This window comes from Geobacter sp. DSM 9736 (genome assembly GCF_900187405.1).
Classification (GTDB): domain Bacteria; phylum Desulfobacterota; class Desulfuromonadia; order Geobacterales; family Geobacteraceae; genus DSM-9736.
In genome coordinates, this window is record NZ_LT896716.1 from 3194453 (window position 1) to 3655825 (window position 461373).

416 protein-coding genes, 4 tRNA genes, 1 other RNA gene and 3 pseudogenes (2 of these 424 only partly in view) are annotated in these 461373 nt (G+C 55.5%); 277 read left to right on the forward strand and 147 right to left on the reverse strand.

The window, feature by feature from the left end; translation table 11 throughout:
- From CFB04_RS14405 to CFB04_RS14460, 12 genes are all read left to right on the forward strand, one after another.
- Positions 1-283, forward strand: partial view of a right-handed parallel beta-helix repeat-containing protein gene (locus CFB04_RS14405; protein WP_088535978.1) — the 3' end only. 2183 nt of this gene lie to the left of the window's left edge; the window shows 283 of its 2466 coding nt (coding positions 2184-2466); its start codon lies off the left edge, out of view; its stop codon occupies positions 281-283.
- Positions 280-1005: a carboxypeptidase-like regulatory domain-containing protein gene (locus tag CFB04_RS14410; protein WP_088535980.1), complete on the forward strand. Its 726-nt coding sequence runs from the start codon at positions 280-282 to the stop codon at positions 1003-1005. The genes CFB04_RS14405 and CFB04_RS14410 overlap by 4 nt, the downstream gene beginning before the upstream one ends.
- 46 nt (positions 1006-1051) lie before the next feature.
- A complete protein-coding gene (locus CFB04_RS14415) occupies positions 1052-1609 on the forward strand; it encodes a glycine betaine ABC transporter substrate-binding protein (RefSeq protein ID WP_088535982.1) in 558 nt (185 codons plus the stop codon).
- A 19-nt stretch (positions 1610-1628) separates the two neighbouring features.
- Positions 1629-2552, forward strand: a complete 924-nt coding sequence (locus tag CFB04_RS14420; RefSeq protein ID WP_088535984.1) for a ResB-like family cytochrome C biogenesis protein — start codon at positions 1629-1631, stop codon at positions 2550-2552.
- A complete protein-coding gene (locus CFB04_RS14425) occupies positions 2543-3346 on the forward strand; it encodes a sulfite exporter TauE/SafE family protein (RefSeq protein ID WP_157698806.1) in 804 nt (267 codons plus the stop codon). Before CFB04_RS14420 ends, CFB04_RS14425 begins: the two co-directional genes overlap by 10 nt.
- A 1-nt stretch (position 3347) precedes the next feature.
- The gene (locus CFB04_RS14430) at positions 3348-3917 is read left to right on the forward strand and encodes a tetratricopeptide repeat protein (RefSeq protein ID WP_088535988.1); all 570 of its coding nucleotides are present in this window, start codon (positions 3348-3350) and stop codon (positions 3915-3917) included.
- Positions 3918-3923: 6 nt separating this feature from the next.
- Positions 3924-4943, forward strand: coding sequence for a right-handed parallel beta-helix repeat-containing protein (locus tag CFB04_RS14435; protein ID WP_088535990.1), 1020 nt, complete (start codon positions 3924-3926; stop codon positions 4941-4943).
- Positions 4940-6208, forward strand: a complete 1269-nt coding sequence (locus CFB04_RS14440) for an MFS transporter (RefSeq protein ID WP_088535992.1) — start codon at positions 4940-4942, stop codon at positions 6206-6208. The genes CFB04_RS14435 and CFB04_RS14440 overlap by 4 nt, the downstream gene beginning before the upstream one ends.
- A gap of 14 nt (positions 6209-6222) precedes the next feature.
- Positions 6223-6537, forward strand: coding sequence for a GeoRSP system PqqD family peptide chaperone (locus tag CFB04_RS14445; protein ID WP_088535993.1), 315 nt, complete (start codon positions 6223-6225; stop codon positions 6535-6537).
- Positions 6527-7525, forward strand: coding sequence for a GeoRSP system radical SAM/SPASM protein (locus tag CFB04_RS14450; RefSeq protein ID WP_088535995.1), 999 nt, complete (start codon positions 6527-6529; stop codon positions 7523-7525). The genes CFB04_RS14445 and CFB04_RS14450 overlap by 11 nt, the downstream gene beginning before the upstream one ends.
- A 1-nt stretch (position 7526) precedes the next feature.
- Positions 7527-8405: an SPASM domain-containing protein gene (locus CFB04_RS14455; protein ID WP_088535997.1), complete on the forward strand. Its 879-nt coding sequence runs from the start codon at positions 7527-7529 to the stop codon at positions 8403-8405.
- Between the two features lie 96 nt (positions 8406-8501).
- Positions 8502-8807, forward strand: coding sequence for a hypothetical protein (locus CFB04_RS14460; protein ID WP_088535999.1), 306 nt, complete (start codon positions 8502-8504; stop codon positions 8805-8807).
- A gap of 17 nt (positions 8808-8824) precedes the next feature.
- On the opposite strand, the gene CFB04_RS14465 is transcribed toward CFB04_RS14460, so the two are convergent.
- Positions 8825-9985, reverse strand: coding sequence for a GGDEF domain-containing protein (locus CFB04_RS14465; RefSeq protein WP_088536001.1), 1161 nt, complete (start codon positions 9983-9985; stop codon positions 8825-8827).
- Between the two features lie 445 nt (positions 9986-10430).
- A complete protein-coding gene (locus tag CFB04_RS14470) occupies positions 10431-11750 on the reverse strand; it encodes a hypothetical protein (protein ID WP_088536003.1) in 1320 nt (439 codons plus the stop codon).
- Between the two features lie 159 nt (positions 11751-11909).
- Between CFB04_RS14470 and CFB04_RS14475 the strand changes: the two genes are divergently transcribed.
- The 7 genes from CFB04_RS14475 to CFB04_RS14505 all read left to right on the forward strand — a co-directional run bounded on the left by CFB04_RS14475 (position 11910) and on the right by CFB04_RS14505 (position 27747).
- Positions 11910-12689, forward strand: coding sequence for a type IV toxin-antitoxin system AbiEi family antitoxin (locus CFB04_RS14475; protein ID WP_088536005.1), 780 nt, complete (start codon positions 11910-11912; stop codon positions 12687-12689).
- Between the two features lie 122 nt (positions 12690-12811).
- Entirely contained in the window at positions 12812-16087 is a 3276-nt protein-coding gene (locus tag CFB04_RS14480; protein ID WP_088536007.1) for a helicase-related protein, read from the forward strand.
- Positions 16084-20205, forward strand: coding sequence for a DUF6577 family protein (locus tag CFB04_RS14485; protein WP_088536010.1), 4122 nt, complete (start codon positions 16084-16086; stop codon positions 20203-20205). Before CFB04_RS14480 ends, CFB04_RS14485 begins: the two co-directional genes overlap by 4 nt.
- 41 nt (positions 20206-20246) lie before the next feature.
- Positions 20247-21323: a nucleotidyl transferase AbiEii/AbiGii toxin family protein gene (locus CFB04_RS14490; RefSeq protein WP_088536012.1), complete on the forward strand. Its 1077-nt coding sequence runs from the start codon at positions 20247-20249 to the stop codon at positions 21321-21323.
- Positions 21324-21439: 116 nt separating this feature from the next.
- Entirely contained in the window at positions 21440-22429 is a 990-nt protein-coding gene (locus CFB04_RS14495) for an AAA family ATPase (RefSeq protein ID WP_088536014.1), read from the forward strand.
- Entirely contained in the window at positions 22419-25166 is a 2748-nt protein-coding gene (locus tag CFB04_RS14500) for a S8 family peptidase (protein ID WP_157698807.1), read from the forward strand. Before CFB04_RS14495 ends, CFB04_RS14500 begins: the two co-directional genes overlap by 11 nt.
- Positions 25167-25173: 7 nt before the next feature.
- Positions 25174-27747 (forward strand): ATP-binding protein, encoded by a 2574-nt coding sequence (locus tag CFB04_RS14505; protein WP_088536019.1) that lies wholly within the window; start codon positions 25174-25176, stop codon positions 27745-27747.
- Between the two features lie 493 nt (positions 27748-28240).
- Here CFB04_RS14505 and CFB04_RS14510 read toward each other — a convergent pair whose 3' ends face one another.
- The 9 genes from CFB04_RS14510 to CFB04_RS14550 all read right to left on the reverse strand — a co-directional run bounded on the left by CFB04_RS14510 (position 28241) and on the right by CFB04_RS14550 (position 35775).
- The gene (locus tag CFB04_RS14510) at positions 28241-28858 is read right to left on the reverse strand and encodes a hypothetical protein (RefSeq protein ID WP_088536020.1); all 618 of its coding nucleotides are present in this window, start codon (positions 28856-28858) and stop codon (positions 28241-28243) included.
- Positions 28855-29745 carry a site-specific integrase gene (locus tag CFB04_RS14515; protein WP_088536021.1) on the reverse strand — a complete coding sequence of 297 codons (891 nt, stop codon included), beginning with the start codon at positions 29743-29745 and terminating at the stop codon, positions 28855-28857. Before CFB04_RS14515 ends, CFB04_RS14510 begins: the two co-directional genes overlap by 4 nt.
- Positions 29745-30026, reverse strand: a complete 282-nt coding sequence (locus CFB04_RS14520) for a hypothetical protein (protein WP_088536023.1) — start codon at positions 30024-30026, stop codon at positions 29745-29747. Before CFB04_RS14520 ends, CFB04_RS14515 begins: the two co-directional genes overlap by 1 nt.
- A gap of 169 nt (positions 30027-30195) precedes the next feature.
- Positions 30196-30630, reverse strand: a complete 435-nt coding sequence (locus CFB04_RS14525) for a hypothetical protein (protein WP_088536025.1) — start codon at positions 30628-30630, stop codon at positions 30196-30198.
- Complete coding sequence (locus CFB04_RS14530; protein ID WP_088536027.1) at positions 30627-32990, reverse strand: DUF3631 domain-containing protein; 2364 nt, start codon at positions 32988-32990, stop codon at positions 30627-30629. The genes CFB04_RS14525 and CFB04_RS14530 overlap by 4 nt, the downstream gene beginning before the upstream one ends.
- 12 nt (positions 32991-33002) lie before the next feature.
- Positions 33003-33296 (reverse strand): AlpA family transcriptional regulator, encoded by a 294-nt coding sequence (locus CFB04_RS14535; RefSeq protein ID WP_231934201.1) that lies wholly within the window; start codon positions 33294-33296, stop codon positions 33003-33005.
- Between the two features lie 340 nt (positions 33297-33636).
- On the reverse strand, positions 33637-34884 hold the full coding sequence (locus CFB04_RS14540) for an integrase arm-type DNA-binding domain-containing protein (RefSeq protein ID WP_088536031.1): 1248 nt from the start codon (positions 34882-34884) through the stop codon (positions 33637-33639).
- Positions 34885-35063: 179 nt separating this feature from the next.
- A tRNA-Phe gene (locus CFB04_RS14545) sits at positions 35064-35139 on the reverse strand.
- A gap of 72 nt (positions 35140-35211) precedes the next feature.
- Entirely contained in the window at positions 35212-35775 is a 564-nt protein-coding gene (locus tag CFB04_RS14550) for an elongation factor P (protein WP_088536033.1), read from the reverse strand.
- Between the two features lie 87 nt (positions 35776-35862).
- Between CFB04_RS14550 and CFB04_RS14555 the strand changes: the two genes are divergently transcribed.
- Together CFB04_RS14555 and CFB04_RS14560 are read left to right on the forward strand one after the other, a co-directional pair.
- The gene (locus CFB04_RS14555; RefSeq protein ID WP_088536035.1) at positions 35863-36090 is read left to right on the forward strand and encodes an RNA-binding S4 domain-containing protein; all 228 of its coding nucleotides are present in this window, start codon (positions 35863-35865) and stop codon (positions 36088-36090) included.
- Positions 36068-36790 (forward strand): uracil-DNA glycosylase family protein, encoded by a 723-nt coding sequence (locus CFB04_RS14560; protein ID WP_231934202.1) that lies wholly within the window; start codon positions 36068-36070, stop codon positions 36788-36790. Before CFB04_RS14555 ends, CFB04_RS14560 begins: the two co-directional genes overlap by 23 nt.
- 78 nt (positions 36791-36868) lie before the next feature.
- Here the strand turns inward: CFB04_RS14560 and CFB04_RS14565 are convergent, their stop codons facing one another.
- The 14 genes from CFB04_RS14565 to galE form a co-directional block, all read right to left on the reverse strand.
- Positions 36869-37705 (reverse strand): TIGR04290 family methyltransferase, encoded by an 837-nt coding sequence (locus CFB04_RS14565; protein ID WP_088536039.1) that lies wholly within the window; start codon positions 37703-37705, stop codon positions 36869-36871.
- A gap of 1 nt (position 37706) precedes the next feature.
- Entirely contained in the window at positions 37707-38774 is a 1068-nt protein-coding gene (locus CFB04_RS14570; protein WP_088536041.1) for a glycosyltransferase, read from the reverse strand.
- Positions 38771-39871: a glycosyltransferase gene (locus CFB04_RS14575; RefSeq protein ID WP_088536043.1), complete on the reverse strand. Its 1101-nt coding sequence runs from the start codon at positions 39869-39871 to the stop codon at positions 38771-38773. Before CFB04_RS14575 ends, CFB04_RS14570 begins: the two co-directional genes overlap by 4 nt.
- Before the next feature lie 3 nt (positions 39872-39874).
- Positions 39875-41005, reverse strand: a complete 1131-nt coding sequence (locus CFB04_RS14580) for a glycosyltransferase (RefSeq protein WP_088536045.1) — start codon at positions 41003-41005, stop codon at positions 39875-39877.
- 66 nt (positions 41006-41071) lie between these two features.
- Positions 41072-42241 (reverse strand): glycosyltransferase family 4 protein, encoded by a 1170-nt coding sequence (locus CFB04_RS14585; protein WP_197692521.1) that lies wholly within the window; start codon positions 42239-42241, stop codon positions 41072-41074.
- Positions 42242-42363: 122 nt separating this feature from the next.
- A complete protein-coding gene (locus CFB04_RS14590) occupies positions 42364-43449 on the reverse strand; it encodes a Gfo/Idh/MocA family protein (RefSeq protein WP_369833308.1) in 1086 nt (361 codons plus the stop codon).
- Between the two features lie 50 nt (positions 43450-43499).
- Positions 43500-44459: a zinc-binding dehydrogenase gene (locus CFB04_RS14595; RefSeq protein ID WP_088536047.1), complete on the reverse strand. Its 960-nt coding sequence runs from the start codon at positions 44457-44459 to the stop codon at positions 43500-43502.
- An 8-nt stretch (positions 44460-44467) separates the two neighbouring features.
- Positions 44468-46546, reverse strand: a complete 2079-nt coding sequence (locus CFB04_RS14600; protein ID WP_088536050.1) for a GDP-mannose 4,6-dehydratase — start codon at positions 46544-46546, stop codon at positions 44468-44470.
- A complete protein-coding gene (locus CFB04_RS14605) occupies positions 46543-47661 on the reverse strand; it encodes an NAD(P)-dependent oxidoreductase (RefSeq protein ID WP_088536053.1) in 1119 nt (372 codons plus the stop codon). The genes CFB04_RS14600 and CFB04_RS14605 overlap by 4 nt, the downstream gene beginning before the upstream one ends.
- A 385-nt stretch (positions 47662-48046) precedes the next feature.
- Positions 48047-48541, reverse strand: a complete 495-nt coding sequence (locus tag CFB04_RS14610; protein ID WP_088536055.1) for a hemerythrin domain-containing protein — start codon at positions 48539-48541, stop codon at positions 48047-48049.
- A 47-nt stretch (positions 48542-48588) separates the two neighbouring features.
- Positions 48589-49803 carry a zinc-dependent alcohol dehydrogenase gene (locus CFB04_RS14615; RefSeq protein WP_088536056.1) on the reverse strand — a complete coding sequence of 405 codons (1215 nt, stop codon included), beginning with the start codon at positions 49801-49803 and terminating at the stop codon, positions 48589-48591.
- An 83-nt stretch (positions 49804-49886) separates the two neighbouring features.
- Positions 49887-50678 carry an SRPBCC family protein gene (locus CFB04_RS14620; protein WP_088536058.1) on the reverse strand — a complete coding sequence of 264 codons (792 nt, stop codon included), beginning with the start codon at positions 50676-50678 and terminating at the stop codon, positions 49887-49889.
- A 192-nt stretch (positions 50679-50870) separates the two neighbouring features.
- Positions 50871-51275 carry a hypothetical protein gene (locus CFB04_RS14625; RefSeq protein ID WP_088536061.1) on the reverse strand — a complete coding sequence of 135 codons (405 nt, stop codon included), beginning with the start codon at positions 51273-51275 and terminating at the stop codon, positions 50871-50873.
- Between the two features lie 307 nt (positions 51276-51582).
- Entirely contained in the window at positions 51583-52563 is a 981-nt protein-coding gene (gene galE / locus CFB04_RS14630) for a UDP-glucose 4-epimerase GalE (RefSeq protein WP_088536063.1), read from the reverse strand.
- Between the two features lie 392 nt (positions 52564-52955).
- On the opposite strand from galE, the gene CFB04_RS14635 reads away from it, so the two are divergent.
- Positions 52956-55532 carry an NAD(P)-binding protein gene (locus CFB04_RS14635; RefSeq protein WP_088536065.1) on the forward strand — a complete coding sequence of 859 codons (2577 nt, stop codon included), beginning with the start codon at positions 52956-52958 and terminating at the stop codon, positions 55530-55532.
- Between the two features lie 187 nt (positions 55533-55719).
- Here CFB04_RS14635 and CFB04_RS14640 read toward each other — a convergent pair whose 3' ends face one another.
- The 5 genes from CFB04_RS14640 to CFB04_RS14660 all read right to left on the reverse strand — a co-directional run bounded on the left by CFB04_RS14640 (position 55720) and on the right by CFB04_RS14660 (position 63116).
- On the reverse strand, positions 55720-57924 hold the full coding sequence (locus CFB04_RS14640) for a family 1 glycosylhydrolase (RefSeq protein WP_231934204.1): 2205 nt from the start codon (positions 57922-57924) through the stop codon (positions 55720-55722).
- Between the two features lie 123 nt (positions 57925-58047).
- Positions 58048-59115 carry a galactokinase gene (gene galK / locus CFB04_RS14645; RefSeq protein WP_088536066.1) on the reverse strand — a complete coding sequence of 356 codons (1068 nt, stop codon included), beginning with the start codon at positions 59113-59115 and terminating at the stop codon, positions 58048-58050.
- Between the two features lie 12 nt (positions 59116-59127).
- Complete coding sequence (locus CFB04_RS14650) at positions 59128-60219, reverse strand: Xaa-Pro peptidase family protein (protein ID WP_088536069.1); 1092 nt, start codon at positions 60217-60219, stop codon at positions 59128-59130.
- Positions 60216-61301, reverse strand: a complete 1086-nt coding sequence (gene galT, locus CFB04_RS14655; RefSeq protein ID WP_088536072.1) for a galactose-1-phosphate uridylyltransferase — start codon at positions 61299-61301, stop codon at positions 60216-60218. The genes CFB04_RS14650 and galT (CFB04_RS14655) overlap by 4 nt, the downstream gene beginning before the upstream one ends.
- A 27-nt stretch (positions 61302-61328) precedes the next feature.
- On the reverse strand, positions 61329-63116 hold the full coding sequence (locus CFB04_RS14660; RefSeq protein WP_088536075.1) for a glycoside hydrolase family 2 protein: 1788 nt from the start codon (positions 63114-63116) through the stop codon (positions 61329-61331).
- Positions 63117-63345: 229 nt separating this feature from the next.
- Between CFB04_RS14660 and CFB04_RS14665 the strand changes: the two genes are divergently transcribed.
- A complete protein-coding gene (locus CFB04_RS14665; protein WP_231934205.1) occupies positions 63346-63615 on the forward strand; it encodes a YtxH domain-containing protein in 270 nt (89 codons plus the stop codon).
- Positions 63616-63751: 136 nt separating this feature from the next.
- Here the strand turns inward: CFB04_RS14665 and aroF (CFB04_RS14670) are convergent, their stop codons facing one another.
- Positions 63752-64762: a 3-deoxy-7-phosphoheptulonate synthase gene (aroF, locus tag CFB04_RS14670; protein ID WP_088536078.1), complete on the reverse strand. Its 1011-nt coding sequence runs from the start codon at positions 64760-64762 to the stop codon at positions 63752-63754.
- A 178-nt stretch (positions 64763-64940) separates the two neighbouring features.
- Here aroF (CFB04_RS14670) and CFB04_RS18350 point away from each other — a divergent pair.
- From CFB04_RS18350 to CFB04_RS14705, 6 genes and pseudogenes are all read left to right on the forward strand, one after another.
- Positions 64941-65507, forward strand: a pseudogene (locus tag CFB04_RS18350) (DUF507 family protein).
- Positions 65501-66058 (forward strand): hypothetical protein, encoded by a 558-nt coding sequence (locus tag CFB04_RS14685; protein WP_088536082.1) that lies wholly within the window; start codon positions 65501-65503, stop codon positions 66056-66058. Before CFB04_RS18350 ends, CFB04_RS14685 begins: the two are co-directional and overlap by 7 nt.
- 170 nt (positions 66059-66228) lie before the next feature.
- Entirely contained in the window at positions 66229-66519 is a 291-nt protein-coding gene (groES, locus tag CFB04_RS14690; protein WP_088536083.1) for a co-chaperone GroES, read from the forward strand.
- Between the two features lie 53 nt (positions 66520-66572).
- Complete coding sequence (gene groL, locus CFB04_RS14695) at positions 66573-68216, forward strand: chaperonin GroEL (protein ID WP_088536084.1); 1644 nt, start codon at positions 66573-66575, stop codon at positions 68214-68216.
- Positions 68217-68564: 348 nt separating this feature from the next.
- Complete coding sequence (locus CFB04_RS14700; RefSeq protein ID WP_088536085.1) at positions 68565-70553, forward strand: DUF4118 domain-containing protein; 1989 nt, start codon at positions 68565-68567, stop codon at positions 70551-70553.
- 14 nt (positions 70554-70567) lie between these two features.
- Positions 70568-71260, forward strand: coding sequence for a response regulator (locus tag CFB04_RS14705; RefSeq protein WP_088536086.1), 693 nt, complete (start codon positions 70568-70570; stop codon positions 71258-71260).
- A gap of 2 nt (positions 71261-71262) precedes the next feature.
- Here the strand turns inward: CFB04_RS14705 and CFB04_RS14710 are convergent, their stop codons facing one another.
- A complete protein-coding gene (locus CFB04_RS14710) occupies positions 71263-71508 on the reverse strand; it encodes a hypothetical protein (RefSeq protein WP_088536087.1) in 246 nt (81 codons plus the stop codon).
- A gap of 272 nt (positions 71509-71780) precedes the next feature.
- Between CFB04_RS14710 and CFB04_RS14715 the strand changes: the two genes are divergently transcribed.
- On the forward strand, positions 71781-73604 hold the full coding sequence (locus tag CFB04_RS14715; RefSeq protein ID WP_088536088.1) for a KUP/HAK/KT family potassium transporter: 1824 nt from the start codon (positions 71781-71783) through the stop codon (positions 73602-73604).
- Positions 73605-73815: 211 nt separating this feature from the next.
- Here the strand turns inward: CFB04_RS14715 and CFB04_RS14720 are convergent, their stop codons facing one another.
- Positions 73816-75633, reverse strand: coding sequence for a KUP/HAK/KT family potassium transporter (locus CFB04_RS14720; RefSeq protein WP_088536089.1), 1818 nt, complete (start codon positions 75631-75633; stop codon positions 73816-73818).
- A gap of 212 nt (positions 75634-75845) precedes the next feature.
- On the opposite strand from CFB04_RS14720, the gene ileS reads away from it, so the two are divergent.
- Positions 75846-78617, forward strand: coding sequence for an isoleucine--tRNA ligase (ileS, locus tag CFB04_RS14725; RefSeq protein ID WP_088536090.1), 2772 nt, complete (start codon positions 75846-75848; stop codon positions 78615-78617).
- Positions 78618-78652: 35 nt separating this feature from the next.
- Positions 78653-79141 carry a signal peptidase II gene (lspA, locus tag CFB04_RS14730; RefSeq protein ID WP_088536091.1) on the forward strand — a complete coding sequence of 163 codons (489 nt, stop codon included), beginning with the start codon at positions 78653-78655 and terminating at the stop codon, positions 79139-79141.
- Positions 79142-79151: 10 nt separating this feature from the next.
- On the opposite strand, the gene CFB04_RS14735 is transcribed toward lspA, so the two are convergent.
- From CFB04_RS14735 to CFB04_RS14765, 6 genes and pseudogenes are all read right to left on the reverse strand, one after another.
- Positions 79152-79982, reverse strand: a complete 831-nt coding sequence (locus tag CFB04_RS14735; protein WP_157698808.1) for a metallophosphoesterase — start codon at positions 79980-79982, stop codon at positions 79152-79154.
- A gap of 97 nt (positions 79983-80079) precedes the next feature.
- The gene (locus CFB04_RS14740) at positions 80080-81084 is read right to left on the reverse strand and encodes a glycosyltransferase (protein WP_088536093.1); all 1005 of its coding nucleotides are present in this window, start codon (positions 81082-81084) and stop codon (positions 80080-80082) included.
- Positions 81085-81101: 17 nt separating this feature from the next.
- Positions 81102-81266 (reverse strand): annotated as a pseudogene (locus CFB04_RS18465) (thioesterase family protein); the annotation flags it as partial.
- 39 nt (positions 81267-81305) lie between these two features.
- Complete coding sequence (locus CFB04_RS14750) at positions 81306-84785, reverse strand: hypothetical protein (protein ID WP_157698809.1); 3480 nt, start codon at positions 84783-84785, stop codon at positions 81306-81308.
- A gap of 230 nt (positions 84786-85015) precedes the next feature.
- Positions 85016-85297: an HU family DNA-binding protein gene (locus CFB04_RS14760; protein ID WP_088536096.1), complete on the reverse strand. Its 282-nt coding sequence runs from the start codon at positions 85295-85297 to the stop codon at positions 85016-85018.
- A gap of 229 nt (positions 85298-85526) precedes the next feature.
- Positions 85527-87983, reverse strand: a complete 2457-nt coding sequence (locus CFB04_RS14765) for a penicillin-binding protein 1A (RefSeq protein ID WP_088536097.1) — start codon at positions 87981-87983, stop codon at positions 85527-85529.
- Between the two features lie 175 nt (positions 87984-88158).
- On the opposite strand from CFB04_RS14765, the gene traF reads away from it, so the two are divergent.
- Positions 88159-89631 (forward strand): conjugal transfer protein TraF, encoded by a 1473-nt coding sequence (gene traF / locus CFB04_RS14770; RefSeq protein WP_088536098.1) that lies wholly within the window; start codon positions 88159-88161, stop codon positions 89629-89631.
- A 15-nt stretch (positions 89632-89646) separates the two neighbouring features.
- On the forward strand, positions 89647-90672 hold the full coding sequence (locus CFB04_RS14775) for a DUF3187 family protein (RefSeq protein WP_088536099.1): 1026 nt from the start codon (positions 89647-89649) through the stop codon (positions 90670-90672).
- Between the two features lie 3 nt (positions 90673-90675).
- Here the strand turns inward: CFB04_RS14775 and CFB04_RS14780 are convergent, their stop codons facing one another.
- Entirely contained in the window at positions 90676-91602 is a 927-nt protein-coding gene (locus CFB04_RS14780; protein WP_088536100.1) for a DMT family transporter, read from the reverse strand.
- Positions 91603-92010: 408 nt separating this feature from the next.
- Between CFB04_RS14780 and CFB04_RS14785 the strand changes: the two genes are divergently transcribed.
- The gene (locus CFB04_RS14785; RefSeq protein ID WP_172825510.1) at positions 92011-96327 is read left to right on the forward strand and encodes a putative Ig domain-containing protein; all 4317 of its coding nucleotides are present in this window, start codon (positions 92011-92013) and stop codon (positions 96325-96327) included.
- A gap of 21 nt (positions 96328-96348) precedes the next feature.
- Here CFB04_RS14785 and uvrA read toward each other — a convergent pair whose 3' ends face one another.
- A complete protein-coding gene (gene uvrA / locus CFB04_RS14790; protein ID WP_088536102.1) occupies positions 96349-99162 on the reverse strand; it encodes an excinuclease ABC subunit UvrA in 2814 nt (937 codons plus the stop codon).
- Positions 99163-99419: 257 nt separating this feature from the next.
- Here uvrA and CFB04_RS14795 point away from each other — a divergent pair, with 257 nt between their 5' ends.
- From CFB04_RS14795 to CFB04_RS14810, 4 genes are all read left to right on the forward strand, one after another.
- On the forward strand, positions 99420-100883 hold the full coding sequence (locus CFB04_RS14795; protein WP_157698810.1) for a COG3014 family protein: 1464 nt from the start codon (positions 99420-99422) through the stop codon (positions 100881-100883).
- 279 nt (positions 100884-101162) lie between these two features.
- Positions 101163-101597, forward strand: coding sequence for a YcfL family protein (locus CFB04_RS14800; protein ID WP_157698811.1), 435 nt, complete (start codon positions 101163-101165; stop codon positions 101595-101597).
- Positions 101598-101637: 40 nt separating this feature from the next.
- Positions 101638-102240, forward strand: a complete 603-nt coding sequence (lpoB, locus tag CFB04_RS14805) for a penicillin-binding protein activator LpoB (RefSeq protein WP_088536105.1) — start codon at positions 101638-101640, stop codon at positions 102238-102240.
- A 2-nt stretch (positions 102241-102242) separates the two neighbouring features.
- Positions 102243-102731 (forward strand): DUF1566 domain-containing protein, encoded by a 489-nt coding sequence (locus CFB04_RS14810; RefSeq protein ID WP_088536106.1) that lies wholly within the window; start codon positions 102243-102245, stop codon positions 102729-102731.
- 94 nt (positions 102732-102825) lie between these two features.
- Here the strand turns inward: CFB04_RS14810 and CFB04_RS14815 are convergent, their stop codons facing one another.
- On the reverse strand, positions 102826-104235 hold the full coding sequence (locus CFB04_RS14815; RefSeq protein ID WP_088536107.1) for a phosphoglucomutase/phosphomannomutase family protein: 1410 nt from the start codon (positions 104233-104235) through the stop codon (positions 102826-102828).
- 145 nt (positions 104236-104380) lie between these two features.
- On the opposite strand from CFB04_RS14815, the gene CFB04_RS14820 reads away from it, so the two are divergent.
- Together CFB04_RS14820 and CFB04_RS14825 are read left to right on the forward strand one after the other, a co-directional pair.
- Positions 104381-104977, forward strand: a complete 597-nt coding sequence (locus tag CFB04_RS14820; protein ID WP_088536108.1) for a 50S ribosomal protein L11 methyltransferase — start codon at positions 104381-104383, stop codon at positions 104975-104977.
- Between the two features lie 154 nt (positions 104978-105131).
- Positions 105132-105620 (forward strand): peptidylprolyl isomerase, encoded by a 489-nt coding sequence (locus CFB04_RS14825; RefSeq protein ID WP_172825555.1) that lies wholly within the window; start codon positions 105132-105134, stop codon positions 105618-105620.
- Between the two features lie 44 nt (positions 105621-105664).
- On the opposite strand, the gene CFB04_RS14830 is transcribed toward CFB04_RS14825, so the two are convergent.
- Positions 105665-106372, reverse strand: coding sequence for a cytochrome C biogenesis protein ResB (locus tag CFB04_RS14830; RefSeq protein ID WP_088536110.1), 708 nt, complete (start codon positions 106370-106372; stop codon positions 105665-105667).
- Between the two features lie 21 nt (positions 106373-106393).
- Positions 106394-107113, reverse strand: coding sequence for a cytochrome c biogenesis protein (locus CFB04_RS14835; RefSeq protein ID WP_088536111.1), 720 nt, complete (start codon positions 107111-107113; stop codon positions 106394-106396).
- Between the two features lie 354 nt (positions 107114-107467).
- On the opposite strand from CFB04_RS14835, the gene CFB04_RS14840 reads away from it, so the two are divergent.
- Complete coding sequence (locus CFB04_RS14840) at positions 107468-107683, forward strand: hypothetical protein (RefSeq protein WP_088536112.1); 216 nt, start codon at positions 107468-107470, stop codon at positions 107681-107683.
- A gap of 55 nt (positions 107684-107738) precedes the next feature.
- Here CFB04_RS14840 and uvrC read toward each other — a convergent pair whose 3' ends face one another.
- Together uvrC and CFB04_RS18555 are read right to left on the reverse strand one after the other, a co-directional pair.
- Positions 107739-109610: an excinuclease ABC subunit UvrC gene (uvrC, locus tag CFB04_RS14845; protein ID WP_088536113.1), complete on the reverse strand. Its 1872-nt coding sequence runs from the start codon at positions 109608-109610 to the stop codon at positions 107739-107741.
- A 628-nt stretch (positions 109611-110238) separates the two neighbouring features.
- The gene (locus CFB04_RS18555) at positions 110239-110481 is read right to left on the reverse strand and encodes a pentapeptide repeat-containing protein (RefSeq protein WP_369833310.1); all 243 of its coding nucleotides are present in this window, start codon (positions 110479-110481) and stop codon (positions 110239-110241) included.
- On the opposite strand from CFB04_RS18555, the gene CFB04_RS14850 reads away from it, so the two are divergent.
- Both CFB04_RS14850 and CFB04_RS14855 read left to right on the forward strand, forming a co-directional pair.
- Positions 110455-112728 (forward strand): histone H1-like repetitive region-containing protein, encoded by a 2274-nt coding sequence (locus tag CFB04_RS14850; protein ID WP_369833311.1) that lies wholly within the window; start codon positions 110455-110457, stop codon positions 112726-112728. The genes CFB04_RS18555 and CFB04_RS14850 overlap by 27 nt on opposite strands.
- The gene (locus CFB04_RS14855) at positions 112729-113334 is read left to right on the forward strand and encodes a LysM peptidoglycan-binding domain-containing protein (RefSeq protein WP_088536114.1); all 606 of its coding nucleotides are present in this window, start codon (positions 112729-112731) and stop codon (positions 113332-113334) included.
- A gap of 4 nt (positions 113335-113338) precedes the next feature.
- Here the strand turns inward: CFB04_RS14855 and CFB04_RS14860 are convergent, their stop codons facing one another.
- The 4 genes from CFB04_RS14860 to CFB04_RS14875 all read right to left on the reverse strand — a co-directional run bounded on the left by CFB04_RS14860 (position 113339) and on the right by CFB04_RS14875 (position 117819).
- Positions 113339-114361 carry a LysM peptidoglycan-binding domain-containing protein gene (locus tag CFB04_RS14860; protein ID WP_088536115.1) on the reverse strand — a complete coding sequence of 341 codons (1023 nt, stop codon included), beginning with the start codon at positions 114359-114361 and terminating at the stop codon, positions 113339-113341.
- Between the two features lie 7 nt (positions 114362-114368).
- Complete coding sequence (locus tag CFB04_RS14865) at positions 114369-115727, reverse strand: hypothetical protein (protein WP_088536116.1); 1359 nt, start codon at positions 115725-115727, stop codon at positions 114369-114371.
- 151 nt (positions 115728-115878) lie between these two features.
- A complete protein-coding gene (locus CFB04_RS14870) occupies positions 115879-116547 on the reverse strand; it encodes an NAD(P)/FAD-dependent oxidoreductase (RefSeq protein ID WP_088536117.1) in 669 nt (222 codons plus the stop codon).
- Positions 116548-116595: 48 nt separating this feature from the next.
- Positions 116596-117819 (reverse strand): DUF3365 domain-containing protein, encoded by a 1224-nt coding sequence (locus CFB04_RS14875; protein ID WP_088536118.1) that lies wholly within the window; start codon positions 117817-117819, stop codon positions 116596-116598.
- 200 nt (positions 117820-118019) lie between these two features.
- Between CFB04_RS14875 and CFB04_RS14880 the strand changes: the two genes are divergently transcribed.
- The 12 genes from CFB04_RS14880 to CFB04_RS14935 all read left to right on the forward strand — a co-directional run bounded on the left by CFB04_RS14880 (position 118020) and on the right by CFB04_RS14935 (position 128936).
- Positions 118020-118793, forward strand: a complete 774-nt coding sequence (locus CFB04_RS14880) for a ParA family protein (RefSeq protein WP_088536119.1) — start codon at positions 118020-118022, stop codon at positions 118791-118793.
- Positions 118786-119622, forward strand: a complete 837-nt coding sequence (locus CFB04_RS14885; RefSeq protein WP_088536120.1) for a ParB/RepB/Spo0J family partition protein — start codon at positions 118786-118788, stop codon at positions 119620-119622. The genes CFB04_RS14880 and CFB04_RS14885 overlap by 8 nt, the downstream gene beginning before the upstream one ends.
- A 127-nt stretch (positions 119623-119749) precedes the next feature.
- Positions 119750-120175, forward strand: a complete 426-nt coding sequence (locus tag CFB04_RS14890) for an ATP synthase F0 subunit B (RefSeq protein ID WP_088536121.1) — start codon at positions 119750-119752, stop codon at positions 120173-120175.
- 1 nt (position 120176) lies between these two features.
- Entirely contained in the window at positions 120177-120794 is a 618-nt protein-coding gene (locus CFB04_RS14895) for an ATP synthase F0 subunit B (protein WP_088536122.1), read from the forward strand.
- A complete protein-coding gene (gene atpH, locus CFB04_RS14900; RefSeq protein ID WP_088536123.1) occupies positions 120791-121333 on the forward strand; it encodes an ATP synthase F1 subunit delta in 543 nt (180 codons plus the stop codon). The genes CFB04_RS14895 and atpH overlap by 4 nt, the downstream gene beginning before the upstream one ends.
- A 9-nt stretch (positions 121334-121342) precedes the next feature.
- Positions 121343-122851 (forward strand): F0F1 ATP synthase subunit alpha, encoded by a 1509-nt coding sequence (gene atpA, locus CFB04_RS14905; protein ID WP_088536124.1) that lies wholly within the window; start codon positions 121343-121345, stop codon positions 122849-122851.
- 21 nt (positions 122852-122872) lie between these two features.
- The gene (gene atpG, locus CFB04_RS14910; protein WP_088536125.1) at positions 122873-123736 is read left to right on the forward strand and encodes an ATP synthase F1 subunit gamma; all 864 of its coding nucleotides are present in this window, start codon (positions 122873-122875) and stop codon (positions 123734-123736) included.
- Between the two features lie 64 nt (positions 123737-123800).
- Complete coding sequence (gene atpD / locus CFB04_RS14915; RefSeq protein WP_088536126.1) at positions 123801-125213, forward strand: F0F1 ATP synthase subunit beta; 1413 nt, start codon at positions 123801-123803, stop codon at positions 125211-125213.
- Between the two features lie 79 nt (positions 125214-125292).
- Positions 125293-125706, forward strand: a complete 414-nt coding sequence (locus tag CFB04_RS14920; protein ID WP_088536127.1) for a F0F1 ATP synthase subunit epsilon — start codon at positions 125293-125295, stop codon at positions 125704-125706.
- 73 nt (positions 125707-125779) lie between these two features.
- Positions 125780-126793, forward strand: a complete 1014-nt coding sequence (gene pdxA, locus CFB04_RS14925; RefSeq protein ID WP_088536128.1) for a 4-hydroxythreonine-4-phosphate dehydrogenase PdxA — start codon at positions 125780-125782, stop codon at positions 126791-126793.
- A 2-nt stretch (positions 126794-126795) separates the two neighbouring features.
- The gene (locus CFB04_RS14930; RefSeq protein WP_304441143.1) at positions 126796-127761 is read left to right on the forward strand and encodes a transglycosylase domain-containing protein; all 966 of its coding nucleotides are present in this window, start codon (positions 126796-126798) and stop codon (positions 127759-127761) included.
- A 110-nt stretch (positions 127762-127871) separates the two neighbouring features.
- On the forward strand, positions 127872-128936 hold the full coding sequence (locus tag CFB04_RS14935; RefSeq protein ID WP_088536129.1) for an HD domain-containing phosphohydrolase: 1065 nt from the start codon (positions 127872-127874) through the stop codon (positions 128934-128936).
- A 1-nt stretch (position 128937) separates the two neighbouring features.
- Here CFB04_RS14935 and CFB04_RS14940 read toward each other — a convergent pair whose 3' ends face one another.
- Entirely contained in the window at positions 128938-129942 is a 1005-nt protein-coding gene (locus tag CFB04_RS14940) for a hypothetical protein (protein ID WP_088536130.1), read from the reverse strand.
- 197 nt (positions 129943-130139) lie between these two features.
- On the opposite strand from CFB04_RS14940, the gene CFB04_RS14945 reads away from it, so the two are divergent.
- Positions 130140-131222, forward strand: coding sequence for a type IV pilus twitching motility protein PilT (locus tag CFB04_RS14945; protein ID WP_088536131.1), 1083 nt, complete (start codon positions 130140-130142; stop codon positions 131220-131222).
- Between the two features lie 73 nt (positions 131223-131295).
- Here CFB04_RS14945 and CFB04_RS14950 read toward each other — a convergent pair.
- Positions 131296-131372: transfer RNA gene (locus CFB04_RS14950), tRNA-Pro, on the reverse strand.
- A gap of 138 nt (positions 131373-131510) precedes the next feature.
- Between CFB04_RS14950 and CFB04_RS14955 the strand changes: the two genes are divergently transcribed.
- Genes CFB04_RS14955 through CFB04_RS14980 form a run of 6 tightly spaced genes read left to right on the forward strand, consistent with a single transcriptional unit; the run spans position 131511 to position 137768 of the window.
- Positions 131511-132917 (forward strand): UbiD family decarboxylase, encoded by a 1407-nt coding sequence (locus CFB04_RS14955; RefSeq protein ID WP_088536132.1) that lies wholly within the window; start codon positions 131511-131513, stop codon positions 132915-132917.
- A gap of 29 nt (positions 132918-132946) precedes the next feature.
- Positions 132947-133843, forward strand: a complete 897-nt coding sequence (locus tag CFB04_RS14960) for a 4-hydroxybenzoate octaprenyltransferase (protein WP_088536133.1) — start codon at positions 132947-132949, stop codon at positions 133841-133843.
- The gene (locus tag CFB04_RS14965) at positions 133840-134457 is read left to right on the forward strand and encodes a UbiX family flavin prenyltransferase (protein ID WP_088536134.1); all 618 of its coding nucleotides are present in this window, start codon (positions 133840-133842) and stop codon (positions 134455-134457) included. The genes CFB04_RS14960 and CFB04_RS14965 overlap by 4 nt, the downstream gene beginning before the upstream one ends.
- Positions 134447-135556, forward strand: coding sequence for an aminofutalosine synthase MqnE (gene mqnE, locus CFB04_RS14970; protein WP_088536135.1), 1110 nt, complete (start codon positions 134447-134449; stop codon positions 135554-135556). The genes CFB04_RS14965 and mqnE overlap by 11 nt, the downstream gene beginning before the upstream one ends.
- A complete protein-coding gene (mqnC, locus tag CFB04_RS14975) occupies positions 135553-136617 on the forward strand; it encodes a cyclic dehypoxanthinyl futalosine synthase (RefSeq protein ID WP_088536136.1) in 1065 nt (354 codons plus the stop codon). Before mqnE ends, mqnC begins: the two co-directional genes overlap by 4 nt.
- Positions 136618-136628: 11 nt before the next feature.
- Complete coding sequence (locus tag CFB04_RS14980; RefSeq protein ID WP_255396948.1) at positions 136629-137768, forward strand: ribonuclease D; 1140 nt, start codon at positions 136629-136631, stop codon at positions 137766-137768.
- A gap of 1 nt (position 137769) precedes the next feature.
- Here the strand turns inward: CFB04_RS14980 and CFB04_RS14985 are convergent, their stop codons facing one another.
- The 3 genes from CFB04_RS14985 to prmA form a co-directional block, all read right to left on the reverse strand.
- Positions 137770-138390 carry a hypothetical protein gene (locus CFB04_RS14985; protein WP_172825511.1) on the reverse strand — a complete coding sequence of 207 codons (621 nt, stop codon included), beginning with the start codon at positions 138388-138390 and terminating at the stop codon, positions 137770-137772.
- 280 nt (positions 138391-138670) lie between these two features.
- Positions 138671-139411, reverse strand: coding sequence for a 16S rRNA (uracil(1498)-N(3))-methyltransferase (locus CFB04_RS14990; RefSeq protein WP_088536138.1), 741 nt, complete (start codon positions 139409-139411; stop codon positions 138671-138673).
- Position 139412: 1 nt separating this feature from the next.
- The gene (gene prmA / locus CFB04_RS14995; protein ID WP_088536139.1) at positions 139413-140330 is read right to left on the reverse strand and encodes a 50S ribosomal protein L11 methyltransferase; all 918 of its coding nucleotides are present in this window, start codon (positions 140328-140330) and stop codon (positions 139413-139415) included.
- 134 nt (positions 140331-140464) lie between these two features.
- Between prmA and CFB04_RS15000 the strand changes: the two genes are divergently transcribed.
- From CFB04_RS15000 to CFB04_RS15025, 6 genes are all read left to right on the forward strand, one after another.
- On the forward strand, positions 140465-141631 hold the full coding sequence (locus CFB04_RS15000; protein ID WP_088536140.1) for a M20 family metallopeptidase: 1167 nt from the start codon (positions 140465-140467) through the stop codon (positions 141629-141631).
- 72 nt (positions 141632-141703) lie between these two features.
- Complete coding sequence (locus tag CFB04_RS15005) at positions 141704-142516, forward strand: pyruvate, water dikinase regulatory protein (RefSeq protein ID WP_088536141.1); 813 nt, start codon at positions 141704-141706, stop codon at positions 142514-142516.
- 59 nt (positions 142517-142575) lie between these two features.
- The gene (locus CFB04_RS15010; protein ID WP_088536142.1) at positions 142576-143250 is read left to right on the forward strand and encodes a response regulator transcription factor; all 675 of its coding nucleotides are present in this window, start codon (positions 142576-142578) and stop codon (positions 143248-143250) included.
- A 3-nt stretch (positions 143251-143253) separates the two neighbouring features.
- Positions 143254-144669, forward strand: a complete 1416-nt coding sequence (locus tag CFB04_RS15015; protein ID WP_088536143.1) for a cell wall metabolism sensor histidine kinase WalK — start codon at positions 143254-143256, stop codon at positions 144667-144669.
- Positions 144670-144745: 76 nt separating this feature from the next.
- On the forward strand, positions 144746-146146 hold the full coding sequence (locus CFB04_RS15020; RefSeq protein ID WP_088536144.1) for a DegQ family serine endoprotease: 1401 nt from the start codon (positions 144746-144748) through the stop codon (positions 146144-146146).
- Positions 146147-146259: 113 nt separating this feature from the next.
- Positions 146260-147741, forward strand: a complete 1482-nt coding sequence (locus tag CFB04_RS15025) for a leucyl aminopeptidase (protein WP_088536145.1) — start codon at positions 146260-146262, stop codon at positions 147739-147741.
- Positions 147742-147825: 84 nt separating this feature from the next.
- Here CFB04_RS15025 and atpE read toward each other — a convergent pair whose 3' ends face one another.
- From atpE to hemL, 5 genes are all read right to left on the reverse strand, one after another.
- On the reverse strand, positions 147826-148101 hold the full coding sequence (gene atpE / locus CFB04_RS15030; protein WP_088536146.1) for an ATP synthase F0 subunit C: 276 nt from the start codon (positions 148099-148101) through the stop codon (positions 147826-147828).
- A 53-nt stretch (positions 148102-148154) separates the two neighbouring features.
- Positions 148155-148844 (reverse strand): F0F1 ATP synthase subunit A, encoded by a 690-nt coding sequence (gene atpB / locus CFB04_RS15035; RefSeq protein WP_088536147.1) that lies wholly within the window; start codon positions 148842-148844, stop codon positions 148155-148157.
- 4 nt (positions 148845-148848) lie between these two features.
- A complete protein-coding gene (locus CFB04_RS15040; RefSeq protein WP_197692525.1) occupies positions 148849-149238 on the reverse strand; it encodes an ATP synthase subunit I in 390 nt (129 codons plus the stop codon).
- A complete protein-coding gene (locus CFB04_RS15045) occupies positions 149207-149452 on the reverse strand; it encodes an AtpZ/AtpI family protein (protein WP_088536149.1) in 246 nt (81 codons plus the stop codon). Before CFB04_RS15045 ends, CFB04_RS15040 begins: the two co-directional genes overlap by 32 nt.
- 86 nt (positions 149453-149538) lie before the next feature.
- Positions 149539-150822: a glutamate-1-semialdehyde 2,1-aminomutase gene (hemL, locus tag CFB04_RS15050; protein ID WP_088536150.1), complete on the reverse strand. Its 1284-nt coding sequence runs from the start codon at positions 150820-150822 to the stop codon at positions 149539-149541.
- 344 nt (positions 150823-151166) lie between these two features.
- Here hemL and CFB04_RS15055 point away from each other — a divergent pair, with 344 nt between their 5' ends.
- From CFB04_RS15055 to CFB04_RS15130, 16 genes are all read left to right on the forward strand, one after another.
- Positions 151167-151538 carry an NADH-quinone oxidoreductase subunit A gene (locus CFB04_RS15055; RefSeq protein ID WP_088536151.1) on the forward strand — a complete coding sequence of 124 codons (372 nt, stop codon included), beginning with the start codon at positions 151167-151169 and terminating at the stop codon, positions 151536-151538.
- The gene (locus CFB04_RS15060) at positions 151529-152041 is read left to right on the forward strand and encodes an NADH-quinone oxidoreductase subunit B (RefSeq protein ID WP_088536152.1); all 513 of its coding nucleotides are present in this window, start codon (positions 151529-151531) and stop codon (positions 152039-152041) included. The genes CFB04_RS15055 and CFB04_RS15060 overlap by 10 nt, the downstream gene beginning before the upstream one ends.
- A 31-nt stretch (positions 152042-152072) precedes the next feature.
- Entirely contained in the window at positions 152073-152558 is a 486-nt protein-coding gene (locus CFB04_RS15065) for an NADH-quinone oxidoreductase subunit C (RefSeq protein ID WP_088536153.1), read from the forward strand.
- 51 nt (positions 152559-152609) lie between these two features.
- Positions 152610-153779 carry an NADH dehydrogenase (quinone) subunit D gene (gene nuoD, locus CFB04_RS15070; RefSeq protein WP_088536154.1) on the forward strand — a complete coding sequence of 390 codons (1170 nt, stop codon included), beginning with the start codon at positions 152610-152612 and terminating at the stop codon, positions 153777-153779.
- 27 nt (positions 153780-153806) lie between these two features.
- Positions 153807-154337 carry an NAD(P)H-dependent oxidoreductase subunit E gene (locus CFB04_RS15075; RefSeq protein WP_088536155.1) on the forward strand — a complete coding sequence of 177 codons (531 nt, stop codon included), beginning with the start codon at positions 153807-153809 and terminating at the stop codon, positions 154335-154337.
- Positions 154338-154367: 30 nt separating this feature from the next.
- Positions 154368-156143, forward strand: coding sequence for an NADH-quinone oxidoreductase subunit NuoF (gene nuoF / locus CFB04_RS15080; protein WP_088536156.1), 1776 nt, complete (start codon positions 154368-154370; stop codon positions 156141-156143).
- Between the two features lie 42 nt (positions 156144-156185).
- Positions 156186-158678 (forward strand): molybdopterin-dependent oxidoreductase, encoded by a 2493-nt coding sequence (locus CFB04_RS15085; RefSeq protein ID WP_088536157.1) that lies wholly within the window; start codon positions 156186-156188, stop codon positions 158676-158678.
- A gap of 39 nt (positions 158679-158717) precedes the next feature.
- Positions 158718-159785 (forward strand): NADH-quinone oxidoreductase subunit NuoH, encoded by a 1068-nt coding sequence (gene nuoH, locus CFB04_RS15090; protein WP_088536158.1) that lies wholly within the window; start codon positions 158718-158720, stop codon positions 159783-159785.
- Between the two features lie 60 nt (positions 159786-159845).
- Positions 159846-160244 (forward strand): NADH-quinone oxidoreductase subunit NuoI, encoded by a 399-nt coding sequence (gene nuoI / locus CFB04_RS15095; RefSeq protein ID WP_088536159.1) that lies wholly within the window; start codon positions 159846-159848, stop codon positions 160242-160244.
- Between the two features lie 10 nt (positions 160245-160254).
- Complete coding sequence (locus tag CFB04_RS15100) at positions 160255-160758, forward strand: NADH-quinone oxidoreductase subunit J (RefSeq protein ID WP_088536160.1); 504 nt, start codon at positions 160255-160257, stop codon at positions 160756-160758.
- Positions 160759-160780: 22 nt separating this feature from the next.
- On the forward strand, positions 160781-161083 hold the full coding sequence (gene nuoK, locus CFB04_RS15105) for an NADH-quinone oxidoreductase subunit NuoK (RefSeq protein WP_088536161.1): 303 nt from the start codon (positions 160781-160783) through the stop codon (positions 161081-161083).
- 45 nt (positions 161084-161128) lie between these two features.
- Positions 161129-163132 (forward strand): NADH-quinone oxidoreductase subunit L, encoded by a 2004-nt coding sequence (gene nuoL, locus CFB04_RS15110; protein WP_088536162.1) that lies wholly within the window; start codon positions 161129-161131, stop codon positions 163130-163132.
- Positions 163133-163177: 45 nt separating this feature from the next.
- Positions 163178-164740 carry an NADH-quinone oxidoreductase subunit M gene (locus tag CFB04_RS15115; protein ID WP_088536163.1) on the forward strand — a complete coding sequence of 521 codons (1563 nt, stop codon included), beginning with the start codon at positions 163178-163180 and terminating at the stop codon, positions 164738-164740.
- 31 nt (positions 164741-164771) lie between these two features.
- On the forward strand, positions 164772-166226 hold the full coding sequence (locus CFB04_RS15120) for an NADH-quinone oxidoreductase subunit N (RefSeq protein WP_088536164.1): 1455 nt from the start codon (positions 164772-164774) through the stop codon (positions 166224-166226).
- A 138-nt stretch (positions 166227-166364) separates the two neighbouring features.
- The gene (locus CFB04_RS15125) at positions 166365-166784 is read left to right on the forward strand and encodes a hypothetical protein (RefSeq protein WP_088536165.1); all 420 of its coding nucleotides are present in this window, start codon (positions 166365-166367) and stop codon (positions 166782-166784) included.
- A gap of 138 nt (positions 166785-166922) precedes the next feature.
- On the forward strand, positions 166923-167195 hold the full coding sequence (locus CFB04_RS15130; protein WP_088536166.1) for a hypothetical protein: 273 nt from the start codon (positions 166923-166925) through the stop codon (positions 167193-167195).
- 10 nt (positions 167196-167205) lie between these two features.
- On the opposite strand, the gene CFB04_RS15135 is transcribed toward CFB04_RS15130, so the two are convergent.
- The 8 genes and pseudogenes from CFB04_RS15135 to CFB04_RS15165 form a co-directional block, all read right to left on the reverse strand.
- A complete protein-coding gene (locus CFB04_RS15135) occupies positions 167206-168453 on the reverse strand; it encodes an EAL and HDOD domain-containing protein (RefSeq protein ID WP_088536167.1) in 1248 nt (415 codons plus the stop codon).
- A 162-nt stretch (positions 168454-168615) separates the two neighbouring features.
- A complete protein-coding gene (locus CFB04_RS15140; RefSeq protein WP_088536168.1) occupies positions 168616-169314 on the reverse strand; it encodes a cytochrome b/b6 domain-containing protein in 699 nt (232 codons plus the stop codon).
- Between the two features lies 1 nt (position 169315).
- Positions 169316-169948, reverse strand: a complete 633-nt coding sequence (locus tag CFB04_RS18360; protein ID WP_231934215.1) for a hypothetical protein — start codon at positions 169946-169948, stop codon at positions 169316-169318.
- A 15-nt stretch (positions 169949-169963) separates the two neighbouring features.
- A pseudogene (locus CFB04_RS18560) lies at positions 169964-170356 on the reverse strand (cytochrome C); the annotation flags it as partial.
- Positions 170357-170415: 59 nt separating this feature from the next.
- Positions 170416-170637, reverse strand: coding sequence for a hypothetical protein (locus tag CFB04_RS17950; protein ID WP_157698812.1), 222 nt, complete (start codon positions 170635-170637; stop codon positions 170416-170418).
- 29 nt (positions 170638-170666) lie between these two features.
- On the reverse strand, positions 170667-171092 hold the full coding sequence (locus tag CFB04_RS15155) for a response regulator (protein WP_088536169.1): 426 nt from the start codon (positions 171090-171092) through the stop codon (positions 170667-170669).
- On the reverse strand, positions 171089-171349 hold the full coding sequence (locus CFB04_RS15160; protein WP_088536170.1) for a hypothetical protein: 261 nt from the start codon (positions 171347-171349) through the stop codon (positions 171089-171091). The genes CFB04_RS15155 and CFB04_RS15160 overlap by 4 nt, the downstream gene beginning before the upstream one ends.
- A 19-nt stretch (positions 171350-171368) precedes the next feature.
- The gene (locus tag CFB04_RS15165; protein WP_088536171.1) at positions 171369-171941 is read right to left on the reverse strand and encodes a hypothetical protein; all 573 of its coding nucleotides are present in this window, start codon (positions 171939-171941) and stop codon (positions 171369-171371) included.
- A gap of 493 nt (positions 171942-172434) precedes the next feature.
- Here CFB04_RS15165 and CFB04_RS15170 point away from each other — a divergent pair, with 493 nt between their 5' ends.
- Positions 172435-172923: a HyaD/HybD family hydrogenase maturation endopeptidase gene (locus CFB04_RS15170; protein ID WP_088536172.1), complete on the forward strand. Its 489-nt coding sequence runs from the start codon at positions 172435-172437 to the stop codon at positions 172921-172923.
- 2 nt (positions 172924-172925) lie between these two features.
- Here CFB04_RS15170 and CFB04_RS15175 read toward each other — a convergent pair whose 3' ends face one another.
- Entirely contained in the window at positions 172926-174368 is a 1443-nt protein-coding gene (locus CFB04_RS15175; RefSeq protein ID WP_088536173.1) for a M48 family metallopeptidase, read from the reverse strand.
- 199 nt (positions 174369-174567) lie between these two features.
- On the opposite strand from CFB04_RS15175, the gene CFB04_RS15180 reads away from it, so the two are divergent.
- From CFB04_RS15180 to CFB04_RS15200, 5 genes are all read left to right on the forward strand, one after another.
- On the forward strand, positions 174568-174930 hold the full coding sequence (locus CFB04_RS15180; RefSeq protein ID WP_088536174.1) for a PilZ domain-containing protein: 363 nt from the start codon (positions 174568-174570) through the stop codon (positions 174928-174930).
- Between the two features lie 25 nt (positions 174931-174955).
- Positions 174956-175786: a patatin-like phospholipase family protein gene (locus CFB04_RS15185; RefSeq protein WP_088536869.1), complete on the forward strand. Its 831-nt coding sequence runs from the start codon at positions 174956-174958 to the stop codon at positions 175784-175786.
- Positions 175787-175895: 109 nt separating this feature from the next.
- Positions 175896-176228: a cytochrome C gene (locus tag CFB04_RS15190; protein WP_088536175.1), complete on the forward strand. Its 333-nt coding sequence runs from the start codon at positions 175896-175898 to the stop codon at positions 176226-176228.
- Complete coding sequence (pyk, locus tag CFB04_RS15195; RefSeq protein WP_088536176.1) at positions 176225-177670, forward strand: pyruvate kinase; 1446 nt, start codon at positions 176225-176227, stop codon at positions 177668-177670. Before CFB04_RS15190 ends, pyk begins: the two co-directional genes overlap by 4 nt.
- A gap of 27 nt (positions 177671-177697) precedes the next feature.
- Positions 177698-178822, forward strand: coding sequence for an NADH:flavin oxidoreductase (locus CFB04_RS15200; RefSeq protein WP_088536177.1), 1125 nt, complete (start codon positions 177698-177700; stop codon positions 178820-178822).
- A 33-nt stretch (positions 178823-178855) separates the two neighbouring features.
- On the opposite strand, the gene CFB04_RS15205 is transcribed toward CFB04_RS15200, so the two are convergent.
- Positions 178856-180439, reverse strand: coding sequence for a peptide chain release factor 3 (locus tag CFB04_RS15205; protein WP_172825512.1), 1584 nt, complete (start codon positions 180437-180439; stop codon positions 178856-178858).
- Between the two features lie 131 nt (positions 180440-180570).
- On the opposite strand from CFB04_RS15205, the gene CFB04_RS15210 reads away from it, so the two are divergent.
- The 4 genes from CFB04_RS15210 to CFB04_RS15225 all read left to right on the forward strand — a co-directional run bounded on the left by CFB04_RS15210 (position 180571) and on the right by CFB04_RS15225 (position 183516).
- Positions 180571-181263: a PilZ domain-containing protein gene (locus CFB04_RS15210; protein WP_088536178.1), complete on the forward strand. Its 693-nt coding sequence runs from the start codon at positions 180571-180573 to the stop codon at positions 181261-181263.
- A 93-nt stretch (positions 181264-181356) separates the two neighbouring features.
- Positions 181357-182160: a TatD family hydrolase gene (locus CFB04_RS15215; RefSeq protein ID WP_088536179.1), complete on the forward strand. Its 804-nt coding sequence runs from the start codon at positions 181357-181359 to the stop codon at positions 182158-182160.
- Positions 182161-182172: 12 nt separating this feature from the next.
- Complete coding sequence (locus CFB04_RS15220) at positions 182173-182952, forward strand: ThiF family adenylyltransferase (protein WP_088536180.1); 780 nt, start codon at positions 182173-182175, stop codon at positions 182950-182952.
- 66 nt (positions 182953-183018) lie between these two features.
- Entirely contained in the window at positions 183019-183516 is a 498-nt protein-coding gene (locus tag CFB04_RS15225) for a ferritin family protein (RefSeq protein WP_088536181.1), read from the forward strand.
- A gap of 344 nt (positions 183517-183860) precedes the next feature.
- Here the strand turns inward: CFB04_RS15225 and CFB04_RS18470 are convergent, their stop codons facing one another.
- Positions 183861-184538 (reverse strand): lytic transglycosylase domain-containing protein, encoded by a 678-nt coding sequence (locus CFB04_RS18470; RefSeq protein ID WP_231934217.1) that lies wholly within the window; start codon positions 184536-184538, stop codon positions 183861-183863.
- A 148-nt stretch (positions 184539-184686) separates the two neighbouring features.
- Complete coding sequence (locus tag CFB04_RS15235) at positions 184687-186087, reverse strand: sigma-54 dependent transcriptional regulator (RefSeq protein ID WP_088536183.1); 1401 nt, start codon at positions 186085-186087, stop codon at positions 184687-184689.
- Positions 186088-186407: 320 nt separating this feature from the next.
- On the opposite strand from CFB04_RS15235, the gene CFB04_RS15240 reads away from it, so the two are divergent.
- From CFB04_RS15240 to CFB04_RS15265, 6 genes are all read left to right on the forward strand, one after another.
- Positions 186408-186899: a chemotaxis protein CheW gene (locus tag CFB04_RS15240; protein WP_088536184.1), complete on the forward strand. Its 492-nt coding sequence runs from the start codon at positions 186408-186410 to the stop codon at positions 186897-186899.
- A 25-nt stretch (positions 186900-186924) separates the two neighbouring features.
- Complete coding sequence (locus CFB04_RS15245; protein ID WP_088536185.1) at positions 186925-188742, forward strand: chemotaxis protein CheA; 1818 nt, start codon at positions 186925-186927, stop codon at positions 188740-188742.
- Between the two features lie 12 nt (positions 188743-188754).
- The gene (locus tag CFB04_RS15250; RefSeq protein WP_231934219.1) at positions 188755-189630 is read left to right on the forward strand and encodes a protein-glutamate O-methyltransferase CheR; all 876 of its coding nucleotides are present in this window, start codon (positions 188755-188757) and stop codon (positions 189628-189630) included.
- A gap of 9 nt (positions 189631-189639) precedes the next feature.
- Complete coding sequence (locus tag CFB04_RS15255; RefSeq protein ID WP_088536186.1) at positions 189640-190539, forward strand: HDOD domain-containing protein; 900 nt, start codon at positions 189640-189642, stop codon at positions 190537-190539.
- Positions 190540-190546: 7 nt separating this feature from the next.
- Positions 190547-191623 (forward strand): chemotaxis response regulator protein-glutamate methylesterase, encoded by a 1077-nt coding sequence (locus tag CFB04_RS15260; protein WP_088536187.1) that lies wholly within the window; start codon positions 190547-190549, stop codon positions 191621-191623.
- A gap of 398 nt (positions 191624-192021) precedes the next feature.
- Positions 192022-193119 (forward strand): CheR family methyltransferase, encoded by a 1098-nt coding sequence (locus CFB04_RS15265; RefSeq protein ID WP_088536188.1) that lies wholly within the window; start codon positions 192022-192024, stop codon positions 193117-193119.
- Here CFB04_RS15265 and CFB04_RS15270 read toward each other — a convergent pair whose 3' ends face one another.
- Both CFB04_RS15270 and CFB04_RS15275 read right to left on the reverse strand, forming a co-directional pair.
- Positions 193120-194100 carry a beta-ketoacyl-ACP synthase III gene (locus tag CFB04_RS15270; protein WP_088536189.1) on the reverse strand — a complete coding sequence of 327 codons (981 nt, stop codon included), beginning with the start codon at positions 194098-194100 and terminating at the stop codon, positions 193120-193122.
- Positions 194101-194266: 166 nt separating this feature from the next.
- Positions 194267-194587: a hypothetical protein gene (locus CFB04_RS15275; RefSeq protein ID WP_088536190.1), complete on the reverse strand. Its 321-nt coding sequence runs from the start codon at positions 194585-194587 to the stop codon at positions 194267-194269.
- A 164-nt stretch (positions 194588-194751) separates the two neighbouring features.
- Between CFB04_RS15275 and radA the strand changes: the two genes are divergently transcribed.
- From radA to CFB04_RS15370, 19 genes are all read left to right on the forward strand, one after another.
- Entirely contained in the window at positions 194752-196095 is a 1344-nt protein-coding gene (gene radA, locus CFB04_RS15280; protein WP_088536191.1) for a DNA repair protein RadA, read from the forward strand.
- Between the two features lie 95 nt (positions 196096-196190).
- The gene (gene dksA / locus CFB04_RS15285; RefSeq protein WP_088536192.1) at positions 196191-196547 is read left to right on the forward strand and encodes an RNA polymerase-binding protein DksA; all 357 of its coding nucleotides are present in this window, start codon (positions 196191-196193) and stop codon (positions 196545-196547) included.
- 47 nt (positions 196548-196594) lie between these two features.
- The gene (locus tag CFB04_RS15290) at positions 196595-198934 is read left to right on the forward strand and encodes a GAF domain-containing protein (protein WP_088536193.1); all 2340 of its coding nucleotides are present in this window, start codon (positions 196595-196597) and stop codon (positions 198932-198934) included.
- Positions 198935-199015: 81 nt separating this feature from the next.
- Positions 199016-199091, forward strand: a tRNA-Ala gene (locus CFB04_RS15295).
- A gap of 66 nt (positions 199092-199157) precedes the next feature.
- Positions 199158-199988: a polysaccharide deacetylase family protein gene (locus CFB04_RS15300; RefSeq protein WP_088536194.1), complete on the forward strand. Its 831-nt coding sequence runs from the start codon at positions 199158-199160 to the stop codon at positions 199986-199988.
- A 38-nt stretch (positions 199989-200026) separates the two neighbouring features.
- A complete protein-coding gene (locus CFB04_RS15305; protein ID WP_231934221.1) occupies positions 200027-200635 on the forward strand; it encodes a glycosyltransferase family 2 protein in 609 nt (202 codons plus the stop codon).
- 103 nt (positions 200636-200738) lie between these two features.
- Positions 200739-202112 carry a radical SAM protein gene (locus tag CFB04_RS15310; protein ID WP_088536196.1) on the forward strand — a complete coding sequence of 458 codons (1374 nt, stop codon included), beginning with the start codon at positions 200739-200741 and terminating at the stop codon, positions 202110-202112.
- A gap of 41 nt (positions 202113-202153) precedes the next feature.
- On the forward strand, positions 202154-203050 hold the full coding sequence (locus tag CFB04_RS15315) for a lysophospholipid acyltransferase family protein (protein ID WP_231934223.1): 897 nt from the start codon (positions 202154-202156) through the stop codon (positions 203048-203050).
- Positions 203023-203280, forward strand: coding sequence for a phosphopantetheine-binding protein (locus CFB04_RS15320; protein WP_088536198.1), 258 nt, complete (start codon positions 203023-203025; stop codon positions 203278-203280). The genes CFB04_RS15315 and CFB04_RS15320 overlap by 28 nt, the downstream gene beginning before the upstream one ends.
- Positions 203277-204584 (forward strand): radical SAM protein, encoded by a 1308-nt coding sequence (locus tag CFB04_RS15325; RefSeq protein WP_088536199.1) that lies wholly within the window; start codon positions 203277-203279, stop codon positions 204582-204584. The genes CFB04_RS15320 and CFB04_RS15325 overlap by 4 nt, the downstream gene beginning before the upstream one ends.
- Positions 204581-205429 carry an ACP S-malonyltransferase gene (locus CFB04_RS15330; RefSeq protein ID WP_088536200.1) on the forward strand — a complete coding sequence of 283 codons (849 nt, stop codon included), beginning with the start codon at positions 204581-204583 and terminating at the stop codon, positions 205427-205429. The genes CFB04_RS15325 and CFB04_RS15330 overlap by 4 nt, the downstream gene beginning before the upstream one ends.
- On the forward strand, positions 205422-205844 hold the full coding sequence (locus CFB04_RS15335) for a thioesterase family protein (protein ID WP_088536201.1): 423 nt from the start codon (positions 205422-205424) through the stop codon (positions 205842-205844). The genes CFB04_RS15330 and CFB04_RS15335 overlap by 8 nt, the downstream gene beginning before the upstream one ends.
- Positions 205841-207226 (forward strand): lipid biosynthesis B12-binding/radical SAM protein, encoded by a 1386-nt coding sequence (locus tag CFB04_RS15340; RefSeq protein ID WP_088536202.1) that lies wholly within the window; start codon positions 205841-205843, stop codon positions 207224-207226. The genes CFB04_RS15335 and CFB04_RS15340 overlap by 4 nt, the downstream gene beginning before the upstream one ends.
- A 52-nt stretch (positions 207227-207278) precedes the next feature.
- Positions 207279-208019, forward strand: a complete 741-nt coding sequence (locus CFB04_RS15345; RefSeq protein WP_088536203.1) for an SDR family NAD(P)-dependent oxidoreductase — start codon at positions 207279-207281, stop codon at positions 208017-208019.
- A gap of 49 nt (positions 208020-208068) precedes the next feature.
- Positions 208069-209277 carry a beta-ketoacyl-[acyl-carrier-protein] synthase family protein gene (locus tag CFB04_RS15350; protein ID WP_088536204.1) on the forward strand — a complete coding sequence of 403 codons (1209 nt, stop codon included), beginning with the start codon at positions 208069-208071 and terminating at the stop codon, positions 209275-209277.
- Positions 209274-210317, forward strand: coding sequence for a beta-ketoacyl synthase N-terminal-like domain-containing protein (locus tag CFB04_RS15355; protein ID WP_088536205.1), 1044 nt, complete (start codon positions 209274-209276; stop codon positions 210315-210317). The genes CFB04_RS15350 and CFB04_RS15355 overlap by 4 nt, the downstream gene beginning before the upstream one ends.
- A complete protein-coding gene (locus tag CFB04_RS15360) occupies positions 210283-210690 on the forward strand; it encodes a hydroxymyristoyl-ACP dehydratase (protein ID WP_231934225.1) in 408 nt (135 codons plus the stop codon). Before CFB04_RS15355 ends, CFB04_RS15360 begins: the two co-directional genes overlap by 35 nt.
- Entirely contained in the window at positions 210687-211313 is a 627-nt protein-coding gene (locus CFB04_RS15365; protein WP_231934227.1) for an outer membrane lipoprotein carrier protein LolA, read from the forward strand. Before CFB04_RS15360 ends, CFB04_RS15365 begins: the two co-directional genes overlap by 4 nt.
- A gap of 25 nt (positions 211314-211338) precedes the next feature.
- Positions 211339-212043 (forward strand): outer membrane lipoprotein LolB, encoded by a 705-nt coding sequence (locus CFB04_RS15370; protein WP_231934229.1) that lies wholly within the window; start codon positions 211339-211341, stop codon positions 212041-212043.
- Positions 212044-212193: 150 nt separating this feature from the next.
- Here CFB04_RS15370 and CFB04_RS15375 read toward each other — a convergent pair whose 3' ends face one another.
- The 6 genes from CFB04_RS15375 to CFB04_RS15400 form a co-directional block, all read right to left on the reverse strand.
- Positions 212194-213768 carry a carotenoid oxygenase family protein gene (locus tag CFB04_RS15375; RefSeq protein ID WP_231934231.1) on the reverse strand — a complete coding sequence of 525 codons (1575 nt, stop codon included), beginning with the start codon at positions 213766-213768 and terminating at the stop codon, positions 212194-212196.
- 55 nt (positions 213769-213823) lie between these two features.
- Entirely contained in the window at positions 213824-214411 is a 588-nt protein-coding gene (locus CFB04_RS15380) for an acyloxyacyl hydrolase (protein WP_088536207.1), read from the reverse strand.
- A complete protein-coding gene (locus tag CFB04_RS15385; RefSeq protein ID WP_304441172.1) occupies positions 214405-215814 on the reverse strand; it encodes a radical SAM protein in 1410 nt (469 codons plus the stop codon). The genes CFB04_RS15380 and CFB04_RS15385 overlap by 7 nt, the downstream gene beginning before the upstream one ends.
- A 214-nt stretch (positions 215815-216028) precedes the next feature.
- Entirely contained in the window at positions 216029-217885 is a 1857-nt protein-coding gene (locus CFB04_RS15390; RefSeq protein ID WP_088536209.1) for a cytochrome c3 family protein, read from the reverse strand.
- Between the two features lie 298 nt (positions 217886-218183).
- Complete coding sequence (locus CFB04_RS15395; RefSeq protein ID WP_088536210.1) at positions 218184-220046, reverse strand: radical SAM protein; 1863 nt, start codon at positions 220044-220046, stop codon at positions 218184-218186.
- Positions 220047-220091: 45 nt separating this feature from the next.
- Positions 220092-220649: an MXAN_5187 C-terminal domain-containing protein gene (locus tag CFB04_RS15400; protein ID WP_088536211.1), complete on the reverse strand. Its 558-nt coding sequence runs from the start codon at positions 220647-220649 to the stop codon at positions 220092-220094.
- Between the two features lie 180 nt (positions 220650-220829).
- On the opposite strand from CFB04_RS15400, the gene glmU reads away from it, so the two are divergent.
- Positions 220830-222203, forward strand: a complete 1374-nt coding sequence (gene glmU / locus CFB04_RS15405; protein WP_088536212.1) for a bifunctional UDP-N-acetylglucosamine diphosphorylase/glucosamine-1-phosphate N-acetyltransferase GlmU — start codon at positions 220830-220832, stop codon at positions 222201-222203.
- Positions 222204-222252: 49 nt separating this feature from the next.
- Positions 222253-224082: a glutamine--fructose-6-phosphate transaminase (isomerizing) gene (glmS, locus tag CFB04_RS15410; protein WP_088536213.1), complete on the forward strand. Its 1830-nt coding sequence runs from the start codon at positions 222253-222255 to the stop codon at positions 224080-224082.
- Between the two features lie 163 nt (positions 224083-224245).
- Here the strand turns inward: glmS and CFB04_RS15415 are convergent, their stop codons facing one another.
- Complete coding sequence (locus CFB04_RS15415; RefSeq protein ID WP_088536214.1) at positions 224246-225148, reverse strand: hypothetical protein; 903 nt, start codon at positions 225146-225148, stop codon at positions 224246-224248.
- A 296-nt stretch (positions 225149-225444) separates the two neighbouring features.
- On the opposite strand from CFB04_RS15415, the gene CFB04_RS15420 reads away from it, so the two are divergent.
- The 7 genes from CFB04_RS15420 (at position 225445) to glnE (ending at position 236481) form a co-directional block, all read left to right on the forward strand.
- Positions 225445-226548, forward strand: a complete 1104-nt coding sequence (locus CFB04_RS15420; protein ID WP_088536215.1) for an AI-2E family transporter — start codon at positions 225445-225447, stop codon at positions 226546-226548.
- Between the two features lie 74 nt (positions 226549-226622).
- A complete protein-coding gene (locus CFB04_RS15425) occupies positions 226623-228827 on the forward strand; it encodes an ATP-dependent helicase (protein WP_088536216.1) in 2205 nt (734 codons plus the stop codon).
- Between the two features lie 66 nt (positions 228828-228893).
- Positions 228894-229181: an Asp-tRNA(Asn)/Glu-tRNA(Gln) amidotransferase subunit GatC gene (gene gatC, locus CFB04_RS15430; protein ID WP_088536217.1), complete on the forward strand. Its 288-nt coding sequence runs from the start codon at positions 228894-228896 to the stop codon at positions 229179-229181.
- A gap of 49 nt (positions 229182-229230) precedes the next feature.
- On the forward strand, positions 229231-230688 hold the full coding sequence (gene gatA, locus CFB04_RS15435) for an Asp-tRNA(Asn)/Glu-tRNA(Gln) amidotransferase subunit GatA (RefSeq protein ID WP_088536218.1): 1458 nt from the start codon (positions 229231-229233) through the stop codon (positions 230686-230688).
- Position 230689: 1 nt separating this feature from the next.
- Positions 230690-232144, forward strand: coding sequence for an Asp-tRNA(Asn)/Glu-tRNA(Gln) amidotransferase subunit GatB (gene gatB, locus CFB04_RS15440; protein WP_255396968.1), 1455 nt, complete (start codon positions 230690-230692; stop codon positions 232142-232144).
- A gap of 111 nt (positions 232145-232255) precedes the next feature.
- Entirely contained in the window at positions 232256-233296 is a 1041-nt protein-coding gene (gene mtnA / locus CFB04_RS15445) for an S-methyl-5-thioribose-1-phosphate isomerase (protein ID WP_088536220.1), read from the forward strand.
- Positions 233293-236481, forward strand: a complete 3189-nt coding sequence (gene glnE / locus CFB04_RS15450) for a bifunctional [glutamate--ammonia ligase]-adenylyl-L-tyrosine phosphorylase/[glutamate--ammonia-ligase] adenylyltransferase (RefSeq protein ID WP_088536221.1) — start codon at positions 233293-233295, stop codon at positions 236479-236481. Before mtnA ends, glnE begins: the two co-directional genes overlap by 4 nt.
- 18 nt (positions 236482-236499) lie before the next feature.
- Here glnE and CFB04_RS15455 read toward each other — a convergent pair whose 3' ends face one another.
- The 5 genes from CFB04_RS15455 to htpX all read right to left on the reverse strand — a co-directional run bounded on the left by CFB04_RS15455 (position 236500) and on the right by htpX (position 241078).
- Complete coding sequence (locus CFB04_RS15455; protein WP_088536222.1) at positions 236500-237420, reverse strand: diguanylate cyclase; 921 nt, start codon at positions 237418-237420, stop codon at positions 236500-236502.
- Entirely contained in the window at positions 237402-238034 is a 633-nt protein-coding gene (locus CFB04_RS15460) for a CoA pyrophosphatase (RefSeq protein ID WP_088536223.1), read from the reverse strand. The genes CFB04_RS15455 and CFB04_RS15460 overlap by 19 nt, the downstream gene beginning before the upstream one ends.
- 31 nt (positions 238035-238065) lie before the next feature.
- Positions 238066-238731, reverse strand: a complete 666-nt coding sequence (gene rpe, locus CFB04_RS15465) for a ribulose-phosphate 3-epimerase (RefSeq protein WP_088536224.1) — start codon at positions 238729-238731, stop codon at positions 238066-238068.
- Positions 238732-238803: 72 nt separating this feature from the next.
- Positions 238804-240168, reverse strand: a complete 1365-nt coding sequence (gene rsmB, locus CFB04_RS15470; protein WP_088536225.1) for a 16S rRNA (cytosine(967)-C(5))-methyltransferase RsmB — start codon at positions 240166-240168, stop codon at positions 238804-238806.
- Positions 240169-240223: 55 nt separating this feature from the next.
- Positions 240224-241078 (reverse strand): zinc metalloprotease HtpX, encoded by an 855-nt coding sequence (gene htpX / locus CFB04_RS15475; RefSeq protein ID WP_088536226.1) that lies wholly within the window; start codon positions 241076-241078, stop codon positions 240224-240226.
- Between the two features lie 279 nt (positions 241079-241357).
- On the opposite strand from htpX, the gene CFB04_RS15480 reads away from it, so the two are divergent.
- Together CFB04_RS15480 and cls are read left to right on the forward strand one after the other, a co-directional pair.
- On the forward strand, positions 241358-241810 hold the full coding sequence (locus CFB04_RS15480) for a hypothetical protein (RefSeq protein ID WP_172825513.1): 453 nt from the start codon (positions 241358-241360) through the stop codon (positions 241808-241810).
- Positions 241811-241907: 97 nt separating this feature from the next.
- Complete coding sequence (cls, locus tag CFB04_RS15485; protein WP_231934492.1) at positions 241908-243341, forward strand: cardiolipin synthase; 1434 nt, start codon at positions 241908-241910, stop codon at positions 243339-243341.
- Positions 243342-243440: 99 nt separating this feature from the next.
- Here the strand turns inward: cls and CFB04_RS15490 are convergent, their stop codons facing one another.
- The gene (locus tag CFB04_RS15490; protein ID WP_088536229.1) at positions 243441-244223 is read right to left on the reverse strand and encodes a sugar phosphate isomerase/epimerase; all 783 of its coding nucleotides are present in this window, start codon (positions 244221-244223) and stop codon (positions 243441-243443) included.
- A gap of 220 nt (positions 244224-244443) precedes the next feature.
- On the opposite strand from CFB04_RS15490, the gene CFB04_RS15495 reads away from it, so the two are divergent.
- From CFB04_RS15495 to cysS, 12 genes are all read left to right on the forward strand, one after another.
- A complete protein-coding gene (locus tag CFB04_RS15495) occupies positions 244444-245151 on the forward strand; it encodes a GntR family transcriptional regulator (protein WP_088536230.1) in 708 nt (235 codons plus the stop codon).
- Between the two features lie 5 nt (positions 245152-245156).
- Positions 245157-246566 carry an L-seryl-tRNA(Sec) selenium transferase gene (selA, locus tag CFB04_RS15500; RefSeq protein ID WP_088536231.1) on the forward strand — a complete coding sequence of 470 codons (1410 nt, stop codon included), beginning with the start codon at positions 245157-245159 and terminating at the stop codon, positions 246564-246566.
- Between the two features lie 169 nt (positions 246567-246735).
- Positions 246736-247467, forward strand: coding sequence for a 2-C-methyl-D-erythritol 4-phosphate cytidylyltransferase (ispD, locus tag CFB04_RS15505; protein WP_088536232.1), 732 nt, complete (start codon positions 246736-246738; stop codon positions 247465-247467).
- Complete coding sequence (ispF, locus tag CFB04_RS15510) at positions 247458-247961, forward strand: 2-C-methyl-D-erythritol 2,4-cyclodiphosphate synthase (protein ID WP_088536233.1); 504 nt, start codon at positions 247458-247460, stop codon at positions 247959-247961. The genes ispD and ispF overlap by 10 nt, the downstream gene beginning before the upstream one ends.
- 55 nt (positions 247962-248016) lie before the next feature.
- Positions 248017-249699 carry a glutamine--tRNA ligase/YqeY domain fusion protein gene (locus CFB04_RS15515; protein WP_088536875.1) on the forward strand — a complete coding sequence of 561 codons (1683 nt, stop codon included), beginning with the start codon at positions 248017-248019 and terminating at the stop codon, positions 249697-249699.
- A gap of 12 nt (positions 249700-249711) precedes the next feature.
- Positions 249712-251562, forward strand: a complete 1851-nt coding sequence (locus CFB04_RS15520) for a CheR family methyltransferase (RefSeq protein ID WP_088536234.1) — start codon at positions 249712-249714, stop codon at positions 251560-251562.
- Positions 251563-251612: 50 nt separating this feature from the next.
- Positions 251613-252158, forward strand: a complete 546-nt coding sequence (locus CFB04_RS15525) for a chemotaxis protein CheW (RefSeq protein ID WP_088536235.1) — start codon at positions 251613-251615, stop codon at positions 252156-252158.
- Between the two features lie 28 nt (positions 252159-252186).
- Complete coding sequence (locus CFB04_RS15530) at positions 252187-253923, forward strand: methyl-accepting chemotaxis protein (protein WP_088536236.1); 1737 nt, start codon at positions 252187-252189, stop codon at positions 253921-253923.
- 5 nt (positions 253924-253928) lie between these two features.
- Positions 253929-255974 (forward strand): hybrid sensor histidine kinase/response regulator, encoded by a 2046-nt coding sequence (locus CFB04_RS15535; protein WP_088536237.1) that lies wholly within the window; start codon positions 253929-253931, stop codon positions 255972-255974.
- 95 nt (positions 255975-256069) lie between these two features.
- Positions 256070-257116, forward strand: a complete 1047-nt coding sequence (gene cheB, locus CFB04_RS15540) for a chemotaxis-specific protein-glutamate methyltransferase CheB (protein ID WP_088536238.1) — start codon at positions 256070-256072, stop codon at positions 257114-257116.
- 37 nt (positions 257117-257153) lie between these two features.
- Positions 257154-257534: a PleD family two-component system response regulator gene (locus CFB04_RS15545; RefSeq protein WP_088536239.1), complete on the forward strand. Its 381-nt coding sequence runs from the start codon at positions 257154-257156 to the stop codon at positions 257532-257534.
- A 37-nt stretch (positions 257535-257571) separates the two neighbouring features.
- Complete coding sequence (cysS, locus tag CFB04_RS15550) at positions 257572-259047, forward strand: cysteine--tRNA ligase (protein ID WP_088536240.1); 1476 nt, start codon at positions 257572-257574, stop codon at positions 259045-259047.
- 57 nt (positions 259048-259104) lie between these two features.
- On the opposite strand, the gene CFB04_RS15555 is transcribed toward cysS, so the two are convergent.
- Both CFB04_RS15555 and CFB04_RS15560 read right to left on the reverse strand, forming a co-directional pair.
- Complete coding sequence (locus tag CFB04_RS15555; protein WP_088536241.1) at positions 259105-259284, reverse strand: ribbon-helix-helix protein, CopG family; 180 nt, start codon at positions 259282-259284, stop codon at positions 259105-259107.
- Positions 259285-259598: 314 nt separating this feature from the next.
- Positions 259599-261884, reverse strand: coding sequence for a sigma 54-interacting transcriptional regulator (locus CFB04_RS15560; protein WP_088536242.1), 2286 nt, complete (start codon positions 261882-261884; stop codon positions 259599-259601).
- 355 nt (positions 261885-262239) lie between these two features.
- Here CFB04_RS15560 and CFB04_RS15565 point away from each other — a divergent pair, with 355 nt between their 5' ends.
- Entirely contained in the window at positions 262240-262449 is a 210-nt protein-coding gene (locus CFB04_RS15565) for a hypothetical protein (RefSeq protein WP_088536243.1), read from the forward strand.
- A 2-nt stretch (positions 262450-262451) separates the two neighbouring features.
- A complete protein-coding gene (locus tag CFB04_RS15570; protein WP_157698813.1) occupies positions 262452-263969 on the forward strand; it encodes a transglutaminase-like domain-containing protein in 1518 nt (505 codons plus the stop codon).
- Positions 263970-263997: 28 nt separating this feature from the next.
- Here the strand turns inward: CFB04_RS15570 and CFB04_RS15575 are convergent, their stop codons facing one another.
- Positions 263998-265296 carry a pitrilysin family protein gene (locus tag CFB04_RS15575; RefSeq protein WP_088536245.1) on the reverse strand — a complete coding sequence of 433 codons (1299 nt, stop codon included), beginning with the start codon at positions 265294-265296 and terminating at the stop codon, positions 263998-264000.
- Positions 265297-265387: 91 nt separating this feature from the next.
- A complete protein-coding gene (locus CFB04_RS15580; protein ID WP_172825514.1) occupies positions 265388-265843 on the reverse strand; it encodes a VTT domain-containing protein in 456 nt (151 codons plus the stop codon).
- 307 nt (positions 265844-266150) lie between these two features.
- On the opposite strand from CFB04_RS15580, the gene aroF (CFB04_RS15585) reads away from it, so the two are divergent.
- The 12 genes from aroF (CFB04_RS15585) (at position 266151) to CFB04_RS15640 (ending at position 280489) form a co-directional block, all read left to right on the forward strand.
- Complete coding sequence (aroF, locus tag CFB04_RS15585) at positions 266151-267170, forward strand: 3-deoxy-7-phosphoheptulonate synthase (protein ID WP_088536247.1); 1020 nt, start codon at positions 266151-266153, stop codon at positions 267168-267170.
- Between the two features lie 254 nt (positions 267171-267424).
- A complete protein-coding gene (locus CFB04_RS15590) occupies positions 267425-267895 on the forward strand; it encodes a hypothetical protein (protein WP_088536248.1) in 471 nt (156 codons plus the stop codon).
- Between the two features lie 47 nt (positions 267896-267942).
- Entirely contained in the window at positions 267943-270006 is a 2064-nt protein-coding gene (locus tag CFB04_RS15595; RefSeq protein WP_088536249.1) for a M1 family metallopeptidase, read from the forward strand.
- On the forward strand, positions 269999-270844 hold the full coding sequence (locus tag CFB04_RS15600) for a ChaN family lipoprotein (RefSeq protein ID WP_088536250.1): 846 nt from the start codon (positions 269999-270001) through the stop codon (positions 270842-270844). Before CFB04_RS15595 ends, CFB04_RS15600 begins: the two co-directional genes overlap by 8 nt.
- 53 nt (positions 270845-270897) lie before the next feature.
- Entirely contained in the window at positions 270898-273276 is a 2379-nt protein-coding gene (locus CFB04_RS15605; RefSeq protein ID WP_088536251.1) for a U32 family peptidase, read from the forward strand.
- A 4-nt stretch (positions 273277-273280) separates the two neighbouring features.
- Positions 273281-273820 (forward strand): hypothetical protein, encoded by a 540-nt coding sequence (locus CFB04_RS15610; protein WP_088536252.1) that lies wholly within the window; start codon positions 273281-273283, stop codon positions 273818-273820.
- The gene (gene hslO / locus CFB04_RS15615; RefSeq protein WP_088536253.1) at positions 273820-274716 is read left to right on the forward strand and encodes an Hsp33 family molecular chaperone HslO; all 897 of its coding nucleotides are present in this window, start codon (positions 273820-273822) and stop codon (positions 274714-274716) included. The genes CFB04_RS15610 and hslO overlap by 1 nt, the downstream gene beginning before the upstream one ends.
- 69 nt (positions 274717-274785) lie before the next feature.
- On the forward strand, positions 274786-275967 hold the full coding sequence (locus CFB04_RS15620; RefSeq protein ID WP_088536254.1) for an FprA family A-type flavoprotein: 1182 nt from the start codon (positions 274786-274788) through the stop codon (positions 275965-275967).
- A 102-nt stretch (positions 275968-276069) separates the two neighbouring features.
- Complete coding sequence (priA, locus tag CFB04_RS15625; RefSeq protein WP_088536255.1) at positions 276070-278328, forward strand: primosomal protein N'; 2259 nt, start codon at positions 276070-276072, stop codon at positions 278326-278328.
- Between the two features lie 65 nt (positions 278329-278393).
- The gene (locus CFB04_RS15630; RefSeq protein ID WP_088536256.1) at positions 278394-279302 is read left to right on the forward strand and encodes a hypothetical protein; all 909 of its coding nucleotides are present in this window, start codon (positions 278394-278396) and stop codon (positions 279300-279302) included.
- Between the two features lie 33 nt (positions 279303-279335).
- Positions 279336-280241: an ATP-binding protein gene (locus CFB04_RS15635; RefSeq protein ID WP_088536257.1), complete on the forward strand. Its 906-nt coding sequence runs from the start codon at positions 279336-279338 to the stop codon at positions 280239-280241.
- On the forward strand, positions 280238-280489 hold the full coding sequence (locus CFB04_RS15640; protein WP_088536258.1) for a hypothetical protein: 252 nt from the start codon (positions 280238-280240) through the stop codon (positions 280487-280489). The genes CFB04_RS15635 and CFB04_RS15640 overlap by 4 nt, the downstream gene beginning before the upstream one ends.
- 27 nt (positions 280490-280516) lie before the next feature.
- Here CFB04_RS15640 and nrfD read toward each other — a convergent pair whose 3' ends face one another.
- From nrfD to CFB04_RS15655, 3 genes are read right to left on the reverse strand one after another with little or no spacing between them, the layout of a single operon-like run.
- Entirely contained in the window at positions 280517-281764 is a 1248-nt protein-coding gene (gene nrfD, locus CFB04_RS15645; RefSeq protein WP_172825515.1) for an NrfD/PsrC family molybdoenzyme membrane anchor subunit, read from the reverse strand.
- Positions 281764-282546 carry a 4Fe-4S dicluster domain-containing protein gene (locus tag CFB04_RS15650; protein WP_088536260.1) on the reverse strand — a complete coding sequence of 261 codons (783 nt, stop codon included), beginning with the start codon at positions 282544-282546 and terminating at the stop codon, positions 281764-281766. Before CFB04_RS15650 ends, nrfD begins: the two co-directional genes overlap by 1 nt.
- Positions 282543-283022, reverse strand: a complete 480-nt coding sequence (locus CFB04_RS15655) for a cytochrome c3 family protein (protein ID WP_088536261.1) — start codon at positions 283020-283022, stop codon at positions 282543-282545. Before CFB04_RS15655 ends, CFB04_RS15650 begins: the two co-directional genes overlap by 4 nt.
- Before the next feature lie 231 nt (positions 283023-283253).
- Here CFB04_RS15655 and CFB04_RS15660 point away from each other — a divergent pair, with 231 nt between their 5' ends.
- Positions 283254-284774 carry a NapC/NirT family cytochrome c gene (locus CFB04_RS15660; protein WP_088536262.1) on the forward strand — a complete coding sequence of 507 codons (1521 nt, stop codon included), beginning with the start codon at positions 283254-283256 and terminating at the stop codon, positions 284772-284774.
- A gap of 62 nt (positions 284775-284836) precedes the next feature.
- Here the strand turns inward: CFB04_RS15660 and CFB04_RS18135 are convergent, their stop codons facing one another.
- From CFB04_RS18135 to CFB04_RS15695, 7 genes are all read right to left on the reverse strand, one after another.
- On the reverse strand, positions 284837-284986 hold the full coding sequence (locus CFB04_RS18135; protein ID WP_088536263.1) for a hypothetical protein: 150 nt from the start codon (positions 284984-284986) through the stop codon (positions 284837-284839).
- Complete coding sequence (gene glgA, locus CFB04_RS15670; RefSeq protein ID WP_088536264.1) at positions 284983-286440, reverse strand: glycogen synthase GlgA; 1458 nt, start codon at positions 286438-286440, stop codon at positions 284983-284985. The genes CFB04_RS18135 and glgA overlap by 4 nt, the downstream gene beginning before the upstream one ends.
- Before the next feature lie 60 nt (positions 286441-286500).
- Positions 286501-287526 (reverse strand): galactose-1-phosphate uridylyltransferase, encoded by a 1026-nt coding sequence (gene galT, locus CFB04_RS15675; RefSeq protein WP_088536265.1) that lies wholly within the window; start codon positions 287524-287526, stop codon positions 286501-286503.
- 80 nt (positions 287527-287606) lie between these two features.
- Positions 287607-289793, reverse strand: a complete 2187-nt coding sequence (locus tag CFB04_RS15680) for a glycoside hydrolase family 57 protein (RefSeq protein WP_088536266.1) — start codon at positions 289791-289793, stop codon at positions 287607-287609.
- Between the two features lie 82 nt (positions 289794-289875).
- On the reverse strand, positions 289876-292383 hold the full coding sequence (locus CFB04_RS15685) for a mannose-1-phosphate guanyltransferase (protein WP_088536267.1): 2508 nt from the start codon (positions 292381-292383) through the stop codon (positions 289876-289878).
- Between the two features lie 85 nt (positions 292384-292468).
- Positions 292469-292837, reverse strand: coding sequence for a response regulator (locus tag CFB04_RS15690; RefSeq protein ID WP_088536268.1), 369 nt, complete (start codon positions 292835-292837; stop codon positions 292469-292471).
- Positions 292815-294461, reverse strand: coding sequence for a sensor histidine kinase (locus CFB04_RS15695; RefSeq protein WP_088536269.1), 1647 nt, complete (start codon positions 294459-294461; stop codon positions 292815-292817). Before CFB04_RS15695 ends, CFB04_RS15690 begins: the two co-directional genes overlap by 23 nt.
- Before the next feature lie 347 nt (positions 294462-294808).
- Here CFB04_RS15695 and CFB04_RS15700 point away from each other — a divergent pair, with 347 nt between their 5' ends.
- The 4 genes from CFB04_RS15700 (at position 294809) to CFB04_RS15715 (ending at position 309800) form a co-directional block, all read left to right on the forward strand.
- Entirely contained in the window at positions 294809-296929 is a 2121-nt protein-coding gene (locus CFB04_RS15700) for an EAL domain-containing protein (RefSeq protein ID WP_088536270.1), read from the forward strand.
- A 390-nt stretch (positions 296930-297319) separates the two neighbouring features.
- Positions 297320-301909, forward strand: coding sequence for a CxxxxCH/CxxCH domain-containing protein (locus CFB04_RS15705; protein ID WP_088536271.1), 4590 nt, complete (start codon positions 297320-297322; stop codon positions 301907-301909).
- An 11-nt stretch (positions 301910-301920) separates the two neighbouring features.
- Positions 301921-308196: a fibronectin type III domain-containing protein gene (locus CFB04_RS15710; RefSeq protein ID WP_231934497.1), complete on the forward strand. Its 6276-nt coding sequence runs from the start codon at positions 301921-301923 to the stop codon at positions 308194-308196.
- Positions 308197-308447: 251 nt separating this feature from the next.
- A complete protein-coding gene (locus CFB04_RS15715; protein WP_088536272.1) occupies positions 308448-309800 on the forward strand; it encodes a coproporphyrinogen-III oxidase family protein in 1353 nt (450 codons plus the stop codon).
- Between the two features lie 5 nt (positions 309801-309805).
- On the opposite strand, the gene CFB04_RS15720 is transcribed toward CFB04_RS15715, so the two are convergent.
- Together CFB04_RS15720 and CFB04_RS15725 are read right to left on the reverse strand one after the other, a co-directional pair.
- Entirely contained in the window at positions 309806-310687 is an 882-nt protein-coding gene (locus CFB04_RS15720) for a DMT family transporter (protein WP_157698814.1), read from the reverse strand.
- Positions 310688-310703: 16 nt separating this feature from the next.
- A complete protein-coding gene (locus tag CFB04_RS15725; RefSeq protein WP_088536274.1) occupies positions 310704-311534 on the reverse strand; it encodes a bifunctional 2-polyprenyl-6-hydroxyphenol methylase/3-demethylubiquinol 3-O-methyltransferase UbiG in 831 nt (276 codons plus the stop codon).
- Between the two features lie 258 nt (positions 311535-311792).
- Between CFB04_RS15725 and CFB04_RS15730 the strand changes: the two genes are divergently transcribed.
- Positions 311793-313775 carry a PAS domain-containing protein gene (locus CFB04_RS15730; RefSeq protein WP_157698815.1) on the forward strand — a complete coding sequence of 661 codons (1983 nt, stop codon included), beginning with the start codon at positions 311793-311795 and terminating at the stop codon, positions 313773-313775.
- Between the two features lies 1 nt (position 313776).
- Entirely contained in the window at positions 313777-314922 is a 1146-nt protein-coding gene (locus CFB04_RS15735; RefSeq protein ID WP_088536276.1) for a response regulator, read from the forward strand.
- A gap of 70 nt (positions 314923-314992) precedes the next feature.
- Here CFB04_RS15735 and CFB04_RS15740 read toward each other — a convergent pair whose 3' ends face one another.
- Positions 314993-315178, reverse strand: coding sequence for a twin-arginine translocase TatA/TatE family subunit (locus CFB04_RS15740; protein ID WP_088536277.1), 186 nt, complete (start codon positions 315176-315178; stop codon positions 314993-314995).
- A gap of 140 nt (positions 315179-315318) precedes the next feature.
- On the opposite strand from CFB04_RS15740, the gene uvrB reads away from it, so the two are divergent.
- The gene (gene uvrB, locus CFB04_RS15745) at positions 315319-317313 is read left to right on the forward strand and encodes an excinuclease ABC subunit UvrB (RefSeq protein WP_088536278.1); all 1995 of its coding nucleotides are present in this window, start codon (positions 315319-315321) and stop codon (positions 317311-317313) included.
- A 169-nt stretch (positions 317314-317482) separates the two neighbouring features.
- Complete coding sequence (locus CFB04_RS15750) at positions 317483-318136, forward strand: lactate utilization protein (RefSeq protein ID WP_088536279.1); 654 nt, start codon at positions 317483-317485, stop codon at positions 318134-318136.
- A 673-nt stretch (positions 318137-318809) separates the two neighbouring features.
- Here the strand turns inward: CFB04_RS15750 and CFB04_RS15755 are convergent.
- Both CFB04_RS15755 and CFB04_RS15760 read right to left on the reverse strand, forming a co-directional pair.
- Entirely contained in the window at positions 318810-319217 is a 408-nt protein-coding gene (locus tag CFB04_RS15755) for a hypothetical protein (RefSeq protein ID WP_157698816.1), read from the reverse strand.
- Complete coding sequence (locus CFB04_RS15760; protein ID WP_088536281.1) at positions 319214-321043, reverse strand: bifunctional homocysteine S-methyltransferase/methylenetetrahydrofolate reductase; 1830 nt, start codon at positions 321041-321043, stop codon at positions 319214-319216. Before CFB04_RS15760 ends, CFB04_RS15755 begins: the two co-directional genes overlap by 4 nt.
- Before the next feature lie 92 nt (positions 321044-321135).
- Between CFB04_RS15760 and CFB04_RS15765 the strand changes: the two genes are divergently transcribed.
- Complete coding sequence (locus CFB04_RS15765; RefSeq protein WP_088536282.1) at positions 321136-321738, forward strand: DedA family protein; 603 nt, start codon at positions 321136-321138, stop codon at positions 321736-321738.
- Positions 321739-321827: 89 nt separating this feature from the next.
- On the opposite strand, the gene fsa is transcribed toward CFB04_RS15765, so the two are convergent.
- The 6 genes from fsa to CFB04_RS15795 all read right to left on the reverse strand — a co-directional run bounded on the left by fsa (position 321828) and on the right by CFB04_RS15795 (position 324632).
- Entirely contained in the window at positions 321828-322472 is a 645-nt protein-coding gene (gene fsa, locus CFB04_RS15770; protein WP_088536283.1) for a fructose-6-phosphate aldolase, read from the reverse strand.
- 12 nt (positions 322473-322484) lie between these two features.
- On the reverse strand, positions 322485-322745 hold the full coding sequence (locus CFB04_RS15775; RefSeq protein WP_088536284.1) for a YHS domain-containing protein: 261 nt from the start codon (positions 322743-322745) through the stop codon (positions 322485-322487).
- A 13-nt stretch (positions 322746-322758) separates the two neighbouring features.
- On the reverse strand, positions 322759-323247 hold the full coding sequence (gene folK, locus CFB04_RS15780; RefSeq protein ID WP_088536285.1) for a 2-amino-4-hydroxy-6-hydroxymethyldihydropteridine diphosphokinase: 489 nt from the start codon (positions 323245-323247) through the stop codon (positions 322759-322761).
- Positions 323248-323271: 24 nt separating this feature from the next.
- Entirely contained in the window at positions 323272-323496 is a 225-nt protein-coding gene (locus CFB04_RS15785) for a hypothetical protein (RefSeq protein ID WP_088536286.1), read from the reverse strand.
- Positions 323497-323591: 95 nt separating this feature from the next.
- Complete coding sequence (locus tag CFB04_RS15790) at positions 323592-324212, reverse strand: class I SAM-dependent methyltransferase (protein ID WP_088536287.1); 621 nt, start codon at positions 324210-324212, stop codon at positions 323592-323594.
- A 108-nt stretch (positions 324213-324320) separates the two neighbouring features.
- The gene (locus CFB04_RS15795) at positions 324321-324632 is read right to left on the reverse strand and encodes a hypothetical protein (RefSeq protein WP_088536288.1); all 312 of its coding nucleotides are present in this window, start codon (positions 324630-324632) and stop codon (positions 324321-324323) included.
- Between the two features lie 175 nt (positions 324633-324807).
- On the opposite strand from CFB04_RS15795, the gene CFB04_RS15800 reads away from it, so the two are divergent.
- The gene (locus tag CFB04_RS15800) at positions 324808-327747 is read left to right on the forward strand and encodes a proline dehydrogenase family protein (protein WP_088536289.1); all 2940 of its coding nucleotides are present in this window, start codon (positions 324808-324810) and stop codon (positions 327745-327747) included.
- 31 nt (positions 327748-327778) lie between these two features.
- Here CFB04_RS15800 and CFB04_RS15805 read toward each other — a convergent pair whose 3' ends face one another.
- Together CFB04_RS15805 and CFB04_RS15810 are read right to left on the reverse strand one after the other, a co-directional pair.
- Positions 327779-328204: an archease gene (locus CFB04_RS15805; protein ID WP_088536290.1), complete on the reverse strand. Its 426-nt coding sequence runs from the start codon at positions 328202-328204 to the stop codon at positions 327779-327781.
- A 3-nt stretch (positions 328205-328207) separates the two neighbouring features.
- Positions 328208-329665 carry an RtcB family protein gene (locus CFB04_RS15810; RefSeq protein ID WP_088536291.1) on the reverse strand — a complete coding sequence of 486 codons (1458 nt, stop codon included), beginning with the start codon at positions 329663-329665 and terminating at the stop codon, positions 328208-328210.
- Positions 329666-329835: 170 nt separating this feature from the next.
- Here CFB04_RS15810 and CFB04_RS15815 point away from each other — a divergent pair, with 170 nt between their 5' ends.
- Positions 329836-330237, forward strand: coding sequence for a secondary thiamine-phosphate synthase enzyme YjbQ (locus tag CFB04_RS15815; RefSeq protein ID WP_088536292.1), 402 nt, complete (start codon positions 329836-329838; stop codon positions 330235-330237).
- 9 nt (positions 330238-330246) lie between these two features.
- Here the strand turns inward: CFB04_RS15815 and CFB04_RS15820 are convergent, their stop codons facing one another.
- Positions 330247-331503, reverse strand: a complete 1257-nt coding sequence (locus tag CFB04_RS15820) for an OmpP1/FadL family transporter (protein WP_088536293.1) — start codon at positions 331501-331503, stop codon at positions 330247-330249.
- A gap of 124 nt (positions 331504-331627) precedes the next feature.
- Here CFB04_RS15820 and CFB04_RS15825 point away from each other — a divergent pair, with 124 nt between their 5' ends.
- On the forward strand, positions 331628-332428 hold the full coding sequence (locus CFB04_RS15825; protein WP_088536294.1) for a class I SAM-dependent methyltransferase: 801 nt from the start codon (positions 331628-331630) through the stop codon (positions 332426-332428).
- 1 nt (position 332429) lies between these two features.
- Here CFB04_RS15825 and CFB04_RS15830 read toward each other — a convergent pair whose 3' ends face one another.
- The 6 genes from CFB04_RS15830 to CFB04_RS15855 all read right to left on the reverse strand — a co-directional run bounded on the left by CFB04_RS15830 (position 332430) and on the right by CFB04_RS15855 (position 339613).
- The gene (locus tag CFB04_RS15830) at positions 332430-334379 is read right to left on the reverse strand and encodes an HD domain-containing phosphohydrolase (RefSeq protein ID WP_231934233.1); all 1950 of its coding nucleotides are present in this window, start codon (positions 334377-334379) and stop codon (positions 332430-332432) included.
- Positions 334366-336429: a PilZ domain-containing protein gene (locus tag CFB04_RS17955; protein ID WP_157698817.1), complete on the reverse strand. Its 2064-nt coding sequence runs from the start codon at positions 336427-336429 to the stop codon at positions 334366-334368. The genes CFB04_RS15830 and CFB04_RS17955 overlap by 14 nt, the downstream gene beginning before the upstream one ends.
- A 172-nt stretch (positions 336430-336601) precedes the next feature.
- Positions 336602-337906 carry a pyridoxal phosphate-dependent aminotransferase gene (locus tag CFB04_RS15840; RefSeq protein WP_088536296.1) on the reverse strand — a complete coding sequence of 435 codons (1305 nt, stop codon included), beginning with the start codon at positions 337904-337906 and terminating at the stop codon, positions 336602-336604.
- Between the two features lie 220 nt (positions 337907-338126).
- Positions 338127-338750 (reverse strand): hypothetical protein, encoded by a 624-nt coding sequence (locus CFB04_RS15845; protein ID WP_157698818.1) that lies wholly within the window; start codon positions 338748-338750, stop codon positions 338127-338129.
- 31 nt (positions 338751-338781) lie between these two features.
- Positions 338782-339258 (reverse strand): WbuC family cupin fold metalloprotein, encoded by a 477-nt coding sequence (locus CFB04_RS15850; protein ID WP_088536298.1) that lies wholly within the window; start codon positions 339256-339258, stop codon positions 338782-338784.
- A 4-nt stretch (positions 339259-339262) separates the two neighbouring features.
- Entirely contained in the window at positions 339263-339613 is a 351-nt protein-coding gene (locus CFB04_RS15855; protein WP_088536299.1) for a VOC family protein, read from the reverse strand.
- A gap of 179 nt (positions 339614-339792) precedes the next feature.
- Here CFB04_RS15855 and CFB04_RS15860 point away from each other — a divergent pair, with 179 nt between their 5' ends.
- The 7 genes from CFB04_RS15860 to lipA all read left to right on the forward strand — a co-directional run bounded on the left by CFB04_RS15860 (position 339793) and on the right by lipA (position 347533).
- Positions 339793-341484, forward strand: a complete 1692-nt coding sequence (locus CFB04_RS15860; RefSeq protein ID WP_088536300.1) for a thiolase family protein — start codon at positions 339793-339795, stop codon at positions 341482-341484.
- 79 nt (positions 341485-341563) lie between these two features.
- Entirely contained in the window at positions 341564-342655 is a 1092-nt protein-coding gene (gcvT, locus tag CFB04_RS15865) for a glycine cleavage system aminomethyltransferase GcvT (protein WP_172825557.1), read from the forward strand.
- A 54-nt stretch (positions 342656-342709) separates the two neighbouring features.
- The gene (gene gcvH, locus CFB04_RS15870; RefSeq protein WP_088536302.1) at positions 342710-343084 is read left to right on the forward strand and encodes a glycine cleavage system protein GcvH; all 375 of its coding nucleotides are present in this window, start codon (positions 342710-342712) and stop codon (positions 343082-343084) included.
- Entirely contained in the window at positions 343081-344412 is a 1332-nt protein-coding gene (gcvPA, locus tag CFB04_RS15875) for an aminomethyl-transferring glycine dehydrogenase subunit GcvPA (protein WP_088536303.1), read from the forward strand. The genes gcvH and gcvPA overlap by 4 nt, the downstream gene beginning before the upstream one ends.
- Positions 344409-345851, forward strand: a complete 1443-nt coding sequence (gene gcvPB / locus CFB04_RS15880) for an aminomethyl-transferring glycine dehydrogenase subunit GcvPB (RefSeq protein WP_088536304.1) — start codon at positions 344409-344411, stop codon at positions 345849-345851. Before gcvPA ends, gcvPB begins: the two co-directional genes overlap by 4 nt.
- Positions 345852-345926: 75 nt before the next feature.
- On the forward strand, positions 345927-346694 hold the full coding sequence (locus CFB04_RS15885) for a lipoate--protein ligase family protein (RefSeq protein ID WP_172825558.1): 768 nt from the start codon (positions 345927-345929) through the stop codon (positions 346692-346694).
- Positions 346691-347533, forward strand: a complete 843-nt coding sequence (lipA, locus tag CFB04_RS15890) for a lipoyl synthase (protein ID WP_088536306.1) — start codon at positions 346691-346693, stop codon at positions 347531-347533. Before CFB04_RS15885 ends, lipA begins: the two co-directional genes overlap by 4 nt.
- 80 nt (positions 347534-347613) lie before the next feature.
- On the opposite strand, the gene CFB04_RS15895 is transcribed toward lipA, so the two are convergent.
- The 6 genes from CFB04_RS15895 to CFB04_RS15920 all read right to left on the reverse strand — a co-directional run bounded on the left by CFB04_RS15895 (position 347614) and on the right by CFB04_RS15920 (position 353742).
- Positions 347614-348483, reverse strand: coding sequence for a hypothetical protein (locus CFB04_RS15895; RefSeq protein WP_088536307.1), 870 nt, complete (start codon positions 348481-348483; stop codon positions 347614-347616).
- Positions 348484-348603: 120 nt separating this feature from the next.
- A complete protein-coding gene (locus CFB04_RS15900; RefSeq protein ID WP_231934235.1) occupies positions 348604-349872 on the reverse strand; it encodes an MFS transporter in 1269 nt (422 codons plus the stop codon).
- Positions 349873-350031: 159 nt separating this feature from the next.
- Positions 350032-350832 carry a peptidoglycan editing factor PgeF gene (gene pgeF, locus CFB04_RS15905; protein ID WP_088536308.1) on the reverse strand — a complete coding sequence of 267 codons (801 nt, stop codon included), beginning with the start codon at positions 350830-350832 and terminating at the stop codon, positions 350032-350034.
- 13 nt (positions 350833-350845) lie between these two features.
- Positions 350846-351832, reverse strand: a complete 987-nt coding sequence (locus CFB04_RS15910; protein ID WP_088536309.1) for an RluA family pseudouridine synthase — start codon at positions 351830-351832, stop codon at positions 350846-350848.
- Positions 351833-351906: 74 nt separating this feature from the next.
- Positions 351907-352170, reverse strand: coding sequence for a hypothetical protein (locus tag CFB04_RS15915; RefSeq protein ID WP_088536310.1), 264 nt, complete (start codon positions 352168-352170; stop codon positions 351907-351909).
- 135 nt (positions 352171-352305) lie between these two features.
- A complete protein-coding gene (locus CFB04_RS15920; RefSeq protein ID WP_088536311.1) occupies positions 352306-353742 on the reverse strand; it encodes a DegQ family serine endoprotease in 1437 nt (478 codons plus the stop codon).
- A 204-nt stretch (positions 353743-353946) separates the two neighbouring features.
- Between CFB04_RS15920 and CFB04_RS15925 the strand changes: the two genes are divergently transcribed.
- Entirely contained in the window at positions 353947-354537 is a 591-nt protein-coding gene (locus tag CFB04_RS15925; protein ID WP_088536879.1) for a helix-turn-helix domain-containing protein, read from the forward strand.
- Here the strand turns inward: CFB04_RS15925 and CFB04_RS15930 are convergent.
- The 3 genes from CFB04_RS15930 to CFB04_RS15940 form a co-directional block, all read right to left on the reverse strand.
- Positions 354522-354875, reverse strand: a complete 354-nt coding sequence (locus tag CFB04_RS15930; protein ID WP_088536312.1) for a PilZ domain-containing protein — start codon at positions 354873-354875, stop codon at positions 354522-354524. The two genes, CFB04_RS15925 and CFB04_RS15930, sit on opposite strands and share 16 nt — an antisense overlap.
- Positions 354876-354980: 105 nt before the next feature.
- Positions 354981-355175, reverse strand: coding sequence for a hypothetical protein (locus tag CFB04_RS15935; protein WP_088536313.1), 195 nt, complete (start codon positions 355173-355175; stop codon positions 354981-354983).
- A 72-nt stretch (positions 355176-355247) separates the two neighbouring features.
- Complete coding sequence (locus tag CFB04_RS15940; protein WP_088536314.1) at positions 355248-355820, reverse strand: hypothetical protein; 573 nt, start codon at positions 355818-355820, stop codon at positions 355248-355250.
- A gap of 82 nt (positions 355821-355902) precedes the next feature.
- Between CFB04_RS15940 and CFB04_RS15945 the strand changes: the two genes are divergently transcribed.
- The 10 genes from CFB04_RS15945 to folK (CFB04_RS15990) all read left to right on the forward strand — a co-directional run bounded on the left by CFB04_RS15945 (position 355903) and on the right by folK (CFB04_RS15990) (position 363054).
- Positions 355903-356820, forward strand: a complete 918-nt coding sequence (locus CFB04_RS15945) for an NAD(P)H-binding protein (RefSeq protein ID WP_088536315.1) — start codon at positions 355903-355905, stop codon at positions 356818-356820.
- Between the two features lie 98 nt (positions 356821-356918).
- Complete coding sequence (gene elbB, locus CFB04_RS15950) at positions 356919-357575, forward strand: isoprenoid biosynthesis glyoxalase ElbB (protein WP_088536316.1); 657 nt, start codon at positions 356919-356921, stop codon at positions 357573-357575.
- A gap of 49 nt (positions 357576-357624) precedes the next feature.
- Positions 357625-358206, forward strand: a complete 582-nt coding sequence (locus tag CFB04_RS15955; RefSeq protein ID WP_088536317.1) for an outer membrane beta-barrel protein — start codon at positions 357625-357627, stop codon at positions 358204-358206.
- 387 nt (positions 358207-358593) lie between these two features.
- A complete protein-coding gene (locus CFB04_RS15960) occupies positions 358594-359031 on the forward strand; it encodes a GSU0071 family protein (protein WP_369833137.1) in 438 nt (145 codons plus the stop codon).
- 148 nt (positions 359032-359179) lie between these two features.
- Entirely contained in the window at positions 359180-359518 is a 339-nt protein-coding gene (locus CFB04_RS15965; protein WP_088536318.1) for a 4a-hydroxytetrahydrobiopterin dehydratase, read from the forward strand.
- Positions 359519-359534: 16 nt separating this feature from the next.
- Positions 359535-360710 (forward strand): NAD(P)/FAD-dependent oxidoreductase, encoded by a 1176-nt coding sequence (locus CFB04_RS15970; protein ID WP_088536319.1) that lies wholly within the window; start codon positions 359535-359537, stop codon positions 360708-360710.
- A 42-nt stretch (positions 360711-360752) separates the two neighbouring features.
- The gene (folE, locus tag CFB04_RS15975; RefSeq protein ID WP_088536320.1) at positions 360753-361403 is read left to right on the forward strand and encodes a GTP cyclohydrolase I; all 651 of its coding nucleotides are present in this window, start codon (positions 360753-360755) and stop codon (positions 361401-361403) included.
- Positions 361385-362140: an SDR family oxidoreductase gene (locus CFB04_RS15980; RefSeq protein ID WP_157698819.1), complete on the forward strand. Its 756-nt coding sequence runs from the start codon at positions 361385-361387 to the stop codon at positions 362138-362140. The genes folE and CFB04_RS15980 overlap by 19 nt, the downstream gene beginning before the upstream one ends.
- 18 nt (positions 362141-362158) lie before the next feature.
- A complete protein-coding gene (gene folB, locus CFB04_RS15985) occupies positions 362159-362524 on the forward strand; it encodes a dihydroneopterin aldolase (RefSeq protein WP_088536322.1) in 366 nt (121 codons plus the stop codon).
- On the forward strand, positions 362521-363054 hold the full coding sequence (gene folK / locus CFB04_RS15990; RefSeq protein ID WP_088536323.1) for a 2-amino-4-hydroxy-6-hydroxymethyldihydropteridine diphosphokinase: 534 nt from the start codon (positions 362521-362523) through the stop codon (positions 363052-363054). Before folB ends, folK (CFB04_RS15990) begins: the two co-directional genes overlap by 4 nt.
- Here the strand turns inward: folK (CFB04_RS15990) and CFB04_RS15995 are convergent.
- The 3 genes from CFB04_RS15995 to CFB04_RS16005 all read right to left on the reverse strand — a co-directional run bounded on the left by CFB04_RS15995 (position 363038) and on the right by CFB04_RS16005 (position 365108).
- The gene (locus CFB04_RS15995; RefSeq protein ID WP_088536324.1) at positions 363038-363742 is read right to left on the reverse strand and encodes a hemerythrin domain-containing protein; all 705 of its coding nucleotides are present in this window, start codon (positions 363740-363742) and stop codon (positions 363038-363040) included. The genes folK (CFB04_RS15990) and CFB04_RS15995 overlap by 17 nt on opposite strands.
- Before the next feature lie 106 nt (positions 363743-363848).
- A complete protein-coding gene (locus CFB04_RS16000; RefSeq protein ID WP_088536325.1) occupies positions 363849-364619 on the reverse strand; it encodes an NRDE family protein in 771 nt (256 codons plus the stop codon).
- Between the two features lie 15 nt (positions 364620-364634).
- Positions 364635-365108: a tetratricopeptide repeat protein gene (locus CFB04_RS16005; protein WP_172825518.1), complete on the reverse strand. Its 474-nt coding sequence runs from the start codon at positions 365106-365108 to the stop codon at positions 364635-364637.
- 382 nt (positions 365109-365490) lie between these two features.
- Here CFB04_RS16005 and rho point away from each other — a divergent pair, with 382 nt between their 5' ends.
- From rho to CFB04_RS16295, 57 genes are all read left to right on the forward strand, one after another.
- A complete protein-coding gene (gene rho, locus CFB04_RS16010; RefSeq protein WP_088536327.1) occupies positions 365491-366738 on the forward strand; it encodes a transcription termination factor Rho in 1248 nt (415 codons plus the stop codon).
- Positions 366739-366996: 258 nt separating this feature from the next.
- On the forward strand, positions 366997-367194 hold the full coding sequence (gene rpmE, locus CFB04_RS16015) for a 50S ribosomal protein L31 (RefSeq protein ID WP_088536328.1): 198 nt from the start codon (positions 366997-366999) through the stop codon (positions 367192-367194).
- A gap of 159 nt (positions 367195-367353) precedes the next feature.
- On the forward strand, positions 367354-368049 hold the full coding sequence (gene thyX / locus CFB04_RS16020) for an FAD-dependent thymidylate synthase (protein WP_088536329.1): 696 nt from the start codon (positions 367354-367356) through the stop codon (positions 368047-368049).
- Positions 368046-368993, forward strand: coding sequence for a DUF1385 domain-containing protein (locus CFB04_RS16025; protein ID WP_088536330.1), 948 nt, complete (start codon positions 368046-368048; stop codon positions 368991-368993). Before thyX ends, CFB04_RS16025 begins: the two co-directional genes overlap by 4 nt.
- 19 nt (positions 368994-369012) lie before the next feature.
- The gene (gene prfA, locus CFB04_RS16030) at positions 369013-370080 is read left to right on the forward strand and encodes a peptide chain release factor 1 (protein WP_088536331.1); all 1068 of its coding nucleotides are present in this window, start codon (positions 369013-369015) and stop codon (positions 370078-370080) included.
- A gap of 188 nt (positions 370081-370268) precedes the next feature.
- Positions 370269-371123 (forward strand): peptide chain release factor N(5)-glutamine methyltransferase, encoded by an 855-nt coding sequence (gene prmC, locus CFB04_RS16035; protein WP_088536332.1) that lies wholly within the window; start codon positions 370269-370271, stop codon positions 371121-371123.
- 38 nt (positions 371124-371161) lie between these two features.
- Positions 371162-372415: a UDP-N-acetylglucosamine 1-carboxyvinyltransferase gene (gene murA / locus CFB04_RS16040; RefSeq protein ID WP_088536333.1), complete on the forward strand. Its 1254-nt coding sequence runs from the start codon at positions 371162-371164 to the stop codon at positions 372413-372415.
- 14 nt (positions 372416-372429) lie between these two features.
- Positions 372430-373068 carry an ATP phosphoribosyltransferase gene (gene hisG / locus CFB04_RS16045; protein ID WP_088536334.1) on the forward strand — a complete coding sequence of 213 codons (639 nt, stop codon included), beginning with the start codon at positions 372430-372432 and terminating at the stop codon, positions 373066-373068.
- A 35-nt stretch (positions 373069-373103) separates the two neighbouring features.
- The gene (hisD, locus tag CFB04_RS16050) at positions 373104-374420 is read left to right on the forward strand and encodes a histidinol dehydrogenase (RefSeq protein WP_088536335.1); all 1317 of its coding nucleotides are present in this window, start codon (positions 373104-373106) and stop codon (positions 374418-374420) included.
- Positions 374417-375469 carry a histidinol-phosphate transaminase gene (gene hisC / locus CFB04_RS16055; RefSeq protein ID WP_088536336.1) on the forward strand — a complete coding sequence of 351 codons (1053 nt, stop codon included), beginning with the start codon at positions 374417-374419 and terminating at the stop codon, positions 375467-375469. Before hisD ends, hisC begins: the two co-directional genes overlap by 4 nt.
- Before the next feature lie 149 nt (positions 375470-375618).
- The gene (gene hisB / locus CFB04_RS16060) at positions 375619-376206 is read left to right on the forward strand and encodes an imidazoleglycerol-phosphate dehydratase HisB (RefSeq protein WP_088536337.1); all 588 of its coding nucleotides are present in this window, start codon (positions 375619-375621) and stop codon (positions 376204-376206) included.
- A 32-nt stretch (positions 376207-376238) separates the two neighbouring features.
- On the forward strand, positions 376239-376871 hold the full coding sequence (hisH, locus tag CFB04_RS16065) for an imidazole glycerol phosphate synthase subunit HisH (RefSeq protein WP_088536338.1): 633 nt from the start codon (positions 376239-376241) through the stop codon (positions 376869-376871).
- Positions 376872-376996: 125 nt separating this feature from the next.
- Entirely contained in the window at positions 376997-377728 is a 732-nt protein-coding gene (gene hisA / locus CFB04_RS16070) for a 1-(5-phosphoribosyl)-5-[(5-phosphoribosylamino)methylideneamino]imidazole-4-carboxamide isomerase (protein ID WP_088536339.1), read from the forward strand.
- Between the two features lie 77 nt (positions 377729-377805).
- The gene (gene hisF, locus CFB04_RS16075; RefSeq protein ID WP_088536340.1) at positions 377806-378567 is read left to right on the forward strand and encodes an imidazole glycerol phosphate synthase subunit HisF; all 762 of its coding nucleotides are present in this window, start codon (positions 377806-377808) and stop codon (positions 378565-378567) included.
- Positions 378564-378902: a phosphoribosyl-ATP diphosphatase gene (locus CFB04_RS16080; RefSeq protein ID WP_088536341.1), complete on the forward strand. Its 339-nt coding sequence runs from the start codon at positions 378564-378566 to the stop codon at positions 378900-378902. The genes hisF and CFB04_RS16080 overlap by 4 nt, the downstream gene beginning before the upstream one ends.
- A 125-nt stretch (positions 378903-379027) precedes the next feature.
- Positions 379028-379225, forward strand: a complete 198-nt coding sequence (gene rpsU, locus CFB04_RS16085; protein WP_088536342.1) for a 30S ribosomal protein S21 — start codon at positions 379028-379030, stop codon at positions 379223-379225.
- A gap of 6 nt (positions 379226-379231) precedes the next feature.
- Complete coding sequence (locus CFB04_RS16090; protein ID WP_088536343.1) at positions 379232-379675, forward strand: GatB/YqeY domain-containing protein; 444 nt, start codon at positions 379232-379234, stop codon at positions 379673-379675.
- A gap of 107 nt (positions 379676-379782) precedes the next feature.
- Positions 379783-380283, forward strand: a complete 501-nt coding sequence (locus tag CFB04_RS16095) for a CvpA family protein (protein WP_088536344.1) — start codon at positions 379783-379785, stop codon at positions 380281-380283.
- Positions 380284-380316: 33 nt separating this feature from the next.
- A complete protein-coding gene (gene dnaG / locus CFB04_RS16100; RefSeq protein ID WP_088536345.1) occupies positions 380317-382068 on the forward strand; it encodes a DNA primase in 1752 nt (583 codons plus the stop codon).
- A gap of 28 nt (positions 382069-382096) precedes the next feature.
- Complete coding sequence (gene rpoD, locus CFB04_RS16105; protein ID WP_088536346.1) at positions 382097-383854, forward strand: RNA polymerase sigma factor RpoD; 1758 nt, start codon at positions 382097-382099, stop codon at positions 383852-383854.
- Positions 383855-383947: 93 nt separating this feature from the next.
- Complete coding sequence (gene ybaK / locus CFB04_RS16110; RefSeq protein ID WP_088536347.1) at positions 383948-384433, forward strand: Cys-tRNA(Pro) deacylase; 486 nt, start codon at positions 383948-383950, stop codon at positions 384431-384433.
- Positions 384434-384448: 15 nt separating this feature from the next.
- Positions 384449-385285 carry a Sir2 family NAD-dependent protein deacetylase gene (locus CFB04_RS16115; RefSeq protein WP_088536348.1) on the forward strand — a complete coding sequence of 279 codons (837 nt, stop codon included), beginning with the start codon at positions 384449-384451 and terminating at the stop codon, positions 385283-385285.
- A gap of 16 nt (positions 385286-385301) precedes the next feature.
- A complete protein-coding gene (locus CFB04_RS16120; RefSeq protein WP_088536349.1) occupies positions 385302-386429 on the forward strand; it encodes a class I SAM-dependent RNA methyltransferase in 1128 nt (375 codons plus the stop codon).
- 90 nt (positions 386430-386519) lie between these two features.
- Positions 386520-386596: transfer RNA gene (locus tag CFB04_RS16125), tRNA-Ile, on the forward strand.
- Between the two features lie 144 nt (positions 386597-386740).
- Complete coding sequence (locus CFB04_RS16130; RefSeq protein ID WP_088536350.1) at positions 386741-387859, forward strand: Nif3-like dinuclear metal center hexameric protein; 1119 nt, start codon at positions 386741-386743, stop codon at positions 387857-387859.
- A 74-nt stretch (positions 387860-387933) separates the two neighbouring features.
- A complete protein-coding gene (locus CFB04_RS16135; RefSeq protein WP_088536881.1) occupies positions 387934-388650 on the forward strand; it encodes a zinc ribbon domain-containing protein in 717 nt (238 codons plus the stop codon).
- A 21-nt stretch (positions 388651-388671) separates the two neighbouring features.
- Positions 388672-389057, forward strand: an RNA gene (gene rnpB / locus CFB04_RS16140) — RNase P RNA component class A.
- 13 nt (positions 389058-389070) lie between these two features.
- On the forward strand, positions 389071-389643 hold the full coding sequence (locus CFB04_RS16145; protein ID WP_088536351.1) for a hypothetical protein: 573 nt from the start codon (positions 389071-389073) through the stop codon (positions 389641-389643).
- Between the two features lie 11 nt (positions 389644-389654).
- The gene (locus tag CFB04_RS16150) at positions 389655-389996 is read left to right on the forward strand and encodes a hypothetical protein (RefSeq protein WP_088536352.1); all 342 of its coding nucleotides are present in this window, start codon (positions 389655-389657) and stop codon (positions 389994-389996) included.
- A gap of 224 nt (positions 389997-390220) precedes the next feature.
- Positions 390221-390697, forward strand: coding sequence for a division/cell wall cluster transcriptional repressor MraZ (gene mraZ / locus CFB04_RS16155; protein ID WP_088536353.1), 477 nt, complete (start codon positions 390221-390223; stop codon positions 390695-390697).
- Positions 390698-391633 (forward strand): 16S rRNA (cytosine(1402)-N(4))-methyltransferase RsmH, encoded by a 936-nt coding sequence (rsmH, locus tag CFB04_RS16160; RefSeq protein ID WP_255396951.1) that lies wholly within the window; start codon positions 390698-390700, stop codon positions 391631-391633.
- Positions 391634-391674: 41 nt separating this feature from the next.
- The gene (ftsL, locus tag CFB04_RS16165) at positions 391675-392010 is read left to right on the forward strand and encodes a cell division protein FtsL (RefSeq protein WP_088536354.1); all 336 of its coding nucleotides are present in this window, start codon (positions 391675-391677) and stop codon (positions 392008-392010) included.
- Positions 392007-393974 carry a penicillin-binding protein gene (locus CFB04_RS16170; RefSeq protein ID WP_088536355.1) on the forward strand — a complete coding sequence of 656 codons (1968 nt, stop codon included), beginning with the start codon at positions 392007-392009 and terminating at the stop codon, positions 393972-393974. Before ftsL ends, CFB04_RS16170 begins: the two co-directional genes overlap by 4 nt.
- Before the next feature lie 42 nt (positions 393975-394016).
- Positions 394017-395537, forward strand: a complete 1521-nt coding sequence (locus CFB04_RS16175) for a UDP-N-acetylmuramoyl-L-alanyl-D-glutamate--2,6-diaminopimelate ligase (RefSeq protein ID WP_088536356.1) — start codon at positions 394017-394019, stop codon at positions 395535-395537.
- Between the two features lie 74 nt (positions 395538-395611).
- On the forward strand, positions 395612-396997 hold the full coding sequence (murF, locus tag CFB04_RS16180; RefSeq protein WP_088536357.1) for a UDP-N-acetylmuramoyl-tripeptide--D-alanyl-D-alanine ligase: 1386 nt from the start codon (positions 395612-395614) through the stop codon (positions 396995-396997).
- Positions 396997-398073 (forward strand): phospho-N-acetylmuramoyl-pentapeptide-transferase, encoded by a 1077-nt coding sequence (mraY, locus tag CFB04_RS16185; RefSeq protein ID WP_088536358.1) that lies wholly within the window; start codon positions 396997-396999, stop codon positions 398071-398073. Before murF ends, mraY begins: the two co-directional genes overlap by 1 nt.
- Before the next feature lie 148 nt (positions 398074-398221).
- Positions 398222-399574 (forward strand): UDP-N-acetylmuramoyl-L-alanine--D-glutamate ligase, encoded by a 1353-nt coding sequence (murD, locus tag CFB04_RS16190; protein WP_088536883.1) that lies wholly within the window; start codon positions 398222-398224, stop codon positions 399572-399574.
- A complete protein-coding gene (ftsW, locus tag CFB04_RS16195; protein WP_172825519.1) occupies positions 399571-400677 on the forward strand; it encodes a putative lipid II flippase FtsW in 1107 nt (368 codons plus the stop codon). Before murD ends, ftsW begins: the two co-directional genes overlap by 4 nt.
- On the forward strand, positions 400674-401768 hold the full coding sequence (murG, locus tag CFB04_RS16200) for an undecaprenyldiphospho-muramoylpentapeptide beta-N-acetylglucosaminyltransferase (protein WP_088536359.1): 1095 nt from the start codon (positions 400674-400676) through the stop codon (positions 401766-401768). The genes ftsW and murG overlap by 4 nt, the downstream gene beginning before the upstream one ends.
- An 88-nt stretch (positions 401769-401856) precedes the next feature.
- Positions 401857-403239 (forward strand): UDP-N-acetylmuramate--L-alanine ligase, encoded by a 1383-nt coding sequence (gene murC / locus CFB04_RS16205; RefSeq protein ID WP_088536360.1) that lies wholly within the window; start codon positions 401857-401859, stop codon positions 403237-403239.
- Positions 403236-404138 carry a UDP-N-acetylmuramate dehydrogenase gene (gene murB / locus CFB04_RS16210; protein WP_369833313.1) on the forward strand — a complete coding sequence of 301 codons (903 nt, stop codon included), beginning with the start codon at positions 403236-403238 and terminating at the stop codon, positions 404136-404138. The genes murC and murB overlap by 4 nt, the downstream gene beginning before the upstream one ends.
- 28 nt (positions 404139-404166) lie before the next feature.
- Complete coding sequence (locus tag CFB04_RS16215; protein WP_088536362.1) at positions 404167-405099, forward strand: D-alanine--D-alanine ligase; 933 nt, start codon at positions 404167-404169, stop codon at positions 405097-405099.
- A gap of 27 nt (positions 405100-405126) precedes the next feature.
- Positions 405127-405945 (forward strand): cell division protein FtsQ/DivIB, encoded by an 819-nt coding sequence (locus CFB04_RS16220; RefSeq protein ID WP_088536363.1) that lies wholly within the window; start codon positions 405127-405129, stop codon positions 405943-405945.
- 15 nt (positions 405946-405960) lie between these two features.
- Positions 405961-406182 carry a hypothetical protein gene (locus CFB04_RS16225; protein ID WP_088536364.1) on the forward strand — a complete coding sequence of 74 codons (222 nt, stop codon included), beginning with the start codon at positions 405961-405963 and terminating at the stop codon, positions 406180-406182.
- A complete protein-coding gene (gene ftsA, locus CFB04_RS16230) occupies positions 406163-407398 on the forward strand; it encodes a cell division protein FtsA (protein ID WP_088536365.1) in 1236 nt (411 codons plus the stop codon). Before CFB04_RS16225 ends, ftsA begins: the two co-directional genes overlap by 20 nt.
- Positions 407399-407604: 206 nt before the next feature.
- On the forward strand, positions 407605-408756 hold the full coding sequence (gene ftsZ, locus CFB04_RS16235) for a cell division protein FtsZ (RefSeq protein WP_088536366.1): 1152 nt from the start codon (positions 407605-407607) through the stop codon (positions 408754-408756).
- Positions 408757-409539: 783 nt separating this feature from the next.
- Positions 409540-410028, forward strand: a complete 489-nt coding sequence (locus CFB04_RS16245) for a hypothetical protein (protein ID WP_088536368.1) — start codon at positions 409540-409542, stop codon at positions 410026-410028.
- Between the two features lie 94 nt (positions 410029-410122).
- Positions 410123-410566 carry a hypothetical protein gene (locus CFB04_RS16250; RefSeq protein ID WP_157698820.1) on the forward strand — a complete coding sequence of 148 codons (444 nt, stop codon included), beginning with the start codon at positions 410123-410125 and terminating at the stop codon, positions 410564-410566.
- Between the two features lie 100 nt (positions 410567-410666).
- Positions 410667-411311 carry an HNH endonuclease gene (locus tag CFB04_RS16255; protein ID WP_088536370.1) on the forward strand — a complete coding sequence of 215 codons (645 nt, stop codon included), beginning with the start codon at positions 410667-410669 and terminating at the stop codon, positions 411309-411311.
- A gap of 10 nt (positions 411312-411321) precedes the next feature.
- Positions 411322-411780, forward strand: a complete 459-nt coding sequence (locus tag CFB04_RS16260; RefSeq protein ID WP_088536371.1) for a hypothetical protein — start codon at positions 411322-411324, stop codon at positions 411778-411780.
- Positions 411781-411903: 123 nt separating this feature from the next.
- On the forward strand, positions 411904-412851 hold the full coding sequence (locus CFB04_RS16265; RefSeq protein ID WP_088536372.1) for a tetratricopeptide repeat protein: 948 nt from the start codon (positions 411904-411906) through the stop codon (positions 412849-412851).
- A 144-nt stretch (positions 412852-412995) separates the two neighbouring features.
- A complete protein-coding gene (locus CFB04_RS16270; RefSeq protein WP_172825520.1) occupies positions 412996-416652 on the forward strand; it encodes a metallophosphoesterase in 3657 nt (1218 codons plus the stop codon).
- A 102-nt stretch (positions 416653-416754) separates the two neighbouring features.
- Entirely contained in the window at positions 416755-417234 is a 480-nt protein-coding gene (locus CFB04_RS16275) for an SHOCT domain-containing protein (RefSeq protein WP_088536374.1), read from the forward strand.
- Positions 417235-417399: 165 nt separating this feature from the next.
- On the forward strand, positions 417400-417687 hold the full coding sequence (locus CFB04_RS16280; RefSeq protein WP_088536375.1) for a DUF2277 domain-containing protein: 288 nt from the start codon (positions 417400-417402) through the stop codon (positions 417685-417687).
- Positions 417688-418065: 378 nt separating this feature from the next.
- The gene (locus CFB04_RS16285; RefSeq protein ID WP_088536376.1) at positions 418066-418314 is read left to right on the forward strand and encodes a type II toxin-antitoxin system CcdA family antitoxin; all 249 of its coding nucleotides are present in this window, start codon (positions 418066-418068) and stop codon (positions 418312-418314) included.
- A complete protein-coding gene (locus CFB04_RS16290; RefSeq protein ID WP_088536377.1) occupies positions 418314-418628 on the forward strand; it encodes a CcdB family protein in 315 nt (104 codons plus the stop codon). The genes CFB04_RS16285 and CFB04_RS16290 overlap by 1 nt, the downstream gene beginning before the upstream one ends.
- 71 nt (positions 418629-418699) lie before the next feature.
- Positions 418700-420367 carry a radical SAM protein gene (locus tag CFB04_RS16295; RefSeq protein ID WP_088536378.1) on the forward strand — a complete coding sequence of 556 codons (1668 nt, stop codon included), beginning with the start codon at positions 418700-418702 and terminating at the stop codon, positions 420365-420367.
- A 149-nt stretch (positions 420368-420516) separates the two neighbouring features.
- Here CFB04_RS16295 and CFB04_RS16300 read toward each other — a convergent pair whose 3' ends face one another.
- Complete coding sequence (locus CFB04_RS16300; RefSeq protein ID WP_088536885.1) at positions 420517-421797, reverse strand: diguanylate cyclase; 1281 nt, start codon at positions 421795-421797, stop codon at positions 420517-420519.
- Between the two features lie 50 nt (positions 421798-421847).
- The gene (gene pcnB / locus CFB04_RS16305) at positions 421848-423206 is read right to left on the reverse strand and encodes a polynucleotide adenylyltransferase PcnB (protein WP_088536379.1); all 1359 of its coding nucleotides are present in this window, start codon (positions 423204-423206) and stop codon (positions 421848-421850) included.
- A gap of 93 nt (positions 423207-423299) precedes the next feature.
- On the opposite strand from pcnB, the gene CFB04_RS16310 reads away from it, so the two are divergent.
- The 7 genes from CFB04_RS16310 to CFB04_RS16340 all read left to right on the forward strand — a co-directional run bounded on the left by CFB04_RS16310 (position 423300) and on the right by CFB04_RS16340 (position 428879).
- Positions 423300-423716, forward strand: coding sequence for a hypothetical protein (locus CFB04_RS16310; protein WP_088536380.1), 417 nt, complete (start codon positions 423300-423302; stop codon positions 423714-423716).
- Positions 423717-423799: 83 nt separating this feature from the next.
- Positions 423800-424156: a nitrous oxide-stimulated promoter family protein gene (locus CFB04_RS16315; RefSeq protein ID WP_088536381.1), complete on the forward strand. Its 357-nt coding sequence runs from the start codon at positions 423800-423802 to the stop codon at positions 424154-424156.
- Positions 424157-424168: 12 nt separating this feature from the next.
- Positions 424169-424885, forward strand: a complete 717-nt coding sequence (locus CFB04_RS16320; protein WP_088536382.1) for an ATP-binding protein — start codon at positions 424169-424171, stop codon at positions 424883-424885.
- A gap of 173 nt (positions 424886-425058) precedes the next feature.
- On the forward strand, positions 425059-425655 hold the full coding sequence (locus CFB04_RS16325) for a peroxiredoxin (RefSeq protein WP_088536383.1): 597 nt from the start codon (positions 425059-425061) through the stop codon (positions 425653-425655).
- Between the two features lie 74 nt (positions 425656-425729).
- On the forward strand, positions 425730-427970 hold the full coding sequence (locus tag CFB04_RS16330) for a DNA polymerase domain-containing protein (protein WP_088536384.1): 2241 nt from the start codon (positions 425730-425732) through the stop codon (positions 427968-427970).
- Positions 427971-428082: 112 nt separating this feature from the next.
- Complete coding sequence (locus CFB04_RS16335; RefSeq protein WP_088536385.1) at positions 428083-428502, forward strand: exosortase system-associated protein, TIGR04073 family; 420 nt, start codon at positions 428083-428085, stop codon at positions 428500-428502.
- Positions 428502-428879, forward strand: coding sequence for an exosortase system-associated protein, TIGR04073 family (locus CFB04_RS16340; protein ID WP_369833138.1), 378 nt, complete (start codon positions 428502-428504; stop codon positions 428877-428879). The genes CFB04_RS16335 and CFB04_RS16340 overlap by 1 nt, the downstream gene beginning before the upstream one ends.
- An 82-nt stretch (positions 428880-428961) precedes the next feature.
- On the opposite strand, the gene CFB04_RS16345 is transcribed toward CFB04_RS16340, so the two are convergent.
- The gene (locus CFB04_RS16345; protein WP_088536386.1) at positions 428962-429210 is read right to left on the reverse strand and encodes a hypothetical protein; all 249 of its coding nucleotides are present in this window, start codon (positions 429208-429210) and stop codon (positions 428962-428964) included.
- 334 nt (positions 429211-429544) lie between these two features.
- Between CFB04_RS16345 and CFB04_RS16350 the strand changes: the two genes are divergently transcribed.
- The 7 genes from CFB04_RS16350 to rpmA all read left to right on the forward strand — a co-directional run bounded on the left by CFB04_RS16350 (position 429545) and on the right by rpmA (position 435900).
- On the forward strand, positions 429545-432076 hold the full coding sequence (locus CFB04_RS16350; protein WP_088536387.1) for a TIGR03960 family B12-binding radical SAM protein: 2532 nt from the start codon (positions 429545-429547) through the stop codon (positions 432074-432076).
- A gap of 45 nt (positions 432077-432121) precedes the next feature.
- Positions 432122-433633 carry an Rne/Rng family ribonuclease gene (locus CFB04_RS16355; RefSeq protein ID WP_088536388.1) on the forward strand — a complete coding sequence of 504 codons (1512 nt, stop codon included), beginning with the start codon at positions 432122-432124 and terminating at the stop codon, positions 433631-433633.
- A 15-nt stretch (positions 433634-433648) separates the two neighbouring features.
- Entirely contained in the window at positions 433649-433951 is a 303-nt protein-coding gene (locus CFB04_RS16360) for a Rieske (2Fe-2S) protein (protein ID WP_088536389.1), read from the forward strand.
- Positions 433952-434178: 227 nt separating this feature from the next.
- Positions 434179-434430 carry a ribbon-helix-helix protein, CopG family gene (locus CFB04_RS16365; protein WP_088536390.1) on the forward strand — a complete coding sequence of 84 codons (252 nt, stop codon included), beginning with the start codon at positions 434179-434181 and terminating at the stop codon, positions 434428-434430.
- A gap of 27 nt (positions 434431-434457) precedes the next feature.
- On the forward strand, positions 434458-435201 hold the full coding sequence (locus CFB04_RS16370; RefSeq protein WP_088536391.1) for a TerC family protein: 744 nt from the start codon (positions 434458-434460) through the stop codon (positions 435199-435201).
- A 98-nt stretch (positions 435202-435299) separates the two neighbouring features.
- Positions 435300-435608, forward strand: a complete 309-nt coding sequence (gene rplU, locus CFB04_RS16375; RefSeq protein ID WP_088536392.1) for a 50S ribosomal protein L21 — start codon at positions 435300-435302, stop codon at positions 435606-435608.
- A 34-nt stretch (positions 435609-435642) separates the two neighbouring features.
- Positions 435643-435900 carry a 50S ribosomal protein L27 gene (gene rpmA, locus CFB04_RS16380; RefSeq protein WP_088536393.1) on the forward strand — a complete coding sequence of 86 codons (258 nt, stop codon included), beginning with the start codon at positions 435643-435645 and terminating at the stop codon, positions 435898-435900.
- A gap of 135 nt (positions 435901-436035) precedes the next feature.
- On the opposite strand, the gene CFB04_RS16385 is transcribed toward rpmA, so the two are convergent.
- Entirely contained in the window at positions 436036-436344 is a 309-nt protein-coding gene (locus tag CFB04_RS16385) for a hypothetical protein (RefSeq protein ID WP_088536394.1), read from the reverse strand.
- A 1-nt stretch (position 436345) separates the two neighbouring features.
- Here CFB04_RS16385 and obgE point away from each other — a divergent pair, with 1 nt between their 5' ends.
- From obgE to CFB04_RS16425, 8 genes are all read left to right on the forward strand, one after another.
- Positions 436346-437356, forward strand: coding sequence for a GTPase ObgE (gene obgE / locus CFB04_RS16390; protein ID WP_088536395.1), 1011 nt, complete (start codon positions 436346-436348; stop codon positions 437354-437356).
- A gap of 92 nt (positions 437357-437448) precedes the next feature.
- Positions 437449-438570: a glutamate 5-kinase gene (gene proB / locus CFB04_RS16395; protein WP_088536396.1), complete on the forward strand. Its 1122-nt coding sequence runs from the start codon at positions 437449-437451 to the stop codon at positions 438568-438570.
- A gap of 187 nt (positions 438571-438757) precedes the next feature.
- Complete coding sequence (locus tag CFB04_RS16400; RefSeq protein WP_088536397.1) at positions 438758-440014, forward strand: glutamate-5-semialdehyde dehydrogenase; 1257 nt, start codon at positions 438758-438760, stop codon at positions 440012-440014.
- 1 nt (position 440015) lies between these two features.
- The gene (gene nadD, locus CFB04_RS16405; RefSeq protein ID WP_088536398.1) at positions 440016-440663 is read left to right on the forward strand and encodes a nicotinate-nucleotide adenylyltransferase; all 648 of its coding nucleotides are present in this window, start codon (positions 440016-440018) and stop codon (positions 440661-440663) included.
- Complete coding sequence (gene rsfS / locus CFB04_RS16410; RefSeq protein ID WP_088536399.1) at positions 440656-441042, forward strand: ribosome silencing factor; 387 nt, start codon at positions 440656-440658, stop codon at positions 441040-441042. Before nadD ends, rsfS begins: the two co-directional genes overlap by 8 nt.
- On the forward strand, positions 441039-441500 hold the full coding sequence (locus CFB04_RS16415; RefSeq protein ID WP_088536887.1) for a 23S rRNA (pseudouridine(1915)-N(3))-methyltransferase RlmH: 462 nt from the start codon (positions 441039-441041) through the stop codon (positions 441498-441500). Before rsfS ends, CFB04_RS16415 begins: the two co-directional genes overlap by 4 nt.
- 370 nt (positions 441501-441870) lie before the next feature.
- Entirely contained in the window at positions 441871-443412 is a 1542-nt protein-coding gene (gene gpmI, locus CFB04_RS16420) for a 2,3-bisphosphoglycerate-independent phosphoglycerate mutase (RefSeq protein WP_088536400.1), read from the forward strand.
- Between the two features lie 95 nt (positions 443413-443507).
- Entirely contained in the window at positions 443508-444074 is a 567-nt protein-coding gene (locus CFB04_RS16425) for a M23 family metallopeptidase (RefSeq protein WP_088536401.1), read from the forward strand.
- 20 nt (positions 444075-444094) lie between these two features.
- Here the strand turns inward: CFB04_RS16425 and CFB04_RS16430 are convergent, their stop codons facing one another.
- From CFB04_RS16430 to CFB04_RS17960, 4 genes are all read right to left on the reverse strand, one after another.
- Positions 444095-444520: a DUF309 domain-containing protein gene (locus CFB04_RS16430; RefSeq protein WP_231934240.1), complete on the reverse strand. Its 426-nt coding sequence runs from the start codon at positions 444518-444520 to the stop codon at positions 444095-444097.
- The gene (gene polX, locus CFB04_RS16435; RefSeq protein ID WP_088536402.1) at positions 444508-446238 is read right to left on the reverse strand and encodes a DNA polymerase/3'-5' exonuclease PolX; all 1731 of its coding nucleotides are present in this window, start codon (positions 446236-446238) and stop codon (positions 444508-444510) included. The genes CFB04_RS16430 and polX overlap by 13 nt, the downstream gene beginning before the upstream one ends.
- A gap of 7 nt (positions 446239-446245) precedes the next feature.
- The gene (locus CFB04_RS16440; RefSeq protein WP_088536403.1) at positions 446246-446482 is read right to left on the reverse strand and encodes a hypothetical protein; all 237 of its coding nucleotides are present in this window, start codon (positions 446480-446482) and stop codon (positions 446246-446248) included.
- Between the two features lie 122 nt (positions 446483-446604).
- Positions 446605-446793, reverse strand: a complete 189-nt coding sequence (locus CFB04_RS17960; RefSeq protein WP_157698821.1) for a hypothetical protein — start codon at positions 446791-446793, stop codon at positions 446605-446607.
- Between the two features lie 162 nt (positions 446794-446955).
- Here CFB04_RS17960 and CFB04_RS16445 point away from each other — a divergent pair, with 162 nt between their 5' ends.
- From CFB04_RS16445 to CFB04_RS16465, 5 genes are all read left to right on the forward strand, one after another.
- On the forward strand, positions 446956-448014 hold the full coding sequence (locus CFB04_RS16445; RefSeq protein ID WP_088536404.1) for an AAA family ATPase: 1059 nt from the start codon (positions 446956-446958) through the stop codon (positions 448012-448014).
- A gap of 19 nt (positions 448015-448033) precedes the next feature.
- Positions 448034-449206, forward strand: coding sequence for a VWA-like domain-containing protein (locus tag CFB04_RS16450; protein WP_088536405.1), 1173 nt, complete (start codon positions 448034-448036; stop codon positions 449204-449206).
- A gap of 192 nt (positions 449207-449398) precedes the next feature.
- Positions 449399-449809 (forward strand): hypothetical protein, encoded by a 411-nt coding sequence (locus CFB04_RS16455; protein WP_088536406.1) that lies wholly within the window; start codon positions 449399-449401, stop codon positions 449807-449809.
- Positions 449810-449878: 69 nt separating this feature from the next.
- Positions 449879-450076: a hypothetical protein gene (locus CFB04_RS16460; protein ID WP_088536407.1), complete on the forward strand. Its 198-nt coding sequence runs from the start codon at positions 449879-449881 to the stop codon at positions 450074-450076.
- Positions 450073-450663 (forward strand): hypothetical protein, encoded by a 591-nt coding sequence (locus CFB04_RS16465; protein WP_088536408.1) that lies wholly within the window; start codon positions 450073-450075, stop codon positions 450661-450663. The genes CFB04_RS16460 and CFB04_RS16465 overlap by 4 nt, the downstream gene beginning before the upstream one ends.
- A 31-nt stretch (positions 450664-450694) precedes the next feature.
- Here CFB04_RS16465 and CFB04_RS16470 read toward each other — a convergent pair whose 3' ends face one another.
- Positions 450695-452533, reverse strand: coding sequence for a PAS domain S-box protein (locus CFB04_RS16470; RefSeq protein WP_088536409.1), 1839 nt, complete (start codon positions 452531-452533; stop codon positions 450695-450697).
- 399 nt (positions 452534-452932) lie between these two features.
- Here CFB04_RS16470 and CFB04_RS16475 point away from each other — a divergent pair, with 399 nt between their 5' ends.
- Both CFB04_RS16475 and tkt read left to right on the forward strand, forming a co-directional pair.
- Positions 452933-453919 (forward strand): ROK family protein, encoded by a 987-nt coding sequence (locus CFB04_RS16475; protein WP_088536410.1) that lies wholly within the window; start codon positions 452933-452935, stop codon positions 453917-453919.
- Positions 453920-453924: 5 nt separating this feature from the next.
- Positions 453925-455997 carry a transketolase gene (gene tkt, locus CFB04_RS16480; protein WP_231934242.1) on the forward strand — a complete coding sequence of 691 codons (2073 nt, stop codon included), beginning with the start codon at positions 453925-453927 and terminating at the stop codon, positions 455995-455997.
- Between the two features lie 42 nt (positions 455998-456039).
- On the opposite strand, the gene CFB04_RS16485 is transcribed toward tkt, so the two are convergent.
- Together CFB04_RS16485 and CFB04_RS16490 are read right to left on the reverse strand one after the other, a co-directional pair.
- A complete protein-coding gene (locus CFB04_RS16485) occupies positions 456040-456522 on the reverse strand; it encodes a YchJ family protein (RefSeq protein ID WP_088536412.1) in 483 nt (160 codons plus the stop codon).
- A 65-nt stretch (positions 456523-456587) separates the two neighbouring features.
- A complete protein-coding gene (locus CFB04_RS16490) occupies positions 456588-457670 on the reverse strand; it encodes a methyltransferase domain-containing protein (RefSeq protein ID WP_088536413.1) in 1083 nt (360 codons plus the stop codon).
- A gap of 91 nt (positions 457671-457761) precedes the next feature.
- Between CFB04_RS16490 and CFB04_RS18150 the strand changes: the two genes are divergently transcribed.
- Positions 457762-457911 carry a hypothetical protein gene (locus tag CFB04_RS18150; RefSeq protein ID WP_088536414.1) on the forward strand — a complete coding sequence of 50 codons (150 nt, stop codon included), beginning with the start codon at positions 457762-457764 and terminating at the stop codon, positions 457909-457911.
- A gap of 168 nt (positions 457912-458079) precedes the next feature.
- On the opposite strand, the gene CFB04_RS16500 is transcribed toward CFB04_RS18150, so the two are convergent.
- Together CFB04_RS16500 and CFB04_RS16505 are read right to left on the reverse strand one after the other, a co-directional pair.
- Positions 458080-458346 carry an Imm27 family immunity protein gene (locus tag CFB04_RS16500; protein ID WP_088536415.1) on the reverse strand — a complete coding sequence of 89 codons (267 nt, stop codon included), beginning with the start codon at positions 458344-458346 and terminating at the stop codon, positions 458080-458082.
- Between the two features lie 14 nt (positions 458347-458360).
- Positions 458361-459347: an NAD(P)H-quinone oxidoreductase gene (locus CFB04_RS16505; protein ID WP_088536416.1), complete on the reverse strand. Its 987-nt coding sequence runs from the start codon at positions 459345-459347 to the stop codon at positions 458361-458363.
- A gap of 134 nt (positions 459348-459481) precedes the next feature.
- Here CFB04_RS16505 and CFB04_RS16510 point away from each other — a divergent pair, with 134 nt between their 5' ends.
- Positions 459482-460639, forward strand: a complete 1158-nt coding sequence (locus CFB04_RS16510; protein WP_231934244.1) for an SMP-30/gluconolactonase/LRE family protein — start codon at positions 459482-459484, stop codon at positions 460637-460639.
- Positions 460640-460706: 67 nt separating this feature from the next.
- The gene (locus tag CFB04_RS16515; RefSeq protein WP_088536417.1) at positions 460707-460898 is read left to right on the forward strand and encodes a ferredoxin; all 192 of its coding nucleotides are present in this window, start codon (positions 460707-460709) and stop codon (positions 460896-460898) included.
- 74 nt (positions 460899-460972) lie between these two features.
- Here CFB04_RS16515 and CFB04_RS16520 read toward each other — a convergent pair whose 3' ends face one another.
- Positions 460973-461373, reverse strand: the 3' portion of a protein-coding gene (locus CFB04_RS16520) for a putative metallopeptidase (protein ID WP_088536418.1). 181 nt of this gene lie beyond the right edge of the window; 401 of the gene's 582 nt are visible here — the last part of the coding sequence; its start codon lies beyond the right edge, outside the window — the gene reads right to left on this strand; the stop codon is at positions 460973-460975.

Here is a 461373-nt window from a genome sequence, read left to right on the forward strand (position 1 = left end):
CATAAGCCGGAACGAGATCACGGGAAATGAGACGGGAATATTCGTCCGGGAAAAAGGTAGCGGACTCTCGATATGCGATAACAACATCTTTTCAAACGCCGGCTACAACATCCGCGTGGGAGACTTCAACGACGAGGACGTAAGCGCGCCAAACAACTGGTGGGGGGTTGCGGACCCCGTAACGACTATCTTTGATGGGAGGCAGGAACCGGGTATCGGGATGGTTCAGTTCGAACCCCCATTAACCAAGCCGCTCGAATTCCGGGGGGGAGTGAGGCAGTGAGTGCGCGGGTCTTCGGGAGCATGGTCATATTCCTGCTTTGGCTTGCAGTTACAGGTGCTTCCCATGCATTTGTCCTGAGCGGCACGATAAAGGACGGTGACGGAAAGCCTCAGGAAGGGGCAGAGGTTTTTGCCTACGATTCCCTTCTAACCCGACGACCTGCCGATTTTATCTCTTCAAAGACCGCCAAGGACGGCCGATTTTCCATTAAACTTCCGGAGCGGCAATACTGGGTAGTTGCACGGGTCAGAGGAGGCGATAGATTCGGCCCACTTATGCCCGGAGACAAGCATTCCGGCGAACCGGTGGAGGTGGAGCCACCTCGTGAAGGTGAGGCACGGATGGACTTTACGGTTGCGGACATCCGGGAAGCAGCCCAGTCGCGACGAAAGACAAGGGACGATTATGTGCGGGTGAGCGGGCGCATCCTTACAATGAAAGGAACCGCCGCAACCGATGCCTATGTCTACGCCCTGCCTCACGACCAGCAAGCTGGGATTCCTCCGTTCATTTCATCGTGGAGCAACGAAAATGGAGAGTATGTTCTTTTTCTTCCGCCCGGAAGCTACAGAATCGGAGCTGCAATGGAATTCCCACCCGATTCAAGACAGCTTTCGGATGTGGTCCTTTCAACAGGAAAAGAGGCCCATGCGGATGTGCGGTTGCCACATGATCCTCGTTCCGATGCTCAGGGTCATCCCGACGAAGAATCTGACGAATAAATGCGCCGCTGTCTGCACGCGGGATAAGTAGTGCCGGAGGTTGACGATGAAACGCACGATGGTTGTTGTACTGCTGTTGCTTCTGCTTTCAGCGGGCGAGTCGGTTGCCTGTGTCGGCAGAACCCTCTATGTAGGGGTCACGCCGACGCATAGCGAAGTTCTCCTCGCGGAGATGATCTCCGTGCTGGTAAACGAACGGACCGGGACGACGGTGAAGATTCTTCAGTTCAAGGATGCCCGGGAGCTGTATGGGGCAGTGAAAAAGGGGGAGGTAGGCCTGATCATAGAGAGCCCTAACCGCGCTTCAGGCCTTACCGGGAAAGGGAAGGATCTCTCCGGGAAAGCAGCGTACGACCTGCTGAAGAACGAGTACCGCAGGAGCATGAATCTCGTGTGGCTCGACCCGATCGGAGGAAGTGCCTATGCGGCTCCGGTCATTTCCATGGAAACACTCAGCAACCTTCCTGCACTACCTAAGCTGATCAACAAGCTGTCGAATATCTTCAGCGATGAGACATACAGCAAGGTCGTAAAGGCAGCCGGATCAGACGAGAAACCTCGAAAAATCGCTCGTGATTTTCTGAAAGCGAAGAAATTGATATGATCCGAGGCGCCTGGTTTCAATGACCGGCGGAGCGGTCAAAAAGTCATATAAGTTTTTGGCCTCGACGGAACTTGCCGTTGTTCTGTTCCTCATCGTCAGCCTTGTCGCCATCCCCGGCACATTCCTGGAGAACAGGGAAGTAGTTTACAAAAACCCGTTCTTCCTGGTGCTGCTTGCGCTGCTCGGGTTAAACCTCGTCCTGTGCACCGTTCGCAGAATCAGAACGATTTCGAGGCCGGTTCTTATACTGCATGGCGGAGTGCTGTTGACGCTCGTGGGTTGCATTCTCACTTCCTTCGGATTTGTGGGTACTGTTAACATCTACGAGGATACTTCCATCGATCAGGTGTACCGGTGGGATTTGCAGCGCGATGTGCCTCTCGGCATGGAGCTGAATGTTCGAAGAGTGAACCGGGAATATTATCCGGTGCCGGTCAAGGTAGGCGTATTGCGCGGTCAGGAAAAGGTTTCCCTTCACACCCTGAGAACCGGAGAAAGTTTCACTCTCGGCGAGTTTGAAGTTCTCGCGGACGATTTCGATGTAGCCGCCCAAGTTCTCCGTCTTACGGTGATGCAAGCCGGTCGAGTCGTCGGGACCTGTGATACGGCAGGTGCCGCTCATCTCCCACCGGAGTTTCCGTACCGGTTCAAGCTCGTCGCTTTCAGGGACCCCGTTCTCAAACGTCTCTGGGTAGACATTCTCCTTTCTGCTGAGGGCGCTGAGGCTAAGGGGGTTGCAGAGGTGAACCATCCCTTTACTTGGCGTGGTCTTCATTTCTACAATACGCAGGTAGCAAGAGATGAACAGGGCAGGACGTATGCCGGTATACAGGTCGTAAAGGATCCGGGCAGGCCGCTGGTATTCGCCGGGTTCGCGGTTATGTGCATTGGTGTGGTTTTATGTTTTATAAGGAGGTTTTCCAGGAAAAATCTATGGAACTGAGCACTTTTGGCATCTTCGGCATATACGCGGCGGCTTTTCTTCTCGGCGCTGCGCACTCTCTGGAGCCGGGGCACGGGAAGACGGTCGTCGCCGCCTATCTCGTCGGCTCCCGCGGAAGGCCCATCGATGCGGTCATCCTTGGGCTGGTCGTCACGTTCACGCACTCGTTCAGCATTATCCTTCTTGGGGTAGTGGCTAAAATGTCCTCCAGGTACTTCACCGACGACCAGTTGCATGGATACCTCGGGATCGTCGCCAGTCTCATCATCCTCGGTATCGGTATCTGGATGCTAGTAACACGGTGGCCCCGCAGGGGCGGGCATGGGCATCATCACCATTTTCACCTGTTTCATCGTCACGGCCATCATCACGGCCACGACCACCACCATCATGATCACGACCACAGCCATGACCATAGTCATCACCATAGCCACCACCCGGTGATTGATGATCCTGCCATAACGGCAGATCGCAAGCTCGGCCCCCTCGGCCTGATTCTGCTGGGAATTTCAGGTGGGATTGTGCCGTGCCCGGCAGCCTTGGCGATTCTGCTTGCTTCGGCATCGGTAGGCGATATAGGAAAGGGGCTCGCTCTGGTCCTTGTTTTCAGCCTCGGGCTGGCAGCGTCATTGGTGGCCATCGGGCTTGTCGTAGTGAGCGGAGTGAAGGCAGCGCAAAAGTTTGTCGATACCGAGCGGCTGGCACCGCGGATAGCTTTCGTCAGCGCAGTCATTGTAACGTTGATCGGAGCAGTGACCCTCTATTCCTCCATCAGTCACTTCAGGATGCTCTAGCATGGGTACGGGACGTTCATTTTTCCTTCCGGCGTCGCTTCTTGTTGCGCTCTTCATGCCTGCTCTTCTCCCTTTGCCCGCTTCGGCTCATCCAGAATCGGGATTTCTTCCCGATGCCATTGCCGAAACCGAATACAAGATCGTCCTCGATCTTAATCCAAGGGACAATGTGACACGCAACAAGCTGGGAGTGGTTCTCTACCGCAAGAACAAGTTGAAGGAAGCGGAGAGGTGCTTCGGAGACGTCCTTCGGGCGGAGCCGCGCAACTTTGACGCACATGACGGCATGGGGCTCGTGAGGATAAAGGAGCGCAAATACGAAGAGGCTGTTTCCTGGTTCCGGAAGGCAATTGGAATTGCACCCGACGATACCATGGTGCACTACAACATGGGGTTCGCTTTCGAGCAGATGGGTAAGCTGAAGGAGGCCGAGGCAGCTTACCGGCGTAGCCTTGAGGTGAACGCCGGTCTGATACGCAAGGGAATGAACCGGGAGGTTGAAGCCGGCAAACGCGCCATTCTCGTCTCCGCGCTTACGTCCCTTAACAACAGGATGAAACAGACAAGGTGATCTCTTTTGCTTAAGCTTATGAACGAAGCGTTATTCAAGAAGCTACTGGCCGGCGTCGGGAAAAAGGTGGTAGTCATCTCCACGGCGCTCTTTTCCGCCTGCATCTCGGGTTGCAGCGACAACGCCACCGAGATCGGGATGACCACCATCACCAAGGACACCACATGGTCCGGTGTGGTCAGAGTGACCGGTGATGTTTATGTCCCCCCGGGGGTGACTCTCACCATCGCTCCGGGAACCACCATAAAGTTCAAGCGTATCGACCAGTCGAGCGGCAGAAACCTGTTCGGCTACGATTCCCCCTATTACCCTGAGGCGGAGCTGATAATCCGCGGACGTTTCGTCGCTCGGGGCACACCCAAGGATATCATTGTTTTCACCTCCGCCGAGCGCGATGCCCGCCCGGCTGACTGGGGGGCCATAAACCTCCTTGGCAGCAGCGGCAATGCTGTCGAGTACTGCAAAATCCTTTTCGCCTACAATGGGCTTCACGCCCACGGCGCGGCCGTGCAGGTGCATCATAACGAATTTTCTAAAAACGCTGTCGCCATAAGCATAAAAAAGGAAGAGGAGATTCCCGGGGTCCCCTGGTTCGGCATCGCTTCCGACCTGAACGCCACCCACAATCGCATTTACAACAACAAGGGGGGGATTACCTTCCGGAATTCAAAGGCGGTCATAAGCCACAACACGATCAAAGACAACAAGTTCTTCGGGATTTGGCCAAAGGAGCAGAGCGAAGCGACGATCAGCAACAACGATATCAGCGGTAACCTTAAGGGCATCTACCTCTACAAGTCTTCCGGCACGAAGATCAACAGCAACAACATCTACGACAACAAGGAATACAACATAGCCATCGCCGACGAACAGGAGACGGATGTGGATGCCCGGAACAACTGGTTCGGGACGATCAACATGCAGAAGATAGGAGAACTTGTCTTCGATAAGAAATTTGATCCCGATGTTGCCGCCGTCGTCGTCGAGCCGATACTGAAGGAAAAGGTTCGGGAGGCAGGGGAATGACCGTAAACGAGCGGAAGGCGGCGTGGATTGCAAGCCTGTCCCACTGCTTCACCCACGGTTACATGACTCTTCTTCCGGCAGTGATGGTAGTTCTGGCAGGTGAGCAGTCCCTCGGTTTCTTCGCACTTGGCACCGTCGTCAATCTAGGCTACTTCCTCTTTGGCGCCGGATCGATTCCAGCCGGGATTCTTGCCGACCGTATCGGAGCAAAAAAAATCCTGACACTCGGACTTTTCGGTATGGCCCTTTCTGCCCTGCTCGTCGGCGTCTCTCCCACCAGTTGGGCGTTTGCAGCCTCTTATGCCCTACTGGGGCTGGCTGCAAGCATTTACCACCCTGCGGGACTCTCCCTCATCGCGCGGCACATCGAGAAAAAAGGCAAGGCTCTCAGCCTGCACGGCATTCTTGGCAACATCGGGCTTTCGCTGGCCCCGCTTTTCGCAGGGCTGATGGTGACGCTCTTCGACACATGGCGCGCGGCATACCTCTCTTTCGGCCTGATGGGGTTGCTGTTTGCCCTTGCCGTCCAGCGGATCAGCATTGAGAATGAGGAGAATCTGTCGTTCAGGACCCTCCTTTCTCCGGAACTCCTTCGGCTGCGTTCGCCCGTCATGTCTGCCATAGACACCATTCCGGCTGACCGGGATGCGGTAAAGGTTCTTCCTGTGCCGCTTCTTCTTCTTTATGCCGGCTCTATTGCCTTCGGTTTCATATACCGCGGCTCGCTCACCTTTTTCCCCTCTCTGTTCCAGCAAGATATCTATTTCATTTCGAGTTCCGAGCAGCCGGTGGTGCTTGCTGGATTGGTGACCTCTATGGTGCTCTCCGTCGGCGTATTCGGGCAGTGGCTCGGCGGTTATGTTTCCGATCGTCTCAGACGGCCGGAAATGGCTCATATCATGATTTACCTGGTCGTCATACCGGCGCTCTACTACGTGAGCAGGCTTTCCGATACGCCACTCATAGCGGCAAGCATCCTGTTCAGTCTCGTTTTCTACGGCTGGCAGCCGCTGCAGAACTCGCTTATCGCTCGCTGTACACCCCGCAGCGCCTATGGGAAAGGATTCGGCTGGAACTTCTTCTTCATAATGGGAATGGGCTCAATCGCCACAGCCGTTGGCGGGTACGTGGCTGACGACCAGGGGGTCGACAAGGTTTATCTGCTGCTGGCAGCGGTTTCGCTGGCGGCGCTCATCATCTCCGCGGCGGTGATCCGGCTGGCTCCTTACTCCCTCAGATTCAGCTTCAGGATCGAAAGGGAGTAACTTTCGGAGGCTTTATGGCAACAATTTATCGGAATCCGGACGTAATGTGGCGGGAGGAAGACGACGCCCGCGACCGGGCAGCGGACGGGCTGGAGCGTGGTGAGGATATCGAGGACATAGGTACATCGCTGCTCTTTGCCAATGGCGTGATGGTGACCCTCAACATGCTCGGGACGGAAATCTGGAAAACATGCGAGGGGAAGACTTCGGAGGAAATTGTCTTGGAGCTGCTTCGGGAGTTCGATGTGGAGGAGGACGTGTTGCGGGAAGACGTGCGCCAGTTCCTGGAGGGACTTGCGGCGCAGGGGTTTATCACCTATGGGAAATGAGATTGTTCTTTCTGCCCCCCTTACCATAAACTGGGCCATCAACAATACATGTAATTTCAAGTGCCGGCACTGTTACAGCAGAGGGGATTCTTCCGAGGAGCTGGGAAGAGAAACACTCCTTCATTGTCTTGAGAAAGTCGCAGGGGCAGGTGTCCTTTCGGTAAATTTCGGAGGGGGAGAGCCTTTGTTGCGGCGCGACCTGCTGGACATCGCCAGCTACGCCAACGGCCTGGGAATGACTGTGTCCATGAACAGCAACGGCTACCTCATCGATGCGAAGTGTGCAGCAGCGCTCAAGGAAGCCGGATTTTCCAAGGTAGGGATCAGCATCGACAGCCATATCCCCGAGGTTCACGACCGGTTCCGCGGCGTGCCCGGCAGCTATGAGCAGGCCGTCGCGGCGCTCCTACATCTGCGGAAAGCAGGTATCAGGACATCAATCTCCACCGTCATATGCACATTCAACCACGAACACATCGACCAGTTGGTGGATTTTGCACTGCGTCATCAGGTAGCCCAGCTCAATTTTCACAACTTCAAGTGCTCGGGTCTCGGGCTCGCGAACAGGGATGAACTTGACCTCTCCCCGGAGAAGTGGCAGGAATTTTACCGGCAGGCCCTCCAGGTGAAGCAGCAGGTTAAGGAGCTGGATATATCCCTGGACGACCCCATCATAGCTTCCCTTGGTCTAACCGGCGACAGCAAGCCCGTTAAGGGGAGCGTCTGCGGCAAGTTGTCACTGAATATAAAAGCGAATGGTGATATTACTCCCTGCGGATTCATTCCTCTCGTGATCGGGAATATAGTGAGCGACGAGCTCAAAGAGGTCTGGCGGACTTCATCCGTTCTGGAAAAGATGCGGAACAAGCAGCCGAAGGGGAAATGCACTACCTGCGGGAGTTACGCCGATTGCATCGGCGGATGCAGCGCAAGGGCTTTCGCGTTGACGGGGGATATGAACAGTCCCGATCCGCACTGCTGGATCTGACATGTTCGAGTTGAAGGTGCCGATCAGGCTTTACTGGGATTTACCCAGGGCAGAAGAGGGTATGGATCCGGCGGCGGTATGTTTCGACATCCTCAGGCTGAAAATACTGAGTCTCAACATCGATGCCGGATCTGCCTTATCTTCCTGCAAGAACCTACTTCAATGCCTTGGCGACACAGGCCTCTCCGTTACGATCGCGCTGGATATCCTTGAGGCTGCATCGCGCACAGAAGAAATCAAAACGCTGAAAGTAAAGTCGGTCCTGGTGAAGGTCGATTCGTTTGAGCAATTGCAGGTATTCCGCGCTTGGCCCCATCCTTTGGGGATTCAGTATGAAGTGACCATGAGCAACTGGCGTGAGCTGCCGATGGTTCTCGCCTTCTGCGCCGGGAACGGAATACGCCAACTTGTTCTCCCCATGCAGCGACTCCTTCCCGACCTGTCGGTATCGTGTTTCCACCTCACGCACGAAGAGAAAATCGAGCTGGCCGCATCCCTGGGCCAAATTTCTTCCCCCACTTTGAACATCACGATCCACGACCCGTTTCTCTGGAAGATTTTCTTTCCCTCACGTCCCTTTCCTGATGGAGGCTGCCAGGCGGCCAACACCATGCTCTACATCGCCCCAGGCGGGGAGGTCTTTCCCTGTCCCACCCTTCCGATCTCGCTCGGGAACCTGCGAAACTCCTCTCTGTATGACATTGTTTTTTCGGAGGCGAAGATACATACCAGAGGCCGGATCATGTCGTCCCCCGGCGGTTGCATAGGGTGTGGCGAGCTTTCTTCTTGCAAAGGAGGCTGTCGCGGAAGGGCCCTGGTATTGACCGAATCTCTTGATGGTGCAGATCCCGGTTGTGATTGCTTGCCGGTTTTCTCATGAGAGCTAAAGGAAGACATTCCGGTGCCGATTAGTACACTCAAGCAGGACGTTGGCTGGTGAAGTAAAGCTAGCCGGCAATCCACCTTGGGACTGTCCATGACAAGCGAGCATTCAATTCAGGAAAGCGTCATCAGTTTTTTTGAGTCAGAGTTCACCGACCTGAAGAAAAGGCTGAGGGAAGGGGAGTTGAGTGATTTTAAAGAGAGGGTCGTGGTCAGCCAGAAGCTAAGCGAGGCTGTCAAACTTCTGTCACCCTACGTGCGCACTGAGTGGCGGGCACGCCGTGTGGTTCGGGAGGGGGAACGACTCAGGGCAGAGCTTCTATCGGTAGGTAATATGATCAGGCAGAAACCGCTTCCCCTCCTTATGGTGTGTCTTGCGTCGCAGTTTGCGACCCCGTAATGTTCTTGCAGTTCCTTTTACTCCCTTACTTGAAACTCAGGCTGTAGCTGGGCATACCGTAGCTTCGTCGGAGCCGGCTTCTTGACCAGTTCCACCGATTTCGCTGCGTAGACGCACGTCCGGTTCTTACCGCTTTTTTTCGCACGGTAAAGCGCCTGGTCGGCACGGCGGACGAGGTCGCTGGACGGCTTCGCTGCATCTGCAGCGTACGCTATGCCTATACTTGCAGTCAGACGCACAAGTCTGTCGTTGAAGACGAAGGTGGTTTCAGAAAGTTTTGTCCGCAGCCGTTTCGCGATCATGAAAGCTATGGAAGAGGTGGTCGTAGGCAACATAACCGCAAATTCCTCTCCCCCATACCGTGCTACGAGATCCGAGCCGCGGCAGTTGTCCCGGAGGATCTTGCCGAAGCGTGCAAGCACCTGATCACCGGCCTGGTGGCCGTAGGTGTCGTTTATCTGTTTGAAATCGTCCAGATCGATCATAAGAAGCGAAACGGGCATCAACTCTCCTCGTCTTGCTTCGATATCCAGCATCTCGTCGAAAGCTCTGCGATTGAAAAGACCTGTCAGCCCGTCGCGCATTGCAAGTTCCTTGAGTTTGCTATGTTCAAGGGCGTTTTTCAATGCGTGGGAAAAGTTTTCACGCAGGTTCGTGAGGAAACTGGCAGAGAAGCTTGCGCTGCTTCCTTCGTCGAAATAGATTATTAGTGAGCCTAGTTCTTCCGGCAGCTGTAGCGCGTGGCGGCGACACCGGATTTCCCCGTCCGCGGAACAGATCATGCTGAGGCTCGCGAGGCCTTTGAAGTACTCCGCGACCCATTGATCTTCAGATGCAGGGAGAGTTGGGTCGATGGATTTATCTTTGCCTACTCCGGGAGAATATATCAGCGGCTGGGAGAGCAGTTTCGGAGAGAGGGCGAAGACGATCCGCAGGTATGGAACGTAATCGTAGAGCCACCTTGATGCTATTGCGCATATATCACCGGGATCCAGGGTGGCACTGATCGCTCCCATGAATCGGCCGAGAAATACGGCTTCGTTCAGTTGCTGCTTAAGGTCGGCGATATCGGCAACTTCCCATTCATCCTGATCCTGCTGTTGAAAAGCTGGTCTGGCGGCCGATTCTGCGTAAGGTTCGGCTCCCATCTGTATCCCCTCCCTTAAGTTGCGTTTCATGAATTATTCGGCAACGAGCTCAATGCAACTTCTTTGCCATCCATGGTTATTAGTGGGGGGGAATCCTGAGGGTGCTTGATTTGGAGCCGGAACGAGTATGTAACGAAGAGGTGGGGTCAAAAAACTGACGAAAGCTTTTAAAGAGAAATTGACGAAGCCTTATGGCTTGAGCAGAGGCGTTAGTAACAAAAAGCCCCCGCGTCGGTATGCGGAGGCTTGATTTTACTGGTGCCAGGGACGATATCGAACCGATTGTGTAACAATATGATATGTAACATAAAGAAATTGCGTATGTGTCGTCGATACCTCCAAAAATACCTCAAAAAGATATTTTGACCGTGTCTTTAATGGGGTCTGAGTTGAACCCATCAACTCCACATTATTGAAAAAGTGCGGAGTTAATGGGTCGACTCACTGCATCCCAAGACCCTTTATTTATCCCGATTCACCAAAAATTGCTACTATTTCCCGCAGTTCTTTCCTCCGGTGTCTTCCAAGCTGCAAGCCATTGCAATGCGTCGGTACTGTCGATCATCGTTCGCGCCAGCGCCAGGCGTTCCAGGACAGCGGCTTTCTGCTCCTCCTCCAGATTGACAGCTCGGCGCTCAACATCGGCAAAAAACTCCTCGACCCTCTTTGCCTTGGCCCAAGCCTTGATGATGTCGGACAATTCATCCCGACTGTCCTTGCTAGCTTCGACCCGCCGGCGTTCGGCGTCTTCCAGTGCCTGTTTCGCTTTCTCCTCCTCCCATCGTTTTCGCTCGATCTCGCGTTGCTGCTCAAGCTGTTGTCTCTGAATTTCTGCCTTGCGTTCAGCTTCTTCAACCTGTTTGGCAATCGAAGCGGATGTAACTTCTAGTTCTTTTATGATCGCGTGAAGTTTACTTGGGAAATCCCCCGCCTTTGCTTCCTGCCATTGCCTCGCCCATTGCGTCCCTGGATATGGCGAATACGCCTGAATGCATAGCCTGCCGCTCGGCATGTCACGTGTGGACGTCCACGAGTACGATCGTGCAGCTCTTTTCAACTGCTGCGGGGTAAGGTCAGTAACCTTTATGTACTCTCCATCAATGTGCCGCACCTCCACATACTCGGTCATCTCGTAGACGGTAAGCCCTATGGCTACGCTGCCGATGAACACCAGGGTAGGCCGTGACGGAGACCATAGATCAGAATTGTGGTTATCACCTCTCTTCTTTTCACGCTCGTCGATCATGCGACGCCATAGGCGCTGCCCGTGCGGAGAAAATTTTACCTGATGCCCGTGTGCCTCAAGATCCAGATAGAGTTCGTTTGCCACATCAATGGTGCGACTTGCCATTTCCTTGGATGTGATTATATCCGGAAGGAGCCTTTTGATGGGCCTGATGAACGGGTTGAAGTAAGATTCTCGTCCTTCATTCAGACGTTCCTGAAAGCCCACAAGCAGCGAATGGAGTGCCGGAAGCTCACTGCGCTTCCGGCGTTTGATTTTTGGTGGCTTATATTCAAACTTTAACGGCGCCCGTCTCGCTTCGCCATCTCGCGCCCATTCCAGTTCGTCCCCCGGACTGGCAGCTGGCAACGGTGGTTTCTTGGGGCGTTTGCCGGTCGCATACATCGCCCAGTAGCCCCTTTGTGGCCGAGGGACCTTCAGTCGAGTGCAGATTCGGGCAAGAAAACTCGATGAAACCTTGTACTTCAGTGCGACAGTAGTCATCGGCTCCGCCCATACCTCTTCATACAACTGGTCCCGGCTGACTCGGGTGTCTTTTGTTTTGTCCATAGCAGTCCCTATCGATACAGAATATAACCTGCTTGAAATATAGGATTCTCTTCGTAGTCAGTCAAATGCTCGATGAACATCATTTCATATTGATTGTTTGCAAATAAAAGCAACACATGCTATTTTATGCGCGAAATTCAAAGAGGTTAGAGATGGCGTATGTATCTTGGTCTGGTCGATAGTTTAGCAGCGGAGGGCCGCTCTTGTTTCACCTATCAGGAGTTCCTCAAGCTGTCCGGTTCTTCTGAGGTTGCGGTCAAATCTGCCCTGCATCGCCTGCTGAAAAAGGGCGAAATAGCAATGCCGTACCGCGGCTTCTACGTAATTCTTCTCCCGATGCACCGAAGCGTAGGTTGTGTGCCACCAGCCCAGTTTATCCCAGATCTCATGGAGCATTTGGGAGAGGTCTATTATGCCGGTCTCTTGAGTGCAGCAGAATATCATGGGGCGGCACATCAGCGGCCGCAGATCTTTCAAGTTATGGTGGCAAAGGTCCGCAGGCCGATAACCTGTGGCAATATCAGGGTTCAGTTTGTTTATCGGAAAAATGCAGCAGCAATCCCCACTGAGTTTCGTAACACCACTGCCGGTACGATAAAAGTATCAACGCCCGAGGCAACCGCTCTCGACGTGGTCGGTTATGTTAGCCATTGCGCCGGCCTGGATAATGTTGCAACCATTTTGATCGAGCTGGCTGAATGCATCGATCCCAAGCGCCTTGTCGAAGTTGCCGAACTATCCCCAGTGTCATATGCACAGAGGCTTGGCTACCTGCTGGAGCTGCTTGGCGAAAAGGACAAGGTCGTTCAGCTTGCTGAATATGTTCGGAAGAAGTGCCCGGTGCCAACTGCGCTACTACCAAGACTAAGCATCAAGGGGGCGGCAAAAGATAGGCAATGGCAGGTTTACATAAATACAACGATCGAACCAGATATTTGAGCCCTTGTGCAATCTGCTGAGACATTATCTGACACATACCCATGTTATTATAGATCGCATTTATCTCGCGGGATAATACTCGCTTCGTCTAACATTTTAATCAGAGTTCAGAAGGAAAGCGCATGTCTACACGCTTTTTTACAAACGCCGGCGACAATACCCTGCTCAATAAATTCAAGGGCATTTTCGAACATAACCGGGACATACAATTTTTTGATGCGCTGGTAGGCTTTCTGCGTGCGTCCGGGTATTTTTCAATCCGCCCGTTTCTGCAACATGTTCCCAATATCCGCATTCTTGTCGGAATCAACGTTGATACAATCATTTCTGACTACCAAAAGCAGGGGCTGCTGTTTCATCCCGACTTGGATCGGGCTGTGGAGGAGTTTCGCAAAACACTGCGCAGTGACATCCAGGAGTCTCGCTATTCCAGCGAGGTGGAAGACGGCATCGTTCAATTTGTGGATGATGTGGTTTCCAAGAAACTGGAGATCCGTGCTCACCCTTCCAAGCGGCTGCACGCCAAGATTTACATTTTCCGGCCGCAAGGTTTCAATGAACACAAGGCCGGAGCGGTCATAACCGGCTCATCAAACTTGACTGATGCCGGTCTCGGCACGAAAGAAGCTTCCAGGAACTATGAATTCAATGTACTGCTGAACACATTTGATGATGTTCAGTTTGCCACCCAGGAGTTTGAAACGCTCTGGCAGGAGGGGGTGTCGATCCTGCCGAGAGATGTTTCCAAGGTCAAAGAGGAGTCTTATCTTCGTTCCGATCTGACTCCATTCGAGCTGTACATCAAATTTCTGACAGAGTATTTCGGGTCGGCCATTGAGTTCGACCCCAACGCAATTGAAGATCTTCCGGACGGATTCAAACGGCTTTCCTACCAGGGAGATGCCGTTAAACAGGGCTTTGACCTGCTGCAGAAGCACAACGGCTTTTTTCTTGCCGATGTTGTCGGTCTAGGCAAAACAATTATCGCCGTCCTGATCGCCAGGAAATTCTACTTTCACAACGGTTTCCCCGAGCACCGCTCCCACACGCTTATCATTGTTCCGCCTGCACTGAAGGACTCTTGGGAGAAAACCCTGGAGAAGTTCCGTCTGGATAACTATAAGCTGGTCTCCAACGGTAGTCTGCACAAGCTGACCCATCCGGAAAAATACGACCTCGTCATCATCGATGAGGCCCACAAGTTCCGTAACGACACTGCCGATGCCTATGACCTGCTTCAGCGGATATGCAAGACACCGACGAAGCGCCGCTTGAAGGATGATACTTTGGCGAAGAAGAAGGTAATCCTTGTTTCGGCAACACCGCTCAACAACCGTCCTGCAGATATCCGCAACCTCATCCTGCTTTTCCAGGACGGCAAAGACTCTTCTCTGGAAATCGGCAACCTGCAGCGCTTCTTCAACCAGCGAATCAAGGAATACGAAAACGCACTGCGGAACCTTGACGCCAGCGCTGCCCGGCATGAGGTAAAGCGCATTTACGATCTCATCCGGGAAAAGGTGGTGACGCATCTGACCGTCCGCCGCACCAGGACCGATCTCGTCGATGCCGCGGATTACAAGAAGGACCTGGACGAACAGGGGATCATCTTTCCTAAGGTGGAGAAGCCGCACAAGATTCTATACAAGCTGGAGCCGGAGCTGGAAAGGCTTTACGACCAGACTGCAAAGATCCTGGTGACTGATCTTGCCTATAACCGCTACCGCGCCATCGGGTTCCTGAAACCTGACAAGAAGCTGAAGTACCAGAATGCTGACCGGATTTCCGCCCAGTTGGCCAACATCATGAAGACCCTGCTGATCAAGAGACTGGACAGCAGCTTTCATGCCTTCAGGGAATCGCTCCGGCGCTTTAAGGAAGCGACATGGGCGATGGTCAGTATGTTCGAGAGCGGGACCATCTACATCGCCCCCAATCTTGACGTTTCAACCTATATTCTCGAAGGACGCGAAGACGAGCTTGTTGCCAAGATTGCCGAGAAGCGGGACACTGACCCGACTATTGAAATATGCACTCCCGATGATTTCCGTGATGACTTTCTGCCAAATCTGCAGCGGGATTACGAGATACTTGATGCCCTTACCAAACAGTGGCTCAGGGTACAGACCGACCCCAAGCTGGACGAGTTCCTGGTCTATCTTCGCGGTGAGCTGTTTGAGCGGCGTATCAACCACGGCGGCAAGCTGGTGGTATTTTCAGAAGCGAAAGAGACCACCGACTATCTGAAGAAAGAGCTGGCGAAGCATGGCTTTGACAAGGTCCTCACCATTGATTCCCATAACCGGAAGGAGCGGATGCCGGCAGTCCGGGCAAACTTCGACGCCAACCTCCCCCTTGATCAGCAGGTCAATGAATTCAATATTCTCCTGTCCACCGAGGTTCTGGCTGAGGGGGTGAACCTCCACCAGGCCAATGTTATAATCAACTACGATACCCCCTGGAACTCAACCCGGCTCATGCAACGGATTGGCAGGGTGAACCGCATCGGTACGACTGCCCCGAAAATCCATATCTACAACTTCTATCCCACGGCCAAAGTGGACAACGATCTCGAATTGCAGAAAAAGGCGATCATGAAGCTCCAGGCCTTTCATTCGGCCCTCGGTGAGGACAGCCAGATATATTCAGAGGACGAGGAGTTTGAAACCTTCGGTCTGTTTGACAAGGATATTCAGGAAGAAAAGGATGAGCGGCTTACCCTGCTGATGGAGTTGAGACGTTTCAAAAGGGATAACCCGGAAAAGTTCCGCCGTATCCGCAATCTTCCCCTGCGAGCCAGGACAGGCAGGTCCGTGGCGGTTCTGGACAGTAAGACGGTCACCTTTATTCGTAACCAGAAGCGTGACGCGTTTTACGCTATTGGCCCAATTGACGAGATTGAGGAGTTGAGCTTTCTGGAAACTGCACGAATATATCGCGCAACAGTTGATGAGCCGCTCCAGCCGCTTCACGAGCGCCACCACGACCATGTGAACCTAGCCATGCTGGATTTCGCTGACAAACTGCAGGCGGAAGCGGTGCAGCACAAAGTGGTGGACACCACCCAAGGACCAAACGAACGCAAGGCGCTAGCGTACCTCGATGCTTTTCTCAAATTGCCCTTCATCAGCGATGTTGAGAAGAAACGCATTCATGCTGCCAAGCATGCCGTCAAACTAGCTAAATTCGCCAAACTACAGCGGGGGGTGAATGACCTTTTCAAGAGTCAGAGCAAGACCAAGTTGACGCCGGTTACGCTGCTCGACAAGCTGATGGAGATTCTCGACCGTTATCCGCTGGATGACGAATTTGAAAACGCAGCCTTGCCGCTGTTTGATGTCCAGACCATCGGGGAGCTCAAACCTGAAATCATCATATCGGAGTCATTCTCTTCATGAATCATATCGAGCTGAAACAACTGCTGCAGCAACCTTACGATCGCGCTGCCTGGCAGGCGATACTGCGGGAAACGTTTCCCAATGTCTCCATCCTGGCCCAGCCCCATGCTGTCCTCTGTGAGAACAAGGATGTGGCATCGTTTCTGGAACTGGGGAGCGTCCGGCTGCACGACGATAAAAAACTGGCGATCTTTGAAGTTGCCTTGACCCCCAAGAAGAAAATCCAGCGTAACCGGGTGGAGCTGCGCAACCTGGTTGCCAGGTACATTGATCAGGAGAACAACCACGGTGTGCTGGTCATCTTCACCGGCCAGAACGAAGATTATCGCTTCACCTTCACTGCCAAAGAGTCGGAGTTCAATGACGACGGCGAGTTTGTCGAACGGCAGACCGCCACCAAGCGCTTCACCTACTTGCTCGGCCCCCACGAGACCTGCACCACCGCGGCACGACGACTGAGTCAACTTGCCGAAAAGCAGGATAGGGCAACTCTAACCGATGTCGTTGATGCGTTCTCGGTGGAAAAGCTCAACAAGGAGTTCTTCAATCTCTACAAGGAGCATTACACCACCTTTGTTAATCACCTATTGGCTGGCACGGCTCCGCAACAGGTCTTTGGAATTCCCCGCATGGCGGATGACAAAGAACAGGACAAGGCGAACAAGCCGGTACGTGACTTTGCCAAGCGCCTGCTGGGCCGCCTTGTTTTTCTCCACTTCATACAGAAGAAAGGGTGGCTCGGTTGTCCTGCCGACCGCACCGATTGGATCAACGGCGAACGGGACTTTGTGCGCAACCTTTTCCTGTCCTGTCCAGACAAGGAAAAATTCTACTCCATCAGGCTTGTGCCGCTCTTCTTCGAAGCCCTCAATCGTCCCGACCGCCCCAATGCCATTTTTGCAGTTACCGGCACACGCGTACCGTACCTGAACGGTGGTCTGTTCGAGCATGAAAAGTTGCCGAACGACCATAAGCCGCTGCCAGTGGAAAAGCTTGATTTCCCTGCCACGCTTTTTGAACAACTACTGGAATTCTTCGGTCAGTACAACTTCACCATCGATGAAAATGATCCGGATGATCACGAGGTCGGCATTGATCCAGAGATGCTGGGCCACATCTTTGAAAACCTGTTGGAGGATAATAAGGACAAAGGGGCTTTCTACACTCCTAAGGCCATTGTCCAGTATATGTGTCAGCAGAGCCTGATCCACTACCTGCAGCAGCACCTGGGAGAGCGGGATGAGTTGGTACAGCTAGTCCGCTTCAAAGATGCTGGTTCTGCGACGGATAAGAACAATTGGGTACGTCAGAATGCAAAGCGCATAGAAGAACTGCTCGACCGCCTGAAGATTTGTGATCCGGCCATTGGCTCCGGCGCCTTTCCAATCGGCCTGCTACAGGAAATCTACTGGATCAAACTGACCCTCGACTGGACACTGGACCCGGCAGAAACCAAGCTGAAAATCATTCAGAACTCCATCTATGGGGTGGATATCGATGCCGGCGCGGTGGAGATCGCCCGCCTTCGTTTCTGGCTGTCGCTGATCGTGGATGAGGACGAGCCCCGCCCGCTCCCTAACCTGGATTACAAGATCATGCAGGGGGACTCACTGCTGGAGTCGTTTGAGGGGATTCCGCTGGATAACCTGCAACAATCAAAAGGTTTCAAGGTGGAAGTGTTTTCAAAACAGGGCCAGGGACAGATGTTTCCCGGGGATCTGCTGGAATTTACGCAATCGCATGAGAGCAACGCCAGGGCTAAAGAAATCTCCTCTTTAATAAACAAGTATTTTGACGTGACCAATCCGACCGAGAAGCAGGAACTACACAAACAAATTGATCGCTTCGTGTTGGATCACATTGATTACAACCTGCAGATACAGGAAGAGAAGTTCAGTGATGAGCTTCAGTTGCGCAAAGCAGAGATCAAGCGCAAGGCCGGACTTGTTAAGGGGTGGAAGCCTGCCAAGAAGGATGAACAGAGGCTTGCAGCGCTTGAGGATGGCCTGAAATCAATTACCCTGAAAAAGGAAAAATTGCAGGAATTGGAAGAAAAGCCGGAACGTCCCTATTTCCTCTGGCATCTGTTCTTTCAGGATGTGTTTGAGCAGGGTGGGTTTGACATATTCATTGCAAATCCCCCTTATGTAAGACATGAAACCATTAGCCATTATCGTGGAAACCTTGACCATTATGAAACAGCTGCCAGCAGGGCCGATCTTTTCGTCTTTTTTTACGAACGTGCAGTAAAGTTGCTTAAAGAAAATGGCATACTAACTTTCATAAGTTCCAATAAATATTATCGATCAGCCTATGGAGAGAAGCTGCGAGGCTTTCTAGGACAACAACTCACAATTAATGAACTCATTGATTTTGGGGATGCTCCGGTTTTTGATGCCATTGCTTATGCCTCAATAATTATCGGCTCTCGCCAATCTCCCGCAGAAAACCACACTCTTCGTGCCTATGCCTGGGACAAGGGTGATCAGTTAAATCGCATAGCAGAAATTGTAGCAAATAGAGGATTTGAAATATCTCAGCAATCAATGCGTTCGGACGGCTGGCATTTGGAGTCTCAAGAATCGTTGAAGCTATTAGAAACTCTAACAAAGAGGGGTACCCCTCTCTCAAGTTACGTTAAGGGTAGTTTGTATCGAGGCATTATCACTGGATATAATGAGGCCTTTGTTTTAGACAGCATCACGAGAGATACTCTGATTGCTGAAGACCCAAAATCTGCGGAGCTTATCAAACCATGGTTGCGCGGGCGAGATGTAAAGCGATGGAATGTTTCATGGGCACAACTCTATGTAATTGCCTTTCCATTCGGCTTTCACGAAAACCTCAATAATTATCCGGCAATTCTTAAGCATCTGAAGAAACACGAAAAGAAGCTTAAAGAACGTGGTCAATGTACTTCTTCAAGAGGAGGCAAAGGTGAAGGCCAACATCACTGGCTGGAGTTGGATAACAATCCGAAGCCTTCCTACCTTCAAGAATTTACCAAACCCAAAGTGATCATTCCTGCAATCGAGCGTCAGTGCGCTTTTGCTTACGATGATGAAGGGTACTATAGCAACGACAAGACAAGTATTTGCGCCTCTGAGGAAGCTCTTTTCCTTTGCTCAGTGCTGAATTCTTCAGTCATCTGGTGGATTATTCAGCAAACTGCTGCAAGCAAACAAAATGGCTATTTTGAGTTTAAACCCATGTATGTCGCGCCACTGCCCATTCCTGATGCTTCAAAGGCAGACAAAGATCGCCTTGAAGTTCTTGCACAACAAGCAAGGAAAACAACTGGTCCTCAGCTCGATTTAATAGAAAGGGAGATTAACTCCATTGTTTACCGACTGTTCAAGCTGCTTCCAGATGAAATTGCCATAATTGAACAGAAACCAACTTCATTCAGCATTGACCACAAGTCTGCTTTGATTACCCGGATTCTTCCTGCTCTCAAAGAAAAACACTCCTATTTCTCTCTCTCGGCAGTCAAACAAACCCTGGCTGATGCCGAAATCGAACTGGCTGACGATACCCTCCGTGAATACATGAGCGACGCCATGTCCTCCGGTATTGTTTCTGATGCCGGACGTGGCTGGTACAGCCACCATACAAAACCGGTCAATCTTGATCCTAAGCCGGTCGCGAAGATAATCCGGGCAGTGAAGAAAGCATTTCCGCTCCTTGATTTCTGCTGCTGGTCCACGGTCCAGTTCAATCCCTTTGCCCTCCACCTTATCGCCCAACCGACTATTTTCCTTTACGCCGAGGGTGACACCCTGAACAGCGTGGCCGAAACCCTGAAAGAGAATGGTTGGGATGCATGGGCCGATCCCGGCAAGAGTGAAGTTGAGCGCTACATCAAACCGGGAGACAGGACGGTGATCTTGCGTCCCTCAATACAAAAGCAACCGGAAAGTAAAGACCAGGTAGCTCCAATCGAAAAGGCTCTAATTGACCTTAAGATCGAAGCCTCAAAGCTTCACCTGATGGATTCTACCGAAGTCCAACGAATTGTCGATGCTGTGCTCAGATCTGGATTGCTGCAAGTTACTGCTTTTCTTGGTTATTCAGAGGCGAAGAGAGAAAAAGTAGAAAGCGTGGAATTGGCCCACTAATTCCCCACTATTAAATTTTTGAGGCGTTAATGGGTTAAAAAATGATCCACGATATTTGTTTTACTGCCGGCTGGCTAGACCAGAAAAAGAAAGAGCTTAAGGGTGTTGATCCGGGATTGCTGGAGAAGGCGCTCCACGCCTTTGCCCTTTTGGGGCATCTGGCAGAAAGCGAGCTGAAGTTCGTCTTCAAAGGAGGAACCAGCCTCCTGCTCCATGTCCCTATTGTCCGTCGACTCTCCATAGATATTGACATTCTCTGCTCGGCCCCAGGTGCAGAACTTGATCGAGTTCTTGCACAGGTAGCTCAGGTCCCGCCGTTTGTCCGCTACGAAGAGCATGAGCGTGGCTTTCGTGGATTGCCGGAGCGCCGCCACTTCAAATTCTTCTACACTTCCCTCGATGGCAACAATGACGCTCCATTCGTCTTGCTGGATGTTGTGGAAGAACGGGAAGTTCCTCATGACGCCATTGTCAAACCGATTACGCCGAGCATTCTTGAGATTCGTCGTGAAATCCCGGTCACGATCCCCACGGTGGAGAGTCTGCTGGCAGACAAGCTGACGGCCTTTGCGCCGAGAACAACGGGTGTGCCGTTTGTGCCGAACAATGGTAAGCCTGCCGACACGATGCAGATCGTCAAGCAACTTTTCGATGTCGGGGAGTTGTTCAACCTTGCAGAAGACCTGCCGGCTGTGCGCCGAGTTTATCAGAAAGTCTTTGCGCAGGAAAATGTATACCGGGGTGGAGGATTTGTTCCGGCAGACGCCTTGGAAGATACAATCCAGGCATCACTCAGCCTGAGCATGCATCTGCTAAAGGGGGTTAAAGACTCGCCGGAAGCGCTCCTGTTGGTAGATGGAGCACGAAAATTAACCTCTCATCTTGTCGACCACCGGTTCAACCTGGACATGGCCAAGCTGGCGGCGGCCAAGGCTGCGCTGATGGCCAAACTTATTAGGAACGAAGAGTCAGGTTCTTCGCTGGCAGCATTCAAGGCGATCCCTCCTCCTGCAGAGCTTCGAGAGTTAAAGATTGTGGGAGAATGGGAACGTCTCAACCGGCTGATGTCGGTCAATCCCGAGGCTTTCTGGTACTGGTATCAGGCGAGCAGGCTTTGATAACGTTCCCCATAACCCTTGAGTTGACTAAATAAGCCGCTGCCTAGAAACTGCTTCCAACGCAGTGGCTAAGCATGCTATACTTATGCAATTTTTCTCATTTATTGGAGCCGCATATGGCTAGAGCCGATATATTATTGAGCATAGTAAAATCAGCTATCGGCAACGACGGCCTTACATTGCGGAAATCCGTCGAAGCGCTGGCTGCGGATGAACGCGCAAAAAATCATCACATCCTTTCGGATCGTCTGATTGAGTTGCTTGCCAGTCACACAAATCAGGCCAACAAAACTACCCCTTTCATACAAAATGGTACCAGGGATTTGGTATATGAAGTTATCCCTGAAAAACGTTTTAGCGATCTGGTTCTCAATCAGGACATCTTTGATATCTGTCAGGAATTGGTGGAAGAGCATTATCGGGCTGATCTGCTCAGTTCATACGGAATAGAACCACGCCATCGAATTCTTCTTGCCGGACCGCCAGGTAATGGTAAGACAACCTTGGCTGAAGCAATCGCATCCGAACTGATGTATCCATTGATCGTGGTCCGTTACGAGAACATTATTGGTAGTTATCTGGGCGAAACAGCTTCCCGGCTGCAAAAGGTGTTTGAAGTCGCTCGGTCTCGAAAATGCGTCATCTTCTTGGACGAATTTGAGACATTGGGTAAAGAGCGTGGAGATACTCGTGAAACTGGAGAGATCAAGCGGGTGGTCAGCTCCCTGCTATTGCAGATAGACCGTCTCCCCTCTCACACTGTTGTCATCACCGCCAGCAATCATCCCGAACTGCTTGACCGTGCTGTCTGGCGACGGTTTCAGGTCAAGGTTCAACTGCCCCCCCCTACCAAGGAACAGCGCATTCGGTTTATCAAGAATTTCGAGGAACGGGCCGGTTTCAATTTCAAGACCGCCTACAACACATTGGCCGACAAGCTCGTCGGGATCAGCTTTTCCGAGATCGAGGAGTTTTGCCTGGATGTCCTACGCCGGTGCATTTTGAATCATACGCAGGACAACCCGAAGGAGATCATCAAGAGCCGGTTGCAGAATCTGGAACGCAGATTTGTGCCGGCAAAGCGGGGGGCGAGCGATGCCGGATAAACCGCTGCTGCTTTTGCCGCGTTCTGCTCCAATGCCCCGTGAAGTGACTCGCAGAATGATCAGAAACAACTTAAGGCTTCCGGGAAGACAGGATCAAGGGCAACGGCTTGGACCACAGTTCACAAATATGCTGGAGGCCTTTGTTACCGATGCTCCGGCAGGGACCAGCACAGAAAACATTTTGGTACTGGAAACAATCGGCCGTCCGGAAAATTTCCGCACAGCAGTCGCATCGGTGCCTGGGCTCAGGTGGCTGGCCGAAATAGATCAGGAAGTCGAGGCTGATGCCCGATTCTTTGAACGCCCCAAAATCGGGTCGCGTTTTTTCAAGGATCGGGTTTTTGCTTTGGATGCCAGAGATTCCAGGGAAATTACCGCCTCTCTTAAGGCAAACGGTGTCATTGACGAGGATGGTATTCTGCAAGAGGGTGTTTCCGATGATCAGATACATGCCGTAATTCCAGAAGATTATCGTGAGCAGGCCGAACAGATACTGGCGGCCATCAATGAGGAAAAAGCCTCTCCTCTACCGGGCAGGATGTACCTGAGTCTCAGCAATCGTCAAGCGTTGCAAGAGATTAAAAGAATGTTCGATACCTGGGAGCAAGGTGGACGGTTACGCTTTGGCGCCGGGGCTTGGGGGGAGATTTTTTCCCATTTGCGCACTATGCGTTTTTGGAATGCCAAGGACAGGGTAACAGAGACCGGCATACTCGATTATTGGCAAAAAGAGGTCGCGTACAAGCGGGGCACTGCTTCAATGGTCGCCTTTGAAATTGAGCTTTCATACGAAGATGATGAACCTAGCAGACGGGAGCGTCAGCGACACGTTGAGGCGCTAGTTGTCCGTGAAGGGGGAACAGTTATCGCCTCGTGCGATATGAAAGAAATTCATTTCCACGCCATCAAGGTTGAACTCCCTGTTGCAAACATTGAGCGGGTATTAGGTGAGGATTACAGCGCCCTTTTCCAGGATGGGGGGATTTTGTTCTTCCGTCCGTCTCCCCAGTGTGCGGTTGATGCCTTTGCGGATGGAGTGGCGGATGATATACCGCCCTTGCCGGAGCCCGAAGAGCCCCCGGTTGTGGCGGTTCTGGATGGCCTGCCATTTTCTCGGCACAACCTCCTCAATGGTTTTGTCATCATCGATGATCCTGATAATTTCGCAGATGATTATCCGCCACGGGAGATGAATCACGGCACTGCAATGGTTTCACTTATCTGCCACGGTGAACTGGATGCGGGCGAAAATCCTATCACTCGAAAGGTATATGTGCGGCCGATATTGAGACCTGACACGGAGTCGCCGCAGGAGAGACGACCGGAGCGGATTCCGAAGAATGTCTTTTTTGAAGATTTGGTCGAACGTGCCGTGCGCAAGATGTTTGCCGAAGTTGCCGGTGAACCAGCTTCCGCCCCATCAGTCAGGATTATTAACCTCTCAGTTGCCGATCCGGATCGGATGTTCCATCAATTCCCTGGCCCCACGGCAAGATTGCTAGACTGGCTTTCTTTCAAGTACAAGGTGCTGTTTTGTGTTAGCGCCGGCAACATCAAGGAACCGGTTTTGCTCGGTGTCGAACCTGATGAATTTTCCGCCCTGACTGGTGAAGAGAAGGTTTCCGTTGCCTTAAGAACATGGTATGGCGAACGGCGAAATCGAAGACTGTTGGCTCCTTCTGAATCGATCAACTCCTTAACGGTTGGGGCTCTGCACGATGACGCCTCGACTCCGGTAATCCTTGACGGTTGCCTTGACATCCTTCCGTCAACAGACCTTCCTTCTCCATTGTCGCCGCTCGGGCACGGTTTCCGCTCTTCTGTAAAGCCGGATATCGTTGTCCCCGGTGGCCGCCAATTCTTTACCCATATTGGCGACGGCGAATATAATCTTCCTCGATTGACGCCACGTTCCGGACAAAAAGTCGCAGCTGTGCCGGTAATGGCGGGGGATAGAACCCGCACAACTTACACTTGCGGGACTAGTAATGCGAACGCGCTTGCCGTGCGAGGCGCTTCATTCATCCATGACGCAGTACTGGACGTTTTAGAAGAGCATGGTATCGAGAATTATGAGGACTCCATGGCGGCATTGATAAAAACATTGCTCGTGCATGGCGCTTCGTGGGGCGAAGCGGCAGATATTATCGAGAGCGCTGTCCTGAATGGCGAGCACACAACGGAAGTGAAAAAGGGGATTGCTCGTTGTCTTGGCTATGGTCGCCCGGATTTTGCTAAAGTTATAAATTGTACCGCCTCAAGGGCGACAGCCATAGGTTTCGGCGTTATTGCCAAGGATCAACGGCACGAATACCAATTGCCGTTACCACCGAGCCTGAGTGGTTTGGACTGCTGGCGGCGTTTGACTATTACCCTGGCGTGGCTGTCGCCCATCAGCGTGGATAGCCGTAAGTACAGGAAAGCGGCGCTTACGTTTGAGGCAACCGAACCGGCAAACGATATTGGTGGCAGCAGAGCTGAGGCGCAATGGCAGCAAGTCAGGAATGGAACGTTGCAGCATGAAATCATCGAGGGGGCAGAGGTACGGGCGTTTCAGGAAGGGCAATACTTGGTGATTCCCGTCCAATGCCGCGAGGATGCAGGGCCGTTGAATGTGGAAGTGCCTTATGGTTTGGTGGTTTCATTGGAAGTAAAGGAAGATGTTGATTTGCCGCTGTATGAGGAGATTCGGAGTCTGATCGAAGTGTCAGTACGAGAAACGGTCAGGGTGGTGTGACAGTATTATGGCGCATTACGAGCAGACATCACTCTGGAAAATTGCTTTTGATCAAAAAGACGATGGATTGGAGGAGCCACGTTCCAGATTAAAAACAGCCTACCAAGATTTCCGCAGCCGCGTTGAAGTCCTGCTCCAGCAAATCCATAAAGAACTCCCCTCGCTCACTCTTCACGACATCACCCATGTTGATTCGCTATGGCGTATTGCCTCAGAAATAGCTGGGCCGGATTTTGACCTCAACCCGGCGGAAGCATTTGTGCTGGGTGGTGCATTTCTCCTTCACGATGCAGCACATTGTCGGGCCGCTTTCCCCGGTGGCCTTCAGGATTTGCAACAAACAACGGAATGGAAAGATTCTGCTGCGCATCATGGTTTTACTCCTGATATGCTTACTGAAGGAACGGAGCCCTTCCAAACAGTCCTATTCGATACCTTGAGGTTGCTTCACCCTCAGCGAGCCAAGAGCCTTCCATTCGCCAAATGGCCATCCAGTGACGGTGCAATGATACATCTGTTGCCAAATGATGATTTGCGCGATGCATTTGGTCATATAATAGGTGAGATAGCTGAAAGCCACTGGTGGCACCCGCATACACTGGAAAAATTAGCAGGCAAGAAGCCGACAGCTCCTACCTGTCTTGCACCTGCGAGCTGGATCATAGACATGCTAAAGATCGCAGTGTTGCTCCGGACAGCCGATGCGGCACATATCGATGCAAATAGAGCACCTCGGTTCTTGATGTCCATTACACAACCGCAAGGTATTTCCAAGGAACATTGGCAGTTTCAGACACGATTGAATCAACCCACATGTGTTTCTGACAGAAACGAATTGATTATTTCTGGCAACCCTTTTCCTGAAAATGAACTATCCGCATGGTGGCTCGCCTACGATGCCGCTTGTCTTGCGAATAAGGAGCTGACTGCTGCTGACCGGTTATTAGTGGATAATCACCGCCTACAGCGTCTTGCTGCTCGTTCCATAGCCGACAGTCACTCACCGGAAGCATTTTCCAAACACGTTCCGACCGATGGTTGGAGCCCTGTAAACACAAATATTAAAATCACCGATGTCAAGAAGCTTGTCGAACACTTTGGCGGCGCAAAACTCTACGGGAACGATCCTTCGGCAGCTCTTAGAGAGTTGTTACAAAATGCAGTGGATGCCGTGCATGCCTGCCGGTCATTAGGTGGACTCAACCCCAATGAGGGGGAAATTGAAGTTGCTCTTGAGGAAGCTTCGGGAGGATATTGGCTACATGTAACCGATACTGGCATAGGAATGAGCCGCTACGTTCTGACGGAAGTTCTCCTCGATTTTGGTCACTCTTTTTGGCGTAGCGCCGACGTGCATGGTGAATGGAGTGGCTTGCCGTCATCAGGTTTTGAATCCATTGGGCAGTTTGGGATCGGCTTCTTTTCAGTGTTTATGCTGGGTGAGCAGGTTCGTGTTGTTACCAAACGTTATGAACATAAAAACGGTGAGGCTGCCCAATGGCTTTTGAGCTTTGCTGAAGGCGTTAACAAACGACCGACTCTGCGTGAGCCTATTGGAAAGGAGAGGTTAAAAAAACACGGTACTCGGGTATCCGTGTTGATCAGCCCGGAGAAGCTAAAGGCACTATGTCTGAATCAGCATATTTGGCGGAATACTTCGTCAGAAATCACATTCGCTCAAGTCTGCGCGCGGCTTGCGCCAGCGATTGATCTGAATCTTTATGTTAAAACTGGTAGCGAAGAACGACAACTGTCAGTTCAAGCCATGGACTGGAAGTCACTCCCTGCGATAGATTTGCTTAGGAGAATCATGCCTGGTTACTTTGAAAGCACTGCAGGAAACCAATTTGGGCTTTGGACACATCTATCAGAAATCTATGATGAAGCGGGGAGTATTGTTGGTCGGTGCGCTGTCCAACCGTCATTATATTTAGGCCCTAATCATGGCGTTGGTGTTGTCAAAGGCCTTTTGGCCGGGAATGTTAATGGAATAGCAGGGATTATTATGTCTAGACCTCAAAACGATCTGGCACGTAAAGAGGCTATTCCTGCTGTTTTATTGCCGTCGTTACAACTTTGGGCAGAGAATCAAAAAGGATTGTTGCTTGAACATGAAAAACTTAGTTCTAAACAAAGTGCATTACTTGCAATATTTGGGGCGGCTCATACTGGATTAAGGATGGGTACCTTTAAAAGGCAAAGTGTCTCGTTTGAAGAGTTAATTAGCATTGCCGCTGAATTAGGCGAAATTATTGTTCATAGTGGTGAAATTGAGTTTGATGAGGATGATGAAGTTTCGCGAAGAGACTTTGAAGAATATTTCGATGTTTGCGAGAATGTGCTTGAGTTGCCGCGAGTGATGAACAATCCCAAATGGCTTGAACTGCTAAATGAAAATCAAATACCTTGTGAAACCTGGTCACTTGATTCTGCACTTGAGACAGCGTTAGCGACAGCCTGGGGGCAGGGGGAATGGGATGCAGATACCGTAACCGTGGGGTACGTAAACGGGACCGAGATTAGTCGTAATTGTAAGATCGCGAGTCGGTTAGCAGCATCGGCAAATATCGAAGAAATATAGGCCCCCGGAGGGCTCAGAGAGCAGTGTCTCTTACCCCGTCTCTTACCCCGCCATCCTGACTACATCGAAAGATGCTCTTCCCAATGCCCAGCTTCGCCCGCGCTTTTGCCACCTCGAATGGCACCATTCGGTCCACACATCTTTCTGCGCCGGAAACGAAAAGGCCCCCCATTAAGGAGGCCAGAGAATCAGAATATATAGTGTGCTGGTTTCGCGCCGCTTTAGATTGCCAAACGGTCAGCTATTGCTGCCGTGGCCGATGGTCATTAGCCACCGCGAGAAGTCACCTTCCCGATTCGCCCCCTGAATTTACAGCGTGGGACTGTTCGCCGCTGCTACCCTTTGCAACGTGTGCCGGTCTGAGTAGGACCTGAACAGATTTACCATCTAGGTCGGCTCTGTGGGCCAGTCCGTGTGTCGATATGACAAAGCGTCACGGTACGCTGCAATTGCACCGAATTTTACCTTTCGAGACCTTCAGCGTCAATCATTTTCATTCATCATCTCCATTCTTTAGACGCTTGATTTGTCGCTGTAATTTCACGATTGCTTTTTTGGCCTTGTCCAGCTCTTGCTCGGTATTTTCTCCTTTACGGAGTTTTTCTTCACAGATTCGTATCTGTTCATCAGCGGTTGCTCGAGCGGCTCGGTATTGATCAATCTCCTTCCGCAGGGTATTTTGCATATACAACGTATCCTTCTCCAGACTCGCAGCCCGTAACAGCTTACCCTCGGCCTCCCCGTCCCGTATAACGGCCTTGGTCATTATCTTGTCAGCTCTATCGATGGCTTCCTGAGAAGCCACGTCGATCGCGAATTTCCGCCGTGAAAGTTCACCGACGACATACCCGATTCCAAATCCCAAGACAGTGCCGAACACCACATAGGGCCAGGCAGCTGGAACTCCAGGCCAATAAATCTTTATGTCCCTTACGACGCGGTGCCCGATTGTCTTGTTATTTTCCTCCCCCAGGAGAAGATAGCCGTTTTGCGGAATGGGAGCTCCTTTCTCCTTGAACCGAACAATGGCCAGATCAGGCAGTACCCACCAGTTCAGCCAGCAAAATAGGATAAAAAGCACCATTGCGACCAAAATACGGACTATTTTCATCGTAGATATGCCTCCGTGGTTTCCTTGTCGAAATGCCCAACCTCCTGGGCGACCGTTCCCTTGGCGTCATCGTAGTTCATGCCGCCGCGCTGCAACTCCTCCATCCGCTCCTGAGCGTAGCTGTGGCGAAGGCCGTGCGCCCCGTTGGAAAAGCCAAGCTCCCGCTGGCTGGCAGCGGAAAAACTTTGACTCCAGGCCCGGCCTCCGCCAATAGCATAGTGCTGTGTGTAGTTCACCCCTCGATCAGTCACCTGCCGCGGCTCCGCCAGCCGGGTCATTTCCAATTGCCTGGCCAGTTCCCTGGACAGCAGGACCTCACGCACGAGACCGCCTTTCCCTTCCACGGAGTAACGCTCACCGTCCCGGCCGGCAAAGCGATCTGAACTCCACTCACGGTGCGTGGAGGCCTGCCGCTCAATAGCCGGCCTGATCGTCAGCAGCTCATGTGCCCGCAGCCCGGCGTTATGGGCAATGCGGGTGGCCAGGCTGTTCCTGTCCGACTGGGCCGATGCAATCCGCTCCACCTGGGCCGTGGAATAGCTCCGGGTGGAATAGTGCGTCTCCTTCTCGCTCTTCACCACTTCGAGCTTCACCCCCAGATGCATCTGCATGGCCTGGCGGTCAAGGTCCAGGGTCTTCTGGGAAACCATGGCAGCCCGGTCGTGGAGATACTGATGGGCGATCTCGGCAGTGAGAGACCGTAGATCCCCCAGCTTGTGTTCATGCTGGTATGCGGCCACCCCCTTGAGTGCCTGCTCATACCCCCGGGCCGTGCCGACACTGTGGATCTTGCCGTCTTGTCGGTGATCATGCCGGCCTTTGCCCAAGGCAACCTTCTGGGAGATGGCATGCTCGGATTGCGTTTTTGCGGACCGAAAGCTCGGCATTACCGGTCTTCCTCCGACAGAGTCGTCACTGCTCTCTGCAGCTCCGGCAGCTTCTTCAGATACCGGTCGATGGAACTGCGGTTCACTTTGCAGCGATGGCTCACCCGCAACCATTCCGCAAGATCGGCACAGGATGCGCCGGCCTGTTTCATGGCGACCAGCTCTGCCCGGTATTTGTCGAGGCGGCTCTTGCGGTACAGCTTGCGCCGTGCCTCGGCGCGGCGGGTACGGATGAGTGCAACCTCCGCCACCGGATCAAATGTCTCGTCTCTGCTGCTCATACTGCTGTCCTCCCTGTTTTGTCGCATGAAATGCGACAAAACCACGCTGTTGCTGTTCCCGCGCTGTGTCCGGCTATGCTGACACAGCGCGGGAACTGAGGGGGCGGTTCATCCACCGGCGGATTTCGTTCCTGCCGGACAGTTTCCGTCACAGATGACGGACCATTGTTCAGCCCCCTCGGTTGCCGCTCCGTGCGGCAGCACGGTCCTCCAGGAACGCCAGCAAGTGCAGACGTTCCGCGGCCCGGTACTCCGCCTCATGCCGGGACAGGCCGCCATCACATTCCATGATGGCGGCCCGCTCGGCCCATTGCGCCCAGAGGTGCTCGATATGGTGACGGTCGTATGCCTCGCAATGCCGGGTGAGCAGCTCCCGCTGCAACGGCAGATTGTCGAAGGTCAGTCCGACAATCGAAGCCACCAGATCGGGAACCACTCCCCGTGTGTGTAATTCTCCGGTTTTGGTCAGCCAGGCTTCCGGTTGGGAAAGTGGTGTCACCTTACCCTGGAGTTTCTCCAGAAGTGCCGGGGGGATCTCGATGATCCGCCCGGCGGGGATGATTCCTCTGGCCGTAGGGAATGGTTCGATTACCAGCGCTCTCAAGACGGCATCTCCAGATCATCTTCGGTTAAAAATAGTACCCCCTCTCCGGGGATTTTATCCGTAACACCGTCACATACCACACTGGTGGCGGGTTCAGGTGTGACGGATGGCGTGACGGTTTCCGTTACGGGAACAATCGGTAACGATTTATCCGTCACAGCTGAAGCCGCATGAATACTGACTTGTGACGGTGTTACGGATAATTCAGGGGGGGTAGATAGATATCTGGAAAAGGCTTCTCTGAATTGCTCCAGGGTGTACCCCTTGGCAGTCTCAATGCCGAGACGGATGGTGTGGGAGAGAATGCCGTACTCGCGAAGCCGCTTTGCCACCTGCCGGGGCGAGATGGCCTGGCCCCGATTGAAGGTGGCCCAAGGCTTCTCATCGTCGGCGCACAGGAGCCGGATCAGCTCTGCCGTGGTGATCCGGTCCCGGTCATCTCCGAAAATCTCCTGAATGTCGGCAAGGAGTTCCGTTCCGACAGTCTGCGTTGCACTCTCGCTGCCGGACATCTTCAGCGCTGCCGTTGTGCCAAGTTGAAGCCATTCATTGCCGGCTGACAGGGCAATAGCCAGGAGCGGTTCCCAGTTGTCCTGCGCCCGGTCGTTGAGGCTCTGGGGAAGCGGTGGCCGGGCCTGGCGGACCTGATCGCGGCAATCTTCGGCAAAGCGGGCCAGCTTGGACCGCAAGTCGGCAAACAGATTCGGCTCGGCATGGCGGATGCGGTCAACCTCTTCGTGGGGCATTTTGCGCCGCAGTTCCAGAATCACCGACCGGTCCATCAGGGTATCGGCCACATGGCCGATACCGGCCAGGGCCTTGGCCCCCCAGGTGTTGAACTTGGTCGGGGTGAAATTGTCACCAACGGTGCGGATGACATAGGCGCTCTCGCGAGTATGGCCGCTGTTCAGAAGTCCCCGCAGCTCTTCATTGTCCTTCATGAAGGCGTCGGCCTCGTCGATCAGGAGCGTGGGACACCAGGCATCAATTGTTCTATAGAGTGCTGCCGGGGAGATGCTACTCGTGGTGATGGCCCGGGCGGACAGACGACCCAGAAGAAACAGGAGCTGCGACTTGCCGCAGCGCTTCTCCGGGGCGGTGATGATTGCCAGGGGCGCCACGGGCACGACATCGATGAACCAGGTCATGGCTGCCCACAACGCAACGGCATGGGCGGTCTCTTTTTCGCAGACGATGAAACGCCGGACCGTGGCGGCAATGTCGGTTAACAACTGCGTCGGGTCAACTTCGTCCGGCCATGGTTCCACTTCGACAAAGGGGAGATCGTCGGCAATGGTCCCCTTGCGGGCATCCTTTACCGCGGCATCCAGGGTTGCAGGACGAACCCCGAGTGCTTTTGCTTCCTGACGGCGCACTTGGTCGTATTGTAACGGAGTAAGTTTCGACAACCGCTCGATGACGGCTTCGAGCGGGAAATCTGAGGCTTCGCTTTCAGGGGATGAGGTTGGTGAGGCCGCAGCCTCGATACAGCGCTTGACCGACTCCGCCCCTGCCAATCGGGCCAGGTCGTTGAAGTCGGTATCTGCCACATTCCTGGTCGCAGGAAAACAGGGGACTACCAGAAGCCCGGACACCGCCTCTGCCGTTTCGATGGCTTTGGTCAAGCCGGGATTGCCTTCGGTGAGATGATCATCATCGGCGCAGATGACCAACATCTTATCCGGATATTGTTGGCGTAATGCCTCTGCCACTGGCTTCAGGTTGCCGGCAGTGAAGGCACAGGCCACGGCATGACCAGTGATTTCGTGGAGCGTGGCGCCGGTGGCGTAGCCTTCGGCAATCAGAATCCTGCCGGTGGGTTTGCCGATGAGATGGTAACAGCCGGAAAGCGCCGTGCCGCTTTTGAATCTCTTTGTCCCATCAGGCAGGATGAATTGCAGGCCGTGCAGCTCCCAGGCATGATCCTGGACCGGGACCATGAGCGAGTTCCGCAGTTGCTTGATGCCGTGGGCCTTGACCCTCTTTGCCAGAAGATATGGGTGCTTTGCGGCAACATCCCGGCCTTTCTCCCAGAGGGTAGCCGATTTCTCCCGGCATTCCTGCCGGATCGCCTGCTCGGACGTGGCGGCCTCTTCCTGTGCCTGTTTCACCCGGACGAGAAAAGATGCCTGTTCTACAAGGTTCCGGTCCGACCTGGCCTGCCAGGTTCCGGAAACGCCTGAACGCCAACAACCGAAAACGCCCCCTTCGCCATCCTCGAACAGTTTGCACCAGCCGGCCTTATCTCCTTTCCGGTCATTGGTAGCAAATCTGATCAGTTTGCCGGGTGTGATCTCAGCATATGAAGGAGTGCCTCCGGTTGATTGCAGGATTGCGTCGCGAAAACTTTCAATATCCACCGATGCCTCACCTTATTCCGGCTGACCTTCGATCAGTGCCCTTATATCGGAAACTTTCCACACGGTAATTTTGGGTCCTAATTTTTTGACGGGCTGCGGGTAACGGCCGGATTTGACCCCGGCCCACCAGGTGCTCTTGGATACCGGAATGATAGGGGGGATGGGGGGATCGGCCTTGGGGTTGCCGATAATGGTGGACAGCCGGACAAAGCCGGTTTCCGGCAAGGTGGTGCGCATACAATTTTCCTCCATAGGTTTTGGGGTGATGATTGACGACAGTTCGACAAGGGGAAACAATCCTGTCACTGGCAGGTTCCAAAGGAATGAGTGACGCAAAATGGTTGCGAGGTCTACTGTGAGAGTGACTGGATAGTATGAAACGAGGGAATTATCTCCACAGCCGATGGTATGGCGGCTTGGCAGATAAACACGACTCGGTGGGGGCAAAAAAGGGGCGGGATGCATAGTATTGCGAAGTCTCATACGCTGGTCTCTTATCCCGCCATAACGGGCGAACTGATCCTGTATGAGACTTCATAATACTATTTCAGAGGAGGTGTCAAGATAAAAACTGTAATAATTTCAACATGATACAGCCAGAAACATTTGGAAACACTTTGAGCTTTTCACGGGGGGGATGCGTAATTCATTTGGCGGCTGTCCGGTCGGAAATTCTGATGACTTTTGCTCCCGTCTTCAGTCCGTCAAGGTAATCGGCCCACTGCTGCATCATCTTTTTACGCTCTGTAAGGTGGGAGGTTCGGTTGTAGGCCCTTCCAAGTGGGTCACGAACGGAGTGACTGAGTTGGTGCTCGATCAGAACAACCGGCATGTGCAGCACTTCGTCAAGAATTGTTCGAGCTGATGCCCTGAACCCATGGGCAGTCGCTTCATCTTTTGTAAACCCCATACGGCGCAGTGCAGCATTGTAAGCATTATCGCTCATGCATCTGAGTGTTGAACGTTGGCAGGGGAAGAGATACTTGCCAAAGCCGGTGAGAGATTGCAGAGATTCCAGAATGGCTATAGCCTGTTTGGACAGTGGGACAATATGGGGCTGTTTCATTTTCATCCGAGTTGCCGGTATCTCCCAGATTGCTTTATCAAAATCAAACTCCGTCCATTCGGCGGCCCTTAGTTCTCCAGGCCTGCAAAAAAACAAGGGAAGGAGTTGGAGAGCGCACTTGACGATATAGCTGCCCTCATAAGCATCTATTGCCCTGAGAAGAGGTTGAAGGCTTTGCGGTGTTGTCGGGGCGGCGTGATGTCCATTCTTTACCGCCGGCAAAGCTCCTCTTAAATCGGCTGCGATATCACGTTCAGCACGTTCAGTTACAACGGCATAGCGAAAGATCATTCCGCAATGGTGCCGCAGGCGATGAGCCGTGTCTAGTGCGCCGCGGCTGGCTATTCGCTCCAGGACCTTGAGAAGATCCATCGGTTTTATTTCTGATATTGGGCGGGAGCCGAGCGGGGGAAAGATATCCTTTTCAAGCCGATGTAGAATATCGGCGGCATGGGTTGGTGACCACTTGCCGGCAGAAGAAAATTTCAGGTGCCATTGCCGGGCGATTACTTCAAACGTATTGGCGGCAATATCTTTATCGGTTGATTTAAGAGCTTTTTTCATCTCCCCCGGGTCAACGCCATTTGCCAGCAGTTTCTTTGCATCCTCTCGACGCTGCCTGGCTTCGGCGAGGGTTATGGAAGGATAAGCGCCAAAAGCCAGAACCTTGCGTTTGTCACCGTATCGGTAATCAAAGCGCCACAGTTTCCCGTTGGTAGGAGTTACGAGCAGAAAAAGCCCGAAGCCGTCCATGAGCTTGTAATCTTTTTCCTGCGGTTTTGCGTTCTTGACTTGAATATCAGAAAGTGGCGTGATCCTTTTGGGCATGGCTTTTCTCCGTTTTTGGAGGTATCCGTCTTGTTTTGGAGGTAAAACTACCCTATACATACCTCCAAAACTCTTGGATTCTGCCATACCACAAAGGACGAAATAAGACAATAGATAAAGAAAAAGCCCCTATTTCTAGAGGCTTTTCGTACCACGTCGGATGTGGTTGGACTTTCTAATGGTGCCCAGGGACGGAATCGAACCGCCGACACGAGGATTTTCAGTCCTCTGCTCTACCGACTGAGCTACCTGGGCAAAAACGAACTCATTTTATAGTCCGATTCGCAGTTGGTGTCAACTGATATTTTCCCCCACTATGGCTCCTCGTCAAGCACGTGAGATGAAGCGGCTGTCGCGCGTATCGACTTTGATTTTTTCACCGGCCTCCAGATACGGGGGAACCTGCAGCTTGAGGCCTGTTTCCAGAAGCGCTTCCTTTGTTTGGGCGGTGGCGGTGGCGTTCTTTATGACAGGCGGAGTTTCTGTGATGGTGAGCTCAACTGTCATCGGAAGATCCACGTTTACCATCCGCCCCTGGAAGAGACCAAGTTGAACCTCAGTTCCATCAAGCAGATAGGGAGAAATCAGCGCGAAGCTCTCCTCTTCCATCTCGAACTGCTCGTACGTTTCCATATCCATGAAGACGCCGCGTCCACCGTCGGCATAGAGGTATTGGCCTTTGTGGCGCTCGAAATCCGCTTCTTCCATCTTGTCTCCGGAGCGGAAGGTTTTCTCCAGGACTTGGGACGTAATTAGGTTCCTGTATTTCGTCTTTACCATTGTGTTCGCCCCGCGGGCGGACGGGGACTGAAAGTTTACATCAAGGATTATGCAAGGCGCGCCGTCGATCTGTATTACCAGGCCCCGCTTGAAATCGGATGTGCTTATCATTGGCAATCTCCTTGGGAAAAATCATTCTACCTTTAGCAGAAAAGCATGCTAAATTCAACCCGACCCCCACCAGTATTCAGGAGAACCATGAAGATCGATACCGACTACATCAAGCTCGACAGTTTTCTTAAAATGGTCGATGTTGCGTCCTCGGGAGGGGAGGCAAAGGTCCTGATCGCCACGGGTGCTGTTCGCGTCAACGGTGCCGAAGAGAAAAGGCGCGGCCGCAAGCTCTATCCAGGGGACAGGGTGGATGCTGCCGGAGAAACTTTTCTCGTCGAAGGCCCATCGCATGGAGAAGCTGATGTGCCTTGAAGATATCAGCATCGAGCTTGCCCACCGGCTGGATGAGTTGCGGTTCTCTTCTCCGGTGGCTTACGTCTACAACCCTCTGCTATATGCATGGCAGCCGCACCGGGAGTATCTGGTGCGGTTCGGCAGAGGGATAAAAGAAGCGGTATTCCTCGGGATGAATCCCGGTCCCTGGGGGATGACCCAGACGGGGGTGCCCTTCGGGGAAATTGCGGCTGTACGTGATTGGCTGAAGGTAGAGGGGGAGATCGGAAAGCCTTCTTCCGAACACCCGAAAAAGCGCGTGGTTGGGTTGAGTTGCCGCAGAAGCGAAGTGAGCGGGAGACGGCTCTGGGGGCTGATTCGCCAGCGATTCGGCTCTCCTGAGCCCTTCTTTGAGAGGTTTTTCGTCCTCAACTATTGCCCACTCCTCTTCCTCGATGAAGGGGGGCGTAACATCACCCCGGACAAGCTGCGCCCAGGGGAGCGGGACCTGCTTCTTGAGGCATGTGACCAGGCTCTTTTCCAAATGATCGAGTGCCTGCGCCCGGCTCAGGTAATAGGTGTTGGAAATTTTGCCGCCGAACAGGCACGGAATGCTCTGCATGCGCTTCCTGTCAAGGTGGGAAAGATACTTCACCCGAGTCCTTCAAATCCGCTGGCCAACCGTTGCTGGCCGGAAACCGTGCTGCGGCAGCTTCATGAACAGGAAGTAGACTTTTAAACAGGCGGAGGAACGATCTCTGTCGCCGACTTCACCTCCTTCCATTGATCCCTTCTCCCCTTTCCTGACAATCCTGCATCAGCTTGTCAATCCATCAGGAGGTTGGATAGCGTCAGTCACGCATCCTTCTGACGCCGCCGCTGTTCCTGTCGCCGAAAGGTACTCTTCTTTGTTCCACGTGGTGACGCACGATGGCAACTGTGGGTTCGGCTCGCACAGATATATTTCATCTCCTGGATAGCCGATTATTCGCATGCCGGCAGATCGAAGGAGAGCTTCCACACCGGCGTGATTTAATATCCACCAGTTGGTGGGGTCCCCGGCAAAGCGGTCCTCGATGAACGCTGCTTTGGGCCAGCCAGGGTCGAGGAGGGTATCCCGCTCGTTTATCCAGTGGTCGGGCTGGAAGTAGATCTCTTTTCCCGGCATTGTGAGAGTCTGGAATACCATTAGCCGCTTTACCTTCCTGGCAACAATATCGAGCCCGAGGAGAGGGTAGCGCAAGTGGTAGAGCACTCCTAGAAAGAGGACCAGGTCGAATTCTACGGGATCCCGTGCCAGGTCGTATATCTGCATCTGCCGAAACCGGACGCGCTCTTCCACACCATACTGTCGTGCTGCCCACGTCGCCTGGCGCAGATAGTGCGGGTCCACGTCTATCCCTGTTACCCGTGCTCCGCGGCGTGCGAGTTCGAAGGTGTAGAACCCGGCGTTGCAACCGATGTCTAGGGCATTCCACCCTGTCAGGTCCTCGGGAATAAATGGTGCGAGTTCCTTCCACTTGAACAGGGGGAAGTCTCCGAGGAAATGGTCCGGCGCGGTCTGCGTCCCATCGGGAAAATGAAGGTTGTGGAACCAGGGAGAAAGCGATGCGATCTCCTCGGGTCGTATTGTGCTTCCTTCAGCGTCACCCATGCTACGCAGCCCCCATCGCTTCCGTTATGTATGTTTCCAGTTCTTCTGCGCGCTTTGCTGCGGTGTGCGATAGGAGTACGCGGCGTCTTGCCCGCTCCCCGATTTCCCGCCGCTCGTTCTCAGGCAGCCCCTGCAGGATTCGTAGGACCTCCCCGGAGTCTGAAGCGAGAAGGATTTCTTCGCCGGGATTGAAAAACGTATCGATGCCTTCCCAGCGGTCGCTGATGACAGGGACTGCGCACGCCGCGGCTTCGAAAAGACGGACGCTGGGAGAGAACCCTGCTTTCACCATTTGCTTCCGGGTCACGTTGAGAGTGTACCTCTGACCGGTATAGAACTCTCCATGGTGGACCGGCGCGAGATGTTCCACTCGTTTGACGTTGTCAGGCCATCGGATCGTACCGGGATATTGCGGGCCGGCTACGATGAAACGTCCTTCCTTCCAGGTGGCTGCCGGTTCATTGAGAAGACGATCCAGGGTCGGCTGCCTATCGGAGCTGTAAGTGCCGAGATATCCCAGATCCCAGGAATGGGTTTCTCCCGATGGACGATGAACGCTGGGATCGACCGAGCAGTAGAGGGGGCGGGCGCCAGGGGAGCCGTAATGCTCTTCTATGAAACGCAGGGTCGGGCCTCCGGTAAATGAGAGGTAGAGCCTGTAACGTGGGATAAGCTCCAGGTCCAGATAGTCGCAATCATCCCGTTCCAGTTTGGCGAGTGTCACTGGAGTGTCGATGTCGTAGAAGGCAGTGAGTCCTTTTGCATGCCTGGTTATCCAGTGTCCCGCTTCGATTCCTTCGGGGACGTAGGAACCGACAATCACGCAATCCGCCTCCCTGATTTCCTTCCCATGTTCAGCAAAAAGATGGTCGAGTGAGGTGTACAGGATCGTCCGGCAGTAAGGTGGTTCCGGGAGGTCGCGGTTGGCTGAATACCACGGGGCGTCGCGTTCGAAGAAGACCACGTCGTGCCCCCGTTGTGCCATTTCCCGCAACAGCCCCCGATAGGTGGTGGCATGACCGTTGCCCCAAGACGATGTGATAGAAAGTCCCAAGACTGCAAGTTTCATCCTGCCACCCCCCTGCGGCATGTCGATGTGTCGGAGCAGAATATCTCCCCGAACTGCCGTGCCCGGTGACGATATGTATGTTCCCTCCTCACCCTCGCGAATGCCCTCATGCCGACAGCAGCCGCCTCCTTCTCGGTCAGTTTCTCAAGTATTGCGGCGACTTCATCACCGTTTCCGGCGACAAGAATTTCTTTTCCCGGCTCGAAGAAGTTATCGACGCCGTCCCATGCATCCGTGATAATGCAGGCTCCCGCTCCTGCCGCCTCGAATACGCGTGTGGCAGGTGAGAACCCGTAGCTCGCCATGCTTGCACGGCTTATGTTGAGGATGGCCAGTGCACTGCAATTGAAGGCGTTGTGATCCCCTGTTCCCAGGTGCCCGAGCCACGTTGTGTTGGCGGGGCGGGGCTTGTCTCCCCAGCCGCTTCCCGCGAAGAGAAACGAGCGATGCGGGAGACGGTGCGCAACGGAAAGAAAGAACTCATCCACACGGGTTTCGCGGTCGGGCAGGCGGTTTCCGAGAAAGGCAAGGTCGGTCCGGAAGCGCTGCTGCGGCGGGACCGGGAAGTGGGTGTCCGGATCGAGGGCGTTGTATATAGGGATGCATTCCCGGGCTCCGAATGACAGGTATCGCTCGACCACCGGCCAACCGCCTCCATACGTCAGAATCAGGTCGTAGGCGGGAATGAGGCGGTGAAAAGGATCAGACGGATCGGCAGCGACCCTTTCAAGGGTTGCCGGTGCGTCCACGTCCCAGAAAACCACCTGCGTGGTTTCCTTCTTGAGCATGAGGACTTCCCGCTCCAGGAATTCGTCGAATACCCCCACGCCGCTAGCCTTGACAACCAGATCGGCATCGGCGGCACGTTCCAGGCATTGAGCCGCCGCCTCCTCTGTAGCGGGGTAAACGACCACCGTTGCCCATTCGGGATTTTCCATGTCGCGGTTCGCCTGCCGGTCGTAAGCATCCGGCTCGAAGAAGGTGACGTGGTGCCCCAGTTCGTGGAGAGCCTTGATGATTCCGCGATAGTAGGTGGCTGCGCCGTTCCAGTAGGAGGAGACAAGGCTCGACCCGAAAAATGCTATTGTCAGTCCCATCTCCTATCCCTTTCCGCGCAGTTGCTGCGGTCTTTCGGTGGTATCCATCCCGAGCTCGCGGCATATCTGCAGTAGTTCGTTCACCCGGTGCCCGCAGGTGTGGCGCTCGATGATGGTTCTCCTGCCGTGGCTCGCAAGTTCCTCAGCGCGTGTCGGATGATGAAGCAGCATGTCCAGCAGTTCTGTTGCCTCGTTTCCGTTGCGGGCTACGAGAAAGTCCTCACCCGGGGCGAACAGCCCCTCGACGTCATGCCACGGGGCCGACACGAGAGGAATCCCGCAGGATAATGCCTCGAAGGGGCGAATGGTCGGAATCCCCGGGAGCAGAGTCGCATAGGGGCGACGCGGTATATGAACCGTGACGCGGTGGCGGCTGAAGACCTTCGGTACGTCGAAATTCGGAAGCCACCCTCCGTAGCGGATGCCGGCCTCCTCCAGCAGCCGGAGCGCCTGCTGCGGATAGCGCACACCATATACCGTCGCCTTAAGTCTAAGGCGCCGCACAGGTTCTATCAGGAACTCCCGGATCTCCTCGCTCCGTTCCTCGTCACCCCAGTTGCCGACCCAGACGACATCCCCTTCCGGTTCTACAGAAGATTGCGGCGAGAATACGCGAACATCCGCCGCTTCATGCCATACCCATACATTTTTTGCCCAGCGGGATTTCAGGTAGATATCCCGGATTTTTTTTCCGTAGGCCAGAACGCCGTCGTAGTGGCTGAGATCATAGGCTGACATCGATTTCGCTTCGGTGACCGACCGGTGGTGGGTGTCGTGGAAAAAAAGGAGGTAACCCCCCTTTTTTCGGTGATGCTCCCCAAGCCTCCGGACAAGTTCGTGGTCGTTCCATTCATGGACGATCACTACGTCGGCGCCAGCCAGTAAGCGGTCCGGATCGATCCTGTCCATCCGGTATGTCTTGCCTTCGAGGAGCGGGTATGTCCTGCGGAACTGGCGGATGGCAATTTCCCCCTGCTCCCGCAACAGATTGGTAAGGCTCCACCCAGCCTCTGGTTCATAGACGTCCACATGATGGCCCCTGGAGATCAACTCGCTCGCGATGCCTCTCAAAAAGTGGGCATTGCCGTGATTCCAGTCGGAGACGATGGAGTGATAGAAGAGCACGAATTTCATCGATTACCTTTCCGCCGGGTACTTCATCCCGGCATGCCGCCTCTGCGGAGTCTGCAGGAGCTCCCTTCAGGCTCTGGCTACCGCGGGTGCGGGCGCAGCTTTTAGCATAGGTGCCGGATGAAGCGACAGGTAGGCGTCCATGTACTGTGCCGCCATTCGGTCGAGGCTGAAGGACATGCTCCGTTCATATGCTTCGCCTGCCAGCCGCTCCCGATAAAAGTGATCGGTGCAGAGTTCCTGTAGAGCGTTCTTAAGGGCCTCTGTGTCGTCGGGGGGAACGAAGACCGCCGCACCTTCCCACAGCTCCCGAAGGGAGGGGATGTCCCCCAGCACCAGAGCACAACGGGACATGGCCGCTTCAAGTATCGAAAGCCCGAAGGGTTCGTACTTTGCGGGGTGAGCATAGATACCCGCCCGCTCCAACCAAGCGGCCAGCTCCCATGGAGCGATTTTGCCGAGCCGGCTGACATTGCCGACGATAAGCGTTCCCCCTTCCGGATGCTTCTCCTCTCCGGCGATGTATACCGGCCAGGCCAGATTTGCCGCGGCCCTGGCAACGCTTCCCACATTCTTCGCCTCGTCCCAGATCCGTCCGACGCAGAGGATGAACTCTTCCTTTCTTCCCGGCTTGAAGAGCTTGCGGTTGCGGGCGTTGTGGATCACCCGTCCCTTGGGAAGCGGGAGATAGTGCTTTTCGAGGGCACCCAGCATGGCCCGGGTAGGTGTCACCACAAGCGAAGCGGCGGAAAGGCCCTTGCGCACCCTCTCCCGATAAACGTGATAGGAGGCGGGAAGTTGCTTTTTGCGCACCGATTCCCACCAGGACAGGACACAGGAGTGCCCTGCGACCAGACAGGGCGCCCGCCAGGGAAGAGCCGCATGCACGTACCCGTTGAGGTGTACGACATCGGGGCTGAAAGTATCCTCCAGCGACAGGAGCCATTCCCCGGCTCGCTCGATGTCTTCCCATGGGTCGTCCATCCATTCGAGACGGTGGGCGCTGTCGTGCAGCACCAGATTGCGCACCCGCCGCGCTTCACGCCGCTGCTCCGAGTTGGGTGCTCCACCCATGGTGGCCAGCAGCACCTCTATGCCGTACCGTGCAAGTCCCTGAGCCACTTCGAGGGCATAGGTCCAGACGCCTCCGACGGTATCGGCGGTCATGAGAACTCTGCGCGGGACTGAAGGGACGCTTATCGAATAAAGATCCGAAAGGGCCTGCTGCGAATGTTCCATATGTGCTCCTGAAAGTGGGACTGCACGAGGCCGGTCACCGATGCATGCTGCCCTCGTCCGGCCGATGTGCCGGCGGAAAACGGAAAGGTCGTTTCGCAATTTCTGACGATGGAGCCGGCTGTTCAACCCAGCGCGGCGATGCTTCGTTCCCCCTGATCACCTGCCCGGCTTATCTCCCTGCACTCACTCTCGGCCGGAAAGCTGGTATCCCTGCCGTACGCGGCGTCGAGGGCAAGCGCGGTGTCGAGGAGGCGTTCCGCATCAGGGTCGAATCTGCACCCGGTACGGAGTCTTACTGCCCAGGCGACGGCTGCCCTTCCACCCCAGTCGTCCGGCGGCGCCGCCAGTTGCTGGCAGCTGGTGCCCTGGAAGCGTTCGGCGGTGAAGTCGTAGAATGAGCCATTCACGTTGCGGAAGCAGGCTCCTCCTTCGGTGCCGTAAAAGGTGGAACTGATGACGGCATCCCGGCCGGCGGGCAGGTTCCAGGAGCATGCGAGGCGGATTATCGCGCCATTTTCCAGTACGAAAGAGACATCGGCGAAATCCTCCACTGCTCCCGTTACATTCTCCAGAAGCTTCCCCTTGGCGTATATGGAGCGCGAAACGGTTCGTATGTTGGGGAAGTCGAAGACCCAGAGCCCAAGATCGACCAGATGGCTTCCCAGGTCCATGAGGCAGCCCCCGCCCGATAGTTCCGGATCGTAAAACCAAGACTTGTCGGGGCCGTAGGCGTTATGGAAGACCAGGTCTGCGCTGTAAAGCTCTCCCAGTTCGCCTCTTCTGACAAGATCGTGGATTTTACGGATGCCTTCGGTGAAACGGTAGGAGTAATCAACGGCCAGGAGCCGGTCTGCACGACGCGCAGCCGTCACCACCGCTGCCGTTTCCGCTGCATTTCGAGCGAGGGGTTTCTGGCAGAAAACCGCCATTCCCCGCTCCAGCGCACGTATCGACTGCTCGGCGTGACCCGCGCTCGGAGTGGCAATCACAATGCCGTCGAGATCCATATCGAGGAGCTCATCATAGGAACCGGCAATGATAGCGCCCGGAGCGGCGGCTGCGGCCGCTTCGGCGTTCCCGGCGCTGATATCCGCAATCGCTGCTACTTCCGCTTCTCCCGACGCTGCTATGGCTTCCATCCTGTGCCGGCCGATCCACCCCGTCCCGAGAAACCCCAATCTTGGGAGGCTCCTGTTTCTTGCGGCTATTTTCACGTCGTCTCCTTGGTTACAGTAGGATGTTGTGTGCAATAGGGGGCCTACGGGTGGATGCTGACAATGCCTTTTATGAACCCTTCCGGTCGTTCGGTCAGCATTGCATACGCTTCATTGAGGCTGTCCAGCCCGAAACTGTGTGTGACGAGACCTTCCAGGTCGAACGCTCTTCCGGCAGCCGCTTCGACGCCCGCGGCGATGCCTTCCACATAAATTCTAGCTTCGCGCTCGTGAGCGTTTATGACGTCCAGCCCCTTCCAGTTCCACTGCTGCATGTTCACTTGCCGGGGCCCGTCCTGATGGTAGCCCGCAATCACCATGCGCCCCCTCTCTTTCACCAGTTCACCCGAGAGGTCCAAAGGCCACTGGTGCCCCGTCGCTTCCACAACCACATCGCAACCCGCGGGGCCCGCAAGCTCTTTCATCTTTTCGATCACTCGCCAATGGTCGTCCATTGAAACTGCTTCGGCTGCACCATACGAAAGGGCAAGGTCGAGGGGGTGCTGCCGGCGGGACAGGGCGATGACACGTGCGCCTGCACGTGAGGCAAGGGCAGTGAATATGATGCCCAGAAAACCCGCTCCTACGACGGCGACTGTGTCCCCGGCACGAATGGCGCTGCGGCGAAAGACGTTGACGGCGCACCCGACTGCTTCGCCGGGAAAGGGAAGACCTTCGAGTTCCGCCGGCAGCTTGACGGCTGCTTCGGCGGTAATAGTGTCGTACTCTGCGTAAGCATGGTCCGACAGGAAAGTAACCCTGTCTCCTTCGGCAAAGCCGGCCACACCCTTGCCTACAGCGCAAACGCGTCCCCATCCCTCATGCCCCGGGGTGCCGGGAGGAATCGGATAATTGAACCACGGCCTTCCTTCCCATAGTGGGAGGTTGGAAGGGCACACTCCGCACCCTTCCACCCGTATCAGGAGTTCACCCGCTTTAGGATCCTGCAGTGGGGATTCCCGCACTTCGACCTTTCCGGGTGACGTAATGACTGCCGCCTGCATCGTTCGCTTCACCTTATCGCCTCCATGACCGAAGATAGGTATTTTTCCTCCTGATACCAGGCAGCAGGACTCGATTGCCGGGGCAGATTGAGCATGGAAGCGAGCCACTGGTATAGCTTGGCTACCCCCTCTTCGACCGAGAAGCGGGGTGTCCATCCGGCAGCCTCCCTGAACTTGCGTGTATCGGAGACATAGTAGCGCTGGTCGCCGGTCCGCCATTCCCCGTACCTGATCTGGGGCAGGGTTCCGTTCAACTTCTGGAGCAGCTGCAACAGCTCCACGAGGCTTACCGATCGCTCGGGGCCGCCGCCGATGTTGAATGCCTGCCCCGAGATTCTCGGCATGATCTGCCGGGCACGTTCAAGCGCATCGACCAAGTCCTCCACGAAGAGGATGTCACGGACCTGGCACCCGTCGCCATAGAGGGTTATAGGACAACTGCAGAGGGTGCGGATGGCAAAATGCGCCACCCAGCCCTGATCCTCCGTGCCGAACTGATGTGGTCCATAGATGCAGCTCATCCTGAAAACCGCCGTACTGAGTCCGTAGCTACGGGAATAGTCCAGGACATACTGATCCACCGATCCCTTCGAGCAGCCGTAGGGGCTGAGGAAGTCGAGGGGAAGCTGTTCGTGGAGGCCGTTTTTGCGCAGGGATGTTTCAACCGGCTCGTACCGGTAGCTGTTACGTTCTACCGCTACGTCGGCTATGCCGCCGTACACTTTGTTAGTTGATGTGTAGAGTAAGGATGGAGGTTCTGCTGCCTTCCTGATTGTTTCCAAAAGGCCGAATGTGCCGGACGCATTTATCTCGAAATCCATTGAAGGATTGTCGACACTGGTAGTAACGGCGACTTGGGCAGCGAAGTGGTAGACATGCTTCGATTCAGCGACGGCCTGTTCGAGAAGCTGAGTATTCCTGATATCCGCGATCCTGATATCGAGCTGGTCGCCGTACTTGTCGTGCAGCCAGAGGAGGTTTTTCTCCACTCCCGGACGTGACAGGTTGTCATACACGATCACCCGCTCCCCTTCCGCGAGAAGCCTGTCTACTACATTGGTTCCGATAAATCCTGCGCCGCCGGTAACCAGGACGGCCTTTTCCGGAGAGGGCCTGCGCTTCCCGCTGCCCGCTATCGCATCGAGTGCCCGTACCCCCTCGACTCCTCCATGTTCCAGAAGGCGGAAGAGGAGTTTCGGCACTCCGTCGGCTTTCCGGAGACCGAAGTAATATTCCCTTTCGTCAAGGTGAAACCGGTCTACGGCGGCCAGGGCAGGGTCAAGATCGTCGATCCCGTACCAGTAAATCCTGGTCGCGGGAGCTTCCAGAAATTCCAGGAACACCCGCATCTGCTTCCGCTCATCGTGCTGCCAGGTGGAAAATCCTGCTTCTGTCACCCAAATCTCGCAGGAACTGTTGCGCTCCCGCAGGACTTCGTGCGTCAGGGCGATCGTTCGCTCCCATCCCTTCCAGGTGTAGTCGAAAATGTCGGGGAAACCGTGAATCCCTACGACGTCGATGTGGTCCATCACACCGAGTTCGAACATCCGCGAGAGCCACTGCCCATCCACGGGGCTCATCCCCCCAAGCACCGTCTTTTTACCTCGTTGACGTGCCCAGTAAGCCGCGCCTCCGATCATCTCTCCGAATTTCGTCCAATGAACATCCAGCGTCCAGTCCCATTCGCTCAGGTTGTTCGGCTCGTTCCAGAGCTCGATGTAGTCGAAGTGTTCGCCGAACCGGCTGATAAGGATGTCCACGAAGTCTGCGTAGTCCTGAAGCCGACGTGGAGGAGCGGAAGTTTTGTTTTCCTCCCCGATCGATGGAGGTGTGTATAGAACGCATGGCAGAAACTCCACCTGGGCCGCTATTCGCGGAATCAGCCACTCGTACCATTTTTCGCCGCTTCTGCCGTGCCAGTCGGCCCAGGATATTCCGGTTCTCAGCCGACGCACGCCGATCTTCTTGAGGTCGGCCAGCACCCGGTCCACACGTGCATATTCTCCCGGGCGGAACCATTCAACGATCCCGCAATGGTCGGGAAGTTTCTGTACCGCAGGACGTATCTTCAGCTGTTCGGCGCTCATAGTGTCAACCCCCGGGCGGAAAGTTCGGCATGTGCTTTCGTGACATAATCGACCGCTATCTGTTCTGTCAGCCAACCCGCCAGATCCACCAGCCCTTCCTCCAGGGAAATCTTGGGTTGATACCCGAGGAGCTCGCGAGCTGCTGCAATATCTGCGAAGCAGTGCCGTATGTCCCCCGTCCGGTAGCTCCCGGTGATGCAGGGTTCGATATCTTCACGGTTCAGCAGCCTGGCGAGCCTCCGGGAGACCTCATTCACCGTGTGGCTCGTCCCGCTGCCGATATTGAGGACCCGTCCGTCGGCCCGGTCATTTTCAAGTGCAAGCCGGCAGGCCTTCGCGACATCGTGGACGCTCACGAAGTCCCGCTGCTGAAGGCCGTCTTCGAAAATACGCGGGCTGTTCCCGTTCAGAAGCCTCGACGCGAAGATAGCCAGGACACCTGTGTAAGGGTTCGATAGCGCCTGGCGCGTTCCGTAGACGTTGAAGAAACGGAGAGCAACGACGGGAATGCGATAGGCGCTCCCCACGATGAGACTCATGACCTCCTGGTCATACTTGGAAAGCGCATATACCGAAGCGAGGGAAGGGACCTTGCTTTCCGGGGTCGGCAAGGGAGCGAGCGGTTGCCGTTTGTCATCGTAAAGCTCCCATACGCCGTCACGCAGTTGGGACAGGGGCCGTTGGAGTCCCTGCCTGATCTCTCCCCGGCTGTCCCGGTAGAGACCTTCCCCGTATATGCTCATGCTGGAGGCGACCACAAGCTTCGCGCATCCTGCTGCCGCCACCGCTTCCAGGAGGACCGCGGTTCCATGATTATTGACCGAGGTATACTTTTCGATCTCGTACATGCTCTGGCCTACCCCTACCAGGGCTGCAAAATGGTAGACGGCGTCGATTCCCCGGAGCGCCTTCTTCACTGTTTCAGGATCCCGCACGTCCCCCTTGACCAGCTCGACTTCCGGGTCCAGGTAGGCGGGGCGCTTCCCGTTCGGGCCGTGCACCTGCGGCACGAGTGAGTCCAGAGCCCGGACGCGGTAGCCGTGCCGGAGCAGTTCGTCCGCAAGGTGCGATCCTATGAAGCCCGCTCCACCCGTGATCAGCACGCTACAAGCCATACGAATCCTCCTCCAGACACCGGGCCGGATCTGTTGTCAGACGCTTTTCACAGGATTGCGTTCCCGGGGAGCCCCGGAGCGTGTGGAAGAGCGAAGAGAGATGGGCACAGGCGTCGGCTCTTATAAGGTAACTTTAATAAGATTATTATCATTTTAGCAGGGGGTATAGGGCTGTCAAATTTTTTCCTGAAAAGGGGGTCGTGAGGATGCATGGATATGCACGCAGGGAGATTCGGCAACAATACGGCTGGGAGTGGAGGGGTTGCTGCGGGATCAGGAGTCTGTAGTGGTGCTGTTTATCTGTGTTCTTGGGGAATCGAGGCGGCGGATAAAGAATTGGGGCCTATTCTCGGCGAATAAGCCCCGTTTTTTCAAAGGAGACTCCCTACGGACGCGCTTCTTTCCGCGGCTGCTTGGTGGTGCTCTTCTGCTTCTTTTCGGGCGCTGCAGCCAGCTGCTCCTTCTCTTCCTTCACCTGCTGGAATATCTGCTTTAACTGGGCGTCACTGAGGACTTCCTTGCATTGAGGGAAAATCTGCTCCTCCTCGTCTTCTACATGGTGAAGCACGCCCTCCTGCATCTGCTCGAGAGTCTCCATCCACTGGTCGGAGTTCATGCTGGTTTTGTTCAGTTTCTGCAGGAGTTTTTTCGTTTCCTGGTGTTCGTGAAGGGCGTCTTCCACGAGCTCCTGCATTGATTCCTCATCCTTGATAAGGGGGTAGAAGTATTTTTCCTCGAGCTGCATGTGCTGCGTAAGAGACGAGTTCAACCGCTCGAAAACCTCCTGCCGCTGCTCCTCATCCCCCTCCACAAGTTTGTCCATCAGCTGCTCAACGAGACGGTGGTCCTTCTTCAGGAGTTCGAATAGCTGCTGTGCCATACAATTCCTCCTTCCAGTGATAGTGTTCTGAAACCGCCGATGCGGCCCTATGCCGTACCGAACGGGGTGGCCGACAGGGTGCGATAGGCATTCCCCGGGTTCATCACGATCTTGATGCAGTCTTCCTGTTTGTTCGCGAATATCTCATAACCCCTTGGCGCATCTTCAAGGGCCATCCGGTGGGAGATGATGAAGGTCGTGTCGATCTGGCCGCTCTCGATCAGGTGGATGAGGTGCCGAAGATGCTTTTGGACATGGGTCTGGCCGGTCCGGATGGTCAATCCCTTGGCAAAGACGGCCCCCATCGGCATTTTGTCGACGAAACCGCTGTAGACGCCGGGGATCGAAAGCGTCCCCCCCTTACGGCATGACTTGATGGCCTGGCGAAGCGCCATCGGTCGATCCTGCTCGATACGCAAGGTCTGCTTGATGTTATCGTAGGCGGCTTCCAGTCCCGTCCCCTGGGCTTCCATGCCGACCGAATCAATGCAGGAGTCGGGGCCCCGCCCACCAGTCATCTGATGGAGTTCTTCCGAAACATCACACTCCTCATAGTTGAGAACTTCTGCTCCGCACTTGCTGCGTGCGATTTCGAGCCGATCGGGGAACCGGTCTATGGCCACTACCTTCTCGGCACCGAGATGATAGGCGCACTTTATTGCGAGAAGTCCGACGGGGCCGCACCCCCAGATGGCAACGGTGTCCCCCTTGTTGATGTTGCAATTTTCTGCAGCCTGGTACGCCGTCGGGAAGATATCGGTCAGGAAGAGAACCTGCTCGTCGCTCAGGCTCTCCGGCACCTTGTGAGGCCCTACGTCAGCGTACGGGACTCTTACGTATTCCGCCTGACCGCCTGCATATCCACCATAGAGGTGGGAATACCCAAAAATACCTGCGCCGGTGTCACCGAACGTCTTCTCCATGATGAAGGAATTCGGGTTGGAGTTGTCGCACAGGGACCAGAGGTCGTGCTGGCAGTACCAGCAGTTGCCGCAGGAGATGGGAAACGGTACCACCACACGGTCACCACGCTTCAGGTTGGTGACGGCGGGACCGACCTCGGCAACCTCTCCCATGAATTCGTGACCCAGGATGTCTCCTTCTTTCATTCCGGGTATATAGCCATTGTAAAGATGAAGATCGGAACCGCAGATGGCCGTGAGGTTGACTTTAATAACGGCGTCGCGAGGGTTTATGATTCCGGGGTCGGGAACGGTGTCAACCTGGATATTCCGTTTCCCATGCCAGCAAACAGCTTTCATGATTTCCTCCCTTGAGGGTTATGGGTGCTAGGTGAGACCGCCCGGTCCAGGAAAAGGGGGACCGATGGCCTGGTCTGTCGCACTTATCGGGGCACTGCCCCTCCGCCGGGCATGAACGAGCGAACCGCTTGTTTTTGGGCATGCGTCGCGGATGTGGCGGTTTCTCCAGTTTCCAGTATTTGCTTGAACCTTTTCAGGTCCTCCTCGATCTGCTGGGCCGTAATCTGGTTCAGGATCTTCCCTGCAACCTTTCCCACCGCGCCAGCCGGCGGGGTATAAGCGATGCGCACTTTCATCTCGGTGCCGCGCCCTCCGGATGCCTCGCGGAATTCGACAGTGCCCTGATTGGGGACCTGGGCTCCCTCAAGGGAGCGCCAGCTGATCCGGCCGGGATGATCTTCCGTCGTCTCGGCGTCCCATTCGACCGTGGTTCCCCGAGGTCCAGAGGCTTTCCAGTGGGAGGTCCGCTCTCCAGTTCTCTGCACCGAATCGACATGCCGCATGAATCGGGGAATGTTTTCCAGGTGACGCCAGAATTCGTACACCTCCTGTGGCGACCTGTTGATAGTCACGCTCTTCTCGAACTCCAGGCCTGTATCGGAAGTTCCGGCCGTGTTGACTCCAAGTGTTTCGTACATGTCGCAGTGGCCAGTCTTGCCACGGTAGAAAACCATGCCCCCAGCAGCGAGCATCGCGAGCCCGGGGAGAAAGCGACCTTTTGAAATCCGCGAGATTCCGGCCAGAGCCAGCGTGGCGCCACCTACCATTGAAGCCTTCCGTTCGGTACGACCTACATTTATTTTTCTGCCGGTCGTTTCCTGTTGCTCTTCACCGCCGAACTGACGGGAATGAGCCGCAGCTTGCGAAGTTGCCATGTCTGTGCCTCCTTGTGTGCCAGCGTGAGGTTGATTATTAGCAGATGCCAAGCTTCTCAGGTAATTTTTACATAGAGGGCTGGGAATGCAACAGGGAGGGGGATGTCTTAATACGTGACACCTGTAGCGAAGAACATGCTCGCAAAGCAGTGGAAGGCGTTGTTATACCACGGAAGTTCAAAGAGGAGCAGGTCAGGAGGCAGGGGAGGGACGAAGTGCGTCGATGATCGCCATCATTTCTTTGTTGTTTAGGGACTTCACCGGGTGTTCCGCTTCCTTTTTCGTCAAGGCCGAGCTGAGCTGTGAGAAGCGGATGCCGCGGATTTCCGAGGTTGTCTGGATGCCGTGGCAATCGGAACAATGCTGCCGGTACAGGTTCGATCCATCTACGAGAGGCATCATTTCTATTTTCGCGACCTCCGGATACCGGAGTGTCTGAAGGGGAGGGAACTGCATCATTCTGATAGGCACTTCATGCGGAATATTCCCCTGTATGAGCGGGGAGACGCCGTTGAGGCGCGGATGGTTTTCCCCTGCAACTCCAGCGGGAATAAGCAGAAAGAGAGATAGCGGTAGAAGCCAGGTCGATGGTTTCATGGCCGTGTTCCTCCACGATACATGATGCCTCGGAATGAAAAATGGGAGCTTGTCGGGAAGCCTGCGGAAAATGGGGCAGGGGCGAGGGCATCGGATTATTCTCCGTAGCTCGGCAGAGCGGGTTTGCCTGCCTTTTCTCCGGAGGTCGTTTTGACGTTGTTCTAATCCTGCCCTAGATGGTGGATGGAAAGCAAACTTTTTAGCGTTATTTTGTCTTCATGGATGCCAAATAATTATTCAAATTCAGCTATTTACGCTAGGGGGCTGGATGGGCTAGAAGGGAACCACGCCGGAAAAGGCAATTCTACTACCTGCGGGTCAGCTTTTGTTCCCAGCGCCACGCATCGGCTACGATAGTTCGCAGGTCGTCGAACTTCGGCTGCCAATGCAGCACACTCCGGGCCCTGTCGGCTTTGGCCACCAGGATAGCCGGATCTCCTTCACGCCGAGCTGATTCCTTTACGGTAAAATCTACGCCGCTAACTTCCTTTACAATCCCGATAACTTCACGCACGCTCGCGCCACGTCCGTAACCGACGTTGATGACCGATGTCTCTCCACCTTTATTCAGGTAGTCGAGGGCGGCAAGGTGGGCGGAGGCGAGATCCTCCACATGAATGTAATCTCGGATGCAGGTGCCGTCGGGGGTCGGGTAGTCGGTGCCGAAGATGTCCATGTGGGGGCGCATTCCGAGGGCTGCCTGACACGCTACCTTGATCAGATGTGTTGCCTCTGGGGTACGCTGCCCCATACGCGCCTCCCGATCTGCCCCTGCCACATTGAAGTAGCGAAGCGCCACGTAGGGGAGTGAGTGCGCACGGGAGGTCTCACGAAGCATATACTCGCTCATCAACTTGGACAGCCCGTATGGGTTGATGGGAAGTGTCGGACTGTCTTCCGAGGCGATTCCCCCCTCGGGCAAACCGTACACAGCCGCCGTGCTGGAAAAGATGAACCGCTCCACCCGGTGTTTTACGGCAGCCCTCAGCAGGTTGAGGGTCTTGCAGGTATTGTTGCCGAAGTACTTGAGTGGATCGGAAACCGATTCAGGAGCAACGATGGAGGCGGCAAAGTGAAGAACCGTCCTGCAGCCGTACTCGCCGAAAACCTTGTCCAGCTTCTCCGCATCTCCCACATCTCCAGTCACGAGGCGCTCCCCGTGTACGAGGGCATCGGCGAATCCTGTGGAAAGATTGTCGTAGACGATGACTTCGTGTCCTGCTTCAGACAATTGTCGCACCACATGGCTTCCAATGTAGCCGCAACCTCCGGTTACGAGTATCGGCATGGCGTCTCTCCTGTCAACATGGGCTTTTGCAGCATATCCAGCCTTCGGCGGGATTTTCTCCGGTAAGAGTAGCATGCTCCCCGGTATTCCTCAATATCTGACTCGTCCAGCTTGATGGCTTGGGCTGCCCGGGGAGCACGACCGGCAGCAGTGCAGCGCTCTTCACCTGCCGCGTTTTTCGCTTCGGCCCCCGAGCTTTCTTTTAACCATTCGTGTGTTAAAATTTTTTGGAAGTCTTCTCCAGTGCAGTTCCAGTTGGCGATCTCATTTACGGAGAAACGCCCGTCCATTTAGTCGCAAAAGAACATCGGGTTTTCAAATCCCAGCTGAAATTTGCATATGGAACAGCATCCGAAGCGACACGAAACCGAGCCGCCGAAGGAGACAACTCTATGACCCAGACCCTCATCGTGTTTTCGCATCTCCGCTGGAACTTCGTGTACCAACGCCCGCAGCACCTGCTGACCCGGATGGCGCGTTCCAGGCAGGTGATTTTTTTTGAGGAGCCTGTCTTCAGTGAGAAGGTTGAGCCGTTTCTGGAGGAAAGCGTCCCGGAGCCGAACGTAACGGTATGCAGGCCCCATACTCCTTCATCGAAGTCCGGCTATCACGACGAGCAGCTGACGTACCTTGCGCCTTTGCTTAAGAAGCTGATCCGCGACAAGGGGTTGACCGACTATAGCGTCTGGTTCTATACCCCCATGGCGCTCCCTCTCGCCCAGAACCTCTCGCCGCAGGCCATCGTTTACGACTGCATGGATGAACTCTCCGCATTCAAGGGGGCACCCCGGCAGGTGGTGCAGCGGGAGTCGGCTCTCCTGAAGGTTGCCGATGTTGTCTTTACCGGCGGACCGAGCCTCTACCGGGCCAAGCGGGATCATCACCCGGAGGTCCACTGCTTTCCGAGCAGCGTCGACGCCGGCCACTTTTCGCGCGCAAAAGACATGACGCTGGAGCATGAAGCACAAAAGGGACTCCCTCGCCCTCGCCTCGGCTATTTCGGCGTCATCGACGAGCGGCTCGATCTGAACCTGATCGATGCCATGGCCGCTGCCCATCCGGAATGGCAGATCGTCATGGTGGGCCCGGTGGTGAAGATAGACCCGGCCACTCTCCCGCGCCATCCAAATATTCACTACTTCGGGCAGCGGGAGTACGCCGATCTCCCGTCATTTCTCTCGGGATGGGATGTATGTCTGATCCCCTTCGCGATTAACGAATCGACGCGCTTCATCAGCCCCACCAAAACCCTGGAATACATGGCGGCCGAAAAGCCGGTAGTAAGCACTCCAATCACCGACGTTGCCGAGCCTTACGGGGACATCGTTTTCATCGGCCACAGCCACGATGCGTTCATCTCTTTCTGCAGGGACGCTCTGGCGCTGAGTCAGGCCCAATATGACCAGCGGATTGCCGGGATGCGGAAGGTTCTCGCGAGCACTTCCTGGGATGCCACGGCACGGGGGATGAACGAGTTGCTTGATCGCGTGCTGGAAGAAGGGGGAAAGGTATCCGAAAAGCGGGTTCGAGCGGAGGTGTCGCAGAGGGTCCCGGGAAAGTTGCCGCACCTGGTGGTGGGGGCCGGACCGACGGGACTAAGCGCCGCCTACCACCTGGGAGAGAACGCACTGCTCATCGAACAGCATGGGAAGGTCGGCGGCTGGTGCCGCTCCATCGAGGAGAAGGGGTTCACCTTCGACTATGCAGGCCACATCATGTTCTCCAATGACCCCTACGTCCACCGGATGTACGAAATGCTTCTCGGTGAGAACGTCCACTGGCAGGAGCGGGAGGCCTGGATCCACAGCAAGGGTGTCTACACCCGCTATCCCTTCCAGGGTGCACTCTACGGGTTACCCCCCGAGGTAATCAAGGAGTGCATCGTCGGCGCCATCGAGTCACGGTACGGAAAGATCGGGAAGGAGGCTCCTCCCGGAGGTGAAGCCGGCGATCACCACATCCTGCCGCTGACCCATCGCAGGGAAGAGCCGAAGAACTTCGAGGAGTTCATCTACCGCGTGTGGGGTGCGGGGATTGCAAAGCATTTTGCCATCCCCTACAACAGGAAGCTTTGGGGGCTTCCCCTTACCGAGATGGAGACGTCCTGGCTCGGCGGACGAGTGCCGCTCCCCGATTTGGATGAGATGATCGAAGGGGCGCTCCACCCGGTGCCGAAGCCGATGGGTCCCAACGCCCGCTTCGGCTATCCCCTCCACGGCGGCTTTCAATCCCTCATGGATGGGTTCCTTCCCCACCTCCAGGGGAGGGTCAAAACCGGCTCGCCAGTCATCAAGGTCTCTCCCCGTTTGAAGACCGTCACCGTCAGAGGGGGCACCGAGTACTGCTACGAAACCCTCATCAGCACGATGCCCCTTCCCGAGCTCATCAGGATGATAGGCGACGAAGCGCCGCCGAAGGTCCACCTGGCGGCGGCGAAACTCCGCTACCTCTCCATCCGCAACGTGAACCTCGGCATAGCACGCCCCGACGTGACGGAAAAACACTGGATTTACCTTCCCGAGACGCCGGTGTCGCACCGCATCTTCGTCCAGGGGAATGCCAGCCCCCATTGCAACCCGCCTGGCGGATTCGGGCTCACCCTTGAGATCAGTTACTCCGACCTGAAACCGCTTCCGTGCGAAGGGGAGGAACTCATCAAGCGCTGCATCGGCGACATGCGGAAGATAGGGATGCTTCGCCCGCGGGACAAGGTGATTACTGCAAACGAGCTCGACATGCCCTACGCCTACGTCATCTACGATCACACGAGATCGGAGAACGTGGCGGTGATCCGCAGCTGGCTCGAAGAGCATGGTATATTCCCCTCCGGGCGTTATGGCGAATGGGAGTACTACAACTCGGACCACGCGCTCCTCGCCGGAAGGAAGGCGGCGGAGAAGGCGCTCCAGTATGCGGCGGATACAGCTTCAGAGAAGCCGGAGCGGCGCAGGGTGCAACGGCGCACATAACCTGGAGCAACGGCGCACACTGAGAACGATTTTCGTGAGGCTCCAAACTGAGAAAGAGGAAAAGACTTCCCGGCATGTCGCGGGAGGTCTTTTCTTTGCCCTTGTTTTTGGCGCGATTCCTCTTCATGGAAAGAGGGGCGGATGGGTCTGGGAAGAGGAGGGAATGAAACAGAAGCTTTTCCGGAGATCAAACCAACGGCACTGAGCACTCCGCAAAGTAGCGCTGCAGGGCGTCATCAAGGGGAGGAAGTACGATCCCGCGCTCGCTCTTTAGCACGCTGTGCACGGGGCGCTTCGCCTGAAAGCCCAGCTCCGCCGCCGTGCAGCGGATTACCCCCTTTTCGTCAATGTTGGCCATCCGGGCGCAGGAGGCGGCCAGTTCAGCCCAATTAACGTTTCCGTCGTTGCTCACGTGCCAGATGCCCGATTCCTGATCCATCAGCAGGTCGAGGCAGGTGTGGATCAGGTCCGGCACGTAGGTGGGGGAGACGACCATGTCGGCGGCCGCGCGGACATGGTCCCCCCTTGCCAGCCGGGCCAGCGACATGGTGACGAAATTATACTTGTCCCATGGCCCGAAGAAGGCGCTCGTCCGGATCATGAGCGCTTCGGGAAAGAGACTGAGGACGTGGCGCTCGGCGTCTGCCTTGCTCTTCCCGTAAACGTTCAGCGGTGCTATCGGGTCGCTCTCCAGATAGGCACTTCCTTTTCCTCCATCGAAGACGAGGTCCGAGGAGAAGGAGAGGAGAGCCACCCCCTGTTCGCGACATGCTGCGGCGAGGGTCATCGGGCCCAGGGTGTTCTCCCTGAAACATGCCTGGAAATCTTCTTCCGCCTCGTCCACCCGGACATATCCGGCTGCGTTGACGACCGCCCAAGGCCGGTACGTCTCAAGAGCATAGTTTACTGCTGCCGACGAAGCGATGTCGATGTCCTGCCGGGAGAGGAGGATGTGGTGGAGCCCCCGCAATTCGCAGATGCGGGCGAAGCCCTGGCCGAGGGTGCCGGTACGACCCACGACGAGGAGGGGCCTTTCCCTGGACGACTCCTTTTTTGCCGCAAAGGGAGAGATGACCGAGGAGCGGCAGTCCTCGTGAAAAAAACGATCATCCCTGCGCCACCAGCCGGGGGCGGTGAGGACCGGGTGGTCGAAGGTCCCGGATTTCGACAGGCTGCGGAGCATCCTCCCCAGTGCCGTACATCTTGGTGCCTGCCCACGCACGTCGTATACCCCCGGCTCGTAGAAGCCCTTTTCTTCCCGGAGGAGCCGGTTCCAGTCGAAGGCTCCCAGGAGCGACCAAGCGGTCACAGCGCGAACCTCCACCCCTGAATTCTTGAGCTTCACTGCTGCTTGCCACGCCTCCAAGAACCACCGAAGTTGCCCTTCCCTATTACCTCCCAAGTGCACCTCGGTAAGCGCTACAGCGGTTCGGTATCGCTCCCACGCACTGCGAAGGACTTCTGCGTGCCCCAGAATCCCTTCCGGCCAGGCGCGCACAGCTTCTACATCCGCATAACAGTGCCGTCCGTTCCCGCCGTGCCGGTCCTCCGGGTAAAGATGCATCCGTTCATCGAGAACTCTGTCGCTCGTCAGGTAGTAGTTGAGTCCGACGACATCCGGTCGAACCGGTGACTCCAGGTATTGCTCAAGCTCCTTTTCCAAAGCGCCGTAACGCAGAAGCCAGGATCGGAGCGGGTGGTCTCTGTCGATCCTGCCGAAGAGCAGATCGAGGCTCAACCAGCGCCGCATGTTTTCGAAGTCCGCCTGGTACTGGAGGAGCGGGATGGCGAAGGTGCGCCCCATATCTTCGGTGATGACGAGTCTTGCGTTCGGAATCACCTCGCGGATAGCTTCCATTGCAGTAATGGTTCCCCGGCATTGCTGCAGCAGGCAGCGCACGAAAGTCAGGTTGTCACGACCATGTGGGAACCATATTCCATAGAGGCCGCTGAACCGCCCTGTGGTAAGCGGCTCATTCACCGGAGTGAACCACTCGAGCCATGGGTAACGCTCGGCCACCATGCCTGCATACCGCGCCAGCTTCTCCGGGAACTGCGGGTCGGTGAGGCTCGTGTAGCGTGGGCCGCTACCATGGTGTAGGAGGGTCAGGACGGGGGTGATGCCCAGGTCCCGCAGCATGTGGAGCCGCTCGTCAGGCCAGCTCCAGTCAGGATGGTCGAGCCCGTCCGGCGCGACCTGTTCCCAGAGAACCGGATAACGCAGGGTCTTTAACCCGAGCTCTGCGAACATCATCAGATCTTCTGGACGGGTGAGGTGTCCGTTCCGCTCCAACTGGCGGAAGTACTTGTCGCCAACGCGGTTGATGGTGCATTCGATCCCTCCCCAGATTTCAGGGAGGGACCTGGCCTTCGACATGTCAGTAATCTCCATTGATCTCTCCATAGGTGAACGACCCGGCGTTGGAGGGGGCTGCGGAATCCTCCAGGTCTTAAAGGCCCCGGCACCGCCTGTCACCGCCAATGTTTACGAATCAGTAACTGTGCCATTTCCCAGCTATGGCACGAGCAGGCGCCCCTCGCCCCCCCGCTGATGGTAACCGGCGAGGGCCTCTTCGGCTACTGTCTGTGCACACCCATTTTTGACCAATGCGACGCAGGCGCCACCGAACCCGGCACCGGTAAGCCGCGCGCCGAAGGTTGCCGGGTGTTTCTGGAGGAGCCGGACGAGGAGGTCGAGGGGCGGAATCGATACCTCGAAATCATCTCTCAGGCTTGCGTGCGATTCATTCATCATCTCCCCGAAACGGCGTGTGTCGACTCCACGTGCAGCCTCCAGGACCCGGGCGTTCTCGGTCACTACGTGCCGCGCGCGCCGCTGGAGGAGGGGTGGCAGGATGGAGAGGGTCCCCGGATCGCTCACATCCCGCAGAGCCGGCACCTTGAGGAACCGGGCTGCCTCCTCGCATTCAGTCCTGCGTTCGTTGTATTTGCTGCCGGCAAGGGTCCGGGGGACTCCGCTGTCCGCTACAAGCAGTTCTGCTCCTTGCGGAATGGGCAAGAGCCGCCGTTCGAGGCTCCGCGTGTCCAGGAAGAGCATATGCTCGGCATCTGCAAGGCTCGATGCCATCTGATCCATGATCCCGCAGTTGACGCCAGCAAATCGAATCTCCGCTCGCTGGGCGAGGCGGGCTACTCTGACGTCGTCCAGATCCAGGTGAAAGAGCAGGCGCAGAGCGCGCAGCATTGCGACTTCCAGGGCTGCACTGCTGGAAAGTCCGGCTCCCATGGGTACATCCGACATCACCATTGCGGAGACCGGAGCAACCCGAAAGTTCTCTTCCTTGAGCACCCGCAGGCATCCGACCAGGTACCTTGCAAATCCCTCAGGGACCATGCCTTCGATTCCGCATGACACCGTTTCCCCGAGCTCTGCAGCATGGAAGTGGTTGAGGTGGTCCAAGCTGTGGGCCAGCTCTATGCGGGTGAAGCGTGGGATGGCGGTTGGGAGCACGAACCCGTCGTTGTAGTCGGTATGTTCGCCGAGGAGGTTCACCCTTCCGGGGGCCGCTGCCGATGTCTCGGGAGGAAAGCCGAATATTTCTGAGAAGTTCGCTGAAGTCATAAGGGCACCCGGTTATGAACGCTCCAGGGCGACAGGGCGTTCTATGCCGTTGACCTCGATGGTCGGCCACCTTTCGTCCCTTGTAAGGTTGTCGATCCCCCCTGCCGTAACAAGGAAGGTGTCCTCAATTTTTGCTCCGACAAGGCTTGGGTTCCATGCCACTACTGACCCTTCGCTGAGGATGTCGGTGCACCCAGGTGTGGCAACGCTCTCCCGAGAGAGGTATCCGGTTGTTCCGCCTTGGTGGTGCTCCCGTATCGCCTCCGGATGTCCCAGCTCCTGATAGGCGCGGGCAAGGGTTTCGAAGGCGGTGCTTAGCCTGGTGCCGGGGCGGCTGATAGCCAGAACCCGTGCCTCGACTTCCCGTACCTGCAGGTGGAGCTCGGCAAGATAGTGCGGGAGCTTTCCGAAGCTCACGAATCGGGTGAGGTTTGCATAGAGGCCGTATCCGCGGGCGCAGAAAACCAGCATTGCCAAGCTGCCGATTTTCTCCTGCTTCGGCATGGGGTGGCGGTAGAGCTGAAGACGCCGGTCTCCTGCCGCCATAACAAGGGCCGGATCGAGACCACGTGCCAGAAGTGCCGCAGCACCGGCTCCTGCCAGTTCAAGCTCAGTCCACCCCGGCTCCGCTTTCAGCAGGGTTTCCGTCATTGCTTTGGCGGCCTCCGCTCCCACCTCACGATATCTGGCCACTTCGGGTGATGTCATCTGCCGTTTCGCAGCCACGAGAAGCGTGGGTAGTTCCTCTTCCCCGGGGGCCGGCCGATCCGACATCACTGCACTTCTTCCAGTGACTTCGCTGACGAAATGTTCCCTGGACTGCGGATCGCTCCATCCAGCAGCATGAAGTGAGAATTGATCCGGTAGCTCCTCGTCCTGGAGGCGCTTAGCTTCTATTTCGTCGGTGATGACAAGGGCAGCGGTGGGGGTGATGATGATTTCTGCAATGCCGGTCTCCGCTGCAAGCAGCACGTTACTGGACCCGCCTCCCGTGGCCCAGGCGAACCAGTCGATGCCACGCAGGCGGACAGTACGCCCCTTCGCCAGCCTGCGCACAAGGTCGAGTTTGCGGATGACTTCATCCCGGCGTGCCTCGGATTTCACAACGATACCGCCACGTCCTGAAGCTCGCGGGCCTTCTGTTCGGGCAGGGCATCGTTTGCAAACATCCCGGCTGCCAGTTCGGTTCCTGCCAGAAACTTCAGCCGGTCGCTGCTTCGGTAGGGTGGATAGAACTCGGCATGAAGATGCGATTCAGGGTGCGGCTCCCCATCCGATGGCGCTTGATACCATGCCATCAGGTAAGGGAAGGAACGCTGCCACAGTCCGTCGTACTTCAGGAGGGTAGTCTTCAGCGCTCTTGCGAGATCTGCCCGGACCTCCGGGCGCAGCTTTGCGAATTCGGGCACTGCCTGAATCGGGGCCACCCATACCTCATAAGGATATCGCGCCCATGCCGGGACGAAGGAGACAGCATGCTCCCCTCTGTAGAGGAGTCGGGCTCCATCCTTCAGCTCCGCCAGAATCAGCTCCTGCAGGAGAGGCTGCCCTGTGCTGCGGTAATGGGCGGCTTCATGGGAGTTCATCCGCTGCGGTACCGGCGGCACGAACGGGTATGCGTATATCTGCCCATGGGGGTGATGTAGCGTCACCCCCACCTCGACCCCTTTGTTTTCGAAGGGCAGAACGTACTTGATGCCTCTGTTGGCCGCCAGGGCTCTGGTGCGTTCGCCCCATACCTCAAACAGCAGCTCCATGTGATCTAGCGTCAGTGTCGCCAGCGTCACTTTGGGGTTCTGTGTAAAGACGACGACTTCACATTTGCCGGCAGCTGGAAGCGTGTCCACGATTGACGGAGGAGGATCGTGAGCCGACAGGCTCAAAGAAGGGAAACGGTTGTCGAAAACGGCTATGTCGTAATCTCCTTCAGGCAATTCAGTCGGGTTTTTCGGATCGGTTGTGGGAGCAAGCGGATTGTATTCGGGAGGAGGCATGAAAGTGCGCCCCTGCCGATAGGCGGCGTAGGCTACCCACTCCCCCCGCAGCGGATGCCAGCGCAGATGCGGGTTTGCCGTCAGCGGCTCCCGATCCGGACTCGGGGCTTCCAGCCCGCGAGGAATCGGCCTCCGGCTATAGAGGGTCAGGCTGCGTCCGTCGGTCTTGGTCAGGTCCTGTATGTAAAGCATGGCGACCTCGCTCAGATCAGGTGAGATTCAGACCGATTCCCAGTACAGAGCTCCCGGCTCAATTTTCCCACGAACAGCGGTATAGATCCGTTCGATCGGAATCTTGGGCGTCCGGTCTGCATAGAGAAGCCCGTTTGCTTCCTGAAAAGTATCTGCGAACTGCGTATAGCAGAAGCCGCTGAACATGCCGGTGGTGCGGGCGACTTCGATGAGAGAGAGTGTCTGGGCTTCGAACTCTTCAATTGAATCCCGTCGCACGTAACCCCATGCTTTCTTGTGGAACTCGTCTTCTTCCCGTGCGTAGGCAACTCCACCGAATTCCGTGAGGATGATCGGCTGACCCCGGTGCGGGAAGCCGTCGAGGGTCAATATCCTGCCTCCAGGGCGGCGCCGGTCGAAGAGTTCTTCCGGCTTTACCTGCGGGCCGTAGCGCTCCCGCAGCGTAACGTGGTTGCTATCGTAGTCATGAATGCCGATGATGTCGGTGGCCGAACTCTCCCATCCGTCATTGCCGATTACGGGCCTCGTGGGGTCGAGGGTCTTAGTCAGGTAGTAGAGTGCATGAACAGCGTCCCGATGGGCCTGTGTAGCAGTAAGATCCGGAACCCCCCATGACTCGTTGAAAGGGACCCATACGATTATGCATGGGTGGCTGAAGTCCCGCTCGATGGCCTCTATCCATTCCCGCATGAGGCGTTTCATGGAGCGGGTGGTGAACCGGTAGGCGCTCGGCATTTCATCCCAAACCACCAGGCCGAGGGTGTCCGCCCAGAAGAGGTACCGTGGGTCTTCCAGCTTCTGGTGTTTGCGGACGCCGTTGAACCCCATTGCTTTCGCCAGTTCGACATCCCGCCGAAGAGCCTCGTCCGACGGGGCCGTCATGAGCGTGTCTGGCCAGTACCCCTGATCGAGAACGAGGCGAAGCTGGTAGGGACGGCCGTTGAGGAGGAACCTGTCCCGATGCACCCTTACGGAGCGTAGCGCCGAGTAGGACGTTACCTCGTCGATTACGGTACAATCACGCATCAGCTTTATCTCTGCATTGATGATGGTTGGATGTTCGGGAGACCAGAGGAGGTCGTTGCGGAAGTCTTCTATTCCTGGGTCGGATAGAGCAATGCGGCGGTGAACCTCTCCGCTGATAACCTTATAGCTGTCCTGGACGAGGACCTGCTCCCCTCTCGTGAGCTTTACGAATACCTCCATTTCATCAGCGATGGGGCCGTAGATGAATGCCTCAAAACCTATTTCCCACCGCTCCAGGTGCGGAGTCCAGCGCAGCCGCCTGATGTAGGTTTCCGGCACGTTTTCGAGCCAAACCGTCTGCCAGATGCCGGTTGTCCGGTAGTACCAGATGGAATGCGGATCAAGTTTCCAGTCCTGCTTGCCCCGCGGTTTTTCAAGATCCTCCGGATCGTCCTCCACGCGCACGGTGATCTGCTGCTTTCCGTTTCTGTCAAGGGCATGCGTGATGTCGGCGGTGAAGGGGGTGTGTCCTCCCCTGTGGCGTCCTACCAGCATGTCATTTACCCACACGTGGGCAAGATAATCGACGGCGCCGAAATGAAGGAGGGTTCTTCCCTGAGTGGGGAGCTCGAAAGCAAGGTCGCGCTGATACCAGCAGACTCGGTGAAATCCTGTATCGCCAATGCCGCTACGGCTGCACTCCGGGGCGAACGGGACCTCGATCTTCTGCGGCCATTCCTTGATGTCGGCCGGCAATCCATAATGCGCTTCGTCGTCGAACTTGAATCTCCATATGCCGTTCAGAGAGATCCAGTCGGAACGCTGCAACTGGGGTCTGGGGTAGTCCATATGCGCTCATTTGTTCGGACTTGGAATGTGATTATTGTGTAAGCGTAGCAAAAGGAGGCGCCGTTACAAGTCCGCCCTGTGGCTGAAAGGCGGAGGCTCGGCACCCGGGATAGGGATCGGTTGGACGAAACGCCATGGATTCCATGACCTTCTGTAGAGACATGGTATACTTTCTCGCAGAGCCCAAATGGAGAGGTTTCTCTCCTTATATCAATGAAAGGAGCGGACTATGATGACGGAGACCGAAAAAACGATGGGGTCCATGACATTCCTGTCCTTCTTTGCCGGAGCACTGGTCGGCGCCGGGCTTGCCCTGCTTTACGCGCCGAAAACGGGAAGGGAAATAAGGGAGAGAATGGGCGGGTATACCGATGAGGCCATGAGCAAGCTTAAGGAGTATGGCAACATGGCTCAGGAGAAGATGAAAACCTTCCGGAGCAAGGCAGAAGAAGCAGCTGAGGGTTCTGCTTCCCGCGGGGACGAGGCTACGTTCCACTGACCCGGTCGGTAGTACTGATTGATCAATTGCAATGCAGCCGCCGCACCCTTTGGTACGGCGGCTTTAGTTTTTGCGCCCCGCCGACCGGGCGCAAGTTGCCAATAACGCAGGGAATTCGTCAATACGTATTCTCGCTTCAGTACCCGAGAAAGCTGCTGAGTCCGCCGATTTCCTTCATCAGTTTTTCAAAACCTTGAAATGTCAGTGACTGCGGGCCATCGGAGAGGGCTTTCTCTGGTTCAGGGTGAACTTCCACCAGAATTCCGTGAGCCCCCGCCACCAGGGCGGCTTTCGCCATGGGTGGTACGAGGCTGCGCTTTCCTGTGGCATGGGATGGATCCACCATCACCGGGAGGTGCGACAGTTCAGCTATGAGCGGAACTACAGCCAGATCCAGGGTGTTGCGGGTTGCCGTCTCAAAGGTGCGGATTCCCCTCTCGCAAAGGATCACCTGGGAGTTTCCTTCGGTAAGTATATATTCTGCGGCGGCCAGAAATTCCTCGATGGTCGCGCTCATGCCTCTTTTGAGGAGTACCGGTTTCCTGATCCTGCCGAGTTCCCGCAACAGGTCGAAGTTCTGCATGTTTCTTGCGCCCACCTGAAGAAGGTCTGCATGCTCGGCTACTAGTCCAACATTGTCCGGACTCATCACTTCCGTCACTATCGGCAGGCCCACGGCTTTGCCGGCTGCAGCAAGGTATTTCAACCCTTCCTCCTTCAGCCCCTGGAATGTGTGCGGACCGGTGCGTGGCTTGAAAGCACCACCGCGAAGAAGATCTGCCCCCGCAGCCTTGACTCCTTTCGCAGTCCGCAGGATATGCTCCTCCCCCTCGACCGCGCAAGGTCCGGCGGCAACTACCGGCCGCCTTCCCGCACCTATTTCGATATTGCCGACCTTCACTATGCTGTTGCGTGGATGGAAATCCCGCGACACCAGCTTGTAAGGCTTCGATACGTGGATCACTTCCTGGACTCCCGGCAGGTCCCTGATGGTGGAGTCGTCCACGTATCCCTTGTTGCCCAGGACTCCGATTGCAGTACGTTCGCTCCCCGGTATCGGAGCGGCCTGAAGTCCCATAGCCTCCACTGCCCGCACGACTGCGTCGACCTGCTTCTGTCCGGCCTTGTGATGCATGACGATAAGCATGAATTCCTCCGCCGATGAGAATCTGTTTAAAGAGGTGCCTACCATAGCAGGGGAGACCGGTCCGGTCAATACGGCTGTGAGGTTGGCAGTGACTGGGGGAATCGGTTGCAATTTTACAAGGATGCAGTACAATGGCCGTCCACCGAGCTTTATAGAATCTCGTTCCACGGGAGAGGCCATGCGGCTGAAGGAAGATCAGATCAACCGTCTTGCGGAGAAGGTCCTTGCGGATCTCACGTCGGCAAAACTCATCAGCCTGAAGAAGGAACGTGGTGCCGTTCTCGCAGGGATCCGCGAGGCGATCGCCGCCGACATCAAAGGAGAGGAGGCCCTTGAAAAAGATGCGGAACTCCTTCTCGAACAGACGCTCCGGTCGATGGGGGGCGCTGCCGGTATAGACCGGCACAAGATGCTGAAGATGATCAAGGAGAAACTTGCGAAAGACAGAAAGATAGTACTTTAGGAGTATCCTATGCGCGTTTCTGAAGATCGAATCTCACACATAGCCCATAAGATAATCGACCGGCTCTGGCGGGACGACCTGGCTGACTTCTCCGATGAACCTCGGGCATTGCAATCGGTAAAAAATTCCGTCTCCGGCTACTTCACCGTTGCCGAGGAGGTGGACGATGCGGTGAGAAAGAAGCTTTCCTCCTATTCCCAGGCGAAGGTCCCCGGGAGCAGAGAGTGGGAGATTCTCTACCAGAAGTTTTACCAGGAAGAGATGGCAAAGAGGAAATGGTGAAATTCGGCGTCCTTGTTACATCAATGCGCCGAATGCTGGTGGCGTTTCCGATTCTGCTGCTGATTGCCGGTTGTGCACCCTCCGCCCGTGTCTCGTCCCCCCCGGGGTTCGTGCTGCCCGAGCAGGAGGTGATGTTCGTTGCTCCCTTCATCTCCACACTTGTTCCCGAAGCGGTTTCGGGGCCGGTCTTCGATGATTTCGTCGACATCCTCAACGCACGACAGAGCGTCCCGGGCGTGAAGTTCTTCTCTATAATCAAGGACGACCTTTCGGAATTAGATTCCGAGTGGCTTGCCAAGAATGCATACATAACAGGGGAGCTCTGGAGCTACATAGAAAACTCCGGCTGCTGTTCGACAGAGCTCCGCATCAAGGCCCGCATCAGTGTTCACAGGCCGGGAGAGAATGAAACGCTCGACATTTTCGTGCCCCTCGAAGGCTTCTTCGAGCACGACCGTTCCACCATCGAGGTGGAGCGAGCGCGCTTGGCCCGACGGCTTGCAAGCGAGCTTGCCAACCGGCTGATTTCCTCCCTTGCTTCTCCCATCTGACACTCCTTTTTTCTTCCCCTTCAAGAATCCTGAAATTTTTTTCCATAACATGACTTGATTTTTGACGGTCATGTGCTTATATTAACCCCATGATTAGCACTCAGCAGAAGTGAGTGCTATTATTTTTTTGAATTGAAAACCGTTATTACTCAACGAAAGGAGAAGCAGGTATGAAGCTGAGACCGATGCAGGACCGGATCATCGTGAAGAGGGTTGAGGAAGAAGCCAAGACCGCAGGCGGAATTTTCATCCCGGAGACCGCGAAGGAGAAGCCCCAGCAGGGCGAAGTAGTGGCGGTCGGCAAGGGTAAGGTCACCGAAGACGGAAAAGTCCTCCCTCTCGATGTCAAGGTCGGCGACAAGGTGCTCTTCGGCAAGTATGCCGGCACTGAGATCAAGCTCGAAGGGGAAGAGTTCCTTATCATGCGCGAAGACGACATCCTCGGCGTCGTGGAGAAGTAAGAGCCGCCCGTTTCAGCCAATCCCAACCCAATAATCCAAGGAGGATATAGATCATGGCAGCAAAGCTTATCAAGTTCGACCAGGAAGGGCGCAACGCCATCCTTAAAGGGGTAAACACCCTGGCCGACGCCGTAAAGGTAACCCTCGGACCGAAGGGGCGCAACGTCGTCATCGAGAAGTCGTTCGGCGCACCCCTCATCACCAAGGACGGCGTCACCGTCGCAAAGGAAATCGAGCTCGACGACAAGTTCGAGAACATGGGCGCACAACTCGTGAAGGAAGTAGCTTCCAAGACCTCCGACGTTGCCGGTGACGGCACCACGACCGCCACCGTTCTCGCCCAGGCCATCTACCGCCAGGGCTCCAAGCTCGTCGCCGCCGGTCACAACCCGATGGAAATCAAGCGCGGTATCGACCAGGCCGTCGAAACCCTCGTAGGCGAGCTGAAAAATATCTCCAAGCCGATCAAGGATCACAAGGAGATCGCACAGGTCGGCACCATCTCCGCCAACAACGACAAGACCATCGGCGACATCATCGCCGAGGCGATGGAGAAGGTCGGCAAGGAAGGGGTCATCACCGTCGAGGAAGCAAAGTCGATGGATACGTCCCTCGAAACCGTGGAGGGGATGCAGTTCGACCGCGGCTACCTTTCCCCCTACTTCGTCACCGATCCGGAGCGGATGGAGGCCAACCTCGAGAACGTCAACATCCTCATCCACGACAAGAAGATCAGCAACATGAAGGACCTCCTCCCGGTCCTGGAGCAGACCGCCAAGAGTGGCCGTCCGCTCCTCATCATTGCCGAGGACATCGAGGGTGAGGCCCTTGCCACTCTCGTCGTCAACAAGCTCCGCGGCGTCCTCAACGTTGCCGCAGTGAAGGCTCCGGGCTTCGGTGACCGCCGCAAGGCAATGCTTGAAGACATCGCCATCCTTACCGGCGGGACCGTCATCTCCGAGGAGCTCGGCTTCAAACTCGAGCAGACCACCTTCGACCAGCTCGGCAATGCCAAGCGGGTAACCATCGACAAGGACAACACCACCATCATCGACGGCGCCGGCAAGGAAGCCGACATTCAGGGCCGCGTAAAGCAGATCCGCGCCCAGATCGAGGAAACCTCCAGCGACTACGACCGTGAGAAGCTCCAGGAGCGGCTCGCCAAGCTTGTCGGCGGTGTGGCCGTGATCAAGGTCGGTGCTGCCACCGAGACCGAGATGAAGGAGAAGAAGGCCCGGGTCGAGGACGCTCTCCACGCAACCCGCGCTGCAGTCGACGAGGGGATCGTCCCCGGCGGCGGCGTAGCATACCTGCGTGCCCTGAAGGTTCTCGACGGGCTCAAGCTTTCCGAGGAGCAGCAGTTCGGCGTCGACCTCATCAAGCGCTCCATCGAGGAGCCGATCCGCCAGATCGCCCAGAATGCCGGGGTTGACGGCTCCATCGTCGTCGACAAGGTAAAGAACGGCACCGACGCCTTCGGCTACAACGCAGCCGAGGACCAGTACGAGGACATGATCGCTGCCGGTATCATCGACCCGACCAAGGTATCCCGTTACGCACTCCAGAACGCCGCATCCATCGCCGGTCTCATGCTGACTACCGAGGCGATGATCGCTGACAAGCCGAAAGACGAGTCTGCGATGCCGGCGATGCCTGGCGGAATGGGTGGGATGGGCGGCATGGGCGGCATGATGTAGTCCAGCCGGCCGAGCCTTTTCCGCCCTGCGTTCGTCAGCCTTCGCGAGTGCTTGTGCGACGTGGCGCTGCCACGCCTCCGCGCACCTCGCTCGGCTTCCTGCCCAGGACGAAAAAATCTCGACCGGAGCCGCAGCAACAAAAAAAGGGAGTGGACATCGAGTCCACTCCCTTTTTCTTTTACAGTGGTCATTTCTTGATACCTTCTTGAGCAGATTCTCCTGAATCTTGAGCCCGTTTTTATGCGAGGTACGCTAAACTGAGGGTTCGCACGACCCGTGTGTTGCAAGGCGTCGGAACACACATGACAATGTGCTTGAATTGAGCCGTTAACTGGATAAACTGGCGAAATGAACTGCACCGAAGGAAACAGTCCCTGTCTTGAAGCTTTACCCCAGAAGGAGTCGCGGTCGATCCCCGGCCTCTGCCCGGAGGTGGAGCGGCTCATGGTCTGCATCAGCGGCAGCCCGTTCAGCGAGAGGCTGATCAGGATAACGCACCGCCTCGCGGTCGAAATGAAGGTGCCGTGGACGACGATGTATGTGGAAACGCCGAGTGGAGGAAGGCACCAGCAGGAAAACCGGGAGCGCGTCTGGAAAGAGCTTCGGCTCGCCGAGAGTCTCGGAGCCGACGTTGCCACGGTCACAGCCAGTTCAGTGGCTGACGCCGCGATCGGCTATGCAAAAAGACACAGCGTTACGAAGATCGTCGTCGGCAAGCCGAGAAAGCCCCGGTGGCGGGAGTTCCTGCGCCAGCCACTGGTGGATCAGCTGATACGCTTGAGCGGAGTCATCGATGTGTATGTCGTCAGCATCGAGCCCGTGGAGAAACGCCTGGCCGCCCGGGCCGCCGCCGCGCGCCGGCAACCTGTTGTCAACGGGATCGGGTACCTCAAAAGCCTCCTTCTCGTGGCAGCGTCGACGGCAGCCGGTGAAGTTTTCCACCGCTTCATCGAACCCACAAATCTTGTGATGCTGTACCTCCTCGCCGTCGTTCTAGCGGCAGTGCGGCTAGGGCTGAAACCCGCAATGGCGACAGCATTCCTGAGCATTCTCGCCTTCGACTTTTTCTTCGTCCCACCGCGATTCACCTTTGCAGTCTCCGACAAGGACTACCTCATCACATTCGCTTCACTGCTGTCGGTAGGAGTCGTAATAAGCAGGCTCGTCACCAAGGTGAAGGAGCAGGCCGTGGCGGTCAGGGAGAGGGAAGTTCAGACAGCCAGCCTCTACCACCTCAGCCGCGATCTTGCCGCCGCCGCCAACGTGGAGGCGGTTGTGGCGGCGGTCATCAGAAACATTGCTGAATCCCTGGAGGCAAAAACGGCTATCCTGCTTCCGGACGGAGAGCGCTTGAGGGTAGTGGGAGGGAGCCCGGGATTCGAACTCGACGACAGAGAGATCGCCGTGGCGGACCGGGCATTCAGGAACGGCGAGCCGACGGGGTGCGGCACGGAGACGCTCAATTTGTCGGAGGCACTTTACCTCGTACTCCAGACTCCGGGGAGGAGGCTCGGAGTGATGGGGGTAAAGCTTGCTGCTGCTACCGACTACGCGGCTCCTCAGATCCGGCGTCTTCTCGAAGCATTTGCGACCCAGACGGCAATGGCTCTCGAACGGGTGGAGCTGTCTCACCAGGCGGAGCAGGCGCAGGTGCTCGAAGCAAGGGAAAAACTTGAACGCGCGCTGCTCAACTCCGTATCCCACGACCTGAGAACCCCTCTCGTATCGATAACCGGTGCGTTGACCACCCTTAAGGAGGAGGTGTCCCTGCCAAACCAAGCAGCGCGGGGAGATCTGCTCGATGCAGCACTGGAAGAGGCGGAAAGGCTCAACCGCTTCGTCGGGAACCTCCTCGACATGACACGACTGGAGGCGGGAGAGCTCAAATTGAAGGAAGAACTGGTCGATGTAGAGGACCTCGTCGGCTGCGCCCTTGCGCCTCTCGGCAGCAGACTCGAAGGGAGAAAGGTTGAGATCATGCTCTCTTCGGGGCTCCCCCTGGTGAAGATGGATATGGCGTTCATGACCCAGGTCCTCGTCAACCTGCTCGATAATGCGGTAAAGTACTCTCCTATGGGTACACCTCTCCAGATATCCGCCGGCGTTGAGGCGCAGGCTCTCGTCCTTGCCGTTGCCGACCGCGGTCCAGGAGTCCCGGAGGCTGATCTGGACCGGATATTCGGAAAGTTCTACAGAGTCCCGGTTCCCGAAGGAAAGGGGGGAACAGGCCTCGGGCTTTCCATCTGCAAGGGGATCGTTGAAGCTCACGGTGGGACGATCAAGGCAGAGAATCGCGATGGAGGAGGATTGCTGGTCGTGGTGAAATTGCCGCTCTAGTTGAGGAGAAACAAATGTCGAGTGAATCTGTCGCACGAATCCTGGTGGTCGATGACGAGGTAGCTATCCAACGCTTCCTGCGTGCCGCTCTGGATACCGGCGAGTACCTGTTGCATCAGGCGCAGGACGGGCACACTGCCCTTGCTGCAGCAACTGCAACGCGACCGGATGTAATTCTGCTCGATCTGGGTCTGCCCGACATGGATGGGGTCGAGGTGATAAGGAGAATACGGGAATGGTCGCAGGTGCCGATCATCGTGTTGTCGGTGAGGGAGCGGGAGGATGACAAGGTGAAGGCGCTCGATGCCGGGGCGGATGACTATCTCACCAAACCTTTCGGCATTGCGGAGCTGACAGCAAGGATACGAGTGGCATTGCGGCGATCACAGCAGCAGGCGCCGGAGCCCGTTCACCGGATCGATGAGCTGGAGGTGGATCTCTCCCGCCGGATCGTCCGGGTGCGGGGGGAGGAAATTCAGGTGACCCCCACCGAGTGGGACATCCTGCGGCTTCTCGTTGTTCATGCCGGAAAGGTCCTTACCCACGGCCAGATTCTCAGGCAGATATGGGGCGTGGCGTATCTGGAGCAGCCGCACGTACTGCGCGTCAACATCAGCAACCTGCGCCACAAGATCGAGAAGGACCCTTCCCGCCCCCGTTACATCGTAACGGAGCCGGGGGTGGGATACCGGCTGAAGGCCGAGTAGCGTCATTCCCTACCTTCAGGAATGATCTCGTCAACGGACATCAAGGCTGGCAAAGCCCCCTGTGGAATTACCCTCCAGCGCTCCTCACCCTCGTCGTAGACCGCTATCTCGCCCCTTCGAAGAGAGGGTGGCGCAACCGTCGTCGCGTCGGGAGGCACTAAATCCGCTCCTCGGTACGTCGCTGCCTCGTCCGCAAAATCTTCTCCGAGATATACCCCGCTTTCCGGGTTGAACAGGTAGATTTTCATACAGCTCGCATCCTCTCTTGAACTCAAATCAACTGTACGCGGATTTGCATAAAGGGAGGGTCAATATCCAGGAGAAAAGCATCAAAAAAGCATAAATAGATCTATTTTCAGCAAAGGTCTCATTTTTTGATAACTTCTTGATACAGAGCCCGCGATCTTGACTCTTTCTTGATGTGCATGAGGGTATCATGCATGAAGATGGTAACAGCGAAAGCCGCCGGTCAAACTTCGGCGGCTTTTCGGCATCTTGGCTGGGGAGGAAAAGTAGCGGCATGAAACCGGCATCAACTGAGCCGTTCTGGAAGGGGATAGTGAAGTCTCTCGGGCTGGTGTTCGGCGATATCGGCACCAGCCCGATTTATACGCTCACCGTCATTTTTGCGCTGACGAAACCTACACCGGACAACGTGATGGGGATTCTCTCTCTCGTTTTCTGGACGATGACCATCCTCGTCACCGCCGAGTACGCATGGCTCGCCATGAGCCTCGGGAGAAAGGGGGAGGGGGGCACTATAGTCCTGAGGGAGATCCTCGTCCGGCTCCTGAAGCCGGGAAGGAAGATGGCGTTCGTCACCTTCCTCTCCTACGTCGGGGTCTCGTTGCTTCTGGGGGACGGAGTGATAACCCCTGCCATAAGCATACTTTCTGCCGTGGAAGGGATGATCCTCATTCCCGGACTGGAGTCGCTCCACCAGGGCGCCCTCATCCTGATCGCGGCAGTCATTGCGGTGCTCCTTTTCATATTCCAGCATCGGGGAACTGACCGGATGGCGGGTGCATTCGGACCGATTATGGTCCTCTGGTTCCTCTCGCTGGCCGTATCGGGGGTGGTTTCCGTCGTAACTCACGATCCGGGAGTCGTCAAGGCGGTCAGTCCCCTGTACGCGCTGAGGTTCATGATGGAGAACGGCTTCTCTTCCTTTTTCGTTCTCTCCGAAGTGATCCTCTGTGCTACCGGCGGGGAGGCTCTGTATGCCGATATGGGGCACCTCGGGCGAAAACCAATTATTCGGGCATGGTCGTTCGTTTTCTTTGCGCTCGTCATCAATTACCTCGGCCAGGGTGCTTACGTTGTCAGCCACGGCGGAGGGAAGAACCTCCTGTTCGGGATGGTCCAGGAGATGGCGCCGTCCCTCTACATCCCCTTTCTCATCCTTACGATAGTCGCCACCGTCATAGCCTCCCAAGCCATGATCAGCGGCGTGTTCTCCGTTGTTTATCAGGGGATAACGACGAGAATGATGCCTCTCCTGAAGGTGGACTACACCTCGAGCCACCTCAAATCGCAGATCTACATCGGATCGGTGAACTGGATGCTTCTCGTGGCGGTCATCTGCATCATGCTCATCTTCAGGAGGTCGGAGAACCTGGCGGCAGCCTACGGGCTGGCGGTAACGGGAACCATGACGCTTACCGGGATCATGATCACGATGATTTACCGCCGCACCACCCGGAAGTGGAAGGTCCCGTTTGCGGTGCTCGTGACGGCGGTGGACATCGTGTTTCTCGCGGCATGCCTTAACAAGATCCCCCATGGCGGCTACTGGTCGATCATCCTCGCCGCGATCCCTTTCGCCGTGATCCTGATATGGACCCGAGGGCAGCGGGCGCTTTACCGGGCACTGCGGCCGCTCGATCTCGACACCTTCCTCGTCTCGTACGGCCAGATTTACCACAAGAGCAGCAACATTCCCGGCACCGCCCTCTTCTTCACGAGGGAGAAGGAGGTAGTCCCCCCATACGTCGTTCACAACATCATATCGAGCAACATTATCTACCAGCGCAATATTTTCGTTTCCATCGTGCGCACCGACGAGCCGTTCGGCGTGAAGTACAAGCTTACGGAACAGCTCGGGCCGGGGCTTGACGCCCTGGAGGTCCTGGCGGGGTACAAGGAAATCATCGACCTGGAGAAGCTGCTGAAGAAGAGCGGCATTCAGGAAAAGGTGATTTTCTACGGGATCGAGGACATCGTGACCAACAACGTCGTCTGGCGGCTTTTCAGCTTCATCAAGAGGCAGACGCCGAATTTCGTCAAGTTCTACAAGCTCCCTCCGAGCAAGCTCCACGGGGTGGTGACGAGGGTCGAGATGTAAATCTCGTGGCGGAATTGATGAAGGCGAAGCATAAGAGAGAAGACTGTTCGAGTCCGCTCCCATTTTTTTTTACGATTCGAGCAACTCGGCTGAGAGATTTACGTCAGATCGTCGCACCCGCAGGAGGCGCCGCGGAGGCGTGGCAGCGCCACGCCGCACCAGGCTGCTGACGAGGACGGCGTCGAGATGGCGTGAAGATCGCAGCCGCCCCTCACATTTCTACGCGGGTGACTACTCCCTGAATCTTACTGGCCGGCAGCTTGTTGAACTGGACGAAATTGGGGGTGAGCTTCTTGATGAGGGAAAAGACCCTCCACACCGGGTTCACCGTCGAGATGTCCTCGATGCCGTAGAAGATGACCTTTTCGTGGATCCCGTTATTCTTCAGCAGCTTCTCGATATCCACCACTTCCATGTACCCCGCCCTGATCTCGAACGCATCGAGCCCCGGACCGATACCGGACCTGAGGTGGGTCTTGACGCCGAAGGGATCGTCGGTGCGGATGAGGGAGATGAAGACGTTCCGCTCATAGATGATGTTGCTTCTGATAATGCAGTGGATGACGTAGGGGGGGACAATGTTCCACTCTCTCGTGAAGAAGAGACCCGTTCCAGGGATGTTCTTATCTTTGGCGAAAATCTGTTCGTAGCTCACGAGGAACGTATCGATATCTAGAGGGCGAAGAGCCCGGTAGAGTGCGCGTTGCCCTTTGGTCCAGATCATGATGGTTATGAACGGGATCGCCGCGAGGATGATCGACCAGTAGGCGCCGTGGGGAATCTTGGAGAAGGTGGAGAGGAGGTAGAGAAGATCGATCACGGCGATGACTGCAACGATCGGGACCTTCCACTTCTTGGTCGTGTGGGAGAAGACGATGATCATCATGATCGCCGTAATGGTCATCGACCCGGTAACCGCCATACCGTACGCTGCCGCGAGGTTCCCGGACTTGCGGAAGATGAGCATGACGAGGATCACCGCACACATGAGGAACCAGTTGACGGCGCCGATGTAGATCTGGGACTGGAGATGTGCAGATGTATAATCGACCCGCATGAGGGGCATCAGGCGTGTGGTGATTCCCTGATAGACGATGGAGAAGACGCCGCTGATGATGGCCTGCGACGCGATAATCGTCGCGCATATCGTCAGGAAGAGGAAGGGGACGTAGAATAGTGGCGCCTGCCCCTGGATCATCCCGAAAAGAAGGTTTTTTGTTTCCGGGTGCTGGAGCAGGTACGCCCCCTGCCCGAGGTAGTTGATGATGAGCGCCGTAAATACGAAGTACCATGCGCGGATTATTGGGCGCTTACCCAGGTGTCCCATGTCGGCGTATAGTGCTTCACCGCCGGTGGAGCAGAGGATGACCTCCGATAGTACGAAAAATCCGGAAAGCCCGTTGGCCTCGAAGAAGCGGACAGCGTAGAGCGGGTTTATGGCGGTGACTATGGAGGGCATTTCGGAAATCGAAGCCAGGCCCGAGACAAGAAGGGCTCCGAAATAGATCACCATAACCGGGCCGAAGATCCCGGCTACCTTGTCGGTCCCGTGGGACTGGAAGAAGAAGAGAGTGATGGCAATGAGGGCTGCTATCAGTACCAGGATGTGGTGAGAGATGTGCTCAAGCCCGGGAACCAGCAGCAGACCTTCCACAGCGGAAAGAATACTGATGGCGGGAGTAATGACGCCGTCTCCCAGCAGGAGCGACACCCCGAGAAACGAGAGGAATCCGGCGAAGGCGAGAAGACGCCCCTGCTTGAGGAGCTTGATGAGGATCTCCCGCAGGACGATCTCCCCCCCCTGTCCCTTCCTGCCTAAGCTCATGGCGAGCCAGGCATATTCTCCGGTGACGAGGATGGTCATGGTCCAGAAGACCAGGGAGAGGATGCCGTAGACATTCTCGGGAGTGGGTTTCGTAAGGGTGAATATAACGGTGAGGGTATAGATGGGACTCGTGCCGATGTCACCGAATACCAGCCCCAGCGCCTTTACGATCCCTCCCCAGAAACTGTCCGTTTGTTTTTTCATTCTGCTCCTGTCCAAACGCGCATTACAACAGGCACTGTCCGGCTGGTTGTCCCACCTGCGTCGCTTTCTGAAGGCCAGCGAGACCTTATATCATCAAGCCCCTGTAATTACAATTCAATTTCCCCTTTAGCCTTGACTTTTCAATGGGTTCCCTGTAGCTTTAAGCGCTTCTCGGTCAGAGAAACGGTAAAGATTCCCCGGAGGCTTCCTAGATGGATTACAAAGATACGCTCAATCTGCCGGTGACCGGCTTTCCAATGAAGGCGAACCTGACGCAGAAGGAGCTGGAAATACTGGACGAGTGGGAGAAGTCCGGGCTCTACGCTAAAATAGCCGAGTCGGGCAAAGAAAAGCCGCTGTACGTCCTTCACGACGGTCCGCCATACGCCAATGGCCATATTCACATCGGCCACGCTCTAAACAAGATTTTGAAGGACATTATCCTCAAAAGCAAACGGATGGCCGGTTTCCGTGCTCCCTACACGCCAGGTTGGGACTGTCACGGGCTCCCGATAGAGCTGCAGGTGGAGAAGAACCTGGGGTCGAAGAAACATGAAGTGACCAAGCTGCAGATGCGCAAGCAGTGCCGGGAGTATGCCGCCAAGTTCGTCGAGATCCAGAAGAAGGAATTCGAGCGGCTGGGTGTCCTCGGGGATTGGAAAGAACCATATCTCACCATGAATTATGTATATGAGGGCATTACCGCCCGCGAGCTTGCGCGATTCGCGGAAAACGGTTCCCTCTACCGGGGAAAGAAGCCGGTCCACTGGTGTTCCTCCTGTGTTACAGCCCTTGCCGAGGCGGAAGTAGAGTACGCCGATCATAAATCTCCGTCGGTTTATGTGAAGTTCCCGCTCCAGGAAGATATTTCCGCCACCGTTCCGGCGCTGGCAGGGAAAAATGTTTCCCTCGTCATATGGACCACCACCCCCTGGACCCTTCCGGCTAACCTGGCTATCTCCCTGCACCCGGAATTCACCTATGTTGCGCTGGAGACGGGGGATGATGTCCTTGTAGTCGCAGAGGGGCTCAAGGAGCCGTTCGAGAAGGCTACGGGGGTGCAGGGCAAGGTCATAGCATCATTCACTGCAGATATCCTCGATCACAGGAAGTGCCGCCATCCCTTCTACGACCGCGACTCGGTGATCCTCCTTGGTGAGCACGTGACGCTTGAAGCCGGCACCGGCTGCGTCCACACTGCGCCAGGCCACGGCCAGGACGACTACGAGATCGGCCTTCGGGAAGGCCTGGATATTTACAATCCCGTCGATAACCGGGGGCGCTTCCTTCAGAACGTGGAGTTCTTCGGCGGCCAGTACGTTTTCGAGGCAAACGCACAGGTGATCGAGAAGCTGAAAGAGGTGGGGGCGCTGGTCGGAAGCGGCGAGATCAGCCATTCCTACCCCCACTGCTGGCGCTGCAAGAAGCCGATCATCTTCCGCGCCACCGAGCAGTGGTTTATCGGGATGGAGCAGAACGACCTTCGAAAGCGTGCGCTGGACGAGATCAACAAGGTCAGCTGGATTCCCCGCTGGGGGAAGGAGCGGATCTATGGGATGGTGGAAAACCGCCCTGACTGGTGCATCTCCCGCCAGCGGAGCTGGGGTGTCCCCATCACCGCCTTTTACTGCACCTCGTGCGGAGAGGTCCTTGCTGAAGGAAAGCTGATGCACCACGTGGCGGACCTGTTTGTTGAGCACGGCTCCGACATCTGGTACGACTGGGATGCATCCCGCCTGCTTCCGGAGGGTACGACCTGCGGGTGCGGCGCGACGTCTTTCGAGAAGGAGATGGATATCCTCGATGTCTGGTTCGACTCGGGGGTCTCCCACGCGGCTGTTCTTGAGCAGAATCCGGCGCTTTCGTCACCGGCCGACATGTATCTGGAGGGTAGCGACCAGCACCGCGGCTGGTTCCACTCCTCTCTCCTTGCCAGCGTGGGCACCCGTGGCAGAGCTCCCTACCGGGAGGTCCTCACTCACGGCTTCGTGGTCGACGGGCAGGGAAGGAAGATGAGCAAATCTGTGGGCAATGTCGTAGCCCCCGAGGAGGTGATCAAGAAGTATGGCGCCGAGATACTGCGCCTCTGGGTTGCGGCCCAGGATTACCGCGACGACATCCGGATCTCCCAGGAGATCCTCACCCGGCTTTCCGAGGCGTACCGCCGCATCCGCAACACCTGCCGCTACATCCTCGGCAATATCAGCGATTTCGACCCGGCAAACGACTCCGTTCCCGTGGAGAAGATGCCCGAGATCGACCGCTGGGCCCTCCACCAGTTGGAGCTCCTCAAGGAGAAGGTGTTCCGGGCCTACGACGAATACGAGTTCCACATCCTCTACCACGCGGTGAACGGCTTCTGCACCGTGGAGATGAGCGCTTTTTACCTCGACATCCTCAAGGACCGGGTCTACACGAGCCGTAAGGACTCCGTAGAGCGGAGAAGTGCGCAGACAGCCATGTACCTCATTCTCGAAACCATCGTGAAGGTAATGGCGCCGGTTCTGTCATTCACCGCCGATGAGGTCTGGAAGTACATGCCTAAGCGGAGAGAAGAGAGCGTGCACCTGAGCGAGTTCCCGCCGCTTCGGCCGGAGCACCGTGACGACTCCCTCGTTGAGCGCTGGGACCGCATCATGAAGGTCCGGGGAGAGGTTTCCAAGGCGCTGGAGCAAGCCCGGGTACAGAAGGTGATCGGCCATTCTCTGGACGCCGCGGTGTCCATCTCCGCACCTGCCGATCTGCTGGAGTTCCTTCAGGGATATGCAAAGGAGTTGAAGAGCATCTTCATCGTCTCGCGTGTGGATCTGGTGGAGACGTTGGGAGAGGCGGCGTACGAGGCGGAAGGGCTACCCGGATTAAGGATCCGTGTAACCGCCGCGCCCGGTGCAAAGTGCGAGCGCTGCTGGGGGTACGACGAGGAGATCGGCAGGGACAGCGAGCACGCTACCATCTGCCCCAAATGTCTGGCTGCGGTAAAATAAACTGAAGGGGGCGCAAGTCCCCGTCCCTGGTCGCTATGAAATCGAAATACATTATTCTATCTGCTATTTCCCTGCCGGTACTGATTCTTGATCAGATCACCAAGGTCTACATCGACCGGACCATGGACCTGCACACGTCGATCACGGTCATCGAAAACTTCTTCAACATCACCTACATGCGGAACAAGGGGGCTGCCTTCAGCTTTCTTGCAAACTTCAGCTACCGGCTCCCCTTCTTCATCCTCATCTCGCTGATCGCGGCAATCGTAATCATCGTCGTGATACGGCGGCTGCGTCCGGACCAGAAATTCGCTGCAGCTTCGCTCTCCCTCATATTCTCGGGAGCCATCGGAAACCTCATCGACCGGGTCAGGCTGGGGGAGGTGATAGATTTCCTCGACGTTCACTGGTACGGCCATCACTGGCCGGCCTTCAACGTTGCTGACTCCGCTATCTGCGTCGGCGTTTTTCTTCTTGCCATAGACATGTTCATCGAGGAACGCAGGCAAAAATCCCTCAAGTAAGACCCAGGCACTACAGCTGCTTCACCAGGTTCTTCAGCCCCTTCTTGAGCGGTTGGACCATTTCCGCCATGTGGTCCGTCCGGGCTTCGTCTCCCTCTGCTTGATTCAGAGTGACAAGAACCACTTCCGGTTTTGCATTGTACCTTACAGGGATCGAAGTCTCGCCCAGGCCGCTTGTAACGACCATATTGGTCGAGGAGCTTCTGTAGAGGCCGTAACTCCAACGGGGGAAAAATCCTTGACGGGGAACGTACGGTGCCCCGAGGAAAGGGAGCCGGATCTGACCTCCGTGGGTATGCCCGGCAAGGACAAGATCGACTTGATTACGCGCCGCATCCGGAAAAATGTATGGTACATGTGAAAGAAGTATGCGCACGTCATTTTCAGGAATTCCGGCGAGGGCATCCTCCAGCCGGCATTCTCCGCCTACCGGATCTTCTATGCCGGCCAGCCAGAGCTGCTCTCTTCCCCGCTGGATCCGGTTACCTTCGTTCCTCAGAACCATTGCCCCTGCCTTTTCAAATGAGCGGGTTATCTGTTCCTGCTTCCCCGAACCCCATTCATGGTTGCCGCTGACGAAGTAGATGGGGCGGTTTCTGAGCGCTTCTATGATTTCGAGCGTGGGTCGCAGCTGAACGTTGCCTGCAGTGACCATGTCACCTGTCAGCGCCACGACATCGAATGACAGGCCGGCGATGAGGTCCAGTAGCATGGCCTGCCCGTCGCCGAACTGCTTGCAGTGGAGGTCGCTCAGGTGGAGTATGGTGAAGCCGCGAAATTGAGGGCTCAGCCTGGGAACATGCACCCGATGACGGGTCAAGGTGAGGGTCGAACGGTCCAAAGGGAGACAGGCTGCGGTTGCGAGGCCCCCCAGCAGGAAGGCGCGGCGAGTAAGGGGGGCGATGACTGATTACCTCCTCGTATCGTTTATGAGGGCGCTACGTGACACAGACAAAATCATACCCTTCCCGCAGCCCTGCCGCAACCGCCCATGCCCTTATCCCGTCCCGCGCCCCACGGGTGCCTATCGTGACGAGCATTTTACCCGAATCAGCACGAATTTGGTCTGGCGGAATAACGGGAGAGCCATGGAGCACCCGGCCGATCTTGCGCGGGTCCACATCGACCCAGCACCGTACACCTATTCCCGCTGCAGCGAGGGCGGCTCTCCAGCGCCGGCCTTCCATTCCGGCGCCGGCCAGCACCACTTCATCCACCCCGGAGAGAAAACCTTTTTGCAGGTGATGGAGTTTGCACGCACGGAATGCCTCTGCCGAGTATTCAATCATTGTGCGGGTGGCGCGTTCATGCCGATCCCTCCAGAAAAAGAGAGTTTGGGGCAGGCGTTCGAAACGGGCACCCGCAGCGGCCAATCGCTGCCACAGATCGTAATCCTCCGCCCATCCCATATCACGGTATCCTCCAACCTGCAGTACCGCCTCTTTCCGGAACATCACGCTGGGGTGAACGAAGGGGGATTCTACGAACAGGTCGCGCAGCGCCTCTTCATGGTCCGACAGGGAGTTCTGCCACTTCTCGTAGGCAAGCATGCCTATCCGCAGGTTCTGCCGGGGGAAGTGGCGGAAATTGCATGCAACGAGAGCGACCTCCGGGTGCTGTTCCATGAATGCATGCTGCAGTTCGAGGCGGCGGGGGTGGGAGATGTCATCCCCATCCATGCGCGCTACTAGAGGGGCGGTGCAGAAGGCAAGACCGGCATTGAGTGCAGGAACAAGCCCACGCTCCGGTGCTGCCACGAGGCGCACCCGTGTGTCTTCTCGCGCAGCTGCATGGAGTATTTCCGCCGTCTCGTCGGTTGAGCCGTCGTCAACCGCGACGAGTTCCCAATCTCTGAATGTCTGACGAAAGATGGAGGACAGCGCCGGGGGCAGAAAGCGTGCTTCATTGCGGACCGGGAGAAGTATCGATATGCGGGCGTTCATGGTGCAGTGAGAGCCCCAACCCTCACCACCGGGAATATGTATCCCTCCTCGTGAAGGTCCTTCACCGATAGTTCCAGGTCGCGCAGAAACTCGGTCCTTCCCCGCTCGAAGTAGCCGAGGTAATTGGCGTGGTAGACTACCCCGCCGGCGTCGGTATCCTCGTAGTAAACCCGAAAATCCATATGCTCCTCCATCATTTCATCCCAGCTAAACTACCGGCATCACTCTTCCCACTTGAATTCGGTCTCCGCCGGTGCAGGTTCTGCTCCCCCCTTGACAGCCCGGCCGCGAGTGGCGGCTTCTCCGATGGCGTTAATCAGGTGATCGAGGGATATCCTGTTCTGAATGGGAGCCACCGACACGCTCAGGTCGCGAACACCGAAGATGTTAGTGTGGGAAATGTCGAGCAGGTCGAATGTCAGATACCCTTTGTCGAGGGACGCCCTTATGGCTCCTGTATCATAAGGGCGGTCATTCCTGAAAAAGATGCCGCGCAGCTTCTGGCCTGCCAGCTTCTGAAGAAACTCCTTGCTCACAAGCCTTTTCTCCTGCCGGGATTCCCTCGTCCACAGATCGACGAAGCCATGCATCTTTTCCATTCCCTTTCCCGAAGAGAAGAGCTGCATCATACCATCTACGCGTCCCGACAGGTACCCTCTGATGTTCGGGTAGGCGTTGCACAACTCCCGAAGGCTTACGTCATTGACCAGGAGGTCCAGGGAATAGGATGTGCCGGAGCCCGGGCTGATCCCAGCTCTGCCGAGTAGCTCTCCACCGGCAAAGGGGGCATGGAGAGATGCAACGCTTATAGTCCCGTCCCGCGCATCGAGGAGCATCGTCATGGGGCCGAAGTCCAGCGGTCCGAAACGAAGAGTTCCGATGTTCAACGTATTGAGCCTGGGTGGAGGGTGGCGCAGCCCTTCCAGGAGCAGGGTGTAGCTCTGTTTTCCATAGGTCAGAGGAGTTCGTCTTACCGTCGGGGATGACGGCGCGATCGAAAAGGGGACTGTCCCGTCGATGGCAGCAACGGCAAGTTTCTGTGAGGGCATCTCTATCCTGCCATCGGCGAAGGCCAGAGTGCCATCAAGGTTGACCTTCTTACCCTGAAGGCGGATAAAGGCATTGGCTGCGACCGTTCCTTTCACTGTCGCATCCTGAACCTTGCGGGGGAGCATATTGATAGCTGCATCGAAGATGGCATCAATGGGTGTGACGGGTACTGAGAAGGCGAAATTACCAGAAGGCGATGCTGATGAAATGCCGTCGACTGCGCCGGAGATGGTTGCAGCTACTCCATTCCCGGTGGCCACACTCCCCTTGGTTATGGTCACCTTCGACCCATCGAGTAAGGCTTCTGCCGTCAGGCCTATTCCGGAGGCCAGGGTGCGATTACCCATTCCGGTGATGGTGATGTCGGAACCGGCGATGGAGAGAAGGCAGGAAGGTCCGTGCCTTTTGTTGTAGCGACCATCGCATGAAAGATCCAACCTGCCCCCGGAGGGGTATGCACTGCCTGCGCGAGAGAAGAGAAGGGAAAGTCGTTGCAGCTCGACTCCTTTCATGTCAACTGCGTATGTGGCGTCCGCTGTGGCGTCGAAAGGATCGAATGTGAGACTGGCAGAGCTTTTGCCGCCGAGCAGGTCGCCGGTCAGGTCGGCTTTGCTCCTTTGCGGCGTGAAGGTGAATCGGCCGGCAAGGGAGGCTATTTCCGATTTGCGCATGAAGAGGTCGAGCCGGGTCAGTTCTGCGCTCCCCGTCAGCATGGGTTTCTCTGTAGCGAGCATTGCCGATATGCTTCCCGCTCCCTCCCGGAAGGAGTAACTGCCCTGCTCTCCCCTGACTCCGGAAAACATCAGCTGAAGTGGGAAATATCCCTCCTTGTTCCGCAGTGGCAGGGCACCGCCTGCTTCCAGGAACCGGAGGTTCAGGTCGTCATGCCTGAGCATCCCGTCCCTGAGGTGAAAGGTCCGGCCACTCACAGCGTAGCCGAAGGAAGCAGCAATCTTTTTACCGGCCAGAGCGGCTTCATCGAGCTTCAAATCACCGGAGGCCCGCACTCCTTCTTTGTCTGCTTCTATGAGGGCGTCTCCGGTTAGTGTGTGGACCTGGAATTTGTGCGTACCGGCGTAACCCTCAGCTTCACGCAGACTCAGGCGGATCTTTCCTGCGAAACTCCGGGAATCCCTTCCCGCTCCGTCTATTTCCGCCGTGACGGTTCCCGACGAGAATGAGGCGCCCTTATTTATGTAGCGATTGGCGAGCGTCAGGGGTGCGCCGGCGATATGGAGATTAGCTGCGAAGGGTGCAGGGTCAGCATGGTCATAAGTTAGCGATCCGGTTACGGATGCCGTGGAAACCTGAGCGGAAACCTCCGGCACCATGAGCCGAAGCAGGCGCAGCCGGTAGGAAATAAGCCCGGAAAATGCGGCACTTCTGATCCTGAGCAGGTCGTTGCCTTCCGGTTGATTGAGCCGTCCGCGAACCTCTATTCCGGCCAACGTTTTGGATGCTGTAACGTCTGCTGAGACTCCTGATATTATGGATGTTCCACTCCGGCTCGCGCCTGCTTCCCGCAGCGATACATTGCCGAGAGCGGCGGTTATTCTGTTTCCACTTCCGGCTAGATGAAGCGATGCGGGCAGTATCATCCCGGCAGGAGCAATGTCATTACGAAGAGTACCGGGGAGGTATTGCCGTATGGCTGTAATCGAGACTGGGGCCGTGGAGAGGTCGACCGTGAAGTCCCGTGATGTCCTGAGCCGCAGCACGTGGCCATTTCCGGTCATTTTGAACAGGTTGTTGATGCCGACCTGGAAACGCTCAATATCCAGCCTGTCGGAGCGGCTGTCGTAGCGGACAGTTGTGCCAAGCGCTCCACGGAGGGGCACAGTACTCTTGCCGATTTGCATCTTGATATGATCTGCTCGCAGCTCGGTTTCGGCCTGCAGCACCCCTCCTCGGAGCCTTCCTCTTACAAGGATATTGCCGATGCCGTGACTTAGGTTGAGAGTAGATGCAGGTATCCTTATCTCCCGCAGCGAGAGCGATCCTGCATCGAGTACCAGGTCTCCATGGGAATCCCGGCCCGGTCTATAGCTCCCTTCCAGGCGAAATTTACCTCCTGCGGCTTTTCCTGCGACTTTGAAAGTGGCGACGGTCGATCCGGCAGTGGATATGTCCCGTATTTGAGCTGAAACCTCCCGGACCCCATGCCCTTGGATCAGCAACGACATTTCCTTCACGTCTATGTACCGGATCGTCACGTCGGCACCGGCGGGGGCTGCCGTATCCCTTGCAGGGGGGAGGGATACATTCCATTCTCCCCGCGCGTTTCGCATTGGAATCACGTTCAGGCCCCTTACATCAATCTTCCTGATAGAACGCTTTCCGAGAAGCAGTGCTCCCCATTCAGGCCTGACTGACAGGACGCGCACCGACGCGGCACGGCCTTTGGGAAAGCCTGCAGGATTCCCTATGACGAGTCCGGCGATGCGTATGGTTGCACCCGAAAGCTGAATGCTTTGCACCCGCACCGGCTTCATGAGTAGGCGGGAGAGAAGACGTTCTGTAAAGTCTGCGGCCTGCGGAGATGCGAAGATGATGTCGATAAGGGCGTAGATGCCCGCGACGAACAGAAGCAGAATTCCGATGATCACGTACCGGCGCTGCAAGCGAGGTTTGTGGGGCGGGGTTGCTTCCATGGGACCTTGCCGATCGGAGAGAGTGCTGGAAGTATAGCATCCTTCCAGGACAGCTTACAATTATATCGCTGTGAGGCAGGAGGAGGGTCGGGAAGAGACTCCGGGGGGAGAACGAAAGAAAGGAGAAGACCGTACATGCGGCTTCTCCTTCTATTCCTGCAACACCTGGCGATCAGGCTTCGTGCAGGGGGGGCAGAATATAACTTAAATAATAAACAATGACAGCAGCATTACTTCTTCTTGGCGACGGCATCCTTGAGTGCTTTGCCCGGACGGAACTTGGGTACTTTGGCAGCGGAAATCTTGATCTCCTTGCCGGTCTGGGGGTTCCTGCCGGTGCGGGCTTTCCGGTTGGCGACTTCGAAGCTGCCGAAGCCGACCAGGGTTACCCGATCACCTTTCTTCAGGGCGCCGCTTACCGTTGAAATGAAAGCGCCTACGGCTTTCTCTGCTGCAGCTTTGGACAGGCTGGCAGACTTTGCAACGGCTTCAACAAGTTCTGCTTTCGTCATGGTTTACCCTCCTTTGGATTATGATAGCGCCATAATATAATCGGAAAATCAGAGTTTGCAAGGGATTATTTAACATCGAGCAATTTTTTTTAAGCTGGTAGCAGGTTGACGCTCCTTTTACTCCGCATTCTCGCTGCTGATAACCCGTTTCCAGGAGTGGCAGCCATCCCACCGCTGCATCTGTGGTACCAGAACCATACACCTATGTATACGCAAGTCAGCGGCTAGTTCAGGGGGAAGTGCTCACCGGTACCAGCCCCTTTGGCGGCTCCACGCCGTAACTTGTTGGCTCCGTTCCGGAAATGAAACATTCCGTTACGGCGCCGTCACTTCCCTCCTTCGCCAGAAAACCGGTCCTGCTGTCGATAAGGGCAAAGGTTACATTGGGCGGAACCGTGAAATCCTGAAGCGGGATACCCGACACCGCGCGCTGCATGAATTCCGTCCATATCGGTGCCGCGGCCTGGCCCCCGGAGCCACTGTAGCCGAGAGAGCGTTCCTGGTCATATCCGACCCATACACCTGCCACCAGTTGAGGGATATATCCTACGAACCATGCGTCTTTCATGTCGTTGGTGGTTCCGGTCTTTCCGGCAACGGGCCGGCCCAGCGCCCTCGCTCTTTGACCCGTCCCGCTTGTAACGACACTCTCCATCAGGTTCGTTATGATATAGGATGTTTCGGGCGAGATTGCCTGCAAGGGGGCCAGTCCCGTTGGAGAGGGGTTATCCGCGCTATCGCCGGTCTCACCCGCAGCAGATGTTGCAGCGGTAAACACCGGGACCTGGGGCGGGGACGTTTCTTCGAGCACGCGCCCTTCCTGATCGACTACTTTCGTGATGAGGTAAGGTGTGACACGGTAACCTCCGGAAGCAAAGGTAGCGTAGGCAGTGGTAAGCTCGATGGGTGTTATGCTGGAAGAGCCCAGAGCCAGGGTCAGATTGTTTGAGAGGGGTGAGGTGATTCCGACCTTCTTGGCAAAATCTATGGCATAGTTGACCCCGATGGTTTCGAGTATTTTGACGCTCACTACATTGATTGAGTTGGTGAGGGCTTCCCGCATGGTGACCGCCCCCCGGTAGATGTTGTCATAGTTTTTGGGTTTCCAGGCCTTTTCCTTGCCACTTTCGTACTCGACTGGTGCATCATCGAAAAGCGTTGCGGTGGTTATCCCTTTTTCAATGGCGGCTGCATAGATCAGCGGCTTGAATGCGGACCCGGGATTTCTGCGCGCCTGTACGGCACGGTTGAACTGGCTCTTCCTGAAGTCGTAGCCTCCAACCATCGCCTTCACGCTGCCGTTGCGGGGGTCGACGGCCACCAGGGCGGCCTGGGCCTCAGGCATCTGTTCCAGCGCGAAGCGGGCTCCAGTCTTGTTAGTGTCGGCGGTCAGCACCGAGACTTCCACCACGGAGCCGAGGGTAATCGGCTTTGTCTTACCTTCGGGGCGGGTAAAGGATTCGACCAACTGGACCTTCCCTGCCCATGTCATGTCCCTGCGGCTCAGGGTGCCGGTCCGCTCTCCGACTCTTACAGTGATGTCGCCGCGGGTGGGGTTAATGGCTGTAACAACTCCCTGGTAGGTGGCTCCCGTTTTCAGAGAAGCGCCTTCGATTCCGTCTTCCACCTGTTTGCAGAACGCCTCCACCTCGCTTTCCGCCAGGTACTTCAGCGGTCCCCGGTATCCCTGCCGTTTGTCGAGGGCCTTGAGGCCGTTGACGACTCCGTCGTAGGCCGCTTTCTGCATTTCGGCGTTCATGGTGGTGTAGATCTTCAGGCCTTCCTTGTAGAGGCGGTCTTCCCCGTACTTCTCTTCCAGCTGGATCCGTATCTGCTCGAGGAAATATGCCGATTGCTCGCCGTTCACCTTCTTCTTCGCATGAATTACGATAGGGGTGTTCCTGGCATGGAGGGCTTCTGCCGGGGTTATGTATCCCTGCTTCACCATCCGTTCCAGAACGTAAGCCTGCCGCTCCCGCGCTTTGTCCATGCGTTTGATGGGTGAATATGTGTTGGGCGCCTTGGGAAGCCCCGCCAGCATGGCCATTTCCGCAAGGGTCAGGTTCTCCACGTCCTTTCCGAAATAGGTTTCAGCGGCCAGTTGCACTCCGTAGGCGCCGGCCCCCATGTAGATCTGATTGAGGTATATGTAGAGGATTTCGTCCTTGCTGAGCTGCTTTTCCATCCTGGTTGCAAGGATGGCCTCCTTGATCTTGCGCGAGAAGCTTTTTTCGGGAGTCAGGAGCATCGACTTCGCCACCTGTTGTGTAATGGTGGAAGCTCCCTCCTTTTTGCGCATGGAGAGAACATTTTTGATTGCTGCCCGAACTATCCCGAAGTAATCGATACCCTTGTGCTGGAAGAAATTGGCGTCCTCTGCCGCGACGAATGCCTGGATCAGCTTCCGGGGGAGCTTGTCTACCGGAACCACAGTTCGACGCTCAAGATAAAACTCACCGACCAGGCTTCCATCGTCGCCAAACACCTGGGACACGATGGGGGGCTTGTAGTCGGCTAGCCGGTCAACCTTCGGAAGTGTCGCCAGGAGATAAGAGAAATAGCCGGCAAAGGCGAGAATGCCGACTGCCGCAAGTGAGGCTATGATGATGACGATTTTCTTCGCCCAGCCCCCTTTTTGTCTTCGCTGCGTTCGCTGGTTATGCTGTTTGCCCTGGTAGAGTTGCATCTTTATGAAATCTCCGTTGTCTTGGCACGTTGCGAGGGCCTCATTATCTTCTCAACGCCGGTCCAATTCAAGCAGATAATCCTTTGCCTGAAGGAGCTGCATTTTCTCTCAAGAGGGGTTTTGAAAGTCCGATGGGTTAAAAGAATACTTTCAGCAGCAAAGAAAAGGAGTCAATATGCGCAATAGGATCATACTCAATTCACTTCTGTTGCTCCTCACGGCAGCTCCCTGCTCAGCCCTCGAGTTTCAGCCGGTCGGTTCGCTCGGCATCGGGGGAGCCGGCGTCGCCAGGACAACCAACGCCTATGCAGGGTACTGGAACCCTGCGGGACTCGCCTTCTCCGAGACTGCCTTCTCTTCGAGGCTCAACATTGGAGCCGGGGTTAGGATCAACTCCACCATGGCGGAAAATGTAGACAAGATCGGAAAGCTGGACATCGAGGAGTTGGACGACATCAACATCAACGCGAGCGGCCTCACTCCCGCACTGATCACCCAGAACAGGGAGTTTGCCGGCAAGGCGGTGCAGTTTGTCGGCATTCTCGACAACCTGAGCAAAGAAGACGGGAACCTTACAGTAAATGCCGACGCGATCCTTGCGTTCCAGTACCGGCGCTTCGCCATCGGCGGCTTTTCCACGGCTGAACTGGCTGCCGTGCCGAGGACGGAGACGACGGCGATCCGCTTCGGCGGTACGACGACCATGAATGACTTCGCACTCGGGATCGGGTCTTTGAATGCGGTCCGGGGGGGGACACAGTTACTCGGAGACTACTACGGTCAAGTTGTTACTGCTTTTGGGGGAGGGCAGCAGGCAGAGGAGATCGTAAGCACCCTCGAAGCTGAGCTGGTAAGGTCGAACCCTACAAGTATGACTTCGGAGCAGGCGAGGGATGCCCTGATTCTGATGGGCAACGCACTTCGGAACCAGGCGCCGAGCCTGGAAGACAACCAGTCGAAACTTGAGTACACCGGAATCATCCTCATCGATTTCCCTATCTCCTATGGCCATCAGATCGATCTCGGCAGTTTCGGCAAGCTTGGTGTCGGCGGCTCCTTAAAAGTGATCCAGGCCCGGACATTCATCGGGGAAAGCCAGATAGTGAAACTTGAGGACTCGGGAGACATCGTCGAAGAAATCACCGACCACTATAAGGATTCTACCGGTTTCGGCGTGGACCTGGGAGCTCTCTGGCGGTACGGCGACTGGCTGAGCGTCGGTATCGTGGGCAAGAACCTGAACTCCCCCTCGTTCGATACCCCGGTAATAGCTGGAATCGCCACACGGAGCATAAAGGTGAAACCGCAGGTCCGGACGGGTGTGGCGGTTGAACCTTTTTCATGGCTTACCCTGGCTGCCGACCTTGACTTGACGGAAAACGACACTATCCTCGTGGGGAGGAAAAGCAGGAACTTCGGTGGCGGCCTTGAACTTCACCCCTTCACGTGGCTGAAATTCCGTGCCGGCGCATATGAAAACCTCGCCGATGGTGATGTCGGGATTGTCGGGACTGCCGGACTTACCATCGGTACCAAGTGGCTCAGTCTCGACATTGACGGTGCGGCTTCTCCGGAGACCGGAAAATTCGAGGATTCCAAGTACCCGAAGGAAGCAAGAATTCAGACGAGCCTCAATATTCAGTTCTAGTGGCGGAGGGTGGTGATGATTCAGAGGAATCGGATCGGGGCGCACGCAAGTGCGCCCTTTCTTTGCATGTTCATGGTGCTGACCGCCGCATGTAGCTGCCTTGGTGCCGAGATCACTCCCTTCTACACCTCGAATCAGAGTCCGATCGTGCAGATATTCGGGCTTCCGGCGGCAGAGAGCGCAATACTTTCCCCGGTGGGGAAAGGTAAGGGGACGCTCATCCTCGACATAGCCAATAACTTCTCTGTCAACCGCCAGGGAGCCGAGGAGATCCTGCTCGATGGCGAAAGTTACCGCACGACCCTTGCGCTGCGGTACGGTATAGCCGACAGGCTGGAAGCGGGGCTCGACGTTCCGGTTGTAGGACATGCGGGGGGCATATTCGATAGCTTCATCGAGGGGTGGCACGAGTTCTTTTCACTGCCGGAAGGAGGCCGAAAGGATGAGCCGCGCGACCGGGTTCTTTACCGGTACCAACGCGGGGGAGAGAACCGTCTGCTCAACGCTGATTCAAGTTTTGGAATCGGAGATATCCGCATATCCGGCGCGTGGCAGTTGTATAATGATCGACAGCAGAACCCGCGGGCAGTAGCACTGCGGGGAAGCCTCAAACTGCCGACAGGTGAGAGCGGCCGGCTCCACGGCAGCGGCAGTACCGATTTCTCGCTCTGGCTTACCGGCAGCGATGACTATGCGCTGGCTTTCGGCCATGCCACGCTTTTCGGTGCAGCCGGCGGAATGGTTATGACGGGAGGAGACATTCTCCCCGGCCAGCAGAGGAAGATAGCCGGTTTCGGCTCCCTTGGCGCAGGCTGGTCCCCGCTCGACTGGATAGCCTTCAAGGCCCAGCTCTCGGGCCACACCCCATTCTTCCGGGGAAGCGGGCTTAGAGAGTTGAGCAGCGCGGCACTCCAGTTGCTGATTGGCGGAACCCTCGCCTTTTCTGAAAGAATATCACTCGACATCGGCGTTTCCGAAGATGTCGCTGTCGGCACGTCTCCCGATATTGCCCTTCACCTTGCGCTGCGGCGCCAGTTCTGACTCTCAATCCGCAGCAATCTCTCCGGTGGGGTAGGCAGCTGTTGAACGCTCTTCCCGCATGCGGCGGACGAGAAGCGGAACCACCACCGCTGCGAATATCAGCCCGCAGCCGATCCATTCCCTGCTAGTCAGCCTTTCTCCCAGCAGTGCCATTCCTCCCAACATGCTCCATACCGGGTCCAGCGTGTAGATGAGGCCGGCGCGCGTCGGCGTGGTATACCTCTGATAGGTGTTTTGAAGTGTAAAACAGATCACCGTCGGGAAGATCGCGCAGTAGCCGAGAGCTCCTGCGGATGCTGCTGTAAACCGGAAGGGCTGTCCGGGAAGGATCATGAACAGAATACCCCCCACCGTTGCGACCGTCGCGAACTGGACGAGGCTTACAAGGTAGATGTCCTCGTTGCGAAGCACCCGTGATACGACGATGATGTGGAGGGCGATGAAAAAAGCGCATATGGTGGAAAGAAGGTCGCCGCGGTTGAAGCCTTCCAGGCCTCCCTGGGCCAGCTGCCAGAGACCTGCGAATGCGAGAAAAAGCCCCGCCAGAGTCCAGCGGTCGAACCGCTCCCGCCAGAACAGGTAGCAGAGCAGGGGGATGAGGAGCACGAAGAGGTTGTTGAGAAACCCGGCGCGGGATGCGCTCGTCCCGCTCACACCGAGGACGAAGGTCAAATTTGTGGCTGCGAGCGCGACACCGACGATGAGGCCGTTTTTCAGGATCTCCCTGTCAAACCTCCGGAACCGCGGCAGGCAGACGATTCCCATGATTAGCGTAGCAAGGGAAAACCGTAGAAACAGGAAAGTAACGGGCGGAATGTCGCGGAAGCCGATCTTGTTGAAAACGAAACTGCCTCCCCAGAAGAGGGTGGTGAGGACCAGCATGAATGTGACGCGGCTGTCGGAGACCGAACTGTTGCGGGAATTGTGCATACAGCATTTAAGACCGGCCTGAGCGGGGAAGTCAAGGGGAGTTTCCGTGAGCAGCCGGAATCAACCGCTCTGGGAGCGAAAAGACGGGAGGGGATATTTTTTTCAAGCGGTATTGCTTCCGTACTGGTGAGGAGAGGAGGGTCACGGTAAACTAACGCTTGATTGGAACGGACAAAGGTATTACTGTGCGGCCAAGTGCTGAAGTACCTGTTTTCTCGTTTTTATCTGATGTTTTAGCAGGGGGGGCTTATGGAATTGGTGTCGATACGTCGTTTCCTCGTTTGCCTTGTATGTTTTGCGTTGCCCGTGCACACAGGTTACGCGGCATTAAGCGAACCTCCGGTTAAGGCTGAAGTGACAGCGGGAACTGCAGGCGGGCTTACAGTTGCAGGAAAATCTGGAAAGCCGGTGAAACAGGATGAGATCCTCGTCAAATTCAGGGAAAATGTTTCAGAAGTAACCCGGCAGAAAGTTCACCTCAAGCACGGTTCGAAAAAGATCAGGGAATTTCTTTCGAAGCGCCTCCATCACGTCAAGATCAAGGCGGGAATAAGCATTGAGGATGCAATACGGCACTACGAAAGCGATCCTGAAGTCGAATACGCCGAGCCCGATTTTCTCTACTCACACCATCTGGTCCCCAATGATTCGGGGTACAGCCAGCAGTGGGGGTTGATGAAGATAGACGCCCCGACGGCGTGGGATACTGCTACGGGGAGCAATGCGACGGTCGTTGCCGTGATAGACAGCGGGGTCGACTACACGCATCCCGACCTGGCGCCGAACATGTGGACCAATTCAGGGGAGATAGCCGGGAACGGATTGGATGACGACGGCAATGGATATGTGGATGACATTTACGGCATCAATCCTTTTTCGGGTACCAGCGACCCAATGGACGAGAATGGGCACGGGACGCATGTAGCCGGAATAATCGGGGCTGCAGGGAATAACGGGGAAGGGGTAGCGGGAGTTACCTGGAACACGAAAATATTGGCATGCAAGGCGGGTGATGCAGCGGAGAGTATAAGCACGAGCAGCGTCATTGCATGTCTTAACTACCTCAAGACGATGAAGAGCAGGGGAGTTAACATCGTTGCAAGCAACAACAGCTGGGGAGGATGGGGCTACTCCAAATCACTATACGAAGCGATAAAAGCGCAGACAGATATCCTTTTCATTGCTTCGGCAGGTAATGATACCGGAGACAACGACAAGATACCGGTCTACCCTTCCGGATTCAACCTTCCTAACGTAATTTCCGTCACTGCAACCGACGGCGGTGACGGCAAAGCCAGGTTCTCCAATTACGGAAAAAAGAGTGTCCATATAGCGGCTCCCGGGGAGTCCATCTACAGCACGAGGCCGGGAGATAGCTATGGGAGCGGGTCGGGAACGTCATTGGCGGCTCCATTCGTAACCGGTCTGGCCGGTCTGATAAAATCTCACTACCCCGATTCAACCGGGGCGAGGATCAAGAACCTCATCCTTGCGGGTGGTGACCCCGTCGCCGAAATGACCGAGGTGTCCATAACCGGAAGACGGATCAACGCAGCCCGCTCCCTTGCCTGCGTTGACCGCCCTGTTTTCTCGGTCATCGATTACCCTTCTCCACCCGTCACCGGAGTAGCTGCTACCCTTTCGGTGCTGAGCATCAACTGCGATTCCCCGGCAGGGCCGGTTGTGGTAACTACAGCCTCCGGTCAGAGCATCACCCTCCTCGATGATGGAGCAGCCCCTGATTCTGCTGCTTCAGACGGCATCTTTACGGGGACGTGGGTCCCTCAGCGGGAAGGGGAGTACCTGACATTCACTTCTCCGGCCGGCGCAGAGGGGGTGGAAACTCCGGCCCTTACCATCGCATCCACCTACATTGCAGAAGGCAATACCAGGACCACCTACAGCTTTTTACTCCGGGCACAGGGAGGAATGCCGCCATACAGGTGGGACGTTCTAAGCGGAAATCTTCCCCCCGGCCTTTCACTGAACAGCACCAGCGGAGAGATATCCGGCATTCCAGCTACCCCAGGCACATACAGCTTCAACCTCCAGGTCACGGATGGTCTGAACAGAGCGGTTTCGATCGATACCCTCATAAAGGTGGTGGATGCTCCTGTGGTAGAGCGGTGGGCAAACACATTCGATAACGGCTATGCCGAAACGGGGCGTGGCGTCGTGTCTGACGGAAACGGTAATGTGCACGTGGGCGTGGATTCCTCCAGTGCAGGCGACTTGACCGGCAACTACGTCACATTCAAGTACGATGCATCGGGTAACGTAGTATGGAGGGAGGACTACTCGCCGAGCCAGTACATCACGGCGCACGGTATCGCCATCGACGGTTTCCGCAATACCTATGTCACCGGGTATCTCTTCAGCGGCAAGTGTCTGACCTTGAAACGGGACTCGCTCGGGAACCTTCTCTGGTCTAAGACGATCGAGGACATGAACTGCTATGGGGTCGCTACCGATCAGTCGGATGGCATCTATCTGGCCGGATATTCCAATGGGACCACGAGCGATGCAGCTCTGGTCAAACTGGATGCCGCCGGCAACGTAATATGGACCAAGAAGTTCGATAGCGGCTCCAGCGACCAGTTCAATGCCGTTACTGTCGACAGGGAAGGCAACATACTGGCAACCGGATCGAAGGGGGGGCTGAATACCGACTGCATCACCAACAAATACGACGGGAGCGGCAACCTTCTCTGGTCCACAACCTATGACAGCTCATCATACAACGAGTCCGGAACCGGGATTACTACCGATGCGGACAAGAACATCATCGTTGCCAGTTCTACCTCCTCCAATAACTATCTCACCATTAAGTACGACGCTGACGGTGGGCTGCTTTGGGCACGGACATACAGTGCAGGAGCCTCATCTGTCAGCACTGCAAGGGGGATCGTTGCAGATCGGCTCGGCAATCTCTACGTTACCGGCTCTTCCCGCGCGACAACGAGTTCGACCTATGACTTCCTCACCCTCAAGTACAACCCCGAAGGCGTTGTACTCTGGAGCAAGACCTTCGACATGGGGGGGGGTGAAAACGCCTACGGCATTGCTCTCGATGGCGCAGGCAGCATATACGTGACCGGTAATTCGCAGAGTGGCGTCAACACGGACGCAGTCACTGTAAAGTATTCCGAGTTCCCGCTCATAGTAACCTCCTCGCTGCCGGAAGCTTACTCCGGCGTCTACTATGGCAGGTCCTTAGCAGTGACAGGCGGGAAGTCCCCCTACACCTGGTCCGTTGCCTCCGGCGCCCTGCCTGAGGGGCTTACGCTTGATGGCTCTTCCGGCACTATTTCCGGTGTTCCGACAGCGGCGGGTTCTTATTCCTTTGCCGTTGAGGTGGCGGATTCCGAGGGCGCCACGGCTTCAAAAGATTTCAGTGTCAGCGTTCATCCCCCTCTTGCGATAACTGTAGCATCCATGCCCGGTGCAAAAACGGGCTTGCCATACCTGGAAGGGATAAGCGGAGGCGGCGGCAAATCTCCATATTCCTGGTCGATAACATCCGGAAGCCTGCCAGATGGATTGACCTTGGACGGTGAAGCAGGGGTGATTGCAGGGACCCCGTTACTGACCGGTTCGTTTACCTTTACCGTCTTGCTTGCGGACTCCAATGGGTCCACTGTTGAAAAGCCGCTCAGCATTGTCGTCTTCCCTTACCCGCCTGTTGTTACCACATTGTCACTGGCGGTGGCCACGACAGGGGAACATTACGGCCAGACCCTGACCGCAGCCGGCGGCGACGCACCCTATACCTGGTCCGTTATCTCCGGCAGTCTCCCGTCAGGTATGACTCTCCATGGCCTGGGAACTCTCTCCGGCACTCCGTCAGCCACCGGATCTTATACCTTTGTGGTCATGGTGACCGACGCACAGGCTTCCACATCCACACAAGAGCTGACGATAAATGTTTATGAGCCGTTGCGTATCCTTACCACTGCACTTTCTTCCGGGGAGGTGGGAGTTCCCTATTTTGACGCTGTTGATGGGGCCGGGGGGAAAACCCGGTATTCATGGTCAGTCTCGTCCGGCTCACTTCCCGACGGGCTGTTCCTGGGCAGCGCGATGGGTGTCATCTCGGGGACTCCGATTGCTGCAGGTACATTTGCCTTCACTATCCAGTTGACCGACGGTAACGGCTTCACGGTATTCAAACCACTTACCGTCACGATCGATAGCCGCCAGTTAACCGTGACTACCAGCTCGTTGCCGGGTGGTGCTACCGGGGCACCATATGAACAAGCCCTTGCAGCCACAGGAGGAACATCTCCATATTCCTGGTCCATTATTTCAGGAAGCCTGCCGGACGGTCTTGTATTAAACCAAACAACAGGGGCGATTACGGGTATACCTGGGCAGGAGGGGGATTATTCCTTCACGGTAAGGGTAACTGACGCTGCCTCTGCGAGGGTGGACAGGCAGCTGGCATTGGCAGTTTCATGCTCTACACTGCCGGCAAGGGTAAACGGCTTGCTCCAATCCTATTTCGGCACGCTGCAAGCCGCTTATGCTGCAGCCGGAGATGGGAATGTGATCGAGCTGCGAAATGTCGCGTTCGCCGATAGCATCACCTTCAACAGGGGCATTCATGTGGTGATTAAAGGCGGGTACGATTGTTCATATTCGGGAAATGAAGGGCTTACTGCCATAAATGGCCCGCTGGTGATCAATGCGGGATCCATCGATGTGGAGCACCTGGTAATACGATAGGTGCGGAGAGTTTTCGCACAGCTACAGCAGTTTCCGTAGAAACTGGCCGGTATAGGACCTGGAGACTTTGGCTACATCCTCCGGAGTTCCAGTCGCGACGATTTCCCCTCCCCGGTCCCCCCCTTCGGGCCCCAGGTCTATGATGTAGTCGGCTCTTTTGATCACGTCGAGATTGTGCTCTATGATCACGATGGTGTTGCCTGCTTCCACCAGCCGTTCAAGCACTTCAAGCAGCTTCTGGATGTCGGCGAAGTGAAGGCCGGTGGTCGGTTCGTCCAGGATGTAGATGGTCCGGCCTGTGGCACGCTTCGAGAGCTCCTTGGCGAGCTTCACCCTCTGGGCTTCTCCTCCCGAGAGGGTCGTCGCCGACTGACCGAGTTTGATGTATCCGAGCCCGACCTCTTCCAGGGTCTGCAGTTTGCTCCTGATACGGGGGATGTTTTCCATGAACTGTACCGCCTGGCTCACCGTCATGTCGAGCACTTCGGCGATGGATTTTCCCTTGTAGCGCACTTCCAGCGTTTCACGGTTATATCGTGCCCCTTTACATACCTCGCAGGTGACAAAAACGTCGGGGAGGAAGTGCATCTCGATCTTGATGATGCCGTCTCCCGAACATGCCTCGCACCGCCCCCCCTTTACGTTGAAGGAGTAGCGTCCCGGCTTGTATCCCCGCATCTTCGACTCTGGGAGTTGGGCGAAGATATCCCGTACCTCTGCGAAAATCCCCGTGTAGGTAGCGGGATTGGATCGGGGGGTGCGGCCTATGGGGGACTGGTCGATATTGATAACCTTGTCCAGAGCTTCCAGTCCCATGATGTCCCTGACGGCGCCGGCTTTTTCTCTGCTGCGGAAGAGGCGCTGGCAGAGCACACGATGGAGGGTGTCGATGATGAGGGTCGATTTTCCCGAGCCGGAAACACCGGTGACGCAGGTCATGAGGCCGACAGGGATCTCTACGTCCACTTCCTTCAGGTTGTTCTCCGAAGCTCCTAGCACGCTGATGAACTTTTTGGGCATGCGGCGGGTGGAGGGCACGGCGATGCTCAACTCTCCCGAGAGATACCTGCCGGTGAGAGATGCTGCGTTGGCCATTATCTCCGTCGGAGTTCCCTGGGCCACGACCTCTCCTCCGTGGACACCCGCCCCCGGACCCATGTCAATCACATGATCGGCTTCGAGGATCGTCTCTTCGTCATGCTCCACCACGAGGACGGTGTTGCCGATATCGCGCAGATGCTTCAGGGTCTGGAGGAGCCGGGCGTTGTCGCGCTGGTGCAGCCCGATCGACGGCTCATCCAGGATGTACAGCACCCCGACGAGACTGGAGCCGATCTGGGTCGCGAGGCGGATGCGCTGTCCTTCGCCTCCCGAAAGCGTTCCCGATGACCGGTCCAGCGAAAGGTAATCCAGGCCGACGTTCACGAGGAAGTGGAGCCGGCTGTTGATCTCCTTTAGAATGCGCCGGGCGATTTCCTCCTCCTTTTCCGTCAGCCTGAGGTTGCCGAAGAAGGCGAGGGCATCCTTGATGGAGAGGCCGGTTAGCTCACGTATGTTCCGCCCTCCTACCCGAATGAAGAGCGCCTCTTTCTTCAGACGGGCGCCTTCACAGGTGGGGCAGGGCATCACATTCATGTACTTTTCCAACTCCTCCCGGACCTGCTCCGAATCGGTCTCCCGGAAGCGCCGTTCGAGATTGTTGAGCACGCCTTCGAATTCTTTCGTGTAGGTGTGGCGCCGTCCACTTTCTTCTTCCCACCAGAATTCGATTTTCTCTTTTCCCGAGCCGCGAAGAATTACCTGCCGCGCCTTTTCCGGCAGTTTCCTGAAAGGGGTGCGGATGTCGAAGCCGTATGCCTTCGCGAGCGCTTCGAGTGTGAGGTGGAACCAGCCCGAGAGCCGCTTCTCCCAAGGGGCTATGGCCCCTTCCCTGAGCGAAAGGTCGGGATTGGGAACCACTAATTCCTCGTCGAAATACATCCTCGTGCCGAGGCCGGTGCAGTCAGGGCAGGCGCCGTAGGGATTGTTAAAGGAGAACATCCGCGGTGTCATCTCCGGGTATGAGATTCCGCAGTCGATGCAGGCGAGGGCTTCGGAGAAGAGGAGCGTTTCTCCCCCCAGGATTTCGACCTTGACGATTCCCTCCGCATGGCTGAGGGCAGTTTCCAGCGAATCGGAAAGGCGGCGTCCGATCCCTTCTTTGACGATGAGCCGGTCCACCACGATGTCGATGTCATGCTTCTTGTTCTTGTCGAGGGTTATTTCATCGTTCAGGTCGAAAGGAGTGCCGTCGATGACGACTCGGACGAAGCCATCCTTGCGCAGCTGATTCAGCTCTTTCCTGTATTCTCCCTTCCGTCCACGGATCATCGGAGAAAGGAGGCTCAGTTTCGTTCCATCCGGAAGGCCCAGTATCTGGTCCACCATCTGGCTCACCGTTTGCGACGTAATTTCCTTGCCGCAGTTGTAGCAGTAGGGGCGTCCGACCCGGGCAAAGAGGAGCCGAAGATAATCATAGATTTCGGTAACTGTGCCTACCGTGGAGCGGGGGTTTCTGCTGGTCGTTTTCTGTTCAATGGATATAGCGGGGGAGAGTCCTTCTATCGACTCGACATCCGGTTTTTCCATCTGCTCAAGAAATTGACGTGCGTAGGCGGAGAGGGATTCCACATAGCGCCTTTGCCCCTCGGCGTAGATGGTGTCGAAGGCGAGGGTCGATTTACCCGATCCGGAGATGCCGGTTATCACTACCAGCTTGTCTCTTGGTATTTCCACGTCGATGCACTTGAGGTTGTGCTCGCACGCCCCTTTTACGATGATTCGATTGTTTGCCATAGTCTCCGCTGCCGTAGATAACTGGTTAGAAACGACCGTGTACTATAACATATAACGCGATAGATGCCCATCATCACGGAAAAATCCCCACCCACCGTGTTGCGTTGTGCCCATCTGCAACCACATAAGTCGCGTTGGCGGGATACAACCGGATTGAAAACAGGTTAAAGCTTGCGCTATATTCGCCTATACAGACACGCAGCCGGCGCTTCTCACGAGGCAAGGAAGTGCCTGCCGCCGCCGTCACTACAGGAGGAATGATGCTCCATCCCTCTCACGTTCCTTCCATATCCAGCACTGCTCGCATCAGATTGGCCGGTACACTGGCTGCTCTGATATTCGTTACAGGGTGTGCAGCATCGACTACATTTGCACCATACCCGAACAAGATAACCCCATACATTCAGAACCTGCAGACGAAGAAGCAGATCGATTTTTCCAGGTCGCTGCTCAACGAGTGCCGGAGCAGCGACAGGATACTCTATTCTATGGAACGGGGGAGGATCGCGCAGATTCTCGGTAATTTCGACATGAGCCTGCAGGACTTTATGCTCAGCATCGAAGCTATTAAGGAGAAGGAGGACAGGGCTTTAGTCAGCGCATCCGGCATCGGCGCCCAATTAGCGGCAGTTTCCCTGAATGACAACGCCATCCCTTACGAGGGTGAGGGGTACGAGCGAGTGATGCTTCACCATTTCCAGGCGATGAACTACCTCGGTAAACGAGATCTGGAGGGGGCAGGGGTGGAAATCCGCCGCGCCAATGCGGAGCAGGAAGACGCACTGAGACGGTTTGAGAGGGATCTTGAGAAGGCACGCCGGGAGGCCGAAGAAAAGCAGATCGACGCGAATCCCGATAACCCGGTGCTGCTGCAACAGTATGCTCAACTCGATGAGGTAGCAGGGAGCGTAAAGAACTCCTTTCAGAACGCATACACCTTTTACCTTTCCGGGATTGTGTATGAGCTCATCCATCAGCCCGGAGATGCCTACATCGACTATAAAAAGGCACTTGAGATATTCCCGGAGAACATGACTCTTCAGCGGGATGTGTTCAGGCTGGCGCGGCAATTGGGCATGACTCAGGATCTGGAGGATCTGAAGGGCCGTTTCCCATTGGTTGCGCAGGGAGTGAAGGATGACCTGAGTGTTCCAGCCGGAGAGCTTGTCGTCCTGTTCGAGGATGGATTCGTCCCCCAGAAGCAGGAGATGAAAATCCCTTTTCCGGTACCAAGAGTGGGTGTGGTGGCAATGGCGTTCCCGATGTATCAGGGCAGGTGGGTTCCTCCGATGCCTCTGTATGTGGCCGATGGCGGCAGGCAGATCGGTCGCACCGAGCCCGTTTGCGACATCAGGGCTCTTGCGGTGAAATCCCTTAAGGAGAAGGTCCCGGCTCTAGCCATTCGCCAGACCATCCGGGCGGTATCCAAGGGAGCCACGGTGAAAATGGCAGAGGAGAAGCTTGGTCCCCTGGGCTCTTTTGGCGCCGGTCTGTGGAACCTGCTCAGCGAGAATGCCGATCTTCGCAGCTGGATAACTCTGCCGGATAATGCGCAGATCATGCGGGTACGTCTACCCCCCGGTTCCTACTGGCTTTCCCTTCAGCATGACGGAACTGCTGCCGCTTCGGAAGTTGGCGTTGAGATCAGGGAGGGGGGCAAGACCATATTGCGGGTTGTAAGGGCGGGATCTGAGATATACAGTGCCGTCATGTCTTTCTAGTCCGGGAAATTTTCAAGATCGAGACGTGAAATCACCTTCTACATCGTAACCTACACGTGCCCCCCGGTATTCAGGCGGCGACCGGGGCTGCAAAGGGTGCTTGAATGACCGGTGATGCAATTTTCAATACCTTAACTTCACCTATCCTTATTCCCCCTGCAGGATTCTTTCTGTGACTGTAGTGCAGATTATGATAAACAGGGACAGGGACAGCAGGGGAAGCCGGTTAGGTCCCCGCGTTCGAGCGAAAATGTCGGTGAAATGATGAAAGGATGGGATATGATACACATGACGCGCGGCTGGATGGGTCTATTGGTGCTCCTCCTCGGGATGGCGGTGCTGAACGGATGCGGTACGACATCCGGTATAGAGGCCTCCGGAAAAACGGATTGGAACCAGGAGGGGGAGAGGGTACTCGGAAAAAACATAATCATCAACAATGGCAGTCTCGGACGTGACGTAGAGGTTGTGGACATGCGGAGTGCCATGGTGGGCGACATGATGACGGCGCAGGTTTCTCTACGTTCGAAGGATCGGGATACCATCAACCTGGAGTATCGGTACGAGTGGTTCGATTTGCAGGGGATGGAAACGGGCAGTTCCAGTGCCTGGAAGCCGCTCCTCCTCTACAGCCGTGAGACAAGGACCGTGCAGGGAATCGCCCCTGATCCCCGTGCGCGGGAATTCAAGCTGAAGCTCCGGGAAGCCGAATGAACTCTCTGTTCGTGTCGATCTTAATTCAAGTGAGGATACTATGAAGATAGGGAAAGCTTGTGTGGCAATTGTGTCTATAGCGATGGCTCTTGCTTCCGGGGGGTGTGCAACTTCCGTTCAGTATGGCGACGCCGGATCGGCTAAGCCGCTCAGCACTGAATTCGGATCTTCCGACCTGCAGCAGATCGCGGAGAAGATGGTTGATTCGCTGGTCGCTTTCCCCCCTGTTGTCGAGGTGACGAGCCAGCGCCGTCCGGTGATTACGGTAGATAAGGTCAAGAACAAGACCATGCAGCACATAGATACCGAATCCGTAACCGATTCAATTCGTACAAGGCTCATCAGGACTGGCAAGTTCCGGTTCATCGACCGGACAACCGACGCCGCTGCCGTTGAGGAGATCAAGATACAGCAGGAGAGCGGGCTCGTGGACAAGAATACGGCGGTGGATTTCGGAAACCAGATCGGAGCCGAGTACCTGCTTACCTCGAACTTTTCGGAGATAAAGCAGAAGGCAAGCGGCGTCACCGACGTCTATTACAAGTTCACGATGAACTTGAAGAACCTGAAGACGGGTATTCTCGAATGGTCGGATGAAATGGAGATCCGCAAGGTAGCCAAGCGGTCCATGTTCGGGAGCTGACGATGAGAAATTTACTTCTTGCGGTGCTTTGCCTGTTGATTTCCGCGTGCGCTGCTCCCCACAGCTTCGTCCTTCTCGACCAGACGGCGGTGGACCAGACGACGGGGCTTGTATGGGCGAAGCATGCGAATCTTCCGGGGAAGCAGCTCTTCTGGAAGGGGGATGGGAACGTCTATGAATTCATCCAGAAACTAAACAAAGATAACTACGCCGGCTATGCCGACTGGCGGGTTCCCACAAAAGATGAACTTGCCGATCTGATCGGTCATGCCAAGAGCTTCGGATACGATCCCGCCAACCGGGAGACGTGGCCCTTCCAGAAGCTGCGTCTGCAGGGCTTCCAGGATGTCCGCGACTACGGATACTGGAGCTCGACGCGAAAGTCTCCGACAGAGCTTTGGATCGCGGACCTGGCATACGGATCAGTTAAACCGGCCCTCGACACTAAACCGTACTATCTCTGGCCGGTTCGCGGAGGCCGCAACCGATGATCCATCAATAATCCCTGGTAGGCTGTTTCTTGTAATAAGACGCCCCCTGTGAAATCGCAGGGGGCGTTGTTTGTGTCGGCTGGCCTGTAAAAGGTCAGATTCCGGCAATCTCCCGACCTGCCTTCAGCAGTTCCTGCACCACATGCTGCTCTCCTGCTTCACTGTAGAGGCGCAGCACGGGCTCCGTTCCCGAGGGACGAATGAGGAGCCAGGAGCCGTTTTCAAAGATGTATTTGAAGCCGTCGCGGAAGTTTTCACCGGCAACCTTCCGCCCCGCAATAGTCTCGAGCCCACCTGCCTGCAACCGGGTTATCAGTTTTTCCTTCGCCTCGTTTGCGATCTGCAGGTCAATCCGGTTGTAGAAAAAGTTTCCGATTTCTTCCATGGTTTCATCGAGGAGTCTGCGAAGCCCTTTGCCGCTCATAGCCATCGCTTCCAGGAGAAGTAATCCCATCAGTATTCCGTCACGCTCCGGTATGTGTCCTTTGACACCGAGACCTCCCGACTCCTCGCCTCCCATCAGAATGTCGTTTTCCAGCATCAGCTCGCATATATGCTTGAACCCGATGGGAGTTTCAAAAAGTTGCAGCCCGTATTTCTCGCACAAAAGATCGATCATCCTCGTGGTAGAGACGGTTTTCACGACGCCCCCCCGCAGACCCTTTCGTTCGTAAAGGTGGCGAAGCAGCACTGTAAAAATTCGATGGGAGGAGAAAAACTCCCCCGTTTCATCCACGGCGCCGATACGGTCCGCGTCACCATCGAGGGCCAGGCCGACAGTGTATCTGCCGCTTCTGACCAGGTCGGCGAGTTCCGTGAGATGCATATCTATCGGCTCGGGTGGCTGGCCACCGAAGCCCGGGTTCTCACCGTTATGAATTTCGAGTGCATGGGGAAGCAGTTCCTGAATGAAGCCGCTACCTGCGCCGTACATCGGGTCTGCTACGACCGGTATCTCTGCCCGCCTTATCAGATCCAGATCTACATAATTTGCGAGCTGGCGAAAGTAAGGGGTTTTGGCATCGAGGACCTGGATGTTTCCACTGCTCAGTCCACTTGAGAAGGATATGGAGCGGGGTCTTTTTCCAGCTGCCAGGTTTGAAGCGACAACATCTTCCAGGGCCTTGGTCGTGGAGGGACGTGCAGAGCCCCCGAATGATTCCTTGACTTTGAACCCGTTGTACTTTGGGGGGTTGTGGCTGGCGGTTATCATAACTCCCGCTCCTGCCTTCAGCTCACGCACTGCCCAGGATACTGCGGGAGTGGGGGCATACCCGTCCGTCATCCATACATTTATGCCGTTGCCGGCGGCTATTTCAGCTGTCAACTCCGCGAAGTCCCGTGACAGGAAACGCCGGTCGTATCCGACAACAAGTCCTCTGCCGGCAAGCCCTTGCTCGTGCAGGTAATCCATCGTCGCCTGGGCGACAACGGCTACGTTGTCAAAAGTAAATTCCCGTGCTATAACTCCGCGCCAGCCGTCAGTGCCGAATTTTATCTGCACGCTTCCTCCCAAATCAAAATATTGGTTTCTGTTAAGATTCAAAGGCGCTACATTTTCCCTTCGAAAGGGAGAATTGTCAACCCCGTCCTCTTGCCTATCGTGATGCAGGACAGGAGGCGGCTTTTTTTCAATTCCAGGAGGTCTCATGACAGGACGGATATTCAGGCCCTTCAGCATAGGTGGCTTTACCATAACCCCCGAAGATGAACCTCTTACGCCGATGGGTGGAATTCCACTCGTGATGGGGAAGAAAGGGGCCTTCGGGTCGGGAGAGCACGAAACCACCCGTTCCTGCCTTGAACTTCTCGAACAGCTCCCACAGGTACGTGGCGCGAGGGTTCTAGATTTCGGAAGCGGTACCGGCATCCTGGCTATTGCAGCCGTGAAGCTTGGTGCATCCTCTGTGGTTGCGCTCGACATAGATCCAAGGGCCGCCGTTTCATGTTCACGCAACATCGGCCTGAACAATGTGCATGGGCTGGTGAATGCCGTTTGCGGGGAGCTGGCATGTCTGCGAGGCGGCAGCTATGATCTTGTACTTGCGAACATTTATGCTGATGTTCTCGGCAATGTTGCTGAGGAGCTTGTTGCCATGACCCGTCCGGGTGGGCTGGTCCTTCTTTCGGGGATACCGGTGCAGGATGACAGCGGGGTCCACGGCCTCTTTCTGCGGTACGGGTGCCGGACATTAAGGACCATCTTCCTGGACGAGTATCTGACCTTTCTCCTGGAGAAGGATTGACCAGGGGGGAAATTTCGCTTATACCTTTACCATCGCATACCATTAAAAGGAGGAGCTGACCGTGAAAAAACTGTTTCTTGTGATCGGGATTTGTTTTGCCCTCTGCTGTGCCGTTCCTGTTTTGGCCGCGCAAGGGAAGAATCCGGTGGTCCAGATGGAAACTACACTCGGCACCATCAAGCTGGAGCTGTTTGAGAAGGAGGCCCCGATCAGCGTCAAGAACTTTCTCGATTACGCCAAATATGGCTATTACAAGGGAACTATTTTCCATCGCGTGATTCCGGGATTCATGATTCAGGGAGGTGGCTTTACTCCCGACATGGTACCTAAAGAGGGCACCAAGGCACCCATCAAGAATGAAGCGGGAAACGGCCTGAAGAATGATCGGGGGACACTTGCCATGGCCCGCACGATGGTTGTCGATTCAGCCACGGCCCAATTCTTCATCAACGTAGTTAACAACGACTTCCTCAATCATCGCGATGAGTCGCCGCAAGGGTTCGGGTACGCGGTTTTCGGAAAGGTTGTGGAGGGTATGGATGTGGTTGACGCCATCGCAGCCAGCAAAACAGGAGTCAACAAGGGATTTCGGGATGTCCCGGAGGCACCCGTGATTATCAAATCCATCAAGATTTTGAGGTAGGAATCTAAATAAAGGTTTGACCAGGGCGCCGAAGGGCGCCCTTTTTATCTGCCTCTGCGTACGGCCAGAAGGACAACATTCCCAAGAGTAAAGAGCAGTGCTCCAGCGAGAGCAATCCCCGCACCTGGTTCCCGATGTACCTCGATCAGCGCGGCCCGCCGCGGCATAATCGCCACATCTTTCACGTATAACCCCACACCCTGATAGAAAACCGGCTCATTGGGTCTGGCAGTTTTGTACAGCTGGCGGCCCTCCACCGTCAGGGCCAGATCCGCAGAAAAGTCCGTAAGCATTCCCATTTGGCCGACGCTTCCTCTAATGGCAGTTACTCCGACGAGACTTCCATCCGGAAAACCGATTACGGACCCTTCCTCGACCTGCATAATCTGCTTATAGCTTCCGCCCGCACTAAGCAAATGGGCAAGGATGATGAGGAGAAAGCCGATGTGCATCACCTGTGGGGCGATGAGGATCAGAAAACCGGTCTTGCCCCATTTGCTTCGCAACGATTCGATACTGCAGAGGATAGTGTTCAGTGCGAGCAGTGCAAGCAGCGCCAGGGAGCCCCACAGCCACCAGGAAGCGGCCAAGGGAGCTTCCCTGAGCCAGACGAAAAGGGGCAGATCGTTAATGCTTCCCGATTCCGCCGCGCCGCTGCTGAAAGATCCCGCTCCCAACAGAAGCATTACACCTGCAATGAGCCATATTCCAAAAGTAAGAGATGCCAGTTTCTGGTAGATGTTTCGCAGCATGACTTCCTTTCTTCCGTTGCATCAGAAGCTGTGTGAGCTCTTCATAAGGAGACTGACGCCGAGGTAGGTGAAAAGCGCCACCCCGAGCCCTATTATCCCCCCCCATGCCACTGCGCGCTCCCATTGCGGGCCTTTGAGGCGCACGTGAAGGTAAAGTGTGTAAAAAAGCCAGAGTATGGATGTCCACAGTTCTTTAGGTGTCCAGAGCCAGTATGTCCCCCACGCGAAATACCCCCAGATCCCTCCTGACACCATGGATGCTGAAAAGAAGGTGTAGCCGACGAGTGCCGCCCGGTACTGGAGGTCGAGCAAGCTTCTTTGTCTGTCTCGAAGGAAGAGAATGCCGAGGACTGCACCGATGCCGAAGAGAGCATATGCGAAGAAAGCGAGAGCAACGTGAAGCTCGAACCAGAAGGTCTTCAAGATCGGCGGGAGGGGCATCGAGAATGAGGGAAAAAGGAGTGCCGTCAGGGCGAAGAATCCTGCCAAGGCTCCTGCCGACCAGGAGAAGCGGTTTCGGTCACGTACAGCCGGAGCGTACAGGAAAGGCACGGCCATGACAGCAATCGAGCAGGAAAAGAAGACAAGGGTGTCATGAGGGCCTATGAGTGGCAGACGTCCCAGAGCTACCCCTCGCTGTGCGAGGTAGCAAAGTTCCACGCATGCTCCTGCCAGAAAAAAAAATCTTCGGTGGGAGCCGAACATAAAAAGGGCCGCAGATGCCAGAATAAGCCATTTCATGGGATTCCTCGAGTTCAGAAGGAAGTTGCAGAAGGCAGCCTACATCGGGTGGGAAAGGAGGGTCAAGAATAAAAATGTTTTTGAGAATACAGGCGGGGCAATGATTGGCTTTCTTGGGCGCCGAGGGTGGTAAGTTCCAGATACTGTCGTTGGCTGCCTTCCAAAAGCGGAGAACCTAATAATATCCTATGTCGGCGATGACTTATAGTATGAATAAAAAACTACCGACTGCCTCGAAATGTAGTTCAAAAACTAACATCTCGTTTTATTTTAACTTTTTATTTTTAGTGCTTGTAAAGATAAGGTGGAGGGCCTATAGTGATCCTAAATTTGTGTGAGTGAAAGGAGCAGTATATGAAATGTCCGGTTTGCAGGAATCATGAGCAGTATGCGACGCTCGAAGTTCAGACGGAGGGATTTTCCGAGGAAATTAACACCTGCAGTATCTGTGGGACGGTTTGGGCCGTGAATCATGGGGCGATCGAAGTAGTGCGTGACCCTCAGGAGAAATCTTTTCTTGAGGCTGTTACAGAGTGTGTGGAGGGAGATGATTACCACCTTGCGGCCTGATACATTCCGTTAATAATAGCCTCTGAGAGAGGGGCGCTGACGTTTGAAACCGCGACTACAGCAAGTCAGCGGTTTCTTTGTTTTTACTGTCGGTAGGCTCTTCTTTTTCTTTGTGAAAATGGACCCATAGCGCTTCTGCTGCGCGTCGTGTCATTCCGCTTACCGCTGCCAGTTCTTCAAGGCTAGCCTGCTCCAATCTGGAGAGACTGCCGAAGTGGTTGAGCAGTGCCTTCCTCCGCACCGGTCCCACTCCCGGGATTTCATCGATTTTAGATGCCAGCGCAGCTTTCCCGCGCAGCTTCTTGTGGTATGTGATTGCAAACCTGTGAGCCTCGTCCCTGATTCTGGCGAGAAGGAGAAGAGGAGCAGAGTTCTGGCGCAGTATGAGCGGATTCTTTCTACCCGGAAGGAAGATTCGCTCGTCGCTGCGTGACACTTTATGTGCGGCGATGCCGCGTTCCACCCGGCTCTTTGCCAGAGATGCTGCGTGTACCCCCTGTATTCCCAGGTCTTCAAGCACCTTCAGGAGGATGTTCAACTGGCCGATTCCTCCATCGACAATAATCAGATCGGGAAGACCCTCCTCTTCCGTTCTGTTGAAGCGCCGCGCCAAGACCTCTCGCATCATGCCGAAATCATCAGGCTGGTCAAGTGACCGAATCCTGTAGTGTCGGTATGCGGTTTTGTCAGCCTTGCCATCAAAAAAAGAAACCCGGCTTCCGACCGCCAGCCGCCCTTGGGTATTTGATATGTCGTAACATTCAATCCTTCTGGGAATTCCTTCGAGACGAAGCCGCTCTTTGAGCTCCTGAAGCACCGCTTCAGAGCCGGCCGCAGCAGCTGCTTTCTCCTGGGCAGCGTTGCGGGCATTTTTTGTCGCCAGCTGTACGATTTCCAGCTTTGATCCCTTTCGGGGGGTGTGCACTGTAACCTTCTTGCCCCGTTTTTCGGACAGGTAATCGGCGAGGGCTTCCGGTTCATCCAGAGGGATAGGTACAAGCACTTCCTCCGGGATGTAGACCTCTTTGCTGTAGTACTCCGCGAGAAAGGAGGCGATTCCTTCCCCATCATCAAGTTCCCATGCAAGTGAGTAGTTTCTGCTTCCAATGACGGTGCCGCCACGGATGAAGAGGAGCGCTATCTCAAGCCTGTTTGCTTCGTGGCAGAAGCCGAGAACATCCATGTCTCCACCCTGGGTCACCATCTTCTGTTTTTCCAGGGTAACCTCCACCGACTTGACCAAGTCGCGAAAACGCGCTGCTTCCTCATATTCTTCATTTGCCGCAGCCTGCGCCATCCGCTGTTTGTAGATCGCAACGAGATTCTTCTTCTTCCCCTCCAGGAATAGCATAGCCCCTTCGGCAAGCGAGGCATACTGCTCAGGAGAAATCATTCCGTGGCATGGTGCGGAGCATTGCCGGATCTGGTAGAAAAGGCAGGGGCGCTTTCGAAGCCTGCATGTCTCAAGAGGGTAATGGCGGAGAGGGAATATCCTGTAGAGTTGCTTCAAGACTTCACGGGCTGCAGCAGCAGAGGAATAGGGGCCGAAATAACGGGCTCCGTCTCTGGGAATTTTACGCACTATAGTCAGGCGGGGGAATTGATCCCTCATGTCCATGCGAAGCGAGAAGTAAGTCTTGTCGTCCCGCAGGTTGAGGTTGTAACGAGGGTGGTGCTTCTTGATGAGAGTGTTTTCGAGAATCAGTGCTTCTTTTTCCGTGTCGGTCACAATGAATCGGATAGAGGCAACACGCTCCATTAGAAAACGGATATGCCACCGGGAGTCCTTGGAGGTGCTGAAATAGGAGCGTACCCGCTTTTTGAGGTCACGCGCCTTGCCGACATAGAGAACAGTGCCGTCGCTTCCCTCCATCAGATAAACGCCGGGGGCCGCTGGGAAAGAGTCGGTTTTTTCAATAGTAATCATCGCTTCGAGTATAGCAGGGGAATTAGGTAAGGGACAATTCGTTTTGATGGTTCAAAGGGATGTCGAAGGCGTTGATACATTTCGTGGGTAATCGTCCCAAAAACCAGAGGAGGAGCATACTTACAGGGGCTTCATCGTTGACAATGCGGGTGTTAGGTGATATTTTGCGGCGAACTTTTTTGCCTATTCTCATGTAAACATTGAAAGGTCGATCGTGGATTATAAGAGAATCTTCCGCGCAGCAGCCAGCAGGTTCCTTCTGGGGCTTATGTTCCTTTCTTTGCTATCAGCAGGACCTGCTTTTCCTCTTGATTCCGAAGACGCTCAACTCTTCATCGGCGGATTCAATGCCTATCAGAAAAAGGACTACAAGGTTGCTGCAGACCAGATGAATCTCGTCCTGCAAAAGTACCCTGACACGCCGTTAAGGGATATGGCGCTGTTCTGGCTTGCCAGAGCTCAATACAAATTAGAAAATCGGGAAGAGGCAGCCAAGAACATGGCGACCTTCTTCCGTGACTATCCGGAAAATCCCCTAAAGGCTACGGTGGAAGAGGACTTAGTGCAGCTGGCTTCCGCATACCAGCGCGGCGAGAAACTGCCGCCTGCACCGGCCGTGGAGCGGCAGTCAAAAGAGGCCGCAGCCGCCGCGGAGAAGGCCGCCGCGGAGAAAGCTGCCGCGGAGAAAGCTGCCGCGGAGAAAGCTGCCGCGGAGAAAGCTGCCGCGGAGAAAGCTGCCGCGGAGAAAGCTGCCGCGGAAAGAGCTGCCGCGGAAAGAGCTGCCGCGGAAAGAGCTGCTGCGGAAAGAGCTGCTGCGGAAAGAGCTGCTGAAAAGGCAGAAGCAATGCGCGCGGCTGTTGCTGCGGCACAGGCTGCAGAGAAAGCTGCTGCAGAGAAGGCTGCCGCCGAGAAGGCCGCTGCAGAGAAGGCCGCCGCCGAGAAGGCCGCCGCCGAAAAGGCCGCCGCCGAAAAGGCCGCTGCCGAAAAGGCCGCTGCCGAAAAGGCCGCTGCCGAAAAGGCCGCTGCCGAAAAGGCCGCTGCCGAAAAGGCCGCTGCCGAAAAGGCTGCTGCCGAAAAGGCTGCTGCCGAAAAGGCTGCTGCCGAAAAGGCTGCTGCCGAAAAGGCTGCTGCCGAAAAGGCTGCTGCCGAAAAGGCTGCTGCCGAAAAGGCTGCTGCCGAAAAGGCTGCTGCCGAAAAGGCTGCTGCCGAAAAGGCCGCTGCCGAAAAGGCCGCTGCCGAAAAGGCCGCTGCCGAAAAGGCCGCTGCCGAAAAGGCCGCTGCCGAAAAGGCCGCTGCGGAGAAGGCCGCTGCGGAGAAGGCCGCTGCGGAGAAGGCCGCTGCGGAGAAGGCCGCTGCGGAGAAGGCCGCTGCGGAGAAGGCCGCTGCGGAGAAGGTTCGCGTGGAGGCCCTGCGTAAGAAAGCAGAGGCAGAAAGGGAAGCCCGCGATAAGGCCCAGAAGGCAAAACGTCAGCCATCGGGAAGCGGAAAGCAAGAATCTGGAGAGAAAGCAGCACTAAGAGAGAAGGCCGTTGCTGAATACAAAGATCTAGTTACTCGTTTTCCAGGAACGGCAGCAGCGGCCGGTGCCGCTGCACGGCTTCGTGAAATGGGAGTCTCCTTTGATAGTCCTGTACCGCCGCAGGTGGCCGCCGCAACCGGCAACGCCCAAGTGCTTACACTTGAGGTGGGGCAGGCTGCAGATATAGGTTTTGACGTCCGAAATCCCCAGCAGGCGGGTGAGGTCAGCCGCAAGGTGTACATCCCCTTTTCAGTCACGAATCGGGGGAATGGCCCCGACAGCTACTACCTGGAGTCCGGTTTTCCCTCGGCCTATTCTGCGCAGTTTGCGGCAGCGAGCCGTCCGGACAGGGCTGTTAATCTAACGCCCGTCCTTGCTCCGGGAGAGAGCTTTGAAGGTGTCCTTTCGCTGACAGTCCCGCCCACTGCGGTCGATGGGACAAAAATAATCTATCCAGTAAAGGCCGCATCACAATTCGCTCGGGAAGTCTCGCAGTCGCGGGACGTGATACTTGTCGCTTCCGCGCCACTGCTCCGCATGGTGCTCAAGCCGGACAAGCCTCAGCTGTTGCCGGGAGAGAGGGTGACGTATCGAGCCGCTCTTCTCAATATCGGTAGCGCTACGGCAACCGGGATTTCCATCCGCTTTAACTATCCGCCCCAGTACGAGCCGGTCGATTTCGTTCCTGCCGGGTTCAAGCAGGAGATGAAGGCGGCGTTGGTGATGGACGGGCTGCAGATCAAGTCGGGGGAGAAGAGGGAGTACACCGTGCAGTTCCAACTCAAGGATGAGGCCCTCGCACAGCAGGAGCTGTTTCTGCGTGGAGAGGCGGTAAACCAGGATCTGGGGACGCGGGATTCTTTTGTATCGACTGTTTCGGTGGTGCGGCCGGTGAGCGATGTGCTGGTTCGCAGTAGCATTGGAAAGACTATGGTTATTCCAGGCCAGGTAGTAGCCATACCGCTGATTGTGACGAATGCGGGCAATGTGCGTGAAGATTTCGCCATCCGGGCAAAGCTCCCTGAGCGATATTCGCATTCATTCTTTCAGGACATGAACCGGGATGGCATCCGTCAGCCAAACGAGCCTGTGATAAATCACGTTGGCCCCCTGTCCCCCCGGGAGGATATGTATGTTGTGATGGAGGTTTCTACCTCTGCTACAGAGAAAGACGGTACAGAAGCGCAGTTGTCAGTGGATCTTGAATCGGAAAACGCCCAGGGAGGAAGGGCTTCCGCTTCGGTAAGATTGCGGTTTTCGCGACCGGTGCTTGAACTTGCCATGGCCGGCAGGGGTGGGAGGCTCAGACCCGGTGACGTGAATGGACTCGAACTTTCCTGCATGAACACAGGTTCAAACATGGCGAAGAATGTCGAGCTTGAGAGCACGCTGCCCGATCCGGTCGAACTGGTGGCTTCGGACCCGCCATTCACTGCGGGCAAGGGGGGAGCCTATCTCTGGCGCTTCGAAGAACTCGGCTCTGGGGAGAAGAGAAGCATCAAGCTCACTTATCGGCTGAAGCCGACGGCTCCGGTCGGGGCACACCTTCAGTTGAAAAACGTGCTCACGTATCAGGATCAACTGGGGAACAGGTACTAGATGAAGCGGGTAATCTCATCCTTTGCCGCTGGATTTGCGATTTCACTTGTTTCGGCTTCCTACGCCGCCGAGGGAGACTACTACCTGTACGCTCCCCGCAAGGCTGACCCTGCTGAGGTTTCCGCAGGGGAAACGGCCGTTCTGGTGCGGGAGATTGTTATTCGAAAAGGGGACACCCTTCGGGCCATTTCCCTTGAACAAATAGGTAGGGCGGCTTACTTCCCTCAGATCCTCCTCTTCAATGACATAAGAAACCCGGATCTGATTTACGAGGGGAAGGCGTTGCGAGTACCGGTGCGGAAGGTTGCAGAAAAGAATGAGCTGAAGCGGGGCGGTAATGGAAAGAAGCGCGGCAGGCAACCCGCGAGGAAAGGTAAGGCAGGACCTGCAATAAAAGAGAGAAGAGCGGCGGGTGCTGAGGATATCCTGCGCCGGGATCAGGAACAGGCCCTGTTCGACCGTGCAGCCGCAGCGTATCGAAACGGCTCGTGTCGCGAGGTACTTCCGCTGCTTGAACAATTCCTGTCGAAGTTTCCGCGATCAAAGCATGTTCCGGATGCCATGTTCTACCGGGCGGACTGCTACCTCAAGTTGTCCCAGGAATAGTTTATTATTTGGAGGCGTCGGTCAGGAACACCTGGCCGGCACCATTCTCCACCAGGAAGCCAGCCGCTTCGGCACTCTCTCCGTCAGCTTCCCCCTCAACAGATCGGTATGTGCGCCCCAGTTGCGAGAGTAATTTTTCCGTCACCTTGTTGAATCCGCTACCCTCAACATCGATGAGCGTATACCCGTCCCTTTCAAGCAGGCGGAGCAGGGTGTAGTTGAACTGATCCTTCGGGGTGCAGTTCACGATGAATCGCCTTCCCCTTTCGATGAAGAAGCGATCCACCTTGACGCTCAGCGGATTTCCCCCTATGTTCGCCTCCAGCACCTCGTTTTCCCTTGTTTCAATGGCGAGAGCTGCCAATATGCCGTCGATCAACTCCTCCCGTGTTGTAGAAGGGATTTTCTCGGTTTTGACTGGAACGGGATCCGCTTCCGCTGCAGGAGGAACCGCAGTTTCCGCCGCGTAAGCAGCCGGCTCGGGATCAGGTTCTAACTCCGGAGGAGCAGTTGCTGCTCGGGCTGTAACCGTGGAGCCTGCTGCAGTTTGCGGGGAATCCCCCCTTTGCCGCAACTTCCGCTGCTCGTGCGGATGTTTTGTGCCTGTACGTGACGGCAGGAGCAGCACTTGACCGACCGACAACTGCCTGATGTCCGAGATTCCATTCAACCTGGCGACTTCGGGAATCAGCCTTTCGGCGCTGTCGTTGGAAAGGCCGAACTGTTTCATCAATATCCGGAACAGATGATCCCCAGGTTTTACTGTGTACTTGACGTGCCCAGAGGAACTCCGTGTCACTATGTCGTGACGCTTGGGTGCCGGTTTGGGAGGCAGTTTCCGAACTTTCTGCGGTGAGGGTGCAGGCTTGACACGGTCAAGGTCTTGGAGGTCGAGTTCGAATGAGGTTGTGGCTGCAGCGCACAAGGGCGATGCAAGCAGAAGCAAGATAATAATGCCGGCATGGGCAGGGAGGGTCGGAAGGAGCGCAAGGAATGCGCCGCTCCCTGACTTCCGTATTCGTTGCATGATTTCCTCAGTCATTGAAAGTTATGACGAAAGCCTGAATAATCGTGTCGCCGTCTCTCTTGTATACTATTACGCGCGCCCTGTCCGACAAGGTTCCCCGCTTTACGAGGTAACGCCCTTTTTTCTCCTTTGCTTCCAGCTGATAGTCCCTTACGCCTGTCATCTGGTGGATAACATTTGTGAAGAAGGAGCGAGGCAGCCCGTTTCCGCTTCTGTCTATGACCTGTAGAGCCTTTATCCTGGAAGCTTCACGGTATACCTTGTATTCGGCGGCAGCTGAAAGATATTTTTCCCACCCGGGATTGCTGCGGCCGTAATCCGTGACTACTCCTTCTCGTGGGATAAACCCTGGGAGTGATTGAGGAGTCGGCGGATTTGCCACTTGTGCGGAAGTGGGAAAAGGAGTTTTGGGTTGTACCTCGGCAGGGACAGGAGTCACTGGTAATTTATCGGGTTGCTTGGTTTGTCCATTTGTAATCTGCGGAGGAGTCGCCAGAGATGTGGGTTTAGCAACACCGGGCTCGGTCCTGTTGAAAATAAAGAAAAGCAATGCTGCTGCGGTGAGCGACAGCGTCGAGACAGCGAGGATTGCATGATTATTTTTTTTTGCCGGAATTCGACTGAAAACTTCGTCGACGGTCGGCGCTGAGAATGGGGTTTCCTGTTCTTTCGGCCCGGAAGGAGGATAAGCCGATAAAAGACTGTCCAATTCTTCCTTGAAAGCCATGGAAGGTGCTATCGCAGCGGGTGCTGCTGGTTCCCCTTTTACCGATACGCTATCCGATACGCTGGAAATTGCCTCAAGGGGGGTGCAGTCCGCATCGCCCCCAGCCGTCTTCAGGTTCGCTACCTCTAGAGGTTTAAAGCCGGCCTCATCTTCTCCTGTTTTGGCATCAGTCCCGGAGCCTGCACGAGGATCGACTTCTGCATTCTGTGCAGTGACTCCGTCTTTGTTTCCTGCTTTCAGATTAACGCGTGAGGAAAAGGCGCCGGTCGCGTCGCCTGCCATAGTCTCAGAGATAATTCCCCTTATGGCCACTGAAATCTGAGCATCTTCTGCTGTGGTGTCGAGAATGGAATCAACCGTTAATTCTCCCCCTGGTGCAGACGAATCACCTTTCTCCGCAAAGAGAACCAACTTTGCACCAAGGGGCGCATGGCTCCTGACATGTCTGGCGATGATTTCAGCTGATAACCCTGACAGGCGGCTCTGAAGGAAGATGATGGAGGGGGAGACATTACCTATTTCAGCGACGCCGTCAGCCAGATTCGTAGCGATACGCAGAATGGCACCCGAAGGTGTTGCTGCTTCCGAAACAATCTGGTGCAGGCGTGGCTGGCTGGCAATAAGGAAAATGTTCAACATCTTGTCCAGGAGGGGGGATCTACCCCGTGTGGTATGGCGGGTAGTGCCGGTAACTAGCAGGCACTATAATGTAGCAAGCAGGTTTTCAGCGCAACAGGTTTTTGCACCCGCAGTTTAAGCATTCACAGCTGGCATGGCAGGTCTGTCTGCTTCAGATGGGGCCGAGCATTTCTTGCCGGAACCGCTCGATGCCGACCGAGTCTATTATCCGTCCCAACCTGTTATGGTTGGTGCTCATCCGGCAAAAGGTCATAATCTTGTCTACTAATGCCAGGACCTCATCCTGCGACGAAACATTATCGATGAGCATGTCGGCGAGACGTGGGCGCGGTCCTGCGCTTCCGCCTACCAAGATCCGCCAGCCTTTGAGCGTACCCAGGATGCCGATATCCTTGACGGCAGCTTCAGCACAGGAGACCAGGCACCCCGAAACGCCGATCTTCAGTTTGTTGGGCAGTTCCATGCCATGGTATCTGCGGTCGAGCTCAAGGCCGAGCGAAACGGAATCCTGCACGCCGCGCTTGCAGCACGTGCTCCCCGGACAGATCTTTACGCTGCGCACACGATGCCCGAGCACTGCGCCGGGCGTCATGCCTAGATCGATCCATACCTTGTCGAGGTCCTCTTCCCGGATGCCGATAAGGGCGATTCTTTGCGCGGATGTAAGCTTCAGAGCCCGGACCCCGTATTTTTCCGCCACATCGCATATGCTACGAAGCTGGGATGTAGTGACGAACCCGCCGGGCAGGTGGGGGGCTATAGCGTATGTCTCTTTATCGCTTTGGACGATGGCATGTTTTGAAGGTAGATCTTTTTTCATCCGATCCTCTTGAGGTAGTCTGTGCTCGGTCAGCGCCCAAAAAAAGTGTCAGTGGGTATCCCGCCCCAGGTCACGGATGATCGCAGTGAACATCGGCTTATGATCCGTCATTGAAGCCGAGAGAGCTATTTCAACTTCGATCTGCTTTCCCTGCCGATCCCTGATCTTTTGCCGTGAGGTTTTGTCTACCACCCCGCCGGCTCCTTCTCGGAGGTACTGGGAAATGCTTTCACGTATGAGCTCTCCATCTTCAAGAAAATGAAAAATTGATTCGCCCAGAAGATCCCTCTTCGGCATGTCGAAAAGCTTTTCTGCACGTTCATTGGAAATTACTATTTTCCCGTCTGCCAAAAAGGTTACAACTGCTGACCTTGCCATCTCAATGAATTTACGGTACCGCTCCTCTGACTCAGTGTGCTGCAGCGTCTTGTGTCCAAGCTCCTCCATCATTTCGTTGAATGCGTTGATCAGCTGACCGATTTCATCTCTGGTATAGCGCGGAATTCTTTCGGTGAAGTCGCCAGTCTGCGTGACATGTGAAATGGTTTTCGACACCGTTTCTATAGGGTTGATGATGGTCTTGCGGACCAGGTAGCCGAGAACCAGAATCACGGACAAGAATATGAATGCGCGACCTGTAATGTCAAGAGCCAGGTTCACACCGATCTGGTGATAGAGGTCTGCCATGGGTATGCTGACCGACACTGCGCCGATGACTTCGCCCTGATGGTAGTTATAGGAAAAATGTCCTTTTGGAAACCGCTGCTGCACGAAACGGGGTGCCGTTTCGTAGGAGCCGTGGCACTGGAGGCAGGACTTGTCCGCCACCATTGTCTGCATGTAGCGGAACACTTTTTTCCCATCGTAGGGCACGATGCCGTATGTTTCATTGCCGGTTCTCCGTGCGAAGGCGTTCAGCTGAACCGATTCGAAGGAGTCTGGACGGTTTTCCGGGTTGCGGTAACGAAGCGAGACCTGACGCACGTAAAATTTGCTATCACGAGTAATCCGCCGGGCAACCTGTGTGGCAACCACCTGTGGCACCAGGGAGTAGTTTTGCTCAGGTTCGCCGCGAACAACGCTGGACATGTACTCCCGTGTCTCGATAATCTGCTTTGCAAGCACCCTGGCATTGTCAACCGCTACATTGAGGATCAGCTTCTGTTGACGGGAGTATGTGAGATATGCAGCCACGAAGAAGAGGAGGACCAGGAGAATAGACATGATCAGGTTGAATTTGGTATTGATTTTCAGGTTGCTGAACCACTCCATGTGTCCGCACCTCCCGGAAATTTACAGCAAAAGTATACCGGTACGCCCACGGGAAGCAAGTGAAAGTTGCCGAACAACGGTCTCTCAATGAGGGACGAATTTGCTTTCCATCGAAGGACTTTTGTGATAATTTCCTCCCCTCTTCAGCCTGCAAATACCGCCCTGCCGCATGGGAAACTCGTCGAGAACCCCTTATATCTATGGCAAGAATAATTTGTATTGCAAATCAGAAAGGCGGCGTCGGAAAAACGACTACGGCCGTCAATCTCGCTGCTTCGCTTGCTGCGGCTGAGAAGAAGACTCTGCTTGTCGACATGGATCCACAGGGGAACGCCAGCAGCGGCGTGGGTGTGGACAAAAGCTTGCTTCGGGAATCGATTTACGATGCGCTGATAAACGATACCGATGCAACCGGAATTATCGTTGGAACTGATCTTCCGTGTCTCGACCTTCTCCCTGCCACTCCGGATCTGGCGGGCGCCGAGCTTGAGCTGATAACGATAGCCGACCGTGAGCACAAGCTGAAGCAGGTTCTGGCAGGTATCCAGCATTCGTACGACTACATTCTCATCGACTGCCCCCCTTCTTTGAGCCTGCTCACTGTCAACGCCATGACTGCTGCACACTGCGTGCTCATCCCGTTGCAGTGCGAGTTCTACGCGATGGAGGGGCTGTCGCAGATCCTCAACACCATCAAGCTTGTCCAGAAAGGACTAAACAGATCACTGAGGGTCGAAGGGATCGTGCTGACAATGTATGATGGGAGAAATAACTTGGCCCGTCAGGTCAGTGACGAAATCAGAACACATTTCGGATCTCAGACCTTCGGAACGGTTATTCCCCGGAACGTACGGCTGTCCGAGGCCCCCAGTCACGGAAAGCCGGTGCTGCTCTATGATATAGCTTCCCGTGGAGCCGCAAGCTATCTTGAATTGGCCCGGGAGATAATGGAGAGAGAGGGGCGGGATGGTTAAGAAAACCGGACTCGGAAAGGGAATGGCTGCGCTTCTCCCCGCTGTGGAGGAAGAAGGCAAGAGCTACTTCACCTGCCCGATCGAGGAGATAAGGCCGAACAGGGCGCAGCCGCGTAAAACCTTCACCGGTGACAAGCTGGAGGAACTCGCAGCTTCTATCAGGGAAAAAGGTATCATTCAGCCGCTGGTTGTCAGGAAGAAGTCGGATCACTACGAGGTCATTGCCGGAGAGCGGCGTTGGCGGGCGGCCCAGAAGGCAGGCCTGCGCGAGGTGCCGGTTGTCATTCTGGATGTTTCGGATGATACCGCACTCGAAATGGCTCTTATAGAGAATATTCAGCGAGAGGATCTGAACGCCGTCGAGGAAGCGGAGGCGTATCATGCGTTGATGGACAACTTCGGCCTGTCGCAGGAGGAGCTGGCAAAGCGGGTAGGGAAGGAGCGTTCCACGGTTGCGAATTCTCTGCGCCTGTTGAAACTTCCTGCAGAGATCAAGCGTGACATTGTCGAGCAGCGCCTTTCGATGGGGCATGCCAGAGCACTTCTTGCACTTGATTCTGCAGAGCAGGTGAAAGAGGCGCGGGACGAGATCCTGGCCAAGAACCTTACGGTGCGCCATGCCGAGAATCTCGTCAAGCGGCTGAAGAGTGGAAAGCTCCGGACCCGGAAAGCCCAGCCGGAATTGCATATGACCGACCTTGTTGACCGTATGAAGCGCCACTTCAAGGCGAAGGTTGCCATACGTTCCACCGGGAAGGGGGGGAAGATCGAGATCAGCTTCTCCAGTAACGACGACCTTTCTCGTCTGATCGAGCAGTTGGGTCTGTAGATTAGGAGTTTATAAGTTTCGGTTTTTCTGGACAAAAAGCTTGACATGGGTCAGGCCGTGTGATAGCTATCGCGTGTTTTGCCGCAGGCAGTCCGGCATACTGTATACAATCTGATGAGGTGGCAGGGTGATCAATTTAGATCTGACGTTCGTAATACAGCTTATCAACTTCCTGGTTCTCATGCTGGTACTCAACATCTTCCTGTACAAGCCTCTCAGGAAGGTACTGTCGGAGCGGGAGAAAGAGATCAGTGGTGCAAGGCAGCGCGCTGCTGGCGTCGACTCCGATGTGCAGGAGAAGGTAGCCCTCTACGAGGCGCGTCTACGCGAAGTGAAGCTGCAGGCTCACGAGCGTCGGGGTGCCATGCTGAAGGAGGCTCAGGCAGAAGAGGCGGCGACTCTTGAAAAAGCGCGTAAGGAAGCGAGTGACACAATTGGGGCAATCAAGGGCAAGGTAGCTCAAGAGGCAGCCGACGCCAAAAATCTCCTGAGGGAGCAGGCCCGGTCGTTGTCATTGGAAATATGTGAAAAGGTCCTTGGGAGGAGCTTGTAAGATGATTCAGTTTGTACGCCGCAGCCCGTATAGATCTCTGGTGCCGGCAAGTGCCGTGTGTCTGCTGCTCCTAGGGCTTGCCGCTGTTGGCTTTGCTTCTGAAGGTGGCGAAGGTGCCCATCATGTGGACACTGCAGCTCAATTGAAAGACTTCGGATGGCGTGTTCTTGATTTTGCAGTTCTTGCCGCCATCGCCGTGTGGGCGCTCAAGAAGGCCAATGTTAAAGGCTCCCTTTCGGAACGCAGGATGAAGATCGAAAAGGCGCTCCAAGAGGCTACTCTTGCCCGCGAAGCCGCCGAGCGGAAATCCGCCGAGTACAGTGAAAAGCTGGCCAAGGCGAGCCGGGAGATCGACGAGATTCAGACTGCCATCATCAAGGAGGGCGAGGCTGAAAAAGCTCGTATTATTGCCGAGGCGAAGGCGGCAGCTGAAAAAATCCGTGAGCAGGCCCAGCAGGCTGCGCAGAACGAGGTGCTGAAGGCGCGTGCCGAGCTGCGCGAAGAGGCTGCCAGGCTGGCCGTGCAGCTGGCCGAGCAGACCCTTCGGGAGAAGATAAAGAAGGAAGACCAGGACCGTCTGGTCGGTGAATATCTTACCAAGGTGGTGGAGTTACATTGATCACGAACGCTATATCACGACGCTATGCCAAGGCTCTCGTTCAGCTTGGGGCAGAAGAAGGGGCTGTTGACAAGTTCAACGACGAACTTGCAGGCTTCTCCGCATTGCTGGGCGCTAATGCAGAAGCAACTGCCATACTGACCAGTCCGGCCTACGGAATCGAGGCGAAGAAAGAAATACTGAATGCCCTTATTGAAAAGGCTGCCGTCTCAGGTACCGTGGGGAACTTTCTCCGGCTGCTGCTGGATCGGAACAGACTGAGCATTCTGCCACAGGTTTCCGCAAGCTTTGGAATTTTTGCCGACGAGCTTTCGGGAGTCATTCGTCCCACACTTACTTCAGGAATGCCTCTGGAGGAGAGCCAGATAGCCGAGATAAAGGCCGTTCTGGAGAAGAGCACCGGCAAAAGGGTCGTTCTGAATGTAGAGGTCGATCCCGCTCTCATCGGTGGTGTGGTCACGAAGATCGGAGACAAGGTTTTCGACGGCAGCGTGCGTACGCAACTCAACAAGATCGAAGATATATTACAGAAGGGGTGATACGGTTCTATGGAAATCAGAGCGGAAGAAATCAGCGAGATTATCAGGAAGCAGATCAAGGAGTATGGGAAGGAGGTCGAGGTAGCCGAGACCGGAACCATTATCTCCGTAGGTGACGGTATCGCCCGTATCCACGGTCTTGACAAAGCTATGGCGGGCGAGCTCCTGGAGTTCCCCGGCGGCATCTCCGGCATGGTTCTCAACCTAGAGGAAGACAACGTCGGAGCCGCGATTCTCGGCGAGTTCAGCGAGATCAAGGAAGGTGACTCCGTCAAGCGCACCGGCCGCATCGTCGAAGTTCCGGTTGGCGAGGCCATGATCGGCCGCGTTGTGAACGCCATCGGGCAGCCCATCGACGGCAAGGGCCCGATCAATACCGACAAGTACGGCAAGGTCGAAGTGAAGGCCCCCGGCATCGTCAAGCGCAAGTCGGTCCATCAGCCGATGCAGACCGGCCTCAAGGCTATCGACTCGATGGTTCCGATCGGACGCGGCCAGCGCGAGCTGATCATCGGCGACCGCCAGACCGGCAAGACCGCCGTTGCCATCGACACCATCATCAACCAGAAGGGCGGCGACCTCATCTGTATCTACGTCGCCATCGGACAGAAGCGTTCGACGGTTGCCCAAGTCGTCTCCAAGCTCCAGGAGCACGGCGCGATGGACTACACCATCGTCGTTGCCGCCACGGCTTCCGAGCCCGCACCGCTCCAGTTCATCGCCCCCTACGCGGGCGTCACGATGGGCGAGTACTTCCGCGACAACGGCAAGCACGCCCTCATCATCTATGACGATCTTTCCAAGCAGGCAGTTGCATACCGCCAGCTTTCCCTGCTCCTCCGCCGGCCCCCCGGACGCGAGGCGTATCCCGGTGACGTCTTCTACCTCCACAGCCGCCTCCTCGAGCGTGCCGCGAAGGTTTCCGACGCCGAAGGCGCCGGTTCCCTCACCGCGCTCCCGGTCATCGAGACCCAGGCCGGTGACGTTTCCGCCTACATCCCGACGAACGTCATCTCCATCACCGACGGCCAGATCTACCTCGAGAGCGACCTCTTCTACTCGGGCGTGCGCCCCGCCATCAACGTCGGTCTCTCGGTTTCCCGCGTCGGCGGATCCGCCCAGGTGAAGGCGATGAAGCAGGTTGCCGGCACCCTGCGTCTCAACCTGGCCCAGTACCGCGAGATGGCGGCATTCGCCCAGTTCGGTTCGGACCTCGACAAGGCCACCCAGATGCAGCTTGCCCGCGGTGAGCGTCTCGTCGAAATACTCAAGCAGCCCCAGTACCGCCCGATTCCCAACGAGAAACAGGTCCTCGTCATCTTCGCAGCCAACAACGGCTACGTCGATGAGTACCCCGTCTCCGTTCTCGGCCGCTACGAGTCCGAGCTCTACACATTCTTTGACACGAGGAAAGCGGACGTACTCGCCGAGCTTCGAGACAAGAAGGCTATTGACGACGACCTCAAAGCGAAGATCGTTGCCGGCCTTGAGGAATTCAAGAAGGAATTTACTGCGTAATCTAAGGACGGACCTTCATTTATGGCAAGTCTGAAAAGTATAAAAAAGAGGATCGTCTCGGTCAAGAACACGAGGCAGATCACCAAGGCCATGAAAATGGTCTCGGCAGCCAAGCTGCGCCGCGCCCAGGAGAACGTGGTTGCCGCCCGCCCCTACGCAAAGAAGCTTGCAGAGGTGCTGGAGAGGCTTGCACGTCAGCAGGACGCTGATGTTCATCCCCTCATGGAGAAGCGGGAGGCCCGCAAGGCTCTCCTCATCCTGGTAACTTCCGATCGCGGTCTGTGCGGCGGTTTCAATGCCAACATCAGCAAGGCCGCCGAGCGGTTCGTCAAGGAGCGGAAAGGCTCCTACGAAGAACTCTCGATCCTCACCATCGGGCGCAAGGGGTACGAGTTCCTCAAGAACCGCCAGAAGATCTACAAGAACTACACGAGCGTCTTTTCGAACCTCAATTACCAGACTGCGGCGCTCCTCGCCCAGGAGGTGGTCGAGGGGTACCTCAACGAGGAGTACGACGAGGTATTCCTGCTCTACAACGCCTTCAAGAGTGTGATGTCCCAGGACATCACCCTTCAGCCGCTTCTTCCCATCACACCCCCGGCTGCGCAGGAAGAGGAATACGCTCCCGAGTATATATACGAGCCGTCGAAGGCCGAACTGCTCGGCGAGCTGCTGCCGAAGCACATCGAGGTTCAGCTCTTCAAGGCGCTCCTCGAATCGGTTGCTTCGGAGCACGGGGCTCGGATGACGGCCATGGACAGCGCCTCCAAGAACGCCAGCGAGATGATCGGCAAGCTCACTCTGCAGTACAACCGAGCCCGTCAGGCCGCGATCACAACGGAGCTCATGGAGATCATTTCCGGCGCCGAATCGATTAAGGGATAGACCTTAGCCTATAAAGAATTTCAAAAATAGAGGCCTCAACCGGGCCGCAGGAGGAAGGGTAGCAATGAGTCAGAACAAAGGGAAAATTTCGCAGGTCATCGGCGCCGTCATTGACGTCGAATTCGAGCCGGGCAAGCTCCCCGCTATCTACAACGCACTTCGCGTGACGAATCCGGCCATCGACGACAGGGAGTACAACCTTGTTCTCGAAGTCGCCCAGCACCTGGGGGAAAACTCGGTACGTACCATCGCTATGGACTCCACCGACGGTCTCGTGCGCGGGCAGGAGGTTCTCGACACCGGGAAGCAGATATCGGTGCCGGTCGGCCGCAAGACCCTCGGCAGGATCCTCAATGTCATCGGCGAGCCGGTTGACGAGATGGGTCCCGTAAACGCCGAGAAGGAGTACGGTATCCACCGCGAAGCCCCCGCTTTCAGTGACCAGTCCACCAAGGTCGAGGCATTCACCACAGGCATCAAGGTTGTCGACCTTCTCGCTCCATACGCAAGGGGCGGAAAGATCGGTCTCTTCGGCGGCGCTGGCGTCGGCAAGACCGTTCTCATCATGGAGCTCATCAACAATATCGCCAAGCAGCACGGTGGCTTTTCCGTCTTCGCCGGGGTTGGCGAGCGTACTCGCGAAGGAAACGACCTCTGGATGGAAATGAAGGAGTCGGGTGTTCTCGACAAGGCCGCGCTTGTTTACGGCCAGATGAACGAGCCGCCGGGTGCCCGCGCACGCGTCGCGCTCTCCGCGCTCTCCATCGCCGAGTACTTCCGTGATGAGGAAGGCCAGAACGTTCTCCTCTTCGTAGACAACATTTTCCGTTTTACCCAAGCAGGTTCCGAGGTTTCAGCGCTTCTCGGCCGTATCCCCTCTGCCGTCGGTTACCAGCCGACGCTGGCCACCGAGATGGGTGAGCTTCAGGAGCGGATCACCTCCACTACCAAGGGGTCCATTACCTCCGTTCAGGCCATCTACGTTCCGGCCGACGACCTTACCGACCCTGCACCGGCTACCGCCTTCGCCCACCTCGACGCGACGACGGTTCTTTCCCGTCAGATCGCCGAGCTCGGGATCTACCCGGCCGTTGACCCCTTGGACTCCACCTCCAGAATTCTCGATCCCCAGGTCATTGGTGAAGAACATTACGCAATTGCACGTCAGGTGCAGTACGTTCTTCAGAAGTACAAGGACCTTCAGGACATCATCGCGATTCTTGGCATGGATGAACTTTCCGAGGAAGACAAGCTTGTTGTCGCCCGTGCAAGAAAGATCCAGCGCTTCCTCTCGCAGCCGTTCCATGTGGCCGAGGCATTCACAGGCTCCCCTGGCAAGTACGTCGAGCTCAAGGACACGATCAAGGGCTTCAAGGAGATTGTCGAAGGCAAGCATGACGAGATTCCGGAGCAGGCGTTTTACATGGTAGGCACCATTGAAGAGGCTCTGGAAAAGGCGAAGAAGCTCGCTGCATAGAAACTCGAACATGTAGGGGCGCGCCTGAAGGCGCGCCCGCACGAAGCGGACTCTGTCCGCCCCTACAGGAACCGGATATATGGCAGAAAAACTTAAACTGGAGCTAGTTACTCCATACAAGAAGGTACTTTCGGAAGAGGTGGACGAAATCACCGCCTCCGGCTCGCTCGGCGAATTTGGCGTGCTGCCGGGGCACGCTCCGTTTCTCACCTCCCTCAAGATCGGGGAACTTTCCTACAAAATAGGCGGAACGGTACATCATTTGGCCGTGAACTGGGGCTACTTCGAAGTCGAGGACGATAAGGTGACTGTACTTGTCGAGACAGCTGAACGCGCAGACGAAATAGATCTGCAGCGTGCCAGAGCAGCGCTTGGTAGAGCCGAAGAAGCGTTGAAACGCCTTACTCCAGAGGACAAAGACTTCAGGAAGTACGAAGCCGCTCTGGAACGTGCACTCATAAGGGTTCAGGTTGCTGGGAAAACCGGAAGGTAGATCTAATATTCATCGCATTGAAGAGCGGCTTTGCCGCTCTTTTTTTTTAGGCAAAGTTTTGCGTGAGGAATATATGAAAAAACCTCTCATATCCGTTACGATGGGCGATCCGACGGGAATCGGACCGGAGATAATTGCTTCTGCTCTCAGCGATCCAGATGTGCGAAGAATGTGCTGCCCATTTGTTGTAGGTGACAGCGAGGCAATGGCCCGTGCTGTCCGGATAACCGGGGTTAATCTTAACATTCGAACTGTCTCCTCGATTAAGGAGGTGTCAGACCATGAAAACCAGGTATGTTTGCTTCCTATGACCAAGTTGTCGCAACGAGACCTGGAATTTGGAAAGCCGACAGATGCTGTAGGGGAGGCAGTGTACAGATACATCGTCGAGGCTACACGCCTGTGCATGGCTGGTGCTGCCGATGCCATGGTCACAGCACCGATAAACAAGGAGGTCATGAACCGAGCAGGACACAATTATCCAGGGCACACCGAACTATTGGCAAAACTTACCTCCTGCGATAATTATGTGATGATGCTTGCGGGAACCCGCCTGCGTGTATCCCTTGTAACTATCCATGAACCACTTCGGGCAGTACCGTCTTTGCTCTCGACCGAGCGGGTACTGAAAACCATCAGGACGACCTGGAAGGATGTTTCCACATATTTTTGTACAAATCCCAGACTAGCCATCCTGGCGCTGAACCCTCATTGCAGCGAGGGGGGAATGTTCGGTGATGAGGAGGAGTCGATAATAAAACCTGCGGTAGATGCTGCGTGCGCCGAAGGAATAAACGCAGTAGGACCCCTTTCTGCTGATACACTTTTTCATTTCGCTGTCGGAGGGGAGTATGATGCCGTGATTTGTATGTACCACGATCAGGGGCTTATTCCTCTTAAGCTCCTTCATTTCGACGACGGTGTGAATGTCACACTGGGACTTCCCATCATTCGGACCTCAGTGGATCATGGTACGGCCTACGGGCTGGCGGGTACAGGAAAGGCATCCCCTGCAAGCATGATTGCCGCTACAAAAATGGCCACGGAGATGGCAATCAGGAAATTGCGTCTGGAGATAGAGAAATAATAATGAGTATGGTTAAGAAGGCCTTCATAGTGTTCCTCCTCCTCGTGCTAGGGTACGGCGCATACATCATTTTTTCGCTGTTGTCCCTTCCATCGGTGGAGGAACTGAAAAACCGGAAGATGAGTATCAGTATCAAGGTCAAGGATTGGAAAGGAAAGTATCGGCCTTACGTGCTGGGTCCCAGGAATCGTTATTGGACACCTTCTGCCAGCATACCTCCGGAGATGAAATGGGCGGTCATTCTCGCCGAGGATGCGAACTTCTACAAACATGAAGGCATCGATATCAAAGCCATCAAAAATGCAATAATGTATGACCTGGAGAAGAAAAGCCTCGCCAGAGGTGCTTCTACTATTACACAGCAGGTAGCGAAGAATATATTTCTGACACGGGAAAAGACAATCACCCGAAAGATCAAGGAAGTAATTCTTGCAAAACGGATGGAGCAGGAGCTGACGAAAGGAAGAATAGTCGAGCTCTATCTGAATGTTGTTGAGCTCGGTCCCATGGTATACGGGATAGGACACGGAGCTCGCTACTACTTCGGCAAGTCTGCCGTAGAACTTACCCCCCGTGAGTGCGCCTTTCTTGCCGCAATGCTTCCCGGGCCGCGGGTAGCCTACAACCCATATAAAAACCTCGCAAAAGTGACGAAACGTTCTGAGATGATCCTCCGACTGCTGCGCAAGAATGGTGTCCTGTCGGACATTGAGTATCAGGCAGCGTTGGCGGAGGTGCCGAATGTGGGACGGCTCCAGAAAAAAGTTGATGAGACTATAAAGAAGGCAGAGATCTTCACTACTGTTACAAGCGCGGGTGCTGTACCCACAGGGGGCCCCGGAGATCAGCAGGATTCGACTCTTCAAGGGCCACCGGAGCCTGTCAAAGATGGTTTAGTCGAGTCAACTGAAAGACCGGCAACACCCACACCTGAAGAGCCGCCACCTACAGGCGACCTCGAACAATAGTACATTTCAGCTGGATCCCGCACTCCTTTTGCCGCCTGCTTCCTCAAGTCAAGACTGAAGATGACGATAATCCATAGAGGACTTTGGCTGCCCGGAGGCAGGGGGGAACCATGGAAATGAAAGGTATTGTGCAGGTTGTAGATGATGACACGTTCGTGCTTGAAAGCGTTTCCACGCTGCTGGAGGCGTATGGCTACATGGTGTATCCCTGCAACAGCGCTTCGGTAGCCTTGGAGAGATTTACGCGGGATACGTATGATGTAGTTCTGACCGATGTAAACATGCCTCACATCACAGGGATTGATCTTCTTGGAAAAATAAGGGAGCGGGACAAGGAAACGCCGGTGATCCTCATGACGGCATTTGCCGAGCTGGATATGGCTGTATCGGCTATCAAAATGGGGGCATTCGATTTCATTGTAAAACCGTTTAACCCACCATACCTCGTTCACGCCATCGAGAAAGGTGTAGAGTACAAGCGACTCATCCAGATCGAGAAGCACTATAAGGCAGAGCTCGAAAATGTAGTCAGGAAGAGGACAGCGGAACTGGGCAAGGCTCTCGACCTTTTACAGAGCATGAGCCGGGAAACCATCGAACGCCTTACTTCCGCTGCAGAGCTGAGAGACGAAGACACTGGCAGGCACATCTCCCGTATCGGTCTTTATGCTAAATTGGTGGCGACTACCCTTGGAATGCCGCATGACTTCGCGGAAAATATTTCGGTGGCCAGTGCCATGCATGATGTAGGTAAAATAGGGATACCAGACGCAATTCTTCTGAAACCAGGAAGGCTGGAGAGGGAGGAATTCGAAACTATAAAGAGTCACACTCTGATAGGCGAAAAGATTCTGCACGGCTCTTCTCACCCAATGCTGCAGATGGCGGCTTCAATCGCACTAAATCATCACGAAAGGTGGGACGGTACCGGTTACCCGAACGGGCTGAAAGGGAAGGATATCCCGATTGAGGGACGCATTATCATGCTTGTCGACCAATACGATGCGCTGCGCAGCAGACGTGTCTATAAGCAGCCCCTGACGCACGCAGCCGCGTATAGGATAATAACAGAGGGAGACACTCGTACCATGCCCGAACATTTCGATCCTGAAGTTCTCGAAGTCTTCAAAGCGCATGAAAAAGCTTTCGCAGAAATATACGATTCCATCGACTGAACTATATCCTGAAGCCCTCAATTTCCCTGTCACCGAAGGTGTTGCAGATCATAAAAGAAGATCGTTCTTCCCCCCTGGCGGTCAGTATCTTACATTCTTGTCCGGGCTCAGCCTTGGTGTACCTGAGGATAACGCGCCCGGCTGTCTGAAGTAGACTCTCTGAAACCTCACCCATGACAACTCCGAGTGGGCTGCTCCCGTCGAGCCACCGAAGGGTGGCTTCCCCATTCTGCACAGATCTATCGAGAAGCTCATTCTCAGCCTCATTACGTCCAACTAGCAGCTTCGTATTGCTGCCGATACGGAAATGACGTCCGACCTTGAGAAGGCGGAAGTCGCGCAGGTTAAGATTATCAGTATGATCAAAGATGTCTCTTATTTTTGAGACAAAAGAGAGCTCGGTGAGAAGGCATCCTCCTGCAGGACAGGGGTAATTCGTAACGTCCAGTTCTTCGGCCAGCTGCATCTGCTCTTTTCGAGAACGTCCCTGAATGGCAAGCAGCTTTTCCCGGTCAACCCACCCTTCCAACTCGGGAAGGGTCGGCTCGAAATGTTTGGCAGATAGAGGCCGGAGCAAGAGGCCTTCGAGTCCGCTCTCCCTTTCGATAATCCGCAAAGTCTCCCGCCGCTGGCTCATGGGGCGCTGGCCCAGTACTTCACCTGTAATGACGAAGTCAGCACCACTCTCAGCCATATACTCGCGAGCTTTCCTGAGGAGAAAGATGCGGCAGTCTACGCAGGGATTCATTCCTTTCCCGTAACCGTGACGTGGATTCCGAACGACCTCAAGATAGTCGATACCCTTGTTCATAACCTTTATTGGAATGCCGAACTCCTCGGCAACCCGGACGGCTTCTGATTTACATCCGGCATTTTTTCCTGTGCAGGTGCAGAAGGGGGAGGTGAAGTTGAGGGCTTCGACCGAGATCCCTTGTTCGAGCATGACCTTCACTGCAAGAGTCGAATCGAGGCCACCGGAGAGGAGGGCGAGGGCTTTGCGCTTCATAATTGGCTCCTGTGGGACCATGGCGGATTGAGTAGAACGCTTTGCCACGGGACCGATATTGTCGCAGAAACATATCATAGCCGGTTGTCTAAGAGAACCAGATTCTGTTTCAGTAAGGGAGGAAAGGAGCCGAAGCGAAGGGAAGAAGAATATGGAAATAGCTGAGGTATTTGACGGTGGTAAAGGAGAGAGCTTATATGGCACGTATAGACGCATTGTTTCGGATGATGAAGGAGCAGGGAGCTTCCGACCTGCACCTTTCCACCGGTTCTCCCCCTATTTTCCGGCTTCATGGGGAGATGGAGCGGCTGAACTTCAAAGCGCTGTCTCATGACGAGCTAAAATCGATTCTTTACGAAATCTTGACCGAGAAGCAGAAGGAAGAGTTCGAAAAAAAAAATGATTTGGATTTTGCCTACTCCGTGGAGGGCTTGGCCCGGTTCCGCGGTAACCTTTTAATGCAGCACAGAGGAGTAGCAGCAGTATTCCGGATCATTCCGAGCAAGATACTGTCAGCGGACGACCTGGGGCTTCCGGAGGGGGTCCGGAAGTTGACAATGCTGAAGAAAGGGCTCGTTCTGGTTACGGGGCCTACAGGATCAGGAAAATCGACTACGCTGGCCGCGATGATCGACCTGATCAACTCAACTCGCAAGGAGCATATATTGACGCTGGAGGACCCGCTGGAGTTTGTGCATGAAAACAAGATGTCGTTGTTCAACCAGCGGCAGATCGGAGAACATTCCGAGAGCTTTGCTTCGGCACTCCGTGCGGCGTTGCGTGAAGACCCGGATGTGATTCTGGTCGGTGAAATGCGGGATCTTGAGACTATCAGCTTGGCGATGAGTGCTGCGGAGACGGGGCATCTCGTATTCGGTACCCTCCATACCAATTCGGCAGCAAAAACCATCGATCGGATAATCGATGTATTTCCCAAGGATGCACAGGAGCAGGTGAGGGCGATGCTTTCAGAATCGCTGAAGGGGGTTATCTGTCAGCAGCTGCTACGAACGGCAGATGGCAAGGGGAGAGTTGCTGCTCTGGAGATAATGATTGGGACTCCTGCAATAGGAAATCTGATACGAGAGGGTAAAACGTTCCAGATCCCCTCCATCATGCAGACAGCCAGAAAGGACGGAATGCAACTCGTGGATCAGCATCTCCTCGACCTTGTGAAGGCAAACAAGGTTGCGCCGGAGGAGGCATATCGCTGTGCCATGGATAAAAAACAGTTCGAGCAGTACCTTTCACCTGCAGCACCCTCAGGCGAAGTGCGATAAGCTGGTGAGGCCAGGGCGGCGAATATCCAAAAAAGAAAGGGTTACAGCTAAAGCCGTAACCCTCTCGAAATTCTGGTCGGGATGAGACGATTCGAACGTCCGACCCCCTGCTCCCGAAGCAGGTGCGCTACCAGGCTGCGCTACATCCCGACATCGACTTATATAGCTTTTCCCCCTCTCTTTGTCAAACACTTTCCCAGTCATTTCCCCCATAAAACAATTGTCATGCAGCCGGTGAAGTGTTAAAAAATAAAGTTTCCGTTCCGAGGAGCCAAGAGGTGATAAGGCGTGCCAATTCATGACTTGCATGAATTTTTGGGTATCCTTGAGGAGCTGGAGGAGCTCCACAGGGTGCGGGTTGAGGTGGATCCCGTTCTGGAAATATCATCTATCACTGCGAGGGTGAGCGGGCAGGAGGGCGGGGGGAAGGCCCTCCTATTCGAACGGGTAGCAGGTTCGCCGTTTCAGCTCGTGACCAACATATTCGGGTCGCCGCGAAGGATGGCTCTTTCCCTGTCGGTTAAGAATATCGTTGATGTCCAACGACGCATGGAGGTTCTCCTGGCGGGTGGTGACCCCTGGCGAAAAGGCCTTGTGTCCTTTCATCCGGTAGAGAAGGCGGGTTGTATATGTCAGGAAGTCTGGGAGGGCCCCTCTGCGCTGAACAGCTACCCTTTCCTAAAGAACTGGCCGGCGGATGGGGCCGGAGGCGGGGGCGGTCGTTTTATCACACTACCACTCGTCATTACCCGTGATCCCGATGATGGCACCATCAACTGCGGCATGTATCGGACCGAGCTGTTCGACGATCGTACCTGCGGCATTCACTGGCGACCGGGAAGCGGAGGAGCCGCTCATTACCGGAAGTACGCATCTCGTGGGCTCCGGACTCCGGTAGCCGTAGTTGTCGGGGGAGACCCGGCTGCTGTTGTTGCAGCATCACTGCCTCTTCCCGAAGAAGTAGATGAGCTTGCCTTTGCAGGCTTTCTGCGCGGAGAGCCGCTCGATGTTGCACGCTGTAGGACTTCCGATCTTGTTGTGCCCGCTGCAGCCGAGATGGTGATCGAAGGCTACCTAGAGCCGGGGGAGGCGCGGCAGGGGGGACTTTTCGGGAATCATACGGGGTTCTACGCTTCAGCCGGCGAAGTTCCAGTTTTGAGAGTTCTTTCCATTTCCAGAAGAGATGCACCGATCTTTCCTGCGACGGTTGTAGGAAGACCACCCATGGAAGATTGCCACATGGCGAAGGTCATGGAGAGGATCATGCTGCCCCTGACCCGATGGCACCTCCCCGAAATTGAGGAGATAAATCTTTTGACGGAGGGAATATTTCATGGCTGTGCCGTCATATCCATCAAGAAAACTGATCCCGGGCAGGGGTTGCGGGTAATTGAGAAACTTAAGACGGATGGGTGGCTGAAGGGCTCACGACTTCTCGTGGTTGTGGACGCTGATGTCGATCCTCACAATCTGTCGATTTCTTCATGGCGCGTGTTCAATAACGTTAACTGGAGCCGCGATACCATTACATATAGCACCCCGGTCTACGGGTCATTACCGCATGGTGGTTGTTTCGGCATCGATGCCACCCGAAAATTTGTCGAGGAGATCGGCTCGCGGTGGCCAGAGGAGATCGGAATGCCGGTAGCGGTAGAGGAAATGGTCACCCGTAGATGGCGTGAATACGGATTGTAGCTGTGAAAATTGGTGTGTGAGGTGCAGTGATGGACATTCAGGAGAACATAGAAATGGGCGCACTGGCCAGAATCAGAATTTTCCTGGAGATGATCAAGTTTAGCCACACCGTCTTCGCTCTTCCCTTTGCATTTACTGCAGCGCTGCTCGCTGCCAACGGACTACCCACTGGTTATCAGACCTTCTGGATTATTATGGCGATGGTCGGAGCACGCACCGCCGCCATGGGACTGAACCGGATAATCGATGCGGAGATAGATGCAGAGAATCCTCGTACCTGCGGGCGAGCCATACCTGCTGGACTCCTTGGGAAGGGGACGGTTTTGTTATTCATCGCTCTATCGACAATGCTCCTTCTCTACGCCGCCTACCGGCTCAACCCGCTCTGTCTGTATCTTTCACCAGTCGCTCTCGGTTTTCTCCTGCTCTATTCTTATTGCAAGCGCTTCACTTCCCTTGCCCACGTGGTGCTCGGCATATGTCTCGCCGGAGCTCCACTCGGGGCATGGATCGCAATTAAGGGAGACATCGGACTGCCAGCGCTGCTCCTTGGAGTTGCAGTTCTTTTCTGGGTAGCGGGCTTCGACATCTTGTACGCCCTTCAGGATGTGGAATTCGACAGGGGCAAAGGGCTTCATTCTATTCCAGTCAAGTTCGGAGTGCACGGCTCTCTCTGGCTTGCGCGACTCTTTCACCTGTCGATGCTGGGGGCACTCGCAGCTTTGCTGATAACTTCCGGGCTCGGGTGGATATTCGGCTTCGGCTTGGCTGTTACAGCCGGGATGCTCGGGTATGAGCACTGGCTTCTACGAAGAGGGGACCTTGCAAAACTCGATGCTGCCTTTTTCAACATGAACGGTTACATAAGTATCACGATCTTCCTCTTTACCCTGGCTGAAGTGGTAGTGGGTAGAGGCGGGGCATGATGCTCAGGTTAGTTCTAGGCATAACTGGGGCGTCTGGCGGTATTTACGGGATAAGGCTTGCCCAGGAGGTTTTGCGGGCAGGCATACATCTGAGCCTGCTTATCAGCCGGGCTGGGCTTCTCGTGCTCAACGAGGAATGTGGAATGGATCTGGACATCGATTCTTCGGCAGGGGTGCGTCAACGGCTGTACGAATATTTAGATGTGGATGCCGAACGCCTTGTGCTCTACGAAGAGAGCGATCTCCTTGCGCCCATTGCCAGTGGTTCGTCAGCTCCTGATGCAATGGTGGTCTGTCCTGCCAGTATGGGTACTGTTGCCAGGATTGCGTGCGGCGTATCTTCGAATCTACTCGAACGCTGTGCCGACGTGATGCTGAAGGAACGCCGCCCGCTAGTGCTCGTTCCGCGCGAGACTCCTTTCAGCCCGATTCATCTGGAAAACCTGCTTAGGGTGGCACGTGCCGGTGGTATCATCCTCCCAGCGATGCCCGCTTTTTATCATCACCCTGCAACAGTGGATGACATCACTGACTTTGTAGTCGGTAAGATACTCGATTCGCTAGGAATTGATCACTCTCTTTTCCGCAGGTGGAGGGGAGAGGATGGTGACTGACATGCTCGATAGTATATGCCGGAAGGTCGACGATGGGGAACGGATTACGGAGGAAGAGGCCCTTTTCCTCTACCGTACTAAGGATCTGCTGGCCATCGGTGAACTCGCCGCCAAAATTAATGAGCGAAAGAATGGCAAGTGTGTTTCTTTTAACGTTAACAGGCATATCAACTACACCAACGTCTGTGTCAATCGCTGCAAGTTCTGTGCGTTTTTCCGGGCCCCCGGTGAACCCGGCGCGTATACCTACAGCCTTGAGGAGATCAGGAGCCGCGCACAGGAAGCCATGCACCAGGGGGCGACGGAAATTCACATTGTAGGTGGATTGCACCCCGACCTCCCCTTTGAGTTTTATCTGGAGATGTTGGCAAGCGTGAAGAGCCTGTCTCCTGATCTGCATGTCAAGGCGTTCACCGCGGTCGAAATAGAGTACCTTTCCAGGCTTGCGCGGTTGTCGGTGCCTGATACACTGCGTTGTCTCAAAGAAGCTGGACTAGGCTCCCTTCCTGGGGGAGGTGCTGAAATTCTCGGGGACCGGGTTCGCCAGCAAATATGCCCTGAGAAGATTTCTGGAGAGCATTGGCTGATGATCATGGAAGAGGTTCATCGTGCCGGTCTGAAATCGAATGCTACGATGCTCTATGGACACGTCGAATCTTTTGAGGACAGGGTGGAGCATATGCGTCTTCTCCGTGACCTCCAGGACAGGACAGGAGGCTTCCAGGTGTTCATCCCGCTGGCGTTTCAGCCCGAAAATTCAGCACTCACCATTTCGGGGGTAAGGAAAACCTCCGGGGTTGATGACTTGAAGACGCTTGCCATTGCTCGCATCTATCTCGATAATTTCACGCATATTAAAGCGTACTGGATAATGCTCGGTGAAAAAATTGCCCAGGTTTCCCTTTCTTTCGGAGTCAATGATCTGGATGGTACGGTAGTTGAGGAAAAAATAGGCCACGATGCAGGAGCGGCATCGCCCCAATGCATGAGCAGGGAAGATATCATCGTCATGATCAGCAAGGCAGGTAAGATACCTGTTGAGCGGGACACGCTATATAACGCATTGCGAGTATACGGGACGGAAGAGCAGATACAATGACGGTGGATCTTATTACAAAAATCAGTGAAGGGGCTCGCATCGAAAGAGCAGAGGCCCTTGCTCTGCTTGAGAGTGCCGATCTTTTGCCTCTGGGGCGTCTTGCTGCGGATATTCGCTGGCGACTGCACCCGGAACCCGTCGTCACGTTCGTAGTCGATCGTAATGTCAATTATACCAACATCTGCGAATCGAAGTGCTCCTTCTGCGCTTTTTACCGGGAGCCCGGGGCAGCTGACGGCTTCCTGCTTGACGAGGAGGAGATCTTTTCCAAGATAGCGGAGCTGGTAGCGCAGGGTGGAACCCAGCTTCTTATGCAGGGAGGCTTGCATCCATCTCTCAAAATCGAGTTTTTTGAGACTCTCTTTCGTGAAATAAAACAAAGATTTCCCTCGGTCCAGAACCACTCTCTTTCACCCGCTGAAATAACGCATATCGCAGGTAATTCAGGTCTGACAGTGGCGGAAGCAATTACACGCCTCAAGTCTGCCGGTCTGGATTCACTCCCCGGAGGAGGGGCTGAAATTCTCGTTGACAGTATCCGTCAGGAGATTTCACCAAAGAAGATCGGATGGGGAGGCTGGGCGGCGGTTATGCGGGAAGCTGCTCGGCTTGGTATGCCGACAACTGCAACCATGATGTTCGGGAGCCGGGAGAAGGCCGTCGATATCGTAGAGCATCTTTTCCGTATTCGTGAGCTTCAAGACGAGGGGGGGTCGTTTACGGCGTTCATCCCCTGGACCTACCAGCCAGGAAATACCGAGCTTGGCGGAAAGACTGCCAGCGGGATCGAATACCTGAAAGTCCTGGCGCTGTCGCGGATTGTTCTCGACAATATTCCCAATATCCAGGCGAGTTGGGTAACTCAAGGGGCTAAAATGGCCCAGGTTGCCCTGTTTTTTGGAGCAAATGACCTGGGTGGAACGATGTTGGAAGAAAACGTTGTCGCAGCAGCGGGATGCCGTTTCCGTATGAGTATGGAGGAAATGGTTGCACTTATACAGGGAGCCGGACTCAAGGCGGCTCAGCGGTCCACCCTGTATACCATCTTGCGGTACAGTTGAAAGAGGCGCATGTGACGAGGCAAAAACCGGAATTCATTACTACCTCTCATTCCTTGGAGCAGCTGGTGGCTAGATTATGCCAGGAGCGAGTGCTGGCGTGCGATCTTGAAGGAGATTCGCTCCATCATTACCAGGAACGTGTATGCCTCATCCAGCTTTCGACGGGTGAGGGTTCTTTTCTTGTAGATCCTCTTGCTATTGACGATATGTCTCCCCTTGCGCCCCTTATGGCCGATCCGTCCATCAAGAAGGTTTTTCACGGGGCAGATTACGACATACGTTCTCTTCACCGCGATTTCGGCATCGAAGTATGCAATCTTTTCGATAGTATGATCGCATGCCAGCTGCTTGGAGAAAAAGAGGTGGGGCTGGCTGCGGTACTCAAAAAGAGGTTTGGCGTTGAACTCGACAAGAAGTTCCAAAAAGCCGACTGGAGCAGAAGGCCTCTTTCCGAAGGGATGATTGATTACGCAATCAGGGACACCATCCTTCTCATAGAGCTTTACCGCCAACTGGAGCGGGAGCTGGCAGCCCGAGGGAGGCTTGCCTGGTTGGAAGAAGAGTGTGAGCTCCTTTCGCGAGTCAGGGCGACCGGGCGGAACGAGGAGCCCCTTTTCTCCAGGTTCAAAGGAGCCGCAAGAATGGATGGCCGGACGCTTGCTGTGCTTGAGGAGCTGTTGCGATTTCGGGACGAGAAAGCGCGCATCAGGGATGTTCCACCTTTCAAAGTGCTAGGGAATGAACAGGTGCGGGCCCTTGCCGAGAAGAAACCGCACAAGCCAGCCGATTTGCAGTCTGTTCCTGGTATGCCCGCAGCTGTTGCCGAACGTTACTGCAAAGAAATTCTAGCGGCGGTCGCCCGGGGAATAGCAACGCCTGCGGAACAGCTTCCGCGGTTTCCACGGCTCGAACGTGTAGCACGTGATCCCAAGCAGGAAGGGCGGTTAAAAATACTGAAGCGTTGGCGAGAAAAAAAGGCGGAAGTCCTAGGGATGGAAGCGGGGATACTTGCCAATAACAACCTTCTTGAGGGACTTGCTGAAGCTGTTCCATTTTCCCTTGAACAGCTCGATCTGGTATGCCACATGAAGAAATGGCAAAAGCGGGAATTCGGAGCCGAAATTATTTCAATCCTGGCACGAGGCGATTAGATCAGTTTACCTTCCTTCGCGGAGGTAGTTCTCCGAAGAGGGATTCGTATTCCTCTACCGAAAGACCCATGGTATCTATTTCCTCTTGCCCCTCTGCTTGTCCTTCCGAGATGTCTTCCAGCAAAACCTCACCAAAACCAATAGGGTCGACTGTTTCAATTGTTTCATTCTTATTTACTGACGGTTCTTCAGATACGAATTCAAAGTCATTAAATAAAAATTCCATAGGTTCAAGCTTGGTTGAATCGTTCTTTCCCGCGTCTGCCGTAGCAGGGGTAGCTGACGCCGGGCCGATTTGAAGATATTCTTGTTCCTCATACTTCTCTTCATCGAAGGAAAATTCCGCGAAAGAGATCCCTTCAGCCTCGGGTGCTGGCGAATCCTCCGGTAATGAAGCAATTTCTTCAGCTGCATCGGTTTGAAAATCAGAAACTAGCGGCCCTTTTGCGTCTTGGAGTATGTCGGGGAAGGAATCGGTGAATGGTGATTCTGTCCGGAGTTCCCCTTCGTTCCCCGCTAATTCGATGCCGAAGCTGAACGGATCAGGCTCTTGAGAAAACTGTTCCGGAGAAAAATGGTGGCCCCCATCTCCAGCTGGTTCCGGTTCGCTAACTTCGCCCATGCCTGTCCCTGAAGTGCATATGTCAGGCTGTAATTCGGCAAGCGCATCCAGTGTAGGTTCGGGTGGTAGGAACGGAAGAATCGTTGCGCGTAGCCCATGGGATACCTTATAACCACCTAGATCGATTCCGCATTTTTTGCAGCTATCGAGATATTCGAAGCTGTTGTACCCGCATTTGGGGCATCTCATCGTAGCCTCCGTTCAAAAGGTCTGCTTCCCATTATCGGTCGTCTTCACTCAAACTTTATGCTGCTCCTGTGAATGCAAGAGCGGCTTCGGGTCACCCTATATCTCCCCATACGAACTGAAGGATCGAAAGGATTACGATTCCGGCGGTCTCAGTCCTCACTATGCGTTTTCCCATGGATACGGGTACAAATCCATGTTCTCTTGCGATAGCTGCTTCTTTGGGGGCTATTCCGCCTTCAGGACCGATAATGATTGAAATAGTTGTGGGTAAGGTCACTGTGTCCAGGACATCTTTTAGCCCGGCTAGTCCCTGCTCTTCCCAAAGGAGCAGCTTGACAGAGGATCTGTCAGCTTTAATTGCCTCGCCCAGACCCAGTGAAAAAGCGACTTCGGGGACATCATTGCGCCCGCATTGGCGTGAAGATTCCCGCACGATTCGTTGCCATCGGGCGAGGATACCCGACTCTCTTCCCTGATCGATCCGCCTCACCGACCGTTCTGCCTGGAACGGTATAATGGCGGCGGCACCTATTTCAGTGGCTTTCTGAAGGATGTGATCGATCTTGTCGCCTTTTGGCAGCCCTTGGTAAAGGGTTATAGCAGGGGCAGGCGAGGGACCGGCTGAAGGCGCGTGCTTCAGGAGGTCCAGCACAAGGCTGTCGGCATGTATATCGCGAAGCACGGCGCCCCTCACGTTTCCCTCTCCGTCAAAAAGAAGTACCTCCGTGTTCTTTTTAAGGCGAAGGACTTTTGCCATGTGGTGAAATGTTTCGCCGCCGATTATTACTTCCGAACCGGTTAAATACTCTGCAGGAACAAAAAAACGTCGCACCTCAAGACTTCCTGCGGTATGTCAGACAGCACCACTCCGCCTGTTCCGTCCGGCTCTGGAAATCTAGTTCAGGGAGATCAAAGCCTTGGCGGACGAAGCTCTCGCGCTCTTTCAGGATGCCCGACAGAATAAGGAATCCATTTAAGGCGAGCTTTTCCACCAATTCTGGAGCGAGCTTTACGAGCTCTTCTGCAATTATGTTTGCCAGAACAACATCAAACTCCCCAGGTATCTCATCAAGCGGCTCCGTGCCCAGGCGTATTTCGGAAGTGACGCTGTTTAACAGAAGATTTTCCGAAGCAACACGAATCGCTTCCGGATCAATGTCTAATGCGTGAACGAGCCAAGCTCCCATTTTTGCTGCAGCTATGGTGAGGACACCAGACCCCGTTCCCACATCGAGGACTGCTAAGGAGCGGGGTGATGGGGACATGATTTTTTCAAGGGCCTCCAGGCAAAGCCGCGTGGTCGGATGTGTTCCTGTGCCGAAGGCTTGCCCTGGATCGAGTTCAAGAACTATATCGCCCGGGGAAGCTGAATACTCTTCCCATGTGGGTTTGATAACCAGATTACAGCCGATTCGCGATGGTTTGAAAAATGCCTTCCAGTTGTTTGCCCAATCTTCATCTCCAAGAGCCTGGATAGACGGGGGTCTGTAGGTATATCCGGGGAAAATGCGAGTCTGTTGCATCAGAAAGGCTGAGATATCGTTGACGACCCCCTCCAGGGATGCGTCCGCCGAGAAGTACGCGCAAATGTTTTTTTCCGGGGAAGATGCAATTGAGTCGGTAGTAAAAGTATCCACGCAGATATTTTCTATGCTGACACCGCAACCGGAGAGCTCAATAAGATACTCCGCCAAGACGTCTACCATTTCATCAGGGACAGTACAGGAAACTTCGATCCAGCCGCTTTTCATTAGTTGCTCCGGATTGTGCTTGTTGAAATTGCAGGGAGCTAACGTAGCAAAATGATGATGTATTGACAATAAAAACCTTGACAAAGCACCAGGGCGCATGTAGCTTTAATTAAAATATGGTAGTGGCAGGTGCCGTGGATATATCGACAGTAAAAGCTGCTATTGTGGAGAAGGTTGAAGATCGGTGCGATGAGTGGTTCTCCATTGCCAAGTGTTTTTATGACTCTCCTGAGGTAGGGCTCCAGGAGGTTCGCGCTGCGGCCGTCCTGACAGCTAAGCTGGAGACGGAAGGTTTTGAGGTTCGGAGGGGGCTTGCTGGCCTTACTACCGCATTCCGTGCTGAGTGGGGGAGTGCAGGTCCTACTATTGCTCTGTTGGCCGAAATGGATGCGCTTCCTGGGCTGGGGCATGCCTGTGGGCACAACATCATAGCCGCAGCAACCTTGGGGGCTGCGGTCACCCTTCGACATGTTCTCCCAACGAATGCTGCCCGTATTGTGGTAATCGGAACTCCAGCTGAAGAACAGGGGATAGGGAAAATAGAGCTGATTCGAGCCGGATGTTTCGCAGACGTCGACTTTGCAATGATGGTCCACCCTGCGTCTAAACGTCAGGTCATCAAAATGTTTCTGGGCCTTGCCCGTATCCGTTTCGAGTTTATCGGAAAAGCAGCCCATGCAGCTGCTCATCCCGAGGAGGGGATCAATGCCCTCGATGCAGTCATTCAAACCTTCAATGCCATCAATGGACTGCGTCAACATCTGCGTCAGGATGTGAAGGTGCACGGTATTATTACTGAAGGTGGAAGTGCACCGAACATTATTCCTGAACGGGCTTCATGCTTCTTCTACGTTAGGGCGGAGGACCTGTCTCAAGTCGAAGAGGTCCGACGGCGAATAAAAGCTTGCGCAGAAGGGGCGGCCATGGCCTGCGGATGTCGGCTCTCGGTCCAGGAGGATCCTCGTGTGCTTGCACCTATGGTCATAAATCGCGCGTTTTACCGTCTCTACTCGAAGCAGCTTGAGTATCTTGAGCTACCAGAGGCAAATGCACCCATTGATCGTAATATGGGGTCTTCAGATATCGGTAACGTTTCGCGGCTTGTACCGACAATTCATCCTCATGTACCTATAGGTACCGGAATTTCGATACATACCGAAGAGTTTGCTCGCGCTACTGTCTCGGAGCAAGGAAGGGCTGCTGTTATCGAGGGAGCAAAATCGCTGGCTCTGACAGCATTCGAATTGGCTTCATGTCCGCGCGTAAGAGAAGAAATTTTGAAGGAATTTACTGCTCATTAGGAAAATGGATTGCTCAATTTTAAAAAAATGGTATATTAATGAGCGTAGGCAAATACGGGTGGGCTGTTTAATATGAGCCAGCATCTTTATCTTTTGTCCGACGCGACTGGGGAGACTGTGGAGCGAGTGGTGCGCGCAGCTCTTTCACAGTTCAGAAACATAGATATAAAGCTGCATCGGTTGAGTGGCTTGCGTTCTCCCTCCGACATTTTGCAGGCTATCACCGCACCTATCAGACAGCCCGGACTTGTAGTTTATACGCTGGTTGATCCGGAGCTTGCCCAGTTTTTGCGAAATGAAGTGGAAGCGCACGGGCTGGAAGCGGTGGATCTTATCAGCCCTCTACTATACAAGCTTTCTGATATGTTTGCCATGCCACCGAGAGAGGAGCCGGGGCTGCTGCATCAGATAAGCTCAGAATATTACAAGCGCATGGATGCGGTAAACTTCACGGTAAAGCAGGATGACGGGCAGGAGCTGCGAAACCTTTTCCGTGCAGATATTGTGCTTGTTGGGGTGTCCCGGACATCTAAAACACCGCTTTCGATTTATCTTGCGCATAAAGGTTATAAAGTTGCGAATGTCCCATTGGTATATGGGATCGCTCCACCTCCGGAGCTTTTCGAAATCGATCAGCGGAGAGTGGTTGGCCTAATGATTGATGCGGAGCGGCTTGTCGAGTTGCGCGTTGCCAGGCTCCGACAGTTACGCCAAAGTCCGCGTGGAAGCTATGCGGATTATGATGCCGTTGTGGAGGAGCTGAATTACTGCAGGCAACTATACCGCAAGAATCCGGAGTGGCAGGTCATAGATGTAACAAACAAATCGGTTGAGGAGTCGGCAGCTGAAATACTGAAAAAATTGAGCAGTAACAGTATTGACTGAAGGTGCATGCTCCGTTCCTGATAAGCGCGAAGTAAATTTCAATGAAAAGGGGACATAACATGAGAATTCTAGTAGTAGAAGATGAAAAGAAGGTGTCCAGCTTCATCAAACGGGGTCTGGAAGAGGAAAAATATGAAGTGGACACAGCTATCGACGGGGAAGAAGGCTTAAAAATGGCTCTTGAGAAGCCTTACGACCTGCTTGTGCTCGACTGGATGCTTCCGAAGAGAGATGGGCTCAGTGTGCTCAAGGAGCTACGGATGCGGAAGAATACCACACCGGTGCTGATGCTCACCGCCAAGGATACGGTCGAAGACATTGTGGCCGGGTTAGAGACCGGATCTGATGACTACCTCACAAAACCGTTTGCCTTTGCAGAACTGCTGGCCCGAGTCAGAGCCCTTCTCCGCCGCAGTGAGATGGACCGCGGCGCAGAAATCCGTTTTGCTGATCTTAGAATAGACCCCGTGACTCATAAGGTCTGGCGAAAAGATCGTGAAATTGACTTGACTGCCAAGGAATATGGTCTGCTGGAATATTTCATGCGTAACCCTAATCAAGTTCTCACAAGAACCATGGTCGCCGATCATGTTTGGGATTACACTTTCGACAGCTTTACAAATATCATTGATGTTTATGTAAATTATCTACGTAAAAAAATAGATCGCGACGCAGATAAAAAACTTATTCATACAGTAAGGGGGGTAGGTTACATTCTGAAAGAGGAGGATTGATCTTTGATTTTTAGGTCAATCCGTTTTTCTCTCACATTTTGGTATTCAGTTACACTAGCTGTAGTTCTTGTTGTTTTCAGCTCGTTTCTGTACCTTATAATAAGAGAGCAGTTTTACCATGAGGCTGACAGGGAGCTGTTAACTATAGCAGAAGCGATTGCCAGCCCCACGATGGAGCCCTTCCGGAATTCTGCTCCATCGGTTATCGATCAGGTACTGGAAGATTTTCTGGGGCCTAAAATAAGCAACAAGTATGTCCAGATTTTTGACGGGACCGGAGACGTTTACTCCCGTTCCCGAAACCTGAAGGACATTCGTCTCCCTCTGACGAAGTCCACGCTCACTGAAGCGAGCCAAGGCAATATTGTCTATGAAACAGTGACTACTCCGGGTCTTTATCCTGTCCGGAGTATTTCATTTCCGCTGTTCAGCGATGGACGCCTGAGCCGCATCATATACGTCGGGACTTCTCTTGCAGCCGAGACGGAGACCCTTGACAAGATTCTCCTTATCCTCTTTATCACCATTCCCACGTCGCTACTCCTTGTCGGGTCCGGCGGATGGTTTCTTGCCGGTCGTGCCTTGAAGCCTGTCGATCTTATCACCAGAAGCGCTCAAAAAATCACCGCCGAAAATCTGAATCAGAGGCTGGAGGTCGTAAATCCCAACGATGAAATCGGGAGGCTGGCCGAGACTTTTAACAGAACGCTTGCTCGCCTCGACCACTCATTCAAGCGGACGAGGCAGTTTTCTTCTGATGTGTCCCACGAGCTGAGAACACCGTTGACCATTCTCAGAGGGGAAACGGAGGTAGGGCTGCGGTGGGCAAAGGAGCCCGAGGATTTTCGTGAGTTGCTGCGAAGCAATCTGGATGAAATCAAACGTATGTCGGAGATAATCGAATACCTCCTTGAGCTGTCCAGAATCGAAGCAGGCGAACTGCCACTCGATATCCAGGAGGTCGACCTGGAGGAGCTGCTGCATGAAATGATCGGATCATTGGAAGCAGAAGCATCAGTTAAGGGAATTGGCCTCGATCTAATCCAATCGGGACCCGTTTTTGTAAAGGGGGACAGACTGCGGATAAAGCAGGTTTTCATCAATCTGCTCGAAAATGGAATGAAGCATACACCATCCGGCGGGAGAGTCAGGATCATCCTTTCATACGCTGCTGAAAGTGCTACAGTTGAATTCGCCGATTCAGGCCCTGGTATACCCGAGGAAGATATCCCGTTTATCTTTGAAAGATTTTACCGAGTTGACAAGGCAAGAAACCGTTCCCATGGGGGCCTCGGCCTAGGTCTTTCAATTGCTAAATCTTTAGCTGAGGCTCAGGGTGGACGTATCGAGGTCAGCAGTGTGCTCGGAAAGGGGAGCACCTTCTCAGTTCATTTTCCCCGTTTACATTTTGCCAGTTAACCTTTCGCACCCTCGTCGGGTTGACAACCACCATACCCGTCATTACATTATTAAGATACATCAAGAGGAGGGGAATATGCGAAGGAACCTATTTCGTGCCGTATCCTTATTTCTGTTGTCAGTGTGCCTTCCGACCTTTGCAGTGACTCAAAGTTATGGAGCCAGTGTCGGGCCCGACCTTTCAGAGCTTGTAAAGAAGCTCAAACCTACCGTGGTAAATATCGGCACATCAAAGACTATCAAACCGCAGCGACCGTACATGCGCCGTTCTCCGAATCCATTTGGAGACCCCTTTGAAGATTTTTTCGAGCGCTTTTTCGGGGAAACCCCTCAAAGATCCTACAAGGAGAGAAGCCTCGGGTCCGGATTCATCATCAGCGATGAAGGGTATATTCTGACCAACTATCATGTAGTATCAGGCGCCGATGAAATCAAGGTCAAGCTCTCCGATGGGAGGGAGTTCAAGGGGGAGGTGAAAGGGCTCGATGAAAAGCTGGATCTCGGCCTTATCAAAATCGAGACCAAGGGGGAGCATCTTCCGGTAGCCGAGCTCGGCGACAGCGACAAGATCCGGGTCGGAGAATGGGTCATGGCCATAGGGAACCCCTTTGGGCTTGCCCAGACTGTTACGGCGGGGATCGTCAGCGCGGTGGGACGTGTGATAGGCAGCGGTCCGTATGATGATTTCATTCAAACCGATGCATCGATCAACCCGGGAAATTCGGGCGGACCTCTCTTCAACATGAATGGTGAAGTAATTGGTATCAACACGGCTATTGTGGCCGGTGGGCAGGGGATCGGTTTTGCAATCCCTGTAAACATGGCTAAAGGTACCCTGAACCAGTTGAAGGAGAAGGGAAGGGTGACGCGTGGATGGCTCGGAGTAGTCATTCAGCAGATTACTCCGGAACTGGCTCAGTCTTTCGGCATTCAGGAAAATGTTGGAGCTCTCGTTTCGGAGATTGTTAAAGATGGTCCTGCTGAAAAGGCTGGCCTCAAGGCGGGAGACATCATTCTGGAGTTCAATGGTAGAAAGATTAAAGAAATGAATGACCTTCCTCGCATAGTCGCATCAACCCCCATAGGGAACAAGGTGCCTGTCAAGATAGTGCGTAATGGGAAACAGGAGGAGATAGCAGTAGTCATCGAGCGGCTGAAGGACGACTCCGTAGAAGAAGAGCCCGCCGCGGCTCCGGATAAACTAGGAATGGGAGTGAGCGAGTTGACGCGGGACCTGGCGGCCAAACTCAACCTGAAGGAAACCAGCGGCGTGGTGGTCACCGAAGTGAAACCAGGTGGTCTCGCAGATGAAGCAGGCATCACTCCTGGTGACTTCATTAATGAAATAAATGGAGCAAAGGTATCCACTGTCGGTGAATACAATAAGGCCGTTGAGTCCGCAAGAAAAGGGAGTGTGGTGAGGATTCTTCTGAAACGCGGTGATTCCTCGCTCTTCGTTGCGATGAAGCTTGATTAGTCGCAAAGTGGCCGAGAGTTCTCCCGTCCGCGGTTAAACTGCCTTATGCTCAGAATATTGCCGAGCCAAGGTTAGCTGCAGATGTCTCGACTAAAGGTTGAATGGAGCAGTATATGATAGTTGATGTGATTAGTGGCAACCCCCTACAGTATGAATCACAGGTGCTTGCGCTAGGCTGTTTCGAAGATGATAGATCCGCCCTTTTGATACCTGAACTGAACGAGGTTCTAGGTGGGCTCATCGAACGCTTGTATATCCAAGGTGAGTTCACGGGAGGTCTTAACAAGACTACATTTATTCATTCTCTGGGTAATCTTCCATCGGAGCGCATTCTCCTTGTCGGTCTGGGGCAAAAAGACGCACTGACGTGTGACCGCTTACGCCAGGTAGCCGGTACTGTCGTTCAGCTTGCCAGGGCTAAAGGTATCACTGAAGTTGCTTCAATGATTCACCTGCAGGCAGGAACAATGGAAGAGGGTGTTGCAGCCACGATTGAAGGTGCAATGCTTGCCAACTACTCCTTCAACAGGTACCGCACCAAGAAAAAAGGTGAGAACCCTATAGAGAGGTTTAGCATTTTCGCTCCTGGTCCCGACCATGTGCCGCTATATGAAAAGGCCGTTACAGAAACGCGGATTATTTCAGAAGCTGTCCTCTTCGCCAGGGATATGGTTTCACAGCCATCAAACGTTGTAACTCCCCCTTTCCTGGCAGAAGAGGGAATAGAGATGGCCGATGTATTCGGCCTTGGCTGCAGGATCATTGAACAGGAAGAGATGGAGCAGCTTGGCATGGATGCACTACTCGCTGTATCGCGTGGTTCCCGGCAGCCACCGAAACTGATCGTACTTGAACATCTTCCCAATAGAGGGGAGAGGCCGGTGGTACTTGTCGGGAAAGGCGTCACTTTCGATTCCGGTGGGATTTCGCTTAAGCCGCGGGACGGGATGGAAATGATGAAGACCGATATGGCGGGAGCAGCAGCAGTAATGGCAACGCTTCGGACTGTTGCAGCGTTGCGGTTACCTCTGAATGTCGTCGGGATAATTCCAGCAGTTGAGAACCTTCCAGGAGGGAGTGCATACAAGCCAGGTGATGTTCTTTGTTCGATGTCGGGTCAGACAATCGAAATTGTCAACACAGATGCCGAGGGGCGGCTCATACTCTGCGATGCCATGTGGTACGCACGACGCTACGAGCCACGTGCAATCATAGACATTGCGACGCTGACAGGTGCTTGCACGGTTGCTCTCGGCACGGTGGCTACCGGTCTTCTAGGAAACGACATGGACCTGAAGCACTTGCTCTCTCAGGCCGGAGAGGCAACTGGGGAGCGTGTGTGGGAGCTTCCGCTCTGGGAGGAGTACGGAGAGCTCATGAAAAGCGATATAGCAGACATGAAGAACGCTGGCGGTGCCACGGCTGGTACCATTTCGGCGGGATGGTTTCTGCTGCAATTCGTGGGAGATACTTCTTGGGCACACCTCGATATTGCTGGAACGGCATGGGAAGAAAAGGGGCGGGCTTACGTCCCGAAGGGCGCCTCCGGGGTGGGGGTTCGCCTGTTGGTAGAATATCTGCGGAGCAGGTGCTAGCAATCCTTCTGTCAAAGAAGTGGATGGATAAAAAAACAGGGTGTGCCGCAACGGCACACCCTGTTTAATTTGAACTCACCCGGTTTACTTAGCTACGGTCTCGGCGAGTTTGATGGCGATGTCTTTGTAGGGGTTTGCGAACAGGATGATCAGACATACAACCAGGGCGTAGATAGCGAGGGACTCGATCATGGCGAGGCCGATCATCATCGTGGTGAGGATTTTACCGGAAGCCCCCGGGTTCCTCGAAACGCCTTCAACCGCACTCTTGACGGCAAGACCCTGACCGATACCGGTCCCTACTGTTCCAAGCGCCATACCGATTCCGGCGGCCAGAACGCACATGGTGAAAAAGCTCATCTTACTTCTCCTTTCTTCGTGTTGTTTCCTAAACAGTATAGGAAGTAAAATTCTCAGTGAGCCTCTTCAAGAGACCCCTGAATGTAGATCATTGCCAGCAGCATGAAGACAAAGGCCTGGATGAACGAAACCAGAACCCCCATCAGCAGCATGGGTAGCGGTACAAGAAAGGGTGCGAGGCCGAAAAATATAAGAAGCACCAGCTCGTGGCCGTTCATGTTGCCGAAGAGTCTGAGGGTGAGGGAGACTGGCCTTGAGAGATGACCTATTACCTCAATGAAAAACATTATCGGGGCGAGCCAGATGATGGGGCCCATGAAATGCTTCAGGTACTTTATCCCGTGCTCTTTAAGACCAACTATATGAGTGGCTACGAACACAATGATTGCGCAGGCCGCAGTGGTATTGATGTTCGCAGTTGGCGGGAAAAAGCCAGGTATCAGCCCGATGAGGTTTGAGACGAGGATGAACAGAGCCAAAGTGGCAATCAACGGAAAGAAAGGCCGACCGTGCTCTCCCATTGTCTCTACGATCATGTTCTCGATTCCGCCAACTACGACCTCCATGAAATTCTGGAGACCGGCTGGAACCGTTTTGATCGCCTTTGTGGCAAGAAATGACACTATCAGCAGAAGCACGATGATCAGCCATGTGTAGGCTATGGCGTCGGCTCCAGCCTCGGTGATGTGAAGTGGAGCGAGCAGTTCACGAAAGAACTGCAGGAACAATAACGGATGGACCATGTAATCAACCTCCTTTGCGGGCCACCAAGTAGAGTGCGAAAGCGGTAATGTTCATCACGATAAGGGACAGTCCCAGCAAGAGTCCTGGTATATGCACCTGTACCGTTGTAATAAGAAACCAGAGAACGACGCCTAGCAGAAAGAGTCGTACTACATATCGAACCTGAGCGAAGCGTCCTGCCTGTCCAGCAGGCATGCGAAGCACCCGGCGCAGTACGCTGGCCAGCCAGTAGTAATTGGTGATTGCAATCAAGCCACCGCAAAGAATGCTGCCTGCAATGTGAGTGGTCCCGATTAGCATTCCCCCAAGGGTAAGTGCACCTAGGAGTATCCAATTTGCAAAGTTCAGCCGGGAGAGGATGTTACTTTCGTTTATCCTCATCGGATTCGTCACGTTTGATTTCTTTTCCGGCAATAATGTAGATGTTCCTGAAGCCGGCTGCTATCCCGAAGAAAAGAAAAATGAAGAAAAACCAGGGGTCGGTCCCAAACCATGCATCGAGCTTTAGTCCAACGAAGACGCCGATGGCAATTGCGAGAACAACTGATATGCCCATGCTCGACACGATGCCGAGTGTTTTGATGAGGCTTTTGTTATTTTCTTTCATTCCTTCCCAGTTGGGGCAGCAAACCCACGCTTGATATCACACGAAATCGTACCCTGTCAATCAATTTGTCGACAAGGTTCTCAGGTTCAGAGGGCCTTGAATGCTTTTCTCGCAGCTGAAATTGTCTTATCAAGCTCCTTTTCTGTGTGGGAGATTGAGACGAAAGCAGTTTCGAACTGGGAGGGGGCTAAATAAATTCCTTCTTCCAGCATGAGCAGGAAGTATTTTGCGAACATCTTGGTGTCGCATGCAGCTGCCGTGTTCCAATCCTTGACTTCTCCTTTTGTGAAGAAAGCGCAGAACATGCTGCCGACACGCGTTGAGAAGATTGGATAGCCGGCATCATGTGCAGCTTGTGCGATGCCGGTAGCCAAATAAGCACTTTTCTCTTCAAGCTTAGCGTAGAAACCTTCCTGTTGAAGAAGTTTCAGGGTTTCTATGCCGGCGGTCATGGCTAGTGGATTGCCAGAAAGTGTTCCCGCTTGGTAAACACCGCCAGCCGGGGAAAGCATCTGCATAATTTCCTTTTTCCCCCCGAAGGCGCCCACGGGCAGACCTCCCCCTATAATCTTACCGAGAGTGGTCATGTCGGGAGTAACTCCATAAAGCTCTTGTGCGCCGCCGTAGGCAACCCTGAAGCCGCTCATAACTTCGTCGAAAATGAGAACAATGCCTTCGTTGCTGCAGATAGCGCGAAGCCCTTGGAGGAAGCCTTCTGCGGGTGGGACAGTCCCCATGTTTCCGGCGACGGGTTCGACTATGATGCAAGCGATCTGTCCCGGATTCTGTTGGATGAGTGCTTTTACCGATTCGAGGCTGTTGTATTCAGCGGTAAGGGTGTGCTTGGCAAAATCGGCAGGAACGCCGGGGGAATCAGGGACGCCAAAGGTGGCAGCGCCAGAACCGGCCTTCACGAGAAGAGAGTCTGCATGCCCGTGATAGCACCCGGAAAATTTGAGGATCTTGTCACGGCCGGTGTATCCGCGGGCGAGGCGGATCGCGCTCATCGTCGCCTCTGTTCCGGAGCAGACCATTCTCACCATTTCGATAGAAGGGACGGCTTGCACTACCATCTCGGCGAGTGTGATCTCCAGTTCGGTGGGGGCGCCAAAGCTGCTCCCGGTCTCGACTGCCTTCTGAACTGCGGAAACGACTTGGGGGTGGCAGTGGCCGAGAATCATTGGTCCCCACGATCCTACGTAGTCGATATAGCTGTTTCCGTCGGCATCGGTGATAGTCGGCCCTGCAGCTTTCCTGATGAAGACCGGATCGGCTCCGACAGATTTAAAAGCGCGGACGGGGCTGTTGACGCCTCCGGGGATGAAGCGCTGTGCCTCGCGGAAGAGTGACGCGGAAGTTGTTAGGTTCATCTTATTCTTCCTCCGTGGAAACTGACGTAAAAGCAGCAGGTTGGTATCATGGAAATCGAGATGGTGTCAAGAAATAAACTTGTTGTTCGGGCCGTTTCTATGCTATGGTCTCGCCGCGTAACCTCCCGAAAAGCGCGCGCAAAAGCCCTCCAGATTAAAAACTTTTTTCCTTGACAAACTTTTTGAAATGAAATAAGTTCCCATGTGCTGTATACAGTATACGTATGTACGGCCCCATGTTCTCTCCGTAACTAGCTGATAATTCATTTGTTTAACGTTTTTGTGCTGGCTGTGACTTTCTGGTAAGCACGCCATTAAATACACTCCCTTGGAGGAAGCTCTGTATGCTCGGTGCCTATTTGCCTATTATTCTACTTGTGGTTGTGGCGGTTGGTTTCGGTCTGGTCTCCATTACCCTGTCTACCCTGATCGGGCCAAAGAAGCCCTCGCTGGTGAAGATGTCTCCCTATGAGTGCGGGTGCGAGCCGGTGGGGAGTGCAAGGGAGCGATTCTCAATAAAGTTCTATATCATCGCCATGCTCTTCATACTATTCGATATAGAGGCGGTGTTCCTCTATCCTTGGGCTGTGGTATTCAAGAAGTTCATCGCCTCGGGTTTCGGCACGTTCGTCTTTGTTGAGATGATGGTCTTCATTGTCATCCTCTTCGTCGGTTATATCTACGTTTGGAAAAAAGGAGCCTTGGAATGGGAGTAGATCAAGCACTTGGTGACAATATCATCACGACCTCGCTGGACGGACTGGTCAACTGGGCGCGCAAGTCGTCCATCTGGCCGATGACGTTCGGACTGGCATGCTGCGCCATCGAGATGATGGCTACCGGCGCTTCCCACAACGACCTTGACCGTTTTGGAATCATCTTTCGCGCATCTCCAAGGCAAGCCGACTGCATTATTATCGCCGGTACCGTGACAAAAAAGATGCTGCCGGTAATCAAGACTGTCTATGAGCAGATGCCGGAGCCGAAGTGGGTGATCGCCATGGGCGCCTGCGCCTGTTCGGGGGGGGTTTTCGATACCTACAGTGTGGTGCAGGGTATTGACGAGGCCCTGCCGGTAGACGTCTACATCCCCGGTTGCCCTCCGCGCCCGGAGGCGCTTCTGTACGGGCTTATCAAGCTGCAGGATAAGATCATGAAGGATCGGAACTCGTTCGGTTCCTCCATCGGACTTGGTGAGCGGGTAGAGGCGGCCGCCTAGTAGCGAAACTCAAAAGGGAGAAGGTACGGTCATGGCAGAAAATAATCGCGCGGTAGTGACGCTTAAAGAAAAATTCCCTGCAGCAATCCTCGATATCAAGGAGTGCCGCGGCGATGTCATCATTACCATTGACAAGAAGGACGTTGTGGCGGTCTGTCGTTTCCTCAAGGAGTCTCTCCAGTACAATCTGCTGACAGATTTGACGGCAGTGGATTATCTTGGGGCCGATCCCCGCTTCATGGTCGTCTATAATCTATATTCGATTCCTAACAAGGACCGGTTGCTCGTGAAGGCGGGGGTGGGTGAAGGGGAGTGTGTAATTGATTCACTTACATGTCTTTGGAATAGTGCCAACTGGCTCGAGCGGGAGGTGTACGACCTGTTCGGTATCAACTTCGCCAACCATCCCGATCTGCGCCGCATCCTGATGACTGAGGATTGGGTAGGGCATCCCCTGCGCAAGGACTACCCCCTTCAGGGGCCGGATCGCGAGCCATACAAGGGTCGTCTTTCCTGAACTCCAAAGCAAACTCCAACTAATCAAATTCACCAATAGCAGAGGCGAACGATGTCCAACGAAATTATGACGGTAAATATGGGGCCGCAGCATCCGAGTACTCATGGGGTGTTGCGTTTGGTAATCGAGCTCGATGGTGAGGTGATCCAGAAGATTACTCCGCACATCGGCTACCTGCATCGTGGCGTTGAGAAGTTGTCCGAGCATCGGACTTATCACCAGACGATACCCCTGACGGACCGGCTCGACTATCTCGCCCCGATGAGCAACAACCTCGGCTATGTGCTGGCGGTGGAAAAGCTTCTCGGATTAGAGGTTCCCGAGCGTGCCCAGACGATCCGTGTCATCTTGACTGAGCTGACTCGGCTAAAGTCGCACCTTGTGTGGATTGCCTGTCATGCCCTTGATATCGGTGCCATGACTGTTTTCATCTACGCCTTCCGCGAGCGTGAGAAGGTCATGCAGTTGTATGAGAAGATTTCGGGCGCGAGGATGACGAGCAACTTCTACCGGGTTGGCGGACTGTCCTCCGATGTCTACAACGGCTTTGAGAAGGACGTACGTGAGATCGTGGATACCTTCCCCGGCCACTTCGACACCTACGAGGGGCTTCTCACCAAGAATACCATCTGGCTCCAGAGAACCATCGGCAACGGAGTGATTTCCGCTGAGGATGCAATTGACTTCGGGATCACTGGTCCGGCGCTGCGCGGGTCAGGTGTAGACTGGGACCTGCGTCGCGACAATCCCTACAGCGGCTACGAGAAATACAAGTTCAAGGTGCCGGTGGGCGAGAACTGCGATACCTATGACCGGTACAAAGTACGGCTCGTCGAGATGCGTGAGGCGGTTAACATCATACGTCAGGCGCTCGATTCCCTAAAGCCGGGACCAGTCCTTGCTGATGCTCCGAAGGTTTGTTACCCGTCCAAGGAGAAGGTGTACGATACCATAGAAGGACTGATTCATCACTTCAAGATCGCCAGCGAAGGATTTCCTGTGCCAGCCGGTGAGGTATACCAGGGAGTTGAGGCGCCAAAGGGTGAACTCGGCTTCTATATTGTGAGCGACGGCGGCACCAAGCCATACAGGATGAGGATCAGGCCTCCCTCATTCGTCAACCTTGGCGCGATCGAGAAGATGGCAAAAGGATCGATGATTGCCGACTTGGTTGCCATCATAGGAACCCTCGATATCGTCCTAGGTGAGATCGATAGGTAACCCCCAATATTTGCAAAGGAGATGGGAATGAGCAACGCTCCAGCCGAACAGACAGAGCAGGCTCCGGCCGAGGAAGTCGACCTCGCACCCGCTAACAAAATTATAGACAAGTACTTCACGCTTCCAGGGAACCTGATGCCTGTTCTCCAGGGTATTCAGGACGAGTACGGCTTTGTCCCGAGGCCGACAATCGACTTGGTAGCAGAGCGCCTCAATGTCTACCCGAGCCAGATCTTCGGGGTGCTGACGTTCTACGCGCAGTTCCACCTCAAGCCCCGCGGTCGCTATATTATTCGTGTGTGTGTCGGTACCGCATGTCACGTCCAGGGAGCGCCCCGTATTGTAGACACCTTCTTTGACAAGTTGGGGATTGGGCACGCAGAGACTACGCCGGATTTACGCTACACCTTCGAGAAGGTTGCCTGTCTCGGAGCCTGTGGCATGGCGCCTCTCGCCATGGTGAACGACGACACCTTCGGCAAGATGACTGTCCAGAAGGTCGAGGAGATCATCGCTGAGTACAACAAGCGTCCGATGAAGAAAGAGGAAGCTGAGTAAGTTCATCCACTAACCAGGGGATAATTCGTTATGGGCGAAGCTATAAAAATTTTGATCTGTCAGGGTACCGGCGGTGTGTCGGCAGGAGCGAAACAGGTTGAGGCCGAATTTCTCCGGGTGATCAAGGAGAAAGGGGTCGACGCCACCGTCGGCAAGCGTTGCGACGTCATCAAGACCGGGTGCCGTGGTCTCTGCGCCAACGACGTTCTCGTCGACATAATCACCGAGGAGCAGGGGCGGATTACCTACGACTTCGTCCTTCCCGAAGAGGTCGAGAAGATCGTCGACGAACACATCGTCAACAAGACGACCCTCGAGAAGCGCAAGGCGAAGCCCTACTACAATACGTTCGTCGACCAGCAGATGCGCGTCGTCATGACCGGCTGCGGCCAGATCGATCCGGAAAGCCTCGAAGCCTATCTCGAAGAAGATGGGTTCAAGGCCATAGAGAAGTGTGTGAAGGAAATGACCCCGGATCAGGTTGTTGAGGAAGTGAAGAAGTCGGGTCTCCGCGGAAGAGGGGGGGGCGGCTTCCCCACCGGCCTCAAGTGGTCCTTCTGTAAGGCAACTCCCGGCAACAAGAAGTACCTCATCTGCAACGCCGACGAGGGTGACCCCGGCGCCTTCATGGACCGCTCGATTCTCGAGGGTGACCCTTACTGCATTATCGAAGGGATGATGATCGCTGCCTACGCCATCGGATGCTACGCAGGATACGTATATGTTCGCGCAGAGTACCCGCTTGCCATCGAGCGTCTCCAGAAAGCTCTCGACGTTTGCTACGAGAAAGGGTACCTAGGCAAGAACGTCCGCGGGTGGGGATTCGATTTCGACCTCAGGATCAAAAAGGGTGCAGGCGCATTCGTCTGCGGCGAGGAGACGGCGCTGATGGCCTCCATCGAGGGCGAGCGCGGGATGCCGCGCCCCCGTCCGCCTTTCCCGGCCGTCAAAGGCCTCTGGGGCAAGCCTACCAACATCAACAACGTCGAGACCTTTGCCAACGTCCGCCACATCATCAACAAGGGAGCGGAGTGGTACGCATCGCTCGGTACCGAGACTACGAAGGGCACGAAGATCTTCGCCGTCACCGGGAAAGTTAAGCACACCGGTCTCGTAGAAGTCCCCGCCGGTATGACGGTGCGAGAGGTTATCTACAACGTCTGCGGCGGTATTCTTAACAACCGGAAGTTCAAGGCAGTTCAGGCGGGCGGCCCCTCCGGCGGCTGCATCCCTGCAGAGGTTCTCGATACGCCGGTTGACTACGACTCTCTCATCAAGGCTGGAGCCATGATGGGTTCCGGTGGTCTCGTCGTCATGGACGAAACTACCTGCATGGTCGACGTTGCCCGCTTCTTCCTCACATTCACGAGGATGGAGTCATGTGGGAAGTGTGTTCCGTGTCGCATCGGCCTCAAGGCTATGCTTGATATCCTCGAGAGGATCACCGAGGGGCGGGGAGAGGCTAACGACATCGACACCCTTCTCGAAATGGGGGCGACCATCAAGAAGGCGTCCCTCTGCGGTCTCGGACAGACCGCGCCGAATCCTATCTTGTCCACAGTCAAGTATTTCCGCAACGAATATGAAGCCCATATCAATGATAAGCGGTGCCCGTCGAACTGCTGCAAAGAGCTTCTTCTGTGGCAGGTCGTTGAAGAAAAATGCGTGAAGTGCGGAGCATGTTTGAAGGCGTGCCCCTCTGATGCCATCGAATGGGAAAAGGGGAAGGTTGCGTACCTCGTGAAGGAAAAGTGCACCAAGTGCAAGTCCTGTTATGATGCCTGCCGCTTTATGGCCATCGAGTAGCCGATCGTCACGTAATACATCTGAGGGAGAACAGAGGTCGAGATGGTAAATCTTACAATCGATGACAAACAGGTAACCGTACCGAAAGACGCTACCATATACGATGCGGCCAAAGCTGCCGGCATCAAGATCCCTATCCTGTGCCATGACAAGAAGCTTCATCCGTTCGGCGGGTGCCGTATGTGTCTCGTTGAGGTCGAGCAGATGAAGGGGCGACAGATACCTGCCTGCACAACCCCGGTCACCGAGGGTATGATCGTTAAGACGATGACTCCCGAGATCGTTCAGGCCAGGAAATTAGTCCTCGAACTGCTGCTGCTCAAGCACCCCATCGACTGCCCGGTGTGCGATGCAGCAGGGGACTGCGATCTCCAGAACCTTACCTATGAATATGAAGTGAACACCAATCACTTCACCGATGAAAAGTTCAACCACGCCATAGACTACGAGAACCCGCTCATCGAGCGTGACATGAACCGTTGCATCCACTGCGGTAAATGCGCGAGGATCTGCGATGAGATTGTTGCATTCGGAGCATACTCCTTCATCAATCGCGGTATCGAAGCTAAAATCGGTACGCCCTTCGACGGGCCTCTAAACTGCGAGTTCTGCGGTTCCTGTGTCTCCGTATGTCCTGTCGGTGCCCTTCTTTCCCGTCCCTTTAAATTCAAGGCTCGCTGGTGGGCTCTCAATAAAGTAAAGACTGTTTGCTCCTACTGCGGAACTGGCTGTCAGCTCACTCTTGGTGTTAAGGACGATCAGGTTCTTACAACCGTTTATGACGAGAATCAGGGTTTCCACAACGGCCAACTCTGCACACGCGGACGTTGGGGCTATCAATTCGTCAACAGCGACCAGCGACTTGCTACGCCTCTTATCAGGAAGAACGGAAATCTTGTTCCAGCGACATGGGATGAGGCGCTAGGCCTCGTTAAGCAGCGACTTGTCGACGCCAAAGCTGCCGGCGGGTCTTCCGCAGCCTGTCTGGTGACTCCGCGTCTCACAAACGAGGAGCTGTTCCTGTTGAAAAAGCTGTTCCGCGATGCGATTGGTTCAGGAAATATTGATCATTCGGCGGGGTTCGCTCATGCAGCGCTTACTGAAGGCGCCCAGCAGAGCCTTGGTTATCCGGCATCACCTTCATCTATTGCTGATATACAAAAGGCTGGTCTGCTGCTTGTGGTGAAGACCGACGCCTATGAAACGCATCCCGTCATAGGATTTGAGATTAATCTTGGAGTGAAGCGTAAAGATGTCGATCTCCGGGTGCTTTCAGACAAGAATGGAAAGCTGTCTCGCCTTCCAGGTGCAAAGACCTATATTCACAAACCCGGCAGCGAAATTTTGATATTCAATGCAATGGCCAAGGTAATCATTGAGGAGAACCTCATCGACTCCGATTTCGTTGCGACAGTGAGCAACTTCGGAGAGCTGAAGAAATCGCTTGAAAGCTATACTCCGGAGAAGGTCGCTTCTGACTGCGGTATCTCTGCAGATGAAATTACTGCTCTCGCCCGTGATTATGCAAAAACTCAGAAAGCATTGATCATGCTGCCTATCGGCCTTGCATATCCCGGACACAGCAAGGAGCTGGCACAGGCTATCATAAACCTGGCTCTTCTTACCGGAAAGATCGGTAAGGAAGGCTGTGGTGTCCTCATAATGGGAGAAAAGAACAATAGCCAGGGCGCAGCTGATCTTGGTATGCATCCTTCGGCCAACGGGAAAAACGCTGCGGCAATCTTCGATGCCTGCTCTACTGGTGCTATTGATTTCCTCTATATTGTCGGAGAAAATCCAGTTGTATCGTATCCCAACCGGAAAAGAGTCGAGGCTGCTCTCGACAAGGCGCCCTTTGTAGTCGTGCAGGATCTTTTCCTGACAGAGACTGCCCAGATGGCTGATGTTGTACTCCCCGCGGCATCATTTGCAGAAAAAGAGGGAACCTACACTAGTGCTGGTCGAGCAGTACAGAAGGTAAACAGGGCCATCAAGCCAGTTGGGGCCTCCCGTAGCGATTTTGAGATATTCAACGACCTCCTTGGTGTTTTTTCTGATTCCAATTCGTATGGAAAACCCTCTGAAGTTTTTGCCGAGATCGCGTCCAGCGTACCTGCATACCAGGGGCTTTCCTATGGAGCGCTTGGGCAGGATGGAGTAGTACTCTCCAGCAACAATGTTCCCGAATTTGTCCCGGTCGCTGCCCCCTCGGTACCTTCAGAGCAGGGTAAATTTGCTCTTCTCACCGGCAGCGCTTTAAATCATTGCGGTACGCTATCCAGATTTGGTGAAGGCCCGATGTATGTCTGCCCGTCAGGCTACATTGAACTTAATGCTGGAGATGCAGCATCTCTGAAAATAGCTGAAGAGGACATGGTCACCGTCAAGTCAGCTAACGGCGAAGTTAAACTCCGTGCAAAGGTGAGTCAGAGGCTCCCGAAAGGAACGATGTTCGCGCCGTACCACTTTGGTGAGCAGTCCATCAACACACTTACCGACGGCTCAGCAGTAACGTTTATCACCGTCACCAAATAAATTTACTGAGTCCTATAATACAGAGAGGAAGAGGAGCAAATGGATACGCTAATATTAGGACTGCCGGTCGCATATTACATTGCCATGCTTGCAAAGGTGGTTGTAGCATTCGTCTTCGTGCTTCTGACAGTGGCGTACGCTACATATGCCGAGCGGAAAATAATCGGACATATGCAGGTACGGCTTGGACCGATGCGGACAGGCTGGCACGGCCTGCTACAGCCCATCGCTGACGGCGTCAAGCTTTTCTTCAAGGAAGAAATCGTCCCGTCTCAGGCAAGTAAATTTGCATTTCTTATCGCACCACTCGTTGCACTTATTACTGCATTTATTTCGTTTGCGGTAATCCCTTTCGGCGATACCGTCGAGATATTCGGATACAAGGTACCGCTGCAGATAGCCGGCTATTGGGACCAGGAGTTGGACAAGGTATTCGATATTAACGTAGGTGTTCTGTACATTCTTGCTATGGCATCTCTTGGTGTTTATGGCATCGTCCTCGCTGGTTGGTCGTCCAACAGCAAGTATTCCCTGCTGGGAGGTCTCCGCTCCTCGGCTCAGATGATTTCCTATGAACTGGCCGCCGGTCTGGCCATAATTTCTGTATTCCTGATGTCCGAGTCCCTTTCGCTGCAGAAGATAGTTGCTGATCAGGCCGGAGGTTTCGGAATTCTCGGCTGGTACCTGTTCCGCAGCCCCTTCACCTTCATCGCCGGAATAATTTTCTTTATCTGTTCTCTTGCAGAGATCAACCGTACACCGTTTGACCTTCCTGAAGCCGAGACGGAACTCGTTTCCGGTTTCTGCACTGAGTATTCCTCGATGAAATATGCCATGTTCTTCATGGCTGAGTACGCCAACATGGTTACAGTCTGCGCCGTCACCACTACATTATTTCTCGGCGGATGGCACGGCCCCGCCTTCCTTCCGGGATGGGTTTGGTTCATCGCAAAAGTGTATGCTCTCATTTTCCTCTGCATGTGGATCAGGGCAACTTACCCCAGGTACCGTTACGATCAGCTTATGCGGCTTGGCTGGAAATTTTTCCTTCCTATTACTCTGCTCAATATTGTGGGGACGGGGATCTGGATACTGATGACCGCCTAAGGGGTTTATTGTTTGTAGCACCAGCGCATCCACGTACAATTTTAAGACGAGGTAATACCAATGATAATGCCGCTAATAAATGGACTGAAAATCACCTTTAAGCATCTGTTCATGAAGCCTGTAACGCTTCAATATCCGACGGAACGGCCCGTGGTTTCACCCAATTTCCGCGGACTGCATGCTCTAAATGTTTCACATGACCGAGCAAAATGTGTCGCCTGTTACCTCTGCCCGACGGTATGTCCTGCCAAATGCATTAGAGTCGAGGCGATGGAGGATGCCAATCACGATAAGCACGCGGCTGTTTACGAGATCGATCTTCTGCGCTGCATCTTCTGTGGCTACTGCGTTGAGGCCTGTCCTGTGGATGCACTCAGGATGACACAGGAGTTCGAGCTTGCAAACTACCACCGACATGACTTCGTGTTCGCCAAAGAACGACTCTTAGAAAAGAAATAAAGGAGCAGCAATGGAAACCATCTTTTTTACCGTCGTGGCAGCGATGGCCGTTCTCTTCAGCATTCTGGTCATTACCTGCAAGAACCCTATCAACAGCGCCTTATCGCTGGTGATGACCTTCTTCGCTCTGGCGACCTTTTACGTGATGCTGGATGCACCCTTTATGGCAGCGATTCAGGTAATCGTGTATGCCGGCGCAATCATGGTTCTTATCGTTTTCGTAATCATGCTCCTCAACATCCGGACCGAGTCGAGCAAGCGAACCAGTCATGCCCTGCTGATCAGCTACATAATAGGTTTTCTAGTTCTGGTAGAGACCTTCTATTTCTTGAGCAAGAGCACACTGACAGGTGCAAGAGGATCGCTGGATGCAGCAGCTATCCATAGAGTCGGACATACCGAACTCATCGGCAAGGCGCTGTTCACCGACTTTCTGTTGCCCTTTGAAGTTACATCCCTGCTCTTGTTAGTAGCGATAATCGGTGCGGTTGTTCTATCTAAACGTAAAATTTAAGAAAAAACAGGGGTGAATAAAGATGATTTCCTTGGATAGCTATCTCATCGTGAGCGCCATTCTCTTCGCTATCGGCACCATAGGCGTGCTGACCAGAAGGAACGCCATCGTTATCTTCATGTGCGTAGAAATGATGCTAAATGCAGTAAATCTTTCCTTCATCGCACTCTCTCGGTACCTTGGAAACATTGATGGGCAGATCTTTGTCTTTTTCATCATGACCGTTGCTGCCGCTGAAGCTGCCGTTGGACTTGCCCTGATGATCGCCTTCTACAAGAATAGGGAATCGATCGACGTGGAAGACATCAACCTCTTGAAGTGGTAGCAACTGAGACTGATTTTCTGAATTACTCAATAGAAGGAGTCTGGAATGTTTGATAACGTGTGGCTTATACCTCTGTTTCCCTTAATCGGCTTCCTGATTAACGGACTATTCGGAAAGAAGATCAAGGAAGAAAAGGTCATCGGCGGGATTGGAGCACTGATGGTGTTCTGCTCTTTCATCGTTGCGAGTATGACCCTTCTCAAAATGATCAGCTTGCCTGCCACCGATCGGGTCCACAACGTGAAACTCTTCACCTGGATAAAGGCCGGGACATTCCAGGCAGACATCGCCTTCTTGATTGATCCCCTCTCCTGCATAATGCTCATGGTGGTAACAGGCGTAGGCTTTTTGATCCATGTCTACTCCATCGGCTACATGCACGGTGAAGAAGGGTTCTACAGATTTTTCGCCTATCTTAATCTGTTCACCTTCTCCATGCTTCTGCTTGTTATGGGAAATAACCTCCTGCTTATGTTCGTCGGCTGGGAGGGTGTCGGGCTTTGTTCATACCTTCTTATCGGTTACTATTTCCATAAAAAATCAGCCGGAGATGCGGGCAAGAAGGCTTTCGTTATGAACCGGGTGGGAGACTTCGGTTTCCTTCTCGGTCTGTTCACGCTCTTCTGGTATTTGGGACAGAATCACGGTATATGGACTATCGAATTCACCGAACTGGGTAAGCATGCCGCACTTCTGCCTGTCGGTGGAGTCGTTACGGTTGTAACCCTATTCTTCTTCCTTGGCGCTACCGGTAAATCAGCTCAGATTCCGCTTTATACATGGTTGCCCGACGCTATGGAAGGTCCCACTCCTGTTTCTGCTCTCATTCACGCTGCAACCATGGTTACCGCCGGTGTATACATGATCGGCCGGATGAACTTCCTCTTCATCAAAGCACCTGAGACCATGGTGGTCGTTGCTGTCGTCGGCGCCTGTACGGCATTTTTTGCAGCCACCATTGGTACCGCCCAGAACGATATCAAGCGTGTTCTTGCCTACTCTACTGTTTCTCAGCTCGGGTACATGTTCCTTGCGATGGGTGTTGGAGCATTCGCTGCTGGTATCTTCCACCTCATGACTCATGCGTTCTTCAAAGCATGCCTCTTCCTCGGGTCTGGTGCAGTCATCCATTCAATGCACCATGCGCTGCATCACGCACACTCGCATGATGATCCGCAGGACATGCGGAACATGGGCGGGCTCAAGTCAAAGATGCCGATGACATTCCTCACGTTCCTTCTTGCTACCATCGCTATTGCAGGTATTCCTGGATTCTCCGGCTTCTTTAGCAAGGATGAGATCCTCTGGCAGGCTTTTGCAAATCCGCATCACGGTCAGCTGAATTTCGTACTCTGGGGGCTGGGAGCAGTTGCTGCCGGTATGACTGCTTTTTACATGTTCCGTCTCGTATTCATGACCTTTTTCGGTGAGTGCCGGATCAACCCCAAAGCCAAGGACCACCTGCACGAGTCACCAATGGTTATAGTTTTCCCGCTCATAGTGCTGGCGATCCTCTCCGTCATCGGCGGGTATATCGGTGTACCCAAAATCCTGGGAGACGTCCTCGGGGGAATTCCCAATTACTTCGAGCATTGGCTTGCTCCTGTATTTGCGTTTTCCACCGAATATGTCAGTGCCCATGCCCATGGTGCTCACCCGAGCCATGCAGTGGAGTGGGGGCTCATGGGGCTGTCCGTTGTCATTGCCGTAGTTGGTATTGCAATCGCCTTTGCTCTCTACGTGATGAGTCCCTCTATCCCTGCGAAGTTCACAGCTGCTTTCCCAGGACTCTACAGAGCGGTGTACAACAAGTGGTACATCGACGAGCTGTATGATTTCGTGTTTGTGAACCCCTGCAAGTCTTTCGGTAATTTCCTCTGGAAAGGCTTCGACGTTGTGGTAATAGATGGGATCGTGGACGGCGTCGGCAAGTTCGTCATGGCTGTCAGTGCGGCCATCAAGAGCCTGCAGTCTGGCTATGTCCACAACTATGCTATGAGCATGGCCCTCGGTGCAGTTGTAATCGTAGCGTTTTACATATTCCGATAACGCTGTCTGTACTCTCTTGAAATAGTTTAAAAAGGAGCAGATTCAATGAATGAGACCATCATAAGCCTGATGACATTTCTACCCCTCCTCGGGGTCCTGTTGCTGTTGTTCGTCCCCAAGAACAGTCACGGGCTGCTGAGGGGTCTGGCTCTAGCCATTACGGCGGTTACCTTTGTCGTTTCCCTTCCCTTGGTTACCGGCTTTGTTTCAAATGCTGAATATCAATTCGTTCAGAACGTTCCCTGGATTCAGGCAGGGCCTTTCAAGATGAACTACCACGTCGGCATTGACGGCATCAGCTTGTGGCTCGTCATACTTACGACCTTTATCATGCCGATTGCCGTTCTTTCGACCTGGACTGCGGTTGAGACCAAGGTCAAAGAATACATGATCTGTCTCTTGCTCCTTGAAGTTGGTATGCTCGGCGCTTTTGTGTCTCTTGACCTTTTCCTCTTCTACATTTTCTGGGAACTCATGCTCATCCCCATGTACTTCATCATTGGCATCTGGGGTGGCAAGCAAAAAATTTATGCCGCAGTCAAGTTCTTCATCTACACTATGGCCGGCTCCGTACTCATGCTGGTCGCTATCATCGCACTGTATTTCATGGGGCTTCAGGCCGGTCTAACCGACTTCACCATCGCCAATTTCTACACGTTGCCTATTGATCCTTCGATTCAGGTTTGGATGTTTTTGGCATTTGCCTTCGCCTTCGCGATCAAGGTTCCGCTCTTTCCTGTTCACACATGGTTGCCGCTCGCTCACACTGAGGCTCCTACCGCTGGATCGGTCATTCTTGCAGCTATTCTTCTTAAAATGGGAACCTATGGCTACGTAAGATTCGCCATGCCTCTGTTCCCGGATGCGGCCGAGAGATTTACTCCGCTCATTGCCACTCTTGCTGTAATCGGTATTATCTATGCCGCTCTTGTAGCAATGGTGCAGGACGACGTAAAAAAACTCGTGGCTTACTCGTCGGTCGCTCATCTCGGTTTCGTCATGCTGGGTATATTTGCCCTCAACCAGCAGGGTGTCGCCGGAGGAATGCTTCAGATGCTGAATCACGGTATTTCTACCGGTGCACTCTTCCTTATAGTTGGCTTCATTTATGAACGTCGCCATACAAGGCTTATCGCGGATTTCGGTGGATTGTCGAAACAAATGCCGATATTTGCGACAATATTCATGATCGTAACCCTTTCGTCCATTGGCCTTCCCGGCACCAACGGTTTTGTGGGAGAATTCCTCGTCTTGATAGGTGCGTACGAAAGTAACCTGCGATGGTATGCCATCATAGCGACAAGCGGTGTTATTCTTTCGGCTGTCTACATGTTGTGGATGTTTCAGCGTGTCATGTTCGGTGAACTTAATAACCCAAAAAACCAGAAGCTGACCGACCTCAACAGCAGGGAAATAGCCATAATGGTTCCTCTGCTCGTCCTCATCTTTGTTATGGGAGTGTATCCGAACCCGTTCATAGATCGGATGGCTCCTTCAATTGATAAGATGATCCAGCAGAGCAAGGCGAAGAAAGTTGCACTTGTAGCGCCTCCTGCTACCCCTGCTCCGCAGGAAATTCCGGCGGTACAGCCTTTAGAGCATAAGTAGACTTTTTCAGAATAGCCACTGGAGGAATTAGATGGAAACATTTGCGATGCCTGCCATAAACTTCGCTGCGGTCATGCCCGAGACGATCCTTTCCGTCTTCGCCATGATTCTGCTGCTGATCAACGTCTTCGTCCCGAGCGAGCAGAAAGCTTATCTCGGCTATTTAAGCCTCATCGGCATCGTCATTTCTTTTTACTCCGTCGTAAGCGGCTGGGGTAACCCACAACAGGGCTTTAACGGAGCAGTACTTCAGGATAATTTCGCCTTGTTTTTTAAAGGTATCGTTCTGATATCCGGTGCACTCTCCATTCTAATCAGTGACCAGTACATGAAGCGTGAAGAGTGCAATTGGGGCGAGCTTTACCCACTGGTTCTTCTTTCCACGGCAGGTATGATGCTAATGGCATCTGGTACCGACCTCATGACGATCTTCCTGGGCCTTGAAGTTCTGTCGGTCTCCCTCTATGTTCTTGCTGGATTTAATAGAAACAGCTTGAGATCCAACGAGGCTGGCCTGAAGTACTTCCTTCTGGGCGCCTTTTCGACAGGATTCCTTCTCTATGGTATGGCTCTCACCTATGGAGCAACCGGAACTACCAAGATTGCCAACATTGCATCATTCATAGCTCAGAATGCCGGAGTCACAGCCAACCCGATGCTTCTCGTGGGGATGCTTTTGATGGCAGTAGGTTTCTCTTTCAAAATAGCAGCAGCACCCTTTCATATGTGGACACCCGACGTATATGAGGGTGCTCCTACTCCGATGACTGCTTTCATGTCGGTTGGACCGAAGGCTGCGGGCTTTGCCGCTTTCGTAAGGGTATTCGTTGTAGCGCTCCCTTCGTTTCGTGCAGATTGGACGGATTTACTCTGGATTCTGGCTGTTCTTACCATGACCGTAGGTAATATCACTGCTCTTTATCAGAACAACATCAAGCGAGTTCTTGCTTATTCTTCTATAGCACATGCAGGTTATGTTCTTGTCGGATTCGTCGCTGGTAACGCTGTGGGCACCGCAGGTATTATGTTTTACATGCTTACGTACGCGTTTATGAACATCGGTGCTTTCGCAATCATAGTATTGGTCGGAAAAAAGGGAGAACCGAACAACAATGTCAGCGACTACACCGGATTCGGTTTCAAGCATCCCGTGCTAGCTGTCTGCATGTCAATATTCCTTTTTTCTCTCGCCGGTATCCCCCCCGCAGCCGGCTTTGTCGGCAAATTCTACCTGTTCTCAGGTGCAATTCAGGCCGGCTACATCTGGCTTGCAGTCATCGGGGTTCTTAATAGCGCCGCCTCGGTTTATTACTACTTGCGCATCATGGTGTTCATGTACATGAAAGAGCCCGAGGAAGAATTCGATTGGCTTCAGGTTACTCCGGGAATAGCCCTATGCTTGATTGTTGCCGTTATCGGGGTTCTTGTTCCCGGTGTTATTCCTTCATTCTTGCTGGAGCTGGCCCAGAAGGCAGCATTGCTTTAAGCACATAGAAGCCGTAGTTAAGGTGGCCCTTCCGGAGATTCCAGAAGGGCCATATTTTTTGATGGGTCAGGCAATATCCAGCAAATTGTATGGAAAATTTCGAACAGGCGGCAGCTGAGAGGGGTAAGGACTCCTATCATGGCATGGTGTATTGCTATCCTGATTATTTTGTTTTCTCCTGATCTCTCTTCGGCAGTCGATTATTCTGAAAAGACTTCGGGAAGAAAAGACTATGATATAGCCCTCGAGTGGAGGGCATGGCAGGAACCTTCCCGCATAGCCGTTATCGGGACAGTGTCATCCGGACTTGCGTTATACATCCTAGGTGTTGAATTAAGAGCCCGCGTTATCGATGCCGCCCATGCTGAGGTAGCGAAAGCGGTTTTTGCGTTTCCTCCCCCCAGTGACCCCGCATATTTTTCCATGCCGTATGGAATGGCTCTTCCGGCATATGGTCGAAAAGCTGAAAGAATCGACCTTCTATTCCTTTACGAGATTCCATTTTCAGAAGACACCTCGATAATTTCGTTCAGGACCATCTCAATCAAATTTCCTTGACCCCATTTTGCCTGAGAATTTCTTCCCCGCTGCGCTCCAGCAGCGTGTTTCTCTCAAAGATTACGACTTGATTTTCGCCAGTTTCTGCCGATTAGTCTAAGACGGTACTAGCGAAACTTGAGAAACAATGAGGGAACTATGAAAAAAATAATTGGATGGGGAGGAGTGATCCTGCTTTTATTGTCGCAGCAGACAGTGCTTATTGATCAGGGTGTCAGCGGGGCTATATTTTTCCTTGGACTCAGTATGTGTCTTTGTGTCCTGTGCATGGCTACCTTGCCTATTATTATGCAAATAGTCACTGAAAACAGCCGTGATCATTACATCAGATTGTATGAACAATACATTGAGAAAAGGCAGGAAGCTATAAAAAGACTGGAGGAGGAGTTACTACAGAAGAGAAGAAAGTAAAAAATCATTATTATTTTAACAAGGTCCTATTAGCCCATTTTACTGCATCGAGCTGAGCGTTAGAGCATTCTGCGCGTGACAGTGACAGCTCCTCTAGAAGCTTATCAAGTTCTTCGGTGCGTGACTGTTCGAGGTGCTCAGAAACTATAAGTAACTGACCGAGAACTCCTGTGCGATGGAGAAGAGCATCGCGCATTTCATCTGCAATGTTACACTGCCCCACAACTTCTTCCATCCGCACATTCAGAAGGACATCTATGAGAGAGAGAACGCCTGTCATGAATGCTCTGTCCGCAGAGTCCTTGTCCCTTCCCCACGCAGGTATTGCCCTTACGATATTTTCCATGAATTTTCCACGGACTGCCGCCAATTCCATAAGAGGGCTAGCAAATATGCCCTTATTGCTGTTGAGTGCATAAAGGCAGAGCATTAGCCAGCGCTTGAGATGATCCCGCCCAAGTATGGCCAAAGCGTGCCGCACTGTTTTGATCTTCCCCCGCATGCCAAGGTACACTGAGTTGACTAGGCGAAGAAGATTATAAATCAGCTCAGGGTGCTGCTTGAAAGTTTCTTCTATTTCGGACGAATCGGCATCCGCCAATACCTGGTCCATAAGGCGCATCAGTGTGAGTGTGGCGGTATCCAGAGTTCTTTGCTGAATCACTGTGGGCTTCGCAAAAAAATATCCTTGGAACATCTGAAAGCCAACGTTACGGCAGAAGCTGAGCTGCTCGTGTGTTTCAACCTTTTCCGCTAACAGCGTCAAAGGCCACTCACGCCATTTTTCAAGCATCCCTATGATCTGGTTAGAGGGAGATTTCAGGAGATCTACCTTTATTATATCTACCAGCTCGTAAAGAGGTTCGAATTCAGGATCATAGACATGATCATCGAGGGCAAGGGTGAAGCCCTTACGTTTTAATTCCCTGCATCTTGAAACTACTATGGGAGTAGGTCTTATTGATTCCAGTAGCTCTATTACAACCTGCTCTTTAGGCAACAGATCAAGAACATCAGCCATCAGGATTTGCTGGGTCAGGTTGATATATCCCTTTTTCTTTCCTAGAGCGTCTGAAAGGCCGAAATCAGAAAGAGTATGGACTATGACGTGTGCACATGCTTGGACTTCGTCTGTTACATCGGCAGAGAGAGAATCCGAAGAACGGAACAGAAGCTCGTATGCAACCAGATTTAGTTCAGCATCGAGAATCGGCTGACGGCCAAGAAAGAGGTTGTTGGAAAAATCGTGGGCTTTCATTGGACTCTGGCAAGGACAGATGAGGTGGTGGTTGTGTTTCTCTTCGGCGGCGATCGGCAAAAGTTAAGCTGCCCAACCGTCATGGTGGGCAGCTCATGTTCCGGCACCTGCAGTGACCTTTGGAGGCCCTTGTCTGAATGGCCAACATTGAGTCAGAGACTCCTATCCTTTTGCATGCTCCGCCGGCTTGGGCAGGTCGTGTAGAGGTTCATGTGAACCATGATCCTCGATTTTTTCCCACCCCGTCCACATGGGGACAAAATGCGCGAACGGTGTGTGGCCCAGTGTCGCAAGATATATGTGAGTGAAGAGAAAGGCGCAGAGTGAGCAGGCCAATAAGAAATGCATTCCTACGAGGATTTTCAAGCCGCCAAGCATTATAAGGACTTCACGCAAGGGTGCTATGTTCATCAGAAATATGCCCGTAAGGCTGACAAGCGGCACCAGGACAAACATTATGGCAAGGTAAGCAGACTTCTGCATGGGATTAAATTTATTGTCGGGTGTTGGGTGATGCGGGCTGGGCTTTCCGCGAAAATAGTTGAAGAAGTAATAAAATGCCTGTCTCAGAATCCCAGTCTGAAGATCTTCTTTCTTGGGGAAGTAGAGTTGCGCCATCGTCCCGGCTATCATGGTGTAATAAAAGAACCAAAGAGAGAAGGAAAGGGATACTACGATCCCGGCCGTGTTGTGAAGGCGAATAGCTGCTTTGTACGAACCAAAGATGTTGATGAATTCAGGGTATCGGATCTGTGCTCCGGTAATACAAAGAGTTACTATCCCAAGGGCGTTTAGCCAGTGCCATATCCTTACTGGAGTAGGTTGCAGATATATCATGTTGTTGTTTGTCGTGTCGCTCATATCAGTGCCCCTTTCCCATTCTGTTTTTTCGTGTCAGGAATCTCAGAGAGCCATGGCCAATCGGCATTATGAGCCCGCCTGCTATGATGAGCAGGCCTATTTTGTCTAAGGTAGGATTGCGCGTAGAGCCTAGCATATAAAAATCCGGGGTTCCATTCATGGCGTCCAGCACGGCACCTTTTTCAACGGCAGCCCGAGCAAACGTTCCATTGGGCTTGGGCAGCGCTACATAGCTGGTTTGCATTGCTTCGGGGCCTGATGCGTGGCAGAACGAGCAATCCCAGCGGTTGCTGAGAACCTGGAAGTTGTGCGTCACTTTTTCCGGCGTCATCATCCCCTGAAGACGTACGTTATCGTGGCCGGGACTGCTGTTGAATAACTTCAGCTCGGCTAGAGAAATGTAGCTATCGTTGTTGACATCTATCAGGGAACGGATGTCCTGTTCTCCCGCGAGTTTTTTGAGCTCTTCATAAGTGGCAGTTTTAAAATCACCGTAGCGTCCGCCTCCCACGTCACGTTTTACGATGTACATAGTTATCACATAATTTTCAGAGCCAGAATGGCAGGTGATGCAGGGAAGGGAATCAATATGGAGTTCGGCCTGAGGCAGCCACTCGGAATGTTTACTGATCATCTCATTGCTCTTGTGGCAATTCCCGCACATAAGATTCATGTCATGACCTGAGACCTCAGTAGGAGAGTGTGCTGTGTGAGGGTTATGGCAGTCTCCGCAGGCAGCATTTCTTGCGTGTACGCTCTTGCTGTACTCTTCCATTACATCGGAGTGACAGTTGGAGCAGTTGGTAGTTGCGAATACTTTCATGCCATCATCAGGATGACCGGCAGTGACAGCGTCATGACAGGTACGGCACCCGAAGTTGGCATCTCCTATCCGGGCGTGGGCGGTATGTTGATATCTGACAGGGTCAATGAATCGGGAATTATCCACTTTCTCCTTGCTGCCGTGACATGTCAGGCAGCCTTTGGAGCTTGCTAGTGCCTGTGGACCCGGAGCAATGAGGACTGCAGCAAGGATAATCATCAGTATAAGGTGAAAGTTAGTTGGGTTCACGTTAGGTACCTCCGGAAGATAATATTAAACTAGCCTTTTTCCTTTACTTCCTTTCGCTGCAGTGACGGCTTGTGTGCCCGAAGGCTTCGAAACACTGGTACCAGTTGGCCTACGACAATGAGGGCGCAGAAAGCAATAAACACCCACACTATAAAATCGCTATTGTCTTCCCGTGCCCCTGCTGCTGCAAAGGCAGGGTGTGCCCATGCTATTACCGATATTAACGGGGTGATAAGCGCGTGTTTTCTCATTGGCAGTCTCCTTTGATAGTAAGATGATGTTACTTTTGCTCGTGAGTTTTTTTGGTGTTGGCAAATGCGCAGCCGACTGCTTGGCGGATTTCCTCTTTGTCCTCAGGAGTCGACGGTTTAAGTGCGTGGTAGAAAATACCTTCGCGCCGGATTTTTCGGACTACGGGAAGTGAAGCTTCATCGGAGACAAGGATGATGGCGAGTTTTCTGTTACATTTTTTAAGAAGATGGATCAGATCGGCCGATGATACCTTGTTGTCAAAATCATTGCCGAGCAGCACTACCGGGGTCTGCTTTTCAAGGATATTGCAGAGAACATGAACTGCCGAGTCTGTGGTCTCCACCTGGTAACCAGCTTCGGTAAAAATCTCGGCCACTTCCTTCCTGACATCAGTATCTCTGTCCGCTATTAAAATGCCTCTATCATCGTTTTTCACCTCATTGTAGTGCGTCATTTCCGTACCTCCTCTTGCGTATCCTGCTTTTTGGACACTGATGCGATTCCTCTTATCATGGCGCCGAAAAGCATAAGCCCGGGGATAACCTGCACCGCAATGATGGCTCCCACAAAGAAAAGAAAAGCTTTCACCATAAATCCGTCTCCGTGTGACACTTGATTTATGCCCAAGATGAAGACAGTCCCTAGAATGATGAGGCTGCTGATGAGTACGATTGTGATTCTTGATTTGTTAGCAGATGGTATGACTTTCATGGAAGTCTCCTTTCGCTCCTTAGTCTTCGAGGATTCTGCCTGTGGCGGTCAGTGGCCAGAGGGAGGCCTTCCGCATCAACTCCTTCTTCCAGCATATGGCTGCTTTGTAATAGGCCGAAATCTGGTAGTGTTCGAGCAGGAGAACGGCCACTCCGGCTGAAAATACAAAAAGAAAGGTTGAGGGAAGACTGCTGGAAAGCAGGTAGAAAATATAAAAGGCACTGCGGTGGGCGAGTTGTTCGTACTTCCTTCCGGGTTGCACATCATTGAGTAGCCTGCCTGCAACAATAATTAATCCGGAGATGGTCGAAACACCCAAAATGATATGAATCAGGTAAGGGGCGGGAGGTGCCCCTATGATCTCTCTGACATGCTCTGGGAAAAGGTCCAGCACAGCAATGTCCTTGATGAGCAGGAAAAGAATGCTGATGAGCAGGAATGCCGCCAGGTTCCATAATCCCCGCCTGGAGCTCGCGTACAGGGAGTCGATCTCTCGCTGGATATCTGGAATGAGGTTGTGGTGTTTACATGCCGAGGTACAGGGGGTCCTGAGGTCACTCTGTTTAAGTTGCTTAATGGCTTGTTCTAACATATCAGTATCCCCCTTAGCTATGGGTTTAAATTAGAGTCTGCACATATAAAAGCAACCTTGATACCAAGCGGCAGCATGAGATAATAAAAGCGCCCTAAAAAAATAAACACTCGAAATTAAGGCTATTTACGGGTATGAGAATTATTGTTGTAACAACCGAGTGCGGACTGAGGGAGATAAAAATTCTCACAAAACGAGAAATTTACTACCGGACAGTAAGAGAAGAGTTGTAAGGAAATAAATAGGTGGGGAGATGCAGCTTAAAAGATGTAGGCATCATTACCTGCAGCCATTTGGGAAGCGCTGCGTTCAGGTATTCAGCGGTATCTCAAGCCGTTGCGGCTTGACAAAGTGGAGTAGGCGCATACGCTTTCCCTGTCCTTGTAGCACGGCTGTCTTTGGACCCAGATAAAAGTATTCTCACAGTTGATTTAGACCTTCCTTTCCAGGACATCTACAGTGTATGTCGCTCCGTTAAAAGGTGGGGGCGCAAATGAAAATTCTTATTTTGGGAACCGGAAATACCTTAATGGGAGACGACGGTGTTGGTGTACACGTGGTTCAGCAGCTGCAGCAGAGGTACGATTTCCCTTCTGAAGTAAGGCTGTTGGCTGGCGGTGTCCTCGGCCTCGATCTGCTCTCTTATCTGCAGGGGATAACCCACCTGTTGGTCGTAGACGCCGTGGACGCCGGTAAAGCTCCGGGGGCGTTCACTCGACTCACAGGGGATGAAATCCCACCTACATTTACTAAATTGCTCTCTCCCCATCAGATGGGGCTTCAGGACCTTCTGGACGTCAATATTCTTCAGGGAAAATCCCCTCCTTCGGTGGTCCTTTGGGGAATCCAGCCAGCCTCTCTCGACATTTCACTGGGCCTTTCCCCTTCTGTCGCTTCCCGGATAGAACTGATGGAGTATCTCATATTAGCCGAACTTGAAGAGTGGGGAGTTACTGCTATGCCGCAGGCAGATGTTGTATGACTTCAGTTGGGATGAGAGTCCAATATTTTTCGCAGTTCCGAGGCATAATCGCGGTATTCCTTTGTCGCGTAGAAAGCAGCAGCCTTTTCGATAATCCTGCGATCACCAAAACGAACCAGCGATTCCGGGTTTTTGATAGCGGCTTTTCTTCCGCTTTCAAAGAACTTAAGAGCAGATGCCTCATCTTTCATGAGGAGGAAGGTGTCCGCGATATAAAAATCGACGGGAAAGCTGCCGTAGCAATCACGGAAGAACTTGAAATATTTTATGGCGTCCTCATACCGCCCAGAGTCCTTGAGTGCCATGGCAAGTCTGAACTGGCCGTGATCCATTCCGGTGCAGAGGTCGTAACCGCGGGTAAAGAATCTTTCTGCGACCCCGAGCTTTCCCTGATCCAGAAGGGTTATGCCGATTTCCGGGAGCCCATAGCAGTAAGACTTCTCCGACATGCAGGCTTTTTCAGCATACCGGAATGAGTCTTTGGTCAGCCCTAGTCCCCCTGAAGCGCGGGCAGCATAAATGAACAGCGTAGGGTCTGCCCCTTCCCGGGCAATAAGCGGCGAGACTTCATCAAGAACCTCCCGGTAACGCTCCATAATAAAAAGGAGGTCTATCCGCTGAAGGAAAGTGTACCTTGGTGGAAGCTCTTTCTGCGCTATGATCGAGGGATTGCGCAGGATGTCGATGACCAGTTCGCCTATCCAGCGGTAGCCGGTAGAAAGAAACCCTCCGTTGACAGAAAAGGCGACGGTTGCATCCCGGATCTGGAGTTCTTTTCCCGCCAACGTTTTAAAAGTTTCTCGAACCGCATTGATGATCCGCAGGTTCTTATTCCCTATGAGCTGAGGAAAATAATCGGTGTCGAAACTTAACAAAACCGGCTCGTCCAGTTGCGGCAGGTTAGCCGCATCACAGATGGTGATGGGGATGCCGTCGGTCGTGCCGGCGAAGCATGCACCCTTCCGGCTGAAGGTGACAATATCTTCATCGGGAAATCCATAGCTTCTGAGGAGAGCGGTCAGGGTGCTCCCGTCATTGGAAAAGATTCCGTACGTATTCGGAATGACCCAATAAACACTGCTCAATACTTCTAATTTGGCTGCTGCATGAATGAAGTCGGCATTGGTCACTGGCGGACCTGCGTCATCGGTATTTTTGCACGCCTGCTTGCTTTCTTTCCCCTGACAGAGTGCCTTCAATACAGCAATATGCTCAGTAGAAACCTTTTTTAGGTCGTCGTGTGCATCTATATTCACAAGCACCGCATTTCGAACTCCTTCCGAAACCCAGTGCTGCAGCGCATCCCTGTGGTCTTCCAGAATCGTCACTTCGAGTGGGTCTGCCCCCAGAATTGGATAAGCCGGTGCCGTTACCTTTCTGAGGAAGAAGAGGGGAGGGAGGAGGAGAAGTAGTATCAGCAGAAATTTGGCCAAGGCGATGTTCATCGTGGAGAACCAACTCGTTAATTACGATACATGAAAATCTACTATTACATTCGGCAAGTATTTGCAAGAAATCTCTTGATCGGAGCGCGATAACTGTTGTCTTGTGTGGAAAGGCAGAGCTACTTGACCTTGACGTGAAATCTGATGTCGCTATAATAGGCTGCCTTAGATTCGGCTCATCCATCCTTGGAAGTGACAAATGGAAAAACGGAAATTTTCTCGCGTAACCTTCAGCCTGAAGGCGTTCGTCAACAGCAGGAACATCTCCATCAAAGGGGATGTGGAGAACCTAAGTCTCAAGGGTGCGTTCATTCGGACCGATACGAAGCTGGAACCTGGCCTCCCCGTGGAGGTGACGCTTTACCTGCCCGGAACGACCAATCCTCTGGACATCTCTGTAAATATTACCGGGACGGTGCTTCGGGTGGAGGAGACGGGACTGGTTCTTCAGTTCAGGGAGATGGATGTCGATTCATTTACGCTTTTGAAGAACATAGTTGCTTACAATGCGGGGGATGAAGATCAGGTGATGGATGAACTTCTCGGTCGAGATCGGACATGATCGCGGCCGTATCAGGGATGGGACAATGGAACGATCTAGTATAAGCCTTGTTCTTGAGGGTGGGGGGATGCGTTTCCCTGCATTTGTGGGGGCACTTCGGGCTATAGAAGAAAAGGGCCTGTTTGTCAGGAAGATCATAGGTTCAGGCTCTGGCAGCCTCATCGGTTCCCTTTATGCGGCCGGATTGCCTCTGGAAGATATCCGTCGAGAGGCAGTCGAATTCAATGTAGAGTCGCTTAAAGATTTCAGCGTCAAGAACTTGAGGCGCGGCAAAGGGTTGTATAGCGGTGACCTACTGGAAGAATGGATCGATAAAAAACTCAATGGGGCTACATTCGGGGACCCGTTCGGAATAGATCCGCACATCATAACTACTGACATCATCAACTATAGACCTGTCATTTTCAACTCGGCTGCACATCCACGTGTAAAGGTGTCAACAGCTGTTAGGTGCTCGATGGGTATGCCATGGATCCTGGTCCACCGTCGTCTCAACCTTAACGGTCAGGAGCATGTTCTCATAGATGGTTCGTATATGGTTGGAGCTGTCGAAAAAATGCTCGATTACGAGCGGGAAAAGACCCTAGTCCTAAAGGTAGTTTCAAAACGTACCCTGACGAGTTTGATACCGGGCGAGCTTACAATGAAGAAGTACTTCCTGGAAACGCTCAATTTCTCACTTCATGCTCTTGAAAAGGAATTCATAAAGGGGGGGCGATGGCGCGACACGATTCTTCTCTACTGCGGCGACATACCTCCAGCAAAATTCGATCTCTCAGCAGCTGAGAAGACGTACCTCGTCGAACAGGGGTATGAGCAGACATTGAAATATCTCGAATACAAGTGGGGAATTTGACATGATCCCGTTATCTGCTCTCCTTTCCCGGCCATCGTTGTTTTGACGGCCGGGTGTGTTATTATTTCAGCGGCATAAGCTATTTTCCGAGATATCTTCAGGAAAACCTATGGTCAAGATTTTAGTAACGCTAGGTTTAATACTCTTCTGCGCTTCCGGATGCACAATGTTCACCGCCTGGAGGACTATACCCCCCCCGGGAGGGTGTGATCAGTGTCATACCCTGCCTATCGGCAATAACTGGAGCGTTGTGTACAAAGCTGCATATCTTACGGATGAGAGGGACCGGCTCTACTTCCAGACAGAGGAGTACAACATGCCGAAGGGGGAGCAGCCCGATTCGGCCCTGGAACTGCGTAAGGTCGAGGAGCTTCAATGTTTCGCATGTCATAAATCCCCCAATGCAGCTCATAAAGGGAGAAAGGGGCGCTTTCACCATTGAGCCTGTCTACGCGTAAAATCAAGATAATAGCTACCGTTGGCCCTGCCAGCGCTTCAGACGAAATGATAGTGCGTCTTGTCGAAACCGGGGTAGATGTTTTCCGCCTTAATTTCTCACACGGTACCAACGCTGAGAAAGAAAAGATCATACACTCTATCAGGAATATATCGGACAGTCGCGGCAGGGCCACAGGGATCCTCGCCGATCTACAAGGCCCCAAGATCAGAACCGGGAGAATGGAGAACGGGGCTATTGCGCTGACCAGGGGGGACACGCTCGATATAACCACCGAAGATCTTCTTGGCACGCGCGGTCTTATCTCTACAATATACAAAGCCCTGCCGCGAGACGTGCGCCCCGGGTCCCGCATTCTCATGGATGATGGCCTTATCGAGCTCAAGGTCTCTTCCGTTGCCGACAATGTAGTTCGCTGCACTGTGGTAGAAGGAGGAATTCTCAAGGACCTGAAGGGAATAAACCTGCCTGGTGTAGATGTATCAACCCCGTCTTTGACGGCCAAAGATCGGGAGGACCTCAAGTTCAGTCTCGGGATCGGAGTGGACTACATAGCCCTTTCTTTTGTGAGGAAAGCTTCCGACATAGAAGAGGTCAAACGGATTATTTATGAGCATGATCTTAATACTCCAGTGATTGCGAAGATAGAAAAGCCGGAGGCGCTGCGGAATTTCAACGGCATACTAAAAGTTTCGGATGGCGTGATGGTTGCCCGCGGAGATCTCGGTGTCGAAATCAGTCCGGAGAAGGTTCCCCTCATTCAGAAGAAAATCATCAAGGCATGCAACGCTGCTGGGAAACCGGTAATAACGGCTACACAGATGCTGGAATCCATGATTAGCCACCCCCGTCCGACCAGAGCGGAGACATCTGACGTAGCAAATGCAATTCTTGATGGAACAGACGCAGTGATGCTTTCGGGAGAAACGGCCTCCGGGCAGTTTCCTATCGAGGCAGTTAAAACTATGGTAAACGTTGCTCATGATGTCGAGCGTTCCGAGCTGCGCGGGAGCTATACCCGAATTGAGCATACGGGCAGCCCAAGCGTTGCCGAGGCGGTAGCCGAAGCTGCATGCAGCGCTGCCGTAAATGTAAAGGCCAAGGCAATCGTCGTCCTCACCCATTCGGGGAGCACCGCCATCCGTATAGCGAAATTCCGGCCACCGGTTCCTATAATAGCGTTCACTCCCTTTCCGGAAATATGTCGCAGGCTCGCTCTCTGCTGGGGTGTGCAGGCATGCAGAATCGGCTCGATGGAGGGCACCGACCAACAGATCAATGCAGTCGAAGAAACGTTGCTGTGTCTGGGATTCAAAAAAGGGGATGTGGTGGTTATAACAATGGGGGTTCCTCTTGAAGCCCGCGGTTCTACGAACCTTATGAAGGTTCATAAGCTTGGGACCAAAGGGTTCTACGAGATTTACTGAACAAATGTGCTTGCGGAAGGGGGAACCATGCGCAAGGTGTTCGAAGAGACAAAAATCGGCTCAATGCTCCTGCAGAACCGGCTTTTTCGATCGGCCACATGGGAAGGCATGTGCGAAGAGGATGGCCGTCCTACATCCAAATTAGCTGCCTATTACGGACATCTAGCTCGGGGGAGGATCGGGCTGATCATAAGCGGATACGCCTTTGTCCGTGCTGATGGGAAGCAGTTGCCCGGGCAGATGGGAATCCAGCAGGACGGATTTGCAGCTTCGATGCGTGTGTTGACCGACGCGGTGCATCGCGAGGGGGGGAGGATTTGTCTACAGCTGGTGCATTCGGGGGGGCAGACCAGCAGTAGGATTATCAATACCCAACCGATCGCTCCTTCAGCCTTGCAGGTCGACCAATACCCCGAGACTCCGGCTGAGCTTTCGCTATCGAATATAGAAGAACTGGTTATGCTCTTCGGTGCAGGTGCCCGACGGGCACGTGAGTACGGGTTTGATGCTGTTCAGCTGCATGCTTCCCACGGATACCTTATAAATCAGTTTCTCTCACCTCTGACAAACCACAGAAGTGATGCGTATGGTGGCAGCACCGAAAACCGGTTGCGTTTCCTCATGGAGGTGTACCGGAGCGTCCGTAGCTCCGTCGGAAACGACTTTCCCGTTCTGGTGAAGCTTAACGGTTCGGACAACCTTGAGGGGGGTCTTGAGCTTGAGGATGCAGTGGAGGCTGCGAAAGCGCTTGACGAGGAAGGGGTCGACGCCATTGAGGTGAGTGGCGGTACTCCTGCGTCAGGTTTACGCACCCCTGTCAGGCAGGGTATAGACTCACGCGAACAGGAAGCATACAACCTGCCGCTGGCATATAGGATTAAAAATGCCGTGGATTGTCCGGTTGCGGTCGTAGGCGGAATGAGGAGCCTTGAGGTGGTGGAGGGAGTCATCAGGAGGGAGGAAGCAGACTATGTGGCAATGTCGCGTCCCTTCATAAGGGAACCCGCCCTGGCGATGCGTTGGGGAGCAGGGGATGAGGTGAAGGCTCGCTGCATATCCTGCAATGGATGCTTCAAACCCGGGCTGAAGGAAGGGGGAATATATTGTGTGGTGGACAGGATTGAGGCGGACAGCAGGGGATCATCTCTCTAGCTGACTCTGCCCTCATGTTCGGAGCCTGTCGAGTCAGCGGTGCTCGCATGTGGCATGAAATTGCAGGTCTTTCCACCCTTCCATCGTGTTTTCAAGACGCCATTGGCTCCCCGCCAGGTACGTCAGATTTCCTTCTCCATCCCTGTAAAGGCTAAGAGCTTCTTTTTTCTCGAATTCGTCCAACTTTTTTCGTTCTCCTGTCACCCATCTGGCGGTGACGTAGGATACTGGCTCATATGCTACCTTAACACCGTATTCATGTTCCAGTCGGTGCATTACGACATCGAACTGCAAAACGCCTACCGCACCTACTATCCAATCCGAACCCATCAAAGGCCTGAAAACCTGAGTAGTCCCTTCTTCTGCAAGCTGTACAAGGCCTTTTTCCAGCGCCTTGGATTTGAGGGGGTTTAGAAGGCGTACCTTCCGGAAATGCTCCGGAGCGAAGCTCGGGATGCCGACATATTTCAGCTCTTCCCCCAGGGTAAAGGTATCTCCAATCTTTATGGTTCCGTGATTGTGAATTCCGATGATGTCGCCTGGATATGCTTCATCGATATTTGTCCGGTCCTGGGCCATGAAAATGGTGGCATTCGAAATCTGAAAATCCCGCTTGAGTCTCAGGTGCTTGACCTTCATTCCACGCGTGAATTTGCCGGAGCAGATGCGGAAGAAAGCAATGCGGTCCCTATGTGCCGGGTCCATGTTTGCCTGAATCTTGAAGACAAACCCCGAAAAACCTTCTTCATAAGGAGAAACGGTTCGCGATTCCGTTTCCCGTGGCAACGGGTGAGGGGCCAGTTCAACAAAGGTGTCGAGGAGTTGCTGGACGCCGAAGGTGTTGATGGCGCTGCCGAAGAAAACGGGACTCTGATGGCCTGCAAGGTAAGCCTGCAGATCGAAGGGATGGGCGGCTCCCTCAAGCAGTTCGATGTCGTTTCGAAGCTCCTCAACCTGTGTGTCGAGCAGGTCATTGAGGGCCGGATCATCGAGTCCGCTGACCCGCATGGTTCGCCCAGTTCCTCGTTCCGCAGTCGGATCAAAAAAGATCAGTTCCTTGCTCGCGAGGTGGTAGGTTCCGCGAAATCTTTTCCCCATGCCGATGGGCCACGTCATGGGAGCGCACTGGATCTGCAGGTTGTTTTCTATGTCATCGAGTAGATCGAGAGGTTCCCGTCCTTCCCGATCGAGTTTGTTGATGAAGGTCATGATCGGGGTATTGCGCAGTCTGCAGACTTCTAGGAGCTTTTTAGTCTGTGCTTCCACCCCTTTTACCGAGTCTATCACCATAAGCACCGAGTCAACTGCAGTCAGGGTGCGGTAGGTATCTTCGGAGAAATCGTTGTGTCCCGGGGTGTCGAGTAGATTGATTTCGTATCCCTGGTAGGTAAACTTCATAACTGAAGAGGTAACGGAGATGCCGCGCTGTTTTTCCATCTCCATCCAGTCGGACGTTGCGTGCCGTGTGGCTTTTCTGGCCTTGACCTCTCCGGCTTGCTGTATAGCGCCGCCGAAGAGGAGCAGTTTTTCGGTTATGGTTGTCTTGCCTGCGTCGGGGTGACTGATGATGGCGAAGGTGCGTCTCTTGTCGATCTCCGAGTGGTTGTGCTTCAACAACTTGTACTCCTGAGTAAGAAATTCTGGACAAAATAAAGGCGAAGAGTTTATCTTCGCCTCACTGCTGCCGATAATACTGGCATGTTGAGTGGAAAAGGGCAATGTTTTTTTGACAGCGGAAAGGATCAGGGATGACCGATTTGTATCAACTTGTGACTGTAGACGGAGGCAAGGAGGATAGCAATGCCATTCTCGCCATCCTGAAAGAAATACATGGGGAAAGGTTGCAGAACGATCTTCGACTGCTTAATTATTATCATGAAATTCCAGTAAGTTATCCTGCAACGGTTGAGAGTATTGAAGATGATATGGTGGATGTTCTCGTTCATCAGCATCAGGCTGTGGTCATGTATCACCAGAAGATGACATTCTTGAAGAGCAGGCATTTTCCTCACGATGTAGTTGCTGGCGTGTTTCGTGCGGATGTTAATAGATGCGTCGCAGTTCTCAGCAGATTCGCCTACGCGCATGTCCGGGCGGAACGGCGGCAGTTCCTGCGAGTAAGGATAGAAGGGGATACGCAGGTTACTTTCCGTTCAGCAGCCGGAGCGGTGACAGGTGTTTTGAGTGACATATCCGTCAGGGGAATCAGCATGTCCGCCAGCGCCGCCGATCTGCAACCGCCTGTAAACGGGACCATTTCGCTCGTTCTTGAAGGCACTCCGCTCAGTTTTCCAGCAACCTTTTTAAAAAGTATCGAGAGCAGCGAAGGGCCCAGGTACATTTTTGAGATGGATGCAACCAGCAAAGATGAAGAGAAAATCTCGCAGTTCATCATTCGCCGGCAGTTGGAGATAATCCGCGGACTCAAGGACTCGCTCTGAGGTTTCTCCCGGCGACCCTGCAAGTTCTTGCTGCGAATCAAGCTGAGTCTTTCCCCCATTGTTTCTCGCCTGCCTCTCCAGTAGAATTATTTCATGTATCGATACGAGTACCACAAGCCTGTCTTCGTCGATAGTCATTGCCACTTGGTTGATCCTTCGCTGCTGACCGTGCTGCCCGAGATTCTTTCACGTGCAAAAACGGAGGGCGTTCATGGATTCATCGTTCCCGGAGTTACGCGACAGGAATGGGGAATGATCGAGTCTGTGATGCAGCCAGAAGGCGGTGTTTACGCTGCCTATGGCGTCCATCCTCTCCATTCAATCAGCTTCGACGAAAAAGCAGCTGCGGAGCTATTTGAATATGCTAAACGCGGAGCTGTTGCTATCGGGGAAATCGGCCTTGACTACACCTATGTCGGCATACCTCGAGACATTCAGATGCTAGCATTTCGGGAGCAGCTGAAAATAGCGGTCGTACTAGGGCTTCCGGTGCTGCTTCACTGCCGTCGGGCGTTTGAGGATCTCATCACAATAGTGAAAGAAGAATCAAATGGTTTAGTAGGTGGAGTCATGCATGCATTTTCGGGGAGCGTGGAGACGGCAGAGCAGTGCCTGAGACTCGGGCTTCATATTTCGATCTGCGGCACGGTAACATACCCCAATGCCGTGAAGCCGATACGTGTGGCAAATCACATTCCCCTGGACAGGATGCTCCTGGAGACAGATGCTCCGGACCTTTCTCCCGAACCGTACCGGGGGATGGTAAATGAACCGTCATATATCAGGAGGGTAGCGGAGAAGATTTCTGAGGTGAAGGGAGTGTCGGTTGATCGTATCGCTGAAGTTACGACTGCCAATGCAGAACGGCTATTTTGCAAAATTTTTAAGAAAAATTGAAAGGAAAGGTACGTGGCGCCATTAAACAGATTCTCTCGAAACGAGCTACTGGTCGGCCGTGACGGTCTTGACCGGCTGAAAAAATCTTCTGTGGCCGTTATCGGGTTGGGAGGTGTAGGTAGCTATGCAGCCGAGGCTTTATGCCGTGCAGGCATAGGCCGCATTGCTATTGTGGATTTTGACGATATCTGTCTTACGAATGTAAACAGGCAGCTCCATGCAATGGACGGAACCGTCGGTGATGCCAAGGTGTCGGTAATGGCGGCACGAATGCGGCTCATCAACCCAGATGCGGAGATCTTCCCATTTCGGGAATTCTATTCGGGGGAAACCAGTCGACAGCTGTTCGCACAAGAGTTTGATTACGTCGTCGATGCTATTGATCATATCACGAGCAAGCTCCACCTCATTGCCACATGCCGTGAAAGGTGCATTCCCATTATTTCGAGCATGGGGGCTGCCGCAAAGCTTGATCCGTGTAAAATAGAGGTAGCTGATATATCACTCACCCATAAATGCAGGATGGCACGTGTTGTTCGCAAGCTGTTAAAAAAAAGAGGAATAGAAAGCGGTGTAAAAGTTGTGTTCTCTACAGAGGAATACCGGGAACAGGAGGCCCAGGAATCAGGGTGCAGAGGCAATTGCATTTGTCCCAACAAGGAAAACCAGATTTTTTCATGTGAGAATCGGAGAGTCATTCTGGGCAGCAGTTCTTTTATTCCCGGCATATTCGGACTTACAATGGCAGGAGTAGTGGTGAATGATCTTATAAATTTTCGATCTCTCGGTTGACCCTGGACCGTTTGAATCTATACTTGTAATTCAACGTTTCATTAAGATTGCAAGGAGGAAAGTGCCATGGGTAAGGAATACACGGTACAGGAAGCACTAAAAATGGCAATTCAGGCGGAGAAGGATAGCATGGATTTCTATCGCAGAGCTGCCTCAGTTACCAAAAATGAACGTGCGAAAAAAGTGTTCGAGATGTTGGCGAATGAGGAGGTGGGACACCTTAAGGCTTTCTTCGACCATTATCGCGGAACCGAATACGGCAATCTGACTGATTTTATAGAGTCAGAACCCAACAAGAAAAACGCAACGTACCTGGCTCTGGAGAAAGCTATTGATGAGGGCACTCACGAGAAAAAGGCTCTTGAGATAGCCCTTAAGGAAGAGAAAGCCTGTGTTGATCAATATACTCTTCTTGTGAAGGATGTAATCGATCCTCTTGTGCGTGCCATCTTTGAACGTGTGATTAAGGAAACTCAGAACCACCATGATGTCATCGAGGATGAATATCGACATATTATGGCTATGGTGGACAGATCTGATCAGGATATCTACGTGAGGGAATGAGCTATGACAGGGTATTTTTTGTTGTCATTGATGTTTCTGCTTTTGGTGCCAGAGGCAAATGCCAGCGGCGGACAAGGTTCATTGTCCCCGCAGAACCCCGACATTATAGAGCAGAAATGCATAAGGTGCCACAATCGGGGTCCCATTGAGACGGCTGCCCGTGAAGATCAGGACATACGAGAAATATTGCAGCGGATGGAAAAAAGAGGAGCGGTGCTGACTGAAAAGGATCATGAGGTAATCGGCCATTTTTGGCGCCGGAATCCTTTCAAGCCAACGAAATGACATGGTGACGTTATAACCTCAAAAAAGCGGCATGCCTGAAGGCAGCCGCTTTTTTGAGGTTAGCTATTGTACGATGCAAGGTAGTTCTTGACCTTGACCAGGTATTGCCTTGTTTCCCGAGGCAGGGACTCGGGGTGACGATCGACATTGCCTGGTCCCCAATTGTATGCGGCCAGGGCATGATCGATATTCCCGCCATACCTGTTGAGCATATCCTTAAGAAACCTGGTCCCCGCCATGACATTCTGTTGAGGGTCAAATGAATCCTTTACACCGAGCCCTCTGGCCGTAGCAGGCATCAGCTGCATCAGTCCTTCAGCCCCGGCGTGTGACACTGCGCGGGGGTTAAAATTACTTTCGGCTTTTATGACGGCGCGGATAAGCGCTTCATCTACCCCATACCGGTTCGATGCCTTTTGAATTATTTCATTGATCGACAGATCGCCCAGATTGTCTTCATAAGGAGCTGGGGCGGGAGGAGAGGGGGGCAAGCTTATCCCTTGTTTTGCGGAAGGGGCTGTTGTGGCAACTGTCTCGGCAGTAGCAGGATCATGTTGCAGGAAAACCGAAAGTAAGCCTTTTACACGTGCAGAAACGATCTCCGGCGCCTGAACACCTTCTTGTTCCCCCCCGAGGGAGATGGCATTTTTCATCATTTCAAGCCGCAATATTTCAGCTGCGGCGGCGACATTGGGAATACGATCCGGAGCTTCCCGCTGCAGGGCTAAACGAGCCAATTGTTCTTCGAAAGCAGAGGAGGTTGATATGTTCTTGGGTGGGCGGGGCGCCTCTCGTGGTGCATCTGCCGGAACGAGCTTTTCTAGGGTGTGAATGGACATGCCATCAAGCAATGCAGAAAACTTGCCAATGTTAACCTGAGTGTGCTTATGAACTTGACATCATTCTGGGACCAAAAATAAGTTTCTTCTTTTTCAGCTTCTCGATCAGGGTAGTCCGTTTGAGGTTTAACAGCATCGCCGCTTCTTTCTTATTACCCCCCGTCTTTTCCAGGGCTTGAAGAATGAGCTTGTTTTCGAATTCTTCAACTGCGCTGTTGAGACAAAAACCTTTTTCCGGCAGAGCGAGCGTCTCCTGTATTACGGAAGTCCGCACTCCCCTGTATTTGTCCGGAAGGTCATGAGGGGTTATTATCCCATTACCTTTCAGAATTACAAGACGTTCAACCAGGTTCTCCAGTTCCCGAACGTTTCCCGGCCAATCGTAGCAGCACAGAATTTCCAGGGCGCTTCTGTCGAGGCCTTTGACTTTATGTTGCTTGTCCCTATTGAACTTTTCCATGAAGCTGTTGATCAGCAGGGGGATGTCCCCTTTTCTGTCCCTCAGTGGGGGGAGCATTATTGGAATCACCGAGAGCCGGTAATAAAGGTCTTCACGGAACTCTTTGGAGCTCACCAGTTTTTCGAGATTCTGATTGGTGGCAGCTATTATGCGGACGTCCACTTTTTTTGAATGTGTAGCTCCTACCGGCTCAAGTTCCCTGTTTTGCAGCACCCGCAACAGTTTTACCTGTAAATTCGGCTTCATGTCGCCGATTTCGTCAAGGAACAGTGTTCCCTTGTCGGCCATTTCAAATCGGCCTATTCTCGTCGCTACTGCTCCTGTGAAAGAACCTTTTACATGGCCGAACAGTTCGCTTTCTAGAAGATCATCAGGAATCGCAGCGCAGTTGACTGGAACGAAGTTTTTGGTACGGCGTCCGCTAAGGTCGTGAATTGCCCGCGCTACCAACTCCTTTCCTGTTCCGGATTCACCTTGCAGTAGTACCGTCGAATCAGAATCCGCAACTTTCTCGATGAGCTCGAAAAGAGCCAGCATTCTGTCACTTTCACCAATTATGTTGTTGAGAAGTGACCTGTTCTTAATGCAAGGCTTAGTCCTGAAGCTCTGGTTTTGCAGGGCTTGGTGCTCTAGCCCCCTTTTTACGTGTGTTTCGAGTTCCTCAAGATTGAAGGGCTTCTCAAGATAGAAAAAAGCCCCTGCTTTGAGAAGATTCGCAGTCATTTCAGAGTTGGCGAAAGCGCTGTAAGCGATAGTCACGATCTCCGGACGCATGGCTTTCAGCTTCTTGATGAACTCTAGCCCGTTTACACGAGGCATCATGATGTCCGTAATAACAAGATGGACATCGTTAAGTTCGATTTTTTCCAGGGCATCTTGCCCATCGGAGGCTTGAAAGACCTGATAACCCCTGTAGCTCAAAAATGCTGCAACAAAATCCCTGGTTTTCTTGTCGTCATCTGCGATCAAGATGCGGGTTGTTTCCATTCTGTTCCCCAGCCTGTTTAAAGTTGCGCCGTTGCCGTCCGATGAGGTTATCACTATAGCAGAAAAATTCCTGAAGTCAATAATATGACACAATCTTTTGGTGAAAAGTTTATTTATGAGTGTATATTGCGAAAAACTAATGCATTATTTTGCGGAAATGTCAACAATTTTATCCATTTCCTCTACTTGTCGAGAGCAAGATGAAAAAGTCAAAAAGCCGTGAAACCTGCTGTGTTCCAATTATCAAGAGAAAGAACTAAACCGCAAAAAGTTCATGCCGATTACATCACCTACTGAGTAGCGGATACGGGAGGGTATGCATGGAAACTGCACTGGTACTGCAAAATGAAGATGCCTCTGGGGAACTTATACAGCTGGTCAGTTTTAATCTTGATAAAGAGGAGTACGGGGTGGATGTCCTGAAAGTACGGGAAATCATCCGCCTGCCTAACATAACCAGGGTTCCGAATACACCTCATTATGTTGAAGGGGTGATCAATCTCCGCGGAAAAGTCATACCAATAATGTCCATGAGAAAAAAGTTTGGACTCGAAAATGTGGATAACGACAAATTCACACGAATAATGGTAATGGACGTCGAGGGTGAGCTGATGGGATTTATAGTGGACGCTGTTTCCGAGGTCATCCGGATTTCAGCCACGGAAATTCAGCCTCCACCGCCTGTTGTAACCAGCGGCATTGATCAGGAGTGCATGTCGGGAGTGATCAATCAGGCCGAGCGTTTGCTCATCCTTCTCGATCTTGAGAAGATCACATCCGACGAGGAAAGAAAACTGCTGGGAATAAGATAGAGAATTTCTGTGAGGGAGTTCAGACATGTCAATAGAAGTTGAAGACCAAGAGTTATTGGAAGGATTTCTAACAGAAACAACTGAGCTGTTGGAAAAGCTTGATGACGATCTGGTCGCTCTGGAGAAGTCGCCGACGGATGCCGACCTTCTGAACAGGATATTCCGGTCTATCCATACCGTGAAAGGCGCTTCCAGTTTTCTGGGTTTCGAGCTCCTCGTTAAGGTTACCCACAAGACGGAGGATGTTCTTAACCGGCTGCGCAAAGGAGAACTGTTCGTAACACCGGCAATAATGGATGTGATACTGGAAGCTGTAGATTTGGTTAAACTTCTTGTCAACGACATAAAGGGGGGGGATATACAGGAGCGGGAGGTAGGTACGACTCTTGATAAGCTGCTGCCGCTTCTCTCCGAAGGCGCAAGCGAAGCAAAAGTTCTCGAACCGGCAGCAGAAGCTGCGCCGGTGTCCGAGGAGCCTAAGAAACGGAAGAAAAAAAATGCCGCCGCTGAGGCTCCTGAAGTACAGCCACAGGAGGAAGAGAAGCAGGCACCGAGAGCTGAGGCTGCGCCTGGCGCCATGCCTGTCGTGAAGGCTGCTGTTACGCCTCCTCCCAAAGGTGGAGAGGAGCTTGCTGACAATAATACTGTCAGGGTGGACGTGAAGAGGCTCGACGACCTCATGAATCAGGTTGGAGAGCTGGTACTGGAACGCAACCGCATGATACAGCTCAACTCGAACTATCAAAGCAGCTTGAACCTGAACGACTTCGGCGAAGATTTCAGCAAGCTGTCTAAACGCATAAATTTTGTTACTTCAGAACTTCAATCGCAGGTATTAAAGCTGCGCATGATACCAGTAGAAAAGGTGTTCAAAAAATTCCCCCGTATTGTCCGGAATCTAGCGCGTGATTTGGGCAAAGAGGTTGATCTTCATCTGTTCGGGGAGGAAACGGAGCTTGATCGTTCCGTCGTCGATGAAATAGGAGATCCGCTGATCCATCTGATCAGGAATGCCATGGATCACGGCCTGGAGACTCCTGATGAAAGGGTTGCTGCCGGAAAGCCACGGGCAGGCACCGTCCTGCTGTCGGCCGGGCATGAAGGGAACCAGATAGTCATAAGCATAAAAGATGACGGCAGGGGTATAGACCCCGAAAAGGTTGGCAGGAAAGCTTTCGAAAAGGGTTTGGTGACGGAGGAGCAACTTGCTGCGATGACTCCCCGTGAATTGCTTGACCTCATATTTCTTCCCGGATTTTCCACAAAGGAAAAGACAACAGACCTTTCCGGGCGGGGCGTCGGCATGGACGTCGTAAAGACAAATATCAAAAAGTTGAACGGTATTATCGACATCAAAAGCGAAGTCGGCAGTGGCTCCGAATTCATCCTCAAGCTACCTCTTACCTTGGCTATTATCCAGTCTCTACTTGTAGAGGTGAACGGTGAGATCTACTCAATTCCTCTTTCAGCGGTCCTGGAAACATTGCGAGTGGATGTTCGTGAGTTTCACACTATCCGAGGGCAGGAAGTCCTGAAGCTGAGAGATACTGTGCTACCGCTGGTGCGGTTGCATGATGTTTTTGCTGTGCAAGGCGAAGCCATTGCCGACGGTTCATGCTATGTAGTCGTCGTTGGGGTTGCGGAAAAAAGAATAGGATTGGTAGTGACGAGGCTGCTAGGACAGCAGGAGGTGGCCATCAAGTCACTAGGCAGATACCTGTCCAATCTACCTGGAATAGCAGGCTCTACAATACTGGGTGACGGCAATGTGGCGCTGATTGTCGATCCCGTTGGTCTGCTCGAAGACAGAGATGCCAGCAGCACGGCACGAATTGCTATCTGAGGCTAATACACTATGGGAATAGAGTTAGGCAAGACCATGCAGGTTGGTAGTCCATCAAAGATCTCCGACAAAGATTTCGAGCTCTTCCGGGATTACATATACAACTTGTGCGGCATTTACTTTCATGCAAGCAAAAAATACTTTCTCGAAAGCAGGATTGCGCGCCGAATGGAAGAGACGGCAATAGCAACCCACAGCGACTACTACCAATTCGTGAAGAGCGGCCAGCGGGGCGCAACAGAACTGAAAAGGCTACTGGATGAAATTACAACCAATGAAACATGTTTTTTCAGAAATCCACCTCAGCTCACTGCCCTAGAAAACAAGCTTTTACCTGAGATTGTAGAAACAAAAGGGAAAATAGGATTTCGCAAGATCCGGATATGGAGCGCGGGTTCCTCTTCAGGCGAAGAGGCCTACACTCTGGCAATGATGCTAATGGAAAAGCGTAATGCTATTCTCAAGGACTGGATTATTGAAATTGTAGGTACAGATATTAATGAAACTGTCTTAGGTCAGGCCAGGGAGGGTGTTTACAGCTCATATTCCGTGAGAAACACACCTGAGTACTACAAAAAAAAGTATTTCAAAGAGGAAGGGGATGGACGGTTTGTCCTGTCGCCTGATGTTAAAAAATTCGTGACATTTTCACAGTTGAATCTTTATGACGACACAAAGATGATATTTATGAAGAGTTTCGACCTCATCTTTTGTGCAAATGTGCTTATATATTTCGACATTGCCTCAAAATCGAAAGTGGTACAACATTTCTACAACAATCTTCAGCAATATGGTTATTTTTTCGTCGGCCAGTCTGAATCGTTGCATGGGGTAAATGAACATTTTAAGACAGTCCATTTTCCAGGCGGTTTTGCCTATAAAAAGTAAGAGGATGTAATGGAAAAAGCACATAAACTACAAAAAGCGAGTCAGTTGATCGCAGGGACCACCGATCTTCCTACCATTCCCATAATTGCGACGAAGGTTCTAGAGTTGCTGGAAAAACCGGATGTCGAGTTGGACGAGGTGGCTGATCTTATTCTCACCGACCAGGTAATGGCTGCACGAGTCATAAAAATAGTAAATTCTCCCCTATACCGAACTGCTCAGGAAATCTCATCGGTCAAACGGGCTCTTGTTTTTCTGGGATTTCGTCACATCAGGGAATTGGCGCTTACTTGCTCGTTTCTGGAAGCATTCCAGGGAAAAGACGGAGTGTTCGACATCAGAACCTTCTGGGAGCACTCATTTGGCGTTGGAGTCGTGTCGAAGCTGATAGCACAACGAGCACGTTACCACGATGTGGAGAAAGCATACCTGGCAGGAATAACGCACGATATCGGCGAGGTCTTTTTCAGCTACAACATGCAACACGATTTTCAGAAAGTGCTTGATGAGATAAAGGGCCGCCCGCACAAGCTTGTGGAAACAGAGGAGCGCTATTTCGGTACTACTCATTGCGAGGTAGGTGAGCTGATAGCCCAGAGCTGGAATTTCCCCCCCCAGTACCAAGAGGTAATCGCCCACCATCATGCTCCGGAAAATGCCACTCTTGAACCTACCCTGGTGGCGATCGTAAACCTTGCGGATCTCTTCTGCTCGGTCCGCCAACTCGGGTACGAGGGGAGTGAATGGGTCAGCTTCAATCTGGCGGAAGAAGGAGCATGGGGAATACTCAAAAATTTTGCTCCGCACATGCGTAACCTCGATGTCGAACGGTTTTGTTACGAACTGGATGATAAGGTGTCCGACATTCGTGAGCTTGTAAAGTCAGTGTTTGAAGGGATGGAGGTTTAACAGCTCGATGATTCCTTCACAGGGTAGAAAAATCAGGGTCCTAATTGTTGATGACTCCTCTTTTATGCGTATGGCTATCAGGGGTATACTTTCACGCGATCCGGAGATTGAGATAGTGGGAAGTGCTGCTGATGGTGTCGAGGGCGTTCAGCGCGCAATCGAGCTGAAGCCCGACATCATTACCATGGACGTTGAAATGCCTCGTCTTGATGGAATAGCCGCATTGAAGCAGATAATGGTCAAAGCGCCCACTCGGGTTTTAATGGTCTCCACACTGACCAACGAAGGGGCTAGAGCCACTTTCGACGCACTTGAAGCCGGAGCGGTTGACTATATCCCTAAAAATGTTACAGACTCGGCGGACGCCCAGAAAGTCTTTCGCGAGGAGTTGCTGAGAAAGGTGAAGGGTGCGGTTGTTTCGGTTGCCAGGACAGTCTTGCCGGTTACTGCTCGGATTACTGCGCCGCCTGTTGCCCGTGTTACCAAATCCCGTTTTGCACAGCATAAGATAAATTATGTCGGAATAGGTGCTTCAACAGGTGGTCCCGTGGCCCTTCAGGAGGTTCTGTCGCGCATACCAGCTACTTTTCCTTACGGAATAATGGTTGCCATCCATATGCCCAAGGCATTTACCGGTCCGTATGCGGAGCGCCTCAACGCCAAGTGCTCGCTCTCGATCAAGGAAGCGGCCGATGGCGATGTTCTCAAGCCGGGACAGGTATTGGTCGCACCCGGAGGACGGCACACCTCACTTGTGAGGCATGGAGCCGGCGTAACGGTAAAGACCTCCCCGACAACGGATTACCCCAAATATGTATACATCCCTTCGGTGGATCTGATGATGACCTCTCTTGCAGAGGCATGTAGCGGCTCAATGCTGGGTGTGATACTTACAGGAATGGGAAACGACGGGTTCAAAGGGATGCAGTTTCTAAAGACCAAGGGAGGGATTACTATCGTTCAGGATGAGGCTACCTCGACCATTTATGGGATGCCAAAGAGTTGTGTGGAAGGGGGGGTTGCAGATGAGATTCTTCCCTTGACGGAGATAGGGTTCGAGATTGCCCGCGTTGCCGGCACCTGATCAACGGGTGGCGGTAACCTTAATTCCGCCACGTTCCACCACAGCCCTGCATGAGGAGAAGCCGGACCGCTTAAGTCGGAATAGTAGAAAAACAGCTCCTACCGGCAAGCAGCGTGGGAAAAATATCTCGAGATTCCCATTGGGTTGAAGAGCCCTTGCCATGTCAGTAACAATGAAAACAATCTCTTCGGAAGTTTTGCATTCCACAGACAATTGATGTATGTCTCGATTCAGTGCACCAGGAAACACACCTCCGACCCGATTTCCCAAGACGGAGCAGCAAACCAGCAAGAGTGTTCTCGATAACCGGCTCTCCAGCAACACCAACCTTGGCAGATTCACACCTGCTCCTTTACTTCACCCTTGTTATTATCTGTTCTCCCGCGTAGATTCACATCATGCATCAAACAGAACTCACTTTCCAGGCTGATTTTTCATCCCTGACATTCCGGCAGAATATTGGCAAGCTCCTGAAGAGCGGCACCTTAGGCGACAAAACACTTCACCGCTGGGTTGAGCGGCTTCAGGAGCGGTTTGATGAATACTGTTCCGTTTACCCGTATGGTTTATGGGGGCCTGGATTGGTGCCTACTCGTGAGATGAGTGCGCTGACCGATCTCTATCTTCCTATTGTAGAGATACACCAAGCTTTCCATTGTCTATGCCGCAAAGCGCTGGCGATTTCGCCCTCAGAAGCGCTCCCGCTTTTCAATTACGCCCGTTCCTGGCTAGACATTCTTCCGCGCCTCCCTGAGCAACTCCAGATAAATAATCCCGCAAAGTTGCTCAGGCAATTGCTGAAGGAAGATGCAATACGGGAATCCCTTCTTTTTGGAACCTTTCTGCCCCGCCGCCATGGAGGTAGTTTTCTCAGGTACCCGGGTCAGTATGACGTATTGAGAAAGTGGCTTGAGGATAATCGCAAGAGAATCTCTACGGGGCTACAATGTCTTGATGCTGCCTGTGGCTCGGGGGAGTGTACCTATCGACTTGCGGCTTTTCTTCTTGAGATGGGTTTTTCTGAAGATTCACTGAGGGTGCACGGTGTTTCGGTCGAGCCACTGGAGGTATTCGCGGCGGCGCATGCATACTTTCCGCACGACCTGCTCAAGCAGATTTCCTATCGCCAATGGCTCGAGCAGCATGGGGCGACGCTTTGGGGGAGGAGATGCGTTACTTTTGCAGCCGGAGACATTACCTCACAGGATACCGTAAGTGCTGAGGCCTACGATATTATCCTATGTAACGGACTGTTGGGAGGGCCGATGCTAAGCGACTCAGACTTGACTAAAGCGATAGCTGCACTGGCAGCCGGACTAAAAAAAGGAGGGATCCTTATGGCTGCGGACAGGTTTCATTGCGGATGGAAGAAAAAAACCTCTTTCCAGCAATTGACGGAATTATTTCAGGAAAAAGGTTTGACATCCATACCTTCGGATGAAGGGATTGCTGTGATTAGAGAGTATCGAAGTGGTGCTGCCGCTTCACATACCTGATCAGAACCTGATAAGCATTCCTCCCCAGGAGAGCCCCCCCCCGAAGCCCATCATAAGGACCAGGTGCCCTTTCCTGATCTTGCCGTTACGCAAGTTTTCATCAAGTGCGAGTCCGACTGAGGCCGCGGCAGTGTTGCCGAAACGATCTAGGTTCAGCAGGAACCGCTCCTTGGGTATTCCCGTCTTTTTCGAAATGAAATCAATGATCCGCACATTGGCTTGATGCGGAATTATATAGTCCAGCTCATTCGGATTTATTTCCGCCCTTTGGGTTACTTCCGCAATTATTTTCGGAATGACGTCAGTAGCAAAAACAAAGACGCTTTTTCCAGCCATTTTGAAGGTATTTTCTCTAGCAGCTATTGTTTCCGGTGTGACAGGTGCGCGTGAGCCAGATGAGGGTACCTGGATCAGTTCCCAGCCGTTGCCGTCACTACGGATGAGGCTTTGAAGAATGCCTGTCTTCTCCTGCGTTGCTCCTAGTATCATGGCTCCTGCGCCGTCACCGAACAGCGGGCAGGTGGTTTTGTCCTGGAAATCTAGGATCTTCGAATAGGTATCAGCCCCAATCACTAGAATTTTTTTGTATTTACCGGATTTGATGAAGTTGTCCGCCGTTTCCACGGCATATACAAAGCTGCTGCAAACCGCATTCATGTCAAAAGCGAAGGCATTCTTGGCGCCTATATTTTTTTGAACCATACATGCAGTGGAGGGGAGGATCATGTCTGCTGTTGAGGTCCCAACGATTATGCAGTCCAGCTCCTCCGGGCTGATATTTCCGGTTTCCAGGGCCTTCCGGGCAGCTACGGTGGCCAGATCAGACGTTGCGACATCTTCTGTCACAAACCGACGCTCACGGATGCCGGTCCTGGAAAAAATCCACTCATCAGCATCTTCCACAAGATAACTGAAGAAATCATTTCCAACCACTCTCTCGGGAATTCCGCTGCCTGTAGCGAGAACCTGGGAATACAACATATGCGCCCTCGATTTTCTTTTGCCTTGGATCGCCGTTTACTGAGAATTAAGCGACGTGTCTTCAAAGACTGTTGAATTTAATGCAGATTCGCAATTATTTTTACTGTAGCTGAAATATAACGTTATTTTATGGCACACGTGCTCTTGTTTGTCAAAGCAATTCGGCCTATTCAAAACTCTTTCGACTTCGTGCGGCGTCAACCACGCCGAAGAGCCACAAGCCGACGAAAGAAGCAAGGATCCACCTGCCGGCAGGTGCCAGTTTTTGAAGCTGTTCCAGGAGTTCGGTGCTGGAGAGGGTGCCGGAGAGATGGGACATTACAAGAGTGGGGCCAACGGCTTTAAGGATGAGGAATAGTGAGGCCAGAACAAAGAGATTTACCAGCAGAATCAAAATGATGCCCTTGCCTCTTTCTCCTTTATAAAGCTGGCCAAGTCCGGGAAGCACTAGTGCCGAGAGAAGCACTGCCTTCATATTGAATTTCATTTTTCACCTGTCGGGGTGGGGCTATACTCTCTGCTCGGAAGCAGGAGGCCGTTCGATACTATCGCAACGGCAAAATCTTTGTCAAACCAATACTACTCCTTTCCCCCTGTTGACTTTAAGACGTGCGGTGGCTACTATCCCATCGAAGATCGGAGGAGAAATTTTTGAAATTAAAAACGATTTTTACCTGCCAGAAGTGCGGCTATCAGTCTCCCAAGTGGTTGGGAAAGTGCCCGGACTGCAACGAGTGGAATACACTTGTGGAAGAGATCCCGGCCCGGGCAGTAAGCACTGAAAGCGGTGCCGTAGCAGTTCCGCTATCCATCAACGCCGTTACAGTAACCGACGAGCTTAGAATTTCCTGCGGAATATCGGAGTTTGATCGTGTTCTCGGGGGTGGGCTTGTAGCTGGTTCGCTGGTGCTGATAGGTGGAGATCCCGGCATAGGGAAATCCACAATCCTACTGCAGGTGATGAATTACCTTGCCGCAAACGCTGGTCCTGTCCTTTATGTTTCGGGTGAGGAGTCCGCGCAGCAGATAAGCCTTCGCGGAGCGAGGATGGGGATATCTCATGCAAACCTGCTCCTTCTGCCAGAGACTTCTCTTGAGAAAGTAATGGGGCAGGTTCATTCCCTAAAGCCGCATGTTCTTGTTGTCGATTCCGTCCAGACTACATTCACTTCTGCGCTCGAGTCTGCACCGGGGAGCGTGAGCCAGGTGCGGGAGTGTGCAGGACGACTCATGATGCTTGCAAAAGGTCTCGGGGTTCCAGTGTTCCTGGTAGGTCACGTGACAAAAGAAGGTTCCATCGCCGGACCTCGTGTCCTCGAACACATGGTCGACACGGTGCTCTATTTCGAGGGGGACGCAGGACATTCATTCCGAATACTGCGAGCGGTAAAAAACAGATTTGGTTCAACTAACGAGATCGGAATCTTTGAAATGAAGGAGACAGGGCTAGCGGAGGTTGCTAATCCTTCCGAACTTTTTCTTTCTGAGCGCCCTATAGGGGTTTCAGGATCAGTCGTAGTTACAAGCATCGAAGGTAGCCGTCCCCTCCTCGTTGAACTGCAGGCTCTAGTCACCGGATCGCCTTTCGGGACACCAAGGCGGACAACGATCGGAATCGATCATAACAGGCTTGCGCTCCTGGTGGCGGTGCTTGAGAAGAAGGTTGGACTTAGTCTTGGGGGGCAGGATATTTTTGTTAACGTGGCGGGAGGGGTAAGACTTAATGAGCCTTCTGCCGACCTGGGGATTGTCGCCGCTGTTGCGTCCAGCCATCTGGACAAGATCGTCCAGCCGCAGACATTGCTGATAGGCGAAGTCGGACTGGCTGGAGAGGTGAGAGCAGTTACACAACCCGAGTTGAGGGTTAAGGAGGCGGCGAAGCTCGGTTTCAAGCGTTGTATTCTTCCTGCCGGAAATGTGAAGCAGGTATCGGAAGGAGGCATGGACCTGAGAGGAGTTCGGTCGGTAGAAGAGATGTTGGAGAACCTTTTTTGATGACTGATCCAGTCCTAAATATTGAGAATTTGCTTTACTTGGGATAAAAAATCACTTTTAATAGTACGTCTCTTTACATTTACACGGAGTGGCTAATGGAACCGGAAAAGTTAGAGTATTTCAGGGGCATTCTTCAGGAGGAGATGAGGATGCTTCTTGAGGAGGCTGGTAAAACAGTCTCAGAGATGACAGCTGATAATATGAATTTTCCCGATCCTACCGACCGGGCGACTCAGGAGTCAGACAGGAATTTTGAGCTTCGGATCCGGGACAGGGAGCGAAAGCTTATCAACAAGATCAAAGAGGCCCTGGAGAGGATTGATGACGGAACTTTCGGCATCTGTGAGTTATGCGGCGAGGAGATCAGCGAAGGAAGACTTAAGGCAAGGGCCGTGACGACACTCTGTATCGACTGTAAAATTGAAGAGGAACGAAAAGAAAAGTTCCGCTAAGCTTAAAGCACCAACTTTCGCCCATCCCCCTGCGCTCCGGAGCTTTGATGGCTGTTCAGGACAGATATAACCTGCTGAGCAGGGTGGTACGAATAGCCAATTCCGCCAGACTTTCCTATCCCGCGCGCCTCAAATCCCTTGTGGAATTTCTTTCCCAGTACTTTCAATTTCCTTCCCTTTCTCTCTACATCCTGGATAAGGAGCATCGTTACCTTGTAAACAAGGTTACATCAGGATTTCCCCGCTCTGTCGCTGATTGTCGTATTCCACTTGGAGAGGGCATTGCAGGCCGATGTGCCGGTGAAAGCACTCTGCTGATAATGGCAGAGTCGCAATCCCATGAGGATGAATCCCGGCACGGCGATCCACTTGTGGCAGCAGTGCCGGTGCGGGAGGAAGGAGTCCTGTGGGGGGTCCTGACTTTTGGGCTTCAGAGCGCGGCTGAGTTCAGGGATGAAGACGTTGAGGCATTGCAGGACGCCCTTGTGGTGATGGCAGGGCTTATCCACGGCGTGCGCAACGCGGAGAATTCCGACAGCAGGATACGTAACCTTACGACGCTCAATCAGCTAGGCCAGCTGCTGAACAGGTCGATTCCTCTCCCTTCGCTGGTTCCGTTGGTTCTTGATACCTGCTGTGAGTTCACAGAGGCTTGTTGCATCGTGCTGCGACTTCTCCCCGAAAGCGGGATGCCTGCCGGAAGTTATCGGAAGTGCAGCCGTGGAATAAGCCAGTTACTTCCTTCTTTGCTCGACATAGAAGAGGCTGCGTCCAGACGGGTCGTGAATGACATGGTCCCGCTGCTTGTGTGCGATATCATAGATGAAGCGGACCTGCCTCCTTCTTACGTCACTGTCCCCCTTAAATTCGAGGAGAAAATGCTGGGGACGCTGACCTTCTTCGGCAAGAGGCAGGAACATCGGCAATACGTCAACTATGATGAGGAGGACAGAGAACTTTTAGAAAGCATCGGGATGCTGATATCGAATGCCTTTGCGGGAGCAACGCATTATCAGCAGCTTGTCTCCCTTTCGGAAGAGAACGAAAAAAAGCTGAAGGAAGGTTTTCTTCTCTATCGGATCAGCAATACCATGTTGTCTACCATCCGTCTCAACAAGCTCATCCACCTCATCCTTACAGCCCTTACATCCGGGCTAAATCCATTTTTCGACCGTGCGATGCTGTTTCTGATCAACGAACGAGCAGGCATAATGCAGGGAATGCTGGGAGTAACACGTGAAACGGCCCAAGGACTCCTCAATCCTGTGAGCGATCTTGAGGATATCCAGGCGAGCAGGTGGGATATTTCCGAGGAGGCAATGGCATGGCAGAGAGATTCGGAATTCAGCAGTCTTGTGCGAGCCAGTCGTCTTGAGCTGAACCGTGCTCTAAACGTTGCTTCTCGCGCTGTGCTCGACAAGAAGCCTATTTTCGTGCCTGATGTCACGAAGGAAAAGCGGGTCGATAGGGATTTCATCCAGCGTTTTTCCATTAAGTCATTTGCGGTTGCGCCGCTTATGGCAAAGGATCAAGTAGTAGGTGTCGTGATTGTGGATAATGCCTTAGGCGGCAGGGAGATCAGCCGTGACGACCTGCGCTTTCTGCAGCTCTTTACTAATCAAGCGGGGATGGCCATAGAGAACTCGATGCTTTATAACCGCATTGAAGATACGAACCGAAATTTGAGGGAGGCCCAGGAACGTCTTATTCAGGGCGAGAGGCTCGCAACTATCGGGGAAATGGCGGCTGGCATAGCTCATGAGCTGAAAAGCCCGCTGGTTTCAATCGGAGGGTTTGCGCGGCGACTTGAAAGGAAGCTTCCTGCCGGATCGGTTGAGCTTGAATATGCGGATACGATAGTTCGGGAGGTCCAGCGTCTTGAGAAGATGCTAAATGACATCCTGTCATTCACTAAGAAGACAACAATCTGTTATACCCACTGCAACATAACTGACATCATCGAAGAGTGCTTGGCCATCGTCGCCATGGCTTTCGAAGAATTTAATATAAAGGTGATTAAGCAGTATCCGAGGAGGGTGATTGTATTTCTCGGAGACTGCCAGCAATTAAAGCAGGTTTTTCTCAATCTCTTCATAAATGCACAGGAGGCAATGAAGAGTGGCGGCACGCTAAAAATTTCAGTGTCATCGGCGACTCTCAACGGTGCATCGGCTGTGTCGGTCAAAATTACCGACTCAGGGGGGGGGATTGCGTTGGAGGCCCTCCACAACATCTTCAATCCGTTCTATACGACTAAGGAGACAGGTACAGGACTTGGGCTTCCAATTGCCAATCGCATTGTCACGAACCATGGAGGGAAAATTCAGGTCAATAACAAGGTGGGGATAGGTGTGGAATTCAACATCATTCTCCCGCGTAACATCTGATGCCAATTTTTGCTTTTCAATCTGGTTTCGTTTGCGGTATAAGTACGGGGAGTCGGGGAAGATAGATTTATGTTAATTATTGGGGATGTAGCTCAGCTGGGAGAGCGATGCGTTCGCAACGCATAGGTCGACGGTTCGATCCCGTTCATCTCCACCATCAACAGAAAGGGGGCAAGGAAGCCCCCTTTTTCTATTGCACGATGTTCAGCGCAGGAAGCGGTCAATGCCTGTTTTAAACGCCCTCACCATCGATGTCGAAGACTGGTATCATGTTTGTGATGTGCCGGGAATACCTGTCATCCCGGATGCGGAAAAGCGGGTAAGAAGAAATGTTGAGCTCATACTGGACATGCTCCGTGCCGTTCAGGTTCGGGCTACCTTCTTCATACTCGGGAGCGTGGCGCAGGATGAGCCGGATCTTGTTCCCAAAATCGTAGCGGAGGGGCATGAAATCGCTTCTCACGGCTGGTCCCATACGTTGGTTTCAAAATTGACCCCTGAAGCCTTTCGCTCTGAAATCGTTGCCACGGCGGACATCCTTGAACGCCAAGGAGGCAGGAGACCTTCCGGTTTCCGGGCGCCACAATGGTCTTTATGCAGGTCCTCTACGTCCTGGGCTTTCAGCATATTGCGCGAAGAGGGGTTCCGTTACGATTCGAGTCTAAACCCTCTCCCTTTTGTGGGAAACCCCTGCGGTCCTCGGCAGCCGTTCGGGTTGGACACGGCAGCGGGGCGTCTTGTCGAGTTTCCTCCTCTCGTTATGCCGACCTGCCTCGGCAACCTGCCGGTAGGGGGGGGCTGGGGGTTCAGGTTTTTCCCCTATGCTTTAGTGAAGAGAGCTATAAATCGTTTAAACAATGCAGGATACCCTGCCGTTCTATATCTACATCCGCGGGAGATAGACCCGGCAGGGCCGAGGCTCGGCCTTTCCCCTGTAAAAAAATTCGCTGCCTACGGACCTCGTTCCGATGCGTCGGAGCGCCTCAGGAAAATTTTTCTCGATTTTTCGTTTACCTCTCTCGATCAGTTGGTACAGTCTTGCAATACTGTGTAGTTATTCCTGCATATAACGCTGTCCGTACGCTTGCGGCAGTGGTAAGCGAAGTCCTTGAATGTGGGATAGCTGTGGTGGTGATCGATGACGGTTCCACCGACGGCACTGCCGATACCGTAAGGGATCTGCCGGTACAGGTCGTTACGCATGAGGAGAACCTGGGGAAGGGTGCGGCGCTTCGTTCCGGGTTTGCCTGGGCTCTCGCTCATGGGTACGAAGGCGTCGTTACGCTTGATGCCGACGGGCAGCATGATCCGACAGCAATAGTCAAGCTGGCACTGGAGGCAGAGCGGTTGGAGGCAGATATTCTCATCGGTTCCCGCTATGCCCAATTCAACGAGATGGCGGGATTGCGGGCGTGGTGGAACAGGTTCGGAGTCTGGTGCATGCGCAAGCGGACCGGCTTTGAGATAACCGACAGTCAGTCGGGCTTCCGGTGGTATTCCGCACGTCTCCTTCGTCAGCTTACGCTTCAATCGAATGGGTACCAACTTGAGATGGAGATTCTCATGAAAGCCTGGCGGCATGGCTTCTTCATAGCTTCGCTGCCTGTCCCTGCGCGGGTAGCGGATGGGAGGGGTACCAGCCATTTCCGTCCTGTGCGGGATACGTGGCGTATCTGCAAAATCTTTCTTCGGAATATGTAGGCTTGCCTGTCTATGCCGGTTTTGATGAAGCACTTTTGTCTTGCACTCCTAACCCTGCAACTCTAAGATTAGAAATTCCGGAAAGCTCCGCCAGAGGAAGCCAATGCTGCAGAGCCTCAAAGATTATTCCAGCGAAAAAGTAGTGTCCCTTCTCCTGTCGCTCGCGACAAGCGCTTCCAATGAGACCCTTGCCCGAATGACTCATATCATGGAGTTCATCGCGAAAAAGGAGTATTACAAGGAGCGCATCCGCTGGATCAGACAGCTCATACGGGAAAATCACCCGTCCATTGCGTTTCCCTTGCGTATATTGCGGGAACTTCATCCGAACCAGCGTGACAAATGGATCACCAACCTCGCCGTCAATCACCTCCTGTCGGGGACAAACCAGCGGAAGGCATGGGCGGATCGGGAGGGGTACTATCCGCCTTCCACCGTAGTCATAAGTCCCACGATGAAATGCAATCTTTCCTGTTACGGCTGCTATGCGGGAGACTACCGCAACACGCTGGAACTCTCCCTTGATGAAATAGACTCGGTTCTCATGCAGGTGAAGGAGATGGGAGTCTATTTTGCGGTAGTTTCGGGTGGAGAGCCGTTCTTCAAGCAGGATATCTTCGAGATTTTCAAAAAGCATAACGACATGGCCTTCCTTGTTTTCACCCATGGTGGGCTTGTGGATGAGGCGGTGGTAGAGAAGCTGATCGAGGTGGGGAACGTCATGCCCGCCTTCTCCCTCGAGGGGTACGAGGCGGAGACGGACGAACGGCGTGGCCGCGGGCATTTTGCCAAGGTGATGCATGCGATGGACCTTTTGCGGGAAAACGGACTCTCCTTCTGCGGCTCCTTTACACAAACCAGCAGAAATACCGGCATCGTCACGAGCGATGAGTACATCGACATGCTGGTTGAAAAAGGCTGTTTTGCGTTGTGGCTCTTTACATACGTACCGGTGGGGCGTGAGCCCGATATCGAGCTTATGGCCAAACCGGAGCAGCGAGACTACCTGCGTCGCCGGGTGACAGAATTTCGGTCTTCAAAACCGATGCTCTTTGTGGATTTCTGGAATGATGGCCCCATCATCAGCGGCTGTATCGCCGGGGGAAGGAAATACTTCCATGTCAACGCCAACGGCGATATCGAACCATGTGTCTTCTGCCATTTTGCCGTCGACAACATTCGCCGGACATCCCTTCGGGAAGCCCTCAACTCTCCCCTGTTCAAGAAGATCCGCCAAGTGCAGGGAGAGAATGACAACCTGTTGCGTCCCTGTATGCTGATCGATCATCCCGAGGTGGGGAGGGAACTTTTCTCAGCTCACGGCACATATCCTACTCACGATGGAGCAGAAGCTATTTTCTCCCAGCTTGCAACAAGGATAGATGCCTACTCAGCCGATTATGCCGCAATTGCGGATCCGGCGTGGGCGCGGGAATCTTCAGATGGTCGCAGGGCCGAAGCGCAGGTGAAAAAATAGCGGAGTAGCAACTCGGCGTGACACTTTACAGCAGTGCTAACTTGTTTCTAATCAATCTCCTGACGTTTCTGGTGCCGCGTATTCTTATCCCGCCGTTCGCATTTGCCACGGCTCTGATTTTTTACACGGCTGCAGGAAGACAGCGTCGGGGGATCCGCGCCAACCTCCGCATTGTCACCGGCCGCAGGCAGGTGGAACTTCTGGTTGTTTCCAGTTTCTTCAAGTACGCCCGCAACTGGACGGACATCATGCTGATGATGCGGCTTTATGGGCGCCGGCTCTTCTCGCTCGTGGGGAGGGAGCAGGGGAACCTGATACTTGATGAGGTGCTTTCTGGCGGCAAGGGAGCGATTATCATATCGCCGCATCTGGGGAACTGGGAGCTGGGGGGGCTTGGGCTTGCCGACAGGGGCTACCGGCTGAATGTACTTACTTTCCGTGAGCCTGACGAAAAGGTGAACGAGCTGCGAGAGGAAGTGCGGAAGCGCCGGGGAATAGGTGTTATCTATGTCGACCGGAACGACACCTCTCCCCTGGCCATTATTGAGGCCGTAAATGCACTTCGCCGAAATGAGGTCGTGGCGCTTCTCGGTGACAGGGATGGGTCGTCGCACACCATGACGCTGCAGCTGTTCGGCCGGCCGGCACCGATTCCCGTCGGCGCTGCGTACCTGGCGCTTGCCAGTGGTGCGCCGGTTCTTCCGGTTTTCGTACCCCTGGAAGGGAGCAGATATGCAACCATCATGGAGCCGCCTATTTATTTTCATTCTCAGCATGGCAGGCATGAGGGGGCGATTCGGGAGGGGATGCAACAGGTACTGCGGGTATTCGAACGATATATAGGTCGTTATCCCGATCAGTGGTACAACTTTTTTGACTACTGGGACAATTCTGAAATAAAGGAAAAGAGATGTCAGAAGAATTTATCACGGAAGTGAAACAGCTGATCATAAATGCTCTGCGAATAGAAGGTATGTCACCTGACGAAATCGAGACCGAAGCCCCTCTTTTTGGTGAAGGCCTCGGGCTCGACTCCATCGACGCCTTGCAGCTCGTGGTAGCCATGGAAAAGGATTACGGTGTCGTAGTTGCTGATGCGGCGACAGGCACTGAAGTCTTCAGGTCAGTTCGTTCCATGGCGGAGTACATAGCGGAACACCAAAAATGAAGATCCTCTTCGTCGCGCCGGGGTGGCCACGGGGAAGACTCTGGGGGGAACTGGCGTTCCGCTTCCCGGTGCTTTCCCTCGCTGCGCTGGCGGCGGTAACACCTTCCGAATGGGAGGTGGAACTGTGCGACGAAAACAGGGAGCCTGTCGATTTTTCCGCCGATGTGGATATAGTCGCCATAACTGCCATGACGCCACAGGCTCCCCGTGCATACCAGATAGCCGACCGCTTCCGTCTCAGCGGAAAGGCTGTCGTGATGGGGGGCTTTCACGCCAGCAATCTTCCCGACGAGGCGCTTTCCCACGTGGATGCGGTAGTTGTCGGAGAGGGGGAGCTGTCATGGCCGCAGCTTCTGGCAGACTTCCAGCAGGGGCAGATGGCGCGGATATACCGTCCCGACCGGCTGATGGGGATGGAGACCCTGCCGATAGCCCGACGGGATATCTTTGCCGGAAAGGGTTATCTTCTTACCAACACTCTCCAGACTACACGCGGCTGTCCCTTCGACTGCGAATTCTGCTCCGTGACCGCCTTTTACGGCAGGAAATACAGGGAACGGCCAGTGGATTCGGTGCTCGCAGAGCTGCAGGAACTTCGCAAGAGCAACTCTTTCGCATTCTTTGTGGACGACAATCTGGTTGCTAACCGCCGTTACGCCCTCCGGCTCTTCGCCGGCATGAAGGGGATGGGTTTCAAATGGCTCTCTCATGCTCCCATCGATTTTGCCGACGACCCGGAGCTTCTGGGTGCCGCGAGCGAGGCTGGATGCGTCGGGATGTTCGTCGGATTCGAGTCCCTTGATCAGCGGCAGCTTTCCGCAATGGGCAAAGTCACAAACATAGCCGACCGTTACCTGGAAAACTCCCTTAAGTTCCGTGACAACGGTATAGGTATACTGGGTTCTTTCGTGCTTGGTTACGACGGGGATACCCCGGCAAGTTTCGAGAGCATCTTCAGGTTTTGTGAGGACGCGCGAATCGAGGCGGCTATCTTTCCCATCCTCACTCCCTATCCCGGCACTGCTGTGAGGCGGCGGCTTCAGGCGGAGGGTCGCATCATCTCGGACTCATGGGAGGATTACGATATGGAGCACGTCACCTTCAGGCCTTCCTCCATGAGCGTGGATGAACTTCAGGCAGGTCATGACTGGCTGAACAGCTCCTTCTACTCCTTCCCGTCGATGTACCGGCGGTTATTCAAGCTGCATCGTTCAGTGCAGGTCTTTGCCCCTATGAACATCGGATTCCGGGGTGCAATTCGCAAAGTCAGAAAACTTAGCGGAATGGGCGGAGCGAGACGGTGAACTGTTTCATGTTTCCGGGGCAGCCGCTGACTACCCCAGCACATCTTCCCGATGACGAACATTTCCGGGCACTGGCCGAACTGGCGAGAGAGCGGACCGGATTCGACATCCCATCCTTTTCCTGGATTGCCGAACCCGCTACCGAAAACGTGAAGCTTCAGGTGCTAGGTGTGGCTCAGAGCCTTTACCGCGCGCGCCTGCTCTGCGAACAGGGAATAATGCCCCACATCATCGCCGAACACAGTCTCGGGATCTACCCCGCTTTGGCCGTTGCCGGGTCAATTACCGAGGGTGATGCTCTTGAACTGGCCGGAAAAGCAGGAAGGCTCATGGCCGCAATGGGGGCAAGGGAGTTCGCCCTTGGCTGCATCATCGGTCTTTCCGCCGAGACTGTCCTTTCCATCGCCGAGGGAAGCGGCGTTTTCCTTGCCAACTGCAACACGTCCCGGCACTTTCTTCTCTCAGGCACCCGTGCCGCCATGAAGATGGCCGAAACTGCTGCCCGTGCCCAGGGAGCCTTTTCGGTCGCACTCTTTCAGTGTGATGCTCCTCTCCACACACCGCTTATGGCGGAGATGGAAGATCATTTTTATTCCCTCTTCAGCTGTTATGACTACAGAGAGCCGTCTGTTCCGGTCATGAACCATCTGGACAACAATTTTCTCACTGCCGCCGGAACTTCTGCATTCCTGGTACGTCAGCTGATGGAGCCTGTATACTGGGAAAGAACCTACCTGGCGCTTCGCCATGCCGGCGCCTCCTCCTTCTTTGAGACGGGCCAGGGGGAGTCCCTGAAAAAATACAATCGGTGGATCGACAGTGAGCGGGAAAAAGAGGATGCGTGAGCACGAAACTATTGAGAGCGTGCGGTTCTGTGAAGTCGATTCTTACGGAGTCGCCTGGCACGGTCACTATCTGGCCTGGATGGAGGCCGGCAGAAATTCTCTCGGCTCCCGCTTCGGATTGGGCGTTGCCGAGATGGCTGAAGCGGGATACATGGCCGTCGTCGTAGAAGCAAGCGTCAGATATTTGAGGCCTGCGCGCTTCAACGAAGAGCTGCGGGTTTTTACCACAGCCAGCCGCACGGAAGTTGCAACCCTTGTCTTCAATTCCCGTATCGTCGGCCCCGACGGTGCGTTATGCGCCACCGGCCGGACGGTTCATGCCCTTACCGACCGGCAAGGAGTGCTTCAGTACCGATTGCCGGAAGTGATTGCGGAGCGGCTTGCCTGCCTGCTGGCATGGACGGAGGGGGAATGAAGCTGCTGCTGGTTTCCGCCAACAGAGAGCAGAGCCCCTACCCGGTGTTTCCCCTTGGTCTTTCCTATCTTGCGGCACCGCTTGTCGCGGCAGGCCACACCCTGCGTGTTGCGGATGTTTGCTTTGCACAGCGGCCCGAAGAGGATGTCGCAAGCGCCCTCGATGAGTTCCAGCCGGATGCAATTTTAATCTCGATCCGGAATATCGATAACGTTACCTGGCCCGGCACCCGGTTTTATCTCGGGGGGGTGAGAGACATCGTCGCACAATGCAAAGGTAGGGGGACCGTCATTCTCGGCGGTTCCGGATTTTCACTTATGCCGCGGGAGGTTCTTGAGTACGCTGGTGGTGACTACGGCGTTGTAGGGGAAGGGGAAGAAGCGCTTGTGGAGCTGCTTCACCGCCTCGAACGAGGGGGTCCGGTAACGGGCCTTCCAGGCGTCGTGATTCCCGGAGAGGATGATTTTATTCCCCCGCGGCATCTTGAGCATTTCACCACACCCGACCGGCGGCTCTTCGAGTTGGGAAGATACCGGGACCTTGGCGGTATGGCCAATGTGCAAACGAAGCGCGGCTGCCCATTCGCCTGTGTCTACTGCACCTATCCGAAACTGGAGGGGAGCTCGCTGCGACTTCGTCCGATTTCCGACATTATCGGCGAGCTGCGCGATCTTACCGGGGTGGGGGGAATCGACTACATCTATTTCGTCGATGACATCTTCAACTATCCGATTGAGTTTGCACTGGAGCTGTGCAGGGCCATACGGAAGGAGGGTTTGTCCTTCGGCTGGTCGGCGTTCATCAATCCCGGGTTCGTCACACTGGAGCTGCTTCAGGCGATGGCAGATGCAGGGTGTGATGCGGTGGAATTAGGCACCGACTCAGGATCACCTACAATGCTTCGGAACCTCCGCAAGTCGTTCGGTGTGGACGAGATAAGGAATGCCTCCCTACTCTGCCGCAATCTTGATCTGGCTTTCGCACACTACCTCCTTTTCGGGGGCCCCGGTGAAACCGAAGCTACCATGGCCGAGAGTTTTTCATTGATGGATGAAGTCGATCCGACAGCCGTCATCGCCATGACAGGCATCCGCCTATTCCCCGGAACTCCCCTCCACGATCTTGCTGTAGCGGAAGGACTTTCCCCTTCCGCACAAAGGCTCCTGGAGCCATTTTTCTACATATCCCCCGAAGTCGCTCCGCATCTTGCCTCGCTGGTCACAGAACACGCATTGGCGCGAAGAAACTGGGTAGTCCCAGGGCTCGAGATCAACATGAGCGATTCTATGCTCCAGATGCTACGCCACTTCCCGGTGAGGGGGCCGTTGTGGAAGCTTATGAAGAGGCTCGGGCGCACCCGAGTGAAGCCACTGTCCTCGTGAAGCTCCGCTGCGCGGCTGCACAAATCTGGAAAAATTCTGTTCAGGAGGAGCCATGGACTTTGCCGATAAACGGATCGTGGTAACCGGTGGAACCAGGGGAATCGGGCGCGCCGTAACGCTACACTTCGCCAGGCTCGGAGCACACATAACGGCAGCCTACCGCGAAAACGAAGATGCTGCTCGGACCCTTGCGGAAGAGGCTGCGGGACTTCCGGGTTCAGTTTCCACCTTCAAGTCGGATGTCGCCACCGGCGAAGGGGCCGTTGCCCTCATTGACGCTGCAGCGGAGGCTACGGGGGGCATTGACATTCTCATCAACAACGCCGGGATAATCAGGGACTGCTACTTGCCGATGATGTCGGAGGAAGATTGGTGCGCCGTCCTCCACAGCAACGTTTTTCCGCTCTTTCACTGCTGCAAGTGGGGCTTGAGGAAAATGCTCTCGCGGCGCAATGGCGCTATTGTCAATATCTCCTCCATAGCCGCTTTCACCGGCACTGCCGGACAGACCAACTATGCCGCCAGCAAGGGTGCCATCGTCAGTTTCACCAAAGCGCTGGCCCGGGAAGCAGGTCCCTTCGGCATCAGGGTGAACGCGGTCGCGCCGGGACTCATAGAAACGGAAATGCTCTCCGGGATGAGCCGTGAGGCGATCGACCGTGTGACGAAGGGTTCCTCCTTGGGGCGGATCGGCCGCGCGGAGGAAGTTGCAGAAGCAGTGGCATTCCTCGCCTCCCCAAGTGCCTCGTACATTACGGGACAGTGCCTGGTGGTGGATGGGGGTATTCTTTAGCTCCAAGTTTCCTTTGCCTTCCTCGCTTCTTTACGGTTAAGATACCGGAATGTTCCATAAAAAAAGAATAGCCATTACCGGCCTCGGCGTTTTCTGTTCCGTCGGTCACGACGTCGGCTCCTTCAAAAAAGCTCTCCTTCAGGGCAATAGCGGCATAGGCGGGATAGATCTTTTCGATGTTTCCTCGTTCCCCTCTCAAATCGGTGCCCAAATCAGGGGCTATAATCCCGGCGATCACTTCGACCGGAAATCTGCGCGCCGTCTCTCCCGTGCCGATCAGTTCGGAATAATCGCGGCCGGTGAAGCAATACGTTCCAGCGCCATTCTCGGTGCGTATGATCCTTACAGCATAGGCGTGTCCCTAGGTGCCGGGGCTGCAGGGATGATCGACGGCGAGCAGTGGCTCCGGGAGCGGCTGTCGGGGAAGAAGGGGACTCCATCGCTCCTTCGCGGCATCCTTCCCGACCGGACTTCCACTGCCGTTGCATCTCATTTTGGTCTCGGCGGCTATCAGGGTAGCGTCACCACCGCGTGTTCATCGTCAGCCACAGCCGTCGGTTGGGGGGCGGATCTCATTGCTTCGGGAGAGCTGAAGGCATGCGTCTGCGGCGGCTCCGATACCCTTTCTCTGCTCACCTTCGCCGGCTTCAATTCGCTGCGTGTCGTAGATCCCGAGCCTTGCTCTCCGTTCAGCCTCGGCCGCCATGGAATCTCCCTTGGAGAGGGGGCCGCGTTCGTCGTTCTCGAAGCAGAGGATGACGCCAGGGCCCGTGGAGCTACCGTATATGGCTACATCCTCGGTTATGCCGTAGCAGGCGAGGCCTTCCACATGACCGCCCCTGAGCCGAACGGTGTTGATGCCGCCCGCGTCATGGAGCAGGCACTTCTGGCGGCGGGGGTTTCTGCAGCCGACGTCGGATGGGTCAACGCACACGGGACCGGCACTCCACTGAACGACGTGGTGGAGAGCAAGGCGATGCGGAATGTTTTCGGCGAACATGCCGCAGATGTGCCTCTCGTATCCACGAAAGCCATGACAGGCCACTGCCTCGGTGCTGCAGGTTCCATTGAGATCCTCGCGACGGCGTTAGCGCTCGGAGAAGGTATAGTTCCACAAACACTTAATTTCAGAGGTGTTGATCCGGAATGCGATCTTGACCATTGTCACGGCGGCGCCAAGCCTTCCTCGGCCCGTGTCGCGCTTTCCAATTCCTTTGCATTCGGGGGAAACATAACCTGCGTGGTCATCGGCATATGAAAGAACGGTATGATATAGTTGTTACGGGGGTCTCTGCCATAACGCCAGCGGGGATAGGCATCGGCCCCTTGCGGACTGCTCTGGTGGAACAGCGGAGCCACCTGCAGCCTGTACCACCGGATTTTGCCGGAGGGGAAGGGCACTTGTGGGGTAGAGCGGAGGGTTTTAAAGGAAGCGATTACCTGCCACCCCTCAAGGCGCGTCGTTTCGATCGGGGAAGTCTTTTTGCAATCGTTTCGGCCGGAATGGCTCTCAGGGATGCGCGGATCGATACTTCAGCCGTCAATGCGGAGCGGATAGGCATCGCCCTTGGTTGCGGCTTCGGCGGCATCGCAAATTCTGTCGAGTTTCTGAGCGGCTATTTCGATAAGGGGAGCAGCGGGCTCGTCCCGATGCTGTTTCCCAATACGGTACCCAATGCTCCGGCGAGTAATGTCTCTATCGAGCATGGTCTTAAGGGACCCAACATCACGCAGGTTCAGCGCTTTTGCTCCACCGAGTCGGCATTCCAGATGGCATGCCGCTTTCTTCGGGAAGGGCGGGCTGACGTGATGCTGGCCGGAGGGGTTGATGATTTGAATCCGTCCATCATAGACGGATTCCGATCAGCAGGCCAGCTGTGCTCCTGGGGGAACGGGTTTGGCGAGGGGTGCGGGATGCTTGTGCTGGAGAGGCTGGATTACGCCGAGAAGAGAGGCGCCCGGCCTATCGCAGCAATCGGGGGCATTAGGACCGTGGGCCGTTTATTGCCTGGGCGGGAGAAGGAAGGGCTGGAAAAGCTTTGCAGCAATAATGTCCCCGGCCTCGTATCCTTCTCCGGTACAGCCGGTCTTATGGAGGAGTTTCGCGAACGTTTCCCAGGCATACCGGCGATTGATGTCGCTCCTGTCATTGGCCGCTCCCTCGCCATGGGAGGGACATCGCTGGCGTTCTTGGCCGCATCTCTCGAGCCTGAACAGCGGGGGCTGCACCTGGCGGCATCGCCGGAAGGTCCCTATTTCGCCATTGAAACGATGGGAGTCGCCCCTGTTCGATCCTGATCCGGCCGCATATCTTCCACACCGGTTCCCCTTCCTCTTTCTCGACCGGATTACCGCCCTCGAACGGGGAAGTTCCGCCCGCGCCCTGATCGCACAATCCTGGGGTTGCGGAGGGCGCCCGATGTTCTTTTCCATAGAAGCCATGGCGCAACTCGCCGGAATTGCCGCGGCGGCTGATGGAAGAGGGGGAGGGAGCCTTGCTGCAATTGACCGGGCAGAGCTGCACGGCGACCCGGGTGACGGGGAGGTGACTGTCTCTGTGCGGGTCATCAAGTCGTTTTCACCTCTCCACCTGGTTGAGGGGGAGGTAACCGCCGGTGATCGTCTTCTTGCACGGGCGACTCTTACAATAAAGGTAGGTTCCGCCGCGTGATACGGTTCAAGAACATCATCGAAACTGCGCTTTTCCTGTCACTTCTCCTCCTTTTTCCTGCTTCAGTGCCCGCGGCAACCCAGCTACCCGCGCTGGAGGGACTGGAGCTGGTTCGCCGGGGTATGACTGGTATGAACGACTTTACAGCCGACATCACCCAGGAGAAGCAGATCGCCCTGCTCAAGAAGAAACTGGTTTCCACCGGCAGCATGAAGTTCCGGCGTCCTGACCTGTTCTTCATGGAGATGAAGCCGCCATACGCGAGCCGGATGCTCCTTCGGGACAACGTGCTGACCATGATGCTCCCGGCAGAGAATGTCCGGCAGCAAACGGTGCTTCCTCCGGAAGAGGGGCTACTGCGATGGTTCAGGCTTCTGGATAAGCCTGTTACAAAGGTTCCCGAGGGGATGGGGGTTCGCGCGGAGAAGAGCGGCAATGAGATCACGCTTGTTATGGTCCCTGCGGGGAAACGGGGAGTACGCGAGCTGAAGCTGACCATTCAGGATGATGGCCGTCCCCGGCGGCTGCTCCTTATCGAGCGGAACGGTGACCGCACCGACATACTTTTCCGGAACGTCAAACGCAATGTGGGGCTGACGGATAAAGATTTCAAGATCGATTGACACTACTGAATTGAGGGATGGGCTCATGATGTTCTCCAAGGCATACCGGAAGATCTTCTGCTCAGCAATTCTTCTGCTTCTCGCCGGTTGTGCGACTGTTCCTAAGGCTCCACAGTTTTTCCGTCCCGGCGTTCAGTTGGAAACTCTAACCGCGGCGGTCTCTGTCTCGGTGAAGACGCCGACGGGTGGTACCGGAGGTAACGGCTACCTGGCGTACCGCAAGCCGGACCGTCTTCGCCTCGTGATGCTCACGCCGTTCGGGACTACTGCCCTGGAATTCTGCACTGAAGGTGATCGGGCGACCCTGGCCATCCCTTCCAAGGATGTGGCATATGTTGGTGCCGTTGCGGACCTGCCGGAGGGGAACGGCATGCAGGTGTGGCGCCTAATGAGCTGGGCTGTTGAGGCCGACCCCCTCTATGACCCCGCATTGCCCGGAACCGTTGCGCGATCGGACGCTGGAGGAGGACGGTATCTCGCATATTACGGAGACGACGGGCTTCTTGAGCGTAAGGTGACAGAGGAAGGCGATACCGTGCATTACCGCGACTACCAGTCCATCGACGGGGCGCCTCTCCCATCGGTGATGGAGTTCAGCGACACCAGAGGAGTGCGGGTGAAGGTGACCCTCAAGGAGCCCGAGATCAACCAGCCTTTGGAGGATGCCGCCTTCTCGCCCCATCTTGAGGGGCTGTCCATAACACCGCTTTCCCAATTCAGGGGAATGTAGGCTAATCATTCTCCCTTTGCCAAATCTCTCCTTTTTGCGATAGCAAAACAGCCTCCCCCTGCGGCGCAAACTTTGGGGGGAAACCAACCTCCCAGTCTTCTCAGTCACCACTTGCCTTTGTGTTCCTTGTCAGCGCCTCTTCGCCGGAAATCATAGTGCTGGTTTTTGAGGTGCCGGTCGCCACCATCCATGGTAACTGAACGGCACATGATGGGTCAGGCATACGGTGGCGATGGGGCCTGCCGAAGTCCTCTCAGCGTCCAGAACCGCCAATGAGCTGGTGCGGGTGGTGCTGTCGTAGATTTCCGTCAGGACCCACCCCGGTTCTGCTCCTTCAGCACTGTAGCGATAGCCAGGAAGAGGAACGAAGTTGGGTTCGCAGCAGTAGACCCCGGCGGGAAACCAAAATTGCTCAACCCGGCCGCTGGTTATATCGAAACGGGTAATGCCGGACCAGAAGAACTCGCCGGGACGGCTCTCGGCGACGTAGGCGTAGCGGTAGGGAGCAAGAAGAAGCCGGTCGTTGATGCGCGGCCATTCGCAACGCCCCGCGTATGTAATTTCCTGGGAAGCCTTTCGGCGATTCAGATCTATCCGGTAGCGGCGGATCTCCCCCGGCCACCGATGCTCTCCCGGCCGGCCCTCCATGGCGGCAAAGATAAAGGGATCGCTTCCGACGATGTGGTCCGGGTTCCGGTACCCGACAAAGTCCGCCACTATCTCATTACCCCGTTCGACTGCATTGATGGAGTGCCACATGAAACGAGCCTCGGTTTCCAGAAGCAGGGGAGGAGATTCGGAATGGCGGTCGATCACCATAAGAAGCGTCCCTTTCTGCGGCTGCCACCGTAGGGAGTCGGCGAGGCTGCGACGACCGAGAAGGAACCCCCAGACGGAAATTTCCAGTGGGTGAAGGTTGATGATGGCGTGGCGACGGGTGACAAACCAGTCGTGCATGTAGACGTAGCGTGGCAGAGGAAACGAACGGTGACCTGTTAGTCTCCCATCGGAACCGAAGGCGGTCAGATGAATTTCCGGCGACGGGCCATGGCGGACGCCGAAGTGGAGCCACTCTCCCGTCGCAGGATCGAGCTTCGGGTGACCCGAGTAGGTTGTGAGATCGCGGGGCAGTCCGAAAGAGGTTTCCCCCACGGTTGCCAGCGTCTCCGGATCGATTTCGAAAGGGAGGCTAGATTCATCGAAGGCGAAGAGTTTTCCCCGCCAGAAGACGACCGATATCCCTGCCTGGCTGATAACGTCTCCCGCGCGCCAGATATTGGCGAGCCAGCCGCCTGGGGCTTGGGTGCTCCAGGTAGGGCGAGTGAAGCATCCTGCGGCTTCTTCTTCGATGAATTTCGGGGTACGGACGAAACGGTTGCGGTAGCGGACTCCCCGATCATCGAAACAAAAGGACTGTACCATGCCATCGCCGTCGATCAAGGTTCTCTTCCGGAGGCCTCCGCGGTCAAAGAGGCCGGGACCGTTGCGGTACAGGGTTCCTCGCAGTGAAGGTGGAATTCGCCCCTCTACCGAAGCCTCGTAATCAAATTCTCTTCTAAGGGACGTTGCCATACCCAGGTACGGGCGGTTGCTGTCTCCGAAGTCGGGAAAATCCTCTTTTCTCAGGGGGAGATCGCGCGCGCATCCCGGCAGCGCCAGCGAAAGGCCGGAAGCACAGCAGGCCGCCAGGAACTGCCGCCGGCTCAATGAGGCGAAAGTCATCATGGCATTAGTATAACAACGTGCGAGGCGTGTGCAGGAATGAGGGAAGAAGTAGTTGCTAATGGAGGCGGGTCAGGCCGAAGAGAAACTTGCTCGAATTGAGCGGCTCATTCGGCTCTGCCGTTCCGGCGTTGGAAATGTGATGGTAACGGTATTCAGCTGTCAGGGCGGTGCTTTTGCTGAAAAACCAGTTGATCCCTGTCCCTCCCTGATAGGAGAAGTTGAGCCGTGTCCCCTGGGTTTGCAGGCCCAGATCGTTAATTAGTATTCCCCCGCCCCAGAGGAGGTAAGGGGACAGGTTGCCGCCGGGCGAGAATTTCCAGCTTCCGAGGAGGTAGCCTCCGACCATGGTGCGGACTCGCGGGTCGAGGGTAAGGTGAACGGGAAGCTCCACAATGATTTCATGGCGACCCCTGTACCAGCCGTTTCCAACTTCTTCCGAGAGGAAATGACCGTAACGCAGAATGGCGTCGACGGTCTGGACCTGACTTCGGGTGGCGCCGAAACCACGGTGGGTGATTCCGTACCCGCCTAAAAGTGCAAGTTCCCCTGTGGCAGCCGCAAGGGTAACATTCTCACCTGCGCATGCTGGAGGCGTTGCCCCATAGAACAGCACAAAGACTATAGCCACGATGAACGCTACCATTTCTGCTTCATCTCGAACCGGAGAATTTCCGGCAGATTACGCAGGAAATGGGCAATACTGTGTGGGGACTTCCAGAGCATTTTGGCATACCCGACGTGAATGCGGTGGCGGCGGTAAAAACGCCTTATGAACTGATTATAGAGATCTTCCAACTGCGGCTTGCTCATCCCTTTGGGAATGAAGACGAAGTTCATGCAGTTCATCAGCGGCCACTCTTCGAAGAACTCTCCGTGTTCCCGGATGTCGCGGTATACAGGGGCTCCGGGGAAGGGCGTGAACTTTGTGACGTTTATTTCGTCAAGTGGGAGCTTCAGAGCGTAGTCAATAGTGCGGAGGATCGATTCTTCAGTTTCTCCCGGCAGCCCGATCATGAAGAGACCCTTCACACGCATTCCCGATTTTCTCACCAGTCGAAGTTTCGTTTGCACCTCATCAAGACCGTAAAATTTCCGGTGTTTCCTTATCACCTCCGGATCTCCAGATTCGATGCCGAAATTTACCTGCCAGCAGCCGGACCGCTTCAGAAGCTCAAGCAGCTCCGCATCTACATGTTCGAGGCGAGCGATGCAGTTGTAGGTGACCGGAAGGCGCTTTTTCTCCTTCAGTTCGCAGAATCGGGCTATCCGCTTTCTATCAAAGGTGAAAAGGTCGTCGTAGAAGAAAACGTGGCGGATTCCGAAGTCCCGGTGGAGAAAAGCCAGGTGCTCAACGATGTACTCGGGTGAATTGAATCGGAATCCCTGACTGAACACCGACCTGTCGCAGTAGCTGCAGTGGTAGGGGCATCCGCGGCTGGATATGACGCTGGTGTTTGGAGCAGTCGGGTAACTGAACAGCGGGAGGTTGTACCGGCGGGGGAAATCCGGGAGCCGGTGGTAGGCCGGAAATGGGAGATCGTCAAGGTTCCTGATGAGCTCCCGTACACTTGATGCTGTTGTGCCGTTGGTGCTGCGGCAAGCCACTCCAGGTATTTTTTCAGCTCCCGTAAAGCCGGCTGTCGACAGTTCGAGCAGTGTCAGCTCCCCTTCCCCGAGAACAAGATAATCGATGGCGGGAAACATTTCGAGCAGGGGAGGACCCACGGAGCATGCGTGGGCGCCGCCGAAAATGATGGGTAGGGAAGGCCGTTTCTCCTTCAGAAGTTCAGCGATACCGTATCCTTCGAGGAAGGAGGAGGTGGTGCAGGAGAAGGCCACAGCGTCGGGGCTGCGGCTGAGGATATCTTCTGCCAGGGCTGTGCCGGTGAGCGCGGTGCCGTAGCAGTCGATTATCTCTGTAAGTATGCCGTGGGATTCAAGATAGGCAGCGATGCTCAATATTCCCAGGGGGGGCATCAGGTTGAAGATGGTGCTGATGTCTTTGCCGCTCCCCATCCAGTTGGACCCGTGCGGATGTACGAACACTATTTTCAAACAAACCTCGTGAGATGAAGCCGGACGTGTAATTGCAGAGTTGATGATAGAAGCCGGGGTGGGAGGTGTCAACGTATTCGTGCTGCTTTGCGAGATGGCGGGCGCTACGACGGAGCGCTGGCAGGTATGGCATTAAAAAAGGCCAGCCGGTCAAAAAAAAGGGGGCTGCCGGATCGGCAGCCCCCTTGCCTTCAGGTGCTGTGTGTCAGTGTGCTCCGCCGTGCAGGAAGGCGATGATCATCAGGATCAGGAGTCCGATCCCGATGGCAAGGGCGGTGAAACCGAAGCCCTTGATGATGAAGTCATATGCGACGCCACTGGTTTTATGGGCACGGAATGTCTCGGTGATGCCCATTTCCTCGTAACGTTTCCACTGGTCGCCACGCTCCTCGATGAACTCGTGCTTCGACATCTGGCCGTTGAAGATGACGAAGTCCATCGGGAATTTTTCAGGCCGCCCGTGGGTGTTGAAGAAGTGGACGGTGAAGATGAAGCCGGTGGCAAGCAGCGCCTCGTCCGAGTGGACGATGGTGGCTACGTTGAACATCCAGCCCGGGAGGAACAGACCGAAGAACTCGGGGAACCAGAGCATCAGGCCGGAGCCGCCGATGGCGAACATACCCCAGAAGACTGCGATGAAGTCGAATTTCTCCCAGTAGGTCCAGCGTTCGAAGGTCGGCTTCGGACCTTTGAAGAGGAACCAGCGGACCATTCCGGTGACATCCTGGATGTCACGCAGGTTCGGCATGAGCGAATCGGGACCGAAGAGCCGCTGCAGGAAGTTCCCCTTCAGGTCCTTACGGATGAAGAGGAAGTGGATGCTGAGGAAGATGGCTCCCATGAAGTAGACGAAGGTGATGCCCGCACAGTAGCGGTGGATCAGACCCGCGTTCGCAGAGCCGCCAAACCAGCCCATCAGTACCTTTGCCCAGGCCTGATCGCTGAACTTGAGCGGGAGCCCGGTCATAGACAGGCCGAGGAAGCTGATGATAACGAGCAGGTGGAGGAAGATGTGGCGCCTCTGGAAGCGTCGGTACTGCTTGTGCCCGTCGGGAATCGCATGTTCGACGTGCCCTTCTTCCAGGGCGGCCTGCTTCTCACGGTTCTCGACGAAGCCGCGGAACATCCAGAGGAGTGTGTGCAGCCAGAAGACTGCGAAGGTGCCGACCAGCAGGCCTGTCATTGCGATGAATGTATAGAAGAGAATCGGGTACTTCTCACGGTTGCCGTGCTCGCCGTGGGAATAGAACTTTCCGAACAGTGGGGTTGCTTTCGGGTGACACTGACCGCAGGTGTTCACGAGATTGTTCGGATTAACGCTCGAATTCGGATCTTTTGAGGGGAGTACCGAGTGGGCAGTGTGACAGTCGGCACAGCCTGCAACCTTTTCCGGGAATCCGAGACGGTAGTTCTTGCCGTGGTAGCTGTCCATGTAGGTCTTCACGGCGACATTGAAGACGTTGTTGCGAGCCATCATCTTCTCGTCGCTATGGCACTTCATGCAGACCTTGGTGTGGAATTCCCGTACCTCATGAGATTTTCCGTCACCTATCGGCTTTATTTCATGGAGGTTATGGCAGTCGTGGCAGGCGGCGGAGTCCTGATTGCCGGCGGCGACTGCTTTGCCGTGAACGGAGTTGCGATAGACGGCGGCCTTGTCGTGACACTGGATGCACTTCGCAACTGCAATCCGTTTCTCCTTTTTCCAATACCGGTGGGTGTGGATGTCGGTGTGGCAGTCAGCGCACATTACTTCTTTCTGTACGTGAACGCTGTCGTAATGCTCTGCATTTTCCTTCTTGTGGCAACGCTCGCAGTGAACCTTGCCGACCTTTACTTCGCCCCGCATGTGTCTGGCGAGGTCGGTGATCTCCACGTGGCAGCTCGTACAGGCATTCTTGCCATGTACCGAAGCGGCAAAGGCGGCGGCCGAGATCTTGTTGCTGTGGCAGCCGAGACAGGTGGCCGGATCGATGGCCATTCCCTGCTCTGCTGCCACAGGGGCTGCAAGCCCCAGGGCCAGGATCAGCGCGGGGAAGAGGCGGTAGATGGTGTACAGCATACAACTCCTCCTATGTTAGATTTCTGTGTGAAAAAGACGTTCTACTGCCGAAGCAAAGGACGCTCTGTAAACTCATATTATTAATTAAAACATGGCAATGATCGGAGAATAGGGCAGAGTGATCGCAGCGAGAAGCAGAACAAGGTTTTAAAAAATTGCCTGATATATAAACAGAAAAATCCGCGACATACTAATACCGGAACCAATAAAATGCAACACAAAATGTATACTTTTTCAATACACTTGGCTGCTTAAGCCTCATGAGAAAAGGGTAGTTTTAGGAGGAGGCAGTGAAATTTCAGGTGAGGATGATGATGCCTTCTGCTGCCGCGAATTCCAGAAACTCCGCAGCCTCGGCTTTGCCCAGACCGGCTTCGTCGATCAGATTCGCCGCAGGAGTGGTGCCGTTCAGGAGCCGAAGCAGAGTGAAGTAACCATCGTCCAGCGATTCTGTGAATACTTCACCTGCACGGGGGTAGATGGCGGCGCAGGAGCCGAGGGGGGAAAAGCAGTCGGCAAACTCTTCGAGGGCTATGTCCCCTGCTTCGAGCAGGTCGAAAATCTCGAAGTGGAACCGTGCCAGGCGGGTTGAGGGTGCCAGCGCCAAAGGGTGCCGGAGAAGGTCGGTATGCTCCAGCTGCCGGTCGGTCGGAAGCTCGGGGGGGGGAGCCAGCAGGGCTTCGGCATAGTGGTAGTGGTAGTCGATAAGGTCGAGAGCCACAGGTAGAAGGCGGTCGATTCCCGATTCATGATATGACCAGCTGATGAACTCCCGTTGCCCTATCCATATCTGCTGATCGTCAAGGTCGGCCTCCGTAACCTCCTTTCCCTCTCCAGTCGCCCGGTAAAAGTCCCGGAGGAAGGCGGAGGGTGAGCGGCCGAGCGGAGCGAGGACCGAAGCGAACCATGCGACGGCACGGCCGCGGCTGTAGAAGATGTCGCATGCCTTTGCCAGGGCAGCCGCTTCGCTCATTGCTTCAGTCGGGAAGGTTGCCGATTTTTCGAGTATGTATGGTGGACAGTCCGGGTACTCCATTCCGAATCGCTGTGAGTTGCGGGCCAGCTCTGTTCCGGGAAGCACGGCGAGCGGAAATATGTCGAGGTGGTTCGGTCGGAGCCACAGGGCGTAGTCAAGGCTTTTCTCGAATCCTTCCAGGGTGTCTCCGGGAAGCCCGTAGATGAGGTCGAACCCGAAGATTGCTCCCGCTTCATTCAGAAGCCTTACCTTTTCGGTGAACAAGTCCCGGTTGAAGGTACGGTGTACGAGGCGATGAACCTGTGGATCGGCGCTCTGCAGCCCGATCTGGAGAGAACAGGTTATGCCTGCGAACAGCCGGGCCATCTCCGCGTCAAGAAGCTCGCTTCGCACCTCGAAGTGGAAGTGAATGTGGGGGGCCGTCGCCGAGATAAGTTGCAGGATCTCTTTTGCCCTATTCACATCCGTATTGAAGGTGGAATCCAGTACGAATACCTGTGAAACCCGTTTTTCCACGAAAAGACGGAGTTCGGCCGCTACGCGCTCAAGAGGAAAGCGGCGTGCACCCTTTTTCCCCCGATGGTCGAAGCAGAAATCGCAGCTGAAATCGCATCCACGTGAAAGCTGCCAGAGAACTCCCCGGTACTTATCCACATCCAGAGCGCCAGTGAGGAAGGGGGAGGGGAGCGTGTCGAGAAGAGCCGGATCTGCAGTTTCGCCTGTCACTGCAGTGCCATCTTTCCCGCATGCTATCCCTTTTATCCCGGCAGGAGATGAGCCCGCCCGGAGCCTCGCCATCGATGCAACGAAAGGAACTTCGCCTTCTCCGCAAATAACGAAATCCAGGGGGGCTTCGGCAAGGAGCCTCTCGGAGTCTGTCGTCGCTTCGGGGCCTCCTGCGAAGAGCACGATCTCCGGCCGTGTCCGGCGAAGCATTTTGATGAGCTTTACAGAGAGGCTGCGGTTCCAGGAATAGAGAGAGAAACCTACAGCGTCAGGGGCCTCATCCAGGATCTGAGCCATGCACGCATCCGGCTGATCGGTAATGAAGAATTCCTGCAGATGGACGGAGACGCTTTCTGTCAGTTCCTGGTCAGCCATTAGCGCTGCCTTCAGAAAAGCGCCGGCAAGCGGGACTGCTTGAGGGGAGGGTGCGGCATGGATGGAGATGAGGAGAACCTTCACGGGAATCCTTTCATGCCGTGGCGGTGGGGAAGGGAGCATTTCGGGCTACTTCAACGGGCGAACTTTGATTCTGGGAGTGCCCCCTTCGATGACAACCTTGTACTCGACTTTGTCGCACTGATACTTCTTCATGATCTCAGGTTTCTGCTGGGCCACGAGTGTGTCGATGAGCGCCGGGGTGATGTTGTTCACCGGCAGGTTGCACGCCTGACGTGCTTCGATGTACTGCCGGTAAAGGTTATCCGTCTCGGAGGCCGGAGTGGCCTTCTCATCCAGGGCGGCCGCAGGTTTGACGACCCTGTCGGGAGCATGGTGCATTTCCATCTTGAACCGGTCCCGGGAGTATCTTCCTTCCTCTATAAGCGTGTTGATCCGGTTCCAGTACTGCTTGTAGCTGTTGAATCGGGCCGAAATGGAAGTGAACTTGAACTTGAGCATCGTGTTGACGATGGGGGTGCCGGAGTAGCGGCGGACGTAGCGTTCCACCTTTTCCAGCAGCTTGAGGGGTGCACGTTTCTCTATGCCGAGGAAGTACTGCTCGTACCTGATGATCAGCTCATTGAGATCCTTTTCGAACAGTATGATATCTTCTGCAAGTCCCATGCGCGCTCCGGGCAAAACTATAGCAAAAATAGCAGGGTCCAGTAAAGGTTAAAACATGGAATTGCGCTGGCTTAGCGGCGGCTAAACACCTTGACGCTAAGGCCATGTTCCGTTACAGTAGACGGGTTTTGGCGGGCGCAGGTGGTATGATGCGCCTTCAGATTCTGTACAGGAGGATGTATGGCCAATGTTATCGCCATAATTCTGGCTGCCGGCAAGGGTACCAGGATGAAGTCGGACCTCGTGAAGGTGATGCATCCCGTTGGCGGACAACCGATGATTTGCTGGCCGGTCGAAGTGGCGCGTGAGGCGGGGGCGGAAAAGGTTGTCCTGGTCACCGGTCACCAATCCGAAACAGTCAGGGAATTCTTCGCCAATGCTCCCGATATAGTCTTTGCTTTGCAGGAAGAGCAGCTTGGAACCGGACACGCGGTGGCATGCGCCCGTGAGGCCTGTGCCGGATTCGGCGGAACTGTGGTCATTCTTAGCGGTGACGTGCCGCTTCTCAGGGCTGAGACTGTGCAGGCGATGGTCGCCCATCACGAAGAACGCGCAGCAGCGGTTACCGTTCTCACGACACAGGTATGCGATCCCTTTGGATACGGAAGAATTGTGAAGCGGGAGGGTGGAAGAATCCTGCGTATAGTCGAAGAAAAGGATGCAACGGAAGAAGAGAGGGGAATAACCGAAATAAACGCCGGAATCTACTGTGTGAACGCAGCTTTTCTCTTCGACGCTGTGACGCGGCTCGACAACCGGAACCGTCAGGGGGAATACTACCTTACCGATATCGTAAAGGCTGCTTCGGAGCAAAACGAGCTGTGCGTCTCTTTTTCAGTCTCCGACGCCGATGAAGTCATGGGTGTGAACGACCGTGTGCAACTCGCGCAGGCTGCGTCGGTCGTGCGTGGGAGGATCAACCGCGACCTTATGCTGTCGGGGATAACCATAGTCGACCCAGCGACTGCGTACATAGAGAAACAGGTTTCGATAGGGCGCGATACTACCATTCACCCGAACGTCCATATTTCCGGCAATACCATCATCGGCGCAGGGTGCGTCATAGAGCCGGGAGCCGTGATAAGAGCCTGCACCATCGGTAAGGGCGTGACGGTAAAGACGGGTACGGTCATGACGGACTCTGTACTACATGATGAGGTGTCGGTAGGCCCGATGGCGCATCTGCGCCCTGGAACCGTCCTGCATTCCCATGTCAAAATCGGGAACTTCGTCGAAACGAAGAAAATCGAGATGGGGGAGGGTTCCAAAGCCTCCCACCTTACCTATCTGGGCGATGCGACTATCGGCAGTGACGTCAATGTCGGGTGCGGCACCATTACCTGCAACTACGACGGCGTAAGGAAACACCGGACGGTCATAGGGGACGGGGTCTTCGTGGGAAGCGACGTTCAGTTCGTAGCACCGGTGACGATCGGTTGCAATTCGCTAATAGCAGCGGGCACGACGGTCACCAAGGATGTACCCCCCGATTCACTCGCCATTGCCCGGTCTCCCCAGGTGAACAAAGAAGGATGGAAACTGAAAAAGAAGTAAATCGACCTGTGCCCTCGCTTGACGGTCTTGAGGAGCCAAAGGAAAATCTATGTGCGGAATAGTCGGATATACGGGGCGGCAGCAGGCTTCCCCGATCATTCTCGAAGGATTGAAGAAGCTTGAGTACCGGGGATACGATTCCGCCGGAATCTGCACCTTCACCGACAATCAAGCCGTCATCTGCCGAAGCGAAGGGAAGCTTGTGAACCTGGAGCGGCTGATGACGAGCCAGCCCCTCAAAGGTGAAATCGGTATCGGCCACACCCGATGGGCCACCCACGGACGTCCTTCCGAGATAAACGCCCATCCGCACCAGGCTGGGTCGATCATCGTCGTGCACAACGGAATCATCGAAAACTATCTCCAGCTCAAGGAGCAACTGAGGCAGAAAGGGCGCGAATTCAAAAGCGAGACCGATACCGAGGTGATCTCGCATCTGGTCGACCTCCGATTTTCAGAAACGGGAGACTTTGAACAGTCCGTACGCCGTGCACTCCAGGAGCTGCGGGGGGCGTATGCGGTCTGCATACTGTGTGAGCAGGAGCCCGATACCCTCATCGCCGCGAAACAGGGCTCTCCCATGGTGGTCGGGCTTGGTGAGGGGGAATATTTCATTGCTTCTGATATTCCGGCGATCCTTGCACATACCCGCAACATGGTCTTCATGGAGGATGGAGAGATGGCCGTCTTCCGCTCCGGAGAAGCCCGGTTCTCTACCGTAGCCGGAGAGCCCCTCGACAAGAAGTCTCGACGCATCGATTGGTCTCCTCTTATGGCTGAAAAAGGGGGATACAAGCACTTCATGCTCAAGGAGATATTCGAGCAGCCCCGGGCCGTGCGTGACACGATAGCCGGACGTCTCGTCGAGGAGGAGGGAACGGTATATCTGGAGGACCTGAAGCTCTCTGACGAAGAATTCGCAGCAATCCGCCGGATCATCATCATTGCATGCGGCACTTCGTGGCATGCGGCACTAGTGGGCAAATTTCTCATCGAAGAGCACTGCCGTCTTCCGGTGGAGGTGGATATAGCCTCCGAATTCCGCTACCGGAACCCGGTGGTGGACGACACTACCCTCATAATGCTCATCTCCCAATCTGGGGAAACAGCCGACACGCTGGCTGCCATGCGGGAGGCTAAGGCTCGTGGGGCTCGCAACGTTGCGATCTGCAATGTGGTGGATTCGTCAATTGCCCGAGAGGCCGACGGAGTCATCTACACTCATGCCGGTCCGGAAATAGGAGTCGCCTCAACAAAAGCGTTTGTCACGCAACTCGTTGCTCTTTACCTGTTCGTCATACGTCTGGGGAGAGGGATCGGCAGGATCGACAGGGAGAAAGGGCGAGGGATGATCGCATCCCTGGTCAAGGTGCCGGGGCTACTGGAGAAGGCGCTGGAGCTGAACGGACAGGTGGAAAAAGTTGCTCGCACGTACATGAATGCCCGTGATTTCCTCTATCTCGGTCGTGGTATCAACTATCCCATCGCTCTGGAAGGGGCACTGAAGCTCAAGGAGATCTCGTACATCCACGCCGAGGGGTATCCGGCAGGAGAGATGAAGCATGGTCCCATAGCGCTCATCGATGAGCAGATGCCGGTGGTGATCCTTGCTCCGCGGAACCCGCACTACGAGAAGGTGGTTTCCAACATGGAGGAGGTCATAGCCCGTAGCGGTCGGGTCATAGCCGTCTCTTCGGAGGGGGATAATGAAATCGCCGCCAAGGCGGAGGTGGCGCTGCAGGTCCCATTGGACGGAGAAGACCTCGCCCCTATCATCCTCTCGGTGCCGCTACAACTGCTTGCATACCATGTGGCGGTTCTGAAGGGAACTGACGTGGACCAGCCGAGGAACCTGGCCAAGTCGGTGACCGTGGAGTAGCATTGTGTGCAACAGCGTGCAACAACAACAGCAGCAAAAGTAGATACAGCAGTTGGCGGGGTCATCATGGTTTTGATAACCCCGTTCTTTTTAGTTCATCACTTGCTCTTCCATTACTTCTCAGCATCTCTGGGCACATCGATGAAGCCATGCCGCTACACTTCTATGCTGCAAGGTCAGACTCTGTACGTGTGCCAGCCGGCTTGAATTCGACAGCGGTATCGTACGGTGTTGAAGGAGAGGTCATGGTAAGTAGCTTGGCGTAGCTCTCTTTCATCAGATGTTTGGCAGCGAACAGCGCAACGGGGTTGAATTTGAAGAATGCCGGTTTGCTCAGTATCTTGCATCCGCGCAGGATTTTTGATGCATCCAGTGAAGGTTTACCCGAGGGAAACCCTTTGAAGACATATTTCGCATCAGAAGACGCTGCAGCTTCACGAAGCGCGTGAAGCATTACATCCGTGACCTGCAGTTGCTGGCTCGCCGTGTCGGAGAAGAAGATGTCGTCGATCACTACATCTTCCACACGGTAAGATACATCGATGGCTGAAAGCTTGCCGGCATGGTAAGCGCCCAGAACGACTATGTGAGGGAAGCTGAACAGTGTATGGGACCAGGCGGTAAAATGCTGGATACGCAGACGTTCCTTTTTGTACTGGTAGTTTGTTCTCGAATAGAATGAAAGATAAATCTCGTAGGCCTCAGCTATGAATTCCTCCAGATCGAGGATGCGTCTGACGGTGAAGTGTTTCATGCCTTTCCTGGTCCTGCGCCGATGAGTTTCTCCCAGGCTTTGCAAGGAATACCCCTGCGGGTCCTCATACACGAACAGATTAATCGAGGTGTTTGCTGAAAACGAGGGGGACACGGCGTGAAGAACTCCTCCCAGCAGTGATTTTTTGGGATAGCGTAAACCTGCATTGTCTATCTCTGTGAAAGGGAATAGGGGCCGGAAAAAGAATGGCCGGACTTCCGCCCACCAAGTTCCCCCTATCTGTTGCACCTTCATTCCATTTGCGCGATTGAACGCGGCCAGCTGGTCGAGCGTCATCTTGTGCGAGTACATAAAATCCTCCTTTGCATGACATGAAATATGATCAGAAGGAACGAAAGCCGGCAATTAATTAGCGCAGATTAATTTTGCGCCTATTGTAGCGTAGATTTTCCGGCTGACAAGAAAAAAAGGAGGCAATTCTTGGAATTGAGGCCGGTTCTGTGATAGACAACCATAAGTGACGGATCATGAATATTTGCGAACCTCTTGGACGGGATGTTGAGTGTCTGTTCGACAAGCCGCATCGAGTAGATATAATCAAAATCTGAACTCGCACCGGTACCGAGAATCGGATTCGGGGAGGGAATATGGACAGGAAGATCTACCTGAGCATACTGGCTGCCTTGGCCACTGCAGCCATAATATGGCTTCTTTTTCTGCTGATAGCTCCTTTCGCGATGCCATTCGTCTGGGCACTGGTGGTCGGCCTCGCTACATATCCATATTACGAACGCATCGAAGGTCGTTTTCGAGGCCATCCCGACCGCGCGGCAAGTCTGATGGTCGGTCTTGTCACGCTGGGCGTCATTCTTCCCGCCGCGATTCTCATTTTCATGATAGCCCAGAATGCTGCGGTCTGGTATTACGAGAGCGCCGAACTCTTTCGCTCCCTGAGCACTTCGGGGACGAGCGTTCTCAATAGGGTCCCCTTCGGAGACAGGATACTTTCGCTGGTAGAAGGAACCGGATTCGACATCACCGAGCACGCAGCACAGATTGCCGGAACGGCTTCCCAGTTCCTTCTGAATATGGCGAGCAGCACGGTCAGGAACGTTGCTCAGTTCATGCTGACCCTCGCCATGTCTATCTTTATCCTCTACTTCATATATCGGGACGGAGCGAGGGTTGTAGATGCCGGGGTCCGGCGCTTTGCCGACGATCCCGGAACGATCAGGCACTACCTTACCAAGATCCGGTCCACAACCACGGCAGTTGTGGTCGGTACTATACTGACCTGCCTCGTTCAGGGTGCATTGGCCGGGGTCGGGTACTTTTTCGCCGGAGTTCCCGCGCCGGTCCTCTTCGGCCTGCTTACCGCCATAGGCGCTCTTGTTCCCGTCGTGGGCACCGCACTCGTGTGGGTTCCCCTCGTGGCATACCTTGCCCTCACCGGAGCGTACCTTAACGCAGGCCTCCTCGCCGGTTGGTGCGCCATCTTCGTTGGTATTTCGGATAATGCAATCAGGCCACTGACCATCGGAGCCAGAAGTAACATCCCGACACTGGCAGTCGTGCTCGGTGCCGTGGGGGGTGCTGCGACCATGGGGCTTCTCGGGCTGATTGTCGGTCCCATAGTTTTCGCCATCATGGCAACACTCTGGAGGGACGCCACCGCTGAAGGAGGGCGTCACCGCAATGAGCACCGAAGCGAATCAGTCCCTCCTGAAAATCCGGATACCACTAACTTTTAAATGGTGGTACAGTTAGTTCGTCCCGCGCAGCATATCCCCTGAAAATCGCTGCAATCAAACCTAGATGTGAGCCCATGAATCTCCTGCAAAACCTGAATCCGCCCCAGAAGGAAGCGGTCCTTCACGGTGAGGGTCCCCTTCTGATCCTCGCGGGGGCCGGTTCCGGCAAGACCCGCGTCATCGTCCACCGCATTGCCTGGCTCATACTTGAGCGGGGGGTGCCGCCGTGGCAGATATTGGCTGTAACCTTCACCAACAAGGCTGCTGGTGAGATGAGGGAGCGCGTCCAGAGCCTCCTTGGAGGGGGGGAGATCCCCCTTATAAGTACCTTCCATTCCGCCTGCGCCCGGATACTGAGGCGCGACATCCGGCACCTGGGCTATGACGGCAACTTTGCAATCTACGACGACCGGGACAGCGAACGCCTTCTCAAAGAGATCGTAGGCTCCTTCGGGTTCGACGAGAAGCGTTATCCCGCCAAGTCTTTTGCCGCCGCCATTGACGATTGCAAGAATGCAGGGAAGATTCCCGGTGATCTGGAGGGAGGAAGTCCCTTCCTCGACAAGCTTGCACGGGTTTATACGGCCTATCAGGAACGGCTGCGGATGTGCAACGCTCTTGATTTCGGGGATCTCGTGCTCCTGACGGTGCGCCTCTTCGAAACAGTTCCGGATGTCCTCGCCCGGTATCGGGAAAAGTTCCGCTGGCTTCTCGTGGACGAGTATCAGGATACCAACGCGATCCAGTACCGGCTCGTGAAGCTCCTGGCCGGGGACCGCCAAAACCTTTGCGTAGTGGGAGACGACGACCAATCGATTTACCGCTGGCGGGGAGCCGACATAAGGAACATACTCGATTTCGAGAATGACTTTCCGGACGTCAAGGTCGTGAAGCTCGAGCAAAATTACCGCTCAACCGGGAACATCCTCGCGGCCGCCGGCAATGTCGTGGCCGGCAACCGTGGCAGGAAGGGAAAGGCCCTCTGGACGGAAAACCCGCCGGGGGAGCGGTTGATATGCCGGACACTGGACAACGAACGTGAAGAGGCGAGGTTCGTCTGCCGGGAGATCGAGCGCTTCGCCCGTTCAGGCTCTCTCAGGGACATCGCCGTCTTCTACCGCACCAACGCCCAGTCCCGTGTAGTAGAGGATGCGCTAGTGAGCGACGGTATCCCGTACCACATGGTAGGGGGCATGCGTTTTTATGAAAGGCTTGAGGTAAAGGATATCCTCGCCTATCTGCGTGCGCTGGACAACCCGTCGGATGAGATGGCGTTGAAGCGCATCATCAACACACCGCCTCGCGGAATCGGCCACGCTACCATCGACCGGGTGAGCGAACTGGCGTCGGAGCGCCGGATCAGCTTCCATGAGGCACTCCGAACTGCAGCCGACGGAGATCTTCTGACGGCGGGACCGCGAGGCCGCATATCCGGGTTCATGGAGCTTCTCGACAGGTTTCGGGCTCTCGTCGGGACGGTCCAGCTTTCGGAGCTGGCCGTCCGTATTATAGATGAGACCGGATATGCCCTGCGACTTCAGGGTGAGCGGAGCGACGAGGCGCAGGATCGGCTGGCCAATCTTGAGGAGCTGGTTTCAGCCCTGCAGGAGTTCGAGCGCATCAGCGAGGAGAAGACCCTCTCCGCATTCCTTGAGCAGGTTGCCCTGATTTCGGACCTGGAGCGGGACGGCACGGGGAGAGATTCGGTCACGCTCATGACTCTCCATTCCGCCAAGGGCCTGGAATTCCCCATAGTTTTCATGGTTGGCATGGAAGAGCGGATATTCCCGCACGTGCGGTGCCTGGACGATCAGGAGCAGATGGAGGAGGAACGCCGGCTCTGCTATGTAGGCATGACTCGGGCGCGGGAGAGGCTGTACCTCACCAGCGCCCGGCGACGTCACATCTTCGGGCAGGAGCAGCGGAACCTGCCTTCCCGTTTTCTGGGGGATATTCCCCGCGAGGTGATCGACCGGGAGGAGAGGGAGGAGTCATGGCGGGGAGACCTTCCGTGGGAAACTGCTGGTCAACGGTCTTCACACCACAACCTGGCGGCGGTATTCGAGGCTGAAGCGTTGCCGGACAACGAAGTGCACCTGGTGCCGGACGAGGAACCGGAGGAGGTGCGGCTCGGGATGAGGGTGAGGCACGGCAAGTTCGGTCCCGGGGTGATCAGGAAGATCGAAGGGCGGGGGGATGAGCAGAAGGTGATCGTCTGGTTCGATTCCGTGGGTCCTAAGAAGCTGCTTGTCAGGTTCGCCGGGCTTGAACTGGCGTGACTCGTTGTATTTTTACGGCTTTCATGCTACAAAAGCCGCGTTTCTTGAGTGAATAAGGAGTGCCGGATGAAGATCACCAAAAGAGATGTGGAGCATGTTGCGCGGCTGGCCCGGCTGGAACTCGCCGAAGAGGAGAAGGAAATTTTTACCGGCCAGATGGATGCTATCCTCGCGTACGTCGAGAAACTGAACGAACTCAACACTGAGGGAATCGTGCCGACAGCCCATGCGGTGCCGGTGGAGAATGCTTTCCGCGCGGACAGGGTGCATGAGGCGATAGGCGCTGACAATGCCCTTGCCAACGCACCTGACAGGGTGGAAGACTTCTTCCGGGTGCCAAAGGTTATCGAATAGCAGGTTTGGGTAAGGGTTAAGGTTGAGAAAACGAACCGGAGACATGTGAATGCAATTGCATGAACTGACGATACACGAGCTGCACGACAAGCTGCTGAAGAGGGAGGTCTCTTCGGTGGAGGCGACGACGGCGCTGCTGGAGCGGGTGATGTCGACCGAGCCGCGGGTAAATGCCTTCATAACCGTAACACCCGAAGAGGCAATGGAGGCGGCCCGTACAGCCGACAGGCGGATCGCCGCAGGGGAGGGGGACATTCTCACTGGAATCCCGGTGGCGCTCAAGGATATCTTCGTCACCGGCGGAATCCGCACCACCTGCGGCTCCCGAATACTGAAAGACTTTGTCCCTCCCTATGACGGAACTGCGGTGGCGCGCCTCAAGGAGCGCGGTGCGGTGCTGATCGGAAAGCTGAACCAGGACGAGTTTGCCATGGGTTCTTCTTCGGAATCTAGTGCCTTCGGCCCGACCCGAAATCCCTGGAACCTGGAATGCACTCCGGGGGGATCGTCCGGCGGATCTGCTGCCTGCATCGCAGCCGGCCAGGCGACGGCGGCTTTGGGAACCGACACCGGCGGATCTATCCGGCAGCCAGCTTCCCACTGCAGCTGTGTCGGGCTCAAGCCAACCTACGGCAGGGTTTCCCGCTACGGGGTCATAGCCTACGCATCCTCCCTCGATCAGGTCGGCCCCCTTACCCGCGACGTTACCGATTGCGCAATCATGTTAAACGCGGTTGCCGGCCACGATCCACTGGACTCTACGAGTGTCGACCTGCCGGTACCCGATTACCGAGCCGCCCTGACTGGAGAGGTGGCGGGGCTCAAGTTGGGACTTCCAAAAGAGTATTACCGGGAGGGGCTCGATCCGGATGTTAAGGAGGCCCTGGAGCGGGCCATCGAGGTGTTTCGCGGACTCGGCGCCGAGTTCGTAGATGTTTCCCTCCCTCACACCGATTACGCCGTTGCCACCTACTACCTCATAGCTACCGCCGAGGCGAGTTCGAATCTCGCCAGGTACGACGGCGTCCGGTTCGGGCACCGGAGCCCGGAAGCGCGCAATCTGCTGGAAATGTTCATGAAAAGCCGTGCCGAAGGGTTCGGTGCCGAGGTTAAGCGCCGTATCATGCTGGGTACCTATGCCCTCTCTTCCGGCTATTACGATGCATATTACCTGAAGGCCCAGAAGGTGCGCACACTCATCATGCACGATTTCCTGAAGGCGTTCGAGAAGGTGGACGTTCTGCTCACCCCTGTAGCGCCGACACCTGCATTTCGGCTCGGGGAAAAGTTGAACGATCCGCTCCAGATGTACCTGTCCGACATCTTCACCATCCCGGTTAACCTCGCCGGGACCTGCGGCATTTCTGTTCCCGCCGGGTTTAGCAAGGAGTCTCTCCCGATCGGGCTGCAGCTGATCGGCAGGCCTTTTGGTGAAGAAACGATATTGCGGGCTGCCCACGCATTCGAGCAGGCGACGGAGTGGCATATGCGAAAGGCGAACCTTTGATATTCCGGAGAAACTCATGAAATTCCAGCCAGTCATTGGTCTTGAGGTCCATGTCCAACTTCTGACTAATACGAAGATATTCTGCGGATGCTCGACAAAGTTCGGTGCTTCCCCCAATTCCCAGACCTGCCCTGTCTGCCTGGGGCTGCCGGGGGCTCTCCCGGTCCTCAACAAGAAGGTGGTGGAATTCGCCATCCGTGCCGGCCTCGCCACCAACTGCGCCATTTCCCAGCGGAGCATCTTTGCGCGGAAGAACTACTTCTATCCGGATCTGCCGAAGGGTTACCAGATCAGCCAGTTCGAGCTTCCCGTCTGCGTGGGTGGGCATCTTGACATCGAGTCCGACGGAGGCATCAAACGGATAGGGATTACTCGTATTCACATGGAGGAGGACGCAGGGAAGCTGGTCCATGCCGACGTCTCGGGGCTTGGCGACGGCTCCGGAGTGGACCTCAACCGTGCCTGCACACCTCTGCTGGAGATCGTGTCTGAACCGGACATCCGCTCCGCCGACGAAGCTGTGGCCTACCTGAAAAAGCTCCATCAGATCGTGGTGTACCTCGGGATCTGTGACGGCAACATGGAGGAAGGGAGCTTCCGCTGCGACGCCAACGTATCGGTCATGCCGGTGGGAAGCAGCACCTTCGGCACCCGTGCAGAGATCAAGAACGTCAACTCGTTCCGTTTCGTGAAGCAGGCCATCGAATATGAGATCGAGCGACAGATCGAGCTGATCGAGGAGGGGGGGAAGGTCGTCCAGGAGACCCGCCTCTTCGACCCTAACAGCGGCGTCACACGTTCCATGCGCGGCAAGGAGGAGGCACACGACTACCGGTATTTCCCGGACCCGGACCTTGTTCCGCTAGTGATTTCGGACGACTGGGTGGAGGATGTAAGGCTGTCCCTTCCTGAGCTTCCCGAAGCTCGGAAGGAAAGGTACACTGCGGTGTTGGGGCTCCCCGAGCAGGATGCGGAGGTGCTGACAGCGGCCCGCGAGACAGCGGATTATTTCGAGTCGTGTGTCACTGCGGGGTGCCAGCCAAAGGCCGCGGCAAATTGGATAATGGGGGAAGTGACTCGCAGTCTCAATGAGGAAGGGAAACCGATCACGGCCTGCCCCGTGACGCCGCAGCTCCTGGCTGCGCTTCTGCAGCTGATGGAAAAAGGAACCATCTCCGGCAAGATCGCCAAGACGGTCTTTGACGAGATGTGGAGCACGGGAAAAGATCCGGCGACAATCGTTGAGGAGAAGGGGCTAGTTCAGGTTTCGGATACCGGCGAGATCGAGAAGATAATCGACGACATCATGGCTGCCAATGCCGGCCAGGTGGATGAGTATCGCGGTGGCAAGGAAAAAGTGTTCGGCTTCTTCGTCGGACAGGTGATGCGCGCGTCGAAGGGTAAGGCGAATCCGGCGGTGGTTAACGAGCTCCTTTTGAAAAAACTCAAAGGCTAGAAATAATTGCCACGGAGACACGGAGACACAGAGAAGAAGCAGGTCACCCCTTATCCATCAACTTGTTATTTTCCGCGTCTCTGTGCCTCTGTGATGATGAGGTAATGAAACATGTCTTTTCGAACGATAGAGTGGCGCGACAACAAAGTGGTGATGATCGACCAGACCAGGCTTCCGGCAGAGGAAGTCTATAACGAATACGACGATTTCAAGGGGGTTGCCGAGGCGATCCGCGGAATGATCATACGTGGCGCACCCGCCATCGGTGTGGCAGCAGCCATGGGGGTAGCGCTCGGTGCACGGGAAATTATCGCCGACACCCATGAATCTTTCTTCAAGCAACTCGATAACGTGTGTGACGTGATAGGCCGCACCAGACCCACCGCCGTAAACCTCTTCTGGGCAATCGAGCGGATGAAGCGGGTCGCGCAGTCGAACCGCCATCTCGACATCAAGTCGATTCGTGAAGTTCTGAAGGCCGAGGCGATAAGGGTCGAGGAGGAAGATCTGGAAATCTGCCGTGCTATCGGGCGAAACGGAGCACCTGTTATCAAGGAAGGAGCTGCCGTCCTCACCCACTGCAATGCCGGCGGCCTTGCAACGGCAGGATACGGAACAGCACTGGGGGTAATACGCGCCGCTCATGAAGCGGGAAAAAATATCCGGGTCTTTGCCGACGAGACGAGACCCTGGCTGCAGGGTGCCCGCCTGACCGCGTGGGAGTTGATGAAGGATGGTATTCCCGTGACTCTCATCTCCGACAACATGGCAGGGTGGTTCATGAAAAAAGGAGAAATCGACTGCATCGTTGTGGGGGCCGACCGCATCGCCGCCAATGGGGATACGGCAAACAAGATAGGAACCTATTCCGTCGCGGTGCTGGCTAACGAAAACCGGATTCCCTTCTACGTGGCGGCACCTATCTCCACCCTTGATCTTTCACTCGATACGGGTGACGACATTCCTATCGAGGAGCGGAACTCACAGGAAGTGACCCACGTACAGGGGGTTCAGGTGGCGCCTGATGGGGTACGGGTGCGAAATCCCGCCTTCGATGTGACTCCTGCGCGCTATATCGCGGGAATAATTACCGAAAAGGGCATCGTTCGCGGCGACTACAGACGGGAGCTGCAGGCGTTGGTGGGGGAATGACGGGATCCGAATTCGCCGATGCGTTCGAATCGATCTTTGCGTCGGTTCAGGATGAGGGTGAAGACGTCGATTTCGCCTCCTTTCTGGAAGCGAGCGGCTTTCTGTACGGCGCTCGCTCCGCTGCCAATCTGCAGCTTCTATCGAAGATTTTCCCTCCCGATCTCCTTAGTGTAATTGCCCAGGCGGCCCTTTCCACTCCAACCCCCGACATGGCGCTGAATGGTCTGGAACGGGTAACCTCCGTCGTCCCGCCGGATGAAATTATTGCGGTCTGTTCAGACAGGCTGCGAGTCTCGCAGTTTCTTGGAATATGCGGCTCCTCACCATTTCTCACCAACATTATCTGCCGTGATGCATCTTTTTTCCGCAGCCTGTTCTCGAATCGACTGATCGACATGAAGCGTTCTGAAGCTGATGCACTGACACTGTTGCGGGATCAGGTGCCTCATGACGCTGTTTTTGCAGATATCCTGCCCATCTTGCGCCGCTTCAAGTACAACGAGATTTTGCGGATCGCCGCCCGGGACCTTGCAGGCCTCGCCTCACTTGAAGAGGTGACTGCCGAGCTCTCGTCGCTGGCGGCCGCAGCGCTCCAGGTTGCGTATGAGGGCGCCTATAGAAGCCTTGTCGTAGAACATGGCCTTCCGATGATGGAGACTCCGCAGGGAGAGCGGGAGGCTGAGTTCACCATCATCGGCATGGGAAAGCTCGGCGGACGCGAACTGAATTTTTCATCCGATATCGATATCATCTACTTCTATTCCTCGGATCAGGGGAGGACAAGGGGTGTCCCGGACGGGCAGGGAGGAGCGAAGGGCTCAATCTCTCTCCATGCCTTTTTCGTGAAGCTGGCGGAAATGGTCACGAAAGCCATTTCGCAGGTGACCGGTGACGGGTTCGTCTTCAGGGTTGACCTGGGTCTGCGTCCCGAGGGGAAGAGCGGTGAGATGGCGATGTCGCTGCGGGCGGCGGAGACATACTACGAGTACTGGGGGCAGTCGTGGGAGCGGGCAGCCCTTCTCAAGGCGCGGCCGGTGGCTGGCTCGCTGGAGCTCGGTGAGCGCCTTCTTGCTTCCCTTGAACCCTTCATCTACCGAAAGTACCTCGATTACAATCTGATCGAGGACATGATGGGCATGAAGAAAAAGATCGATGCCTCCCTGGCTCGTGAGATGGAGGGGGAGTACAACATCAAGCTCGGCCGTGGAGGGATTCGTGAAATCGAATTCTTCATTCAGGCGCTGCAACTGGTGTACGCCGGGAAGAACCCTGCGCTACGCAGAAAGAACAGCCTGGAAGCGCTTGCGGCACTCAACGAGGTTGCCCTTATCAAGGATGAGGACCATACGCGGCTACGGGAAGCGTACCGTTTCCTGCGAACTGTGGAGCATCGAATTCAGGTGGTTCAGGAGCGCCAGACCCACAGCCTGCCGAAAAAGGATGAAGAATTCACTGCTCTTGCCCGTCGCTGTGGGTATCTGCGGCAGGATGGTGTCGAGCGTTTCCGCTCATCGCTGGAGGAACATCGCAGAAATGTCTCCCATGTATATGGAGCTCTTTTTCTTGGGCGGGACGAACGGCTGCGTGAAGAGGTCCGTCCCGAGGTCCTTCTCTTCTTCGATCCGAAGGCAGATCCTGACCTTGTCAAGGACATGCTTGCCGAGCGTCGCTTCGAGCGGGTAGATATGGCCTACGACCATCTGCTGCTGCTGCGCGACGGCCCTCCCCGAGCCCATCTTACGGAGCGTGCCCGGCGGATACTGGAGAAGATCGCGCCGTTGATCCTTCAGGAGGTTTTCGCTTCCCCCGATCCTGATATGGCGCTGTCGAACATGGAGCGTTTCCTTTCCGCCATAGGCTCCCGCTCCTCATTCTATGCACTCCTTGCGGAGAACCGGGAAATCCTCAAGCTGATGGTCTCGCTTTTCGGTATGTCGGAATTCCTCTCCAAGATCTTCATAGGGCATCCCGAGCTGCTCGACAGCATGGTCTCACGAATCTCCGGCTCTTCGGTCAAGGTGCGGGAAACGATGTCCGCTGAGCTGAGGGACCTTCTTCTCCAGGCAGAGGGTTTCGAGGAGCAGCTCGACGTGCTTCGTCGCTACCGGCACGAGGAGTTTCTCAGGGTTGGCATCAGCGACATCTACGGCAACATGGGGCAGACTGAAATCGCCAGCCAGCTAACCAGCCTCGCGGATGTCTGTCTCGATGCAGCCCACAGTCTTGCACGACAGGAACTCGCACGGTTCGGTACTCCTATGTACGAAGCGGAGGACGGCACATTGAAGGAGGCAGGATTCGCCGTCGTCGCCATGGGGAAAATGGGGGGGCGGGAGCTCAATTACCACTCGGACCTCGACATCATTTACATCTACGACCGTCAGGGAAACACCTCCGGAGAGAAGAGCATCAGCAACAGGGAGTTCTTCGCGAAGCTAGGCCAGAAGATCATCTCGATCCTTACAATGCAGACGCGGGAGGGCTCCGTCTACAAGATAGACACGCGCCTGAGGCCGTCAGGGAATGCAGGTCCGCTTGTTACCTCGCTGGAATCCTTTCGGAACTATCATCGGGAGGAAGCACAGATATGGGAACGCCAGGCATTGACCAGGGCTCGGGTCGTTCTCGGCGAGCCGGGGCTGCGTGAGGAGATAGAGCGGATCATCTGCGAGACGGTATACGGCGGCAGTGCAGACGATGCCGTACGTCGCGAGATACATCGACTGCGGATGCGTATGGAGGTGGAGCTCGGACGAGAGCGGGAAGGGATGTACAATATCAAGACCGGCCGCGGAGGTATTGTCGATGTCGAGTTCATCGTCCAGTACCTGCAGCTGAAGCATGGCAGGGAAACCCCCGGCATCCGCAGCGCCAATACGCTCATCGCCCTGAAAGGCATTCGAACTGCGGGGATTCTTGCCGAAGCCGAATGCGAGATCCTTCTTACCGGCTATAAGTTCCTACGCCGCCTGGAGAACCGGCTCCGCATCATACACGACCATTCGATAAACGACCTGGGGGGAGCGCAGGAGTATCTGGACAAGCTGGCTCGCCGCCTCGGGTATGATTCGAAGCTGCGCCATCCCGGAGAGGCTCTGATGAGGGATTATGAGGGGGTGACGGTGCCGGTGCGGGAGGTTTATGATCGCATTCTGGGCACCGGAGGCGATGCGGAAACGGCCTGACTGCGAAGGAGGCTGGAGTCAGGCAGCCATGATTTCCATACGATTGCGTCCGTTCTGTTTTGCCCGGTAGAGTGCTTCGTCGGCCTGTCTGATGAGGGAGTCGATACAGTCAATACGTTGTGAGGGGTAGGTCGAAACTCCCAGACTGATGGTTACGGTCAGGTTTTCCAGCGGAGGTGGGAATTCCATCTCCTGGATCGATTCCCTGAGCCGGTCCGCGACTGCGATCGCTTCCTGTAGGGGTGTCTCCGGCAGCAGCAGAATGAACTCTTCCCCTCCATAGCGTGCGGCGATGTCGTAACGACGCAATCCCGCCTGTGCCATCTCCGCTACGGCAGCGAGAACCACGTCACCTTCCTGATGCCCGTAAGTATCGTTTATCTTTTTGAAGTGGTCGATGTCGAGCAGTACCAGAGAAAGCGGCCCCTGCTTCCGTGAGGAACGCTGGAATTCCCGCTCCAGGGCTTCCATCAGGTAGCGGCGGTTGTATAGGCGCGTGAGCGGGTCGGTGTTCGACAGTTCCTTGAGGAGTTCGTTCGACTTCTTCAGCTCGTCCTGCAGGGATTTGATTTTCATCTGCACCTTAACCCGCGCGACCAGTTCACCCGGATCGAAAGGCTTAGTAACATAGTCGCTTGCTCCCTGTTCGAGGCCGCGGATCTTCAACTCCCGATCTTCCCTGCCGGTAAGCATGATTACCGGAATATCACGCAGTTCGTCCCTTGTCCGCAGCATGGAGAGGAATTTGAATCCGTCCATCCTCGGCATTTCCAGATCGCAAAGAATCAGATCCACCGGAACCCTTAGCAGGGTCTTGAAACCTTCGATCCCATCAGTAGCATGGTGATACCGGGCGAAAAGAGAGACATTGCTGAGGGTCTGCTCGATCTGCTCACGCACTGCATCCGTATCGTCGATGATCAAGATGCTGTCAAACATGCCCCCTCCCGTTCGCTTCCCTTCTCCATGTCGATACCGACAGGACCCGTCCGGCCTTCAAACACCACCTGCAGGAACTGGCGGAGAATCGATGCCGTAAGCCCCCATATCTCATCCCCCTGAAATTGATAGAAATAGACGGGGTGGGGACGACCGCGCCATGGCCGGTCTTCGACCCGGAAAATTTCCGGCCTGAGTAAATGGCAGATCGGGATCTCGATGATTCGTGCGATTTCAGCATCATTAGGTGCCAGCCGGATTTTCCCTGAAAAAAGACCTATAAATGGCGTAACAAGGTAGTTGTGAATGGAATAGACGTCGTCCAGACATCCAAGTACCTCGACTTCCCCCGCGGGAATACCCACCTCTTCCCATGTCTCCCTCAGCGCGGTTTCAAGGGGAGCTTCGTCCTCAGCCTGGCATACACCACCGGGAAAAGAGATCTCTCCTCCATGATGATTGAGCTGTTCCGTTCGCTTCGTGAACAGGATATGGAGGGCGTTGTTTCTCACGAACAGCGGCAGAAGTACAGCGGCCGGGATGGGGCCGGGGGGTAAGGCAACCCGTGGATGGGCAGCGAGAGCGGTTCGTATATTGTCCTTGGGAATGACCATGGGTGCCTGCCTGCACCGACTCGGGGTTAGACTACAGTATCGGCTCTTTTGCCTGCCGCTTTAGCTCGGAAATAGTGTGGGCGTAGTCGCTGCTTTCGAACACTGCGCTCCCGGCTACGAAAACGTCTGCGCCTGCGTGGGCGATGCGGGCGATGTTTTCTGGCTTTACGCCGCCGTCTACCTCAAGCTCCGTGTCGAGCCCCCGCTTGTCGAGCATGGCACGAAGGTTTTGGATCTTGGGCAGACACGCCTCGATGAAGGATTGGCCGCCGAAACCGGGATTGACTGTCATGAGCAGGACGAGGTCCAGCTCTTCCAGGATGTAGTCGAGGACGTGAAGAGGCGTTGCAGGGTTAAGGGAGACGCCGGCCCTTTTCCCGAGGGACTTGATGAGCTGCACGGATCGGTGCAGGTGTCTGGATGCTTCTGCATGAACCACTATGATGTCGGCGCCCGCCCTTGCGAACTCCGGAACATACAGGTCGGGGTTGTCGATCATCAGATGGACGTCGAGGGGGAGGTCGGTAATCTTTCTGACGGCTTTAACGACAAGGGGGCCTATGGTGATGTTAGGTACGAAATGTCCGTCCATAACATCGATATGTATATAATCCGCTCCCGCAGCAGCAACCGCTCCGACTTCTTCCCCGAGACGGGAAAAATCTGCTGAGAGAATGGATGGGGCGATCTTTTTCATGGTGGTCCTCCTGAAAATTGAAGACAATCCGACGCCCGGTTGTGGCGGCTGGGCGAAACGGAGAGCTCTAAGTTAGCTTTGATGGGATTTGCCGGCCCGGCGCAATCGAGCGGCGAAGAAGCCGTCCATCTGGTTACGGTGGGGCCAGCTGCGGAAGTATCCTTCTTCCGTTAGGAGATCTTTCAGGTCGGGGAAGAAAACGTGCAGGTTATCTACCACGAAGCCCCCGACCTGAGAAAGGAAATTCTCTATTACCGCTTCGTTTTCCTCCCTGCTCGTGGAGCAGGTGGCGTAGAGCAGGGTTCCGCCGGGCTTGACGCAGGATGCGCCCGTTCTGAGAATCGCGAGCTGTGCCGCTGCAAGCTGTGGCAGGTCCTCCTTTCGCTTGAGCCATTTTCCCTCAGGGTGCCGCCTCAGGACCCCGAGTCCGGAGCAGGGAGCATCCACAAGCACGCGGTCGAAACTGTCCCTTTCGAGGCTGTTTCCTTCCCGGGCGGCATCAAGCAGCTTCGTCTCGATAATTGTTATTCCGAGTCTTGCTGCGCTTTCGGTGATGAGCGGAAGCCGTCTGGCTCCTTTGTCGCAGGCGAGGACCGAGCCTTTGTTGCCCATGAGCTGTGCGAGGTAAGTAGCTTTGCCCCCCGGCGCCGCGCAAAGATCGAGTAGCTTTTCTCCTCTTGCGGGCTCAAGGAGGAATGCCGCCAACTGTGACGACTCGTCCTGCACTGCAAACCATCCTTCCGAAAATCCCGGGAGTTGCCGCGGCGGCAGGGAGTCCAGGACTGTCACTCCATCGGGAGCGAAGGGCGTGGCGACTGCAGCGACACCCGCCCCGGCGAAACTCGCCAGCAGCTCGTTCCGGGAGACCAGAAGGGTATTGGTCCTGACCGTCAGGGGAGGAGCTTCTCCCATGGCACTCGCCAGATGTTCAGCCTCAGGCATTCCCAACTGGGCGAGCCATTCACCTGCGAGCCACTCGGGATGCGAATACCGGGTAGAAAGGAATCGGACAGGGTCCTTTTCCGGGCTGGGATAGCTGATCGATTCCCGCTCTCGGTCCGCCCGGCGAAGTACCGCGTTGATGAAGCCGGAGGCTCGCGGAGCGAGGGACTTCGCCAGATTCACTGTTTCGTTAACGGCTGCCGAGACGGGCATGCGGTCCAGAAAAAGTGTCTGGTAGAGTCCGAGCCGCAAAAGGATCAGGACTGCCCGCTCAAGTTTGGCAGGCTTTATCGACGAGAATTGCGACACGACATGGTCGAGAGTGGCTTGACGCCTCAGAACTCCGTACACGAGTTCAGTGAGTAGGCGCCGGTCTGCCCCTTTGAGAGCATCTCCCGTCAGCGCCTGGTCGAGCAGGATGTCGGCATACGATTTTTCTTTTTCAACGCGCAGCAGAATGTCGAACGCGGCACGGCGGGGTGAGGGGGAAGTCATTTCCATCCTTGTCGTGAGAGAGCGCCCGGCTGTGACGGGCGCTCAGGGCGAGTGATCAGAATCGGCGGCTGTAAGCCATCTCTTCCAGTCTCCGGATTCGTTCTTCCATCGGCGGGTGGGTTGAGAAGAGGGAGAGGATCCCGCCGCCGGTGAGTGGATTTACTATGAACATATGAGCCGTTGCCGGACTGGCTTCCATCGGAATCTGCTGGTTTGCCATCTGGAGTTTGCGCAGTGCACTGGCCAGATGCAACGGATCTCCCGACACTGCCGCCCCACCCCTATCTGCTTCATACTCGCGGGAGCGCGATATCGCCATCTGGATCAGCATTGCGGCTATCGGTGCTACTATCGCCATGACGAGCATCCCGAAGAGACCGCCGCCTTCCTCGTCGCGGTCCCGGTGGCCTCCGAACATGGCTGCCCATTGTGCCATATTGGCAAGATAGGTGATAGCGCCGGCAACTGTTGCTGCGATCGAAGATATGAGTATGTCGCGGTGTTTCACGTGGGAGAGTTCGTGAGCCATCACTCCAAGGAGTTCCTCACGGGTCAGAATGCGCATTATGCCTGTTGTAGCGGCAACGGCGGCATTTTGCGGATTTCTCCCGGTGGCGAAGGCATTGGGAGTCTCCGAGGGGATAATGTAGACCTTCGGCATTGGAATACCGGCCTGGATGGACAGCTGGCGCACAAGGCCGTAGAATCCCGGTTGTTCGGCCTCGGTTACCTGCTTGGCCCCGTACATCGCCAGGACGATGCGGTCGGAAAACCAGTAAGAAACGAAATTCATAACGGCTGCCATCACCAGAGCGAACGTCATTCCCGATTTGCCGCCTATGGCGCCGCCTGCCAATACCAGGAGCACTGTCAGCAGGGCTAGAAGAAGTGTGGTCTTGAGTGCGTTCATTGCGGCCTCTCCTAAAGATAATTCTAGGATTCATTGCCAGTATAATCATTGGCTGCTCAAACTTCAAGAACTCGGCTGTTGCTTGACATCGGGCGCAGTGGAGCTAGTCTTATTAAAAAAACAGGTCCTGTGCGCAGGGGCGGTCTGCAAGCAAAGGAGGGAATCATGGGTGCCATATCTTGGGAAAACGAGCTGAAGAAAGCTCTGGGCCGGGGGCAGGCGGAGCACAGGGCAATCCTGCTGGACTTCTTCAATCCCGGCTGAATAGGCTGCAAACAAATGGATGCAGTTACGTATCCAGATCAGCAGGTAATAGATTTTATCAAGGACAACCTCGTTCCTCTCCGCGTGCCTTCCGATTTCGAACCGCTGTCGACGGACTTCAGGATCACGTGGACCCCGACCCTCGTGATGCTCGACTTTTACGGCCGCGAGCATCACCGTACTGTCGGCTTCCTCTCCCCCGGGGAATTATTGCCATCGCTCATGCTCGGCATGGCGAAGATCGATTTCGACAGCAACGAGTTCAATGATGCAATTCTTCACCTCAACACGCTGCTTGAACATTACCCCCACAGCGCTGCCGCACCGGAGGCAGTATATCTGCGGGGGGTTAGCCGCTACAAGGGAAGTCATAACGCTTCTGCCCTGAAGGAAGCCTTCGAAAAGCTCAAATCCGAACATCCAGCCAGCGAGTGGACCAAGAGAGCGGAGCCGTACTCGCTGTTGTAGTAAACAACCCCCGTTTTATTTTGTTGATTGTAGTATATCTACTGCGATAAAAGGGTCTTCGGACCCTTTTTTCATTTCTGCCGTTGGTAAGGGAGGACTGTTGGATAACCTGCTGTGGGCACTTCTGTTGCTAGCCCTGGTATCGCTTTCCATCGGAGCCGCAGGTCATGCGCTGCTTTACAAGCGTGATCCCCGTTCGGCCATGGGATGGATAGGCGTATGCATAACCCTTCCCCTTTTCGGTCCGTTTTTCTACTGGGTCATGGGAGTAAACAGAATAACCCGCAAGGCCCGGCAGTGGCTGGAAAGCGGGCGACGTCTAACCGGCTGCGAGGCGTTCGCTTCCAGGGAACCGGAAGAGGCAGGCTCTCTTCCTGCGGGAGCCGGTCATTTGGAGGAATTGCGGGCTCTCGCTGATCGTGTCGTTACCTGCCGGCTTACCGGCGGCAGTCACATCACCCCCCTCCATAATGGTGAAGGCGCATATCCTTTGATGGTAGCCGCAATTGATGCTGCCCGGCATTCGGTTCATCTCAGCACCTATATCTTTGACGGGGATGCGACGGGGAGCAAATTCATTGATGCCTTGCGGCGGGCGGCGGAGCGGGGGGTCGAGGTCCGGGTCATAGTGGACAGCCTCGGCGAAAAATATTCGCGGCCCACGGCACGCAAGCTTCTGAAGGGGACTAAGGTAAAGGTGGGACGATTCCTGCCGCTACGTCACGGTGGCTACCTCAACCTCCGAAACCACCGCAAGATCCTGGTCGTCGATGGAAACCACGCCTTTACCGGGGGCATGAATATCGGGGACCGGCATGTGGTGGTCCGGCCCGTCCCGCCCCCTACGGTGGTGGACCTCCACTTTCTGGTAGAGGGGCCGGTGGTGGCCGACTTGCAGCGGGTTTTTCTGGAGGACTGGTATTTCGTGGCAGGGGAGATTCTCGATCACCCGAGTTATTTTCCCGAGCTGGCGCCGGCTGGGGGGGGGCTTGCACGGGTCATCAGCGACGGCCCCGACAAGGAGTTCCGGAAGCTTCACTGGATCTTGATGGGCGCACTTGCCTGCGCCACACGTTCGGTCCGGATAATGACCCCGTACTTCATTCCTGACCGGTCAATCATATCGGCGCTTATAACGTGCGCCATGCGCGGCGTCGATGTTACGCTCGTGCTGCCTGCGGAAAACAACCTGCCCTTTGTTCACTGGGCCACCCGCTCCTATCTCTGGGAGCTCCTTCAGCTTGGCATCAGGGTTTTCTACCAGCCCCCGCCTTTCGTTCATACCAAGCTCTTCGTGGTGGACGGGCTGTGGAGCCTGATAGGCTCGGCAAACCTGGATCCGCGCAGCCTGCGCCTCAATTTTGAGCTCAATCTGGAAGTGTATGACCGGGAACTTGGAAAGCGGCTGTCTGCCCACTTCGAGGACGTTCTATCCGTCTCGCAAGAAGTTACGCTGGAAGAGATGGATGCCAGGCCACTCCCTGAAAAGATCCGGGACTGCACGGCTAAGCTGTTCTCTCCTTATCTGTAACCCGCTACATTTATTCCCGATCAATCAATGTCGTTGACGCTCGTGCCTCGCAGGAAATCTGCCCATGTCAGTTTGAGGTGAAGGGCAGCTTTCGGGGTGCTACGCCTCTGTATGCGGCAGCCGGCTCTTAAGTCTCTCAAGAGCGGTCAAGACATCTTTTTGGCAATGGGCCTCGATGGTGAAGGCGGCGGTGGGGGCGTGGCGATCCATCAGTGAAAAGAAGAGATCGAAGTCGATGATGCCGTCTCCGATGGGGAGGTGGTCGTCTTTTTTTCCGAAGTTGTCATGTACGTGAGTTTCGGCGATGAAGGCTCCAAGTTCCCCGAACCACTCCTCCAGGCTGGTGGTTCCGAAGAGGTTCCAGTGGCCTACATCGAAGCAGTGGCGGAGCCTTGGGGAATCGACGGCTTCCAGCAGAGAACGTAAAGTGGAGGGGTCCTCCTCGAAGATATTCTCGACGGCTATCGTGCAGTCGATGGATTCCGCGCGTTCGATTACCATCTGCCAGCTGTCGATGCTGTGCTTGAGCCACTTCTCCTGGCTGTCGCCGTATCGCCATCGGTCGTATCCCGGGTGAAATACCATTACCTCGGGTTTGAGGATGTCAGCCGCATCCAGCACCTGTTTGAAGCGGTGCCTTGTCGCTTCTCTCACCAACGTCTCCACCGAGCCGGGATTAAGATCTATGAATGGGGCATGGATTGTCGTCCTGATACCGTTGGCGCTCAGAACTCCTGCTACGGCCGTCAGCTGTTCCGGTAGAAGATTGTCCAGCGACTCTCCAGTGAAATGAATCTCAGGGTTGATGCGCCGGCTCAGGATGAGGTCCAGATTCTGTTCGAGGAGATGGTATGGAACATGTGCGAAAACCCGCATGGCGATTTCTCTTTCTCGGCCGTCTTGAGGCCGAAGGATTTATCCCGTTTCAGTGCGTGCGCCGATCACTTTCTTGAAGCGTTCCCCTTCCGCGGAGGCGCATAGATTACTATCGGTGTCGGCAAAGATCAAGAACAATCCCTCATGAAAGGTTCCCGACAGGAACGGCTTGACTTGGTTTTGTATACTGTATACAATTGGCTCCAACTTGCCGGGGGTAATCGATATGAGAAAGAATGTCGAAAAACATCTGACCCTGAGGGAAAAAATTCTTGAGACCATTCGGGATGCTATCATTTCCGGCGCCCTGAAGCCCGGTGAGAAAGTAGCCGAACCTGAACTGGCTGAAAGATTTGGTATCAGCAGGACCCCGATACGGGAAGCGTTTCGCCAGCTTGAGTCGGAAGGGTACCTTACGGTTATCCCTCGCAAGGGAGCGGTGGTTGTTTCCTTTTCTCAGAAAGATGTGGAAGAGTTCTACGCCATTAAAAGCATCCTTGAGGGCTACGCAGCCAGACGGGCCTGTGAAAATCTCTCCGAGAAGGAGATAGACAAGCTCCAGACGATCAATGAAAAGCTGCGAACACTTTCGGATAATGGCGACATAAAGCACTTCTTCAAGGTGCACAACGACTTTCACGATCTTTTCATCAAGGCGGCGGACAATGACAAGCTCTACGAGCTGATTACCAACCTGGTCGGCAAGTTCCAGCGCCTGAGAATCGCATCCCTCAGCCTCCCCGGCAGGATGAAGGTTTCAGTGGAGGAGCATGAAAAGATCATTGATGCATTCCGGAAACGTAACGCTGCACTCTCGGAAAAGCTCGTACGAAAAAATGCCGAATATGGCGGCAGGGTCTTGATGCAGGGGAGCAGAGGGAGCGTGACCCTGAAGCCCGAGGAGTTATCCGCAGCGCGGCACCTGGACCTCTGAAAATAATGTCTCTTCTGCAGTCCATCCCGAAGGTTGACCGGGTTCTCGTTACTGAGCCGGTTCAAGAGCTTCTTCAATTTCATTCCCGCCCCTTTGTGCTTGCTGCTGTCCGCTCTGCTCTCGATGAATTGCGACAGCGGATCCGAAGCGGCGAGCCATTCCCTCCCGGCTCCCTTGAGCAAACAGTTGCTGCGCGCGCTGCCATGATCTGCAGCGATCTTTCATCCCCCAACCTGAAGCGGGTCGTCAACGGCACCGGAATAGTCATCCATACAAATCTCGGGAGGTCGCTTCTGGCGGAGGCGGCCAGGCAGGGGCTGGCTGATGCGGCATTCCGGTACACGAACCTGGAGCTCGACCTGGCAACAGGGGAGCGAGGGAGCCGCTATTCCCATGTGGAGCAGCTCCTGTGCGAGCTAACTGGTGCGGAGGCGGCCCTCGTCGTCAACAATAACGCCGCCGCAGTGCTGCTGGCGCTTGCATCCCTCGCCGCAGGGCGAGAGGTGGTAGTGTCCCGGGGCGAACTTGTAGAGATCGGCGGCTCCTTCAGAATACCCGAGGTGATGGCTCAGAGCGGTGCAGTGCTGAGGGAGGTCGGAACGACAAACCGGACTCACAGGCGGGATTACCAGAACGCAATTGCTTCCGAAACCGCCCTGTTTCTCAAGGTGCATACGTCGAATTATGCAGTAGTAGGATTCACTGCCACTGTCGAGGCTGACGACCTGGTGGATCTAGGGCGCCGGCATGGGGTTCCGGTGATGGCTGATCTCGGAAGCGGAAGCCTCGTCAACCTGTCTTCCCTCCTCGGTTGTGATGAGCCGACCGTGGGGGAGTTGGTCCGGCAGGGTGTCGATGTTGTGACCTTCAGCGGGGACAAGCTTCTCGGTGGGCCTCAGGCCGGCATCATCGTCGGAAGCAGGGAGCGCCTGGATCTGATGAAGCGCCACCCGCTGCTGCGGGCGCTGCGCATCGACAAACTCACCCTTGCCGCCCTCGAAGCAACTCTTCGCCTCTACCGCGATCAGCGGCAGGCCCTGGCTGAAATCCCCACATTGAGACTTCTTGCAACTCCCTCAGCAGTGTTGGCCGAACGCGGAAAGCGTGTTGTGCGTCGGTTGCGTCGCCAGGTTTCGCGTGAGGTGGTTCTTACCCTAGAGGAGGGGGTGTCGCAGGTAGGTGGGGGAGCACTTCCGTTGCTGGAACTGCCAACCACCCTGCTGGCGGTGGAAGCTTCCCCCCTCTCGGCGCGGGAAGTCGAGGCTTTCCTCCGGGGGGCTAGGGTTCCCATAATAGGCCGCATCCAGCGGGGTAAGTTCCTCCTGGATCTTCGCACAATACTCGATGACGATGTGGCACCCCTCATGACCGGCCTTTCTGCACTTGCCGTTCGGGCATCCTCTTCGGCTACGTGATATCCGTCACGTCCCTTTCCTTCAAAACAGCTTTTTAACTTTTTTTCAGGAACTCCTTTTTTTCATTGACCCGGTGTGGAACCGGCAATTATTATCTGACGATTCATTTCAGGGCAGACCTGGCGGGTTTTTGCGCGCGGGCTGGCACTGTTTCAGGGGGCTGTGCACAATGAAAGTCATTGCAGTCGTCCCGGCAGCCGGCATGGGGAAACGTATGGGCGCCGGATTCAATAAGCAGTATCTGCAGCTGTCGGGAAAGCCGATCCTGGCTCACACACTGACAGCCATGCAAAACGCCCGTATTATAGATACAATATACCTCGTTATTCCAGCGGAAGAGATTTCCTATTGCCGGGAGCAGGTGGTGGAACGGTATGCCCTCGACAAGGTACGGGAGATAGTCCCGGGGGGGGCGGAGCGGCAGCATTCGGTTCTGAACGGACTTCGGGCAATTTCGGGTGCTGCCGATGACGATGTGATACTCATTCATGACGGGGTTCGGCCCTTTGTGCCGCTCCGCGTGATCGAGGAGGCGGTTTCGGTTGCTGCTAAGCATGACGGTGCACTCGTCGCGGTTCCGGCAAAGGACACCATCAAGGTAGTCGTGAAGGGGGTTGTGCGTGAGACCCCGCCGCGGGAAACACTCTGGCTCGCTCAGACCCCCCAGGCATTCCGGTACCGAATAATACGGGCAGCCCACGAAACGGCGGCCGCCGAAGGATTTCTCGGGACCGACGACGCTTCCCTTGTCGAGCGGGCAGGCGGGGCTGTCCACGTGGTTCTGGGTGACTATCGAAACATCAAGATCACTACTCCGGAGGACATGCGTCTGGCCGAGGCCTTTCTCGATGAACTTCGGGTGCAACATGAATGCGCAGGGGGAGCTGGCATATGCGAATAGGTCACGGCTACGACGTTCACCGCCTGGTGGAGGGTCGAAAGCTGATCCTCGGTGGGGTAGACATACCGCATGAAACTGGACTGCTGGGGCATTCCGATGCTGATGTGCTGTTGCATGCCATTGCCGACGCCATTCTGGGAGCAATAGGAGAGGGAGACATAGGAAAGCATTTCCCCGATACCGATCCTGCGTATAAGGGGGCTGACAGCCTGAAGCTTCTTTCCCACGTCATGGGGCTCGCCCGGGAGCGCGGGTACAGCGTGGGAAATGTTGATGCGACTATAGTGGCCCAACGCCCGAAGCTGGCGCCCCACATTCCTGCCATGCGCCAGAATATCGCCACCGCCCTGGATACCACTGAAACCAGGATCAATGTAAAGGCCACAACCACCGAGGAGCTTGGCTTCGCCGGGCGCAAGGAAGGAATAGCTTCTTACGCCGTTGCCCTCATGGAAGAGCGGCACGAGCTCCATGACAGCCGCGGGAGCCGGTGAGCCCTTGGCCGCAGCTGCCGTGGCGAATTCCACTACTGCCGGAGGCACCGACACAATGAACAGTCCCACTGAGACCGATAAAGGCACCAGCACCGGTTTTCTTCGCAACATCATCGAAGAAGATCTGCGTGCAGGAAAACATGCATCCGTAGTTACGCGTTTTCCGCCGGAGCCCAACGGATATCTCCATATCGGACATGCCAAATCAATCTGCATCAATTTCGGTCTTGCCCGCGATTTCGGCGGACGTTGTCACCTGCGCTTCGACGATACCAATCCGGTCAAGGAAGAGGAAGAGTACGCTGAATCCATAAAGGAGAGCGTACACTGGCTCGGGTTCGACTGGGGTGAGCACCTCTACTATGCTTCGGATTACTTCGAGCAGCTCTACCGCTGGGCAGAACAGCTCATTACCCAGGGGGACGCCTATGTAGACGATCTCTCTGCGGAGGAGATCAGGGAGTACCGCGGCACCCTCACGGAGCCGGGGCGGGAAAGTCCTCATCGCAACCGTTCCGCTGAGGAAAATCTTTCGCTGTTCCGCAGGATGCGCAGCGGCGAGTTCAAGGACGGATCCCGGGTCCTTCGCGCAAGAATCGACATGGCATCTCCGAATCTGAATATGCGCGATCCGGTGATGTATCGCATTCTGCATGCCCCACATCCTCACACTGGGGACGCCTGGTGCATCTATCCCATGTATGACTTCGCCCACGGTCAGTCCGATTCCATAGAAGGAATAACACACTCGATCTGTACGCTGGAGTTCGAAGATCACCGTCCACTTTACGAGTGGTTCCTCGACAGGCTCGGCATCTACCATCCCCGACAGTACGAATTTGCACGCCTCAATCTCACCTATACCGTGATGAGCAAGAGAAAGCTTCTGCAGCTTGTTCAGGACGGGGATGTCCGGGGGTGGGACGATCCCCGCATGCCGACCCTCGTGGGGTTTCGGCGGCGGGGTTATACGCCGCAGTCCATCCGTAACTTCTGCGAGCGTATAGGGGTTGGAAAGAGCGACAGCTGGATCGATATGAGCATTCTCGAGGAGAGCGTCCGGGAGGACCTGAATGTACGTGCTCCGCGGGCAATGGCGGTCCTGCGCCCTGTGAGGCTTGTGATCGAGAACTATCCCGAGGACCGTAACGAGGAGTTCCTGGTGGCCAACCACCCGCAAGACCCCGAGATGGGGACGCGACAGATCCCGTTCTGCCGCGAGCTCTACATAGAGCGGGACGACTTCATGGAGGAGCCGCCTAAGGGCTTCCACCGTCTGGCTCCAGGCAGGGAGGTACGGCTGCGTTACGCCTACATCGTAACGTGCACTGGTGTGGTGAAGGATGCAGCAGGGAACGTGACGGAAATCAGGTGCACGTACGATCCCGACACCAACACGGGCGGTCCTGCAGCGGGACGGAAGGTAAAGGGGATAATCCACTGGGTTTCCGCGCGTCACGGATTCAATGCAGAGATCCGTCTTTACGACCGCCTGATCAGCGTTCCGAATCCTTCCGGGGATGATTGGAAGCGGCAGCTCAACCCGGAGTCGATGGAAATACTTTCCGACAGCGTTCTTGAACCTGCACTTCGGAGCGCAGAGCCGGAGGCCGTATTCCAGTTCGAGCGGCAGGGATACTTTTGCGCCGACAGACGTGATTCAGCCCCGGGAATGCCCGTTTTCAACAGGACCGTCACGCTGCGCGACTCCTGGAAAAAGGCTGAGGAGGCGAAGTAGCGCTATAAAACGATGCCGCTGCACATTCTCCTCATAAGCACCGACCAGGCATTTACCCATTCGATCACCGATCTGCTTGCAGATGACGGACATACAGTCGTCTCATTGCCCCCGGCCGGCCGGCACTTTAAGATCGATACTCCCGCCCCTGATGTGATCGTCTGCGATCTTCCGGGAGACGGGGGACAGGTAATCGAAACGGTTACTCGCCTGCAAAAGGGGAGAGAGACGCGACATGTGCCTATCATAGCGGTTTCTTCTTTTCCCGAGTACGAGTTTGAGCTGCACCAGACTTTCGACTTTCTCACCAAACCGGTAGATTTTCTAAGGCTGCGGGGGGATCTTGCCACGATCGAACGTGGCGCGCGGCAGATGGCGCCGCAGGTGGAGGAGGATTTTTCGGACGAGGCATTCCGGCTTTTCGTCGATTACCTCGTCACACACAGTGGTCTCAGGTTCGAACGACGCAACGCCAGGTTCCTGGCGCGGGGCATCATTGCCCGCATGAACGTTCTACAATCCGGTTCCTACCGGGACTATTACAACTACCTGAGCAGGTACGGAGAGACGCGTCAGGAACTGCAGAAGCTCCTCCAACTCCTGACGGTCGGAGAGACTTATTTCTTCCGGTACCGGGCACATTTCGAGGTGCTCGGCCGCCTCCTGAAAAAGGAGTTCGTAGGGGCTCCGGAGAAGAAGTTGCGGATATGGTCGGCGGGATGTTCCACCGGGGAAGAACCCTACTCCATCGCTATGACCATTATGGATCTGTTCCCGGACTGGCGATCCCGGGACATCGAAATACTTGCCACGGATATCAACAGGCGGGCACTGAAAAAGGCTGCGGAAGGTATATACCGTCCCTGGGCTATGCGTGCCACGGACCAACGTCATCAGAAGAGGTATTTCGATCAGCAGGACGACCATTACCGGATAAAGGATGATGTAAAGAGGCTTGTCCGGCTTTTTCCCCTTAACCTTCAGACAGGTCCTTACCCTTCGAAGAATGAAGGGCTTGCTGAGGTGGACATCATCTTTTGCAGGAATGTCCTTATCTATTTCGATCTGGAGTCGATGAGAAGGGTGGTCGAAAACTTCGCGGAGACCCTGCATCCGGGTGGATATCTGTTCCTCGGGCATGCGGAGACCCTTGCCTTTCTTTCTTCCCGTTTCGAACGCCACTCTTCGGGAGGAGGCTTCTACTATCGGAAGCGGGGAATGCCTCAGGCTGCTGAGGTAAAGGAGCGGCGGCCGGTCAGGGAACGACGGTCCATTTCTCCCGTGCCCCTTCTGCCCCTTCAACGCTCCACAGTAATCCAAAGGGAAGTGCCTCCGGCTTTGCTACAGCCCGCTGAGCCCGACTTGGAGGCCCTTTACACACAGGCGCGCCGGCTTTTCGATGAGGAAAATTTTACTGCTGCGGGGCTTCTGGTAGAGCGCATCCTCGAAAAGGCGCCGCGCGAACCGCGGGCGTTAGTATTGCGCGGTTTTGTCCTCGCCAACAGGGGGCAGACCGAAGAATCTCTGGAAGTCTGCCGGAAAGTACAGGCACTCGATGATCTTCTCCCGGACGGGTATCTCCTCCGGGGCCTCCTTTTCGAGATGCTTGACAAGCCGGAGGAGGCGATGGCCGAGTATAGGAAGGCGATCCTGCTCGCCGGAGATTTCATGATGCCGCATTACTGCCTCGGGCGGCTCCTGCTGCGCCTCGGCCGGAAAAAGGACGGCATGCGCGAACTTCGCAACTGCTGTACCATCCTGGAACGGAGTGCCGATGACGGGGCCGTGCCGTACGCCGGGGGGGCGAGCCGCGGCGTCCTTCTCGCAAAGCTGAGGCAGGAACTGGCGGTGGAGGAGCGATAGGCGCTTCAGTCTGATCCTTGTCTGGAAAAAGTCGGAATACCGAGGTGTGCATGAGCGAAGGCGAAAAGACCGGTTACGACATCAACACTGTCCTGTGCGAGATGAGGGAGAAATACTGGGAGGCTTTGAGCGAGGTCGAAGAGGCTCCGGAAGAGCATCTTGAATGCGTGACCTTCGAGCTCGGCGGGGAGAGTTATGCGTTCGAGACGCCCCATGCCGCAGAAGTCATTCGTATTCCGCGGCTAGTGAAGGTCCCCCGGGTTCAGGAGCAGATCACAGGTGTATTCAACCTTCGAGGTGAAATAACCGCAGCCATAGATATTCGGCCAATGCTGGGACTGCCGCAGCTTCCTCTCGGGAAACGGGGCCGAATCATAATCGTGAAGGGGGAGATGTTCAACACGGGCCTCATCGTCGAAGCGGTGAGAGACGTAATGCCTCTTCCCCTTGCTGCGCTGGAGCCTGTGGTGCAGTCCCTTTCAGAGGGACAGCGCGAATTCATCCGCGGCCAGTTCAATATGGAGGGCGTCAGGGTGATGCTGCTCGATGTCAGAAAGCTGCTGGCTTCGCCGCAGATAATGGTTACAGGGGAGTAGCCCAGGCCGACATTATGGAGGGAGAGCCATGTTCAACAAGCTGTCGATAAAGATCGCCGCCATCCTCATTCTCGTGATGGTCGTCATCATGTCCATCTTCACCGTCTATTTCGTCCGATCGAGAACGGCGGTAATGGAGGAGGAACTCCTTTCGAAGGGGCGGATCGAGGCCATGGCCGGAGCCAAGATGATGGAGCGGATCCTGGAGGACGCCGTTACCGACGGCACCCTGACCATGGATGACGTTTTTGATGAGAAATACCAGCCGATTCCGAATACGGACCCAGCGAAATATCATACGAAGTACGACCGTTTTCTCGACAGCAAGATTCAGGAACTCGAGGACGAGTTCCTGAAGGATGACCAGGTTGTTTTTGCCGTACTCGTTGATCGCAACGGGTACCTCCCGACCCACAACTCCATATATTCCAAGCCTCTCACTGGAGACCTGGAGAAGGATCGGATGGGTAACCGCACAAAGCGGCTTTTCAACGACGAAGTTGGACTGAAGGCGGCCAAGAACCAGCAGGATTTGCTGAAGCAGGTATACAGGCGCGACACGGGGGAGCTGATGTGGGACATATCGGCTCCGGTCTTTGTGCATGGTAAGCACTGGGGGGGCTTCCGCATCGGTTTTTCTATGGAGAAGACCGAGAAGAAGATTGCCGCACTAAGAACTGAAATTCTCGTTTCGATGCTGATCCTGCTCCTAATTTCCAGCGCCACCATCGTACTCGTGGTCACCTTCTCCGTGCGTCCGCTACTGCGGCTTACGGAAACGGCCAGACGGATCGCGGAGGGGAACCTGGATGAGGAAATTCCGGTGGAGACCAATGATGAAATAGGAACCCTTGCCGAAGCTTTCAACAAGATGACCACTGTCATCGTGAAAAATCTTAGGGGGGAGATCGTCAAAAGCAATCATATGATAGCTTCGATAAAGGAGGCGATCATACAGCTGTCGAGCTCGACCAACGAAATGATGGCGATCTCGGCCCAGCAGTCTTCGGGCGCCACCCAGCAGGCTACTGCTGTCCAGGAGGTCACCACCACTTCGGAGGAAATCGCTATCACCGCGAAGCAGATCACCGACAATGCTAAATCGGTGGAGTCTCTGGCGGAGGCGACCAGCAAGAGCTGCACCGACGGCACAAGCGATGTCGCCAATGCCATAGGTGGAATGCAGAGGCTCCGGACAGAAGTTGAGGGCATTGCCGCAAGCATGCTTCAACTAGCGGACAACAGCCAGAAAATAGGCGGAATAGTCGAGATCATCGACGAAATAAGCGACCAGACGAACCTTCTTGCTCTGAATGCCGCCATAGAGGCTGCTGGAGCCGGCGAAGCGGGAAAACGTTTCGCCATCGTGGCCCAGGAGGTGAAACGGCTCGCGGAGCGGACGGTTGATGCCACCCAACAGATAAAGGGACTTATCGAGGAAATCCAGAAAGCTACCAACCGGACGATCATGGTGACGGAGGAGGGGACAAAAGGAGTCGATCATGCCAGCAGCCTTGTAGATGAGGTGCAGCAGTCCTTCTCCAAGATTATCGGAATGGTGGATGAAACTGCCAGGGCGGCAAAAGAGATTACCCTCTCGACCCAGCAGCAGACTTCGGCGTGTGAGCAGATGGCAGAAACCATGGGGGATGTGCGGGATGTGGCGCAGCAGGTTGCAACCAGCGCCCGTGAAACCGAGCGGACCATAGGCGAGATAATGGAGCAGATCGAGAAGCTGAAGGAACTGAGCGACGAGAAGGTATAACAATCGTGGATCCCAAATATCTCGACATCTTTCTCAAGGAGGCTGAGGAGCATCTTTCGATGCTTCAGAAGGGGCTTCTCGTCCTGGAGAAAGAGCCGGAGAACGTCGACCTGATTCACGGTCTGTTGCGCAACGCCCATACCCTCAAAGGTTCTGCCAGGATGATGGGCCTTGACAGCATCAGTGCAGTCGCCCATCGCATGGAAGACCTGCTAAAGGAAGTGGAGGAGGGGGAGCGCAGCGTCGATTCCTCGGTTGTCGATCTACTCCTTCGGGGAACCGACGCCGTCACACACCTTACCCGAGGGCTGGCAGCCGGCGAGTACCCGGAGATCGACGTCGATGAGGTATTTGCCTCTTCCCGAGCGGGTGGGATATCTCTCCAGGATATCCCACGGCAGGAAGGGCTTGCCGAAGCGGACACTGTCCGTGCCAGAGTCAAGACCCTCGACAGCCTCGTCAATCTTGTAGGTGAAATGATCATCAACCGGACGCGCTTCGATGAGAAACTCGCTCGTCTGCGTGCCCTTTGCCGGTCCAACAATGAAACCCTTCCCACAGCCGCCCTAGCCGAATTCACCCGCGATCTTGAGATGGATGTTCTCTACCACTCCTACCTGCTGCAGGAACTCCACGGCGAAGCTATGGCACTACGGATGCTGCCGCTGCGAACCGTCACTGACGTGCTGGAGCGGCTGGTGCGCGACCAGGCGAAGGCACAGGGGAAGGAAATCCTCTTCGAGATCGTCGGGGACGACATCGAACTCGACAGGGTTATGCTCGATATCCTCAAGCCGGTATTCATCCACGTGATCTCAAATGCCGTTGATCACGGAATCGAGACCCCCGACGAGCGGATAGCTTCCGGGAAACGACCCCAGGGGACGGTTCGGCTAACGGCGCGGCATGAGGGTAACAGAGTCCGCATCGATATTTTCGACGACGGACGAGGCATCAACCTTCATCGGGTAAGGCAGGTGGCGATCAGGAAGGGGGTACTAGCTAAGGAAGAAGCGGACCAGCTCGGGGACGAGGAGGCTCTCGATCTTATTCTCAGGCCTGGCTTCTCAACCAGTGAACTGGTAACCGACGTGTCCGGGCGGGGGATGGGGATGGATGTAGCCCGGAGAAACATAGACAGTGTAAAGGGAACCCTGTCGCTGACGAGCGAACCAGGATGCCAGACTCTGGTCACGCTGCATCTTCCACTCACTCTCTCGGTCCTGGATGCCCTCGTCGTTTCCAGCGGTGACGAGCGCTACGCAATTCCCTTGAACCATGTTCAGGAGACGATCCGGGTAAGGGATGAAGATATCGACACTGTAGGTACGAAGGAGGTTGTGACGGTGCGAGGGAAGACGGTCCCGCTGGTTTCTCTCGCGACACTTCTCGGGCTCGGAGAAAGAAAGACCCTTCTCTCTGCCGGAAGGCTTCCGGTGGTTGTCCTGAAACAGCGGGATCAGCTTCTGGCGTGTTCCATCGACGAGACATGGGGAAGCTCGGAGGTCGTAGTCAAAAGCCTCGGAAAACAGCTCAGGGTGGTGGAGTGCGTTTCGGGGGCGACCATTCTTGGTGACGGGAATCCCGCACTCATTCTCAACGTCTCCGACCTTTTTGCACGAGCCGAGGGGGCTGCTGCCACATCGTTTCGCCGCGAGTTCGAGGAGCGGGCTGCCGAGCAGCACAGGGGAAGCATACTTGTGGTTGATGATTCCATCACCACACGGACCATGGAGCGGAGCATCCTGGTTGCAAACGGCTATAGTGTGGAGGTAGCGGTATCTGGTGAGGATGCTTTGGGGAAGGTGGGTGGCACGACGTTCGATCTGGTAGTCACCGATATAGAGATGCCCGGTATTGACGGTTTCGAGCTGACCAAGCGCCTGCGAATGATGAATGCTTACGCCCAGGTTCCCGTGATCGTCGTTTCGTCTCGAAGCAGGGACGAAGATAAGCGCCGCGCTCTCGAAGCGGGTGCCCAGGCCTACATCGTCAAAGGGACATTCGATCAGGGAGTTCTTCTCGATACGGTAGAGGCGCTCATCGGCTGAAAATACAGTTACTGATTCTCCTTTCGCGAACGTAATGATATGATCCGAAGGATCATGGGGGCAATCCCATGGCCAACGCTACGGCGGAGATATGAATGATCAAAGTACTACTGGCAGATGATTCGAACCTGGCCAGAACGATTCTGAGGGATATTTTCCATCGTACCTCAGACATAGCAGTGGTGGGAGAGGCCGCCGATGGCCGGGAAGCGGTAGACAAGAGCCGCCTCCTGAAGCCGGACCTGGTGATCATGGATATCCTGATGCCGGTAATGGACGGGATGGCAGCCATCGAAGAGATAATGGCTACTTCTCCGGTTCCGATTCTGGTCCTGTCATCAACTATGGAGGACCGCGAGGTTCACAGTGCATTTGCGGCCATAAAGAAGGGAGCCCTGGATGTCATGGGGAAGCCCGGAGGGGCCGATTTTATCCTGACCGAAGATTTCCAGGCGCGCCTGGTTGAGAAGGTCAGGCTTCTTGCACGTATCCGTGTTATCCATCACCTCAACCGTGCCTTTGTAGAACCGGTCCCGGCTCCCGTCCCTCCGCAGGATGCAGCCCCTACGATCCTCGCTGTGGGAGCTTCAACGGGGGGACCTCGGGCGGTGCTGAGTATCCTGAAGGCCCTTCCTGCAGATTTCCCGGGAGCTGTGTATATTGTCCAGCACATAGCGCAGGGATTCGCCCGAGGATTCGCCAAATGGCTCGATACGGAGAGCAGCATCAGCGTCCGGTTGGCTGAAGACGGCGAAGGGGTGAGCCCTGGTGAAGCGGTGGTGGCGCCCAACGACTGTCACATGATAATGGAGAATGGGCACATCAAGCTTATCGACGCTCCCCCTGTCAACTGCTGCCGGCCGTCGATAGACGTGCTCTTTAACGCTCTTGCAGAGGACCAGGGGGCGCGGGTTTTGGGAGTTCTGCTCACCGGCATGGGGAAGGACGGTGCTCTCGGATTGCGTCGAATACGGGAGTGCGGTGGGGCAACCCTGGTTCAGGATGAGGAAACCTCAGTGGTCTTCGGTATGCCCAGGGCGGCCATAAGTCTCAACGCTGCGGGGCAGGTACTTCCGCTTTCCGGGATACCGCACGCGATTCTGCGGCTTTTCGGTAAGAACGACCAGTTCAGGATGCAGTGACGGAAGTGACGATACATGGGGGAGGAAGGATAAGGGAATGACGAAACGAAAAATTCTCGTCGTAGATGACAGTGAGCTGGTTACCGCAATGGCGCGCGATGCTCTGGAAGGTGCCGGATTCGAGGTGTTTACGGCGAATAACGGCATAGAGGCTAACAGCTACATTTTCTCGCGGAACAAGCCGGACCTGATAATCCTCGACGTTATGCTGCCGATGCTTGACGGCGACAAAAAAGCGAAGCTTTTGCGGGAGAAGGAATACAGCAGGGGGATTCCTATTCTTCTTCTATCTTCCAAGTCGGAGGAGGAATTGCAACGGCTGACGGCCGAAGCAGGGGCGGACGGATATATCCGGAAGCCATTCACCCCCGAAAGTTTCGTTGCGTCAGTTTCGGCTTTCACCGATCGAACTGCGTAAGTAACTCCCTTACCAGTACAACTACCGAGAGGAACTCATGGCACTTCGCGTTTATAATACCTTTTCCGGCAGCAAGGAGGAGTTTGTTCCCCTAACCCCGGGGAAGGTCAAAATGTATGTCTGCGGCGTGACGGTCTATGACCATTGCCACATCGGTCATGCCCGTGCAAACGTCGTGTTTGATGTGGTCTACCGGTACCTGCGCCACCTCGGTTTCGAGGTAACGTACGTCCGCAACTATACCGATATCGACGACAAGATCATCAATCGGGCCAACAAGGAAGGTGTGCCTTACAATGCCGTCTCCGAACGGTTTATCGCAGAATTCGACCGGGATATGGCGCAGCTTGGACTTGCTCTTCCGACGCACCAGCCGAAGGCTACGGAGCATGTAGAGGAAATCATCGCGCTTGTGCAGAGGCTGGTCGAAAAGGGGGTTGCCTATCAGGCTGGAGGGGATGTCTACTTCTGCGTGGAAAAGTTCGACTCCTATCTCAAACTGTCGAAACGGAACCTGGAGGAGATGCAGGCAGGCGCGCGGATCGAAGTAGATGAACGGAAACAGCACCCAATGGATTTTGCGCTATGGAAAGAGGCCAAGCCCGGCGAGCCCTTCTGGGAGTCCCCGTGGGGGAAGGGAAGGCCCGGCTGGCACATCGAGTGTTCGGCGATGAGCATGAAATTTCTAGGAGAAACATTCGATATACATGGCGGAGGGAAAGACCTCATCTTCCCTCATCATGAGAACGAGATCGCCCAGTCTGAAGCGGCTACAGGCCGCAGATTCGTGAAGTACTGGCTTCATAACGGGTTCGTAAATATCAACGCCGAGAAGATGAGCAAGTCCCTGGGCAATTTTTTCACGATAAAGGAAGTGCTCGACCGGTACGATTCCGAAGTCCTCCGCTTCTTTCTCCTGTCAGCCCACTATCGTTCTCCCCTCGATTTTTCGGATCAGAATCTCACCGAAGCGGAGACGGGGCTTGAGCGTATATATAAAGCGCTGACGGGAATAGAGGAGTACCTTTCTGTTGAGGAGGCCGGGCGAGCGGATGGAGCCTCGGCGTCTGTCGGCCTGCAGGAGTTGGCCGAGAAGGTGGATGCCCTTCCCGAGAGGTTCAGCGAGGCGATGGATGACGATTTCAATACTGCGCAGGCTTTTGGGCACATTTTCGATCTTGTGCGTGCTGTAAATAAAGTTCTGGTGGAAAAAGATAGCGGTGATGCTGCTGCGGCTCCTGTCTTGATAAAGGCAAGGGAGAGCATACGAGAGGCGGGTAATGTCCTGGGGGTCTTTATTTCAGAGCCCGCCGCCTATCTGGAACGAATCAGGCAGAGAAAGGCTGCGGCTCTTGAAATTGCTCCTGAGGAAATCGAACGTCTCATCGAGGAGCGGTCGGCTGCCCGGAAAAACAGGGACTTCAAGCGTGGCGACGAGATACGTGACCTTCTCCTCGCACGCAACATTGTCCTTCTGGATGGGCCGCAGGGGACGACCTGGAAAGTCAAATAGTAAGGAAAAATCTGCTGAAAAAGAAGGGGGAGGGCTGCATGCCCTTCCCCTTCTTTTTCAGGCCGCTTTTTCCAGAGCGGGCTGGAGCCGGTTTTTCACGATCTCCATCGCTTCCCTCATAATGTCGGACACGGTCTTGTGGGTTTCATCCATGATTTTTTCGAGAACTTCCCGTTCTTCATCGCTGATTCGCATTGAAATTACATTATATCTCGGATTTTCTCTCATTCTTCCCATTGCGTATCCTCCTTTATGTATGCAGTCCGTTTGTTTTTCTTGAATACATTCCATAGTGCGAGGAGTGTGCCAACGTGTCCAAGTTCTTCTTCTTGCCCTAAGTCATTGTTTTTGCAAATTTTTAAAAATATTATAGAAGTCTAACATTGTGTTTGATTTTTAAAGTGTGCCACTGCTGGCACGGTGTGTCAAAAAGTAACACATCGTGCCTCCTGGCGGTCTCAATCAGATGATTTATGCGACGGCCAAACTTGCAGCTCTGTAAAATGGATGGGTATATGATTGGGGGGTGTATGGTGCTGTGCGATAATAAACTAATTATTTCCGGTAGTTTCGGTCTTGGGGGTGCGCTGGCCCTTGAGGCCGTGCTTGTCTAGAAGGCGGTAAAATGTGCGGCGCGGGATGTTGGCGAGTTGTGCCGCTTTTGACACATTGCCTCCTGACTCGGCCAAGTAGCGTTGAATAAGCTTCTTCTCGACCCGCATGACATGGGGTTCACGCTCATGTTTAAAGGAAACGAGGTCCGGGACGTCGGTGGCTCCATCGGCGTAGTTTTCCGCAAAGATGAGGGGGAGGTTGCCGAGCTTTACCACCCGGTCATGGGTGAGAACGGCTGCGCGCTCTATAACATTCTGCATTTCTCTTATGTTTCCAGGCCATGTGTATTGCATCATCGCCTTGATCGCCCGCTCTTCAATCCCCACAATGTTCTTGTTGAGCTTGTTTCGCGCCTTTTCGAGGAAAAAGTGAGCAAGCGTAGGCACCGACTCTAGTCTGCTTCGCAGGGGGGGCATCGTAATGGTGAAGACATTCAGGCGATAGTAGAGATCTTCTCGGAACCACCCATCCCTGATCCCTTCCTCCAGGTTTTTGTTTGTGGCGGCAATGAGTCGGACGTCCACTTTCTTGGTGGTCGTGCCCCCAACAGGCCTGACTTCGCCGGTATCGAGGACTCGCAGCAGCTCAGCCTGAAGTTTAGGTGTAATGTCTCCTATTTCATCAAGAAAAATCGTTCCTCCGTCTGCTGCTTCGAAAAGACCCTTCTTGTCGGCGATTGCGCCGGTGAAGGCGCCCCTCTTGTGCCCGAAAAGCTCGCTTTCAAGCAATGAATCGGTAATGGTGGTACAGTTTACGGTGACCAGTGGCTTGTCGTTCCTCATGCTGTGCCGGTGAATGGCGCGGGCTGTAAGTTCCTTGCCGGTGCCGGATTCGCCGCGAATGAGGACTGTGGTCGGCGTGGGGCCTACCTGTTTAATGAGGTCGAGGACCTCCAGGGTCTTGCGGTCTTTGCCCACAATGAACTCGTCTCCGTACTCCCGCTCCAGCTCGCGGCGTGCGAGTTCGTACTTCTGGATGAGTCGCCCCCGGTCCTCTTCCAGTTTATGAAGGTTGAACGGCAGGCACATCTCCAGGTCTGCCAGGCCCTGAAATACGGCTACGGCATGTTCCCGGCAGGTCCGGTAGCCGCATGCCCTGCAGTTGAGCTCATCCTTTTGCGCAAATTTGTTGGTTGACTGTAGGATTGATTTTATGTCACCCGCGCGTGGCGTCGGCAGCTTAACGTACTTGTTGGAAAACTCCCTGGTGAGAGAGCAGCCGGTTTCGGCGGTAAGATGATGGGGAGCCGTCTCGTACGGGACGTTGCGTTTGAAGTGTGTTATGACCAGGTTGCGCTTGTAGAAGCGGGTGACTTCCTTGTTGCGTCCAGGTCCGCCGATGCACCCGTCGTAGCAAAACCGGATATCCGCAATGCGAGGGTTCATTCGGCCGGAAGCGAGATCTCGGATGATCCCCATTACATGAACCTCTCCTTCGGCGGTAACAATTTCGCAATCGAGGGGGTCTGTGGCAAGGGAGAAGGCTTTGAAAGCGCCCTCGGAAAGAGGAAAGAGGCGACCCAGGTGGGGGCGGATGCCATCGAAAGGCTCTTCTTTCAGAGCCGGAACATTGATTCCGCGGCTTTTAAACAATCCCTCCAGTTCCTTGTAGGTAAGGACGGTATCAATGACTCCTTCGGTCTCTGCGGCCTGGGCCTCGAATTTGGCGGCAATGCAGGAGCTGAGGTAAATGACTTTCGAGTGTGGCAGGATAGACTTCAGGTGGCGTCCCATGGCAACCATGGGGGAGATGACGTTGACCAGGTTTTTTATCAGCTTGGGGTAGTGCCGCTCAATAAGATCCACGACAGCGGGGCAGTGCGAGGATATGAGCGGAGATGTAGCCTGCTCCATTGCGGTTGCATATCCGCTGGCGATGAGCTCTGCGCCGTACGATCCCTCATGCACCTCAGCGAAGCCGAGGCGTTTCAGGCCGGCCACCAGTTGTCCGGGCGAAACGTAGTGAAAGAATGCAGGGAAGGAACATCCGAGAACGGCGATAACCGGGCTGTCAGAGCCTAGAAGTTCTTCGGTGGCGCCCACCTTGTCTGCGACCATTTTCGCTTTTTGGGGACAGTTGCTGAGGCAGTTGCCGCATCCGATGCACCGGTCGAACATGATCGACGCATAATTACGATCAACCTTTATGGCTTTTACGGGGCAGCTTCTAACGCAGGAGTAGCATTTACGGCACTTTTCGGTGAGTGTGACAATCGGTTCCACGGCTTGGGCCTTCTTGGTCGGATTTGACTCCAGCCCCTGTATATACTAGTTCCATAAATTGTGCAATGGGTGGCACACTCCAGCAGTATGTGGCACACTCCACTTTTAGGCAAAAAAACACCCTAGCGACTAGGAGGGCAGTCAGCTAGGGCTGAATGAGAGCCTTGCGGCTCTCGCAACCGCAGTAATCTTTAATTTCAGTATAGCCTTCTCATGCCGTAACGCAAGTAAAAATTGGGGAGATGTCAGCACACTCACTGCAGTAAATAAGGTTTGTTTAATTGGCCTGGGTGGACAATTGCCACTCGCATCTCCCTGTGCTATAAGACCTACAGACAACTGGACAGGAGGAGGCATGGATCTCACATCTGAAGAACAAACATTGTTGAGCCATTTTCGGAGACTTGCACCCGAGTCGCGTAGAGAGCTGCTTGACTTGGCTTCTGTTATGGCATCCAGGGAACCGGAGGCATTGCTTGCAGAACGGCAGGATATGCAGTGCGTTCTTGAGCGCCGTGTCAAGGATCGACTAGAAACAGCCTCTGAGCCTATTTTTACGGAATGAAGATGGATATCGCGCGCGTCTTCTTCTATTTCAGGTTGCGTCCCTTAGGCTGGTTCGCCATTCTTCTCTTTGTAGCGTTCGCAGGAGATTCCGCCTGTACATTGCGTTCAGCTCATGCCGCAGCAACCGTTCTGGCTGCTCCGCTGACTGCTCCTCCCCTGGGAGAGCGCTGGTTCGGCATCAGCATGAACGGCGAAAAGACCGGCTTTGCCTATTTGAATGTAACCACGCATCCTCAGGGGTATGAAATCGTCTCGGAGGGAAGCGTAAGGATGACGGTCCTAGGCTTTTCGCGGGAGGCTTCGGGACGGGAGCGGTATATCGTCGGCAAGGACCTCTCGCTTCGCTCGTTTGCGTTGGAGCAGACCATAGACGGCACCACTATGAGGCTTCGTGGGGAAGCCGTTCCGAAAGGGATCAATGTAGTTGTCGAAACCAAGGGGAATAGAAAAGAGCGGCTTCTGAGGGCAGAAGGAGCAGTATTTCCGCCTCCTGCCGTCAATATCTATCCTCTCCTGAGCGGCGCTATAAAGGACAAGACCTATCAGTTGCAGATCCTGGATGTGGAGGCAGTTAAGATCAAGAAGGTCAAGGTGACTGTGTTAGGAGCAGAAGGTGGAGGGGGAGGGATGCAGCAGACAGTTCATATGCAGAACGACCTCTACCCCGTGAGCAATGACGTCTGGGTGGACATGGCTGGCAATACGGTCAGGGAATCTGTGCGCGACGGGTTGATCGAGACGCGGGCCGAGCCTCGGCAACTCGCCATGAACTTCCTTGTCGAAGCTGCAATGTCCAAAAAGGATTTCGTCCTCGACTTCAGCAGGATTCCTGTAACGCCTCCCATTTCACGGCCTCAGGATCTCGTTATGCTGAAGGTTGAGCTGGGGGAGGTTCCGGAAGGGGTTTCTGTTCCGGCAGGTGGGACGCAGCGAGTTGAGAGGCCCGGCGGGGGGAAAGTAATCCTGACGATGCCTGGAGCAGGGCAGGGAGGTGCCGCGCTACCCGAGGCCGAGCAGGAGAAGTATCTTTCTGCCACCGAGCGCATACTTCCAGACAATGGTAACATCGCCGCACTGAAAGATCGCATTTTGACGGGTGAAACGGGTCCTGAGGCGGGAATCGACATCCTTGCCAAATGGGTTGCAACCAACATCAAGGAGGCTGTGCTGGACAGCGTTTCCCCCCTGGAGACTCTTGAAAGGGGAGAGGGCAATTGCCAGGCGCATGCACGGCTTTATGCTTCGCTGGCGAGGGCTGCAGGGATACCGACAAAGTTCGTTTCGGGACTCGTCTATCTCCCGGACCAGGGATTTCTCTATCACAGCTGGGCGGAGAGTTATGCGGGGGGATGGATTCCTGTAGATCCAACCTTCGGGCAGGTGCCGGCGGATGTTACCCACATAAAGCTTGCAGAAGGGGATTCACCCGGTGAGATGGCTCCGCTGGTTGCACTTATCGGCAGAATTTCGGCACGTGTCGTAGACAAGCGTTATCACGAGCCTGTGCGGCCGGAGTAGCAGAGGGCGGTGCCCCGGCGAAGCGCTATTACTCGACTCGGAACCTGGAGGCGTACTCGGACAGAAGGCTCTGGATTGATGTCCGTGCTGAGTTGCCGCAGGGGCCAACTGCAACGAGATTGACATGATGCGGCGCGAAGAGAATCCTCGCCGTTTCGCATATTGCTTCAGTAGCCACCGCTGCCGCTTCGGCATGGTCCTCCTCGATGCTCCTGACAAGGTCCATTAGTTCTCCCCACCCGAACCTCACCTGCATTTCATAGGTGGAGTCCCTGCTGTAGGCAAGGTCGAAGAAATAGCCCTGCCTGATCCGGTCAAGTTCCGGCTTCGGCAACGGTTCTGACGCGAGCCGTGCCGTTTCCTTAAGCACTTCCTCCGCTGCCGTTGCTACATTCTCCGGAGCGGTTGACAGCTCTATCGCAAAGGAGCCTGTCTCCTCATAGGCTGAGATGCTGGCATCCACGGAGTAGACTATTCCGAGGCGTTCGCGCAGCGAGAGGTGCAGGCGAGAGCTTCCGCCGCCGCAGAGGATTCTGCGGATAAGACGCGCGGCCATGAGACGTTCATCGGATCTGCGAAGGCCCCGGAATGCAATCAGCAGGTGTACCTGGCTGTCTGAATCTTCTACGAAAAGTGACTGGGGCGCGCTCTGCGTGGATATCGCCGGTGCGGCCGGTGAGGGGGGGGATCCCGCCCAGTCCTGGAATGCTTTCTCACATGCAGTAAACGCCTTTTCCACATCAAGCTTCCCGGCCATCACAATCACCGCATTCTGGGGCACATAGTGCTGCGCCATATGGCTCCGAAGGTCCATCTCATCATACCCGCTGATACTGTCGAGATAGCCGATCGTCGGAGCCCCGAGGGGATGACCCGGCCAGAGCATCCGGCTCGCAAGGTTGTGGGTATTTATTTCCTGCCCCTGCTCATTGATGTCTTCAAGAGCTTCCTCTATGATGATCCGCTTCTCGATCTCCAGGCCCGAGAGAGTCGGGCGAAGGAGCATCGAAGAGAAGAGGTCGATGCCTTCGGCGACATGGTCTGGATGCACCCGGGAAAAATAACAGGTGCTCTCCTCGTCGGTAGAGGCGTTCACGCTGCCGCCGATGGCTTCAAAAGCCGTCTCAAGTTCCATGGTCGTCGGATAGTCGGCGGTGCCCCTGAAAAGCATGTGCTCCAGAAAATGAGACAGCCCCTCCTTTCCGGGAGGATCGTTCCGTCCTCCTACCTTGATGTAGACAGCCAGTTCGGTGCTGTGAAGGTGGGGCATTTCCACTGCGACCAGTCGAAGGCCGTTGCCCAGCAGGCGTTTATGGCAGATTGTCATCGGGGCTCCGTTTAGTGTGACATTTCCTGATAAGTATGACAGCTTTGGGGGATACGTGCAGTGCAGAAAGGGGTGCCGTGGTTTGCTGCTACTACCATGCGGTGGACATCCCCCGATGGATCAGCCATGCGACGGTGGCGTACCGGATCGTCTTTCCGGTGAAGACCAGCACTGAAAAGTTGATGAACCGGACCTTCAATATCCCTCCTACGAGGCACATAGGGTCCCCGACTATGGGGAGCCATGAGAAGAGAAGGGACCAGGAGCCGTAGCGGGTGTACAGTTTTTCAGCCCTCTGCTGGGCGTTTTCGTCTATACGGAGGAGTTTCCGGATCATGAAGTCACCTCCCCTGAGTCCAATCCAGTAAGTGGTGCAGGCTCCCAGGTAGTTGCCGATGGAAGCCACCGCGACGGACGCAACGGGGTCGTGCTTTTTGAGGAGCATGGTGACGAGCAGCCATTCCGAACCGAGGGGTACGAGACTCGAAGCGAGAAAGCTCAGCAGGAAGAGGGCAGGATATCCGTGTGCAACAAGCAGATCGTTCACCGGCCAAAGGTAGCGGAAGCTCATTTCTTTGTCAAAAGCAAATTAGAGCTTGACAGATAACTGCAAAAGGAGCAAATATGCACCCCATGATTAACGCCAGCTACTTTACCTTTACCGGCTTTTATTTTTGGTACGGCTTTTTTCGGCCGTCTGCCCAGGTACCGGTTTGAGATAGGAGCTGACATACTACGAAACCGAAGCCGAGGGTGGACGAATCCATCCCCGGCTTTTTTCATTCATGCTGCAAAGCATAAGGCCGGGGGGAATCTCTCCGGCCTTTGCTGTTTCGGAACCAAGGAGGAGGAGCATGATCATCGTCATGAAAGCGGGAGCCGCAAAAAAAGACAGGGACGAAGTGATCAAGAGGATCAAGGAGCTGGGATACAAGCCCCACGTCATTCACGGGACAACCAGGGACGTCATCGGCGCTGTGGGGGACGAGCGTGGAAAGCTGGTCCTTCAGTCCATAGAGTCGATGCATGGGGTCGAGAATGTGGTGCCTATCCTCAAGCCGTACAAGCTTGCCTCGAAAGAGGTGAAGTTTGAGCCGAGTGTCATTCCCGTCACGAGCTCGTTGGCTGTCGGAGGAAAGCGTCTTGTAGTGATGGCCGGTCCCTGTTCCGTGGAGAGCGAGGCGCAGATCCTGGAATCGGCGAAAGCGGTGAAGGAGGCGGGGGCGACGGTGCTTCGAGGCGGAGCGTTCAAACCGCGAACGTCTCCTTACTCATTCCAGGGGCTAGAGGAGGACGGACTGAAGCTGCTCGCAAAGGCACGTGATCTTACGGGACTTCCCGTCGTAACCGAAGTGGTGAACCCGGAAACGGCAGACCTGGTGGCTGAATATGCCGACATCCTCCAGATCGGCGCCAGAAATTCGCAGAACTTCGCCCTCCTCAAAAAAGTCGGGCAGCTCAAGAAGCCGGTCCTCCTGAAGCGAGGGATGTCCATGACCATCCAGGAGTTCCTCATGAGCGCCGAATACATCATGAGCGAAGGCAACCAGGCGGTCATTCTTTGCGAGAGGGGAATAAGGACGTTCGAGACTGCAACTAGAAACACCCTAGATCTCTCCGCGATACCCGTCCTCAAGGAGAAAACGCATCTGCCGGTGATCGCAGACCCTTCCCACGGTACCGGTGATTACCACTATGTTGCCGCCATGTCATGCGCCGCAGTCGCGGCAGGAGCTGACGGGCTTATCATAGAAGTGCATCCCGACCCGGAACGCGCCTCCTCCGACGGACCCCAGTCTCTTAAGCCGAAGAAATTCGCGAGCCTCATGGAAAGGCTGAGGAAAATATCCCAGGCAATGGATCGGGACCTGTAGACATCCTGATAATTCCATGACTCGGACGGATCTTGATTGATGCATATAGCTCGCGGCACTAGTAAATAGGTGAAGGCGCCAAGTTAAGGGTGTGAGATTGATCCAGTCTGGATCATGTCTCACCGATTGAACGGCAAGGTTTACGGCCATATGAGGAAATTTTCCAGTATCTGCACTTGATATGAACGCAATTTGTCTTGTCTCATAAGAGTATATTCACGTAAAATCCTGAAAAATTCTTATGGGAGGGTTAGATGAAGCGTGTATTGATTGTGTTTGCTGTGTTTATGCTGGTCTCCGTGCCGACTCACGGTGTTGCGAAAAGTCTCTATCTTTCCGACACCGAACTCAGGACGGAAGCGCAGCGAGGATTCGAGCAGATCCTCGATCTATGGCGTGAGGGGAAGTTCGCGGAGCTTTACGGGAGAACTCGCGGCAGCTCGCAGTCCCGGGAAGCTTTCGCAGCCAGGCTCTCCGTAGCGCCGGTCAGGCCGGCATGCTGTTGGGAGAAGATGCAGGATGTATCCGTGCGTCTTCAGAACGACTCGACTGCTGTCGTAAAGGCCAAGCTCGGATTCGAAGGGAAGGAGGGAACCAGCTACCATACGGGCTCATTTCGCCTCGTGAAGGAAGAGGATGTCTGGTCAATATCTCGCTCGGACATCTTCAAGCTGGCGGGGGAGGGAAAAAAGAAGAATGCGCGCAGCGGCAGCCGGACCCGCTGATATAGTCCACCTGTCCATTGCCGCTGCTTGTGTTATAACTATCTAGCATGAGACGAGCATTATTCGCGACGTGGATAGCTGTTCTGGTGCTCTTCGATTCCGGCTGCCACGCGGAACCGCTGCCGATCATCCGTCAAGATATTTCAGTCGTTCTTGCTCCCTCCTCCGGACGGCTTGCGGGGGAGACGAACGTCCTCCTTGCCGGGGGGGATGTTCGAAAGATATTCTTCCGGCTTTCGCCTGCGGCGACCGTCACGTCTGTGTCGACAGGACACAAAAAGATACCCTTCTCCTTTTCCGACGGACTCCTCACTCTCTCCGGCGTGTGGGGGACCTCCATCACGATCCGGTACGAGTGCGTGTTCAACGACCCGCTCCCGGACCGGATAATTTCCACCGAGGACCCGACATATGGCGTGCAGGCGGTCATAGCCCCCTCAGGAGTGTTTCTGGGTGACGGAGTCGGGTGGTATCCCGAGCCGGAAACGGTTCCGGGAGAGCGTATGGTATCGGTGGACGCCCCGGAAGGCTTCGAGGCGGTGACAGCCGGTGAATGTGTTAAACGAGGTACTTCAGGCGGGCGCACCGTTTCAACATGGCGCATCACTGCACCCCTCCCAGGCATTTCCGTCTCCGCCGGCCCGTACCGGGTTTCGGAGCGCCGTGAAACAGGCAGAACTCTCGCGGCATACTTCTACGCGGAAAATGCTCTGCTCGCCGACCGCTACCTTGGTTCTGCGGCTGAATACCTCTCATTTTACGAAAAACTCCTCGGTCCCTATCCCTTCCCGAAATTCGCCATCGTAGAAAATTTCCTCCCCACCGGCTATGGTTTTCCCTCCTACACCCTCATCGGCAGCACCGTAATAAGGCTGCCGTTCATTCTCGGAACGAGCCTTCCCCACGAAATCGTCCACAACTGGTGGGGAAACGGTGTCAGGGTCGATTACAGTGGCGGGAACTGGTCCGAAGGACTTGCTACCTATCTTGCTGATTATCTCCTCGAAGAAAAAAAATCGCCTGCTCTGGGCAGGGAATACCGCCTTAAGATACTTGCAGACTATGCTTCCCTCGTGTCGTCACAGGAGGATTTCCCTCTGGCACGCTTCACCGGTCGTACCGAGCCCTCTTCCCGCTCCATCGGCTACGGTAAGGCGGCTATGGTGTTCCACATGGTGAGGCGGATGATCGGCGACGATGCTTTTTATAAGGCCCTGCGGACCGTGTACCGCGAACGGGTTTTCAGGGAAGCCTCCTGGGACGATTTGATGCGGGCCTTTTCCGCCGCTTCCGGGAAGGATCTGATTCCCTGGATGGATCAGTGGCTTAAACGTCCGGGGGGGCCGCAGATCGCTCTGCGGGAGGTGAAAGCCCGCCGTGAAGGGGATGGGTGGCTTGTAAGCGGGTTCATCGTCCAGGCGGCTGCTGCGCGTTACAAAATTTCGGTGCCCCTGCGGCTCAAGACCCGATCGGGAGATGTCGCTGCCACGGTTTACATGAGGGGCGAGAGGACGCCCTTCTTAATAGCTGCGGGAGCTGAACCGTCACGGCTGCTGCTGGACCCGGATGTCGAGCTGTTCAGGATTCTTTCCCCCGAGGAACTACCTCCAACAGTGAACAGGATCAAAGGCTCGCGAAATTTCACTCTTGTGCGGACTGCAAGCTGCCGCGCCCGCGATGAGACGCTGCGGGACCTGCTGAGTTCACTCGGTCAGGGTGAGGTTTCGATGGTTCGTGAGGAAAATCTTCAGTCCGATGTTTTTCGTGATCACGATATCCTATTCTGCGGAGTACCCCGAAGCGAGGAGAAGTGGCCGCTGCTTTTGCCTCAACTGACCATCGGAGCCGACGGATTCACTGCCGAAGAGAAACGTTTCGCCGGTGCCGGGGACGCGCTCTTAGCGATCGGCAAACACCCGGTGGACCCGGGACGGACGGCCGCAGTTTTTCTGCCCATGTCACCGTCCGCTGCGGAAGCATGCGCGCTCAAGATCACCCATTACGGCAAATACAGCTACCTCGCGTTTTCGGATGGAAAAAATCGAGTGAAAGTGACGCTTCCGGTACAGGGTGGCGAAAGCGTTGTCGATCTCGGAGGGGCCGATGAATAGTCCGCTACGGTTGGCGCTTTTGACAGCGGCCTGCCTGATCCTCATTTGCGCCGGGGCCTGTTTCAGTTCGGAGAGGGTCTTGCGGGTGAAGGACGGTAAGGTCATCAGCTTTCAGCAGATGATAGATGACATCTCCGGGACCAGCGTGATCCTTGTCGGAGAAAATCACGACGATGAGTGGCACCACGCCCAGCAGCTGGCGGTGATCAAGGCTTTGCACGAACGGGGAGGGAAAGTGGCGGTGGGGCTGGAAATGTTCACCGCCGAGAACCAGGGGGAACTCGATCGATGGATAAAAGGGCAGAAGGAGGAAGACGAATTCATCAGGCTTTACTACCATAACTGGAAAATGCCGTGGCCACTCTATCGCGACATACTGCTTTACGCACGCAGAAACTCCCTTCCCCTGGTAGGCCTCAATATCCCGCCAGAGGTTTCCTCCCGTGTCGCAGAAAAGGGATTCGCGTCTCTCTCTGCTGAAGAGAAACGAAGGCTCCCCCCTGAGATCACCTGCAATGTCGATCCCGCCTATATGGCTTTCATCCGTCGTGCATTCAGTGCCCACGGCCACGGCGACCTCGAATCCTTCGTCCACTTCTGCGAAACTCAGAAGCTGTGGAACCGCTCCATGGCCTGGTACCTCCTAGGTTACCTGAAGAAGGAGCCGGCCAGGCAGGTGGTGGTGGTAACCGGGGCCGGGCATGCAGTAAAGCAGGCCGTTCCTGCGGAGCTTTCCGATCTTTCGAAGCTGAGTTATGTGGTGATCCTTCCCCAGACGGGTGAGATGCCGGTTCGACAGGTGACGGCAGAGGATGCCGACTACATTCTCCTCAAGTGAAGGCCGGCGACAACGATCTTGACCCCCCCCTTCGCTTCAGGTAGTGTAAATCCATGTCTCGAATCGTCCCGTCAACCGTCCCCCTTCCCGAGCTTCTGGCTCCCGCCGGGTCTCTCGAAGCTTTTTTTGCCGCCATGGAAAAGGGGGCCGATGCAGTCTATGCCGGCCTCCGCGAGTTCTCTGCACGTGCAAAAGCACGAAATTTCTCCCTCGACCAGATGCGACAAATCGTCGCCTACGCCCACTCGCTCAACCGCAAGGTTTACGTGACGCTCAATACTCTAGTGAAGGAAGGGGAGCTGCCGCAGCTGGTGGAGACGCTGGCAGAGCTGGAAGCCATGGGGGCCGACGCCGTCATAATCCAGGATCTCGCGGTGGCGAGGCTGGTGCGAAACTTTTTCCCTCGGCTTCCGCTTCATGCCTCCACACAGATGACTATTCACAATTCTCTTGGTGTCAAGCAGCTGGCTGAGCTGGGGTTCGAGCGGGTGGTGCTCGCACGGGAGCTGCACGTCGACGAGATACGCGCAATTGCGGCCGCAAGCCCCATCGGGATAGAGTGTTTCATTCACGGGGCGCTCTGCTTCTCGATCTCGGGACAGTGCTACTTCTCCTCCTTCCTTGGGGGGCACAGCGGCAACCGTGGGCGTTGCGCGCAACCATGCCGCCGACAGTACAGCTACCGGGGGAAGGAAGGGTATTACTTCTCCACTAACGACTTTTCGTCCATAGAAATGCTGCCCCAACTCTTGGATGCGGGTGTCAGCTCCCTCAAGATCGAGGGGAGGATGAAATCGGCCGAATACGTCGCGAGCGTGGTGTCGGCTTACCGGCTCATGCTGGATGCTCCGCAGGAGCGGAGGGGAGAGGCATTGGCCGAGGCGAAGGAGCTTCTGAAGCTCTCCTTCGGCCGGGTGCCGACGAAAGGTTTTCTCGCTTCCCGCAACCCTACGGATATCGCCACCCCATCGCTGAAGGGTGCTACCGGCAGATTCCTCGGAGAGATAAAATCGGTGCGGGGGGGGCGGATCACCTTCGACATCCGGGACCGCCTCCACGTGGGGGACCGGATCCGCATCCAGCCGAAGAGCGATATGGCCGGGCGGGCTTTCACGGTAAAGGAGCTCTTTGCGGGTAACCAGCAGGTTAAGATGCTCAAGGAAAGGAGCAGTGCGACTACCGTTTCACCCTTTGCCTGCAAAGTGGGGGATGCGGTGTTCAAGGTTTCGTCCGAAACCGCCTTCACCATGAGCGAAGCCGCCTGCAAGAAGCGGCTCGATGCCGTCAGGCCCGGCAGGCTTCCATGCGCATTGCGGGTTAGCCTTGAAAAGGGAGCGCTCGTCATCAATGCAGCGGTGGTTGGCGTAGAATCTGCCTTCACCTTTGCGCTGGGCCCGCTGGAGCCTGCCAGGACCGCTGACATGGAAGGTGTGCTGCAGGGGCAGTTTTCCCGGTGCGGAGAGACCCCCTTCGAACTGAAGTCCCTCTCCGCCCCCGGGTTCCCGCAGGTTCTGATCCCTGCTTCTCGATTCAAGGATATCCGCCGCGAGTTTTATCGCCTTCTGGAGCAGCAGGTGCTGGGACAAATAGGTGAGCGCCGGCGGCGGACGGTGAAGGAGGCCTTGGCCGCTCTAGTTTCTCCGCTTCCGGAGCGGAGCGTCCAGCGCGCAGAGCTGGCCGTGCGAATCGAGTATCTGCGGGACCACCCTATGCTTGGCCAGCATGGTGTCGACAGTGTCAGCGTTCCGGTGTCGAAGGCGAACCTCCACCAGCTTCCTCTCCTTGCGAAAAAGCTGCGCGGGCGCGAAGACAGGGTAGTCTGGCGACTTCCTTTCATGATATTCGAGGCGGATCTTCCTTTCTACCGCGATGCGGTGAAGTACATAGCGCAGTCCGGCTTCCGGAGGTTCGAGGCGGCGAATCTGTCTCATTTTCCGATACTGCACGAAGTTGAGGAGGTCGAAGTCGGTACCGACTACAGGCTTTTTTCCGTAAATTCCCAGGCGCTCATGTCGTGGCGGGAGCTCGGAGCTTCCGCATGCACCCTGTACCTGGAGGATGATGCAGTTAACCTGGGGGAACTACTGCGCGCCGACGTTCGGGTTGTGCGGCGGATAACGGTCTTTTCTTCCATTCCGGCGATCACGTCTAAGATTGCCATAAAATCGGTACGCAATGACGCTCCGGTTGTTTCCGACCGTGGAGAGCAGTACGACGTGACGGTTAAAGAGGGGCTCACGGTGGTGACGCCGGTGAAAAGATTCTCCCTTACCCATCTTCGCAGCCGCTTGCAAAGCATGGGGTGTGGCTCCTTTGTGATCGACCTTACCCAGGAGCCGAAAGAGGAGTGGCAGCGGATTCTGGAGGCTTTTCACCGGGGCAGCCCCCTCCCCGGTACTACCGAATTCAACTTCACGATGGGATTGGTATAACACTATGAGCATTTTCAGCAACCTGTTGAACAAGAAAGATGCGCTTTTCGAGCTGGTGAAGGACCCGTTGATACGTGACCTGGTGACGAAACGGGAGTTTCGGCTTACGGAAGAATACCTGCGGCAGGAGCTCCTTGGCAGGTTGAAGCACGAAGACGTGACTGACCTGGATTTCAGGGTCGGCGAAGGCTTCGCGGAGCTGTCCGGGAAGGTGAGAAAGCGGCCGCTGCCTTTTTCGATACCTTTTTCCGCCCGATTTTCCATACATTCCTTCAACTTCAGTCAAAGCGGAAAGGTAGTGCACCTGAAATTGGAGGAGGTCAAACCATTCGACCTGGAATCGCTCAACAGAAAGCTGGTGGAGAACATTCCCTTCCTTTCATACGAAAAAGGCCTTCTCAGCCTGGATCTGACCAAGGTGCCCCGTCTGGCCGAGCTCCTGGATTACAGGGTGAGCAGCTTCCGTCCCCTTGATGCGGTTATTCTGAAGGATCTGTCATTCTGTCCGGGTGAGGTGGTCGGGAAGATCGGAGTGTGCTTCTGATGTCCGATTATCTTGTCCGGATCCTTTCAACCAGCGGTGCCGTCCGCGGCCTCGCCTGCGTTACGACTGAGCTGGTGAGGGAGGGGTGCCGCCGGCACGGCACCTGGCCCACTGCTGCTGCAGCTTTGGGGCGCGCGCTCAGCGGGGGCGCTCTTATGGGTGCGCTCCTGAAGACGGGCCAGAGGGTAGCGCTCCGGTTCGAGGGGAATGGGCCGCTGCAGAAGATCCTTGTGGAAGCTGAGAGTAACGGGGCGGTCCGCGGATACGTGGGGGTCCCGGAGGTTCATCTGCAGGAGAAGGAGGGCAAGCTCGATGTGGGAGGGGCCCTCGGCCGTGCCGGCTTTCTTACCGTCACCAAAGATATAGGGGTCGGCGAGCCGTACAGGGGGATGGTGCAACTCTATTCAAGCGAGATTGCCGAAGACCTTGCTTACTACCTTACCGATTCGGAGCAGACCCCGTCAGCCGTGGGGCTGGGAGTATTCGTGGAACCTTCCGGTGAGGTTTCCGCGGCTGGAGGATTTCTCATCCAGGCCTTGCCTCCCGGTGACGATGCGGCGGTGGACTCCATCATGGAGGAGATCGGCCGGCTTCCCTCCATCACCGAGCTGCTCCGCCAGGGTCTCTCCCCCGAGGAGCTTCTGGACAAGCTTTTCCACAACATCCCTTATCAGGTGCTCGAAAAGCGCGAGCTTGCCTTTCTCTGCTCATGCAGCCGGGAAAAGATCGAGCGGGTTCTCATTTCCCTCGGGGCCGAGGACCTGACGGATCTCCTGACCGAGAAAGGGGGGGCGGAGGTGACCTGCGAGTTCTGCCGGGAGCGCTATCTCGTTTCCGGACCCGAGCTGGAGCAACTGATAGCGGAGGCGGCTGCACGGGGGGGTAAGCCATCTTGAGGTTGTTTCACCGTACGTATGTTGCTATAGTCGCACTGCCTGCCGATGTGGTGGGCTAAAGGAGGCGAAATGGATAATGTGGTCGAGACAATCCCGGGCATATGGTGGGTAGGAGTCGGGGACCCCGAACTCCGGGTGTTCGATGACCTCTTTCCAACGGAGCACGGGACCACCTACAATGCGTATCTCGTCAAGGGGCGCGACAGGATCGCCCTCATCGATACCGTAAAGGGGAAGCGGTCGGACGAGCTTCTTGCAAAGGTTAAACAGCTCTGCGACCCCTCCCTTATCGACTACATCGTCGTCAATCACACCGAGCCCGACCATTCCGGCTCTCTTGCAAAGATGCTCCAGCATTGTCCCCACGCCACCGTAGTCTCCACCCAGGCGGCGCGGACGTTCCTCGGCAACCTCATCCATACCCCTTTCAACTCTCATGTCATCAAGGACGGAGAAGTCCTGGACCTCGGCGGGAGGCGGCTTCGCTTCATAGTCGCACCGTTTCTCCACTGGCCGGATACCATGTTCACTCTCGTCGAGGATGAGGGGGTGCTTTTCACGTGTGATGCCTTCGGCGCTCACTACTGTGGCGGGAGCATATTCAACGACCAGCTGCCCGACATAACCGCGGACATGAAATTCTACTTCGACTGCCTCGTCCGCCCTTTCAAGGACAAGGTTCTTGCTGCCATTGAGAAGTTAAGGAACGAGCGGGTCACGATGATATGCCCGAGTCACGGTCCCGTTCTGCGTACGGAGCCGCTCCGGGCCGTAGAGCTTTATGAGAGCTGGTCACAACCACCCGCCGGGGGGAAGAGGATCGCGATCCTCTATCTTTCTCCTCACGGAAATACGGAGAAAATGGCCGCTGCCGTTGCCAGGGGTGCCGCTCTGCCGGGTGTGGAGGTGGTGGTCCGTCATATAAACGAGCTGTCTCACGAACAGGTCCGCGATCTTATGGAAGAAGCGGACGCCCTGATATTCGGGATTCCAACAATCAATCGCGACATCCCGAAACCGATGTGGGACGTCTTGGCCCTCCTTTCCACGGTGAAGCTGAAAGGTAATGTCGGCGGGGTGTTCGGCAGCTTCGGCTGGAGCGGCGAGGCGTGCAAGATGGCCGAGGAGCGGCTCAGGGGAATGAACTTCAAGCTTCCGGCCCCCTTCGTCCGCTCTCCCTTTACCCCCCGTCCCGAAACCATCGAGCAGTGCGAGGCGCTGGGGCGGATGATTGCCGAACAAATTCCATAAAGTCTTCACACCGGTAGACGGATAGCCGCCTGCCGGATCTTTCCGGGCGCACCCCGGACGACTGCCTTTCCTCTAACAGATGGAACTCCAGGTTTCCCAGTCATGTCATCGTCTTCGGCGATCATCGAAGTAGCCATTCCGGTACCCCTCGATACCACCTTCCACTACGCGGTTCCTGCGGGGCTCGTCCCATCGATCCAGCCGGGCAAGCGGGTGCTGGTACCATTCGGGCGGCGGACAGTAACGGGGTACATCCTCGACATTGCCTGCACTCCTCGCGACAGTCTTAAGGAAGTGATCGAGGTGCTAGACCAGGAACCCCTCTTTACACGAGAGGAACTCGGATTCTTCCGCTGGTGTGCAGCGTATTATCTCCATCCTCTCGGGGAGGTGCTCAAGGCGGCGCTTCCCGCGGGGATCAACATTACGGGCCGCAGGAGAAAGGTGTGCGATGCTGAAGGAGAAGAGGTGCCGACAGAGGTGCTTACCGGGGGGAAGCGGGTACGGACGGAAACATTCCATCTGGCTGCTTCGGTGGAGGGCGACGGCACGCCGGTCCGAGGGAAATCGGCAGACATATTGGCGTTTCTGCGCCTGCACGGGGAGGCTCGTCGGTCGTTGCTTACGCAGACGTTCGGGGCCTGTTATGCCCAGCTTGCGCGGCTGGAGCAACGTGGCCTAGTTGCCACGGAGCAGCGGGAGTTCTACAGGGATCCGTTCCGTGAGGAGGTGGTCGAGCATGACATGCCCCTTCCACTCAACTCGTGCCAGGCGGAGGCTCTTCGCAGGATCAGGGAATCCCTGGACTGCGCCTCCTTTGCATCCTACCTTCTTCATGGCGTGACCGGCAGCGGCAAGACGGAGATTTACCTGCAGGCCATCTCCCACGTCGTAGAGCAGGGCGGGACTGCGCTCGTGCTGGTTCCGGAAATCGCGCTCACTCCACAGCTAGTCACGCGTTTCCGCAGGCGTTTCACCTGCGGCATCGCGGTTCTGCACAGCGGTCTCTCCGATGGGGAGCGCTACGATGAGTGGCGGCGCATCAGGCAGGGTAGAGCGTCGATCGTTATCGGTGCCCGATCGGCGATATTCGCTCCGCTCAGCAATATCCGTATCATCGTGGTTGATGAGGAGCACGACTCTTCCTACAAGCAGAGCGAAGGATTCCGTTACAACGGCAGGGATCTGGCCCTCGTGCGGGGTAAGATGGAGCAGGCGTGTGTGCTGCTCGGCTCGGCGACGCCGCTAGTGACAACATGGCATGCGGCTGCTCAGGGGAAGCATGCATACCTCTCCCTTCCCGAGCGGGTGCGAAGCCTTCCCATGCCGGAGACCGAACTGGTGGATATGCGGGGCCGCAGGGGCGAAACCCTCTCCTGCCGGCTGCAGGAAGCGGTGGGGTGGAACCTGGAGCAGGGTGGGCAGGCGATTCTTTTCCTCAATCGTCGAGGGTTTGCGACATACGTTGTGTGCGAGCAGTGCGGCCACGTGCTCAATTGCCCCAACTGTGCCGTTACTCTCACCTATCACCGTGGCCGCCAGCGCCATTTCTGTCACTACTGCGACCATTCGGTCCCCGCTCCCTCCGTGTGCCCCTCGTGCGAAAGCCCCGAGATCGGTCTGCTCGGCAGAGGAACGGAGCGGGTCGAGGAGGAGGTGGCGGAGATGTTTCCCAACGCCCGTGTGGGGCGTATGGACCGTGACACCACGAGCCGGAAGGGGAGCCATGCCGCCATCCTGAAGGAAGTGGAGGAGGGGAACGTCGACCTTCTCATCGGCACGCAGATGATCGCGAAGGGGCACGATTTCCCCGGCGTCACGCTGGTCGGAGTCGTTTCGGCCGACGCATCGGTACATCTTCCCGACTTTCGCAGCGCCGAGCGCACGTTTCAGCTTCTTACCCAGGTCATGGGGCGCGCCGGGCGGGGCGACCGTCCCGGAAGGGTCATTGTCCAGACGCTCCTGCCCGATCATTACGCCATATTCCGTGCGCTGAACCATGACTATGCAGGGTTCTGTGCCGAAGAGCTCGATTTCCGCAGGGATGCAGGGTATCCACCCTTTTCCCATCTTGCCGCCGTCATACTGTCAAGCACATCGAAGGCGGAAGCAGAGCGGCAGGCGGACCAGGCGGCGTCGACCTTGCGCCGGCTCAGGAGGGAGCTGAAGGGGAAGGTGGAGATCCTAGGGCCGGCAACGGCCCCGCTGGGAAAGATACGCGGCCGCTACCGCTGGCAGATCCTTCTCAAGGGGACCAGGAGGAGCGATGTCCATTCTCTCGCCGCGAAATTCCGGAAGACTTTTGTCCCCCCCGCAGTGGTGAGGGTCAACATTGACATTGACCCTGTGGACATGCTGTAGCCTTTTCCCTTGCTCCGCTGGATTCTTACCGGTATGTTTCTGATCAATAGCTCAAGGAGGATACGATGAAACATCGTGCATTCGTGGCGGTTGCAGCATGCGCTGCGCTATTTGCGACACCGCTTCTGGCAGCCGGAATGGAGACCGACATCGAAACCCTCCTTAAACAGAAAGAGGAGGAAATCCTGCTTCTGCAGAAGGAGCATGCACAGATCCAGGAGAAGCTCAAGGCCCTTGAGGGCGCACCCTCACTTACAAGCGCGGCGCTTACGGCAAAGAATCTACAGCGGCTCAGGGAGATAGCTGCCGATGTAAAAGGCCAGCGCCAAACGATGGCGGAATTCGAAGCCTTCGTGAAATGGATGGCTGGAAATCTTTCCGGGTACGCAAAGTATGTCGAGGCCGGTTCGGTGGCGGCCGGATTCGCCAAGATTCTGCCGATTCCGTATGCGGGCCAGGCGTCCCTCTTCACCAAGTTCATCTCCCAGGGAATCCTTTCCCTGAACGCCGCCTCCGGGTCCATAAACCGGTACCTGGTGACGTCTGACCAGTTCCTCAAGAAGGTCGACGCTATCGATCCTGCCAAACCGAAGGTGACCGACGTGGCCGATGCAGGGCGATTCGCCGACGAGCACCTGCTGAAGGACATGACGGACCTTCAGGCGAAGCTCGGAACTGCCGGCGAGATCTCCTCATCCACCCTCTCTTTTCTTGAAAGTCTCCAGCACTACGTGGGGAGCACCGACGAATACTGGAAAAAAACTAAGGCTTTTCTAGCCAAAGGGGATGAGAAGAAGGAGAAGAGCTTTCTTGTCGATAGCATTGCCGGTCTGAAGAGCAGGGCGGGAAGCTTCAACGCCCGACTCAAGCTGTTCGATGAAACTGCTCGAAAGGATGTGCCGCTCATCAAGACGCTCGGTGCTTATAACGAGCTCATTCATGAACTTGAAGGGAACGTGGTGGCGGTGAAATAAATACCGCAGACCGTAAAGATGCAGGAGGTTTTCATGTTGGATCCGGAATTGACAGTCCAGCTCAGAAGGGTACTGACTTCGCTGGAGCAGCTCTTGCCGAAGCCGGTGGCAAGGATAGACTGGGATGTCTGCCATGCCGCCAACTGGCGTCGGCATTCTTTTACCGGTTTCCTCGAGCCGGTGCCCTCGGTTGAGGATATTCATCTCGACGACCTGCTGGGGATCGACAAACAGAAGCAGACCGTCGAGGAGAATACCCGCCAGTTCCTTGCGGGGTACCCGGCAAACAACATCCTTCTCTGGGGGACGAGAGGCACCGGGAAATCGTCCCTCGTGCGGGCGCTTCTTCAGAACTACGCTCCTCGCGGCCTGCGGGTCATTCAGGTGGACAAGGACGACCTGGTGCACCTTCCCGACATAGTGGACGAGATCAAGGAGAAGCCCTACAAGTTCATCATATTTTCCGATGATGCTTCCTTCGAGATCGGGGAGTCGAGCTACAAGATGCTCAAGAGCGCCCTTGACGGGTCCGTCTATGCACCTCCGGAGAACGTTCTCATCTACGTGACATCCAACCGTCGCCACCTTCTGCCCGAGTACGAGACCGACAACCGTGGTGCAATGCTCGTGAACAACGAAATCCATCATGGGGAGGCCGTGGAGGAGAAAATTTCCCTTTCGGGTCGCTTCGGCCTCTGGGTGGCTTTTCATCCCTTTACACAGGACCAGTACGTGGAAGTGGTGAGACAGTGGCTAGACAAGCTATTCGCCCGGAACGGGAAGGAACTGCAATGGACCAAGGAGGTGCAGGATGCGGCTATCCTCTGGTCCCAGAAGAAGGGTGATCGAAGCGGCCGGATCGCCTTCCAGTTTGCCAGCCACTGGGTTGGCAGGAGTCTGTTGGCTGATAATCCGAATGGAGATGTGGGGAAAAGATGAGCAGAACAGGTTGCCTTACACTGTCTGTGGCTATCCTCGTGGCCGCCTGTCTTTCTGCACATGCAGGAGAATTTGGTGATGGTGCGAAGCAGGTCGGTCATGGGTTCAAGAAGATGGGTACTGCGACCGGCAAGGCTGCGAAAAAGAGCGGCAAGGCCGTCGGAAAGGCATTCAAGAAGGCGGGTAAAGAGACCGGCAAGGCATTCAGCCATGCCGGCAAGGAAGTGGGACGAGCGTTCAAAGAATAGGAGAGGGGGCAGGTTGCTTCACGTCGTTTACCGCGAGTCGTTTGTGCCGAACACCGGCATCACCTTGTCGAGCAGCCAGAAGAGAAGGAAGGGGGTAGCCGCTACCATGAGCGCTCCAAACAGCCCCTCTTTTAGCGTCTCCATGCTGTGGGGCCAGACGGGGAGCCTGTAGTGCATGAACCCGGCAAAAGATGAAGAGAAAGTCTGACCGCCGATCACGACATTCCATCGCATCATGAAGACGCCGACCAGAACCAGAAGGGTAGCGGCAACAGTCCGGCGGATTGTCAGCCGCGGCAACAGAAGGAGAATGAGAGGGACCAGGTTTCCCAGACCGTACTGGAGTATGAAAATGCTCACGAAGTCCCTGTCGTAGATGACCCTCCGCAGGATGTCCCACGATTTTACCGCCGTATAACCTCTGAAGATCAGATCGAGCAGTTCCAGCGTGATGGCGAAGACGAGGAACATCACCAGGTATTTCACGGCTATCCGTACCTCCTCCATATCTGCCGGGCCCCCCTGCACGGTGGAACCCGGGTCGGCTCCCCGCCATAGGGTGGGGAAGCGTCTGCGCTGTTCGATCGTGAGGATATAGGCAAGGATGCAGAGGGCTATCCCGGAAACGACGGCGGAGCAGATGAAGATTACGGGCATGAGGGGGGTCATCCAAAGTGCGTTGGCCTTGACGGAGCCGAAGATGAAGCCTGCATACCCGTGGAGGAAGCAGGCAACTGGAATGCCGGCAGCGGCAAGAAGCCGCACCGCCTTTTCATCCTTCTCTATTGCATGCTCGGTTATATCCCATGCACCCAGGGTGAGGGCAGAGAAGAGCATGTAGCGGAACTGGAGGAGGCGGGAGCGCTCGGGGATCTGTCGCAAGGCAAGAGCAGTTTCCACGAAATGCCGCCGGTAAACGAACCAGAGCTCCGAAGCGACAATCATTCCGTAGGTGGTGAAAACGATGCCGAAGGCCGCTATGGCGGAGGTAAAGTGGGGTGTCATCATCACGGCGATTCCCCGGAGAGGGAACTGCAGATGGAGAAGCAGCGGCATCATTGCCACCGGGAGCAGCGCAAACGAAAAGACGAGGGAGAATCGGGCGATCTGCTTCAGCCTCTTTATCCCGAAGACGTGATAGAGGGAGGAGAGGACGAAGGCTCCGGCAACGAGTCCTGTCATGAAGGGGTACATCACGATCTGAATGGTCCAGTAGATATACTCGTTGGGGTAGACGAACAGTTCCTTTAGAGTCCACGCTTCACCGTGCACCATCACCTCACCTCCAGGGACAATCCCAGGTAGAAGACCTGCGGTTTGGTTCCGTACTCTTCCTTGAGGACGCCCACCCGCTCCGTGTTTATGATCTTCGTCACCGGGTCGTCGGGATTTCTCAGATTTCCGATTCTGCGTGCATCGAAGGGGCACGCATGTACACAGGCCGATTTCAACCCCTTAGCGAGCCTGTGGTAGCAGAAATTGCATTTCTCGGCGGCGCGGTGCACCGGGTGAAAGAAGCGGACTCCGTATGGGCACCCCATGATGCAGTAACCGCAGCCGATGCACCATGATCTATCCACAAGGACGACTCCGTCGGCGGTCTGGTACGTTGCTCCCACTGGACACACCTGGACGCAGGGAGGGTTGTCGCACTGATTGCAAAGCTTCGGGACGAAGAAGGCCTTGGCGATTTCATTTTCGTCGACATCCCGCAAGCCATGCTCCTCCTGATCTATTTCACTGCGGACAAAGCCGTCCCGTCCCCCCTTCGGCGAATCGATCAGGGTTTCCCCCTTCTTTGTCACCACGTACCGCTCGACCCAGGTCCGTGTTACCTTCGCATCGTATGGAGTGTCATTCTCGATTTTGCAGGCGCGGACGCAGAGGCCGCAACCTGTGCACTTGCGGGTGTCGACCAGGAACCCCCACCTTACGGGGCTTGTGTCATTTTCCGCGACGAGCCGCTTCGGGTCGAACAGCTCGATGGCCGCCAGGGGAATGGCCATACCTCCGATGAAAAGCAGGGTCTGTTTACAGAATCGGCGGCGATTGATCATGAGCTCCCCTTTCGGTGAGGCCTCGGATTGTGCGGGTAATGGCACATGACGCACTCGGCTTCAGGATAATGCTTTTTCGGATCAATTCCATCTATCCTTTCCCGCTCCGAGCCACGGTAAGGAAGGTAGCTGTGGCAGCGGATGCAGAGCTCCCGGCTCTTGTCGGTGGGCAGGGTCGGTGGATCCTTTGGGTGACCGAGGGCTGGCCCGTGGCAGTTTTCGCACCCGATTCCCCGATGGAAGGAGCCGGCAAGCTCCCGGTACTTTTCCTCGTGGCACTGGCGGCAGTACCCCTGAGGCCCGTACTTGACGGGAAGTCCGCGCCACTCGCTTTCATTACCCTTGCGGTGCCAGCCGTACATATACCCGCGATCATGGATGCCGAAGTCGGAGGGGACGTAGAGCATCCTGATGCCGAGGATCAATGCGACAAATAGGAGGGCGACCCACAGTGGCCGCCAGACGTGGCTCTTCACAGCAACTTTTCTCCTTTGTCTGAGATGGACAGCAGTGACACCAGTTGCTTCACTCTATAACACCGTTTATTATTTTTACAATATTCAGGAAGGGTAGCCGCAAAGCGTTGAATATTATATTTTTTTATTTTGACATGATGTTTATTAATCTGTAGATTCGGCTGATTCGCGTACCCATTGCGCAAAATCGCGGAGTTTTCTCCGGAGATATCACCCTTCTGAGGAGCATCTATGCCTGTACGTAAGACTGCCGGATACGCCTGGAACCTGATCAGCATGGTGGGCATGATTCTGGCCACCACCGCGACCTTCCTCATCATCGCCTTCCTCTCTCTGGAAGCGATCACAGGTTTCGAACACCCCTACATCGGAATCATGACCTACTTCATATTCCCTGGGATGCTCATACTGGGTCTTATCCTCGTGCCTGTAGGTGCCTGGAGGGTCAGGAACAGGAGGCGCCAGCATCCGGACGAGGATATTCCGCCATTTCCCCGCATCGACCTGAACGACCCGCACAAGCGCCGCCTATTCATCTTCTTCAACGTCGCAACTGCGCTTTTCGTGCTGATAGTTTCCGTTGCCGCCATCAAAGGGTACGAATTCACCGAGTCCACCACCTTCTGCGGGGAACTCTGCCACACCGTGATGCAGCCGGAGCACACCGCATGGAAGAACTCGCCCCATGCCCGCGTAAAGTGCGTCGAGTGCCATGTGGGGCCGGGAGCCAAGTGGTTCGTCAAGGCGAAGATATCCGGCCTGCGCCAGGTGTATGCGGTTCTTGCCCACAAGTACCCGACGCCTATCGAGACTCCCATCGAAAACCTGCGTCCGGCACGGGACACCTGCGAGCACTGCCACTGGCCGGAGAAGTTCTATGCCGGCAGACAGAAGGTCTTCTACCACTACGCGCCAAACGAGCAGAACACGCCGCGTGAGATAAACATGCTCATCAAGATCGGCGGAACTCCCAAGACTCCCCATGCCATGGGGATCCACTGGCACATCGGGACGGAGGTCCACTACATCGCCCGCGACAAGAAGCGCCTCGACATTCCTTACATCGCGGTGAAGGAGAAGGACGGCACCATCACCGAGTACATGAACACAGAAAAGCCGATGACGAGAGCCGAAATCGAGAAGGCAAAAAAACGGCTCATGGACTGCACCGATTGCCATAACCGCCCGACACACATCTACCGCTCTCCGGGGCAGGAGATGGACGAGCATATCGTCTCCCGGCTCATAGATCCGTCTCTTCCCTACATAAAGAAGGTGGCGGTGGAGATACTGGAGAAGCCGTACAAGACTACTGAAGAAGCCAAAGCGGCCATAGCAGCCGAACTTCCCGCGTACTATGCAAAAAATTACCCGAAGGTGGCCCAGGAGAAGGGGGCGGCGATCACTCAGGCCGTCGCTATCGTCCAGGATATCTACAGCCGCAATTTCTTCCCGGCTATGAAAGTAGCGTGGAACACCTACCCGAACCACATCGGGCACTTCTATACTCCCGGCTGTTTCCGTTGCCATGATGGCAAACACAAGACTGCAGCGGGAAAGGTGATTTCCAAGGACTGCGACCTATGCCACACCGTCATCAGCCAGACTCAGGAGAACATCCCGGCTGGCAAGCAGGTGAGAAGCTTCGTGCACCCGGTAGATATCGGTGACGAGCTGATGAAGACCAACTGCAGCGACTGCCATACGGCGGGCGGGGAGGATGTCCCCGGCGGGGGAGGGCACGGCCACTGACGGGCCGTTAGATCCAGGCACAGAAAAATGCCCCGGAATTCCGGGGCATTTTTCATTCCTGATTAGATCTCCACCTCCGGTTCTTCCGCCGGTTCTTCCTCTTCCGGCTCGAAATCGTCATCGAGTACCCGCGACAGGAATTTCTTGTTGTCGTCGATAATTTTGCGGATTTCCCGCTCCAGTTCTTCCAGTTCGGTCATTTTGTCCGTCATCGTTCTCTTCTCTTGAGGGCGAGGCGGTAGAGTTCCTCGTATTTCACCGCCGATTTCGCCCATGAATAATCGGCGTTCATCCCCCGCCGCATCAGTTTCTTCCACTCCTGCCTGTTTTCACCGAATATCTGCAATGCACGCTCCATGGCTTCCCACAGGCCGGCTGAAGAATAGTCCGTGAAAGTGAAACCCAGGTGGTCACGCGCGCTGTCCCGCTGATCCGTTACGGTATCCTTAAGGCCACCGGTGCTGTGAACCAGGGGAACCGAACCGTAACGGAGTGCGATCAGCTGTCCCAGACCGCATGGCTCGAATTGCGACGGCATCATGAAGATGTCGCTCCCGGCGTAAATGCGATGGGCCAGGGAACCGTTGAAGCCTGTGGAAAGTGCGATCTTCCCGGGGTGGGTCTGGCGGAAGCTTTCGATGGCGTCGACATAGCGCCTGTCGCCGTTGCCGAGGATTACCAGCTGGAGGTTCTGTTCCGCTAATTGCGGCAGCAGTTCCACTACCAGATCGATCCCTTTCTGGGAGACCAGCCTTGTCACCATCGCTACCAGGGGCGTTTCGACCTTCTGTTCGAGACCCAGCTGCTTTTGAAGGGCCAGCTTGTTTGCGGTCCTTCCTGAAATTGCCGTGGGGGTGTAATTCTTGGCCAGGTTCCTGTCGTGAGCAGGATCCCAGATAGAATAGTCCAGACCATTGAGAACGCCGAACAGGCGGTCTTCCCGTGTCCGCAGAACGCCATCGAGGCCGAATCCCTGCTCCGGTCCGCATATTTCTTCACAATAGGTGGGGGATACGGTAGTGACAACGTCGGCGGTAAGGATTCCTCCCTTCATCAGATTGAGATTTCCATAGTACTCGAGCCGATCCATAGTCAGATATTCTGCGGAAAGCCCCATGGCCGGGAGTGCTTCCGCAGGAAAAATGCCCTGATAAGCAAGGTTATGGATAGTGAAGAGGGTGGCCGTTTTCCCGAAGAAGGGGTCCTTTTCCATCTCATACCGGAGGAGAATCGGGATGAGGGCAGTCTGCCAGTCGTGGCAGTGGAGAACGTCGGGACGGAAATCGAGCTTCTTGAGGACATCGAGGACCCCCCGGCAGAAGAAGGAAAAACGTTGCGCGTTGTCCGGGTAATCCCCAGTGGGGCCGCCGTACAGGGTGTCCCTGCCGAAGTAACCCTTGTGCTCGATGAGATAGACCGGTATGTCGTCCAGAGCCGTCTGCCGGAGCAAACCTTTCTGCATCGTCTTGTCTGCAGGAACTTCCACGCTTTTCCGGCCCTTCCGGATGCTGAAGCCCCCTTTTTCGACCTCGCGGTAAAACGGGATGAATATCCGTACATCGTGACCCAGTCGTTTCAGTTCCTTAGGCAGCGAACCTACGACATCGGCAAGGCCGCCGGTTTTGGCGAACGGCGTGACTTCGGAAGCTATCATTACGATTTTCATCTATAGGTACCTTGTATCTGTGGTGCGCCTGAACTTGCACTACACCCGTGTTAGCACATGCTATGCATCGGCTTCCCTGAGAAAGGTGGCGGCATCTTCGGGGGAGGTCGGATTGATGAAAAATCCGGTCCCCCACTCGAAACCCGCTATCTGGGTCAAACGCGGAACCAGCTCGATGTGCCAGTGGTAGTCGTATGCAATTGATCCCCAGTAGTCCGGCTTTCCGAGCCTCGGATGCAGCGGTGGGGCCGTATGGAGGATGAAGTTGAAAGGGGGATCTTTAAGTACGGTCTTTAGGCGCAGCAGCATGTCTTTCAGGGCCACTGCCAGTTCCCCCAGCATCGGGTCGTCCATCAATGCGAAATCGTGAGAATGCTTCTTCGGGTAGAGACGCAGTTCAAATGGGAAACAGGCGGCATATGGTGTGAGTATGACAAAATTATTGAACTCCTTTACCACCCGCTCACCGCTGGCCAGTTCAAAATCTATGAGATCGCAGAATATGCAGCGCTCTTTCGAAGCGAAGAAGTCCCGGCAGATGCGCAATTCGGTGGCCGCCACAGGCGGGGTGAGGGGAACGGCGATGAGCTGGCTGTGCGCGTGGCTTAGGGAGGCCCCGGCCGTGGTCCCGTGGTTCTTGAAGAGGACCATGTAACGGAACCGGCTGTCGTTACGCAGGTCCAGGTAACGTGCACGATATGCCCGCAGGACGTCGGTTATCTCTGAAGGCGTCAGGTCTCCCAGCCCCCTGTGGTGGTCCGGGGTCTCCACGATTACCTCGTGGGCGCCGATCCCGTTCATTACGTCGTACAGCCCGTGCCCCCGCTTGTTAAGGTCCCCTTCGATGCGCAGCGCCGGGAACTTGTTGGGGATGACCCGGACCTTCCAGTTTGAGGAATTGGCTTGTCCCGAGGGCCTTATGGCGAATATCTCGGGGGGCGTCTTATCTTCGTTTCCATAACAGAAGGGGCAGCTGGTCATCTGCCGTGATTCCTGCTCCACCTGGAAATCCCGGGGGCGCCGCCCTCTTTCCGTTGCGATGATGACCCAGTGCTGCTTCAGGGGGTCCCAGCGTAATTCCGACATTATCCCTCCACAAATCGCCTCGCTGTTTCCTCGGAGAGTGCAGGCTTTTTCCGGGGAGCTGAGGTTTTGGTTGAATCAAATTAAATAAGCCAGTTGTCGAGTTCCAGATCCGGTCCGGCGTAGGTGAGCTGCATTGCGCCATCAGCCGGCCAGCGTCCCAGTTCCTCTTGCCCGCGTACGAGAGTCACGAATGCAAGCAGTCTGGCTCCGGGTTCGAGATCGAGAGGATCAAGGGGGATGCTCGCTTCGCAGGTGCGGGCGATGGTCCACTGCGCGCGGCCTACTTCCCGCCATTCCCCATGTTCAACCGCCAGCAGCGGTCCGTTTCCGTTCCCTGTGGAAAGCGCGATGCGGTATTCACGGCCGGTGACGAGATGAAGATTCAGTATGTCGTTGGGGTGAAGGATTTCTTCGAGATACTTCGTTCCGTCGACCCTCACATAGAAAAAGGCGCGATCGTATCCGTAGAAGAATGACTGGAGTACGCTCTCCGCAGCGTGCATCGCTGAAGATTGTTTTGTGAGATCATAGAGGCCGGCCGCCAGCCATTCGAAATAGTCGTCGGTAACTCCATTGATGGTCGGGGTGAGGAGTGCTGCCGGCTCCCGCACGAGCCCGGCAGGGTTCTTCTTCTTGATCGGCTCGAACAGCTCCCGCGGGGTCTCCAGGTTGAGGAGCCGGTAGACGTTGATCAGGTACCTGCGGAAGAGACTGTCGAACCGGTCGCTATGGGGAGAGAAATGGTCGTCGCCGTACCACCAGAACCAATCGCTTCCTTCCGCAGCATAGAGGGACTTGCATACCTGCCAGGGGACATCGTCCTGTCCGGTGGAAGACAGATGTGCGGGTCCGGTCGCGAGCAGGTCTGCGACAACCTCGCTGGAGGTGACCGCCGCTTCCCGTGCCCGTTCGAGATAATCCCACGCCAGGTTCTCCTCCGGGTGACCCACCCAGATGCCGTAGTTGGCGTTGATCCATGAGCCGGGGTGAATGTGGCTCAGGACCCGCTGCTCGGGGACCCTGGCAAGCACGTCGGAAAATGTGGTCATCTTCAGCCAGTCACAATCGGCAATGCTGGAGTAGAGGGTCGTAAGAAAGTCGTATCCGTTGGACGGGTAGTACTCCCAGGCATTCTCCCCATCGAGAATAACCGACACTACCTGTTCTCCGGTCCCTGCATGCTCCCGTATATCCCTGAGTCGACCTATGAAATCCGAAACGGCGCGCTGGGTCTCCCACTGGGAGTAGGTGAACCCTATGAGGTCGGAGAGCTGGTGATCCCGGAAGAATATCTTCAGATCACGTGCGCCGTACCGGAAGGAGTAGTGGTGATAAAGCTCCCTTTTCCGCAAGCCTAGCCCTCCCGGGAGCGTGCGGGCGAGGATCTCCTCGTCGGTGGCGACCCATGAGAGGCCGCAGCCGGAGATGATGGAGAGCGCCTCGTCGCTGACCGATCCTTCGGAAGGCCACATCCCCTGGGGTGTGAAGCCGAACAGTTCGCGGAAATAAGCAATCCCTTGCTCCACCTGACTTCGGGCATCCTCGGGGTGGCGGAACCGCGAAGCTGGGAGGTTGGCCCGCGGCATTGCTGTATGCGCCGCCTTCATGTCGCACAGAAGCGGGAGGATCGGGTGGAAGTACGGAGTGACCGACAACTCGGCCTTTCCCGTTTCATGAAGTTTCCGGTAGAGGGGGATGATGTCGCTCAGGATGTCATGTTGCCGTGCGAAGAGCAGTTCCTTGTCCTGGCGGCTGAAGCTCCTCCCCTTGTGCACAAGTTCCCGCAGTTCAGGATACCGGCGCTTCGCTGCCTCCCCTGTCCAGGCGAGGAAAAAGAGTACCTGCAGGTCGAGAAGGTCCTGGTCGCCGAAGGCCCGAGCCACGCTCCGTCCACCCTTCAAGGCGTCGTCTGCCTGGTGGAGCAGCTCCAGATAGCGCCTGTTCGGATCGATCATTCTTTGGCGGTTCGCGCTGAAGAAGTTCTCGATGATGAAGCGTTTGTCTTCCTCGCCCATGTCCTCCGGAGCCATTTTTCCGCGTATGAGGAAAGGATCGACCGCAGCGCCCGCCGCGTAATCTACGATCTGTTCCAGGAGCGACGGGACAAGGTTGAAGACGACTCTGGCTCCCGGTGACTCGTCGACTATGACTGCCATGTCGTAATAGTCTTTCACGGCATGGAGATACGTCCACGGAAGAGCGTACTCCCCCTTGAAGGGATCCTTGTAGTATGGCTGGTGCATATGCCAGAGAAAGGTCAGGTACATGGATAACCCCTCACACGCTTCGGCGTCCGGGGCTGAGCAGGCAGCCCCGGTGCAGCCTTCACAGGAGTTTTTCGGTGGAGTCCTATTGCAGTTCCTTCTTCCAGATCTCGACCTTCTTCCGGTATTCGTCGAGTAGTCGCTGGGCGACCTTGTGATCCTTGGCTTCCGCTATTATGTGGATGAAGGGCTGGTACTGGTCCGGAAGCACAAGAACCCAGTCCTCGCCGAAATGGACCTTGATGCCGTCAATAAAGGTCGCTTCCCGATCGAGGCTGTCCTCGCTCATCTTGCGCATAATTCCACCTTTCATCTCCAGGATGCATGGCAGCCGTGTCTGGAGGAAGGTCCGGCGAGGGATCTCGTCGAGCACCCGTGACAGGCGGATGGAATTGGAGGCAATCAGTTCGACCGTCTTGGCGATGGTGAACATCCCGTCGAAAGCTGCCTGGAATTTCGGGAAGGCGAACCTTCCGTCCATGGAGCCGGCGAGGACTACTTCGGGGGAAAGCGCCGCTTCGATCATCGCACGCTCGGAGCTTTTGGTGCGGATCACAGTGCACCCTTTTTCATGGGCCATGATTTCTATTACCGATGGTGCTGATACCGGGACGGCGAAGGAGCCTTTAGCAGCGGAGCGGATCATGAGGGACACCATGAGGGGGAGGGCTTCCGACGCCTCGTACACTTTACCGGTTTCATCGACGATGGTCACTTCTTCGGCGGAGGGGTCGAGCCAGAATCCGGCATGAGCCTCCAGGGTTGCAACTATCTTCGAAAGCTGTTCGAGGCTGTGCGGCTTTTCTCCGGCCAGCTTCGCTCCCCGCTCCTCGTCGATGTAGGCGTTGAGGCCGATGACCTCGCACCCCATGTCGTTGAGGATTGCAGGAAGTATCTGTCCGGCGGGGGAGTGGTTGAAGTCGATGACAACCTTGATGTTGGCCTTTCTGACGGTGTCCTGCGCGATGTTGCGGGAGAATCCCTCGCGGTAGAAATCGATTACCTGCGGCAGTTCGGTAATGCCTCCCGGCTCCATGTGATGGGCGCGACGAAAGTTCTCCTTGTAGAATATCCGTTCGGCGTTTTTTCCCATGGCGCTGGAGAAGTCGAGACCATCACTGTCGAGAAAGATGATTTCCGTTACCGCCGGATCTTCCGGGGACTGTCGGAAATGGACTCCCCCCTGTTCTCCGAAAGTCTTGAGCTTGTAGCGGAGCACCGGCAGCGGGATCATCTTGAGATCGCGTACGTGGACACCTGCGGAGAGTATACCGCCGAGAAAGCTGCGCTTCAGCATCCGGGATGACAGGTACGGGTCGCGGCCGGCAAGAACGAAGCTCCCCTTGGGAAGGGATGTGCCGTACGCGCAGCCTAGTTTCGCCACGAACTCCGGGGTGAGCTCCACGTTGGTGAGTCCCTTGATCATGGCGCCTTCAAAGAGTGATTTTTTCCACTTCTCCCCCCAGATCAGGTTTGATGTGACGGTGGACCCCGATTCGATAACCTTCCGGGGCCAGACTTTCACGTCCCGCTTCAGGTACGACTCCTCACCGATGGCGGTGTCGTCGGCAATGATGACACCTTCCTCCATGATCACACCGTTGCCCACACTCACGTTGTTGCAGAGCACGCTGTCGTTGAGCTTGGCTCCCCTCTTGATGTAGACGTTGTCCCAGACCACGCAGCGGGAGAGGCGGACGCCGGCTTCTATGGTGCAGTTGCGGCCGATGACGGTGTCCTTGATTTGCGCTCCCCCCTTGATCTGGCAGTTGTCGCCGATCACCACCGTGCCTTCCAGCATGGCCGCGTTGTCGAGCCGGACATCGGCACCGACGCGCAGGTCCTTTCCTACCAGGTCGTGCTTCGGCTCGTCGATCTTCACGTTCACCTTGCCGCGGAAGATGTCATGGTGGGCCTCCCGGTAGGAATCGGTGTTGCCGATGTCCCGCCAGTACCCTTTGGCCGGGTAGCCGAAGAGAGGCTCCCCCTTTTCGAGGAGATTTGGAAAGAGGTCCTGGGAGAAGTCGAAGTTTTCCCCTTGGGGAATGTATTGAAAAATCTCCGGCTCAAGAACGTACATCCCTGTGTTGATGGTGTCGGAGATTACCTCCCCCCACCCCGGTTTTTCGAGGAATTGAGTGATGCGCTTGTCCTTGTCGGTGATAACTACACCGAACTGCAGCGGGTCTTTCACGGAAGTCAGGGTGATGGTGGCAAGGGCTTTCTTTTCCTCGTGGAAGTCTATCAGCTTCTTGATGTTGAAGTCGGTGAGCAGGTCCCCGCTGATGATGAGGAACCGCTCGTCGAGATACTTCTCGGCACATTTTACGGCTCCGGCGGTCCCCATGTCTTCCAGTGGGGTTACATAAGTGATTTTTACGCCGAAATCAGCCCCGTCCCGGAAGAAGTTCTTGATGATGTGGGGCTGGTGGTAGAGAAGCATCACGAGATCCGTGATCTGGTGCTTCTTGAGAAGCTCCACAATGTGAAGCATGATGGGACGGTTCATGAGCGGAATCATCGGCTTTGGAACGTTGCTGGTGAGGGGCTGGATGCGGGTGCCGAATCCTCCGGCCATAATGACTGCTTTCATGTGATTCTCCACTCCTTTATCAAATAATAATATCAGTGTTTAGGTCGAGGTTAAGGGGCTGAGGGAAGCCTCGCTCTTGCTGGGCTTACTTGCTTCTGCCTTTTTTCTCCAGGGCCTTCTGTATCTCGTCCTTCAGTTCCTGAAGGTCGCTGGACTTGACCACGTAGGCATCGGCGAGCCATGCGGAGAAATCGTCCTTGTAGAATGAGAATGCGGTGCAGAGGATGACGGGCATTTCATGCCGTTCCTTCACGATCTTCTGCAGCAGGTCGAGGCCGCTTTCATTCTTCAGCTTTATGTCCAGGACGACCAGATCGTAATCCCCCGACTCCAGCTTCTCGACGGCCTCAATCGCCGATGCCGCTGTTGCGACTTCGTACCCTTCGTCGCTGAGCTCCTGGGAGTAGAGGAGCCGGATGCTCGCTTCGTCGTCAACTACCAGGATTTTCGCCATGTAATCCTTCCTCCTTGTGAATGCGCAGTTTTAGAGTATATTTTGTTCCCCCTTCGGGGCTGTTTTCCATGCCGAACTGGTTGCCGTACCGCTCCAGTATGGTCCTGCATAGCGGCATGCCGAGTCCGACCCCTAGCTCCTGGGTATCGGCAAAGGGGGTCGTCAGAGCCTCCCGGGCCTCTTTGGACAACGGGCGCCCGTTATCGGTGATCTCAATGATTACCTCTTCCTCTTCCGCCCATGTCCTGACCCAGATGGTGTTGACCCCCGAGACCGTCTCCATTGCATTGTTGAGGATGGTCTTGATGCAGTAGGAAACCTTCTTGTAGTCGATGTATATCGGAGGCAGGTCCGGTCCCAGGTTTAACTCGGTTTCTATACCCCGCTGATCGAGCCTGGACTGCATCTCCTGGCATACGCTTATGACCAGCTGGTTTACATCCCATTGGTCGAGAGCCGGATAGAGCGAATCGGAGTAGTTAAGCACCTCCTCCAGGACGTCCTCCAGAAGTCTGGCTTCCTGAACGATCGACTCCAGATATTCACGCTTCTGGTCCCCTTCGGCTATGGTCTTCAGCAGCGATCTTGCGAAGCCCCCTATGACCATCAGCGGGTTTCTTATGGAGTGGGCTATGCTGGACGTTATCCGTCCCACCAGCGCCATCTTCTCCATCTTGACTATCAGTTCCTGCTGTTCTTTAAGCTTGCGGTTCGCCGCCATCAGCTTCTCGACTTCTTCCTGCAGCCGTTCGTAGAGCGAAGCCCTTTCCAGGGCGAAGGCAACGGGGAAGGCGAATGTTTCCAGCGACTGAACGTCCTGGGGAGTTATCGGTTTGTGGGTAATGCAGTTGTCGGCGATGATTATGCCTATGCGCCTGTTCCGGGATATGAGGGGCATGACCAGGAAACTGGTCACACCCAGGATCGCTGCAAGAGCAGGATCGATCTCGGGGTTGTTGAAGGCATTTTCCACAAGGATCGCTTTTTTCTGTTTCAGTGCACGATTGAAAACATGGTTGCGATCAGCAAGGGGAACGGACATCCTTTCCAGGATGTCGTGAAACTTGACTTTCTCCGAGTAGAGCTTTGTTTTTCTGAAATTCCGGGCCATCTCCTTGAGGGTGAGGTTGCTGCGACCGATGTCGTCCCAGATGTGCCACGCTTCCTCGTAATTCTTCGGGCCGATTCCCAGGTATCCACGGAGATACTTCCGCTCCTTGTCGGCCATCAGAAGGAATGCCCGGTTGATGCCGAACCCCTTGCCCGCGGTTATGGCGGTCATGGCCACCGAAAGGACCTCGTCAAGATCCAGTGAAGTCTGCAGTACGATGCTTACCTCGTGGAGAAACTTGATCTCGCGGGTCTTCGTATTCAGGAAATGGACGATCGACTGGATTTGTGCCTTCTGCTCGGTGTACTCACCGATGAGGAGGGATACTATGTCCGCGACGGGGGAATCGTCGTCCCGCAGTTTCTCCAGATCGTTGCGAAAACTGGTGCAGTCAAGGCACCGTTCCAGAAGCCTACGCCTGTAGGAAGTGTAGAGATCTTCTTCCCCTTCGTGGATATTGGGACATTCACCGGGTTTGATTTCCTTCTTGGTCCAGCAGCACTCCCAGTTCAACTAAACCTCCACACGTATGATGACTCCCCGGTTTGAATCAGTCGTTGCTCCCGCCCGACGATTGGAAATATTTCGGCAGCAGAAGATATAAACTTAAGGTTCCGGTGACAAGGGGCAGGAAAGGCATAGATGGCTCCGGGGCCTCGTCAAGTGGGCAAAGTATAACAGCCTGTATCTCCTTTTCAAGCGAATTCGAAGCTTACGTACAACTAGTTGTTAATTAACAAAAGTCAAAAAAAGCCGAGATGCGGGGGCAGTGAGGCCTCATTCTGATTGCACCGGCAACAAAAAAGAGTACACTTTAACCGGACGTAATGAGACGTTACTTATTGAGCGAAAGGTTTCCCATGGATATCCCGGCTCCCTCTTCGGACGAACCGGTTCTGCTGTATGCCGAGGACGATCACAGTACACGTGAAGTCGTACAGTTGATGATTAACAGGCGCTTCCCGGGAGTTTCCGTATATCCTGCGGACAACGGGCGCACCGGCCTGGAGATCTTTCATTCCGTAAAACCGGACATAATCCTTGCCGACATGAAGATGCCGGTGATGGATGGAATCCGCATGGCCAGGGAGATTCGGAAGACAGACCAGAAGGTGCGCATCATCATCACGACAGCCAATACGGAATCCAGCCGTATCATTGAAGCGATCGACACAGGGATAAACCACTACGTACTCAAACCTATCAATCAGGGAAAACTGTTCTGGGCTCTGGAGCAGTGCATTGCAGAAGTGAGGCTCGAGAAGCAGCTCAGGCAGCAGGGGGAGCATATACGGAAACTGTCTTATGCGGTCGAACAGAGTCCGGTTTCGGTGATCATAACCGACCCTTCAGGAAAGGTGGAATACATTAACCCCAAATTTACCCGTCTTACGGGTTATACGCTGGAGGAAGCTGCGGGGAGGGGGGCATGTTTTTTTCACGAGGACGAGGAGTGGGGCGCCGAGCATCATCCGCTCTGGGAGACTCTCCGGGGAGGTAAAGAGTGGCGCGGTGAACTTCGCTGCCGCAAAAAGGATGGCACCGTTTACTGGGCATCGGTTTCCGTTTCACCGGTAGTTGACGGCAATGGTGCGATTTCTCACTTCATTTCGTTCCACGAGGATATCTCCGAGCGTAAGCAGGCCGAGGAAACCATCAAGCATATGGCGTATTTCGATGCGCTTACAGGGTTGCCGAACCGGCACCTGTTCAACGAGCTCCTTCACCAGGCGATGGCGCAGGCGCAGCGGCAAAACCGGGCGCTGGCGATCCTGTTTCTCGACCTGGATCGGTTCAAGGTTATTAACGACACACTCGGTCATGCAGTGGGAGACCAGCTCCTTCAAGCAGCAGCGCAGCGGCTCAAGCGATGCTGCCGCCGGGAGCGGGATACCGTTGCCCGCCGGGGAGGTGACGAATTCATAGTTCTGCTGCCGGAGCTGGTTGATGTGCAGGAGGCTGTAAGGGTGGCTCAGAACATCATCGATGCATTCAACAAACCCTTCATACTTCCGGAGCATGAACTTTTCGTCAGCACCTGCGTAGGGATCAGTATCTTTCCACATGACGGTACCGATGCAGAGACACTCATAAAAAATGCTGACATGGCTATGTATCGGGCGAAGGAGTTCGGGCGCAATCGGTACCATCTATATACACCCGCCATGGATGCCCACGCCTTCGAGCGTCTTTCACTGGAGAACAGTCTGCGCCGGGCGCTGCAACGAGAGGAGTTCTTTCTTCACTACCAGCCGAAGGTGGATGTTCGTGCCGGCCGCATCAGTTCGGTAGAGGCGCTGGTTCGCTGGAAGCATCCCGAGTTCGGTATGGTTCCTCCTACGCAGTTCATCCCGCTCGTGGAGGAAACGGGGATGATCACCGCTCTCGGGGAGTGGGTCCTGCAGACCGCGTGCGCGCAAAACAAGGAGTGGCTTGATCAGGGATACCCTCCGCTACGCATGTCGGTGAACTGCTCTCCACGGCAGTTTCAGCAGCTGAACCTTGCCGGCACAGTGGAACAGACCCTGGCCGATACGGGACTCGACCCGTCGCTGCTGGAACTGGAGGTGACAGAGAACATCATGCTTGACCATGAGGAATCGACCATGCACTCCTTCCGCCGTCTGAGCGAGCTGGGTGTCGGCATAGCAATCGATGATTTCGGTACCGGCTACTCTTCGCTCAGTGCGATACGAAGGCTGCCCATACAGACGCTGAAGATCGACAAGTCATTCATCAACGACATCAACTCCAACCAGGACGACGCCGCTATTGCAAAAGCTATCATTACAATGGCCCAGAGTCTGCGCCTCGATGTGGTGGCGGAAGGAGTTGAGACCCGGGAGCAGATGGCGCTTCTGGATTCCTACGATTGCAATCTCATGCAGGGGTATTATTTCAGCCGGCCTTTGCCCGCAGAGGAGCTGACGGATCTTCTGGCCAGGCGGAACTGGGCCCAGCAGTCCTGGGCGCATGCCTGAACGGATATATCCGAAACTACGGAACCGGGTGAGTGCAGGGGTTCCGCGTTTTCACGTAAACATGGCTGTCATGAACAGCGTTAAGCTGAAGCTCATCTGATCCTCGATAAGCCTTCCCTCATTGCGATCTATTCAAAGTCTCTCATGCTCGCTGCAACCTTCCGTCATAACTGGCATCTCCTTCCATTCACTGTTTTGATCTTTAGCATTCTTAGTCCTTGATAATTCGATACTTCCAACAATTTCCCTACCCAAAAGCTGGCATATTTTATGCTCTGTTCATCTTTTGGGGCATAGTCCGCAGTGTCATTATTTCTAATTAATGATATTGTTTTGTGGCAGGCTCCAAATGTAAATGAGTCACCGAGAAACAGATCAAGAGGAGCTTTCATGGACATACTGGACGCGGTACTGCGTTGGGGGAAAGTTGGAGGGGGGCTGCTGTCGGCGCTTCTGCTGTTGCCTGCTCTCGCTTCTGCCGAGCTTCGATGTTACGATTGCCACGGCACGCAAGAGACCCGCGATATCAGGCCATTTGATGCCCCTGTCCGTGATGTTTCCTCGGGAGGGTTTCCGGGTAATCACCGTACCCATCTTTCCGCTAACGCCACTCAAAGCGATTGCGCTCCCTGTCATCCGGGAAGCGCGGCCTTTCATGCCGGACACCGTGATGGTCTTGTAAGTGTCTCCTCCCGGGTCAATTCGTCTCCCGCCGTGACCGCCTACAACAACGTGACCACGCCATTCCCTCAATATGCTGGAAATATCCCGGGAAGCTGCAGCAACGTGAACTGCCACTTTGAACAACCCACCCCCGACTGGGGCAGCTCCACCCTCGGCAGATCCGACTGTTCGGCCTGCCACGGCGCGCCGCCGTCTGATGGGAACCATCCGGCCCTTTCGGGGAGGGGAGGGAAGCACGGAGAGTATATCGGTACCGGTACGAACAGCTGCAGCGCATGTCACCGTGACCATACCACCGATCCGGACCCTCTTGCCCATGCTCGGGAAGCCGGAAAGCGCCCCCTCAACGTGCAGTTCGCAACAGCCCCCAATAACGGCGGCAGCTATTCGGGCAACCTCAACTATCCCAACTATCTGCCGAGCCAGAATCCGCTTCGCGACGGGATATGCAGCAATATCTACTGTCACAGCGACGGCCGAGGAGGAGCACCGACCATTAGCGTAAAATGGTCCGACGGCCCTGGCACCACGAAATGCTACTCCTGCCACAAAGGGACTCTGGCCAACAACAACCCCCAGGACTGCAGCGATGTTCCGGGAGCTGTATGGGACAGCGTCAAGGGGTACTGCACTCCATACATCAACATGACGACCAACGGGCACAGCAGGCTCGTCGGGCCGCAATGGATCAGAAGGTATCCCTGCTACTACTGTCACAGCGGCACACTGGATGGATCCGGGGGCATCACCGACAAGAAGAAGCACGTTAACGGGACCAAGGATGTCGTCATGGCGCCCCAGTGGAACATTGTAGGGCGACCTGCGGCGAGCTACGACCCGGTCACAAAGAACTGCAACAACGTCTACTGTCACAGCGACGGCACCTCAAGCCCCGACACCGTGCGCCCCTTCGCCTGGACCACCCACGGCACCGATTGCAATACATGTCATGGCCACCCCCGTGGAAGCTGCAACGTTGCCGACTGCCATGACGGCCGTACCGATGCTACCGGGAAGACATGGGTCCTTCCCTCCACCTACGGCAACCGGACCTCGTACAAGTGGCCCCGCGGCCAGGAGTGGAAGGCGGCCATTCCGATGTTCCCCAACAAAGGACCCGGCGCGGCACGGGCAAACTCCCACAGCCGCCACACCGAAACGAACTTCACATGCGACCAGTGCCATGCATCCACCATCGTTAACGGCACCTGCAATGATTGCCATGTGGATGGGATTCCTGCGGGAAGCATGGGGGAAGTAGCGCATCTGAACGCGGAGTTCCATGCCAACAAGGGTAAGGACGTCGTCTTCAAGAAAGGGGGGTCGTATAACCCTGTGACGAAGACATGCTCCAATACCGCCTGCCACACCGGCGGAACCGATCCGCAATGGGGTGGCTCCGTCAATGACTCGGTCATCTGCCTCAACTGCCACGGTACTACCGGTGCCGACGTGGATACATTCGGTTTCAGCATCTACAGCGCGGCTGCAAAGATAAACCTCACCCAGTGGGTCAATACCGGCCACGGACGGGCGGGCACTTCCGGCGCCTATCCGGCTTCGGGGAATCCTGCGGCAGGTTTTCCGGGCAACCCTTGCTGGTACTGTCACGACAACAACATCATTCACAACGACAGCGGTAATCCCTTCCGCCTGCGGCAGCATCTGCAGTTCGCCAACAGATTCGACAAGGAATGCGTTTATTGCCACATGACGGGCAGCGACGCCGAATGCCTCGCATGCCACAATGCCGAGGAGTCGCTTGCACCGCAACTTTCGGCGTTGCCCGCCGACCCCGCTGCGGTCTGGCCTGACGGAAGCGCTGCGCCGCGTCCCGATCACACAATTATGGCGGACGGAAACACCTCATGCAGCACTGCCCCCTGCCACTTCGTTGATCCGGCCGATCCGACAAAAGATCTGAAGCGGCACAATGTCGGTGCGGGAATCTGGACTGATCGCCAGAAAGCGGATGTAAAGAACCAGTACATGATGATGGGCGTCTGCCTCAAGTGCCACGACGACGATGCCGGCGGCAAGTGTACCAGCTGTCATACGCCCCCCGAGAGCAACCCACTCAAATACTCCCTCGGTTTCGACCCGGGCACCGGCTGGATAAAACCGCAGAAGGCGCGGGCATCCTCTTCCCATTTTGGGTACAAGCACTATGGCGCATTCATGGCCAGCGGCGGGTGGAACGGAAACGGCACATGGAAAGGGGGGAAATTCTGCTGGGACTGCCACGACCCCCATGGTGACGGGAATATCTACATGATCCAGAACCAGGTCGCGACTTCCACCGACGGCACGTTCGGTATCCCCAGATCCCGGGCTACGGTCGTGTTCACGCAGAAGCAGAGCGGTCTTGATTACGCGAAGATCAACGCTCCGTACAACGGCATCTGCAATGTCTGCCATTCCACGGGGAGTCAGCATTACCGGGCCGATGGCGGAGACGGCCACAATGCCGGGCGCGTCTGCACTTCATGCCACGAGCACAGGTTCACCGACAGCCATGCCGACGGGCAGGCCTGCACTACCTGCCATCGCGACAAGCCGGTCCCGCGGCATTCCGGATTCGGCCTTCCACGTGACTGCACCAAGTGCCATACGGGCACCATCGGGCTGCGCATGGATGTCATGGGTCAGTTCAAGGGAACGTCGCATCACGTGCAGCTGCCGGATGGGCAGTTTGCAAACAACAAACACTGCTACGCCTGCCACTGGGAAGCTACACCCGAGGGGCTGATCGATATCCGCTACCACGAGGGGTACAACTACAAGAACTATTCGACAGTGAAGAACGCGAAGGTGGACCTTGTGGTATGGAAGCCGGGTGCGCGTCCCACCTATCTGAACAGTACGACAGCCATACAGTTCATGGCCAGCAAGGTCGGGACTGCAGGCGAGCGGACTGAGGTAGCAAAACTCAACAACCACTGCCTCAGCTGCCACAACGACGACAACAATAACTCCCAGCCCTTCGGCGACTGCAAGACCCCGCGGCAGTACGCGTGGGACGGGCAGAGCGTAGCCGCGCGCTACTCCCAGACCGGAACCACGGCATGGGGCAAGTACAACTCCACCACGTATCCGAATGCCAACCAGAAGGACAAGGTTGCCAAGTCTTTCTCTGCCCATGGGAATGCAGTGGGGAATGCGGGCGGATTCAGTATTGCCAACGGCGTCGATTCGGGCATTCCCAATACCCGCAACGGCAGCCAGAATGTCCAGTGCTTCGACTGTCATAGCTCACACGGCTCGAAGCTTGTAGGGGTGACTTCCAGCTACGTTACCTTCAACGGCTCCCGTAACGGCGGGAACCTTAAAGAGACACAGGCCGGAAAGGGTGGATACGCCATGAGCTACAAGGCATCCGCCAACACCGCCCAGGGCTCGCTCAACCCATACAATGCCGGGGCAGGCCAGTGTTTCGACTGTCACCTGAACCAGAACTCAGGGACCACGCCTTGGGGATACCAGTCCACCTTCGGGGCCTCGGAAGCTATAAAGGGTTACTACGACGCGCCGAAGTTCATGTCCCCCGGCGCCGCTGTGCAGCAGAGGTTCCCATTGAAGGGGAGCCTGTCGACTAAGGGCGGCCACCTGAAAGCTTCCTCATTCCTCAACCATACCACCTCGGCCCACAACAGGATCAACGGACTCTGTACGCCTTGTCATGATCCCCATGGGGTGAGCCCGACGCTGGGGACAAAACAGCAGTATGCCGTGCCCCTCCTCAAGGGGACCTGGCTCACGGCTCCCTATCGTGAGGATGGGCCGAAGATGAGCCTGGAAAATCCGCCCAGCGGCGCTCCCGATTCCAATCCGACCACCAACGTTCGCACCGATCAGCAGACCTTCGGGAACCTTGCAGTGAGTGAGGACGACAGTACTTTCGCCGGCCTCTGTCTCCGATGCCACGCCAAGAGCAACCTGACCGACGGCGTGACCCACACCTGGAAGAGCCAGGACCGCATCCACGAATCAGTCAAAGGATGGAAGACCGCCAATGGCACGATCCAGCACAACTATACATGCTCCAAGTGCCATACTCCCCACGCCAGTGCGCTGCCGCGCCTCATGATCACCAACTGCCTCGACACTAAGCACCGCGGCGGCGGTGTCTCCGGCGGCCAGCCCGGTTCCGGCGGCCCGAGGAAATTTGAATACTGGGACGCGAATTACGAGCCCCATTCCGGAAGCTTTCCCCGAGGTATTGACCAGAGTGGCGTCAACTGCCATCCCGGCGGAACCTGGCCCGACAACGGCTGGAACACCAAGACCCCATGGTAGGAGGCCGAGTGATGCTTAAATCAAATCCGTTCAAGGGAGAAGGTTCCATGGGGACTGTACGCGGAAACGCCATAAGTGGAGAACTGCAGGGGAGAAGGCGCGCCTGCAGAACTTTCCTGGGGCTGTTCCTGGGGATGACGTTGTTGCTGGGGCTTCAGGTGCAGGCTCATGCAGTCGGTGGAGACGTTGTGTGGCTCACCTCCGATTCCCAACCGGGGAAACAGGAACCGAAGCTGTCGGCTACGGACTCTCAGGGAAATGTCGTCCTGACCGGGCATCAGAACATGACGGGCGGGATAAATGACGACATGTACACCGTCAAGTTCAAGGCCGACGGAAGCGGAATTTCCTGGCGCGCCCTGGTGGACAGGACGGGTGGCGAGGACCGGGGACTGGCCGTCACAGTCGACGGCAACGACGACGTCATTGTGACCGGGTATGTATGGAACGGTGTCAACCGGGACATACACACAATGAAATACAACGGCTCCACCGGGGCCGTCATCTGGCAGCACACCGTGAACGGCTCCGCCAACGGCAGCGACATCGGCACCGCCGTGACGACCGACAGCCTCAACAACGTATATGTGGCGGCCAACTCCCAGAACTCCTCCGGAAACGACGACATCCTGGTGCTCAAATATGCACCGGGCGGCCCCTCGGGAGATTCCCCTCTCTGGACGGTTTCATACAACGGAGCGGCAGACGGTCTGGATCAGGTGAATGCCATTGCGGCCGGAGTCGCCGGAGTCGTCGTCACGGGAAAATCATGGAACGCTGCTTCCTACGACATGGTGACGATCTCATACGGTTTCGACGGAGTGAAGGTTTGGGAGAAGCGTTATTCCACTGGGGGCGGCTCAAACAACGGGTGCATAGGGAACCAGGCCCGGTTCGACGGGAGTGGGAATGTAATTGCAGTGGGTTCTGTCGCCAACGGCAGCAATCTCGATATATATGTCGTCAAGTACAGTGCGGCCAATGGTAGCGTAATGTGGCAGAAGACTTACGACGGAGGCCTCGACGAGGAACCGCTGGGGCTCGCTGTCGATGCGGCAGGCGATGTTTACGTCACCGGCTACACTTACACCCTGACGGGTGCCAACGACTTTTTCTCCGCGAGATATGCAGGAGCGACCGGAACCACGGTCTGGCAGCAGTTGTACGATTCGGGCAACGGTAACACGGATATGGCCGTCGCGACCGGTATCGTCGTTGATCCCGCAGGAGACGTATTCGTCACCGGTTACACTGTGACTGACGGAAACTATGATGTCCGGACGATAAAATACAAGCGTGATACCGGCAACCTGCTATGGCAGAAGGCCTACAATGCTCCGGCCAACAAGAACGACAGGCCCGTTGGTATCGGCATCTCACCCTCCGGAGATGTCCTCGTCGCCGGCTGGTCCGATTCCATGGCTAACGATCTCGATTTCATAATACTCAAGTACGACAGAGGCGTGCTCAATCCTGCCACAGGCTTGACGGCCACTGCTGTTTCCCCTACCAGCATCGCGCTTGCATGGTACGACAACTCATCCACCGAAGATGGATTCAAGATCGAGAGGAAGCTCGGCGAGACGGGGAGCTGGAGCCAGATCACGGTCGCTTCCGCAAATGCGACTTCATTCACCGATACCGGGCTTTCTCCCGATAATACATACTACTACCGGGTCAGATCGTACAATGCAGCATCCGGTGACTCCTCCTACAGCAACGAAGCCCATGCACTCACGGTCTTCGTTACATTCACCGCACCCGCCTGGAGCTTCAGCTACAACAATCCGGACAACACCGACGACTATGCCAATGCCATAGCCGTGGGTGCGGACAACAACCCTATCGTCACCGGCTACAGCAACCGCAACACGGGAACCTTCGACTACTTCACCGCCAAGCTCAACCGGGGAGACAGAAGTATCATCTGGAGTGATCAGTACGACGATCCCGACAGTGAAATGGATGAGGCGAAATGCCTGGCGGTGGACAGCAACGGCAACGTCATCGTTTCCGGGGTTTCCCAGCTCTTTTACCCCCCTGCGCAGAGGAACATAAATTCGATCTACACCATAAAGTATCCTGCAGCCGGTCCCCCCGAAACCTGGCATGGCCAGTATAACGGTCCAGGCGCCATCGACGACCGGGCCACCGCAATCGCCACGACCGCGGACGGCGCCAACAACGTAGTGATCATCGGTTACGGAAAGAACGCTTCGAACAACGATGATGTCTATGTGATCAAGTACCCTGCAAATCCCGGATTCGACGTTCAGGGGGGTGCAATTCCGGCGTGGGCGGCCACACCTTTCGACGGGGGAGGGGACGACATACCGAGCGCCGTGGCTGTAGCTCCGGACGGCAGCGTCTACGTCACCGGAATCAGCGAGAAGACACCCGACTCCGACACCTATTTCTGGTTCACCGCCAAATATGACGGCTCCACCGGTGCTCTTGTCTGGGCCGACAGGTACAGCGTGGTTGCCGGAGGCGCGAACCGGGGAGCATCCATCGCCGTCGACGCCGACGGAGACGTTTACGTCACGGGCAGCGCTACAACGGCCACGCTCAGCAGGGATATCTATACCATCAAGTACTCCGGATCCAGTCCCACTGCCCGCAGGATCTGGGAGAGGGCAATCGATGGAGTTGCCGGCGGCGACGATGCCGGTGCCGATGTGGGGATCGACCGAATAGACGGCGCCATTCTCGTTGCGGGCACCACTCTTACTGCCTCAGGCGACCGCGATATTACCGTCGTCAGATATTCTTCCGGCGGCGACACTCTCTGGCGTCGAACTCTCCTGCGGGATGATTTGGACGATGCCGCCGTTGCCATGAAAGTCGATTCCTCCGGCTATATCTATATTGCGGGTACCACCGCAGCGGGTGCCGGCTCCGACATGATCTCCGTGATATACGATTACGAGGGGAATCTTCTTGGTGCCACGTCATACAACGGTCCGGCCAATGACATCGATGAAGCAAGTTCCATAACCGTCAACTACAAGGGAGAGGCCTTCGTTGCCGGATATTCACGAAACGCTTCCGGAAATGCCGATTATTCAGTAATAAAGCAGGTGAACAATTATCTTCTGGTTCCCGCTCCTTTTACCGCTTCCGCCCAAGCAGATTCCTCCAAAATTGGTCTTTCCTGGGGCGATAACACTTCCGGAGCAAGCTATCTCCTGGAAAGAACGACCGGCCCCGTTACCGACCTGAGCATCTGGACGCAGATAGCAATGCCTGCTGCGGGAACGACTATGTTCCAGGATTCCGGCCTCGTTGCAAACAGCCCTTACTGCTATCGCATAACAGCTATCAGCGGGAGCTTCTCTTCCCGAAAACTCATCAGCTGTGCTACGACGACTCCGGTCGCTCCCGTCCTGGGTCCACTGTCGCTGGTTTCAGCTACGGCTGTAGATGTGACCTGGAGCAACGTGGCGGGGAATACCGGCTACAAGCTGGAGCGGAGTCCGGACAACAACAGCTGGACTCAGATCGGCGGGAACCTTGCCGCCAATACCACAATCTATAATGACACCGGACTTGCCGCCGGCGCCGTACGGTATTACCGCGTCAGCGCCCTGAGCAATTCCGGCGCTTCCCTCACGAGCACAGTGCAGATAGCGCCGGTGCTGAATGCCCCCGGCGGAGTCACCGCCGCCAAGATCGATCTCTCCTGGCCTGCAGTCAGCGGGATCACCGGGTACATCCTGGAGCGAAGCACCGATAACCTGAACTGGACCCAGATCGCCACTCCCGCCGTGGGTACCACGGCATACTCCAATACTGGGCTTAATCCGGCCACGACATATTATTACAGGCTGAAGGTGACTTCCGCGGCGGGTACATCGACGCCGAGCCTCGTACAGTCCGCTACCACTGTTCTGGTGGCACCGACCGTAAGTCTTGCTGCCGGCACGACCACCACCCAGATCAATCTCTCCTGGACCGATGTGGCCGGGGAGGACAGCTACACCGTATGGGAGATGGCGTGTACGCAGAATATGTCATCCAGTGATATTTCGTACTGTGTTTCCTCTTACACCTATAACTGGGGAGCCGCCGTTCAGGTTGGCACGACCGGTCAGGGTGTGACCTCCTTCTCCCGGTCCGGCCTCATTCCCGGATACTCATACCAGTACTACGTTGTAGCCAGGACAGCGGGGGGTATCACCTCACCGGCAAGCAATGCCGTATTGGGCTGGACGGTACCGGCCGCACCGATTCTCAATGTCCCGACAGCACCATCGGATACATCCGTGAACTTGACGTGGAACGACGTTGCTGGCGAAAACGGTTATGTCATCGAGCGGAAGGTCGGCGCCGGCGCGTGGTCAACCCTTACCACTCTCACGCAGGGGAAAACTTCCCATACCGACACGACGACTCCACAGACCCTCTACTCCTACAGGATCAGGGCTAAAGGAGCCGTGAACGGTGTCTACTCGGACTACAGTGCTGAACAGCCCATTACGACTCCCCCCACCGGACCGGTGATTAGTTCCGTTACCGCCACGTCGTCTACCACCGCCACCTGGGGAGCCGTTTCCGGGGCGACGAGTTACGAGGTCAGGCGGAGCGTCTTCACGAACTACGACCGTCCTGACAGGGCGGGCGATCCCTACTATGCCTCCTACTGGAGTGCCTGGACAACGGTCACTACATCGGCTACCGGCACGAGTTACCCCGATCCTGGTGTCTCCGCCGGATATACATACAAGTACTCGGTAAGGGCAAACATTTCAGGCAACTACACCGGTTGGGGAAGCGATGGCGGGAAATTCGCAACTACCATACCGGCCATACCGTCGAACTTTAGAGCTACCGGCAATTCAGCGACTCAGATAACGATGAACTGGAGTAACGTATATGGCGAGACCAACTACAGCATTCGGTACAAGGCACGTTCCGCCGCTGACTGTGCTTCCGAGAGTTGGGCCACGGGGGTCTCGACTACTCCCGCTGTCGCCATGAACCTCACTTCCTACCAGATAGGCAGCCTCAATACGAACAGTGCGTACTGCTTCCAGATCAGGGCATACAACAGCGGAACCTCTGACTGGAGCGCGGCGACCACCTATCTTCCTCCGCCGACCCTCAGTGCTCTCAGCGGGATTACCCAGTCGTCCCTTACCCTCAGCTGGAGCGCGGTGCCTGGCAACACGGACTACCGGGTGGAGCGCAGTACCGATGGGGTTACATTTAACCTCCTTACTATAAAAGCTGCCGGTTCGACGGGGCATACGGATACGGGCCTTACCGCCGGGCAGGTATACTATTACCGGGTATTCACCGTCAACGGGTCCAACATCTCCGCACCGAGCGCCGTTCAGAGCGCGGCGACGCTCGTTCCTTCCGCACCCCTTCTCAATGCGCCTACGGGAGCGACTACATCGCAGCTGAGCCTTTCCTGGAATGATGTATCGGGTAACTACGGCTACAAACTGGAGCGGAGCATTGACAATGCAACCTGGACAGTAATAGCGAATCCGGTTCAGGGGGCTACCAGCTATACAAACACGGGGCTCAACTCCGGAACGATCTATTACTTCCGCATATCTACAAAAACAGCTTCCGGAAGCTACTCTTCTCTCAGCAACGTCCAATCGGCGATGACGCTCCTGAGTGCACCGGTGCTTGCCCTCACCGGAAGTACCGCTGCAACGATAGAGATGAAATGGCAGTTCGTGTATGGTGCCACCAACTACCGCGTTCTCCGCTCCGAAGGCTCCAATGGACCTTGGAACGAGGTGAACAATATCGCTGCCGCCTATGCGGCATCCTACTGCGGCTCTCCCATTCCCACAGTCGGCTGCCAGGCGCAGGCCCCTAACACAACCTTCTTTACAGATCAGGGCTTGACGGAGAACCTGACCTACTGTTACCAGCTCAAGGCCTGGAATTCGACCGTCGGGAATTCGGACGCCAGTTCCACAGTCTGCCTCAAGACCCAGTCGGTGGGGGGACCCGTTTTGACCTCCGCGTCAGCCTCGAACTCGAAGATGATCCGGCTTGACTGGAGTTACGATCCCGGCAGCTGTATCCCGGTCGCCTGCGATGCTCCTGAGGGCTTCGAGATCTGGAAACAGCTCTGGAATGGGGATTGGACGCTTCTCGACAGGGTTGGGAACGTCTCAACATATACCGATACACTGGTCGAGCCGGCAACGACGTACAGATACAAAGTAAGGGCCTTCAAGGCAACTGACATCTCTTCGTACAGCAATGTCCGAAGTGCCTTGACTCCTGTTTACAACAGCAGTGATTCGGCCTGCCCCTAGAGCCCATCCAGTGCCGGGCTCATGATGCTTCGGTGTCATGTGCTCCGCAATTTTTCCGCCATATCGGAGGCGAAGAGAGGAGGTGACATCCTCGTGAAAAAAATGAGATACTCAAGGCCGAAGGTGGTCGGCAGCACGGCGGTCCACCCGTGCTGAAGGAATGAACGGCGGGGCGGTGGACTCCTCCATCCGCCCCGGCTTCTTCGGGTCCGCTCGCCCAGGCAGTTACACCAGCAGGACGAAGGAAACAGATGAACCGTGATGCAGAACTGATCCGGCAGACACTTATAGATTTCGAGAAGCAGCAGTATCCTGATATCTTGTCCGCCATTTCTCTTCCGGCGGCCACTCCTGCAGGTGGTTGCGGGCACAACACCATCTTCAGCAAGACTCCGCGCAAGATTGACTCCTACCAGTATCTTAGCACCATACGCCGCACCTCAGCCCACAATGCCTACTTCCACATACCCTTTTGCCGGAGCGAATGCCTCTACTGCTCTTTCGAAAGGATCGGCAACCATTCGGCGCACCAGATCGAGACCTACATTGAGGCAATGACGACGGAAATTGAGGGAAAACTGCAATACATTCCTGATTTCCGTCCGGACATCTTCTATATCGGCGGCGGAACTCCGACAATTCTTTCTCCTAGACTGATGGAGCGATTCCTCGGAATGCTGTCGGGCCGGTTTGACATAGGAAAAAACCTGGAATTCACCATTGAGACTACGCCACAGGCGGTCCTTGCGCCGGAGGGGGAGCAACTTCTCTTGATGTTCGCCGGGCATGGTGTGAACAGGATCAACGTAGGGGTACAATCCTTTTCGCGTGACGTTGCCGCGAGAAACGGGCGACTACAGTCGGGAGACGATATCGTTCGCTGCTTTGCGAAGCTCAGAAGGCACGGCTTTCAGAAGGTGAACCTCGATCTGATATACGGCTTGCCGGGTCAAACGCCGGAGGTGTGGTGCGAAGATCTGAGGCAGGCGGTGGACCTTCAGCCCGATTCGATCACCACCTTCTCGCTGCGGGTGCGGCCGCCGAGCAGGCTGCATCGTATGGTTACCCAGGGGGAGGCCGCGCTTCCGTCCGAGCACAGCCTGCTGCTGATGAGATTACTGGCGCAGCGCTTCCTTCCCCAGCATGGCTACGCAGAGGACAACTCGGATTACTTTATAAAGAGTCCGGACAAGCGTTATCTCTACCAGCCGTTCCAGCCGCACAACGCCGACCGGAATCTCATCGGTTTCGGCTCTTCCGCCTACTCCCTCGCAGGGGATCGGCAGATATTCAATGTTTCCTCGACCGTGGAATACCTTCGGCGTGCGAAGGAGGGAGGTGCCGCTGTGGAGTACGTGATAGAACTCGACAGGCCGGAGATGATGCGAAAGCGTCTTGCGGAGGGGCTCAGGACGGTTTTCGACGGGCGTGGGTTTCGGGAGGAATTCGGTCTCCCGGCGCGGGAGGCCTTGGGAGGGCAACTGGCGTCACTGCTGGATCTTGGCCTCATCCACGAAGAGGGGTACGATGTACGTCTCACCCCCAAAGGGAAAGTCATTCACGACCACGTTGCGGCTTACATCAAGTACCGGACGTCGGCCTGAACCAATCAGCCGGTGCAGAGGAGGAGAATACCTGCCATCGCGACGAGCGTTCCGGCAAGCGCCTTTCCCGAAGTTCGTTCCTTTAGGAAGATTGCCGCCAGCGGGATGACGAAGAGCGGTTCCGTAGAGCTGAGGGTATTCGCCACGGAGACTTCGGTGTATTTTATCGCGACATGGAAGAGCCAGAACCCGCCGAAGGATATAAAAGAAACGAGCAGGAAGAAGTGCTTCATCGTACTCGCTTCCCGAAAAGGCGCAACCCAGGCGCCGAGGCGGCCCCTGATCCCTCCCCATATGACTAGACCCATCGTGCCCCACAGCATTCTGACGAAGGTGCCCTGAACAGCGGATACCTCTGCCAGCCCCTTTTTTGCGACAATGACCGACGCAGACATGCAGAGGACGGCGCCTAGCCCGCAGATAAAACCTGCCCTGGTTGTCCGTTTTTCCGAACTGCCCGAGATCCTGGTGAAGACGACGAAGGTGATGCCGCCTGCAACGAGGAAGACCCCGCTCCACATCAGCGGAGTCAGCTGTTCGCCTAGAAAGGCTACGGCGAAAAGGACCGTGAGCACTTGGCCCAGGAGCGAGAGAAGTACGAGCACGGGGGCGCCGACCTTCTGGAGTGCCTCGAAGAACAGAGTGTCTCCGATCGCTATTCCCAGAATCCCACTTATTCCTAATAACGAAAACGAGACCGGGTCCATAGACTGGTAGCCGGAAAGAAGAACCACAATGGAGAGAAGGAGAAGGTTGATGACTCCTTTTGTCAGATTCATTCCAGCCGAGGATATGTGTCGTCCGAACTTCTGGTAAAGTATGGCGCCGGCCGCCCATGCCGCAGCGGACAGCAGAGCGGCTGCTATGCCGATGACATCGTTGTTCACCAGCCTAGCCCTCCGTTCACTTGCAGTTCCCCTTGCGTTGCCAGCCGGTCCTGCTGCAGACAAGCTTTTTCTCTCCGTCACACACCTCGGCCTTTTCAGCAAAGGCCTTGCCGTTATGAAAGCAGCTGACGGGGGCGGAGGGATCAGGCTTTTGTGCCAGCAACCTCACGACCCGGTGTTTTTCTTCTCCCGTGAAGTTCCAATCGGGACGTGCGGGCACATCTTCGTAACGCAGAATACGGAAATTCCCAAAGATCAGGATAAGCTCGTTGTTGGAGAATGCCTTTTCCGTTTGGATAGGCCGGTACATGCTCGTATCACGATGGTAGGTTTCGATGACTACGACTCCCCCCGGTTTGAGGCTGCTGCGAATCCGCTCCATCAGATGGCGGAAATCCACGTAACAAAGAACGATCATGTCCCATTTTTCGATGCCGAAATCGAAATCGGCATCGGTACGTTCCAGGGCCTGCAGCTTCACGCCGAGTTTTAGCGCCTGCTCCCGTGCTTGCCGGATCCCTGTAGGGGAAATATCGAATCCTGTAACCTCCCAACCCTTCCCGGCGAGATAGAGGGCGTTTCGACCCTGGCCCATTCCTACGTCGAGCGCTCTCCCCGGTTTCAAGCCCTGGACTACCTCTACTAGAAAAGCGTTGGGACTGGGATCGAACCTCGACCTGCTGCTGGTCGAGTTGGAGAAGATCCGTTCCATCAGCGCCTTCATCCGCTGCTGGGATGACACTTCCACTTTAGTATTTCCGGCCTGAGGAGAGGCTTCTTCCCCTAGTACGGTACCTGCAGAGACAGCGAGCACAACCATCAGGCTCGCAGCTGCTACCTTCAGCATACACACCTCCTTTCGGTCTGCGTATCATAACTTGTTACAGCGTCGGAGACAACGACGCAACGATCCCTTGCCGCATGAATTTTTTCCTTCCCTTGTTAGCAGGTTTAATTTATATTACTTAACCTTGTTGGTTCCACGCGAGCTTATTCCATCCCCCAGTGACGGCGGCTGCCTCCCCCTTCCGGCCAGAACACGTTCCGACTGCCGTATGTGAAGAAAAGGCAAGTGCCTGTGACCTCTCAGCCGAACTACGAAAAAATGTCCAGATCAGAGCTGATCGATGAAATGAGGCGAGTCCTCTCCGATAGAAGTTCTCAAGCCGAGGAGGCGCAGCTGCCTCGGGAAGGGCTTTATACAGTTACGTCTGCCGAACGGACTGGGCATGAACCCGACCGGACCGGTGAGGGTAAACCGCTGCAACACCGCCCCCTTCAGACGAGGGAGGAGTTGCAACGTGCCTATGATGAGCTTGAAAAGCGGGTGAGTCGGCGGACCGAGCAGCTCGCAAAGACTATTGATGCGCTGCAGAAGGAGATTTACAGCCGCAGAGAAACGGAAAAAGCCTTACGGGACAGCGAGGAACGCTACGCCCTCGCTGCTCAGGGAGCTAACGACGGGATCTGGGACGCCGACCTCAATACGGGCGATCTCTATCTGTCGCCGCGGTGGAAAGGGATGCTTGGGTATGAAGACGGCGAACTCCCCAATGATTCCTCCACCTGGAAGAGCCGTATCCACCCGGACGATTTTGAGAAGGTCATGGAGCATCGTGACGCCTATCTTGCGGGGAAAATACCTTTTTATCAGATCGAGTACCGCCTGCGACACCGCGATGGAAGCTATCGCTGGATTCTTACCCGGGGGGCGTGCCTTCGCGACGCCGATGGAGTCCCCCACCGCCTCGCAGGTTCCCATACCGATACGACGGAACGCAAGGTTGCTGAACAGAAGATCCTTCGCCTCAACCATCTCTACGCAGTGCTCAGCGAGACGAACAAGGCTATCGTCCGCTCAGGCGACCGAGAAACCCTCTTCAGTGCCGTCTGCCAGGTCGCCGTGGACCATGGCGGCTTCCAGATGGCGTGGATCGGAATCCACGATCCTGTGACCGGGAGGGTGAACGCCGTCGCTTCTGCCGGATTCGGATCGGAATTGCTGGAGCAGATAAGGGTAACGGCTTACGACGAGCCGGAGGGGAGGGGGCTGGTGGGCCTGGCGATCCGTCATGGCGGGTATCACTACACCAACGACTTTCTCTCCGATCCCAGGACCGTGCCGTGGCAGCGGCAGGCGGAGCAATACGGGCTGCTTTCTGCTGCCGCAGTGGCGTTGAAACTGGATGGTGAAGTTGTAGGGATTCTAAGTCTCTACGCAGGAGAGAGAAATTTCTTCGACCCGCAACTCATCGAGCTTATCCAGGAGATGGCCGCCGATATCTCTTTTGCGCTGGACCGGTTCAAGAGGGAGCACAATCACCGTCAGGCCCAGATCGAGCTGCAGCGTGAGACGGCGGCCAGGCTGCAGGCAATGGAGGCTCTTCGTGAGCGGGAGCAGATGCTCATGCAGCAGAGCAGGCTTGCAGCCATCGGTGAGATGATCGGCAACATCGCCCATCAGTGGCGTCAGCCGCTCAACACGCTCGGGCTCTACCTGCAGGGGCTGGGGGTCACATGGGACATGGGTGGATTCGATCGGCAGCATGCGGAGGAGACAATCCGCAAGTCGATGCAGGTGATTTTCCACATGTCCCAGACCATAGACGACTTCCGTTACTTCTTCAAGCCGGATAAGGAAAAGATCAGTTTCCAGGTCCGCGAGCTGGTGGCAAAGACGGTTTCACTGATCGAGGGGAGCTATAAAGATCAGCATATCGATCTGCGGGTAACGGCGGAAGATGATTCGACCCTCGTCGGATACCCGAACGAGTACTCCCAGGTGCTACTCAACATTCTCAGCAATGCTAGGGATGCATTGATAGAGCGCAGGGTGCCGGCTCCAAGGGTTGCGGTGCGTCTGTTCAAGGAGAATCATAAATCCGTCGTAACGGTTACGGATAATGCCGGAGGGATTCCCGAGGGAATCATGAACAAGATATTCGACCCCTACTTCACCACCAAGGACCCAGATAAAGGAACGGGCGTAGGTCTCTTCATCTCTAAGACCATCATCGAGAAAAATATGGGGGGGCGGCTCACAGTCCGCAACACCGGTGACGGTGCTGAATTCAGGATAGAGGTATGATATGAGTGTCGTTACGGAGGAAGCCGGATCGATATCCATCATGTACGTGGAGGATGACGCGGTAACCCGGGAACTGGTCGCCCAGACGCTGCCAAGAAAATTCCCCCAGCACACGCTCTACACGGCAGAAAACGGCAGGACCGGCCTCGAACTGTACATGCAGCATCGTCCCGACATCGTCATCACCGACATCAACATGCCGGTAATGAACGGTATTCTGATGGCGGGGGAGATAAAGCAGATTAATCCGGATGTGGTGATCATTGCCGTCACAGCTTACAGCGAAACCAACTATCTGCTCAATGCCATCGAAATCGGGATAAGCCATTATGTGCTGAAGCCGATTGATTACCGGAAGCTGTTCGAGGCAATCGAGAAATCATCTGTGGGCATTCATCTCAGAAAGCAGGTCGCGGAGCAGAACAAGCTGATACGGGAGCTGAACGTGTCACTGGAAAAACGGGCACTGGATCTGGCGCATGCGAACCGGGAACTTGAGGCTTTCAGTAATGCTGTTTCCCATGATTTGCGAGTTCCTCTGGCCAATGTAAGAGAACTGGGCCTCCTGCTTCTCGGTTCCGGAGAGGAGCGGTTCAGCGACGAGGAACTGGGGTTACTGCGGAATCTGCTCATGGAGACGGAGCGGATGGATCACCTGATTGAAATTCTGCTCCAGTATTCGCAGCTTGCCAATCGTCCCGTCCACCGGGAGCAGGTCGATTTGAGCGAACTGGCACGGGAAATTGCGGCAGGCCTGTACCGGCAGGAGCCTGAGCGCTGCGTCGATTTCAGGATTTCGGAGGATATCCGTGTCAAAGGGGACGGGCAACTGCTCAGGGTGGTAATGGAGAACCTTTTGGGCAACGCCTGGAAATACACGGGGAAAAGCCGGCGTGCCCTGATCGAGTTCGGCAGCACCAATTATCAGGGAAGCACTGCCTGCTTTGTTCGGGACAACGGTGTCGGCTTCGACATGAAGCAGGCCGGCCGGTTGTTCCACACATTCCAGCGTCTCCACGACGACCAGGAGTTCACCGGGTACGGGATAGGGCTAGCGACGGTACAGCGGATTATTCAGCGTCATGGGGGCAGGATTTACGCTGCCGGGGAACCGGGAAAGGGTGCAGTATTCACTTTCACCCTTTAGTCCCGGGGATGGTGGAGGAAATACGGAAACAAACCTGTTTGCTTGATCAGTCTGTCAGAAACATTTAGTCCTACTTCTTGCCTTCGTCATCTTTTTTTGGAGAGATGTCGATTTCGTCCTTCCCTTCCGATGCTCTCTTGAAATTCTTGATACTCTTCCCGAGAGCTCCACCTATTTCAGGGAGTCTTCCCGCACCAAAAACAACAAGCACAATAACGAGAATTACGATCAATTCCGGCATACCGAATCCGAACATGAAGCTACCTCCGCGTGAATGTTGAGCAAGTATTGCACCATCACCGTGAAAAATCAAGGCGCATTACCTTGCCGGCATTCTCTCCTTACGACCGTTTCTCCCCGTAGGCAAAGGAGGCGCCCCGTGCTAAGATACCCACCATGGATATGTTTCGCATCAGCAGCACGTATGAGCCGCGCGGCGACCAGCCGCAGGCGATTCGGGAACTAACGGCAGGAATTGAACGCGGAGACCGGGACCAGGTCCTGTTAGGAGTCACCGGCTCGGGCAAGACGTTCACTGTGGCCAACGTCATTGCCGCGGTCAACCGCCCCACCCTCATACTGGCACCCAACAAAACGCTGGCTGCGCAGCTCTACGGGGAGTTCAAGGAGCTTTTCCCCGATAACGCCGTCGAGTACTTCGTGTCGTACTACGATTATTACCAGCCTGAAGCGTATATACCGACGACAGATACCTTCATAGAGAAGGACTCCTCGATCAACGACGAGATCGACAAACTGCGCCACTCTGCAACACGAAGCCTCCTCACCAGGCGGGACGTGATCATAGTGGCTTCCGTTTCCTGCATCTACGGGATCGGTTCTCCCTCCTCCTACCAGGAAATGCACATCTTTTTCCACCAGGGGGAAGATTACGGACGGGACGAACTGCTGAAAAAACTCGTCCAGATCCAGTACGAGCGGAATGATGTCGATTTCCACCGTGGAACCTTTCGCGTCCGTGGCGATATTGTGGAGATCTTTCCGGCCCATGACGACGAAAGGGCACTGCGAATCGACTTTTTCGGAGACAGCGTCGATGCGATAAGCGAAATCGACCCTCTGCGGGGGCAGGTGCTGCAGCGGCTCACCAAATGCGCCATCTACCCCGCTTCACACTACGTAGCCAGCCGGGAAACAATGGAGCGTGCCGTAGAGGAGATCAGGGTGGAGCTGGGAGAGCGACTCAGGTGGTTTCAGGGGCAGAACATGCTCCTTGAAGCCCAGCGCCTCGAACAGCGGACTTTCTTCGACATCGAGATGATGGAGGAGATGGGATTCTGTCAGGGGATCGAGAACTACTCTCGCTTCTTTGACGGCCGGAACCCGGGGGAGCCACCATATACGCTCATCGACTACTTCCCGCATGATTTCGTGCTCGTCATCGACGAATCGCACATCACCGTTCCGCAGGTGGGCGGAATGTACCGTGGGGACCGGAGCCGCAAGGAAACGCTCGTCAACTACGGGTTCCGTCTTCCCTCGGCACTGGACAACAGGCCGCTCAATTTCAAAGAGTTCACATCAAAGCTTAACCAGACCGTCTATGTTTCCGCAACGCCTGCCGACTATGAGATACGGATGGCTGAGGGGGTGGTTGTCGAGCAGGTTATCCGACCGACGGGTCTTGTTGATCCCGAGATACAGGTACGACCTGCCTCGGGGCAGGTGGACGACCTGCTTCATGAGATCAGGGAGGTGATAGGTAAAGGGGAGCGTGTGCTCGTGACGACGCTCACCAAGCGGATGGCGGAAGATCTGACGGATTATCTGCGTGATCTGGGGATAAAGGTGAAGTACCTTCATTCCGATATCGACACGATCCAGCGGATGCAGATCATCCGTGACCTGAGGCTGGGGGAATTTGACGTTCTCGTGGGCATAAACCTGCTTCGGGAGGGGCTTGACATTCCCGAAGTGTCGCTGGTTACTATACTCGACGCGGATAAGGAGGGTTTCCTCAGGTCGGCCCGCTCCCTCATTCAGACCTGCGGCCGGGCGGCGCGCAACGTTGCGGGAAGGGTTATCATGTACGCGGATGCCGTCACCGACTCGATGCGAGCCTGTATCGATGAAACCGCCCGCCGCCGTGCGATCCAGCTCGCGTATAATCAGGAGCACGGCATCACGCCGCAGACGGTGAAGAAGGGGATCCGCTCGATCCTCGAATCCATCGAGGAGCGGGATTATGCTGCACTGCCCCTGGCTGCCGAGCCGCTTGAGGAGTACGTCGCGGTGCAGGATGTGGCGAAGACGGTGAAGAAGCTGCGGAAAGAGATGCTGGCAGCAGCCAAGGAGCTGGATTTCGAAAAGGCGGCCCGGCTGCGAGACAGGATAAAGAAACTGGAAGAGATGCACCTGGCTTTGAAATAGGGACGAGCTCTTCCCGCCATCTCGCCGCCGTCCTCGGCAATCCCATTGTCGGCGTAGCGCTGCTACGCCTCCGCCTGGTCTGCCTGCGGGTGCGACGATCTGACGGAAATATTCCGTCCCTGCAACGTCGCAGGGGTTCAATTTTTATAAACCATAGGAGGGAAGCAGGATGACATTGACCCAGGAACTCGTTGACTGGACGTACGAGCAGAAATGCCGCAAGGCGGTGGCCGCCCTTGAGAAGAACGGCTTTACCGCCGTTTTTTGTGCAACCGCGCAGGAGGCGGCCGACTACATTGTGAGGGAGGCCGAGGAGGCCGGAAACGTCGGCTTTGGAGGTTCAATGTCGGTGGCCGACCTTCAGGTGGCGGAACGGATAGCGGGGATGGGGAAGGAATTGCTGAATCACAGCGCTCCAGGTCTCGCTCCGGAAGAACGGCTTGCCATGATGCATCGCCAGCTTGCCAGCGATCTCTTTCTCACCGGCACCAACGCCCTTACCCTTTCCGGAATATTGGTGAACATCGATGCTTCCGGGAACCGGGTCGGATCGATGTTCTTCGGGCCTAAAAAAGTCATTGTAGTCGCCGGGCGTAACAAACTGGTGGATGGCTCGGTGGAAGAGGCGATCCGGCGGGTCAAGGAGTGGTCATCACCCCCGAATGCCAGGCGCCTCAACTTCAAGACACCATGTGCCACTACAGGTTTCTGCAGCGACTGCGATTCGCCCGACCGCATCTGCCGCATTACCACCATCATCGACCGCCGGCCGCGGCGCACTGACCTGAGAGTGCTGGTGGTCAACGAGGACATGGGCCTCTAGTTGCGGCAACGCCACATTTGAGCGCTGACGGCGTTGCTCGGTCGGAGGCTTCCTCGACGTACCCTGGGTACGCCTGCGGAGCCTCCTCGGTCGCTGCCTTGTCATCATCTCAAATCTGACGTTGCTGAAAGGTTGGTGGTGGTTCTGGGCACGCTGACTGCACTTTATCATGATGGGCAACGCCATATTTGAGCGCTGACGGCGTTGCTCGGTCGGAGGCTTCCTCGACGTACCCTGGGTACGCCTGCGGAGCCTCCTCGGTCGCTGCCTTGTCATCATCTCAAATCTGACGTTGCTGAAAGGTTGGTGGTGGTTCTGGGCACGCTGACTGCACTTTATCATGATGGGCAACGCCATATTTGAGCGCTGACGGCGTTGCTCGGTCGGAGGCTTCCTCGACGTACCCTGGGTACGCCTGCGGAGCCTTCTCGGTCGCTGCCTTGTCATCATCTCAAATCTGACGTTGCTGAAAGGTTGGTGGTGGTTCTGGGCAGCGCTGACTGCACTTTATCATGATGGGCAACGCCATATTTGAGCGCTGACGGCGTTGCTCGGTCGGAGGCTTCCTCGACGTACCCGGGGTACGCTTGCGGAGCCTCCTCGGTCGCTGCCTTGTCATTATCTCAAATCTGTCGTTGCTGCACGGTTGGTGGTAGTTTGAGCGCGCGGGGGCTTAGTTTCCAAATTCCGGGGGAGGGGTTTGAATGCGCCACTCTGCCTGTTTTGCGTTCGGCAGGTAACGCCATTTCTGAATGTCCTGAACCGTTCTCAACGTCGTCGATGGGAGGACGTAGTAGTCATACTCTACTGTCGCTTCCGCTTCCCCGCGTTCGGTGTCGCATGTTAGAGTTTTGATTCGATAGTCTGCTATACGGAGATCCTTTTCCCCGAGACGCCGCCGGTATTCGGCCCGTGCCGCTTCTTCCACCGCACGTTCCGCGCTTTCGTGCTCCTGCCAGCGCACCATTCTGTTGTACGAGCGTATCGTCGTCTCGCACGTCTCCTTCTGAGCAGAGATTGTCTGACACCCCCCCAGCAACGCGAGTGCTAGAAGCCAGCATGCCATATATCCCCTGTTCACGACTTCTTCCCCTTTATCATCCTGATCAGCTCGATTGCAACTTCCCATTTGCCGAAAGGGGGGATGAGGTAGAAGCCGCCAACGCTGTGTTTAGTTTCGGATATGAACTCAGCGGCGATGTTGAGACCCTCCTGAACCCCCGCCTCCTTCTCCTTGCCCCGCATCCGTCGCCTCACCTCATCCGGGATGATGATTCCCGGCACCTCGTTATGGAGGTACTCGCAGTTGCGCTCGCTTACGAGCGGCAGGATGCCCGGCAGCACCGGTATGCCGAGAGGCTCGGTGTGGGCGAGCATCTCCGCGAGCCGTTTGCCGTCGTAGATGGGCTGTGTCTGGGCGAAGGCTGCGCCGTTTGCCACCTTTTTTGCAAGACGCGCGGCCTGCACTTCCATCCTGGGCGTATTGGGGTTGAAGGCGGCGCCGATGGTGAAGCCGGTGCCGGCGCCGATGGGGCTGCCGAGGCTGTTCACGCCTGCATTCATGTCGGAAAGCAGTTTGATGAGGCCGAACGAGTTGAGGTCGAACACCGATGTCGCACCTGCATGCTCCCCGAGCCGGGCGGGATCGCCGGTAACGGCGAGAATGGAGCGGATGCCGAGGAGACTCGCACCCATGAGGTCCGACTGAAGGCCCAGGATGTTTCTGTCACGGCAGGTTATGTGTACTATCACTTCGATTCCCACTTCGCGCTGGATGAGGCTGGCGAGTGCGATGTTCCCCATCCGCACCCGCGCAAGGGGATTTTCGGCAAGGTTTATGGCGTCGGCGCCAGCCTCCTTCAGGGCCCTGCTTCCGGCGATGACCTTGGTGCAGTCCAGCCCCCGCGGAGGATCGAGTTCTACGGTTACAACCGGCTGCTTCCCCCATCCGGAAAGAAAGCCGCGGGAGGGTTCCGCCGCCCCGCGGGGCGATTCCGGTGCTGCAACCTGAATCACCACAGCCCGACGGCCCGGCCGCACCCCCTTCAGCCTTTCGGCGATTCTCCGGATGTGGTCAGGTGTGGTTCCGCAGCAGCCGCCGATAAGTCTGGCACCCGCGGAGGCCATCTCCAGAGCCCGCTCGGCGAAGTAATCCGGGGTGGTCCGGTAAATGTAGCGCCCGTCCCGATATTCAGGAAAGCCGTTGTTGGCATACGCAGCAAGCGGAATTTCCGTGACTGCAGCCATCCGCTCAAGATTGCGCAGTACCTCGAGGGGACCCGCACCACAGTTGGCGCCGATGAGGCTGGCTCCGGCTTCAGTGAGTGCAGTCGCCATTCTTTCCACTTCAATGCCGCCGCCGGTCCTTCCCCCTTCCAGAAACGCCATGCTTGCGACAGCAGGCAAACCTGTTTCCCGAGCTGCCGTCAGTGCAAGTTTCAGCTGCTCCAGGTCCGAGAATGTCTCCAATATGAATAGATCGGCCCCTCCATTGGCAAGGGCGGTGCATTGTTCCCTGAATACCGACAGAACGTCGTCCGGAGAAAGATCCTGCTCCTCCCCCTTCGGCCGGGCGAGGGGGCCGACGGAACCGGCGATGAATGCGCTTCTTCCTGCTGCGTCGGCTGCGCGTCGAGCGAGTTCCGCACCGCGCCGGTTGATTTTCTCCACCTTGTTCTCAAGCCCGATAAGGCCGAGTTTGGTGCGGTTCGCCCCGAAGGTGTTGGTTTCGATGACTTGCGCTCCCGCTTCCAGATACTCACGATGGAGCTCTTCTACCAGTTCGGGGCGCACTAGATTCAAATGTTCGAAGCTGGCGTCGAGGCTTACCCCCTTGCTGTATAGCATGGTGCCGATGGCGCCGTCTCCGACCAATACTTCATTTCTTGCTCTGTCCAGGAAATTCACGTTGTACCTGCTGTCGGGTTTTGCTGGAATTTTGGGTCTCTTCTGATTAGAATGCCGCCTCGTCCTTAAATCTTTCCCGCGTCGAGGTCTTTATGCTCCATACGGCAATCGAGTGGCTTCTCGCCACCATTCTCAAGTTTGGCTACCCGGGCATTTTCCTGCTCATGGCGATGGAGAGTTCCGTCATCCCGGTTCCAAGCGAACTGGTCATGCCCCCCGCCGGGTACTGGGCTGCCGACGGGAAGATGAATATCTGGGTCGCCATTCTCTGCGGCACTGTCGGGAGCCTGGTCGGCGCCTACGCCAACTACTTTGCGGCACAGTACCTCGGCCGCCCGCTGGTGCTCAAGTACGGAAAATATGTGGGGATCAGTGCTGAGAAGTTTGCAAAGGTGGAGTCATTCTTCCATAAACATGGGGAAATATCAACGTTCATCGGTCGCCTGCTGCCGGTGGTGCGCCATCTTATCTCGCTTCCGGCGGGGCTTGCGCGAATGAACCATTTCAAGTTCTCCATCTATACCCTGCTCGGCGCGGGCATCTGGTGCAGCGTCCTTGCATGGATCGGTTATGTCCTGGGAGAAAACCAGGACCTCATCATGAAATACTCCCACCAGGCGGTCATAGGAGTCATCCTCTTCAGTGTAGTCTTGATCGCTGTATATGTGTGGCGGCACCGGAGGAAGTCTCTCTGATCCCGTCCTGAGCTGAACCCGCAGATAAAGATAAAGCCCCGAAGCACAAGCTCCGGGGCTTTATCTTTTATATGAAGTGCGGAATTGGATTACTTCGGCACCTTCTCCCAGTCTTCAAGGAACTTCTTGATTCCTGCATCGGTCAGCGGATGCTTGGCGAGCTGGATCATGACGCTGAAGGGGATAGTGGCGATGTCGGCGCCGATGAGGGCGCTGTTCAGCACGTGGATCGGGTTCCGTACGCTGGCGACGATGATTTCCGTCTCGTAACCGTAGTTGTCGAAGATGGTGCGGATTTCCTCGATGATCCCCATGCCGTCCTGGGAGATGTCGTCGAGCCGGCCGACGAAGGGAGAGACGTAGGTGGCGCCGGCTTTGGCGGCGAGAAGCGCCTGCATCGGCGTGAAAATGAGGGTGACGTTGGTCCTGATCCCTCTGCTGTGGAGGGTTTTGGTGGCCTTGAGCCCCTCCGGGGTCATCGGCAGTTTTATGACGATGTTGGGGTGGATGACCGCCAGCACCTCTGCTTCCCGGATCATGCCGTCATGGTCAAGGGAGACAACTTCTGCGGAGATGGGACCGTCGACGATGCCGGTGATCTCCTTGATGACGTCTTCGAACTTACGCCCCGATTTGGCGATGAGGGACGGATTGGTGGTGACGCCGTCCACGAGGCCGAGCGCATGCGCTTCCCTGATTTCCTTGACGTCGGCAGTGTCGATAAAAAACTTCATGCTTCCTCCGTGTTAGTGTGATGCTTCGTTCTTGTGCTGCAGCTGCTCCTGGAACTTGTGCAGGCATTCCATCGAGCAGAAGTAGATCTTTTCTCCTTCGAGGTTGCCTATGACCGCGTCGTCCCGGCTGACGTAAATGCCGCATACCGGATCTTTACGCGTCTCTTCGGCTTCAGGCTCTGCCTTCGGGGCGTCCTCTTTGCGCTGTGCAATGAACCCCTTTACGATCCGGAAGCCGACGTAGATCAGTACGAGCCAGACCAGCATTTTCATAATGATTCTCCTGTCAGATTCGCATTACCCGCTCTCCGTCGGGAAGCGCGGCAAGAAGCTCCGATACCGTTTTTCCGAAGAGTGGGTGGACGAAGTCGGGGGCGATTTCGGAAAGAGGCACGAGGACGAACCGGCGTTCATGCAGGCGGGGGTGCGGGATGACCAGATCGGGTTCATTCATGGTCAGGCAGCCGTAGAACAGGATGTCCAGGTCCATGGGGCGCGGCCCCCACTGTTCGGTCCGCTGCCGCCGGAAAACATCCGTTTCGATTTTTTGCAGCTCCGCAAGGAGTTGTGCCGGAGAAATCTCCGTTTCGAGACGAAAGACGGCGTTGAAGAAGTCCCCCTGAACCACCGGCCCGACCGGTTCAGTTTCGTAAAAGGAGGAGAGCGATGTGAGCCTGGTTCCCGGAAGCTTGCCGATCTCGGCCACCGCCCGTAACAGGTTCAGTTCACGATCCCCCTGATTGGAGCCGGCGGCTATAAATACGTTCTTTTCCACCGGTGGATTAGACCATAAAAGACACTATTTTTCAACAACGGGAGGAAGACCGGAAAGAGGAGGGCCGAGAACCCTGCGAACTAGGGGAATGGTGGTTGCGGCACCAACCATGAAAAGCCCCCAGCCTAAGGCCCGGCGCTGTCGATTGTCGAGGCTGTCGGAAAGCAGCAGCCCGGCCCCCGCTCCGAGGGCGACGCGGGTCCCGGCCAGCAGCGACACTTCCAGCAGTGAGAGGTTGACTTTCTTCATTGCATCTCCTTGGGTGCCCGTAGGACTTTGCGCACGATAATACACGGCTTCATTGCGAAAGCCAACAGTTGTGGGGGATAAGGGGATGGTGCCCCCTACTTCCTGTTTGTCGCCCGCAACATCGTCCAGTAACCGAAGAAGTTGACCGGCATCCGCTCGAGTACGTCGAGCTGTGTCTTGCGGAGAAACTCGTCGAGAGAGAAGTCGGGCTTGAATCCGATCATGTTGGAAAGTGGGGAAACGAGCCGCTCGATGAAGCCCATCAGACGGTTGGGGTGCCGGAAGTGGTTGACGATGAACAGCTCGCCGTCCGGCTTGCAAACCCGGCGCATTTCGTTCACCACGCGCACCGGGTCGGGTGCTACCGATACCACGTACATCGCGACAACCTTGTCGAAACTGTCTGCGGGAAATGCCATTCGCTCAGCGTCCATTTCCTTGAGGGCCGCTACGTTGCCCAGGCAGAGCCGCTCCCTGAGGACTTCGGCGCGCTCCAGCATTTCCGGTGATATGTCGATCCCGACCACCTGCACAGAGGACTCGTAGAGGGGAAGGGAAAGCCCCGTTCCCACGCCGACCTCAAGCACCCTTTCTCCCGGTCGGCAGTTCATCTTCGCTACCGCCTTCCGGCGTCCCTGGTCAAGAATCGGACCGAAGCAGAGGTCGTAACCGGGAGCGTATCGACGATAGGCGGATTTGACCGCATTTATATCCATTCCGGAGCTCCTTGCATTTCATGACAGCAACCCGAGAGAGTACAGGTTTTAGGTTAGCTGAATTTACATGACATGCAAGTCGCACTGCCTCGCGGTAGTGCCGGGGTGTCAGATTTCCCCGTGCAGAGAAGTGTCGCAGTTCATGCATTTCTTCGTGAAGAAGTTGCCGGTCATTCCCCGGACATGGAAATGTTTTCGGCAGGCGGGACATCGGGAGAAGCCGATGACGAATTCGAGGATGATTCCGGCGGCAATCCAGATAATGCCGCTCATGATCACCGTTCCTTCGGCGAGATCGAACATGGTGAGAAAATAGACAAGGGGGGCGAAGGCCAGGATGATGAAGAAGAGAAGCCTCCGCATCAAGCGGATTTTCCGCAGGCCCCGCGTTATCTGCGCAGGGTCGATCGTATCGGTCATTGGAGGTCTCCGAGGCCTGGCGGAGAGGTACGGCGTGCACAGGCACAGAGGGATAATACGGTTTTTATGAAGCAATTTCAATTCTAAATCTTTGCATGAATGTCTTGAACGGCTGCCGCATCATAATATAATGAGCAGATCGAAATTGCGGTTCATTCGGTGCACGGGAGGTGCCATGGATGCCAACGATCCGGTAGTGGAAAAAGGTCGGGAGATTTTCAGCTTGATGGAAGCGGAGCAGCCGGCGGTTTTCGACCGGCACCGTTGGGCAGGGGAGCTGATGCACCTAGCCATGAAGGATCCGCATCTCAAGGTGCAGCTCTTCCGTTTCGTCGATGCCTTCCCTACCCTTACAAGTAGCGAACTCATTACGAGGCATCTGCGAGAGTATTTTCTGTCAGGTGAAGCTCATCTTTCCCCCATTGTACAGCAGCTACTGGTCGGTGCCTCATCCGGGCTCGCTTCGGGAGTGACATCCGCCATTCTCCGCAGAAACATCATGTCTTTCGCACGAACGTTCATTGCCGGAGAGACCCCGGCATCTGCGGGAAAGACGTTGCAGCGCCTCCGGGAGACGGGAAGGACGTTTACGGTAGATCTGCTTGGGGAGGCTGCGCTGTCGGAACAGGAGTCCTCGCGATACTCCGATCTTTACCTTGAACTGGTAGAGCACCTTGCTGCCGATCTTCGTCACCGGCATGCGCCGGCGCCTCTTCGTGAGGATCTGTTTCCTTACCTCAATGTGTCGGTGAAGGCGAGTTCCCTGTTTCCACGGATCGGGCCCCTTAATTACGAGGAGAGCGTGGAGCAGGTGAGGGTGCGGCTCCGGCCGATTTTCCGCAAAGTGCGGGAAGCCGGAGGTTTTATAAATTTAGACATGGAGATGTTCAGCCTCAAGAACATTACAATTGAGTCTTTTATCGCCCTGCTGGACGAAGAGGAGTTTGCCGGATGGAATGGTGCGGGCATAGCTCTGCAGGCGTACCTGAAGGAGACGGAAGAGGACCTTTATCGGCTGGCGGAATGGGCTGAGAGTGGGAGACGGAAAGTCACAGTCCGTCTCGTCAAAGGAGCATACTGGGAATACGAGACGGTAAACGCGGCCCAGAAGGGGTGGCCGTCGCCGGTATTCCCCAGGAAGACTCACACGGACTGGAATTTCGAACGGTGCGCCGAATTCATGCTTCGAAACAGTCACTGCATTACCTCGGCATTTGGTACCCATAACGTGCGTACCCTTGCCTTCGTTCTTGCGACGGCGGAGCGGGTAAGTGTTCCGTCGGGCGAATTCGAGGTGCAGATGCTGTACGGCATGGCGGAGCCGGTCAAGAGCGCCCTTCGGGAGATGGGTCAGGTGGTGCGCGAATATGTGCCGATAGGGGAGCTCCTTCCCGGTATGGCTTACCTGGTGCGGCGGCTCCTGGAGAACACGTCCAACGAAGGATTTCTGCGTCAGGCTTTCGTGGAGAACGTGGATCGTGACGCGCTTCTTGCCCCACCCGAACCGTGGCGGCGGGAGGAGCATGTTGTCTCCTCTGAGGAGCCGGGTTTCCGGAACGAGCCACCCCTCGACTTCTCTCTCCCGGAAAATCGCAGAGGGTGCCGCGAAGCCGTCCAGAGGGTGCGTGGGAAGCTTGGGAGTCTCTATCCTGTAGTAATCGACGGAAAGGAGTACCCTGCGGGAAATTCCATCGAATCCAGAAACCCCTCCAACCCGGATGAAATTGTCGGCACCGTTTTCGGCATCGACAGGGAGCTTGCCGATCGTGCCGTCGCCTCGGCCGTAAAAGCCCAGGCTGTATGGCGTGCTGCAAGTGCGCAGGAACGGGCGGATGTTCTGTTTCGGGCCGCGGCTATTGCAAGGCGTGACCGGCTGGAGCTGCTGGCCTGGCAGGTGCTGGAAACGGGGAAGAACTGGGCTGAGGCGGATGCCGACGTCATCGAGGCCATCGATTACCTGGAGTACTACGGCCGGGAGATGCTGAGGCTTGGGGGGAGGAGACGGCTCATCTGCCCACCGGGGGAGGAGAATCTCTATCACTATCAACCCCGCGGCGTGGGCCTCGTAATTGCTCCGTGGAATTTCCCACTGGCGATATCGGTGGGGATGACGGCTGCGGCTTTAGTTACGGGAAACACTGTGCTCTACAAGCCGTCGAGTCTCTCTCCCGTGAATGGCTGGCAGATGTTCCGCCTCTTCCGGGAGGCGGGGCTCCCCGACGGGGTGCTCTCGTTCGTTCCGGGGAAGGGGGAGGCGGTGGGAGACCACCTGGTAGCGCACACGGACATAGACTTCATTGCTTTTACAGGTTCACGGGAGGTGGGGCTTCACATCGTCGAGCTGGCGGGGAGGAAAGCTTATGGGCAACGGAGTGTCAAGCACTGCGTCATCGAAATGGGGGGGAAGAATGCCATAATCGTCGATGAGGATGCCGATCTGGACCAGGCGGTGGCGGGGGTCGTGCACTCGGCCTTCAGCTACCAGGGGCAGAAGTGTTCCGCCTGCTCCCGCGTGATTGTTCTTGCCGGGTGCTATGATCGATTCGTCCAAAGGCTTGCCGATGCTGTCAGGACCATAGCCGTCGGGCCGGCCGAAGATCCTGCCTGTTTCATGGGCCCGGTCATCGAAGGGGGCCCCCGTGATGTAATCCTCGGCTATATCGAAACGGCACGGGAGGAGGGACGTGTGATCCAGGGAGGGCCTGTTCCGGAGTCGGGGTGGTATGTCCCACCGACGCTGGCACTGGACCTCCCGCCGGAATCGAGACTCCTGAGAGAGGAGATTTTCGGACCCGTTCTGGCGGTGATGAGGGCGAAGGATCTGGACGAGGCGTTGCGGCTGGCGAACGGGACGGATTTCGCACTCACAGGAGGCGTCTATTCCCGCAGCCCGGCCACGATTCAGCGAGTAATGGCCGAATTCCGAGCTGGAAACCTCTATATCAACCGTTCCATCACCGGAGCCATAGTCGGACGTCAGCCTTTCGGCGGCTTCGGGATGTCGGGGCTCGGTTCCAAGGCGGGAGGAAGCGACTACCTCCTGCAGTTCATGGTGCCGAGGGTAATCACGGAGAACACCATGCGGAGAGGGTTCACGCCGGAAGTGATAGCGTGAAAAGCAGGTAGGTATACCTCCATCTGATAGTTCAAATGTCGAGAACAACCATGGCCCGCCAGCCCTCGGGCGTCTGCTCGACCTTGAAGCGGTACATGGTGACGGCCTTAACGTCGGCGCTCAGGTTGTGCCTTCCGTAGTCGATCTCTTCTCCTCGGGCTACGGCGCGCAGGGAGAGAAGTGAGGATCCGAAACTGATTTTTTCCGCCCGCAGCAGCAGTCGGCGCGAGTCCTTCTGGAAGACGAGCTCGTTGAGAAAGTCGAAAAGCAGGAGGTCGAGGGCCGAATTTTCCAGATTGAAATTCACTTCCCGCTCCAACCGGACCGTGTCAAGATCATCGAGCATGACATTCAGCATCGCGTCGGCAGCGGCGATGAACATCTCCTCGGGAGTACTCCCCCATGCTTCGAATGCCGCGTCGGCCGTTGCTATCTCTTCCAGGTACCGGTACGGCATGTTTCACCCCTTTACGTTCCCGATCGGGACGAGCCGGACCACCCGCTTGCTAAGACCCGCGAGTTCGGTCGCCTCCACCACTTCATCGATGTCCTTGTAGGCAGAACCTGCCTCTTCGGCGAGCCCTCCCCATGACACGCTCCGTACGTATATCCCTCGCGCGGCCATCTCCCGTTGCAGCTTTTCTCCCCGGTGCATTTTTTTCGCCTGGTGACGGCTCATGGTCCGGCCGCTGCCGTGGGCGGTGGTGTAGAAATTCTGATCGCCGCTCGGCACCCCCGCCAAGAGGTATGACCCCGTTTCCATGCTGCCGCCGATGATCACCGGCTGCCCCGTCTTCTGGTATCGTTCCGGCAACCCCTCCATGCCGGGTCCGAATGCACGGGTGGCGCCCTTTCGGTGAACGAGAAGCTCCCGTTTTTTACCGTCCACCTTGTGCCGCTCCAGTTTTGCGGTGTTGTGGGCCACGTCGTAGACCATGTCCATTCCCAGATCGGTCGGGTCCTTTCCGAAGATGTCGGAGAAGACTTCCCTTACCCGATGAAGAATCACCTGCCGATTGGCAAAGGCCATGTTGACGGCGCACTTCATCGCAGAAAAATAGGCCTGCCCTTCCGGCGAGCGAAAGGGCGCGCAGGCCAACTCTCGATCGATGATCTTTATCCCGTATTTGCGCTCCATCACGCCCAGAAAGGAGGAGAGGTAGTCGGTGGCAACCTGGTGGCCGAAGCCGCGGCTGCCGCAATGGAACATCACTACAACCTGGTTCGGGCGATCTATGCCGAATGACCGCGCCAGTTCCTGGTCGAGAACGTTTTCGGGACGTGCAACCTGTATCTCCAGATAATGGTTTCCCGAGCCGAGAGTGCCGAGCTGATTGTAACCTCTTTCTACGGCTTTTTCCGAGACCCTGGTGGCGTCCGCTCCAGGAAACCTGCCGCTCTCCTCGGTCATTTCGAGATCGGACTGCCATGCATAGCCGTGGCGCATGCACCAGTGGGAACCTTGCTCCGCTACTTCGCGAAACTCGTCCTGGGATATCCTGACGAAACCGTGGCTTCCGACTCCCGCCGGTACGCGCCGGAAAAGACGATCCACGAGCCGCTCCAGGTGCGGCCTCACTTCATCGTAAGTAAGGTTAGTGAGGACGAGCCTCATCCCGCAGTTGATGTCGAACCCTATTCCGCCGGGGGAGATCACCCCATGTTCCGGATCCATGGCCGCAGCTCCGCCGATAGGGAAGCCGTATCCCCAATGGCCGTCCGGCATGCAGTAGGCATGGTTGACGATGCCGGGGAGGCAGGCGACGTTGCTGATCTGCTCGAAGACTCCCGCATCCAAAGCGTTCAGCAGCTTCTGGGTCGCAAATATGCGGGCCGGAACGAGCATCCCCTGCTTGTATGTAGGGGGCAGGTCCCATACGGTTTCAGAAATCTTCCGTATCTGTTGCGGTACGGGCATGGTATTCCCTCGTAATTTCCGCGATACAACTCCAGGTGCATTCAACTATATCACAGATGCACGGACCCTCAAACCGTACCGAACTCACTGTAACTATTCATGAAATAACGGTTTGAAGCGCGGGAATCTTGTGGTAAGATCGCGCCACACTAATAAGCGGGAGGTGGGGGATGATTAAGTATATCGACGTGAAAACCCGTACCAGAACGGAAATGATCGATATAACGTCCCAGGTTCAGGAAATCGTCAGAAATTCCGGAGTACGTTCCGGAGTCTGCCATCTGTTTGTCCTCCATACCACCGCGGGGATCACGATAAACGAGGGAGCGGACCCGGCGGTGCAGCGGGACATGGTCGCCTTTCTGAATAAGCTTGTACCCCATGACCCCTATTTCACGCATCGGGAAGGCAATTCGGACGCACACATCAAGTCGTCTCTGGTGGGCACCTCTCAAAATATCCTGATCGAGAGCTCGAAGCCGGTCCTGGGCACGTGGCAGGCGGTCTATTTCTGCGAGTTTGATGGGCCGAGGCAGCGGAAGGTGGCAGTGAAGATCGTGGCGGACGATTGAGATGCTCGGTTAAAAGCGAAAGACTGCATTGACAGCCAGCATGTGAAGTCCGGTCTCATACTTCCCGTTGGCGCGATCGACAGCACTCGTTGGGGTGGGGGGGGCAGCATCTCCTATGGAGTTGTTCTTGTTTCTGCCCTCCAGCATCTGATATGCATAGGCAAGGCTGATTTTGAATTTGTTGTAGTCCAGATCCGTTCCCGCACTGAAAACATGTGTTGGAGCGTCGGGAATGGATGGGTCGAATGTGTCTTCGGGGACCGGAGTTCCTCCATAAAGGTATCCGGCAAGCAGGGCAGTCCTCTCGCTCAACTGGTACCTCCCTCCGATGTTATAGGAAAAGGTGTCTTTCCAGTTCCTGATTGTAGTCATTGACCTCCCGTCGTGTAGAAGTACCTGTAGTTGCTTGAATGAGGACCAGCCTTCCCACCTTATACCTGCTTCTAGTTGAAGGGCAGGGATCCCTCGGTAGCTGATGCCACCCTGGACCTGCCGAGGCAGTGTGAATGAGGTAGTCCCCCGCGAATTTGCCAGTTGTGCGGCAACTATCTGGGGAACACCGGCGGGTACCAGAAATGAGGCATCTCCTTCGACATCTACTTCTATTTCGCTGCGGTAAGATGCGCCAAGTGAAATGTCAGGTGTCACATCGTACGAAATGCCGATATTGTAACCGATACCTGTTCCATCACCTTCAAATTTTTGGGATGCGTCCGGAAGAGGCGAAAGCTTTACCTTTTTTTCCAGGGTCGCATCGAGAAACAGAAAATCTGGTCCCGCCGCTACTGAAACATTCGGCAACACGCGGTAAGATACAACGGGATTGATTGTAAAGGTCTGCATTTCAGATACAGTCGAAATGAACCGGCCTTCCCAATTGCCGTCCCAGTCGGTGCCGAGCCCGAAGGGGCTGAATACCCCCAGGCCCGCGCTGAGTTCATTGTTGACCGCGTGGGTTACATAAAGTGTTGAAGGGAAGAAAGTTTTTTCGGATTCGGTTATTCGGCCGGTCTCACTACTTTTGAACCGGCGTGATGATATGAGGGCGGTGGTGCCGATGGATATTTGCGTGCCCTTGAGCTTGTTTATGAGCGCTGGATTGTAAAATATGGCAGAGGGATCATCAGCATGTGCAACTGCTGCATTTCCTTTTCCAAGTGCGGAAGCACCCTGAGTGAAAATTGCAAAACCGGAACCGTGGGCTGTCGTTGTTCCTGCGATGAACATTATGAGTGCGGGTCCCAACCTCTTCAGGTTCCTTTTCATTTCGCCCACTCCTGTTGTATAAGAAACGTGTATCTGTCTTCGGCAATGCAGGATTGTTCTTTAGCAGCGACAGTAAGTTGTTCTTCCACTTGAAAAGAAAACTGAGAAAGGTTCAGGGACAATATTGAAAACCAACGACTATCTGATGGAAAATGATGAAGAAGTTATAAGGCTCGATTTCAAGACCGATCCGCAGGTCGTGGAAAAGCAGGCCATATGGGCCGGATTGAAGCCTGGTATGAGAGTCGCAGACATTGGTTGCGGTTCAGGGAAAACAACTTTCAGGCTTCACCAAATTGCTCAACCCAATGAAGAGTCAATAGGGATTGACATTGGAGCACAGAGGATCAGGTTTGCCAAGGAAAATTATTCTCATCCTACGTTGAAGTTTGAGTGTGCCGACGCGCGTAATTCACTTGAATCGTTTGGAAAATTTGACTTTGTGTGGGTGAGATTTCTTCTTGAGTACTACCGGGAAAACAGCTTTGAAATTGTGAAAAACATAAGCTCTTTGCTTAACAAGGGCGGGATACTATGTCTTATTGACCTTGACCATAACTGTCTCAGCCATTACGGATTAAGTCAAAGGCTGGAGTCAACTGTGTCTTCTGCCATGAGGTTGCTTGAAACCAGTGCCAACTTTGATCCTTATGCAGGCAGAAAATTGTACTCGTATCTGTACGATCTTGGATTTACTGAAATGAACGTGGATGTGGCTGGGCATCATGTTCTTTTCGGAGAGTTGAAAGATTCGGATGCTTTCAATTGGCTTAAGAAGGCGGAAGTTGTTTCAAGGAAAATCGGCTTCGAGTTCGAGGGGTACGAGAATGGTTACGAGGAATTTGTAGAGGAGTACATGAAATTTTTGTCAGATCCCAGAAGGTTCACCTATTCACCGATTATATGTTGTAGAGGTATAAGGTAATTCAGGAATTGATGCGTCCCAAGTTATGGAGGGAGTGAGATCCATAATGCCTTTTGTAGTAACTAATAAAAGCGTTTACTATCTTTCTTTCAAATCTTTCTCCACTTTCGCCTTCCAATAGCGCTAAGGCTTCGTCCAGCGGCATGGGTTCTCTGTAGTGACGTTTGGAAGTAATTGCTTCAAAGAAATCTGCTACTGCAATGATTTTTGCTCCCAGAGGGATCTCGTTCCCTTTAAGGCCAAGGGGATAGCCGCTCCCATCGATTTTCTCATGATGAGAGCCAGCTATTTCGGGTACCTTTTGCAGCATACCTTCAAAATTTATCTGCTCGAGAATTTCGCGTGTCTTGGAGGAATGAGTTTTTACGATGTCAAACTCTTCGCTGGTCAGCTTCCCCTCTTTCTTCAAAATCGAATCAGGAATGCCTATCTTGCCGTAATCATGCAATAATGCAGCGACTCTCACTGTTTCGCGATAATCCCTCGGAATGGCCAACTCATCGCAGATGCCAAGGGCATATTCTGTGACAGCGGTTGAATGGCCTGCAGTTAACGAGTCTCGTGCGTCAATGCTTGCTGCCAAGACTTGAAGAAGGGATCTGAACTGACGTGTCTTGCTTTCGATAAGTTGAGCATTCCGAATGCTGATTCCGATCATAGGTGCGATTCCCATCAGCTGGCTCATGTCGCTCTGCAATAATGGGCGCTTCGATTTCAGGTTGTCGACAGCGAGTATTCCAATCGGTTCGTCTTCACAGATGATGGGACAGCATATAAAGGACTTTGAGCCCAGTTTTTTTGCATATGCCAGGCTTCGCAAGGACAAGGTGCCTTCCAGGTCGTCTACATTGTTGATGAGGAAAGGTTTCTTTTCTCGGAAAGCTACGATGAACACACCCGTTGATTCGGGACGGTCCAGGTGGAAAGTTGTTTTTTGAAGGAGACTCATGAACTTTTTGTTGTAACCAAAGCCGGTTTGAAACATAAGTTTTGTTTTGTCGTGATTGGCAAGAAGTATGAGGCCTCTGTCATAGTCTAGCCGGTTTTCCAGGACTTGTATGATATCTGAAAGGATCTTGTCTATGCTTGTCTGGGTACTAAGAGCTTGGCCTATTTCATTCGAGAGCAAGGCGTTATTATAATTTATATTTATTTGTTCAAGAAGTTTATCCGTTGAGTCACGTAGGTTGTTCAAGCCAGCTTGTACTTCTTTGTAAGAAAAATGTTTCGTTATCAGGATCATGCACAGGGAAAAAACCAAGCTCGCTGGACCTACGATACTTATTCCGAAGGAGGGATCTATAACAAGTGCAATTATTGTTGAGATGAAAACAAGAGCAATCGAAGCAAATGTCAATCGATTCCAGAAGGCAACAGGGGATTTGTCCCAGGTGAATACGTATTTACAGTGCGAAGATCCATTGAACATGCACTCGGTATGCTCTATTTTTGATGCATTATAATTGAATAACATTAGTATTGCTTCGAATGTTCCCAGGCGATTTTCACACTGAAATGGTTTTTCCTTTATACCCAGATTTGGTGTAACAGTAATTTCAACTTTGTTTGATGAGATAACTCTTGATTCATAGTGTGACGACCTTGTAAAGTTTTTCGCCCCGTTACCCAGCATTTCAAACGCCTTAGCCGGTCCCACCAGTCCGAGAAAATATTGCCGCATAACGCCGCTGGCGTCAGGAGATGCTGCGTGTCTTCCTGCTTCTCGTGCAATGTTGCTGTTGCCTGTTGCCTGGGCGAGTTTGTCGTGAAACAAATCTACCTGTTCCTGTGTAAACCAGTGCCCTTGATCTGCTATTTCATAGGCCTCCATCTTTGCATGCTTGAGCAATTCTGAGATGTTGATGTAACTATAGTTCCTTTTGATCAACTTAATGTAGTTGTCAATTATTCTGCTGTTGTATAGCTGCATGCCGTTGTTAATGTATTTCATTCTGTTTGTAGTTGCTGAACCTGAAGAAGTTCTTCAGATATTTGAAGTATGGGTCAGAGTAAGCCGTGTCGATAATGAACAGGTTGTATAGCTTCTCGTAAGCAAGCTGGTTATCAACTGCATATGAGGCAGGGTAAATCAGTATCGGAGCCTCCTTGCAGGAATGTTTGGTGACAACCATCAGCAGCGTGGCGTGCAGTATCGTGATGGGAAGAGATTCACAGTCAGTCACAAATACTTTGAGGCAGTTGGTAAGATCCGACAGGTTCAAGCCCAATTCGGATACTGTCAAAATGATTACAGCTTTAACAGAGCCATTTTTTTTAATCGAATAAAAATGACGCTCCCGCCTCAACCCTGCTTTTTCAAATGCTTCCGATACCGGTTCCTTGTCCGTTACGGGGTTGTCCAAATCGAATGCAGGAATCAGTAGCCCACCTGAAGCGCTATCGTAAAAATATTTAAATTCCTTTAGCTCCTCATCGCCCAGTTTTCCAACTATCCATCCGGGTTTGTCCGTCCCCCAGGTGATGCAGGAGAGAGCTTTCATCTTCAAGTAAGCAAAAGTATCGACAGAGCATGCAGTTCTGTCATTGATGTATTTAGCTACCCCCCCAAAGATCCTGTTCGGGAATTTGTTGTCCGGGCGGTAGTAGCATGCCAGGTAATTCATGTGGGCAGAGAAAATCGTATGACAATCAATGATGGAGCGGCTCAGACTGTTAAGGACGTCAAGGCCTGCGTTAAAGTGTTCATTTTTTCTTGACGCATGATGATGAATAAGCCATGTCTTGTTATAGAATCGCAGCATCGACATATGACCGTCTATTCTATCATCCTGTTGATAGACAAAGTGTCTGGCAAAGGGTAGATCGCCCTCATACAGCTTTTCCAATGTATTCTTCAGCTTCTCTTTATGCTTTTCCAGGTTGAGGTATTTTTCAGGATAAATAAAGCCGGTATCGAAGAAAAAATTCCAAAGTTGATGAGCGGTGACCTTGTTGCAGACATATGAATCTTTATCCTTTACCTGCTGTACAAGTCCGAGAATCTTTACATGGTCGTTCGGATCAATATCAAGGATTGAAAGTCCGCTTCTGGCTACAGTTTGTTCGGCGGTATTCTGCAAGCTTTTATGGACAACCTGTACAGTGCAGATGACATTAAAGCTCCCAGAAAGACAGAACTCAGCATTAGTCAGGATTAGCCCTGGCAACAGCACTGTCTTTTCCAGACTTTCATCAACAGAAAAACCTGAACCGGATACATCAAAAATTTCCAGATTAAGGAGCGTGTTGGTTAGCGGATGTTTGAAGTGTAGTCGTGGTGAAGGCACCAGCCTGTGTCTAGTGCTTCGTGTCTCCCTGGAGCTGAATCGCTGTATCCTGGAGTGGAGCGGTGTTAATACAAACGTTTTTGTTCTAGGAGTCCCAGAGTGTTTCTTGATTGCACACTCACCTGAATATACAACCTGGCTGTTACACAGGAAGAGTATATTAACTGGTTGATCTACATTAATCCAGTGCAGCGACTGAGGAGGTGTAGAGAACAATTCGACCTTGAAAGAGGCTCCACTGAAATCTAGTAGCCACCCCTGAAAAACCACGCCATTCTGGATGAGCTGTGCCTGTACATTTTTGCAGTAGTGGCGATAGGTGCGCCGCTGATTAACAGAAAATGACGTTTCCGGCAGGAGGAAACTGATTCCATTTCTGCTCTGTTTGATTACTTCGGCACTGACTACAATAAGCTTTTGCCCGTCAGCCACACATAAGTTGCTGAACTCGAAATTTTGTAAAGATGCAGGCTCGCCCCCGGGTGCCCAAGCACAATGAAGTTCGTTGCTGCCGCACGGAAGAGGTGTTGCCGGGATGGTGATGGAGTTTTTGTACAGGGAATGTTTGAAAACTACGTTTATGGTCTGATTTTGGAAATTTATATAATTAAGTTTGTTGACCAGATATTTTTTGCTGATCTTCTTCCCTCTATCTTCTGGCCGATCAGGAGGTGGGGGGGCAGTTTTGCTTTGCACTTCAGATGAGGTATCCATGACCTTCCTTTGTGCGTGAATTAAAACATTGTTAGTTCCAGCTTCGCAAATGTACTAACACATTTCTGTGTGCTGCGCAACTATATAAAAAATCGTTCATTTTTGCCAACAAAAAAAGCTCCCGAAAGGGAGCTTTTTTGTTATTAGCTTGAAACATCAGTGGGTATTGCTGTTACGAATTCAGGTACTCATTGATCTTGGCTGCGAGTGTTTTATAGATCCGCTCGCATTCCCGCTCATCCTTTTCCAGCAGGGTTACCCTGAAACCCTGGTGATGGGTCGCGAAGGAGGAGAGGGGGACGGCGCATATGCCGGTGTGGGCAAGGACGTAGTAAACGAACCGCTTATCAGGAGAGGTCCCCGCGGCATTGACTAGGCCTTCGACCAGTTCCTTGACTTCTGGGTTGCCGATGGGCAAGCTCTGCCGACTGTTAAGAAGCCCTTCCCGGAAGGCGACGGCCATATAGAAAGCCCCGTTGGTGCGGTTGACGAGGAGCCCTGGGACCTCCTTCAGGTAATCATAGGTGATGTTGCTCATCCGCTCGTAGCGGGAGATTCGCTCCGCCAGATAGACCGGGTATTCCGGGTGTGACATGATTGCCGGAATGGTCTTCTGTGGAAGAGTTGTCGAGCATACTTCATTCATTTTCGACGTGAGGATCGAGTTGATGTACTTGTCGAAGCGTATGTCTTTACCGTAGTTGTAAACTTCGACCCAGCCGCAGCGGGAGCCGGGCCATGGGAATTCCTTCGATATTCCTTTCATGGCGATGGCGGGAACCTCACCGATGACGTCGGAAATGGGTACGGTGGATTGGCCGTTGTAGACGATGTTGTTATATACCTCGTCTGCGATGATGAAGAGGTCGAACTCCTTGGCGATCTCGACAATACGGCGCAACGTCTCAACCGGATACACCATTCCTGTCGGGTTGTCCGGGTTGATGATCATGATTCCGGAGATCTGCGGATTGTACTTCACGTGGTTGCACAGGTCCTCCAGGTCGGGATACCAGTTGTCCTCGGCCTTGAGCCGATAGCAGATGGGAGCGGCGAGGGCATGCCCAGACTCGCCGAGGGTATGGGTCGTGTAGGTCGGTGAGGGCATCAGGATGCGGGTTTCATGGCGGAGGTTGCCGTAGACCTTGGCGATGGCGTCCCCAAGCCCGTTGAAGAAGATGATGTCGTCAGGGGTTATGCGGGCACCGCCGCGGCTGTTGGTCATATCACATATGAACTCGCGGGTTTCCAGCACCCCCCTGGTATGGCAGTAGCCATAGGTGTCGTTGCTGACAGCCTCCTTTGCCACGATTTCCTTCATCCATTGGGGAATCACTTCCCCTTTGACGATAGGATCGCCGATGTTCTCCCAGTTTATTTTCACTCCATGCTTCTGCAGCTTTTCCGCTACGTTGACGATATTGCGGATTTCGTACGTCAGCTCGCCGGCACCAGGCATTACCAGTTCATTTCGCATCTTCTTTCTCCTCTGTTATTTAAATCAAGTACTGAGTCAGTGATCCTGAAAAAGAAAAAGGCCGTGGGGGGGACCCACGGCCGGTTACAATCCAAAAGGTGCAACTCTCAGGCAGAGGGCAAGCCTGCGGCGTGAAACGCCGCTGCGCTGATAGCTCGTGCCTGGATTGCGATCATACGGGTTTTCATGGGAAGTCGAATAACACAGCATAGATGTGAAGTCAATGCTTTTGTGGGTCGAATTGAGGGTTGACGCTGATCAGGAAGCGCCCGTCCCGGTCACGCCAGCGGAGCCATCCCGACCCTTCTCTGACAGTGATAACGTAGCACCAGTCGTCCGTAACCTTCACGACCCGAAGCGGGATCGTGCTGTTGATCACTGCTCCGACATGACCTGTGTCCGCATTGCGGTCGAGGAGCGAGTAGTAATTTTTCCTCAGCCCCGGGAGAACCGTTATGGCTCGTCCCTTGAGGAACTCCGGCCAAGTAATGAAGGTCCAGGAGCGCTCGAAAAATATCCATCCTGTACGTCCCGCATCGTCATAATGGATATTGAGCCAGTCCCCTCGCTTTTCGTTGACGGCTACATGGACGGTATCCCCCCTGTTCTGTACCGCAGGTGCGAGGTTGGGAATATCGGTCGGTGTGGCGGTGACGAGGCGGGCGACACCGGGTTCCTGGTATATGGGAATGCCTGGTGGATCTCCGGCACGGGCGGGGTTGAGGGGCGAAATTGTGAGGATGCCGATGCCGGCGAAAGGACGCGGTGATGGTGCAGCCCATACTGTGGAAGCCGCAACAAAAATGAGCAGCCAGGCCGGGAGGTGGAGTATCCGCTTCTTCAAGATCATTCTCTGTGCGTGCGAACGGAGGAAATCAAAACATGGCGGAAAGCGATGAAAGATAGGAGGAGGCGTCTGCGCTTCCTTCCACAGGGCTCCATGGAGCCTTTTCCGCCTCCGCGATGGGACGGAAAGGGCCTGCTTTCGCCTCGAAAAAGACCGAACCTTCAGCGAGGCTTACGAAGGTGTGAAATGTGCCGTGAGGGATGTCGACCCCGACGATATCTCCACCGGCAACCATTACTTTCGTCATCACGATAGCTCCATCTTCGTCAAACTGGATGACGCCGACCTGCCCACGCACCACGATGATCGATTCATCCTTTGTCGGGTCGAGGTGCCGGTGCGGACGGATGTATGAACCGGGCTCGATCGCATTGAGGAACCGATGGCTGCAGAAATCGTCGGAAGGGTGGAAGTTGTGATTCATGCGAAGGCGTGGCGACTGGCGGGCCTTCCGGGTTACGCCGTCGAGAAGTTCCCTGTCGATGATGCCGAGAAGAGGCTTCATCCTGCTACCCCTCGACCAGAGCGAACTGGTTGCCGTCCGGGTCCTTTACCACCGCCATTTTCCCCCATGGTGTCTTTTCGAGAGGTTCGGCGAACTCCACTCCTGCTTCCGAGAGGCGGCGGCAGTATTCGTCGATATCCTTCACGGTTAGGGTAATTCCGGTATGCCTTCCGACGAGCGGCATCGCCGCCTCGTGCATTGCCATGGCTATGCCGAGAGTCGTGGGGCCGGGGAAGAACTCCATGATGGCCATCGATTCCTGGACGAGGGGCAGTTGAAGAACTTCTTTGTAGAAGTGTTTGGCGGCTTCGAAATCCTTAACGAAGACCACGATGTTTTTCATCTTGTCGATCATAGAGGCTCCAAAATTTTTCTCGAAGTTTTCCATTCATAGCAGACGGGGCATGGCGTGACAAGGGGTTTTTGCCTTTCCGGGGTGACGGTTGATCTGACGTAATGAGCCTTTTTTTAGATCCCGCTTGTCCGGTGGTGTCGCGTCAATTACAATAGGGGCAGCAAGCGAGGGAGGATTTCATGAACAGCAGATTTGAGTCCAGGAAGGTTTATGTAGCCGCGTCCTTTATGGTCCCCGTCGGACGGTACAACGGAAAGGAGCGTGAGGCGCTCTCGTTTCTGGATCTGGCGGAAAAAACCGGCGAGATATTCAAGGAGAGTCCAATTCGGCAGCGTGAGATAGAGGCCGTTGTGGTGGGAAGCCAGAACCCTTCCGCCTTCTCGGGTGTTGATAACCTTGCCGCCAAGGTGGCCGGCATTCTGGGGCTCTCCGGTGCACGCTCCGTCCTGATCGATACAGCTTCCTCGTCGGGGGCGTCGGCATTCGAAAATGCCTATCTTGAGGTGGCATCGGGGCGAAGCGAGCATGTCCTGGCCATAGGCGTCCAGAAGATGAGTGATGTCTCTACGACGGACGCGACCAGGATCGTAGCCGGGGTCATCGACCGGGACGAAGCCGAATTCGGCCTCACGATGCCAGCCTGCGGTGCTCTTGTCGCACGGTCGCTCATGGAGCGGCTCAATCTCTCAATGGAGGAGTGGACGGCTTTTTCTTCCCTGCTTACACAGCGCGCCCAGCGATTCGCCTCCAGGAACCCGTACGCTCACCTCCGCTTCGAGCTTCCGGTGGAGGAGTATTACCGGCAGATCGTAAACGGCAAGAACTACCGGTACTGGTGGCCGCTGCGCTACCACGATTTCTGCCCCATGTCCGACGGCGTCGCAGCGGTCATCCTTACCGCAGAACCGCAGGACGTTATGGTCACCGGAATCGGAAGCGCAACCGACATCCCGACCATCGCCGACCGCAACTACTTTCACTCCTTTCCCGCAACGGTTGCAGCCGCAGAGGCCGCATACGGCATGGCGGGAGTTAAGGATATCAGGTCCTTCGCGGGAAAAATGCACATCAATATGCATGACCCCTTCAACGGCTTCGGCCCGATCAACATGGTCGACCTCGGAATCGTTTCCCAGGGGCGGCTCCTCGATGCGCTTCTCGATGACGAGCTTACCGGTGAAAATGGTATGTTCCCCACCAATCTGACTGGTGGGCTCAAAGGGCGCGGGCATCCTCTCGGTGCCACGGGAATGATCCAGGTGGTGGAGAACCATCGGATGATAGCCGACGGAAAGTTCAGAGCAGGACTCTCCCACTCCATAGGCGGGCCCATCAACAACAACATCGTGATTCTACTGGAGCAGACCGGGCACTATGAACGGCGCAGCCACGAGCCGTACAAGCCGTGGGGCCTCCCTTCGCTGGGGAAGCTGAAGCCGAAGGATGTAACGGTGGAGCGGCTGCTTTCGGAAAGCGGTGCCGTTGAGGGGACATTCGTATCCGCCACGACCCGCTTCGACTACAAGAGCGGCGAACCTGAAAGCGTCGTCGTCATCGTCTCCTGCCGGGCTGCTAACGGCAAGAGCCATCGCTTTCTTTTCGGCATTCCCGGCGAGAACTACGAGCAGGTGCGCCACCTTGCCGCTGGCGACAGAATCAGCCTGGAACGCATCAACAATGAAATACTTCTTAACCGCATGCCTGTCCGGCGCTTCTACCAGAAAACCATCGCGGGAGTCGTTGAAATGGCCGGCACCGGATGGAAACGACTCACCGGGAAGGGTGGGGGCAGGTCCGAGACCGGCGATGAATCCCCCTCCGGTACGTCCTGGAAAATACCTGGTAAAATATTTACAAAAACAGGCAAATGATCTACATTGTTGCCTCCTCGGCAGGGGGTGAGAAAAGACTTCTCATTCCCTGCTGAACGTTTTTTTACCGGAGGCCACCATTATGGAACTCAAAAGCACGCCCCTCCTTGTCCGGCATCAGAACCTGAACGCACTGATGGCCCCCTTCGGCGGCTGGAACATGCCGATCCAGTATGAAGGGATCATCGCCGAGCACCGGTGGTGCCGGGAAAAGGCTTCGCTTTTCGACATCTGCCACATGGGAGAGTTCCTGCTGCGGGGAGATCTGGAGGCCTCGGGCATAGAGCAGGTATTCACATTCTCCGTCAAGTCAATTCCCGTCGGCCGTTCCCGCTACGGTTTCCTCCTCAACGAAAAGGGAGGGATCATTGACGACCTCATCGTATTCCGCCTCGCTGAGGATGAGGCGATGGTAGTCGTCAACGCGGCCACCATCGAAAACGACTTCGCCGTTATCCGCTCGCGGCTTAAACCAGGCGCTGATTTCATCGACATTTCCGCAGTTACCGGAAAACTTGATCTTCAAGGCCCGCTTTCCCGGGAGGTGATGGTTGCTCATTTCGGGGAGGAGATATTACGCATCCCTTATTTCAAGTTCATACGGACGAATGTTCTCGGTGCGGACGCTATCATAAGCCGCACCGGCTATACCGGCGAACTTGGTTACGAAATATTTCTTCCTGCGGAAAAGGTTGAGGAGTTGTGGAGCCTTCTTCTTTCCGACGAGCGGGTGAAGCCCGCGGGGCTCGGCGCACGGGACGTGCTGCGTCTTGAGGTGGGCTACAGCCTCTATGGAAGCGATATAGACGAAACGACGACCCCTTTCGAAGCAGGACTGGGCGCTTTCGTGGACATGAGCAGGGAGTTCCCCGGAAAGCAGGTGCTCCTGCGACAGCAGCATGAGGGGGTGCCGCGCACGAGGATCGCCTTCAGGTGTTCTTCCCGCCGTTCTCCTCGCCATCATTACGAGATAATCCAGAACGGCAAACTCACCGGCAGCGTCACGAGCGGGGTTTTTTCTCCCATGCTCGGGTGCGGTATAGGCCTGGGTTATGTCGCGCCCGGCGCGGCAACTTTGGGTACGCCGCTGATCATCCGGCAGGGCAATGTTTCCATCGAGGCAGAGGTGGTGGACATTCCCTTCTTCACAGGCGGGTCGGTAAGGTCCTGAGAGATACGCATTTGTTTCTGTTCCATAACTTATTAATTCGACGGGGGTGCACCAATGGAAATGTATTTCACCAAAGAACATGAGTGGGTCAAGATCAAGGACGGCGTTGCCGCCGTCGGCATCAGCGAGTATGCTGCGAAGCAGCTCGGGGACGTTACTTTCGTGGAACTGCCGCAGGTGGGGAAGACGGTGAAGCAGTTCGGCGTCCTCGCCGCCATCGAGTCGGTGAAGGCGGCAAGCGATATCTATGCCCCCGTTTCCGGGACTGTCACCAAGGTGAACGATGCCCTGGACGATCGTCCAGAGATAGTCAATGAAGCTGCCGAAGATGCCGGGTGGATTGCGTGGATCGAGATGAGCGACCAGGGAGAGCTGGAGTCGCTCATGACCCGGGAGCAGTACGATGAATACGTCAGAGGCCTCGAATGAGCTATACACCGAATACGCCGGAAGATATCCGGCAGATGCTCGCCGCCATCGGAGTCGCGAGCATCGAAGAGCTCTTCGCTCCCATCCCGGCAGCGCTGCGGGCCAAGTCGTTCGATCTCCCCGCCGGCATGTCCGAGTTCGAGATGCTCCGCCGCATGAGGCAACTGGCCGACTGCGCCACCCAGTGCGTGACGCCCTTTGTCGGCGGCGGTTTCTACGACCACGCCATCCCGGCCGTCGTCGACCACCTTTCCGGCCGCGCCGAGTTCTACACCGCCTACACCCCGTACCAGCCCGAGTGCTCCCAAGGGACGCTCCAGGCCCTCTTCGAGTACCAGAGCGCCATCTGCGCGCTCACCGGGATGGAGGTGAGCAATGCCTCCCTCTACGATGGCGGGACGGCTCTCGCGGAGGCGGCAATGATGGCGCTGCGCATCACCGGCAGAAGCAGGCTTGTCGTGGACGGCGGAGTCAACCCCGCTACCCGCGCGATTGTGCGTACCTACCTCGCTAACATGGACGTGGAGATTGTCGAGGTGATGCCGCGTGAAGGGGGAACGGACCGCGATGCCGTCCGGGCGGCGATTACCGACACCACGGCGGCGCTTCTCGTTCAGAACCCGAACTTCTTCGGAACGCTCGATGATCTGGGGGACCTGGCGGAGGCCATCCACGGGAAGGGGGGGCTCCTCGTCGCCTCCGTCTACCCGATTTCCCTGGGCCTCGTGAAGAGCCCCGCCGAGATGGGGGCGGACATTGCGGTGGGTGACGGGCAGAGTCTCGGCAATCCCCTCAGTTTCGGCGGTCCATCCTTCGGCTTCATCACCACAACGAAACAGTTCATCCGGAACATGCCGGGGCGGATCATTGGCGAGACCGTCGACAGGGAGGGGCGGCGCGGTTTCGTCCTCACCCTCCAGGCCCGGGAGCAGCACATCAAGCGCCACAAGGCGACCTCCAACATCTGCAGCAACCAGAGCCTCTGCGCCCTGCGCGGACTGGTCTTCCTCGCGAGCCTTGGGCGGCAGGGATTTGCAGAGCTGGCCCGGCTCAACTACGACAAGGCGGAGTACGCCAAGGAGAGGTTCGCCGGCATCCGCGGCGTCTCGGTCCTCAACGTCGGCACCACCTTCAACGAATTCACCGTGGCTCTTCCCCGCAACGCGACCGAAGTCGTTGAAAAACTCATGGGGAATATGATTGCTGCTGGCGTTCCCCTAGGGCCGCACTACCCGGAGATGGAGCGCTGCATGGTCGTCACGGTGACGGAACAGCGCACGAAAGAGGAAATCGACCTCCTCGCGCAGAAGGTGGAGGGTGTACTATGAAACTGATCTACGAACAGTCCGTTCCCGGTCGGCGGGGGGTGAGGCTTCCCGTTTCCGATGTGCCGCGGGGCGCGGAGCTTCCGGAAAATCTCCTGCGCAGGGAGGCGCCCGCTCTCCCGGAGATGAGCGAGCTCGACGTGGTGCGCCACTTTACCAATCTCTCCCGGCGTAACTTCTCGGTGGACACTAACTTTTACCCCCTCGGCTCCTGCACGATGAAGTACAACGCCAAGGCCCTGGAGAATGCAGCGGGGCTCTTCGCCCCCCTCCATCCGATGACGGCGCTTATCCCCGGCGGTGAGGAACACTGCCAGGGCGCCCTCGAGATGATCCACGACCTCTCGGAGAAGCTTGCCGAGATAACCGGGATGGACGAGGTGACGTGCCAGCCCCTGGCGGGGGCCCACGGCGAGATGACGGGTATCATGCTCATTGCCGCCTATCACCGCGCCAAGGGGAACCGAAAGAAATACGTGGTCGTCCCTGACTCCTCCCACGGGACGAATCCCGCCAGCGCGGCGATGGTCGGCTACGAGATCATCACGATCCCCACCGCCCCCTACGGCGACATGGACATCGAGAAGTTCCGCGAGGCGATGAACGGCGAGGTTGCAGCGGTGATGATGACCTGCCCGAACACCCTCGGTCTCTTCAACCCTCACATCAAGGAGATCTGCGACATCGCCCACGAGCACGACGCCCTCATGTATTACGACGGCGCGAACCTGAACGCAATTCTCGGTAAGGTCCGCCCGGGGGATGTCGGCTTCGACGTGATCCACGTCAACCTCCACAAGACCTTCGGTACCCCCCACGGCGGCGGCGGTCCCGGGAGCGGGCCGGTTGGGGTGAAGAAGTCGCTCGTGCCCTTTCTCCCCACCCCACGCGTCATCAGGCGCGGTAACGGCAGCTTTGGACTCGAGACAGAGAACCCGGAGAGCATCGGCCGCACCGCCAACTTCTTCGGCAACTTCGGCGTGATGGCCAAGGCGTACGCCTACATCCTCATCCAGGGGAGGGAGGGGCTGATCGACGTGACGGAGCAGGCGGTGCTCAACGCCAATTACGTGATGAGCCGCCTTAAAGATCACTACGACCTCCCCTACGACCAGACCTGCATGCACGAGTGCGTCTTCTCCGCGAGCCGCCAGCTCAAGCAGGGGGTGCACGCCATCGACATCGCCAAGTACCTCATCGACAGGGGATACCACCCGCCGACGGTCTACTTCCCCCTCATCGTGAAGGAAGCGATCATGATCGAGCCGACGGAGACTGAGAGCAAGGAGACGATGGACTCATTCATCGCCGTCATGATCGAGGCGGCGGAAACGGCAGCCACCGCCCCGGAACAGCTCCACGAGGCCCCTCTCACAACACCGGTGTCACGCCTCGACGAAACGAAGGCGGCGCGGGAGCAGAATGTCTGCTTCGGCAGCTGACATTTTCCCGGCTTCGGCAGTGCCGGCCCCGCGATGAGTCGCGGGGCCGCTTTTCTTTTCATGACGGCGAAACGGATGGACAGAGCACGGCAGACCTGGCGGTTAGTAGACACCGGTCCCCTGGACGGCGCGGCTAACATGGCGGTGGACGAGGCCCTCCTCGCCTGCTTCGACCCCGAGCGCTCGGAGCCGGTCCTCCGTCTCTACGGGTGGGCTCCGCCGGCGCTCTCCCTGGGGCGGTTTCAGGAGGCGGATGAGGTCCTCGACACCGGGAAGTGCCGGGCGGCAGGGATAGCGGTTGTAAAACGGATAACCGGCGGCGGGGTTATCTACCACTCCGCCGAGCTCACCTACGCCATCGTCTGTGCACCCCGCCACATCCCGCACTCCGCATCCGTCAAGGATTCCTTCCGGGTCCTGACATCCTTTCTCCTTCGCTTCTACCGGATGCTCGGCCTCGATCCAGCCTACGCCGTGGACCTGCCGACGGCGGGGGGTCGCCTCGGCGCACGGACCCCCTTCTGCTTTGCGGGAAGGGAGAGCTACGATATCCTTGTCGGAGGAAGGAAGATCGGCGGCAACGCACAGAGACGGCAGCGCCAGGCGATTTTCCAGCATGGCTCGATTCCCTTTCTGAACTATGCCGAGAAGGGCGCCTCCTTCATGCGTGAGCCGCCAGAAGGGATAGATAGAGGGGTGGCGGCACTGGCGGATCTTGGCATAGAACGAGATGAGCACGAATTGAAGCGACTTCTGGTGGATGCGTTCGCTGAGGCAATGGGAGTGGAACTGCAAATGGACGAACTGACGGCGCAGGAGAAGCGGGAGGCGTTCCCGACGTGAAGATCACCCGGAAGCCGGAATGGCTTCAGAAGAAAATATCCCCTGCGGCCCACGCAGAGATGGACCGGCTCCTCGGCGACCTGAAGCTCAACACTGTGTGCCGCGAGGCGATGTGCCCCAACATCTCCGAGTGCTTCCGCTGCGGGCAGGCCACCTTTCTCATTCTCGGCGCCCGCTGCACCCGTGCCTGCACCTTCTGCAACGTGACGAAGGAGCAGCCGCTCCCCGCCGACCCAGGGGAACCGGCTAGGGTTGCAGAGGCGGTTACACGGCTGGGGCTTCGGCACGTTGTGGTGACGAGTCCCACGAGGGACGACCTTCCTGACGGGGGGTCCGCTCTCTACGCCGCCACGGTGGTAGCGATTCGCGCAGTCTCCCCCGCGACGAAGGTCGAGCTCCTTATCCCAGACTTCGACGGGAGCCGGGAGAGCATCGAGATCATCGTCGCCAGCACTCCCGACATTGTAGGGCACAATGTCGAGACAGTCCCCCGCCTTTACGAGATCAGGAAGGGTGCCGATTACCGGCGCTCCCTGGAGGTGCTTGCGATGCTTCGGGGGCAGGCCCCGGGGCTGAAGACAAAGTCCGGCATCATGCTGGGGCTGGGGGAAACGGAGGAGGAGGTTCTTCGGGTGCTCGACGACCTGCGCAACGTGGGATGCACATGGTTGAGCCTGGGACAGTACCTTGCCCCCACCCGTGACCACTTTCCCGTCCAGGAATACATTTCTCCGGAGCGATTCGAGAAGTACCGTCAGGAGGCTCTTGTGCGGGGGTTCAGCCATGTGGAGAGCGGGCCGTACGTGCGCAGTTCCTACCATGCCGATCATTACCGATAATGTGAATCAGACGGACGGAACGATGAAAAAAGCCCCGTGTCTTTTAGGATACGGGGCTTTTTAGTCTATGGCGGTTACCGCTATTTTGTTTCCTGCTGTCGCTGCTCGGCTCCTTCTTTGTCGGAGTTCTTTTTGTTCTGCTTGAAGTCCAGGAGGTTCTTTTCCGGCTTTAGGAGCGATACCATTTCATCGAAAGCATCGGCATAAAGACGGGAGACAGCCGCATTCGGAAGGACCGATGATTTCTGCGCCTTGGCGAGAGATCTCCTTATGCCGTCGATGGTCTTGAAATGAACATCTACTTTTGCGCTCTCGTTAGCTTCCGCTTCGTCGAAAGCCGGATACTGAAGGGCGAGGAACGTGGGGAACGAAAGGTTGCGCTGCCGGAAGTTCGGATACTCCCAGAGAACCGAGCCTTCCGAGTCGATGATCTGCGCCGTCAGTATCAGGTTGTTGTAGTCGGTCTCCAGGTAGTGCATGAGGTTACTGGAGTAGCGCCGTCCATGTTTGGTAAGGCCGCTCATTACGACAACCAGAAGGGCATCCACTTTGTTCTGCTCTATGAGTTGCTTGAGTTCCGGCCCCTTGAAAAAATACTTGTTGTAGACGATGCCTGCATCGTCCCGCCGCTCCCGACGGAAGAAGAGAGAGGCAAAGAGCTGGTCCGGGTCGACGGAAAGGGGCTGGACGAGATAAAAGGTGCCGCTCGACTTGCACTGTGCTACCAGCTCCCGGTCGTTCTTCTTGTTGAACTCCTGGAGGATGGGAAGCAGCTTTTCTTTTTCCGGGTGACGGATGTCCGATTCAGGGTCGAGCAGTACGGGCGCCACGCCCAGTACCCGCACCTTCTTTTCGAAGGTCTCCCGCGGCACGTTGTAATAGTTGGTTGCACATCCGGATGTAACAGCGGCGATGCAGGACAGCAGGACTGCGGTGATAATTCTCTTCATGCTACTCTTCCTCCCGGTGGGAATTCACGGTTGCAGGCGGGTCGTCAGCCGTTTTATAGCAAACAGACGTTCCGAAGGCCATCATTATTTCGACGGAAGGTTCTGCGGGTGCATGAAGGTTTAGCTGCCGCTTCCGTCCGAGTTGGGACGAGCGCTGCTTACGCTACCGCCGTCGGGAGAGGTGTCCTTCACCCACAGGAAGAGAAAGAGTGCAATGGCCAACCCGCATACCGGCAGTAAAAATGCGGTGTGGTAGGCCTCGGGGGGGTAACCGGCGGAGGTGGGGGAATATCCCTCGATCATGCGACCCATCGCCTGCTGCACAGTCGCCGCTCCCATCAGGACGAAGAAGTTCATCGCCGTCATTGCGGTGGCACTGATTCCCTGGGGGAACATTTCGCGGACCATCGGATAGATGGCCACGCCTGACGAGACGGCAAGTCCGATGACGAGAAACACGGCGGGGAGTGCCGGGCGTGCTATCGATTCCGCAGGCCCGAGAAAAAGTGCCATCAGCAGCAGGAGAAGGGCTTGGCCGATGAGAAGGGTCCATTTGCGGGACTTCAGAAGCCGGTCGGATATTTTTCCGACAAAGGTGCAGCCGAGAATAAACCCGACGGAGGTGAAAAGGAGGATGCTTCCGGCTCCTTTACGGGAGAAGCCAAGGGCGTCCATGAGATAAGGCCCCCCCCACAATCCCTGCAATGCCATGTAGTTTGCGTACCAGAAGAAGGAGAGCAGGGAGAGAAGCCAGAAGGAGGGGGTCGTGAAGACGGTGTGCCAGCCCCGTAACAATCCCGCATGTTCAGTGGATGCGGAGCCATGAGGCTGGGCGGGGTCACGGTCACGTACGATCATGTAGGCAAGAAGCACCACGAGCGCCTGGATTATACCCGCTGCAACAAATGGCTCCCTCCAGCCGAACCGTGCGATCGCCGCCGCAAGGGGAGCAGTTGCGGCGAGGTTTCCCAGATTGCCGATGGCTATGATGAGGCCGGAGATTGTGGCGAATTCTCGGGGCGAGTACCAGTTCCCGAAGATCTTGAGGGCGCCCATGAGAACGCATGCGCTTCCCATTCCCAGAAGAATCCGCCCGGCCAATGCAGCGTAGAAGGAGGGGGCCGCCGCAAGCAGAAATGCCCCCGCGGCGGTCAACAGGCCCGTCAGGCTGATGACTATCCTTCCCCCGAACCGGTCGAGGAGGGGCCCGAGGGGAATCTGCACGAGCGCGAATGCGTAAAAGAAGGCTCCCGAGAGGGTGCCTAGCTGCACGGCGTCGAGCCTCAGTTCGGTGCTCAGATCCTTCGAAGCCACCGCCATGGAGACCCGAAAGAAATATGCGAGCACGTACATGCAGGAGAGGACGATAAAGATGTTGCGGCGTTTCACGGTACCCTCTAAGAGGTTGCAGAAAAACCCGGATTATTCAAAATTAGTCAGATTGTCGCACCCGCAGAAAGCGCCGCGGAGGCCAGCTGCGGTACCCGCCGCGCAATGAGGTTTCTAGGACGCGGCGAAACGACTCTTTTTCGGCAACCTCCCAAGGCTTCAGCGGAGCATGATGAAACCCATTTGTCTCCCCGTGTCCCCCTTATCCCTGCGATAGGAGAAAAAGAGGTCGGGGGTGCAGGAGACACACATGCCTGAAGTTTCGATGTTGCTCTCCCTCACCCCTGAACGCAGCAGAAGCTGACGGTTCGCTTCCTCCAGATCGAGACTCCACTTTTTATCCCCTGCAGCGTTCGTTATCATCTCCCAGGAAAGGCCGCTCTTCCCGAACGCTTCACGCACCGGTTCGTCCACCTCGTAGCAGCAGGAACCGATGCCGGGGCCGACGGCAGCCAGAATGTCGGCGGGACGCGAACCGAAGATTTCCGCCATGGCGCCCACTCCTTTGCCGGCTATCCCGTGGGCCGTTCCCTTCCATCCTGCATGGAGGGCGGCGGCGACACCTTTCTTCGGGTCCAGGAGAAGGAGAGGAAAACAGTCGGCGACGCAGATCCCGATCATCACCCCAGGCTGGTTCGTGACTATCCCGTCGCATTCCAGCTTCTGAAAATGGGCGAAATCGGGATTGGGAGAGTCGATCACGAGGAGATCGGTGCCATGCACCTGGCTGACGGTGACGAGTCGATCCAGGGTTGCGCCGAAGCTTCGGGCCAGCAGGCTTCGGTTTCCCTTGACGTTGTGGGGCGAATCATTGGTGTTGGTGCCGAGGTTGAGTGAGTTGTAGGGGGGGCGTGATACCCCTTCGTGCCTGGTGGTGAAACCTTGCGTCGAAATTCCGGCTGCCGCAAAGAGGGCAGGTTCAAGGTAATGTATTTTGCTGGTGGTCTTTCTGATTTCCATGAAAAGCTCCTTGTCAGGAAAGAGGTGATTCTGTGCCGGCTGCAGCCTGAGCCTGTTCCTGCAGGTAGCGGAGTACCCGGGCCATATCCTCCGGCATATCGGTCGTAAATTCCCGGTAAGAGGCATCTGAAGGGTGGATGAAGCCCAGGGTGGCTGCATGGAGCGCCTGTCTTCCCAGCTGCTTTACCATTTTTCGCAGGAGTGGGTCCTGAATGTTTCCGAGCCTGCTTGTCCCGCCGTATACCTCGTCTCCTACCAGCGGATATCCCGCTTCCGACAGATGCACCCTGATCTGGTGGGTCCGCCCCGTTTCCAGGCGCAGGCTCATCAGAGTGATCCCCCTGTAGCGGGCAAGAACGCGCCAGTGCGTAACAGCATTCCTGCCGTGCCGCGCCTTGCCGGACATCTTTTTACGTTCGACCGGGTGCCGGCCGATGGCCGATTCTATTCGTCCCTTGTCCTGGCGGGGTGAGCCGAAAACGAGGGCGAGGTAAACGCGCTTCACCGTGTGTTCCCGAAATTGCTCGGCGAGGGACCGGTGAGCCGCATCATTCTTGGCGACGACCAATATACCCGACGTATCCTTGTCTATCCGGTGGACGATGCCGGGTCGCAACTCTCCTCCGATGCCCGAGAGATCGTCGCAGTGGCCGAGGAGGGCATTGACGAGGGTGCCGGTGTTGCGTCCCGCGCCGGGATGAACCGTCATCCCTGCAGGCTTGTTGATGACAACAACGTCGGAGTCCTCATGTAGGATCTCCAGCGGGATTTCTTCGGCAACCGCCTCCGCCGGTGCGGGGGGAGGAATCGTCACATCGATGAGTTCACCCCCCTTCAACTTGAGGGATGGCTTCTGAACCATGCCGTTCACGGTCACGAACCCCGTTTCGATCAGCCGTGTGGCTGCAGAGCGGGTAAGGTTTTCCACCATACGTGCAACGAACTGGTCGAGCCGCTCGGTTTCTTCCCCCGCTTCGTATTTCAGCTGCAGTTTCTCCACTTTCTTTCCAGTTCCAGAAACAGCGAAGGCGCGATCGGTATCGCGCCCCGCTTCCCTGTATGACGAATGCTATGTTACCAGATTGATGATTCGATATTGCCGGCACGTTTGATCAGCACGTCCACCACTGCGAGATCGTAGATGTTGGTTCCCGAAATCTCCGGCGAAACGCGGGACAGAAAATGCTGGCGCCCTTCCTCAAGTTCTGCGGCAAGGACTTCGAAGATGGTATCGTTCCTGATTCCTTCTTCGACCTTCTCCCTGTTGTAGATGGCGACGTCCGAAACGATCGCCCGCGCAAGCCGCCTGGCCTGATCGGGGTTTGTGATGGTTTCCATGGTACCCCCGGTCTCCGCTGTTTTCTGCTAGAACCTCATGGACCTTCTCGAGATGGCTGATCGCGCAGACATTATACAAATAACGGCGGAAATTACTATGAATTTCTCCTGCGGCAGAGGGCCAGGCGACAGCCCTCAGCGAAGCCGCAGAGCGAAGTAGATGCTGGCGTTGCCGCGCCGCACCAGCAGAGCTACGGATCCCTTCCGTTCCACTTCCTTCATGGATTTGTCATACTCGGCCAGAGAGTTGATCTTCCTGTTGTTCACCGATACTATGACGTCCCCCTGCTGGAGCCCCGCGTCTGCGGCAATTCCTTCAGGGTCTACAGCGGTGACCATCACTCCGGAAAGGCCCTTTGCGCGCAATTGCCTCGGCAGTTCCTCCACCGCCATATCGAACCAGCCTGCCGCAGACGCCCCTTCCTCTACGCTGGGACGTGCCCCTGCGGCGCTCTCCGTGCTTGCCACCGTCACCGAAAGGCTCTGCTGCTTTCCATCCCGATAGACTTCCACCGCTACCTTCTTGCCGACAGCCGTGTCCGCAGCCGCCAGTTGCAGCTGATGCGCATCCTTGATCTCCTTACCGTCGAACCGGATTATGATGTCTCCCTGCCTGATGCCCCCTTTCTCGGCGGGGCTTCCGGCCATCACCTCGCTAACGAGTGCGCCGCGTGGCCGGTCAAGCCCGAAGGACCGGGCTATGTCTTCAGTTACCGGCTGGATTGCGACACCGAGCCACCCGCGTGTTACGCTCCCCTTCTTGATAAGCTGGTTCACGACCTGTTTGGCCATGTTGATCGGAATTGCGAAGCCTATCCCCTGTCCGGCGGCTACGATGGCGGTATTGATGCCAATGACCTCGCCATAGATGTTGAGGAGCGGCCCCCCCGAATTTCCGGGATTTATGGAGGTATCGGTCTGTATGAAGTCCTCGTAGGTTTCTATTCCCATGTTCGAGCGGCCGGTAGCGGAGACGACACCGACCGTGACGGTCCGGTTCAGGCCGAACGGGTTGCCGATGGCGATAGCCCACTGTCCCACCTGGAGCTTGTCGGAGTCGCCCAGTACCGCTGTCGGTAGCGGCTCCTTGGCGTTGATCTTGATGACGGCGATGTCGGTCTTCTGGTCGCTCCCCACCACTTTGCCGATGTAGGTTTTATCGTTGGAAAGTGAAACCTGGATGCTCTCCGCATCGCGCACCACATGGTCGTTGGTTATGATATACCCGTCCTTGTTGATGATGAACCCGGATCCGAGGCTTTTGTCGCGGCGGTACTGCGGGCGCATCTGCCCCCCGAAAAAGTCGTCGAAGAAGGGGGAGAATTCGAAGAAGGGCTGAACCAGCTTCTTCTTGCTGACCGTGGAAATGTTGACGACCGCAGGGGTCACGCTCTTGGCTACATTAGTAAAACCCTGCTGTGTTGCGAGGAGGTCTTTGGAAACCTCTTTAACGGGCGGTTCGCTCGTACTCGGACGGCTCGATTCAGAGAAGTATGCCTCCTCCTTCTTCTTGCAGCCCGAGAGCAGCACCAGCACGATCAACGGAGTAATCCACCAGATGTTACGGTTCATGGAGTGCCTCACATTAAGTTAAAGTTCAAGGCCCGTAGGTTAGCCAAAACAGGTTTAGTTGTCAACCGGCAGGCATGACCTTGTGCCCCGCTCCGCGCGGTATGGGGCGGCTCCGAGATGCTTTGCGCTCTCCTTGCCGGAAGAGAAATCGGCCTTGACGAAACATCCTCCATTGCATATAAGAATGCGGGAAAAGGAGGGGGCATGGAAGACATCAGGGCCGAGGTCCGTGAGTTGAGGCTGGGGGAAAAGATCCGCAAGTTGCGCCAGGAGCGACGACTCACCCTGCAGGAGCTTTCCGAGCTTTCCGGACTGTCGAAACCTCTGCTTTCGCAGATCGAGAACGACCAGGTGATCCCTCCACTGGCCACACTGCTGAAGATCGCAAAGGGCCTGAAAGTCGGCATACATTTTTTCTTCGAGGAGGAGGGGGACCGGCAGAAGTTCGTGCTGGTCAGAGGAAGCGAAGGGGGGATGAGCACGCGTCGCCCCAAAAGCGACATAACGCAAGGCTACCTCTACCGGCCGCTCGCTCCGGGGGTCCGCCATAAGAAGATAGAACCCTTCCTGGTGGAGTTCCAGCTCACCGAGTGGGACGACAGCTACTATTACCGGCACGAGGGGGAGGAGTTCATCTACCTTGTGGAGGGAGAACTGGAATTTCACTACGCGGGTGAGAAGATGGTGCTGAAGCCGGGAGACAGCATTTATTACGATTCGTCGGAACCGCACGGGTATGTTTCCGTGGGAGAAAAGAAGGCCCGGGCGGTGGCAGTGCTTCATTCTCCCGGTTGAGGAGAGCCTGGGAAGCGCTTTTGCAGTTTCAGGAGCCTTCCGAACTCCCTGACCACCTTCTCGGTCTTCTCGTCCATTTCCAGAAACCGCAGTCCCATGCTCCCCTGATCGTCCTCGAGACTGGTCCATACCACTTCCGCCGCGACCGGGACCGGCTTTGCCGAATCCGGTGTGAAGAACTGAAGGCTCACCCGCCTTCCAATGGGTAGCGGGCTGCTTATCAGCACAGACATTCCGGTTCCGGAAACATCGAGGGTGTCGAAGCAGGCAGCTTCGTCCATGTGAACGAGCCAGCATCCGACGCCGAGCGGCACCCGGCTCTCCTTCCGTTTTTCCAAGATCGACCCCCGCAAAGCTCAACGTTCATGTTGCCCCTGAGGCTCGCATTCAGCAAACGCACCACACCACTTGCTCCGGTGGAGCGCATGATGTGTTCGTATACTTCAGCGCGCTTCCTCGCAATCGGTTGCAGGCCAGCTGTCGAGGCTTCCGTCTTCGAGCTCGACCTGAATGGTTTCTCCAGGGGGGGTACACTGAAAGGCCAACCCGATGTCCCCGGTCTTGATGTTGCGCAGCCGGACCCGTTCATCTTTCCGTTCGGTCCTGTTGCAGACGCTCTGGTGCTCCCTGTCGCGCATGGCCCCCTCCTTTCCCCGCTAGGAGCAATGGTAGCACGCGCCAGGCATTCTGCAACCTCCTCCGTACCTTACTTAGATGTCGCTCCCTTCCGGGCCCGATACCTGCACGACCCTGACCGGTACCTTTTCTACGCACGCCTGCTCTACCATCCGGATGACAAAGGAGATGCAAACCTTCTTGTGGATAAGTGCCTGTGTCAGGCGGTAAAACCATCTGCAAAGCTTCGTTGGATTCGGCCGGCCCAGCAACAGCGGGCGAAAACCGGAGAGCTCCAGCATAAGCCGCATTCCCCCTTCTCCCTGCTCGACGCTAAAGGCGAACTTGCCGTTGTAGGCATACCCCTTTTGCACCAGCAATCCCCCGCGGATAGGGAGCTTCATGCTGAAACGCTCCTCCTCGGGAGGTGCGAAGGCGAGGAGGGAGAGCCTGCTGGAGAGGATATTGAAATCGATTCCGGATCTGGTTCGGGTCGGGCGAATGAGGGAGAACGTGGCGCGGCGAATATGCTGCAGGTATCTTTCCATCATCAAAGAGGGAGTGATGCTCGCGTTTGTGCAGGGGAGGAGCACCCACTGGGCGGAATATACGTATGTATTTTCGACGAGGATCTGCTTATGGAATATCTTCAGTTCCGCAGGCTGCATACGACCTCTTGTTTAGTGCTGAAAATGAGGGACAATTATAGCCTCTTTCTCAGCAAAGGGAATCCTTCTTGGCGGGTGTCCCATGGCGGAGTCTTCAGGAAAGGTTCTTGTAACCGGAGGGACCGGTTTCATCGGCCTCAGGTTGATCGACGAGCTTCTGCGGCGGGGGTATCAGGTGCGGAGCCTCGCCAGGCACACACACCCCTCACTTCCTCCTGAGGTCGAGCAGGTGCAGGGGGATCTGCTCGAACCATTGACGCTGCGGGAAACTTTTAACAGCGTCAGTGCCGCATACTATCTGGTCCACTCACTGGCAGGGGGGCGGAGCGGCTTCGGACGAAGAGACCGTGAGGCGGCCGAAAACTTCGCAGCCGCAGCCGGCCGGGGAAGGGTACGGCGGGTCATATACCTCGGGGGTCTCGGGGAGGCCGACGACAGGCTTTCCGAACATCTGGAAAGCAGGCGTGAAGTTGCCGATGTCCTGAGGCACGGCTCCTATGACGCCACGATACTCCGGGCTGCGGTTATCATTGGTGCAGGAGCAGCCTCTTTCGAGATCATGCGGTCTCTTGTGGAACGTCTTCCCGTGCTTCCTGCGCCGCGCTGGGTTTCAACCCGCTGTCAGCCCATAGCGGTTGCCGATGTCATTCAATATCTTGCAGGTTGCCTCGGTGAGAATCGTACCTCCCGCGGAACGTTCGACATAGGCGGGCCGGAGGTGCTCACGTATGGCGAGATGCTTGAGCGCCTGGCTTCCATAGAGGGAAGACCTATCCGGATTATCCCCCTCCGATTTCTTCCCCGGCATGTTGCCGCATATGCGGCCGGCCTATTTTCTTCAATACCGCCGTCGATTTCCGTACCACTCGTGGAGGGGTTGAAAAACGAGGTCGTGTGCCGCGACGACCGCATCCGCGAAATTCTCCCTGTTACGCTTACACCGTATGATGACGCAGTAAGGGTGGCCCTTGCGGAGGTGGGAAAGTGTGCTACACAATAACTATTAGTCCTTCGTAACGACCATCCTGTTATGGTATATTCCGCGCGTTGACAGGTGCGGCCCGCACGACATATTTGATGCAATCACAAGGAGGAACCATGAAAAAGAAAATCGGCGTTGTTCTTTCAGGATGCGGCGTGTACGACGGAAGCGAGATCCATGAGGCGGTCTTTACGCTCCTCGCAATCGATCGAAATGGTGGCGAGGCCATATGTATGGCCCCAGATATCGAGTTGAGTGAAGTGAACCACATAACGGGTCAGCCCTCCGGAGCGAAGCGGAGTGTTCTCGCCGAATCGGCCCGGATCGCCCGCGGCAGGATACGGAACATCGCTGAAGTACAGGCGGGGGAGCTTGACGCGATTATTTTTCCCGGAGGATACGGGGCGGCGAAAAACCTCTGCAACTTTGCCGAAAAAGGTGCCGAGGCCTCCATTCAGCCGGAGGTGGCGAGACTGCTTCGCGACATGGCGAAGGCGAAGAAGCCGATCTGTGCCATTTGCATCGCGCCTGCCCTTATCGCCGCGACGCTGGGCAAAGAGTATGCGCCTCAGGTTACCATCGGCACGGATGCGGGGACCGCTGCCGCCATCGGCCAGACGGGAAGCGTCCATGTGGAGTGCCCGGTAACCGAATTCGTGGTGGACAAGGAGCGCAGAATCGTTTCGACCCCGGCCTACATGCTGGCGGAGCGAATTTCCGAAGCTGCAGAAGGGATCGAGAAGGCGGTAAAGGCGACGCTTGAAATGGCTTGAAACCTAAAGTTTGGTGTCGGCACCCAAATCTCTTGAGGAGGTAACGGAAATGAAAAGACTTCTCGTCTTCGGAGGGCTCCTGTTGTCTGTCGCACTATCCACAGGGACCGCGTTTGCTGAGAGCATCCAGAACAGGTTCGGCGTCACGGGGCGGTTGGGGTTCCTGATTCCTGCGGACAGCGACTACAACGACCGGAAGCTCAATGCTGACGCCGGCTTTGTCGGTGGCGGCGGCTTCATCTACGGCTTTGACCGGAACATCGCCCTGGAGCTTGACATCACGCATACATGGTTCGGTACCGAGCTTCCGAGCGGCCCGCGTCAGGGTGACTTCAGCATCACCAACCTTGCATTCGGTGCCCAGTACCGGTTCATGATCGCGGACCCTAAAATCGTTCCGTACGCCGGCGGCGGACTCGACATCCTTTTCAACGAATATGAGAGAGCCGACGTGGATACGGTGGTCGGCATCCACGCTTCCGGAGGTGTCGATTACTTCCTCACCCGTGACATTGCGCTGAATGCTGAAGGGAAGATAGTAATCGCTCCTGAGGCGGATATCGACGGAGCAGGAGGCAATTTCGATCCCTCCAGCTTCTCGGGCACTTTTGGCGTCAGGTACTTCTTCTGATCCCTTCCCGGCAGGCGCTGCTGCCTGCCGGTCATTGATCTCCTTCCGCCCGTTTCCCCTCACGGGCGATTGCCGTTATTTCCACGGATTCAATGACAGCTGGTCGAGCCACGATTCTGCTGCAGGTGCCGCTCCTTTTTGCAAATCTGCATTTCAACTTCGCAGATTTGCAGAAGGAGCATGTTAATCCCTGGAGGAACAGTCGGTGAGTTAACGTCCAAAAGTCCGTCTCAAGCTAAGCAAACTACTGCCGATGGTGAAGATACGGTCTCGTGAGTCCTCCTTTTCATGCCGGTCGTGTGTCTGGCATGGATCCTGAAAAAACACGAATGGACGTGCACCCATGGCAGGATGTACACGCAAAGCACGCGGAAAAGAGGTGTGGCAATGAATGTGGAAATCGACACCATTGACGAAGCAATCGACAAGTACGTGCTCACGCGGAAGGAGAAAGGGGTACAGAAGGCCAGGGAGCGCTTTCTGGCTTACGTATACATGAGGCACGGGGGCGATGACCAGCGGGAATTTCTCGGGAAGGTGCGCGGGCTCACCCGCTACTACATCGACTATCTGAAAGTGATGGAGAATCCCTTCAAGGGACCGGAAGTGGCATGGTTTGCTTCCATGGTGACCATCGCTGTTTACTCCATCGTCCTCATGGCGACCGAGGGTGAGCGGACTCTCGGTATCTGCCTTTTGGCCGGGACTTTGGCCAACGCCTGGTTCCTTCTGAGCACCGTGGCGAAGAAATGGTGCGACATCGGGGTTATGATCGCCATTTACCGCGAAATAGTAGAGCTCACCGACAAGGAAATGGCCTCATAATCTTATCGACCCACCAGTCAGCTCTCACAGCGGCCTTCTTCGGCCGCTTTTTTTGCTTTTTCTCCCCTGCTCATAATCACCCTCCTCCCGTTGCAGTCAAACTCATTAATGTTAAACTTTTGCATAATTCCTGTCAGCGGAGGTCGTCATGGAGAAAGATCCTCGTACGCTTGCGCTCCGTCAGTGCAAAAGACCTGATGCAGGTGCTTCGCCCCTTGGCGTTCCGGAGATAGAGCGGTACATGGCGGAGCTGCCGGGCTGGGAGCTACGTGACAACGCCATAGAAAAAAAGTTCAGCTTTGGAAATTTCTGCCAAACCATGGCCTTCGTGAATGCAGTGGCCTGGGTGGCCAACCGTCAGGATCACCATCCCGACATCGAATTTTCATATCGGCAGTGCCGCGTGCGTTACAGCACCCATGCCGTAGGCGGTCTTTCCGAAAACGATTTCATCTGTGCCGCCAGGGTTGAGCAACTCCTGGTGTGAATAGGGGGAGAATGGTATGCGTTACGACTATGTCATCGTGGGGGGCGGAATGGCTGCCGACGCGGCCGTAAAGGGAATTCGCGAGATCGACGGCAGCGGCACGATCGCTCTTATTTCCGAGGAATCGGCCCCGCCTTATGCTCGGCCACCCTTGTCAAAAAAGTTGTGGCAGGGAAAGCCGGTGGAAAGCATCTGGCGTGGGACCGAAGCGGCAGGCGCTGAGCTGTTTCTCGGGCATAGGGTGGAGCACCTCGACCCGCGGGAAAAGGCGGTCCGTGACAGCAGCGGTTCGATCTTCGAGTACGGCAAGCTCCTGCTTGCCACAGGGGGCTCGCCCCGCCGTTTCCTTTTCTCCAATAACGAAGTCATCTACTTCCGTACATTGGGGGACTATACTCTGCTTCGGGAGCTCACCGAGAAGGGGCAGCGCTTCGCAGTGATCGGAGGCGGCTTTATAGGATCTGAAATCGCCGCGGCGCTGGCTATGGTCGGAAAAGAAGTAACTCTCCTCTTTCCGGAGGCGTCTATATGCAAAAAGGTATTCCCTGCGGACCTGAGCCTGTTTCTCAACGAGCACTACCGGAGGCAGGGGGTTGAGGTGCTGGCGGGGGATACTGTTGCGGGAGTTGCGCGGCACGGGGAATTGCTTACGGTCAAGACGGGCAGCAGCAGGCTCCTTTCGGTTGACGGCGTCGTAGCGGGGCTCGGCATCGATCTGAACCTGGAGCTGGCAGTGCGGGCGGGATGCACGACAGGCAACGGAATCGAGGTCGACGAGCAACTGCGGGCCCTTCCTCCCGATATTTTCGCCGCAGGGGATGTGGCATCGTATCATGTGCCGGCCTTGGAGGGGCGGTATAGGTTCGAGCATGAAGACAACGCCCTTGCGATGGGGCGCCAGGCCGGTCGCAATATGGCTGGGGCCGGTGAGGCTTACCGCCACCTGCCGTTCTTCTATTCCGACATGTTCGATCTGGGTTATGAGGCTGTGGGGGAACTGGATGCCGGGCTGGATGTAGTGGCCGACTGGCAGGAGCCGTATCGTAAGGGAGTGCTCTATTATATGCGCCAGGACAAGGTGCGTGGAGTCCTCCTCTGGAATGTATGGGACCAGGTTGACCACGCCCGCCGTCTCATCGAATCAGGCGTACAGGTGAAGGCGGATGAGCTTAAGGGGCGGCTGCCTGCATAGTGTGTTGAGGCTGCAATGTCATTTTTATAGGAGGAGGGAGTTATGAGCCATGTCCATGATCCTAACAACAACGATTACAGCCACATTCTGGGTCTGCTTCACCGCAAGCTGACAGACGAGCAGCAGGTGCGCTTCGAGGGATACATCGCCGAAATTTTTTCCGCACTCGGTCTAGACCTCAATTCCGAATCCGCCAGGGAGACACCCAGCCGCTATTTAAAGGCCATGCTCGACATAACGAGCGGCTATGACGGTGACCCTAAGCTCGTAAAGGCGTTCGAAACCGAGTGCCGGGGGGGCTCCGACTGCCGACTCAGCCAGGTGATCGAAGGCCCGATCAGCTTCTTTTCCCTCTGTGAGCACCACGCTCTTCCCTTTTTCGGCTACGCCTATATAGGATACATTCCTCACGAGCACATTTTCGGCCTTTCAAAGCTGAGCCGTCTAGTGCATCTCTTTGCCGCGCGGTTTGCCGTTCAGGAGCGGATCGGCAAGCAGATTGCCGACGCGATGGTAACCATCCTCCAGCCTCACGGGGTGGCGGTATATCTGGAGGCGCACCACCTGTGCATCGAGATGCGCGGCGTGAGGGAGAAGACACCTACGACGCGGACCACTTTCTGGCGCGGATTCTATGAGGATGACCCCGCATTGAGGGCGGAGTTTCTAAATTCGTGCGGTATACACAAGTAGCGGGGGAGGAGATGAAGCTCGAAGGGAAAACGGCCCTTGTGACGGGGGGCGCTGTTCGTCTCGGCAGATCTCTGGCTACGGCGCTTGCGACTCGCGGTGTGCGGGTTGCTGTGCATTATGCGGCCTCTGAAGCGGCTGCGGTAGACACCGTTTCGTCCATTCTCGATGCGGGAGGAGAAGCGGAACGTTTTTCAGCTGATCTGCGGCGGACGGAGGAAGTCACGGGACTCGTGGATCGAGTTGTTGCGCGGTTCGGCGTAATCGACATCCTCGTGAACAATGCTGCGATTTTCTACCCAGGAGACTTGGAGACTACCGACGAATGGAACTGGGACGAGCACTTTGCGCTTAACCTCAAGGCGCCGTTCTTTCTTTCCCGGCAGTTCGTGCGGCAGCTGGGAGGGGGGGAGGGGCAGATAATCAATATCGCCGACTGGCGCGCTATCCGTCCCGGCCCCGATTACATCGCCTATACCATCACAAAGAGGGGAATAATTACGATGACCGAGAGCCTGGCACTGGCTCTCGCTCCCCGCGTTCGCGTGAATGCCATCGCACCCGGAGCGATTCTTCCCCCTCCCGGAAAAAATGCTTCCTACCTCGAAGATCTTGCCGAACGGATACCTCTTCAAAGAAGCGGCTCCCCTCAGGATGTTGCAGAGGCGTTGTTCTACCTTCTCGAAGCCGGATACGTCACCGGACAGACCATCTTCGTCAATGGCGGCCAGCATCTCTGAAAAAGAAAGGAAGCACCCGTGAGCGATATTATCCGGATAGAAAAACTCCTCCTCAGGACGGTCATAGGCATAACTCCTGAAGAGCGCCATAATCGGCAGGACGTCGTCATCAGCCTCGCCCTCTTTGTCGACACGCGCAGTGCCGGCAGGAGTGACGACATCGGGAACGCGCCGGTAAATTATCGCACTCTGGTCAAGAAGATCGTCCCGGTGGTGGAGGGGGGGGAGTTCAATCTCGTGGAAAAGCTTGCCGCGGACATTGCCCGGCTTTGTCTGGCCGAACCGGGGGTGGAAAGGGTCCGCGTGTCGGTGGACAAGCCGGGGGCGCTGCGGTTTGCCAAGTCCGTCGGCGTTACCATCGAGCGGGGGAGAGGGGATGCATGACTCCGGGAACCAGCAATCAGGCCCTCCTTTCGCTGGGATCGAATATCGAGCCGGAGCGCAATCTGCCTGAAGCAGTCCGGCAGCTCTCCCGTTACGGGCAGATACGCTGCGTCTCAACCGTCTGGGAGAGCCCACCTTTCGGATATGAAGAGCAGGCCAACTTTCTCAACGCTGCGGTATGGCTGGAGACTGATCTTTCTGCTGCAGAACTCAAGGATCATGCAATTGCCGAAATCGAGCGTGTCCTCGGCCGCATCCGCGGTCCGAACCCCAACGGTCCCCGCACCATCGACATCGACATCGTATTCTTCAATCCCGACCCTCTTCGGACCGGTTCGCGCTACATCTCAGATACTGAGGCGCTGGAGCATCCATACATTACGATACCGCTGGGAGAAATCGCGCCGGAGTGGCGACATCCTGAAACCGGAGAGACCCTGGCCGAAACAGCCGCCCACATGTCGCCGGAGACCTCCGGAATGCGACGCAGGGATGACGTGAAGATTGATCCCCCTAGATCTCCGGCGTGAACAGCTCAAGGCGGTAGATATTCAATTCCTTTTCCACCATTCCCACCTCTTCGACCATCTCCCTGAATATCCAGGTTCCGAACGTTTTCTCCTCCCTCTCCATGAAAATTTCAGACAGTGATGCCAGATCGTAGGCCGTGGCGCGTTCGTGAAGCGCCGGGAAAAGGACGGTATCCTCCCGTGATTTGTGCGGGCGATACATGGTTATGAATGCCTTCAGCGATTTTGCCACATCGCTTCTGTTCCGCGGGTTGCCCAGGGCTTCCCGGTCACCGAGGCGATTCAGGCGTTCTACATGCAGGCGCCCCGCCTTATGCTGCTGCACGAGCACCTTTACAAGTGGCGAGAAGCCTTCGATGCTTGCGAACCAGGGAAAGACGTATTCTTCTTCCAGCTTTTCGTGAAAATCCTGGACGTAGCGGCGAATCAGGTACGTCGCCTGTGGAAGGGCTTCTTCGGGAAGTTCACGCTCCTCCGCCAATCGCAGGGCGATATCTTCATAAATAAGCAGCAGCCGGTCCAGTATTCCGTGTTCTCGCATCAGTTCTTCCACGGCCGGTATATCCTCCCCCTCCGGAGGTTCCGCTGCGAGGGTATGGCCCGGGTGCAGGAGCGGCGCGGCGGCAAGTATCATCGATCCTCGTTTGAGGAAGGTCCTTCGGTTCTGCATCTCGTTAAGAATTCGCATGTAAAACCCCCGCTTGCCGTCGATTGATGTTCGTCCAAAATTATATCGCAAGCGGGAGAGGATTCAGCGGGGGCGCAGCGAAGAATGGGGAGTAATTGCCAAGGGACTATTTCTCTATCCTGAAGTCGTGCGATATGGTCTGCACCATCGTGCCGCCCGGGCCGAACGTTCGTTCGATGAAGCTGACCGAACCGTCGTAACTTGTTAGGAGCACCGTTGATGCTCGGGTGCCATAGGCGGGGGAGGTGATGAAGGGAGGGGACAGGATGCGCTCCCATTCAAGGCCGAACCCGGTTTCCGGCAGTTCGTTGTCTGGAGGAAGAAAGCGATCGGCAAGGATGGAGAAGAGGCGTTCCGCAATCTGCGCCCCTTCACCCGATAAGGCGTCGGCCAGTGCCGCCGCTCCGCGTCGGACCTTGGGCCAGGGAGTGTCGAGGAGATGGTTGGAGAGGCCGTGAATGCCGGGAGGTATTCTGGCGATGGAATCGCCGCGGTTGGTTGCGTAGCAGATGTGGCCGGGAGTGCCGAATATGAGGTTGAAACCGCTGAAGTCAGCCCCCTTTTCCGTTACCGTTGACAGGTAGCGCTCCTCGCTCATATTGCCGCGAAGGAAGTCGAGCGGTAGCAGCCCGCGGGACTTTGCTCCTTCATGGTGATGCGGGTGCTCGCGATAGTTGGTGATCGCGGCGAATCGCCCGCACCGAGAGATGCCGAGCCAGGTGCCGCCTCCCCGGAGATCCTTTCCGGCGAGAATGTCGGGGGAGGTGTTCCAGAAGGCGGCGGGAGCCGTAGGCCTCTCATAGAACTCGTCCCGGTTGGCTGCAATTATGAGCTGGTACCGCGGGTGCACTTCATTCGCGAAAAGGATCAGGCACATGTGGGGGCTCTGTCACTACTCCGACGGTTTCCTGGCCAACTGACGGGAGGCCATTTGCTTTCCTCTTGCCAGCTGGTCACCGGACATCTGCTTGGCCAGTCTGGCCCGGTTGGCTTTTGCTTCAGCAAGCCCCTGGTCCGCAGCGAGCATGAACCATGCGTATGCTTTGACGATATCGCGGCTTACACCTCGGCCGGTGGCGTATAGGCCCCCCAGGTTGTTCTGTGCTTCCGCCAATCCCTGTTCCGCAGCCTTACGAAACCATCTCGCCGCTTGAGCGTCGTTCTGGGGGGCTCCTTTGCCGGTGCGGTACATTACACCCAGTTCGTGCTGCGCTACGGCGCGTCCTTCTTCGGCCATCGGCTTCAGGCTTTCGTAGGCTTGCTTCGATTTCGGTGGGCCTGATGCCGCAGCGGCATTGGCGTTTTCCGCAGCAGGCATTGACACCAGAATGCCTAGCAGGGATAGAAAAAGCAGTTTTTCCGTCATGACACACGTCCCAAAGCCATCCGGTGTGGGGCCTGTTGCCCGTTCGCAGCAGATAGTACACGGAAGGCAAGGATACGTCAACGCCGCCTCTGCAGCCATGCTCTGTTGAAAAAGCATCAGAAGGGTATTGACAAACAGTGGGTGGCAGTTTATACATGTCAGTATCCTCGCTGAAGCTTCCTAGCTCTGTTTCGATTCAATTCCATTTTGCGTAACGGTAACTACTAACTCACATTTTGCAAGCAACCATTTGCCGACGCATTTCCTCAGGCTATTCAACGGACCCCCATAGAGAAAAATTCGTGCAGTAAATGCAATAAAGCTCAACCGCCGATGTCACAGTGCCGATAACAGGTGGATATTTGCGTTATCAGGAGAATAGATGAATCTACAAGAATTAAAAGGTAAAAAGATTAATGACTTAGCTGCTATTGCGAAGGGGCTAAACATCGAAGGGGCTTCGAGCCTGCGGAAGCAGGACCTTATCTTCGCCATTCTCAACGCCCAGACCGAAAAGAACGGTATGATATTCGGCGAGGGGGTCCTCGAAACTCTTCCGGACGGCTTCGGGTTTCTCCGGGCGCCGGACTACAACTATCTGCCCGGTCCCGACGATATCTACGTTTCTCCGAGCCAGATACGCAGGTTCAATCTCCACACGGGAGATACAGTTTCAGGGCAGATCCGGCCACCCAAGGAAGGAGAGCGTTATTTCGCCCTCCTAAAAGTCGAATCTGTAAACCACGAGCCCCCAGAGGTGGCACGCGACAAGATACTCTTCGACAACCTGACTCCTCTCTATCCCGAGGAGAAGCTAAAGCTCGAAACCACCCATGACAACATGTCGACCCGTGTGATGGAGCTGATCGCTCCCATCGGCAAGGGACAGCGCGGACTCATCGTAGCTCCTCCCCGCACCGGGAAAACGATGCTCATTCAGAACATCGCAAATTCCATCGCCGAAAACCACCCCGAAGTGTTCCTCATCGTGCTTCTGATCGATGAGCGGCCTGAAGAGGTTACCGACATGCAGCGTTCGGTCCGGGGGGAGGTTGTCTCCTCCACCTTCGACGAGCCGGCCGCACGCCATATCCAGGTTGCCGAGATGGTGATTGAAAAGGCGAAGCGTCTGGTGGAGCACAAGCGGGACGTAGTCATCCTGCTGGACTCGATCACCCGCCTAGCCCGCGCTTACAACACCGTAATTCCTCCTTCCGGCAAGATTCTCTCCGGCGGTGTCGACTCCAACGCTCTCCATAAGCCGAAGCGGTTCTTCGGCGCAGCGCGGAACATCGAAGAAGGGGGCTCGCTCACCATCATCGCCACCGCGCTTATAGATACAGGAAGCAAAATGGACGAGGTGATCTTCGAGGAGTTCAAGGGGACCGGCAACATGGAGCTCCACCTGGATCGCAAGCTTGTCGAGAAGCGGACATTCCCGGCCATTGACATCAACAAGTCTGGCACAAGGAAGGAGGAGCTGCTCATCGACAAGGCCGCCCTCAACCGGATATGGATACTCCGGAAGGTGCTCCATCCGATGAATGTCGTCGACAGCATGGAATTTCTTCTCTCCAAGCTGGAGGGGACAAAGACGAATCAGGAATTCCTCGATTCCATGAGCAAATAGCTTTAACAGGTTGTTGAAAAACCGTGACTTTGCCACCGTCCTCGAAAGCTGCCGTGTGCGGTATGTGCAGCTACGCTTCCATGGGCTGTGGGTGCGACGATCTGGTCGTTCCTGAGCAACCCAGGTTTCAACAGCCTGTTAAGTGCGCTGCCAGCCGCGGAAAAATTTCTTGAAAACAATGTGGGGAAGTGGTAGCGTAACTACTTTCCGAATTGGTTATAACAAAGAGCCCGCTTGAGTCAGGGTGAGGAGGAAGATATGAAAGAAGGAATCCATCCGAAGTACACTGAAGTCACGGTGAAATGCCTTTGCGGCAACACCTTCCAGACAAAATCCACAAGGCCGGAGATCAGCACCGAGATTTGCTCGGCCTGCCATCCGTTTTTTACCGGGAAGCAAAAGCTGGTCGATACGGCCGGCCGCGTGGAGCGGTTCAAGAAACGTTACGGCATGTAAGAGCCCCCAGGGCGTACGGCTTCAAAAGGGGATTTTGTCCATGGCGAAATCCCCTTCTGTTTTTTGATGGCCGGAACCCTGCATGCGTCGCCTGATCCGAAAAGCCATAGGTGGAGAAGCCGGGTGTTAGCGCCCGGTTCAGCAAGGAAAGAATAATTCTTGAAGGTTGCTCTCCTACAGCACACTCCCCAGCCGGAACTGACCATTGCTCTGGCTGCCAAACTCTGCTACTCCCCGGTCGGCATCGAGGAGCTCTCCGGAAGGCTCTCCGCGTCCGATGTCCAGGCCTTTCTAGACAAGATACTGTCACTGGGTCACCAGTCGGTGCTGGAGCACGCATCCTTTACCTTCGGAATCGAGGGTATATCCCGTGCGTGCTCTCATCAGCTGGTGCGCCACCGGGTGGCGAGCTATAGCCAGCAGTCGCAACGATACGTTACTTTCAAAGAAGATAATTTCCCTCAGGTCTTACCTCCGACCATTGCCGCCTCAGAGAAGCGAGCAACTCTGTTCGCTCAGGCGATGGACGCGTGCGCAGCAGCTTACCGCGCTCTCATCGAAGACGGTACTCCGGCGGAGGATGCCCGTTTCGTTCTTCCAAATGCGGCAGAAACGAAGATAATGGTGACCATGAACGCCCGGGAGCTGCTTCACTTCTTTTCGCTGCGTTGCTGCGAGCGTGCGCAGTGGGAAATACGGGAGGTAGCTCTGGAAATGCTGCGGCTAGTGAGGCGGGTTGCTCCGACGATTTTCCGGCAGGCAGGTCCTGATTGCCTGTGCGGACCCTGTCCAGAAGGGAACATGACCTGCGGGAAGATCGCAGATGTCCGCACCTTTTTCAAGGAGATGACATGAAACGCGCGATGCGGTTGCTGAGCCGGCTGGTCTTGTTGGCGGAACGGATAAATGTCGGAGGGCAGGCGGTTATAGAGGGAGTCATGATGCGCGCTCCCCGCTCCCTTGCCATAGCAGTCAGGAAGCCGAGTGGCGAGATAGCGGTCAAGCGGGAGGAGGTAGTCCCGTTGTCGGAGCGGTATCCGGTGGTCAAGCTGCCGGTGGTCCGGGGTGCGGTGGCGCTCTTTACATCGCTGGTCGCCGGGATCAAGGCTCTCAATTTTTCGGCCAACGAAGCGCTGGATGAGGGAGAAAAGAAGGAGGAATTCAGCACGCTTGCCATGGGAGGCACCATGGCCGTCGCGTTCGGTTTCGGTATTCTCCTTTTTTTCATTCTTCCCCTCTATCTGACCAAGCTCCTTGTTCCCATCATCGGCGATTCAAATCTTGTATTCAATCTGGTTGATGGCGCGATCCGTGTGGCGGTATTCCTGATCTACATCTGGTCGATCTCCCGGATGAAAGATATCCAGCGTGTATTCCAGTATCATGGGGCGGAGCATAAATCGATCTTCGCGTTCGAGGCGGGTCGTGAGCTGACGCTTGAAAACGTCAGAGGCTACAGCCGTCTGCATCCCCGCTGCGGCACGAGTTTCCTGCTCATCGTCATGCTCGTGAGCATCCTTGTTTTTTCGCTTATTCCGAAGCTCTGGCCTTTCTATCTGAAGGCGGGGGCGAGGGTCGTTCTCCTGCCGGTGATCGCCGGCATCTCGTACGAGTTCCTCAAATGGAGCGCCAGGAACGATACTCATCCCATCGTGAAGATGGTGATAGCCCCCGGGCTCGCCTTGCAGCGGCTCACCACCCGTGAGCCCGACGACAGCCAGATCGAGGTCGCTATCCGCTCTCTCAACGAGGCGCTAGAGGTGAATGCCGGGTACAAGGACGATCGGCTGGTCGTATAATTTATCTCGAAGGTAGCCAATGTTCGACAAGATTGAAGAACTTGAACGACGATTTCAGGAGCTGGAAGCGCTTCTCGCCGATCCGGTCGTAATAGCCAACCAGGCCGAATTTCGCAAACTGTCACGGGAGCATGCCGACCTGTCGGGTCTCGTGGAAGCATATCGGGGTTATCGTAAGATTCTCGAAGAGATCGACGGCAACCGGGAGCTGTTGGCAGACCCGGAGATGAAGGAGATGGCCGAAGCGGAGCTGGAGGAACTGGAGGGCAGGAAAGAGGAGAGGGAAGCCGAGATAAGGTTGCTGCTCCTCCCTAAAGACCCCAACGACAGCCGCAACGTCATCCTCGAGATCCGTGCGGGAACCGGAGGAGACGAGTCTGCTCTTTTTGCCGGAGACCTTTTCCGCATGTACAGCCGCTTCGCGGAAAAGAACCGGTGGCGGGTGGAGCTCCTGTCATGTTCCGAATCTGAGCGGGGAGGCTACAAGGAAGTGGTCGCATCCATCGAGGGGACTGATGTCTACGCTAAGCTGAAGTACGAGTCGGGCACCCACCGTGTGCAGCGGGTACCGGAGACGGAGGCTCAAGGTCGCATACACACCAGCGCCTGCACGGTTGCCATCCTTCCCGAAGCGGAAGATATTGACGTTGATATAAACCCGACGGACCTTAAAATCGATGTCTACCGATCTTCGGGAGCCGGAGGACAACACGTAAATACCACTGACTCGGCAGTCCGCATTACACACATTCCCACGGGCATCGTCGTTGCGTGTCAGGAGGAGCGGAGCCAGATCAAGAACCGCGCAAAGGCGATGAAGGTCCTGAAGACCAAAATGCTCGACATCCTCACATCCGAGCAGAACGCAAAGCTTGCCGCGGACCGTAAGCAGCAGGTGGGGAGCGGCGACAGGAGCGAACGGATACGGACCTACAACTTCCCCCAGGGACGGATGACCGACCATCGGATAGGGCTCACGCTCTATAAGCTGGACGCCATCATGGAAGGGGATATCGCCGAAATCACAGAGGCGCTGAGGACGCATTATCAGATGGAGGCGCTCAAGGAACAGAGCCAGGCCGCCTAGATCAGAAGAGCCCGGCTATCTCGGCGTTGCCGGCCGCTCCTTCGGTGCCTTGACTTTTCACAAAATCCAAGTGCCTGGCGCTCGCGCTGAAGAGGAGAACGTCGCTCCGTTGATGGCTACGCCTCACTCCTCGGGCTCAGGCTTTTGGAATATCGGCAGTTTTGAGCGCAAGCAGGCACATAAAATATATGGCAGAAAAGCAGGAAATCTGGACGATCCGTAGGGTCCTGGAGTGGACGCGGGGGTATCTGGCGGAGAAGGGGGTCGAGAACGCGCGGCTGGAGACTGAGTGGCTTCTTGCTGCAGCACTCGGCCTCGATCGGGTGGGCCTCTACGTCAACTTCGACAAGCCGCTCACCGATGAGGAACTCGCAGGCTGCCGGACGATGGTTAGCCGCCGGGCGCGGCGTGAGCCTCTTCAGTACATACTCGGCACGCAGGAATTCATGGGGCTTGAATTCAGGGTAACTCCTGCGGTGCTCATTCCTCGGCACGATACCGAGGTGCTCGTCGAGGAAGCGGTGCGCAGGGCGCCGTCGGCCCGCACAATCCTCGACGTCGGGACCGGAAGCGGCTGTATCGCCGTTGCATTGGCTAAAGCGCTTCCGGAAGCGGTGGTGACGGGAGCCGACACTTCCTCCGCAGCTCTTGCCATCGCCGGCGAAAATGCAGAATTAAACTGCGTCCGAATTACTTTGGTGGAAGGTTCCTTATTTACCCCGTTTACGGGGCGGACATTCGACCTGATCGTTTCCAATCCTCCGTATATCAGGTCTGAAGACATTGCGACGCTTCAACCCGAAGTTCGTGATTTCGAACCTGCAGCCGCCCTCGACGGCGGTGCTGACGGATTCGGCTTCTATCGATCCATCGTCCCTGCTGCTCCACGTCATCTCACCGGGGGCGGGTGGCTTATGGTCGAAGTGGGTGTGGGCCAGGCCGGAGATGTAGCATCGCTCTTCGCTGAATCAGGTTTTCTTGAAGTCTTTACTGCCCGTGATCGGGGGGGGGTAGAGCGTGTCGTAGGCGGCTGTCTTCCATAGGCAGCTTGTAATCCAGTCAAAATCATCGTGAGGTAGTTTTGGACAAATTGATCATAAAAGGCGGCAGGAAGCTGAGTGGTGAAGTCTCCATCAGCGGATCTAAAAATGCTGCACTTCCCATCTTCATCTCAACCATTCTCGCACCCGGAATCAATGAAATCAGCAACGTTCCCTTCCTCCGCGACATCAATACGACCATAAAGGTTCTTGAGTCGCTCGGAGCCCGCATTGAGGGGAATGGAAACGTGGTACGGATCGATACCTCCGGCGTCAACAATGTCGAGGCAACATACGATCTCGTCAAGACCATGCGTGCTTCGGTGCTCGTGCTTGGACCGCTCCTTGCCCGCCACGGCCGTGCGAGAGTTTCGCTTCCCGGCGGCTGTGCCATAGGTGCCCGCCCCATCAACCTCCACCTGAAAGGGCTTGCTGCTTTGGGTGCCGACATCACCCTTTCCCATGGCTACGTGGAAGCGAAGGCCAAGAAACTGAAGGGTGCGCGGGTAAACTTCGACATTTCGACGGTAGGCGGCACCGAACAGCTGATGATGGCTGCGGCCACTGCTGCCGGCGAGACCATTCTGGAGAATTCCGCGCGGGAACCTGAAATCATCGATCTTGCCGAAGTTCTCAACAAGATGGGGGCTAAAATTGAAGGCGCCGGCACCGACACCATCCGGATCACCGGGGTCAAGGAGCTCAATCCGGTAGCCCATCCGGTGATGCCCGACCGGATCGAGGCCGGCACGTTCATTATAGCTGCGGCGATAACCGGGGGGGACGTCAAGCTGCGCAACATGAAGCTTGAGCACCTGGATGCACTCGTTTTCAAGCTTCAGGACGCGGGGGTCGAGATCATCAATCGGGATAACGTGGTCCGGGTCAAGGGGCCGCGCCGCCCCAAGGCTGTGAACATCAAGACTAGGCCATACCCAGGCTTTCCCACTGACATGCAGGCACAGTTCATGGCCCTCATGTCCGTTGCGGACGGTGCCAGTGTAATATCGGAGAATATCTTCGAAAACCGGTTCATGCATGTATCCGAGCTGATGCGGTTCGGTGCAGATATAACCGTCGAGGGTAATACCGCCACCGTCAAGGGGGTGAAAAAACTCTCCGGGGCTCCTGTTATGGCAACGGATCTGCGGGCTTCTGCGTCCCTCATCCTTGCCGGGCTCGCCGCCGACAACACCACCGAGGTATCACGAATCTACCACCTGGACCGCGGCTACGAGTCTATCGAAAAGAAGCTGGCGGCACTGGGTGCGGATATACAGAGAGTCCCGGAATAAGTGGATAATCCTTTATGACCGACTACATCACCATCGCTATCCCGAAAGGGCGCATCCTCCACGACTCCGTGGCCCTTTTCAAAAAGATCGGCATCGAGTGCGACGAGCTCCTGGGGGACACTCGCAAGCTCATCTTCGAGAACCCGGCGCAGAAGATGCGCTACATGATCGTGCGCGCCACCGACGTTCCTACCTACGTGGAGTACGGCAGCGCCGATCTTGGGATTGTGGGGAAGGATACTCTCCTTGAACAGGAGAAGGATCTGTACGAGCCCCTCGACCTGAAGTTCGGCTATTGCCGGCTCATGGTGGCCGAGCCAGCCGAACTTTCTCGTACCGATGACCCCGCCAGCTGGTCGAATATACGAATCGCCACAAAATACCCGAACATCACTGAGAAGTACTTCGGCAGCAAGGGGATTCAGGTGGAGATCATCAAGCTGTACGGGTCAATCGAACTGGCGCCTCTTGTCGGGCTGTCGGAGCGTATTGTCGATCTGGTTTCGACCGGTGAGACGTTGCGTCAGAATGGACTGGTGGAGGTGGAGACGATAGCGGAGATAACCACCCGGCTCATTGTCAATCGTGCCAGCCTGAAAACGAAACACCCGCGTATTTCCGAAATCATCGAGGGGCTTGAAAAGCACGTGTAGTCCGTGCGCCCGATCAGCGAGAGCTAGGATATCTTATGAAATTCCTTCAATTTAGCGACAGCGACTTCGATGCCCAATTCGCCGCGATTCTTTCCCGAAGCGAGGAAACGGCAAAGGATGTGGAGCAGGTAGTTCTCGATATCATTGCGGATGTCCGTACCCGTGGGGATGCTGCGCTTCTTGAGTACACCCGGCGTTTCGACCGGCTGGAGGCCGAGTCGGTGACGGCTCTTCAGGTTTCCGACGAAGATATAGACTACGCCTTCGCTCGGGTGGCGGAAGAGGAAATCGCCGCACTCAAGCTCGCCGTTGAGAGGGTTGCGCGCTTTCACGAGAAGCAGAAGCAGGAGACGTGGCTCTCCACGCACGAGAGCGACATATTGCTCGGCCAGATGGTTACGCCGCTCGAGCGGGTCGGCATCTACGTTCCGGGGGGCAAGGCCAGCTATCCTTCCAGTGTGATCATGAATGCGGTCCCCGCAAAGGTGGCCGGAGTCGGAGAAGTCGTGATGGTGGCCCCCACTCCGGGGGGAGAGATAAACCCGCACGTGCTGGTGGCGGCGCGCCTCTCCGGAGTGGACAGGATTTTCCGAATCGGCGGAGCCCAGGCGGTGGCGGCGCTGGCGTACGGTACGGCATGTGTGCCGCGTGTGGACAAGATCACCGGACCCGGAAACATTTACGTCGCGACGGCGAAGAAGCTTGTGTTCGGTCAGGTAGGCATCGACATGATAGCCGGTCCCTCGGAGATTCTGGTCATCAACGACGGTAGCGGAAACCCTGCGCACCTTGCTGCGGACCTACTGTCCCAGGCGGAGCACGACGAGCTTGCTTCCTCCATCCTCATAACGACCGATCGTGCGTTCGGCGAAAAGGTGATTGAGGAAGTGGAGCGTCAGCTGAAGAATCTTTCCCGGCAGCAGATAGCACGTAAATCTTGGGATGCTTTCGGTGTGGTGATAGTGGCGGGCAATCTTGATGAGGCTGTAGCGTTCTCGAACCGTATAGCTCCGGAACACCTGGAGCTGGCAGTAAATGCTCCTTTCGAGCTGCTGCCGAAGATACGGAACGCCGGAGCGGTCTTTCTTGGTCATTTCACCCCTGAGGCCGCGGGGGATTATCTTGCCGGTCCCAACCACACCCTTCCCACCGGCGGTACGGCGCGCTTCTTCTCGCCGCTTTCGGTGGACGATTTCATCAAAAAAACATCCATTGTCTATTTCTCCGAAGCAGGCCTCAACCGGCTCGGCCGCGACATCGTCCGGATCGCCGAACTGGAGGGTCTCGAAGCTCATGGGAAGTCTGTGAGCGTCAGGCTGAAGCCGGAAAGCGAGAAGAAGGGTAAATCATGATTCCGCTGAGGCCGAATATCGCTGCCATGGCAGGCTATGTACCCGGTTTTCAGCCGGAGGACGAGTCGGCGTATATCAAGTTGAACACCAACGAAAACTGCTATCCGCCGTCACCAAAGGTCGTTAAGGCTATTCTGGATGAGCTCGGTACTGACGGCTCTTCATTGCGCAGGTATCCCAGCGCATCCAGCGGGAAGTTGCGGGAAGTGGCAGGCAGACTTTATGGTTTCGATCCCTCGTGGGTGATAATGGCCAACGGCTCAGACGAAGTGCTTAACAACCTGATCCGCGCATTTGCCTCGGAAGGGGAGGAGATAGCCTACGTCCATCCCTCATACTCATACTACGCGACGCTGGCCGAGGTGCAGGGGGCTAATGTCCGCACCTACCGTTTCAGCGAAGATTTCCGCGTCGCCGATTTCCCTGAAGTCTACACTGGAAAGATATTCTTCCTTACCACTCCGAATGCTCCCCTGGGGGTCGGCTTCCCCCTTTCCTACATCGAAGAACTTGCCCGTCGATGCAGCGGGATGCTGGTTCTTGACGAGACATATGCGGATTTCGCCGGGACTACTGCGCTGGAGCTGGTGAAAAAACATGAGAATGTTGTTGTCACTAGGACCCTCTCCAAGAGCTATTCTCTTGCCGGCATGCGGCTTGGGTTCGCCATCGCCCGGCCGGAGGTTATTTCAGCACTCGACAAGATCCGTGATCATTACAACCTCGACCGCTTGGCGCAGGCTGCGTGCGTGGCCGCATTGGAAGATCAGGATTATTTCCTCGAATGCATACGCAAGGTTCGCGAAACACGTGACTGGTTCACCACCGAGCTGCGGGGCCTCGGCTATGCAGTGATCGAGTCCAAAGGGAATTACGTCTTTGTCATGCCACCCGATGCAGATGGAAGGCGGGTGTATGACGGTCTTTTTCAGCGCAAGATCCTGGTTCGCCATTTTTCCGACCCGCTTCTTGTCCATGGTCTGCGCATATCCATCGGCACACGTGAGGAGATGGAGAAGACCCTGGAAGCATTGGGGGAAATAGGCTGAATTGATGTCGCACGATCTTTAACACGGCCTTTTGCACGGCAACCAAGGCTTTTGCTTCAGATCAGCAACCCAGCGCTGCGTCGTATAGGGAGACTAGCCGAGGACGGTTTATAGATGACGCAAAAGGTGCAACCTTCAATGGAGGGGATATGTCCCGACAGGCAAATATAGAACGTATTACAAAGGAAACGCAGATAAAGCTTTCCCTGGATATCGACGGCACCGGGCAGTCGAAGATCTGTACGTCGGTCCCGTTTCTCGACCACATGCTAGACCTCTTTGCGCGGCATGGGCTCTTCAACCTTGAAGTGGAAGCCTGCGGCGACATCGACATCGACTTTCACCACACGGTGGAGGATATCGGCATCGTCCTCGGCAGTGCCTTTCGTGAAGCTTTGGGTGACAAGAAGGGTATCCGCCGCTACGGCCAGGCCACGGTGCCAATGGATGAGACCCTTGCCAGTGCGGCGGTGGACCTCTCGGGCCGCCCTTACCTGGTGTACAACGTTCGGCTTCCCAAAGTGAAGATCGGGGACTTCGACGTGGAACTGGTGAGGGAGTTCTTTCAGGCTTTCGTCAACAACTCCTGCGCAAATCTGCACCTCAATGTGATGTACGGAGATAACGTGCACCATGTCGTGGAGGCATGCTTCAAGGCAGCCGCCCGTGCACTCGATACCGCGACCCAGATCGACACGCGGATCGAAGGTGTGATGTCGACAAAAGGGAAGCTGTAGGTCCCGCTACCACAGTGGCAAAGGCTGGAGCGATGAGAAAGATAGCGATTATAGATTACGGGATGGGGAACCTGCGCTCCGTGCAGAAGGGGTTCGAAAAAGTCGGTTTTGAAGCGACGGTGACTGCCGACCCGAAGCTGGTACTTGAAGCCGACAAGGTAGTCCTGCCGGGTGTCGGTGCATTTGCCGACTGCATGCGGAATCTGGAGCAGGGAGGCTTTGTCGATCCGCTTCTGAAGGTAATCCGGGAGGGCCGACCCTTTCTCGGTATCTGCCTCGGACTTCAATTACTCTTCACGGAAGGGGAGGAGTTTGGTGTGCACAGGGGGCTAGATGTCGTCCCTGGTCGGGTTGTGCGCTTTCCTGAAGGCATGAGCGAGAACGGGGAAAAGCTTGCGGTGCCTCACATGGGGTGGAACCAGCTTTCCTTCCGGCAGCGTCACGGCGTCTTTGAAGGGATCGAAGATGGTAAAAACGTCTACTTCGTTCACTCATATTATGTGCAGCCGGCGGAACAGTCGGTTGTCGCTACCACCACCGACTACGGCATCGAATTCTGCTCCTCCATCTGCAGGGACAATATCGTTGCGACCCAGTTTCACCCGGAGAAGTCCCAGGATGTGGGACTGCGGATACTGAGAAACTTTGCCGAGAGCAAGTTCTGAGAGACTAATCAATATCCTGAGGCACAGAGAAGATCTGACAGGTGTCGATTCGGCTGCCCGGCCGGTGTCATCACTTCTTCCCCCCTTTTTTATTTCTGTTGCTCTCTGATGAAAGGAATCAAGCCTTGATTGTAATTCCTGCTATTGACCTGAAGGAAGGAAAGTGCGTTCGCCTCGAGCAGGGGCTCATGGAGAAGGATACCGTCTTCTGCGACAAACCTGCCGAGCAGGCGCTGGAGTGGCAGCGCCAGGGGGGGGAGCTTCTGCATATCGTCGATCTTGATGGCGCATTCGCTGGCGAACCAAAAAATCGGGCATCCATAGAGAGTATAGTTAATGCCATATCGATACCGACGCAGCTTGGCGGAGGTATTCGTGATCTGGCCACCATCGAGGCGTACCTTTCCCTTGGTATCGGGCGGGTAATTCTCGGCACGGCGGCTCAACGTAATCCACAGCTCGTGAAGGACGCGTGCTCCCGGTTTCCCGGCAGGATAGTCGTCGGTATCGACGCCAAGAACGGGATGGTCGCTGTCCAGGGCTGGGCTGAGGTGACGGGGATCAGCGCCGTCGAACTCGCCCGAAAATTCGAAGGAGATGGCGTCGCAGCCATCATCTACACCGACATCAGCCGCGACGGGATGATGCAAGGGCCGAATATAGAGGCTACTAAAGCTTTGGCAGAAGCGATCTCCATTCCCGTTATCGCATCCGGCGGGGTTTCGAGCCTGGGAGATATAGAGCGGCTCCTTGCCATTGAGTCGTCGGGGATTTCCGGGGTGATTACCGGGAAGGCCATCTATAGCGGCGCTATCAATCTGGCAGAGGCAGTGGCGCTTACGAGAAAAGGCAGGTAGATGTAAAGGTAAGGCATCCTTCCTCGGGTTTTTCTCTACCTCTACCTTTACCTCTACCTGTGAATTTGGAGAATTCAATGCTTACCAAACGCATAATTCCCTGCCTCGATGTTAAGGGGGGGCGAGTCGTCAAGGGGGTACAGTTCCTTGAGCTAAGGGATGCAGGTGATCCCGTTGAGATCGCGGAAATGTACGATCGTCAGGGAGCCGATGAACTGACCTTTCTCGACATAACAGCTTCCTCCGACGAGCGAGATATCATCATAGACGTGGTTCGGCGGACTGCCGAGCGGGTATTCATGCCGCTTACTGTTGGTGGAGGAGTCCGGACGGTGGAGGACATTCGCCGGTTGCTCAATGCAGGAGCCGACAAGGTGTCGATCAACACTGCCGCGGTGCACCGTCCAGAGTTCGTGCGGGAGGCTGCGGAGCGGTTCGGCTCCCAGTGCACCGTTGTGGCGATAGATGCCCGTCGCGTGCCGGGCGAGGAGCGGTGGGAGGTTTATACTCATGGAGGCCGCAATGCTACCGGGATAGACGCCATTGAATGGGCAAGGCGGATGGAAAGCTATGGAGCGGGGGAAATTCTCCTAACCAGCATGGACCGTGACGGCACTAAGGATGGTTACGATATCGGGCTCACGAGGGGAATCGTCGATGCCGTTTCGATACCGGTAATAGCCTCCGGAGGGGTCGGCAATCTGGAACACCTGTACGACGGCTTTACTCGGGCGGGTGCCTCGGCATGTCTTGCCGCCTCTGTTTTTCACTACCGCGAATATACCATCCAGGAGGCAAAGGAGTATCTTCAGGAGAAGGGAGTAGCGGTAAGGATATGAACCAGCAAAACGACATTCTCTGCGCTCTTTATCAGGTGATAGAGGAGCGGAAGCGTTCAGGAGGGGAGTCTTCATATACGGCTTCCCTGTTCCAGAAGGGGCTCGACACTATCCTGAAGAAGCTTGGAGAAGAAGCAACTGAACTGGTCATTGCCGGCAAAGGGGGGGGGAGAGACGGCATCGTCTATGAGACAGCTGACCTTCTATTCCACACACTGGTGCTGCTCGGCTACTACGACATTCCTCCCGAGGAGATATTCACAGAATTGCGCCGCCGGTTTGGCACGTCGGGAATTCACGAGAAAAACTCACGGGAAAAGACAAAAGAGACTTGATAAATTGCAAATCTATGCTTGACTTTGTAGTCATGGGTGATATCATACGTTTTCTTTGAAAAATTTTATCCGGCCACCCTGTTGTTTAATAAAAAATTTACGTTACAGAAGGGGGGGGATTATGGATGCCGGGAATAAAGGTCAAAGAGGCTGAATCTTTCGAGCTAGTCCTGAAGAAATTCAAGAAGCAGTGCGAGAAGGCAGGTATTCTCTCGGAAATCCGCAAGCGCGAGCATTTCGAGAAGCCTAGCATCAAGCGGAAGAAAAAGGCTATTGCCGCCCGCAAGAGGGCATTGAAGAAACAGCGGAAAATGATGGAGTAGTATGTAATGTCGCTGCGGGAGAGGCTTGAAACTGAAATGAAGGGTGCAATGAAAGCACGGGATGACCTGAAGCTTTCTGCTATCCGACTTGTTCGTTCCGCAGTGAAGAATAAAGAAATAGATTCGAAGCGGGAGTTGGACGACCAAGGTATCACCGAGGTCGTCTCATCTCTTGTGAAGCAACGACGTGAGTCGATCCGGATGTTCGGTGAAGCCGGACGACAGGATCTGGTTGCGAAAGAAGAGCAGGAACTCGAAGTCCTTCTCAGTTTTCTTCCAAGGCAGATGTCCCGCGAAGAGCTGATAGAAGTAGTCATGCAGACCATAAATGAGTGCGGAGCGGCGGGCGCGAAGGATATGGGTCGGGTAATGAAGGCCCTACAGCCTCGTGTTGCCGGTCGTGCAGACGGCAAAGCCGTCAGCGATCTCGTCAGGGAAAAACTTTCCTGAGCTCCCAATCTCGTTGAACAGACCAGCGGCACCTACATATGGAAGCGGGGGCGATTCTCGATGATTGCCCCCTTCTTTTGCTTTTGGTGTTTAGCCGGGTGTAATGAATGAGCCTTGTTGACATCCTTATCTGGGCCGTTTTGCTGTTGTTTGTGGTGAAAGGTTTCATGAAAGGCTTGGTAAGGGAGGTGTGTTCGCTGCTCGGCCTGCTGGCAGGGGGCTGGGCCTCTTTCAGGTATTATCATTACCTCGCGGAGCTGCTCAGGCCCTTCATCCATCTTCCCCATAGCGTTGCACGCGCTCTCTCATTCATAGCAATATTTCTGGTCATCGGCCTGCTTTTCTACCTGTTCGGCCATCTGTTAACCATAATCTTCCGCATAATGCTTCTAGGCGGGATCAACCGCATAGGGGGAGTCTTCTTCGGGCTGCTCGAAGGAGCATTCATTCTATGCATGGTGCTCTATTTCGGAACAGCCGATCCTGTGCCTGAGCGAATAAGGAAGGCGATTTTGAAATCGAAGACAGCCCTGTCGTTCATCCGGGCGGGACGGGAGATGATCGCAGGGTGGGACAGTGCAGATGCGCGTAATAGGCTGTCTAACTGATGGGTGAAGCACAAGTGCCAAAATCAGGAAACGATGATACCGGACGATAAAGTCAAGGAAGTAAGCGAGAGGTCTTCGATCCTTGAAGTGGTTTCAGATTACGTCCACCTTCGCCGATCAGGAGCTAATTATCAGGGGCTCTGTCCGTTCCACGGCGAAAAGACGCCATCGTTCAACGTAAACCCAGGGCGGGGTATCTTCCACTGTTTCGGCTGCGGCGTAGGAGGTAATGTTTTCTCATTCATCATGAAGATGGAGGGGCTGGCATTTCCGGAGGCGGTAAAATTTCTTGCGAAACGCTCTGGGGTGGTGATCCAGGAACGGCCCTTGACGAGTTCCGAAAAACGGCGGCAGGACGAGAGGGAGACACTTTTCCGGATTAGTGAATTGTGCGCTCAATACTACCGTGAGGTTCTGCTGAAAGACCCGGCGGGAGAACCTGGGCGGCGCTACCTGGCAAAGCGAGGGGTGGATGCTGCAACAGCTGAATCCTACCGGCTCGGTTACGCCACCGACAGGTGGGACGGACTCGTCAGATTTCTGGAACAGAGGCACGTTTCTCTCGAAGCTGCGGAGAAACTTGGGGGTATACGCCGCAAGAGTGGAGGTTCTGGTTTCATCGATCTCTTCAGAAACCGCCTTATCTTCACCATAAGCGACCCGCATGGCCGTCCCATCGCCTTCGGTGCAAGGGTGCTGGACGACTCGCTCCCTAAATACATAAACTCCCCTGAATCTCCCATTTACCGGAAAGGGGATGTGCTTTTCGGCATTGATCTGGCCAAGCAGGCAATGCGCGAGAATGGCAGCGCAATCATCGTGGAGGGGTATTTCGATCACCTTGCGCTCTACCAGGCGGGGGTCAGAAATGCCGTCGCCACATGCGGCACTGCAATGACCGAAGGGCACGTAAAGCTTCTGCAGCGTTACGCCGGGAAGCTCTACACGCTTTTCGATTCCGACTCCGCCGGAAAGAAGGCAACTTTCAGGGCAATGGAGCTTCTCCTTGGAGAGAACCTTCCGGTAAGTGTTATCGAGTTGCCGGAAGGGGAGGATCCTGACAGCTTTATCCGAAGCGAAGGGCAGGAAGCCTTTGCGGCACGTATGGGAGCAGCTCGCCCTGTGCTTGATTTTTTTTTCCGCCATCTTCTCCGGCAGTCAGATACCGGTACGGTGGAGGGAAAAGTGCGGGTCGTCGCCGAGCTGGCCCCCCGGCTGGAAAAAGTCTCTGATGATGTGGAGAGGGCACTCTACGTCAGGGAAATAGCGCGTGTGTTGGGGATTGATGAGCGCCTTCTCCAGCAGAAACTTCGGAAGGGGGGGGTAGCCCCTGCCGATTTTTCCGTGCCACGGGAGAAGAGGCCGAAGGTCGATACCGAGGAGTTGCTCCTCGCTCTGATGGGTAAATATCCGGAAATTGCGGAAAAGGTGACGGAGTACGGGGTTCATCGGCTTTTTCAACCGGATCTGGCCACAGTTGCCGAGGCAGTTGCCGCCTCGGCGCTCACTCACGGAGAGGTGAATTGGCCCGACATCCTTGAACTGGTTGGTTCCCCGGAGGAGCGGAGCCGCCTGGCATCGTTTCTTGTTAAGGAAGATCAGCTTGATGGAGTGAATCCGCAGAAGATGTTCGAGGAACTGTGTGTAAGCCGGGAGCGGCGTGCCCTGAAGGAGATGGATCGGCTCAAGAAAGAGCTTGTGCGCGTAGAGCCGGGGAGCGAACGGTATGTTGAACTCCTGAGGGAGATCGACTCCTTGCGAAACAGGAAATCGCAATTACTATAGATAGACGAGAATGCACGAGGTGAAGTGAATGGCGAAGAAAAACATGGAAGAAGTGAAGCAGCTGATAGACCTTGGTAAGGAAAAAGGTTTTCTTACCTATGATGAGGTCAACGATCTGCTGCCCCCGGACATGGTCTCTTCCGAGCAGATCGATGATGTGATGAGCATGTTCGGCGAAATGGATATAGAAATAGTCGACTCGGTGCAGAAGGTAAAGATCCCCAAAGTCAAGCTCGACCTGGAAGAGGAAGAGGAGATGGAGGGGGAGCAGGAAGAGCAGGAATTTGAGCCGGGAACCCTTGGCCGCACCAGTGATCCTGTACGTATGTATCTGAGAGAAATGGGTTCTGTTTCCCTCCTGACACGGGAGGGGGAGGTAGAGATTGCCAAGCGGATCGAAGAGGGTGAAAAGGATATGGCAAGTGTAATTCTTAACACCCCGATCACCGTCAAGGAAGTGATTTCCCTCGGGGAGCGGCTGCGCAAGGGACAGATCAGCGCGGCGGAGATAAGCAAAGAGGTTGAAGAGGAGGAACTGGAAGAGGACGAGGAGGATGTGCAGAAGATCCGTCTTCTCTCCCTAATCGATGAAATCCGTGAAAACGACCAGCAGATGGACCAACTGGTCAGCGAGCTCGACACAGTTCCTGAAGCTGCCAGAGCCGAAGAGCTTCTCGGTATACAGCGGGAGCTGAGGGGTAAGATGGCGGAGCAGCTGAAGTCGCTGCGCCTCAAGGACCGTCACATAGAGAAGATTTCCGAGCGGCTGAAAGAACTGTCGGTCAAGGTGGAAAAGCTGCTTCACGAGATTTCGGACCTGGAAGAGGAAGCAAAGCTCCCTGCCGCTGAGCTTTCAGATGCCTGTGCACAGATTCAGGCCGGTGAAGCGGATGAAAAAGCGCTTTTTGCAAAGACCGGTTTGACATCCGAAGAACTGCTGAAACTGGAGAAGCGGTTAAAAGGTTCTGAGCGTAAGTTGAAGAAGGTGGAGCAGGAATCGGGTTTCAGAGCCACCGATCTCTCCAAGGCCCTCCTCGCGATTGAGGAGGGGGAAAGCAAGGCAAAGCTGGCTAAGTCGGAACTGGTCGAAGCCAACCTGCGCCTAGTCGTTTCGATCGCGAAGAAATACACCAACAGAGGACTTCAATTTCTCGACCTGATCCAGGAGGGGAACATCGGCCTCATGAAGGCTGTGGACAAGTTCGAATATCAACGCGGGTACAAGTTTTCAACATACGCGACTTGGTGGATCCGTCAGGCCATTACCCGCGCTATTGCCGACCAGGCTCGCACGATCCGGATTCCGGTGCACATGATTGAAACTATCAACAAGCTGATCCGCACGAGCCGCCAACTGGTTCAGGAGATAGGCCGAGAACCCTCGCCAGAGGAGATCGCGGAGCGGATGAGCCTTCCTCTCGACAAAGTGCGTAAGGTGCTGAAAATAGCGAAGGAGCCGATTTCCCTGGAAACTCCCATTGGGGAGGAGGAAGATTCTCATCTCGGTGACTTCATTGAGGACAAGGGGGTTGTCTCTCCTTTGGAGGCGGTGATCAAGGCGAATCTTTCCGAACAGACTTCCCGGGTACTCGCCACGCTTACCCCTCGTGAGGAGAAGGTGCTGCGGATGCGCTTCGGTATTGGAGAAAAGAGCGATCACACTCTCGAAGAAGTAGGACAGGATTTCGAGGTGACCAGAGAGCGTATCAGGCAGATCGAGGCGAAAGCATTGCGCAAACTTCGCCACCCGAGCAGAAGCAAGAAGCTGAAGAGCTTTGTGGAGTAGATGCGGAAATTGCCGTCATGAGGCCGCACCGGAAACCGGTGCGGCCTTTTTTGCCAGCAATGCATGTTCCCGGTGGTGCAGTGAGGAGGGTGAATGGCAAAGGATAAGACTCCCGTAACCCCGGCTATCAGAATGTTACGGGCAGAGAGGGTAGCGTTTACCGATCACCTGTACAGTTATGAGGAGAAAGGGGGGACGTCCGTTTCTGCACGGGAGATCGGAGTGGACGAGCATTGCGTTGTTAAGACCCTCATTTTGGAGGATGATCGGAAACAGCCGCTGATTGTCCTGATGCACGGCGACCTTCATGTTTCGACGAAAGAATTGGCCCGGTTGATAGGTGCCCGTTCCGTTTCACCATGTTCTCCCGAAACTGCAAACAAGCATTCCGGTTATCTCGTAGGGGGTACGTCCCCATTTGGTACCCGGAAACAGATGCCGGTGTATATGGAAGAGACAATCACCGCCCTGCCTAAAATTTACCTTAACGGCGGCAAGCGGGGCTATCTTGTGGGGCTTGATCCTCGGGAGGCTGTGCGTGTTCTTCAGCCGACACTCGTGAAGGTGGGGATTCCGTAACGGCAAGGGGGAGCCATGAATTTGTCAGATCCGTTTCGAAAGGCTGCTGAAGCTGTAGAGAGAGCCAGGGCCGTGGTAATAACTGCCGGCGCGGGAATGGGAGTCGATTCGGGACTTCCCGATTTCAGGGGAGATCATGGGTTCTGGAAGGCGTATCCCATTTACCAGCGGCTCGGCATCAATTTCGTTGCGGCTGCCAATCCCGTTCATTTTCAGCGGGACCCGTCTTTCGGCTGGGGTTTTTACGGTCACCGTACAAACCTCTACCGTGAGACGGTGCCCCACGGGGGCTTTGGTCTTCTGCTCGAATGGATCGACCGCTTTGGTTTCGAATACTTCGTGGTGACCTCAAACGTGGACGGACAGTTCCAGAAAGCCGGTTTTCCAGAGGACCGGATCCTGGAGGTGCACGGCTCGATCCATCACCTCCAGTGCATTACTCCCTGCTGCTCGGCTATCTGGGGCAACGCTGAGGAGGTCCCGGTGGATTCTGAAACGATGCGGGCCATCCACATACCGCGCTGTATCCACTGTGGTGATGTCGCACGGCCGAACATACTTATGTTCGGCGATTACTCCTGGTTGAGCGATCGTACGAGACAACAGGAACACCTTTTTGATGAATTTCTTGCCGACAGTCGAGCGCTACCTATGGCAGTCATCGAGATGGGTGCCGGGACGGCAATCCCAACAATACGCAGTCTGGGCGAACAGATCGGCGATAGTTATGGCGCCACCGTTGTCAGAATAAACCCACGAGAGCCGACCATTACCTCACCCCACATATCCTTGCCCTGCGGAGCCGTGCAGGGACTGGAAGGGATCGAGGCTTCTTTCTCCGCAGGATCGTGAATGTCGAGGTTCAACCATGGATGACAATCGGGAATTTTTCGTCACTACTGCCAAGGGGCTGGAAGAAGTTCTGGCAGGAGAAGTTTCAGCCCTGGGGCTATCTTCGGTCATGGTCGAAACCGGCGGGGTGCGTTTCAAAGGCACCGTTGCCGATTGCTATCGTGCCAATCTCTGGCTGCGCACCGCTAACAGAATCCTCCTCCCCCTTGCGGAGTTTCCTTGCTCTACGCCTCAGCAACTGTACGAGGGCGTCCGGACCATATCATGGCACCACTACCTGACACCGGACATGACCCTCGCCGTCGATTGCAGCCTGCGCAACTCGACCCTTACCCATTCGGGGTTCGTAGCTCTGAAGACCAAGGATGCAGTTGTGGATGCACTCAGGGACCTGGTGGGTCGGCGCCCGAGCGTGGATGCGAAGGATCCTGATCTCCGCATCAATGTCTACCTGGTACGCGACCGCTGTACGGTCAGTATCGACAGCTCGGGAATTCCATTGGACAGGCGCGGGTACAGGCTGGCCAGACGTGAGGCGCCACTGCGTGAAACGCTGGCAGCGGCAATGGTGCTTCTGACCGGCTGGGATGGCTCGCTTCCCCTCACCGATCCTATGTGCGGGTCCGGAACGATTCCGATTGAAGCCGCTCTTCTTGCATCGCATCGCGCTCCCGGACTGGGAAGAACGTTCGGGTTCGAGCGGTGGACCGAATTTGATGGGAAGCTATGGCAACAGCTCGTGGAGGATGCACGGGAGCGGGTACGGAATGTCATTCCTGCCCCTGTGACTGGAGCCGACGTGTCGGCTGCTGCACTCTCCACTGCCCTTCAGAACGCCAGACGGGCTGAGGTGGAAGGCATAATCCGGTGGCGGAAGGAGGATATCCTCTCTGCCTCTCCGTCATCCCCGGGAGTTCTCCTATTCAATCCTCCTTATGGGGAGAGGCTGGGGGAGGTGGAGGAGCTGAAGATTTTTTACCGGCAAATAGGAGATTTTCTGAAGAAAAAATGTGTCGGGTCGACAGCGTTCATTCTCGTGGGAAACTCGGAATTGGCGAAACATATAGGATTAAAGGCTTCACGTCGCTTCGTTCTCTTCAACGGACCTATAGAATGCCGGCTGCTCAAGTTCGAGCTTTATTGAATTCAACCGCAGACATCCTGTCTCTCGGGTACGGTCCAAAAACAGCTTGACACCCGATGGGTAACCTCTTATAGTGAAAATTCGCTTTGCGGGCCTATAGCTCAGTTGGCTAGAGCTACCGGCTCATAACCGGTCGGTCCCAGGTTCGAGTCCTGGTGGGCCCACCACCTATTAAAGAATACCGGCGCCAGTCGGTATTGCAGGAAGATGTGGGGAATGCCCTTAAAGCGCCTGAGCAGACGAACGGATACCCTGAATGGGAAGAAAAAGAGTGCATACCGTAAGGATGCACTCTTTTTCTTTTGTGGGCGATGAGCGTACCAAAAGTATCCGACATACTCGGAATCATTGATAAATTGGCGCCATTCTACCTCTCTGAGGGATGGGACAACGCAGGGCTGCAGCTCGGTGATCCAGCTGCGGAAGCCGGAAAGATCATGGTTTCTCTGGACCCAGGCGCCGATGCAATCAATGCTGCAATTGCGGGGCATTGTAACCTTTTGCTTACCCACCACCCTCTTTTCTTCTCCCCGATCAAGAAACTTTCCACCGCCGACACTTTGGGTCGGATTGCAATAAATGCCCTTAAAAACGATCTTTCAGTCATTTCCCTGCACACGAACTACGATATCGCTGAAGGAGGATTGAACGATCTGCTGGCGCAGCGGCTCGGTGTTCATGATGTGGAGCCCCTCAAGTCCACTGGAGCAGAAGAGCTTGCCAAGCTTGCTGTTTTTGTTCCGAGAGGGCATGAGGAGCGGGTGTTGGAGAGTTTGTTTCGTTTCAGCGGGTTCATAGGCAACTACAGTGAGTGCTCATTCCGAGTCGAAGGCGCCGGTACCTTCAAGCCTCTTTCCGGTGCCCGCCCCTTTATAGGGGAGGTTGGGATGCGGGAAGAGGTTGATGAGGTCCGTGTAGAGGTGTTGTTGCGAAAACAGGACTTGGCGTCGGCGATCAAGAGTTTGAAATCTGTTCATCCCTACGAGGAGCCTGCACTTGATGTTTATCCGCTGCTGAATCAGGGAAAGGCGAGGGGGCTTGGGCGCGTCGGAAAACTTTTGCAGCCGATGACGCTGGATGCATTTGCGGCGCGGGTTAAGGAGCTGCTGTGCCTGGATGGGCTACGGCTCGTTGGAGATACTGGCCGTCCCGTCCGTAAGGTAGCTTTGTGTGGGGGGAGCGGGATGTCGGTTCTGCGTGCTGCGCGGTTTTGTGGGGCGGATGTTCTTGTGACGGGAGACATCAAGTATCACGAAGCCCGTGAGGCGGAAGCACTCGGGATAGCGCTCATAGATGCAGGTCATTTCGGTACCGAGCGGATCATGGTGCAGGGGGTGGCGGAGAAGCTTGTGGATGAGCTGACAAGAAAAAAACTTGAAGCGGATATTTTGCCATTTACGGGAGAGCGGGAGCCGTTCACTTACCGGTAACGTGTGCGGCGCGGGTGTGCATGTCGTACATGCGCGTTGCGGGACAGGAACAGCAGAAAAAAGGGAGGCAGGTTTTGAGAAACAATCTGAAGGTATTGGATGGTCTGCAGGAGATTGACCTGCGTATCGATGCACTGAAAGTCGATGTGAAGGGGCTTGAGGACGGCATCGCCGTTCTGGAGAGGGATGTGGCGGAGGCACAGGAGGCCGTCGACACACGGAATGCCGCACTCCTTGCGCTTGAAGAGGAGAAACGGCAGCTGGAAGAGAGCGTTTCAGCTGAAAGTGAGAACATAGTCCGTTCCGAGCAGCGTCTCAAGGAAATCAAGACCCAGAAGGAATATCAGGCGGTCTCCAAGGAGATTACCAGCGCTAAAAAATTGAAAGTTGAGCTTGAAGAGCAGGCATTGCAGAAGATCTCGCAGATTGAGGAAGTGCGGGCCGATCTGAACAGTCGCATGGAAAGCATTCGCGAATTGGAACAAAACGTGGCTGCCAGGAAGTCGGAACTTCAGACCCAGATAGATCAGCTGAGCGGAACAGTGGCGGAGGAAACAGGTGCGAGGGACAATGCCGTCAAAACACTACCTTCCTCCATCGTCAAGCGATACAGCCTCCTGCGTGAGCAGCGGCGCGGGCTCGCTGTAGTAGAGGCCCGGGAGGGATACTGTCTCGGCTGCAACATGAACCTTCCTCCACAGCTGTACAACAGCCTGTACCGCGGCGCCGAGCTTATCACCTGTCCTCACTGCCAGCGGATTCTTGTCTTGAGGCAGGACCTGCAGCAGTAGGTATTATAATAAAGCTTGGCCGAAGCAGACCGGGTGACCGCTGCCCGTAAGGGGAGAGGAAAGTCCGGGCTCCGAAGGGCATGGTGCTGGATAACGTCCAGCGGGGGTGACCCCAGGGAAAGTGCCACAGAGAGAAGTCCGCCTGCAATGGATCGTCACGCGCGATCCGGAAACAGGTAAGGGTGAAAGGGTGAGGTAAGAGCTCACCGGGTCCGGCGGTGACGCCGGATGCCAGGTAAACCCCACCAGGAGCAAGGCCGAATAGGGAGGCGTCAAGGACGGCCCGTCCGTGCTTCCGGGTTGGCTGCTTGAGGCCGTCGGCAACGGCGGTCCTAGATGAATGGTCGCCGCCCTCTGTCGGGTAACCGGCGGAGGGAACAGAACCCGGCTTATGGTCTGCTTCGGCCAATAGACGAATCAATGACGGATAGAGAGAAGTGGGAACGAGCTGTTGCGGCGGTCAGGTTAGAATACGGTGGCCTGTCGCAGGAGGTGAAGGAACGGGTTCTCTTCCTGCTAAAACGGGTGCAAAGGGGTAAAGAACGCGTTCACCAGCGCGCCGCCGGCCTGAACGGTGCAGAGATCTGCGCGGCGTGCGGTGGCCAGTGCTGCATGACAGGAAAACATCACTTTACGGTGATCGAACTGCTGACATACCTCGCCAAGGAAGAGGATCTTTTCACACCCCGTTTCGATTCGGGGCGTTGCCCGTACCTGGGCGACGACGGCTGTCTCATGTCTCCCAGCTATCGACCCTTCAACTGTATCACCTTCAATTGCGAGCAAGTGGACTCCTTGTCGCAGCGTTCGGAAGCCGCAGTGTTCATGCACGTGGAAAAGGAGCTGCGGGAAGCATATGCAGACGTAGAGGGTTTCTTTGGAAACCGGTTTTTGCACGGCCTGTTCATCAACTTTGAGCGGGATATCCTTCAGCGGCGTCAAATCCTCCGAGGAGTCGCAGCGGATGGTGCTGGTGTCGACCGGCAGGTTTAGGAGTATCAAGTATGGCGGGAATCCGGGACCTCGTACTGGTCCATATCGATAGAAAGCCGGGATTCTATGCTCGGATAGAGAGCATCGTGCCCGATGTGAAACCAGGGTGGTGGCAAGTCAAGCTGCTTGTTCTGACCTTTCCGCTGCAAGTCTACACCTGGATTCTCGATGAAAGTCAGGTTAACGGCTCTCCTTTCACTATGGGTGGAACTCCGGTAATGCTCGAAAAGCTAATATCCCCCGTGGACGAGCCAGGGCCTCCTGGAGAGGGTGTTGAGCAGAAGCCGAAGCAGGAAGGTTCTTCCGTCGCTTCCAAGGTCGTGTCTCTGGCAGACAGAAAAAAAGAGCGATAAATTCGCGTTTTTTAGACCTGTTACAGTGCAATATTCAGATAATTCGACTACTTCCCCCACAATCCCTCATCTCATGCTTTATCCTTTCGTAAACCATTAAAAAATAACTGAAAAAATTGATTTCGGGGGCACTTTTTGCCTTGACAGTCTCGGGCGCTCGCGAGTATAGTTTGTGCCCAAGTGGAAAAAAGTGGTAAATCGTGGCAACGAGTGGCTGAGGGGATATGTTCAGGGGTATTTTTCATACCACTATCGATGCAAAAGGACGAACGAGCATTCCCTCTCGTTTTAGGGAAATGTTTGCCGAGTGCTTTGGCGACGATCGGTTCTTTATCACGAACTCGGCCCCTGTGGACCTGGGCGACGGCGAATTCGGCCGGGGCCTTACCGTCTATCCCTACAAAGAGTGGCTGGCGCTGGAAGAGCGGGTTGCGCAGGGTGCTGGCCTCACCGCAAAGCAGCTCAACAGTATCAATCGTCTCATTCTTGCTCCCGGAGTCGAATGTGCCGCCGACAAGCTGGGCAGAGTGCTCGTGCCACCACATCTCCGCAATTCTGCCGCGCTTGAGCGTGATATCGTTTTTGTCGGTTCTCTGAAAAAGATAGAGATCTGGAGCCAGCAGGAATGGGAGAAGGTTGTTCGCCAGGCCGAGAAGGATTTCCCCAGTGATACTGCTGGGTTGGCCGAGCTGGGGATCTAGGTGGAATTCCGCCATGCTTCGGTTATGCTTGAGGAAAGTCTCCGCTTTCTCGCGCCCAGATCAGGCGGTATCTACGTAGATGGTACTCTTGGCGGCGGAGGCCATGCCGAGCGCATCCTCGCAGACACTGCTCCGGATGGCCGCCTGATCGCATTCGACAAAGATCCGGATGCATTGTCAGCAGCCGGGCAGCGACTCTCACCGTTCGGGAGCCGGGTCAGGCTGGTTCATGGTGACTTCGCAGTTCTCTCGTCGGCGTTGGCTGAAATGGGTATCGACGGCATCGACGGCATCATGCTTGATCTCGGTGTCTCATCCCATCAGCTGGATTCCGGGGAACGGGGATTCAGCTTTCAGCAGGACGCCCCACTCGATATGCGGATGGACACGACCAAAGGGGTCACAGCAGCTGATATCGTAAATAACGAAAGCAGAGAAGAGCTGATACGGATCATCCGGGAGTATGGAGAAGAGCGGTGGGCATCCAGAATCGCCTCGGCAATAGTCCGGGCACGGGAGACGCTGCCGGTGACGAGCACGCTGCAACTGGCCGAGCTGGTCAAGGGGGCGATACCGAGACCCGCATGGGAAGACAGGATTCATCCTGCGACCCGGACATTTCAGGGGTTGCGGATTGCCGTGAACGATGAACTTGGAAGCATCAGGCGGGGACTGCCCGCCGCGATGCAGCTTCTCAACAGGGGGGGCAGAGCGGTGGTAATTTCGTTTCATTCCCTCGAAGACAGGATCGTGAAGGACACATTCAGAAGCTTTACCGGGCGGTGCACCTGCCCCCGCGACCTTCCCGTGTGCGTCTGCGGACAAAGTGCCGCGGTGCGAATTCTGACTGCAAAGCCGGTTCGGGCGGGAGAGGATGAGATAGCTGCCAACCCAAGGGCGCGTAGTGCACGACTTAGAGCTGCCGAGAAGCTTTAACGGCTCCAGCTTTTTTTGATATGGAATGAGGTGGAGGTCCCATGGCCGACGTGAAAACAATACACAGCAAAGTTGCAGCTCCCCGCAAAGTAGTGGCCTTGTCGGCGCAGAAGTGGGACCTCTTCCCGTACCTCATCGTGATCATGGTGCTCCTCACTGTCGTGTCGGTATTTCATGTCTGGTCCAGGGTCAGGGTGATCGATCTCAATCTGGCGATCTCGGAAGCGAGGCGGCAGGTCAAGGACCAGCACCAGGAGAACAGTCGGCTGAAGCTGGAGGTAGCATCATTGAAAACGCCGGCCCGCATAGAGGCCTTCGCTAAAGAGGAGTTGGGAATGCGATTGCCGCTCGACCAGCAGGTGGTGGTCGTCAAATGAAAGACGGGCGAGAGAAATGGGCGAGAGTGCGCATCCGCCTGGTCGGCGGAGCTTTCGCCTTTTTCTTCGCCATCACTTCTGCGCGTGCCTTTTACCTCCAGGTTGTCCAGAAAGACCAGTTCCTAAAGCTAGCCGAAAAGCAGCATCAGAAGGTCGTCCAGTTGACCCCGGGGCGTGGGGGGATTTACGACCGCAACAACAGCGAACTTGCAGTTTCCATCGAAATGGATTCCTGCTTCGCCGAGCCGCGTAACATGGATGATGCAGCGGATGCGGCTTCGAGACTGGCGCCTATCCTCGGGACCAGCGTCGATGTGTTGCAGCGGAAGCTGACGGGGAGCAAAGGTTTCGTCTGGTTGCAGCGCCGGCTCATGCCGGATCAGGTCCAGCGCATCAAGCAGCTCGGCATAGACGGAATCGGTTTCGTCAAGGAAAGCAAGCGCTTCTATCCACATTCGGAGATGGCGAGCCATGTAATCGGCTTCACCGGAATGGATCCCGAAGGACTTGAGGGCATCGAGCGCAAGTATGATTCGGTACTGCTGGGGAGCACCGGGTACATGGTTACCGAGCGGGACGCCCTGGGACGTGACATCGCCCTCAAGAACACCGTGGTCAAGAGCGCCTCGAAAGGGCAGAGCATCACCCTCACCCTCGACAAGAACATCCAGTACATCACTGAAAAGGAACTTGCCAAGGCAGTTCAGTCGAGCAGAGCAGTTGGAGGAATCGCCGTCGTCATGGAACCTTCTACCGGAAAGGTTCTGGCGATGGCCAACTATCCGGGTTTCAATCCCAACCTCTCCGACCGTCCCCTGCAGCATCTTCGCAATAAAGCCATTGTCGACAGCTTTGAGCCGGGATCGACCTTCAAGGTGTTTCTCCTGGCCGCTGCACTCGAAGAGCATATCATCGGGGCACACGAAACCTTCAATTGCGAAAACGGAAGCTACGAGATAGGCGGCAGGGTCATACACGACACCCACAAGTACGGAACGCTTTCGGTTTCCGACATTCTGAAGTATTCGAGCAATATCGGTTCTGCAAAGATCGGCGCCCGACTCGGAGCTGAGCGGCTCTATAACTATCTGCGTTCCTTCGGTTTCGGGGAACGCAGCGGCATTGATCTGCCGGGAGAGGTTTCCGGCAATCTCCGTAACCGGAACCAGTGGGTGCCGGTGGACCTTGCGACCATCTCCTTCGGACAGGGGGTTTCCGCAACGGCCGTTCAATTGGCGACAGCTTTTTCGGCCCTGGCAAACGGCGGCATGCTTATGAAGCCGTACATAGTCGAGAGGATCAGCGACAGCCAGGGTACGGTTCTGCAAAAATTCGAGCCGCAGGTCCGCCGTCGCGTGGTCTCCAAGGAAACGGCTTCGCGGGTCGCAAAAATGATGGAAGGTGTTACCGCCGAAGGGGGCACAGCCATCAGTGCGGCTGTGGAAGGGTATCGAGTAGGGGGTAAGACGGGCACCGCACAGAAGGTGGATCCGGTCACGCGGGGATACTCCATCGATAAGCGAACAGCCTCCTTTATCGGATTTGCTCCCCTCTCGGACCCGAAACTCACCATAGTCGTAATCGTCGATGAACCGAAGACGAGCCCTTATGGGGGAGTGGTGGCTGCGCCGGCGTTCAGCGCCATAGCCCTTCGCTCCCTCTGCTACCTGAATGTGCCCAAGGATAAGAAGGAGAAGCCGAAGATCGTGCAGGTTGAGGCGAAGGCCGAGGTTGATGAGGAAGATCCTCCAGCTGCAGAAGGTTCCATCACTGAAAGCGGAGAAGGGGAAGTCATGCCCAATTTCCGCATGATGAGCATGAGACAGGTATTACGCGTCATGGAGCAGAAAGGGCTTAACGTCAAGCTTCTGGGGAGTGGCCGGGTAGTGGAGCAGAATCCTCCTCCCGGAAGAAAAATCGGGCCGTCGGACAGAGTGTGGGTAAGGCTTGCACCGGCGGCGTGATCCGTTAGGACGCGGCGCCGAAGCCACATCAAAGAGGTCAGCATGCTGTGCACGAAACTGATTGAAGCGACAGAACCCCTGGCAACAAGCGGAGTGGCGGACCGTGAAATAAGCGGCCTCAGCTACGACTCCCGCACGGTACAGCCGGGGGATATGTTTTTCGCTCTGCGAGGAGCCGCCGCCGACGGTCACCGTTTCCTCGGTGCAGCGGTCGAGGCGGGTGCGGCTGTTCTTGTCGTAGAGGATGAGTCGTTGGTGCCGGCGGGTACACCGTATGTTAAGGTGGTCGACAGCCGTATGGCCATGGCCCGGGCAGCAGCCGAGTTTTACGGAAATCCCTCGCTGGGGTTGCCGCTGATCGGGATCACCGGGACCAACGGCAAGACGACCACCACCTACCTGGTCGAGGCAATCCTCGCTCATGCAGGTCTGGAAGCCGCGGTACTGGGCACCATCAGCTACAGGTTCCGCGACCTGAGCATCCCTGCACCACATACCACTCCGGAATCCGTGGATCTGCAAAAAATCCTCCGTGACCTGGTCAACCGGGGAGCCGCCGCCGTAGTGATGGAAGTTTCATCCCACTCCCTCGAACAACGCAGGGTTGATGGATGCCGGTTCGATGTAGGGATATTCACCAATCTGACTCACGACCACCTGGATTACCACCACACCATGGAAGCCTATCTGGGGAGCAAGATACGACTTTTCTCGGAACTTTTGAAGGAGGACCGGGAGAAACCGCGCCGCAGGGGGGTGGTCAATGTCGACGACCCGTACGGACCCAGGTTTGCGAGGGGCGCGGCCTGTCCGGTCATTACCTACGGACTTCTCGGCGAGGCAGACGTAATCGCGAAGGATGTCCAGTTTTCGGTCAACGGCATCGCCGGTACTCTGGTGACTCCCCTCGGAAAAGCTCCATTCCGGTCACGGATGCTTGGCCGCTTCAACATGTACAACATCCTAGCCGCCGCCGCCGCCGGTATCGCTCTCGATCTGCCACTTCATGCGATTGTGGCGGGGATCGAGCAGCACAGAAGCGTTCCCGGCCGGCTCGAACGGGTAGAGAACGACCGGGGAGTGACGGTGCTCGTCGATTATGCGCATACCGGGGATGCACTGGAGAACGTGCTGCGCACGGTGCGAGACGTGGCGCAGGGGCGCCTGATCACGGTCTTTGGTTGCGGTGGCGACCGGGACCGCACAAAGCGCCCCGTCATGGGAGAGGTTGCAGTCCGTTTCAGCGATCTCGCCGTTGTTACCTCCGATAATCCGCGCACCGAGCAACCCGCCGATATCATCGCCGACATTCGAGCCGGCATAGAGCCTCTCGGGGTGAGAGAGTACCGGCTTGAGGAGTTGTCCGCGGGGACTTTCGGAAAGGGTTTCATCGCAGTGGAATCGAGACGTGATGCGATAAAGCTGGCCATAAACCTCGCAAAGCCGGGTGATGTGGTCCTGCTGGCGGGAAAGGGGCACGAGGATTATCAGATAATCGGCACCGTGAAGCATCATTTCGATGACCGGGAAGAAGCGGCCGCGGCCTTCAGGGAATTGAGCTAGGAGAGTCGGAAGAGTGGAGGGGAATGGACCTTCCGCCTCTCCCGTAAAGAGCCGAGAGATCTATAGATACGATTATGATGTTTACCATTGAAGAAATAGGTCGGGCAACCGGCGGAGTGGTCAGAGGGAATGGTCCTTCAGGTGTGGAAGGCGTATCGACCGATTCCCGCTCGATCCATGCAGATGAGCTGTTCGTGCCCCTCAGAGGTGCCAACTTCGACGGGCACGATTATATACCCTCTGCTCTTGCCAAGGGCGTACGTGTCTTTCTTGCCGACAGCAGATGGGCAGAGCTGAATTCTCCTGATGAAGGATCTGTCTGCATCGTAGTCACCGACACACTGCGGGCGCTGGGGGATGTCGCGTCGTTTCATCGAAGCCGCTTCAGCATCCCTGTGGCAGGTGTCACGGGAAGCAACGGAAAGACCACTACCAAGGAGATGCTTGCGTCCATCCTTGTCCGCACCGGCAAAGGACTCAAGACCTCGGGAAATCTCAACAACCTGATCGGGTTGCCGCAGATGCTGTTGCGCCTCTCCGGTGAAGACCGGTGGGCGGTGATGGAAATGGGAATGAGCGAGCCGGGGGAAATCGATCGGCTTGCGGAAATCGCTTCTCCCCGGGTCGGAATCATTACCAACGCCTCCCCTGCGCATTTGGAGACAATGGGCAGCATAGAGGCGGTCGCCGCTGCGAAGGGTGAGCTCTTCCGCAGGCTCCCTGCCGGGGGAGTCGCGGTGTACAATGCCGACGACGCACTCATTTCAGCCCAGCCGTCTGCGCCGGGAGTCAGACGACTCTCCTTCGGCCTTTCGGGTGGTGATATCCGGGCAAGCGAGATACGTAACGAAGGCACTGCGGGACAGAGCTTCAAGCTCCATGTGGAGGGCACCTCCTTTGCGGTAATGCTGCGGGCCTTCGGCAGACACAATGTCTATAACGCGGCAGCGGCGGCGGCAGGAGCATGGGCTCTCGACGTCGACCTGGACACGATCCGCGAGGGGCTTGAAGCGTTCTCACCTTTCGACAAGCGCTTCAACCTGGAAGAGGTGAATGGGATCATCCTTATCGACGACAGTTATAATGCCAACCCTGCTTCCATGGAAGCGGCCCTCTTGACGGTGCGCGATCTGAACCGTCCTGGAAACGCCATTGCCGTCCTTGGAGACATGCTTGAACTTGGCCCGGGCTCCGGTGATGCCCACGAAGCTCTCGGACGCCTTGCAGCACAATGTGTCGATCGTCTGTTTGTCACGGGTGCAATGGCGGAAAGAGTCGAGGCAGGAGCGAAGCAGGAGGGAATGGCTCCGGACAGGATCCTGAGGGCTGCGGATCGCAACACGATTTTCGAGGAGCTTTGCCGCGTGCTGCGCAGGGGAGACCTTGTACTCGTAAAGGGATCGAGGGGAATGCGGATGGATGAGATAGCCTCGAAGCTTCGAACAACGGAGGTGAACTGATGCTTTACCATCTCCTCTACCCCCTCGCAAGCGACGTCAGGTTCCTCAACGTCTTCAAGTACCTGACGTTCAGGACCATCTATTCGATGATCACCGCCCTCATTGTCTGCTTCCTGGTAGGACCATGGATCATCCGGAAGCTGGAAGGTCTTCAGGCCCGCCAGGTCATCCGCACGGACGGACCGGAGTCTCACCTGAAGAAGGCCGGAACGCCGACAATGGGGGGAGTGATGATCCTTGCGGCAATCATCATTCCAACACTGCTTTGGGCCGATCTCACCAACCGTTTCGTCTGGCTTACCCTCGTTATAATCGCGGGATACGGCGCCATAGGATTCGTGGACGATTACAAGAAGGTGGTGGAAAAGAATCCGAAAGGACTCTCTCCCCGGCAGAAGATGTTCTGGCAGACCTTCCTGGCGCTGGGGGTTGCAACGTACCTTTTTTTCACTCCGGGGTTCTCTACGGAACTTTACTTCCCGTTCTTCAAGCGTCTTCATCCGGAGCTGTGGATATTCTTCATTCCATTTGCCGCTCTGGTCATCGTCGGTGCCAGCAATGCCGTCAACCTCACCGACGGCCTCGACGGCCTGGCAATAGGACCTGTAGCCATCAACGCGGGCACATTCATACTCTTCACCTACATTGCCGGAAACGCCAAATATTCCTCGTATCTGCAGATACCCTATGTGCCGGGCAGCGGTGAACTCGCCATCGTATGCGGCGCAATGGTGGGAGCCGGCCTCGGTTTTCTCTGGTACAACTCCTATCCGGCCGAGGTATTCATGGGCGACGTCGGCTCCCTCTCGCTGGGTGGCGCTCTCGGCATCCTTTCGGTCATCACGAAACAGGAGTTCCTGCTGGTTATCGTCGGCGGTGTCTTCGTAATAGAGGCGCTATCGGTGATATTCCAGGTCGGCTCGTACAAGTACCGCGGCAAGCGGATATTCAGAATGGCTCCCATACACCACCATTTCGAGCTGAAGGGGGTAGCGGAGCCGAAGATCATCGTCCGCTTCTGGATCATAACCATAATCCTTGCCCTTGTAGCTATTTCGACGTTGAAAATGCGGTAGTTAGCCACAGAGACACAGAGACGCAGAGGATAAACAAAGCTGGACCCCGGACAGATGACGGAGAAGGCAGGATAGACGGTAGGATTTGGTTGCTCTGTGTCTCCCTGTCCAGATCTTGGTGGCAGATATCGAAGGTGCTCATATGACAATGAATCTCAAAGATAAAACGGTACTTGTAGTCGGTCTCGCCCGCACCGGGGTGGCAGTGGCGCGGTTTCTCGTTTCCCAGGGGGCCAGGGTCATAGTGACCGACATGAAGGATGAGACGGCTCTCGCACAATGCATGCAGGAGCTGGCAGGGCTCGATATCGATTATCAGCTCGGCCGCCATGACAGGCACACTTTTCTGATGGCCGACCTCATCGTTGTAAGCCCTGGTGTGCCGATGGACATTGCACCGCTTCAGAGAGCCAGGGCGCAGGGGCGGGAGATCATCAGCGAGATCGAGCTGGCAAGTGCCTTCATTTCAGCTCCCATGGTCGCCATTACCGGAACCAACGGGAAGACCACCACTACCACTCTGACAGGCGAAATATTCAGACACTGCGGCTTTCCGACCTTCGTAGGGGGAAATATCGATCCCCCCCTGATAGAGCTCCTCACTTCCGCCGAGGCGGTGGAGAGGGTCGTTGTCGAGCTGAGTTCTTTCCAGCTGGAAGCAATAAAGTCATTCCACCCGCGTGTCTCAGTGCTCCTCAACATCACAGAGGACCACCTTGACCGGTATGAGACATTTCGCGATTACATCGACGCAAAGATGCACATCTTCGACAACCAGTCGGAGGAGGACTTCGCGGTGCTCAACATCGATGACCCCCTGGTGAAGGCAGAACAGGGGAAGATTCGGGCGACGGTGGTCCCCATGAGCCGGCTGCAGGTCCTGGAGCAGGGTATATGGCATCGTGACGGCGTGATCACGTTCCGCTGGCAGGGGCGTGAGGAGACCTTCCCAACCGCCGGGTTCAAGCTGCAGGGGGTGCACAACATCGACAACATCATGGCTGCCCTCGCATCTACTCTTCTCATGGGATGCCCTGCGGATCGAGCCCTCGCGGCAGTCAACGCTTTCAAGGGTCTTCCCCACCGGATGGAGCATGTCGCCACCGTCAACGGCATTCCCTACTATGACGACAGCAAGGGAACCAACGTCGGGAGCGTTGTGAAGTCACTGGAGAGCTTCCCCGGAAAGGTGACCCTGATAGCCGGGGGTAAAGACAAAGGGGGAGAATATGCGCCCCTGGCCGATCTCGTGCGGGAGCGGGTCAGCCATCTGATCCTGCTCGGGGAGGCGAAGGAGCGGATACGGAAGGAATTGGGAAACCTCACCGACACGCACCTCGTCGGAAGTCTCGAAGAAGCGGTGAAGCTCGCGCATAGGCTGACCGAGCCGGGTGGGGTGGTGCTCCTCTCCCCGGCATGTTCCAGCTTCGACATGTTCAGCAGCTACAAGGAGCGCGGCGATCGATTCAAGGCGATTGCCTGTGCACTGGCGGAGAAATGATAAAGCAGCTCGACCGGTACGACATGATCATCCTCATGATGGCGGTGGCACTCACCTGCTTCGGTGTGGTGATGGTCTACTCGGCCTCCTCGGTCATGGCTGCCAAAAAGTATCACGATGGATTCTACTTTCTGAAGCGGCAGGGTATATACGTCCTGCTCGGTTTCACCGCCATGTACGTCGCCATGTTCATTGACTATGAAACGTGGCGGCGCTGGGCGGTTCCGCTCCTTCTTGTCTGTCTAGGGCTGCTGCTGCTGGTCTTCATTCCCGGGATCGGCGGCACGGCAAAGGGGGCATCGCGCTGGATAAGGCTCCCGGGCTTCAACTTCCAGCCTTCGGAGATGGCAAAGGTAGTTCTGATCATGTACATGGCCTACTCCCTCGACAAGAAGCAGGAGAAAATGAAGTTTTTCTCCACCGGGTTTCTGCCGTACATGGTGCTGTTGACGGTGCTGCTCGGAATTCTGCTCAAACAGCACGACCTGGGTGCCGCCGTGACCCTCTGGGCAGTGGCCTTCGCGATGCTCTTCGTGGCGGGCGCCAGGATACAGTACTTCCTGTCGGTGGTAATGCTTGCGTTGCCTATCCTCGTCTACGTTGTCATGTTCGAACCGTACAGGCTGCGGCGTATCACCGCATGGAGGAATCCGTGGGCGGATCCTACCGATTCCGGATTCCAGATCATCCAGTCCTGGCTCGCGTTCGGAAATGGCGGCATATTCGGCCAGGGGCTCGGTGAAGGGAAGCAGAAGCTTTTCTATCTCCCTGAGGCTCACACGGACTTCATCCTGTCGGTGGTGGGTGAGGAACTCGGTTTCATCGGGGTGATGGTGATAGCAGGAATGTTTTTCCTCCTGGTACAGCGGAGCATACGCGTTGCACTCACCTCTCCGGATGACTTCGGCAGATATCTGGCGTTCGGAATCGCCACTCTCATCGGAATCGAGGCCTTCGTGAACATAAGTGTCGTAACGGGACTTCTGCCGACAAAGGGGCTTGCGCTTCCCTTCATCAGTTACGGAGGGAGCTCATTGATCATCAGCCTGTTCGCCATCGGCATTTTGCTCAACATTTCGAGCAAAGCAAGGAGCGGCTCATGAGGCTCTTGATAGCAGGTGGAGGGACAGGGGGGCATCTATTTCCCGGCATAGCAGTGGCGGAAGAATTTCTCGCCCGCAACCAGGAAAATGAAGTCCTCTTTGTGGGGACCGAGCAGGGTATCGAGGCTCGGCTTCTCCCCCGGCTCGGTTTCAGCCTGCGTTGCATCACTGCCGCAGGAATTCGTTACAAGGGCACCTTGTCACAGATCAAGGGAGTGGCGATGCTGCTTTACGGCTACTCCGAATCGCGCAAGATCCTGCGCGAGTTCCGTCCGGATGTGGTTCTGGGGGTGGGGGGATACGCGTCGGGGCCTGTGGTGCTTGCGGCAAGAGGGCTTCTCATCCGGCGCTTCATTCACGAGCAGAACGCCATACCGGGGCTCACCAACAAGGTCCTGTCCCGTTTTGCGGAGCGTGTATTCGTCTCCCTTGACGGCTCGGAAAAGTTCTTCCCCAAAGATACAACACTGCTGACTGGAAATCCGGTGCGCAAGGAGATTCGTGCGGAGCTGGCTGCAGGCTCGGTGGCGGAGGAAGCACCTACCGGGAAGAAGCCTTTCCGCCTCCTCATATTTGGTGGAAGCGCCGGAGCTCACAGCATAAATCTGGCTGTTGCCGCCGCTCTGCCGATTCTTGCGCCGGTTTCCGAGAGTCTTCTCATAACGCACCAGACGGGTGAAAAGGATCTGGCCGAGGTACGGGAGGCGCACGAGCGGGCAGGGTTCAAAACGACGGTGGTCCCGTTCATAGACGATATGGCTGCAGCATACCGCGATGCCGACCTGGTGATATGCAGGGCGGGGGCGACTACCGTTGCCGAGGTTGCCATAAGCGGAAAACCCTGCATTTTCATCCCGTTCCCGCATGCAGTGGACGATCACCAGCGGCTCAATGCAGAGGCACTCCTGAAGAAGCAGGCCGGATATATGCTCCTGGAGCGAGAGCTCTCGGGGGAGAGTCTGGCAGGACTGATCAGGGAGCTTATGGCAGACCCTGAACAGCTCAGGCGGACCGGCCAAAATGCCAGAAGTCTCGCACGTCCGGACGCGGCGAAGGTTATTGTGGATGAGATGCTGAAAAATGCAGGTTGAGGTCCAGGTTAAGGTTAAGGAAGTACTCAACCTCAACCTTAAACTGTGAGCGAAGCGAACGTAAATCTGGCGACCGAAGGGAGCCTTTATGTACGGCAAAATCGAAAAAATACACTTCGTCGGGATAGGCGGCATCGGCATGAGCGGGATTGCGGAGGTGCTCCTGAACCTCGGCTACAAGGTCTCCGGTTCGGATCTGCGTGGCTCCGACATTACCGAGCGCCTCGCTTCTCTGGGGGGGGAAATCTACATCGGCCACAGAATGGAAAACCTCGCCAATGTCGATGTGGTTGTGATCTCTTCTGCAGTGCATGAGGAGAACCCTGAGGTGGTCGAGGCCAGGGCGCGGCTGATACCCGTAATACCGCGGGCGGAAATGCTCGCCGAACTGATGCGCATGAAGTACGGCATCGCCATTGCCGGCACCCACGGAAAGACGACCACCACCTCCATGGTGGCGACAATACTTACCCACGGAGGCATCGATCCGACAATTGTCATCGGCGGGAAGCTGAACACGCTGGGAACCAACGCTAAACTCGGGCAGGGAAAGTTTCTCGTCGCAGAGGCGGACGAGTCGGATGGTTCCTTCCTCAGGCTCTCCCCAACCATCGCCGTCGTTACCAACATCGATGCCGATCACCTCGATTTCTACAAAGGGGGGATCGAGGAGATAAAGGATACGTTCGTCGACTTCATCAACAAGGTTCCATTCTACGGGATGGCAGTCCTCTGCCTCGATGACAGGAACATAGCGACGGTCATTCCGCGGGTCAAGAAACGGTTCGTAACCTACGGCATGTCGTCCCAGGCCGACCTTAGAGCGACCCATATCAGGCTCGAAGGTGGGACCACCAGCTTTACTGCTCACTACAAGGGTTACCGTATGGGGGACATCTCCTTCCGGATGCCCGGCGTTCACAATGTTCTCAACGCCCTCGCCTGTACGGCGGTAGCTATGGAACTGGACGTCCCCTTCCCGCTGATTCAGGAGGGCTTTGCGAAGTTCGGAGGAGTGGGACGCAGGTTCCAGGTAAAGGGGGAGCCTGACGGGATCATGATCGTTGACGACTACGGTCATCACCCGGTGGAGATCCGGGCGACTCTGGCAGCCGCCAAACGCGGTTGGCCCGAGCGGCGGCTGGTCGTGGCATTCCAGCCGCACCGGTATACGCGGACGCACGAACTCTTCAACGATTTCGTGAAGTGTTTTTACGATGCCGACGTGCTCGTGCTGACCGACATCTATGCTGCCGGAGAACCTCCCATCGAGGGGGTGAGCAGCGAGAGCCTGGTCACTACAATCCGCCAGCACGGCCAGCGTGACGTCACCTATATCGCCGACAGGGAGGAGCTTCCGGAGTATTTCGCGGGTGTCGTGAAGCCGGGAGACATATTCCTTACCCTGGGCGCGGGGAACATATGGCAGACGGGCGAGGCGCTCCTGGAGCGCCTTCAGGGAGCGCAGTGACGAGCGAGCTTGAGCGGGAGCTTCGGAGGGAGTTCCGGGGAGAGCTCCTGGCCGGCGAGTCTCTCGCCCGGCATACTTCGCTGAAGGTCGGAGGGCCGGCCGATCTCTTCGCCATTCCGGCTGACGAGGCAGACCTCCTCATCCTGATGGCTTTCATATCCGCCGCAGGGAAAGCCTACTTCGTGATCGGCGGCGGCTATAACCTCCTTGTACGGGATGGAGGTTTTCCCGGGGTGGTCATATCGCTCAGGAAACTGGATCGCCTCGAATATCTGAAGGATGGCTGCATCACGGCCGGAGCTGGAGTCGGCAACCTGCCGCTGGCCCGTTTTGCTGAGCAGCATAAAAGGACGGGACTAGAATTCATCAGCGGCATCCCGGGAACGGTTGGCGGCGCTCTGGCGGTAAATGCCGGCGCCCATGACGCGGCGCTCCTGGACCGGGTAGTAACCTTGACCACGCTCCTTGACAGGAAAAAAAGAGTAAGGGCACGGGCCGAACTGGAATACGGCTATCGCTTTCTCAGCCTCGAACCGGGAGAGATCATACTCGGGGCCAATTTCCACGCTCCGGAAGGAAAGAGGGAAGAGATCAGGGAGCGTATGTCGGCATGCCAGGCCCATCGGCGGTCCGCTCAGGCGGTAACACTTCCAAACGCGGGCTCCTTTTTCAAGAACCCCACAGGAATGCAGGCCTGGCGTCTGATTGACCAAGCCGGATTGCGGGGGGCGAAGGTTGGGGGGGCTCAGGTCTCGGAAGCACATGCCAATTTCCTGGTGAATGCAGGCGGAGCAACGGCGGCTGACTTTATCCAACTGGCAGCGCTGATCAAGGAGAGAGTAAAAGCGCTGCTGGGGGTAGAACTTGAAGAGGAAGTGCGGATCGTAGGAACTGATTGAGAAAGTCTGCGTGCGGAGGAGCACGATTATGGGCAAGGAATACATGAAAGAGAAGAAAATCGGAGTGCTGATGGGGGGGCTGTCGGCGGAGCGGGAAGTGTCGCTGAAGAGCGGAGCCGCCGTTCACAAAGCCCTCATCGCCCGGGGCTACGACGCCGTCGCTATCGACGTGGGGCGCGACCTTCCCCAGGCCCTCGTAAGGGAGGGGGTAGAAGTCGCCTTCATATGCCTGCACGGCCGCTATGGCGAAGACGGCACGGTTCAGGGGCTCCTTGAGCTGATGGACATTCCCTACACCGGATCGGGATTGCTGGCGAGTGCGCTAGCCATGAACAAGGTTTACGCCAAGCGAGTATTTGCGGCAGCCGGGCTCACGGTTGCTCCGTACAAGGTGTTCCGCCGCGGCTGGGCCTTCAGGCCCGATTCTCTGGGATTTTCTCTTCCGGTGGTGATCAAGCCCTCTCAAGAGGGGTCTTCTGTCGGTGTTTCCATCGTACGGGAGCCGGACCAGGCTGCCGAGGCGCTGAAGCTTGCTTTTTCGTACGATGACGAGATCCTCGTGGAACAGTTCATCAAGGGGCGCGAAATACAGGTGGGAATTCTTGAGGAACGTGCTCTCGGAGCAATAGAGATCGTGCCGAAGCGCGAATTCTACGACTTCGAGGCGAAGTACACGGCCGGGATGGCGGAGCACATCCTGCCGGCACCACTTCCTGAAGATCTCTACGCCAAAGTCCTCGCTGCAGGTGAAGAAGCTCATCGGGCGCTGGGATGCAGCGGATACAGCAGGGTCGATTTCCTCGTGACCGAAGAGGGGGAGTGCTACCTCCTGGAGGTGAACACACTGCCGGGAATGACGGCCCTGAGCCTTCTGCCGGAGATCGCCGGCGGGGCGGGGATCGGATTTGAAGATCTTGTCGAGCGCATTCTTACGTCGGCTTCACTCAAAATAAAACTGTAGCGGCTGTGCCCGCGTTTACGGATATAAATGCGCGACCTTCGTCAAAAAAATCAGAAACCTGTCAGCCGGAATAGGGTCAAGCGGGAACGTATCCCCATCGACTACCGGGGCATCCTGAAAAAAGGGGTGCGGTTCATCCGATGGGCGACAGTCGTATCTCTAGCGGTCCTCGTGGTGTACGAAGTTTATGGGGTGGTGGCGCGCACCACCTTCCTCAGGCTGGAGCGGATCGAGGTGAGCGGCCTGAAGCGACTTACCCGGGAAGAGGTGGTTACTCAGGCGGGGGTGAAGGTCGGCGACGGGATGCTGGGTCTGAGGCTGCGCCGGATCGGAGAGCAACTCTCCAAAATCCCATGGGTGGATAAAGTCCGCGTGAGGCGCTACTTCCCCGGGAGCCTGATTGTAGAGATCGCAGAGCGGGAGCCGCAGGCGATAGCGCACATGGGTTACCTCTACTACCTGGACAAGGGGGGGGAGCCGTTCAAGCCCCTCACGGTTGGCGACTCCCTCGACTACCCGGTGATTACGGGGGTGACCGAGGAGGACATGGCCCGGGACCCGGCGGGGAGCCGGGAGGCGCTCAAGGGAGCACTCGACCTGATAGCGATTCTGAACGAAGGTGCGGCCCTCAAGATGGACGAAGTGTCGGAGATCCACTTCGACAAAGGATTCGGGTATACCCTGTTCGCTCTCCAGAACGGCGTGCCGGTCAAGCTCGGGAACGGCCAGTACAGGGAGAAGCTCCAGCGGCTTGCACGCATCTACCGAGAACTGCAGGCACAGTTACCGAACGTCGAGTATGTCGACCTAGACTACGGCGACAGGATCATAGTGAAAAAATCGTAGCCAGGAGGGGGGATCATGGCGGGAAAACGTGGGAGTGTAATAGGTGGAGTTGATTTCGGAAGCACCAACGTCTGCGCTATTCTCGGCAATTTCACCGCAGACGGTCTCGACATCGTCTACAAGAACCTTCAGGCGCGCGTTCTCAATTTCGAGCATGTCGATCTCGGTCTGAGCGACCGGGGCGAGGTACAAAAGGCAACACTTAAAGGGGGGAAGTATGTCCGGCAAAAGGGATAATCTGATCGTAGGACTCGATATAGGAACCACAAAGATCTGCGCCATAGTCGGCAATGTCACTGAAGAAGGCCTTGATATCGTCGGCATCGGCACGAGCCCGTCCCGCGGCCTCCGCAAGGGTGTTGTGATCAATATCGACAGCACCGTCGCATCCATCCGGAAGGCGGTCGAGGAGGCCGAGCTGATGGCCGGCTGCGAAATCAGGTCGGTGTATGCCGGAATAGCGGGGGGGCACATCCGGGGGCTCAACTCCCAGGGGATCATAGCGATCAAGAATCGGGAAGTTTCTCCGGAAGACGTGAAGCGGGTCATCGAAGCTGCAAAAGCCATCGCCATACCGATGGACCGCGAGGTAATACACATACTTCCGCAGGAATTCATCATCGACGATCAGGACGGCATCCGTGAGCCGCTCGGCATGAGCGGGGTCAGGCTCGAAGCAAAAGTCCACATCGTCACCGGCGCAGTGGCAAGCGCACAGAACATCATCAAGTCGTGCAACCGGGCAGGCCTCGACGTTGCCGACATCGTCCTGGAGCAGCTGGCTTCGTCAGAGGCAGTTCTTTCCGCCGATGAAAAGGAGCTTGGAGTGGCGCTGGTGGATATCGGCGGAGGTACCACGGACATCGCCATCTTCGTTGACGGTGCGATCAAGCATACCTCGGTCCTTTCGCTGGGCGGCAACCACCTCACCAACGATATCGCCGTCGGTCTTCGAACCCCGATGGCCGAAGCGGAAAAGATCAAGCAGAAGTACGGCTGCTGCCTGGCCTCGCTGGTAGGTAAAGATGAAACCATCGAAGTCCCAAGCGTGGGGGGCAGAAAGCCCCGCGTCCTCTCCCGGCAGCTTCTTGCCGAGATCCTGGAGCCGCGGGTCGAGGAGATATTCACCCTCGTCAACCGGGAGATAGTGAAATCCGGCTTCGAGGATCTGATAGCGTCGGGCATCGTCATCACCGGCGGCAGCACGATCCTGGAGGGGATGCCCGAGCTCGCCGAGCAGGTCTTCAATCTTCCGGTGCGCAGGGGGACCCCGCAGAACCTGGGGGGGCTGGTGGATGTGGTCAACTCCCCGGTCTACGCCACCGGTGTGGGTCTCGTCGTCTACGGGAGCAAGAATGTCGGGATCAGCGAGTTCCCTACCACCCAGACCGATGAAAACCTGTTCAGGAGGGTGAGTAGGAGGATGAGGGAGTGGTTCGGGGAGTTTTTCTAAATGTGGAGGGAGGTTGTTGAAAAACAGCCATCTCGCCGCCGTCCTCGAAAGCCCCTTTGTGCGGCGTAGCGCTGCTACGCCTCCGCACGGGCTTTCTGTGGGTGCGACGATCTGACTGTTTTTGAACAACCCGGAGTAATGCTGTTCTTAATCACCTTGTGTGTACTTACTACTGAAGGCAATGAAAGGAAAAGGGGGAAGCGGACATGTTCGAATTTGATGAAAGCATTGACCAGAGCGCGAAGATCAAGGTTGTCGGCGTCGGAGGGGGCGGCGGCAACGCAATCAACACGATGATCGCCAGCGAGATTAACGGCATCGAGTTCATTGTGGCAAATACCGATGCCCAGGCGCTGCGGATGTCGAAGGCACCCGAAAAGATCCAGATCGGCGGGCAGCTCACCAAGGGCCTTGGTGCCGGGGCGAACCCGAACGTCGGCCGTGACGCGGCCATGGAAGACCGGCAGAAGCTGGCGGAAGTCCTCAAGGGCTCCGACATGGTCTTTATCGCATGCGGAATGGGTGGCGGCACCGGTACCGGCGCTGCACCGGTCATTGCCGAAGCGGCCCGCGAGATCGGTGCGCTAACCGTCGGCGTCGTGACCAAGCCATTCACACGCGAGGGGAAGCAGCGTCTGGCCAAGGCGGAAGAAGGGATCAGGGAGCTGAAGAAACACGTAGACTCCCTCATCGTGATCCCCAACGACCGTCTCCTGGGCCTCGCCGGCAAGTCGATGTCCATAGTAGACGCCTTCAAGCCTTCCGATGACGTACTTCGCCAGGCCGTTCAGGGCATTTCGGACCTGATCACCACCTCAGGCATGATCAACGTCGACTTTGCCGACGTGAAGGCGATCATGGGTGAGCGCGGGATGGCAATGATGGGAATCGGCCTCGGTGCCGGGGAAAACCGAGCCGTCGATGCGGCTACCCGCGCCATCTCCAGTCCGCTCCTGGAAGATATCGACATTTCGGGGGCCAGAGGCGTTCTCGTAAACATCACCGGATCTTCCAGCATGACCATGGATGAATTCGATGCAGCCAGCCGTATCATCCACGAGAAGGTGCATGAGGATGCCAACATCATCGTCGGCCTCGTTATCGACGAAAGTCTCGGCGAGCAGATCAAGGTAACCGCGATTGCAACCGGTTTCGGCGATCGGTTCGATATGGAGAGGCCCCGTGAAGAGGTGAAGAAGCCGACTCCCTTCGTATCTCGTCAGGAAATCAACCGTGAGATACCGACATTCATCCGCGAGCGGAACCAGCGTGAGACCATGGTTCGGCAGCGGAGCTTCATGATGGATGATGAGGAGCAATACGATATCCCAACGTTCCTCCGCAAGTCGGTCGATTAAAGGAGACGCCGCTTTTCGTCCAGCTCCGCGTTGCGTCTTCGTCGCTCCTTGTGCGGCGTAGCGCTGCTACGCCTCCGCGGGCTCCTTGCTGCGCCTTGATCTGAACGAAAATCGACGCTCCTGCACCATTTTGGGTTGTTTCAGACCAAAAAGCTTTTCTTTCCGCTTCCCCAAGCGTCAACCGGTGGCGGTTTAGCCGCCACCAAGGCTTTCAATCCCCGGCCTCCATTCCCCCTCCAGGGGGCCGGGTCTTTTTTTCTCCTTCCATTATTGAATTGCCCCATCACGTTGTACGTGCCGGCACCGCTCAATCTTCCTCTCACTGAATCTTAATAAATTCTTGTGAAAGTACTTCTCTAACGCTATCATCCCTGAAATTGTGCAGGCAAATGTCGAATCGGATTCGGAAATGGTTCATACATAAGGTCCATTTCCTGGAAATCCTTGTGCTAAATACATGGGCGGCCAGCGCTGACCAATTCCCCCTGGATTGCAAGAGGCAAAGCACTTTCAGGATCAAGCAAAGTTACAGGGTGGGCAAGTGGGATCGGCAAAAAGCGGTGGCGCTACTATATGGTGCTCTCGGGACAAGGCTGTAAAAGCTTATAGTATTATAAACCTTGAAATGAGCCATCACCATGCAAGGTTTATAGATATAGAAATTTGGCAGGTTTATACATATATAAGCTTGTTTATAATAGTATAAACTTGTTTATAGATGTATAAACCAGCCTCTAACTGCTCAATAACGAGTTGAGTGAATAAGTAAAGGAGAAGGTCAAGATGAGTAAAGAAGCATCAGCGACGTTAATTGCTGCAGTCATTGCTGCTGTTGTGAGTGTAATAACATTGGCAGGTACATTGGGCATTGGCTATTGGCAATCCACCCAACTCAGAAAAGATACTTTTCAACTTGCTGCATCTGAAAGGCGGCTGGAAGCGGCTCAAGGCTACTATAGAATCACCTTCAGGTGGATGCGCAATCAAAACAACCTTGATAAGTTGAAAAGAATCGAAAAAGAACTGGATGAATTTCATCAGTCGCATGCTTTATATCTTACGACTGAAGGTCGCAAAAGAATGAACGTGATAATTACTTCAATGTGGTCCATTACTCGTCCCAAAGGCAAGTTACTCCAAAATGATGACTTGAAGCAGAAGGTCCTTGATGTTTCCAAGCATATTCCCTCCTTCCATGAAGAATTGATTAAAAGCGTGTGGCTAGAAATGGACCCAAGGGACAGTGAATTATACAAAATAAATGGTCTTTAAATGAACAAATAAAAAATAATTCCAACCATCGGCAAGACCGGCCCGATGTGCCGGTCAGCCTCAGAACGTTGGGTGATTAAAAGATGAGGGAACAATGAGACATCTACTAGCCCTTTCAGCGTTGCCATTCTTACTTACCGCTTCCGCTTGCTCTGGAACTGCAATGAAGACAATAAAAACAAAAGGGTGTGGAGGAATTACAGGGGGTTGTCGAGGGTACGAGATTCACAGCGATGGCACTGTTTTCCAGACACAAACTGAACTAAGTGATTTTGGACCAAAAGAAAAGAAAATAGAGATTTGTAAAGATCGTAAAATAGCAGACCTGCTTTTCGAGAAGCTAAATAAGATCAAGTTCACGGACATACAAATGAACGAAGTCGAAAACATTACAACGTATATTTTGTTGGAGTCTGAGGGGCGCAGGCATGAAGTGTCGTGGTGGCAGAAGAATGAGTCGACAAAGGCCTTAGATGACTTTTGGGAAGAGGAGTTGCGACTTCTGCGAGAGTCTAATTGTTTGAACGGGCCACGGTAAAGCGGCATCCAACAAAGCGTGGCAGACAGTCTCCGCTACGCTCCGCAGCTGCACTCTCACCCGTTACCCTTAAAAGTAAATTAGAACCGGATGAGACTTTATGACGTTTGCTGACATTTCATTCATTATCGGAGCCATTGTCGTCTATGGTATCTATGACATCTGTAAGAGCCAAAAAGCTAATGAAGCAAAAAGTAAAAAGGAGGCCGAACAGAAGGTAGCTCACGAGAAGTTCATGGTTGAGTATGAGGCAAAACAACGTGCAGCAATAAAGGAAACAAAATCTCATCAAGAAAGGCCAGACGACTGGGAGCTGAGGAAATCTTATATACTGAAGAGAGATGGCTACAAGTGTGTAAGGTGTGGAAGCTACCAGAACCTACACGTACACCACAAAATCCCCGTTTCGGCACGTCCAGATCACTCTGAAAATAATCTGATTACTCTATGCATTCGATGCCACGGAGACCAAGGCGGACCAGGTCATAATAGCTTGGTGCCTATGTCTGTCGGTAAACAATGTAGCAAGTACAGCTTCCAGCAAATAAAGGGCAGAAAGGAATATAAGTGTGATTCCTGCGGCGGAAGGATTATAAGCGGACAGCACTCGTATAAAAAGAGCTATTGGTATCGAAGTGTTAAATACAGCTCAAACAAAATTCCAGACAATACAATTAGAATCTGTGAAGACTGTCTGTTGAGCTTCAATGATTATTCAGACAAAATCATGAGACAACCTCGTTAGAGGAGTTAAAATGCCTGAAAAAAATATTTTGTATGCGCTCCTGGGATTTCTCGTCGGCCTAATCGGCTCGCTATTTATTGAACGCAGTAAGCAGACACGCCAAAGGATGGCGATACTTGATGTTGTAGAATGGCAGGTACAATCGTTGATCGATGCCTGTGGCGAGGCTGCTAAGAGAAAGCAATGGGACTCATCCAATGTAGAGAGCTTCGCCAATTTTCTTCATGCAACGTATCTTCGGCAGCCAGACCTCGTGTTGGCGATTCGAACGATTGAAGGGCGACAAAATCTAGCAAATGTCTACGCAGAGGTTACAGGACTCCTCGGGTTGATAACCTTTTACCGATCTGACGCTAGCAATGCATCTTCTGCAATTGGTCCTGGGACATATGAAGGATTCTCCGAACGCTGCGAAAGAGCGCTGGGATTGATCAGGCAGTCTCGGAGGCGCTGGCAAATCCTTGGCTAACCATCGGCAAGACCGGTCCAAAACCCGCCCGGTCAGCCTCAGCACCGTTGGGAGGAGAGATTTAAATTAAGGTGCGTATTAGGCTGGAGATTTGGTAAATGCCGCGGTAATCCTGAGGTGTGCATGAGTATAAAACTATCAAAGGGTAAAAAAATGATTCCTGCAGGCTTCTGGCGACATATGTATAGTTTTTTGTTTTTAATTTTATTAGCATGTGCACCTGTTTCTTTGGTGCTTGGTGCGGAATTAGATCCAAAGGAGACCCAAAAGGACCTTGCAGATGACAATCAGAGGAATCCTGGGAAAAAAGACGATCGAGATGTGCCTAACGATTCGAGAAAGCTTAACGAACTAGCAGAGCTTAGCCGCACTCAAGGCCGTTACCTCCAGGCTGAGTCACTTTACAAACGGGCATTGGAACTCTGTGAGCAGCTCGGGAAACCGGACAATCAAGTGTGTCAGGGCAGAGTTCTGAATAACCTCGGAGGCATGTACTACTCCCAGGGCCGATACAAGGAAGCCGAACCAATCTATAAACGCGCACTGGTGATAGGTGAAGCCGTACTTGGGTCAGAAAATCCCGAAGTTGCCACCACGCTGACCAATCTTGCGTCACTTTATTCAGCTCAAGGCTCTCATGCCCAAGCAGAGCCAATATTTAGCCGTGCCTTAGCAATCACTGAAAAGGCACTCGGCCCAGAGCATACTGAAGTGGCTACATGTCTAAACAACTTAGCACAACACCACATGTCCCAACGACATTATCAACAGGCGGATGTGCTTTTTAAACGTGCATTGGCTATTTATGAAAAGGCACTCGGTAGTTCGACTACTGAAGTCGGAATGATATTAAACAACCTTGCCACGCTATACGCTAACCAAAAACTATACTCAGAAGCTGAGCCACTCTATAACCGTGCATTGGAAATTATCACTAAAAACCTTAATACCTCACATCCCTACCTCGCGTCTATATATGTAAATATGGCTGTTTTGTATAGATCAACGAACCGTGGAAATTTAGCGATTCAGTTTGAGCGGCGCGCGGCAGTGATTCGTACAATGCAATGAGGGCTGTGTCTAGTATTGAGAGCTAAGGCGAAGAATTCCCAACCAGGCAGAAGCAGCGGCCTACGCCGCTGTTCTCCCGAGTCGTTGGACTTTTGACTTCTATTGAAATAAATGAATACAAGATCAGTGTAGGAGATGGGAATAGTGACTACCAAAAATAAAATTAAAGGGCCGTTAGAAAGTGAAGACATTCAGTTCAATCTGCATGGCGTTAAATACGTGCAACCGCTACAAGGGCACATAGGGAGGATTTGGCGCATCGCCTGGTCCCCAAATGGTCGAATCCTTGCGACACCTTCATCAGACAGAACAATTCGACTATGGAATACCGATACTGGTGAAGTGCTTCATACGCTTGAGAGACACGGTAAAACTGTTACATGCGTGGCTTTTGACCCAGAAGGGCAGCTGTTAGCCAGCGGGAGTCAAGACTACACCGTTAAATTATGGGAAGTATCTAGCGGCCGATTGCTCCGCACCCTAAGAAGACATAAGGAGTCTATTTTTGATGTTGTTTTCGGGCCAAAAGGACAACTCGCTAGCTGTAGTATGGACGGAAGCATCATACTCTGGGATATAGTAAGCGGACATGCAAATAAAGAAATGGATGTGAGCGATGGAGGTCTTATCGCGATAGCATTTGATCCGAATAGCGGACTCTTGGCGTGCGGGGGGAACGGCGGTTCGGTAAGGATTTGGAATGATCAAGACAATACTTTACGTTCTTTTGAAGTAATTCCAAGTGGATTTGTGACAGGAATTGCATTTAGTCCTGATGGCAGCAAAATAGCGTGTGTTGGCAGCGAAGGAAATATTAGGCTTTTGGAAGTAGCAACAGGCCAACCTTTACTCACCATAGAAGGGCACACTTCCGGTATTACATCCATAAAATTTTATGCCGATGGACAGCTGTTAGCTGCAAAAGGTTGGGACGGTGTTGTTACAGTTTCGCACTGTGATACAGGCGCTCTGCTTGCCAAAATACCTGCACCTACTGTAGGCACATCAAATCTTTCAGGCATTGCTTTTCATCCCCACATTCCCCTGTTAGCCACAGTCGCTTCAGCACCAGATACATCAGCAAAGTACGCAGACAGAGTAGTCAATATCTGGGAATTAGATGTCGGCTTGCTTCTCGGGCAAACCATAATTCATAAAATTACTTATACAAGTGCCAAAGTTGTCTTAGTCGGTGAGAGTAATGTTGGTAAATCATATCTTGCCCATAGGATAGCAAACGGAACACCACCAGAGGCAGGTGAAATCAAAAGCACACATGGCATGAAGTTTTGGCCACTGGATCCAGAACGTCTCTGTCCAACAGCAAAAGCCCCACTAGGCCAGCGACGAGATGTAGTAATATGGGATATGGGTGGGCAGGAAGAATATCGACTGATCCATCAGCTTTTCCTCCACGATACAACCGTTGCGCTTGTACTTTTTAACCCGATTCGAGGAGTAACCTCATTCAAAGATGTGGAGACGTGGACTAAATACTTGGACAAACAACTTTCAGGCCGCGCTGCGATTAAACTACTCGTTGGAGCCCAAATAGATGAACCATGCAGCGTGATTGACAGTAATGCGGTTCAACGCCTCTGTTCAGAACACGGCTTTGCCGGTTATTTTGAGACTAGTGCCATCTCTGGAAGGGGTATACCTGAATTGTGCGTGGCAACGGCTAGAGCCATTAATTGGGAGAAACTCGGCCTGACTAGTCGCCCAGCACTTTTTCAGCTAATCCGTGATTTTATAGAGACTAAGCGCAAGCAAGGCGATGTTATTCTTTATGTGGCTGACTTGCTTCGCCTCCTGGGAGACCAATTTTCATCAGAAGATGAAAAAAAAGCGGTTAATGCCGTAACTGATCAGCTTGCCACTCAGGGTGTAATTGCTCGCTCACGTGTTTCAACTGGTGAGCCAGTTCTGGTTCTGCAAGTTCAAGAAATCGAGCGTTATGCCGGCTCGCTCATATTGGCTGCTCGCAATAACCCCCGTGGAGTGCCTGCGCTGGAACTGAGGGTTATCGCACAGGCTAACTTTTCGCTGCCAGGAATCGCAGAAGATGATCGGCTCCCGCGCAATCAAGAAAAACCAGTAATGGAATGTACTGTTCAGCTTATGCTAGAGCACGGCATATGTTTTGAGCATGAGGGCTTGTTGATTTTTCCGACACTCTTCGCACCCACATCGTTTACAACAGGGCAAGAACTTCTTCATGCTGTGTCCCTCTATTATGATTTTGCTGGGGCAATCGACAATATTTACGCTTCGCTGGTAGCATGGCTGGTTCTTGCGCAGGACTTTGGTCGGGTGCGGTTATGGCCAGATCGAGCGGAGTTCGAAGTCAAGGATGGCGGCCTTTGTGGCTTACGTAAAGTCGGAAGGCCTGGTGGGTTTGCCCATGTGGACGTATATTTCGAGACTAACACACCCGAACACCTACGTAAGGAATTTATTGATTTTGTTGAGGATCATTTGGCAAGACATGGTGTGGAAATACAGGAGCACCTTGCGATTACCTGCCCCTGCGGACACAGGTTTGAAGAGGAAACTTTAAGGCAACGCATCGTTCGTGGTGACAAAGATGTGGGCTGCCCGGTTTGCGAACTGCGGCACAATCTGACTGAAGGTGCTGCAAAGGCTCGCGAGCGCGATCCAAAGATCAAACAACAAACGTGGGCACTAAGAACCAAAATAGAAAAACTCCGCGAAAAGTCAACGGAACAAGCGGTGCAAGTATTGGAAACAGCAACTAAAACAGAGCATTCCTCAGGGCCAATTCGACTTTTGCACCTAAGCGACCTACATTTCGACGCGACTACCCCTGTTAAGGCACGATTGCAATGGTTGCTAGATGACCTTAAACAAGATGGCGGCATTGATTTCGAGGAACTTGACTATCTCGTCATTACCGGAGATTTTACTGATAAAGCCTGTGCAGAGGGCTTTGAGAAGGCATATGATTTCGCATCTCAGCTTGCTCAAGAGTTCAGCTTATCCGCTGAGCGATGTGTTTTTGTGCCGGGCAATCATGACGTGACTGACCTTGTAGATGCATACTCTCGTAGGAAGGATAGCGCGGGACTGAATGATGGCGAATGGATGCAGGAGGGGAGAATTGTGCTCGCCCGTGATCCGCAAAAGTACCCGCTGCGCTTTAAACCATTTTCCGATGGGTTTTTCCACAAGTTCCTTCAACGACCCTATCCTACTGACTTTTCCGAACAAGGCATGTGTATTCCTTTCTGGGAGTCGGGTATCCAATTTTTGGCACTTAATTCATGTTGGCAGATTGATGAGTTCCATAGAAAGCGCTCGGGTATTAACGTGGAGGCCATAGCACGGGCCGTCAATATGGCTCAAAAGCAGGAGAATGAAGCACGGGAATCAGGGCAACTTGTTCCGGATAAACCCCTTTTGCGTATTGCGTTGTTCCACCATGCGGTTGCAGGCGCGGAGCAAATGAAAGACTTGGATTTTCTTGGTAATTTGCAAAAGAATGGCATCAAATTGATACTTCATGGTGATGTACATAAAATGCATCGTGACCAAATCGGATATTGGCACGAGAAGAGAATGCATGTAGTAGGTTCTGGAAGCTTCGGCGCACGAGCAGTGGACCGACCAGAGGCATCGCCGCGGTTGTACAATGCTATCGAAATTAGTCGCGATTTAAGCAGTGCTCGAGTGCATACAAGGCAGCAAACCAAGCCGGACGGCCCATGGGATGGATGGTATGAATGGCCTGACCCAGATGGCGGCAAGGGACGCCTACCATATTATGACATCAAGTTTTGAATTTCTTTGTAGGCGCTAACTCAAAATAAAAATGTCCAACAATCGGTGGCAGACGGACAAGCCGCTGCACCTCATGCCCGTTGAATAAATAAAAGGAGATGAATGAAAAAATTGGTTATGCTTTTGATTATGGCGTCAACGTCAATCGCAGGTTGTGCAAGAGATTCAGGAGTCGTTCTAGCGAGAGACAGTAAGTCTTTATTTGATGATGCTGTTTGCTCATTTGAAACTAAAACACTCGCAGAGGATACAAGTGGTAGTGAGCAGTACAGAGTTTATCAGCAAGGAGCAACTGGCTTTGTTCCCCCGAGCGTTGTTCGAGAAGAAGTTTATCGGCAAGCACTAAAGTACTGTGAAAACACAGGAAAAGCATTAAAAATACTAAAAGAAACAGCACCGCCATATCAGTATGGCTGCTACCCAAAAGCAGAATTAATTTTTGTCTGCCTTCCAAAATCGAACTCACCCGGATCAGAAGATCTACTCTACACCAGGCTTACAAACCTAAAGAAACTTTTGGATAACGGCACTATAACAAAAGAGGAGTTCGAACAACAAAAAGAAAGAATTTTCAAACAATGAGTGCAGTGTTTGGGCAGTGTTTGGAGTCGAACCAAATTAACTCACTAGAATCACAATATATTTGACCATATCTAGCGCTACTTTTTCCCCTTAGAGCTACCTTTTTCCCATCAAAAGTGAGCCTGTAAGCATCTGTGACGATCAAAACCAATGGAGGTAATTGGTGTGTGCAGGAACATCAAAACGCTGTATAACTTCGATCCTCCAGCAACTGACGATGAGATCCACGCAGCGGCGCTCCAATATGTCAGGAAGATAGCAGGTTTTGCCTCGCCTTCCGCGGCGAACGAAGCAGCTTTCAATCGTGCGGTCGTGGAGATTGAAAGGACATCTTCCGAATTGCTCAGGTCGTTAGTGACTGCCGCTCCTCCCAAAAACCGTGAAGCTGAAGCTGCCAAGGCGCAGGCCAGAGCTGAAAAGAGGTTCCGGCCGACCGGGCCTCCGGAGCGATGAAACCAGCTCACCGCCTACAAGCCGCTAATTCCGAGGACAGCATACTTAATTGTTGCTACTTGACAAGATAAGGTATCATTTCCATCCAACGGACTGGTATCCCTTTTCCCTGAGGCACTGTTCCACAAACTGCTGAAACACTGGATCCGGCTCGTCCGACCGCATCGTTCCCGCGCCCAGCGCAGCAGTGGTCCCCCCCCGGCCCCGCCGATGGCCGCCCCTACACCGGCGTCTCCGGTGATGCGCCTATCACCGCCCCGGTGGCCGCCCCAATCACTGCTGTCTTTCCGGTTGGAGAAGCAAGCGAGTCGAAAAACATTTTGCAATAGAGCTTGAGTGGCGATATCATGCGCATAAGCCATGCGCATTGGAGGTCACATGCAAACGAATTTCTTTGATTCTAACGCCCCTAAAAAATCTACAAACCTTAGCATTAATAGTGACTTGCTTCGCCAGGCCAAGGAACGCCGGATCAATATTTCACAGGCACTGGAACAAAGGCTTGTCGAGTTGTTACGGGAGGAAAAGAGCCTCAGGTGGAAAGAAGAAAACCGCGAGGCCATAGAAGATTACAACCGACGGACTGAAGCTCACGGTACTTTCAGCGACGGCTTGAGGCGCTTCTGATGGCGCAGTTCGATGTATATGAAAATCAAAACCCGGAAACCAAAGCTGCCATCCCTTATTTGCTCGACGTGCAGGCAGACCTCCTTGACAACCTTTCAACGCGGGTAGTTGTTCCGCTCATCACAGTTGCCGCCATGGGCAAAGCAGCCAAACATCTCAACCCTCAATTCAAGATAAAACGAATCACTGTCATCATGTCCACCGCTGAACTGGCCGGTGTCAATCTGCATGTCCTCGGGAACAAAGTCTGCTCCCTCAAAGAGCACAGAGCCGAAATCATTGCGGCCCTCGACTTCCTCTTCACCGGTTTCTAACGCGCAAAACGGTCGCCATCCACCCACTTTTTCTCCTTCCCTTACCCCCATCGTAATGCTACCTTTTCCCCATGTCATGGAAGATCATCGAGAGCTACCGCAAGAGGCTTGCTGCAGAGAGCGGCGCGTACGCCAAGCGTGGCGGGCGGCTTTCCGTATGCCTCGTGTATCCCAACCGCTACCGCACCGCCATGAGCAACCTCGGCTTCCAGACTGTCTATGCCCTCTTCAACGAGCACCCGGAGGTGATCTGCGAGCGAGCTTTCCTTCCCGACGACGATGAGCTGGCGGAGTACCGCAAGGCTGGAACGCCGCTCCTTTCTCTAGAATCGCAGCGGCCGGTGGCGGACTTCGACCTGCTCGCTTTTTCGGTCTCTTTCGAAAGCGACTACCTCCATATCCCGGCCATCTTCGATCTCGCCGGGATTCCCCCCTTTGCCGCCGACCGTGAATCACGCCATCCCCTCGTCATGGCGGGAGGCGCTGCTCTCTTTCTCAATCCCGAGCCTGTCGCCGAGCTGATGGACCTTGTCGTAGTGGGTGAGGCCGAACCACTCCTGCCGGAACTTCTCGCGCTCCTGCTGGAGACGGCGGGGAGTGATCGCCGCTCGCTGCTTGAAAGAGCCTGCCGGCTCTCCGGGTTATATGTCCCTTCATTCTACCGGGTGCTATACGAAGGTCCGGCGGTGGCAAAACGGGAGGAGACGGGTGGGGCGCCGCCGACAGTAGAGCGAAGGTGGGAGCGGGCTCTCGACGAGCACCCCACTCGCACAGTGATTGCTGCGCCCGATACCGAGTTTTCGGATATGCATCTTGTGGAACTTTCGCGCGGCTGCCCGCGGGGGTGCCGGTTCTGCGCCGCGGGATTCATCTACTGGCCGTACCGGCAGCGCTCTCTTGAGGTGATGAAAGAGGAGGCCGAAGAGGGCGTGCTGCGTAAGGAGAAGGTCGGGCTGGTCGGCGCGGCCGTCTCGGATTATCGCGGCATCGGGGAGCTCTCCCGGCACATCCTGGAAAAGGGGGGGAGGGTATCTGTTTCGTCCCTTCGCATCGACGGCCTTGATGATGAGATGATAGAGGTTCTCAAGGCCAGCGGCCACAAAACGGTGGCGCTTGCGCCGGAAGGGGGATCGCAGCGGCTGCGCGACCTGATCGGGAAGAACATCCGGGAGGAGCAGATACTCGCCGCATGCGACAGGCTGATCGGCCACGACATTCTCAACCTCAAGCTCTACTTCATCATCGGCCTTCCGACGGAAACGCCGGCAGACCTGGAAGAGATGATCCGTCTCGTGAACAAGATCAGGGAGCGGGTGGTGGAAGCCGCCCGTGCTAATCGCCGGCTCGGGGAGATCGTCCTCTCGGTAAACCCGTTCATCCCGAAGCCCTTTACCCCATTCCAGTGGTGCGGGATGGAGGATCTGAAATCGCTGGAGAAGAAAGTGCGGCTGCTGCAGAAGGCTGTAGCGGGACTTTCAAATGTGAGGATGCAGGTGGAGAGCCTGAGGGAGGCACAGCTTCAGGCTTTTCTGTCGCGGGGGGACCGCAGGCTTGCCCGATGGCTTGTTCTTTCCCATCAGAACGGGAGCTGGAAGCGGGCGGCGAAGGAGATCGGCCTCGACGTGACGCAGTTCGCGGAGCGGACGATCCCACTTGAGGAGATACTGCCGTGGGGATTTATTGCCGGCGGAGCCGGCATGGAACACCTGAGGCGGGAATACGAGAAGGCTTTTTCGTAGGCGGTTGTTGAAAAACAGCCGTCCCGCCGCCCTCCTCGAAAGCCGCGGTGTGCGGCGTAGCGCTGTTTATGCCCCAGAGGGTACTACGCCTCCGTCGGGCTTTCTGCGGGTGCGACATTTTAAAATGACTGAGTTTTTTCGGTAAGCTGCTAGTCCTTTTCCTCACCCAATAGCACGGCCACCCTGTTTCTCCCTTCATGCTTCGCCTTGTAGAGCGCATTGTCTACCCTCTTCAGAAGAGTACTTATCGTTCCGTCGAGAACATCCCCGATTACGACGCCTGCGCTCACCGTGACCGTTACTTCCGTGGTGCCGTCGCTCACCGGCTCGCTGCTGATGGTGTTCCTCAGTCGCTCGGCCAGCACCACGGCCTCGTCAAGCGTGGTGCCGGGGGCGACGATGAGGAATTCTTCTCCTCCGATTCGCCCGATGACATCGTACTTCCGCAGCGTCTCCCCCATACGTTTAGCTACGTTCTTGAGGACCACGTCGCCGAAGGGGTGGCCGTGACTGTCATTGATCTTCTTGAAGTGATCGATGTCGATGAGGATCAGGCATAGCGGTTCGTCAAGGCGGCATGATCGCTGATACTCCTCGTCGAGCCGCGACATGATCCTTCGCCGGTTCTTGAGCCCCGTCAGCTCGTCCGTAGTGGCCTGCTCCTTGAGATGGCGCTGGACCTGGTCGAGCTTTGTGACTAGCCGCCAGGTGAGGAAGTAGCAGAGCCCTACGAGAAAACCGGTGGTCGCCAGGGCTCCAACGATGAACAGGATCTTGTTGGATTGTTGTTCTTTGATGATCGAGCCGATAGGGACGGTGACGCTCACTGCGCCGATGATGCTTCCGACGTTGTACCCCTGTGTCGTATGGCATTCAAGGCAGCTTCGATCGGCGTAAAGGGGGACGACGTAGCGAAAGACGGGAGTGGCGCCGGTTTTCCTTTCGATGATCCAGGACTCCTTCTCCCCCTGCTCGAACCTGAGAAGTGCTGCCCGCTCCACCTTGTCGGGACCGTTTTCCGGGGAGAGAGGAGTGAGGCTGACTGCGCGGAACCGGGAGCCGTCCCGCCGCTCGCTGATCCGTGACAGTTCCTTGATCATGATGGCATGGTTGCGGACAGTGAATGTCCTGTCCCCGGCCGATATATCCGGGTCGATGTTCAGCTTCCGGAGGTAGATGTTGGATTCGACACCGGGACGCTTTTCGACGTAGACCCCGGAATACTGCAGGTTCCATATCCGCATGTAGGCGAGAAGGTCTACGTAGCTTATGGCCTGCTCGCGGACCCGTTCAAGGATGAGCCGGTTCGTTCGGGTATAGATGATAGCGAAGAGGGAGACGACCAGAAGGGAAATGATAAGGCAGAGACTTATCAGGAAAGCCTTTGCATGGTTGAGGTAAAGAAACGGTTTCGGCCACATGGGGCGCATGTCTGACCTCTTCTGGCGGGACAGGAGCATGCTCCCGCGCTGCTGTTTCCTCAGGAAGCGTTTTGGGGACGGCGCCGGCGCCGTTTCCTGCGGCGTTGACGCCGCGGAGCTTCATCGCCTGCCTGGGGCGTTGCCGTGGGGGGAGTGTCGAGACATTCCCTGGCGTGATCTTCCCACCAGGTAACCGTCTCCATTCCCTTGCCGCAGCTCTCGGCGCGGAAACGGAGAAAAAGGAGAGCCTCGGTAAATCCGGGATGGGTGACGAATGAAGGAGAGCGGCGCCCCGGCATCTTCTGGAACCTGCGCTGCATCGAGAATATCGAGCGTATCAGGACCGCCATCCTGTGGGGGATCAGGACGCTCGGGGAAAGTTCGCCGAGCAGTTCCGCCACCGCGGCATCGATGCTCTGCTGGTAGGGAACTCCCTCTTCCCGGAATCGTGCGCTCTTCTCCTCGAAGTATTGGCCGAACAGCAGAGCGAAGAGCAGAGGGGGGGCTACAGACTCCCCCTGTTGAATTCTGCCATCTATCCAGGCGAGGGCGTGCCCGGGTTCCGTATGCGGAAAATCGAGTGTTTCGAGCTGCAGCCACGCATCGAAATCGGGAAAGAGTGCGGCGGAAAGACCCGTCTGCCGTAGCAATTGCCAGACTTTCGCACCCTCTCCGCAGAGTAGCAGCTTAAGGACTTCCTCGTAGAGGCGGGCAGGGGCTGCACGGCTCATCGTCTCGCTAAGGCTGAGGATCGCCCGCCAAGTCTCCTCCTCGATCCTGAAGCCGAGGAGAGCGGCAAAGCGGATTGCACGGATCATCCTCACCGGGTCCTCGGTGAATCTTTCGAAAGGGTCGCCGATTATCCGGATGATCCCGTTTTCCAGGTCGTGCATGCCCCCGACATGATCGATTATCGAGAAATCCGCGATGTTGTAAAAAAGGGCATTTATGGTGAAGTCCCGCCGATGTGCGTCTTCCTCCGGTGTTCCGAAGACATTGTCCCGGAGGATCATCCCCTCCGTGCTTTTCAGGTGCCGGGGGGGGCGGTGCGTTTCTCGGAGCTCGGCAGGCTCCCCCGATGGAGTTTCCGGCTCATCATCTCCCGGTTGCAGGGAGCGGAAGGTGGCGACCTCGATGATCTCGTCCTGGAAATGAAGGTGGGCAAGCCTGAAACGCCTCCCCACCAGCCGGCAGTTGCGGAAGAGGCGCTTGATCTGCCCGGGAGTCGCATTGGTGACGATATCGAAATCTTTCGGCTCTCGCCCGAGCAGGAGGTCTCTTACGCAGCCTCCGACGAGATATGCTGTGAAGCCGTGATCGCGCAGGCGGTAAAGGACGCGAACGGAGTTGAGACTGAGGGAGCTACGGGAGACAATGTGGTCGGAGCGCGGGATTGTAACGGTGGACGTCGGGTTCATAGTCCTTTGATACCATACAAACGCTTGAGAAGTAAAGGAACCCCCGAGAGCGGGAAAAACTGCTATACTCTACTTTCCGCGAAAGGGGGACCAATGTTCGGATGGCTGAAAAGGAAAAACGATGAACCCGTTTCTTTCGAGAATAACGAGGCTGCTTTCGCTTTTGCGTGCGAAAATTTGAAGTACCGGGTGCTGGCCGAGGCGGTAATTCCGGCTCTTGTGCTGTACAGCGGGAAGCGCGGCGACGAGGGGGAGCAGTATTTTCGTCTCAGGCTGGCGGTGCCGGAACGTATGGAGCTGTGGGGCTGCACGCTGAAAGGAGCACCCGCCCTCCCGGAACCCGGCGAACTTGTCGGTTTTCGTGTGGTGCGCGTGGCTACGGATATGCCGGAAGAGTTGAGCGTAGTCGGCTACATCTCCTGCGGACTGGAGCCGATCGTTGCAGGACGCGCGTGGAAGCACCGACGGAGTTACGCCCCCGACAACATAAAGCCGACCGTGCGGTTTTGAACCAGATGAGCAGACTGCCGCTTTTCTCTCATTTTTTGACTCACATCATGTGTTCTCTGCCTGTTGTCGTCTAGTATTTCCCCATGGACCAACTGACCGATCAGCAGATCAATGACCAGAAGGTGCTCTTCGATTTCATCCGGGTCTATTGCCGTGCGAAGCATGCGAGTGTCGAGGCGGCGGAGGTCGAAATCCCGGAGAAGATGCGCCGCTTTTACCGCAAAGGGTTAAGCCTCTGCCCCGACTGCGCGGCGTTGGCCGCCTATGCCCTGGAGAAGCGCAGGAAATGTCCGCTCGACCCGAAACCCTCCTGCAAGCATTGCCGAATCCACTGCTACAGCCGGGAGTACCGCTCCCGCATCAGAGAGATCATGGCCTTCTCCGGAAGACGGATGATTCTGCGGGGCCGGCTCGATTACCTGTGGCACTACTTTTTCTAAAGGGAGCACACCATGATAAGAAAAATAGTTCGTATCGACGAAGAGAAATGTAACGGCTGCGGCCTCTGCGTGCCCGCGTGCGCCGAAGGGGCGATAACTATAGTAGACGGCAAGGCACGTCTGGCTGCGGACAATCTCTGCGACGGCCTCGGGGCCTGCCTCGGGGACTGCCCCCAGGATGCCATTTCCATAATAGAGCGTGAAGCGGATGCATTTGACGAGACGGCGGTGGAAGAACGGCTGAAGGAAACGAAACCGGCTGAGAATCCCCACGCCGCCGCACATCACGGTGGTTGCCCCGGCTCACGCATCATGCAGTTCGAATCGGCGCCGGCTCCGGCTTCCGATGCCGCACCGAAGCAGAGCCGACTTGGCCAGTGGCCGGTGCAGCTGGCTCTCGTTCCTCCGACTGCCCCATATTTTCAGAATGCCGACCTGCTCATTACCGCAGACTGCGTACCTTTTGCCTACGCCGGGTACCACGACGAATTCCTGGCAGGCAAGGCGGTCGTCATCGGCTGCCCGAAACTGGACGACATCCGCTTCTATCGGGAAAAGCTCACGGAGATTTTCCGCTCCTCCTCCATCAGGAGCATCACCGTCCTCAGGATGGAAGTTCCCTGCTGCAGCGGGATAGTCATGGCTGCCCGGGAGGCACTGGCTAGCTGCGGAAAGGATATTCCTTTCCGTGAAGTCAATATCTCGATTCGCGGCGAGATAAAGGAGTAGGGGGGCACTGTCGGGAAATAGCCGGCGCTGCAGGAAATGCGGTTGGCGACAAAAAGGATTATTTTTGTCTTTTATTCGTTGACAAGGGTAACCTCGCCTGTTATGGTTTGCTCCATGAACGGCGTCGCAGCCGCCGAATCATTTCATGCAATCCGGTGAAAGGAGAAAAATCCATGTCCCTCATCACACTCGTTACCCAGGATGCCCCCGATTTCAAAGCCGAGGCAGTCATGCCGGACAATACCTTCGGTGAAGTCACCTTGTCCAGTTACAGGGGAAAGTATGTCATCCTCTTTTTCTATCCGCTCGATTTCACCTTCGTCTGCCCTTCCGAAATCCTTGCTTTCGACAAGCGTCTTGGCGAGTTCAAGGCAAAGAATTGCGAGGTTATAGGTGTCTCCGTCGATTCCAAGTTTACGCATCTGGCCTGGAAAAACACCCCGGTTGACCAGGGGGGGATCGGCAATATCCAGTACCCGCTCGTTCAGGACCTGAACAAGGCCATCGCCCGCTCCTATGGAATCCTGTTCAACGAATCGGTGGCGCTTCGAGGGCTGTTTCTCATCGACCCCCACGGCAAGATCCGTCATGCCATCATCAACGACCTCCCCTTCGGCAGGAACGTAACGGAGGCACTGCGGATGGTGGACGCGGTGCAGTTCTTCGAGGCTCACGGCGAAGTCTGCCCCGCCAACTGGCAGGAAGGGGAAGAGGCGATGAAGCCGACACGGGAGGGAGTTGCCAACTACCTTGCAAAGCATGCGAAGTAAGATCGCAGATCTTCTGAATCTGAACGGCGTGGTCACCCAAGACCGCGCCGTTCGTGCATTTGACAGAGGAAAATGTGGAACGCTTTGAGTTCGAGGGAGATGCCCTGCTTTTCGGCAGGGATCCCACCGAAAATATCGTAGCGGCAGAGCTGGCCGGCCGGTTCGTCCGGCTCTTTATCCGTGACGATTCCGGTTTGCGGTTTCATGACGAGCCGTTTCATCCGTTTCTGCTCCTGGACGAGCCGGGGCGGCTCGACGGATTTCCAGGTGATGTTACGTTCCGCAGGCTCCAGGGGGAGGGGGCATTCCGGCATATTGCCTTCTTCCGTGACTGGCGTGATTGCATAGCAGCAAAAAGCTTTATTTCGCAAGTTACCCTCCGCACCCCCTCAGCTCCCGATGCTCCCTACGTCTGGATTCCTGATCCGGTGCACCAGCATCTCCTCATCACGGGAAAGACGCTCTTCAAGGGTCTCGAGTTCGGTAAGTTGAGGCGACTCGCCCTGGATATCGAGACCTGGTGCGGAGAGAATTTCGAATTCCCCAATGCGGAGCGGGAAACGGATCGTATCGTCTCCATCGCGCTCATGGATGGGGACGGCTTCAGCCGGGTCCTTTCGGGGGACCAAATGTCGGAGCGGGAGATGCTGGAGGAACTGAACGTTCTCATCCGGCATAACGACCCCGATGTCATAGAGGGGCACAATATCTTCTGTTTCGACCTGGAGTATATCCGCGTTCGAGCGCAACGGCACGGCGTCAGCCTGTCCTGGGGGCGCGACGGCAGCTCCCCCCGTATCACTCCTTCACGCTTCTCCATCGCCGATCGCAGCATCGACTACCCACGTTGGAATGTCTATGGCCGCCATATTATCGATACCTATTTTCTCCTGCAGATCCATGATGTCGGTTCACGGGATCTCGATGGCTACGGCCTGAAGGCTGCAGCCGTTCACTTCGGGCTTGCTCAGCCCGACCGGGTGTATCTCGACCGTCGGCACATCAACCGGGTGTTCGCAGAGGAACCGGAGCTGCTGCGCCAGTACAATCTGGACGACGTCCGGGAGACCCTCGCCCTTTCCAGGCTCCTTTCCTATCCTTTTTTCCTTCAGACCCGCATATTTCCCTACTCGTATCAGAACTGCATCGTCCGGGGAAACGCAACCAAGATAAACAGCCTCCTGGTGAGGGAGTACCTCCGTCGCGGCGCCGCCATTCCAAGGCAGGAACGGCGGGAAGGCGCCGAAGGCTTCGAGGGTGGCTATACGGAAATCCTTCGGGAGGGGGTGGTGCGTCCGGTGGTCCATTGCGACGTCGCCTCGCTGTATCCATCGCTCATCCTCGTTTACCGGCTTTCTCCTGCGTCGGATCGTCTCGGCGTCTTTCTTTCCCTTTTGAAGGACCTGCGCAACTTCCGCCTTGAGGCTAAAAGAGGCGCGCGGAGTGCATCATCCCGGGAAACCAGGGATTATTTCCAGGCACTGCAGCAGGTCTTCAAGGTACTGATCAACTCCTTTTACGGCTACCTGGGTACCTCGATTCATAACTTCGCCGACCCGGCGGCCGCCGCCCGGGTGACCGCCCTGGGCCGCGAGACCATTGTCGAAATGGTGCGCTGGCTCAAAGAGCGGGGTGCGGAGCCTGTCGAGGTGGATACCGACGGCATCTACTTCATACCTCCGTCAGATGTAGGAACTTTGGCCGAGGAAGAGGCTCTGGTGCGCAAGCTCTCGGAATCGCTGCCGCAAGGGATAGAGGTCGAACACTCCGGCAGGTATCGGGCGATGTTTTCATACAAGATGAAGAATTATGCTCTGCTGGCATACGATGGGAGGGTGACAGTAAAGGGGAGCGCACTTAAATCGAGGGGGATGGAGCGGTATCTTCGGCAGTTTATGGAGGATATGATCAGGCTTCTCCTGGCAGGAGAAGGGGAGCGTGTGGAGGAGTTGTACGCCGAATACCTGGAACGGCTGCGAAAGCATGATTTCCCGATAGAATGGCTCTCCAGGACGGAAACACTCAGTGAGTCTCCGGCTTCGTACAGCCAGAAGGTCGGCCAGGGTAAGCGGAACCCTTCTGCTGCGTTCGAGACCGCTCTTGCTACAGGTTTAGGATACCGGTCCGGTGACAGGGTCGCATACTACATAGCGGGTTCGAGAAGAGACATTCCGGCTTACGGGGCGTGCAAGCCGGCATGGGCATACGATCCGGGAGCTCCCGATGAGAATACGGCCTATTACGCGGACAAGCTGTACCGCCTGAAAAAGAGATTCGACCGTTTCCTGCCGCAGGAGCCGACCCTGTTTGATTAGAATTCGTCAGGTGACCCTGCAGGAGGGGGTTTTGCCGGTGGGTGCGCTTGCTACACGGTGGCATTTGTGCTACAAACGGAGGTATCTGTGATGATATGACGAAGGAGGTCCCATGCGTAACGTGGCTGCAGTCTTTTCGGTGCTTCTCCTGCTCGGCATGGCTGTTCCTGCTGTTGCTCAGGAGTCGATCAAGCCCGAAGCAGTAGTGGAAAGGATGGCATTCAAACTCGCGCGTGGAGTAACCAACGTGACGACTGCCATTGTTGAGATTCCCAAGCAGAGCTACCTTACGGTTCGGGACCGGGGGAGTATCGGCTACGTCATCGGTCCTTTGAAAGGCCTCGGGATGGGGATCTATCGACTGCTGGTGGGTGGGGCGGAAACCGTCTTTTTCATGGTGCCTCAACCGGGATATTATGACCCGATGGTAGACCCTCCGTACGTGTGGAACGGTTGGGAGGATCGGCGGCCGGAGCAGCTGAAATCACCGGGCACGGTGCAGGAAGCACCTCCCGTGAAGCAGGAGGAATAATGATCCGATCTATTCAGGCACTGCTGCTGGGGGTTATGGGGGTTCTGCTGGTTGTGGGCCAGGCGGAGCAGGGATGGTGCAGCACCCAGACCATAGAGAATTCCTCGCCTCAGGAGATAGTCGACGGCATGGCCAACAAGGCGGTGCGCGGCATTGCCAACGTTGGCACCGGCTGGATCGAATTTCCGAAACAGATCTATCTGACCTACAAAGAGGATGGGGTCGTCAAGGGGATGTTCGTCGGGCCCCTGAAGGGGGTCGGCATGACCCTGGTGCGCACGGCTGCAGGGTTCGGCGAAACCCTGACCTTTTTCCTGGCATACCCTGGTTTCTACAGCCCATACGTCGAGCCGGCCTACGTCTGGCAGAAGGAGTAGCAGGTTCGGGGATTGGTATAACGGCCAGATAAAAAAAGCCGCATCCGAGGATGCGGCTTTTTCGTTCCTGGGGAAGGAAAGATTACTTCTTCTCTGCCGGAGCAGCAGCCGGAGCTTCTTCTTTCTTCTCTTCTTTCTTGGCCTTCTTGGCTTTCTTAGCTTTCTTTGCAGGCTTCTTCTCTTCAGCTTTCTTCTCCTCGCCAGCCGGAGCAGCAGCAGCCGGAGCAGCAGCCGGAGCTGCTTCTTTCTTTGCCGGCTCAGCGGCGAAGACGGTGCCGGCGAAAGCAACGGCAACAAGAGCGCTTACGAGGGTGGAGAGAACTTTTTTCATTTGTGAATCCTCCTGAAGTTATTTTAGCCATTCATGATTGCAGCAGTCATGCCAATTTGTAAGTTCCTCTGTAGCCCAGCTTTAGAGACATTTTCGACCGGGGCGGCCGGATGTGTGCCCCATATCATCCATTTTCCACCTCATTTGCGGTATCGGCTTCCTGGTGGTGGATTAACGGTGTTGCGAAACGGAGAGAGATATACTATGGTAACGCTGATTGCCAAGGCCGTGGCGGCTTGCTCCGCCGGGGCTTTTTTTTCGGCGTCGGTTGTATGGATATTCCTGAATCTTCGGGAGCAATAAAACGAGCCGGTTTTCCGGACGAAAGCGGTATATGTCTGACCTGAATCTTCTGAAAGTGGAAAAGCCCGCCCGTTACATGGGGGGGGAGATGGGTGCGGTGCGAAAGGATGGCGCGGAGGTCCGTTTCGTGCTTGCGTTCCCCGATGTGTACGAAGTTGGCATGAGCCACCTGGGGCTGAAGATCCTGTATTCCGTACTTAACGATGTTTCATGGGCCTCCGCCGAGCGGGCCTATGCACCCTGGCCGGATATGGAAGAGTTGCTGCGGCGGGACCGCATTCAGCTCTCCACGCTGGAGACCGGGCTTCCGCTGGCCCAGGCGGACATCGTCGGATTCACTCTCCAGTACGAGCTGTCATACAGCAACATCCTGAACATGTTGGAACTGGCCGGCATCCCTCTGCTTGCCTCCGAACGGGGTGAGGATGCCCCACTCATTCTCGGCGGGGGGCCCTGCGCATACAACCCTGAGCCGCTGGCTGAATTTTTCGATGCTTTTCTCATAGGAGATGGTGAAGAGGCGGTTCTCGAGATAGCTTCCGTAGTCAGGGAATGGAAGCGGGATGGCGGATTGAGGAGCGAGCTTCTCGAGCGCCTTGCTGCTATCCAGGGAGTTTACATCCCTTCCTTCTTCAATGTGGAATATGACGGGGAGGGCAGAATCGCCGGAATCCTTCCGTTGCGGGACGACTACCGACGGGTCAGGCGGCGCTTTCTAACCCGGCTCGATGGTGCGCCCTATCCGGCGGCTCCGGTCGTTCCCTTCCTGAAGACGGTTCACGACCGTGTAAGCCTGGAGATTTCCCGCGGATGCACACGCGGCTGCCGGTTTTGCCAGGCGGGTTACATCTATAGGCCTGTGCGTGAAAGGTCGCCCCGTACGGTGCTCCAGCTTGTAGAAGAGGCGCTGCGCAATAGCGGCTACGAGGAGATATCCCTCCTTTCCCTCTCTGCCGGAGATTACGGTTGCATCGCGCCGCTTCTCAAGGCGCTCATGGCGCGCCATGCCGACGACCGCATAGCGGTATCCTTCCCTTCGCTTCGCGTTGGAACATTGACGAAGGAGCTGGTGGAGGAGGTGAAACGGGTTCGGAAAACCGGGTTTACCCTGGCTCCCGAGGCGGGGAGCGAGCGCCTTCGCCGGGTGATCAACAAGGGTATCGAGGAGGAGAACCTGCTGCGGTCGGCGGCGGAGGTCTACGGCGCCGGGTGGCGGATGATCAAGCTCTATTTCATGATCGGCCTTCCCACCGAGACGCGGGAAGACCTCCTCGCCCTGATCGAGCTGGCGCGAAAGGTAAAGCTGGAAGGAAAGCGGCTGGGCAAGGGGGGGGATGTCAATGTTGCCGTCAGCACCTTCGTTCCCAAGGCCCATACTCCTTTCCAGTGGGAGGCTCAGATAAGTTTCGAGGAGACCCTGGAGCGGCAGCGATTCCTGCGCCAGGAGCTAAAGCGGCACCGGCTCAACTTCAAGTGGCAGGATGCTTCTCTGTCGGTGATGGAGGGTGTTTTTGCCCGCGGGGATCGCAGGCTGGGTCGGGTGCTTCTGGAGGCCAGACGGTTAGGGTGCCGGTTTGACGGCTGGGGGGAGCACTTCAGCATGTCCAAATGGCAAGAGGCGTTTGCGACAGCGGGGGTCGATCCTGCTTTCTACCACCGGCAGCGCGGTTTCGACGAGATTCTGCCATGGGATCACCTTGATTGCGGAGTGAGCAGCGAGTACCTCCGCGCTGAACGGGAGAAGGCCGGGGTGGAAGCGGTCACTCCCGATTGCCGCACCGGCTGCACCGGTTGTGGTGTCTGCAACTTCACAGACTTGAAGATGCTTGTTCATGATGCCGATGCTGCGGGAGAGCTGCCGGCGGCCGTATCCAAGGCGGCGCCGTTGTCCACAGGGGAGCGCCAGCGGGTCAGGCTCCGGTTCACCAAGACCGGGCGAATGCGATATCTGAGTCATCTGGAAATGATCGCCCTTTTCGGGCGTGCGGTGTCCCGGGCGGATATCCCGGTCATGTTCTCCCAGGGCTTCCACCCGCACCCGAAATTTTCGTTCGCCACAGCCCTCTCGGTGGGAGTCGAATCATATGCGGAGTATATGGACATGGAAGTTGCAGCAGGTTTTCCTCCGCAGCTGGTCATGCAAGGCTTGAATGACGTTCTTCCGGAGGGTGTCATGGTCGCGGAAGCCGAGGAAATACCATTGCGGGCTCAATCATTGTCGGTTATCATTAATGCAGTTCGGTACAAGGTCACCCTGCCGCCCCACCTGGCAGCGGGTCTCCCCGGGCAGGCGGCTCGCTTTCTCTCCCTCGACAGCTGCTCCTATCGAAGAGAAAAAAAAGGAAAGACCCAGGAGTTCGACCTGCGCCACGAACTTGTGGAGCTTAAGGCATCGGGGCCGGTCCTGGAGATGGTCGTACGAAGGGGGAAGCCTGTCGAATACGCCGCCGCGGTTACTGGTCTCACTGTCGCGGAGCTGTCTGAATCGCCCGTCGAAAAGGTCGAGGTCATTTTTGCTTCACCGGAGGAGACCCATAACGAGATGTGCGCTCCCTCCATCTGAAATTGAGTGCAAGGTTTCACAAATATAGAGAGAGTGAGGTTACGGATGGGTACCGAGCTTGTCATCAATACCACATCCCATGAGACACGGGTGGCGCTCATAGAGAACGGCACCATTGCGGAACTCTACATCGAGCGGAGCAAGGTCAAGGGAATCGTCGGGAACATCTATAAGGGACGGGTCATCCGGGTCCTGCCGGGGATGCAGGCTGCCTTCGTCGACATCGGACTCGAAAAGGCCGCATTTCTCTATGTGGCAGACGTTTTCGATGCAATAGAAGAGTATGAGTCGTTCATGGATGGGAACGGGAAAAAGGAGGAGCCGAGGGAAGGAGAGGGGCCCGTGCTTCATCCGCTTCATCCGATCGAGGAACTTCTCCAGGAGGGACAGGAACTTCTCGTGCAGGTCTCCAAGGAGCCGATCGGCACCAAGGGGGCGAGGATAACCTCACACATATCACTCCCCGGGCGCCATCTCGTCTACATGCCTACGGTGGACCATGTCGGCATCTCCCGCCGCATCGAGGATGAAGCGGAGCGGGAGCGGCTCAAGGAGATCGTCGAGCGCATCAAGCCGGCAGGTAGCGGGTTCATTGTCAGGACCGTTTCGGAAGGGAAGACCGAGGAGGACATGATCTCCGACATGAATTACCTGACGAAGCTGTGGGAGGAGATAGTCAGGCGGAAGGAGACTGCTTCCGCTCCCTCTCTCATCCATTCCGATCTGGATGTTACCCAGAAGGTTGTGCGCGATATTCTGACCGAGTCGGTCGACCGCATTGTTGTAGACTCCAAGCCCGAGTACGACAAGATCATTCAGTTCATTTCCACCTTCATGGCAAAAACGAAATATTCCATCGAACTCTATGACGAAGAGGAGCCGATCTTCGATCACTACGGCCTTGAAGTGGAAATCAGCCGGGCGCTGGGACGCAAGGTATGGCTCAAGAGCGGCGGTTACATCATCATTGAGCAGACCGAAGCCCTCACTGCGATCGATGTTAATACCGGGAGATTCGTCGGCAAGCATAACCTTGAGGATACGATCCTCAAGACCAACCTGGAAGCGGTGAAGGAGATCGCTTACCAGTTGCGGCTTCGCAACATCGGCGGAATCATCATAATCGACTTCATAGACATGGAGAAGGAGGTGAACCGTGACAAGGTGTTCACCGCCCTCGAAGAGGCGTTGAAGCTCGACAAGTCGAAGACGAACATCCTGAAGATCTCCGAACTGGGCCTTGTGGAGATGACGCGCAAGCGCGTGCGTGAAAGCATCGGCCGCATGCTGTGCGAGCCCTGCCCTTACTGCGAAGGGCGTGGATACGTCAAGTCCAAGACAACCGTGTGCTATGAAATCTTCCGGGAGCTGCGCCGGGAGATGCTGGACATACGCGGCACCAAAGCGATGCTCACGGTCCATCCACAGGTTGCAGATCTTCTGTACGACGAAGAGCGGCGAGGCCTGGAAGAACTGGAAAAACGGTTCAGGAAGCGGATTACGGTGCGGGCGAAGCCCGGTTTTCATCAGGAGCAGTTCGAAATCGTCATCACCTGAGGAAAGGGGGTAGGGATGGTATTCGCTGCGAAAGTTTCAGAGGTTCCGAACTGGGGTAAGAAGATTGTTTCCGTTAACGGTACCCAGGTCCTTCTCGTTCAGAGCAAGGGGGAGTTCTATGCCTGTGAGCCTGAATGTCCGCACCAGGGTGCGCCTCTTTCGGGGGCGCTGTTAAAGGAGGCCGGCACCATCACCTGTCAGCGCCACGGTTACCGTTTCGACCTGAAAACCGGTGCATGCGCAGGATTTCCCCAGTACACCCTCAAAGTATACCCTGTAAGGGTCGAGGGAGAGAACATCATGGTTGACTTGGGGTAGATGGAGAAAGCAGTTGACATCTTCTGTCCCTCCCTCTATATTTCTGCGACGTAAAGGGGAGTAGCTATCGGTCCAATAGACCGACCCATGTCCGTCAGTACGGCTTCCGCCCGGACCTGGGGCACGACACTCCGAAGTCGATGCCAGCAAGACCTTTACCTGAAGCGTTTCAGTACGCCGAGGGTAGGGGTCTTTTTTTTACCTCGGCGATTCCCATGGAGGTGGAAATGAACCGGCATCAAAAGGAGGCAGTGAACGTGCAGAGCCCCAATAACAAAAAACGGGAGCAGCGAAGAACCGGAAAGAAGCGGAAGGAGAGAAAACCGCTCCAGAACATAGTTTCGGTCAGGGTGAGCGACCAGGAAAGGAAAGCTCTGGAAAAGGTCGCCGCGTCCACGTCGAAAAGCGTGTCTGACATCATGCGTGAGGCGATAGATCTATGGAAGCTTCAGAGGCGGAGGGTCTGTCTCGATGGATGATAAAAAGATCTTCGGGGGGTGGTGCAGATGGAATGGCTGACTGATCCGCAGGTGTGGCTGGCGCTGGTGACGCTTACAGGGCTTGAGATCGTCCTTGGGATCGATAACATCATATTCATTTCGATACTCGCGGGGAAGCTCCCCGCGCACCAGCAGGAGAAGGCGCGGCTTACTGGACTCGGACTGGCAATGTTCATTCGTGTGGGGCTCCTCTTTTCCCTCGCATGGCTCATGGGCCTCACTGCCCCTATCTTCTCGGTGCTCGGCAACGAAATTTCCGGACGCGACCTTATCCTCATTTCGGGCGGTCTCTTTCTGCTGGGAAAGAGTACCCTGGAGATCCACGAGAAGCTGGAGGGGGAGGAGGGTCATTCCTCGACCCGCGCCGCCGCGTCGTTTGCAGGAATCATTGTCCAGATACTGCTGCTTGACATCGTCTTTTCGCTCGACTCGATCATAACCGCCATCGGGATGGCGAGCCAGCTCTGGGTCATGGTGACGGCGGTCGTCATTGCCGTCTTCTTCATGATGCTCTTCTCGGGCAAGATCAGCAGGTTCGTGGAGCGGCATCCGACAATCAAGATGCTGGCGCTGAGTTTTCTGATACTGATCGGAGTCGCACTCATCGGCGACGGCCTCGACAGGCACATCCCGAAGGGATACATCTACTTCGCAATGGCTTTTTCGGTGCTGGTGGAGATGCTGAACCTGCGGCTGCGTGCCAAAGGGGAGCCGGTGAAGCTCCACTCTCCCTATAGCGAAAACGGGTAGCGGGCTTCGCACGTTTGTAAAAACATCTTGACTTCAGGCTGCGCTTTGGTTAAATTTCAACGCTCGTCTAAAATCCGCGAAAAGGTGGTGAAGTGCATATGTACGCAGTAATCAAAACCGGAGGGAAGCAGTACAAAGTTTCCGAAGGAGACCTGCTCAAGGTCGAAAAGCTCGATGGGGCGGTGGGTGACACCGTGGAGCTCAGCGAGGTCCTGATGGTTGGCGGCGAAAAGGTCAGTATCGGAACACCTTTAGTGCCCAGCGCGTCCGTGGTCGGCAAGATCGTCGAACAGGGAAAAGGAAAGAAGATTCTCGTCTTCAAGTCCAAGCGCCGCAAGGACTCCCGCAAGCTCAGGGGGCACCGTCAGCCGAGAACGATCCTCAGGATTGAAAAGATCAACGCATAGTAGTACCGGAACGATCAGGAAGGAGAATTGACATATGGCTCACAAGAAAGGCGTTGGCAGTTCCCGCAACGGCCGTGACTCCGCCGGCCAGCGGCTCGGCTGCAAGAAGTTCGGCGGCGAGGCTGTCAAGGCAGGCAACATCATCTACCGGCAGCGTGGCACCCAGATCCACCCGGGGACCAATGTCGGGTGCGGTAACGACTACACCCTCTTTGCCCTTATCGACGGCGTCGTCCAGTACGAGCGGTTGGGCAGGGACCGGAAAAAGGTTTCCGTTTACCCGATACAGTAGGTGCCGGGTCGGCGGTTCATACAGAAGCCTGGGGCTGCACGAGCTCCGGGCTTTTCTTATTTGTGTCGATAGGAGCGCGGTCTTCCCGCCATCTCGACGCCGTCCTCGGAAGCCTCCTTGTGCGGCGTAGCGCTGCTACGCCTCCGCGGGGACTTCCTGCGGGTGCGCCGATCTGGCGGAAATCTCGCGCTCCTGCGGGGCGATTCGCCGATTTTGAACAAATACCACTGCCGGTGATGGAGCAGGCGGGATTTCGGGAGTGGAGGGAAGTGACTTGGCGTCGAGCGGACACTCGCCCATTCTGTTGTGGTTGGGAAAAACGCGAAATTCGATCTGCATCGACAAACGAAGAGGAAAGCCCTGCGGGTCCGCAGCCAAGGGCACGACCGGAACGGACGGAATTCCGCCTGCTCCGTGCACATCCTCGAAAATTGAGACCAACATAATGAAGTTCATAGATGAAGTAAAAATACATGCAAAAGCGGGCGACGGCGGTGCCGGCTGCGTTTCCTTTCGCCGCGAGAAGTTCATTCCCCTCGGTGGCCCTAATGGCGGTGACGGCGGCAAGGGGGGGGATGTGATCTTCCGGGTGTCGTCGAACCTTTCGACGCTCATGGATCTGCGTCACCACCCGCACCAGAAGGCCGGGCGCGGCAAGAACGGCATGGGGAAGGACCGCCACGGCGCGTACGGTGAGGACCTCGTCATCCTCGTCCCCCAGGGGACCCTCGTGAAGGACGACGAGACGGGGGATCTCCTGGCGGACCTGACCGAGCCGGACCAGGAGGTGGCGCTCCTCAAGGGGGGGCGCGGCGGGCAGGGGAACACCCGCTTCGCCACCTCCACTCACAAGGCGCCCCGCTTCGCCCAGCCGGGAGAGCCGGGGGAGGAGCGCTGGCTGCGTCTGGAGCTGAAGCTGATGGCTGACGTGGGCCTTCTCGGCCTTCCGAGTGTCGGCAAATCTTCTTTCATCACAAAAGTCTCAGCGGCTCGCCCCAAAATAGCCGATTATCCCTTCACCACCCTTGCACCGAATCTTGGCGTAGTAGCTTATAAGGACTACCGCTCTTTCGTTCTTGCCGACATCCCCGGAATAATCGAAGGGGCTCATGCTGGTGCCGGACTCGGACACAGGTTCCTGCGTCACGTGGAGCGGACCAGGCTACTTCTCCATATGCTCGACTGCTCCTGGATGCCGGAACGGGACCCGCTGAAGGAATACGAGACCATAAACCGGGAGCTGAGGCTCTTCAGCCCCGAGCTTACCGAGAAGCGCCAGATCATAGTAGTCAACAAGGTAGACCTGCCGCAGGTGAGGGATGCCCTTCCGCAGCTCGTGGAATGGTTTACTGAGCGGCGTTTAAAGGTCTTTCCGGTATCTGCGGTGACGGGAGAGGGGATCCCGGCGCTTCTCGATGAAATAGCACGGCACCTGTGGGGACGGCCCGAGGAATAGTGGTTCTCTGCGGCTCTGGCGGCCACCTGTAAGCAACTGAACGTCTGAATGCGGATCATTTCAAATGCACCTGTCTTTGGTACAATCAACCCATGCGCAGTGACGTGCTGAAAAAGGTACGGCGCGTCATCATCAAGGTAGGGAGCAGGGTCCTTACACGTGACGACGGATGCCTTGACGCCACGGTCATCGCGCGCATTGCCGACGAGCTGTCTCAGCTACGCGCCGAGGGGCGGGAAGTCGTACTGGTATCTTCTGGTGCGGTAGCAGCGGGGCGGCATGCTCTGGCCGGTGGCGACCGTCCCAGGACGATACCCCAGAAGCAGGCGGCGGCGGCGATAGGCCAGCCCCGTCTCATGCATGCATATGAGGAAGCTTTTTCCCGTTTTGGTGCGAGCGTCGGTCAGGTGCTCCTTACCCGGGAGGACCTGGCGAACCGCCAGCGTTTCCTCAACGCCCGGGCAACCCTGGATACGCTTCTTGCGGAAGGGGTCGTTCCGATCATAAACGAGAACGATACTGTTGCCGTAGAAGAGATCAAGTTCGGGGACAATGACAATCTCTCCGCCTTGGTGACGACGCTTGCCGAGGGGGATCTCCTCATCATAATGACCGATATCGATGGCTTCTATGATGCCAATCCGCGAACGAACCCGGAGGCGAAGCTGATTCCGCTGGTGCGGTCAATAACCAGGGAGATGGAGCTGGCTGCAGGGGGGAGCGGTTCCGCTGTCGGTACCGGTGGTATGGTTACGAAGCTGGCGGCGGCGAAGAAGGTATGCCGCTCGGGTGTCCCCGTGATCATGCTGAACGGGCGGAAGCCGGGGAGCCTCAGTCGCGCGCTCGCCGATGAAGAGACGGGCACTCTTTTTCTCCCTGCAGGAAAAAGCCTCAACAGGCGCAAGCACTGGATCGCCTTTACCCTCAGGCCTGCAGGCCGGATTCTGGTGGATGACGGTGCTCGGAAGGTTCTGGCAGCTCAGGGACGAAGCCTTCTTCCTTCCGGGATCATGCGGGTGGAGGGGAAGTTCGATCGGGGTGCCTGCGTAAGGGTGTGCGGTCCCGACGGCACTGAATTTGCCCGAGGCATTGCGGACTATTCCCATGAGGAAATAGCTCGGGTGCTGGGTCACCGGAGCAGCGAAATCGAAACGATACTCGGCTACCGGTATAGTGACGAGATTATTCACCGGGACAATCTGGTGGTCCTTTAGCAGGTCGCTGAAAAACAGCCATCTCGCCGCCGTCCTTGGAAGCCGCCTTGTACGGCTTAGCGCTGCTACGCCTCCGCGGGGCTTTCTGCTGGTGCGGACGATCTGACCGTTTTTGAGCAACCTGATCTGGGCTGGGTTGAGAAGCTTGATCTTGACTCCTGACCCCTTAATGACGGGAGGTTCCTTCATGAGCATTGCTGAACAAGTCCGACAACTAGCTTCCCAGGCGCGTCAGGCCTCCTTCGTGATTGCGAGACTTTCGTCCGCAGTCAAGAACGAGCTCCTCCTCAACATGGCTTCTGCCCTGGTGGAGGGGACGCAGCAGCTGGTCGAGGAGAATGCGAAGGACCTGGAGCAGGGTGAGGCAAAGGGTCTGTCCCCCGCGATGCTCGATCGCCTGATGCTGAACGATACCCGTATAGCCGCCATGGCGGAGGGGCTGCGGGAAGTGGCAGCGCTTCCTGACCCTGTGGGATCTGTGACGGGGATGTGGAAACGACCCAATAATCTGACAGTGGGCAAGATGCGGATTCCGTTGGGGGTGATAGGAATCATCTACGAGTCACGCCCGAATGTCACCGCCGACGCGGCGGCTCTTTGTCTCAAGGCAGGCAACGCCGTCATCCTCCGCGGCGGTTCGGAATCGATTCATTCAAATCTGGCCATCGGCGCCATTCTTCAGCGGGAGATGGAAAAGATGTCGATTCCAACGGCTGCCCTGACGGTGGTGCCCTTCACACAGCGGGAAGGGGTCCTGGAGCTGCTCAAGCAGGATGAAACCATCGACCTCATCATCCCGCGAGGGGGCGAAAGCCTGATCCGCTTCGTGTCGGAAAATTCGAAGATCCCCGTCATAAAGCACTACAAGGGAGTCTGTCACGTTTTCATCGATGCCACCGCCGATTTTGCGATGGCGGAGAAGATCATAGTGAATTCCAAGACGCAGCGCCCCGGGGTATGCAACGCGCTGGAGACGCTCCTTATTCACAAGGATATAGCGGAAACCTTCGTTCCTCACATCGCCGGTGTGCTTACTGCACTCGGGGTCGAACTGCGCGGGGACTCCTGCGTGCGGCAGTTTGCTCCCGATGCGAAAGCGGCAAAGGAAGAAGACTGGCACGCGGAGTATCTCGACCTGATACTTGCAGTGAGGGTGGTGGACGATCTCGACGAGGCGGTGGCCCATATCAACAGGTACGGCTCCCTCCATACGGAAGCTATCGTGACCGCCGATTATGCCAACGCACAACGCTTCCTCCGCGAGGTCAATTCAAGTACCGTCGTCGTCAACGCATCAACCAGGTTCGCCGACGGGAATCAGCTGGGGCTCGGCGCGGAGATAGGCATTTCAACTACCAAGCTGCATTCGTTCGGCCCCATGGGGGTTGAAGACCTCACGACGCAAAAATTCATCGTCTACGGCGACGGTCAGGTGAGGAGCTGAGATGAAGATCGGCATCATAGGCGGGACCTTCAATCCCGTCCATAATGCCCACCTGCGGATTGCCGAAGAGGTGCGGGACTGGTTCGGGCTCGACCGTGTTATCTTCATTCCGGCGGCGGTGCCTCCGCACAAGCCGATATACGGAGACCTCCCCTTCATTCACCGGTACGAGATGGTGCGGCTTGCCATAGCGGCGAATCCGCACTTTACGGTTTCCGACATGGAGCAGCAGCGGGGTGGAACTTCCTATTCCATCGACACGCTCCGCGCACTGCGCAGGGCATATCAGAACGATTCGCTCTACTTCGTAATCGGCAGCGACTCCTTCCTCGAGATCGGGTCCTGGCGGGAATATCAGGGGATTTTCGGCTGCTGCAACATTATCGTGGTGGAACGACCCGGTGCCGCTGTGACCGACCCGCACAAGGCGCTGCCGGTTGCCGTTGCGGGAGAATTCAGCTATTTGGAGGCCGAGCGGCAGCTTTCGCACTGCTCGGGCAATTCCGTTTATTTCAGGACGGGAGCGCCTCTGGATATCTCTTCGAGCGCTATCCGTGAACTTGCGAGTCGAGGCCGCTCCATCAGGTACCTCGTGCCGGATGCGGTAGAGCATTACATCAAGGAAAAGAGGTTATACGCGCATGCGTAGCAAAGAAACGTTATCATCCCGCGAGCGGGCGCTGAAGTGCGCCATCGCCGCTCTGGACAAGAAGGCGTACGATGTGAAAGTCCTGGAGATAGAACCGATTTCGAGCATAGCGGACTATCTGGTTCTCGCTAATGGTACCTCCGACAAGCAGGTCCAGGCAATTGCGGAATCGGTTAAGCAGGGCTTGAAGAAGTTCGGCAAGGCCTTGGATATAGAGGGGCTGCAGGAGGGTAACTGGGTCATCATCGACTATGGGGATGTCATCGTCCACGTCTTCCTTGACGAGCGGCGCCGTTACTACAACCTGGATGAACTGTGGGAGAACGCGGCCATGCTCGAAATCCCCGAGGAGTACCAGTGGGAGAGGGCGCAGGGGTGAAGCTACGGGTGCTCTGGGTCGGCCGAACACAGGAGGAGTGGGTCCGGCGCGGCATCGAAGAGTATGCGGGACGGATCAGGCGCTATCTTCCCCTGGAGATCTCCGAGGCAAAAGAGGAGAAGGGGTGCCGTGAAGAGGCGGGGCGGGAGCGGGAGTGTGCACGTCTCGAGAAGCTCTTGCCGAAGGGGGCACGGCTGGTTCTCCTGGACGAGCGGGGAAGCCGCCTCACTTCGCCGGAGTTTTCCGCATTCATCGGCAGGCATCGTGACGGTGGCGCTTCGGAACTGGCCTTCGCCGTTGGGGGTGCTTACGGCTTTGCGGAGACGCTCCGAGAACGTGCGGCAGGAGTGATTTCCCTTTCCCCCATGACCTTCACGCACCAGATGGTGCGGGTCTTTCTCCTGGAGCAGATTTACCGCGGCTTCACGATTTTAAACGGGGAGCAGTACCACCATTGACCGGGGGCGGCTAATAGGTTGTTGAAAAACAGCCATCTCGCCACCGTCCTCGAAAGCCGCCTTGTGACTTCGGCCTTTGGCCTCACCCTTCGGGCGCTTAAAGCTGCGGTCCACTTTCACAAGTGAAAGTGTGCGGCGTAGCGCTGCTACACCTCCGCGGGGCTTTCTGCGGGTGCGACGATCTGGCCGTTTTTGAACAACCCTAGTTTTTCCAATGCCTTCTGCCGTCCCGGTTTTTTATTTTGATCCGCTACTGTGACGCAGAGACACGGAGGGGTGGTATAGTTCTCAGAAAGCGAAGATTCAAGATTGGGTTGTTTTCTCTGTGTCTCCGTGCCTCTGTGGCGGAAATCTTTGATTGGAGGAAGTGATGCCGAAAAAACCGCTGCTGCTGATGATCCTTGACGGGTGGGGGATCAATCCCCGAACGGACAACAACGCCATCGCTCTTGCCAATACGCCGAACATGACGCGGCTTTGCGCCGAATATCCCTGCACCGACATCGGTACTTCCGGAATGTCTGTCGGGCTTCCCGAGGGGCAGATGGGGAACTCGGAGGTCGGACATCTCAATGTCGGGGCCGGTCGGGTGGTTTACCAGGATCTGACACGCATCAGCAAGGCGATTGAGGAGGGGGAGTTCTTCCATAACCGGGTGCTCCTGGACTGCATCGCACGCACCAAGGCGGCGGGGGGAAGGCTTCACCTGGCGGGACTTCTCTCCGACGGCGGGGTCCACTCCCACATGACCCACCTCTACGGGCTCCTGGAACTGGCGAAGCGGGAGGGTGTGCGCGAGGTCTTCATTCACTGTCTCCTGGACGGGCGGGATACGCCTCCCAAGAGCGGAGCCGGTTACCTCGGGGACCTGGAGAGGAAGATAGCGGAGCTGGGAGTCGGCAGGATCGCCACGGTGATCGGCCGCTACTATGCCATGGACCGCGACAACCGATGGGAGCGTGTAGCGAGAGCATATGACGCAATCGTTCTGGGGGAGGGCGCCCACGCCACATCGGCCGCTGAGGCCATAGAGCGGAGCTATATGAACGGCATCACCGACGAATTCGTTCATCCTTCGGTGATTACCGGCCCTGACTGCGCCCCCGTCGGCACAGTTTCCGACGGAGACGGCTTCATCTTCTTCAATTATCGCTCCGACCGCGCCCGCGAAATCACCCGCTCTCTTACTGACGGCGGGTTCACCGGATTCGCCCGCGCCCGTTATCCACAGCTTGCTTCCTACGTCTGCATGACCGAGTACGATGAAACGTTCGGTCTTCCTGTGGCGTATCCCCCTGTACAGCTTAAAAACATCTTCGGCGAGGTTATCTCCAAGGCCGGTTTGACCCAACTCCGCATTGCGGAGACGGAGAAATACGCCCACGTGACGTTCTTTTTCAACGGCGGGAACGAGGTCCCCTACCCGGGGGAGGAACGCTGCCTCATCCCCTCACCCAAGGAGGTGGCTACATACGACCAGAAACCGGAGATGAGTGCGTACGCCGTCACCGAGGAACTTCTGCAGCGGCTTGACCGGGACGCTTACGACGTCGTCATCCTCAACTTCGCCAATCCGGACATGGTGGGGCACACGGGGATCATTGAAGCGGCCGTGAAAGCTGTCGAAACCGTGGATCAATGTGTAGGGAGACTAGCGACTAAGGTGTTGGAAAAAGGAGGGCGGGCAATCATAACCTCCGACCATGGCAATGCCGAATGCATGATCGACGATACCGGGGGTCCCCACACTGCTCACACCACCGAGCGCGTTCCACTTATCCTCGTGGATAACCAGCGCAGGGGGGCGCGGCTTCGTCCCGGCATTCTCGCGGACATAGCTCCGACAATGCTGGAACTGCTTGGGCTTCCCCAGCCGCCGGAGATGACTGGAAAGAGCCTCATCGAGGAGTAGTCCGGGTGACTGGGTCCGAGAGGGCTGCTCCGGGGTTGACCTCTTCGGCCTGCTTACGTTATAACAAATGAGACGAATTCCCAAGGAGACGCTGGTTGCCCCGTTTCATTTCACCCGTGCTGCTGTCAATACTGCTCCTTCTGCCTCTCTCCAGCGAGGCCGCCCGCCGTTCCCCCGTTGACGGCGGTACGGTAACCTCCGGTGTCGGCTGGCGCGTCGACCCCTTCGGCAGCGGCCGCATGGTGTACCACAACGGGTATGACATTGCGGTGCCGACCGGGACCCCGGTCTACCCCACCCAGGTGGGTACCGTTTATTTCGCCGGGCAATACAAGGGGTACGGCAACCTTGTTGCCATACAGCATGGAGAAGGGTATGTCACCTTCTATGGTCACAATGCCGAAGTCCTCGTAAAGGTGGGACAACAGGTAGATTGCAATACCGTCATAGCCCTTGCCGGCAGTACCGGTCGTTCCACCGGCCCCCACGTCCATTATGAAATCAGACAGATTCCCGGATATAAAGAGCATCAGCGGGAGAAGCTTCAGAAGGAGCTGAAGACCGCCGTCGCCGAAAAGATCGAGGGTTGGGTTGAAGGGTACGAGAGCGGCAAAGGCGGGCCCGAGCGGGAAACGATAATGCCGCAAGATCCGTACGAGTAAAGGAGGGGACCTGGCGTGTATCAGCCCGTCATGTCTATCCTTGGTAAAAGCTCCTGTTCCAGCTGGTTCATTCTCTCCATCCCAAGACCTTCCAGTTTGACCTGTAACTGTTCCGTCTGGTGAATCAGACCCTCCACATCCACCAACTGACATACGGGAGCGACCTGGCGCAGCAGTTGAAGTGCCGTTTTCAGCTGCCGCATCGTCCCGCGGTAATCTCCTGACTGCCAGTGATGCAGGGCGATGGCGATCTGCGCGATCCCCTGGTAGAGATTCCTCTCCAGCCGCGGCTCATGGATCGAAACGAACTCCAGGGTGGTGCGGCATTCCAGGTAAGCTCCCCGGTTGAACTGCTCTATCCCCCGTATCAGTTCGTCCGGAGGAGATTGCCGGCAGGACCTCTCCCGGTGAGCGAGCCCGCTGCTCCCTTCCCTCATCTTCTGCATGATTTTCCTCCTTTTAATCTCCTCACCAACTCGGCAGCCGAGAGAGTGTTGAGAATGTCCTTCCGTTCAAGCCCGCTGCGGCGCGCAACCGCAACCCCGTAAGGAAGCGTTTCGAACTGGCCGATGAAGTGGGTGTCGCTGTTGATAACCAGCGTCACGCCGCGCTGCCGCGCCTTTCTGCAGTAGAGATCACTCAGGTCCAGGCGAAGCGGGTAGGAGTTTATTTCAAGTGCGGTTCCCGTTTCGGCTGCGACCGTGATTACCTCTTCCATATCGATTTCATATTCCTCACGCTGCCCGATGATCCGCCCGGTGGGGTGAGCGATCATTGAGACGTGTGGGTTTCGCATGGCGGCTACCATGCGTGCCGTGATCTGCTCCCGCGATTGCTTGAACGCCGAGTGAAGTGCTCCGATAACGAAATCGAGTTCCCGGAGAATCTCGTCGGGGAAGTCGAGGGTGCCGTCGGGCTTTATGTCCATTTCGGTCCCGTGTAGAACGGTGAAGCCGTCGAGCCTTCTATTCAGATCCGCCACCGCCCGCTTCTGCTCCATCAGGCGCTCGATGCTCAACCCCCGTGTCATGGCCAGCGATTGGGAGTGGTCCGTAAGCGCCAGGTATTCAAGTCCTTGTCTGCGTGCCGCCGCTACCAGCTCTTCAAGTTCGTGGGCCCCGTCGCTCCACCTGGAGTGGACATGAAGATCGCCAAGGATATCCTCCCGTGTTACGAGTGCCGGCAGCTCTCCTGCCAGGGCGGCTTCCACCTCTCCCTGGTCTTCGCGTAATTCCGGCGGAATGTACGGCAACCCCAGGAGCCGGTAGACCTCTTCTTCATCCACGCCCCCGATGCGGAGGTCGTCGCTTTCACGAAACACCCCGTACTCGTTCAGTTTCATGCCCAGCTTTACGGCGATGCTTCGCAGCCGGACGTTATGGTTCTTGCTCCCGGTCAGGTACGCCAGAGCGGCTCCGAAGCAGGCGGGTTCCACCACCCGAAGGTCGACCTGCACTCCCTCCCTCAGGATTACGCTTGACCGGGTAGGTCCCCGGAGTATCACCTCCCGGACTCGCGGGAGGCTGGTGAAGGTCTCCATCACCTTTGCGGGGTCTGCGGATGTGGCGACGATATCTATGTCACGGACGGTATCCTTCCATCGCCGCAGGCTTCCCGCCAGCTCGATCCGTTCCACAGGTGAATTCCGCTTGAGCTGCTCCACCAGGTCACGGGCCACCGGCAGTACCGCTGACAAAGGAAGTCGTTCTTTCCCCCGCTTTACCGCCGATATTCCCTTGAGGATGTTTTCTTCGGTCTTAGCCTGTATGCCTCTGATGCCCGCCAGCTTGTGTTCCGCCGCCAGCTTCTCCAGTTCGTCCAGGGATGTCACCCCTGTCTTGTCAAAGAGGAGGCGGGCAGTCTTCGGCCCAAGCCCGGGGATGGCGAGAAGGGTCCGCAAGCCCGCCGGCAGCTCGCCACGCAGCTGCTCGTGAAGGGCCATTCTCCCCTCGCGCAGATACTCCTCGATCCGTTTCGCCAGATCGTGGCCTATCCCCGGCACCTGTCTCAGCTCCTTGCCGGACAGCTCTTCCAGATTCCTGGGCAGGTCTTCCAGGTTGAGTGCGGCACGTCGGTATGCCCTGACCTTGAAGACACTCTCTTCCTTGAGTTCAAGGATGTCTGCAATTTCGGAGAATATCCGCGCCACTTCCTGATTTTTCATTTCCGGGTTAGTTGCAGTGATACCATGACATCTCCTGCTCGTCGTAGCAGATGAGATGTGCCCGGGAATCGCTGCCTTTGACCTTGAAGTAGCGGCGGCGTTGCCAGTTGGCGGCCTCCTGCTCCTGCCACTGATCGAGAACCTTCACGACATCTATCCGGGACTCGTTGAAGAAGAAAGCCCGCGGGGTCTCGTCGGCCCGGTAGCCGGCGTATGCTATTACCCGTATACGTTCTTCCATCATGGAATCTCCCGTACGAATGGTGGATAGGGTTAGAGCCCTGGCCCGAATGGGAAATACCTAACAGTATAGCCCAAGTTGGTCAGAGAAAAAGTGGAGCGGGGAAAAAAGTGGGGGGACGTGTGTTAGCCGTGTCCGGGCGAGTAGGAATAACCTTCGGAGTAGCTGCAGGAACAGCAGAGCACACGCCGAGGCGTGAGGGGAGTGCACGGCAGGTCGAACGCGCAGAGGGAACCGCATTCGGGGCAATCTCCCATTCTGACCACCCATGAATGCGTCACTCCGTTTCGATCTGTTTCATGTATCCTCAGCATGAACGGCTCCTCGTGGTTTTGTGTTTCGATTTTACCATAATCGGAACAAGTGGCAGGTTCCTGAACGGGCAGTAACTAAATTTTCCGGCAAAAATAGAGGTTGACCCACGGAAAAAAGTGCGGGTAGCATATGGCCTACCCGATTTGAAAGGACGGACCGTCATGAATGTTGAGCAGATGAAGACCGTCGTCAGGGAGATTCTCGTCAAGACCGATCTGACCCCCTGTATCGTAGGCCACCGGGGCGTGGGCAAGACCGCAGGCATCATCCAGGTGTGCCGCGAACTGGGGCGCCGTTACGTGCCGCTCCGGCTTGGACAGATGGAAGTAGGCGATCTGGTGGGGATTCCCTATCGTGAAGGTGAGGCGATGCACTGGTCGCGCCCGTCGTGGATGCCGCGATCCGAGGACCAGCCGACCATCGTCCACTGCGACGAGCTTAACCGGGCGCAGCAGGAGGACACTCTCCAGGCGATCTTTCAGTTCGTGGAGCCGCCGGCGGAAGGGGAGCGGCGGGCGCTTCATACCCACAAACTTGATCCGAAGCATAAGGTGATCGTCACGATAAATCCCCCTGACGGAAGTTATCAGGTGACACCGCTTGACCGGGCGCTCATCGACCGGATGGTGATGCTCTACGTCGAAACCGACTACCACTGCTGGGCTGCATATGCTCAGCGCCGGGATCTGGAGGCGGGTGTCCGCCAGTTTCTTGCCGGCAACACCTCGATGCTGGCAAAGGCCGGCATCCCCATGGAGATAGAGGCGGAGCCGACGGAGCGCGGGTGGGAGATGGTGAGCACGCTTAGGAAAGAGTGCCGCTTTCCCCGCGAACTGGAAATGGAAGTCTATGCCGGGATTGTGGGGAAGACGGCCGCGGTCGCTTTCCTGCGATGGTGCGCGGAGCAGCGGCACAGGCCGGTAACGGCGGCGGAAGTCCTGGATAACTGGCCGGAGGTGGCGGATCGCCTTGCCGCGCAGAGGGATGACGCCCAGGCGGCCACAATGAACGACATCATCACGACTCTCAAGAATGACCCGCAGTTGAATGTGACGAGAGAGGAGAATCTGGTCCGATATGTGGACATTCTTCCCCGTGACATGCGGTTCGGAATGGTGAAGGCCCTTCTCAGAATACCTCCGGTAGCGCAAGCCTTGAGCCGGGACAAGTACGACGGCGTCATCCTGGACGCGATACGGCAGATCAGCGCGGAAGCATGAGGCTTCCTGGAGCAGCTTCTTGAGCCGCGAACTGGAAAATGCGATCGTCCGCCTGCTGAAGCGCCGCCCCTTCTACGGCCAGTTCCTCCTCAACTGCCGGAAGGAGGAGAGGGGAGAGTATCCCGCGGGGGTTACCGTCCGGGACGGGATACCCCTCGTCGCGGTGAATCCGGCGCTTTTTGCCCAGGCCTCGGCAGCAGAGCAAGAGGCCCTTCTGGAGCATGGGGTGAAGCACCTTCTTCACCTTCACATGTTCCGGAGGGGGGAGCGAAACGTCCACGACTGGGATATCTCATGTGATCTGGCTATCAATCCTTCTATTGAAGGCCTTCCTTCCGGGGCTGCGGTTCCTTCCGATTTCAGTGTGCCGGAGGGGCTTGCCGCAGAGGAATACTATATTCGCCTGAGTTCACCGTTCGATACGGGCAACATGGCCGGCAACGGCATCGGCACTGCCGCTCCCGATGCGGGGGGGCATGCGGGCCCGGGAGGAGGAACAGAGCGTGCGGTGCGGGGAGCCGTCATCGACGACCATACCATCTGGTCCGACGCCGACAGCACGCCACTGCGCCTTGCCGAGGAAGTGCTTCGGGAGATTGTTCGGGACGCTTCGTTGAAAAGTCATGGTGAGCTGCCGGAGGATATCCGGCCGCTGGCGGAAGCTCTTCTGAAGCCATCGCTCATCCCCTGGCAGCAGGTGTTGCGGCAGTTCGTCGCTACCGCAGGAAGGATCGGCAGGCAGACCACCTGGATGCGGGAGCATCGGCGTTTCGGCAACCTCACGCCGGGCACGAGGAAGCGTCATCGCCTCAACCTGCTGGTCGGGGTGGACGTGAGCGATTCTACGGATACCGTGGAGTTGCGGGAGGCGTTTGCGGCGGAGCTGATGCGAATCGCCAGGGGGCGAGATGCGCAGATTACCGTGCTCTACGCCAACAGCCGCATCAGGCGTATCGATAACTTTCGCGGCGATGCGGTGCGTGCCGAGAGCTATCACGGAGGAGGGTTCACCGACCTGAGGCCCGTTTTTCAGCACGCCCGTTCCATGATTCCCCCTCCCGCTGCAGTCGTGTATCTTACTGACGGCATCGGTCCCGCTCCCGAGACGATGGAGTTTCCCACTCTCTGGGTGCTGACGAGGGAAGGGGAGAGGCCGGCGCCGTGGGGAGTGGAGCTGCGGCTCGACGTTTGACAGGCGGCTGAAAAACAGCCATCTCGCCGCCGTCCTCGAAAGCCGCCTCGTGCAGCGTAGCGCTGTTTATGCCCCAGAGGGTACTACGCTTCCGCGGGGCTTTCTGCGGGTGCGGCGACCTGACTGTTTTTGATCCACCCGATTTTGATAAATCTAATAAGGAGTGCACGGTAGTTTTGGAGGAGCAGAAAAATGGAAAATGAATTTGCACCGATGACGGTCGAATCGGTCCGCCTGCTGCTGGAGGAGGCGGGGGCGCAAGTGGCGGCGAGATCGGGACGGAGCGACCATTACGGCGCGCCGCGTGATTTCTCATTTGAAGTGAAGGGTGTCTTTCCCAATGGCATGGCCCTGCATGTGGTAGCCCGTCAGTTCAACTACCGCGACCCCTGGGAGGGGGCCGGGCGGGTGAACGACCTTGTGGACGTATCGCTTCTGCGGGACGGGGCTTATGTACCTCTGCCCAAGGGATACCCCTTTTTTCAGGGGAGCGATCAGGAAGAGGGGATCGACGAGCCGACCCTCCGGGAGCTCGTTGTGTGTGTTCGTGATCTGAACCCCAAGATTTATCTGCTTCAGCATCTGACGGGGGATGAGCCTTAGCGGGATGCGCTTCTGCGCTGCTGCGAAACCGGTGAAGGATGGTAGACTTGAACCAGGAGGTGGAATGCCATGGTCTTTTTTTACGATCCTAAAGATGACGCCGATCTGACCCGCGTGGAAGGGGTGCTGCATAAGGGGGGAATAGAGTATTTCCTGCGTCGCGAGCCGGCGGGAGGTCCCGGACGGCTCCAGGTCTGCGTGGCGGAAGAAGATGTGCCGGAGGCCCATCGCCTGGTGGAGACGAGTGAATCGCCGGGGCGGCCATGAACAGTCCTGCACGTGGTGCTTTGATTGGATGCTTTCTCCTGCTTGCCGGTTGCGCCACCACCGACAGGAGAGTCAATATTCTCTACGAGCCGTCGGTGGGCGCCAAGGGAGGGACAGGCGACCTTTATCTGGTCGGAGACAGGGAAGCACAGGGTAAGAAGGTGCAGTGGGTAATCGGGGAGGTAATAAATAACCGGAAGGAGCAGGTGGGAAACATAGTAACCGATCTGGCTCCCGCCGAACTCGTGCTGGACGCCTTTGCCGCCGAGCTGAGAAGCGCCGGCTATCGGGTCGTCATGAGCAGGAGCATCCCGGCAGATGTGGATAAAGGGCTTGTACTGGGTGATGTATCAATCACGCTGCGCGAGGTGGACGGCCTGTTCCAGTCTGAGGCCCGCAACAAGATGAAGGTGGCCATCGAAGTGTGGCGAAAAGGTGTCAAGCTCACCAAGCTCGATTACGAGACGGAGTATGTCGATTCGACGGTCAGGGACCGCCGGCGGCTCGCCGAGGAGACTCTGCGGACCTCCCTGCGTAACTTTCTACGCCAGGCAGTGCCGGAGATAATCAGAAAACTGGAGCAGTGACTGCCGTACCCCAGTCGTCGGCACCTTCCTTTCAAATGCTGAAGTAGAAGGTAGCTCCCCGATCCGGCTCACCTTCCGCCCACACACTTCCGCCGTGGCGTTCGATGATCCGAAGGACCGTTGCCAGGCCGATGCCGTGCCCCTCCACTTCGTCGCTTCCGGGGAGGCGTTGGAACGGAGCAAAGAGTCGGTGGGCATCTTCGGCGCGAAATCCTCTTCCGTTGTCCTTGACGAAGAATGCCGGATGTCCACCAGTTGTTACCGCGCCGAAGCGGATCTTCGCCATTTCCCGATGCGCAGTGTACTTCCAGGCGTTTCCCAGAAGGTTGCGCATCACGATCCGTAGCAGGCGGAGGTCCCCCCTGGCGAGGAGCCCGTCCATAACTTCGACTTCCACTCTCCTATCCGGCCATTCGAACTGAAGGTCCGCCAGGATTTCCTTCGCTATTTCGCTCAGATCCACCTCTTCCTCTTTCAGCGTGCTTTGCGTCAGAAGTGAAAATTCGAGCAGCGTTTCTATAAGCTCATTCATGCGTTCGGTGCCGCGGCGTATCTCTGAAAGAAACCCCTTGCATTTGTCGTCGAGCTGGTTCTCGCACAGATCGGCGAGAACCTGACTGTACCCGTGGATTGATGTGAGGGGAGAGCGCAGGTCGTGGCATACCGTGTAGCTGAAGGATTCCAACTCCCTGTTGGCAGCTTCCAGCTCAGCGGCGCGTGCTTCGAGGGCGCGGTTCAACTGCTCGATTTCTTCCTCCATTACTTTGCGTTCGGTCACGTCGAGAGCGGTTCCAATAACCATGATAGGTTTGTTGCCGCAGTCAGTAAGAACTTCCTCCTGTCCCAGGAGAACCCGGATGCTTCCATCGGGGCGCACTATACGGAAGTAGTAGCTGTTGAGTGCATCAGGCTCTGTAATGGCAAACTCCGCCCGTCTCCGTATTTCATCCATGTCTTCTGGATGAAGCATCTTCAGGAATTGCTCAAGGGATGCCGCGACTGCTCCCGGCTCAAGCCCGAAGATGCGATACAGCTCGTCGGACCAGAAGGATTTTCCCGTGTCGATGTAGCGCTTCCAGCTTCCCAAATGGGCTATCTTCTGCGCTTCTGCCAGTTGTCGCTCGCTGCTGCGAAGCTGCTCTTCGTACCGTTTCCGATCGGTTACATCTTCTATGATGGCAACGAAATTGGTGACGGTCCCGCTGGTATCTTCGATTGGTGCGATGGAGATCGATTCGTGGAAGAGTTCTCCGTTCTTGCGGCAGCTGATCAGCTCCCCCCGCCATTCATTCCCGCCGGTAACCGCCTCCCGCATCTGCTGATACGTTTTCGGCACCTTCAATCCCGGTTTATATTCGGCCAGATTCGTTCCGACTGTATCGGCGGGTGAAAAGCCGGTTGTTTCCGTAAACTTCGGGTTGACGTATTCGATCGTCCCCAGCGGGTCGGTGATCACGATGTTAACCGGACTTTCATGCACCGCCCGATACATTTTACGAAGCTCCTGCTCGCTACGTTTTCTTTCGGTTATGTCCTGCAGCCATACGAGCCATGCCGGTTTTCCCCGCCATTCGGTTTCCAGGGCTGACATTTCCAGGATGATGCCTCTCCCCTCGCTGGTGCTTATCTGGGTTTCGGTGGTTCCATCGGGGGGAATGGGGAAGGGGAAGGGCTTTCCCTGGAGCTGACGGGCACTGCTCCCGTAGATCCGCTCCGCAGCTGCATTCGCATAACGGATCCGATTGCCGCTGTCGACGATCAGCATGCCGTGCAGGCACCGCTGCATCAAAGACTGGAAGCGCCTGTAGCAGGCGAGCAGCTCTTTGCGTCTGTGCTCAAGGAGAATCCGGTTGTTCTTTTGTCTGAACATGATGCCTCACTCCCACAAGCCTTCAGCGACAGTCACCAGTGCCGGCATTGCCCCGGCATGGGAAAAGGAGCTGTAGAAGTCCTCCCCGCTCCTGAACCGGCTTGCACAGGGGAGGATGATGACGTATAAGACGAAGTGAATATTGCTGATAGAGAGGGTGCTGCTTCCGATCGCTCTAAAAAGAATAAGGGATGCAGTCAGACTCCTCATGCGGCAGGAAATGCCATATTAATTAATTTACTATAATTTTATGCCGGTGCAACGGAGATGATGCCTTTTCCGTCTAACCTCCAGGGTTCGGCACTGTCTGTGAAAACGAAAAAAGTGTGCTACCCTGAAAGTGCAGTTGTAGAGACGGCGGTATGATGCAATGCGTGCTGTTCTTTAAAGGAGAGAGGGATGAAGAGCGGAGCGGAATCGTGGGCCATAGGTGTCGACCTCGGCGGAACCAAGATTCAGGTGGCGCAGGTCGACTCGCGGGGGCAGGTTTTCGGCCGGTTGCGTGTACCTACGCGAGTCGATTCCGGGGCGGAGGGGGTAGTTGCGGATATTGTATCGGCAGTACGGGAACTGCTCGATCTGCAGGGAGCTGTTCCTGCGGGAATCGGCGTCGGAGTTGCCGGGCAGGTTTCCCCTGACGATGGGACGGTTTTTTTTGCACCCAACCTGAACTGGCTCGATGTTCCCCTGCAGGCGGACCTTACTCGGGCGCTAGGCCTGCCGGTGGTAGTCACCAATGACGTCCGTGCAGCAACTGTCGGGGAGTGGCTCCACGGTGCCGGTCGGGGGCACGACGACATAGTGTGCATGTTCGTGGGAACCGGGATCGGCGGCGGCATGGTGTGCGGGGGCAAGCTTCTGACGGGGTGCAGCAACAACGCGGGGGAGGTGGGTCATGCCACGGTGGACCTGCACGGCCCGATCTGTCATTGCGGCAACAGGGGGTGCCTTGAGGCTGTAGCGGGTGGGTGGGGGATCGCCCATCGCGCTCAGGAAGCGGTCATGGCTGATCCGGATGCGGGAAAAACGCTGATGGAGCTGGCCGAAGGGCGTCCCGACAAGATTACGACAGCCATGGTGGGCCGTCTGGCGCTGAGCGGAGATCCCCTGTGTCTACATCTCCTTGCGGAAACGGCTGAAGTTTTGGGGGCAGGGGCGGCTGCCCTTGTCAACGCCTTCAACCCCTGCTGTCTCATCCTCGGCGGCGGAGTCATCGAGGGAATTCCGGATCTCGTCCAGCAGGTGGAGCAGGAGGTGCACCGTCGCGCCCTACGTGCGGCCGTTACACCGCTGCAGGTCGTGCGCTCGGTCCTCGGGGGGGATGCGGGTGTAGTCGGTGCCGCAAGCCTTGCGCTTTCAACCTTCGCCGGCATCCGCCAGTCATGATGTCGGTGGGGGAAAGGGAATTCGGGGAGCTTGACCTGCTGTGCGTCAACACCATCAGGTTTCTATCCGTGGACGCTGTCGAAAACGCCGCCAGCGGGCATCCCGGAATGCCGCTCGGTGCTGCGCCCATGGCGTACGTCCTCTGGAGCCGGTTTCTACGCTGCAACCCCTCCAACCCATCCTGGTTCAACCGGGACCGCTTCGTCCTCTCGGCCGGACACGGCTCTGCTCTGCTCTATGCGCTGCTCCACCTTGCTGGTTATGATCTTTCTCTAGACGAGCTTCGCCGTTTCCGGCAGTGGGGGAGCCTGACACCGGGACACCCGGAGCGTGGCCATGTACCTGGGGTCGAGATGACTACGGGACCTCTTGGGCAGGGGCTGGCAAACATGGTGGGGATCGCGATGGCCGAGGCTCATATGGCAGCCCGCTACAACAGGCAGGGCTTTCCGGTGGTCGACCACTGGACATATGGCATTGCGGGAGACGGCGATCTCATGGAGGGTGTGGCGGCTGAGGCCGCTTCTCTCGCCGGGCACCTGCGGCTGGGAAAACTCATCTGTCTTTATGACGACAACCGTATGACTTTGGCTGCGGCAGCAGGTCTTTCATTTACAGAAGACCGCGCCGCGCGGTTTCAGGCTTACGGCTGGCATGTAACAGGAGTCGAGGACGGCAACGACCTTGCTGCGATCAACAATGCCATTGAAGAGGCGCGGAGGGAGACGACGCGACCTTCTCTGATCATCGTCCGCACTATCCTCGGCTATGGCTCCCCAAATCGTCAGAATACGCCTGCTGCTCACGGCTCTCCCCTCGGAAGGGAGGAGGTGAGGCTGACCAAGGAGCGGCTCGGGTGGCCGGATTCTCCTACTTTCCTGGTGCCCGAGGAAGCAGTGGCCTTTTTCCGTGAGGCGGTGGGAAAGGGGGCGATGGCAGAGGAGAAGTGGCACGAGCTTTATTCCTCCTATGAGGAGGCATTCCCCTGCGAAGCAGCCGAGTTGGGTCGTATGATGTGCGGGAAGTTGCCGGATGGCTGGGATGCCCGGCTGCCGGAGTATGGCGCTGACGCAAAGGGAAAATCAACAAGGGCCGTGTCGGGGGAGGTGCTGAACGTATTGGCTTCAGTTCTGCCTGGACTGTTGGGAGGGTCGGCGGACCTTGAGTCCTCCACCATGACCATCCTCAAGGAGATGGGTGACTTCGCCTCTCCCTCATGTCCGGTGGATGACAGGCAGGGGGCGGCGGGAGGAACGTGGGGGTATGCAGGCCGCAACATCCACTTCGGGGTGAGGGAGCATGGAATGGCGGCGGTCATGAACGGTATTGCCGGCCATGGTGGACTCATACCCTTCGGCTCGACCTTTCTGGTCTTCTCGGATTACCTGAAGCCGGCCTTGCGGCTCGCTGCACTGATGGGGTTGCACGTAATCCATGTTTTCACACACGACAGCATTGCCGTCGGGGAAGATGGCCCAACCCATCAGCCGGTAGAGCAACTGGCTGGGCTGCGGGCCATCCCGCGGCTCTTGGTAATCCGTCCCGGCGATGCCAACGAAACCGTTGCCGCGTGGCGTACGGCCGTAACCGCGGAGGGGCCGGTAGTGCTGGTTCTTTCCCGCCAGAACGTCCCGATCCTCGATCGCGCCAGGTTTGCCTCTGCCGAAGGGGTAGCCCGGGGGGGCTATGTTCTTGCCGATATGCCGGGAGGCGAGCCGCAGCTAATCCTGATCGCTTCGGGTTCCGAAGTCCCTCTGATCGCCGCAGCATGGGAAAAGCTGGTGGGGATGGGAGTGGCTGCGCGGGCGGTTTCGATGCCCTGCTGGGAGCTATTCCTGGAACAGCCTCAGGATTACCGCGACACTGTGCTGCCGCCGCAGGTGGAGGCCCGACTGGCGGTGGAGGCAGGGACCACCCAGGGATGGCACCGGTTCGTGGGGAGCCGCGGCCTTGTCATCGGAGTCGACCGGTTCGGCTCATCGGCTCCCGGTGATGAAGTGATGGAGAGGTATGGTTTTACCGTGGAGCACGTTACCGAGGCGGCCCTTGAATTAGCGGGAGTCAGGGAAGACGGGTGAGCCGGTAGTTGCCGGCTCACCCGCTCATGATGCCGAGCAGAATCAGGCGCCGCAGCATTTCTTGTATTTCGCCCCGCTGCCGCAGGGGCACGGTTCGTTGCGGCCGACCTTGTTGCTTGTTGCCGGCTTTTCAGCCACCATCTTCCCCTCGGTGAAGAGCCAGTGTCCCTCTTCTTTACTGAAGGCAGCGGCCTCGTGATGCACCCGCCGCACTCCCTTTTCCTTGTAGGTGGCGATGAATTCCACCTCTCCGGTGTTGTCGCCGCTCTTCCCCGCTTTTGTGTTCACTATCTCCAGGTTTTCCCACTCCGAATTTTCCGCCCAGATTTTTGTCCCCTTGTGGTCGTACCCCTGACGATGGTTCGGGTGGGTCGTTTCGTAGAGGTAATCCACCGCTGCTGTGGTGTAGGCGGAGTAGCGGGAGCGCATCAGCTCTTCGGCCGTATCGGCGATGCGTTGCCCGGAAATTAGAGGTTCGCAGCACTCGGCGTAGCTTCTGCCGGACTTGCAGGGACAGCTTTCCATTTATGGAGCTCCTTTCAATGCTAAAGTGAGAAACAGGCTGATGGTAAAGAAGCTCTTCCTCTTTTTCAAGAGATAAGGGGCACGAGAAACATTGCATCGAGCAGGGGAGCAGCTCGCTCCTGCTCCGAAGGCGTCAATTCGGCTATAGGATAAGGCTTACGGAACCGCCGGAGAAATGCGCGGTTGCTCCTGTCGAGGACGGGGTTGGGGAAGCCCAGCCTGCCTGCCACCTGCACCTTACTTAGCCGCAGTAACCCGGTACACTCCTGCAGCATCGGATTGAGCATCAGCCGGGCTCCTGCCGGAAGATTTTCCCGTGAGAGCGGAGCACTGCGACCCAGATAGGCTATGAAGTTCGTTGTCACTCCCCGTACTTCCTCCAGCCCCCGAAGCCGCTGCGTCTCCTCTTCCACATCCGCAAGCGCGCCCCAATGGGCGAAGCGGAGAGGGCGAAGCCCGGCCAGGGATATGAGCTCGCGAAACTGGTCGATCCGGAAGGTCAGCGCCTGGGGGTGGAGCAGCGCGTCGGCAAGGCCGGACCCGGATTTTGCTTCGCTGGACCCGGCAAGGTAGCGACCGAGCCGTGAAGCCGGATGGGCACGACGGATGAGCTTCTTCAGGGCGGAGATTTCCCTGATACCCAGAAGGCGCAGTGCACGGCGTATCGATTCCTCGTCTCGGCGGGCATACCGGCTGTAGACCATGATGCGTATGATGCCATCCGGGGCAAGCCGTCGCTCCAGTGCACGCAGACCTTCAAGCGGGTCGGCGAGGTGGTGCAGGACTCCGAAACAGTCGATGAAGTTGAAGAGGCCGGGGGCGGTGGAGGTGTCGAGGAGGTCTCCCTGCCGGTAATCGATGTTGAAGCAGCCGTGCAGGATGGAGTGAAGATGCGCTCTGTTCAGGTTACGGCGTGACAGGTCCAGGGCGGTAATTGCGGCGTTCCGGTTGGCGATGCCGGTCGGGTAGGGGGAGAAGCTTCCGCAGCCGGCAAGCAGTATGCGCCGCTGTTCCGGAAGCCTGCCGTAGAAGAAGGCGGAGAGGCTTTCGAGGTTGAGGTGATAGGTGTCGCAGGGGCGAACTGACACGAACAGGGGAAACTGGGGGTAGGGATGCCGTTCGTAGTGCATCCGGACGTCGTTGCTCATGCTGCTTCCTGGAGACGGACGGGTGAGGGTTGACAATATGACAGCTACGATTATGTTTTAAGCAGACGTAATCTACAAGGGGGAGGTTCACATGTTCTACTTCGTCAAGAACAGGAAGCTTCACCGGTTGCCGGTGCCCGAGCGGTGCGGCACCTCTTATGAGGACGAGAAGGTCTGGGATTACAAAGTTCACGATGTGGAGGAGTGTGTCTATTGCCTAAGGAGATGGCCGGGAGACTGACAGTCCTTAAACGCCTGCAGGAGCCGATTGCGGCCATTCGCTACGGAAGCTACGGTAGCGCCGCTGCACATAGCTCCTTTGCGGCCTGCAGCCCAGCCATCTTGCTGACCTGAAGCTTGCAGCAGGGAGGAGCCAGGTGTCCCGTTCAGAAGCGAGTGTTCCTGTGGTTCAAAGGCCGTATTTCTCCTGCGCTTCTTCCGGTGTCAGCACTCTCAGGCTAGGCGGGGCTCCAGGGAAGGCGCGGGACTGCTCCCAGAGCCTGCCGTCGGAAGGGTCCCGCCAGAGTTCTTCCCCAGACTTCGCAGCAGCTACATGTTCGAGGCGGTTCGCCGTCAGCCATTCGATTCGGTCGCTGACGGCATCCCCGGTCACCTTGCTTCCCAGATCGAGCCACATGCCGACAAGGCACGTTTCCTCAGGTTTCAACGCTTCCATTCGCTACCTGCGCCTTATCCGATTTTCAGGACGATTTTGCCGAAGTGCCGGTCCTCTTCCATCATCCGGTGTGCTTCTACGACCTGGTCGAGGGGGAACACCTTCTCGATGAGGGGTACGATCGTCCTATCGGCGAATTTAGGCAGTGCACGCCGGGTGAATTCTGCGACGATCTCACCTTTTTCGGAAACAGGCCGGGAGCGGAGCACGGAACCGATGATCTGTTGCCGCTTTACCATCATGAGGGCAAGGTTGAGCTCGGCCTTGATGCCGCTCGTGACACCGATGATCACGAGCTTCCCTTTGTAGGCGAGGGAATTCATGTTGGGCGCCAGGTACTTTGCTCCGATATGGTCGAGGATCAGGTCGACCCCTTTCTTGTTCGTATACTCCTTGACGATTTCAGTGAAATCCGGAGTTTCCTTGAAGTTTATGAGGAAGTCAGCGCCGATCTGTTTCACCCGGTCCATCTTTTCCGGGGAGGTCGTGACGATCAGCTTGCAGTTGGGGGTAAGCGCGCGGCAGAGCTGGATGCCGGCTGTGTTCACGCCGCCGCCGCCGCCGTGGAGGATTGCGGCCTGGCCATCCCTGAACTCGCCGATCATGAAGATGTTGAGGAACGCGGTGATGTAGGATTCACATACACATGCAGCTTCCTCGAAGCTCATGCTCTCCGGAATAGGCATCAGGTGGTTGGCATATGCGACGGCGTATTCGGCATATCCCCCCCCGCCTACCAGCGATATCACCCGGTCTCCCTTCTTCCAGCCGGTGACGCCGGGGCCGAGCTCTTCGATTACGCCTGCGACCTCAAGCCCAAGAATTTCGGAATCGCCTGGAGGGGGAGGGTACTTGCCTTCCCGCTGCACTAGGTCGGGCCGGTTTACCGTAGTGGCCATCACCTTTACGAGCACCTGGTTTTCCGCCGGCTTCGGGGTCTCCGCCTCGCCGACCTTTAGCACTTCGAGACCGCCAAATCCATCGAGCAGTACTGCTTTCATGATAGCCTCCATTGTTTTCATGTCATCGAAACGAAGTATGTATACACATGAAGTCGAAGAAAATCAAGGCTGCTTCCTGTGCACGATTGCCAGTCAAGGGAGGGGCGATATACTCATCAGGAAAGGAGGGGGCAATGAACCTGTTCCCATCAGCGAAATGCAAGAGCCTCAACAAAGAAATGATTTGTGCGCTGCTCTTCCTCTTGCCGCTGTTCCTCTTAAGCTGCACGACCTACCAGCCCCGTTCCGGTCCCGTTATCACTCCCCGTACCGCGGCCCTCTTCGAGGTGGCCGGGTTCGATGACCAGGTGACCGGAGTGGCTGTTTCTCGCAAAGGGCGGATCTTCGTCAATTTTCCGCGCTGGGGAAAGGACCCCCGTTACTCAGTGGCGGAGCTTCTGCCCGACAGGACGCTCCGCCCCTACCCCGATGCGAACTGGAACAGATGGGACGGCAAGGCCAATGATGCGGCCGGCCATTTCGTCTGCGTACAGAGCGTCTTCGTCGACAGAGAGGATAATCTCTGGATCCTTGATCCGGCATCCCCTTCATTCAAGGGAGTCGTGCCCGGCGGAGCCAAACTGCTGAAGGTGAACCTTGCTCACGACCGGGTGGAGCGGGTGTACCCGTTCGATTCATCCGCAGCGCCCTCCGCCGGCTACCTGAACGATGTGCGGATCGACCCAGCGGGAAAATTCGCCTATATAACCGAATCGGGGACAGGCGCCATAGTCGTTCTCGACCTGAAAACGGGGGAAAGCCGCCGCCTTCTCGACGGACACCCCTCAACAAGGGCGGAGCCGGGAGTGGTGCCCGTCATCGATGGCCGGGAATGGCGGGATGAGAAAGGGAAGGTGCCTCAGGTGCATGCAGACGGGATAGCCCTCGACGCAAAGGGGGAATACCTCTATTACCATGCCCTTACCGGCCGGACTCTATACCGTATCAAGACTGCATTTCTTAATGATCCCACCCTCTCACCAGAGGAGTTGGAACGCAGGGTCGAACGGTTGGCGGAGACCGGTCCGGTGGACGGAATGGAAATGTGGCGGGACGTCCTCTACTTCACTGCACTTGAGGAGAATGCCGTCAAAAACTTGCGGCCGGATGGATCGGTGGCGACGGTTGTGAGGGAGCCTCTTGTTCAATGGCCCGACAGCCTGGCGGTGGGACCGGACAACTACCTCTACGTTACCGCATCCCAGATCCATCGGTCTCCCCGTTTCAATAAGGGGGTCGACCGGCACGAGCCGCCGTACCGGCTCTTCAGGGTCTGGCTGGAACCGCTGTAGATGGACATCGGCCGTTTCGTTGCTACAATTGTGGTAATTTCCCTATCTCATCCAAAGGAGTGCTGTCATGGCGAAAACACCCTATGTCGACAAGGATGTCTGCATCAGTTGCGGACTGTGCATCAACAATTTACCCGATGTCTTTCGGTTTGACGATGACGGCAAAGCGGAATGCTTCGATGCTGAAGGTGCGTTGGAGGACGATATCCAGACCCAGGGGATCGATGCATGCCCCGTTTCCTGCATTCACTGGCAATAGCCCTGCCGTCTGATCTGCCGCGGCGGGGTCTCCTGCCCCGCCGCCTCGATTCATCATTCCAAGCTGAATAAAACCTAGCCGACTACCAGCAGCCTCGGTACGGGGTGTTTCCGTCCGACCACTGTGCCGTGCTGCGTCCTGAGATCCTCCAGATTCCCTTCCAGAAAATCTAGGAGCGTCCTGTCCTCGATCAGTTCCAGGTAGCGGTCTACCATCCGTCCCATGAGCTGGTTGTAGCGGCGCGTTGAGCTGCCATGGGCGTAGTTCCTGCCGGCGAAGCGCCGGATGTCGCCGTTGAACTCCGGGGAGATGTGGTACAGTTCGTGGAAAATCGTTACCAGCTTTTCCCGTAGAGGGAGGTCGAGGAACCTGGGCACGAGGAAGTAGATGAGATAGAGGATCTCCACGCCGCGATGGGTAATGGTTGGAAGGGAGCAGGTGCAGCGGCGTCGGCCGCGCCTGATCTCGGTTGTAC

Excerpts from the sequence above, each read along its gene's own strand:
- CFB04_RS14415 (WP_088535982.1), top strand. The coding sequence starts at position 1,052 with ATGAAACGCACGATGGTTGTTGTACTGCTGTTGCTTCTGCTTTCAGCG.
- CFB04_RS14420 (WP_088535984.1), top strand. The coding sequence starts at position 1,629 with ATGACCGGCGGAGCGGTCAAAAAGTCATATAAGTTTTTGGCCTCGACG.
- CFB04_RS14425 (WP_157698806.1), top strand. The coding sequence starts at position 2,543 with ATGGAACTGAGCACTTTTGGCATCTTCGGCATATACGCGGCGGCTTTT.
- CFB04_RS14430 (WP_088535988.1), top strand. The coding sequence starts at position 3,348 with ATGGGTACGGGACGTTCATTTTTCCTTCCGGCGTCGCTTCTTGTTGCG.
- CFB04_RS14440 (WP_088535992.1), top strand. The coding sequence starts at position 4,940 with ATGACCGTAAACGAGCGGAAGGCGGCGTGGATTGCAAGCCTGTCCCAC.
- CFB04_RS14445 (WP_088535993.1), top strand. The coding sequence starts at position 6,223 with ATGGCAACAATTTATCGGAATCCGGACGTAATGTGGCGGGAGGAAGAC.
- CFB04_RS14450 (WP_088535995.1), top strand. The coding sequence starts at position 6,527 with ATGGGAAATGAGATTGTTCTTTCTGCCCCCCTTACCATAAACTGGGCC.
- CFB04_RS14455 (WP_088535997.1), top strand. The coding sequence starts at position 7,527 with ATGTTCGAGTTGAAGGTGCCGATCAGGCTTTACTGGGATTTACCCAGG.
- CFB04_RS14460 (WP_088535999.1), top strand. The coding sequence starts at position 8,502 with ATGACAAGCGAGCATTCAATTCAGGAAAGCGTCATCAGTTTTTTTGAG.
- CFB04_RS14465 (WP_088536001.1), bottom strand. The coding sequence starts at position 9,985 with ATGAAACGCAACTTAAGGGAGGGGATACAGATGGGAGCCGAACCTTAC.
- CFB04_RS14470 (WP_088536003.1), bottom strand. The coding sequence starts at position 11,750 with ATGGACAAAACAAAAGACACCCGAGTCAGCCGGGACCAGTTGTATGAA.
- CFB04_RS14475 (WP_088536005.1), top strand. The coding sequence starts at position 11,910 with ATGTATCTTGGTCTGGTCGATAGTTTAGCAGCGGAGGGCCGCTCTTGT.
- CFB04_RS14480 (WP_088536007.1), top strand. The coding sequence starts at position 12,812 with ATGTCTACACGCTTTTTTACAAACGCCGGCGACAATACCCTGCTCAAT.
- CFB04_RS14485 (WP_088536010.1), top strand. The coding sequence starts at position 16,084 with ATGAATCATATCGAGCTGAAACAACTGCTGCAGCAACCTTACGATCGC.
- CFB04_RS14490 (WP_088536012.1), top strand. The coding sequence starts at position 20,247 with ATGATCCACGATATTTGTTTTACTGCCGGCTGGCTAGACCAGAAAAAG.
- CFB04_RS14495 (WP_088536014.1), top strand. The coding sequence starts at position 21,440 with ATGGCTAGAGCCGATATATTATTGAGCATAGTAAAATCAGCTATCGGC.
- CFB04_RS14500 (WP_157698807.1), top strand. The coding sequence starts at position 22,419 with ATGCCGGATAAACCGCTGCTGCTTTTGCCGCGTTCTGCTCCAATGCCC.
- CFB04_RS14505 (WP_088536019.1), top strand. The coding sequence starts at position 25,174 with ATGGCGCATTACGAGCAGACATCACTCTGGAAAATTGCTTTTGATCAA.
- CFB04_RS14510 (WP_088536020.1), bottom strand. The coding sequence starts at position 28,858 with ATGAAAATAGTCCGTATTTTGGTCGCAATGGTGCTTTTTATCCTATTT.
- CFB04_RS14515 (WP_088536021.1), bottom strand. The coding sequence starts at position 29,745 with ATGCCGAGCTTTCGGTCCGCAAAAACGCAATCCGAGCATGCCATCTCC.
- CFB04_RS14520 (WP_088536023.1), bottom strand. The coding sequence starts at position 30,026 with ATGAGCAGCAGAGACGAGACATTTGATCCGGTGGCGGAGGTTGCACTC.
- CFB04_RS14540 (WP_088536031.1), bottom strand. The coding sequence starts at position 34,884 with ATGCCCAAAAGGATCACGCCACTTTCTGATATTCAAGTCAAGAACGCA.
- CFB04_RS14550 (WP_088536033.1), bottom strand. The coding sequence starts at position 35,775 with ATGATAAGCACATCCGATTTCAAGCGGGGCCTGGTAATACAGATCGAC.
- CFB04_RS14555 (WP_088536035.1), top strand. The coding sequence starts at position 35,863 with ATGAAGATCGATACCGACTACATCAAGCTCGACAGTTTTCTTAAAATG.
- CFB04_RS14560 (WP_231934202.1), top strand. The coding sequence starts at position 36,068 with ATGGAGAAGCTGATGTGCCTTGAAGATATCAGCATCGAGCTTGCCCAC.
- CFB04_RS14565 (WP_088536039.1), bottom strand. The coding sequence starts at position 37,705 with ATGGGTGACGCTGAAGGAAGCACAATACGACCCGAGGAGATCGCATCG.
- CFB04_RS14570 (WP_088536041.1), bottom strand. The coding sequence starts at position 38,774 with ATGAAACTTGCAGTCTTGGGACTTTCTATCACATCGTCTTGGGGCAAC.
- CFB04_RS14575 (WP_088536043.1), bottom strand. The coding sequence starts at position 39,871 with ATGGGACTGACAATAGCATTTTTCGGGTCGAGCCTTGTCTCCTCCTAC.
- CFB04_RS14580 (WP_088536045.1), bottom strand. The coding sequence starts at position 41,005 with ATGAAATTCGTGCTCTTCTATCACTCCATCGTCTCCGACTGGAATCAC.
- CFB04_RS14585 (WP_197692521.1), bottom strand. The coding sequence starts at position 42,241 with ATGGAACATTCGCAGCAGGCCCTTTCGGATCTTTATTCGATAAGCGTC.
- CFB04_RS14595 (WP_088536047.1), bottom strand. The coding sequence starts at position 44,459 with ATGCAGGCGGCAGTCATTACGTCACCCGGAAAGGTCGAAGTGCGGGAA.
- CFB04_RS14600 (WP_088536050.1), bottom strand. The coding sequence starts at position 46,546 with ATGAGCGCCGAACAGCTGAAGATACGTCCTGCGGTACAGAAACTTCCC.
- CFB04_RS14605 (WP_088536053.1), bottom strand. The coding sequence starts at position 47,661 with ATGGCTTGTAGCGTGCTGATCACGGGTGGAGCGGGCTTCATAGGATCG.
- CFB04_RS14610 (WP_088536055.1), bottom strand. The coding sequence starts at position 48,541 with ATGGCACAGCAGCTATTCGAACTCCTGAAGAAGGACCACCGTCTCGTT.
- CFB04_RS14615 (WP_088536056.1), bottom strand. The coding sequence starts at position 49,803 with ATGAAAGCTGTTTGCTGGCATGGGAAACGGAATATCCAGGTTGACACC.
- CFB04_RS14620 (WP_088536058.1), bottom strand. The coding sequence starts at position 50,678 with ATGGCAACTTCGCAAGCTGCGGCTCATTCCCGTCAGTTCGGCGGTGAA.
- CFB04_RS14625 (WP_088536061.1), bottom strand. The coding sequence starts at position 51,275 with ATGAAACCATCGACCTGGCTTCTACCGCTATCTCTCTTTCTGCTTATT.
- galE (WP_088536063.1), bottom strand. The coding sequence starts at position 52,563 with ATGCCGATACTCGTAACCGGAGGTTGCGGCTACATTGGAAGCCATGTG.
- CFB04_RS14635 (WP_088536065.1), top strand. The coding sequence starts at position 52,956 with ATGACCCAGACCCTCATCGTGTTTTCGCATCTCCGCTGGAACTTCGTG.
- CFB04_RS14640 (WP_231934204.1), bottom strand. The coding sequence starts at position 57,924 with ATGGAGATTACTGACATGTCGAAGGCCAGGTCCCTCCCTGAAATCTGG.
- galK (WP_088536066.1), bottom strand. The coding sequence starts at position 59,115 with ATGACTTCAGCGAACTTCTCAGAAATATTCGGCTTTCCTCCCGAGACA.
- galT (WP_088536072.1), bottom strand. The coding sequence starts at position 61,301 with ATGCTTTACATACAGGACCTGACCAAGACCGACGGACGCAGCCTGACC.
- CFB04_RS14660 (WP_088536075.1), bottom strand. The coding sequence starts at position 63,116 with ATGGACTACCCCAGACCCCAGTTGCAGCGTTCCGACTGGATCTCTCTG.
- CFB04_RS14665 (WP_231934205.1), top strand. The coding sequence starts at position 63,346 with ATGATGACGGAGACCGAAAAAACGATGGGGTCCATGACATTCCTGTCC.
- aroF (WP_088536078.1), bottom strand. The coding sequence starts at position 64,762 with ATGCTTATCGTCATGCATCACAAGGCCGGACAGAAGCAGGTCGACGCA.
- CFB04_RS14685 (WP_088536082.1), top strand. The coding sequence starts at position 65,501 with ATGGTGAAATTCGGCGTCCTTGTTACATCAATGCGCCGAATGCTGGTG.
- groES (WP_088536083.1), top strand. The coding sequence starts at position 66,229 with ATGAAGCTGAGACCGATGCAGGACCGGATCATCGTGAAGAGGGTTGAG.
- groL (WP_088536084.1), top strand. The coding sequence starts at position 66,573 with ATGGCAGCAAAGCTTATCAAGTTCGACCAGGAAGGGCGCAACGCCATC.
- CFB04_RS14700 (WP_088536085.1), top strand. The coding sequence starts at position 68,565 with ATGAACTGCACCGAAGGAAACAGTCCCTGTCTTGAAGCTTTACCCCAG.
- CFB04_RS14705 (WP_088536086.1), top strand. The coding sequence starts at position 70,568 with ATGTCGAGTGAATCTGTCGCACGAATCCTGGTGGTCGATGACGAGGTA.
- CFB04_RS14710 (WP_088536087.1), bottom strand. The coding sequence starts at position 71,508 with ATGAAAATCTACCTGTTCAACCCGGAAAGCGGGGTATATCTCGGAGAA.
- CFB04_RS14715 (WP_088536088.1), top strand. The coding sequence starts at position 71,781 with ATGAAACCGGCATCAACTGAGCCGTTCTGGAAGGGGATAGTGAAGTCT.
- CFB04_RS14720 (WP_088536089.1), bottom strand. The coding sequence starts at position 75,633 with ATGAAAAAACAAACGGACAGTTTCTGGGGAGGGATCGTAAAGGCGCTG.
- ileS (WP_088536090.1), top strand. The coding sequence starts at position 75,846 with ATGGATTACAAAGATACGCTCAATCTGCCGGTGACCGGCTTTCCAATG.
- lspA (WP_088536091.1), top strand. The coding sequence starts at position 78,653 with ATGAAATCGAAATACATTATTCTATCTGCTATTTCCCTGCCGGTACTG.
- CFB04_RS14740 (WP_088536093.1), bottom strand. The coding sequence starts at position 81,084 with ATGAACGCCCGCATATCGATACTTCTCCCGGTCCGCAATGAAGCACGC.
- CFB04_RS14750 (WP_157698809.1), bottom strand. The coding sequence starts at position 84,785 with ATGGAAGCAACCCCGCCCCACAAACCTCGCTTGCAGCGCCGGTACGTG.
- CFB04_RS14760 (WP_088536096.1), bottom strand. The coding sequence starts at position 85,297 with ATGACGAAAGCAGAACTTGTTGAAGCCGTTGCAAAGTCTGCCAGCCTG.
- CFB04_RS14765 (WP_088536097.1), bottom strand. The coding sequence starts at position 87,983 with ATGCAACTCTACCAGGGCAAACAGCATAACCAGCGAACGCAGCGAAGA.
- traF (WP_088536098.1), top strand. The coding sequence starts at position 88,159 with ATGCGCAATAGGATCATACTCAATTCACTTCTGTTGCTCCTCACGGCA.
- CFB04_RS14775 (WP_088536099.1), top strand. The coding sequence starts at position 89,647 with ATGATTCAGAGGAATCGGATCGGGGCGCACGCAAGTGCGCCCTTTCTT.
- CFB04_RS14780 (WP_088536100.1), bottom strand. The coding sequence starts at position 91,602 with ATGCACAATTCCCGCAACAGTTCGGTCTCCGACAGCCGCGTCACATTC.
- uvrA (WP_088536102.1), bottom strand. The coding sequence starts at position 99,162 with ATGGCAAACAATCGAATCATCGTAAAAGGGGCGTGCGAGCACAACCTC.
- CFB04_RS14795 (WP_157698810.1), top strand. The coding sequence starts at position 99,420 with ATGATGCTCCATCCCTCTCACGTTCCTTCCATATCCAGCACTGCTCGC.
- CFB04_RS14800 (WP_157698811.1), top strand. The coding sequence starts at position 101,163 with ATGATACACATGACGCGCGGCTGGATGGGTCTATTGGTGCTCCTCCTC.
- lpoB (WP_088536105.1), top strand. The coding sequence starts at position 101,638 with ATGAAGATAGGGAAAGCTTGTGTGGCAATTGTGTCTATAGCGATGGCT.
- CFB04_RS14810 (WP_088536106.1), top strand. The coding sequence starts at position 102,243 with ATGAGAAATTTACTTCTTGCGGTGCTTTGCCTGTTGATTTCCGCGTGC.
- CFB04_RS14820 (WP_088536108.1), top strand. The coding sequence starts at position 104,381 with ATGACAGGACGGATATTCAGGCCCTTCAGCATAGGTGGCTTTACCATA.
- CFB04_RS14825 (WP_172825555.1), top strand. The coding sequence starts at position 105,132 with ATGGAAACTACACTCGGCACCATCAAGCTGGAGCTGTTTGAGAAGGAG.
- CFB04_RS14830 (WP_088536110.1), bottom strand. The coding sequence starts at position 106,372 with ATGCTGCGAAACATCTACCAGAAACTGGCATCTCTTACTTTTGGAATA.
- CFB04_RS14835 (WP_088536111.1), bottom strand. The coding sequence starts at position 107,113 with ATGAAATGGCTTATTCTGGCATCTGCGGCCCTTTTTATGTTCGGCTCC.
- CFB04_RS14840 (WP_088536112.1), top strand. The coding sequence starts at position 107,468 with ATGAAATGTCCGGTTTGCAGGAATCATGAGCAGTATGCGACGCTCGAA.
- uvrC (WP_088536113.1), bottom strand. The coding sequence starts at position 109,610 with ATGATTACTATTGAAAAAACCGACTCTTTCCCAGCGGCCCCCGGCGTT.
- CFB04_RS14850 (WP_369833311.1), top strand. The coding sequence starts at position 110,455 with ATGCGCGCGGCTGTTGCTGCGGCACAGGCTGCAGAGAAAGCTGCTGCA.
- CFB04_RS14855 (WP_088536114.1), top strand. The coding sequence starts at position 112,729 with ATGAAGCGGGTAATCTCATCCTTTGCCGCTGGATTTGCGATTTCACTT.
- CFB04_RS14860 (WP_088536115.1), bottom strand. The coding sequence starts at position 114,361 with ATGCAACGAATACGGAAGTCAGGGAGCGGCGCATTCCTTGCGCTCCTT.
- CFB04_RS14865 (WP_088536116.1), bottom strand. The coding sequence starts at position 115,727 with ATGTTGAACATTTTCCTTATTGCCAGCCAGCCACGCCTGCACCAGATT.
- CFB04_RS14870 (WP_088536117.1), bottom strand. The coding sequence starts at position 116,547 with ATGAAAAAAGATCTACCTTCAAAACATGCCATCGTCCAAAGCGATAAA.
- CFB04_RS14875 (WP_088536118.1), bottom strand. The coding sequence starts at position 117,819 with ATGGAGTGGTTCAGCAACCTGAAAATCAATACCAAATTCAACCTGATC.
- CFB04_RS14880 (WP_088536119.1), top strand. The coding sequence starts at position 118,020 with ATGGCAAGAATAATTTGTATTGCAAATCAGAAAGGCGGCGTCGGAAAA.
- CFB04_RS14885 (WP_088536120.1), top strand. The coding sequence starts at position 118,786 with ATGGTTAAGAAAACCGGACTCGGAAAGGGAATGGCTGCGCTTCTCCCC.
- CFB04_RS14895 (WP_088536122.1), top strand. The coding sequence starts at position 120,177 with ATGATTCAGTTTGTACGCCGCAGCCCGTATAGATCTCTGGTGCCGGCA.
- atpA (WP_088536124.1), top strand. The coding sequence starts at position 121,343 with ATGGAAATCAGAGCGGAAGAAATCAGCGAGATTATCAGGAAGCAGATC.
- atpG (WP_088536125.1), top strand. The coding sequence starts at position 122,873 with ATGGCAAGTCTGAAAAGTATAAAAAAGAGGATCGTCTCGGTCAAGAAC.
- atpD (WP_088536126.1), top strand. The coding sequence starts at position 123,801 with ATGAGTCAGAACAAAGGGAAAATTTCGCAGGTCATCGGCGCCGTCATT.
- CFB04_RS14920 (WP_088536127.1), top strand. The coding sequence starts at position 125,293 with ATGGCAGAAAAACTTAAACTGGAGCTAGTTACTCCATACAAGAAGGTA.
- pdxA (WP_088536128.1), top strand. The coding sequence starts at position 125,780 with ATGAAAAAACCTCTCATATCCGTTACGATGGGCGATCCGACGGGAATC.
- CFB04_RS14930 (WP_304441143.1), top strand. The coding sequence starts at position 126,796 with ATGAGTATGGTTAAGAAGGCCTTCATAGTGTTCCTCCTCCTCGTGCTA.
- CFB04_RS14935 (WP_088536129.1), top strand. The coding sequence starts at position 127,872 with ATGGAAATGAAAGGTATTGTGCAGGTTGTAGATGATGACACGTTCGTG.
- CFB04_RS14940 (WP_088536130.1), bottom strand. The coding sequence starts at position 129,942 with ATGAAGCGCAAAGCCCTCGCCCTCCTCTCCGGTGGCCTCGATTCGACT.
- CFB04_RS14945 (WP_088536131.1), top strand. The coding sequence starts at position 130,140 with ATGGCACGTATAGACGCATTGTTTCGGATGATGAAGGAGCAGGGAGCT.
- CFB04_RS14960 (WP_088536133.1), top strand. The coding sequence starts at position 132,947 with ATGGACATTCAGGAGAACATAGAAATGGGCGCACTGGCCAGAATCAGA.
- CFB04_RS14965 (WP_088536134.1), top strand. The coding sequence starts at position 133,840 with ATGATGCTCAGGTTAGTTCTAGGCATAACTGGGGCGTCTGGCGGTATT.
- mqnE (WP_088536135.1), top strand. The coding sequence starts at position 134,447 with ATGGTGACTGACATGCTCGATAGTATATGCCGGAAGGTCGACGATGGG.
- mqnC (WP_088536136.1), top strand. The coding sequence starts at position 135,553 with ATGACGGTGGATCTTATTACAAAAATCAGTGAAGGGGCTCGCATCGAA.
- CFB04_RS14985 (WP_172825511.1), bottom strand. The coding sequence starts at position 138,390 with ATGGGCGAAGTTAGCGAACCGGAACCAGCTGGAGATGGGGGCCACCAT.
- prmA (WP_088536139.1), bottom strand. The coding sequence starts at position 140,330 with ATGAAAAGCGGCTGGATCGAAGTTTCCTGTACTGTCCCTGATGAAATG.
- CFB04_RS15005 (WP_088536141.1), top strand. The coding sequence starts at position 141,704 with ATGAGCCAGCATCTTTATCTTTTGTCCGACGCGACTGGGGAGACTGTG.
- CFB04_RS15010 (WP_088536142.1), top strand. The coding sequence starts at position 142,576 with ATGAGAATTCTAGTAGTAGAAGATGAAAAGAAGGTGTCCAGCTTCATC.
- CFB04_RS15020 (WP_088536144.1), top strand. The coding sequence starts at position 144,746 with ATGCGAAGGAACCTATTTCGTGCCGTATCCTTATTTCTGTTGTCAGTG.
- CFB04_RS15025 (WP_088536145.1), top strand. The coding sequence starts at position 146,260 with ATGATAGTTGATGTGATTAGTGGCAACCCCCTACAGTATGAATCACAG.
- atpE (WP_088536146.1), bottom strand. The coding sequence starts at position 148,101 with ATGAGCTTTTTCACCATGTGCGTTCTGGCCGCCGGAATCGGTATGGCG.
- atpB (WP_088536147.1), bottom strand. The coding sequence starts at position 148,844 with ATGGTCCATCCGTTATTGTTCCTGCAGTTCTTTCGTGAACTGCTCGCT.
- CFB04_RS15045 (WP_088536149.1), bottom strand. The coding sequence starts at position 149,452 with ATGAAAGAAAATAACAAAAGCCTCATCAAAACACTCGGCATCGTGTCG.
- hemL (WP_088536150.1), bottom strand. The coding sequence starts at position 150,822 with ATGAACCTAACAACTTCCGCGTCACTCTTCCGCGAGGCACAGCGCTTC.
- CFB04_RS15055 (WP_088536151.1), top strand. The coding sequence starts at position 151,167 with ATGCTCGGTGCCTATTTGCCTATTATTCTACTTGTGGTTGTGGCGGTT.
- CFB04_RS15060 (WP_088536152.1), top strand. The coding sequence starts at position 151,529 with ATGGGAGTAGATCAAGCACTTGGTGACAATATCATCACGACCTCGCTG.
- CFB04_RS15065 (WP_088536153.1), top strand. The coding sequence starts at position 152,073 with ATGGCAGAAAATAATCGCGCGGTAGTGACGCTTAAAGAAAAATTCCCT.
- nuoD (WP_088536154.1), top strand. The coding sequence starts at position 152,610 with ATGTCCAACGAAATTATGACGGTAAATATGGGGCCGCAGCATCCGAGT.
- CFB04_RS15075 (WP_088536155.1), top strand. The coding sequence starts at position 153,807 with ATGAGCAACGCTCCAGCCGAACAGACAGAGCAGGCTCCGGCCGAGGAA.
- nuoF (WP_088536156.1), top strand. The coding sequence starts at position 154,368 with ATGGGCGAAGCTATAAAAATTTTGATCTGTCAGGGTACCGGCGGTGTG.
- CFB04_RS15085 (WP_088536157.1), top strand. The coding sequence starts at position 156,186 with ATGGTAAATCTTACAATCGATGACAAACAGGTAACCGTACCGAAAGAC.
- nuoH (WP_088536158.1), top strand. The coding sequence starts at position 158,718 with ATGGATACGCTAATATTAGGACTGCCGGTCGCATATTACATTGCCATG.
- nuoI (WP_088536159.1), top strand. The coding sequence starts at position 159,846 with ATGATAATGCCGCTAATAAATGGACTGAAAATCACCTTTAAGCATCTG.
- CFB04_RS15100 (WP_088536160.1), top strand. The coding sequence starts at position 160,255 with ATGGAAACCATCTTTTTTACCGTCGTGGCAGCGATGGCCGTTCTCTTC.
- nuoK (WP_088536161.1), top strand. The coding sequence starts at position 160,781 with ATGATTTCCTTGGATAGCTATCTCATCGTGAGCGCCATTCTCTTCGCT.
- nuoL (WP_088536162.1), top strand. The coding sequence starts at position 161,129 with ATGTTTGATAACGTGTGGCTTATACCTCTGTTTCCCTTAATCGGCTTC.
- CFB04_RS15115 (WP_088536163.1), top strand. The coding sequence starts at position 163,178 with ATGAATGAGACCATCATAAGCCTGATGACATTTCTACCCCTCCTCGGG.
- CFB04_RS15120 (WP_088536164.1), top strand. The coding sequence starts at position 164,772 with ATGGAAACATTTGCGATGCCTGCCATAAACTTCGCTGCGGTCATGCCC.
- CFB04_RS15125 (WP_088536165.1), top strand. The coding sequence starts at position 166,365 with ATGGCATGGTGTATTGCTATCCTGATTATTTTGTTTTCTCCTGATCTC.
- CFB04_RS15130 (WP_088536166.1), top strand. The coding sequence starts at position 166,923 with ATGAAAAAAATAATTGGATGGGGAGGAGTGATCCTGCTTTTATTGTCG.
- CFB04_RS15135 (WP_088536167.1), bottom strand. The coding sequence starts at position 168,453 with ATGAAAGCCCACGATTTTTCCAACAACCTCTTTCTTGGCCGTCAGCCG.
- CFB04_RS15140 (WP_088536168.1), bottom strand. The coding sequence starts at position 169,314 with ATGAGCGACACGACAAACAACAACATGATATATCTGCAACCTACTCCA.
- CFB04_RS18360 (WP_231934215.1), bottom strand. The coding sequence starts at position 169,948 with ATGATCAGTAAACATTCCGAGTGGCTGCCTCAGGCCGAACTCCATATT.
- CFB04_RS17950 (WP_157698812.1), bottom strand. The coding sequence starts at position 170,637 with ATGAGAAAACACGCGCTTATCACCCCGTTAATATCGGTAATAGCATGG.
- CFB04_RS15155 (WP_088536169.1), bottom strand. The coding sequence starts at position 171,092 with ATGACGCACTACAATGAGGTGAAAAACGATGATAGAGGCATTTTAATA.
- CFB04_RS15160 (WP_088536170.1), bottom strand. The coding sequence starts at position 171,349 with ATGAAAGTCATACCATCTGCTAACAAATCAAGAATCACAATCGTACTC.
- CFB04_RS15165 (WP_088536171.1), bottom strand. The coding sequence starts at position 171,941 with ATGTTAGAACAAGCCATTAAGCAACTTAAACAGAGTGACCTCAGGACC.
- CFB04_RS15170 (WP_088536172.1), top strand. The coding sequence starts at position 172,435 with ATGAAAATTCTTATTTTGGGAACCGGAAATACCTTAATGGGAGACGAC.
- CFB04_RS15175 (WP_088536173.1), bottom strand. The coding sequence starts at position 174,368 with ATGAACATCGCCTTGGCCAAATTTCTGCTGATACTACTTCTCCTCCTC.
- CFB04_RS15180 (WP_088536174.1), top strand. The coding sequence starts at position 174,568 with ATGGAAAAACGGAAATTTTCTCGCGTAACCTTCAGCCTGAAGGCGTTC.
- CFB04_RS15185 (WP_088536869.1), top strand. The coding sequence starts at position 174,956 with ATGGAACGATCTAGTATAAGCCTTGTTCTTGAGGGTGGGGGGATGCGT.
- CFB04_RS15190 (WP_088536175.1), top strand. The coding sequence starts at position 175,896 with ATGGTCAAGATTTTAGTAACGCTAGGTTTAATACTCTTCTGCGCTTCC.
- CFB04_RS15200 (WP_088536177.1), top strand. The coding sequence starts at position 177,698 with ATGCGCAAGGTGTTCGAAGAGACAAAAATCGGCTCAATGCTCCTGCAG.
- CFB04_RS15210 (WP_088536178.1), top strand. The coding sequence starts at position 180,571 with ATGACCGATTTGTATCAACTTGTGACTGTAGACGGAGGCAAGGAGGAT.
- CFB04_RS15215 (WP_088536179.1), top strand. The coding sequence starts at position 181,357 with ATGTATCGATACGAGTACCACAAGCCTGTCTTCGTCGATAGTCATTGC.
- CFB04_RS15225 (WP_088536181.1), top strand. The coding sequence starts at position 183,019 with ATGGGTAAGGAATACACGGTACAGGAAGCACTAAAAATGGCAATTCAG.
- CFB04_RS15235 (WP_088536183.1), bottom strand. The coding sequence starts at position 186,087 with ATGGAAACAACCCGCATCTTGATCGCAGATGACGACAAGAAAACCAGG.
- CFB04_RS15240 (WP_088536184.1), top strand. The coding sequence starts at position 186,408 with ATGGAAACTGCACTGGTACTGCAAAATGAAGATGCCTCTGGGGAACTT.
- CFB04_RS15245 (WP_088536185.1), top strand. The coding sequence starts at position 186,925 with ATGTCAATAGAAGTTGAAGACCAAGAGTTATTGGAAGGATTTCTAACA.
- CFB04_RS15250 (WP_231934219.1), top strand. The coding sequence starts at position 188,755 with ATGGGAATAGAGTTAGGCAAGACCATGCAGGTTGGTAGTCCATCAAAG.
- CFB04_RS15255 (WP_088536186.1), top strand. The coding sequence starts at position 189,640 with ATGGAAAAAGCACATAAACTACAAAAAGCGAGTCAGTTGATCGCAGGG.
- CFB04_RS15260 (WP_088536187.1), top strand. The coding sequence starts at position 190,547 with ATGATTCCTTCACAGGGTAGAAAAATCAGGGTCCTAATTGTTGATGAC.
- CFB04_RS15265 (WP_088536188.1), top strand. The coding sequence starts at position 192,022 with ATGCATCAAACAGAACTCACTTTCCAGGCTGATTTTTCATCCCTGACA.
- CFB04_RS15270 (WP_088536189.1), bottom strand. The coding sequence starts at position 194,100 with ATGTTGTATTCCCAGGTTCTCGCTACAGGCAGCGGAATTCCCGAGAGA.
- CFB04_RS15275 (WP_088536190.1), bottom strand. The coding sequence starts at position 194,587 with ATGAAATTCAATATGAAGGCAGTGCTTCTCTCGGCACTAGTGCTTCCC.
- dksA (WP_088536192.1), top strand. The coding sequence starts at position 196,191 with ATGGAACCGGAAAAGTTAGAGTATTTCAGGGGCATTCTTCAGGAGGAG.
- CFB04_RS15290 (WP_088536193.1), top strand. The coding sequence starts at position 196,595 with ATGGCTGTTCAGGACAGATATAACCTGCTGAGCAGGGTGGTACGAATA.
- CFB04_RS15300 (WP_088536194.1), top strand. The coding sequence starts at position 199,158 with ATGCCTGTTTTAAACGCCCTCACCATCGATGTCGAAGACTGGTATCAT.
- CFB04_RS15310 (WP_088536196.1), top strand. The coding sequence starts at position 200,739 with ATGCTGCAGAGCCTCAAAGATTATTCCAGCGAAAAAGTAGTGTCCCTT.
- CFB04_RS15320 (WP_088536198.1), top strand. The coding sequence starts at position 203,023 with ATGTCAGAAGAATTTATCACGGAAGTGAAACAGCTGATCATAAATGCT.
- CFB04_RS15325 (WP_088536199.1), top strand. The coding sequence starts at position 203,277 with ATGAAGATCCTCTTCGTCGCGCCGGGGTGGCCACGGGGAAGACTCTGG.
- CFB04_RS15335 (WP_088536201.1), top strand. The coding sequence starts at position 205,422 with ATGCGTGAGCACGAAACTATTGAGAGCGTGCGGTTCTGTGAAGTCGAT.
- CFB04_RS15340 (WP_088536202.1), top strand. The coding sequence starts at position 205,841 with ATGAAGCTGCTGCTGGTTTCCGCCAACAGAGAGCAGAGCCCCTACCCG.
- CFB04_RS15345 (WP_088536203.1), top strand. The coding sequence starts at position 207,279 with ATGGACTTTGCCGATAAACGGATCGTGGTAACCGGTGGAACCAGGGGA.
- CFB04_RS15350 (WP_088536204.1), top strand. The coding sequence starts at position 208,069 with ATGTTCCATAAAAAAAGAATAGCCATTACCGGCCTCGGCGTTTTCTGT.
- CFB04_RS15355 (WP_088536205.1), top strand. The coding sequence starts at position 209,274 with ATGAAAGAACGGTATGATATAGTTGTTACGGGGGTCTCTGCCATAACG.
- CFB04_RS15370 (WP_231934229.1), top strand. The coding sequence starts at position 211,339 with ATGATGTTCTCCAAGGCATACCGGAAGATCTTCTGCTCAGCAATTCTT.
- CFB04_RS15375 (WP_231934231.1), bottom strand. The coding sequence starts at position 213,768 with ATGATGACTTTCGCCTCATTGAGCCGGCGGCAGTTCCTGGCGGCCTGC.
- CFB04_RS15380 (WP_088536207.1), bottom strand. The coding sequence starts at position 214,411 with ATGGTAGCGTTCATCGTGGCTATAGTCTTTGTGCTGTTCTATGGGGCA.
- CFB04_RS15390 (WP_088536209.1), bottom strand. The coding sequence starts at position 217,885 with ATGCTGTACACCATCTACCGCCTCTTCCCCGCGCTGATCCTGGCCCTG.
- CFB04_RS15400 (WP_088536211.1), bottom strand. The coding sequence starts at position 220,649 with ATGGGACTTGCAGAAGATATCATACTGTTCGAAAAGGATCTCAATGAG.
- glmU (WP_088536212.1), top strand. The coding sequence starts at position 220,830 with ATGGCCAATGTTATCGCCATAATTCTGGCTGCCGGCAAGGGTACCAGG.
- glmS (WP_088536213.1), top strand. The coding sequence starts at position 222,253 with ATGTGCGGAATAGTCGGATATACGGGGCGGCAGCAGGCTTCCCCGATC.
- CFB04_RS15415 (WP_088536214.1), bottom strand. The coding sequence starts at position 225,148 with ATGTACTCGCACAAGATGACGCTCGACCAGCTGGCCGCGTTCAATCGC.
- CFB04_RS15420 (WP_088536215.1), top strand. The coding sequence starts at position 225,445 with ATGGACAGGAAGATCTACCTGAGCATACTGGCTGCCTTGGCCACTGCA.
- CFB04_RS15425 (WP_088536216.1), top strand. The coding sequence starts at position 226,623 with ATGAATCTCCTGCAAAACCTGAATCCGCCCCAGAAGGAAGCGGTCCTT.
- gatC (WP_088536217.1), top strand. The coding sequence starts at position 228,894 with ATGAAGATCACCAAAAGAGATGTGGAGCATGTTGCGCGGCTGGCCCGG.
- gatA (WP_088536218.1), top strand. The coding sequence starts at position 229,231 with ATGCAATTGCATGAACTGACGATACACGAGCTGCACGACAAGCTGCTG.
- mtnA (WP_088536220.1), top strand. The coding sequence starts at position 232,256 with ATGTCTTTTCGAACGATAGAGTGGCGCGACAACAAAGTGGTGATGATC.
- glnE (WP_088536221.1), top strand. The coding sequence starts at position 233,293 with ATGACGGGATCCGAATTCGCCGATGCGTTCGAATCGATCTTTGCGTCG.
- CFB04_RS15455 (WP_088536222.1), bottom strand. The coding sequence starts at position 237,420 with ATGTTTGACAGCATCTTGATCATCGACGATACGGATGCAGTGCGTGAG.
- CFB04_RS15460 (WP_088536223.1), bottom strand. The coding sequence starts at position 238,034 with ATGGTCATTCCCAAGGACAATATACGAACCGCTCTCGCTGCCCATCCA.
- rpe (WP_088536224.1), bottom strand. The coding sequence starts at position 238,731 with ATGAAAAAGATCGCCCCATCCATTCTCTCAGCAGATTTTTCCCGTCTC.
- rsmB (WP_088536225.1), bottom strand. The coding sequence starts at position 240,168 with ATGACTTCCCCCTCACCCCGCCGTGCCGCGTTCGACATTCTGCTGCGC.
- htpX (WP_088536226.1), bottom strand. The coding sequence starts at position 241,078 with ATGAACGCACTCAAGACCACACTTCTTCTAGCCCTGCTGACAGTGCTC.
- CFB04_RS15480 (WP_172825513.1), top strand. The coding sequence starts at position 241,358 with ATGGATGCAGTTACGTATCCAGATCAGCAGGTAATAGATTTTATCAAG.
- CFB04_RS15495 (WP_088536230.1), top strand. The coding sequence starts at position 244,444 with ATGAGAAAGAATGTCGAAAAACATCTGACCCTGAGGGAAAAAATTCTT.
- selA (WP_088536231.1), top strand. The coding sequence starts at position 245,157 with ATGTCTCTTCTGCAGTCCATCCCGAAGGTTGACCGGGTTCTCGTTACT.
- ispD (WP_088536232.1), top strand. The coding sequence starts at position 246,736 with ATGAAAGTCATTGCAGTCGTCCCGGCAGCCGGCATGGGGAAACGTATG.
- ispF (WP_088536233.1), top strand. The coding sequence starts at position 247,458 with ATGCGAATAGGTCACGGCTACGACGTTCACCGCCTGGTGGAGGGTCGA.
- CFB04_RS15515 (WP_088536875.1), top strand. The coding sequence starts at position 248,017 with ATGAACAGTCCCACTGAGACCGATAAAGGCACCAGCACCGGTTTTCTT.
- CFB04_RS15520 (WP_088536234.1), top strand. The coding sequence starts at position 249,712 with ATGCCGCTGCACATTCTCCTCATAAGCACCGACCAGGCATTTACCCAT.
- CFB04_RS15525 (WP_088536235.1), top strand. The coding sequence starts at position 251,613 with ATGAGCGAAGGCGAAAAGACCGGTTACGACATCAACACTGTCCTGTGC.
- CFB04_RS15530 (WP_088536236.1), top strand. The coding sequence starts at position 252,187 with ATGTTCAACAAGCTGTCGATAAAGATCGCCGCCATCCTCATTCTCGTG.
- cheB (WP_088536238.1), top strand. The coding sequence starts at position 256,070 with ATGATCAAAGTACTACTGGCAGATGATTCGAACCTGGCCAGAACGATT.
- CFB04_RS15545 (WP_088536239.1), top strand. The coding sequence starts at position 257,154 with ATGACGAAACGAAAAATTCTCGTCGTAGATGACAGTGAGCTGGTTACC.
- cysS (WP_088536240.1), top strand. The coding sequence starts at position 257,572 with ATGGCACTTCGCGTTTATAATACCTTTTCCGGCAGCAAGGAGGAGTTT.
- CFB04_RS15555 (WP_088536241.1), bottom strand. The coding sequence starts at position 259,284 with ATGGGAAGAATGAGAGAAAATCCGAGATATAATGTAATTTCAATGCGA.
- CFB04_RS15565 (WP_088536243.1), top strand. The coding sequence starts at position 262,240 with ATGGATCTCACATCTGAAGAACAAACATTGTTGAGCCATTTTCGGAGA.
- CFB04_RS15570 (WP_157698813.1), top strand. The coding sequence starts at position 262,452 with ATGGATATCGCGCGCGTCTTCTTCTATTTCAGGTTGCGTCCCTTAGGC.
- CFB04_RS15575 (WP_088536245.1), bottom strand. The coding sequence starts at position 265,296 with ATGACAATCTGCCATAAACGCCTGCTGGGCAACGGCCTTCGACTGGTC.
- aroF (WP_088536247.1), top strand. The coding sequence starts at position 266,151 with ATGATCATCGTCATGAAAGCGGGAGCCGCAAAAAAAGACAGGGACGAA.
- CFB04_RS15590 (WP_088536248.1), top strand. The coding sequence starts at position 267,425 with ATGAAGCGTGTATTGATTGTGTTTGCTGTGTTTATGCTGGTCTCCGTG.
- CFB04_RS15595 (WP_088536249.1), top strand. The coding sequence starts at position 267,943 with ATGAGACGAGCATTATTCGCGACGTGGATAGCTGTTCTGGTGCTCTTC.
- CFB04_RS15600 (WP_088536250.1), top strand. The coding sequence starts at position 269,999 with ATGAATAGTCCGCTACGGTTGGCGCTTTTGACAGCGGCCTGCCTGATC.
- CFB04_RS15605 (WP_088536251.1), top strand. The coding sequence starts at position 270,898 with ATGTCTCGAATCGTCCCGTCAACCGTCCCCCTTCCCGAGCTTCTGGCT.
- CFB04_RS15610 (WP_088536252.1), top strand. The coding sequence starts at position 273,281 with ATGAGCATTTTCAGCAACCTGTTGAACAAGAAAGATGCGCTTTTCGAG.
- hslO (WP_088536253.1), top strand. The coding sequence starts at position 273,820 with ATGTCCGATTATCTTGTCCGGATCCTTTCAACCAGCGGTGCCGTCCGC.
- CFB04_RS15620 (WP_088536254.1), top strand. The coding sequence starts at position 274,786 with ATGGATAATGTGGTCGAGACAATCCCGGGCATATGGTGGGTAGGAGTC.
- priA (WP_088536255.1), top strand. The coding sequence starts at position 276,070 with ATGTCATCGTCTTCGGCGATCATCGAAGTAGCCATTCCGGTACCCCTC.
- CFB04_RS15630 (WP_088536256.1), top strand. The coding sequence starts at position 278,394 with ATGAAACATCGTGCATTCGTGGCGGTTGCAGCATGCGCTGCGCTATTT.
- CFB04_RS15635 (WP_088536257.1), top strand. The coding sequence starts at position 279,336 with ATGTTGGATCCGGAATTGACAGTCCAGCTCAGAAGGGTACTGACTTCG.
- CFB04_RS15640 (WP_088536258.1), top strand. The coding sequence starts at position 280,238 with ATGAGCAGAACAGGTTGCCTTACACTGTCTGTGGCTATCCTCGTGGCC.
- nrfD (WP_172825515.1), bottom strand. The coding sequence starts at position 281,764 with ATGGTGCACGGTGAAGCGTGGACTCTAAAGGAACTGTTCGTCTACCCC.
- CFB04_RS15650 (WP_088536260.1), bottom strand. The coding sequence starts at position 282,546 with ATGATCAATCGCCGCCGATTCTGTAAACAGACCCTGCTTTTCATCGGA.
- CFB04_RS15660 (WP_088536262.1), top strand. The coding sequence starts at position 283,254 with ATGCCTGTACGTAAGACTGCCGGATACGCCTGGAACCTGATCAGCATG.
- CFB04_RS18135 (WP_088536263.1), bottom strand. The coding sequence starts at position 284,986 with ATGACGGACAAAATGACCGAACTGGAAGAACTGGAGCGGGAAATCCGC.
- glgA (WP_088536264.1), bottom strand. The coding sequence starts at position 286,440 with ATGAAAATCGTAATGATAGCTTCCGAAGTCACGCCGTTCGCCAAAACC.
- galT (WP_088536265.1), bottom strand. The coding sequence starts at position 287,526 with ATGTCGGAATTACGCTGGGACCCCCTGAAGCAGCACTGGGTCATCATC.
- CFB04_RS15680 (WP_088536266.1), bottom strand. The coding sequence starts at position 289,793 with ATGTACCTGACCTTTCTCTGGCATATGCACCAGCCATACTACAAGGAT.
- CFB04_RS15685 (WP_088536267.1), bottom strand. The coding sequence starts at position 292,383 with ATGAAAGCAGTCATTATGGCCGGAGGATTCGGCACCCGCATCCAGCCC.
- CFB04_RS15690 (WP_088536268.1), bottom strand. The coding sequence starts at position 292,837 with ATGGCGAAAATCCTGGTAGTTGACGACGAAGCGAGCATCCGGCTCCTC.
- CFB04_RS15700 (WP_088536270.1), top strand. The coding sequence starts at position 294,809 with ATGGATATCCCGGCTCCCTCTTCGGACGAACCGGTTCTGCTGTATGCC.
- CFB04_RS15705 (WP_088536271.1), top strand. The coding sequence starts at position 297,320 with ATGGACATACTGGACGCGGTACTGCGTTGGGGGAAAGTTGGAGGGGGG.
- CFB04_RS15710 (WP_231934497.1), top strand. The coding sequence starts at position 301,921 with ATGCTTAAATCAAATCCGTTCAAGGGAGAAGGTTCCATGGGGACTGTA.
- CFB04_RS15715 (WP_088536272.1), top strand. The coding sequence starts at position 308,448 with ATGAACCGTGATGCAGAACTGATCCGGCAGACACTTATAGATTTCGAG.
- CFB04_RS15725 (WP_088536274.1), bottom strand. The coding sequence starts at position 311,534 with ATGCTGAAGGTAGCAGCTGCGAGCCTGATGGTTGTGCTCGCTGTCTCT.
- CFB04_RS15730 (WP_157698815.1), top strand. The coding sequence starts at position 311,793 with ATGTCCAGATCAGAGCTGATCGATGAAATGAGGCGAGTCCTCTCCGAT.
- CFB04_RS15735 (WP_088536276.1), top strand. The coding sequence starts at position 313,777 with ATGAGTGTCGTTACGGAGGAAGCCGGATCGATATCCATCATGTACGTG.
- CFB04_RS15740 (WP_088536277.1), bottom strand. The coding sequence starts at position 315,178 with ATGTTCGGATTCGGTATGCCGGAATTGATCGTAATTCTCGTTATTGTG.
- uvrB (WP_088536278.1), top strand. The coding sequence starts at position 315,319 with ATGGATATGTTTCGCATCAGCAGCACGTATGAGCCGCGCGGCGACCAG.
- CFB04_RS15750 (WP_088536279.1), top strand. The coding sequence starts at position 317,483 with ATGACATTGACCCAGGAACTCGTTGACTGGACGTACGAGCAGAAATGC.
- CFB04_RS15765 (WP_088536282.1), top strand. The coding sequence starts at position 321,136 with ATGCTCCATACGGCAATCGAGTGGCTTCTCGCCACCATTCTCAAGTTT.
- fsa (WP_088536283.1), bottom strand. The coding sequence starts at position 322,472 with ATGAAGTTTTTTATCGACACTGCCGACGTCAAGGAAATCAGGGAAGCG.
- CFB04_RS15775 (WP_088536284.1), bottom strand. The coding sequence starts at position 322,745 with ATGAAAATGCTGGTCTGGCTCGTACTGATCTACGTCGGCTTCCGGATC.
- CFB04_RS15785 (WP_088536286.1), bottom strand. The coding sequence starts at position 323,496 with ATGAAGAAAGTCAACCTCTCACTGCTGGAAGTGTCGCTGCTGGCCGGG.
- CFB04_RS15790 (WP_088536287.1), bottom strand. The coding sequence starts at position 324,212 with ATGGATATAAATGCGGTCAAATCCGCCTATCGTCGATACGCTCCCGGT.
- CFB04_RS15795 (WP_088536288.1), bottom strand. The coding sequence starts at position 324,632 with ATGACCGATACGATCGACCCTGCGCAGATAACGCGGGGCCTGCGGAAA.
- CFB04_RS15800 (WP_088536289.1), top strand. The coding sequence starts at position 324,808 with ATGGATGCCAACGATCCGGTAGTGGAAAAAGGTCGGGAGATTTTCAGC.
- CFB04_RS15805 (WP_088536290.1), bottom strand. The coding sequence starts at position 328,204 with ATGCCGTACCGGTACCTGGAAGAGATAGCAACGGCCGACGCGGCATTC.
- CFB04_RS15810 (WP_088536291.1), bottom strand. The coding sequence starts at position 329,665 with ATGCCCGTACCGCAACAGATACGGAAGATTTCTGAAACCGTATGGGAC.
- CFB04_RS15815 (WP_088536292.1), top strand. The coding sequence starts at position 329,836 with ATGATTAAGTATATCGACGTGAAAACCCGTACCAGAACGGAAATGATC.
- CFB04_RS15820 (WP_088536293.1), bottom strand. The coding sequence starts at position 331,503 with ATGAAAAGGAACCTGAAGAGGTTGGGACCCGCACTCATAATGTTCATC.
- CFB04_RS15830 (WP_231934233.1), bottom strand. The coding sequence starts at position 334,379 with ATGAAATACATTAACAACGGCATGCAGCTATACAACAGCAGAATAATT.
- CFB04_RS17955 (WP_157698817.1), bottom strand. The coding sequence starts at position 336,429 with ATGGATACCTCATCTGAAGTGCAAAGCAAAACTGCCCCCCCACCTCCT.
- CFB04_RS15840 (WP_088536296.1), bottom strand. The coding sequence starts at position 337,906 with ATGCGAAATGAACTGGTAATGCCTGGTGCCGGCGAGCTGACGTACGAA.
- CFB04_RS15850 (WP_088536298.1), bottom strand. The coding sequence starts at position 339,258 with ATGAAGCCTCTTCTCGGCATCATCGACAGGGAACTTCTCGACGGCGTA.
- CFB04_RS15855 (WP_088536299.1), bottom strand. The coding sequence starts at position 339,613 with ATGATCGACAAGATGAAAAACATCGTGGTCTTCGTTAAGGATTTCGAA.
- CFB04_RS15860 (WP_088536300.1), top strand. The coding sequence starts at position 339,793 with ATGAACAGCAGATTTGAGTCCAGGAAGGTTTATGTAGCCGCGTCCTTT.
- gcvH (WP_088536302.1), top strand. The coding sequence starts at position 342,710 with ATGGAAATGTATTTCACCAAAGAACATGAGTGGGTCAAGATCAAGGAC.
- gcvPA (WP_088536303.1), top strand. The coding sequence starts at position 343,081 with ATGAGCTATACACCGAATACGCCGGAAGATATCCGGCAGATGCTCGCC.
- gcvPB (WP_088536304.1), top strand. The coding sequence starts at position 344,409 with ATGAAACTGATCTACGAACAGTCCGTTCCCGGTCGGCGGGGGGTGAGG.
- CFB04_RS15885 (WP_172825558.1), top strand. The coding sequence starts at position 345,927 with ATGGACAGAGCACGGCAGACCTGGCGGTTAGTAGACACCGGTCCCCTG.
- CFB04_RS15895 (WP_088536307.1), bottom strand. The coding sequence starts at position 348,483 with ATGAAGAGAATTATCACCGCAGTCCTGCTGTCCTGCATCGCCGCTGTT.
- pgeF (WP_088536308.1), bottom strand. The coding sequence starts at position 350,832 with ATGGAAATCAGAAAGACCACCAGCAAAATACATTACCTTGAACCTGCC.
- CFB04_RS15915 (WP_088536310.1), bottom strand. The coding sequence starts at position 352,170 with ATGGAAACCATCACAAACCCCGATCAGGCCAGGCGGCTTGCGCGGGCG.
- CFB04_RS15920 (WP_088536311.1), bottom strand. The coding sequence starts at position 353,742 with ATGAACCGTAACATCTGGTGGATTACTCCGTTGATCGTGCTGGTGCTG.
- CFB04_RS15925 (WP_088536879.1), top strand. The coding sequence starts at position 353,947 with ATGGAAGACATCAGGGCCGAGGTCCGTGAGTTGAGGCTGGGGGAAAAG.
- CFB04_RS15935 (WP_088536313.1), bottom strand. The coding sequence starts at position 355,175 with ATGCGCGACAGGGAGCACCAGAGCGTCTGCAACAGGACCGAACGGAAA.
- CFB04_RS15940 (WP_088536314.1), bottom strand. The coding sequence starts at position 355,820 with ATGCAGCCTGCGGAACTGAAGATATTCCATAAGCAGATCCTCGTCGAA.
- CFB04_RS15945 (WP_088536315.1), top strand. The coding sequence starts at position 355,903 with ATGGCGGAGTCTTCAGGAAAGGTTCTTGTAACCGGAGGGACCGGTTTC.
- elbB (WP_088536316.1), top strand. The coding sequence starts at position 356,919 with ATGAAAAAGAAAATCGGCGTTGTTCTTTCAGGATGCGGCGTGTACGAC.
- CFB04_RS15955 (WP_088536317.1), top strand. The coding sequence starts at position 357,625 with ATGAAAAGACTTCTCGTCTTCGGAGGGCTCCTGTTGTCTGTCGCACTA.
- CFB04_RS15960 (WP_369833137.1), top strand. The coding sequence starts at position 358,594 with ATGAATGTGGAAATCGACACCATTGACGAAGCAATCGACAAGTACGTG.
- CFB04_RS15965 (WP_088536318.1), top strand. The coding sequence starts at position 359,180 with ATGGAGAAAGATCCTCGTACGCTTGCGCTCCGTCAGTGCAAAAGACCT.
- CFB04_RS15970 (WP_088536319.1), top strand. The coding sequence starts at position 359,535 with ATGCGTTACGACTATGTCATCGTGGGGGGCGGAATGGCTGCCGACGCG.
- folE (WP_088536320.1), top strand. The coding sequence starts at position 360,753 with ATGAGCCATGTCCATGATCCTAACAACAACGATTACAGCCACATTCTG.
- folK (WP_088536323.1), top strand. The coding sequence starts at position 362,521 with ATGACTCCGGGAACCAGCAATCAGGCCCTCCTTTCGCTGGGATCGAAT.
- CFB04_RS15995 (WP_088536324.1), bottom strand. The coding sequence starts at position 363,742 with ATGCGAATTCTTAACGAGATGCAGAACCGAAGGACCTTCCTCAAACGA.
- CFB04_RS16000 (WP_088536325.1), bottom strand. The coding sequence starts at position 364,619 with ATGTGCCTGATCCTTTTCGCGAATGAAGTGCACCCGCGGTACCAGCTC.
- CFB04_RS16005 (WP_172825518.1), bottom strand. The coding sequence starts at position 365,108 with ATGACGGAAAAACTGCTTTTTCTATCCCTGCTAGGCATTCTGGTGTCA.
- rho (WP_088536327.1), top strand. The coding sequence starts at position 365,491 with ATGAATCTACAAGAATTAAAAGGTAAAAAGATTAATGACTTAGCTGCT.
- rpmE (WP_088536328.1), top strand. The coding sequence starts at position 366,997 with ATGAAAGAAGGAATCCATCCGAAGTACACTGAAGTCACGGTGAAATGC.
- CFB04_RS16025 (WP_088536330.1), top strand. The coding sequence starts at position 368,046 with ATGAAACGCGCGATGCGGTTGCTGAGCCGGCTGGTCTTGTTGGCGGAA.
- prfA (WP_088536331.1), top strand. The coding sequence starts at position 369,013 with ATGTTCGACAAGATTGAAGAACTTGAACGACGATTTCAGGAGCTGGAA.
- prmC (WP_088536332.1), top strand. The coding sequence starts at position 370,269 with ATGGCAGAAAAGCAGGAAATCTGGACGATCCGTAGGGTCCTGGAGTGG.
- hisG (WP_088536334.1), top strand. The coding sequence starts at position 372,430 with ATGACCGACTACATCACCATCGCTATCCCGAAAGGGCGCATCCTCCAC.
- hisD (WP_088536335.1), top strand. The coding sequence starts at position 373,104 with ATGAAATTCCTTCAATTTAGCGACAGCGACTTCGATGCCCAATTCGCC.
- hisC (WP_088536336.1), top strand. The coding sequence starts at position 374,417 with ATGATTCCGCTGAGGCCGAATATCGCTGCCATGGCAGGCTATGTACCC.
- hisB (WP_088536337.1), top strand. The coding sequence starts at position 375,619 with ATGTCCCGACAGGCAAATATAGAACGTATTACAAAGGAAACGCAGATA.
- hisH (WP_088536338.1), top strand. The coding sequence starts at position 376,239 with ATGAGAAAGATAGCGATTATAGATTACGGGATGGGGAACCTGCGCTCC.
- hisF (WP_088536340.1), top strand. The coding sequence starts at position 377,806 with ATGCTTACCAAACGCATAATTCCCTGCCTCGATGTTAAGGGGGGGCGA.
- CFB04_RS16080 (WP_088536341.1), top strand. The coding sequence starts at position 378,564 with ATGAACCAGCAAAACGACATTCTCTGCGCTCTTTATCAGGTGATAGAG.
- rpsU (WP_088536342.1), top strand. The coding sequence starts at position 379,028 with ATGCCGGGAATAAAGGTCAAAGAGGCTGAATCTTTCGAGCTAGTCCTG.
- CFB04_RS16090 (WP_088536343.1), top strand. The coding sequence starts at position 379,232 with ATGTCGCTGCGGGAGAGGCTTGAAACTGAAATGAAGGGTGCAATGAAA.
- CFB04_RS16095 (WP_088536344.1), top strand. The coding sequence starts at position 379,783 with ATGAGCCTTGTTGACATCCTTATCTGGGCCGTTTTGCTGTTGTTTGTG.
- dnaG (WP_088536345.1), top strand. The coding sequence starts at position 380,317 with ATGATACCGGACGATAAAGTCAAGGAAGTAAGCGAGAGGTCTTCGATC.
- rpoD (WP_088536346.1), top strand. The coding sequence starts at position 382,097 with ATGGCGAAGAAAAACATGGAAGAAGTGAAGCAGCTGATAGACCTTGGT.
- ybaK (WP_088536347.1), top strand. The coding sequence starts at position 383,948 with ATGGCAAAGGATAAGACTCCCGTAACCCCGGCTATCAGAATGTTACGG.
- CFB04_RS16115 (WP_088536348.1), top strand. The coding sequence starts at position 384,449 with ATGAATTTGTCAGATCCGTTTCGAAAGGCTGCTGAAGCTGTAGAGAGA.
- CFB04_RS16120 (WP_088536349.1), top strand. The coding sequence starts at position 385,302 with ATGGATGACAATCGGGAATTTTTCGTCACTACTGCCAAGGGGCTGGAA.
- CFB04_RS16130 (WP_088536350.1), top strand. The coding sequence starts at position 386,741 with ATGAGCGTACCAAAAGTATCCGACATACTCGGAATCATTGATAAATTG.
- CFB04_RS16145 (WP_088536351.1), top strand. The coding sequence starts at position 389,071 with ATGACGGATAGAGAGAAGTGGGAACGAGCTGTTGCGGCGGTCAGGTTA.
- CFB04_RS16150 (WP_088536352.1), top strand. The coding sequence starts at position 389,655 with ATGGCGGGAATCCGGGACCTCGTACTGGTCCATATCGATAGAAAGCCG.
- mraZ (WP_088536353.1), top strand. The coding sequence starts at position 390,221 with ATGTTCAGGGGTATTTTTCATACCACTATCGATGCAAAAGGACGAACG.
- ftsL (WP_088536354.1), top strand. The coding sequence starts at position 391,675 with ATGGCCGACGTGAAAACAATACACAGCAAAGTTGCAGCTCCCCGCAAA.
- CFB04_RS16170 (WP_088536355.1), top strand. The coding sequence starts at position 392,007 with ATGAAAGACGGGCGAGAGAAATGGGCGAGAGTGCGCATCCGCCTGGTC.
- CFB04_RS16175 (WP_088536356.1), top strand. The coding sequence starts at position 394,017 with ATGCTGTGCACGAAACTGATTGAAGCGACAGAACCCCTGGCAACAAGC.
- murF (WP_088536357.1), top strand. The coding sequence starts at position 395,612 with ATGATGTTTACCATTGAAGAAATAGGTCGGGCAACCGGCGGAGTGGTC.
- mraY (WP_088536358.1), top strand. The coding sequence starts at position 396,997 with ATGCTTTACCATCTCCTCTACCCCCTCGCAAGCGACGTCAGGTTCCTC.
- murD (WP_088536883.1), top strand. The coding sequence starts at position 398,222 with ATGAATCTCAAAGATAAAACGGTACTTGTAGTCGGTCTCGCCCGCACC.
- ftsW (WP_172825519.1), top strand. The coding sequence starts at position 399,571 with ATGATAAAGCAGCTCGACCGGTACGACATGATCATCCTCATGATGGCG.
- murG (WP_088536359.1), top strand. The coding sequence starts at position 400,674 with ATGAGGCTCTTGATAGCAGGTGGAGGGACAGGGGGGCATCTATTTCCC.
- murC (WP_088536360.1), top strand. The coding sequence starts at position 401,857 with ATGTACGGCAAAATCGAAAAAATACACTTCGTCGGGATAGGCGGCATC.
- CFB04_RS16215 (WP_088536362.1), top strand. The coding sequence starts at position 404,167 with ATGGGCAAGGAATACATGAAAGAGAAGAAAATCGGAGTGCTGATGGGG.
- CFB04_RS16220 (WP_088536363.1), top strand. The coding sequence starts at position 405,127 with ATGCGCGACCTTCGTCAAAAAAATCAGAAACCTGTCAGCCGGAATAGG.
- CFB04_RS16225 (WP_088536364.1), top strand. The coding sequence starts at position 405,961 with ATGGCGGGAAAACGTGGGAGTGTAATAGGTGGAGTTGATTTCGGAAGC.
- ftsA (WP_088536365.1), top strand. The coding sequence starts at position 406,163 with ATGTCCGGCAAAAGGGATAATCTGATCGTAGGACTCGATATAGGAACC.
- ftsZ (WP_088536366.1), top strand. The coding sequence starts at position 407,605 with ATGTTCGAATTTGATGAAAGCATTGACCAGAGCGCGAAGATCAAGGTT.
- CFB04_RS16245 (WP_088536368.1), top strand. The coding sequence starts at position 409,540 with ATGAGTAAAGAAGCATCAGCGACGTTAATTGCTGCAGTCATTGCTGCT.
- CFB04_RS16250 (WP_157698820.1), top strand. The coding sequence starts at position 410,123 with ATGAGACATCTACTAGCCCTTTCAGCGTTGCCATTCTTACTTACCGCT.
- CFB04_RS16255 (WP_088536370.1), top strand. The coding sequence starts at position 410,667 with ATGACGTTTGCTGACATTTCATTCATTATCGGAGCCATTGTCGTCTAT.
- CFB04_RS16260 (WP_088536371.1), top strand. The coding sequence starts at position 411,322 with ATGCCTGAAAAAAATATTTTGTATGCGCTCCTGGGATTTCTCGTCGGC.
- CFB04_RS16265 (WP_088536372.1), top strand. The coding sequence starts at position 411,904 with ATGAGTATAAAACTATCAAAGGGTAAAAAAATGATTCCTGCAGGCTTC.
- CFB04_RS16275 (WP_088536374.1), top strand. The coding sequence starts at position 416,755 with ATGAAAAAATTGGTTATGCTTTTGATTATGGCGTCAACGTCAATCGCA.
- CFB04_RS16285 (WP_088536376.1), top strand. The coding sequence starts at position 418,066 with ATGCAAACGAATTTCTTTGATTCTAACGCCCCTAAAAAATCTACAAAC.
- CFB04_RS16290 (WP_088536377.1), top strand. The coding sequence starts at position 418,314 with ATGGCGCAGTTCGATGTATATGAAAATCAAAACCCGGAAACCAAAGCT.
- CFB04_RS16295 (WP_088536378.1), top strand. The coding sequence starts at position 418,700 with ATGTCATGGAAGATCATCGAGAGCTACCGCAAGAGGCTTGCTGCAGAG.
- CFB04_RS16300 (WP_088536885.1), bottom strand. The coding sequence starts at position 421,797 with ATGCGCCCCATGTGGCCGAAACCGTTTCTTTACCTCAACCATGCAAAG.
- pcnB (WP_088536379.1), bottom strand. The coding sequence starts at position 423,206 with ATGAACCCGACGTCCACCGTTACAATCCCGCGCTCCGACCACATTGTC.
- CFB04_RS16310 (WP_088536380.1), top strand. The coding sequence starts at position 423,300 with ATGTTCGGATGGCTGAAAAGGAAAAACGATGAACCCGTTTCTTTCGAG.
- CFB04_RS16315 (WP_088536381.1), top strand. The coding sequence starts at position 423,800 with ATGGACCAACTGACCGATCAGCAGATCAATGACCAGAAGGTGCTCTTC.
- CFB04_RS16320 (WP_088536382.1), top strand. The coding sequence starts at position 424,169 with ATGATAAGAAAAATAGTTCGTATCGACGAAGAGAAATGTAACGGCTGC.
- CFB04_RS16325 (WP_088536383.1), top strand. The coding sequence starts at position 425,059 with ATGTCCCTCATCACACTCGTTACCCAGGATGCCCCCGATTTCAAAGCC.
- CFB04_RS16335 (WP_088536385.1), top strand. The coding sequence starts at position 428,083 with ATGCGTAACGTGGCTGCAGTCTTTTCGGTGCTTCTCCTGCTCGGCATG.
- CFB04_RS16340 (WP_369833138.1), top strand. The coding sequence starts at position 428,502 with ATGATCCGATCTATTCAGGCACTGCTGCTGGGGGTTATGGGGGTTCTG.
- CFB04_RS16345 (WP_088536386.1), bottom strand. The coding sequence starts at position 429,210 with ATGAAAAAAGTTCTCTCCACCCTCGTAAGCGCTCTTGTTGCCGTTGCT.
- CFB04_RS16350 (WP_088536387.1), top strand. The coding sequence starts at position 429,545 with ATGTCTGACCTGAATCTTCTGAAAGTGGAAAAGCCCGCCCGTTACATG.
- CFB04_RS16355 (WP_088536388.1), top strand. The coding sequence starts at position 432,122 with ATGGGTACCGAGCTTGTCATCAATACCACATCCCATGAGACACGGGTG.
- CFB04_RS16360 (WP_088536389.1), top strand. The coding sequence starts at position 433,649 with ATGGTATTCGCTGCGAAAGTTTCAGAGGTTCCGAACTGGGGTAAGAAG.
- CFB04_RS16365 (WP_088536390.1), top strand. The coding sequence starts at position 434,179 with ATGAACCGGCATCAAAAGGAGGCAGTGAACGTGCAGAGCCCCAATAAC.
- CFB04_RS16370 (WP_088536391.1), top strand. The coding sequence starts at position 434,458 with ATGGAATGGCTGACTGATCCGCAGGTGTGGCTGGCGCTGGTGACGCTT.
- rplU (WP_088536392.1), top strand. The coding sequence starts at position 435,300 with ATGTACGCAGTAATCAAAACCGGAGGGAAGCAGTACAAAGTTTCCGAA.
- rpmA (WP_088536393.1), top strand. The coding sequence starts at position 435,643 with ATGGCTCACAAGAAAGGCGTTGGCAGTTCCCGCAACGGCCGTGACTCC.
- CFB04_RS16385 (WP_088536394.1), bottom strand. The coding sequence starts at position 436,344 with ATGTTGGTCTCAATTTTCGAGGATGTGCACGGAGCAGGCGGAATTCCG.
- obgE (WP_088536395.1), top strand. The coding sequence starts at position 436,346 with ATGAAGTTCATAGATGAAGTAAAAATACATGCAAAAGCGGGCGACGGC.
- proB (WP_088536396.1), top strand. The coding sequence starts at position 437,449 with ATGCGCAGTGACGTGCTGAAAAAGGTACGGCGCGTCATCATCAAGGTA.
- CFB04_RS16400 (WP_088536397.1), top strand. The coding sequence starts at position 438,758 with ATGAGCATTGCTGAACAAGTCCGACAACTAGCTTCCCAGGCGCGTCAG.
- nadD (WP_088536398.1), top strand. The coding sequence starts at position 440,016 with ATGAAGATCGGCATCATAGGCGGGACCTTCAATCCCGTCCATAATGCC.
- rsfS (WP_088536399.1), top strand. The coding sequence starts at position 440,656 with ATGCGTAGCAAAGAAACGTTATCATCCCGCGAGCGGGCGCTGAAGTGC.
- gpmI (WP_088536400.1), top strand. The coding sequence starts at position 441,871 with ATGCCGAAAAAACCGCTGCTGCTGATGATCCTTGACGGGTGGGGGATC.
- CFB04_RS16430 (WP_231934240.1), bottom strand. The coding sequence starts at position 444,520 with ATGCAGAAGATGAGGGAAGGGAGCAGCGGGCTCGCTCACCGGGAGAGG.
- polX (WP_088536402.1), bottom strand. The coding sequence starts at position 446,238 with ATGAAAAATCAGGAAGTGGCGCGGATATTCTCCGAAATTGCAGACATC.
- CFB04_RS16440 (WP_088536403.1), bottom strand. The coding sequence starts at position 446,482 with ATGATGGAAGAACGTATACGGGTAATAGCATACGCCGGCTACCGGGCC.
- CFB04_RS17960 (WP_157698821.1), bottom strand. The coding sequence starts at position 446,793 with ATGCTGAGGATACATGAAACAGATCGAAACGGAGTGACGCATTCATGG.
- CFB04_RS16445 (WP_088536404.1), top strand. The coding sequence starts at position 446,956 with ATGAATGTTGAGCAGATGAAGACCGTCGTCAGGGAGATTCTCGTCAAG.
- CFB04_RS16455 (WP_088536406.1), top strand. The coding sequence starts at position 449,399 with ATGGAAAATGAATTTGCACCGATGACGGTCGAATCGGTCCGCCTGCTG.
- CFB04_RS16460 (WP_088536407.1), top strand. The coding sequence starts at position 449,879 with ATGGTCTTTTTTTACGATCCTAAAGATGACGCCGATCTGACCCGCGTG.
- CFB04_RS16465 (WP_088536408.1), top strand. The coding sequence starts at position 450,073 with ATGAACAGTCCTGCACGTGGTGCTTTGATTGGATGCTTTCTCCTGCTT.
- CFB04_RS16470 (WP_088536409.1), bottom strand. The coding sequence starts at position 452,533 with ATGTTCAGACAAAAGAACAACCGGATTCTCCTTGAGCACAGACGCAAA.
- CFB04_RS16475 (WP_088536410.1), top strand. The coding sequence starts at position 452,933 with ATGAAGAGCGGAGCGGAATCGTGGGCCATAGGTGTCGACCTCGGCGGA.
- CFB04_RS16485 (WP_088536412.1), bottom strand. The coding sequence starts at position 456,522 with ATGGAAAGCTGTCCCTGCAAGTCCGGCAGAAGCTACGCCGAGTGCTGC.
- CFB04_RS16490 (WP_088536413.1), bottom strand. The coding sequence starts at position 457,670 with ATGAGCAACGACGTCCGGATGCACTACGAACGGCATCCCTACCCCCAG.
- CFB04_RS18150 (WP_088536414.1), top strand. The coding sequence starts at position 457,762 with ATGTTCTACTTCGTCAAGAACAGGAAGCTTCACCGGTTGCCGGTGCCC.
- CFB04_RS16500 (WP_088536415.1), bottom strand. The coding sequence starts at position 458,346 with ATGGAAGCGTTGAAACCTGAGGAAACGTGCCTTGTCGGCATGTGGCTC.
- CFB04_RS16505 (WP_088536416.1), bottom strand. The coding sequence starts at position 459,347 with ATGAAAGCAGTACTGCTCGATGGATTTGGCGGTCTCGAAGTGCTAAAG.
- CFB04_RS16510 (WP_231934244.1), top strand. The coding sequence starts at position 459,482 with ATGAACCTGTTCCCATCAGCGAAATGCAAGAGCCTCAACAAAGAAATG.
- CFB04_RS16515 (WP_088536417.1), top strand. The coding sequence starts at position 460,707 with ATGGCGAAAACACCCTATGTCGACAAGGATGTCTGCATCAGTTGCGGA.